This is a genomic window from Clostridium sp. KNHs214 (assembly GCF_000744935.1).
Classification (GTDB): Bacteria; Bacillota; Clostridia; order Clostridiales; family Clostridiaceae; genus Haloimpatiens.
The window spans coordinates 115,344-448,794 of the sequence record NZ_JQMW01000004.1 but is presented as its reverse complement, the minus strand read 5'-3'; the positions used below and the strand labels follow the sequence as shown (position 1 = coordinate 448,794).

Annotated in this window: 288 protein-coding genes, 3 tRNA genes, 2 other RNA genes, 5 pseudogenes, 1 riboswitch and 4 other annotated features (1 of these 303 running past the window's edge); of the genes and pseudogenes, 267 read left to right on the top strand and 31 right to left on the bottom strand. The window is 30.9% G+C overall.

Going from position 1 to position 333,451, the window contains the following annotated elements; genetic code table 11:
- Positions 1-51 precede the first annotated feature (51 nt).
- From CC89_RS02160 to CC89_RS19785, 4 genes and pseudogenes are all read left to right on the top strand, one after another.
- Positions 52-378: a restriction endonuclease subunit S gene (locus CC89_RS02160; RefSeq protein ID WP_207641492.1), complete on the top strand. Its 327-nt coding sequence runs from the start codon at positions 52-54 to the stop codon at positions 376-378.
- Positions 379-416: 38 nt separating this feature from the next.
- Positions 417-836: a type I restriction-modification system subunit M N-terminal domain-containing protein gene (locus CC89_RS21490; RefSeq protein ID WP_502685617.1), complete on the top strand. Its 420-nt coding sequence runs from the start codon at positions 417-419 to the stop codon at positions 834-836.
- 4 nt (positions 837-840) lie between these two features.
- Positions 841-2,005 (top strand): annotated as a pseudogene (locus CC89_RS02155) (type I restriction-modification system subunit M).
- A 62-nt stretch (positions 2,006-2,067) separates the two neighbouring features.
- Positions 2,068-2,232 carry a restriction endonuclease subunit S domain-containing protein gene (locus CC89_RS19785; RefSeq protein ID WP_207641488.1) on the top strand — a complete coding sequence of 55 codons (165 nt, stop codon included), beginning with the start codon at positions 2,068-2,070 and terminating at the stop codon, positions 2,230-2,232.
- A 19-nt stretch (positions 2,233-2,251) separates the two neighbouring features.
- On the opposite strand, the pseudogene CC89_RS02150 reads toward CC89_RS19785, so the two are convergent.
- Positions 2,252-2,962 (bottom strand): annotated as a pseudogene (locus CC89_RS02150) (DUF6873 family GME fold protein).
- A gap of 338 nt (positions 2,963-3,300) precedes the next feature.
- Here CC89_RS02150 and ytxC (CC89_RS19780) point away from each other — a divergent pair.
- The 35 genes and pseudogenes from ytxC (CC89_RS19780) (at position 3,301) to CC89_RS01995 (ending at position 46,252) form a co-directional block, all read left to right on the top strand.
- Positions 3,301-3,597, top strand: a complete 297-nt coding sequence (gene ytxC / locus CC89_RS19780) for a sporulation protein YtxC (RefSeq protein ID WP_081896929.1) — start codon at positions 3,301-3,303, stop codon at positions 3,595-3,597.
- Positions 3,588-3,995, top strand: a complete 408-nt coding sequence (gene ytxC / locus CC89_RS19775) for a sporulation protein YtxC (protein ID WP_081896928.1) — start codon at positions 3,588-3,590, stop codon at positions 3,993-3,995. Before ytxC (CC89_RS19780) ends, ytxC (CC89_RS19775) begins: the two co-directional genes overlap by 10 nt.
- Before the next feature lie 67 nt (positions 3,996-4,062).
- Positions 4,063-4,281: a binding site (T-box leader), on the top strand.
- A gap of 181 nt (positions 4,282-4,462) precedes the next feature.
- A complete protein-coding gene (locus CC89_RS20950) occupies positions 4,463-4,756 on the top strand; it encodes a TGS domain-containing protein (protein ID WP_286161277.1) in 294 nt (97 codons plus the stop codon).
- A 53-nt stretch (positions 4,757-4,809) separates the two neighbouring features.
- Positions 4,810-5,088, top strand: coding sequence for a hypothetical protein (locus CC89_RS20945; protein WP_286161276.1), 279 nt, complete (start codon positions 4,810-4,812; stop codon positions 5,086-5,088).
- Positions 5,089-5,098: 10 nt separating this feature from the next.
- Positions 5,099-6,031 (top strand): annotated as a pseudogene (thrS, locus tag CC89_RS20940) (threonine--tRNA ligase); the annotation flags it as partial.
- Positions 6,032-6,088: 57 nt separating this feature from the next.
- The gene (locus CC89_RS20935) at positions 6,089-6,376 is read left to right on the top strand and encodes a His/Gly/Thr/Pro-type tRNA ligase C-terminal domain-containing protein (RefSeq protein ID WP_286161284.1); all 288 of its coding nucleotides are present in this window, start codon (positions 6,089-6,091) and stop codon (positions 6,374-6,376) included.
- A 62-nt stretch (positions 6,377-6,438) separates the two neighbouring features.
- Positions 6,439-6,550: a sequence feature (ribosomal protein L20 leader region), on the top strand.
- A gap of 61 nt (positions 6,551-6,611) precedes the next feature.
- Entirely contained in the window at positions 6,612-7,094 is a 483-nt protein-coding gene (gene infC, locus CC89_RS02135) for a translation initiation factor IF-3 (RefSeq protein WP_051931401.1), read from the top strand.
- 19 nt (positions 7,095-7,113) lie between these two features.
- A complete protein-coding gene (gene rpmI, locus CC89_RS02130; RefSeq protein ID WP_035287730.1) occupies positions 7,114-7,311 on the top strand; it encodes a 50S ribosomal protein L35 in 198 nt (65 codons plus the stop codon).
- 32 nt (positions 7,312-7,343) lie between these two features.
- On the top strand, positions 7,344-7,697 hold the full coding sequence (gene rplT / locus CC89_RS02125) for a 50S ribosomal protein L20 (protein ID WP_035287727.1): 354 nt from the start codon (positions 7,344-7,346) through the stop codon (positions 7,695-7,697).
- A 149-nt stretch (positions 7,698-7,846) separates the two neighbouring features.
- A complete protein-coding gene (locus tag CC89_RS02120) occupies positions 7,847-9,187 on the top strand; it encodes a TrkH family potassium uptake protein (RefSeq protein ID WP_035288452.1) in 1,341 nt (446 codons plus the stop codon).
- 120 nt (positions 9,188-9,307) lie between these two features.
- Positions 9,308-10,444 (top strand): ISAs1 family transposase, encoded by a 1,137-nt coding sequence (locus CC89_RS02115; protein ID WP_035288450.1) that lies wholly within the window; start codon positions 9,308-9,310, stop codon positions 10,442-10,444.
- 154 nt (positions 10,445-10,598) lie between these two features.
- Positions 10,599-11,258, top strand: coding sequence for a potassium channel family protein (locus tag CC89_RS02110; protein WP_035287720.1), 660 nt, complete (start codon positions 10,599-10,601; stop codon positions 11,256-11,258).
- Between the two features lie 21 nt (positions 11,259-11,279).
- Entirely contained in the window at positions 11,280-12,056 is a 777-nt protein-coding gene (locus tag CC89_RS02105; protein ID WP_185750619.1) for a TrmH family RNA methyltransferase, read from the top strand.
- Positions 12,057-12,125: 69 nt separating this feature from the next.
- Positions 12,126-12,341: a binding site (T-box leader), on the top strand.
- 370 nt (positions 12,342-12,711) lie between these two features.
- A complete protein-coding gene (gene pheS, locus CC89_RS02100; protein WP_035287716.1) occupies positions 12,712-13,731 on the top strand; it encodes a phenylalanine--tRNA ligase subunit alpha in 1,020 nt (339 codons plus the stop codon).
- A 252-nt stretch (positions 13,732-13,983) separates the two neighbouring features.
- Entirely contained in the window at positions 13,984-16,362 is a 2,379-nt protein-coding gene (pheT, locus tag CC89_RS02095; protein WP_035288448.1) for a phenylalanine--tRNA ligase subunit beta, read from the top strand.
- Positions 16,363-16,481: 119 nt separating this feature from the next.
- Positions 16,482-17,078: a cell division protein ZapA gene (locus tag CC89_RS02090; protein ID WP_035288446.1), complete on the top strand. Its 597-nt coding sequence runs from the start codon at positions 16,482-16,484 to the stop codon at positions 17,076-17,078.
- Between the two features lie 91 nt (positions 17,079-17,169).
- Positions 17,170-19,263 (top strand): hypothetical protein, encoded by a 2,094-nt coding sequence (locus CC89_RS02085; RefSeq protein WP_035288444.1) that lies wholly within the window; start codon positions 17,170-17,172, stop codon positions 19,261-19,263.
- Positions 19,264-19,811: 548 nt separating this feature from the next.
- Positions 19,812-23,108: an N-acetylmuramoyl-L-alanine amidase gene (locus tag CC89_RS02080; protein WP_035288442.1), complete on the top strand. Its 3,297-nt coding sequence runs from the start codon at positions 19,812-19,814 to the stop codon at positions 23,106-23,108.
- A gap of 122 nt (positions 23,109-23,230) precedes the next feature.
- Positions 23,231-24,232 carry a glycosyltransferase family 4 protein gene (locus tag CC89_RS02075; RefSeq protein WP_035288440.1) on the top strand — a complete coding sequence of 334 codons (1,002 nt, stop codon included), beginning with the start codon at positions 23,231-23,233 and terminating at the stop codon, positions 24,230-24,232.
- 450 nt (positions 24,233-24,682) lie between these two features.
- Complete coding sequence (locus CC89_RS02070; protein WP_035288438.1) at positions 24,683-26,374, top strand: peptide ABC transporter substrate-binding protein; 1,692 nt, start codon at positions 24,683-24,685, stop codon at positions 26,372-26,374.
- Between the two features lie 178 nt (positions 26,375-26,552).
- Positions 26,553-28,973 (top strand): U32 family peptidase, encoded by a 2,421-nt coding sequence (locus tag CC89_RS02065; RefSeq protein ID WP_035288437.1) that lies wholly within the window; start codon positions 26,553-26,555, stop codon positions 28,971-28,973.
- A 255-nt stretch (positions 28,974-29,228) separates the two neighbouring features.
- Positions 29,229-29,425 (top strand): annotated as a pseudogene (locus CC89_RS02060) (MerR family DNA-binding transcriptional regulator); the annotation flags it as partial.
- Positions 29,403-30,572, top strand: a complete 1,170-nt coding sequence (locus CC89_RS02055) for an RNA-guided endonuclease InsQ/TnpB family protein (RefSeq protein ID WP_185750639.1) — start codon at positions 29,403-29,405, stop codon at positions 30,570-30,572. The pseudogene CC89_RS02060 and the gene CC89_RS02055, both read left to right, overlap by 23 nt.
- A gap of 160 nt (positions 30,573-30,732) precedes the next feature.
- Complete coding sequence (locus CC89_RS02050) at positions 30,733-33,102, top strand: endonuclease MutS2 (protein WP_035288435.1); 2,370 nt, start codon at positions 30,733-30,735, stop codon at positions 33,100-33,102.
- 226 nt (positions 33,103-33,328) lie between these two features.
- Positions 33,329-33,778: a 2-thiouracil desulfurase family protein gene (locus tag CC89_RS02045; RefSeq protein WP_035288433.1), complete on the top strand. Its 450-nt coding sequence runs from the start codon at positions 33,329-33,331 to the stop codon at positions 33,776-33,778.
- A gap of 58 nt (positions 33,779-33,836) precedes the next feature.
- On the top strand, positions 33,837-34,850 hold the full coding sequence (locus tag CC89_RS02040; RefSeq protein ID WP_035288567.1) for an alpha-hydroxy-acid oxidizing protein: 1,014 nt from the start codon (positions 33,837-33,839) through the stop codon (positions 34,848-34,850).
- A gap of 1,337 nt (positions 34,851-36,187) precedes the next feature.
- Positions 36,188-37,870 (top strand): annotated as a pseudogene (locus tag CC89_RS21375) (spore germination protein).
- A 4-nt stretch (positions 37,871-37,874) separates the two neighbouring features.
- Positions 37,875-39,020, top strand: coding sequence for a Ger(x)C family spore germination protein (locus CC89_RS02030; RefSeq protein WP_035288431.1), 1,146 nt, complete (start codon positions 37,875-37,877; stop codon positions 39,018-39,020).
- A 1-nt stretch (position 39,021) separates the two neighbouring features.
- Positions 39,022-39,240 carry a hypothetical protein gene (locus CC89_RS02025; RefSeq protein ID WP_035288429.1) on the top strand — a complete coding sequence of 73 codons (219 nt, stop codon included), beginning with the start codon at positions 39,022-39,024 and terminating at the stop codon, positions 39,238-39,240.
- A gap of 5 nt (positions 39,241-39,245) precedes the next feature.
- Positions 39,246-40,331: a GerAB/ArcD/ProY family transporter gene (locus tag CC89_RS02020; protein ID WP_035288427.1), complete on the top strand. Its 1,086-nt coding sequence runs from the start codon at positions 39,246-39,248 to the stop codon at positions 40,329-40,331.
- 205 nt (positions 40,332-40,536) lie between these two features.
- Positions 40,537-41,436, top strand: coding sequence for a phosphate butyryltransferase (gene ptb, locus CC89_RS02015; protein ID WP_035288425.1), 900 nt, complete (start codon positions 40,537-40,539; stop codon positions 41,434-41,436).
- 19 nt (positions 41,437-41,455) lie between these two features.
- Positions 41,456-43,219, top strand: coding sequence for an indolepyruvate ferredoxin oxidoreductase subunit alpha (iorA, locus tag CC89_RS02010; protein WP_035288423.1), 1,764 nt, complete (start codon positions 41,456-41,458; stop codon positions 43,217-43,219).
- 1 nt (position 43,220) lies between these two features.
- A complete protein-coding gene (locus CC89_RS02005) occupies positions 43,221-43,802 on the top strand; it encodes an indolepyruvate oxidoreductase subunit beta (RefSeq protein WP_035288421.1) in 582 nt (193 codons plus the stop codon).
- Positions 43,803-44,529: 727 nt separating this feature from the next.
- Positions 44,530-45,771 carry an IS701 family transposase gene (locus CC89_RS02000; protein WP_035288418.1) on the top strand — a complete coding sequence of 414 codons (1,242 nt, stop codon included), beginning with the start codon at positions 44,530-44,532 and terminating at the stop codon, positions 45,769-45,771.
- A 241-nt stretch (positions 45,772-46,012) separates the two neighbouring features.
- Positions 46,013-46,252 (top strand): hypothetical protein, encoded by a 240-nt coding sequence (locus tag CC89_RS01995; protein ID WP_035288416.1) that lies wholly within the window; start codon positions 46,013-46,015, stop codon positions 46,250-46,252.
- Positions 46,253-46,333: 81 nt separating this feature from the next.
- On the opposite strand, the gene CC89_RS01990 is transcribed toward CC89_RS01995, so the two are convergent.
- A complete protein-coding gene (locus CC89_RS01990) occupies positions 46,334-47,845 on the bottom strand; it encodes a coiled-coil domain-containing protein (RefSeq protein WP_035288414.1) in 1,512 nt (503 codons plus the stop codon).
- A 284-nt stretch (positions 47,846-48,129) separates the two neighbouring features.
- Here CC89_RS01990 and CC89_RS01985 point away from each other — a divergent pair, with 284 nt between their 5' ends.
- Entirely contained in the window at positions 48,130-48,918 is a 789-nt protein-coding gene (locus CC89_RS01985) for a hypothetical protein (protein ID WP_035288412.1), read from the top strand.
- A gap of 382 nt (positions 48,919-49,300) precedes the next feature.
- Positions 49,301-50,146, top strand: a complete 846-nt coding sequence (locus CC89_RS01980) for a hypothetical protein (protein WP_035288410.1) — start codon at positions 49,301-49,303, stop codon at positions 50,144-50,146.
- A 114-nt stretch (positions 50,147-50,260) separates the two neighbouring features.
- Here the strand turns inward: CC89_RS01980 and CC89_RS01975 are convergent, their stop codons facing one another.
- A complete protein-coding gene (locus tag CC89_RS01975; RefSeq protein ID WP_035288408.1) occupies positions 50,261-51,751 on the bottom strand; it encodes an aminotransferase class I/II-fold pyridoxal phosphate-dependent enzyme in 1,491 nt (496 codons plus the stop codon).
- 293 nt (positions 51,752-52,044) lie between these two features.
- Between CC89_RS01975 and CC89_RS01970 the strand changes: the two genes are divergently transcribed.
- The 35 genes from CC89_RS01970 to CC89_RS01800 all read left to right on the top strand — a co-directional run bounded on the left by CC89_RS01970 (position 52,045) and on the right by CC89_RS01800 (position 96,836).
- Positions 52,045-52,647, top strand: coding sequence for a 50S ribosomal protein L25 (locus tag CC89_RS01970; RefSeq protein WP_035288406.1), 603 nt, complete (start codon positions 52,045-52,047; stop codon positions 52,645-52,647).
- 89 nt (positions 52,648-52,736) lie between these two features.
- Positions 52,737-54,455, top strand: coding sequence for a phospho-sugar mutase (locus tag CC89_RS01965; RefSeq protein WP_035288404.1), 1,719 nt, complete (start codon positions 52,737-52,739; stop codon positions 54,453-54,455).
- 290 nt (positions 54,456-54,745) lie between these two features.
- The gene (locus CC89_RS01960; RefSeq protein ID WP_035288402.1) at positions 54,746-55,825 is read left to right on the top strand and encodes a tetratricopeptide repeat protein; all 1,080 of its coding nucleotides are present in this window, start codon (positions 54,746-54,748) and stop codon (positions 55,823-55,825) included.
- A 496-nt stretch (positions 55,826-56,321) separates the two neighbouring features.
- Entirely contained in the window at positions 56,322-57,050 is a 729-nt protein-coding gene (locus CC89_RS01955) for a polymer-forming cytoskeletal protein (RefSeq protein WP_035288400.1), read from the top strand.
- A gap of 486 nt (positions 57,051-57,536) precedes the next feature.
- Positions 57,537-58,541 (top strand): ABC transporter ATP-binding protein, encoded by a 1,005-nt coding sequence (locus CC89_RS01950; RefSeq protein WP_035288398.1) that lies wholly within the window; start codon positions 57,537-57,539, stop codon positions 58,539-58,541.
- 12 nt (positions 58,542-58,553) lie between these two features.
- Positions 58,554-59,378 (top strand): ABC transporter permease, encoded by an 825-nt coding sequence (locus CC89_RS01945; RefSeq protein ID WP_035288396.1) that lies wholly within the window; start codon positions 58,554-58,556, stop codon positions 59,376-59,378.
- 12 nt (positions 59,379-59,390) lie between these two features.
- Entirely contained in the window at positions 59,391-60,224 is an 834-nt protein-coding gene (locus tag CC89_RS01940; RefSeq protein WP_286161274.1) for an ABC transporter permease, read from the top strand.
- Positions 60,225-60,390: 166 nt separating this feature from the next.
- Positions 60,391-61,014, top strand: a complete 624-nt coding sequence (locus CC89_RS01935; RefSeq protein WP_035288394.1) for a YhbD family protein — start codon at positions 60,391-60,393, stop codon at positions 61,012-61,014.
- 340 nt (positions 61,015-61,354) lie between these two features.
- A complete protein-coding gene (locus CC89_RS01930; RefSeq protein WP_035288392.1) occupies positions 61,355-63,202 on the top strand; it encodes a polysaccharide biosynthesis protein in 1,848 nt (615 codons plus the stop codon).
- 176 nt (positions 63,203-63,378) lie between these two features.
- Positions 63,379-67,440 carry an N-acetylmuramoyl-L-alanine amidase gene (locus tag CC89_RS19360; RefSeq protein ID WP_051931398.1) on the top strand — a complete coding sequence of 1,354 codons (4,062 nt, stop codon included), beginning with the start codon at positions 63,379-63,381 and terminating at the stop codon, positions 67,438-67,440.
- A gap of 272 nt (positions 67,441-67,712) precedes the next feature.
- Positions 67,713-68,819, top strand: coding sequence for a Gfo/Idh/MocA family protein (locus tag CC89_RS01920; protein WP_035288390.1), 1,107 nt, complete (start codon positions 67,713-67,715; stop codon positions 68,817-68,819).
- A gap of 99 nt (positions 68,820-68,918) precedes the next feature.
- Entirely contained in the window at positions 68,919-69,665 is a 747-nt protein-coding gene (locus CC89_RS01915; protein WP_035288388.1) for an acyltransferase, read from the top strand.
- A 50-nt stretch (positions 69,666-69,715) separates the two neighbouring features.
- Positions 69,716-71,014, top strand: a complete 1,299-nt coding sequence (locus CC89_RS01910) for an oligosaccharide flippase family protein (RefSeq protein ID WP_035288386.1) — start codon at positions 69,716-69,718, stop codon at positions 71,012-71,014.
- Complete coding sequence (locus CC89_RS01905) at positions 71,011-72,066, top strand: hypothetical protein (RefSeq protein ID WP_035288384.1); 1,056 nt, start codon at positions 71,011-71,013, stop codon at positions 72,064-72,066. The genes CC89_RS01910 and CC89_RS01905 overlap by 4 nt, the downstream gene beginning before the upstream one ends.
- Positions 72,067-72,123: 57 nt before the next feature.
- Positions 72,124-73,629, top strand: coding sequence for a polysaccharide deacetylase family protein (locus CC89_RS01900; RefSeq protein ID WP_035288382.1), 1,506 nt, complete (start codon positions 72,124-72,126; stop codon positions 73,627-73,629).
- A 156-nt stretch (positions 73,630-73,785) separates the two neighbouring features.
- A complete protein-coding gene (locus CC89_RS01895) occupies positions 73,786-74,883 on the top strand; it encodes a leucine-rich repeat domain-containing protein (protein ID WP_035288380.1) in 1,098 nt (365 codons plus the stop codon).
- 16 nt (positions 74,884-74,899) lie between these two features.
- On the top strand, positions 74,900-76,300 hold the full coding sequence (locus tag CC89_RS01890; RefSeq protein ID WP_035288378.1) for an O-antigen polymerase: 1,401 nt from the start codon (positions 74,900-74,902) through the stop codon (positions 76,298-76,300).
- Entirely contained in the window at positions 76,293-77,414 is a 1,122-nt protein-coding gene (locus CC89_RS01885) for a glycosyltransferase (protein WP_035288376.1), read from the top strand. The genes CC89_RS01890 and CC89_RS01885 overlap by 8 nt, the downstream gene beginning before the upstream one ends.
- Before the next feature lie 18 nt (positions 77,415-77,432).
- Positions 77,433-78,518, top strand: coding sequence for a glycosyltransferase family 4 protein (locus CC89_RS01880; RefSeq protein WP_035288374.1), 1,086 nt, complete (start codon positions 77,433-77,435; stop codon positions 78,516-78,518).
- Between the two features lie 29 nt (positions 78,519-78,547).
- The gene (wecB, locus tag CC89_RS01875) at positions 78,548-79,612 is read left to right on the top strand and encodes a non-hydrolyzing UDP-N-acetylglucosamine 2-epimerase (protein WP_035288372.1); all 1,065 of its coding nucleotides are present in this window, start codon (positions 78,548-78,550) and stop codon (positions 79,610-79,612) included.
- A gap of 52 nt (positions 79,613-79,664) precedes the next feature.
- Positions 79,665-80,690, top strand: coding sequence for a glycosyltransferase family 2 protein (locus CC89_RS01870; RefSeq protein WP_035288370.1), 1,026 nt, complete (start codon positions 79,665-79,667; stop codon positions 80,688-80,690).
- A gap of 279 nt (positions 80,691-80,969) precedes the next feature.
- Positions 80,970-81,644, top strand: a complete 675-nt coding sequence (locus tag CC89_RS01865; RefSeq protein ID WP_051931396.1) for a sugar transferase — start codon at positions 80,970-80,972, stop codon at positions 81,642-81,644.
- A gap of 37 nt (positions 81,645-81,681) precedes the next feature.
- Positions 81,682-82,917, top strand: coding sequence for an O-antigen ligase family protein (locus CC89_RS01860; RefSeq protein WP_035288368.1), 1,236 nt, complete (start codon positions 81,682-81,684; stop codon positions 82,915-82,917).
- Complete coding sequence (locus tag CC89_RS01855) at positions 82,910-83,626, top strand: WecB/TagA/CpsF family glycosyltransferase (RefSeq protein WP_035288366.1); 717 nt, start codon at positions 82,910-82,912, stop codon at positions 83,624-83,626. The genes CC89_RS01860 and CC89_RS01855 overlap by 8 nt, the downstream gene beginning before the upstream one ends.
- A 22-nt stretch (positions 83,627-83,648) precedes the next feature.
- Entirely contained in the window at positions 83,649-84,923 is a 1,275-nt protein-coding gene (locus tag CC89_RS01850; protein WP_035288364.1) for a glycosyltransferase, read from the top strand.
- Positions 84,924-84,984: 61 nt separating this feature from the next.
- Positions 84,985-86,214, top strand: a complete 1,230-nt coding sequence (locus CC89_RS01845; RefSeq protein WP_035288362.1) for a nucleotide sugar dehydrogenase — start codon at positions 84,985-84,987, stop codon at positions 86,212-86,214.
- Positions 86,215-86,230: 16 nt separating this feature from the next.
- Positions 86,231-87,370: a glycosyltransferase gene (locus tag CC89_RS01840; protein ID WP_035288358.1), complete on the top strand. Its 1,140-nt coding sequence runs from the start codon at positions 86,231-86,233 to the stop codon at positions 87,368-87,370.
- Between the two features lie 164 nt (positions 87,371-87,534).
- Positions 87,535-88,083: a nitroreductase family protein gene (locus CC89_RS01835; protein WP_035288356.1), complete on the top strand. Its 549-nt coding sequence runs from the start codon at positions 87,535-87,537 to the stop codon at positions 88,081-88,083.
- A 215-nt stretch (positions 88,084-88,298) separates the two neighbouring features.
- Positions 88,299-89,741 (top strand): oligosaccharide flippase family protein, encoded by a 1,443-nt coding sequence (locus CC89_RS01830; protein ID WP_051931394.1) that lies wholly within the window; start codon positions 88,299-88,301, stop codon positions 89,739-89,741.
- A gap of 168 nt (positions 89,742-89,909) precedes the next feature.
- Positions 89,910-90,776, top strand: coding sequence for a DMT family transporter (locus CC89_RS01825; RefSeq protein ID WP_185750638.1), 867 nt, complete (start codon positions 89,910-89,912; stop codon positions 90,774-90,776).
- Positions 90,777-90,897: 121 nt separating this feature from the next.
- Positions 90,898-92,421, top strand: coding sequence for a histidine ammonia-lyase (gene hutH / locus CC89_RS01820; RefSeq protein ID WP_035288352.1), 1,524 nt, complete (start codon positions 90,898-90,900; stop codon positions 92,419-92,421).
- Positions 92,422-92,472: 51 nt separating this feature from the next.
- Positions 92,473-93,369 carry a glutamate formimidoyltransferase gene (gene ftcD, locus CC89_RS01815; RefSeq protein WP_035288350.1) on the top strand — a complete coding sequence of 299 codons (897 nt, stop codon included), beginning with the start codon at positions 92,473-92,475 and terminating at the stop codon, positions 93,367-93,369.
- A 371-nt stretch (positions 93,370-93,740) separates the two neighbouring features.
- Positions 93,741-95,003 carry an imidazolonepropionase gene (gene hutI, locus CC89_RS01810; protein WP_353600865.1) on the top strand — a complete coding sequence of 421 codons (1,263 nt, stop codon included), beginning with the start codon at positions 93,741-93,743 and terminating at the stop codon, positions 95,001-95,003.
- Between the two features lie 25 nt (positions 95,004-95,028).
- Positions 95,029-95,658 (top strand): cyclodeaminase/cyclohydrolase family protein, encoded by a 630-nt coding sequence (locus CC89_RS01805; RefSeq protein WP_035288348.1) that lies wholly within the window; start codon positions 95,029-95,031, stop codon positions 95,656-95,658.
- Positions 95,659-95,675: 17 nt separating this feature from the next.
- Entirely contained in the window at positions 95,676-96,836 is a 1,161-nt protein-coding gene (locus tag CC89_RS01800; protein ID WP_035288346.1) for a CD0519/CD1768 family membrane protein, read from the top strand.
- Positions 96,837-97,163: 327 nt separating this feature from the next.
- Here CC89_RS01800 and pdaA read toward each other — a convergent pair whose 3' ends face one another.
- Positions 97,164-98,180, bottom strand: a complete 1,017-nt coding sequence (gene pdaA / locus CC89_RS01795; RefSeq protein ID WP_035288344.1) for a delta-lactam-biosynthetic de-N-acetylase — start codon at positions 98,178-98,180, stop codon at positions 97,164-97,166.
- A 156-nt stretch (positions 98,181-98,336) separates the two neighbouring features.
- Here pdaA and CC89_RS01790 point away from each other — a divergent pair, with 156 nt between their 5' ends.
- The 7 genes from CC89_RS01790 to spoVAE all read left to right on the top strand — a co-directional run bounded on the left by CC89_RS01790 (position 98,337) and on the right by spoVAE (position 103,875).
- Complete coding sequence (locus tag CC89_RS01790) at positions 98,337-100,097, top strand: Eco57I restriction-modification methylase domain-containing protein (RefSeq protein ID WP_035288343.1); 1,761 nt, start codon at positions 98,337-98,339, stop codon at positions 100,095-100,097.
- A gap of 225 nt (positions 100,098-100,322) precedes the next feature.
- Complete coding sequence (spoIIAA, locus tag CC89_RS01785) at positions 100,323-100,658, top strand: anti-sigma F factor antagonist (RefSeq protein ID WP_035288342.1); 336 nt, start codon at positions 100,323-100,325, stop codon at positions 100,656-100,658.
- Positions 100,659-100,674: 16 nt separating this feature from the next.
- Entirely contained in the window at positions 100,675-101,106 is a 432-nt protein-coding gene (gene spoIIAB, locus CC89_RS01780; RefSeq protein WP_035288340.1) for an anti-sigma F factor, read from the top strand.
- Between the two features lie 9 nt (positions 101,107-101,115).
- Positions 101,116-101,871: an RNA polymerase sporulation sigma factor SigF gene (gene sigF, locus CC89_RS01775; RefSeq protein ID WP_035288338.1), complete on the top strand. Its 756-nt coding sequence runs from the start codon at positions 101,116-101,118 to the stop codon at positions 101,869-101,871.
- A 139-nt stretch (positions 101,872-102,010) separates the two neighbouring features.
- The gene (gene spoVAC / locus CC89_RS01770; protein WP_035288336.1) at positions 102,011-102,484 is read left to right on the top strand and encodes a stage V sporulation protein AC; all 474 of its coding nucleotides are present in this window, start codon (positions 102,011-102,013) and stop codon (positions 102,482-102,484) included.
- A 13-nt stretch (positions 102,485-102,497) separates the two neighbouring features.
- The gene (spoVAD, locus tag CC89_RS01765; protein ID WP_035288334.1) at positions 102,498-103,523 is read left to right on the top strand and encodes a stage V sporulation protein AD; all 1,026 of its coding nucleotides are present in this window, start codon (positions 102,498-102,500) and stop codon (positions 103,521-103,523) included.
- Positions 103,516-103,875, top strand: coding sequence for a stage V sporulation protein AE (gene spoVAE, locus CC89_RS01760; RefSeq protein WP_035288332.1), 360 nt, complete (start codon positions 103,516-103,518; stop codon positions 103,873-103,875). The genes spoVAD and spoVAE overlap by 8 nt, the downstream gene beginning before the upstream one ends.
- Before the next feature lie 381 nt (positions 103,876-104,256).
- Here spoVAE and CC89_RS01755 read toward each other — a convergent pair whose 3' ends face one another.
- Positions 104,257-106,560 (bottom strand): transglycosylase domain-containing protein, encoded by a 2,304-nt coding sequence (locus tag CC89_RS01755; RefSeq protein ID WP_081896926.1) that lies wholly within the window; start codon positions 106,558-106,560, stop codon positions 104,257-104,259.
- Positions 106,561-106,807: 247 nt separating this feature from the next.
- Between CC89_RS01755 and yunB the strand changes: the two genes are divergently transcribed.
- Positions 106,808-107,431 (top strand): sporulation protein YunB, encoded by a 624-nt coding sequence (gene yunB, locus CC89_RS01750; RefSeq protein ID WP_286161273.1) that lies wholly within the window; start codon positions 106,808-106,810, stop codon positions 107,429-107,431.
- A 184-nt stretch (positions 107,432-107,615) separates the two neighbouring features.
- Here yunB and hpt read toward each other — a convergent pair whose 3' ends face one another.
- On the bottom strand, positions 107,616-108,140 hold the full coding sequence (gene hpt, locus CC89_RS01745; RefSeq protein WP_035288549.1) for a hypoxanthine phosphoribosyltransferase: 525 nt from the start codon (positions 108,138-108,140) through the stop codon (positions 107,616-107,618).
- Between the two features lie 2,057 nt (positions 108,141-110,197).
- Here hpt and hflX point away from each other — a divergent pair.
- The 9 genes from hflX to CC89_RS01700 all read left to right on the top strand — a co-directional run bounded on the left by hflX (position 110,198) and on the right by CC89_RS01700 (position 119,690).
- Positions 110,198-111,982 carry a GTPase HflX gene (gene hflX / locus CC89_RS01740; protein ID WP_035288328.1) on the top strand — a complete coding sequence of 595 codons (1,785 nt, stop codon included), beginning with the start codon at positions 110,198-110,200 and terminating at the stop codon, positions 111,980-111,982.
- A 131-nt stretch (positions 111,983-112,113) separates the two neighbouring features.
- The gene (locus CC89_RS01735; protein WP_035288326.1) at positions 112,114-113,406 is read left to right on the top strand and encodes an amidohydrolase; all 1,293 of its coding nucleotides are present in this window, start codon (positions 112,114-112,116) and stop codon (positions 113,404-113,406) included.
- Positions 113,407-113,620: 214 nt separating this feature from the next.
- Positions 113,621-113,950, top strand: coding sequence for a hypothetical protein (locus CC89_RS01730; protein ID WP_051931392.1), 330 nt, complete (start codon positions 113,621-113,623; stop codon positions 113,948-113,950).
- A gap of 119 nt (positions 113,951-114,069) precedes the next feature.
- The gene (locus CC89_RS01725; protein ID WP_035288324.1) at positions 114,070-114,291 is read left to right on the top strand and encodes a hypothetical protein; all 222 of its coding nucleotides are present in this window, start codon (positions 114,070-114,072) and stop codon (positions 114,289-114,291) included.
- 140 nt (positions 114,292-114,431) lie between these two features.
- Positions 114,432-115,328 (top strand): nucleotidyltransferase domain-containing protein, encoded by an 897-nt coding sequence (locus CC89_RS01720; RefSeq protein WP_035288321.1) that lies wholly within the window; start codon positions 114,432-114,434, stop codon positions 115,326-115,328.
- A 41-nt stretch (positions 115,329-115,369) separates the two neighbouring features.
- The gene (gene pdxR, locus CC89_RS01715; RefSeq protein WP_035288319.1) at positions 115,370-116,773 is read left to right on the top strand and encodes a MocR-like pyridoxine biosynthesis transcription factor PdxR; all 1,404 of its coding nucleotides are present in this window, start codon (positions 115,370-115,372) and stop codon (positions 116,771-116,773) included.
- 24 nt (positions 116,774-116,797) lie between these two features.
- Positions 116,798-117,457, top strand: coding sequence for a HEAT repeat domain-containing protein (locus CC89_RS01710; RefSeq protein WP_035288317.1), 660 nt, complete (start codon positions 116,798-116,800; stop codon positions 117,455-117,457).
- Positions 117,458-117,471: 14 nt separating this feature from the next.
- Positions 117,472-118,119, top strand: coding sequence for a YigZ family protein (locus CC89_RS01705; protein ID WP_035288316.1), 648 nt, complete (start codon positions 117,472-117,474; stop codon positions 118,117-118,119).
- Between the two features lie 398 nt (positions 118,120-118,517).
- Positions 118,518-119,690: an FprA family A-type flavoprotein gene (locus CC89_RS01700; protein ID WP_035288315.1), complete on the top strand. Its 1,173-nt coding sequence runs from the start codon at positions 118,518-118,520 to the stop codon at positions 119,688-119,690.
- Between the two features lie 391 nt (positions 119,691-120,081).
- On the opposite strand, the gene rocF is transcribed toward CC89_RS01700, so the two are convergent.
- Positions 120,082-120,978 carry an arginase gene (rocF, locus tag CC89_RS01695; protein WP_035288314.1) on the bottom strand — a complete coding sequence of 299 codons (897 nt, stop codon included), beginning with the start codon at positions 120,976-120,978 and terminating at the stop codon, positions 120,082-120,084.
- 180 nt (positions 120,979-121,158) lie between these two features.
- On the opposite strand from rocF, the gene ssrS reads away from it, so the two are divergent.
- Positions 121,159-121,342, top strand: a non-coding RNA gene (gene ssrS, locus CC89_RS19770) — 6S RNA.
- Between the two features lie 41 nt (positions 121,343-121,383).
- On the opposite strand, the gene CC89_RS01690 is transcribed toward ssrS, so the two are convergent.
- Complete coding sequence (locus CC89_RS01690; RefSeq protein ID WP_035288313.1) at positions 121,384-122,172, bottom strand: phosphorylase family protein; 789 nt, start codon at positions 122,170-122,172, stop codon at positions 121,384-121,386.
- Positions 122,173-122,848: 676 nt separating this feature from the next.
- Between CC89_RS01690 and CC89_RS19765 the strand changes: the two genes are divergently transcribed.
- The 3 genes from CC89_RS19765 to CC89_RS01680 all read left to right on the top strand — a co-directional run bounded on the left by CC89_RS19765 (position 122,849) and on the right by CC89_RS01680 (position 125,560).
- Positions 122,849-123,025, top strand: coding sequence for a DUF896 domain-containing protein (locus CC89_RS19765; RefSeq protein ID WP_081896925.1), 177 nt, complete (start codon positions 122,849-122,851; stop codon positions 123,023-123,025).
- Positions 123,026-123,058: 33 nt separating this feature from the next.
- On the top strand, positions 123,059-123,964 hold the full coding sequence (gene hprK, locus CC89_RS01685; RefSeq protein WP_035288311.1) for an HPr(Ser) kinase/phosphatase: 906 nt from the start codon (positions 123,059-123,061) through the stop codon (positions 123,962-123,964).
- Between the two features lie 186 nt (positions 123,965-124,150).
- Positions 124,151-125,560 (top strand): aminopeptidase, encoded by a 1,410-nt coding sequence (locus CC89_RS01680; protein WP_035288309.1) that lies wholly within the window; start codon positions 124,151-124,153, stop codon positions 125,558-125,560.
- A 239-nt stretch (positions 125,561-125,799) separates the two neighbouring features.
- Here the strand turns inward: CC89_RS01680 and CC89_RS01675 are convergent, their stop codons facing one another.
- The 5 genes from CC89_RS01675 to CC89_RS01655 all read right to left on the bottom strand — a co-directional run bounded on the left by CC89_RS01675 (position 125,800) and on the right by CC89_RS01655 (position 134,792).
- Positions 125,800-126,639 carry a PHP domain-containing protein gene (locus CC89_RS01675; protein ID WP_035288307.1) on the bottom strand — a complete coding sequence of 280 codons (840 nt, stop codon included), beginning with the start codon at positions 126,637-126,639 and terminating at the stop codon, positions 125,800-125,802.
- 223 nt (positions 126,640-126,862) lie between these two features.
- Positions 126,863-127,909: a flavodoxin family protein gene (locus CC89_RS01670; protein WP_035288305.1), complete on the bottom strand. Its 1,047-nt coding sequence runs from the start codon at positions 127,907-127,909 to the stop codon at positions 126,863-126,865.
- A 159-nt stretch (positions 127,910-128,068) separates the two neighbouring features.
- A complete protein-coding gene (locus CC89_RS01665; RefSeq protein WP_035288303.1) occupies positions 128,069-129,364 on the bottom strand; it encodes a lactate/malate family dehydrogenase in 1,296 nt (431 codons plus the stop codon).
- A gap of 14 nt (positions 129,365-129,378) precedes the next feature.
- Positions 129,379-134,229, bottom strand: coding sequence for a nucleotidyl transferase family protein (locus CC89_RS01660; protein ID WP_035288301.1), 4,851 nt, complete (start codon positions 134,227-134,229; stop codon positions 129,379-129,381).
- Between the two features lie 83 nt (positions 134,230-134,312).
- On the bottom strand, positions 134,313-134,792 hold the full coding sequence (locus tag CC89_RS01655) for a DUF4883 family protein (RefSeq protein WP_035288299.1): 480 nt from the start codon (positions 134,790-134,792) through the stop codon (positions 134,313-134,315).
- A 137-nt stretch (positions 134,793-134,929) separates the two neighbouring features.
- Between CC89_RS01655 and CC89_RS01650 the strand changes: the two genes are divergently transcribed.
- The 5 genes from CC89_RS01650 to CC89_RS01630 all read left to right on the top strand — a co-directional run bounded on the left by CC89_RS01650 (position 134,930) and on the right by CC89_RS01630 (position 139,276).
- Positions 134,930-135,868, top strand: a complete 939-nt coding sequence (locus CC89_RS01650) for an acyl-CoA dehydratase activase-related protein (RefSeq protein WP_035288298.1) — start codon at positions 134,930-134,932, stop codon at positions 135,866-135,868.
- Positions 135,822-136,913, top strand: a complete 1,092-nt coding sequence (locus tag CC89_RS01645; RefSeq protein WP_035288296.1) for an acyl-CoA dehydratase activase-related protein — start codon at positions 135,822-135,824, stop codon at positions 136,911-136,913. The genes CC89_RS01650 and CC89_RS01645 overlap by 47 nt, the downstream gene beginning before the upstream one ends.
- Positions 136,901-137,860 carry an acyl-CoA dehydratase activase gene (locus CC89_RS01640; protein ID WP_035288294.1) on the top strand — a complete coding sequence of 320 codons (960 nt, stop codon included), beginning with the start codon at positions 136,901-136,903 and terminating at the stop codon, positions 137,858-137,860. The genes CC89_RS01645 and CC89_RS01640 overlap by 13 nt, the downstream gene beginning before the upstream one ends.
- 48 nt (positions 137,861-137,908) lie before the next feature.
- The gene (locus CC89_RS01635; protein ID WP_035288292.1) at positions 137,909-138,817 is read left to right on the top strand and encodes a ribonuclease Z; all 909 of its coding nucleotides are present in this window, start codon (positions 137,909-137,911) and stop codon (positions 138,815-138,817) included.
- A 72-nt stretch (positions 138,818-138,889) separates the two neighbouring features.
- Positions 138,890-139,276: a polysaccharide deacetylase family protein gene (locus CC89_RS01630; protein ID WP_051931391.1), complete on the top strand. Its 387-nt coding sequence runs from the start codon at positions 138,890-138,892 to the stop codon at positions 139,274-139,276.
- Positions 139,277-139,454: 178 nt separating this feature from the next.
- On the opposite strand, the gene asd is transcribed toward CC89_RS01630, so the two are convergent.
- Positions 139,455-140,534: an aspartate-semialdehyde dehydrogenase gene (gene asd, locus CC89_RS01625; protein WP_035288290.1), complete on the bottom strand. Its 1,080-nt coding sequence runs from the start codon at positions 140,532-140,534 to the stop codon at positions 139,455-139,457.
- A 624-nt stretch (positions 140,535-141,158) separates the two neighbouring features.
- On the opposite strand from asd, the gene CC89_RS01620 reads away from it, so the two are divergent.
- The 10 genes from CC89_RS01620 (at position 141,159) to hypE (ending at position 151,246) form a co-directional block, all read left to right on the top strand.
- Positions 141,159-142,043, top strand: a complete 885-nt coding sequence (locus CC89_RS01620) for an AraC family transcriptional regulator (protein WP_035288288.1) — start codon at positions 141,159-141,161, stop codon at positions 142,041-142,043.
- Between the two features lie 196 nt (positions 142,044-142,239).
- Positions 142,240-142,686, top strand: coding sequence for a cytochrome b5 domain-containing protein (locus CC89_RS01615; RefSeq protein WP_051931389.1), 447 nt, complete (start codon positions 142,240-142,242; stop codon positions 142,684-142,686).
- 113 nt (positions 142,687-142,799) lie between these two features.
- On the top strand, positions 142,800-143,684 hold the full coding sequence (locus CC89_RS01610) for a hydrogenase small subunit (RefSeq protein ID WP_035288287.1): 885 nt from the start codon (positions 142,800-142,802) through the stop codon (positions 143,682-143,684).
- Positions 143,685-143,701: 17 nt separating this feature from the next.
- Positions 143,702-145,108: a nickel-dependent hydrogenase large subunit gene (locus CC89_RS01605; protein ID WP_035288284.1), complete on the top strand. Its 1,407-nt coding sequence runs from the start codon at positions 143,702-143,704 to the stop codon at positions 145,106-145,108.
- 300 nt (positions 145,109-145,408) lie between these two features.
- Positions 145,409-145,867, top strand: a complete 459-nt coding sequence (locus CC89_RS01600) for a hydrogenase maturation protease (protein ID WP_035288281.1) — start codon at positions 145,409-145,411, stop codon at positions 145,865-145,867.
- Positions 145,868-145,941: 74 nt separating this feature from the next.
- The gene (locus tag CC89_RS01595; RefSeq protein WP_035288280.1) at positions 145,942-146,196 is read left to right on the top strand and encodes a hypothetical protein; all 255 of its coding nucleotides are present in this window, start codon (positions 145,942-145,944) and stop codon (positions 146,194-146,196) included.
- A gap of 175 nt (positions 146,197-146,371) precedes the next feature.
- Positions 146,372-148,750 carry a carbamoyltransferase HypF gene (gene hypF / locus CC89_RS01590; protein WP_286161272.1) on the top strand — a complete coding sequence of 793 codons (2,379 nt, stop codon included), beginning with the start codon at positions 146,372-146,374 and terminating at the stop codon, positions 148,748-148,750.
- Positions 148,743-149,006: a HypC/HybG/HupF family hydrogenase formation chaperone gene (locus tag CC89_RS01585; RefSeq protein WP_081896924.1), complete on the top strand. Its 264-nt coding sequence runs from the start codon at positions 148,743-148,745 to the stop codon at positions 149,004-149,006. The genes hypF and CC89_RS01585 overlap by 8 nt, the downstream gene beginning before the upstream one ends.
- Position 149,007: 1 nt before the next feature.
- Positions 149,008-150,174 carry a hydrogenase formation protein HypD gene (gene hypD, locus CC89_RS01580; protein WP_051931384.1) on the top strand — a complete coding sequence of 389 codons (1,167 nt, stop codon included), beginning with the start codon at positions 149,008-149,010 and terminating at the stop codon, positions 150,172-150,174.
- Between the two features lie 76 nt (positions 150,175-150,250).
- On the top strand, positions 150,251-151,246 hold the full coding sequence (hypE, locus tag CC89_RS01575; RefSeq protein WP_035288275.1) for a hydrogenase expression/formation protein HypE: 996 nt from the start codon (positions 150,251-150,253) through the stop codon (positions 151,244-151,246).
- A 56-nt stretch (positions 151,247-151,302) separates the two neighbouring features.
- Here hypE and CC89_RS01570 read toward each other — a convergent pair.
- Positions 151,303-151,389 (bottom strand) — tRNA-Leu (locus CC89_RS01570).
- Between the two features lie 452 nt (positions 151,390-151,841).
- Here CC89_RS01570 and glsA point away from each other — a divergent pair.
- The 5 genes from glsA to CC89_RS01545 all read left to right on the top strand — a co-directional run bounded on the left by glsA (position 151,842) and on the right by CC89_RS01545 (position 157,782).
- A complete protein-coding gene (gene glsA, locus CC89_RS01565; RefSeq protein ID WP_035288273.1) occupies positions 151,842-152,759 on the top strand; it encodes a glutaminase A in 918 nt (305 codons plus the stop codon).
- Between the two features lie 450 nt (positions 152,760-153,209).
- A complete protein-coding gene (gene polA, locus CC89_RS01560; protein WP_035288271.1) occupies positions 153,210-155,816 on the top strand; it encodes a DNA polymerase I in 2,607 nt (868 codons plus the stop codon).
- A gap of 88 nt (positions 155,817-155,904) precedes the next feature.
- A complete protein-coding gene (coaE, locus tag CC89_RS01555; RefSeq protein ID WP_035288269.1) occupies positions 155,905-156,510 on the top strand; it encodes a dephospho-CoA kinase in 606 nt (201 codons plus the stop codon).
- Positions 156,510-157,124 (top strand): lytic transglycosylase domain-containing protein, encoded by a 615-nt coding sequence (locus CC89_RS01550; protein WP_051931382.1) that lies wholly within the window; start codon positions 156,510-156,512, stop codon positions 157,122-157,124. Before coaE ends, CC89_RS01550 begins: the two co-directional genes overlap by 1 nt.
- A gap of 571 nt (positions 157,125-157,695) precedes the next feature.
- Positions 157,696-157,782: transfer RNA gene (locus CC89_RS01545), tRNA-Leu, on the top strand.
- A gap of 87 nt (positions 157,783-157,869) precedes the next feature.
- On the opposite strand, the gene CC89_RS01540 is transcribed toward CC89_RS01545, so the two are convergent.
- Positions 157,870-158,790 carry a phosphatase PAP2 family protein gene (locus CC89_RS01540; protein ID WP_081896923.1) on the bottom strand — a complete coding sequence of 307 codons (921 nt, stop codon included), beginning with the start codon at positions 158,788-158,790 and terminating at the stop codon, positions 157,870-157,872.
- A 350-nt stretch (positions 158,791-159,140) separates the two neighbouring features.
- Positions 159,141-159,407: a binding site (T-box leader), on the top strand.
- A 267-nt stretch (positions 159,408-159,674) separates the two neighbouring features.
- Here CC89_RS01540 and asnA point away from each other — a divergent pair.
- Together asnA and CC89_RS20255 are read left to right on the top strand one after the other, a co-directional pair.
- Entirely contained in the window at positions 159,675-160,697 is a 1,023-nt protein-coding gene (asnA, locus tag CC89_RS01535) for an aspartate--ammonia ligase (protein ID WP_035288267.1), read from the top strand.
- A gap of 353 nt (positions 160,698-161,050) precedes the next feature.
- Positions 161,051-161,944 (top strand): hypothetical protein, encoded by an 894-nt coding sequence (locus tag CC89_RS20255; protein ID WP_051931381.1) that lies wholly within the window; start codon positions 161,051-161,053, stop codon positions 161,942-161,944.
- 590 nt (positions 161,945-162,534) lie between these two features.
- Here the strand turns inward: CC89_RS20255 and CC89_RS01520 are convergent.
- From CC89_RS01520 to CC89_RS01510, 3 genes are all read right to left on the bottom strand, one after another.
- Positions 162,535-162,900, bottom strand: coding sequence for a hypothetical protein (locus tag CC89_RS01520; protein WP_185750637.1), 366 nt, complete (start codon positions 162,898-162,900; stop codon positions 162,535-162,537).
- On the bottom strand, positions 162,863-163,120 hold the full coding sequence (locus CC89_RS01515) for a DUF4277 domain-containing protein (RefSeq protein ID WP_035288263.1): 258 nt from the start codon (positions 163,118-163,120) through the stop codon (positions 162,863-162,865). Before CC89_RS01515 ends, CC89_RS01520 begins: the two co-directional genes overlap by 38 nt.
- Before the next feature lie 741 nt (positions 163,121-163,861).
- Positions 163,862-165,256, bottom strand: coding sequence for a M17 family metallopeptidase (locus CC89_RS01510; RefSeq protein WP_051931379.1), 1,395 nt, complete (start codon positions 165,254-165,256; stop codon positions 163,862-163,864).
- Positions 165,257-165,407: 151 nt separating this feature from the next.
- Here CC89_RS01510 and CC89_RS01505 point away from each other — a divergent pair, with 151 nt between their 5' ends.
- The 28 genes from CC89_RS01505 to CC89_RS01370 all read left to right on the top strand — a co-directional run bounded on the left by CC89_RS01505 (position 165,408) and on the right by CC89_RS01370 (position 191,266).
- Positions 165,408-165,920, top strand: a complete 513-nt coding sequence (locus tag CC89_RS01505) for a GNAT family N-acetyltransferase (protein ID WP_051931377.1) — start codon at positions 165,408-165,410, stop codon at positions 165,918-165,920.
- 174 nt (positions 165,921-166,094) lie between these two features.
- A complete protein-coding gene (locus CC89_RS01500; protein WP_035288261.1) occupies positions 166,095-166,679 on the top strand; it encodes a C40 family peptidase in 585 nt (194 codons plus the stop codon).
- 275 nt (positions 166,680-166,954) lie between these two features.
- Complete coding sequence (locus CC89_RS01495; RefSeq protein ID WP_035288258.1) at positions 166,955-167,638, top strand: SPOR domain-containing protein; 684 nt, start codon at positions 166,955-166,957, stop codon at positions 167,636-167,638.
- Positions 167,639-167,806: 168 nt separating this feature from the next.
- Positions 167,807-168,385: a Maf-like protein gene (locus tag CC89_RS01490; protein ID WP_035288256.1), complete on the top strand. Its 579-nt coding sequence runs from the start codon at positions 167,807-167,809 to the stop codon at positions 168,383-168,385.
- Positions 168,386-168,417: 32 nt separating this feature from the next.
- Positions 168,418-169,083: a RadC family protein gene (gene radC / locus CC89_RS01485; protein WP_035288520.1), complete on the top strand. Its 666-nt coding sequence runs from the start codon at positions 168,418-168,420 to the stop codon at positions 169,081-169,083.
- 16 nt (positions 169,084-169,099) lie between these two features.
- The gene (locus CC89_RS01480; protein ID WP_035288254.1) at positions 169,100-170,110 is read left to right on the top strand and encodes a rod shape-determining protein; all 1,011 of its coding nucleotides are present in this window, start codon (positions 169,100-169,102) and stop codon (positions 170,108-170,110) included.
- A 2-nt stretch (positions 170,111-170,112) separates the two neighbouring features.
- Positions 170,113-170,979, top strand: a complete 867-nt coding sequence (gene mreC / locus CC89_RS01475; RefSeq protein WP_035288252.1) for a rod shape-determining protein MreC — start codon at positions 170,113-170,115, stop codon at positions 170,977-170,979.
- A gap of 16 nt (positions 170,980-170,995) precedes the next feature.
- Entirely contained in the window at positions 170,996-171,487 is a 492-nt protein-coding gene (gene mreD / locus CC89_RS01470) for a rod shape-determining protein MreD (RefSeq protein ID WP_035288250.1), read from the top strand.
- A gap of 15 nt (positions 171,488-171,502) precedes the next feature.
- The gene (locus tag CC89_RS01465; RefSeq protein ID WP_035288248.1) at positions 171,503-174,313 is read left to right on the top strand and encodes a penicillin-binding transpeptidase domain-containing protein; all 2,811 of its coding nucleotides are present in this window, start codon (positions 171,503-171,505) and stop codon (positions 174,311-174,313) included.
- 401 nt (positions 174,314-174,714) lie between these two features.
- Positions 174,715-175,347, top strand: coding sequence for a septum site-determining protein MinC (minC, locus tag CC89_RS01460; RefSeq protein WP_035288246.1), 633 nt, complete (start codon positions 174,715-174,717; stop codon positions 175,345-175,347).
- 14 nt (positions 175,348-175,361) lie between these two features.
- Positions 175,362-176,159, top strand: a complete 798-nt coding sequence (gene minD / locus CC89_RS01455; RefSeq protein WP_035288244.1) for a septum site-determining protein MinD — start codon at positions 175,362-175,364, stop codon at positions 176,157-176,159.
- Between the two features lie 12 nt (positions 176,160-176,171).
- On the top strand, positions 176,172-176,441 hold the full coding sequence (gene minE / locus CC89_RS01450; protein ID WP_035288242.1) for a cell division topological specificity factor MinE: 270 nt from the start codon (positions 176,172-176,174) through the stop codon (positions 176,439-176,441).
- Positions 176,442-176,873: 432 nt separating this feature from the next.
- Entirely contained in the window at positions 176,874-177,983 is a 1,110-nt protein-coding gene (gene rodA, locus CC89_RS01445; RefSeq protein WP_035288240.1) for a rod shape-determining protein RodA, read from the top strand.
- Between the two features lie 12 nt (positions 177,984-177,995).
- Positions 177,996-178,376: a methylglyoxal synthase gene (mgsA, locus tag CC89_RS01440; RefSeq protein ID WP_035288238.1), complete on the top strand. Its 381-nt coding sequence runs from the start codon at positions 177,996-177,998 to the stop codon at positions 178,374-178,376.
- A gap of 344 nt (positions 178,377-178,720) precedes the next feature.
- On the top strand, positions 178,721-179,497 hold the full coding sequence (locus CC89_RS01435) for a M23 family metallopeptidase (RefSeq protein WP_035288236.1): 777 nt from the start codon (positions 178,721-178,723) through the stop codon (positions 179,495-179,497).
- A gap of 26 nt (positions 179,498-179,523) precedes the next feature.
- Entirely contained in the window at positions 179,524-180,375 is an 852-nt protein-coding gene (locus tag CC89_RS01430) for a M50 family metallopeptidase (RefSeq protein WP_035288234.1), read from the top strand.
- 105 nt (positions 180,376-180,480) lie between these two features.
- Positions 180,481-182,343, top strand: coding sequence for a TIGR03960 family B12-binding radical SAM protein (locus CC89_RS01425; protein ID WP_035288232.1), 1,863 nt, complete (start codon positions 180,481-180,483; stop codon positions 182,341-182,343).
- Positions 182,327-183,034, top strand: a complete 708-nt coding sequence (locus CC89_RS01420) for a TIGR03936 family radical SAM-associated protein (protein ID WP_286161282.1) — start codon at positions 182,327-182,329, stop codon at positions 183,032-183,034. Before CC89_RS01425 ends, CC89_RS01420 begins: the two co-directional genes overlap by 17 nt.
- A gap of 115 nt (positions 183,035-183,149) precedes the next feature.
- Positions 183,150-184,601: an Rne/Rng family ribonuclease gene (locus CC89_RS01415; protein WP_035288228.1), complete on the top strand. Its 1,452-nt coding sequence runs from the start codon at positions 183,150-183,152 to the stop codon at positions 184,599-184,601.
- Positions 184,602-184,722: 121 nt separating this feature from the next.
- Complete coding sequence (gene rplU, locus CC89_RS01410; protein WP_035288227.1) at positions 184,723-185,034, top strand: 50S ribosomal protein L21; 312 nt, start codon at positions 184,723-184,725, stop codon at positions 185,032-185,034.
- A 2-nt stretch (positions 185,035-185,036) separates the two neighbouring features.
- Positions 185,037-185,363, top strand: coding sequence for a ribosomal-processing cysteine protease Prp (locus CC89_RS01405; RefSeq protein ID WP_035288226.1), 327 nt, complete (start codon positions 185,037-185,039; stop codon positions 185,361-185,363).
- Positions 185,364-185,366: 3 nt separating this feature from the next.
- Positions 185,367-185,669, top strand: a complete 303-nt coding sequence (gene rpmA, locus CC89_RS01400; RefSeq protein WP_035288224.1) for a 50S ribosomal protein L27 — start codon at positions 185,367-185,369, stop codon at positions 185,667-185,669.
- Between the two features lie 373 nt (positions 185,670-186,042).
- Positions 186,043-187,320 carry a GTPase ObgE gene (gene obgE / locus CC89_RS01395; protein WP_035288222.1) on the top strand — a complete coding sequence of 426 codons (1,278 nt, stop codon included), beginning with the start codon at positions 186,043-186,045 and terminating at the stop codon, positions 187,318-187,320.
- A gap of 18 nt (positions 187,321-187,338) precedes the next feature.
- Positions 187,339-187,629 carry a ribosome assembly RNA-binding protein YhbY gene (yhbY, locus tag CC89_RS01390; protein WP_035288220.1) on the top strand — a complete coding sequence of 97 codons (291 nt, stop codon included), beginning with the start codon at positions 187,339-187,341 and terminating at the stop codon, positions 187,627-187,629.
- Between the two features lie 33 nt (positions 187,630-187,662).
- Positions 187,663-188,265 carry a nicotinate-nucleotide adenylyltransferase gene (nadD, locus tag CC89_RS01385; protein ID WP_035288218.1) on the top strand — a complete coding sequence of 201 codons (603 nt, stop codon included), beginning with the start codon at positions 187,663-187,665 and terminating at the stop codon, positions 188,263-188,265.
- Between the two features lie 11 nt (positions 188,266-188,276).
- Entirely contained in the window at positions 188,277-188,864 is a 588-nt protein-coding gene (gene yqeK, locus CC89_RS01380; RefSeq protein ID WP_035288216.1) for a bis(5'-nucleosyl)-tetraphosphatase (symmetrical) YqeK, read from the top strand.
- A complete protein-coding gene (locus CC89_RS01375) occupies positions 188,865-190,142 on the top strand; it encodes an LCP family protein (RefSeq protein ID WP_035288215.1) in 1,278 nt (425 codons plus the stop codon). It abuts the gene before it with no gap.
- Positions 190,143-190,363: 221 nt separating this feature from the next.
- A complete protein-coding gene (locus CC89_RS01370) occupies positions 190,364-191,266 on the top strand; it encodes an RluA family pseudouridine synthase (protein WP_035288214.1) in 903 nt (300 codons plus the stop codon).
- An 89-nt stretch (positions 191,267-191,355) separates the two neighbouring features.
- Here the strand turns inward: CC89_RS01370 and CC89_RS01365 are convergent, their stop codons facing one another.
- Entirely contained in the window at positions 191,356-192,621 is a 1,266-nt protein-coding gene (locus CC89_RS01365; protein WP_035288212.1) for a D-alanyl-D-alanine carboxypeptidase family protein, read from the bottom strand.
- A gap of 426 nt (positions 192,622-193,047) precedes the next feature.
- Between CC89_RS01365 and CC89_RS01360 the strand changes: the two genes are divergently transcribed.
- The 6 genes from CC89_RS01360 (at position 193,048) to CC89_RS01340 (ending at position 199,591) form a co-directional block, all read left to right on the top strand.
- A complete protein-coding gene (locus CC89_RS01360; protein ID WP_035288210.1) occupies positions 193,048-193,686 on the top strand; it encodes a ComEA family DNA-binding protein in 639 nt (212 codons plus the stop codon).
- Between the two features lie 45 nt (positions 193,687-193,731).
- A complete protein-coding gene (selD, locus tag CC89_RS01355; RefSeq protein ID WP_081896922.1) occupies positions 193,732-194,766 on the top strand; it encodes a selenide, water dikinase SelD in 1,035 nt (344 codons plus the stop codon).
- A gap of 39 nt (positions 194,767-194,805) precedes the next feature.
- On the top strand, positions 194,806-196,188 hold the full coding sequence (gene selA, locus CC89_RS01350) for an L-seryl-tRNA(Sec) selenium transferase (protein WP_035288206.1): 1,383 nt from the start codon (positions 194,806-194,808) through the stop codon (positions 196,186-196,188).
- A gap of 115 nt (positions 196,189-196,303) precedes the next feature.
- A complete protein-coding gene (gene selB, locus CC89_RS01345; protein WP_035288205.1) occupies positions 196,304-198,220 on the top strand; it encodes a selenocysteine-specific translation elongation factor in 1,917 nt (638 codons plus the stop codon).
- 582 nt (positions 198,221-198,802) lie between these two features.
- Positions 198,803-198,899: transfer RNA gene (locus CC89_RS20250), tRNA-Sec, on the top strand.
- A gap of 122 nt (positions 198,900-199,021) precedes the next feature.
- Positions 199,022-199,591, top strand: coding sequence for a nucleotidyltransferase family protein (locus tag CC89_RS01340; protein WP_286161270.1), 570 nt, complete (start codon positions 199,022-199,024; stop codon positions 199,589-199,591).
- Positions 199,592-199,771: 180 nt separating this feature from the next.
- Here the strand turns inward: CC89_RS01340 and CC89_RS01335 are convergent, their stop codons facing one another.
- Positions 199,772-200,665, bottom strand: coding sequence for an MBL fold metallo-hydrolase (locus CC89_RS01335; protein WP_035288204.1), 894 nt, complete (start codon positions 200,663-200,665; stop codon positions 199,772-199,774).
- Positions 200,666-201,305: 640 nt separating this feature from the next.
- Between CC89_RS01335 and CC89_RS01330 the strand changes: the two genes are divergently transcribed.
- The 4 genes from CC89_RS01330 (at position 201,306) to CC89_RS19755 (ending at position 204,279) form a co-directional block, all read left to right on the top strand.
- Positions 201,306-201,971: an FMN-dependent NADH-azoreductase gene (locus CC89_RS01330; RefSeq protein WP_035288202.1), complete on the top strand. Its 666-nt coding sequence runs from the start codon at positions 201,306-201,308 to the stop codon at positions 201,969-201,971.
- A gap of 229 nt (positions 201,972-202,200) precedes the next feature.
- The gene (locus tag CC89_RS01325) at positions 202,201-202,455 is read left to right on the top strand and encodes a GIY-YIG nuclease family protein (protein ID WP_035288516.1); all 255 of its coding nucleotides are present in this window, start codon (positions 202,201-202,203) and stop codon (positions 202,453-202,455) included.
- 96 nt (positions 202,456-202,551) lie between these two features.
- Positions 202,552-204,009: a transcriptional repressor LexA gene (gene lexA / locus CC89_RS01320; protein ID WP_035288200.1), complete on the top strand. Its 1,458-nt coding sequence runs from the start codon at positions 202,552-202,554 to the stop codon at positions 204,007-204,009.
- Positions 204,010-204,111: 102 nt separating this feature from the next.
- The gene (locus CC89_RS19755) at positions 204,112-204,279 is read left to right on the top strand and encodes a CDIF630_02480 family spore surface protein (protein WP_081896920.1); all 168 of its coding nucleotides are present in this window, start codon (positions 204,112-204,114) and stop codon (positions 204,277-204,279) included.
- A gap of 119 nt (positions 204,280-204,398) precedes the next feature.
- On the opposite strand, the gene nifJ is transcribed toward CC89_RS19755, so the two are convergent.
- On the bottom strand, positions 204,399-207,926 hold the full coding sequence (gene nifJ / locus CC89_RS01315; protein WP_035288198.1) for a pyruvate:ferredoxin (flavodoxin) oxidoreductase: 3,528 nt from the start codon (positions 207,924-207,926) through the stop codon (positions 204,399-204,401).
- Between the two features lie 417 nt (positions 207,927-208,343).
- On the opposite strand from nifJ, the gene CC89_RS01310 reads away from it, so the two are divergent.
- The gene (locus tag CC89_RS01310; RefSeq protein WP_035288196.1) at positions 208,344-208,721 is read left to right on the top strand and encodes a NifB/NifX family molybdenum-iron cluster-binding protein; all 378 of its coding nucleotides are present in this window, start codon (positions 208,344-208,346) and stop codon (positions 208,719-208,721) included.
- 346 nt (positions 208,722-209,067) lie between these two features.
- Here CC89_RS01310 and CC89_RS01305 read toward each other — a convergent pair whose 3' ends face one another.
- Positions 209,068-209,673 (bottom strand): flavin reductase family protein, encoded by a 606-nt coding sequence (locus CC89_RS01305; RefSeq protein ID WP_035288194.1) that lies wholly within the window; start codon positions 209,671-209,673, stop codon positions 209,068-209,070.
- A gap of 475 nt (positions 209,674-210,148) precedes the next feature.
- Here CC89_RS01305 and CC89_RS01300 point away from each other — a divergent pair, with 475 nt between their 5' ends.
- The 3 genes from CC89_RS01300 (at position 210,149) to holA (ending at position 215,563) form a co-directional block, all read left to right on the top strand.
- Entirely contained in the window at positions 210,149-212,602 is a 2,454-nt protein-coding gene (locus CC89_RS01300; RefSeq protein ID WP_035288192.1) for a P-type ATPase actuator domain-containing protein, read from the top strand.
- Between the two features lie 462 nt (positions 212,603-213,064).
- The gene (locus CC89_RS01295) at positions 213,065-214,366 is read left to right on the top strand and encodes a ComEC/Rec2 family competence protein (protein WP_207641490.1); all 1,302 of its coding nucleotides are present in this window, start codon (positions 213,065-213,067) and stop codon (positions 214,364-214,366) included.
- Between the two features lie 171 nt (positions 214,367-214,537).
- The gene (gene holA / locus CC89_RS01290) at positions 214,538-215,563 is read left to right on the top strand and encodes a DNA polymerase III subunit delta (RefSeq protein WP_051931375.1); all 1,026 of its coding nucleotides are present in this window, start codon (positions 214,538-214,540) and stop codon (positions 215,561-215,563) included.
- 47 nt (positions 215,564-215,610) lie between these two features.
- On the opposite strand, the gene rpsT is transcribed toward holA, so the two are convergent.
- Entirely contained in the window at positions 215,611-215,877 is a 267-nt protein-coding gene (gene rpsT, locus CC89_RS01285) for a 30S ribosomal protein S20 (protein WP_035288190.1), read from the bottom strand.
- 423 nt (positions 215,878-216,300) lie between these two features.
- Between rpsT and gpr the strand changes: the two genes are divergently transcribed.
- From gpr to ppdK, 25 genes are all read left to right on the top strand, one after another.
- Positions 216,301-217,275: a GPR endopeptidase gene (gene gpr, locus CC89_RS01280; RefSeq protein ID WP_035288188.1), complete on the top strand. Its 975-nt coding sequence runs from the start codon at positions 216,301-216,303 to the stop codon at positions 217,273-217,275.
- A gap of 201 nt (positions 217,276-217,476) precedes the next feature.
- Entirely contained in the window at positions 217,477-218,598 is a 1,122-nt protein-coding gene (locus tag CC89_RS01275) for a stage II sporulation protein P (protein ID WP_051931373.1), read from the top strand.
- 1,367 nt (positions 218,599-219,965) lie between these two features.
- Positions 219,966-221,771, top strand: a complete 1,806-nt coding sequence (lepA, locus tag CC89_RS01270; RefSeq protein WP_035288186.1) for a translation elongation factor 4 — start codon at positions 219,966-219,968, stop codon at positions 221,769-221,771.
- A 76-nt stretch (positions 221,772-221,847) separates the two neighbouring features.
- Entirely contained in the window at positions 221,848-222,966 is a 1,119-nt protein-coding gene (gene hemW / locus CC89_RS01265; RefSeq protein ID WP_051931369.1) for a radical SAM family heme chaperone HemW, read from the top strand.
- A gap of 250 nt (positions 222,967-223,216) precedes the next feature.
- Positions 223,217-224,257: a heat-inducible transcriptional repressor HrcA gene (hrcA, locus tag CC89_RS01260; RefSeq protein WP_035288182.1), complete on the top strand. Its 1,041-nt coding sequence runs from the start codon at positions 223,217-223,219 to the stop codon at positions 224,255-224,257.
- A 31-nt stretch (positions 224,258-224,288) separates the two neighbouring features.
- Positions 224,289-224,921, top strand: a complete 633-nt coding sequence (gene grpE / locus CC89_RS01255; protein WP_286161269.1) for a nucleotide exchange factor GrpE — start codon at positions 224,289-224,291, stop codon at positions 224,919-224,921.
- 25 nt (positions 224,922-224,946) lie between these two features.
- Positions 224,947-226,797: a molecular chaperone DnaK gene (dnaK, locus tag CC89_RS01250; protein ID WP_035288177.1), complete on the top strand. Its 1,851-nt coding sequence runs from the start codon at positions 224,947-224,949 to the stop codon at positions 226,795-226,797.
- A gap of 70 nt (positions 226,798-226,867) precedes the next feature.
- Positions 226,868-228,016 (top strand): molecular chaperone DnaJ, encoded by a 1,149-nt coding sequence (dnaJ, locus tag CC89_RS01245; protein ID WP_035288175.1) that lies wholly within the window; start codon positions 226,868-226,870, stop codon positions 228,014-228,016.
- 268 nt (positions 228,017-228,284) lie between these two features.
- A complete protein-coding gene (gene prmA, locus CC89_RS01240; protein WP_035288173.1) occupies positions 228,285-229,232 on the top strand; it encodes a 50S ribosomal protein L11 methyltransferase in 948 nt (315 codons plus the stop codon).
- Position 229,233: 1 nt separating this feature from the next.
- Positions 229,234-229,986, top strand: a complete 753-nt coding sequence (locus CC89_RS01235) for a 16S rRNA (uracil(1498)-N(3))-methyltransferase (protein WP_035288171.1) — start codon at positions 229,234-229,236, stop codon at positions 229,984-229,986.
- On the top strand, positions 229,986-231,281 hold the full coding sequence (mtaB, locus tag CC89_RS01230; protein WP_035288170.1) for a tRNA (N(6)-L-threonylcarbamoyladenosine(37)-C(2))-methylthiotransferase MtaB: 1,296 nt from the start codon (positions 229,986-229,988) through the stop codon (positions 231,279-231,281). Before CC89_RS01235 ends, mtaB begins: the two co-directional genes overlap by 1 nt.
- Before the next feature lie 87 nt (positions 231,282-231,368).
- Positions 231,369-231,713 carry a histidine triad nucleotide-binding protein gene (locus CC89_RS01225; RefSeq protein ID WP_035288169.1) on the top strand — a complete coding sequence of 115 codons (345 nt, stop codon included), beginning with the start codon at positions 231,369-231,371 and terminating at the stop codon, positions 231,711-231,713.
- A gap of 119 nt (positions 231,714-231,832) precedes the next feature.
- Positions 231,833-232,009, top strand: a complete 177-nt coding sequence (gene rpsU / locus CC89_RS01220; RefSeq protein ID WP_035288167.1) for a 30S ribosomal protein S21 — start codon at positions 231,833-231,835, stop codon at positions 232,007-232,009.
- Between the two features lie 29 nt (positions 232,010-232,038).
- On the top strand, positions 232,039-232,485 hold the full coding sequence (locus CC89_RS01215; protein ID WP_035288166.1) for a GatB/YqeY domain-containing protein: 447 nt from the start codon (positions 232,039-232,041) through the stop codon (positions 232,483-232,485).
- A gap of 105 nt (positions 232,486-232,590) precedes the next feature.
- Positions 232,591-232,875 carry a sporulation protein YqfC gene (gene yqfC / locus CC89_RS01210; protein ID WP_035288164.1) on the top strand — a complete coding sequence of 95 codons (285 nt, stop codon included), beginning with the start codon at positions 232,591-232,593 and terminating at the stop codon, positions 232,873-232,875.
- A gap of 1 nt (position 232,876) precedes the next feature.
- On the top strand, positions 232,877-234,034 hold the full coding sequence (gene yqfD, locus CC89_RS01205; protein WP_051931368.1) for a sporulation protein YqfD: 1,158 nt from the start codon (positions 232,877-232,879) through the stop codon (positions 234,032-234,034).
- Between the two features lie 91 nt (positions 234,035-234,125).
- Entirely contained in the window at positions 234,126-236,228 is a 2,103-nt protein-coding gene (locus CC89_RS01200; RefSeq protein WP_051931366.1) for an HD family phosphohydrolase, read from the top strand.
- A gap of 14 nt (positions 236,229-236,242) precedes the next feature.
- Entirely contained in the window at positions 236,243-236,743 is a 501-nt protein-coding gene (gene ybeY, locus CC89_RS01195) for an rRNA maturation RNase YbeY (protein ID WP_035288159.1), read from the top strand.
- Positions 236,744-236,997: 254 nt separating this feature from the next.
- Positions 236,998-237,699 (top strand): diacylglycerol kinase, encoded by a 702-nt coding sequence (locus tag CC89_RS01190; protein ID WP_035288158.1) that lies wholly within the window; start codon positions 236,998-237,000, stop codon positions 237,697-237,699.
- A gap of 99 nt (positions 237,700-237,798) precedes the next feature.
- Positions 237,799-238,203 (top strand): cytidine deaminase, encoded by a 405-nt coding sequence (locus CC89_RS01185; RefSeq protein ID WP_035288156.1) that lies wholly within the window; start codon positions 237,799-237,801, stop codon positions 238,201-238,203.
- 21 nt (positions 238,204-238,224) lie between these two features.
- Positions 238,225-239,109 carry a GTPase Era gene (era, locus tag CC89_RS01180; protein ID WP_035288153.1) on the top strand — a complete coding sequence of 295 codons (885 nt, stop codon included), beginning with the start codon at positions 238,225-238,227 and terminating at the stop codon, positions 239,107-239,109.
- Positions 239,110-239,161: 52 nt separating this feature from the next.
- Entirely contained in the window at positions 239,162-239,941 is a 780-nt protein-coding gene (gene recO / locus CC89_RS01175) for a DNA repair protein RecO (protein WP_353600887.1), read from the top strand.
- Positions 239,934-240,506, top strand: a complete 573-nt coding sequence (locus CC89_RS01170; protein ID WP_035288147.1) for a DUF4342 domain-containing protein — start codon at positions 239,934-239,936, stop codon at positions 240,504-240,506. The genes recO and CC89_RS01170 overlap by 8 nt, the downstream gene beginning before the upstream one ends.
- A gap of 183 nt (positions 240,507-240,689) precedes the next feature.
- Positions 240,690-241,331: a transcriptional regulator CcpN gene (gene ccpN / locus CC89_RS01165; protein WP_035288145.1), complete on the top strand. Its 642-nt coding sequence runs from the start codon at positions 240,690-240,692 to the stop codon at positions 241,329-241,331.
- A 61-nt stretch (positions 241,332-241,392) separates the two neighbouring features.
- Positions 241,393-244,026, top strand: coding sequence for a pyruvate, phosphate dikinase (gene ppdK, locus CC89_RS01160; protein WP_035288143.1), 2,634 nt, complete (start codon positions 241,393-241,395; stop codon positions 244,024-244,026).
- 390 nt (positions 244,027-244,416) lie between these two features.
- Here ppdK and CC89_RS01155 read toward each other — a convergent pair whose 3' ends face one another.
- On the bottom strand, positions 244,417-245,508 hold the full coding sequence (locus CC89_RS01155; protein ID WP_185750635.1) for a CotS family spore coat protein: 1,092 nt from the start codon (positions 245,506-245,508) through the stop codon (positions 244,417-244,419).
- 351 nt (positions 245,509-245,859) lie between these two features.
- Here CC89_RS01155 and dnaG point away from each other — a divergent pair, with 351 nt between their 5' ends.
- The 9 genes from dnaG to CC89_RS01115 all read left to right on the top strand — a co-directional run bounded on the left by dnaG (position 245,860) and on the right by CC89_RS01115 (position 256,770).
- Positions 245,860-247,623, top strand: a complete 1,764-nt coding sequence (dnaG, locus tag CC89_RS01150) for a DNA primase (RefSeq protein WP_035288140.1) — start codon at positions 245,860-245,862, stop codon at positions 247,621-247,623.
- 26 nt (positions 247,624-247,649) lie between these two features.
- Positions 247,650-248,699, top strand: coding sequence for an RNA polymerase sigma factor RpoD (gene rpoD / locus CC89_RS01145; RefSeq protein WP_035288138.1), 1,050 nt, complete (start codon positions 247,650-247,652; stop codon positions 248,697-248,699).
- Positions 248,700-248,989: 290 nt separating this feature from the next.
- Positions 248,990-249,877: a PH domain-containing protein gene (locus tag CC89_RS01140; RefSeq protein WP_035288135.1), complete on the top strand. Its 888-nt coding sequence runs from the start codon at positions 248,990-248,992 to the stop codon at positions 249,875-249,877.
- A 187-nt stretch (positions 249,878-250,064) separates the two neighbouring features.
- Complete coding sequence (locus CC89_RS01135; RefSeq protein WP_035288132.1) at positions 250,065-250,754, top strand: tRNA (adenine(22)-N(1))-methyltransferase; 690 nt, start codon at positions 250,065-250,067, stop codon at positions 250,752-250,754.
- Positions 250,745-251,560, top strand: a complete 816-nt coding sequence (locus CC89_RS01130; protein WP_035288129.1) for a Nif3-like dinuclear metal center hexameric protein — start codon at positions 250,745-250,747, stop codon at positions 251,558-251,560. Before CC89_RS01135 ends, CC89_RS01130 begins: the two co-directional genes overlap by 10 nt.
- A 208-nt stretch (positions 251,561-251,768) precedes the next feature.
- Positions 251,769-252,139: RNase P RNA component class A (rnpB, locus tag CC89_RS19365), an RNA gene on the top strand.
- A 131-nt stretch (positions 252,140-252,270) separates the two neighbouring features.
- Positions 252,271-254,022: a MutS-related protein gene (locus tag CC89_RS01125; RefSeq protein WP_051931365.1), complete on the top strand. Its 1,752-nt coding sequence runs from the start codon at positions 252,271-252,273 to the stop codon at positions 254,020-254,022.
- 44 nt (positions 254,023-254,066) lie between these two features.
- Positions 254,067-256,346: a type IA DNA topoisomerase gene (locus tag CC89_RS01120; RefSeq protein ID WP_035288127.1), complete on the top strand. Its 2,280-nt coding sequence runs from the start codon at positions 254,067-254,069 to the stop codon at positions 256,344-256,346.
- 25 nt (positions 256,347-256,371) lie between these two features.
- Positions 256,372-256,770 carry a DUF6762 family protein gene (locus CC89_RS01115; protein ID WP_035288124.1) on the top strand — a complete coding sequence of 133 codons (399 nt, stop codon included), beginning with the start codon at positions 256,372-256,374 and terminating at the stop codon, positions 256,768-256,770.
- A gap of 175 nt (positions 256,771-256,945) precedes the next feature.
- Here CC89_RS01115 and CC89_RS01110 read toward each other — a convergent pair whose 3' ends face one another.
- Entirely contained in the window at positions 256,946-258,934 is a 1,989-nt protein-coding gene (locus CC89_RS01110) for a fructose-bisphosphatase class III (protein WP_035288121.1), read from the bottom strand.
- Between the two features lie 373 nt (positions 258,935-259,307).
- Positions 259,308-260,327, bottom strand: coding sequence for a PTS sugar transporter subunit IIC (locus tag CC89_RS01105; protein ID WP_035288118.1), 1,020 nt, complete (start codon positions 260,325-260,327; stop codon positions 259,308-259,310).
- Between the two features lie 460 nt (positions 260,328-260,787).
- Here CC89_RS01105 and CC89_RS20245 point away from each other — a divergent pair, with 460 nt between their 5' ends.
- Positions 260,788-260,964 carry a hypothetical protein gene (locus tag CC89_RS20245; protein WP_185750634.1) on the top strand — a complete coding sequence of 59 codons (177 nt, stop codon included), beginning with the start codon at positions 260,788-260,790 and terminating at the stop codon, positions 260,962-260,964.
- Positions 260,965-261,296: 332 nt separating this feature from the next.
- Entirely contained in the window at positions 261,297-261,869 is a 573-nt protein-coding gene (locus CC89_RS01100) for a 50S ribosomal protein L25 (protein ID WP_035288116.1), read from the top strand.
- Between the two features lie 26 nt (positions 261,870-261,895).
- On the opposite strand, the gene CC89_RS01095 is transcribed toward CC89_RS01100, so the two are convergent.
- Positions 261,896-262,963: an NAD(P)H-dependent flavin oxidoreductase gene (locus CC89_RS01095; RefSeq protein WP_035288114.1), complete on the bottom strand. Its 1,068-nt coding sequence runs from the start codon at positions 262,961-262,963 to the stop codon at positions 261,896-261,898.
- A 202-nt stretch (positions 262,964-263,165) separates the two neighbouring features.
- Here CC89_RS01095 and CC89_RS01090 point away from each other — a divergent pair, with 202 nt between their 5' ends.
- From CC89_RS01090 to CC89_RS01075, 4 genes are all read left to right on the top strand, one after another.
- Complete coding sequence (locus CC89_RS01090; protein ID WP_035288112.1) at positions 263,166-263,639, top strand: hypothetical protein; 474 nt, start codon at positions 263,166-263,168, stop codon at positions 263,637-263,639.
- A 309-nt stretch (positions 263,640-263,948) separates the two neighbouring features.
- The gene (gene tnpA / locus CC89_RS01085) at positions 263,949-264,368 is read left to right on the top strand and encodes an IS200/IS605 family transposase (RefSeq protein WP_035288110.1); all 420 of its coding nucleotides are present in this window, start codon (positions 263,949-263,951) and stop codon (positions 264,366-264,368) included.
- Positions 264,369-264,622: 254 nt separating this feature from the next.
- Positions 264,623-265,957, top strand: a complete 1,335-nt coding sequence (locus CC89_RS01080) for an alanine/glycine:cation symporter family protein (RefSeq protein WP_035288108.1) — start codon at positions 264,623-264,625, stop codon at positions 265,955-265,957.
- A gap of 1,080 nt (positions 265,958-267,037) precedes the next feature.
- A complete protein-coding gene (locus CC89_RS01075) occupies positions 267,038-270,829 on the top strand; it encodes a phosphoribosylformylglycinamidine synthase (protein WP_035288106.1) in 3,792 nt (1,263 codons plus the stop codon).
- On the opposite strand, the gene CC89_RS01070 is transcribed toward CC89_RS01075, so the two are convergent.
- Entirely contained in the window at positions 270,822-271,133 is a 312-nt protein-coding gene (locus CC89_RS01070) for a hypothetical protein (RefSeq protein WP_035288104.1), read from the bottom strand. The two genes, CC89_RS01075 and CC89_RS01070, sit on opposite strands and share 8 nt — an antisense overlap.
- 358 nt (positions 271,134-271,491) lie before the next feature.
- Positions 271,492-271,593, top strand: a riboswitch (purine riboswitch).
- 245 nt (positions 271,594-271,838) lie between these two features.
- Here CC89_RS01070 and purE point away from each other — a divergent pair.
- From purE to CC89_RS01000, 14 genes are all read left to right on the top strand, one after another.
- Positions 271,839-272,318, top strand: a complete 480-nt coding sequence (gene purE / locus CC89_RS01065; RefSeq protein ID WP_035288101.1) for a 5-(carboxyamino)imidazole ribonucleotide mutase — start codon at positions 271,839-271,841, stop codon at positions 272,316-272,318.
- Entirely contained in the window at positions 272,318-273,034 is a 717-nt protein-coding gene (gene purC / locus CC89_RS01060; protein WP_035288099.1) for a phosphoribosylaminoimidazolesuccinocarboxamide synthase, read from the top strand. The genes purE and purC overlap by 1 nt, the downstream gene beginning before the upstream one ends.
- Positions 273,035-273,099: 65 nt before the next feature.
- A complete protein-coding gene (gene purF, locus CC89_RS01055) occupies positions 273,100-274,500 on the top strand; it encodes an amidophosphoribosyltransferase (protein ID WP_035288503.1) in 1,401 nt (466 codons plus the stop codon).
- 205 nt (positions 274,501-274,705) lie between these two features.
- On the top strand, positions 274,706-275,704 hold the full coding sequence (gene purM / locus CC89_RS01050; RefSeq protein WP_035288097.1) for a phosphoribosylformylglycinamidine cyclo-ligase: 999 nt from the start codon (positions 274,706-274,708) through the stop codon (positions 275,702-275,704).
- Positions 275,692-276,306 carry a phosphoribosylglycinamide formyltransferase gene (purN, locus tag CC89_RS01045; protein WP_035288095.1) on the top strand — a complete coding sequence of 205 codons (615 nt, stop codon included), beginning with the start codon at positions 275,692-275,694 and terminating at the stop codon, positions 276,304-276,306. Before purM ends, purN begins: the two co-directional genes overlap by 13 nt.
- Positions 276,307-276,371: 65 nt before the next feature.
- Complete coding sequence (gene purH, locus CC89_RS01040) at positions 276,372-277,871, top strand: bifunctional phosphoribosylaminoimidazolecarboxamide formyltransferase/IMP cyclohydrolase (RefSeq protein WP_035288091.1); 1,500 nt, start codon at positions 276,372-276,374, stop codon at positions 277,869-277,871.
- Between the two features lie 290 nt (positions 277,872-278,161).
- Positions 278,162-279,418 carry a phosphoribosylamine--glycine ligase gene (gene purD / locus CC89_RS01035; RefSeq protein ID WP_035288088.1) on the top strand — a complete coding sequence of 419 codons (1,257 nt, stop codon included), beginning with the start codon at positions 278,162-278,164 and terminating at the stop codon, positions 279,416-279,418.
- A 291-nt stretch (positions 279,419-279,709) separates the two neighbouring features.
- The gene (locus CC89_RS01030; protein ID WP_051931363.1) at positions 279,710-281,020 is read left to right on the top strand and encodes an ATP-binding protein; all 1,311 of its coding nucleotides are present in this window, start codon (positions 279,710-279,712) and stop codon (positions 281,018-281,020) included.
- Positions 281,011-281,874: a response regulator gene (locus CC89_RS01025; protein ID WP_035288085.1), complete on the top strand. Its 864-nt coding sequence runs from the start codon at positions 281,011-281,013 to the stop codon at positions 281,872-281,874. The genes CC89_RS01030 and CC89_RS01025 overlap by 10 nt, the downstream gene beginning before the upstream one ends.
- A 410-nt stretch (positions 281,875-282,284) precedes the next feature.
- Positions 282,285-283,355: a PTS sugar transporter subunit IIC gene (locus CC89_RS01020; RefSeq protein WP_051931362.1), complete on the top strand. Its 1,071-nt coding sequence runs from the start codon at positions 282,285-282,287 to the stop codon at positions 283,353-283,355.
- 202 nt (positions 283,356-283,557) lie between these two features.
- Positions 283,558-285,135, top strand: a complete 1,578-nt coding sequence (locus tag CC89_RS01015) for an ABC transporter permease (RefSeq protein WP_035288083.1) — start codon at positions 283,558-283,560, stop codon at positions 285,133-285,135.
- A 57-nt stretch (positions 285,136-285,192) separates the two neighbouring features.
- The gene (locus CC89_RS01010; RefSeq protein ID WP_035288081.1) at positions 285,193-286,785 is read left to right on the top strand and encodes a hypothetical protein; all 1,593 of its coding nucleotides are present in this window, start codon (positions 285,193-285,195) and stop codon (positions 286,783-286,785) included.
- Between the two features lie 124 nt (positions 286,786-286,909).
- Entirely contained in the window at positions 286,910-287,155 is a 246-nt protein-coding gene (locus CC89_RS01005) for a hypothetical protein (protein ID WP_035288079.1), read from the top strand.
- A gap of 96 nt (positions 287,156-287,251) precedes the next feature.
- Complete coding sequence (locus CC89_RS01000) at positions 287,252-287,509, top strand: ATP cone domain-containing protein (protein ID WP_035288076.1); 258 nt, start codon at positions 287,252-287,254, stop codon at positions 287,507-287,509.
- Between the two features lie 181 nt (positions 287,510-287,690).
- On the opposite strand, the gene CC89_RS00995 is transcribed toward CC89_RS01000, so the two are convergent.
- Both CC89_RS00995 and CC89_RS00990 read right to left on the bottom strand, forming a co-directional pair.
- On the bottom strand, positions 287,691-288,443 hold the full coding sequence (locus CC89_RS00995; RefSeq protein ID WP_035288072.1) for a TSUP family transporter: 753 nt from the start codon (positions 288,441-288,443) through the stop codon (positions 287,691-287,693).
- A gap of 146 nt (positions 288,444-288,589) precedes the next feature.
- The gene (locus CC89_RS00990) at positions 288,590-290,479 is read right to left on the bottom strand and encodes an LTA synthase family protein (protein ID WP_051931361.1); all 1,890 of its coding nucleotides are present in this window, start codon (positions 290,477-290,479) and stop codon (positions 288,590-288,592) included.
- Positions 290,480-290,891: 412 nt separating this feature from the next.
- Here CC89_RS00990 and rlmD point away from each other — a divergent pair, with 412 nt between their 5' ends.
- The 52 genes from rlmD to CC89_RS00740 form a co-directional block, all read left to right on the top strand.
- The gene (rlmD, locus tag CC89_RS00985) at positions 290,892-292,247 is read left to right on the top strand and encodes a 23S rRNA (uracil(1939)-C(5))-methyltransferase RlmD (protein ID WP_035288067.1); all 1,356 of its coding nucleotides are present in this window, start codon (positions 290,892-290,894) and stop codon (positions 292,245-292,247) included.
- A gap of 356 nt (positions 292,248-292,603) precedes the next feature.
- Complete coding sequence (locus CC89_RS00980; RefSeq protein ID WP_035288064.1) at positions 292,604-292,819, top strand: helix-turn-helix domain-containing protein; 216 nt, start codon at positions 292,604-292,606, stop codon at positions 292,817-292,819.
- Complete coding sequence (locus tag CC89_RS00975; protein WP_035288060.1) at positions 292,816-293,895, top strand: DNA cytosine methyltransferase; 1,080 nt, start codon at positions 292,816-292,818, stop codon at positions 293,893-293,895. Before CC89_RS00980 ends, CC89_RS00975 begins: the two co-directional genes overlap by 4 nt.
- Positions 293,882-294,946 (top strand): DNA cytosine methyltransferase, encoded by a 1,065-nt coding sequence (locus CC89_RS00970; RefSeq protein WP_051931360.1) that lies wholly within the window; start codon positions 293,882-293,884, stop codon positions 294,944-294,946. The genes CC89_RS00975 and CC89_RS00970 overlap by 14 nt, the downstream gene beginning before the upstream one ends.
- On the top strand, positions 294,939-296,768 hold the full coding sequence (locus CC89_RS19350; RefSeq protein ID WP_051931359.1) for an AAA family ATPase: 1,830 nt from the start codon (positions 294,939-294,941) through the stop codon (positions 296,766-296,768). Before CC89_RS00970 ends, CC89_RS19350 begins: the two co-directional genes overlap by 8 nt.
- A gap of 33 nt (positions 296,769-296,801) precedes the next feature.
- A complete protein-coding gene (locus CC89_RS00960) occupies positions 296,802-298,274 on the top strand; it encodes an LlaJI family restriction endonuclease (RefSeq protein ID WP_035288054.1) in 1,473 nt (490 codons plus the stop codon).
- A gap of 238 nt (positions 298,275-298,512) precedes the next feature.
- A complete protein-coding gene (locus CC89_RS00955; RefSeq protein WP_286161268.1) occupies positions 298,513-298,902 on the top strand; it encodes a helix-turn-helix domain-containing protein in 390 nt (129 codons plus the stop codon).
- Between the two features lie 54 nt (positions 298,903-298,956).
- Complete coding sequence (locus CC89_RS00950; RefSeq protein ID WP_185750633.1) at positions 298,957-299,658, top strand: ImmA/IrrE family metallo-endopeptidase; 702 nt, start codon at positions 298,957-298,959, stop codon at positions 299,656-299,658.
- A 145-nt stretch (positions 299,659-299,803) separates the two neighbouring features.
- Entirely contained in the window at positions 299,804-299,956 is a 153-nt protein-coding gene (locus CC89_RS20240) for a hypothetical protein (RefSeq protein WP_185750632.1), read from the top strand.
- A gap of 298 nt (positions 299,957-300,254) precedes the next feature.
- The gene (locus tag CC89_RS00940; RefSeq protein WP_035288048.1) at positions 300,255-300,647 is read left to right on the top strand and encodes an RNA polymerase sigma factor; all 393 of its coding nucleotides are present in this window, start codon (positions 300,255-300,257) and stop codon (positions 300,645-300,647) included.
- Positions 300,648-300,731: 84 nt separating this feature from the next.
- Complete coding sequence (locus CC89_RS20235; protein ID WP_185750631.1) at positions 300,732-300,890, top strand: hypothetical protein; 159 nt, start codon at positions 300,732-300,734, stop codon at positions 300,888-300,890.
- A complete protein-coding gene (locus CC89_RS00935) occupies positions 300,887-301,219 on the top strand; it encodes a DUF7768 domain-containing protein (protein ID WP_035288046.1) in 333 nt (110 codons plus the stop codon). Before CC89_RS20235 ends, CC89_RS00935 begins: the two co-directional genes overlap by 4 nt.
- A complete protein-coding gene (locus CC89_RS00930; RefSeq protein ID WP_051931357.1) occupies positions 301,212-301,940 on the top strand; it encodes an antA/AntB antirepressor family protein in 729 nt (242 codons plus the stop codon). The genes CC89_RS00935 and CC89_RS00930 overlap by 8 nt, the downstream gene beginning before the upstream one ends.
- Positions 301,937-302,245: a hypothetical protein gene (locus tag CC89_RS00925; RefSeq protein WP_035288043.1), complete on the top strand. Its 309-nt coding sequence runs from the start codon at positions 301,937-301,939 to the stop codon at positions 302,243-302,245. Before CC89_RS00930 ends, CC89_RS00925 begins: the two co-directional genes overlap by 4 nt.
- Positions 302,245-303,378, top strand: a complete 1,134-nt coding sequence (locus tag CC89_RS00920; protein ID WP_035288041.1) for a DUF2800 domain-containing protein — start codon at positions 302,245-302,247, stop codon at positions 303,376-303,378. The genes CC89_RS00925 and CC89_RS00920 overlap by 1 nt, the downstream gene beginning before the upstream one ends.
- Positions 303,379-303,380: 2 nt before the next feature.
- Complete coding sequence (locus CC89_RS00915; RefSeq protein WP_035288039.1) at positions 303,381-303,920, top strand: DUF2815 family protein; 540 nt, start codon at positions 303,381-303,383, stop codon at positions 303,918-303,920.
- Positions 303,921-303,932: 12 nt separating this feature from the next.
- Positions 303,933-305,870 carry a DNA polymerase gene (locus CC89_RS00910; RefSeq protein WP_035288037.1) on the top strand — a complete coding sequence of 646 codons (1,938 nt, stop codon included), beginning with the start codon at positions 303,933-303,935 and terminating at the stop codon, positions 305,868-305,870.
- Complete coding sequence (locus tag CC89_RS00905) at positions 305,848-306,081, top strand: hypothetical protein (protein ID WP_035288035.1); 234 nt, start codon at positions 305,848-305,850, stop codon at positions 306,079-306,081. Before CC89_RS00910 ends, CC89_RS00905 begins: the two co-directional genes overlap by 23 nt.
- Positions 306,029-308,395 (top strand): virulence-associated E family protein, encoded by a 2,367-nt coding sequence (locus tag CC89_RS00900; protein WP_035288032.1) that lies wholly within the window; start codon positions 306,029-306,031, stop codon positions 308,393-308,395. Before CC89_RS00905 ends, CC89_RS00900 begins: the two co-directional genes overlap by 53 nt.
- Before the next feature lie 257 nt (positions 308,396-308,652).
- Complete coding sequence (locus CC89_RS00895; protein ID WP_035288029.1) at positions 308,653-308,868, top strand: hypothetical protein; 216 nt, start codon at positions 308,653-308,655, stop codon at positions 308,866-308,868.
- Positions 308,814-309,107, top strand: a complete 294-nt coding sequence (locus CC89_RS00890) for a VRR-NUC domain-containing protein (RefSeq protein WP_035288027.1) — start codon at positions 308,814-308,816, stop codon at positions 309,105-309,107. The genes CC89_RS00895 and CC89_RS00890 overlap by 55 nt, the downstream gene beginning before the upstream one ends.
- A complete protein-coding gene (locus tag CC89_RS00885; protein ID WP_035288025.1) occupies positions 309,088-310,440 on the top strand; it encodes a DEAD/DEAH box helicase in 1,353 nt (450 codons plus the stop codon). The genes CC89_RS00890 and CC89_RS00885 overlap by 20 nt, the downstream gene beginning before the upstream one ends.
- The gene (locus tag CC89_RS00880) at positions 310,433-310,831 is read left to right on the top strand and encodes a hypothetical protein (RefSeq protein WP_035288024.1); all 399 of its coding nucleotides are present in this window, start codon (positions 310,433-310,435) and stop codon (positions 310,829-310,831) included. Before CC89_RS00885 ends, CC89_RS00880 begins: the two co-directional genes overlap by 8 nt.
- Before the next feature lie 205 nt (positions 310,832-311,036).
- The gene (locus CC89_RS00875; RefSeq protein ID WP_035288022.1) at positions 311,037-311,333 is read left to right on the top strand and encodes a hypothetical protein; all 297 of its coding nucleotides are present in this window, start codon (positions 311,037-311,039) and stop codon (positions 311,331-311,333) included.
- 127 nt (positions 311,334-311,460) lie between these two features.
- Positions 311,461-311,826 carry an HNH endonuclease gene (locus tag CC89_RS00870; RefSeq protein WP_502685616.1) on the top strand — a complete coding sequence of 122 codons (366 nt, stop codon included), beginning with the start codon at positions 311,461-311,463 and terminating at the stop codon, positions 311,824-311,826.
- A 22-nt stretch (positions 311,827-311,848) separates the two neighbouring features.
- Positions 311,849-312,220: a DUF7666 domain-containing protein gene (locus tag CC89_RS00865; protein ID WP_035288018.1), complete on the top strand. Its 372-nt coding sequence runs from the start codon at positions 311,849-311,851 to the stop codon at positions 312,218-312,220.
- Positions 312,221-312,401: 181 nt separating this feature from the next.
- Positions 312,402-312,839, top strand: a complete 438-nt coding sequence (locus CC89_RS00860) for a helix-turn-helix domain-containing protein (RefSeq protein ID WP_035288016.1) — start codon at positions 312,402-312,404, stop codon at positions 312,837-312,839.
- Entirely contained in the window at positions 312,829-314,070 is a 1,242-nt protein-coding gene (locus CC89_RS00855) for a site-specific DNA-methyltransferase (RefSeq protein ID WP_035288013.1), read from the top strand. Before CC89_RS00860 ends, CC89_RS00855 begins: the two co-directional genes overlap by 11 nt.
- Entirely contained in the window at positions 314,048-315,403 is a 1,356-nt protein-coding gene (locus CC89_RS00850) for a DNA cytosine methyltransferase (protein WP_185750630.1), read from the top strand. Before CC89_RS00855 ends, CC89_RS00850 begins: the two co-directional genes overlap by 23 nt.
- 103 nt (positions 315,404-315,506) lie before the next feature.
- Positions 315,507-316,415 carry an amidoligase family protein gene (locus CC89_RS00845; RefSeq protein ID WP_081896915.1) on the top strand — a complete coding sequence of 303 codons (909 nt, stop codon included), beginning with the start codon at positions 315,507-315,509 and terminating at the stop codon, positions 316,413-316,415.
- 73 nt (positions 316,416-316,488) lie between these two features.
- Positions 316,489-316,953: a gamma-glutamylcyclotransferase family protein gene (locus CC89_RS00840; RefSeq protein WP_035288007.1), complete on the top strand. Its 465-nt coding sequence runs from the start codon at positions 316,489-316,491 to the stop codon at positions 316,951-316,953.
- 2 nt (positions 316,954-316,955) lie between these two features.
- Positions 316,956-317,165: a hypothetical protein gene (locus CC89_RS20920; RefSeq protein ID WP_035288004.1), complete on the top strand. Its 210-nt coding sequence runs from the start codon at positions 316,956-316,958 to the stop codon at positions 317,163-317,165.
- Between the two features lie 84 nt (positions 317,166-317,249).
- The gene (locus CC89_RS00830; RefSeq protein WP_035288001.1) at positions 317,250-317,726 is read left to right on the top strand and encodes a phage terminase small subunit P27 family; all 477 of its coding nucleotides are present in this window, start codon (positions 317,250-317,252) and stop codon (positions 317,724-317,726) included.
- On the top strand, positions 317,726-319,273 hold the full coding sequence (locus CC89_RS00825) for a terminase large subunit (protein WP_035287998.1): 1,548 nt from the start codon (positions 317,726-317,728) through the stop codon (positions 319,271-319,273). The genes CC89_RS00830 and CC89_RS00825 overlap by 1 nt, the downstream gene beginning before the upstream one ends.
- Before the next feature lie 98 nt (positions 319,274-319,371).
- The gene (locus tag CC89_RS19345) at positions 319,372-320,166 is read left to right on the top strand and encodes a DUF6710 family protein (RefSeq protein ID WP_051931356.1); all 795 of its coding nucleotides are present in this window, start codon (positions 319,372-319,374) and stop codon (positions 320,164-320,166) included.
- Between the two features lie 133 nt (positions 320,167-320,299).
- A complete protein-coding gene (locus CC89_RS00815) occupies positions 320,300-320,575 on the top strand; it encodes a hypothetical protein (RefSeq protein ID WP_035287996.1) in 276 nt (91 codons plus the stop codon).
- 159 nt (positions 320,576-320,734) lie between these two features.
- On the top strand, positions 320,735-322,000 hold the full coding sequence (locus CC89_RS00810; protein ID WP_035287993.1) for a phage portal protein: 1,266 nt from the start codon (positions 320,735-320,737) through the stop codon (positions 321,998-322,000).
- Complete coding sequence (locus tag CC89_RS00805) at positions 321,993-322,688, top strand: head maturation protease, ClpP-related (RefSeq protein WP_035287991.1); 696 nt, start codon at positions 321,993-321,995, stop codon at positions 322,686-322,688. Before CC89_RS00810 ends, CC89_RS00805 begins: the two co-directional genes overlap by 8 nt.
- A gap of 12 nt (positions 322,689-322,700) precedes the next feature.
- On the top strand, positions 322,701-323,894 hold the full coding sequence (locus CC89_RS00800; RefSeq protein ID WP_035287989.1) for a phage major capsid protein: 1,194 nt from the start codon (positions 322,701-322,703) through the stop codon (positions 323,892-323,894).
- Positions 323,895-323,904: 10 nt separating this feature from the next.
- Complete coding sequence (locus CC89_RS00795; RefSeq protein ID WP_035287987.1) at positions 323,905-324,126, top strand: Head fiber protein; 222 nt, start codon at positions 323,905-323,907, stop codon at positions 324,124-324,126.
- Between the two features lie 26 nt (positions 324,127-324,152).
- The gene (locus CC89_RS00790; RefSeq protein WP_035287985.1) at positions 324,153-324,428 is read left to right on the top strand and encodes a head-tail connector protein; all 276 of its coding nucleotides are present in this window, start codon (positions 324,153-324,155) and stop codon (positions 324,426-324,428) included.
- A gap of 4 nt (positions 324,429-324,432) precedes the next feature.
- Positions 324,433-324,759 carry a phage head closure protein gene (locus tag CC89_RS00785; protein ID WP_035287983.1) on the top strand — a complete coding sequence of 109 codons (327 nt, stop codon included), beginning with the start codon at positions 324,433-324,435 and terminating at the stop codon, positions 324,757-324,759.
- Entirely contained in the window at positions 324,752-325,150 is a 399-nt protein-coding gene (locus CC89_RS00780) for an HK97-gp10 family putative phage morphogenesis protein (RefSeq protein ID WP_035287981.1), read from the top strand. Before CC89_RS00785 ends, CC89_RS00780 begins: the two co-directional genes overlap by 8 nt.
- Positions 325,146-325,478, top strand: a complete 333-nt coding sequence (locus tag CC89_RS00775) for a hypothetical protein (protein ID WP_286161281.1) — start codon at positions 325,146-325,148, stop codon at positions 325,476-325,478. Before CC89_RS00780 ends, CC89_RS00775 begins: the two co-directional genes overlap by 5 nt.
- Positions 325,479-326,051 (top strand): major tail protein, encoded by a 573-nt coding sequence (locus CC89_RS00770; protein ID WP_035287975.1) that lies wholly within the window; start codon positions 325,479-325,481, stop codon positions 326,049-326,051. It begins immediately after the preceding gene.
- Between the two features lie 17 nt (positions 326,052-326,068).
- Positions 326,069-326,392: a hypothetical protein gene (locus CC89_RS00765; protein ID WP_035287972.1), complete on the top strand. Its 324-nt coding sequence runs from the start codon at positions 326,069-326,071 to the stop codon at positions 326,390-326,392.
- A gap of 68 nt (positions 326,393-326,460) precedes the next feature.
- The gene (locus tag CC89_RS20915) at positions 326,461-326,586 is read left to right on the top strand and encodes a hypothetical protein (protein ID WP_286161267.1); all 126 of its coding nucleotides are present in this window, start codon (positions 326,461-326,463) and stop codon (positions 326,584-326,586) included.
- A gap of 19 nt (positions 326,587-326,605) precedes the next feature.
- Positions 326,606-329,176 carry a phage tail tape measure protein gene (locus CC89_RS00760; protein WP_035287970.1) on the top strand — a complete coding sequence of 857 codons (2,571 nt, stop codon included), beginning with the start codon at positions 326,606-326,608 and terminating at the stop codon, positions 329,174-329,176.
- Positions 329,176-329,883, top strand: a complete 708-nt coding sequence (locus CC89_RS00755; protein WP_035287969.1) for a distal tail protein Dit — start codon at positions 329,176-329,178, stop codon at positions 329,881-329,883. The genes CC89_RS00760 and CC89_RS00755 overlap by 1 nt, the downstream gene beginning before the upstream one ends.
- Positions 329,883-331,787, top strand: coding sequence for a phage tail spike protein (locus tag CC89_RS00750; protein ID WP_051931355.1), 1,905 nt, complete (start codon positions 329,883-329,885; stop codon positions 331,785-331,787). The genes CC89_RS00755 and CC89_RS00750 overlap by 1 nt, the downstream gene beginning before the upstream one ends.
- Positions 331,774-332,796 (top strand): hypothetical protein, encoded by a 1,023-nt coding sequence (locus CC89_RS00745; protein WP_035287966.1) that lies wholly within the window; start codon positions 331,774-331,776, stop codon positions 332,794-332,796. Before CC89_RS00750 ends, CC89_RS00745 begins: the two co-directional genes overlap by 14 nt.
- Before the next feature lie 23 nt (positions 332,797-332,819).
- A protein-coding gene (locus tag CC89_RS00740) for a hypothetical protein (RefSeq protein WP_035287963.1) crosses the window boundary here: on the top strand, positions 332,820-333,451 show its beginning. 1,036 nt of this gene lie beyond the right edge of the window; only the first 632 of its 1,668 coding nucleotides appear in the window; it begins with the start codon at positions 332,820-332,822; its stop codon lies beyond the right edge, outside the window.

The following is a 333,451-nucleotide window of genomic DNA, read 5'->3' as shown; positions in this document are numbered from 1 at the left end:
GGAGTTATAGTTATAATTTGACTTAGAAATGCAGTTTTCAAAAGCTATATTTTGACGCACTACACTTTATTTCCTGACTCAAAGGCTGTAATTATACAGAATACGTTAGGGTTAAGAAGTTCAGAACATAAAAAATTTTTATTTTTCTTATTAATGGCAAAAAATAAAGATATTGTAGCATTGGACAGAGGAATGGCACAACCAAGTATCCGCCAAGACGAAATACTTGACATAGATATTTTAATTCCTCAATATAAGGAACAACAAAAAATTGGAGAATATTTCTCAAGCCTCGACCACCTTATCACCCTTCATCAGCGTAAGTTAGAGCATTTACAACAACAAAAGAAGGGACTTTTACAACAGATGTTTATATAAGGCACAATCAAATTAATAAAAGAGAGGAAGTAAAAATAATGAGCAATAATATACAATCAATTACCAATAAATTATGGGCAATGGCAAATGAATTACGTGGAACCATGGATGCAGCAGAGTACAAAAATTATATATTGGCATTTATGTTTTATAGATATTTATCAGAACATCAAGAGGAGTATTTGTTAAAGAATAATGTTATTGATGTTATAGAGGGGGAGTCTATTAATGAATCCTATAATTCACAAGTAGATGATTCGGAGCTTGAAGATTATCTACAAGATATTTCAGCAAGCTTAGGATATGCAATTGCTCCAAAGGATACGTGGCAGTCATTGATTGATAAAATTAATGATTCACAAGTTATTCCTAGTGACTATCAAACTATTTTTGATAACTTTAATAAAAATGCAGAATTAAATAAAGAAGCAGTAAAAGAGATTCCGTGGAGTATTTAATGATATTAATTTAGGAGATTCTCGTCTTGGAAATTCTACAAATGAACGCGCTAAATCACTTAACAACATAGTAAAGTTAGTTGATAGTATTGAATACAAAGGTAATGATGGAAAAGACATTTTAGGTGAAATATATGAATACTTAATTGGTCAATTTGCAGCTAGTGCTGGTAAAAAGGGTGGAGAATTCTATACACCACATCAAGTAAGTAAAATTTTAGCTAAAGTAGTAACAGAAGGTGTAGAAAAATCAGATGAATTATTTAGTGTATATGACCCAACAATGGGATCGGGTTCTTTATTACTTACTGTAGGTCAAGAATTACCAAAAGGCATTCCCATGAAGTACTTTGGTCAAGAATTGAATACAACTACATATAACTTGGCACGTATGAATTTAATGATGCATGGTATATCTTATAACAATATGATATTAAGTAATGCCGATACTTTGGAAATTGATTGGCCAGATGGTCCAGATGAAAAAGGTATTGATCAGCCACGTAGCTTTGATGCAGTTGTTGCAAATCCACCATATTCGGCAAAATGGGATAATGATAAAACTAAATTAAAAGACCCACGTTTTAGTGAATATGGAAAGTTAGCACCAGCTTCAAAGGCAGATTATGCTTTTATATTGCATAGTATATATCATTTAAATAAGACTGGAACAATGGCTATTGTTTTACCTCATGGAGTGTTGTTTAGAGGTGCAGCAGAAGGAAAAATAAGAGAAACTTTAATTGTAAAAATTACCTTGATACAATAATTGGGATTGCCAGCAAATTTATTTTATGGAACAAGTATTCCAACTGTATTTTTAGTGTTAAAGAAGAATCGTGAAAATAAAGATATATTATTTATTGATGCAAGTAATGATTTTGAAGAATAAAAATCAAAATAATTTAAGAGATGAAGATATTGATAAAATCATAAAAACATATAAGGAACGTAAAGACGCTCCTAAGTATGCTCATTTGGCATCTATTGAAGAAATTAGAGAAAATGATTTTAATTTAAACATACCACGTTATGTTGATACTTTTGAGGAAGAAGAACCAATTGATTTAGAAGAAATAAATAAGCTGTTAGAACAAGATAATAAGGAAATTGCTGAGCTTGAAGCTGAGATTAATGAACAATTGAGGATTTTAGGCGTAAAAATTTAAATTTGTTGTTAAAGGGAAAGTGAGGTATTCACTTTCCCTCATTTGCTTGGGAACAGCGTAAGTTGGGAGAATACGCTAAATATAGGCGTGGTTCATTCCCTCAACCGTATGGAAATGAAGAGTGGTATGACGGAGATGGAGCAATGCCATTTGTGCAGGTAGTCGATATAACTGATGATTTAATGACTTGGGATTTATTTAATAAAAGAATAAAATTATACAGGTGAAGTACGGGGGCGTAGCCCACTAGCCCACTAGCCCACTAAACATGCTTCCCCTATCCACCAAAGGTCCTTTTCTAAGAAAAATAGGCTTAACATTATGCTTTTCTAAAAAAGACATAACTTCCTTTCCATATTTATAGCAATTTAAATCTCCATAAAAGGGCTAAAATCCCTTTTCCAAAAGGCCACAAGTTCCTCCAATGAAGCCATAGTTTAAACCTGGTAAAATTATATTGCCTGGTGGTAAGAATAATACATCTTTGCTTTCTTTTACTAATGCATTTTTAATAGAAGGATCAGAGGTTATAAAGGCATTAGAATTTATAATTGCAGTGGAACACTTGGTGTATCCTTGCTTAACATTTAAGATTTTTTTATCATATATATTATGGATTATGGCTGGATCTGTATATTTTGTATAATGGACAAATATATCACCTATGTTAACTGCATTTAAGCCAATGTTGTAGGGATAACTTTTCTCTAGAGAATTTTTTGAAAGTATAACTTTAATATTAATTTTTTTTAAGAAATTTATAAAATTTAAAGGAGCATCTTTATGTATTACTAAAGTGTCTTCCTTCAAAAAGTGTAAAAGCATATCTGGATGCCCACATACTGCAGTATATAGTGATTCGCTAGGAGGACAACTAAGGGTTTCATAACCTAGCTTTTTTAAATTTCCCTTTTCTTCTTTATTTATTCTAAAATCTACAATAATAAATTTTTTCATAAAAATCACCTTTTCATACATAAATGAATTTATTTTGTAAAATATAAATTTTAACTTATATTATCACAGGATTAAATTTGTAAAGAATAAATTCAAGTAAAAGTGTTCTCACTATAATGAAAGTGGGTGATTTTAATGTTGTTACTTACAATAGTTTTTAAGGGAGAAAGCGAGGAATTTATATATATATATAAGAACTTGAGGAAAGTTTAAAGCACAAAAACATAAATATAGGAATATATGAGGAGGTAGACAAGGGTTGTAATGTAATAAAAATATTTTCTTCAGATATTGAAGATATACCTAGGGAAAAAATTGATATTGTTTATTTCAACTTAATGGAAATTATATATGAAGTTATAATACTAGAATTTTATTACATGGAAGTGGATTGTATACTCAATGAAGAATATTTCTTTTTGGGAAAAGAGGAAATAGAAGATATAAAGATAAGCTTATTTAATATACTTACTAATTTACAAGGGATAAACGATGAAAAAGCAGTTTATTGCTCTAATAGGATGAATGAAATAAAAGAAAATATTTTAAATGTTATGAAAGAAAATGCTTTAATAAATATTGAAGGATATTTACAATTTAGAGCACATGAAATTAAAAAGAAAGTATGTTTATAATAGATAAAATAATTGAAAGCCTTATGGTAGAAAGGGAATATGATGAATTTATAAAGTTGCTTAAATATTTTGTTGGTATGCAGGAAAGCAAAATAAATAAAATTCATATATTTATAGAAAATGGAGAGAAATACGTTATAAAGGATGATATAGGAAATGATATGAGTAAACAATTTAAAAAAGGAGCATTTGTAGAGGGAGTTAATGAAAAAATAGGTATAGAGGAGATAATAATCAGTGGCCTTGTAACCAATTCACCTAAAAATATTGTAATACATGGAATGGATAATTGTATGAATAAGGAATTTATAAACACAATAGAAAGCGTATTTGAAGATAGAGTTATAATATGTAGTGGATGTGAACAGTGTAGAAATTTATTAAGTAAAAAAATATAAAAAAATTATTAGCTATTGACTTTTAAAATAAAAGTAATATACTTTAATAAATTTAGAATATATTACTTAAAATACTGTGAAAAGGAAGAGTAAACAGTATACTGTTCTAAGAGAGAAGGGTTCATAGGCTGCAAAATCCTTTGAATAAGAACTGTTGAAAACCACCTTTGAGTAGCGTGCTGAAATTAGTAGGCATTGCCGTTGCCAACGTTAAAGGCTTCAAGTGAATGATAAATATTTATTTTATTATTAATTTGGGTGGAACCGCGAGATACTCGTCCCATTTATGGGATGAGTTTAGTTATTTTTTGTTAAAATATTGTTTGGTTTTAAAATAATAATCAACATAAAAATTTATTAATATAAACTTATTAATTGTTATCCAACGGTGTAACTGTCTTTATTCTCCACATTTATAGAAGAAGTTAGCGTAGCCATGGAATAAATAAGGAAAAGGAGGAGTTAAAATGATTAAGGTAACATTAAAGGATGGAAAAGTTATAGAGGTAGAAAAGGGAACCAAAGTTAGTGATATTGCTATGAAAATAAGTCCAGCTCTTTATAAAAAAGCCCTAGCTGCTAAAGTAAATGGGAAGAAAGCTGAACTTATGACTGAGATAAATGAAGATTGCACTTTAGAAATAGCAACTTTTGAAGACGAAGATGGAAAATGGGCTTTAAGACATACTGGCTCACATATTTTAGCTCAAGCAGTAAAAAGACTATATCCAGAAGTAAAATTAGCTATAGGACAGCGATAGATACAGGGTTCTATTATGATTTTGAAGCAGATTTTTCTTTTACACCAGAAATAATGGAAAATATAGAAAAAGAAATGAAAAAGATAGTTAAAGAAGATTTGAAATTAGAAAGATTTGAACTTCCAAGAGAAGAAGCTATAAAATATGTAAAAGAAAAAGGAGAGGATTATAAAGTAGAACTTATAGAAGACTTGCCAGAGGATGCAGTAATTTCGTTCTATAGACAAGGTGAGTTTGTAGATTTATGTGCAGGTCCTCATGTACCATCTACAAAGAAAGTAAAAAGCTATAAAATTGTTATCTTTAGCTGGGGCTTATTGGAGAGGCGATGAAAATAAGCAAATGCTACAAAGAATTTATGGAACAGCTTTTACAAAACAAAGCGAATTGGATGAGTATATCCATATGCTAGAAGAAGCTAAAAAGAGAGATCACAGAAAACTTGGTAAAGAGCTTGGATTATTTGCAATACATGATGAAGGTCCAGGATTCCCATTCTTCTATCCAAAGGGAATGATTTTAAGAAATATACTTGAAGATTACTGGAGAGAAGTGCATAGAAAAGCAGGATATGATGAAATTAAAACTCCAATAATATTAAATGAAGCTTTATGGCATCAATCAGGACATTGGGATCACTACAAAGAAAATATGTACTTTACAAAAATTGACGAAGAAGATTATGCAGTAAAACCAATGAATTGTCCAGGTGCTATGTTAGTTTATAAGGATGGAATGCATTCTTATAGAGATTTACCTTTAAGATTAGGTGAACTTGGACTTGTTCACAGACATGAGCTTTCTGGTGCATTACACGGACTTATGAGAGTTAGATGCTTTACTCAAGATGATGCGCATATATTTATGACTAAAGATCAAATAACTGATGAAGTACTTGGAGTAGTTAATTAATAGATGAATTTTATAAAATGTTTGGATTTGAATATTTTGTAGAGCTTTCTACAAGACCAGAAAATTCTATGGGTAGTGATGAAGATTGGGAAGATGCAAACTAATGGATTGAGAGCTGCTCTTGAAAAAGCAGGACTTGAGTATAAGATAAATGAGGGCGATGGAGCTTTCTACGGTCCAAAGATTGATTTCCATTTAAGAGATTGCATAGGTAGAACTTGGCAGTGTGGAACAATTCAGCTAGATTTTCAGCTACCAGAAAGATTTGATCTTTCATATATAGGAGCGGATGGGGAAAAGCATAGACCAGTAACAGTACACAGAGTTGTGTTTGGTAGTATAGAAAGATTTATAGGTATATTAATAGAACATTTTGCAGGAGCATTCCCAACATGGTTGGCGCCAGTACAAGTTAAAATTATGAATATAACTGATAGAAGCTTAGAATACTGCAAAGAAATAGAAACTAAATTAAAAGAAAATGACATAAGGGTAGAAACTGACTTTAGAAATGAAAAAATAGGATATAAGATAAGGGAAGCACAACTTCAAAAAATTCCTTATATGCTTGTAATTGGAGATAAAGAAATGGCAGAAGGTAAAGTAGCAATCAGAAGCAGAAAAGAAGGAGATTTAGGAACTGATACTATAGAGGAATTTATAAGTAAGATAAAAGAAGAAATAAGTAATAAGGTAAACAGTTTATAATAAAGTGTTGACAGAGGAGTATTAATGTAGTAGAATAACATTGTTAACTTAATAGTGAGTTTTATTACAAGTAGAAACAGCCGTTTCTCACCTTACAGCACAGCTAGTAAGGTAAGTTATGATTACATTAATGTGATATATAAAGGACGGCATGTGCCGTCCTTTTATTATATGTTTAATAACACCAGGAGGTGAATATTATTAGTAAAGATAAAAGCACTTAGTAAATGAAGACATAAGAGCTAAAGAAATAAGAGTTATAGGCGATGATGGTTCACAATTAGGAATAATCTCATCTAGAGAAGCTTTGACTATAGCAGAAGAAAAAGAAATGGATTTAGTTATGATTTCGCCAAATGCTAATCCACCAGTATGCAGAATAATGGATTATGGCAAATTTATTTATGAACAAGCCAAGAAAGAAAAAGAAGCTAAGAAAAAACAAAATGTCATAAATATTAAAGAGGTAAGATTGAGTCCTAAAATTGAAGAGCATGATTTGGAAGTAAAAGCAAAGAATGCAAGGAAGTTCTTGGAGGCTGGAAATAAGGTTAAAGTAACAGTTAGATTCAGAGGAAGAGAAGCTGACTATTCACACATAGGACGTAAAATATTAGATAACTTCTACAAAATATTAGAAGATATTTGTGTAAAAGAAAAGGAAGCTAAATTAGAAGGAAGAAACATGATCATGGTTTTAGCTCCAAAAAGAGCATAATTGAGAGGAGGAGTTTAGTATGCCAAAAATGAAAACTCATAGAGGCGCAGCTAAAAGATTTAAAAAGACAGGAACAGGAAAATTAAAGAGAGCTAAGGCTTTTAAAAGCCACATACTAACTAAAAAAAGCTCTAAAACAAAGAGAAATTTAAGACAAACTTCATACGTATCTGAATCACAAGAAAAAGTAATGAAGAAAGTATTACCATATCTATAGTTTAGAGCTTAAAGCAGAAGGAGGTTTTTGAGATGGCAAGAGTTAAAAGAGCGGTAAATGCTCGTAAAAAACATAAAAAAGTATTAAAACTTGCAAAAGGATACTACGGTTCAAGAAGTAAATTATTTAAAGTTGCTAATCAATCAGTTATAAGAGCATTAAGAGATGCATATAGAGGAAGAAAATTAAAGAAGAGAGATTATAGAAAGTTATGGATAGCAAGAATAAATGCAGCTACTAGAATGAATGGTCTTTCTTACTCTAGATTTATGAATGGAATAAAGCTTGCAGGAATAGATATGAACAGAAAGATGCTTTCTGAAATAGCTATAAATGATCCAAAAGCTTTTACTGAATTAGTAGAAGTAGCAAAACAAAGCTTATAATATGAAAATGCGGCATGGGGTCGCATTTTTTTATTATATAAAGGAATAAAAGTATATATTAGGATTTTGACAAAAATATATTAAGTGATATAATGGTAAAATAATTATTAGCTCAAATTAATTTATGGACATAGAATTGGGGTGATACGATGTCAGAAATATTAAAACATAAACCTAAATTTACTCCTGTACAGATACTAGCTATTGGATTTGCAATAGTTATATTTACAGGAGCTATTCTTTTGAATTTACCCATTGCATCTAGAAGTGGGACTAGGACGCCTTTTATAGATTGTATATTTACATCTACTTCAGCAGTATGTGTTACAGGACTTGTAACATTAAATACAAGTACACATTGGACTTATTTTGGTAAAACTGTAATAATGCTGCTTATAGAAATTGGTGGACTTGGTTTTATGTCTTTTGCTACAATGATAGCATTGATATTAGGTAAAAGAATTACTTTAAAAGAAAGATTAGTAATGCAGGAAGCTATGAACTCTTTTTCATTGCAAGGTATAGTGAAGCTGGCTAGATATGTGCTTTTCTTCACCTTTTTTGTTCAATCTATGGGTGCACTGCTTTTATCTACACAATTTATACCAGATTACGGTTTGGGAAAGGGGATATATTTTAGTGTATTCCATTCCATATCTGCCTTTTGTAATGCTGGATTCGATTTAACTGGAAATAGCTTAGTGCCCTACTCTAATAATGTAGTGGTAATAATGACTATATCCTTCCTAATAATAACAGGTGGCTTAGGTTTTTTTGTGTGGGCAGAACTATATAATTATAAACGCAGAAGAAAAATGTCATTACATTCTAAAGTTGTAATTACTGCTACTGCAATTTTGTTAGTTGTTGGTACTATATTGATGTTTTTATTTGAAAGCAATAATCCAGGAACTTTGAAAGGCAAAGGTCTTTTGGAGAAGATGCTAGGAGCATTTTTTGCAGCAGTAACGCCTAGAACGGCGGGTTTCAACTCCATATCTACAGCAGATATGAGTACAGCAGGTATATTTTTAACTATATTATTAATGTTCGTAGGTGGTTCCCCAGGGTCTACAGCTGGAGGTATAAAGACATCTACAGCAGGATTACTTCTTATGACAGTCGTTTCTGTCATAAAGGGAAAAGAAGAAACAGAAATATTTAAAAAAAGAATAAACAAAGAAATAATTTATAGGGCTTTCGCTATTGTAGTAATAAGTTTAGGGCTGGTAATAACAGTAACCATGATATTGTCAATAACAGAAGTGGGATTCCCTTTTGAGTATTTATTATATGAAGCTACATCAGCTTTTGCTACAGTTGGTCTTACTTTGGGACTTACTCCTAAACTTACAATAATAGGAAAAATAGTTTTAGCTTTGACTATGTATGCAGGAAGGGTAGGTCCTTTGACCATAGCACTAGCATTAGCTAAAAATAAAAAGAAAAGTTCTATTAAATATCCTGAAGATAAAATACTAGTTGGATAGGGGTGTTATTCAGGGCAAACGCATATGATTTTTTGGCGCTAGCCCTTTTATTTTGTTGAAATAATGCTTATAATTTAAATTGTACAAAAGATAGAAAGGAAGATTATTATTAAACCAAACATGTTTGATATTGAAAGTATAATATTTGATGCATTTAATGAGGTCGAAGACCCACGAGGCGATAACAAGAGACATAAATTTATAGATATAATCGGTATAGCACTATGTGCTGTAACCAGTGGAATGGAATCTTATAATGAAATTGAAGAATTTGGAGAGTCAAGTGAAGAGTGGCTAAAGCAATATTTTGAGTTACCTAATGGAATTCCTTCACATGATACATTCAATAGGGTATTTTCCCAAATAAATCCTAAACAATTTCAAAAATGTTTTAATGAATTAATGAAGAATTTAGCTGAATTAGTAAATGGAGAAGTAGTATCTATAGATGGTAAAACAGTGAGAGGATCATCTTGTAATAGTTCAAATCAAAAATCAATTCATATGGTTAGTGCTTGGGCAAATCAGAATCAGGTAGTTTTAGGGCAAATCAAAACAGATGATAAATCAAATGAAATCACAGCAATTCCAAAATTAATTGAACTATTAGAATTAAAAGATACTATTGTTACAATTGATGCTATGGGAACTCAAAAGAAAATAGCAGAAGTTATTATAGAAAAAGAGGCTGACTATGTGTTGGCATTAAAAGAAAATCAGAAAACTCTTCATGACAATGTTGAATTATTTTTTGACTCTATATTGAGATATAAAAGTACAGATATAAAAGTACAAACCCATACTACTCATGATAAAGATCATGGGAGAATTGAAACACGAAAATACTTTTTAGTTAATGAAATTTCATGGCTAGATAATAAAGAAGACTGGAGAAACATTCAATCTATAGGTATGGTTGAAAGAAAACGAATTGTAGGAGATAAAGAAACTTTTGAGCGAAGCTACTATATAACAAGTTTAGAGTCTATAGAGTTATTCTCAAATGCAGTTAGGCAACATTGGGGTATAGAAAATAAGCTCCATTGGGTTTTAGACGTATCTTTTAATGAGGATAAATGTAGAGCTAGAAAAGATAATTCAGCTGAAAATTTGGCTGTCTTACGACATTTAGCCTTAAATCTACTTAGACAAGAAAAAACTTTAAAGAAAAGTTTAAATATAAAAAAAGTTAAATGTGCATTAGATAAAAAATATCTAGAAAAAGTTATTTTCGACCCTCTACGAGGTAAAGAATAAAGAATATTAAAATACCACTAGGGAAAGTCTATGAATAGTTTTTTCAATATTCACTTTATTTATAGTAGCTCATTTATTTTACATATTTTATAAAAACGCATCTTTATATTGAAAGAAATACAATATAAAGATGCGTTTGCCCTGGGGTGTTATTATGAGTGGTAAACAATATGTAGTTATTGGTCTTGGAAGGTTTGGAACTTCTGTTGCTGAAACTCTTTATAAATTAGGTAATGATGTGTTAGCGTTAGATTCTGATGAGGATGTGATACAAGGCATAGCTGATAAAGTAACTCATGCAGTTCAAGCAGATTGTACAGATGAAAATAGCCTTAATGCTTTAGGAATTAAAAATTTTGATGTGGCTGTAGTAAGTATTGGTTCTAATATGCAGTCTAGTGTAATGGCTACCTTGCTAGCAAAAGAATTAGGTGTGAAGCATATAATAGCTAAGGCTAATAATAAATTACATGCTAAAGTTCTTTATAAAATAGGAGCAGATAGAGTTATATTCCCTGAAAGAGATATGGGAGTTAGAGTTGCCCATAATTTAGTATCATCAAATATATTAGATTATATTGAACTTTCATCAGAATATAGCATAGCAGAAATAGCAAGTCCAAAGGAATGGCATGGCAAGAGCTTAGTAGAGTTAAATGTAAGATCTAGATATGGAATAAACATAATGGCTATTAAAAAAGGAAGTTATATAGATATATCTCCTTCAGCAGATGATGTGATAGAAGAAGGCGATATTATAGTGGCTATAGGAGGTATTGAGGATATAAATAAGCTAGAAAGCATAATAGATTAGACTGAGGTGCAAACTTTGGATATAATAAGAAGTAAGGATAATAATATAATAAAAGAAGTAAAAAAATTAAAAGAAAAAAAGTATAGAGAAGAAAAAGGAAGCTTTTTAGTAGAGGGATTTAGATTTGTAGAAGAGGCATTAAAATCTTCATTTATAGTAGAAAAGGTATTTATTGCTGATAAATGTATGAATAAATGGACAAAAATGTGTGAAAATTTAAAATTAGAACCTAAACCTGTTATAGTCATATCAGAGCAGGTTTTAAAATTTATAAGTAACACAGATAATCCTCAGGGAATAATAGCTATAGTTAAAAATGAACAGATTAAAATTAATTCTCAAGAAGGAATGTATTTATTGGCAGATAGAATACAAGATCCAGGTAATATGGGAACTATAATAAGAACAGCTCATGCAGTTGGAGCTCTAGGAGTTATAGTTACAAAAGGTACTGTGGACATATACAATGATAAAACACTTCGTTCAACCATGGGTTCTATATTTAATATACCTGTTATTCAAGATAAGGATTTAACTACAGTAAAAGAATTAGTGAATGAAGGATTTAAACTTGTAGCTAGTTATTTAGACAATGAAAGTGAAGATTTTTATAAGGTGGATTTACCATCAAAGGGGATTTTCATTGTAGGCAATGAAGGTAATGGTATAAGTGAAGAAATAGTAAATATGTCACATATAAAAGTTAAGATACCCATGCCCGGTGGAGCTGAGTCATTAAATGCTTCAGTAGCAGCTTCTATAATGATGTATGAATTTTTAAGACAAAAGCGTAAATAACTAGGCTTTCGCACTTGATAATGTATTTAAATTTATGGTATAGTAGTTTAAGAACTTAAAATAGTATATTTACAAACAGTGATGAAGAGAGTAGATATAGAAATGTTTACAGGGAGAAAAAATCATAGATTGAGAGTTTTTTTATTTACGTTCTATATTGAAGTTCACTTCGGAGTTCTAACTGCGAAATTGTAGTAGTGGTTAGCGGATTTAACCGTTATTAGTATTGAGAGGACTTTGCAAAAAGTCAATCAGGGTGGTACCGCGGATATATTCGTCCCTTTTTAGGGGCGTTTTTTTTATTGCAAAATATTATATGATTAACCCACAATAAGGTACAATGTAATGGAATGCTTTTTGTGGGATAATCATTATATACTAAACTGTCATTTGTAATATATAATTATAAATTTAACTTTTGCAGTTATAAAATAAAAATGTAAAATTTAAATTTAAGAAATTCCTTTGGAATTTTAACCTTCATTTTAAATTTTACATTTTAAATTTTAAATTAAAAAATACTGTAGAGCTTGAAACTTATGTGCGAAGGTTGAGTTATAAATTATATATAATTAATTATCAATGTATGAAACTTTAAATGTAAGATTGAAAAGTTTAAATTGTAAATAGGATATTATTGAAAGGAGCCAAAAAAATGAAAGAGAATCTTCAATTAATAAAAGAAAATGCTTTAGAAGAACTAAAGAAAGTTGTAAGTAAAGATGAACTTGAAGCTATAAGAATAAAATATTTAGGTAAAAAAGGAGAGTTAACTTCTATTTTAAGAGGTATGGGGAAACTTTCTTCAGAGGAAAGACCTATTGTAGGTAAATTGGCAAATGAGGTTAGAGAGTGCATAGATAATTTAATTACCAAGGCTACAGAAGATATGAAGAAAATAGAAAAAGAAAAAAGATTACAAAGCGAAGTAATTGATATATCTATGCCAGGAAAAAAACAAACTGTTGGTAAGAGACATCCTTTGGATTTAACATTGGAAAATATAAAAGATATATTTATATCCATGGGTTTTTCCATTGAAGAGGGTCCAGAGGTAGAAAAGGATTATTATAATTTTGAAGCTTTAAATATTCCAAAGGATCATCCAGCAAGAGGGGAACAGGATACTTTTTATATAAATGACAATGTAGTACTTAGAACACAAACATCTCCTATACAAATAAGAACTATGGAAAATGAAAAACCACCTATAAAGATGATAGCACCTGGTAAGGTTTATCGTTCAGATGAACTAGATGCAACACATTCACCAATATTTTATCAAATAGAAGGCTTAGTAGTAGATAAAGGAATAACTTTTGCGGATTTAAAAGGCACTCTAGAAACGTTTGTAAAGAAAATGTTTGGTGATAAGATGGAAACAAAATTTAGACCTCATCATTTCCCATTTACAGAGCCTTCAGCAGAGATGGATGCTACTTGCTTTGTATGTGGTGGTAAAGGTTGTAGAGTATGTAAAAACAGTGGATGGATAGAAATATTAGGTTGTGGAATGGTACATCCACAGGTTTTAAGAAATTGTGGAATAGATCCAGAGGTTTACAGTGGATTTGCCTTTGGATTTGGATTAGATAGAATGGTTATGCTTAAATATGGCATAGATGACATTAGACTTCTTTATGAAAGTGATATGCGATTCCTAAATCAGTTCTAATATAGTGTGCATTAAAATTAGAGGAAAGTCGTAAGTTAAAAGTTACAATTGATTAACTGAAGCAGCAACTTCTAGAACCTTATTAATTAAAAATTAAAAATCGTAAATGAAGAGTATAGCTTAATTGTAGTTTGAAAATTATGCATTAGGGAGTAGTGATAGGAGACTAAATATAGTGATTAAGGACTAGAAATTGGTGATTAGGGAACAAATAAAGGATTGAAAATTAATAATAGTAGGAGGTAGATTAATGTGTTAGTACCAGTAAAGTGGCTTAAAGATTATGTAGATATAAATGTTTCACCAAAAGAGTTAGCAGATAGATTGACTATGTCAGGATCAAAGGTTGAGGAGCTTATTGTAACTGGAGATGAAATACAAAAGGTTGTTACAGGAAAATTAGTAAAGATAGAAAAGCATCCAGATGCAGATAAGCTTTCTATATGTACAGTAGATATAGGCAAAGAAGAGCCTATACAGATAGTGACAGCTGCTACAAATATGAAAGAGCAGGATGTAGTTCCTACAGCTCTACATGGCTCTACATTACATGGAGGGCTTAAAATTAAAAAAGGTAAATTAAGAGGAGTAGTTTCAAATGGCATGTTTTGTTCAGAAGAGGAGCTAGGAATAGCAGGAGATAAGCCTGTCTACGGACTTATGATACTTCCACAGGATACTCCAGTAGGTAAAGATATTAAGGAAGTAGTAGAAATGACTAGTGCTTTAATAGATTTTGAAATTACTTCTAATAGAAGAGATTGTTTTAGCATACTCGGCATGGCTAGGGAAACAGCAGCTACATTAGGTGTACGTTATAAAATACCTTCATTGGATTACACTAGTAAATGTAATGAAAAAATAAACGATATTTTAGAAGTAGAGGTTAAGGATGAGCTTTGTAGAAGATATATGGCAAGAGGAGTTAAAAATATTAAAATACAGCCATCTCCTTCATGGATGCAGGAAAGACTTCTAGAGGCTGGAGTCAGACCTATAAACAATATAGTTGATATAACTAATTTTGTTATGATTGAATTAGGTCAACCAATGCATGCTTTTGATAGAAGGGATATAGAAGAAAATAGGATAGTTGTTGAAAAAGCTGCGGCTGATGAGAGTTTTATCACTTTAGATGAAGAAGAAAGAAAATTAGATAGCAGCATGCTTTGTATAAAGGATGGGAATAGAACGGTTGCATTAGCAGGCATAATGGGTGGATTGAATTCAGAAGTTAAAGAAGACACTTTAGAGATAATATTTGAGTGTGCTAACTTTAATGGAGTTAACATAAGAAATTCTTCTAAAAAATTAGCTTTAAGAACAGAATCTTCATCTAAATTTGAAAAAGACTTAGATCCTAACTTAGTGGAATTTGCCATGAATAGAGCTTGTCACCTTATAGAAGAATTGGGCGCAGGAGAAGTTATGGAGGGAACTATAGATATATATAATGAAAAAGCAGAACCTCATACTTTAGATGTGGATTATACATGGGTAAATAAATTTTTAGGTATAGATATATCAAAGGAAAATATGAAAGAATACTTGGATAGACTAGATTTGAATACAGAGATTAATGGAGATATACTTCATATAACAGTGCCTACTTTTAGATCTGATGTAAATATAAAAGAAGATGTAGCAGAGGAAATAGTGAGAATATACGGCTATAATAATGTAAAAAGCACTATGGCAACTAGCCAAACTACAAAAGGTGGCAAAAATATAAAACAAAAATTAGAGGATAAAGTTATAGAGGCTTTAATTTCTAGTGGATTAAATCAATCCATAAGCTATTCATTTGTAAGCCCTAAAATATTCAATAAAATATTGGTGCCAGAAAACAGTGAACTTAGAAAAGTTGTTACAATTAAAAATCCTTTAGGTGAAGACTACAGTATAATGAGAACTACTACTATAGCTTCTATGATGGAATCCTTACAAAGAAACTATACAAGAAGTAATGATAAGGTTAGATTATTTGAAATAGGAAAAGTGTATATAGCTAGTGAAGATGAAAATAATTTACCAGAAGAGAGAAATATACTTACTATAGGAATGTATGGTGAGGCAGATTACTTCCATTTAAAAGGCGTAGTTGAAAATGTATTAGAAGTTTTAGGAGTTGAAAAAGTTTCATTTAAGCGTGAAAGTCAAAATACTGCTTTCCATCCAGGAAAAACAGCCGCTTTATATGTGGGGAAAGAATGCACAGGTATTTTAGGTGAAATTCATCCGGATGTATGCGAAAACTATGAAGTAAGTGAAAGATGTTATATGGCAGAGTTGAATTTAGACATATTATTCCGAAATGCGGCATTAGAAAGAAAATACAAGCCACTTCCAAAATTCCCAGCAGTAACAAGGGATTTGGCTGTTATGGTAAATGAGGAAGTATTAGTTGAAGAAATAGAAGAGATAATTAAGAAACAAGGTGGAAACTTACTAGAGAGCTACAGATTATTTGATGTATACCAAGGTAAGCAAATACCAGAAGGCAAGAAGAGTGTAGCATATGCTTTAATCTATAGATTAGAGGATAGAACTCTTACGGATAAGGAAGTTAACAAAGTACATGATAAAATACTTAGATCTCTAGAGTATAAATTAGGAGCAGAATTAAGATAAAAATTCATTGTAAACCCTTATTAGTGTTTTATATAGCATAAATATATGATACAATATAATAAAATATGGATAATGTAATTTAAAAAAATAAGATTCACTTTATCTAAGAGGGTGTTTAAATGAATACTATTACTGTTAAAATAAATGGTTTAGAATACAATTTAAAAGGTGAAGAATGTCAGGAGTATTTGCAGCAGGTAGCTACTTATGTGGATAATAAAATGCAGGATTTGATGGATAATAATGAAAAGCTAAGTGTTTCTGCCGCTGCAGTATTGACTGCTTTAAATTCTGTGGATGAAAGGTTTAAGATAGAAGGCATATATAATGAACTTCTTCAAAAAAACAAGGATATTCAAAAGAATGAGGAGCTTTTAAAGGATCAAATACAGTATCTTAAAAAGCAAATAACACATTTAGAAGAGTATAATTCTGAACTTCAAAATAGGCTAAGCTCTAACAGTGACCAAAAGGAAATAGAAAAACATGAGCAAGTAGTAGAAAATCTAAATGACCAAATTTCTATACTAGAGGAAAGTGCTAAAAGCTATTTAGCTGATAGAAATAAGTATAAATCAGAAAACAAGGAGTTAAAATTCCAATTACATTCTGCTAAATACAAAATAATTGATTTAGAAAACAAGCTTTTAGAAAGTCAAATAGGTCTAGCTAAGGCTAAAAAGAAAATGAAAGTAAGTGTAGAAAAGAGTAGTTGATTAAAAATAGATGCTTCATAAAAATGAGTGAAGCATCTTAAATTTTATTTTAGGGTTATATATAAATATTTTAATTTAGGGGGGGAAAGTAATGAAAAAATTTAGAGCTGTTTTATTAACAATTTTTATTTTTAATATTTCTATGATATGTTTTAATGGAAAAGCAATTGCTGTGTCCAATAAAACTAAAGTGGATTCTTTTAATATAGTTTCTAAAGTGGAAAATTCAAAATATAAAGTAGGAGCTAATTATACAGTAACAGCAAAAGCTATTAGTACAAACAAACCTTTGTATAGATTTTGGATGGGGGATTTAAAGACAGGAAAATGGACAATCCTACAGGATTATAGTGAAAATGATACTATAACATGGAGGCCACCATATGCGGGAAGATTTGAAGTATCAGTACATGTGCGAGATAAATATAGTAAAGCTGCATATGAGGCAGTAAAATATAAGGATATAGATATTACACAAAGTAAAGCAGTGGCTAAAGAATTTAAAATTAGTAATATGGATGGAAGCGAGATAAAGAATTATAAGGTAGGAAATGAATACAGGGTAGCAGCAAAAGCAGAAAGTGATAACAAAGCACAGTATAGATTTTGGATGGGAGATTTAAAGACAGGAAAATGGACAATCCTACAGGATTATAGTGAAAATGATACTATAATATGGAGACCACCATATGCAGGAAGATTTGAAGTATCAGTACATGTGCGAGATAAATATAGTAAAGCTGCATATGAGGCAGTAAAATATAAGGATATAGATATTACACAAAGTAAAGCAGTGGCTAAAGAATTTAAAATTAGTAATATGAATGGAAGCGAGATAAAGAATTATAAGGTAGGAAATGAATACAGGGTAGCAGCAAAAGCAGAAAGTGATAACAAAGCACAGTATAGATTTTGGATGGGAGATTTAAAGACAGGAAAATGGACAATCCTACAGGATTATAGTGAAAATGATACTATAACATGGAGACCACCATATGCAGGAAGATTTGAAGTATCAGTACATGTGCGAGATAAATATAGTAAAGCTGCATATGAGGCAGTAAAATATAAGGATATAGATATTACACAAAGTAAAGCAGTGGCTAAAGAATTTAAAATTAGTAATATGGATGGAAGCGAGATAAAGAATTATAAGGTAGGAAATGAATACAGGGTAGCAGCAAAAGCAGAAAGTGATAACAAAGCACAGTATAGATTTTGGATGGGAGATTTAAAGACAGGAAAATGGACAATGCTACAAGATTATAGTGAAAAAAATACTATAAAGTGGATACCACCATATGCAGGAAAGTTTGAAGTATCAGTACATGTGAAAGATGAAAATAGTAATTCTGATTATCAAGCAGTAAAATATATTGACATTAATGTAAAAAAATCACGGGGGGTAAAAACTACAGGTACACTTTTCTCAATAAGGGATGAAAATAAAATAGGAGATAATAAATATTACCTAGGGAACCTATATAATATTACAGCGCTAGCAACTAGTTCTGATAAACCTTTATATAGATTTTGGGTAGGAAATTTAGATACTGGCAAGTGGAAGATGATTCAAGAATATAGTGAAAATAATACAATAACATGGATGCCCTCAACAACGGGAAGATTTGAAGTTTCGGTTCATGTACGAGATAAGAATAGCAAGGAATTATATGAATCAGTAAAATTTAATGATATAAATGTTGTTTCAAAGGCAAAAAGTTTAGGACGGCAGCAGTCGTTATTGCAGAAAGAATTAGTTAATTATCTGCTAGGAAATAAAGCTAATAGAGATTCTGTTATGGATAGAGCGATACAACTTCATAGTGGTGATGAAAGTAATACTTGTGTATATTTTACAAGTGAAGCTTTAAGAAGAGTGGGATTAACCCAATTACCTACATGGGTAGCTAATACTATTCAACTTTCCCAAAAATTAATTAATTATGGATGGGCAATATCCAATGATTTTACAAAGCTATTGCCAGGCGATATATGTTTTACTGAAAAATATACGCATGTATATACTTTTGTAGATTGGATTAAAGAAGGAGATTATGAGTGGGCAAATATAATAGATAACCAAAGAAGTAAATTTAATGGGGAACCTTATCATAGAAGAGTAATTAATCATAATACAGATTCCTTTGATAAATTTAAGTTTTTTATATATAAAACACGTTAGTAAAGGTAAAACGGATTGTTATTTTTATTATAATTGAAATTTTGATTTAAAAAATTAAAAATCCATTTGGGGATGTAGATTTTTGGAGTTTGAACTTTTGAACTAGCTAAGAAGAATACTTTATTAAAAAAAATTAAGTGGGTATCAGTTGTTGTCGCCTTTACAGGTGAACATTTTGAAATAGCAGCAATGTTTTTAGATTCTGGAAGTCTAGGTAATCAATATTAAGATTCAGTAATTTTTATTAATTCATCACTAATAATGAAGTTTTTAAATATTTATTAGTAAATAAAAATGAAAAAGGTACGAAAATATATTTAATTGGTGCTTTATTATAAAGCATTTGTTTTATGAAGTTTATATTATAATTGCTATATTTTTGATGAAATTATAAGTAAATTAATTATATTTTTACATTGCAGTTAAATATAGCATTTAAATTGGTTTTTAGAAATGCTTTTAAAGATTTATTTAGGAGGTGATATTATAGGTTTATTAAACAAAAATACAAATAAATATTGAAAAAATTAAAAAGGAATGAGGATGCAATGAACTATAACAACAAGTTATTTAAGGTAATTTTCTTAATAATATCAGTATTAATGTTTAACTTTCAGTTTAGTGTACAAGCATTAGCAGAAGGTAATACTCAAAATTTAACTCCAATAATGGGAAATTCTCAACTTACTAGTGAACAAATGAGGCAAACTTTGTTAAAGAATAATACAACAATAAGTTATGAAAAGGCTAATGAATTTGTGAAATTAGTTATTGAAGAAGCTAATACAGAAGGAGTAAAGGCTGATATAGCTTTTTGCCAGATGATGTATGAAACAGCATATTTAAAATTTGGTGGAGACGTAAAACCAGAACAAAATAACTTTGCTGGTATAGGAGCTGTAGGCGGTGGAGCAGAAGGGGCATCGTTTCCAGATGTAAGAACTGGAATAAGAGCAGTAATACAACATTTAAAAGCGTATGCTTCAGATCAATCTCTTAAAAATTCTTGTGTAGATCCTAGATTTTCTTATGTAAAACGAAAGTCTGCGGAGTATTTAGAGTGGTTAGGTATTAAAGAAAATCCTAATGGACTAGGATGGGCTACACAGGCAAATTATGGATATAATATACTTTCTATGTTTAATAATATTCAAGGGAAACTAGAAACTAGTATTAAAAGTCTAAATTTGAGCGCAAGTGATTATAAAGTAGGAAGTTCCATAACAGCTACAGCAAATGCAGTAAGTACAAATGGAGCCCAATATAGATTCTGGATAGGAGATTTAGAAACAGGAAAATGGACAATTATTCAGGATTATAGCAGTAAAAATACAGTAACATGGACCCCAACATATAAGGGAAGATTTGAAATAAACGTGCATGTGAGAGACTCCAAGAGTAGTAAGGCATATGAAGCAGTTAAATATACGGATATAGATGTAAAGAATAAAGAAATACCTACGCAAATCACAGGTTTAAATTTAAGTACAAATGATTATAAAGTAGGAAATGCTATAACAATTACATCTAAAGCAGTAAGTACAAATGGAGCCCAATATAGATTCTGGATAGGAGATTTAGAAACAGGAAAATGGACAATTATTCAGGATTATAGCAGTAAAAATACAGTAACATGGACTCCAACATATAAGGGAAGATTTGAAATAAACGTACATGTGAGAGACTCCAAGAGTAATAAAGCATATGAAGCAGTTAAACATATAGATATAGATGTAAAGAATAAAGAAATACCTACGCAAATCACAGGCTTAAATTTAAGTACAAATGATTATAAAGTAGGAAATGCTATAACAATTACATCTAAAGCAGTAAGTACAAATGGAGCCCAATATAGATTCTGGATAGGAGATTTAGAAACAGGAAAATGGACAATTATTCAGGATTATAGCAGTAAAAATACAGTAACATGGACCCCAACATATAAGGGAAGATTTGAAATAAACGTGCATGTGAGAGATTCCAAGAGTAGTAAGGCATATGAAGCAGTTAAATATACGGATATAGATGTAAAGAATAAAGAAATACCTACGCAAATCACAGGCTTAAATTTAAGTACAAATGATTATAAAGTAGGAAATGCTATAACAATTACATCTAAAGCAGTAAGTACAAATGGAGCCCAATATAGATTCTGGATAGGAGATTTAGAAACAGGAAAATGGACAATTATTCAGGATTATAGCAGTAAAAATACAGTAACATGGACTCCAACATATAAGGGAAGATTTGAAATAAACGTACATGTGAGAGACTCCAAGAGTAATAAAGCATATGAAGCAGTTAAATATACGGATATAGATGTAAAGAATAAAGAAATACCTACGCAAATCACAGGCTTAAATTTAAGTACAAATGATTATAAAGTAGGAAATGCTATAACAATTACATCTAAAGCAGTAAGTACAAATGGAGCCCAATATAGATTCTGGATAGGAGATTTAGAAACAGGAAAATGGACAATTATTCAGGATTATAGCAGTAAAAATACAGTAACATGGACTCCAACATATAAGGGAAGATTTGAAATAAACGTACATGTGAGAGACTCCAAGAGTAATAAAGCATATGAAGCAGTTAAACATATAGATATAGATGTAAAGAATAAAGAAATACCTACGCAAATCACAGGCTTAAATTTAAGTACAAATGATTATAAAGTAGGAAATGCTATAACAATTACATCTAAAGCAGTAAGTACAAATGGAGCCCAATATAGATTCTGGATAGGAGATTTAGAAACAGGAAAATGGACAATTATTCAGGATTATAGCAGTAAAAATACAGTAACATGGACCCCAACATATAAGGGAAGATTTGAAATAAACGTGCATGTGAGAGATTCCAAGAGTAGTAAGGCATATGAAGCAGTTAAATATACGGATATAGATGTAAAGAATAAAGAAATACCTACGCAAATCACAGGCTTAAATTTAAGTACAAATGATTATAAAGTAGGAAATGCTATAACAATTACATCTAAAGCAGTAAGTACAAATGGAGCCCAATATAGATTCTGGATAGGAGATTTAGAAACAGGAAAATGGACAATTATTCAGGATTATAGCAGTAAAAATACAGTAACATGGACTCCAACATATAAGGGAAGATTTGAAATAAACGTACATGTGAGAGACTCCAAGAGTAATAAAGCATATGAAGCAGTTAAATATACGGATATAGATGTAAAAAAAGATGGATTAGTAATAGTTTTAGATGCAGGTCATGGGGGAATTGATCCAGGAACTATATCAAGTGATAGAATATATAAAGAAGCAGAGTTAAATGAATCCTTAACAAGAAAAGTTGGAGAATTATTATCTAAGATAGGTATAAAAGTTATTTATACAAGAGACATTATTCCAGAACGAAATAGCCAAATAACTGTATCACAAGATCTACAGAATAGGATTAATGTAGCTAATGGTATATATGCTGATTTATTCTTAAGTATACACCATGATTCATCAGGAGCATCTGCACATGGAATAAGTGCACATTATAGTTCCTATAGACCTGAAATAGATAATTCGGGAACATATGAGAAAGATGGTATAACATATGATTCAACGCCGTGTCAACAAGCTAAAGACAGCCAAATACTGGCGAAAAAAATAGTAGATTCATTAAGTAATTTAGGGTTTTCTAATAGAGGGACATTAGATCACAATTTGTATGTAACTAAAGCGGCTAAGGTACCATCTGTGCTTTTGGAAGCAGGATTTATAAGTAATTATGATGAAGTTAGAAAAGTTGCTAATCCTGCTATGCAGTATAAAATGGCAGAAAAAATAAGAGATGCAATACGTAGTTTTTTTGGTATATAATTTGATAGTTTAGTAATTAGAATGCCTTCTTAGGGAAATACACTAAGAAGGTATTTTGTTATATTTACTTTATCTATTGCATAGTAATATTTAAAAGATAAACTTAATAGGGGGAGGGCATAATGAAGGTATTATTATGCACAAGAGAAGATTACATGAGAAATTTTGAAGGGGATTCTAAGCAGGTACTGAAAACTTACCAATATCTAAAAGAAAAAGGAATACAGGTGCATATAGACAATGGACATATAAGTGATTATTCACAGTATGATATTATTCATTTATTTAATTTAACTAGGGTAGGTGAAATATATAAATATTATAGAATTGCCCATATAGCTAAAAAGCCAGTGGTAATATCACCTATTTATTGGGATATAGAGAAATACTATTTATATAAAAAAGATGATGAAAAATTAAATTTGTGGAAAAAATCTAATTTATATAGGGAAGAGATATTAAAAAGCTGTGATAGGGTATTTGCAAATAGCTATATGGAAAAGGAAATGCTTATAAGGAAATTTGGAATATGTGGTGATGCGGTAGAGCTTGTGTACACTGGAGTAGAAGTTGAGCATGAAGATATACCACTATATAATTTTAGAGAAAGATATAAACTAAATAAGTATGTGCTTTGTGTTGGAAGAATATCACCTAAAAAAAATCAGTTAATGCTAGCAAAAATATGTGAAAAGCTAGGGATCCAATTAGTTATAATTGGGCAGGTTAAAAATAAGGAATATTTTAAAAAATGTATAGAATATAAAAATGTAATGTATCTAGGGTTTATGGATAGTTACAATATATATAATGCCTATAGATTTGCAAAAGTACATGCGTTAGTTAGTTTTGTAGAGAAACCAGGAATGTCATCACTAGAAGCAGCTGCTAGTGGATGTAATATAGTATCCACCAATGAAGGATGCGCTGCAGAGTATTTTAAGGATATGGCTTATTATTGTAATCCTTATGATGAGAAAAGTATACTAACGTCTTTAGAAAGTGCTATGTATAAAAAGAAAGATTATACTTTAAAAGAATATGTAAATAAACATTACAATTGGAATAATAGTATAAAAAAAGTGTATGAAGGCTATTTAGAGACATTAAATAGTGTGAAATAGAAATATTTAGAGCTTAATATTATGGGCTTACCCAAACTGCTCAGTATGCTAGTCTATTTTGCGTCATACTGCGTAAGCAGAACCCGGCTATAGTTCTACTAGCGGCGGAACCTATTTCCTTGTCTGACACAAAATATACTAGCAACTTTGACTTGTTATTACTTTTCATGTACTTAATTTGAAAAAGATGCTGATAAAATGAGCAAAAATAAAATTTTTCGTGGAAAGTTTTGTGATAGGAATAACAATATTGACATATTTTATTTTAAGTAGTATCATTTATATAGAAAAGGTTTTCGTATTCTTGAAGAGAACTTACTATTAACATATGTACTTAGACATCATTATTAGTAAAATACTTTGCAATAAGTCATATGTAGATACATTTTTTTTATGCCCTTTAGAAAAGGTTTTCAAGAATAGAATTAAATTTACTTGGGGGGATGTAAATTGAGAAGTAAAAAGCTAATATCTTTAGTATTAGGAACAACTTTAATTTTTTCTACAGCGTTATTAGGATGCGGCAGTAAAGATGATCAAGGTAAAACTGCTTCAAACGGGGAGAAAATAGATAAGGATCAGTATTTGAATTTAGTAGTGAGTGAAGAACCAAAGACATTAGATGCTTCTGTTGGTAATGATGATGTTTCTTATCAAATATTGAAAGAGGTTACTGAGCCGCTTACAAGACTTGAACAGGATAAAAATGGTAATGATATTATAAAACCAGCAGCAGCAGAAAAATGGGAAACTAATAATGATGGAACAGAATGGACATTTCATTTACGAGATAATAAGTGGTCTGATGGAAAAAAGGTTACTGCAAAGGATTTTGAATATGGTATAAAGAGAACCATTAATCCAAAGACAGGTTCGACTTATGCATTTTTACTATCACCAATAAAAGGTGCAGATGAATGTATGGCTGGTAAAGGAAGTGTAGATTCAATAGGAGTAAAAGCAGTAGATGATAAGACATTAAAATTTGAATTAAAAGGTCCATGCTCATATTTCTTAGGTATATCATATTTTAGAGTAATGTTGCCTCAAAGACAAGATTTAATTGAAAAGCATGGAGAAAAGTATGGTACTGAATTAGATAAACTTGCATTTTGTGGTCCCTTTGTTATGAAAAAATGGGAGCATAGTAGTGAAATAGTGCTAGAGAAAAATAAAGATTATTGGGATAAGGATTCAGTAAAACTAGACAAAGTAAACTTAAAAATGATAAAAGATGGAAATTCAGCAGCTAATTCTGTGTATAATGGATCTGTGGATGCTTTAGAAATAACTAAGCCAGAGTGGATAAAAAAATTAGATAATACTAATAAATTTGATATAGTAAAGGGATATAATCCAGACATAAGTTTTGAATTTTTTAATACTAAAGATAAATTATTCAAAAATGTAAATATCAGAAAGGCATTTTCTATAGCTATGGATAGGGAAGATATAGCTAAAGTTATATTCCATGGGCAATATGAAGCAGGTTATGGCTGGTGTCCTCCAAAAGTTCAAATGGGAGCTAATGGTGAATATAGGAAGATGGCTAATGAAGAACCAGCAAAAAAATTAAAACAGGATAATCCAGACCCTAAAGCTCTTTTGGTTAAAGGATTAAAAGAATTAGGTATGGATTCAGATCCATCGAAGATAACAATAACTGTATTATATTCAGGTACTAATCAAGGAACAAGGACTGGTGCAGAATACGATCAGCAAATGTTTAAAAAGAAATTGGGAATAAATGTTAAATCAGAATATGTTGAATGGCCAGTATTCCAAAAGAGAATAAATGAATACGATTATCAGATGGCAGGATTAATTTGGGGAGCAGATTACAATGATCCAAGTGCTTTATTTGATTTATTTATAACAGGCGCAGATATGATACCAACTGGATGGCAAAGTAAAAAGTATGATGAAATAGTTAAAGAAGCTAGAATAACTTTAGATGAAAAGAAAAGATTAGAATTATATAAGGAAGCAGAAAAAATGTTAGTTTATGATGAAGCAGTTGTAGCACCAAAACTATATACTAAGAGAAATATGTATGTTTATAAATATGTTAAGAATTTAATGAATCCTTTATTTGGAGTTAGAGAATTTAAATATGCATATACACAAGGTAGAGATAAATAATTTTATAAAAAGCCTATGAAATCTAAAATTTCATGGGCTTTTTATTTCTTCCTTTAGTAAGCTCTTGTTATTTAGTGTATAATAAATATAACATGATTCAACTTTAGCAGTTATAAAATATAAATTTAAAAATATATGTGCGAAAGTTGAGTAGGATTACATATTAGGAGAGATTTTAATGGATGCAGAAAGAAAAATAGAAATATTAGCACCAGCAGGAAGTTTAGAAAGTTTATATGCAGCAGTACAGGCAGGAGCAGATGCAGTATATTTAGGAGGAAATAAATTCTCCGCAAGAGCCTATGCCTCTAATTTTGATGAGGAAACTATGATAAATGCAGTAAATTATTGTCATGCTTATGGGGTAAAGGTATATATAACCGTTAATACTTTAATAAAAGAAAAAGAACTTAAAGAGCTTACAGAGTATATAGGGTTTTTATATAGTGTAGGGGTTGATGCCCTTATAGTTCAAGATATGGCAATTATAAAAATTATTAAGGAGAAGTTCCCAGGCTTTCCAGTGCACTCTTCTACCCAAACTACCGTGCACAATGGAGAAGGGGCAAAACTTATGTGCTCTTTAGGAGTAGAGAGGGTAGTTTTAGCTAGAGAAATGTCACTTAAGGAGATTGAATATATATCGAAAGATTTAAATATAGAGACTGAAGTTTTTGTCCATGGTGCTCTTTGCATATGCTATTCTGGTCAATGTCTTATGAGTAGTATGATTGGTGGAAGAAGTGGAAATAGAGGCAGGTGCGCTCAACCTTGCAGACTCCCTTATAATATTATAAATAAGATTACAGGAGAAGAAAAAAAGGGATATCTTTTAAGCCCTAAAGATATATGCAGCTTAGATTTTTTAAAGGAATTAGTTCATAGTGGAACGTCTTCACTAAAGATAGAGGGAAGAATGAAAAGACCAGAATACGTGGCTGGAGTAGTGAGCATTTATAGAAAAGCTTTGGATAGCATATATGAAAAAGGTTATATAGATGAGGAATATGTACATTCTGGTGTAAACAAACTTATGCAGCTTTTTAATAGAGAAGGTTTTTCTAAGGGATATATGTTTAAAAATGAAGGAAAGAACATGATGGCATATAATTTTCCTAAAAATACAGGCGTATTATTAGGTAAAAGTGATAATGATGGACTTATTACGCTTCAAAAGGATTTGAAAGTGGGAGATGGAGTTAGATTTAGGGATAAAGGCTTTGCAGTATCAAAAATAATCAAAAATGAAAAAAGTGTAGAAAAAGCCTATAAAGGGGATGTGGTTAAAATATTCCCTTACAATTATAAAAATGGAGATACTCTTTATAAAACTTCTGATGTAGAACTTTTAGAAAGTTTAAGTCTTTACTATAAGAGTCCCTACGGCAAGAGAGTGGATATGCCATTAAAGGTTAAGTTTAAAATAGGTGAGAAAATAGAAATTAGCACAGAGTTTAATGGTAATAAAATAGAAATTCAAGGAGATGTGGTGCAAAAGGCACTTAAGAGACCTTTAGATCAGCATAGGATTGTAGAAAATCTTTGTAAAACCAAAGATACGCCTTTTGAATTTTATCCAGTGGAATTTTCATGTTATGAAGAAGGGTTTATGCCTATGTCTTCTATAAATAATGTGAGACGTGAACTAGTGCAGGAGATATATGATAATATTAAAGAAGCAAATTCTAGGGAAAAGCTATTTGAAGTTGTAAATGAACATAAAAACATAGGTGGAAACATAGGCGGGAAAACAGATGAGAAAATAGATAAAAAAATAGGTAAAAATGAAGCAGAAGTGAAAAATATTGACCAGTGCCTGGTTTTAGTTTCTACAAAGGAACAGTTAAAAGCAGCTTTAGATATGAATATAAAAAGTATATGCGTAGATGCATTTATAAAAAATGAAAAATTTAATTTAGAAAGTTTAGGTCAAAAGGTTTATTTAAAAATACCTAATATATTAAAAGAGGGGGAATTTATCAAGACTTGCGATTATATAGAAAAGAATGTAGATAAAATACTAGGTATTATAACAGCCAATTTAGGTATAATTAATAAATTTAAAGGCAGAACTTCCATAATAGGCGATTATAAGCTCAATATATTTAATAGTAAAGCACTGAATTTTTATGATAATTTGTTGGATTTATGTGCTTTAAGCGTAGAATTAAACAGGGAAGAAATAAAAGATATATTAAAAAATGCAGATATATCAGCGCAATACGTTATTTATGGAAAGACAGAGCTTATGGTAAGTCAATATTGTCCTATAGGAAGTGTCATGGGGGGGATGAGTAGTGATAAAAATTGTAATGGAAAATGTAAGAGTGGAAGCTTTGTAATAAAGGATAGAACTGGAGCAGAATTTCCTATAATTACAGATGATTTCTGTAGAAGCCATATATATAATAGCGTAAGTAGTAATTTGATTCCTAATTTAGATAGTATTAAGAAAATAGGTATAAAATATTTTAGGATAGATTTTATTGATGAAAATTATGAAGAAGCCTGTAAAGTTCTAAAGAGCTTTAATGAAGGAATATGGCAAGGAGAGTTTAATAATTATACTAGGGGGCACTTTAGAAGAGGAGTGGAATAATAGTGGGCCAGTATTAGTTGGCTAGCGTGCCAGTGGGCTAGTGTTAGTTTGCTAGAGTGCTAGTTGGCTAGCTTGCCAGTTTGTTTACCTAGTAACTTTCCACTCACAATTCCCAACTCTCAACTAGAAATAGCTTGATAAAGATATAGAAGAAAAATAGTACAGTGTGTTAGTTACCGTTATGTTAGTTTTTGAAATAGGCAGGAGGTGGCTTTAGTTACTTAAAATATACTCATGAAAAGAAAGTGAGTACATTTGAAGAATAATAACTATAAACCAAATGAATTTGCAGAATTAATTAATGTATCAGTTAGAACATTGCAAAGATGGGATAACCAAGGAATATTAAAAGCATTTAGAACACCAACAAATAGGAGATATTATACTTATGAGCAATACAAGGAAAATATAAGAAAAAGATAAAGGAAGATGAAGAAGTTGAAAAAAGCATACAAAATAGAAATTAAACCAACAGAAGAACAGATAACTAAAATTCATCAAACTATTGGTGTAAGTAGGTTCATATACAATTTTTATATTGCTCATAATAAAGAAGTTTACGAAAAAGAGAAAAAATTTATTAGTGGTATGGATTTTTCTAAATGGCTTAATAACAAATATATTCCTAATCATCCTGATAAAGCTTGGATTAAAGAAGTGTCTTCCAAAGCTACTAAACAAGCCATTATGAATGGACAAAAAGCATTTAAGAAATTTTTTAAAGGGGAAAGCGGCTTTCCTAAATTTAAGAAAAAGAAAAATCAAGATGTTAAAGCGTACTTTCCAAAGAACAATAAAGCAGATTGGACTATTGAAAGACATAGGGTTAAAGTTCCAACCTTAGGTTGGATTAGATTAAAAGAATTTGGATACATTCCAGTTAACGCTATAGTTAAAAGTGGTACAGTAAGTCAAAAAGCAGATAGATATTTTGTTTCAATTTTAGTTGAAGAAGCTATTAAAGTAGATAATAAACCTTATTCAGAAGGAATAGGCGTAGACCTTGGACTAAAAGATTTTGCAATTTGTAATAATGGCGTAACTAAAAAGAATATTAACAAAACTAAAACAGTTAAAAAAGCAGAAAAGAAACTAAAACGTGAGCAAAGAAAGCTTTCAAGGAAATATGAAAGTTTAAAATTAAGAAATAAAAAAGAGAAAGGAGAAGCTACTCGTCAAAATATCCAAAAACAAATAGTCAAGGTACAAAAACTTCATCAAAGACTTACAAATATAAGAACTGATTACATAAATAAAACAGTGAATGAGTTAATAAAACAAAAACCAAGTTTTATAACTATTGAAGATTTAAATGTAAGTGGAATGATGAAGAATAGGCATTTAGCAAAGGCAATCTCTGGGCAAAAGTTTTATGAATTTAGAATTAAACTTATTTCAAAAGCTAAGCAAAATGGCATTGAGATAAGAATAGTTGATAGATTCTATCCAAGTAGTAAAATGTGTAGCTGTTGTGGAGCATATAAGAAAGATTTAAAACTATCTGATAGAGTTTATAAATGCAGTTGTGGGCTTTCTATTGATAGAGATTTAAATGCTTCAATAAATTTAGCCAATGCTAAAGAATATAAGATAGCTTAATTAAACAAGCACTTATATGTGTACCCAAGGCTATTTGGGGAATTAACGACTGTGGAGTGCTATACAAACTGTAGTAGCTTAGGCAAGACAGAGTACGTTGAAGCAGTAAGAATCTCAATATGGATACATTTGACCATATTTTGAGTAGCAGGATAGAAAGATGAATGAGAAATCACTTAGGGTTTTAGAATATCAGAAAATAAAGGATATGGTTAAAAAGTTTACAAGTACTGCAGCTGCTAAATCTATTATAGACCAGCTACAGCCTTATGATAATGTGTATGAAGTTAGAGAACATTTAGAAGAAACTAAAGAAGCTTTCCAACTCCTTGTAAGAAAAGGCGCTCCGCCTTTCGAAGGGGTTTATGATGTAAGGGAAGCTATAAGTAGAGCATCTAAAGGAGCGTCTTTAATGCCAGGGCAGCTTCTAAAAATAGCACAAATGCTTAGATGTGCTAGAAGGTTTAAAGAATATATATACCATAAGGAAGATGAGGAAGGGTACAGAGTTATAGAAGACATATGCATAGGAATTATACCTCTTAAAAATATAGAGGATGAAATATTTAATGCCATAATAGGAGAAGACGAAATAGCAGATAGAGCTAGTTCAGCATTACATTCCATTAGAAAAAATTTAAAAGATAAAGAGTCTTCTGTTAAGGATAAAGTTAATTCTATGATGAGAAACTATTCTCAATACTTGCAGGATAACTTATATACCATTAGAGGCGATAGATATGTACTTCCAGTAAGGGCAGAGCATAAAGGACAAGTGCAAGGACTTGTACATGATCAAAGTTCTTCAGGTGCTACATTATTTATAGAACCTATGGGTCTTGTACATTTAAATAACGAAATAAAAGAATTAAGACTAAAAGAAAAGGCTGAAATTGAAAGAATTTTAGCAATGTTGTCTTCTAGAATATATGATTCTATAGTGGCAGTAAGAAATAATGGTGATATTGTATGGGAATTGGATTTTATATTTGCAAAGGCTAAATTTGCTAGTGAATATGATTGCACAAGTCCTATAGTAAGTGAGGAGGGAGTAATAGATTTAATTCAAGCAAGGCACCCTCTTATAAGTAAGGATATAGTTGTGCCCAATGATGTATATTTAGGAAGGGAATACACTTCGCTAGTAATAACAGGACCTAACACTGGAGGAAAAACAGTTACATTAAAGACAGTAGGGTTACTAGAAGTTATGGCTTTAAGTGGAATTATGATTCCTGTAAAAGATAATTCAACTATAGGATTTTTTAAAGAGGTTTTTGCGGACATAGGGGATGAACAAAGTATAGAACAAAGCTTATCTACATTTTCATCTCATATGACTAATATAGTGAACATTATAGATAAGGCAGATGAAAATTCCATTGTACTATTTGATGAACTTGGAGCAGGTACGGATCCTACAGAAGGAGCGGCTCTTGCAGTGGCAATACTTGATGAGCTTAAGAATAGGGGAAGTAAAATAGTTGCAACTACACACTATAGTGAATTAAAAGGCTATGCTTTAAAAGCACCAGGAGTGGAAAATGCATCTGTGGAATTTAATGTAGAGACTTTAAGACCGACTTATAGACTTTTAATAGGTATACCTGGAAAATCTAACGCCTTTGAAATTTCAAGAAGATTGGGCTTACCTGATTATATAATAACTAGTTCAAAGGAGAAAATAGCTGAGGATTCCCTTCAATTTGAAGATTTAATTCAAAGTCTTCAGGATAAAAGCATAAAGGCAGAGCAGAATGCAAGAGAAACTGAAGTGCTTAAAATGCAGGCGGCTAAAATAAAAGAAAAGTATGAAGAAAAACTATATAAAGTAGATAAGACTAGGGAAAAAGCTCTTATAGAAGCTCAGAGAGAGGCTAAAAGATTAGTAAAGGAAGCTAAAGAAGAGGCAGATTCTATACTTAAAAATATAAGAGAATTAGAGAGAAGGGGATATTCTTCAGATGTAAGAAGAGAATTAGAAGAGGAGAGAAAGAAACTTAAGGATAAGCTAGAATCTGTTGATGATAAAATACAAAATACTATAGAAGATAAGGGTGAAAAATTAACTACTGTTGAAGAAGGACAGGAGGTATTTGTACCTTCTTTGAATCAAAAGGTTATAGTAGTATCAAAACCAGATAGCAAGGGCGAAGTCCTTGTGCAAGCAGGCATATTAAAAATCAATGTAAAGCTAGAGGATTTAAGATATGTAAAAGAAAGTAGAGAAGAAAAGAAGGTAAAGAAATCAAAGGAAAAAAGAGAAGCAAAATTAAGATTAGCTAATGTGGCTACTTCCATAGACTTAAGAGGAATGGATGCAATGGAAGCTGTGTTTACTACAGATAAATATTTAGATGATGCCTGCGTGGCAGGACTATCAGAGGTAAGCATAATACACGGTAAAGGTACTGGAGTGCTTAGAAATGCCATAAATGATATGTTAAAAAGACATCCTCATGTAAAAAAATATAGATTAGGAAACTATGGAGAAGGCGGCACAGGGGTTACGGTGGTAGAGCTTAAATAGTGTGCCTCAAATAGTGTGCTAGTGTGCTAGGGAAGGAGGATTTTCTTTAGCAGGCTAAAGAAAATCTGTGGAATTAGTATTTTGAATATTTTTTGGGATTGACTTAAGCTTTTATGGATAAAGTGAATTTTTAACCAAGAAGCCCACACTTCAGCGTAAGCAAGTGGTGGGAGAGTTTACTTAGTACTTGATATTTGATATTTTATAGTTGGAAGAAGGCGAAGTTATGATAATTGTTAGTGCGTGTCTTTGTGGAATAAACTGTAAGTACAGTGGTGGAAATAATTTAAACCAGAAGGTTTTAGAGCTTGTTAAAGAAGGTAAGGCTATACCAGTTTGTCCAGAGCAATTGGGTGGACTTTCAACACCTAGAATACCTCATGAAATAAAAGGCGGCACTGGAAAAGGGGTATTAGAAGGAAGCGCTAAACTTATAAATCCAGAGGGTGGGGATTCCACTAAAGAGTTTATAAAGGGTGCTTATGAAACCTTAAAAATAGCACAGACAGTGGGAGCTAAAAAGGCTATATTAAAAGCTAAAAGTCCTTCCTGTGGGTGCGGACTCATATATGATGGAACTTTCACAGGTAATAAAATAGAGGGCAATGGAGTTACAACAGAGTTGCTTTTGCAAAATGGAATAGAAGTTATTACAGAAGAAGTAATTGAAAATTGAAAATTATGTGCGAAAGTTAAGTTGTTTATTATTTGTAAGAAAGTGGGGAGTGAAAAATATGAACTATAAAGAAGTGCTTAAAAAGGCAAAGGAAAATTTAAACGGAAGCTGCAGAGTGTGTCCAGTATGTAATGGAAAGGCTTGTTCAGGAGAAGTGCCTGGTATGGGAGGCAAAGGTACAGGGGATGCTTTTAAGATTAATATTGAGGCATTGGATTCATATAAACTTAATATGAGAGTAATTCACAGTGCAAAGAATCCCAATACCTCTGCAGAATTATTTGGCAAAAAATTAGATATACCTGTATTTGCAGCACCAGTATCAGGTACTACCTTAAATATGGGAGGAAAATTCACTGAAGAGCAGTACATATCTTGGGTTATAAATGGATGTTTAGATGCAGGAATATATCCTATGGTGGGAGATACTGCTGTAGATTCATTTTTAATTACTAATCTTCAAGAATTAAAAAAAGCTAATGGGCAAGGTATTGCCATAATAAAACCTTGGGAAAATAAAAATGTTATAGAAAAAATAAAAATGGCAGAAGAAGCTGGAGCTTTTGCTGTAGGCATGGATATAGATGCCTGTGGACTTATAACTTTAGCGCTTCACGGTAAGCCAGTAATGCCAAAGACTGTAGATGAAATAAAAGAAATAGTAAAAAGTACTAAACTTCCTTTTATATTAAAGGGAATAATGACTCCGTATGAAGCGGAACTTGCAGTAGAAGCAGGGGTAGATGCTATAGTTGTATCTAATCATGGTGGAAGAGTATTAGATCAAACCCCAGGAGTTGCAGATGTACTTCCAGAAATTGCTGAGAGAGTTAAAGGTAAGATAACTATTCTTGCAGATGGTGGAGTGAGAAATGGAGTTGACATACTAAAGATGATAGCCTTAGGAGCAGACGCTGTTCTTATAGGTAGACCTTTTGTAACTGCTTCTTTTGGAGGAGAAAGGGAAGGGGTTAAGCTATATATTGATTCATTAAAGCAAGATTTGAAGTCTGCCATGGTACTTACAGGATGTAATTCTATAAAGGAAATAAGTGATAGGATAATATACTAAAAGAATATATTGAGACATAATACATTGAAGAAAATCTGATTTTAATTCCGTAATAAATGTGTAATTTGGGACTGTTCACAATACGCCAAGAACTTCTAAATGTCTCACAGTTAAAGCCCCTAAAGCTTTCAAACTCGCTTCTTGCATTGCTCAAACAATGAAAGCTTCTTAACGGGTCTTTAACTGTGAGACATAAGAAGTTCTAAGGCTAGTTCAATAGTCCCCAATTACACATTTATTACTACATTAAAATCAGATTTTTAGTTTAATATGTTTATGGTTGGAGAGAGAAGCCTACTAAAGGATGATTTTCCTCCACTATGTTACGGAAAATCTTTAATTAAATAAATGGGATAACAAAAAGCTATAACTGTTTCATTAAATGGAGTAGTTATAGCTTTTCTTTAAGGGCTTAAAAATTTTTTATTGGCGATAGCCAGCCTAAATAAACTCCCCCTAAAAATTAAGAATTGCCACTAAATCATTTTGGGACTAATATAAATCTTTAGTCATCAAATGTTTTTTATTTAGTACTAAGTATTAGGTTCTAGAGGTTAAAATTTGTTGTTATAATACATATTTATGTTTCTTAACCTATATGCCTATCATTCATTATAAATCAACAGGTTTCACGCAAAAAAAACTCTATAAAGCACTAAATAAGGCTTAATATATTTTGCCGTGAGGCATTGATTTATATAAATCTTAAATTTGTAGTGTAGACCAGGTAAGAGCTATTACTTCTTATCTACAAGTTCTTATTTATCCAAAAATTAAAGTTATATATTCTTATATATAAATCCTAATTATGCCTACGTATTTACGCTGGCTGCCGCCAATAAAAGATTTTTAAAGCGCTAAAGAGAAAAGCTAAAACTATTTTATTTAATGAAATAATTTTAGCTTTTTTCATTTTACGTTTTTTATCTAATTAAAGATTTTCCATAGCGAAGCGGAGGAAAATTATCCTTTAGTCAGCTATATTCCTCCTCTGATAGCTTATGCATGAACCGAAAAATCTGTCTTTAAGGTAACAATAAATATATTTTCTTAGACTATTGAGCTAGCCTTAGAAATTCTTTGTTTTCAAATTTCAATACCCGTTAAGAAGCTTTCATGTTTGAGCGCCGTAAGAAGCGAGTTTGAAAGCTTTAGGGTATTGAAATTTGAAAACATTAGAATTTCTTGGCGTATTGCGAACAGTCTAAAAAATATATTTATTGTGAACTTAAAGACAGATTTTTCTTATTGCACCTGCTTCACAATATTTTTATTCTTTGAATATACTAAGCTTTTTTGCAAATAATAAACTAAGTAGAATTTTATAGCAAAAGGAAGTGATTTTAGTGAAAAAGCTATTAGATAAAATCAAAAAGAATAAACAAAATAGAAATAATAAGAAATACAAAGAAATAAATAATAAAAATAGTAAAACATTAAAAAACGCACTTCAACAGTATAATTTGAGTAAATCACTTCAGAAAAATATAGATTTGTTCCAAAGTACTATATTAAAGGATGATGATACTGTAATTTATAGAAAGTTTAAAAATAGAGATTCTTCTATAGAATTTTGTCTAGTTTTTATAGATGGAATGGTAAAAAATCAAACTATAAATCAAAATATTATATATCCAATTACAACATATAATTTAAATCAATGTAATAAACAAGAGTTTAATAGGGTAGGAGAGAGGTTATTACAACATATAAGTGATCAAGTTATTATGGTAGATGAAGTAAAAAGCTCCAATAGTGTGGATGAATTAATTCATAAATTACTTTATGGGGATTCTATATTATTTGTAGATGGTTATGATAAAGCTTTAATTATCAATACTAAAGGATGGGATACTAGAGCCATAGAGGAGCCTTCTTCTGAAACTATTGTAAAGGGACCTAGGGAAGGATTTAATGAATCTATAATTAAAAATTTATCTCTAATTAGAAGAAAAATAAATTCACCGGATTTAAAGTTTAAGTTTAAGGAATTGGGAGTGAGAAGCAGCACTAAAATTTGTATAGCTTATGTAGAGGGTCTATAACTAAAATGCCAACTACTTCATGCTCTAATCACTAAAATTTGTATAGCTTATGTAGAGGGAGTAGTTAATGATAAAATTTTAATGGAACTGGAAAAAAGACTAGATGATATAAACATAGATGGGGTTTTTTCTACTGCAGTTATACAGGAATGTATAGAGGATGCACCATTATCACCTTTTAGGACTATTGGAAATACCGAAAGACCAGATGTGGTTGCTTCTAAACTTTTGCAAGGAAGGATAGCGGTATTATGTGATGGAACCCCTGTTGCATTGACTCTTCCATTTTTGTTTATCGAATATTTTCAGGTAAATGAAGATTACTATGATCAATTTATATTTGCATCTATAAATAGAATTATAAGGATAATTGCTTTTATTATTACTATAATTACACCAGGTATTTATATCGCAATTACTACATTTCATAAGGAATTAATTCCTACTGAATTGGCTTTAAGTATATATTTAGCTAGAGAAGGGGTGCCTCTTCCCACAGTGATAGAAAGTCTAGTTATGTTAGTTACTTTTGAAATAATAAGAGAAGCAGGTACTAGACTGCCTAAGCATGTAGGTGGGGCAGTTAGTATTGTAGGAGCTCTAGTTTTAGGTGATGCAGCTGTAAATGCTAAATTTGTAAGTGCACCTATGGTAATTGTTGTAGGTATTACAGGTATATCAGGGCTGATTATTTATGAAATGAAAGCAGCAATAATTTCTTTAAGATTTATATTTTTAATTGCAGCTTCATTTTTGGGTATGTATGGTGTAATATTTGTGGGTATGGGCTTATTTATTCATTTAATGTCTATAAAAAGCTTTGGTATACCATATATGTTAAAGATAGCAAATTTAGAGAAATATACTATAGTAGATTCAACCATAAGAGCGCCTTGGTGGCTATTAAAATATAGAACTAAATTTATATCTAAGGATTTCATAAGAATGAGAAATAATATTAAAGAGAAGGAATAGAAATATGAAAAATAGTATAAGTAAAATTATTATTTTATTTATGTTGGTAGCTTTTTCTATAGTCTTTTGTGGATGCTGGGATTATACAGAAATGGACGATGTAAAATATGTAGCAGGTTTTGCAGTAGATAAGGATAAGGATGAGTATATATTAACCTTAGAAATAATGGAAGCATCTATTGGTAGTAATGCTATAAAATCCGATATAGTTCAAAGTCGGGGTAAAACTATACATTCAGCACTTAGAGATGCTATTGAAAATACAGGAAAAGTGTTGCAACTATCTCATGCTAAAGTTGTTATAGTAAGTGAAGAAATTGCAGAAGAAGGAATAGTACCAGCTATAGATTTAATTAATAGAGATGTAGAGGTAAGAAATGATATGTGGATTTTAATATCTGGAATGGATACTGCGTCTGAAATTCTTACTAAGGGTAAAATAGAAGATGAAATAATATCGTATGAATTGGCGGAAACCATTAAAAATTCTAATAAAATAGGAAAATATAATTCTGTAGAGAGTTTTAAATTTATAAGTGATTTGTCAAACAAAGGGATTGATGCCACTGCTCCTATGGTAAAAACAGCTAAACAAGAAAATAAAATATATTTTCAGGTGTCTGAAATAGGTGTTTTTAAGCAGGATAAAATGATAGGTAAATTGAATGAAGAGGAGGCGGTTACTCTACAAATATTAAGAGAGAAAAATCCAATATTTATAATTCCTATAGAACTACATAATAAGGATAATGTAAGTTTAGAAATTATGAATACAAATAGAAAGTTAAAGGTAAAAACAGAAAATAATAAAATATACATAAGTACATATATAAATATAGATGTAGCAATATCTGAATTAGCGGAAGAAGATGTGAATTATATTTTTAATAAAAATAGAGAAAAAATTAAGAAACAAGCAGAGGAATGTATAGGTGAAAATGCAAATAAATTAGTACAAAAGCTTCAAAAAGAATACAAAAGTGATGTAGTTGGATTTGGAGATTTAATAAGAAAAGATGCACCTAAAGAATGGAGAAAAATTCAGAATAAATGGAATGAAAATTTTCAAAATGCAGATATAAAGGTGTATGTAAATATGGATATAAAATATAGCGGATTAACCAAACAAAATATAAAAGTGAGAGATTAATATGATTGCATTAGTAATATGTTTTTATGTATCAATTTCTATTTATCATTTAGCAAAATTATGGCATAAAGATTTAAAACGAGAAATTGCAGTATATGTTTTTATGATGTCTATAAGTGTTATAATTAGTTCTTTAGTAGCTCTTAAGATTTATATACCAAGTCCTATGATATATATTGGAAAGTTTTTTGAACTATTAAAGAATATTTTGGGAGGATAGATCCTATGAGAAAAGGAGTTATTTCCAATAAACAGTTACAATTGCTTGCATTTACTTATATTTTGGGTCCATTTTTAATATTTGGCATAGGAGGTGATTTGAAACAAGATGCTTGGATAGCTACAATTTTAGCATTAGTTTTAAGTATACCCATTGTAATAATATATGGAAAATTAATGAACTTATATCCTGAAAAAAATATTTTCAATATATTAGAAATATCTTTTGGTAAAGTTTTTGGTAAAATTTTAAGTATACTAGTTATTTTTCATGTTTTTCTTTTAGGAGCTTATATTTTAAATGATTTTGCAGATTTTACTAAATTAACTGCTCTTTTTTATACTCCAAAGTTTATTCCTATGTTAATTATTGGAACCTTGAGTATATGGATACTAAATGCAGGTATTGAGGTTTTAGCTAATTGGGTTGAATTTTTTATAAGAGGTATATTAATATTTATTTTTGTTATATGGATACTATTAATCCCTCAAATGAATGCTGCAAATTTACAGCCAGTTTTTGAAAGTAGCTTATGTAAAATAAGTACGGAATCTTTAAAAATAGTGGCACTGCCTTTTAGTGAATTAATGGTATTTTTAAATTTCTGTGATTGTGTGAAGTGCAATAAAAATACTTGCATATTTGTTAAGCCTTTAATTGCAGCAGGAGCTATAGTTATAATTGGTATTATTGTACAAATAATGCTCTTGGGTGGAGAAATATATTCAACTAAGTATTATCCAAGTTATGCAGCTATAAGAAGAATAGTATTTAAGGGGGATTTTCAAAGATTAGAAATAATAGCATCTGTAGCTTTTACAATAACTCAATTTATAGAATTTTCTCTTTGTGTTTTGGGGGTCTCAAAAGGAATACAAAGTGTGTTTAACTTGGAAAATTATAAATACATTTTAGTACCAACAATATTTCTAGTGATAAATTTTAGCTATCTAATGTTTAGAAGTGTTATGGAAGCCAATGAGTTTTTAAATTTATGGGCGGTGTATCAGATAGCAATGCAAGTATTATTTCCTAGTATAATATTGATAGTATCTTTAATAAAAAAAGGGCACTTTAGCAGATTGCATTGACAAAAATATTTGAAATATTATACTAGAACTAAAGACGATTTTTAAAAATTCGGAAAATATTCTATAATCAAAATAATGATTCTAAAAGATTAAGATAAAGTAAAAACTTTAACTGGAGCTAAAGATTTGCTCTATTATTAATTTAAAAATTAGTAATTATATAAAGTATGCTAGATGCTTAAAAATTGGATAGGGGGGAATAAGTATGATTACTAGATTAGAAGAACTAATTCAAAGAGCAAAAGATGGTAAAAAAAGAACGCTATCGGTGGCAGTGGCTCAAGATAAGCCGGTATTGGAGGCAGTGACTGAGGCGGTGAAATTAGGTATAGTTGATGCCATATTAGTTGGGGATGAGCCAAAAATAAAAGAGATTTGTAAAGATGAAAATTATAATTTGGATAATATAGAAATAGTAAATGAAAAGGATATCATAAAAGCTGCAGCAAGGGCTGTGGAATTTGTATCAAAGGGACAAGCAGATTTTATAATGAAGGGTATGCTTGGAACAGCGCCACTTTTAAAGGCAGTTCTAAATAAGGAAGCTAATCTTAGAGGGAATAGCTTATTATCTCATGTAATGATTTATGGAGTGAAAAACTATCCAAAACTTATATTCTTAACAGATGGTGGAATGGTACCATATCCAGAATTAAAGGATAAGATAGAAATTATAAATAATGCAGTAAAGGTGGCTCATGCTCTTGGAATAGATAATCCAAAGGTAGCTCCATTATGTGCAGTGGAAGTGGTAAATCCATCAATGCAAGCCACATTAGATGCAGCAGCATTAAGTCAAATGAGTAAGAGGGGACAAATTAAGAGCTGCATTATAGATGGACCTCTAGCCCTTGATAATGCTATATCTAAAGAGGCTGCAGAACATAAAGGCATTCATAGTCCTGTGGCAGGAGAGGCAGATATATTATTAGTTCCAAATATAGAGGCAGGTAATTTACTAGGAAAGTCATTGACATACTTTGGTGGGGCAGAAAATGCAGGAATAATAGTGGGAGCTAAATGTCCTGTAGTACTTGTATCCAGAGCGGATAGTGCAAAATCTAAATTATACTCTATAGCACTAGGAGCTTTGGCTGTAAAATAATTCTAAGGGGGTAAATATTATGAAAGTTATAATGTCAGGTAACGAGGCTATTGCAAGGGGAGCCTATGAAGCAGGAGTTACTATAGCTTCAGCTTATCCAGGAACACCAAGTACTGAAATACTAGAGAATCTTTCTAAATATGAAGGAGTATATGCTGAGTGGGCACCAAATGAAAAGGTGGCGTTAGAGGTATCTTCAGGAGCTGCTATAGGTGGCGCAAGAAGTTTAAGCACTATGAAGCACGTAGGATTAAATGTAGCTGCAGACCCTCTTTTCACCATGGCATATGAGGGAGTAAACGGTGGATTAGTAGTTGTAACAGCAGATGATCCAGGAATGCATTCATCTCAAAATGAGCAGGATAATAGATATTATGCTCCACATGCTAAGGTAGCATTAATAGAGCCATCAGATTCTCAAGAATGCTTAGATTATATGAAAGAAGCTTATAAGATAAGTGAAGAATATGATACATTGGTTTTATTTAGAAGTACTACTAGAGTTTCACATTCAAAATCCATAGTAGAACTGGGTGAGAGAGTGGAGGTAGGAGTAAAACCTTACGAAAAAAATGTTAAAAAATATGTAATGATACCAGCTCACTCTAAAGCAAAACACTATGAAGTTGAAGAAAGACTAGAAAAATTAAGACAGTATTCGAATAAAACTTTCTTAAATAGAATAGAAATGGGAGATACCAAAATTGGTATTATAACTAGTGGTATATCTTATCAATATGCAAAAGAAGTTTTTGAGGACAAGGCTTCTTATTTAAAAATAGGTTATAGTTATCCACTTCCAGATGAAATGATCAAGGATTTTGCATCAAAGGTAGAGAAGCTTTATATTATAGAAGAGAATGATCCATATATTGAAACAGCAGTTAAAGCTATGGGAATATCTTGTACAGGAAAAGAGATTATTCCAATTTGTGAAGAATTGAATCCAGATATAATAAGAAAAGCTATATTGAAAGAAGAAAACAAAGGAGTTTATGAAACAGATATTAAAGCTCCATCTAGACCACCAGTACTTTGTCCAGGATGTCCTCATAGAGGAATATTCTATGCAGTTTCTAAATATAAAGATGTAATAGCTACTGGTGATATAGGATGTTATACATTAGGATTAGTACCACCTTTAGGTGTAACTGATACAGTTATATGTATGGGTGCATCTATTTCTGGCGGACTTGGAATGGAAAAAGCTAATCAAATGGCAAAGAGAGAAGATAAAAAGGTATTTGCATTTATAGGAGACTCTACATTCTTCCATTCAGGGATTACAGGACTTATAAATTCAGTTTATAACAATATACCTATAGTTACTTGTATATTAGACAACAGAATAACTGCTATGACAGGCCATCAAGAAAACCCTGGAACAGGAAAAACTCTTCAAAATAAACCAGCTCCAATGGTAGACATAGAAAAGGTAGCTTTATCTGTTGGAATTAGAGAAGAAAATATAAGAGTGGTAGATCCTTATGATTTAAAATCTACAGAAGAAGCTGTTAAAGAAGCTCATGACAGCAATGAGCCATTTGTTATAATAACAAAACAACCATGTGCTCTTAAGAAGGATGTATTAAAAGCAAGAGTAGGCATGAAATGTGTTATAGATTCAGAAAAATGTAAAAAGTGTAAAGCATGCTTAAAGACAGGTTGCCCAGCTCTTCAGTTTAAAGATGGTATAGTAAGTATAGATCAAAACATGTGTAATGGCTGTGAAATATGTAAGCAAGTATGTAAATTTGATGCTATAACAAAGGTGGGTGAATAAAATGAAAGATATTAAAAGTGTTTTATTTGTTGGTGTTGGAGGACAAGGAACTATTTTGGCTTCAAAAACGCTAGCAGGAGGACTTATGAAAAATGGTTATGACGTTAAAATGTCAGAAGTGCATGGGATGGCTCAAAGAGGAGGCAGCGTTACAACTCAAGTAAGATTTGGAGAAAAGGTTTATTCACCACTTATTGAGAAGGGCACTGCAGATGCCATAGTAGCTTTTGAAAAAAGTGAAGCAGCAAGATGGCTTCCATATCTTAAAAAGGGCGGATATGTAGTAGTGAATGATTATGAAATATATCCCGTACCAGTATTAATTGGACAAGAACAGTATCCAGAAAAAGTTATAGAAAGATTAAGTGAAACAGTAGAAAATAAAGTTATAATGAATGCAGCTAAAATGGCAGAAGAATTGGGAACAATTAAGGCTCAAAATATAATTTTATTAGGAGCTTTAATAAAAGTAATGGGTCTAGATAATTTGGATTGGGAAAAAGTTTTAGAAGAAAGTCTTCCAGCTAAAATAGTAGATATAAATAAAAAGGCGTTGAGTATAGGATTAAGCCAGGCTAAATAGTAGTTACTAGGGTTGTCAGGAGTATGGATAAGTTTTTTAGACTTTAGCAACGCTGAGGTATTCTTATTATATAATATCAAGGTGAAACTAAGAATTAATTAATGATGTGATTATCCCACAATAAGGTACAATGTAGTGGAATTATGAAATTTCTCCTCCATGACTTGCATAAGAGCTAGGAACAATAAATTTAATTTAAGAAATTCTAATCTTTTAGCCATATAAAATTATCTAACGCTCACATTCAGCGTCCTGCCTCAGGTTCGCTAGCCTGGCGTCCTTGCCAGGCTTACGATAATTTTATCTGTCTAAAAGAAGAATTTCTAAAATTAAATTTAAACAGTTCCTTTGCTTCTTATGCAAGTCATTCCAGAGAAATTTCATAATTCAGGTAATATAATGCTTTTTGTGGGATAATCATGATGTAAATTATTAAAAAATAAAAAACTAAAGCTTCTATTGAGAATTATATTGAATAATTTTCAAATAGAAGCTTTAGTTTTTAGTTATTTAAAGTTTTATAGAAGAATTAAGTTTTATTACTATTAAGGAACAGGCACTTCATTAGGTTTAATAGAAGTTATTCCACACAAAGAAGTGTAGGTAACTTTAGTATTTTGCTTTAAATGAGCAAATTTCATAACAAATTATGGAATAAAAATAGACATTCATAATATCCTAGTGTATTATATTTCTGTCAGAAAACATAAACAAAGGATGAATATAAATGTCTACAGAAAATAATATACCATATAATAAAGAGATTAACAATTTCATAATTAAACTTGGATTATCATTATATTTAACACTGCCTCAATTAAAACATATTTGTGAATTTATCTTTGCAGCCGTAGGTCGTGGGTATGATGGCAAAGTTATTCATATAGCTGAAAGTTGCTATCAGAGTACTTATAGAACATCCATAGGTCAATTTTTATCCAAAAGCCCATGGAATGAAGATTATATTTTGAGAGCATTACAAAAGTTCGCAGTTAATAAAATTTGGCAGTTATCTCGTGATACAGGAAAGCCTATTTATGTGATTATTGATGATACTATCTGTAAGAAGACAAAGCCTTCGTCACGGGCTAAAAATCCTATAGAAAAGTGTCAATTCCATCAATCACATTTAGAAAATAAAAAAGTCTATGGACACCAAGTTGTAGGTGCTTTACTACAATGTGGCGATGTTACAATTCCTTATCAGCTAACGCTTTATGATAAGACTAAAGTCGATAAAGACAATAAAAAATTTACTAAGATTAATATTGCTGTAAATATAATATCTTCATTACCCGAACCACCTATCCAAGGTTTCGTCTTAGGGGATAGTTGGTATAGTGCTGAAATAATTATAAAAACAGCAAAGGCAAAAGGCTTTGAATATATAGGAGCGTTAAAAACTAATAGAATTATATACCCAAAATGCTCGCGCATGAATCATAAAATTAATGGTTTTGCCAAAACTATAAACAAGGAAGACTTTCACCTCGTAACAGTGAATAAGCACTCTTACTATGTTTATAGATATGAGGGCAAAATCAATGGTTTTAAAAATGTTGTAATTCTTATTAGTTATCCTAAAGAAGCTCTCTATAATGAAAAAGCATTAAAATCTTTTATATCAACAGATATAAATCTCACAACAGAAGAAATACTTTTTCAATACCGTGAACGTTGGACAATTGAAGTATTTTTCCGTCAAAATAAGATGGAATTAGGTTTTGATAATTATCAAGTTCGTGGTGAAAAAGCCATAAAGAGATTTTGGATTTTAACTCAATTGACTTATCTTTATTGTACTTGTGGCATAAGCACAGATTGTTCTAAATTTGGAGAAGGTTTAAAAATAGCTCGTAAACAATCCCAACAAGAAGTAATTGCTTGGGTGTATTCTCAATATAAAAAAGGAGTTAGTTTAAATACTATTTTTGATGCTCTTAAATTATCACACAATAAGTGTGCTTAAGTAATGTAAAATAATGTAAGCGTTTTTGCTCATTTAAAGCAATATATTAACTGTTACACCGGAGCTAGGCAGTGGATATGTTGAAAAGATTTCAGTTTGTAAAATTGAATCTATAGGTTTACCACCAGAAGGGCAAACTATAGAAGATATAGAATTCTTAGATAATAAATGTAAGTCAGATAAAGGCTACTGTGGTTGTTGTGAAGCACCTGTTAGAAAACAGTTAGAGAGCTATAGAGGATTGTATGTAGATATTTATACTGATAATTATTATTATGATGGATATGTATATGCAGTTTCCGATGGAATAGTTGTTTTGGAACTCAATGGATATTATGTAGCTATTTCAACATGCAAGATAATTTCTGTAGGGTTAGAACAACTTGTTGTAGATGGAGCAGCAGGTGGCTCAAGTAAAAAGAGTACAAAACTTTCAGGCAAGACAATGAACCCAATACAAAAGGGAAAAGCAAAAAAATAAATATAGTATGATTATATGCAAATGAATAATTCTATTAACTTTCATATAAAAATAATGCCGCACCTTTTAGAGCGGCATTATCTATTTAATTTTAAAAATTTTATCAAAAAAACTCATATTCTTAAAACGTTCAAGTTCTTCTTTTAATGTATCATTTTCATTTTCTTTTTCTTTAATCTTAAATTCTAAATCTTTTAGATACGTGCAATTGCATTGGCAATTTTTATTTTCAAATTCTTTTGTTTTAATTGAGTTTCCTTTTAATTTATTATTTTCTTGAGAAAGCTCTAATATTGTGTTTTTAAGGGAGTCTGTTTTGTCTTTTTCTAAATTTAATTTAGTTTTTATATTTTTTAGCTCATTTATAAAATTATTCTGAGATTGGAGCAATGAATTGTAATCTTTTTCTACGGCTTTTTTTTGTGAAATAGTTTGATTTAAATAGTTATTGAAGTTATTTATAGATACATCTTTTTCATATAACTTATTTTTTAATAAAGAAATTCTCTTACCTAATTTTTCGTTTAGCATTTTAGCGTAGGAAATTTCTTTAAGTAGTTTTTGTATAGTTTTTTCTGCATCACAATTTTGTAGTAAATCAAAATTTCTTTCTTCTATATGATCATAGACTAAAGTTTCTTCAGCTAAAAAAAATTTTATGAAGGAAGAGTTTAAAATAAATATTTCTTTAGCATATAAATTATTATGAGAATTTTCTTCAGATATATATCTACATTTCTCTATTTCATTTATATTTTCAATAAAAAGATTATTGTTCTTATGCCAATTATCATGGAAGGAGGAATACATTAAAGAATTATCTTCTATCCACATAGTATATAAAGAGTTATTTTCAATAAGCAATATAGGAGCGCATATAGTAGTATTGCTTTCATGAACCTTAAAGGCTTTCATATTTCCTTTTTCATCTATAGATACATGTTCTAATATATAAATATTATTTTCTTTTGTTAAATTTAAAATATGAAATGTATTATCTTTTTTAATAGTAGAAAATTGAATATCACTTCCATAAAGTCTATATAGTTTTTGAGCATTACCCCATAGATTCTTTTCATATTTGCGCATACTTAAGGAAGTTTGATTTTTTTCACTTTGTAGAAAAAATATATAAAGTTCATCATTAAGTATTTCTATATCATAATGTTTAAACAATGAATAATCAAAGTTTAAAGAAGCTACGATATTGGTATTGAATTTATTTCCAGACCACTTGTAATGTAATAAATCAGCACTATATTTTTCACTTCCCTTAAGAAAAATAAAGAATATATGAAGTTCATTATTTAATGAGTATATTTTTAATTCTTGTATTTTATCACCTTTATTGCAAAGGGTGTATAGAGTTTGTGTAGTCCATTTTTTATTAAATTCGCAATACTTCACGTGGCCATCATAGGTTATGTATATGAGCTGTATAGTTCCGATATAGTTTACATTTACATGAAATTCCGAAACATTTTCATCTATTTGTACTTTTTCGTAATAATTATCGCAAATAAGAAATTTATCTTCATCAATATAAAATTTCCAAAGAGTATCTGAAATATCTTTTAAAATATATAGACTCATATGCCTTCCCCCCTCATATAAAATATATTAATGGATTTAATTATATATTCTTTAAATAAGCTTATACAAATAAATTTATTGTTCCGAGCTCTTATGCAAGTCATGGAGGAGAAATTTCATAATTCAGGTAATGTAATGCTTTTTGTGGGATAATCATAAAGTATTTAAAAAAATTAATCTAGCATTAAGTGAATGACTGTTATATAGAAGCACACTTAACATTTGTCTGCATAATATATATTGAGAAAACAATATTATTTTAATATAGAGAAGGAGGCTATTTTATGGCAATTAATCCTAAGGATTTTATTCCACGCCCTGGTTTTGTAAATAAACAGGGATGTTTACCAGACCCTGATGAATTATGTTGTATCCAAGTACCTAAAATTTTTGACCAATGCTTAATAAAAAGATGTCTTAAACCGGTTGATGAAATGGGAAATTTAAACTTAGAATTGTGTAAGGAATTAACTGGAGTGACTGACCCAAGCCAAGTTAAAAAGATAGGCTGTTGTCGTAATTTTGATGTAGATATTACTTCTGTATCAAAATCCTGTGTAAAAGGCGAAGAAGGATACAAAAGAGTAACTGTTAATTTTACAGTAACTTTTAAAGTAGATGTATTAGTTGATACTGGAACTACATGTGAGCCTAGAACATTAGAATATACAGTAAATCAAACAATAACAGTTCCAAAATTCTATTGTCCAGACCCAATAGCAGAGGTTTCAATTAGCAAAGGTAATTTATGTAATCCGGAAATAGAAGATGCAGATGAAAGGATGATAAAACTTGAAGTGATTGCTGATTGCTTGAGATCAGAATTAATTAAGGTAGATTATCCAGAGCCAGATCCAGATAAAGTATTTTTATGCATAACTTTAGGATTATTTATAATAGTTAAATGTGAACTTTTAGTACAACTATTAATTCCATGCTTTGGATATTGCCCAATACCTGATGAATGCCCTGGAGAGCAAGATCCATGTATAGAATTTATGAATAGAGATGTACCAGACTTCTATCCACCACAAAAAATGGATAGTTTATTCCCAGATTATATAGAGGAATAATTAGCTAAAATTGACAATCACATAGATATGTTAATACTTAGGTGATTATTATATACCAAGGCACATTCAAATAAATAATAAGTCAGTATGCTAGTCTATCTTGCGTCATACTGCGTTAGCAGAACCCGCCGATAGTTATTACCAAAGGCGGAGCCTGCTTCCTTGTCTGACACAAAATATACTAGAATCTTTGAATTGTTATTTCTTTTCATGTACCTAAAGGAATTTAATTTAAGCCTCATGTGAAAGCATGAGGTTATATTTATGTAAAATTCAGATGTTTTAGATTGTTTCATAAAATATCATTGTAAAAATCCTATATTGTATAGGTTGAACTTCATTTTTTTGTTATAATAGTAAATATAACGAGGAGGGGTAGTTAATGTACAATGAAGCATCAGCAGAAATATTAGAAAAACTAAATTCTTATGTTAAAAAGGGAGAAAATGTAAAGATATCTGAGCCAGTTGAGTGTTTTGGTAGTTTATATAGAAAAGTGATTTTTAGTAAGGGATTTATGCATCATGTAAAGGGTAGAGAAAGTGAATTTATATTTATAAATGAAAGAGAGCAAGTTTTGGATAAAAAACAGGTACAAAGAGAGCTTGTTAAACTATTTTATTATTACGAAATATTCTTTGATAAAGAAAATAGAATAAGTATATATAAAACAGTTCAAAATGAAATGGATATAGTTAAGGATAATAATGATTATTTAGAGGCCGAATTTGGACTTGAAATTTTACAAGATAGATATAAAAAAAAGGAAGAGAAAGAAGCTGTAGAAGAAGTACTGCCTATAGTTAAAAAAGTACCAGAACTTAGAAGAAAAAATAATGAAAAGCTGAAAGAAGTAATAAATATTGTAGAGCAAATGAAAAAAGAAGAAAAAGTATTCAATGATGAATGTTTAGAAAAGATTTACACTGTATATAAGGAAGCTTTAATGCTAAATTTTAAGAAAGTTAAGGCTATATATCCAGGAGGACAGTATTATGGTAAATTGAAGAAAAAGGCTGAAAAGACAAGAAGATTATATGCTGCAACCTTTAGAACTAAAAATATAGGTGCACTTATTAAAGCTAATTATGTTATGGGATATTTTGAAAAAGTATTACGTACATATAGCAGAATATTAGATATGAATGAAAAGGACTATACTAGATTTTTAAAAGAGGCCGAAAATAATAATATAAATAATCTTATAACTTTCATAAGAAATATATAAAGGGGCTGTCGCACTAAGAATAAATCCTACAACATATTGTGTTAACTTTAAACTTGCAAAACAATATATTGTATATAAATTTCTTAATGCGACGTACCCTTCTAAATAAATTGATTATTCTACATTTATAAATACAGCGTCTTCTTTTTCAACTACTTTAATGTACTCAACGTTAGGATCTTCTGTTCCCTGTACGTAAAGGCCAGCTTCTTTTAACTGGGATACATAGTCAACCACTTCTTTAGTGATTCTTTCACCAGGACATAAAACTGGTATTCCAGGAGGATAAGCAAGAAGAAATTCTCCGCTTATTTTTCCAATGCTTTCATTAATAGGTACACAAGTTTTTTCACTGTTAAAGGCTTCCCTAGGAATTAATACTTGTTCAGGAATAGCAGGTATATCTAGAAAATCAATTTTTCTATCACTTTTTCCGTAGTACTCTTTACTTATTTCATTAAGAGCACTTAGAAGTCTATCCATGCCTTCCTTTGTATCTCCAAAAGAACCAACAGCTAAGGTATTATAGAAATCTGATAATTCCATTTGAATATGATATTTATCAGCAAGTATTGTATCTAATTGGTATCCCGTAATGCCTAAATCCTTACATGTTATAGTTATTTTAGTTGGATCAAAGGCATAAGCTCCAGGAGTTCCTAGAATTTCTTCTCCAAAGCATTTAAAACCGGGAATTTTATTTATTTCATTTCTTACATAGTTTGACAAATTAATTGTCTTGTCTAAAAGCTCTTTTCCGTTTAAAGCTATTTGCCTTCTAGCACAATCAAGAGATGCCATAAGAATATAAGAAGGTGATGTAGTATGAAGTAAATTCAATACTTGTTGAACTCTTCTAGTATCTATTCTATTTGAATTAACATGTAGTAAGGAGCATTGTGTTAATGCACCTATTATTTTATGAGTGCTTTGGGCACACATGTCAGCTCCTGCATCTATTGCAGAAATTGGTAATTTATCGTTAAATCCTAAATGTGGACCATGAGCTTCATCTACTATAAGAGGAATATCATAATTGTGAACTATGTCACTTATTTTCTTTATATTTGTAGCTACTCCATAATAAGTAGGGTTAATTATCAAAACTGCCTTTGCATCAGGATTTTCTTTAAGAGCCTTTTGCACTGTTTCTGGTGATACACCATGAGCTATGCCTAAGTTTTTATCGATTTCAGGTTGCATGTAAACAGGGTGAGCGCCGCTTAATATTATTCCAGCAGTAACTGATTTATGAACATTTCTAGGAATAATAATCTTATCTCTAGCTCCCACTACTGAAAGTATCATAGCTTGTATGGCACCTGATGTGCCATGAATTGAAAAAAATGCAGCATTAGATCCATATGCATCTGCAGCTAGTTCCTGAGCTCTTTTTATAGGTCCGTTAGGATGATGTAGGCTATCAACTAACTTAAAAACTGTAACATCAATTTTAAAAGGATTTTCACCTATGAAGTTTTTAAAAGTTTCATCCATTCCCACTCCCTTTTTATGACCAGGTACGTGAAAGGGTAAAGTGTCTCTATCCACATATTCCATTAATGCATCAAATAAAGGAGTTTCCTTTTGATTTAATTTATACACCTTAATTAACACCTTCTTTCTTAAAAATCCGCGAACTTCCTTAGAAATATTATCTAGTTCGTTTAAAACAATATCATTATAAGTTAAATGGAAATAGAATGCAATAAAAAATTAAATTTATTTTAAATAATTTTTATGTTTTTCTAAAAGCGAGAAGAGTGTTTATTATCAACGGGAAAAGTGGAGTAAATAAATTGAATTCTAAATGGGTATATACATTAACATTAGTATTACATATGAAGGGAATATTATTCATGAATTCTGTTAATAATACATAAATGGGAGGGATAAAAATGGAAAGTTTAGTATTAAGTAAAAGACAAAATAAAACTTCTAATTCAGCTAAAAAGAAAAGAAGAATGGGATTAGTTCCAGGAGTTCTTTATGGAAAAACATTAGGAAATTATATGTTTGAAGTGGGGGAACTAGAACTAAAAAGAGAAATAAATGGAGTAGGGGAGCATGGAATTATAGACTTGGATGTAGAAGGAAGTAAAGTAAAAGCTCTTATTAAGGAAGTTCAAAGGGATGCTGTAAATCATGAAATAATACACGTGGATTTACAGGAGGTTAAGAAAAATTCTATCGTACAGTCAGATGTGCCTATAGTTTTCCATAATGAAAAATTAGTATTCAAAAATGGCGGTATATTGCAAAAGGAGAAAAATAGTATTAAAGTTCAGTGTAATGCTGAAGAATTGCCTAAGAGTATCCATATTGATTTAAAAGGATTAAAAGTTGGAAATGTAGTAAGAATGGGCGATGTGGAAATGGCAAAGGAAATATCTATGATAGAAGATCCGGACACTGTTATATTGAGCGTTACCTATGCTAAAAACGAAGAAATAAATATGGAAAATGAAGAAAATTATGAACTAGAAGTAAAAGAGGAATAATCAAATTGATTATTCCTCTTTTTTGTAATATTATATACTAGTAAGATTATTTTAAAGCAAAAAATAATAATATTACAAGGGGGATAAAAATGACATACAATGAAAAATATCAGTTGTGGATAAACTCCAATTTTATAGATAAAGAAACTAAAAAAGAACTAAAAAATATAAAGGATGACAAAGAAATAGAGGATAGATTTTATAAAGATCTTCAATTTGGTACAGGAGGTCTTAGAGGAATAATAGGTGCTGGCAGCAATAGAATGAATATCTATACTGTAGGCAAAGCTACAGAAGGTTTAGGTAGATATTTAATAAACAAAATTGGAACTGATGCGTCAGTAAGTATAGCCTATGATTCTAGAAATAAATCAAGAGAGTTTGCAGAAGCTGCAGCTATGGTATTGTGTGCCAAAGGAATAAAGGTGAATTTATTTGAAAGTCTAAGACCTACTCCAATGCTATCTTTTACCGTAAGACATTTAAAAAGTAGTGCAGGCATAGTAATAACAGCTTCTCATAATCCTAAAGAATATAATGGATATAAGGTCTATGGAGAAGATGGTGGACAAATAACAGATAGTACAGCAGATGTAATAATATCAGAAATAAGTAGAATTAAAGATTTTAATGAAATTAAATTTATGGAAATAGAAAAAGCTAAAGAAGAAGGACTTCTTTCTGTAATAGGGGAAGAAGTAGACAATGTGTATATGGAAAAAGTTAAGGATTTATCCATAAGAAAAGATTTAATAAAAGAAAAGGCTGATGAATTAAAGATAATATACACACCTATTCATGGTTCTGGTAATAAACCAGTAAGAAGAGTTTTAAAGGAATTGGGTTATGAAAAGGTCTACACTGTTAAAGAGCAAGAAAAGCCAGATGGCAATTTCCCTACAGTGGATTATCCTAACCCAGAGGACCCAAGAGTTTTTGACATAGCTCTTAAAATGGCAGAGGAAATAGAGCCAGATCTTATTTTTGGAACTGATCCAGATTGTGACAGAATTGGCGTAGTAGTTAAAAATAAAGAAGGACAGTATAAGGTACTAACAGGAAATCAAACTGGTGCATTATTAATGGAATATATATTATCCTCTTTAAAAGAAGAACAAAAATTACCTAAAAATGGTGTGGTGATTAAGACCATAGTAACTACAGAAATAGCTAGGAAAATAGCTAGAGAGTACAATGTGGAAATTATAGACGTACTCACAGGTTTTAAGTATATAGGGGAAAAAATGAAGGAGTTTGAAGAAAAAGGAGATAAAAAGTATATTTTTGGATTTGAGGAAAGCTATGGATACCTAACTGGAGATTTTGTAAGGGATAAAGATGCGGTTATAACATCTATGCTTATATGTGAAATGGCCCTTTACTATAAATCAAAAGGTATGACATTGTATGATGCACTTCAGAAATTATACAATAAATATGGATTCTATAAAGAAGAATTGGTCTCTATCACACTTAAAGGAAAAGAAGGTCAGGAAAAGATAGAGAAGCTTATGGAGCATTTGAGACACTCCATGAAAGCTCATTTGAATGAGATTAAAATAATCAAGAAGTTTGACTACAAATTAGGAATACAAAAAGATTTAGTAAAAATAAATGAAGAAGAAATACATCTTCCTAAGTCTAATGTATTAAAATTTATACTAGAGGATAATTCTTGTTTTGTAGTCAGACCTTCAGGTACAGAGCCAAAAATAAAAATATATCTATCAGTAGTAGGAGATAGCAGTGAAAACTGTAAAGGTAAAATGATTAAATTTAAAGAGCAGGTAATGAGTTTGATAGACTAAAATAATATTATTTATTTTAATAAATTGAATAAATTGGGAGTTTAAATATTTATTTTAAATTCTACATTTTAAATTAAAACAATAATATAGAGTTTAAAACTTATGTGGCAAATTGATTTATAAAATTAATAAGCTAAAATTAATAGATTTATGTAAGGGGTGAGTTTTCACCCTTTATCTTTATATAATTGTAGTTATTTACAATTACGGTATAATAAAAATGAATACTTTACAATACAAGCACTTTAAATTAATATTAGATGTGTAAAAAATCTTGGAGGTGAATTTTAGTGGATTTAAAAGCTCATTATGCAGAGAAATTATCTAAATTACTATTTTTAAATATAAAAAGAGAAAGGCTTAAGGAACTTTTTAATGTGGATTTAAAAGAGGACATATACATGCCTGTGGGAACAGAAAACTTAGCTAAAGAGATAAAAGAAACTAAGGCTTTAGATGTTATGCCCATGAGTTTCTTTATAGAGGGAATGTTTTATGTTTTAGGAGCAGATTCTACTTTTAAGTTTAATAAGTATTATGAAAAGATGCTTTTGAACACTAAAGATGGAGAAAAATATATAAAATCTAAAATTGCAAAAGAAATTAAAAAGAATAATTATGAAGAAGGATATATAATGTTAAAGGGACTTTGCATTATAGAAAAAAGCAAGGGCAACTTTTCAAAACTCTTATTACTTTGTGATAAGCTAAGGGAAAGCAGTAAACTTTATGTGGAAGAGGAATTAAATTTAATAGTACAGTGTAAAGAACTGTATGAAGATTTTCCAGAACCATATTTATACGAAGCTCTTATATTAAAAGAACAGGAAGATTTCCAAAAGGCATATTACTGTATAAACACATATTTAGCTAAAGGTGGAGATGAGAGCAAGGAAATTAGTACATTTAAAGAATCTTTAAGCATAATAAATCAATATGACAAAGGTAAAGATTTAGTAAGTGAAGAACCTGAGGAAGCATTAAAATTGTTAATTCCACTTATGCAGCCTCTAGGAGATAAAGCTGAAATATATTATTATGTTGCAGTAGCTTATAGAAATATGAAAAATCATGACAAGGCTATATATTATTTAAATGATGCATTAGCAATAGATAATAAGGCTGTAGAAATAATAAATGAAATGGGTCTTAATTATGCTTCTATAGGGCAATATGAGAAGGCTATAGCATATTTTAGAGATGCTTTTAGTTTTACGGGTTCTGTAGAAATATGTACAAATTTAATTATGTGCTATTTAAATATTAATGATTTGGAACAGGCAAAAGTCCATTTGAAGCTTGCTAAGGAAATAGATCCAGAAGATGAAATAGTTAAAGAAATAGAAAAAAGCATAATTTATAATACCTAACCCCAAGTCTTTAATCACCAAATTTTGATTTTAAAATACAAATTATTAATCCCCAGAGAATAATCTCAAATTTCCAAATAAGTATGGAGATGAGAAATTAATCACTGGGGATTAATCATATTATTTTTTTAATTATATATAGATTTAAAAAAATAATTGTAAATGTATTTACAATGAAACAATGTTATGTTACAATGAAATTGTCATAAGGAATAATTTGAAAAATAAACAATAAAGTATAGAGAAAAGATAGCAAATGGTAAGAGACTTTAGTTTTGATTAAAAGCCAATAGTATATGACATTGGAAATGCTATTCAAGCAAAGGCGTTTAGAAAATAGAGATTAGAGATTGAATATAAGGAAATTATTTATTCTATTTTGGTTAAAGTGATATTTTTTTATTCCTGTAGCGTAACAATGTTACGTTGGACGAATAAAATATTATTAAACAATATAAACTAACAAATTTTAAGAGATTATATAGGAGGTTTTAGCGTGGAAAATAAATTAGGAGATGTAAAAATACTTGGTTCAGGAGAGAGTTCAGGTGGAGAATATAATCAAGTTAAGATACTTGGTTCTGGAGACATAAATGGTGATTTGAAGTGTAAAGAACTAAAGGTAATGGGGTCAGGAGATATAAATGGAAATGTAGATGGGGAAAATATAAAGGTTGCTGGTGCTGCAGATATAGATGGAAATGTTAAAGGTGATTATATAAGTGTCAGTGGTGCTGCAGATATAAAGGGAGATATAAATTGTAAAGAGTTAAAGATAGCTGGTGCCATAGATGTAGATGGCAATGTGTATTCAGAAGAAATAAAAGTTTCAGGAGCGGTAGAAATAGGTGGTAATTGCGAGGCTGAAATATTTAATTCTAATGGGGTTTTTGAAATAGATGGCATGCTTAATGCCGGAGAAATAAATATAAAATTAAAGGGAAAAAATGAAGTGGGAGAAGTAGGTGGAGAAAAGATAGATGTGAGGAAAAATGATGAAATAGGATTTGGAAGATTTTTTAAAATGTCCTTTAATAATTCTATAACTAAATTACAATGTGAACTAATAGAGGGTGATGAAATATACCTTGAATACACTCATGCTGAAACTGTAAGAGGCAAAAATATAGTACTAGGACCAGGATGCAATATAGAAAATGTTGAATACAGTGGGAGCTTCAATATGTCAAATGAATCAAAAGTGGGTGTAACAAAGCAAATATAATTTAAATATCAAATAACATAATTAAACCACAAAAAGGTATAATGTGATAGAATTATGCAATTTCTCCTCCATGACTTGCATAAGAGCTAGGAACAATAAATTTAATTTAAGAAATTCTAATCTTTTAGCCATATAAAATTATCTAACGCTCACATTCAGCGTCCTGCCTCAGGTTCGCTAGCCTGGCGTCCTTGCCAGGCTTACGATAATTTTATCTGTCTAAAAGAAGAATTTCTAAAATTAAATTTAAATAGTTCCTTTGCTTCTTATGCAAGTCATTCCAGAGAAATTTCATAATTCAGGTAATGTAATGCTTTTTGTGGGATAATCATAACATATAATTTAAATATTCAACTTTTGCAGTTATAAAATAAAAATGTAAAGTTAAAAAATTTTAATATAAATTTAAGGGATTCCCTAGGAATTTCAATATTAAATTTAAATTTTACATTCTAAATTTTAAATTAAAAAAGGGGGGCTTTTAAAATGAATAAAGAAGTAGCAGTAGAGGTTAAAAACTTAAAAAAGTATTTTATCAGTGAAAAAAAGAAATTATTTAAAAAAACTGATAAAAAAGAATTTAAAGCAGTGGATGATGTAAGTTTTCATATAAATAAGGGGGAAGTTTTTGGACTTTTAGGACCTAATGGAGCGGGAAAAACTACAACTATAAAAATGATAACAGGCCTTTTAAGGCCAACAAGTGGCAGCGTTACAGTTATGGGAAAAGACGTAGACAAAAATCCCATGGAAGCTTTAAGCAATATAGGAACAGTACTGGCAGGGGATAGAAGTATATACTGGAAATTAAGTGCTAGGGAGAATTTAGAATATTTTGCAGCTTTGTATGGATGCAATAAAAAAGAAGCTAAAGAAAGAACCCAAAAGGTATTAGATAGATTGGGGCTTACAGATAAAGCAGATGAATTGGTGGAGAAATATTCTACAGGTATGAAACAAAAAGTGGCATTAGGTAAAGCCTTGATACCTAATGCACCAGTGGTTTTACTAGATGAACCAACCTTAGGGTTAGATCCTCAAGCAGCTATTAATTTAAGAGAAATAATTTTAGAGATAAAAAATGAAGGAAGAACTGTGCTTTTGACTACTCATTACATGGAAGAAGCAGATTTTTTAAGTGATAGAATAGCAATAATAGATGGAGGGAAAATAATAGCACTGGATACCCCCGAAAATCTAAAAAGAAAGCTAAATGAAGTAAAGACTTTAAATGTAGAAGTGGATGGTTCTGATAAAAAACTTTTAGATGAAATAAAAGGAATAAAAGATATTCAAAATGTAGTGAGTAAATATGACGAAGCTGGAAGAAGGTACATTTTGAACATTCATCATATGGATGGAGATGTGGTTATTCAAAAGATAATAGATTGTGTTTCAAACAATAATAAAAAAATACTCAGCATGAATGTGAAGGAACCTTCACTGGAGGATGTATTCATACACTTAACAGGAAAGAGCTTGAGGGATTAGGGGGCGAATTAAATGAATAGGTTTAGAACTATTGGTACGGTTTTTAGAAAAGAATTTACTTTAATAATGAGATATCCTACTTGGATTATACAAATAATAATATGGCCATTAATTTTTCCTTCTATGTATATTTTAAGTGCTATTGGGTTTTCAGGACCGGATAGATCAGGACTAAAAGCCTTTAGCGCTGTAACTGGAACACCGAATTATGTTGGATATATTGTGGTTGGAACTATGCTGTGGATGTGGGTAAATTCAACTATGTGGGGGTTTGGAACTTTTCTAAGAGAGGAACAGATGAGAGGTACCTTGGAGTCTAACTGGCTTTGTCCTATAAATAAATTTGATTATTTAGTAGGAGCAGGTCTCGTATCTATGCTTGAGGCTCTTACAGTAAATGTAATTTCTGTTTTAGAGTATAGATTTATATACAGAGTTCACTTCACAGGAAATGTTTCATATTGGCTTTTAATATTTTTAATAATGATTCCAGGCATATATGGGCTAGGTTGCCTATTTGCTAGTTTAGTTCTATGGGCAAAGGAAACTAATACTGCAGTACAGTTTGTAAGAGGGCTTATAATGATGCTTTGCGGAATAACCTTTCCAATAGCAATAACTCCTTTATGGATGCAGAGTATATCTAAATGCATACCATTTACTTATGGAATAATAGCAGCAAGACAACTGATGGTAAACGGAGAGACTTTAAAGGCAGCTTCTTTTAATATAATAATGTGTTTAATTTTAGGAGTAGCCATTTTTGTAGTAGGAAGACTTGCTTTTTTATATACAGAAAAGAGAGTAAAAAATCAAGGGGCTTTAGGAAGATTCTAGGGGGTGAATTAGTTGAAGGAAAAATTATTGAGAAAACTATATGTTTACAGAGCAAGATTTATAATAAGTATGAAAATATATTTTAGATATCCTATTAATGTTATATTTAGTTTTTTTGACCCAATAATATGGCTTACACCATTTTATTTCATGGGGAAAAGTTTTTCCATAAATGGAGAGATGAGTGGATTTACTAAGTACACTGGTAATTCGGATTTTATGGGATTTTTAGTGGTAGGTTATATGGTAATGAGTTATGTGCAAACGGTATTTTGGTCCATTGGATTTTCTCTTAAAGAAGAGATGCAGCAGGGGGTTTTGGAGTCAAATTGGTCATCTCCTGCCAGCAGAATAAGCCTTTTAATAAGCAAAAACTTGTCTAGATTACTTATAACAACTATAGAGATTATTATTACAGGAGTTATATGTCATTTTGCTTTTGGATTTAGAGTAACGGGAGATGTTTTAAAAGCTATAGCATTTATAATACCAGGAGTCATTGGTCTTATGGGCATAGGCGTTGCCATAGCGGGATTAGTTTTAATAGCTAAAAATGCAAATCCAATAATAGATTTAAGCAGTAGTATAATCAATGCTATGTCAGGAAGCTTTTTTCCTATAAAAGTACTTCCAAAGGCATTTATGGCTATATCACTAGCTATACCACTTACTTATATGTATGACAGTAACAGAGTTATACTAATAAATCAAAAACCATTGTTTTCTTTAAAAATAGAATTTATAATACTTATTGTGTCTATGTTAGTGTGTTGTATTGTAGGAAATTGGATATTCTTAAGAATAGATAGAAAATGTAGAGATAAGGGAATTTTAGGAACACACTAAATTAGTGTGTTAGTTGGCCAGGGGCTAGAGGGCTAGAGAATTGTGAATAGGTCTCAGTGATTGAAGACTAAAGCCTGATGATTAGAGCTTAGTAACTGGAGCCTGGTGGCTAATGATTAGGTATTGTAATATGTGTGTACTGTAGGAGGAAGGAGGTAATTATAATATGGAAGAGGATTTGATTTCTAAAAAGGAACTTTTAGATTTAACGGGTATATCCTATGGACAATTATATAGATGGAAGCGAAAGAAACTAATTCCAGAAGAATGGTTTATTAAAAAATCATCTTTTACAGGGCAGGAAACATTCTTTCCTAAAGATAAAATACTAGATAGAATTGATGTAATAAAGAATATGAAGGACGATTTATCTCTAGATGAAATTGCTAACATATTTACGCCTAATCTACAGGACATTTCTTTTAGTAAAGATGAAGTTTTGAGAAGAAATTTAGTTACAGAAATGACCATGAATATATATAGTCAGCTATATCCTTTGGGTCTTACTCTTTCTTTTGAAAAAATTTTACACATGTATATATTAGAGAAGTTTATTAAATCTGGCGAGGTGAGCATAGAAGAAGGTAAGGGTGTTTTGCAAACATTAAAAGATAATTATAATAATATCGAAAAGGAAGATTATGATATTATACTTTTAAGAAAATTTGGAGCAGCAGTCAGCATATTGATTCCTCATGGTACTGAAATATATATAGATAATGAAACTAAAATGGTTTTGAAAATTAATATATTGAAGTGTATTGAGGAGATGAAGATAAGGGTAAATTAGATAATAACTAGTGGATATAGTAATATAATGTTGGGAAGTGACTACTAAATCTTTAAATATCTACTTCATAAGTGTCCAGTTAGATGCTTAAGGAGTAGGTATCTTTTTATGTATTATTATAATTTAAATTATAACTATTTAAATTATAGATAACAATTAATAATTTTAAGTACATAGATAAACATGAATTAATTGTAAAATTTTTAGCTATTTAATAATAAAGTTTGTATATATGACATTTAGACACTATAATTAAAGTTGAATTATTTCTAAAATGGTGTAAAATTTAAGCGTAAGACCATAAAGATTTATATAAGATAAATGAAGAGGATGTGAATTCATGAGAAAATATAGAAGTTTCATAATGTACGATATAATACTCATTGTGGCGTCATTATATTTAGCATTATTACTTAGGCTTGATTTTAAGATTTCACCAGAATATATGACTTTCTTTTGGTACTCAGTAATACCAGTAACAGCAATAACCATTATACTTAATAGTATTTTTAAACTTTATAATAAGCTTTGGAGATATGCTTCTATTGAAGAACTTATTTCTATAATATATTCAGTTTCTTTATCTAACGTAGTTTTTATAATATACAGCTATTTTATAACATATAAATTATTTGAAAATGCTTACTTTAGGTTTCCATTTACCGTGCACATAATATTTTGGATTTTATCTGTAGTGTCTTTAGGAGGAATAAGATTTATATACAGAATGGTTGAGAACAATAGTGAGTATAAAGGTAATTGTGAAGGTAAAAAGAGAGTTTTAATAATAGGTGCTGGAGATGCTGGAGTTATGCTTTTAAAAGAAATAAGAAAGCATAAAGAATTTAATTATAATGTGGTGGGCTTTGTAGATGACGATAAAACTAAACATGGAAAGGTAATTCACAGGGTTAGGGTTTTAGGCGGAAGAAGAGATATTCCAAGAATATGCAAAGAAAATGAAGTTGAAGAGATAATAATGGCAATGCCATCAGCGGATTTAGAAACTAAAACAGACATACTATCTATATGTAAAGTAACTAAGTGTAAATTAAGAACTATACCTGGTATATATGAAATAATAGATGAAACTGTAAGTATAAGTAAACTTAGGGATGTAAATATAGAGGACTTGCTTGGAAGAGAGCCTGTTAAGTTAGACAATACTGATATAGATAAGTATATAAAAGATAAAGTAGTAATGGTAACTGGTGGAGGAGGATCTATAGGTTCAGAATTATGCAGGCAAATAGTTAAATTTAAACCTAAAAAGCTAATTATATTAGATATATACGAAAATAATGCATATGAGATTCAAAGAGAATTAGGAGATGTAAATCCTCAGTTAGATTTAGATGTTATTATAGCATCCATCAGAGATGAAAAAAGAATTAGAGAAATATTTAAGAAGTATCGACCGAATGTAGTATTTCATGCAGCTGCTCACAAACATGTACCACTTATGGAGAAAAACCCCAAGGAAGCTATAAAAAATAATATAATAGGTACTTATAATGTAGTAAAGTGCAGTAGTGATTTTGGAGTTAATAAGTTTGTTCAGATAAGTACCGATAAGGCTGTTAATCCTACCAATATAATGGGAGCTACTAAAAGATTTTGTGAAATGATGATTCAGGCTTTTGATAAGACTAGCAGTACAGAATATGTGGCAGTTAGATTTGGAAATGTATTAGGAAGTAATGGTTCTGTAATACCAATATTTAAAAAGCAAATAGCTCGTGGAGGGCCTGTTACTGTAACTCATCCTGAAATAAATAGATTCTTTATGACCATACCGGAAGCAGCTCAGCTTGTTATACAGGCAGGTGGAATGGCTAAGGGTGGCGAAATATTTGTATTGGATATGGGAAAACCAGTAAAAATGGTGGATTTAGCTAGAGACTTAATAACTTTATCAGGATTTGAACCAGACAAAGATATTAAAATAGAATATACTGGATTAAGACCAGGGGAAAAGTTGTATGAAGAGCTTTTAATGGATGAAGTTGCTTTAACTTCTACTAAACATAATAAAATATTTGTAGAAAAGCCTATGGAATTAGATTTGAATTCTTTAGAAAAGGATATTGATGAGTTTAGAGAGGTAGTTAAAGAAAATGTAGAAAATGATGATGTATTTAGACTTATGGGTAAAAAGGTTTGTACTTATAGTAGAAAAATAGATTGATAATTTACTTTATACAAAGATATATTATAAAAGACGCTATCTTTAATGATTTTATTTATGAATAAATTATTAAAAGATAGCATTTTTTATGTATAAAATTTTAATTTTACTTTAAGTTCTATATCAAATTTGCGATAATATATATGTATCATATTTTTATAGAAAGGAAGGGTTAGATGTGTACTAAAAAAAGAAGATTTCACGTACTTGGCACTATTGTTATGGTTATGTTCCTACTTTTGGGATTTAATTTCAATGTAAAAGCCGTGGAAGCGAATAATTTAACTTCAATAATGGGACAGGCTAAGTTAACGAAATATCAGGCCTTAGAGTATTTTAAATCGTATAATAGTAATAAAGATTTGAAATACGCCGAGGACTTTATTTCTACTGTTTGGGAAGAGGGAATAGTAGAAGGAGTTCGTCCGGACATAGCCTTTGTACAGATGATGAAGGAAACTAATTTTTTAAAGTTTACCGGCGATGTGAAGGAACAACAAAATAATTTCGCTGGAATAGGAGCAACAGGAAATGGTGAGCCAGGCAGTAGTTTCCCAGATATGAGGACAGGCATTAGATGTGTTATTCAGCATTTAAAGGCTTATGCAAGTAAGGAGCCATTAAAGCAAGCATGTGTAGATCCACGTTTTCAGTATGTACAAAAGGGTGTAGCACCATATGTAGAATGGCTTGCCATAGGAAGCAACCCAAATTATCCAGGAGGATGGGCTTCAGATCCGCAGTATGGTAGTAGCATAGTGGATATGTTGAGTTGTGCTGCTAAATTGCCGGAAGGAGATTGTAAGGCTACAATACAGGGATTAGAAGTAAGTCTAAATGGAGTAAAGGTAAGTAATGGAACATTACAAGCAGGAAAGAACTATACAATAAAGTCACAAGGCAAAAGTGGAAATGGAGTACTATATCAATTTTGGATAAAAGACTTATCGATAAATAGTTGGAGTAGAATAAAAGATTATAGTACGACAGACACAGTTACATGGACACCAAAAAAAGATGGGAAATATTTAGTGGGTGTGCATGTAAGAGATAAGTACAGCAAAAACTCCGGAGCAGATGACTTTAGATACGATAATTATAGTGTAATAGGAACTGAAGGAGTAGTAGAAAATTTAGAAGTAAGTTTAAATGGAGTGAAAGTAAGTAATAGAACATTACAAGCAGGAAAGAACTATACAATAAAGTCACAAGGCAAAAGTGGAAATGGAGTACTATATCAATTTTGGATAAAAGACTTATCGATAAATAGTTGGAGTAGAATAAAAGATTATAGTACGACAGACACAGTAACATGGACACCAAAAAAAGATGGGAAATATTTAGTGGGTGTGCATGTAAGAGATAAGTACAGCAAAAACTCCGGAGCAGATGACTTTAGATACGATAATTATAGTGTAATAGGAACTGAAGGAGTAGTAGAAAATTTAGAAGTAAGTTTAAATGGAGTGAAAGTAAGTAATAGAACATTACAAGCAGGAAAGAACTATACAATAAAGTCACAAGGCAAAAGTGGAAATGGAGTACTATATCAATTTTGGATAAAAGACTTATCGATAAATAGTTGGAGTAGAATAAAAGATTATAGTACGACAGACACAGTAACATGGACACCAAAAAAAGATGGAAAATATTTAGTGGGTGTGCATGTAAGAGATAAGTACAGTAAAAACTCCGGAGCAGATGACTTTAGATATGATGAGTATAGTGTAATTGGTTCTAAAGGAGTAGTAGAAAATTTAGAAGTAAGTTTAAATGGAGTGAAAGTAAGTAATAGAACATTACAAGCAGGAAAGAACTATACAATAAAGTCACAAGGCAAAAGTGGAAATGGAGTACTATATCAATTTTGGATAAAAGACTTATCGATAAATAGTTGGAGTAGAATAAAAGATTATAGTACGACAGACACAGTAACATGGACACCAAAAAAAGATGGAAAATATTTAGTGGGTGTGCATGTAAGAGATAAGTACAGTAAAAACTCCGGAGCAGATGACTTTAGATATGATGAGTATAGTGTAATTGGTTCTAAAGGAGTAGTAGAAAATTTAGAAGTAAGTTTAAATGGAGTGAAAGTAAGTAATAGAACATTACAAGCAGGAAAGAACTATACAATAAAGTCACAAGGCAAAAGTGGAAATGGAGTACTATATCAATTTTGGATAAAAGACTTATCGATAAATAGTTGGAGTAGAATAAAAGATTATAGTACAACAGACACAGTAACATGGACACCAAAAAAAGATGGGAAATATTTAGTGGGTGTGCATGTAAGAGATAAGTACAGCAAAAACTCCGGAGCAGATGACTTTAGATACGATAATTATAGTGTAATAGGAACTGAAGGAGTAGTAGAAAATTTAGAAGTAAGTTTAAATGGAGTAAAAGTAAATAATGGAAAATTGAATGAAGGAAAAAACTATACAATAAAGTCAGAAGGTACAAGTGCTAATGGAGTCTTATATCAATTTTGGATAAAAGACTTATCGATAAATAGTTGGAGTAGAATAAAAGATTATAGTACAACAGACACAGTAACATGGACACCAAAAAAAGATGGAAAATATTTAGTGGGTGTGCATGTAAGAGATAAGTACAGTAAAAACTCCGGAGCAGATGACTTTAGATATGATGAGTATAGTGTAATTGGTTTTAAAGGAGTAGTGGATAATTTAGAAGTAAGTTTAAATGGAGTAAAAGTAAATAATGGAAAATTGAATGAAGGAAAAAAATATACAATAAAGTCAGAAGGTACAAGTGCTAATGGAGTCTTATATCAATTTTGGATAAAAGACTTATCAACAAATAGCTGGAGTAGAATAAAAGATTATAGTACAACAGACACAGTAACATGGACACCAAATAAAGGTGGGAAATATTTAGTGGGTGTGCATGTAAGAGATAAGTACAGTAAAAACTCCGGAGCAGATGACTTTAGATATGACCAGTATACCGTAATAGGTTCTAACGGAATAGTAGAAAATTTAGAAGTAAGTTTAAATGGAGTGAAAGTAAGTAACGGGAAATTGAATGAAGGAAAAAAATATACAATAAAGTCACAAGGCATAAGTACCAATGGAGTCTTATATCAATTTTGGATAAAAGACTTATCAACAAATAGTTGGAGTAGAATAAAAGATTATAGTACAACAGACACAGTAACATGGACACCAAATAAAGGTGGGAAATATTTAGTGGGTGTGCATGTAAGAGATAAGTACAGTAAAAACTCCGGAGCAGACGACTTTAGATATGACCAGTATACCGTAATAGGTTCTAACGGAATAGTAGAAAATTTAGTAGTAAGTCTAAATGGAGTGAAAGTAAGTAATAGAATATTACAAGCGGGAAAGAACTATACAATAAAGTCAGAAGGTATAAGCGTCAATGGAGTTTTATATCAATTTTGGATAAAAGACTTATCAACAAATAGCTGGAGCAGAATAAAAGATTATAGTACAACAGACACAGTAACATGGACACCAAGTAAAGGTGGAAAATATCTAGTAGGTGTGCATGTAAGAGATAAGCAAAGTAAAAACTCTGGAGCAGATGACTTTAGATATGATGAGTATAGTGTAGAGGGAGGAATTACAATAGTCCTAGATGCTGGACATGGGGGAAAGGATCCAGGAGCGATTTCATCTGCAAACACTGGACGCATTACAGAAGCTGATTTAAATCAAAGACTTACTCTTAAATTAGGCAAAATATTAGAAGCATATGGCTACAATGTAATTTATACCAGAGCTCATATTCCTAGTACATATAATACTGTTGCACAAGATTTAGAAAATAGAGTTGCAGTGGCTAATAATGCAAAAGCAAACCTATTTATAAGTATACATCATGATTCATCTGATGCAACATCAGCCAATGGAGTAAGTACTCATTATAGTAGTTATAGACCTAGGCTAGATAATTCAGGAATCTATGATGTAGGTGATATAAAGTATGATAGGACGCCTTGTGATGCAGCTGTTAAAAGCAAACAGTTATCTCAAGAAATATTGAATAATTTAGTTTCACTTGGCTTTAATAGCAGAGGGAGCCAAGATCATAATTTATATGTTACTAAGAATACTACAATGCCATCAGTTTTAGTAGAAGCAGGATTTATGAGCAATGACAGTGAAGTTAGAAAAGTATCTGATTCTTCTATGGAAACTAAAATTGCTCAAAAGATAGCAGATGCTATAAGACTTATTTTTAAATAAAAAATCATAAAAAAGAGGCAGCACAAATGTGTAGCCTCTTTTTTTATAAGTATAATTTAGATTTAACAAAGTTTATGTGAAGTTTTTGTAAATTAAAATTTTATTACTATAAAATACTAGTATGTTGTATAATAAAAGTTGAATTATTTTTAAAATCATGTAAAATTAAAAAGGAGAGAAATAAAGATTATAGAAATTTAAGGCGTTTATTTATAATATATAAAATAAATAACAGATAATCATAGTTTTAATATAAAAGGAGTGTAATAAATATGAAAAAATATAAATTTGCGATAATAGGTTGTGGAAGAATATCTTACAAGCATGTGGAAGCTATAATGAATAATAATGAAGAAGCGGTACTTGTAGCTACTTGTGATGTGGTAAGAGAAAAAGCAGAAGAAAAGAAAAATGAATACATATCTAAAATGGGAAAAGAATTTAATGTAAATATCTATACTGATTATAAAGAAATGTTAGAAAAAGAAGATATAGATGTAGTTACCATAGCCACAGAAAGTGGATATCATCCAGAAATAGCTTTATATTGCATGAATAAAAAGAAACACGTTATAGTTGAAAAACCAATGGCTCTTTCAACTGCAGATGCAGATGCAATGATTAAATGTGCTAAAGAAAATGGTGTTAAATTATGTGTAAGTCATCAAAATAGATTTAATAAGCCAATTCAACAGTTGAGAAAAGCTATGGATGAAGGAAGATTTGGAAGACTTGTGAACGGAACTGCAAGAATTCTTTGGAATAGAAATATGGGATACTATGAGCAGGCACCATGGAGAGGTACATGGAAGCAAGATGGTGGAACCCTTATGAATCAATGTATACATAATATAGATTTACTACAATGGATGATGGGTGGAGAAATAGATACTGTATATGCGCAGTGTGATACATTCTTAAGAGACATTGAGGCAGAAGACTTTGGAGCTATAATGATAAGGTTCAAAAATGGAGCCATAGGAATGATTGAAGGAAGTGCCTGTGTATATCCAAAGAACCTAGAAGAAACATTAAGTGTTTTTGGAGAAAAGGGAACAGTTTGCATAGGTGGACTAGCAGTAAATAAGATTGAGACTTGGAGATTTGCTGATGGAAAAGATAATGAGGGTGATATATTAAAAGCTCAAGAAGGAGATCCAGATACAGTTTATGGTTTTGGTCATACTCCGTTATTTAAAGATGTAATAGATGCTATAAATGAAGGAAGGGAACCATTAGTTAATGGAGAAGAAGGTAAAAAGGGAATGTCTATTATACTTGCAGCTTATAAATCAAGACTTACTGGAATTCCTGTAAAATTCCCTATGGGAGACTTTAATACTATGGAAATGGTTAATGTAGATAAAATTAATAAATAATTTGTAAAACAAATACTAATTTTTTTAAATTACCATCAAAATATGATAATATATTATGGTGGTAATTTTAAAAATTAAGGGATAAATAGGAGTTGAATTATGCAAATGAATTATATATCTCAAACTGCTAAGTTAGGTACTAATGTACAAATAGGTAGATTTTCTGTTATAGAGGATTGTGTGACTATAGGAGAAAATTGTATTATAGGAAATAATGTAGTTATACATAAAGGGACTACTATAGGAAACAATGTTAGAATAGATGATAATACAGTAATAGGAAAAGAACCAATGAGAGCCGTAAATAGTATATTTAAAAATGATAAAAAGTTTTCTTCTTGCAAAATTAATGATGAATGCTTAATTGGAGCGGGAACAATAATATATGTAGGATGTGAAATTGGGAGTAAAACATTGGTAGCTGATTTAGCTGTTATAAGAGAAGATGTGACTATAGGAGAAAGAACTATAATAGGAAAAGGAGCAACCATAGAGAATTTCTGTAATGTAGGATCAAACTGTAAAATACAAACTAATGTATATCTAACAGCTTATTCTGAAGTGGAAGATTATGTGTTTATAGCACCATGTGTGATTACTTCTAATGATAATTATGCTGCTAGATCTAAAGAGAGATTTAATCACTTTAAGGGAGTTACAATAAAAAAAGGTGGAAGAGTAGGTGCGGGTGCGGTTATATTGCCAGGGAAAACTATAAATGAGGATGGTTTTGCAGCAGCAGGAAGTGTAGTTACTAGAGATGTAGAAAAGGCTAAAATAGTTGTAGGAAATCCAGCAAAAGTACTTAGGGATGTGCCAGAAGAACAATTATTAGGGAATCAATAATGACTTGCTGTTTAGGAATAATTTGTTGAAAGTATTAAAGGAGGCTTTTTATGAGTTATAGGGATAATATAAAAAGTAATTTTCTAACGCAAGCTGTTAAAATAGTATTATTATTTTTCTCTAGTATTGTGGTATCAAGAGCATTAGGGCCAGAAGGAAAAGGATATGTTGCTTTTTTATTTTTATTTTTTAATTTAATATTTAACTATGGAAGTTTTGGTATAGTGAATGCGACACAATATTTTCAAAAAAGAACAAAATTTAAAGAGGATGAAGTATATTCTGTAAATAATACATACTTACTAATAGTATGGATAATTACATCAATTATACTATTCGCTGTATGGAAATTTGGTATTGGTTTTAAGGGATATGGAGCATATTTTATATTAAGCGGAAGTGTGTATATATTAGCAAACTTTAGTATTGTTTCATTGAGTTGCTTTTACATAGGAAATGAACGAATTATTGAATTAAATAAATATGCATTAGCATATTCATTTATAAGGTCTACAAGTATAGTTATATTTTGGTTAATTAATCAATTAAACATATACTCTTATTTTACTATAGAAGTTGTAACTTCTATTATATATGCAGTGTTTCTTTTGAAAAATATAAATATTCAATTTAAGTTTAAGTTAAATAGTATATTATTAAAGAGAGAATTTATATACGGTATAAATGGATGGATGGCTAATATATTTATATACTTAAATTATAGAGTTGACCAATATCTTATAAAAAATATTGTAGGGGCAAGGGAATTAGGAATATATGCGGTGGCAGTATCTTTGGTGGAATTAGTATTTTTAATACCAGATAGTGTGACTTCAGCTATTTCTGCGCGACTTTATAATATACCTGTAAATTCAGAGGAGAGAAGGAGTGTTACAACTAAAACTATAAAATATACTTTTTATCTATGTTTGGCACTTTCAATAGTTGGCATGATAATGATACCTTTAATTCCATTAGTTTATGGCAAAGAGTACAGTGGTTCTAAAACTATATGCTTAATATTATTTTTTAGTATATCGTTTGTAGCATTAGGAAAAGTAGCTACTCCATATTTTTATTCAAATGGACAAGTAAAAGTAATAACTTCAATATCATTTTTTTCTTTTTTAATAAATTTAGTATTAAATTTATTACTTATTCCAAAATTTAAAGGAAATGGTGCTGCTTTAGCATCTAGTATTTCTTATGTATTTTATGGGATTATGTATTTGGTTTATTTTGTTAAAAATGAAAAGTATAAGTTAAGTGAGTTGATTTCTATAAACAAAGATGAGATATTTAGTATTTTAGACTTAATTAAAAGTAAATTTAAGAAGGTGACAAAATGAGATATTATGTTCATTCAAATCATGTTAATGCATGGACTTTAAAAAAAGGATTAGATAAGCTAGGAATTCAATTAGAATGTTTAAGTGACAAAAAGGAATTACTACCTATAGTAGATAGAAAGATAGAAGATAATGATGTATTGTTTTTTACAGAAGAAGGTAGTTTGTTTAAGTATTACGAGCATCAAAAATTAGAATTTTTACCTAAGGAAATAGATAAGAATTTAATAGATGATAAAGTTTATTTTGCTGAATATATTAATCGAATTGGAGAAAAACCAATCCCGTTTACAAAAATAGAAGGAAAACCTCAAGAATATCCTATATATTTAAAAGCTAAATCTTCATGGATTAATGGAAGAAAAATACCAAGAGGATATATACTAAATTCAGAAGAAGATTATATGTTAGCATTAGAGGAAATCAAAAAAAATGATTTTGATATAGAAAATTTTTTCTATCAAAAATTATTAAAATCTCCAATGGAAAATAATTACTCTACTTGTGGTTTTTTTGATTATAAAAACACTAAAAGAAATATGATTATAATAACAAGAAAGGTAATGGGTGATGCAGAAAAAATTGCTACAGGCTCTATAATTGAGACAGTTAAAGACCCAGAAAATTTATTAAAGAGAACCCATGTAATTTTATCCGATATGAAATATCAAGGACCGTTCGAGTTGGAATTTTTCTATGAAGAAGATGATAATGAATACTATGTTTTAGAATTAAATCCAAGGTTTTGGATGCAACATGGGATATTTATAGAACATTATAACAATGGATTAATAAAAAGATATTTAAATATGGATAAAGAAGAGGAATGGTATGAGACAGAAACACCATATAAACATATAGTTTGGATGGATGGCTTAAGGTATGTTAAAGGATATATTAAAAGAAAAGAATATAATTTCGATATATATAAACAAATATTGCTACATGAAAAAAAAGGAGAATTAAAAGTAGTTTTTTATCCTAATAAAGTTGAAGCAGCAAAATTTTTGATTAAAAATGCTTTTAAAAAAATTTTGAAAAGATTTGTATAGCTAGATTAAAGATTATTTTATTTATATTTATAGTAAATTGATATGAGAGGTATAACGATGATATATATTTACATTGAAAATCAAAAATTTAGCAATAAAATAAAATATGTTTTTAATAATATATTTTTCAACTTGGGATTAAAGCATAAATTTGTAAATAAATTAGAAAAAATAGAATCACAGGATGTAGACATAGCAATAATTTATAGTCAGTCAGAAGAATATGAAAAACACATAAAAAATCATAGAAATTTTTTAAACTATATAATAGTAAAAGATAGTATGCAATTGTTTAATGAGGATTACTATATGCATAAATGTTCATTGAGTAATCTAGATGTGCAAACATATAGTTTTAATAATGATATAGAATTAGTTTCATTATTTTCTTTGGATAGTAAGATTTTTTCAAATAAAATAGTAGAGAATAAGACAAGTATATTTACAACTAATTTGGACATTATTTCAAATGCATTTTTTATGCTTACTAGATATGAAGAAGTAGTGAGTACTAATTTGCAAAAGGATATACATGACAGAGTTATAGGTAGGGAGTCTATTGCATATAAAAATAATTTTTTACATAGACCTATTGTAAATGAATATATAATGTTTTTATGGAGTATTATAGATAGCTTTCATTTAGGATATAAAAAGAAGAATTGGTGGAAAAATAAAAAATTTGCTACATGTCTAACACATGATGTTGACAAGGTATTTAAGTATTCTAAATTAAAAAGCGAGATTAAAAATTGTGGTAGACTTTTACTAATAGATAAATCTATTAGTAAAGCCATTAAAAATTTGATTTTGTTTGTAAACAGCAAAAGGGATTATAAAAAGGATTTGTTTTGGAATTTAGATGAAGTAATGAATAAGGAGTTAAAACGGGGATTTAAGTCAAGCTTCTATTTTATGAGCGGAGGAAATTCTCAGGTAGATAATAACTATAGTGTACAAGATGAAAGAATTATAAATTTGATACAATTTGTAGAAGATAAAGGATTTGAGGCGGGATATCATGGAAGTTATAATAGTTACAATAATTTAGAAATGATGAGATGTGAAAAAATGAGTTTGGATAAATTGATAAAAAATATGTCATATGGTTGCAGACAGCATTATTTAAGATTTAATGTTCCTAAAACATGGATGATACAAGAAAAAATAGGAATTAAATATGATGCTTCTTTAGGGTATGCTGATTGTGAGGGATTTAGGTGTGGATATTGTTTCCCATATAAACCCTATGATTTAATTAATGATAGAGTCATTAATATTTGGGAAATACCTTTAATAGTTATGGAGGGGACTATTGTAGGTAGACAGTATAGTAATTTAGATAAAAAAGAGGGATTAAAAAGAATAAAACAATTAATAGAAACTACAGAAAAATATAATGGGGTATTTAATCTTTTGTGGCATAATTCATCCTTTGATATCATGGATAAAACATGGGCAGAATGGATTGACGCATATGATGAAGTGTTGGATTTCTTATTATCTAAAGATACATTTGGAACTAGTGGACGGAAAATTATTGATTTAGTTAATAAATTTTAGTATACTATAAAATTACTATAAATATGTTAGTAATTTTATACCACTGTCTTTTGTTTTAAAAAGTAAATTAGCATAGAAAATTTATTATATTAATGAAACATTATAAGAGTGGTATTTATAGTAAGTATAATGCCTTTTATGTTTAAGGAGGAAAATATGAGAAAGAGCTATTTAAAAATTAAAGGATTTTTTTCAGATAAAAAAGTTATATTTATGCTATGTATAGTGGTTATCCTTGTATTAAGTTTTAGCATAAACAGAGTAATTATAAAAAGACAAAATAAGGATAATGATATAATCTATAATAATAAAAAAATAAGTTTTAAGGATAAAAATCTTGAAAAAGTCGTAAGAATAAAAATTAAGAAACCTTTTGGAGCATTATATACTAAAGATATTAAGGGTATAGGTATTTTAGATGCATCTGGAAAGGATATAAAATCCATAGAAGGAATAGAAAATTTGTATAATTTATCTATTTTAAATTTAAGTGATAATAATATAGAAGATATAAATTCAGTAGCAAAGTTATCAAATTTAAATTATTTAAATTTAGGGTTAAATAAGATATCAGATATTTCAACTATAAGTAAGTGCAAAAACTTAAAAGAACTATACTTAAACAATAATAACATAAATAATGTAGATGCTTTGAAAGGTATGAAATTGTTGGTTAATTTAGATTTAAGCAAGAATCATATAGAAGATATAAATCCATTAAAAACGTTAAAAAATTTGAAATTGTTATCTTTAGATTATAATTATTTAGGAAATATTTCAGAATTATATGGTATGAAAAATCTTATGATTTTTAAAGTTAGTGGTAATGGTATAAGTTCAATAAAGGGAATAGAAAACATGGAATCAGTGAAGGAACTTTATCTTACCGATAATGTTATTAGTGATATTTCGCCTTTGAGAAATATGACTAATATTGGCAAAATAAATTTAAATGGAAATAGAATAAAAGATATATCAACTTTATCTAAGTTGTCTAATATTGAGGAATTATATATAAATAGAAATTTTATTTATGATATACATAGCCTTAAAAGTATGAAAGATTTAAAAATTTTAGATTTAAGATTTAATAATATTAATGATATTTCTGTATTAAAAGATAATCATACTATTGAAGAAATTTTCTTAGATAAAAAAGTAGATAGGAAACCTATAGAACATTTGAAGAATAAACTAAAAAATGCTGATGTTTATACAAAATCAGAATTTTTAAAAAAACAAATTTTTGAATGATAAGGTGTGATTTGGATTGTTTTGGAAACTTATTGTAGTTTTTAGTGTATTAGTTTTATCATGCTATTTATTTTATAAAGCAAGTGGCACTTTAAACCCTATAAAAGTAAATGTTATTACTTATTTTTTTTATTTATTTATTCTTCATAATTTTTTAGGAAGCAGTTTGGTATTTTTAGGGCTTAAGAAACACTATTTGATTTCTAAAATAGTTAACGAGAATACAATTAACAAAACATATTTTATAATTTGTTTTACTGCACTGGTATTTCCAATTGCTATGATTGTTGTATCAAGATTATTTAAAGTTAACGTTAGAAAGCAGTATGAAGAATTTCTAAAAAAATCTATTATTATTGAGAATGACGATTATATATTTATAGTAACATCCATAATAAGCATTTTTTGCTTAATTTTAACAATTGTTATGTTTAAAAGAATGAATACTATACCTTTAATTAATTTGATATTTAATAGAGGTTTATCTTCTATGGGCGTAGATAGAATTAATATATCTAAAGGTACATATATTAATCAATATCTTAGAAACTTTTTAGTTTTGGGTATAACACCGTTATTATCATACCTAGCTTATATATATTATAAATGTACTAAAAAAAGAAATTGGGGAATATTGTTTTTATTGTTATTTATAGCATCAATATTTATTAAAACATATAATTACGCTAAATCACCTGTAATTACATATATATTTATGTTTGTATTTATAAATATAATTATAAAAGGAAAGATAAAATTAAAATCACTTATTAAATTCGCTGTATTAGGAATAGGTGTATTAGGAATTATGTATATAAAAATGGGTTATAATTTCTCTAACGGAATTGATATATACAGTGGACCATTTGGAAGATTTATATTTACACAAATTGCTACATTGTTCTTACATGTGGATTTATTTCCTAATTTTATACCATATTTAAATTGGAGAAGTCTTTCACCAAGCATTTTAGGACTAATTTTTAATGGAAGTAAGCATATAAGATCGGGGAGAGCAGTGATGCAATTTTATAGTCCTGATAAAGTTGTTAATGGTACAGCGGGTGTAATGAATACTTTATTTGTAGGGGAAGCTTATGCAAACTTTGGTATTATAGGAGTTATATTAGGCGTTATATATGTAGGTATAATATTTGAATCAGTATATTTGATGTTTATAAAAAATAAAAAAACACCTACTAATGTGATTATGTATATTTTTGCAACACAGACTTTAGTGGAGGTTTCTCAAAGTGGTTTTACCGATTATATATATAACTCTAACGCAATAGTAAATATTGGATTAATTCTATTTATTGTTTTAATTGCTAAGTTACTTGAAAAAAAGAAAATGCTTAATGATATAATTATAAAGATAAGACAATTTAATAGTAAAGGGAGGAAAATAAATGGGTAATAAAAGATGTATTATTCACTTACCTTTTCATATAGATTTTGAACATCCATCAGGTTCTCAAATTAGACCAGTTAGAATTATAGATGCATTTAAGAATATAGGATATAAAGCAGAAGTTATAACTGGTTATGGTGATGAAAGAAAAAAAAGAATAAGGGAAATAGAGAAAAGTATTGATGATGGAATAAAGTATGATTTTTTATACTCTGAAAGTTCTACTCAACCAACACTATTAACGGAAAAAAATCATTTTCCTAAGTACCCCTTTTTAGATTTTGGTTTTTTGAAATTTTGTAAACAACGGAATATTAAAATAGGATTATTTTATAGAGATATATATTGGAGATTTCCTATATATGATCAAAGTGTAAAAACTCCAAAACGCCAAATAGCTAAGAGTTTTTATAATTATGATTTATATAAGTACAATCAATTATTAGATGTAATTTATCTTCCTACTAAATTAATGTACGAATATATACCTTTTAATTTTAAAGGAATTGTAGATGAACTACCACCTGGAATAAATAGTTGTGAAATAGAAAAAAAGAATATTGAAAAAAACACCAATGAAGTAAATACCAATAATTTAAAGATTTTTTATGTGGGGGGAATTAGCTCCATATACAATATTAAATTATTATTTGAAGTGGTTAATGAATTATCTAATGTAGAATTAACTGTATGTTGCAGAAAAGAGGAATGGGAAAAGGAAAAAGAGGTGTATGAGAGCTTTATCAATAGTAGAATAAAAATAATACATAAATTTGGTAAAGATTTAGAACCTTATTTTAGAGAATGTGATATTTGTAGCTTATTATTTGAACCAATAGAATACAGGAATTTTGCAATGCCTGTAAAACTTTTTGAATATATGACATATTTAAAACCAATTATATCTACTAAAGGAACTGCAGCAGGCGAGTTTGTGGAAAAAAATGATATAGGGTGGAATGTTGAATACGATAAAGAAAAATTAAAAGATATTATGAATTTAATATTAAACAACAGAAGCACACTACTGGGTAAAATATACAATATAGAAAAAACATTGAACTATAATACGTGGGAGGCTAGAGCCTTAAAAGTAAAAAGTGATTTAACTAGTTTATAATTATCGTGGAGGTATAATATGAGAATATGCTATCTTTCAGATGCTAATAGTGCTCATACAAAAAAATGGTGTCAATACTTTGTTGAAAAAGGATATGAGGTAAATGTAATATCTTTAAATTCAGGCAATATTAATGGTACCAAGGTATATTCTTTAGGCTTTGACGGAGAGAAAGTTGGAAAATCTAGTTTATTATATAAAATTAGTTATATTTCAAAAGTAAGATACGTAAAGAAGTTAATAAAAGAAATAAAACCAGATATAGTACATGCTCATTATGCTTCTAGTTATGGACTAATTGGTTCTATAGTTAATTTTCATCCATATATTTTATCTGTTTGGGGAAGTGATGTTTATGAGTTCCCTAAGAAGGGGAGAATATTTGAAAGAATAATAAAATATAACTTATCAAAAGCAGATTTATTACTATCGACAAGTAAAGCTATGGCAGAAGAAACAAAAAAATATACTAACAAAAGCATAGAAATAACTCCTTTTGGAGTAGATACTAATTTTTTTAAACCAAAAGAAAATAGGTATAGAGAAAAGAAATATTTAACCATTGGTATAGTGAAAACTTTAGAAAAAAATTACGGTATAGAATATTTAATTAAAGCTTTTGCAGAAATTATTAGTAAATATCCTAATGAAAAGTTAGTATTAGAAATAGGTGGTCCAGGTAGTCAATTAAATTATCTAAAACAACTAACTATAAATTTAGGAATAGATGAAAGTGTGAAGTTTTTGGGATTATTAAATAAAGAAGAAGTAGTAAATGCATTTAATAGATTTGATATTGCAGTATTTCCATCTTTAAGTGAAAGTTTTGGGGTTGCTGCTGTAGAGGCACAGGCCTGTGGTACACCTGTAATAGTTTCAGATGTCGGGGGATTACCAGAAGCTACTAAGCCAAATTATAGCAGTATTGTAGTACCAAAAGAAGAACATAAAAGATTAGTAGAAGCTATAGAAGAATTATTATTTAATATGGAAATAAGAATCCAAATGGGAAAAAATGGACGCAAATTTATTGAAGATAATTATCGGATAGAAGATAATTTTGCAAAAGTTGAACGAATATATTATAAAATTTTAAATGGATAAATGAAATATTTAAATGGAGGTATATAACTGTGAAGATAATAACTATTGTAGGAGCACGTCCACAATTTATAAAAGCAGCGGCAGTTTCTAATATAATAAGAAAAGAGCACGAGGAAGTTTTAATACACACAGGACAGCATTATGATGAGAATATGTCTAAAGTGTTTTTTGAAGAATTAAACATACCTAAACCAGACTATAACTTAGGGGTAGGCTCAGGATCCCATGGAAAGCAAACAGGTGAAATGTTAAGTAAATTAGAAGAAATATATCTAAAAGAAAAGCCAGATTTGGTTTTAGTATATGGAGATACCAATTCCACATTAGCAGGGGCATTAGCAGCAAGTAAACTTTTAATACCAGTTGCTCATGTGGAAGCGGGACTTAGAAGTTTTAATAAAGCTATGCCAGAAGAACAAAATAGAATACTTACAGATCATATATCAGAACTTTTATTTGTACCTACTACTACAGCAGAGAATAACCTTAAAAATGAAGGAGTAATTAAAGGAGTACATAATGTAGGAGACGTTATGTTTGATGCGGTGCTTCATTTTAAGAAATTATCTCAGGAAAAGAGTAAGATTCTTAAGAAAATTGGTTTAGAAGATGAAGAATTTATATTAACTACAATACACAGGGCTGAAAACACTAATGATATAAATAGATTGAAAAATATAATAGAGGCTCTAAATGAAAGCGATGAAAAAATAGTATTGCCACTTCATCCAAGAACTAAAAAGTATATAGAGGATTATGGGTTAAAATTTGGAGAAAATATAAAGGTAATAGAACCTATTGGTTATTTAGATATGATAAGTCTTGAGATGCATGCTAAAAAAATAGTTACAGATAGCGGTGGAGTTCAAAAAGAAGCATTCTTTATGGGAAAACCTTGTGTAACTATGAGAGATGAAACTGAGTGGGTAGAGACAGTACAAAATGGATGGAATGTTATAGTAGGAACAAATAAAGAGGCTATACTTCAAAATATAAAGAATTTTATTCCAAAAGAAGAGCAAAAGAATATATTTGGAGATGGTCATGCAGGAGATAGAATTTTAAAAATAATAAACAATTTTTATAAATTTTAGATTAGCGTTGAATTTAATGCAATAAATCATAATTTGTAAGGTGGTTACGAATATGAACTTAGAATTTAAAACAGTATCAATAGTTATTCCATGCAAGAATGAGAAGAATTATATTGAGCAGTGTATAGAATCTTTTTTAAATCAAACATATCCGAAAGAGTTATATGAAATATTGATTTGTGATGGAATGTCTGATGATGGTACTAGAGAAATTGTGAATAAATATAAAAATGAAAATGTACGTTTATTAGATAATGTAGAATTAACAACTCCTAAAGGAATGAATTTGGGAATAAAAAACAGTACAGCTGATATAATAATTATATTTGGAGCTCATGCCTATGCAGATAAGGAGTTTATAAAAAATAATGTTCAGCTACTCAATAAAGAAAAGGACGTAGCGTGTGTGGGGGGAACCATAGAAACCATTAATTCATCAATCAAGGGAAAAGCTATAGCTTTATCTATGAGTTCACCATTTGGCGTTGGAAACGCGTTATTTAGATATGCAAAGGAAGAAATGTATGTAGATACAGTAGCTTTTGGTGCTTATAAGAGAAGCGTTTTGGATAAAATAGGTTATTTTGACGATGAGTTAGTTAGAAATCAAGATGATGAAATTAATTTTAGGGTTATAAAAAATGGATATAAAATATTACTTTCACCTAAAGTAAAATCATACTACTATAGTAGAGATTCTCTAAAAAAACTATGGAGACAATATTTCCAGTATGGATTTTGGAAAGTAAAAGTAATGCAAAAACATGGGAAAATTGCATCTATAAGACATTTGGTTCCTATGGCTTTTGTAGTTACTAATATTTTAGGAATTTTACTAGGAATTTTTATAAAACCTATAGGTGTTCTTTGGATTATTGAAGTGGTTACATATGTATTATGTGATATAATCTCTTCTATAAAAATAACTAAAGGGCAAAATGGAACCTTAAGATATGTTCCTATAATATTTCCAATACTTCACATAAGTTATGGATTAGGATTTTTAGAAGGGGTGGGTGCTTTTTATATTTTCAAATCTAAAAATTCAGTAGAAAAGAATAAAAAAATATCCAGATAATTGTAAGTAGTATTATATTTAAGAAAAAGTGATTTTTTAATGGAATGTAATTTCAGTACTATGTTATTCTAGCGAATAGAATTTGAAAAGAAAAGCATATTATATATAGCTGCAGTCATTTCTTCTATAGAGACTGTAGCTATTTTAAATGATATGTATTTATTTTAATCAATTTATGATAAAATAGCTATGATAAGTGAAGTTTAATTGAGATGATGTTTTATGTAATATTATATAAAAATTAAGTTACATAAGATATTTTAGGAAGGATGTATTTAGGTGAATAGTGGGAACAACAAAGATAAAAAATACCATAAAATAATTATAGATATAGATAAATTAAAATCTAAAAGACTAAGTTTTGCTATTAAGAGAATACTGGATTTTATATTATCTTTAATAGGAATAACTATATTGCTTCCAGTTTATTTAATTATATATTTAGCTATAAAGTTAGATTCAAAAGGGCCAGCCTTATTTAAGCAAGTTAGAGTAGGTAAAGATAATAAAGAGTTTGTAATTTATAAATTTAGGACTATGATAGTAAATGCAGAAAAGAAAAGGGAGTTAGAAATAGATCCATCTAATATTGAAAATTTTGTTTTCCAAAGTAAAAGTGATAATAGAATAACAAAAGTAGGTGCTTTTTTAAGAAAGACAAGTTTAGATGAGCTTCCACAGCTTTTTAATGTACTTATTGGAAATATGAGCTTAGTTGGGCCTAGACCGGAAATACCAGATGTAGTTAAGTATTATCCAAAGGAATATGCTCAAAGGCTTCTAGTTACTCCAGGCATAACTGGACTTGCACAGATTAGTGGAAGAGGAGAAATAGAGCTTGGAAAAACTATTTATTATGATTTGAAATATATACAAAATTTCTCTGTAATATATGACATAGAAATCTTTTTTAAAACAATAGCTTCTGTTTTAAAAAAAGAAGGAGCTTATTAGAAATGACTTTATTTTAAAAGAAGGAGATTTTGTTATTATGAAAAGGGCATATGTTTATTTAACAAACATGCTATTTATTATATACGTTATTATTTATCCTTTAATTCCTATTGAAAATAAAATAGGCAAAATAACTTTTAAATCAGATTATATTATTTACGTTTTAATATTTATTACTCTATTAGGGATAATTTTAAATAAATCTATAAGAAAAAAAATATTTTCTAATGTTGAAGAATTTTTTAAATCACCATTGGCTTGGTCACTTATAGGACTAAATATAGTTATGTATTTTTCAAGTATGTATGCTTTAGATAAGAGAGTTGCAATTACTCATAGTATAAGATTTACAATTTATATTTTTATATTTTTTATAGTTTCCTATATAAATGACAATAAGAAAATAATGAATTTTTATACTATACTTATTTTAAGTGTTGCTGCATTTATAGGTTGTGGAGCCGTTTATGAATATATAAATATGCGATATTTTCTGCATACTAAAGGGGAAATAAGAATAGCATCATTTCTTCAAAATTCTAATAATTTAGGAGCGTATATTATATTTTTTATATTCTTAAGCGTAACTTTAATTTTTGTAGCTAAAGGAAAAAAAGAAAAGTTCATTTATGGAATCATGTCTTTAATTATGTTGTTTTCAATAATATTTTGTGGTTCTAGAAATGCATTATTAGCTCTTATATTGGGAATAGGTATATTTGTTATATTTTATAATAAAAAATTTACTATAGTTGCTTTAATATTAATGTTAATACTATGTGTGACTCCTATTAGTAGAAATAGAATAATGCAAGTTTTTAATAGAGATCAAAACGAGTCTAGAATAAAGATATGGAGAACAGCTAGATACATTATAAAAGATAATTGCATTTTAGGAGTTGGATACAGTAATTATATGATAGCTTATCCTGAATATATTAATAAATATCGTAAACAATTAGAAATAACTTCTCGATATGTTCCTAAACACCCACATAATATATTTTTAAAAATTCAATGTGAATTAGGAATACCAGGAACTATAATGTTCATAATGTTTTTGTTATTTTCTTTAAAAACAGTTAGACAATCTTTAAAAAGGACCAAAGGTAAAAGAGAATATTATATTGTAAAAGCCTTAGGTATTTCATTTTTTATATTTCAAGTTATGAATTCAATAGATTGTTTTTATGATATACCTAAAATAATGACTACTATGTTTATTATATTAGGAATAATAAATTTTTATCAAAGGAAGATGTTAAATGAGTGATAAATTTATTAATTTATTAGGTTATAATATTTTTAAAAATGATATTAATGATTTAATGAAGTATATTAATAATTTTAGCAAGATTAATATAATTTCAGGGAACCCAGATATCCTATATAGCGGATTAAAAAAACCTGAGTTATATAATAGCTTTACTTCGGAAAATAGTTTAATAATACCTGATGGCATTGGTACAGTATTAGCCTCTAAGATGATAAAAAATCCTGTTAAAGGAAAGATAGCAGGTATAGATTTAATGAAAAATATTTTAAAAGAATGTGAAAAACAAAATAAAAGAGTTTATTTTTTAGGAGCATCTCAAGAAAATTTAGATGCATGTGTTCAAAACATAAGAAAAGAACTTCCTAAATTAAACATAGTTGGATGCAGAAATGGATATTTCAATTCAGAAGCTGAAGCAGAGATAGTAAATGATATTATTAGTAAGGAGCCTTATGCAATATTTATTGCATTGGGTTGTCCTAAACAGGAAAATTTTATTATTAAATACATGAATAAGATTCCAGCTACAATTTTTATGGGAGTTGGTGGAAGTTTTGATGTCATAGGGGAAAAAACTAAGAGAGCTCCTAAATGGATGATAGATTTAGGATTAGAATGGCTTTATAGAACAATAAAAGAACCATATAGAATTAAGCGATTAGGCAGTATTCCTAAATTTTTATTAGAAGTCGTAAAGAATAAATAATTATACAACTAAGGAGGGACGTATGAATATATTATTTATAGCTTGTTATGCACCATTTATAAATAATTCAGCAGCTATAAGGACATTGCAGTATTTAAATAAAATATCTAATACAAGTGGATATACAGTACATTTGCTGACTGTGAATTTTCCTAAGGATTCCATATATTATGATGAAAATTTAGCTGGTATGATAGCTCCTGAGGTTAAAGTACATTTAATAGATGGTGGAATAATATTTAATAAATTTATGCCCAGAAAGTCCGCTAATAATGTATCAAGAAATGTTAAAAAGAGTAGTAAAAATAAATTTTTAAGAAAGATTAAAAATTATTTAGCTACACCAGATATGTATATAAGATGGGCTAATAAAGCTGCTAAATTTGGGATAAACCTTATGGAGAAGGAAAAGTTTGATGTGATTTTTTCAATGCATGAACCTCCCTCATCACATATATGCGCTTATAACATAAAGAAAAAGTTTAAAAATGTAAAATGGATAACTTATTGGAGTGATCCGTGGTTAAAAGATTCTACGAGAGAAAATAGTTTTTGGTTAAAAAAATTGATAGAGAAAAATTTAGAAAAGAAAGTAGTTAAGCTAAGCGATAAATTTTTATTTGTAACAGAGCCTAATAGGATTGATTATATAAAAACGTATAACATTCCAGATGAAAAGACAAATATAGTTTCTAGAGGATTTGATTTAGGATTTTATACAAAAATTGAGGAAAAAGCTCCTCCTAAACTCATACAGAAGGATAAAATTAATTTTTTATATGCAGGAGAGATTTTTTCTAAGTTGAGGGATTTAAAGCCTTTTATCAATGCGTTAAATAAATTAAAATCCAATGATATAGATTTATATAAAAAGCTAAACATATTGTTTTTTGGAAATATAGATGATGAGGCTATAAAAAACGATTTAGATAATATAGATGTGGTAACGGTTAATGGACGTATTTCCTATAATAAGGTTGTAGAGTATATGGTTAATTCAGAAGTATTATTGTTATTTGGAAATAAGAACTCTAAACAAATTCCAGCTAAAATATATGATTATTTTGGCACTAAAGCTAAAATAATAGTTATATATGGAGATGAATCCGATCCAATAAAAGAGTTGGTTGAAAATAATGATAAATGTATATGCATTAATAACAGTGAGATTGATATACATAATACTTTAAAAAGTATAGCAAAAGAAAATAAGGAAGAAATAGTTGTAAATAGAGATTTAAATTATGAGTGGAAGAATATAGTTGAAAAGTTAATAGAAATTATTGAAGAAAATTAATTTTAGGATTATTATATATTAGTGATATATGTTGTAATAATAATAGAAATGAGGTAATACGATGGGAGTATTAAATATTATAGGATTAGGATATATTGGATTGCCTACATTACTAATGTTTGCATCTCATGGAATAGAGGCTGTAGGAACAGATCTGAATATAGAACTAGTAGATAAATTAAATAAAGGGGAGCTTACTTTTAAAGAGGAAGGGTTAGATTTAATTTTTGAACAAGCTATAAATAAAGGGGTAAAATTTTCTAATGAATATTGTTCCACTGATAAGTATATTATAACAGTACCTACTCCTTATATGGAGGATAGTAAAAAAATAGATGTAAGTTATTTAGTAACGGCAACTAAAAGTGTATTAGAGGTATGTAAGAAAGGTACTATATTAGTTATTGAATCTACCATATCCCCAGGGACTATTGATAAGTATGTAAAACCTTTAGTTATTGAAAAAGGATTTGAGATAGGAAAGGATATACATATTGTTCATGCTCCAGAGAGAATAATACCTGGTAAAATGGTTTATGAATTACTTAATAATTCAAGAACTATAGGGGCAGATGAAAAAAGTATAGGAGAAGAAGTTAAGTCTTGGTATAAATCCTTTTGTAAAGGAGACATAGTTGTTACTAGTATTAAAGTGGCGGAAATGTCTAAAGTAGTAGAAAATACTTATAGAGACATTAATATAGCTTTTGCAAATGAATTAGTTAAAATATGTTACAAGGAAAATATAGATGTTTATGAACTTATAAAAATTGCTAATATGCATCCGAGAGTTAATATATTAACTCCTGGTCCAGGAGTTGGGGGACATTGTATTTCTGTAGATCCATGGTTTTTGGTAGGAGATTACCCTGATATAACTAAAATAATTTTATCTGCCAGGGAACAAAATGATTCTATGCCTGAATATGTGCTAAACAAAACAATGGAAATTATGAAGGAAAATGACATAGATGATTTCGAGAAAGTTGGTTTCTACGGTATTACATATAAAGAAAATGTAGACGACACAAGACAGAGTCCAACACTACAACTTATTAAACAACTTAAGAAACGTAATATTAGAGGATATAAAGTGTATGATCCTATGGTTAAGAAGGCAAAAGTTGATTTTCAAGTTATGGATTTAGAAAAATTTTTAGAAGGATTAGAAATAGTAGTGGTGTTAGTTGGACACGATGAAATAAAGTATAATCAAGAGTTATTGAAAGATAAAATTGTGTATGACACTAGAAATGTTATACAAAAATCAAAGAAGTTATATAAACTTTAAAAAGGAATGAAGTTAAATGCATGTTATGTTTGTACCTTCATGGTATTCTACACCTAGAAATAAGGTTCATGGTAGTTTTTTTAAAGAACAAGCACAAGCTTTAGCTGAACAGGGGGTTAAAGTAACTGTAGCTTTTAATGAAATATGGCCTTTAACGTTACTTGGAAAAATAAACGATAAAAAAGGTATTAGTATACAAAATGAAGAGGGATTAAAAACCTATAGATACAAAAACTATAATTATTTACCTAAAAATCCTCTTATGTTTATGTTTTTTAATAAAAGATTAGAGAAATTGTATAAATTGATTTCAGAAAGAGAAGGCAAAATAGATTTAATTCATGCTCATTCATCACTATGGGGAGGCATAAGTGCAGAATATATAAGTGGTAAATATAATATTCCGTTAGTTATAACGGAACACTCTTCTATAACCTATAGTAAATATTTGAAGCCAAGCTACAAAAAGTATGTTGTGAATTCTTACAAAAATGCTTCTAAATTGATTGCAGTTGGTGAAGGGTTAAGAGAAGAGTTGCGTGATTTAACAAAAAGAAATGAAGTAGAGGTCATTCCTAATTTAGTGAACCTAGAATTATTTAAACCCATGAAATTAGAAAAAAACAATGAATTTACTTTTTTTTCATTAGCTTTTCTAGAAGGGGAAAAGGGAATGGATACACTTATAAAATCCTTTGCTAAAAAATTTAAAAATATTAATGCTAAATTGGTAATAGGTGGAGATGGTAGTCAAAAGAAGCAATTAAAGGAATTGAGTAATAATTTAAATGTAAGTGATAAAGTAGAGTTCTTAGGGGCGCTAACAAGAAAAGAAGTAGTAGTACAGATGAATAAATGTGATTGCTTTGTATTAGCATCTAAACATGAAACTTTTGGTGTGGTTTATGTTGAAGCATTAGCTTGTGGGAAACCTATAATAGGTACCTATAATGGTGGCGCTGATGGAATAATAAACAGCGAAAATGGATTGATTGTTCCAATTGATGATGAAGAAAAGCTATCAAATGCCATGTTAGAAGTTATGAAAAATTATTCTAGTTATGATTCAAAAATTATTAGAAACAATTGTGAAAATAAGTATTCTAAACAAAACATAGTTAAAAATATAATTAAAGCATATAGTGAAGTATTATAGGTTTTTCAATAAAAACATTAGATATGAAAAAGATGAAGTAAAAGTTCGAATAAATTATTAAAATGATTATCCCACAAAAAGTATTACATTACTTGAATTATTAGAATAATAAAATACTAACCACGCATACTAAAGTTAATACAAAGAAATAGGAGTGTGGTTATATGGATTTTTATTCAGTTATAGAAAATAGAACTAGTATAAAGGAATTTAATAGTACACCTATAGATAGGAGTAAGCTGGATAGAATGATAAATGCAGCTATGATGGCACCTTCTTGGAAAAATAATACGTCATATAAAATTATAATAGTGGATAATGATACTACAAAATCACAATTAGCATCCACGGTTAAAAATAATACGGATGATGCAGCTGAGTCAATGCAAAGGGCACCAGTAGTTTGTGTTATTGTAGCAGATCCTAATATGTCTGGTGTAGTAAACAATCAACAATACTATTTAGTAGATAGTGCTATAGCAATGGAACACTTTATATTAGCAGCAGCTAACGAGGGCTATGGAACTTGCTGGATAGGTGCTTTTGATGAAAATAGCGTAAAAAGTATTTTAAATGTGCCAAGTAATTATAGAGTAGTTGCTATGACTCCTGTTGGTGAAATACAACAAGATAAAAAGCATTATCAAAAGAAAGATGTAAGAGAATATGTATTTACTAATTCATGGCAGCAACCATATACAGAAAATAAATAGTAGATTTTAAAAATGAACACGACAACACTTTATTTTAAAGTGTATGTTGTGTTTTTCTATTTAATATTTAAAAATTATTTGTAAAGATTTATATAGTTAATAGATTGTAAAAAACATATAAATATTGGACTTTAGGACTAAATAGATATATAATTTGTATGGTATAATCAATGGATAAGCATTTTATAATTATAATTTAGATTTGGAGGAACCTTATGGAGGCAGGTAGTGAAAAAGAAGGAATTAATAATTTTCTAAAAAAATTTGCGGGGTTTTCTGTTGGTCCTATAGTTTCTGCTATATTAAGTTTTTTAATAGTACCGATTACTAGTTATTTGGTGTCACCGGATGATTTTGGTAAATCTGCAATGTATACTATGGGGTATACTATAAGTTCTCTTTTTATATTTTTAGGATTAGACCAATCATTTGTAAGAGAATATAATGAGCAGGAGAATAAGAGTAATTTGTTTTGGAATTCTTTAATAGTTCCATTAATTTTTTCTTTTATACTTGGAATCATATACATAGTTTTCTATAAACCCATATCTATTTTGATGTTTGATTCAGTAGAAAAGTATACAATAAATATTCTTGCATTTTCCCTTCCTTTTGCTGTAATAGATAGATTTAATCTTTTAACTTTAAGAATGGAAGAAAAAGCCAAGATATATTCTTTATTTAATATATTAAGTAAACTTTTAGTACTTTTTATAATGATTCCATATTTATTATTTATTGATAAAAGTTTTAAGGGAATTATAAATTCAAATTTTATAAGTTTAGTAGTTTTGTGTGTACTTGAAACTTATTTTTTAAGAAAGGTTTGGAAAACAAGATTTAATATCAATAAAAAACTTATAAATAAATTATTCAAATTTGGTTTACCACTAGTTCCAGCTACTATAATAAGTTGGTTTTTTAGTTCTATGGATAGAATAGCATTAAGACAATGGGGTACATTTAATGAAATAGGATTGTATTCCGCAGCTTTTAAGATTGTTATGGTTCTTGGAATAATACAACAAGCATTTTGTACATTTTGGACACCTACTGCATTTAGATGGTATAAAGATAATGTGCCTAATGAAAAATATATGAAGGTAAGTGATATGGTTATGAGTATAATGGTTGTATTATTTTCCTTTATAGTATTATTTAAAGACATAATTATAAAAATACTTTCTCCTAAATATGCTGATGCAAATGTAATAGTTCCATTTTTATTATTTTTGCCTATAATGTATACTGTGTCTGAGACTACCACTTTAGGTATCTCTTTTTCTAGAAAAACTTCATATAATATTATAATATCTTTGGTGTCAGCAGTTACAAATTATATTGGTAATTTTTTACTAGTGCCTAAATTTGGAGCTATGGGAGCTTCTATATCAACAGGAATAGCATATTTGGTGTTTTTTTGGATGAGAACATTAATTTCTAGAAGACTATGGTTTAAGTTTGATTTAAGGTTTTATGCTATTAATTCAATTATGATGGTAATATTAGCTACTGCAAGTATTAGATTAAATAATATAATTATAAATATTGCAGTTGTTATATTAATATTATTTGTAAATAGAAAGTATATACGAGATATTTTAAAATATGCCAAGTCTATTTTAGTTAATGCTAAATTTAGAAGGATTAAAAATTAATTTACAAAAAGATAAACTGTCAATGAAACTTACTAATTGTAGTGTTTCTTGAGAGTTTATTTTTATGTATAAGAAAAAACTGAAAATTATGTACATTTCTAAGACATGATCCCCAAAACATGATACAATTGTGGAGGAAAAGAATAATTTTAGGGAATGGGTGGAATTATGTTTAAAAATGAAAAATTTAAGGGGATTTTTTATCTTGTAATATCATCCTCGGCTTTTGGAGTAATGCCTATAATTACAAAATTTGTTTATGCTCAAGGGGTAAGTACTTATAGTCTTCTTTTTTATAGATTTTTGTTTGCTGGCATTATTTTAGCTATTTATACTATTTTAAATAGGGTAAATCTAAAGGTTAGTTTAAAGGGATTTTTAATTATAAGCATTGTATCTATACTGGGATATGCGCTTACAGCAGTAACATTATTTACATCTTATAAATATATATCTGTTGGACTAGCTACCATGATATTGTATACTTATCCTGCTATAGTGACAGTACTGGATTCTATTTTATATAAAAATAAGATGGATAGAAAAAAAGTAATATCCTTGGTCATGTGTTTTGTAGGATTGTATTTTTTGGTGTTTAACAAGTCTGTGGATTTAAATGCAAAGGGAATACTTTTAGCATTTTTATCAGCTATATTTTTCTCTATATATGTGATGGGAGTATCACATAAGTATGTTAAAGATATAAATAATTATGTAATGACAGAGTATATTTCTTTTATTGCTGGCTTGTTTATTTTTTTAATCGGAGTATTTAATGGTGATATGAACCTTAGTATAAATTTTATTAGCTTTATGTACATAGTGGCTCTTTCGCTTATATCCACAGTAATAGCTCTCATAACCTTTATAAATGGGGTGAAAATAGTAGGGCCATCTAAGGCAGCCATATTAAGCACATTAGAGCCTATAGTTAGTTTAATACTGGGAGTACTTATATTAAAAGAAAGCTTTACATTTAATACTGCTTTAGGAAGTTTATTTGTAATAATAGGTGTTATTATTTTATCAAAGTAAAGCGATAGTACATTGAATAAATTCAGAATATTAAGACGAACAGAAATAAAGGTTTAAGAGAAAAAATATAGAATAGTATTAATAATTTGAAAAATAATATAATACTGGGGGTAAGGGAAACATGGAAAAGATAAAAATAAACGGCAACATATTGACTTTACAAGAAGTTATAAAAGTATCTAGGGAGAATTATGAAATAGAATTAGAGGAAGAAGCAAAAGGAAAAATATTAGACTCAAGAAAAATAATTGATGATATTGTGGAAAAAGAAAAAGTTGTATATGGTGTTACTACAGGATTTGGAAAGTTTTCAGAAGTTAGTATAACTCAAGATGACTGCAAAACACTTCAAAGAAATTTGATTATATCTCATGCTTGTGGCTTTGGAGAAAGCTTTTCTACAGAAGTAGTAAGAGCTATAATGCTTTTAAGAATAAATGCTCTAGCAAAGGGATATTCAGGCATAAGATTAGAGACATTAAATACACTTATAGATATGCTTAATAAGGGAGTGCACCCTGTAATCCCTGAAAAAGGTTCATTAGGAGCTTCTGGAGATTTAGCACCACTTGCACATATGGTTTTACCAATGCTAGGAGAAGGTGAAGCTGAATATAAGGGACAAATACTTCCAGGAAAAGCTGCAATGGAAAAAGCAGGTATAAAAACTATTGATTTAGTGGCAAAAGAAGGACTTGCTCTTATTAATGGTACTCCAGTAATGACTGGTGTTGGTGCTATATCTTTATATGATGCAATAGATCTTATAAAAACAGCAGATATAGCATGTGCATTATCTGCAGAGGCTTTAAGAGGAATAACAGATGCTTATGATTTAAGACTACATGTAGTAAGACCACATGAAGGACAAATCAACACTGCAAAAAATTTATTAAACTTAACAGAAGGAAGTACTTTTGTGACAAGACAGGGAGAAGTTCGAGTTCAAGATGCTTATACTTTAAGATGTGCACCTCAAGTCCATGGAGCTAGTAAAGATGCTGTAAATTATGTAAGAGAAAAGGTTGAGATAGAAATAAATTCTGTTACAGATAATCCTATAGTTACAAGAGAAGGAGATGTAATCTCAGGAGGAAACTTCCATGGACAACCTATGGCATTAAGTTTTGATTTCTTAGGTATAGCTGTATCTGAAATAGCTAATATATCAGAAAGAAGACTTGAAAGACTTATAAATTATCAATTAAATGATTTACCACCATTCCTTGTAAAACATGGCGGATTAAATTCAGGATTTATGATAACTCAATATGCAGCAGCAGCTCTTGTTTCAGAAAACAAAGTGTTGGCTCATCCAGCATCTGTAGATTCAATTCCATCTTCTGCAAATCAAGAAGATCATGTTAGTATGGGAACTATAGCTGCAAGAAAGAGCAGAGAAATATTAAAACATGCTCAAAGAGTACTAGCTACTGAAATTTTAGCAGCTTGTCAAGCTATAGATTTTAGAGAAGGATTTACTTTAGGAAAAGGAACTAAACAAGCTTATGACTGTGTAAGAAAGCATATAGACTTTATAGAAAACGATATTGTTATGTATAAAGAATTAGATAAATGTACTGAACTAGTGAGTAGAGGAGAAATTTTAAAAGCTGTAGAGGAAAAAGTTGAAGTTTTGTATTAGATTTAAATTAGCCTTTGGCTAAAATATATAAATTATAAGGAGGATTCATATATGGCTAGATTAGTTGAATGTATACCAAATTTTAGTGAGGGTAGAAATAAGGAAGTAGTAGAAAAGATAGTGGATGCTGTAAGAAAGACAGAGGGAGCTAAACTATTAGACTACTCATCAGATGCAAGCCATAACAGAAGTGTTGTAACATTTATTGGAACTCCAGAAGCAGTAGAAAATGCCATGGTAAATATGGCTGAAAAAGTTTATGAAAACATAGATATGAGAAATCATAAGGGAGAACATCCAAGAATGGGAGCTTTAGATGTGGTGCCTTTTGTACCTATAACTGGAGTGACTATGGAGGAATGTATAGAAATAGCAAATAGGGTTGGAAAAACTATAGGAGAGAAATTTAACATACCTGTATACCTATATGAAAAGGCAGCTTCAAGTAAAGGAAGAGAAAATTTAGCAACAGTAAGAAAAGGACAGTATGAAGGATTCTTTGAAAAAATAAAAGATGCTGATTGGAAACCAGATTATGGTCCATGTGAAGTAAATGAAAAAGGCGGCTGCGTGGCAATAGGAGCTAGAGTTCCACTTATAGCTTATAATATAAACTTAGATACAGATAATGTAGAAATAGCTGATAAAATAGCTAAGGTTATAAGACACTTAGGTGGCGGACTTAGATATGTTAAGGCACTAGGTGTTAAAATAGAAGATAGAAACATGGCTCAAGTATCAATAAATGTAGTAGACTATCAGAAAACAGCACTATACAGAGTCTTTGAAATGGTGAAAATGGAAGCTAGAAGATATGGTGTTAATGTAATTGGTAGTGAAGTAATTGGATTAATACCAATGGGAGCTATATTCCAAACTGCAGAATATTATCTACAATTTGAGAATTTCTCAACAGAACAAGTGCTAGAAACTAGAATTTGGGAATAAACTGCAAGCTAAATGATATGTAGAATTATACTAAGTTAAAACACTAGATTAATTAATCCCCAGTGGATCAGTCGTCAGTAACCTTGTGTTAGGAGATGGGGGACTAGAGACTGGGGGTTTTTTAGTGTGCTAGTGGGCTAGTGTGCCAGAGGGCTAGGAAATAGTGGGCTAGTTTGCTAGAGTGCCAGTGTGCTAGTGGTTGTTTGTCAGTGAGCTAGAGTGATAGGAAGGGGAAAGGGTAAATAGTAGGGAATAAAGAAAAAGAACAAATAAAAAATAAAGAGTATTTTAGTGGTGATTGAAGAGTGACGACTAGTATTTGGGAAGTGCTGATTAGTGATTGGATACTAAATAAAAGGAGGTAGTAAGAATTGTATATTATTATAAAAAACATAGATTCTTTGGTTACTTGTGCGGGAAGTTATAGAAAAATTAAGGCTGAAATGAAGGATGCTAAGATTATAGAAAATGGATATGTGGTTATTGAAGGAGAAAAAATATTAGAAGTAGGGCAGGGAGAAGGCTATAGCAAATATTTAAAGGAAGAATGTAATGTTATAGATGGAAAAGGTAAAACTGTTACTCCAGGACTTGTGGATCCACATACTCATGTAGTTTATGCAGGATCTAGAGAAAAAGAACTTCCATTAAAGCTTCAAAAGGTAAGTTATATAGAGATATTAAAAAATGGTGGAGGTATACTAAGTACTGTTAGAGCTACTAGAGAAGCAAAGTTAGAAGAGATTTATGAAGAAGCTAAAAAAAGAATGGATTTAATGCTATTACACGGTACTACCACTGTAGAAAGTAAATCAGGATATGCTCTAGATTTTAATGGGGAAATAAAAATGCTTGAAGTAAATAAAAAATTAAATCAAAATCATCCCATGGATGTGGTATCTACTTATTTGGGTGCTCATGCCATTCCTCAGGAATATAAAGAAGATAGAGAAGGATATATTAAGCTAATGAAGGAAAAAATAATTCCTTATGTAGTGGATAATAATTTGGCTGAATTTATAGATTGCTTCTGTGAAGAGGGCGTCTATACTGTAGAAGAAGCAGAGGATATTTTAACTTATGGATATTCAAAGGGATTAAAAATAAAAATACACGCTGATGAAGTAGAATCTATAGGTGGAGCAGAGCTGGCAGGAAAAATAAAAGCTACTTCTGCAGAGCATTTGGTGGCAGCTTCTGATGAAGGAATAAAGGCTTTGGCAGATAATGGAGTAGTGGCAGTATTGCTACCATGTACCTCTTTTTATCTAATGCTTAAAAATTTTGCAAGGGGAAGAGAAATGATAGAAAAGGGAGTTCCAGTGGCTTTAGCTACAGATTGCAATCCAGGTACTTCTCCTACAGAATCTATGCAGCAGGTTATGACTTTTGCATGTTTTGGCATGGGAATGCTTCCAGCAGAGATAATAAATGCTATGACTATAAATGCGGCTTGTGCTATAAATAAAGAAAAGACCATAGGTAGTATAGAAAAAGATAAAAAAGCTGATATATGTATATTCAACTCTAAAAATTTAGAGTATTTAATTTATCATTTTGGTGTAAATTCTATAGACAAGGTTATAAAAGATGGTAAAATAGTAGTTGAGGATGGAAAAATTTCATATATGTAAAATTAATTTAGGGGGAAGATAAGGTATGGAGCTAAAAGATTTTATTGAAGAATTAAGCTCAAACTCACCAGCACCAGGTGGTGGAAGCATTTCGGCACTATGTGGTAGCTTGGCTAATGGGCTGGGTAGTATGGTGTTTAATTTAACAATAGGTAAAAAAAAGTTTAATAATTATGAAAAAGAGATTCAGGACACTATAAAAGAATCATTAGAAAAAGTTAGTGTTCAAAAAGAAGAGTTTTTAAAACTTATGGACAAGGATACAGAGGCATTTATGAAAGTAATGAAAGGGTTTAAAATGCCTAAGGACACAGAGGAGAACAAAAAAATTAGAAATGAAAAAATACAAGAAGCATATAGGGAAGCTGTTTTGGTTCCTTTAGAAGTGGCAGAAAAATCATTGGGAACCTATGAACATATACTAATTGCTTGCAAATATGGTAATAAAAATGCCATTACAGATGCAGGAGTAGCATGTCTCTTAGCTGGCACTTCAGTACAAGGGGCTATACTAAATGTAAAGATTAATTTATCTAGCATTGAAAATAACGATTACAGAAATAAAGTAAAAAGTAGATGTGATGAAATACTTAAAGAAAGTGAAGTTAAAAAGCAAGAAATAATGAAAATAGTAAATGGCATAGTTGAATCTTAATTAGTTGGAGGAATAAAATGGAGAATAATAAAAAATACAAAAAGGCCATAAGTTTAGAGGGAGCAATATTTTCAGCTTTATTTATTTTATTTTTTTATTTTTTAGGAAGTAAAATGGGAGTAGTTAATATGTTTAATACTCTTATGAAAACAGCGCATGATTTACTTTTAAATACAGTGTTTTTTATAATGGGTATAGCAGTATTAGCAGGAGCTATTGCAGCTCTTTTTTCAGAATTTGGGGTGGTATCTGTAGTTAACAAGGTATTATCACCTTTAATGAAACCACTATATGATTTACCAGGAGCAGCTACTTTAGGAATCTTAACAACTTATTTATCGGACAACCCTGCTATAATAACTTTGGCACAGGATAAAGGATTTAAAAGATATTTTAAAAAATATCAAATTCCTGCATTAACTAATTTGGGTACAGCTTTTGGAATGGGTCTTATAGTTACTACATTTATGATAGCTCAAAAATCGCCTATAGGAGAAAGTTTTATAGGGCCAGCTTTGATAGGAAATTTAGGAGCAGTAGTAGGAAGTATGGTAAGTGTAAGAATAATGCTTCATTTTACTAAAAAAGAATATGGTACGGAAGCCATGGCATTAGAAACAAAATCTGATGATGGAGTAGATTTAATAAATTACAGAGAGATAAGAGAAGGCAGTGTAGGTGGAAGATTTTTAGAAGCTATGCTTGAAGGTGGAAAATCAGGAGTGGAGATGGGGGTAGCAATAATACCTGGAGTTGTTATTATATGTACTCTTGTACTTATGCTTACTAAAGGGCCAGGTGCTGCTGGATATACTGGTGCAGCATATGAAGGAGTTCCTGTACTTCCTTGGATTGGGGACAAACTAGGATTTATACTTAATCCATTATTAGGATTTAAAAATTCACAAGCTATAGCATTCCCAGTTACAGCTCTTGGAGCAGTAGGAGCAGCTATAGGGTTGGTGCCAGAGTTCTTAAAGAATAATTTAATAGGCGGAAATGAAATAGCAGTATTTACAGCAATGGGTATGTGTTGGAGCGGATATTTAAGTACTCATGTAGCTATGATGGACAGCTTAGATTGTAGACAACTTACTGGAAAGGCTATATTAAGTCACACCGTAGGAGGACTTTGTGCTGGGATATTTGCACACTTCCTTTATGTTCTAATATTTTAAGTTAAGAGATAAGAAGAAAGAGGTAAGAAGTAAGAGGTAAGAAGTAAGAGGTAAGAGGTAAGAAGTAAGAGGTAAGAAGTAAGAGGTAAGAAGTAAGAAGTAAGAGGTAAGAAGTAAGAGGTAAGAAGTAAGAAGTAAGAGGTAAGAAGTAAGAGGTAAGAAGTAAGAGGTAAGAAGTAAGAGGTAAAAGTTAAAAAGAAGGTTTGCTGTGCAAACCTTCTTTTTAACTTTATTATTTACACTTTATTATTTACACTAAATATTAGTTAGTTACTAATATTTAGTGCTGAATATAAGGTTATAAGTACTGTGTATTGATAATTAATGTTAAGGATTGGAAATTTGTGACTGCGCTGGTAATTCATCTAAAGATTTAAAGGTATAGCCTTTAGCCTTTAAGTCATCTATAACATCACCAAGTACTTCTGTATTGGTTTTTGAAACCGCATGAAGAAGATACACAGCCCCTGGGTGAACTCTTTCCATTATAGTTTTTTTAGCTAATTCATGTGAAGGTTGAGAAGCTGGTTCCCAGTCTCTATAGGCAAAGCTCCAAAATATAGTTTTATACCCTAAATCTTTTGTGCGTTTTAGAGAAATTTCACTAAATTTCCCCATAGGTGGCCTAAAATATTTAGGCATATCCTTTCCAGTTAAGTCCTTAAATGCTTTTTCACATCCCAAAAACTCTTTCTTAAATTTTCCCTCATCACTTATAGAAGCCATTGATGGATGAGTAGTAGAGTGATTACAAACTAAGTGACCTTCTTTTACCATCCTTTTAACCAATTCTTTATTAGAATTTATATAAGGTGTGGTTACAAAGAAAGCAGCTTTAACATTACATTTCTTAAGTACATCTAGTATTTTTGCAGAATAACCATTTTCATATCCTTCATCAAATGTAAGATATATAATTTTTTTCGAAGTATCTCCTAAATAATAAGCATCATATTTTCTTAGCATAGGTGCGCCTTCATCTATACATCTTGGTGGAATTTCATCTTTTCTAGGCATGAAATACCAGTTAAGCTCCTTTGAAGTGAGATTGTTAGATAAACCTTGTTTAGGGTTATTTTTTTCTGGTTCTTTATTTTTTTCAGCAGGAGTAGTGGTTTCTACTGTATTAGAGTCACTATCTTTATTATTTTTATCAGCTTTATTTTCAGTAGAAGATTTATCATCTTCATTTTTTTTATTAGCATTGGATTCAGGTATTTTATCTTCCATGATATTATTAGATTGCTTGTTAGGAGAATCCTTTGAAGCTACATTTCCTTTGCAGCCGCAGAGAGATAAAATTAATATGGTTATGATACAAACAGAAATAAATCTCTTTTTCATATTTTAAATCACCCCTAATATATGATATACTTTTATAAGTTCATTTAAACTAAGTATACACTAAACAGTAAATTTATTGAACTTAAAATGTACTTATAGTATTTGATATTATGTAGAAAATTATTAATAAAGCTTTTACAAGGAGAAGGAATAGGCATGGAAAATTTGGTGAAGAGTATAGACGAAATATATAAAATAGTACTACAGCCTATAGATATATTATATAAAATGCAGGCGATGGATTACTATAGAAAAAAGTTGAAATTAAGTGAAGAAGACAGCTTTGGAGATGTTTATAGCAAAGCTTTGAATAAAAAAAAAGTTAATGGAGTTGTTTATACGCCTAAAGAAATAGCTCAGTTTATAATACGGAAAACTATAACTGAAAGTGACATAGTAAACAATCCATTTTTAAAAATATTAGATCCTGCCTGTGGCTCTGGTAACATACTTATACCATGCTTTTTTTACTTGAAGGAAATATATAATAAAAATTTATTGAATATAAATAAGAAACATAATTTAAATTTAAAAATTGATAATGTAAATGAGCATATTTTAAAATATAATTTATTTGGCTACGATATAGATAAGGAAGCCTTGAAAATACTTATTATAGATATATTTCATTTAACTAATATGATCTTAGAGAATATAGAAAATAAGGATTTTTTAATGGGTAATGTAGATTCCAAATTTGGAGTTATTTTAGGAAATCCTCCTTATATAGGTCAAAAGAGTATAGAGAAGGGTTACTCTAAAAGATTAAAAGAAGAATATCGAGACATATATAAGGATAAGGGTGATATATCCTATTGTTTTTTTAAAAAAGCATTAGATATACTGGAAGTAGAAGGTAAAGTAAGTTTCATAACCTCTAGATATTTTTTAGAATCTCTTAGTGGAGAAGAGCTTAGAAAAGTTTTAAGGGAAATGTGTTATATAAAAGAAATAGTAGACTTTTATGGAATAAGGCCTTTTAAGAATGCAGGAGTAGATCCACTTATAATATTTTTACAAAATAAGAGGCTTCTGGACTATGATATAAAAGTAATTAAACCAGTTCAAAGTGTTGGAAAAAATAAAAAAAGATTTTATCAGTCTCTTTTTTATGGTGAAGATGATTTTTATAAGGAATTTTATTTAAATAAAAATTTACTTAACAATAAGGGATGGATTTTAAGAGATAGTAAGGAAAGAGGAATAATAAGCAAAATTGAAGAAAAAAGTTTTACAAATTTAAACAATATATGTAACAGCTATCAAGGGATTATAACTGGTTGCGATAAAGCCTTTGTAGTTACTAAAGAAGACATAGAAAAAGATAATATAGAAATTAGTTTAGTAAGACCCTGGATAAAAAGTAGCCATATTAACAAATTTAAAGTAGAGCCAAGTGAAAAATACTTGATATATTCAGATCTCATACGTAAAGAAGAAGAAGCCCCTAATGCTATAAAACATATAGGTGAATTTAAACAAAAGCTTATGAATAGAAGAGAATGCAAGAATGGGATTAGAAATTGGTATCAATTGCAGTGGGGAAGGGTGCCAGATGTTTTTGAAGGTAAAAAGATAGTATTCCCATATAAGTCTAATAAAAATAGATTTTCTTTAGATACTGGCAGCTTTTTTAGTGCTGACATATATTGTTTAACCTTAAAAGAAAATGTACCATTTACATATGAGTATCTACTATTCTTATTAAATAGTAAGGTATATGAGTTTTATTTTAAGACTTTTGCTAAAAAGCTTGGAGAAGATATATATGAATACTATCCTAATAATTTAATGAAATTATGCATACCCACTATGACAAAATTTAAAAATGAAGAGGAATTGTATGATTTTTTTGAGTTCACTGAAGAAGAGAGAAGGTGCCTGGCACCTACCGAATTAGGTCGAAAAATGGAATAAATAAAGTTAGGCAAATAGGAAAATAGTGTGCTCACTTGCACACTATTTTTTATGGAATAGGAAGAAGAAGTTTTAGACATTGAATAAATTTAAATTAAAATAGTATTTAGAAAGTTTTTTTATAGAAAAAGAAGGAAAATAATCAATAATATAGAATGTAAACTATATACTTTTGTGTAATATTTGTAAAATTGCATTTAAATATACAAGTATGGAGGGGTATAAATGTATTTAAAATTCGATAAGGTGGGAGATACGGTTATAGCTTATATGATGGGTGAACTTGATCATCATAGTGCTGAAGAAGTTAGAAATAAAGTGGATAATAGGCTTGATGTGGAAAGGGTAAATAACCTGATAATGGATTTTTCCGGGGTGACGTTTATGGATAGTTCTGGCATAGGAGTAGTAATTGGTAGATATAAAAAACTCAATAGGAATGGCGGAAAGGTATTTGTAACAAATGTGACAGGAGCTATTAAGAGGGTATTTCAATTATCTGGCATGTTCAAAATAATAAATTTATACAATAGCATAGAAGAAGCAATAAATAATATTTAATTATGGAGGGATTGTAATGCAGGATAATATGATGAAAATAGAATTTTTAAGTAGATCGGAAAATGAAAGCTTTGCTAGAGTTGCAGTATCAGCATTTGTATCACAGCTAGATCCTACCATTGAGGAGTTAACTGATATAAAGACAGCTGTTTCCGAGGCTGTTACTAATTCTATAATTCATGGATATGAGAATAGTAAGGAAGGTATAGTTAAAATAGAAGGGTATATAGAAAAGAATTCATTTACAGTAGTAGTAATGGATGAAGGAAAAGGCATTGAAAATCTAGAGTTAGCTATGCAGCCGTTATATACCTCAAGACCAGATTTAGAAAGATCAGGCATGGGATTTACTGTGATGGAAACCTTTATGGATTCATTAGAAGTGCATTCTGAAAAGGAAAAAGGTACCAAGGTAATAATGAAAAAAGTTTTTAGATCTTTAAGTTAGGTGAAGCTTATGGAGAATAATAATATAAATAAAAAAGATAATATTTATGAGGATAATGACGAGCTTATAAGATTAGCTCAACAGGGTGATAAAAAAGCTTTAGATGAAGCTGTAGAAAATAATCTGCCATTGGTATCGGCTGTAACAAAAAGATTTATGAATAGAGGATATGACTACGAGGATATATTTCAAATAGGTTGCATTGGACTTATTAAATCCATTAATAATTTCAATCTGGAATTTAATGTTAAATTTTCTACCTACGCAGTTCCTATGATAATGGGGGAAATAAAAAGATTTATAAGGGATGACGGAATAATAAAAGTAAGCAGGAATGTAAAAGTACTAGCTCAAAAAATTCATTATGATAGAGAAAAGTTAACTAAAAAGTTAGGAAGAGAACCCACTATACAAGAACTTTCAAATTACTCAAAGGTGGATAAGGAAGAAATTTTATTTGCAATGGAATCTGCTAGTAAGCCACAATATTTATATGATGTAATTCACCAAGATGATGGTTCACCAGTTATGCTTATAGACAAAATCGGAGAAAAAGGTGAAGAAGATAAGGATATTTTAGATAAGCTATTGTTAAAAGAAGTTTTAGGTGAGCTTAGTAAACGTTCTAGACAAATAATAATTCTTAGATATTTTAAAGATAAAACCCAGGTAGAAGTTGCTAAAATGCTAGGAATAAGCCAAGTACAAGTTTCTAGAATAGAAAAAAAAGTATTAAAAATATTAAAAGAAAAATTATCTCAATAAGGTATGGTGTTACTACCTTATTTTTTTTGAGCTTTTAAGTAAGTTTAAAAAAAATAATATTGCAAATAATAATATTAAGACAATAATATAGGAAAGGCTAGTATCATAAGGGTATTTTGCAAAGAAAGGAAGGATAATTATGGGCAAGGTTGCAGAAAATAAAAAGGAAGAAAGTGTTAAGAAAAAATTTCAGGAGTTATCAAAAATAGAAAACCCAAAATCGGATATGTTAATGCATTGTATAAGAGCTTTTATAATTGGAGGACTGATTTGTGATATAGGACAATTTTTTTATAATTATTTAGAGAAATTTGGACTTCCTAAAGAAGAAATAGGCACCTGGGTATCTATAATAATGATATTTATAGGGGCTTTATTAACAGGCATAGGTATTTATGATAAATTAGGTGAATATGCTGGAGCAGGTACTGTAGTCCCTATAACGGGCTTTTCTAATTCTATAGTTTCTCCTGCTATGGAGTTTAAAAAAGAAGGCTTTGTATTTGGGGTAGCTGCTAAAATGTTCACTATAGCAGGTCCAGTATTGGTGTATGGTATAGGTTCATCTGTAATTGTGGGAATTATATATTATTTTATAAATTATTTTAAATAGGTGGGTGTTTTATATGAATAAAAGAGTAGGTATTCAAACAGTAAGGTTAGAGAATAAACCCAGAATCATATCCACAGCAAGTATAGTAGGACCTAAGGAAGGAGAAGGTCCTTTGAGGGAATACTTTGATACAATTCTTCAAGATGATCTAAATGGAGAGGACAGTTATGAAAAAGCAGAAAAAAGTTTGCTATACAGTGCTATAACTGCAGCTATAAAAAAAGCTAATTTAAAAGAACAAGATATAAATTATTTATTTTCTGGGGATTTATTGAACCAAACAATTTCATCTAATTATGCAGCTAGAGATGTGGATATACCCTTTATAGGTTTATATGGAGCCTGTTCCACCATGGCTGAATCTTTGGGACTGTCATCGATGATTATAGATGGCGGTTTTGCTAACTATGCTGTGGCATCCACATCATCTCACTTTTCATCAGCAGAAAGGCAATTTAGGGCTCCACTAGAGATGGGATCTCAAAGGCCACCTTGCGCTCAGTGGACTGTAACTGGCTCAGGGGCCATGGTACTGGGAACAGAAGGCAATTTCCCGTATGTAACCTATGTAACTAGTGGAAAGGTTAAGGATTATGGTATAAAGGATGCTAATAATATGGGAGCAGCTATGGCACCTGCAGCAGTGAATACTATAAAGCAACATTTTCAGGATACTGGCAGGACTCCAGATGATTACGATTTAATTGCTACTGGGGATTTGGGAAAAGTTGGCAAGAAAATAACTGCAGAGTTAATTAAAGATTATGGTTATGATATAGATAAAATTTATATAGATTGTGGAGATGAAATATATAATGCTGAGGAGCAGGGAGTTAATGCGGGAGGTAGTGGGTGTGGATGTTCTGCAGTAGTAGCTTGTGGATACATATATAAAAATTTATTAAGTGGTAAGCTTAAAAAAGCATTGTTAATTTCCACAGGAGCACTTATGAGCCCTACAGCATCTTTTCAAGGTGAAAGCATACCAGGTATAGCTCATGCAGTAGCTATAGAATTTGGAGGGATAAAAAATGAATGATTATATAAGTGCTTTTTTAGTGGGAGGGACTATTTGTTTAATAGCTCAGATTTTAATGGATAAAACTAAACTTACACCTGCTAGAATATTAGTTAGTTTTGTAACTGTAGGTGTTATATTAGGAGCTTTAAATATATATGATTATGTAATGGAGATAGGAAAAGAAGGCGCGGCAATACCCTTGCCTGGTTTTGGATATAATTTAGCTAAGAGTGCCATAAAAGAAGTAAATAAAGTAGGACTTTTAGGTGCATTTACTGGTGGTATAAAGGGAAGTGCGGGGGGCATAAGCGCTGCAATAGTTTTTGGATATATAATGTCTATAATATTTAATCCTAAGACTAAAAAGTAACGGAGATGGTAAATGAGCAGCAATATAATATTATAAATAAATATCAGATCGGCACATTCAAATAAATAACAAGTTAGTATGCTAGCCTATTTTGCGTTATACTTCGTCAGTAGATCCCGCCGATAGTCCTACTAAAGGCAGAATCTAATTCCTTGTGTGACACAAAATATACTAGCAACTTTGACTTGTTGTTTGTTTTCATGTACATAATGTAAATTTTGCGTTAGAAAATAAGGCTTACATGAAAAAGAAGCTAAAAGTAGTAAATAAAAAGCCAAGGAAAAATTTTGAGATTCTTCCTTGGCTTAGATTTTAATCATCTTATTAATTTTAAAGCATTTTATTAATTATTACCAAACACCATTACAAGATTTGTTGTCACTATGGGTTATTATTAGGGCTAGGGGGAACAACAGGCTTCTCTTCTACAGGGGGAGGAGTACCTTTTTCATTTTCTTTTTTATCTTTATCTTTATCTTTATCTTTATCTTTGTCATTGCCTTTGTTTTTATCTTTATCTTTATCCTTATCTTTATCTTTATCTTTCTCTTTATCTTCCTCAGGTTGTTTAATTTCTGCTTTGTGAACATCACAGAATTCTGTAGGAGCTGTTCCAGCTAAGAATAATTCAGTGAAGGTTTTTCCTTCCTTCAAACAATAAGGTCCAACTATCTTTCCAGATGCGGCACAAACTGTAACTTCTTGAACACCAGAAGGTTTTTGTATATTTTTAAAAGGTAAATCATTATGAGCGTATTTCATAATTCTTCCCCATAATAGTGCTGCATCGTTACTTCCTAGTCTTCTACCTAAGCCTAAGTCGTTAATTACAGTATTTTTATCATCACCTATCCACACAGCTGCAGAATAGTAAGGAGTAAGACCAGCAAACCAAAGGTCTTTAGCAGCAGTGGTAGTACCAGTTTTACCACGAGCCATAGCACTGAAATTTGCATTAGTACCCCAGGTTGTCAATGGTTCTTTTAATAAATCATACATTATATAAGCTGTAGCAGGTGAAATTACTTTTTTAGTTTGAACTTTGTTTTCCAAAAGAACTTTTCCATTTCTGTCCACTACTTTTCTATAGGCTTTAGGTTCAGTGTATAAACCTTCATTTCCAAAAACACCATAAGCAGCAGACATAATCATAGGAGTAGTTCCTTCTATTTCACCTAGAGATAGGGCTGCAATACTACTTTTATCAGTTGTTGTTAAATTTAAACCGAATTTTTCTGCGTAGCTAGCTCCAGTTTTTAAGCCTATAACATCTTCTACTTGAGCAGCTATAGTGTTTTTAGAATATTTTAATCCAGTTCTAAGAGAAATAGGACCAGAATATGAATTGGGTGAGTTTTTTGGATCCCAGTTTTGATATTTATTTTTAAAATCTTCTGGTAAGTGATTATCATTTAAAACTGATGCACTTGTAAGTAATTTTGTATCTATAGCAGGAGCATAAACAGAAATAGGTTTTATACTAGAACCACAAGGATTTAGCTGAGCAGTAGCTCTGTTTGTAGACATAGCTGGTTGGTCACCTTTTCCGCCTACTATAGTTTTTATTTCTCCTTTATGATAATCCATTAATACAGCAGCAGCTTGAGGCTGTGAAATATTATTTTTATTAATAGATCTTATATTAAGTAGTTTATTCATATCATTTATTACATTTTGGGTGTTATCCTGTAAATTCTTATCCATAGTGGTATATATTTTAAGACCACCTTGCATAAGTAATTTATTTACTTCGTTATCATTGTATCCATAAGTTGATTTTAAATCGTTCTTAACTTGTTTTATAACTTCTCTAGAAAACCATTCATATTGCATTTTATGAGAATTATTAGAAGGATTAAACTTCAATTTCCCTTTATCAATATCATTTATTGCTGTGGTATATTGTTCATTAGTTAATTTACCATTTTCATGCATTTTATTTAAAACAGTTTTTGTTCTATTTAAATAAATTGAAGGGTTCTTTTTTGATGTAGGTGAAAAAGCATCATAAACAGAAGGACTTTGAGTAACGCCAGCTATATAAGCTGATTCTAGTAAATTTAGGTCTTTTACATTTTTACTAAAGTACTGTTCAGCCGCAGCACCTACGCCCCTAGCACCTCTTCCTAGATAAATAGTATTTAGGTAAGCTTCTAATATCCTATCTTTTGATATAGAGTTTTCTAGTTGCATAGCCAAGTATATTTCTTGAACTTTTCTTTTTAGTTTTACTTCTGGTGTTAACATAGAGTTTTTTATAAGCTGTTGAGTTATGGTAGAAGCACCTTGTAAGTTTTTATTGCCTGTAAGTTTGCTTTTAATATCAAATAATACAGCACCCATTATTCTTTTAGGGTCGATACCCTTGTGTTCATAAAATCTCTCGTCCTCTATACTTATGAAAGCATTTCTTAAGTTTAGAGGGATTTCATTAAATTTAACGGGAGAGCTTTTTTCTTCAGTAAGTATATTATCCATAAATTTATCTTTGTCATCATATAATTTAGATGTTTCACTTAAAGCAAATATTTGTTTTACATCTAATGAAGGTGTTGTTTTAACCATAGCTAATAGTATTCCACCAAAGGCTACTGAAGCCAATAAAATTAACAACAAAATAGATAATAACACCAATTTAAATACTCTTCTGCCCCTTTTTTTAGCAGATTTCTTCTTCTTGGTCATAAAATATCCTCCTTGAGAATCAAAATTTAAGTATTATTTATTAGTTTATTATATCACAACATTTTATTTTATAAAATCTAAAAAATCATATATAATTTTTAATTAATTTTAAAATAGCATATTGAAGTTTTCTATTAAAATTTAAAAAATATATATAATTCTTAATTATATATATTAATCATATAGATTAAATATAGCTTATGTAAGGAGGAAAAATAAAATAAAAGCAAAGACGAAATTCAAGATTTTGTTTGTGATATTTATAATAATTACTTTTTTCATTATTTTTATATATGCATTTGATAAGATTGTAATGCCTACTGTTTTAGTGGTTGCAGATTCTGAGATGAAAGCTAAAGCTACTGAAATTATAAATAGTTCTATAATACAAGAGTATTCCAAGGATTTTAACTATGATGAAGTTATTAAAGTTCATAAAGATAATGATGGAAATATTGTTATGATGAAAGCTGATACGTTAAAAATGAATAAAATAGCATGTAGTGTGGCGTTGGATTCACAAAAAAAATTAAAAGATTTAGGGTATGTGGGAATTAAAATTCCTGTTGGTTACATAAGTAAAAATAATATAATCTCTTATTTTGGTCCCAGTATAACTGTTAAGATGCAACCCATAGGGCATATAGAAACTAAGTATCTGTCAAAATTTGAAGGTGCTGGGATAAACCAAACTAGCCATAAAATATATGTGCAGGTAAATACAAAGGTTAGGGTAATAATACCACTTAAAAGTAGTGAAATAGAGGTGAAACATGAGGTGCCTATAGCAGAAACTATAATAGTGGGTAAAGTACCAGGCACTGCCATACAGATGGATTTAGGGGATGCCGGATTTAATATGGAAAACTAAAATAACTTCTAGTGTCTAATGCTTAATCCGTAATTTTTATTTATTATTTAAGTTACTACTATCTTTAAGTGCTAAGTAGTAATTAGGTACTCGTAATAAGGCCCACGGGCCTTATTTTTTAACCTAGTACCGATATCTAAAAAGTTATTAAATATAGTTTTTATTAGTGAATATGGATTAGAAATTATTTTTCCCAGTTAAATACGTAAGGTATATTTCTGTAATAGTCTCCATAATTAAGACCGTAGCCAACTACAAACACATCTGGTATTTGGAAGCAACAATAGTCAGGTTTTATATCTATTTTTCTTCTTTCTGGTTTATCTAAAAGCACACAACACTTAACATCCTTAGCGCCTAATTCTTTTACATGCTTCATTACAAAATCCATAGTTATTCCAGAGTCAACTATATCATCTACTACAAGTACATTATAGTTTTTTATGTTATCAGGAATATCATTTACTACCTTAACACTTCCACTAGACTCTTCTCCATGACCATAACTAGAAGTAGTCATGAAACCTATCATAGTAGGTAAATCCATATTACGAACTAAGTCAGCTGTAAATATAAAACTACCTCTTAATAAAGATAATACATAAACTTTTTCACCAGAATAGTCTTTAGAGATCTGTTTACCCACTTCCTTAATCCTTTCTTTTATTTGTTCTTCGGATATTATTATATTTCTTTTTTTATTATCCATATTTTCCACGAGGATACCTCCCAACTTCATAATACACAGTATTTACAATTTATAAAATTTATAATGATTAAAATTTTAAAAGTATATTATTCATATTAACAATATTTTTTGATTTTTTCAATTCATTTAATTTTATTGATGAATAATCACATGGAAAATAAACATATCCTTAAGTTACATTATAAACATTATTTACAAAATATATACATAGTTGTATAATATCACTGTAAAATATATTGGTACATATTACATTGAAGAAAAATCTGATTTTAATTCCGTAATAAATGTGTAATTTGGGACTGTTCACAATACGCCAAGAACTTCTAAATGTCTCACAGTTAAAGCGCCTAAAGCTTTCAAACTCGCTTCTTGCATTGCTCAAATAATGAAAGCTTTTTAACGGGTCTTTAACTGTGAGACATAAGAAGTTCTAAGGCTAGTTCAATAGTTCCCAATTCCACATTTATTACTACATTAAAATCAGATTTTTAGTTTAATATGTTTATGGTTGAAGAGGGAAGCCTACTAAAGGAGGATTTTCCTCCACTATGTTACGTAAAATCTTTAATTAAATAAATGTGATAGCAAAAGGCTATAACTGCTTCATTAAATGGAGTAGTTATAGCTTTTCTTTAAGGGCTTAAAAATCTTTTATTGGAGATAGTTAGCCTAAATAAACTCCTCCTAAAAATTAAGAACTGCCACTAAATCATTTTGGGACTAATATAAATCCTTAGTCATCAAATGTTTTTTAGTACTAGGTTCTAGATGTTAGAATTTGTTGTTATAATACATATATATGTTTCTTAACATATATGCCGATCATTCATTATAAATCAACAGGCTCATGCCAAAAAAACTTTATAAAGCACTAAATAAGGTCTAATATATTTTGCCGTGAGGCATTGAATTATATAAATCTTAAATTTGTAGTGTAGACCAGGTAAGAGCTATTACTTCTTATCTACAAGTTCTTATTTATCCAACAATTAAAGTTATATATTCTTATATATAACTCCTAATTATGCCTATGTATTTAGGCTGGCTGCCGCCAATTAAAGATTTTCCATAACGTAGTGGAGGAAAATCATCCTTTAGTTAGCTGTGTTCCTCCTCTGATAGTCTATGCAAGAACCCAAAAATCTGTCTTTAAGGTAACAATAAATATATTTTCTTAGACTATTGAGCTAGCCTTAGAAATTCTTTGTTTTCAAATTTCAATACCCGTTAAGAAGCTTTCATGTTTGAGCGCCGCTAGAAGCGAGTTTGAAAGCTTTAGGGTATTGAAATTTGAAAACATTAGAATTTCTTGGCGTATTGCGAGTAGTCTAAAAAAATATATTTATTGTGGACTTAAAGACAGATTTTTCTTATTGTACTTGCTTCACAATATTCTTATAATGTCATTTACAATGAGTTTTTAATGTTATAAAATTATATAAAAGTTGCAATTGAAAAGCTCATATATAATAGTAATTTACGTTTTCAATAAAAAATTAAATAATAATACTAAAAATGAGAAAAGCTTATAATATGATTATCCCACAAAAAGCATTACATTACCTGAATTATGAAATTTCTCTGGAATGACTTGCATAAGAAGCAAAGGAACTGTTTAAATTTAATTTTAGAAATTCTTCTTTTAGACAGATAAAATTATCGTAAGTCTGGCAAGGACGCCAGGCTAGCGAACCTGAGGCAGGACGCTGAATGTGAGCGTTAGATAATTTTATATGGCTAAAAGATTAGAATTTCTTAAATTAAATTTATTGTTCCGAGCTCTTATGCAAGTCATGGAGGAGAAATTTCATAATTCTATCACATTATACCTTTTTGTGGTTTAATCATAATATAACTTTAATAAATATATATTTGGGTAATAAAAAAATCATTAAGTCCAATTAGTAATTGTTGGTTAGATAGTTATGATTTACTTAGATACTAAACTGTATTATACTAATAGACTGAGATAAAATATTTTAAAATAGTACTTATTAATTAGTGGATACTTGAGATTAGAAATTCATAAAAATAGAATTAAGGATGGAGTTGAGAAGATGATAACTGGGAATATCGAAGGGATAAGAAATACAGTACTAGATAAATTAGAAGAAATATATGAAATAAACACTGATAAAAATTATACTTTAAATCTTCAAATGATTGATATATTATGTGCTGTAACTGCAATGATTAACAGAGAAATTAGTGTAGCTATAGACAGAAGGGGGAATGTTATAAATGTAGCTATAGGAGATAATTCTACGGTGGAGATAGCATTTGTGGATGTAAAAGATAAAAAATTAAGTGGAGTGGCTGTAATACATACTCATCCTAAGGGAAATTCAAGATTGTCTATGTTGGATATATCGGCTTTAGAGAGACAAAAACTTGACTATATAGCAGCACTAGGGGTGGAAGATGGAAAATGTAGAGAAATAACTTTTGGATTCTGTATTGTAGAGGATCAGCAATTGAAAGCTAAAGTAATAGGACCACTTACGGTGGAAAAAGCTTTCAATCTGGATATAAAGGCAGAAATTTTACAAAGTGAAGAAGCTATAAGTAGATATGAAAATGTAAAGGACGATTCGGAAAGAGCATTGTTAGTGGGAATTGATAGCGAGGAGAGTATAGAAGAACTAAAGGAGCTGGCAGATGCTTGCAATGTTAAAACAATGGATAGAATTCTTCAAAATAAAGAGAGGGTAGATACAGCTTTTTATGTGGGAAGAGGAAAAATAGATGAAATATCTTATTTGGTTCAATTACATAAAGCTAATGTAGTTATATTTGATGATGAACTTTCTGCATCGCAGATAAGAAATATAGAAGATGCATTAGGAGTTAAAGTAATAGATAGAACCACTTTGATATTGGAGATATTTGCTAGAAGAGCTAGAACAAAAGAAGCTAAAATACAAGTAGAATTAGCTCAGCTTAAATATAGACTTCCAAGACTTATAGGCATGGGTGGAGTTTTATCTAGAACTGGCGGTGGAATAGGAACTAGAGGCCCTGGAGAAAAAAAATTAGAGACAGATAAGAGACATATAAGAGAAAGAATATACGATTTAAAAAGGGAACTTGTAAAAATAAAGGATACTAGAAAGATTCAAAGAGAAAAGAGAGAAAAGGAAAGTATACCTAAAGTGGCTTTAGTAGGGTACACCAACGCAGGGAAATCTACACTTAGAAATAAAATATGTGAACTTTATGCACCAAATGAGGTTATGGATAAAGAAAATGTATTTGAAGCTAATATGCTTTTTGCTACTTTAGATACTACTATAAGAGCTATAGAACTAAAAGATTCTAGAATCGTTACTTTTACAGATACGGTAGGTTTCATAAGTAAACTTCCCCATGATTTAGTAGAGGCGTTTAAATCTACATTAGAAGAGGTTATTTATTCAGATTTACTTCTTCATGTGGTGGATAGTTCATCTTCTAGTGCAGTAGATCAAATAAATGTAGTAAACCAAGTGCTTAGTGAATTAAATGCTCAAGATAAATCTAGTATATTGGTGCTTAATAAAATTGATAGAGCAGATAGGGAAAAAATAGAGAACATAAAAGATAAATTTATAGGAGAAAATTTTATAGAAATAAGTGCTAAAGAAGGAAGAAACATAGATGAGCTTATGAATAAAATACAGCAGTATCTTCCTAATAATATGATGCAAGGAATTTTTTTAATTCCTTATGATAAACAAAATATAGTGTCCTATATTCATCAAAATGGAAAGATAAATGTGGAAGAGTACAAAGAAGAGGGAACTTATATAGAGGCCATAGTAGATAAAAAAGTCTATAATAAATATAAAGAATTTTTAATATAAAACTATAGATAAATTGTTTTACAATATAAGAGTAAAGGGAGACCTTTGCTCTTATTCGCTACAGTTTGTAATTTTACAATGTATAAAAGAATAGGGTGAAAATTTTAAAATACATGGAGGGGATAAAGAAAATGAATATATTAATAAAAAACGCTTTTATAGTTACCATGGATGAGAAAAAAGAAATAATAGAAAGGGGTTATGTGCTTATAGAAGGAGAAAACATTAAATCTGTTGGGGAAGGAGAATATAAGGGTGAATTTGAAAATATCCAGAACACTAAAGTAATAAATGGAGAAAATTACTGTGTGATGCCAGGTCTTATAAATGCTCATACTCATGCAGCCATGACATTATTAAGAGGTTATGGAGAAGGACTTCCTCTTATGCAGTGGCTAAATCACAAGATATGGCCAATGGAAGCTAAATTTAAAGAAGAACATATAAAAGTTGGTACTGAACTAGCTTGTATTGAAATGTTAAGAAGTGGCACTACTACTTTCAATGACATGTATTTTATGCAGGAACAAGTATTAGAAGTGGTAAAAGATATGAATATGAGAGCAGTATTAGGACTTCCTATGATTGGAGAAGCATGGGAAAATCAATTAAAGCAATCATTAGATATAATGCAAAAAGTAGACAAAGAAGGAAACAGCACTTTAAAAATGATGTTTGCACCTCATTCTCCATATACTCTTTCCTATGATGCTTTAAAGGGGATAGCACAAGCGGCAAAAGAAAAAAATAAAAGAATACACATTCATGTATCAGAGACTGAGGATGAAGTGAATATAATGAAAGAAAAGTATAATAAAACTACTTGTGAGCTATTGGAGGAAGTGGGGATTTTTCAAAGTCCAGTAGTAGCAGCTCATTGCGTACATTTAACAAAAAAGGATATGAATATTTTACAAAAGGCAGGTGTAAGTCCAGTATATAATCCTCAAAGCAATATGAAGTTAGCTAGTGGAACATCACCAGTGGGAGAAATGTTAGATATGAGAATAAACGTGTGTTTGGGCACGGATGGAACTTCTAGTAATAATAATTTAAATATGTTTGAAGAAATGGAGACTGCTGCATTTCTTCAAAAGCTTAAATACAGTGATGCAACTAAAATAAGTCCTAATACTGTTTTAAAAATGGCTACATATAATGGAGCTAAAGCCTTAGGATTTGAAAATTTGGGAATGATAAAAGAAGGGTTTAAATGTGATATTATAATGCTGGATTTAAATAGACCTAACATGGTTCCAGTTTATGACATGCATTCTAATTTAGCATTTTCAGCTAATGGAAGTGAAGTGCAATATGTAATAGTAAATGGAAATATAATTATGGAAAAAGGTAAATTGTTAAATATAGATGAAGAAAAAATAATATATGAAGGTAATAAATTGTGCAAAAAACTTATATATTAGTAGTATAAATTATCTAATATAAATTATAATAGGAATAAACTGTTTTATAAATTCCCAATCCACAGTCTTCAATCTTCAACAAATATTTTATTTAAGTACTAATACAAATGAATAGCAGCTTTATTACTAGTATCTAGACTATAAGTGAGGATTATCAATTTTTAATATTTAGGCTAATAACAACAAAACAATAGTATAAGGTGTGAAATTTATTATGGAGGAACAAAATATAATTGTATTAAGGGATAAACTTGTGGCGTTAAATCAAATAAGAGAAGAATTAGTAAAATTGGAGTTGGATCCAAAATATAGAATATTTTATGACCAAAATATAAGCCCTTTACTATTGTCCTTATTAAGTTTATCCTACACAAGCATAAATTTTAGTACTTCAGCTTCTTTTTTAAATACTATAAATACTAGTAAGAACTCAGAGATAAAGGATTTACTACATTTAGTATATGATATAGAGAACCTTTCTGAACATGTATTTTGTGAGTTGGAGAAACAGTTGGATATACTGATAAAATTGTATTGTAAATAGTTGATTTTAGAGGCTGTAAAAGCCTCTTTTATATTGCATATATTTTTCATATTTAGATTAAATTTAACATTATTGGCAAGAATATAATAATGATATACAAAATAAGAGAGGTGTCTTTAGTGGAAAAAATATGCCCCATATGTAATAAGATAGAAGTAAAAAATATATGTTGTTCTAGATGTAATGGAATCATGGTTGATGAAGGCAGAGTGCAAGAATACATGGGCCCTTATGGAGCTGAAATGCCTATAAAAGATTCGGAGGAGTATTGCTTACATTTATATTGTTGTGAAAAATGTAATTTTATGAAAAGAATATATATAAAAAAGATAGTTATATAAAAGAAATATATGCAAAACATGAAAGAATTAATTCATAAATTCGTATTTATAAAAAGAAGTCTATTGTTTTTATACTGTATTATATTATATAATATTCTTTATATAATGAATTTAAAATAAATTTAAAGGGGGGAAAGACTATGACTAATACGATACTGCAATATCAAAAAGCATTTAACAGTATTGTAGATAGATTAAAAAGTGATAAGTCTGTTTTAGCTGTTATGGTTTTTGGAAGCATGGTAACAGGAGATCTTTGGGATGAGTCAGACATAGATTTATTTGTAGTAAAGAATGATGAGGATAACACTATTAAAAATATGTATACTAGGGAAAAAAATGTTCCAATCCATATAAAGCTTATGAGTAAAGAGAAATTTATAAATTTACAAAGTGAGGATTTAAAGGGAGGATTTTTACACAGAATCTTTTCTGCATCTAGATTGGTTTTTTCCAAGGATATGGACATTACAAATAGGTATGACAGAGGAAGGTTTTATCCAGATTTAGACAGAGAAATATGGAATATGATTTACCTTGCAAAGGCTTTAAAAAATATTGGGGTTTGTAAGAAATACTTAGCAAATAATAGAATATATACTGCTTATACTTCAGCTATAAAATGCTCAGAAGATTTTGCAAAACTTAAAATAAATTCATCAGGATATATGGTAAGTAAAGATGTTATGAGTACAAGTATGAATATAGATGAAAATTTTAGGGCTCATGTAGACGAATTATTTTTTAATAATTTAAAGGCTGATGAGGGAATTAAGGGTATTATATCTTATATAGAAACAGAAATTGATAAGGATTTAAGAAATGTAACTGGATTTTTATTAGAGTATATAAGAGAAAAAGATTCTCTATTAAGTGCAGAGGACATTAAAAGAGATAAATTATTTAAGGATTTTGATATAGATATGGAAGAAATATTAAATAAGCTATGTGAGAAGAATCTTTTAAAGAAGGAAACAAGAGATTATAAATCTATAGAAGGAAATGTGTTATTTAAGGAAAATGTTTACTTTGTTTAAATAGCATAATATAAATGTAAAACTGTATGTGCGGTGATTAAATGGAAAAATATAAAGTTAATTTTCAAGAGGAAGAAAATAAATATATTCAAATATATAAAAATATTAAAAAGCTTATAGAAACATCTAAAATAGAAGAAGGAGATAAATTGCCTTCTATCAGAAAACTAGCTGATTATTTAGGAGTTAACAATGTGACTATAGTAAATGCCTATAGGAAGCTAGAAGAAGAAGGATATGCAGTACAAAAAATTGGCAGTGGAACTTATGCTAAAAGGAAAAATAGTGGAAGAGGTTTTAGAAAAGAATATGCCAAGGTCTTTAAAAACGCTATGGATCATCCTAAGGAAAAATATATAGACTTTACGGGGGAGGCTACTTGTGTAGATTTCTTCCCTGTAGATGTTTTAAAGAAGGTAATAGATGAGGTTTTGGATAGGGATGGGGCTGAGGCCCTAGTTTATCAAGAAACCCTTGGTTACCATGGACTTAGAAAGAGTATAAATCATTTTTTTTGGCAAGGAGAACTGAATGATGAGGATATACTTGTTGTATCTGGAGCGCAGCAAGGTATAGATATAGTTACAAAGTCTATAGTTAATGTAAATGACAATGTTATTGTAGAAAAACCAACGTATAGTGGTGCATTATCCGTTTTCAAATGGAAAAAAGCTAATATAATAGAAGCAGACATGCTTCATGACGGAATTGACATAGAACAGTTAAAGAAAGTTTTAAAAAGACATAAAATCAAATGTTTCTATACTATGAGTTATTTCCAAAATCCAACGGGTATTAGTTATAGCTTAGACAAAAAGAAAAAGATACTAGAGCTAGCGGATATATATGATTTCTATATAATAGAAGATGATTATTTATCAGAACTTATATATAATGAAAATTTACAGTACAAAAGTTTTAAGAGTCTAGATAAAAATGATAGGGTAATATATATAAAAAGTTTTTCTAAGATATTCTTGCCAGGTATAAGGTTAGGTTACTTAGTTTCACCAGTAAGATTTATAGAGACTATGAAAAATTCAAAGATAAATACAGATATATCTACCTCTAGTTTAATGCAAAGAACTCTTGATTTATATATAAAAAAAGGATATTGGAAAGAGTATATAAATAAACTTAATGATATATATGTAGAAAAATATAAATTTACTAGGGAAAAGATAAAAAACATATTAAAGGATAAAGTTGCCTTTAATGAACCACAGGGCGGACTAAGTTTCTATTTGAAAATATCTGATAAGATAAAAATAGACAGCATTAGTCTTTTTTATAAGTGTAAAGAAAAAAACATATTAATTACACCAGGGGTTCTTTTTTATAAATTTCCTCATGAGGGTAAACGATATTTTAAAGTGAGCTTTTCGCAGATATCTAATGAGGACTTAGAAAAGGGACTTAAAATTATTTATGATGTTTTAAAATAGAAATAAAAGAGAGATGAATAAGTAGTGAAAAAGAGTTTACTGAATGTTCAATGGAAGAATATACAAGATTATGATGACAAGGATATTTCTTATTTTCTTTTTTTGGAAGGTAAGGATTTAGAGGCTATTTCAAAAATAAGAAATTTAGATAAAATAAAGGTGCAAAACCACATAATAGAAGGTAAAATAAGGTATAGATTTTTAGCTAAAAATTCAAGTGTAGAAGAACTTTTTACGTCCATATATCAAGCAGGTAAAGAGGATAGAAAATTGTTTTTAAAATTTGTAACTGGAGAAGCAAAAGAAAAGTTAATAAATTATATAAAGTCTAATTATGCAGATATGCCACCTAAAAGTAAAGAGAGGGCAGTATGGATATTAGGAGAATTAAAAGATGGGACGGATATATTAAAAAAAGCTTCAGTACACAAATTCACTAGCATTAGAAGGCTTGCGGTATCTGCCATGGGTAAAATAGAGGATAAAGATTGCGAAATTGCTTTAGTTAGGGCATTAGATGATGAAAATCCTCAAGTGGTTTTATATGCTATAAAAGCACTAAATAAATTGAATAGTCAGTTAAATTTACAAAAGCTCGAGGCGATAAAAAGTAAATGGAATAAAGAGTATATAATCAGGGCGGTGGATGAGTACATTAATCATATGGAAGCTTCACAACTTTAAGAGGAGATGGTTTAGTGGGATATTTAACCATAAAGGACAGGGCTGAGGCTAGATTTTATGAAAAAAAATCAGAGTTTATAGGATATATAAAAAGAGTAGAAACGGAAGAAGAGGCTAAAGAATTTATAACAGAAATAAGAAATATGCATAAGCAAGCTACTCACAATGTTTATGCATATGTCATAGGAGAAAACAAAGGAATACAAAGATACAGTGATGATGGGGAACCTCAAGGTACAGCAGGTATACCTGTTTTAGAAGTTATAAAGAAAAACAATGTATCTGATTGTGTTGTGGTGACAACTAGATATTTTGGAGGGATATTATTAGGAGCAGGAGGACTTATAAGAGCCTACTCAAAATCAGCAGCTATGGCTATAGAACAAGCAGCAATAGTAGAAAAAGTAAAGGGAATGCCTATAGAAATAATAATAGATTATGATATGTTAGGAAAACTTCAATACACTTGTGAACAGAATGGATGGTATATTGAAGATACAATATATACAGACAGAGTAACTCTTTTATTTTATTTTGAAATAGATAAAAAAGAACAATTTGAAAAAAGAATTATAGATATAACTGGTGGTAAGGCAATAATAGAAGAAAAAGATGAAGATATTTTCTTTAAAAAGGATAGTAGATTGTATTTAGCATGCTAGTGAGCCAGAGTACTAGTGGATAGTGTAATGGTTTGGTGGTGGATTTATAAGCATAATAAAATTTATAATAAAAGTAAAAATAAAAGGAATACTAGTAAAAGTAAGTAAATCAATCTTTGCACATAAATTTTGAGAGCTGCAGTAGATAAATAAAGGAAATATAAATATGGGTTAAATTTAAAATGTAAAATTTAAGGTTGAAGCTCCTATGGAATTAAGATATTCATTTTAAATTTAAAGTATTATAATTTAAAGTGAATAATAGTGACTGTGATAAGAAATGTGAATGGTATGTTTAAATAATAACTATGTAATAATTATTATTAGTTGAAAGTAAAAGTATATTATGGTAATATAATTATATATATGTAATAACAATAGATATTGGAGGTATAGTTATGGCTGTAGAAAAATTAAAAGAAAATATATATTGGATTGGAGTCAAAAATCCTGAACTTAGAGTTTTTGACATAATAATGGAAACTAAGAAAGGAACCACATATAACTCCTATTTAATTAACGATGAAAAAGTTGCTATAATAGATACAGTTAAAGATGGGTATTATGATGAGTTTTTAAGCAATATAAAGAGCGTTATAGGAGATAAGAAAGTAGATTACATAATAGTTCAGCATACAGAGTTAGATCACAGTGGTTCATTAGTTAAACTTATAAAGGATTTTCCAGAGGCAAAGGTAATTGGATCAAAAGCAGCATTAATTTACAGCAAAGGTATAACTAATATAGATTTCAATGCTATGGATAAGCCAGATGAACTAAGTTTAGGAAAAACTACGCTTCAATTTATATATGCACCAAATTTACATTGGCCAGATACTATGTTTACTTATGCTAAAGAGGATAAGACACTTTTTACTTGTGATTTTTTAGGATGTCATTATTGTCCACAGGGGTGTATGACAGATGCTTGTACTGGAGAGTATTTTGACGAAATGAAATACTATTTTGAAGTTATAATGGGACCATTTAAAAAATTTGTACTTGCAGGGTTAAACAAGATTAAAGATTTAGATTTTAAAGTAGTAGCTCCAAGCCATGGACCTATACATGTAGATGATTTAGAAAAATATTTAAATTTATATAAGAAGTGGGCTACAGTAGAAACTCCACAAGAAAAAATAATTCCTATTTTTTATATTTCAGCTTATGGTAATACAGAAAAGATGGCTAGATACTTCCAAAATAAATTAGAGGAAAGCGGAAATAGATCTGAAGTATACGAAATAACCACTACAGACATGAATAAGATGGTGGATATGATTGAAAAGGCTCCTGGATTTATGATAGGATCACCAACAATAAATCAAGATGCCGTTAAACCAGCTTGGGATTTATTATCCTTTGTTTCACCTATAGTAAATAGAGGAAAGGTAGCAGCAGCCTTTGGATCTTATGGATGGAGTGGCGAAGGTGTACCAATGCTAACTGATAGAATGAAAAGTTTAAAATTAAAGGTAGTAGAATCAGGATATAAGGTAAATTTTGTGCCATCACAAGAGGAGTATAAAAAGGCAGATGAATTTATAAATAAGTTTATTGAACTTTTATAATTTTTAGATACATGAAAAGAAATAACAAGTCAAGGATGTTAGTATATTTTGTGTGAGACAAGGAAGCAAGTTCCACCTTTGGTAGAACTATCGGCGGGTTCTGCTGACGCAGTAGCACACTGAATTATTATTTATTTAAATGTGCCCTAATGGAAGGGTTAAGAAATATGTCTTATTATATCAATAGCAATGCTTGATAGTGATAAAATTATAATACTAAAATATAAAAAGAGCCCTAGAATTCCTATGTATAAGTAATATACTTAGAGATTTTAGGGCTTAATCCATAACTGTTTTTTTATGAGTGATAATGATAAGGCTCCTGATTTAGCAATACTAGGGGACTTAATCAATAAATGTTTAGTCTTTAATTGGATAAAAAATAACCGAGTTAGAGATGCTCTGATATCCAGTCGATTAAGTCTAAGCAAAGATTTAAAGTTTGTGGTGAAAAATCCAATTTGGTGTTTAATTCTACGAAATCTAAAGAACAAATTAAATTAGTTTCTAATAGAGCTTTTAAAGCATATTTACCGTGAGACACTTCTATACCTTCGCATACAGGAGTTCCTGTTCCAGGCACTAAATTTGAATCTAGGCAGTCTATATCAAAACTTAGGTGTACTGCATCTATATCTTTAGATTTTAGCTTACAAATAACATCTTCCATTACTTTTTCAATGCCTATTTCTTTTATAGTATTCGTAGAATATAAATTTATGTTTTTATCTTTAATAAGCTGAGTCTCACCTTTGTCTAAGTCTCTAGCAGCTATTAAAAATACATTTTCAGGGTCTACATTTACTCCATGATAGTATGTATTAGTTAAATCATCATGACCTATTCCCATAGCTGCAGCCAATGGCATACCGTGAACATTTCCAGAAGGAGTGGTTTCATGGGTATTAATATCGCCATGAGCATCTATCCAAACTACTGCTAATTTAGAATATTTTCTATTAGCACCCCTTAAGCTTCCAAGACCAAGAGCGTGATCTCCACCAATGACTAATGGAAAATTACCTGAGTTTATAGAGGTATATACTTGATGCGCTAAGTTTGTATTTACGTCTACAATTTCTTTTAAATATTTCATTTTATTGTTGTGCGTATACTTATTTTCTTCTGCAACCTCTGGAACGTATATGTTTCCAAGATCGTAAACTTTATGATTGTACTTCTTAATAATGTTTATAATGCCATTTTCTCTTAGTGTATTAGGTGATAAATCAACACCCTTTCTATCACAACCATAGAATAATGGTACTCCTATTATATTTATGTCCATAATGCAACCTCCAAAATAAATTTTTTATACAGAAAATCATTATACATTAAATGAAATAAAAATTTAACTACTTTGAAAAAATACAAATAATTAAAAAAACAATAAAGATTTATGCAATTATGAATTTGGGGGAGCATATACTATTGTATATAAATTTTAAAATGATATAATAAATATAAAGTTATCCTGAAGTGTTCGCAAGGCTTATTGGTTCAACCGACACAATAGAATAGGGATTTTCAAAATTCTTAAGGATATGAAGAATTTGATATTTTATTAAATTTTGATAGAATTAAGATGCGAAGAACCCACCTGGTGTATAGCCGGGTGTGTACTATAAGCTAAACGGCATGTCGGGAAACTTATTAAATGTAATTAAGAGCCTCATAGGAGGCTCTTAAAATTTTATTTTAAAGAGTTTAATTCATCTAAAGCATCTTTACAGTTGCAGCACCAATTATTCAATTCTATATGGTCTATGAAATATTCTAGAGCGCTTTTTAATGTTGCCATCATTTTATTCATATTTTCACTTACTTCTCTGTGAGTTAATGGGTTATTAGATATTCCAGCAGCGTAGTTAGTTACAAGAGCTATTGTAGCGTAACATAAGGAAGCTTCTCTTGCTAATATAACTTCAGGTACATTGGTCATACCTACCACATCTCCGCCGAGCATTTTATACATCTTTATTTCGGCAGGAGTTTCAAACCTAGGCCCCTCAGTGCAAATATAAGTACCCCTATGAACCAATGGAGCTTTTAGTGCATTAAAAGCTTTTATAAGATTTTTTCTTATTTCTCTACAATAAGGCTCTGTCATATCCACATGCATTACTCCTGAACCTTTCTCATCAAAAAAAGAATAGCTTCTATTTTTAGTAAAATCCATAAAGTCATCTAATAGTACAAAATCTCCCACACTGCAATTATTGATACCACCTACAGCAGCAGTAGATATGATTAAATCTACATTTAATTCTTTTAGAGCTGTTATGTTTCCCTTATAATTTACATTTGAAGGTATTAGTTTATGACCAGCGGAATGTCTTTCTAGAAAGAAAATTTCAGTTGCTCCTCTAGTACCTTTTATGTATGGTATTTCACCATATTTAGTAGTAATATGGCATTTCATTGAATTTTTAATGAATGAACTATCGTAAACGCCTGTACCGCCTATTATACCTATTTTCATATATACGTGGTTGTCCCACTTCCCCCTTTCAATTAGTAAACAAAATATATTCATGATTATCCCACAAAAAGCATTACATTACCTGAATTATGAAATTTCTCTGGAATGACTTGCATAAGAAGCGAAGGAACTGTTTAAATTTAATTTTAGAAATTCTTCTTTTAGACAGATAAAATTATCGTAAGCCTGGCAAGGACGCCAGGCTAGCGAACCTGAGGCAGGACGCTGAATGTGAGCGTTAGATAATTTTATATGGCTAAAAGATTAGAATTTCTTAAATTAAATTTATTGTTCCGAGCTCTTATGCAAGTCATGGAGGAGAAATTTCATAATTTCATCACATTATACCTTATTGTGGTTTAATCATATTCATAATTTAATATTCTACATTACAGTTTTTTTACCTTTAATAAAAAAATTTTGGCAAAAACTTTTCAATATAATTTAAATTTTGATATAATGTATTATGTAGGAATATAAATATATCAAAAAAAATATATAGTAGTATAAAGAATTATTAATGTAGTTTTACAAATATATAATTTGCAAATTAGAGCTCCCTAGTTTAAAATCTATAATTTAGTATCTAGAAAAGAAGTGGTGTAGATAAAATCTTTGTTGAGGATTGACCGCCGGGGATTAGATATTCATAAAATATATTAGGAGAGGATATAATATGGGTATGGAAGAGTTAATAGGAAGAATAAACTTTTTATATAAAAAGAGTACTGATGAAGGACTTACCCCTGAGGAGAAATTAGAGCAAAAAGAATTAAGGGATCAGTATATAGGAATAATAAAGGGTAATTTTAGAGTCCAACTTAATACCTTGAAAAAGGTTTCCTGCAGATAGTAATTTTAAATAAAATAAGAAAGGAAAATATATATGGGGGTAACAGTAGAAGAAATAATAGATGAATTAGGATTAGAAGTTTTGGTTAAAGGAAAAGATGATGTAAGTATAAATGTAAGTGATATAAATAGACCAGGTCTTCAATTTGCAGGGTTTTATAATTATTTTGCCAATGAAAGAGTTCAGGTAGTTGGCATGGCGGAATGGAGTTTTTTGGATGCTATGTCTATTGAGCTCAGGAAGAAGAGGCTAAAGAAATTTTTTCAATTTCAAACACCCTGTGTTATAATAACAAGAAACCAAGAATGTCATGAGGAACTTATAGAGAATGCTATAAAAAGTAATACATGGATTTTAAGAACAGGTAATATATCTACAAGATTCATAAGTAAACTTATGAGTTATTTAGATGATAAATTAGCACCAGAGACAAGGGTACATGGAGTTCTAGTAGATGTATATGGCATAGGTATACTTATAACTGGGGAAAGTGGCATAGGTAAAAGTGAAACTGCATTAGAGCTTATTAAAAGAGGCCATAGATTAGTGGCAGATGATGCGGTGGATATAAAAGCTATCGATGGTATATTAAAGGCATCATCACCATTTATAACTCAAGGTATGCTTGAGGTTAGAGGCATGGGAATAATTGACGTGCCTGCACTTTATGGATTAAGCTCAGTGCTGGAGAGCAAGACAATTCATTTAATAATCAATTTTGAACAATGGGAAGAGGGAAAACATTACGACAGACTTGGACTAGATAAGGATTACACAAATATACTAGGAGTTGATGTGAGAAAGCTTACAATCCCTATAAGACCAGGAAGAAATATAGCAGTTATTATAGAAGCAGCAGCAGTTAATTTTAGATACAGTTTAAACTCAAGAGAAACTCCTGTGGACACCATAGAAAAAAGAATGGATATGAAAAAATAAATACCATAAAATTATGTTGAATGGCATAAAATTATGTTAAACGGCATAAATTTATTTAAAGTGCCATAAATCTATTAATAAGTACAAATATTATCAGTAAAACACAAAAAAACATATTTGTATTTTGTTATATAATTTAGTACAATGTAAATAATGATTTAAACATTCAATAGGGGGGAGAAAAAAATGACAGAAAAAAAACAAAATCTAGAAAAAAAATATGAATTTGCTTGGGACAAATACACTAAAGAAGATATGGAGAATTTAAATGCTCTATGTGATAGATACATAGACTTCATGTCAAAGTGTAAAACTGAAAGAGAATGTGTAAACGAATGCATAGCTATGGCTGAAAAAGCAGGCTATAAGAATTTAGCAGAGCTAGTAAAGGAAGGTAAAACTTTAAAAACTGGTGATAAAGTTTATGCAAATAACATGGGAAAAACATTAGCTTTATTTGTAGTAGGTAAAGAACCAATGGAAAAAGGTATGAGAATATTAGGAGCACATGTAGACTCTCCTAGATTAGACCTTAAACAAAATCCATTGTATGAAGATGCAGATTTTGCAATGTTAGAAACTCACTACTATGGTGGAGTTAAAAAATATCAATGGGTAACAATTCCACTAGCTATACATGGAGTATTTGTTAAAAAAGATGGTTCTCTTGTAAACATGGTAATAGGAGAAGATGAAAATGATCCAGTAGTTGGAGTATCTGACCTATTAATTCACTTATCAGCTGATCAAATGAAAAAAACTCTTGCTGAAGGTGTTGAAGGAGAAAACTTAAACATAACATTCGGAAGTATGCCAGTAGAAGATAAAGAAGCTAAAAACAGAGTTAAAGCTAATATATTAAGAATGTTAAATGAAAAATATGGTATAGAAGAAGAAGACTTTGTTTCAGCTGAATTAGAAGTAGTTCCAGCAGGAAGAGCAAGACATTATGGATTAGATAAGAGTATGGTACTTGCTTATGGACATGATGATAGAGTATGTGCATACACTTCTTTTGAAGCAATGATGAAAATAGAAAATCCAGAAAAAACTTGTGTAACTTTACTTGTAGATAAAGAAGAAATAGGAAGTGTTGGAGCAACTGGAATGCATTCAAGATTCTTTGAAAATGCAGTAGCAGAAGTTATGAATTTAACTGGGGATTACAGTGAATTAAAAGTAAGAAGAGCTCTTAAAAATTCAAAAATGTTATCTTCAGACGTTAGTGCTGCATTTGATCCAAATTATCCATCAGTTATGGAAAAGAACAACTGTGCTTACTTTGGTAAAGGTATAGTATTTAACAAATATACAGGAGCTAGAGGAAAAGGCGGATGCAACGATGCTAATCCAGAATTTATAGCTCAGTTGAGAAGCATAATGGAAAAACACAATGTTTCTTGGCAAACAGCTGAACTAGGAAAAGTTGACCAAGGCGGCGGCGGAACTATAGCTTACATTCTTGCTCAATATGAAATGGAAGTTATAGACTCAGGTGTTGCTCTTCACAACATGCATGCTCCATGGGAAGTAGCAAGCAAAGCTGATATATATGAAGCTGAAAGAGCTTACTACGCATTCTTATTAGAAGCATAATTATAAATTACAAGTATAATTAGAAATGTAATTCAAAAGTATAATTATATAAAAATATTAGATTATAATTCTATAGGAAATACTAGATAATAGTAATCCCCAATCATTAATCCACAATCCATATTAAGTATCATTACTTTTTAAGGATCTGGGACTGGTGATTGGGGATTTGATTTTAATTAAAGAGTTTAGGTACATGAAAAGGAATAACAAGTCAAATAGACTAGTACACTGACTTGTTATTTATTTAAATGTGCCTTAGTTAAAAAGTTGTTTAAATACTCGCCTTCAAGGTATACATCACCTAATGTTCCATGATTATTGTCTTTGTCATTTATGCCATGAAAGTCGGAACCGGCAGTTATTAGCTTACCTGTTTTTTTCCCTAATTTTATAAATTTCCTTTCTTCATCAGGACTATTAAGAGGATATATGGCTTCTATTCCATCAAAGGGAAGCTCTAAAATATCCTCTATAGATGTTTTTTTTATTAAAACTGGATGTGCGAGAACAACTACAGCATCGAGATTTTTTAATATGTGAATACCTTCCTTTGTAGATATTTTTTTATTTGGAACATAGGCTGGGCTATCACTGCTTATAATATTTGAGAATATGTACTCCCAGCTGTAGTTATAACCTCTTTCTATTATAGCTTTAGCAATATGTGGCCTTGCAATAATACCCTTTGCATCATGCATAACCTTTTGGTAATCTATATCTATATTAAAAAACTTCTTTAGATTAGTTATTATTTTTTTACTTCTCTCCACTCTAAAATCCTTTATATCTTGAAGAAATTTATTAAAATCTTTATTTTTATATTCCTCATTCTTAAAATAACCTAGTATATGAACAGTTTCCTCATTATGAATAGTAGAAAGTTCTACACCAGGAATAACCTTTACTCCTAAAGCTTCACCTATTTTAATTCCACTTTCTAAGGAATCTAATGTATCGTGATCCGTTATGGATATCACATCAAAGCCTTCTTTACGGGCAATATCTATTAACTGCAAAGGTGATAAACCACCATCTGATGCAGTAGTGTGCATATGAAAATCTCCTTTAGTATACATTATTTATGTCACCTGCCTTGTTTATTTAATTCATATTTTCTTGATATTTTGCGCTGCAACTTGCGTAATCTTTTTCTAATTTATCAATATTTCACGTGTTTTACCTATGTTATACAACATTTAAATTTTACCTTATGATTAACCCAAAAAAAGGTACAATGCGATGGAATTATGAAATTTCTCCTCATTCATGTAATGTAATGCTTATTGTGGGATAATCACCTTATATATTATTCATTATATTTTTAGAAAACTTGTAGGCTTCATGCTTTATATCTTTTATTTTAAAAATTGAACCAGGATCGTTGGCAGTAGCAATAAGAGAAAAGTATGGTGGCAATCTAAAACCTTTGTTTATATTTAGAGAACCTATAAGCTGTTTCGCAACTGAATCACTGCCAGAATTTCCAGACACTACAAGAGAAAAAAAGCATTTGTCATAAAAACTTATTTTTCTGTATAATACGGTAAGTCTATTTATAACAGCAGTTAAGTTTGCAGCTATAGAATCATTATAGTTAGGACAAAGCCAAATAATAATATCAGAAGCTTCTATGGAGGGAAGCACTTCTTTTATCATTATTCCTCCGTAAAAACATTTATTTTGTTTACCGTAGTGTATACAAAGGTTATAGTTACATCCTTTGCAATCTTGTACTTCTCCATTTTCAATTTGAAGCTCTTTAATGGAATAGTTTTTTAAGTTTTCAGAAACCATATGCCATAAATCTAATGTATTAGATCTTTTATGTGGGCTAGAATATAGAACCAAAATTTTAGGGCTTTCTATTTTAATAAGATTGTAATCCATGAGTCTGTTGGCAGTTCTAGAGCACATCTTTAAGCACAAATCTTCAAGGGGTATGTTAATGGTCTTTTGCCAGGTTAAAAAGTTTTTTAAAGAGTTAGTAGCTTCCACTAACGGGTGTCCTATAAATGAGCAACCTAAATTGTTAGCTAAAAATATTAAATCCTGGGCAGCTCTTTTGGTTCCTAAATCTGAAGGACTATGCACTAGAACCATAGCTGTAGATCCACTTAAGCTATCCATGCCTTTTTTGTAAAGTTGTGAAAGAAAATAAATAGTACTTATGTCATATCCTATATCTTCTAGTTCCAGTGCAAAAAGTAATTTTTTATTTTTTAAATTTAAGTTATCACTTATGCTGTCTATTAAAATATAATTTATTCCATCTACTGCAGAGTTTATCATCTTATTCAGCATAGGAGAGGAATTTTTATTTGGTTTTATAACATAAAGCTCTATCAACAGAACGCACCTTCTTTATACACGGAGTAGGGAATTCTTATTAAAAAAAGTTTTTATAGGAACTCTCTACTTCAGTGGTATTAGAATTATTTTAAATAATACTTCTATACATTGTAAGTGATAATTTAGCATATATAGTTAGTGGTGGAGCTAGTTCAATTAATGTTTTGTAATTGATGAATAGGTATTTTGTAATAAATCATAGGTTTCTTGGAGTTTTATAAATATTTCATCAGAAAGTTGGAGAGCTTCAACTTCTACTCCAGCCTCTGTAAGTCTATTTTTACAGCCAAAGAAATTTCCGCCTATAAATGTAGCGCTGTAATTCCAGTTTCCATTTAGAGTGTCTAATATTGAAATTGTACCAGAGGATAGGGCAGGGGCTATGTATGGTTTAAATCCCACAGCTCTAACTTCTAAATTAGCTTTTTTTGTTCTTTCAGTGAGTAGAAGAGATAATTGCTCATTGTAATTGTAGATACTGTTGACAATAAATAGGCCTTCACCATGGGGACCAAAGGCTCTGCCTTCAGTTTCATACTCTGGAGCTATATCTTTTGAGTAGTATAAGGCCCTTCCATTCATTACTCCTAATCCATAGCCTCTTATTTGCTCAGGAGCTAATCCCTTAAAGTCCCAGTGTCCCTCTGAATCTGTATTACTACATTGAAAAACAGATTTACAAAGTAAGTCTACAGGATCCGAAACCACTGCAAAAATACCCTTAAAGTCATTTTTTCTAGCGAGCTTAGCGTAAAATTTTATAATATTGTGATTTCCCTTAAATTGAGTTATTCTAACATCTTCTTTTTCATCACCAACTTTAGGAACTCCCACGGAAACGCAGAATACAAATACATCACAGTTAAATAAGTCTTTTTCTTCTAAGGGAATTATAGAAGGAAAGTTCAAGCTAGTATCAGCAGAAGCTATGGCATTACATTCAAAATTCCATCTCTTTAGTTTATTTATATCCTTATCATAAATGCCAATTTTATTGATAAACTCTCCGCCTAAAAGTCTAAGACCAGTTATTAAAGTGCCCCCAACATCTCCAAGTCCAACTACATTTATATTTAAACAGGATTTATTATTATACATGCATGGAAAATTATGGTTCAATGAGTCTTTCCAGTTTGGATATTCTGTATTAATACCAGTAACTTTACTTTTTCTTATTTTAGAAATCAACCAGTTAGGTGTTTTGTAAGCTTTATTAAGTTCTCTTAATATATCTAAAGTTTCTTTTTCTAAGTACAATAGTTTTTCATTGTTTATACAAAAACTCCTTCTTGAATTAAGAGGATTAAGTTTAAATAATACAAATATATTTCCATTAAAATTGCAGCAGTAATCTTCTGAAACTTTTTTAAAATCTGTTGCTTTAACATTATTATAGTTATTTATATCTTGGTGACAAACTATTAAATTATTTTTAAAACTATAGTAATACATAGGTACACCTCTTTCTATTCCTTAATCATAGTACTAAATCTTTCTAAAGTGTCTAATTGATTTTTCAAGTAATGAGAAGGACTTAAATTTAAGTCATAAACTATATCATTGCCAATTTCAGGACACCTTGGAATAGTGAATACTTCACCTAAAGACCATAGGGTTAAACTTCTTTTTTCTAACCTGTGAAATTCTTCTTCTAGTATAGAAAAAATATATATAGAATTTTCTAAGCAAGTTTTAGATAAATTATATATGGCATTAAAGGATGAATTTTCTATGAAAGATGGATGGGTATAAGGCATTATAGAATTTACTGAAGGAATTAAATTTCTCCTAGGTTTAACTCCTCTCCATATAGCATCTCCACCAATAAATGGGTATAAAGCAGTTTCATTAAACCATATTTTAAGCCTTGGTATAAAATAAACACTATCCACTTTATAACCTTGTATATCCATTAAATCTTTGCCCTTTCCAGACATAATTCCAACTATTATTTTCTGTATATATATATTCTCATCCTTAAAAAGAGGATATAGTGCTTTTATTCTATGCCCCTTGTGAAGAAGGTTATCCACTAGTATAACAGGTCTATTAAAGGATTTTATTGTTTTAACTTGATTTTGGAGATTTAAATAGTAAGGGAATTCTCCTATAAAAAAGCTTTTCATATCCGGTTGAAAGTACTTTTCAGTGTGTAAAGATTTAGTTATTGTATTAGGTATTATGTACCTATCTAATAAGTCTCCATAGGGAACACACATACAGTCTCCTAGTTTTTTTAGTTTTAATTCTTCTAGCGGCACATTATTTTCATTGCATATTTTTTTAACCATACTACTGTAGGTCATATGACAATGAAAAGATAATATAAGTTCTCCAGGATATAACTTTGTTAAAGCATTTTGAAGATTTTTTCTGCTGCTTATTAAGGCATTTTTAATTTTTAAGTTATTCCTAAAGGGTTCCTTTAGTAAGTTTTCCATATCTAAATTTATTATATATGGATTATTCATATTAACCACTAAAGTTGGAATTTTACCTGAAGATATTTCTATAAAACCTTGAAGTTTTAAAATATCGTATATACTTTGGGAAATGGTTTTATTTGTACCACATCTATATACAGCGTACTGATAATCCTTTGATATACAAAAGCCCAGGGTTTCCGTAATTAGAATTTGTTCTAAGTAGGGTATTTTGTATTTATTTTCCACATATATATTGTCTATTAAAATTATTCTGCCTAAACTGTGTTCTCTTAAGTATTCGGAAAGTTCCATATCATTTAGTTCTCCATAGAGCATACTGGAACGAAGCCAGTAGAAACTAGAAAAACCCAAGATTTTTTTAGTTTTTCTGTCTCTTAAAATAAGTATTCTTGAAGAGGGTTTTTGGAATAAATGGTGAAAATATTTATCCGTTTCTTCTGATGAAAGTTTAAGAAAATCTTTTAATTCTTCTAATATACTTACAATTAGGTTTTCAATTATTTCTACATCTATGGAGTAGTATTCCATAAAACCTTTGTCATCAGGCTCCTTTTGATAGAATCCATACTTATATATATATTGTTCTGTTAGAGGGTCAACTAATGTGGATATATCTCTACTTTCATCAATACAATTTCTTATCTGAGTAGAACTTATATTAGAAAATTGTTTAGGCAATTTTAGTATAGTAAATTCATCCAAAATATTTTTAGCATAACTTTCTAACTTTTTAGTGTTTCCTCTTAAAAATATAATATGAGGAAATTTACAAAGGGTATTTTTCTTTTTATAGCTAGAGGCGTTTAAGAGCACATCACTTCCTATGGCTATATGAACTTTTGAATTTTTAAAGCTTTCTTTTAAAGTTTGAAGATTTTCTCCATTGGCTATATTTATCTGAAAATTATCAGGATAAACATATATATCTAATTCATCGGCTATGGACATTTCGATTATTTTTTTTCTAAGTAAATTAGGTAAGGTTCTTTTGGACCAGGAAAATTCATCTACATTCAGATAAACTTCAAATCCCATATCCCTTATGCTTTTTGCTATTTCTTTGTGACTTAATGAAAAAGGGTCAAAGGTTCCAGGAAAAAATGCTATATTATTTTTAATAGGTAACTCTAAAGAACCGTTTTGGAAAATACATTCACTAATAAATCTATATAAATTATTTAGTACAATGGAATTAGTGAAAAATGATAAATCATCTTGGTCACTGAAGTCCATAAGAGTTAATAATTTTTTGCTAGTAGACTTAAATATAAAGATTTTTTCTTCTAGAGATAATATCTTCGAGTAGAGTATATCTGAGCCGTATGAAGTTAAGGAAGCATGTTTTACAAGAGGCTCATAATCTCCAACACCATTTAATATAATGCAAAGCATTTTTATAAGTCTACCTGTAAATACCCCTTCTTTTTCATTAAATATATCTTTATATAAAGGATAGTTAGAAATTGAAGTGCTTACAGTTTTAATGAGTAATGTCTTTATATTGGGTTTTGCACTTTTTATTTTAAGACTTAAATCATCAATTACCTCGTCTAGTTCTTTGGGCTTAAGGTATAATATTGCTCTGCCTAAATATTTAGGGATGTACTCTGTAAAACGGTGTCCTTCTATTTCTAATGCACGTAATAGTTCAACACAAACTTCATTTTTTTCTGACATAGATAGGTGAGGGAGAATTTTTAAAATAGACTCTCCAGCCTTAGTTCTAACTATTTCACTATCACTTACTTTAAGCAAATTACAAAAATGAAGGCAAGTATGAAGCCCTTCGGCTTTTATATGAGCTAAAGCTTCTGTAAGCAATATATCTATTTGAATTTTTTTATTTATCCAACTGGTGGCTGTTTTTAAATTGCTTAGAAATATATTTTGTATATGTTCATTGGTATAGTGTAAGCTTTTTTTAGGAGAATTTTTCCATGAATTTAAATTTAAAAGTTTTTTTAATTTAAATACTAATAAAGTTTCAGAAGAAGATTTAAAAAAAACTTTACTACCTTCTAGTTCATTTCTCAAAATGTCCTTAAAATTATTTTCAAAAGGCATTTTAGTTAGTAGGTTGCAGCAAGCTTTGAGACTGCACAGTCTGCAATTTATATCATTATTATTTAAGGAGTTTAAAATAAAATCAAAAAGTATTTCTAAATCCTTATCATGGGGTGTTACTGGTATATGCTTACTCATTTCTAAAAGTATTATTTGGAGACTTAAATTCTTATTATTAAAATTTTTATAGAAAGATAGAATAACTTCTCTATATTTTAGAAGTATATTTTCTTTTGAATTTATAAAAAGAGAGTTTACCATGGTTATAGAACTTTCCATAATCCAATTTTTATGTTTAGGAATAAATTTATATCCTGGATATAAAAGAGAATCCATGCATTCTTTTAATATTCCTATGCTCCAGGTGTAATTTAACTTAACATCTTCTGGTAAATCTTTTCTGTATTCTTCATCTAAATTTGAAATTAAAGAGCCTATAAGCTCAGCACAGTGTTTCCTTATATCATCCTCTGTATGTATTAAATTTTCATAGAGAAACTTTATTGTTTGAAGCTTTTGACTTCCAGTTAAATAAGTTGAATACTCCTGTAAAATCCTTATATATTGTCTTAGCTTTTTCCAATCCTTTTCGCTTCTCGCCATATCCAATATAGTATCTAAGGAATATTCATCTCTTAATTTATACATGAGATTTATATTGTGCTCTATAGATAGAAATTTTAATTTTTTACATATATCATTTCCTTGAAGTAGTGAATAATTTTCAAGGGTTTCTTCCATATAGGGGTTAATGGGGCTAAGCTTATGATCTACATTTATATTAACGCCCAAATATATCAAATAATCTTCAAAATCTTTTAATTTACCATAGACTTTTTTATACCTTTTTTCTTTAATTTCATCCAAATTTTCTAGTTTATTCAGTATTACATTAAAGGAATCTTTAAGGGAAAGAATGCTCATCTTTAGCTGGTTATTTTCGACAATATTTTTTACCCTAAAATCGCAGTAGATTAAAATTAAAGATTCTAAAGATAGGTTTTCAAGTTCTAAATCCCAAGTGGAATGATTTATGGCAATGTTTCTTATATAGTCTATACCATGACTTTTAAACCATATGTCTGTATAGTAATAGTGAAGTCTGGGGACTTTTTTTAACTCCTGTTGCCTGCAGCCATACTTACCTATATCGTGACCAGCAGCAGCTCCAGAAACTCTACCTAAATCTATTGGTATATCTAAATCTTTAATTTGACGGGCTATATGTAAGGAGAGATAATGTACTCCACATATATGATCTAATGTATTAAACCCCACTACCTCTTTGTTTAATTTCATCATTTCATATAAGTAATCCTTTTTAAAAGCTTTTAAAAATGCATTGTATTCTTCAGGTCTTTCTAGGGATTTTTTTTCATGGGAGGATAAAAATATCAAGGGATAAAGGCTTTCAAAGGAATTGTTTTTGCAGTATTTTTCATATTCGTTAATAACTCTAAAAATTCTAAGAAAGATTCCACAAAATAGCGAAAAGCCTTCAGAAAAATCTTCATTTACTGTACTTGGAAAAGACTTTCTCAAGGTGAATTTATATATTTTTTCTAATATAGAATTTTCATTTGTCAGGTCAATATAATCTTTGATTATATTTTCACATAAAATAACGGCGGTTTTTGCAGAAAAGTCCATGTTGTCTACCATATATTTTAAAGTTTTTAAATACTTTTCATCATTTGTGTATTTATAAATAATATCTTCTTTTAATCCTATTCTGTTTAACCATTTGGCACTTGTTAGTTTTTTATTTATATCTGCATATAAAGTGTTAAAAGAAAGTATTTTCATTATATATCCTCCTGTAAAAAACATGTATTATAAATAATTATATACCTATATAATGTTTTTTTATAGGGGATTTTATAAATGGTTTATTCCATATCATTGGGAATTAAATATTTACAAAAGTTATACAAATTATATCCCTTATACATTTTAGTCATATCAATATAATCCATTGGATATTCACCATCCCAAGGAAATACTGAAATATATTGTTCATTATACACATTTATAACAAACTTATCCTCATCCAAATTAAAAAATATTTTATACTGTGGCTTTTCTGGAAGCCTTAAAGGTTTTTTTATGAAAGACTTTTTATCTAGGGAATTCATAAAATTTAGTATAGTGCTTACATCCTCTTCTTTTAATTCTTTAACTTTATAAAAATTAGTGTCTAAAAGAGTTATTTTGTATTTATTACTTAAAGCTATGCTATTTGCAAGTTTAGAAAAATAGTAATTATCTTTAGTTTTTTCATTATTGAGTTTTATATAATTACAAGCAGCTAATGTAAATGAAAGTACTACTAATAAACAAAAGAGAAAAGATTTAATAGTATTCTTCATAACAAATTCCTCCTACTATTTCTATGTTAAAATATGATTTAAAAAAATTTTTTATTACAGTATATAGATAGATGTATATTTTTTTATATAAATGTTCATTAATTAAACATAGGAATCATAAGAAAGAGGGGATAATATTGAGAATAGGCATTCCTAAGGGATTATTGTATTATAAATACGAAATATTTATGAAGACTTTTTTTGAAGAATTAGGTTGTGAAGTTATAGTGTCTCCAAACACTAATAAAGAAATATTAAATTTAGGAGTAAAGTATGCAGTGGATGAGGCTTGTGTGCCCATTAAGGTATTCCACGGACATGTGGCATATATAAAGGATTCCTGTGATTTTATGGTTATACCTAGAGTTATGAGACTTTATCCTAGGGAGTATATATGTCCTAAATTTTGTGGACTTCCGGAGATGATAAAAAATAGCATACCAGATATGCCGCCTATAACTGATGGGGAAATTTATGCTTACGATGAAAAAAAGTTTTTTAAGTATTTATGTAATGTTGGAAAGAATATTACTAGGAACAAAAGAAAAATTTATAGAGCCTATGAAAAAGCTTTACTTGATCAAAAGGAGCATAGGATATTTATAAACAATACTAAGCATAATATGAAGATAGCACTATTAGGTCATCCATATAATGTACAGGATAGTTTTATGAATATGAATATTGTAAAAAAACTTAATAAACTAGGTGTAGGGGTTATTACAGAGGAAAATCTTCACGATGAAGACATTAATAAATACTCAAGAGAGCTTCTAAAAAGACCATTTTGGACATTTGCTAGAAAGTCTTATGGTGCTGCGGTTAAGCTATGGGAAAGTAAAGAAATCAACGGAATAATTTATTTATCATCTTTTGCCTGTGGAATAGATTCTGTAGTTATAGAACTTATAAAAGATAAAATAGGAGAATTTCCTTTTTTGATATTAAAAATAGATGAACAAACAGGCGAAGGAGGATTTAATACTAGAGTAGAGGCTTTTGTGGACATGATTGAAAGGAGAAAAAAATATGAAGATAACATTTCCCCATCTAGGGAATGCTTACATTGCAGCTAAAATGTTTTTTGATGAAATAGGCGTAGAATATGTAGTACCACCTCTTAGCAATAGAGAGGCTTTGAAAATAGGGGCATTATATTCACCAGAGGAGATGTGTTTGCCCTTTAAAATAATGATAGGAAATTACATTCAAGCCATAGAAAAGGGAGCAGATACAATTATAATAGTTGGAAGCTGTGGCCCTTGTAGATTTGGAGAGTATTGTGAGCTTCAGTTAAAATTATTAAAAAGATTAGGATATGAGGTGAATTTTATAGTGCTAGATCATCCAGGAGACATAGGAATGAAGGAGCTTTTAGCTCGGGGAGGGCAAATAATCCAAGATAGCTCCCAGGGTAATTGGGAAAAAATAAGAGCGGGTCTTAGAGCTCTTAGAGGAATAAATTTAATGGATGAAATAGAAGCTAAGGCGCATTATTATGCAGGATATGAAGTGAATAAAGGCGAGTGTAAAAGGTTACTTCAAAATTGTAGGACACATGTGGTAGAGGCTGAAAATCTAAATACAGCTTTAAATACACTTAAAGAATATAGAAATAAAATAGGCCATATAAAAATGGATAAAAATAAAAAACCTTTAAAGATTTCAATTATCGGAGAGATTTATACAGTAATAGAGCCCTTTTCCAACTTATATATAGAAGATAAGCTTATGGATTATGGTGTTAGCAGTATCAGAACGTTAACTCCTAGCTGGTGGGTTAAAGATGCAGCTTTAAAAAATTTTAAATTGAATTCTATTAGTATAAGAAAAGCATCCAGAGAGTATTTGCCTTTATATATAGGAGGTCATGCAAGAGAATGTATAGGAGAGGCGGTTTTATCCAGTGAAAATGGATGTGATGGGGCAATTCAACTATTTCCCATGGGTTGCATGCCTGAAATAGTGAGTAAGGCAATACTACCTAATATATCAAAGGATAAAGATTTCCCTATAATGACTTTGGTATTGGATGAGATGACTGGACAAAATGGTTATGTAACTAGAATAGAAGCTTTTTTAGATCTTTTAGAGAGGAGAAGAGAAAGATGTATCATTTAGGTATAGATGTAGGGTCTGTAAGTACTGACATAGTTATGTTAGATGAAAGTATGGAAATTATTGAGAAGATATATTTAAGAACAAAAGGAAGGCCTATAAGGGCTATTCAGCAAGGGTTTAATATGCTTAAGGACAAATATGAAAATGAAGAAATTAAATCAGTGGGGACCACAGGGAGTGGGAGAACTATAGCAGGTTTTTTAGTGGGAGCGGATTCAGTTAAAAACGAGATAACAGCTCATGCAGTAGCAGCACTGGAGCTAGACAAAGGAGTAAGGACAATCTTAGAAATAGGTGGCCAGGACTCTAAAATAATAATTTTAAAAGATGGTATAGTTACTGATTTTGCAATGAATACTGTATGTGCGGCAGGCACTGGTTCTTTTTTAGATAGACAGGCAGAGAGACTAGAGATACCTATAGAAAGATTTGGTGAGTATGCCTTAAAGTCTAGAACTCCAGTAAGAATAGCTGGAAGATGCGCTGTTTTTGCAGAATCTGATATGATACACAAGCAACAGCTAGGTTATGAGCCTTCAGATATAATAATGGGATTATGTGAGGCTTTGGTCAGAAATTATCTTAATAACGTAGGCAAAGGAAAGGAAATAGAATCCAAGATATTTTTTCAAGGAGGAGTGGCAGCCAATATAGGTATGAAGGAAGCTTTTGAAAGAGCTTTACAAAAAGAAGTTGTTATACCTCCATATTATGATGTAATGGGTTCTATAGGAGCGGCAATTATAGGAAAAGAAACTTTAAAGAAAAAAAGAGCTAAAACAAATTTTAAAGGATTTAATATAGCAGATAGTAAGGTAGGATCTGAAAGTTTTCAATGCAAAGGATGCGCAAATAGGTGTGAAGTGGTTAAAATTTTAGAAAATGACAAAGAAATAGGATGTTTTGGAGATATGTGTGGAAAATGGACTGAAAGATTAGTGGTGTAGATTTAGTTGTGCTATAATTATTGCATAATATTACTAGAAGGTGATTATATGCTAAAGGTTTCATTATTAGGCACAGGAGGGACTATGCCTCTTCCAGGAAGAAATTTAACGGCTCTTTTGTGTAAGTGTAAAGGTAGTATGATTTTAATAGACTGTGGAGAAGGAACACAAGTGGCTCTTAAAGAATTGGGATGGGGAATTAAGAATATAGATATTATTTGTTTAACTCATTATCATCCAGATCATATAGTTGGACTTCCAGGTCTTTTATCTACCTTGGGTAATAGCGAGAGAAGAGAAAAGGTTACCATAATTGGTCCTAAGGGATTACATGAAATAATGGAAGCAGTAATGGTTATAGTACCATATCTGCCTTATGATATAGAGCTTTTAGAAATACCCTCACAAGGATTATATGATTTTTCAATGGGCAATTACTCTATAAACTCCGTGTATTTAGAACATAGTGTTCTTTGTGTTGGGTATTCTATAGAAGTAAAAAGAGGAAGAAAATTTGATCCAGATAAAGCTAAGGAATTAAATATACCAGTAGAACATTGGAATACACTACAAAAGGGTGGTAGCATAGTTTTAAACGGTAAAAATGTAGAAGGAAATGAAGTTTTGGGAATTGAGAGAAAGGGAATAAAAATAAGTTATTGCACAGATACAAGACCAGTAAATAAAATTAAAGAACTTTGCTATAAGTCTGACTTATTCATATGTGAAGGTATGTATGGCAGTGACGATTATTTAGAAAAAGCACTTGGAAATAAGCATATGCTTTTTAGCGAAGCAGCAGAAATAGCTAAGAGTGCAGAAGTAAATGAAATGTGGCTTACACACTTTAGTCCTTCATTAAATGAACCTGAGGGATATTTAAATAATGCAAGAGATATCTTTAAAAATATCGAAATTGGAAAAGATTTAATGATTAAAGAGTTAAAATTTATGTAAAAAATTATAATATTATAAAAAACAGCAATCCAAAACTTAATATATAAGAGCAGAGAAAGTTTTATTAAAGAAATGCTTCAATATAGCGATGCAGTGTATGAGGTTACAGGAACTAAAAGTAAAATAATTAGATTCCCAGGAGGAAGTAATAAACATCTAGATGAAGAATTTTTAGCTAAACTTCATGGCTATGGATTTAAAATATATGATTGGAACATGCAGCTAAGTGATGGCATTGATTATAGAACTCCACCGCAGAAGCTTTATCGAGAGGGGACTAAAGGTAGTGATAGGTTTACAAATATATTTTTATTAATGCATTGCCATGGTGTTAATAAAAATACTTATAAAGCATTACCGGATATAATAAAATATTACAAAGATGAAGGAGATGAATTCAAAGTTATAACAGAAGATACACCAGAAAAACATTTTAGAACGCGCAATATAAATAAATAATAGTATGGTAGTCTATTTTGTATCATACTGTGTCTGTGTCAGCAGGTTCCGCCGATGGTCTACCAAAGATGGAACCTGCTTTTTTATCTAACACAAAACATACTAGCATTTTGACTTGTTATTTCTTTTCATGTACCTAAGACGACTTTGGACTAGGGTTTTATGTTATGCTTAGAAGTTAGTCTAAAAATCCTTTTGCCTTAAGAAGTTCGGCAGTAAGCACAGATCCTCCAGCAGCACCTCTCAAGGTGTTGTGAGAAAGACAAACAAATTTATATTGGAATAAGTTATCTTCTCTTAATCTTCCAATGCTAATGCCCATACCTTTTTCTAAATCTCTATCTAGTTTAGTTTGAGGCCTATTATCTTCCTCAAAATAAGTTAGAAATTGTTTTGGAGCATTTGGCAAATTTAAAAGTTGAGGCTCTCCTTTATATTCTTTCCAAAGTTCTATAATTTGTTCTTTTGAAGGTTTATGCTCAAAAGATACAGAAACGGTAGCTAAATGCCCATCAGAAACTGGAACTCTTATACATTGAGCAGAAATTATAGGTTCAGCAGAATTAACTATTTTATTACCTTCAATATGTCCCCATAATTTTAATGGTTCCAACTCACTTTTTTCCTCCTCACCACCTATAAAAGGAATAACATTATCTATTATTTCTGGCCAATCTGAAAAAATTTTTCCGCTACCTGATATAGCTTGATAAGTGGATACTAATATTTTAGTTGGATTAAATTTCATAAGAGCATTTATGGCAGGTACATAGCTTTGTATAGAGCAATTTGGTTTAGCTACAATAAAACCTCTTTTAGTACCTAGACGTTTCTTTTGTTCTTTTAGTATTTCTAAATGTTCTGGATTTATTTCTGGAATTATAACAGGTACATCAGATGTCCCCCTGTGAGCAGAATTGTTTGAAATTACAGGTATTTCTGCCTTTGCATAAGCCTCTTCTAATTCTCTAATTTCATCCTTAGGCATATTTACAGCACAAAATACTAAATCCACTTCATGTTTAATTTCATCAATATCATGTAAATCTTTTACCAGTATACTTTTAACTCTTTCAGGTATTTCATTTTCTAGTTTCCATCTATTTTTTATAGCATTATAATAACTTTTTCCCTTTGAACTTTTACTTGCGGCCAAAATTGATATTTGAAAGAAAGGATGATCATGTAAAAGTGTTACAAGTCTTTGGCCCACGAATCCTGTGGCACCAAGTATTCCCACTCTTAATTTTTTATTCATTTCAATACCTCCATCATTTTATATAGTCTAAATTTTCATATTTACATAATTTTATTTTAGATATTTATAAAATTTATTTATGAATTTTGATCATAATAAACTTTAAGGTACATGAAAAGAAATAACAAGTTAAAGATGCTGGTATATTTTGTATCAGACAAGGAAGCAGGTTCCGCCGCTAGTAGGACTATCGTCAGGTTTTGGTGACGCAGTATGACGCAAAATAACTAGCATACTGACTTGTTATTTTTTTGAATGTGCCTAATATTAAAATATATTATTCTTATTATCACATCATTACTATTGTAATTCAATAGTATTTTTTTACTAAAATAATTCTAATCTAGTTATAAATACTAAAATTTATATTATCAATTTATAATTTTGTCCTTGTACTTTTAAAGTAATACAAACAAAATGTTTTTTAGAAACTTGGTATTAGGGACTAGAAATTAGGAATTTACAAAACTATAGTATTATTATATAAGTAATTTTTGCTATATTTATTGCTAATAGTGCTTGAAATATTGCAAAAAGTGTCATAGCATAAAAATATGTAAATTAGATAGTAGTTGAGAGAAAGGAGTGAATTTAGCTGGAAAACCTGTCGGCTAAAGATAGTATATGAATGAAAATAATAAGAGAGGATATTTAAACCAAGATTTTAAATTTTTTCATTTAAAAGACAAGAAGAATTTAGACATGGAATTTCATTATCATGATTTTAATAAAATAATAATTTTTCTTTCAGGAAATGTGACTTATTTAATAGAAGGAAAAGCCTATAAATTAAAGCCTTGGGACATACTTTTTGTAAGTAGTGGTGAAATACATAAACCACTTATTGACTCCGAAAAAGTATATGACCGTATAGTTATATGGATAAACCATGAATTTATCGAAAATCACACTAAAAGTGGATGTAACCTTCTTAATTGTTTTGGTTTAACTAAAAAGCGAAAATTAAATATTTTAAGATTAGATAGTAATGGGTTAGAAGATATAAAGTATACTTTGGATAAATTAGATGAGACCTTTGTTTCACAGGGATTTGGTAATGAAATACTTAAAAATGCACTTTTTTTGGAGCTTATGGTTTATTTAAACAGACTTTTTATGAATATATATATATATAAGAACCAGCAAACGAAGGATATTCAATATGATAAAACAGTAAATTGTCTATTAGATTATATAAATAAAAATTTAAACAAAGATTTAAGCATAGACAAGCTTTCTTCTCTTTTTTATGTTAGTAAATACTACTTGATGCATAAATTTAAGGCTCAAACAGGATATACCATACACAATTATATACAGAAAAAAAGGTTAATTAAAGCTAGTGAATTGATAAAAGATGGGAAGCCTGTGACAGAGGTATATTTAGAATGTGGTTTTGGGGATTATTCTAATTTTGTTAGAACATTTAAGAAGAATTTTGGATACTCTCCAAGAGAATATTATAAAAAACGAAAGAACTCTTATAATACTACAAATATAGAGGGATAGAAAGAAAGTAAGAAGTAAGAAAGTAAGAATATAAGGCAATGAATAGGAAGAAATTTGACGATAAAGTGAAGGAGAAGATAAATATAGTTGGCATAAAGAGCTTAGGATAGAGGATTAGGATATGAAAGTAAAAGTAGGCATTTAAAAATTAATTTTGGCATATTATTAAAGGTAATATTTTTTAGGGGAAGGCTATATGGATTTAGGAATTTATGAAAATTTCATAAACAAAATGGAATGCAATATATGCAATCTCCAAAGTATAAGCTATAGGAGCATTAATATGTGTGAAAAGATGTTTTATAATAGCTTAATTCAGCAGGAGATGTATAAGGTAAGTGTGCTAAAAAATTTTATATACAACATGAGGAGTATGGAAAATGTAATGAGAAACTGCAGAAATATGAGACAACAAAGTTTTACATTGGAAGAGCTTTTAAAATATGATGGTAAGAATGGCAATAAAGCCTATGTAGCTGTAGACGGTGTAGTTTATGATGTAACTTATAACGCAGCTTGGGCTGCAGGCACACATTTTGGACTTAAAGCTGGAAGAGATTTAACTAAAGAAATTAGTACTTGCCATAATAAAGAGCAGATTTTAAGAGGTCTAGAACAAGTAGGTATAATAACTGGTACTTAATTCACATAAAATAATGTAGTGGAATTATGAAATTTCTCCTCCATGATTTGCATAAGAGCTCGGAACAATAAATTTTCTTTATTATATTTATCAATTAATAGGAGGAATTGTAAATGACATATGATATGTGCCCAGTAGCTAAATCTAAAAATGTTACTTCTAGGACTTTGGTAGAATCAGCAGTATCTCAAATAAAAATGGGAAATAAAAGAAGGATGAATTTAGTATGGATTGAGGCGTCAGGGTGTTCTGGAAATATAATTTCTTTGCTAGATGGATGTGCTCCTAATGTAGGGTATTTTTTAACAGACTTAGTGAATTTTAAATATAACAATAGTATTATGAAAGCTCAGGGTGAACAAGCACAAGAACAATTATTAGATACTCTTAATACAGAGTTTATTCTTATAGTTGATGGAGCTATATCTACTAAGGATAATGGAATTTATAATGTGGTAGCTAATTATAATGGAAAAGTTATAACGGGAATGGAAGAGGTAAAGAGAGCCGCAATTAAAGCAAAATATATATTAGCTGTTGGTACTTGTGCATCTTATGGGGGAATTTCGGCGGCTCGACCAAATCCTACTGGATGTATAAGTGTTTTTGATTATTTAAAAAAAGAAATTAATAGGGAAGCTATAAGAGTACCAGGTTGCCCAGCGCATCCTGATTGGATTATGGGGACTTTAGCTCATTTAATATTGTTTGGAGATATGGAACTTGATGAAGACAGAAGGCCTGTGATTTTTTATGGAGTAACCATACATGATATGTGCCCTAGAAGGGCATATTTTGAAAAAAGAATATTTGCAAATTCAGTAGGAGAAAAGGGATGCATGTTCAAAATAGGCTGCAGAGGACCTGTTACAAGAACGGATTGTCCTACTAGAAAATGGAATGATTATGTAAACTGGCCTATTGGAGATAATACTCCATGTATAGGCTGTGCTCAAAAAGGGTTTCCAGATGCTATGGAACCATTTATAAATTTTTAACCTAGGAGGGTGATTATGTGACAGAAAAAGTAGTTATTAACCCTGTAACTAGAATAAGTGGCTATTTGCAGATAACAGCTTATATAGAAAAAAATAAGATTGTAGATGCAAAAAGCCAAGGTATGCTCTTTAGAGGTTTTGAAAAAATGCTAAAGGGAAGACCACCTCTTGATGCTATTTACTTTACTGAAAGAATATGTGGCATATGTTCTACAGCGCATTCCATGGCTTCTGCAAGAGCTTTAGAAAATGCCTTTAATATACAAACTGATAAAAATGAAGAAATGATTAGAGACGTACTTCATGGCAGTGAATTTTTGCAGAATCATCTAAGGCATTTTTATCAATATGTTGTTCCAGATTATGTTAAGGGATTTAATATAAACCCAATATATTCAATTAACCATGAAGATTTTAGAATACCTAAAAAAGAAAGTGAAAAAATTGTTAAAGATTATTTTCAGTCATTAATCTATAGTAGAAAAGCCCACGAAATATTAGCTGTTTTGGGAGGAAAAGCTCCTCATAATCATGGAGTCTTCGCTGGAGGAGTTACAGTTAACATAACGGCTCAAAAGATTGTTCAAATAAAAGCATTGGTTACAGAAATTAAAAATTTTATTGAAAATAATATGTTAGAGGATTTAGGTATAATAGCAAAATACTATAGGGATTATTTTAACATAGGTGCGGGATGTAAAAATCTAATGACTTATGGAGTATTTGATAGCTATGGAAAAGATATTTATTATGTATCTCCTGAAATTATTATAGATGGAATGGAGGAAAAGCTAAATATAGAGAATATAAATGAAAATATATATAGAGCATGGTATAAGGCACAAGATAATACATTAAATATACCAGATAATAATTGGGAAGTAGATCCTTTTAAACAACAAGGGTATAGCTTTATAAAAGCTCCAAGATATAAAGGCCATGCAGCACAAGTTGGACCACTTGCTAGAATGTATATAAGTGGAGAATATAGAAGGGGTATTTCAACCATGGATAGAATTGTGGCAAGAGCATTAGAAGCTAAAAAAATATCGAATATTATGTTGCAGCTTTTAGATGCAGTAGTTCCTAAAAATAGCACTAATAAGGCATTTACGCTACCTAAAAATGCTGTAGGATACGGATTTATAGATACAACTAGAGGAGCGTTAGCTCATTATGTGAATATTAAAGATGGAGAAATAGAAAATTATACAATAATAACACCAAGCACTTGGAACTTATCTCCTAAGGATTCTAATGGAATATCAGGGGCACTAGAACAAGCGTTGATTGGCACATATGTGGATAATCCTAAAAATCCTACAGAAATAGGAAGGATAGTCAGATCTTTTGATCCCTGTGTTTCTTGTGCAACTCATGTTTTAAGCAAGGACTTTTCTACCATGGATATAAGAGTAGTTTAATATAAATATAAGAGAAAAGATATAGATATGATTAACCCACAATAAGGTATAATGTGATGGAATTATGAAATTTCTAAAATTAAATTTAAACAGTTCCTTTGCTTCTTATGCAAGTCATTTCGGAGAAATTTCATAATTCAGGTAATGTAATGCTTTTCGTGGGATAATCATAGATATAAGATGTGAATAGGATCAGCGATAATAAATTCATAGTAATAAAAAGGATGATGCAATAGTAGAGCAAAAAAGTATAAGAGTAATTTGCAATGAATTTATGACTATATAAAAGTTGAGGTGGTTATGGTAAAAAAGGTTATAGCCATAGGAAATAGGATAATGAAAGACGACGCCATTGGTATATTAATTGGGGAAGAGTTAAAGGACGATTTAGAGAAACTAGACTTTGAGGTAATATTAGGGGAAACAGATGTAGACTATTGTTTAAGCTTTATAGATAAAGAGGATTTTATACTTATTTTAGATTGTACTCTTTATGGAATTCAGCCGGGTAAGATTTCAATTTTAGACATTAAAGGTAACAATAATTTTTTCGAAAAGGGGTATTCTCAGCATCAACTAAGTTTAGTAAAGCTTTTAAATAGTTATAGCATGAAGAATGTAACTGGGTACATTATAGGAATAGAAGGGTTAGATGTTAGTTATGGAACAGAATTAAGTAAAGAGCTTTTGGAGAATTTTCATAATATAAAAAAACAAGTGTTCAATAAAATAGTTACTTTGGGTGAAGTAAAGTTCTAAATTAGAAATAATTTAAAATGTGAAAATAAAAAAATATTAGTTTTGAAATTTAAATATGGGATGGAGGTAAATAAATGCATGATTCATTTTTGATGCAAAATATTTCTAGTGCAGTTAAAGAAATTTGTAGTAAGAATAATTTGAAAAGGGTAAGTAATATAGAAATTTCGTTACATCATAACAGTCACATAACAGAGGAAAACCTTCTAGAACATCTTATAGATTTGAACAGCCAGGTAATAGATAGGAATACTAAGATAAAAGTAAATTATGAAGATATGGAGGAACTTATGGCTATTATTAGAAAGGTGGAAGGAGATGAAATATAGAAAATTTGTCTAAGATTTAGAGACTTTTACATCAATAGTATGTAGATGGATAGTAAATTGGGTTAAGAAAATTCAGTTTAAATGTATATTTTTTTATATCAATAGTATATAGATGGGTAGGAACTAGTCAATAGATAAAAGAGAAAGTAAGGGATAGAATAAATTGGGAGACGATGTGAAAAATAATAAAGAAAATAAGTTGAGGAATAATAAAGAAAACAATTTAGAAAATAGTGTGAAAAATTATATAGGTTATATAGTAAAAATATATGGAATTGTTCAAGGGGTGGGGTTTAGACCTTATATTTATAAGAAGGCAAAAGAATTTGAAATAAAAGGATGGGTTAACAATTGTGATGCATCTGTAATTATTAATTTAGAGGGAGAAACGAAAAAAGTGGAAGAATTTATTAGGGAGGTGGTGGAAAAACCTCCTAAGCTTTCACAAATTCAAAAGGTTGAAGTAAATAAAAAAAAATTAGAAGGATACGAAAGATTTACTATAAAAAAAAGTACTGTTTCTAATACAAAATTAAAATTTGTACTTCCAGATATTGCAACCTGTGATAGATGTATCGCAGATATATTTAATGAAAAATCTAAGAGATATAGATATGCTTTTACTAATTGTACTTTGTGCGGGCCAAGGTATTCAATAATAAAGTCCCTTCCTTATGATAGATGTAATACCACCATGAAAGATTTTGAAATGTGTCCTATATGTGAGGGGGAGTATGAAAATCCTGAAACGAGAAGATTTCATGCTCAACCTACCTGCTGCATAGACTGTGGTCCCAAACTTATTTTAACAGATAATAGGGGAGAAAAGATGCAGTGTAAAGATGCAATAAAGGAATGTGCTTTGCTTTTAAAGCAGGGGAAAATTTTAGGCATTAAAGGTATAGGTGGATTTCACATAGTATGCAGCGCTTTTAATGAAGAGGCGGTATTGAAAATTAGAAAGAGAAAGAAAAGAACACATAAACCTTTGGCTATGATGATGAGTGGAATAGAGGAAGTAAAAAAGTACTGTGAAGTTAGTAAAAATGAAGAAGAAATTCTTTTTAATAATAAGAGACCTATAGTACTTTTAACAAAAAAACATAATAATAGTATATGTTCATATGTAGCACCAAATATGAAAAGCTATGGGATAATGCTTCCATATACTCCCATACATCATTTGTTATTTGCAGAAGATCTGCCACCACTTATAATGACTAGTGGAAATGTAAGTGGTAGCCCCATAGAATATACCAATGAGGGCGCACTAAAAAGTCTATCTACCATAGTAGAATTTTTTTTACTTAACAACAGGGAAATAAATACTCCTGTGGATGATTCTGTAACTAAGGTTGTGGAAAATAAAATTATAGTAAGCAGGCCTGGAAGAGGATTTTCACCTTATTATTTACATGGAAAAATAAAAAATAGAATATTAGCCCTTGGAGGAGAAGAAAAAAACACCTTTTCTTTTTCATTAGATGGTATGGCATATATGAGTCAATACCTTGGAGATTTAAAGGAGCTAAAGGCTTATAAAGAATATGTAAAGTGTATAAAAAATATAAAAAGTATATTTGAATTTCAAGAGGACATTGTGGCTTTTGATAAGCATCCAAATTATATGTCTACTGTATATGCAAATAGTTTAAAAGGTATTAAGGTGCCTGTTCAGCACCATCATGCGCACATGGCAAGCTGCATGTTAGAACACAACATATGGGAGAAGGTTATAGGCATAATATATGACGGTACAGGCTATGGGTTGGACGGAAATATATGGGGTGGAGAGTTTTTAGTTGGCAATAGAAAAGTCTTTAAAAGAGTAGGACACTTTAAATATACAAAAATTCAAGGAGGGGATTCTGCTCAAAAAAATATATGGAAAATAGGAGTAAGTTATCTAATAAATATTAAGGATAGAGAAATAATGAATTTTGGATTGCATGAAATAAAGTCTGCATTGAAAAAAACAAAAATTCAATTTTCTATAGAAAATCTATCCTCCGCCTTAAAAAATGATTTAAATTGTTATACAACCTCTAGTTTGGGTAGATTATTTGATGCTGTCAGTTCCATTTTAGGATTGAGAGAAAAAATAAGCTATGATGCGCAAGGAGCCATAGAACTGGAAAATATTTTGGATGAAAAGATAAAGGGCAGTTATCCTTATACAATAGATTGTGTGCTAGATAAAAAAGATGATGATCATATGTATGTAGTAGATTACTTACCCATGCTTATAGATTTATTGAAAGATATTAAAAGAAAGATAACTAGTTCAGAAATAAGTGCAAAATTTCACAATACAATTATTAATATTACAGTAGAAATGGCTAATGCATTAAGGGAAGAGTTGAAAATAAATATAGTTATTTTAAGTGGAGGAGTTTTTGAAAATAGGTATATTTTAACTAATACCTATAGACGTTTAAAAGAACAAGGTTTTCAAGTGTTTTTTAATGAAAAAATACCCACTAATGATAGTGGAATTTCTTTGGGACAGGTTGCTATAGCAGATGAAATAATAAATTGGCAGAAAAATGAATAGTAAAGTATATCAGGAGGTAGGAGGAGATATTATGTGTCTTGCAGTATGTGGAAAAATAAAAAAATTAGATTTGCCATTTTCTCTAGTAGATATTAAAGGAATAGAAACCTGTGTCAATGTGGAGCTTTTAGAGAATCCACAAAATGGAGACTATGTGTTGATTCACACTGGTTTTGCCATTGAAAGAATAGAGGAAGAATATTTTAATTATTTAGATTGTACATTGGAAGAAATGTTACAAGAAGATGAGGGATAGCATGGATATTAAACAAGTAAATAATTTACAAAAGGCAATAAACTGTATAAATAAATATGCAGAACTCATAGATGAAGAAAATATAAATATTATGGAAGTGTGTGGTACCCACACTAATTCCATAGCTAAGTATGGAATTAACAGCGTTATTTCTAACAAAATAAACTTATTATCTGGCCCTGGATGCCCTGTATGTGTTACTAATGAAGATTATATAGATGAGGCAGTATATCTAGCTTTTAAGGATATAACTATAGTAACCTTTGGAGATTTAGTTAAGGTATGGGGAAATAACTGTAGTTTAGCTATAGCAAAATATCAAGGAAGAGACATAAGAATAATTTATTCAATAAGTGAAGTAGTTAATATAGCTAAAGAAATATATCCTAAAGAAGTTGTGTTTTTAGCAGTGGGCTTTGAGACTACAGCGCCATCTATTGCAGCTATTATAAAAAAAGTCTACGAGGAAAAAATCCAGAATCTATCTTTTTTAACCTCAATAAAGATAATGCCTCCAATACTGCATAAAATTCTTAACAGTAAACATAAAAAAATACATGGTATAATTTGTCCAGGAAATGTAGCTGTAATACGAGGCGGGGATGACTTTAAATTTATTTATCAAAAATACAAAATACCTGCAGTTATATGTGGCTTTGAGGGAGAGGAAATATTAGCTTCAATATACTTTTTAGTTAGAGATATTTATAAAAAAGGTAAAGATAAAAGTCAAATTGGATTTGAAAATTTATATAGAAAATGGGCAAGCCCTCATGGAAATAAGTTGGCTCAAAAGTTAATAAAAGATGTGTTTAACATAGAAGATGTAGTTTGGAGAGGTATTGGTAATGTTGAAAATTCAGCCTTAATCATAAATGATAAATATTCAACTATAGATGCAACAAAAAAGTTTGATTTACAAGAGTGTTTTAATGATAAGTTTTATAGAAAACAATATTTGGTAAAAGATCAATTTAGTAATGAACATAAGGCTTGTACTAATGATTATAAAGCATGCAAATGTAAGGATGTGTTGCTTGGCAATATATATCCATTTCAATGCGGTCTTTTTAGAAGAGTATGCAAACCTGAAAAGCCTTTTGGTCCCTGTATGGTATCAGGGGAGGGAGCTTGTGCTGTTTATTATAAATACCATAGGGAAGTTTAGTAAGGTTTATTTATTGCTGAATTTTTTAATTAAGAAATCTATAAGTAATATATGTTAAAGATGAGGGAGGATAAAAATGGAGGCAAATGCTATACAGCTCATTCACGGAGAAGGGGGAAAGCATACACAAGAGTTAATACGGGATGTTTTTTATAAAAATCTTAACAACGATATTTTATTAGAAAATGATGACTCTGCACTTATAAATCTGCCTTCTGAAAAAATTGCTTTTACAACGGATTCATTTGTGGTGAATCCTATATTTTTTAGGGGAGGAGATATAGGTAAATTAGCTGTATCTGGCACCATAAATGATTTGATAGCCTGTGGTGCAGAACCTTTATATTTAAGTTCAGCTTTTATTATAGAAGAGGGGTTTAATAAAGAGGATTTAATTAAAATTGTAGATTCTATGAGGAAAACTTGTAGTGTGGCTAAAGTATCTGTAGTCACAGGAGATACAAAGGTTGTGCCTAGAGGTAAAGGGGATAAAATATTTATAAATACTACAGGAATTGGAATTTTAGATGATTATGCCCCTAAAGATATAGTACATGGAGATAAAATTATAATAACTGGAACTGTTGGAGAACATGGTACTGCCATTGCGGTAGATAGATACAATTTAAATGTTATAGGAGATATAAAAAGTGATTGCCAGCCTCTTAATCATATTTTAAAGTGTTTGAAAAATTATTACACTCATATAAAGTTCATGAGGGATCCTACTAGAGGCGGCGTAGGAGAAGTGTTAAATGAAATATCCCAAAAATCTGGTTTAGGTATACATCTTTTTGAAAAAGATATTCCAATACGAAAAGAAGTAGAAGCTATAAATAGTATGCTGGGAATAAATCCTCTTTATTTGGCCTGCGAAGGAAGGATGATAATTGTTGTAGATGAAGAAGCTTCTTTGGATTTATTAGAGGATTTAAGAGATAAATGTAATTGCCAACCTAGTATTATAGGTGAATTCACAGGAAAGAATTCATTTGTATATATTGAAAATTATTTTGGTGGTCAGAGAGTATTGGGGGAGCTGGATGGTCAGATATTACCTAGGATATGTTAAATTAAAAAAAGACTTTGGATTAATTCTCCAAAGTCTTTTAAGCCTCGTAAAATAGGTGGTGCCGGTGGCCGGATTCGAACCGGCACGGTGTTGCCACCGGTGGATTTTGAGTCCACTACGTCTGCCAATTCCATCACACCGGCATATCTCACGAAAATTATAATACCATAGATTTCATTTATATGCAAGTTATTTTTGCAAAAAGCTTAATTTGTTTATTAGTTTTATGTAAATTCCTTAATGCAACGGCTTTTCTTTTAGTTTCACAGCTATTTCTCTAATATACAATTAAGTAAATCAATTAAATCAAATATATTCTCTATCAGTCATGATAATTTGCTTTCAACATTCTAAAAAAGGATATATAATATATATAATGATTATCCCACAATAAGTATTACATTGCTTGAATTATGAAATTTCTCTGGAATGAGTTGCATAAGAAGCGAAGGAACTATTTAAATTTATTGTTCCTAGCTCTTATGCAAATCATGGAGGAGAAATTTCATAATTCCATTACATTCTACCTTATTGTGGGTTAATCATATAATATATATGAAAATATGCAGAAGTAATACTTTTAGGGGGAACTAAAATGAATAGATTACTGAATTCTATAATTGAAAACAATAGGAAATGGACTAAAGAGGGAAAGGTAGCATCTTATATACCTGAACTTTCAAAGGTTGATTCAAATTTGTTGGGTCTTTGTATATCCACATTAGGAGGAGAGGAATACTGTGCAGGTGATGGGGATGTTAAGTTTACAATTCAAAGTATATCAAAAATAGTTACATTGATGTTAGCTATATTGGATAATGGAAAGGATTATGTATTTTCCAAGGTTGGTATGGAACCAACAGATACATCCTTTAACTCTATAGTAAATTTAGAAATAAAGGATGCACATAAGCCTATAAACCCTATGATAAATGCTGGTGCAATTGCTACAGTATCTATGATAGCTGGAAAAGATTCAGAGGAAATCTTTGAAAGAATACTTAAGTTTACCAGAAAAATAAGTAATAATCCTAATATAGGCGTGAATGACAGCGTTTACAAATCTGAAAAAGAGACTGGGAATAGAAATAGAGCACTTGCATACTTTATGAAAGGTACTGGTGTACTAGAAGGAAATGTAGAAGAAATATTAAATGTTTACTTTAAGCAGTGTTCTATAGAAGTTACCTGTAGGGATTTAGCTAGAATAGGAGCTATGCTTGCTAATGATGGTGTAATGCCTTGGAGCGGTGAGAGGGTTGTGCCGAGAGATGTAGCTAGAATAGTAAAAACCATAATGGTTACTTGTGGTATGTATGATGCTTCAGGAAAATTTGCAGTGCAAATAGGTGTGCCGGCTAAGAGCGGTGTAGGCGGTGGAATATTAGCTTGTGTACCAAGAAGAATGGGCATAGCGGTTTTAGGACCTGCATTAGATGAAAAGGGAAATAGCTTGGCTGGAATAAAAGTTATGGAAGAACTATCTAAACAATTGGATTTAAGTATATTTTAGCTAAGAAGCCACCATTTTAGCGTAAGCAGGTGGAGGCGGATTTTACTGTAATTATAACAAGAATGAGCATGTCATTAAAAACTTTATGAAGAATATATTATAAAGTGAATCTTTTTATATATAAGTGTAGAATATTAATATATAGTCATTGTTTTAAAATTAGTAAATTAACTCAACTTTCGCAGTTTAAAATAGTAATTTAAAATTTAAAATTCAAAATTAGAAATTTAAGGATGAAGCTCCATTAGAGTTTTTGATAAAATATAAATTCAATAAGTACTTTAAGAATTTCAAACTTAATTTTAAATTTTACATTCTAAATTTTAAATTAAAAACATTTATTCATCTAATGTAGAGCTTGAAGCTTATGTGCGAAAGTTGAGTAAATTAAGAGATGAACAATTTTTATGATATAATGAGATTATATGTACCATAGAGAGGAGCAACAATATGGATAAAGAAAAATTACTGATTTTAGATGGCAATAGTTTAATGTTCAGATCTTTTTATGCCTTGCCAGAACTCACAAATGCAGAAGGAGTACACACTAACGCCATTTATGGTTTTTTGAGCATGCTTTTTAAGATGAAAGAGGAAATAAAACCTGATTATATAGTTTGTGCCTTTGATAAAAAGGCTCCTACCTTTAGACATAAGGAATATAGTGAATACAAAGCTGGAAGGAAAAAAATGCCGCCAGAGCTTGTAGAACAAATGCCTATAATTAAGGAAATATTAAATAAATTGGCTATAGATATTTTTGAAATAGAGGGTTTTGAGGCAGATGATTTAATAGGAACTCTTTCAGTATTTGCAGAGGAAAAAGGAATAGAAGTTTATATAGTTACAGGAGATAGAGATGCACTTCAGCTAGCTACACATAATGTTAAAGTAGTTATAAACAAAAAAGGTATGACTCAAACAGAGGTGTATGATGAAAATAGAATGATAGAGGAGCTGGGAGTTACTCCTAAACAGTTTATAGATGTAAAGGGACTTATGGGAGATACCTCTGACAACATACCAGGTGTGCCAGGGGTAGGAGAAAAAACAGCTTATAAACTTATAAAAGAATATGGAAGCATGGAAAATGTGCTTATGAATATAGACAATATCAGTGGAAAGAAACTTAAGGAAAACTTAACCAACTTCAGCGAACAGGCAATTTTCAGTAAAAAACTAGCAACTATAATCACTGAAGTGCCTATAGAAATGGATTTGGATTCCATAAGATCTAAGGAAAATTTTGATATAGAAGGTCTTAGAAATTTATTTATAAAACTTCAGTTTAAGAGTTTTTTAGATAGATTGCCTAAAGGTAAAGAAGAAGAAATTCAGTGTACTTATACGGAAATAAATAGTATAGAAGAATTAAAGAAAAATTCTAAGCTTTTTAAAGAAACTATATTTGTGCTATTTAAGATAGAAAATGAAAATATATATTCTAAATGTAAATTAAAAGATGTATATATTCATTGTAATAATGAAAATTTCTTTATACCTGTGCATAAACTTATGGAAGAAAATAAGGAAAAAACTGTAGAAATTTTAAAGAATATAATGGAAGACTCTAACATCAAAAAGGTTTCTCATAGAGTAAAGAGTGCCTACATGGCTCTTGGTAAATTAGGTATAGAGTTAAAAGGATTATTATCAGATACGGAAATACAAGCTTATCTAATTGATTCTTCTAAAGGAGAATATAAATTAGAAGATACTCTAGAACAATATTTATTCAAAAGTCTTAATGGAGAAGAAATAGAAGATAATGTTAAAAAGGTAATTCTTTTAGAAGAGTTAAATAATGTGCTTCATGAGAAGATAAAGGAATTGAATATGGATAATCTTTTATATGAAGTGGAGCAGCCACTTATAGAAGTATTATCTTCCATGGAGACCCTTGGATTTAGAGTAAATAAAGAGATGTTAAATGAATTAGGCGAAAAGTTTAGCTTGGAGATTGATGAACTTAAAAAGGATATTTATGCATTATCTGAAGAGGAGTTTAATATAAATTCTCCTAAACAATTAGGAAAAATATTGTTTGAAAAGCTAGATTTACCTGTGGTAAAGAAGACTAAAACAGGTTATTCTACTAATGCAGAGGTTTTAGAAAAATTAGAGGATAAACACCCCATTATAGAAAAAATAATGAATTATAGACAAATAACAAAGCTTTACTCTACCTATGTGGAAGGACTTAAAAATGTAATAGATGAGGATGGAAAAATACATTCTAGCTTTAATCAAACAGTTACTACTACAGGAAGACTTTCCAGCACAGAGCCTAATCTTCAAAATATACCTATAAAATATGAAATGGGAAGAGAAATAAGAAAGGTTTTTGTGCCTGAAAATGAAGATAGTGTTATTTTGTCTGCGGACTATTCACAAATAGAACTTAGAGTTCTTGCACATATAGCTGGAGATGAGAATATGATAAATGCATTTAAGCATCACAGTGATATACATACTAAGACTGCATCTGAGGTGTTTGGAGTGCCATTAGATCAGGTTACATCACTCATGAGAAGTAGAGCTAAGGCCGTTAATTTTGGAATAGTATATGGGATAAGTGACTTCAGTCTTTCAAAAGATATAAAGGTATCAAAAAAAGAAGCTAAGGAATATATAGATACTTATTTTGAAAGATATCCTAAGGTTAAGGAATATTTAGATAGTATTGTAGAAAAGGGAAAAGAAAATTCTTATGTGGAAACTATATTAAATAGAAGAAGATTTATACCAGAAATTAATTCCTCTAATAAAATAGTTAAAGCCTTTGGAGAGAGACTTGCCATGAATACACCTATCCAAGGAAGTGCAGCGGATATAATTAAAATGGCCATGGTAAATGTGTATAGAAAATTGAAAGAAAAATCTTTAAAAAGTAGCTTAATACTTCAAGTTCACGATGAACTTATTTTGAATGTGTATAAAGATGAATTAGAGCAGGTTAAGTCTATGATAAAGGAAGAAATGGAAAGTGTTGTAGAACTTTCAGTGCCTTTAGAAGTGGATATTAACATAGGAGAAAACTGGTACGGAGCCAAATAGACGGAATTTATGATTATAAATGAAGAATTTAAAATTTAACTCTGAATTTTCAATTCTCCACTCTTAACAAAAATAATGGGGTGATTTTGTGCTTAAGATAGGATTAACTGGTGGTGTAGGTAGTGGAAAGAGTACTGTCTCTAATATCTTAAGAGAACAGGGCATTAAAATTATCGATGCGGATTTAATCTCTAGGGAAGTTCTGAATATATATCCAGAAATAAAAGAAAAAATAAAAGCAGCTTTTGGAGAAGATTTTTTGGATGAAGAAGGTAATTTGGAAAGAAGACAACTAGGAAATTATATTTTCAAGCAGGATGAAAGAAGAAAAAAGTTAGAGCGTATAATAATGCCATATATAAAAAAAGAAATAGATTTAAGATTTGAAGCTTATGAAAAATCAGGAGAATATATATGCGTATTAGATGCACCTACATTAATTGAACAAGATATATATAAGCATATGCATAAGAATATATTGGTATGGGTGGATAGAAACACTCAAATTAAAAGGGTTATGACTAGAGATGACTTTACAGAAAAACAGGTTTTAGATAGGATAAAATCACAAATGCATTTAGATGAAAAAAAGAAGCATGTAGATTTTATAATAGATAATAGCAAAGATTTACTCAATACAAGAAAACAAATAAATAATATAATAGCAATGATTAAAAAGGATGAGGGGCATTGATGAAAAAAAGAAAATTGATTTTAATTATTATAATATTTGCAGTAATTTTAGCAATTTTAAACGTAGAAAATATAGCTAAAAATATATATCCATATAAACATAAAGAATATATAGAAAGATATGCAACTGAAAATGGGTTAGATCCTATGTTGATAGCTGCTATAATAAAGACTGAAAGTAATTTTAATGATAGAGCTAAATCCAATAAAGACGCTTATGGACTTATGCAGTTAACGCCTGAAACTGCAAAGTGGATATCTGAAAAAATGCAAATAGGAAATTTTAATGAGCAGATGCTGTATGAGCCAGAAACTAATATTAAAATGGGATGTTGGTATGTAAAAAATCTTCAAAAGGAATTTAAGGATATGGATTTAGTATTAGCAGCCTATAATGCAGGTAGAGGACGAGTTTCAAAGTGGCTTAAGGATCCTGAACACTCTAAGGATGGAAAAAATCTTCACTATATACCTTTTAAAGAAACAGATAAATATGTAAAAAAGGTAGAGGTTAGCTACAATATATACAAAGCCTTGTACAATAATCAAAAGAAGAATAAAACTCAGTTAATTAAAGATATATTTAAAAATTTCCACATAGGCTCTAATTTTTAGTACGTGGCTATTTTGCAGTGGCCGCTTTAAAAATATTCTTTTTAAATTTTTAAGGTACATGAAAATAAATAACAAGTTAAAGATGCTAGTATATTTTGTGTCAGACAAGGAAGCAGGTTCCGCCGCTAGTAGAACTATCGGTGGGTTCTGCTGACGCAGTATGACGCAAAATAGACTAGCAGACTGACTTGTTATTTATTTCAATGTGCCTAAAGTGGCTATTAATTTTATAAATATAGTATTTGGTAAGTAAATAATCTAACTTTAGCAGTTATAAAATAAAAATGTAAAATTGAAAATTTACAATGAAGGATAAAATTCTTTTAAGAAAGTTTTTGAAAATATAAGCTGAAGAAATTCCTTAGAAATTTCAAACTTCATTTTAAATTTTACATTCTAAATTTTAAATTAAGAACGTTCATTCATCTAGTGTAGAACTTATAATTTATGTGCGAAAGTTGAGTGAATAATCTATGAACGTTATGCAAAATAAACTATACAGCTGGGTTGAACACTTTTCTTGACCTTTTTATAGGTGGCTGATATAATAATCATGTAAATTTAATATTATGCAGGTGTGGCGGAATCGGCAGACGCGCTATCTTGAGGGGGTAGTGTCCGTACGGGCGTATGGGTTCAAGTCCCATCATCTGCACCAAAAATTATTTTAAATATAATAAATATAATCTTGCTAAAATTTAAAGCAAAATCCTAGGTTTATGTAGAAACCTAGGATTTTTAAATATTAAAATTTTATTTTTTCTTCTGGTGTACAATACAAATATCCAACCTTTGCTTTTCTTCCTTTGGCTCTATTCATAAATTTATTATCCCAAATATTAAAAATAAAATCCACCAACTTTACGGTTACAAAGGCTAGTACAATTCCAGCTATTACATCGATTACCCAATGTATTTCCATATACATAGTAGAATAAACTACACTTAAACAGAAAAATGACCAAGCATATTTAAATATCTTATCTTTTTCATGTAAAACCACTAAGAACATGGCAAAAGCTATGGAAGTATGCATAGATGGAAAACAATTTAGGGTCCATCCAGCTGCTTGATGTGGTGTAAAATTTCTTTGAAGTCTGTCGGGATTGCCAAGTACATACCAAACTTCTTGAAGACGTATGGCAGCATAAAAAGGACTTATTAAAAAAATTTGTAGTACATGAGCTGAAAGAATGTATCTTATCATTTTTCTTTTGTCTTTACATAAAGCAGCTCTATATATAGGTACTAGCACAGGAACTACAAAACCATTATTATAAACAAATGTAAAAAAATCATTTAACCATTTAGTTTGAATGACTCTAGTAAAACTAGCATCATTAAAAGGTATATTTTTAAAGGTTTCATTCCAATTCCAACCTAAACCTTTAGTCATTTGCCACTGTAATACTTTTCCCCATATGGTATAACCATGTTTTTGTATAAATATTAGAAATGCAATTATAGGTATACACCATATTAAGAATGTTATAGCTTGTACATCTTTTTTTAAGTCTTTTTTTGCTGTAAATCCAGCAAAAGCAAGCATTAATATATATATAATGCTAGTAGCGGATTGTCCATTAAATAGGGCTATGCAAGCACTTACTGCAAAAAAAACTCCAAATATCAAATGCCCATATTTGTTCCAAATATTATCAACCATATTTCAACCTCCTGCAAAATATATGTGAACTTTAAGTTAAATTATAACACAAAGTTAATTAATTTGTGTATAAAGATAATTACAATATTTTTTATCAATGGTTAACACACAGTAACTAGCACCTTAAAAAGCTTTTATTTATAATGTTATTGATACTAATTTTATTTACATACTATATTTTTAGGTGATTGTTTGTAGGTGCTAAGCTAAGTACTAGAATGCATGTGATACTTTGAGATTTTTTTCTGAAACCTATAATACAAAGAAAATGCAAGAAATATAAAAAAATATTTCAAAAATATATTTACATGTATATAACTACATGTTATAATCTAATAAAAATTTACGAAATAAAAGCTATGAAGAGAAGAGTAAATACAAAGTGAAGTTAAAGCGAGCTAATGGCGGTGAGAGATTAGTATGAAACTTGTATGGAAGAACATCTTGGAGTTTCTGACTGAAATTGCATTTTAAAAATGCAAAATTAGGCTCAGACGGAACCAAACCGTTATAGGATGGGCAGTATCGAAGTTTTAATTCCGTACTGTAATTTTGAGTGAACTTGCTTGCAAGTTAATTAGGGTGGTACCGCGAAAATATAGCTTTTCGTCCCTTTGGGGATGAAGGGCTTTTTTTATTTGTAGGAAATTAATTTTTAATGCTTAGAAAATTAGATTTTAGTAATTAAGGCACATTCAAATAAATAATAAGTCAGTATGCTAGTCTATTTTGCGTCATACTGCGTCAGCAGAACCCACCGATAGTTTTACTAGCGGCGGAACCTGTTTCCTTGTCTGACACAAAATATGCCAGTATCTTTGACTTGTTATTTCTTTTCATGTACCTAAAATGGATAGAAAAATTAAGATTAGGAGGAATTTGTTATGAACAAATATAAAAAATTTAAAGTAATGGAAGGTTATAAGTCAAGTTTAAGCTTAAAAGAAACAGAAAAAGCTATAAAAAAAGTAAAGGATTATTTTGAAAAGGAACTTTCAGAAAAGTTAAACTTAATTAGGGTATCGGCACCTTTATTTGTAAAAAAGAATACTGGACTTAATGATAATTTAAATGGATATGAAAGACCAGTAGCCTTTGATGCTTTAGAGCTAGGCAAAGAGGAAAGCATAGAAATAGTTCAATCGCTAGCTAAGTGGAAGAGAACTGCTTTGTATAGATATGATTTTATAATAGGAGAAGGTCTTTATACAGATATGAATGCTATAAGAAGGGATGAAGAATTAGATAACATACATTCCATATATGTAGACCAATGGGATTGGGAGAAGGTAATAAGTAAAGAAAGTAGAAATGAAAAACATCTAAAGGAAGTAGTGAAGGATATTTATGGTGTATTTAAAAACACAGAGGAGCTTGTTCAAAGAGAATACCCTCATATAGAAAAAATACTGCCAGATGAAATAAGTTTTATAACCACTCAAGAATTAGAAGATATGTATCCGGAGCTTACATCGAAAGAGAGAGAAAATGCTATAGCTAAAGAGAAAAAAGCTGTATTTATAATGAAAATAGGGGACACTTTGAAATCAGGTAAAAAGCATGATGGACGTTCTCCAGATTATGACGATTGGGGTTTAAATGGAGATATAATATTTTGGTATCCAGTTTTAAACTGTGCATTGGAACTATCATCAATGGGTATAAGGGTAGATAAAGAAGCTTTAATTTATCAATTAGAAAAGGAAAACTGTCAACATAGAAAAGAATTAGAATATCATAAAATGTTATTAGAAGGGATACTTCCTTATACTATAGGCGGAGGGATTGGACAATCTAGAATATGCATGTTTTTCCTTAGAAAAGCCCACATAGGAGAAGTACAGGCATCTTTGTGGAAAGAGGATATAATAAAAGATTGCAGGGAGAAAGGAATAGAGTTATTATAGAAATAATATTTTGTATCAATTTATAATATCCAGTCACTAATGAAGAAGTTGTTTAGGTATTTTATTTAATTATTTACTGTAATAATATTTAGTTATTATCCCACAAAAAGTATTAAATTACTTGAATTATGAAATTCTTCTGGAATGACTTGCGTAAGAAGCAAAGAAACTATTTAAATTAAATTTATTGTTCCCAGCTCTTATGCAAGTCATGGAGGAGAAATTTCATAATTCCACCACATTGTACCTTTTTGTGGGTTAGTGATTTAGTTAATAAATTTATAAATTATGTATCAAAGAAAGATAACATGCATATGTTGTTAGTGTAGTATTATTTTGTGGAGGTAAGTATATTGGATAAGGATATTATAAATGAAATGGATATTGAGGATGAATATGAAATGGTGCCTATTTCACCTGAAAGAATGAATTTCAATATGAAACCAGAGATGAATAATTATCCTATGGAAAATAATATTGACTATGATGGAATGTACAATGTTCCTAATATAAACCTAGAAGGTTCAATGAATCCATCAGCTAGAGCTAATTCGATGAATATGAAAAATATGAATACAAATCCTATGTCTATGCCAATGTCAATGCCAATGATGCATTGTATGATGCACTGTATACATTGCATGAAATGTATGAATATGGCACAAAAATATATGAATCCTATGAGTGGAATGATGCCTAATATGATGCCAGGTATGATGGAAGGTGGGATGATGCCTAATATGATGCCGGGTATGATGGAAGGTGGGATGATGCCTAATATGATGCCAGGTATGATGGAAGGTGGAATGATGTCTGATATGATGCCAGGCATGATGGAAGGTGGAATGATGCCTAATATGATGCCGGGTATGATGGAAGGTGGGATGATGCCTAATATGATGCCAGGTATGATGGAAGGTGGAATGATGTCTGATATGATGCCAGGCATGATGGAAGGTACAATGATGCCTGACATGATGAATAAAGAGGAGACTGAAATACCATCATCAATGGAGAATAGAGCAGAGGAAAATAATGAAAATATAATAAATAATAATAGAGAAAATGGTGAAAATAAAGAAGAATTTAGATATGGACCAAGGGATGTAGAAGAAATTTTAAGAAAAATAGAGCGTTATAATCCTGGTGTATTTAGAATGCTAAGAAGCTATGGTGTCCCATATGAAGAGGCTAGAAGAATTTGCAGGAGGATTATAAGACTTACATTAACATACTACGGAAAGTAAGAATATTGTGAAGCAAGTGCCGTAAGAAAAATCACACTTTAAGTCCGTGAAATAATTGTAATTTGGGACTAATCACAATACGCTAAGAACTTCTACATGTTTGCAGATTTCAATTCCCTAAAACCTTAACTCGCTCCTTGCGTCCCTCAAACAAGAAGGTTTCTTAACGGGAATTGAAATCTGCAAACATAAGAAGTTCTAAAGCTAGTTCCATAGTCCCCAATTCCAATTTTTTCACTCCCTTAAAGTGTGATTTTTCGGTTCATACATAAGCTATCTATGGGGGAATACAGCTAACTAAAGGATAATTTTCCTCCACTACGTTATGGAAAATCTTTTATTGGCGCTAGCCACCTTAAATACGTAGGCATGATTAGGATTTATATAACTTATATTTCGCATGTATAAAATACCAATAAATTATTTTATTTGATTTTATAACTAACGCATAATTTTCATTACCGTTAAAATCTAATGTGTACTTTAGGTAACAAAATTGAGAATATTTTCCCTCATATGCAAAAAAATTCGCATCTATCTAGGCCCTTAAATGGGTCATTTTTCTATAAATTGATTATTATAAATTAATGTTAAATATAATCCTGAGTATATATATTTTCACAAAACCCTGATAACTTAAGAAGTCTTTGAATATTACCATTGAGTTTATTGCCAATAATACGTTGTATAGAACCATCTTCAAATGTAATTATAGAAACTATTATATTTTCTAAAAGCTCTAAAATGTTTTTCCCCGTAAGGGCATGGGTTTTCACTTTACCTGGAATAATTAATGGTTCTTTGTTTTCTTTTAAAGATTTTCTAACTTCTCTTTCTATTAATGTATATACCATAAGTGCAAATAGAAAAACATATCCTAAAGCCTCTATACGACTAGATGTTTTTAAATATATTTCATCAATAAAATAGGAATCTTTTAAAATTTGTTTCAACATCTTTTTCAGCATAAAATTCATCAATTTTATAAAGAGCCTTCCGATTTGTAAGTATATTTGCAATTAAAGCTTCTACAGCTGTACCTGGTGAGACAATTCGTTTATTATCATCATAAGCAACCTGTCGGTTTATATATTCACCGATTTTTAATTTTCTACAGTATTTCAAAATTAAAGGAATAGATCCATCGATTGAATTCATTATATTTTTAATATTCATCTTGATTCCTCCAAACTAAGTTTTGTAAATTTAATAATATCAAATAATCTTAGTTTAAAGACATATTTTTACAAATTATTTAATAGGTAATTTTAACCTGTGAAATGTGAGATATAAATTAATGTCTCACGGCAAAATATATTAGGCTTTATTTAGTGCTTTATTTTGACAAGCAATTATTTATTAGTCAGAAGTTTAACACTTAAAAGTTTTTTTGGCGTGAGCCTGTTGATTTATAATGAATGATCGTCATATAGGTTAAAAAACATAAATATGTATTATAATAACAAATTCTAACATCTAGAAACTATAACCTAGTACTAAAAAACATTTGATGACTAGGGAGTAAACGAAAGGCTACGCCTAAAAAAATATTATGAGCGCTTTCTCATTTATTTACAAATTAAAGATTTTCCATAGCGTAGCGGAGGAAAATCATCCTTTAGTAGGCCATCTCCCCTAGAAGCAATGTACGCATGAACTGAAAAATCTGTCTTTAAGGTAACAATAAATATATTTTCTTAGACTATTGAGCTAGCCTTAGAAATTCTTTGTTTTCAAATTTCAATACCCGTTAAGAAGCTTTCATTGTTTGAGCGCCGTAAGAAGCGAGTTTGAAAGCTTTAGGGGCTTTAACTGTGAGACATTTAGAAGTTCTTGGCGTATTGTGAACAGTCCCCAATTACACATTTATTACGGAATTAAAATCAGATTTTCTTCAATGTATTATTTCATAATATATTATTTAAGTAAATAGTTTATAAGTGTTCTTGCGGGTTTTCCGTTGGCTCCTTTTTCATATACATCTGAATGTTCTCTAGAAGAAGAGCAGCCAGCTATATCTAAATGTGCAAAATTCACATCTTCTGCAAAACTGTGTAAAAACATACTGGCAACTATAGCTCCGCAGTTGTCTCCTGAGTTTTTAAGATCTGCACTAGAAGTTTTTAATTGCTCTAAGTATTCAGTGTTGTTTGGCAATCTCCATAAATATTCTCCGGTTTCTTTTCCAGATTCCATTAGTTTTTCTGATAGCTTATTTGAATTAGAAAATAGGCCAATATTAATTCCACCTAGGAAGTTAGCGCAGGAACCTGTTAGAGTTGCTACATCTATAATAGTAGTGGCACCTAGCTCTTTGGCATAGGTTATAGCATCACATAAAATAAGTCTTCCTTCTGCATCAGTGGATATTATTTGTATAGTTTTTCCGCTGTAACTCTTAATTACATCTCCAGGTTTATATGCTTTTGATGAAGGCATATTTTCAGCAGCAGGGATTAAAGCTATTACATTTTTCTTAGGTTTTAATCTTCCAATAGCTTTCATAACTCCTAAGACAGAAGCAGCACCAGCCATATCACCCACCATACCGTACATTCCCTTGGAAGGTTTTAGTGAAATTCCACCACTGTCAAAAGTAATGCCCTTTCCAACCAAAGCAGTAATTTCTTTGCTATCTGAATCACCTAGATATTGAAGTATTATTAAATATGGTTCATGAGAACTGCCATTTCCTACGCTTATTATTGAATTCATACCAAGCTTTTCTAACATATATTTATCATATATAGTTATATCTAGTGAGTTTTCAGAAGCTATAGCTTGAGATTTTTGAGTTAAGTATTTAGGTGTAACTATGTTAGAAGGAAGATTTGTTATCTCCCTAGAAAAGTTTATGCTTTCCCCAGAAATTAATCCATTTTGAATAGAGTCTTTACAAGAAGATATAACGTTTATGTTTTCTAATTTGATTGGACAATAGTCATCTTTAAAACCCTTAAATTTATAAAGGGATAAGGCTATACTTTCACCAATAGTGAATCCAAAATCATCATTAAAATTGTCTAAAATATCTAGAGATTCTATAGAATCTCTAATATTTTTAATTGCAGAACCTAGAGTCTTAAACAATACGGAAGAATTAAATTCCTCTGTTAAACCTAATCCAATTATGTAAATTCTATCATAGTTGGATTTTCCAAGGGTAGTTAATGCTTCAAATTCTTTAAATTTACCCTTGTTTAGTGAGAATTTTAAAAATTCTTCTATTTTTTCTGGATAAGAAAGATTATAGTTTTCAAATTTAAAGATTAATAAATTTGAGTAAATAGATTTGTTTTCTGTAGATATCATAAAAACACCCCCTATTAAGTATAACTAACTATAATATTACCACATTTGCATGAATTATTTAATAAGTATAGGTGCTTATTATAAAAATATAAGCTAAAAAAAGGAATTTATTAAGTGAATGTAGAAACACTAAATACTTGGGGGTGTTCATATGTTTCAAGTGGATTTGAATTTTAAAGATATATATGTTGATAGTATAGATAAGAAGGATTTAGTAGAGGTATATAATTGGATAAAAAGAAATAATGTGTACAATGATAGAAAAAAGAATTTGAGCTTTAAAGAATTTTGTGATAGATTTCTGGAGTATTATTTAGGTGAGGGTGAGGTTTTTTTAAAAATAACTAAAGATTCAGAAGTCATAGGAATACTGAAAGGAAGGATAGAATTTAAAAACCCTAATGAATTTTGGATAAGATATTTTGGAATGAATGCAAATTTTATGGATGCGCATATTCAGAAAATGATATTAAGAAAAATAATCAAAGTATTTAATAGTTATGGTATAGAAAAGTTTTATGTAATAATTTCTAGTGAGGAAAAAGAGGATTTGAATTTTTGGAATAAAAATGGATTTTTGCTGGTGAGAGTATGCAGCGATATAGTAAATATAAAAGGTAAAGATAAAACATTTATACTTTTAAAGGAGAAAAATAGAATTTAGAATTAAATTGGGTAAGATAGCATATATATAAATAACAAAGAAAAAGTCTGCAAAGTAGATAAAATGCCAAGCTTAACTAGAATGCTTGACATATTTTATACATATAACTTATAATTATATAGTGATTAAAAGAGGAAAAGGTTAAAAAAAAGTTACATTTCAGGGGGTTTTTTTATGAATTTTAGTAGGAAAAAGGTGATTTTAGTATTAGCATTAGGGGTACTTTTTTCAATGTGTAAATTTGATGTAGCAAAAGCAGATACTATACTAAAAAACAATGTAAATTCAAAAATTCGTTCTACTAATATAAAAGTAAATAAATCTATAAATGCTAAAAATAATGTAAATAGTAATAGGGCTTCAAGAGGTGGAGATTACAGCAGTTCTTATAACAAGGGAAGTGTTCTGATAGACTATGCCAAGAGTTTTTTAGGAAAACCGTATGTTTGGGGAGCAGAAGGACCACATGCCTTTGATTGTTCAGGGCTCACATTATATGTTTATAGAAAAATGGGGGTAAACCTTCCACATTATACAGGCTCTCAAGCGGAATATGGGAAACTAGTAAAAAGAAATGAATTGGTGCAAGGAGATCTTATATTTTTTAATACTACAGGTTACTTAGCACATGTAGGAATGTATGTAGGTAATGGTAAATTCATTCATGCATCCTCAGGAGGTCACAGGGTAATAATAAGTGATTTGTCAGGAAGTTATTACAGTTCAAGATATGCAAAAGCTAAAAGAATTTTAAATTAGAAATTTTAAATCTCGATGTATTCGAGATTTTTTTTTAGTAAGTCCTCTTATGTGCATTTAGAGAAATAACAAGTCAGTACGCTAGTCTATTTTGTGTCATACTGTGTTAGCAGCTCCCATAGTCTTACTAGCACTGGAAGCTGATTCCTTATCTGACATAAAATATACCAGCATCTTCGGCTTGTTATTTCTTTTCATGTACCTTAATTATATTGTTCTATTTATGGTTTACATAAAGTAATAATAAATATAGTTTAAAAACAGGAGGGGATTTTGTGAAGTACACTAGATATAATATTAAGAAAAAGCCTAATAAAAGTTTTATTGTAATAATTTTATTGGCAGTCTCTTTAATACTGATAGTTATAGGAAACGGTAAGGAAAATAAAATATTTGATAGAAATAAAAAAAATCCATCTAATGAAGTTAGTCTTAAAAATAAAGTTGATAAAAATGAAAAAAATCAAAAGAATTTCTATGCAATTCAATGTGGAGTTTTTTTAAGTAAGGAAAATGCAGATACTTTGGTAAAGACATTGAAACCTTATGGAAATCCTTTTATAGTAAAAATAGATGATAAATTTAAAGTAATGTTGGGCGTATACAGAGAAAAAGATTTGGATAAAACAATAACCGCTTTAAATAAGAAGGAAATTCAAAATACTAAAGTAACTTTTAAAATAAAAGAAGAAGATCTTTGTAATTTAGAAATTATTGAACTTATAAATGCTAATCTGGATGTTTTAAGTCAATTCTCAGATAAAGATGTAAAGGCATATAATACCCAGAAATTAAAAAAATGGAGTAATTCTCTTAAGTCTGTAGATGATAAAAGTAAAAATATACAAGTTTTAAAATCTCTTAAGGATTATGTGAACAAGCTCCCAGAGAAAATAGTTAGGGAACAAGTCCCTTCAGGATACAATTTAGTATATAATTGTCTTAATTCCATAAAATAAATTTTAAAAGTTTTTAAATAAATTTATTGAATACTTGTTTATGATAATATTAAATGGTAAACTATATAAGATGAATTTTGTATGGGGATAATTGATATGGATTAAATGTGTTTTTAATGGAAAAAATGGTAATAATATTAATATGTATAATGTTTAGGAAGTGATAAGTTGGATTTAATTTTAGCATCAGCATCCCCAAGAAGAAGAGAAATATTAGAGAAAATAACCAAGAATTTTACTGTTATTGTTAGTAATTTTGAAGAAAGTACAGTAAAATATCAAGGTGATATTGAATGGTATGTAAAGGAATTATCTAAGGGCAAGGCGAAAACTGTATGTGCAAACTTAAAGAATAAAGCTTTAGTAATTGGATGTGATACAGTGGTATCTTTTCAAGGAAGTATTTTAGGAAAACCTAAGAATGAGCAAGAGGCTTTTTTTATGCTTAAATCTTTGAGTGGAAAATGGCATGAAGTTTATTCAGGAATTACCCTTATAAATACAGAAACTAATAAAGTTTTAAGTAAGTGCGTGTGCACAAGGGTTAAATTTAGTGATATATCGGATGAGGATATTCAGAAGTATATAAAAACTAAAGAACCAATGGATAAAGCAGGTGCATATGGAATACAGGGATTCGCGGGGATTTTCGTGGAGAAAATAGAAGGATGCTACTACAATGTAGTAGGGTTGCCTTTAAATAAATTGAATTCTATGATGAGGGATATTGGGGTAAATTTATTATAGGAGGAATAGTTTTGGGTGTTTCTTTGAAAATAATGGATTTGCCTGAAAATGAAAGACCAAGGGAGAGGTTATTGAGGTATGGACCGGAGTCCTTGTCAAATGCAGAACTATTGGCAATAATACTTAGAACAGGCTGTAAGTCAGAGAATATTATAACCTTGAGCAATAGAATATTAAAAGACAGCAGTGGATTAAATGGTTTATTAAGTATGGATGCTGAAGAATGTATGAAAATGAAGGGGATTGGTAAAGCTAAGGCTTCTCAAATTTTAGCTTTAGCAGAAATTTCTCGAAGATTTAAATCCTACAAATCAGGTGAGGAGTATAAAATATCATCACCTAGAGATGTGGCAAATTTGCTCATGGAAGATATGAGAGGACTTAAGAAGGAATACTTGAAAATTATAATGTTAAACATAAAGAATGTAATTTTAAGTATTAAGGACATATCTATAGGAAGTCTTAACTCTTCTATTGTTCATCCAAGAGAAGTTTTTACAGAGGCTATAAAAAAACATAGTGCGTCTATAATATTATGTCACAATCATCCATCGGGAGATCCGTCTCCTAGTGAAGAAGATATTCATGTTACAGGGCGTATAAAAGAGTGTAGCAAAATACTGGGAATTGATTTCTTAGACCATATAATAATAGGAAATGGAATTTACGTCAGTTTAAAAGAAAAAGGAATTATGTAACGAAAGGAGAAAACTTATGGGTTTTTTTGGAATTTCAAAAGATATGGGAATAGATTTAGGAACAGCAAATACTCTAGTTTACATTAAAGGAAAGGGAATTGTTTTGAGCGAACCTTCAGTGGTGGCCATAAACAATATAAATAAAAGGGTTTTAGCAGTAGGTGAAGAGGCTAAACAGATGATTGGTAGAACACCAGGAAATATAGTTGCTATAAGGCCACTTAAAGATGGGGTTATTGCAGATTTTGATGTTACAGAAGAAATGCTTAGAAGCTTTATAAATAAAGTTAGTGCTAAAAGTGCATTTTCTACACCAAGAATAGTTGTATGTTTCCCATCAGGAGTTACTGAGGTGGAGAGAAGAGCTATACATGAAGCTACAAACCGTGCAGGTGCTAGAGAAGTTCACTTAATGGAGGAGCCAATGGCAGCAGCAATTGGTGCAGGACTCCCAGTTAATGAACCAACAGGAAGTATGGTAGTAGATATAGGTGGAGGAACTACAGAGGTAGCTATTATTTCTCTAGGCGGAATAGTTACAAGTAAATCATTGAGAATAGCAGGGGATGAATTAGATCATTCTATAATTAATTACATAAAGAAACAGTATAACTTAATGATAGGTGAAAGAACTGCTGAGAATATAAAAATAGAAGTTGGTTCTGCTTTTAAAACTTCAGATGAAGTAAGAATTATGGAAATAAGAGGAAGAGATCTTATAACAGGACTTCCAAAGGTAGTTGAGATAAACGAAGAAGAAGTGAGAGATGCTTTATCAGAGCCAATTGCAGCTATAATAGACTCTATTAAAACTACTCTTGAAAAGACACCACCAGAATTAGCTGCAGATATTATGGATAAAGGTATCATGCTTACCGGTGGAGGAGCACTATTAAGAGGAATCGATGATTTAATAAATCATGAAACACATATGCCAGTAAAAATTGCAGAATCGCCACTAGAATGTGTTGCCATTGGTGCAGGGATGGCTCTTGCCAATATAGACAAAATGAATAAAAGAGGATAAGCATGAAGCTCTTTAAGAAGAAACTGACAGTCGCAATTATTGTGCTGTCAGTTGCATTTTTAGGACTAATAGGCTATTCTGCAAAGAGACAAAAGATTTCTGCAATAGAAAATGGCGTGGGTGTAACTTTAAATTCTGTACAAAAATTTATATATGATATTTGCTATGAAGTGAAAAATTCTATTAGCTTTTTGAAAAACTTTTCTGAGGTTAAAGAACAAAATGGGAAACTGGAAAAGGAAAATGCAGAGCTAAAAGATAAACTTACTAAACAATCTATGATGAAGGACGAAAATGAAAGATTAAAACAAATGCTAAATTATAAAGACCAAAATTTAGAGTATGATCATTTAGGATGTAGTATAACAGGTAAAAGTGGAAGTGACTATTTAAATGGCTTCACCATTAATAGAGGGAAAAAGGATGGAATAGAGATAAGAATGGCAGTAGTAAATTCCTTTGGTTTGGTAGGTCAAGTTACGTCTGTATCGGATAGCTGGGCTGTGGTACAAACTATTGAGAATGAAAATATAGCAGTGGGTGGATATGTAGTAGGGACTAAAGAAAACACTGGAATAGTAAAGGGGTATAAGGATAAAAATAACAAGCTTTTTGCAAGATTACATTACTTACCTATGGATTCCAAGGTTAAAGTAGGAGATGAAGTATTGACAGGGCTTGTTGATGTGTCCTCAAAGGATGTAGAACCAGGTGTATACCCAAAAGGAATAAGAATAGGAAAAATAGTAAGTATTGAAACTGATAAGGGTAAAATGATGAAAAATGCTGTAATTAAACCTTATGTAGATTTCGATAGATTAGAAGAGTTGTTTATTTTGGTTCCTAAAGTGTCTAGAAAGGTAAAATAATAAGGTGTGGTTTAACATGAAAAGAGTAATAAAAGTGTTTGCTTTATCCATAATATTTTTAATATTAGATAATACTTTAATACCTTTTATTAATATTGAAGGTTTTTTTCCTAGTTTGCTTTTTGTATTTGCAGTAAGCTACTCCATGGCATTGGATGAACATTCTGCTTTGAAAATAGGTATATTATCAGGGGCTCTGCAGGATATATATTTTCAAGGCGTTTTTGGAATAAATTGTTTTATAAATATGATCATTTGTTTATTAGCAGCACAAATTGGTAAAATTATATTTAAGGAAAAAAAGTTTATACCTGTTTTATCTATATTTGTATCTAGTATACTAAAGGGAGGTTTAATATACTGTTTTTCCTATATATTTAAGTTTTATATGGAACCTGAAAAGATTATATTTACAAGCCTTTATAATATGGTAGTAGGTATATTTTTATATGCCTATGTATATAAGCTTTCTACTAAGGAATATATGAAAAAAGATTGGAAGTTTTAGAAGAGGAGAGATTATATGCAAAATAAGAAAAAAAGTAAATTTACAAGGTATACTGCATTAATAGTTTGCAATGTTATGATTATAACCTCAATTGCGTCTAGACTAGTGTATTTGCAAATAGTTAAAGCAGATGAATATAAAGTTAGAGCTGATAGTAATTATATAAGAGATATATCTACTCCAGCACCTAGAGGGGATATTACTGATAGAAATGGGATCGTTTTAGCTACTAGTAAACAAAGCTTTAACTTAACTTATATGGAAACTAAAGAAACTAAAAAAGTTTTTTTTGATACAATGAAAATTGTATTTAAAATATTAGATGAAAATAATGAAATTCAAGAAAATGATTTTCCCATAAAAATAAATCCTTTTAGATTTGAATTTAATGCAGTAAAAGCTAAAGATAGAGAGTGGCTGGAACTTAGATTTAAAAAGGACATAGGACTTGACGAAAGGGAAGCTAAAACATTATATAATAAGAAATACAGTGAATTAGATAAAGAAAAAGATGCGGATAAAATAAAAAAAATAAATGAGAGACTTATGAAAATCAGTGCAAAAGAAACCTTTGAATATTTAGCAAAGGAATATGAAATAGATAAGCAAAAGCTTTCTTTAGAAGAAAGCTTTAGATACATGATAGTTAAGAATGCTGTTAAAATGCAGAGCTTTTCTGGATACAAGCCTGTAATAATAGCTAAGAATATAAAGAGAGAAACTGCTTTTAAATTTTATGAAAGATTAAATGAATTGCCAGGAATGGATGTAGGAAATGAGCCTATAAGATATTATCCTCATGAGGAATTAGCTTCTTCTGTAATAGGGTATATGTCTAAAATAAGTGCTATGGATGAGGATAGATATAAAGAAAAGGGTTATGATCCTAGCGTTGATTATATAGGTACTGCGGGAATAGAAAGTGTATTTGAAAATAGACTTAGAGGTTCCAAAGGACAGAGAACCGTAAAGGTTAATAAGTATGGTAGGATAGTTGAGGAATTATTTAAAAAGAGTCCTTATCAAGGGGAAAATGTGAAACTTACTATAGATGCCAAAATACAGAATGTTGCTGAGAAGGCGATGGATGACACTTTGAAGGAGTTAAGAAAAAATCCAAGGCCAGACCCAACAGATCCAGATATATATACAGCCAATGCCACTAGAGGAGCAGCAGTAGCGGTAGATATTAAAACTGGTGAAATATTGGCGTTAGTTAGTAGGCCAGGTTTTGATCCTAATATATTTACTATTCCAGGAAAATTAAATGATGAAACTATGAAGAAATATTTTAATCCAGACTTAAGTGAATTTGGTAAAGATTATATAAAGAAAATGGGATTAGCTTCTGGAGAAAGTAATATAGAGAAAAAGTTAAATGAATTGTTTCCTTTAGATAATACTATTAAGGATAATAAAACTATAAGGCAAGATAAGTATGATATAGTTCCTAAATCTTTTTATAACTATGCTACCTATGGCTTAACTCCTCCAGGATCTACTTTTAAACCACTTACTGCTATAGCAGGATTAGAAGATGGTGTTATTGATGTAAATACTACTGTCAATGATACAGGTGTATTTGAAAAATATAATGGAAAATGGCATTGCTGGAAACTTAGTGGACACGGTGTTATAGGTGTAGTAGGAGCTTTAAAAGAATCCTGTAACTATTTCTTTTATAATATAGGTTCTTTACTATATGAAAAGTATAGGGGTACATCATTAGAAAAAGCATTTAATACGTTGCAAAAATATGCTCAAAAATACGGGCTAGGAAATTATACAGGAATCGAAATACCTGAGAAAAAGGGCCAGGTATATAATTACAAAGATTCTATAGAAAACAAAACAATCATGCACTATTATAATGCTAGAGATAGATTAAAAGCTGGATATGAGTCTAATAGAAGGGTAAAATTCGCTCCGGTGGATATAAATGTAAGAGAAGAGACGGAAGATGCCAATGTAACCCAAATTAAAAAGGATATAATGAAGACCATAAAAGATGCTATAAGTTCTGATTACGATTTGAAAGCTAAGGCTCAAAATTCAATAAAATATACAAAAGAATTGAATAATAACTTAAAGAGACTAGTGGATACTTATGACAAAGATACTAAGAGTAAGTATACAAAGGAAGAAATAGAGAAGGCTGCAAGTTCCATTATAGATTATTGTATATGGGATGCAAATACTGAGATTTATACTCCAGGTAATATAATAAATGCTTCCATAGGTCAAGGTGACCATAACTTTACTCCAGTGCAACTAGCAAGTTATGCAGCAACTATAGCTAATGGTGGTCATAGATATGAGTTGCATTTGTTTAAAAATGCTTACGATGAAGAAGAAAATGTGATAGAAGAGAAGAAACCAAAAATAGTGGATGAAATAAATATAAAGCCATCTACTGACCAAGCAATAAAAGAAGGTATGAAGGCAGTTACGGGCGAAGGTGGAACAGCTACAAAGGCATTTGATGGATTTCCTATTAAGACCGCAGGTAAAACAGGAACAGCAACTTTTTCTGCTAAAGAAAAAGAATTTGGTAGGTCAGCCTTTGCAGTATATGTAGGATATGCACCAGCAGATAATCCAGAGATAGCTGTTGCGGTAGTTGGATTTGATTCAGGCCACGGTGGTTATGTAGCACCTGTAGCTAGAGCTATATATGAACAGTACTTTTCTGAAAGATTAAAGAAGGAGTATCCATCATATGCTCCAAAACATAATTATCCTTTAAAGATTGATAAAAATGATAAATCCAATAGCGAAAATAAGGATAGTAAAAAAGATGCAAATGTAAAAAAAGAAGAAAATTAGTATTAAAACGGGGCTGTCGCACTAAGAATAAATTCTACAACACATTGTGTTTGCTATTAAATTTCAAACCAATATATTGTATATGAATTTCTTAATGCCATAGTCCCGTTTTTTAGTAAGGTACATGAAAAGAAATAACAAGTCAAAGATTGCTGGTATATTTTGTGTCAGACAAGGAAGCAGGTTAGAACTATCGGGGGGTTCTGATGATGCAGTATGACCCAAAATAGATTAGCATACTGACTTGTTATTTATTTCAATGTGCCTAAATATTATTTTGTTTTGAGCCAAACAACAAATTTTATATTATAGTATTATTAAAAAAATCATTAAAAAGAAGGATTTTATTTGAATATGTTGAAATAATAAAATATGTTGGCTTATGGAGGTCTAATTTAATTATGGTGCGCAATAGTATATTGGTTAAGGGAAATAAGGATGGATTGAATGTAATTATCAATATGGAAGCATTTAAAGATTTTGAAGATATGATTGAATCCTTAATAAAAAAATTATCTAGAGGAAAAAAGTTTTATAAGGGTACTACACTTAGAATAACTACACAACTAAAATACATAAATGAAAGAGAACTTAGAAAACTTAAAAACATATTATTTGATGAATTCTTAATAAAGGATTGTATATTTGAAGATTTAAATGAAAAGAGTGATAAAGTATTTTCAGGTATATATGAAGGACGTACCAAATTTATTAGGAGGTCTATAAGAAGTGGTCAAATAGTTAATTACCCAGGAAATTTGGTTATAATAGGAGATGTAAGTCCTGGAGCAGAAGTATCTGCAGGGGGCAATATAATTGTTCTTGGAGTTTTAAAAGGCTGTGTGAATGCAGGAAGCAATGGAAACACAAATGCTGTAATAGCTGCATTTAAACTTCAACCCCAAATAATACAAATAGCAAATTTGATAACAAGAGCTCCAGAGGATGAGGTTAAGCCTCAATATCCAGAGGTAGCTAGAATAAAGGGCGAAAGTATAGTAGTAGAACCTTATTTGCCAAATAAATTTATTTAATGGAGGTATAGTATATGGGAGAAGCAATAGTAATAACATCAGGTAAAGGTGGAGTAGGAAAGACAACAACTACTGCAAATATAGGCACTGCATTAGCTGCCATGGGTAAAAAAGTTGTTTTGGTAGATGGAGATACTGGTCTTAGAAATTTAGATGTGCTTATGGGACTTGAAAATAGAATAGTTTTTACAATAGTTGATATAATAGAAGAACGTTGCAGACTTAAACAAGCTTTAATAAGGGATAAGAGATTTGAAAGTTTATTTTTATTACCTACGGCTCAAACAAGAGATAAAAGCGATATAAAGGCTAAAGATGTATTAGACTTGGTTACTAAATTAAAAGAGGAATTTGATTATGTTATAATAGATTGTCCAGCAGGTATTGAACAGGGTTTTGAAAATGCTATAGTAGGAGCAGATAGAGCTATAGTTGTTGTAAATCCAGAAGTTACATCTGTAAGAGATGCAGACAGAGTTATAGGAAAGTTAGATGCAAAAGGTGTTGAAGATCATCAGCTTATTATAAATAGAATAAATTATGAAATGACAAAAAATGGAGATATGTTAGATATAGACGATATACTTGATAGCCTTGCAATAAAATTAATAGGTGTTGTACCTGATGATAGAAATATAACCATATCTACTAATAGGGGAGAACCTATTGTTTTAGACGAGAAGGCTACAGCTGGTAAGGCATTTAAAAATATAGCAAAAAGAATAACAGGAGAGGAAGTACCTTTTGAAACTTTAAATGTTGAAAAGTCAGGTTTTTTAGCATCACTTATGAAGCTTTTTGGTAGAAAATAGGGGGGTATTAGGATGGATTTTTTTAAGTTGTTTTCTAATAAGCAGACATCCAAGGATATGGCTAAAGAAAGATTGAAATTAATTTTAATACATGATAGAACTGACTTTTCTCAAGAATTTTTAGAGGACATTAAAGAAGCTTTACTTAATGTTATATCTAACTATGCAGAAATTGATAAAGAAGGTTTGAATGTAAAATTAGCTAAAACAGATGAATGCGATGGGTGTAAACCTGCTTTAATTGCAAGTATTCCTATTAAAAAAATGAAAAATGGATATTAAGATTAACCCACAATAAGGTGCGATGTGGTGGAATTATGAAATTTCTCCTCCATGACTTGCATAAAAGCTCGGAACAATAAATTTAATTTAAGAAATTCTAATCTTTTAGCCATATAAAATTATCTAACGCTCACATTCAGCGTCCTGCCTCAGGTTCGCTAGCCTGGCGTCCTTGCCAGGCTTACGATAATTTTATCTGTCTAAAAGAAGAATTTCTAAAATTAAATTTAAACAGTTCCTTCGCTTCTTATGCAAGTCATTCCAGAGAAATTTCATAATTCAAGTAATATAATGCTTTTTGTGGGTTAATCATATTAAATAATTATTAAAAATGAAAGTTATGTGTAAATTTATACTAGTTACACGTAGCTTTTTTTTGATTATATTGCTATAATATCATTTGTAGTGATGAACTTTTTGGAGGTCTATTATATGTTAGATAAACTCAAGATAAACAAGAGACTTTTACGAGAAATTGATTTTTCTATACTAATAATTTCTATAATTATAGTGGTGTTTGGAGCTATAAATATTTTTAGTGCTACTGGTGGTATTAAATCATTTAAACTTCAGCTCATATGGCTTGTATTAGGTTTAATTGTAGTGTATATAATATTAATCATGGACTACAATGTAATTAGAAATTATTCCACTTTAATTTATTGGGCATGTGTATTTTTACTTGTTTTGAACGACTTCGTCATAGGTAAAGTTAGTAAAGGAGCTAAATCCTGGATATCTATAGGTAGCAGAGGCCTACAGGCTTCGGAATTTGCTAAATTAGGATTGATACTTATGTTAGCAAAAAAGATAGATGATATGGATGGTAAAATTAATGAGCCCAAGAATTTCTTTACTTTAGTTTTTTATGCGTTAGTACCTATGGTACTTATAGTTATCCAGCCGGATATGGGAATGACCATGGTATGTTTCTTTATAGTTCTTGGTATATTCTTCATATCAGGTTTAAACCTTAAAGTTATATTTGGTGGCCTAGCTGGTTTAGTAGTATTTATATCCCTAGTATGGAATTCAGGGCTTATCCATCCTTATCAACAGCAAAGATTGACCTCTTTTTTAAATCCTGAAAAAGATACACTGGGTGCTAACCTTCAGCTGACCCAATCCTTAATAGGTATAGGTTCTGGGGGAGTACTTGGAAAGGGATTTAGAAAAGGAACTCAAACTGCTTTGAGTTTTATTCCAGAAGCTCATACGGATTTTGTTTTTGCAGTAGTAGGGGAAGAATGGGGACTTGTAGGTGCAGTAATTTTGCTTATATTATATGGTGTTTTAATATATAGATTTATAAAAATAGCTAAAACTTCTAAGGACTGGTTTGGATCTATAGTATGCGTAGGAGTTATATCTACATTCTTGTTTTCATTGATTCAAAATATAGGTATGACTATAGGTATGATGCCTGTAACGGGTATAACACTGCCTTTAATGAGTTATGGGGGAAGTTCCATACTGTCTAGCTTTATGGCTATAGGCTTGGTACTTAATGTTTGTATGAGAAGGAAAAAAATAAATTTCTAAGGGGGAATTTATATGAAAATAGCTTTTATCGCCCACGATAATAAGAAAGATGATATCATCGATTTTGTGAAAAGGTACAAAAATATTTTTATGGAGCATGAACTTTACGCTACAGGAACTACTGGAAGACTTTTAAATGAAATAGTAGGATTAAAGGTACATAGGTTTCTTTCAGGACCTTTAGGTGGAGACCAACAAATTGGAGCTAAGGTGGCTTTAGGTGAATTAGATTTAATTATATTTTTAAGAGATCCACTTACAGTTCAACCTCATGAACCAGATGTTTCTGCGCTTTTAAGATTATGTGATGTACACCATGTGCCTTTAGCTACAAATGTGGGAACGGCAGAAATCTTTGCAAAAGCATTAAAAAGTCACTGCAATAATAATTAAAATTTTACTAACTAATATTTTAAAACTGTTTTTAAAGTGTATAACTTTAAAGACAGTTTTTTTTCTTTTTCAAATTAATGATGTACTTCAATAAAGTTTAAAATCAATAATATTATAAATAAGATATTGTGTGAATTGTGGACTAAAAATTTTTTTAGAACTGGAGATTAGTGAATGTTTTGGTGATTGGGATTGGTGATTAGAAATTGATAATAATAGCTATAAAATAGATGAAATGCTTTGCTTATTTACAGGTGAGCATATTAAATCTATACCAAAATCTGCATATAAGTTTAATAATATTAATATATATAAACAGTAAATAAAAGATAAGGAGGAATAAAATGGGTAACTACAATCCCCAGTATAGGGACTATTATAATTCTGTATTGAATAAAAGAGGAGTCTATTCTAGGGCAACTAAAACTGGAACAAACAAAAAAGAAAATTTCATCACTAAAAGAATAATAAGAGACTTAGCAGGAGTACTTATATTATTTATCATAGTTATTTTTTGTAAAATAGTTGTTACACCAGCTACTCAGAATGTTTATGATTATTCTAAAAAAATTGTTAATGAAAATTTTGATTATAAAAAAGCTTGGACTAGTATTAAAAGCTTTGATTTTAATAAATTTAAAACTAAGTCTCAGGATTATATAGAGAAGGTTATAAATAAAATAAATAATAAAGAGTCAGTGAAGGACTTAGTAAAAAAGGATTATGAATTGCCATGCGTGGGTAAAATATCTTCTGAATTTGGAGAAAGAGTAGACCCATTTACAGGAAAAAAGCAGATGCATAATGGAGTAGATATAGCATTAAAGGAAAACACTCCTATAAAAGCCTGTGCCGATGGAAAAGTAAAAGAATGTGGTGAGCATAAGGAACTTGGTAAATACATAGTAATAGATCATGGTGAAGGAGTAGAAACTAAATATGCTCACTTGAATGAAGTATTAGTAAAAAAAGAACAGAAAATAAAGAAAGGTGAAAGTATAGCTAAAAGTGGTAATACAGGAAAAAGTACAGGACCACATTTACACTTTGAAATAATGTATATGGGTGAAAATAAAAACCCTAAGGAGTTTTTTGGTGGGCAGTGGAAAAGTGAGATTTAGCAATAAGAATGGAGAATGGGGAATGAATGGTTAAGTTTAATAAATATTTTCTTTTTATATTTGTATGCTTATTAGTCATAGGATTTCGGGGTAAAATTTTAGTGGCCTTTATAATGGCTTTTTTTCATGAATTAGTACATTATATTACAGCTAGAATTTTAGGGTTTTCAGGATTTGATATAGAGATACTACCTATAGGTACGGTGCTTAAACTAAAAGATTTAGATGAAGCAACGCCTTTGGAAGATATAATTATTTCTGTGTCAGGTCCTTTATTTAATATAATACTTGCTTTAATTTTACACATAGCTTTTATTAAATTCAAACTATATCAGCTTAAATTTTTAGAAGTAACTAATTTGGCTTTAGGTATATTTAATTTAATACCTGCTTTGCCTTTAGATGGAGGTAGAATACTTAGAGATTTTTTAAGTATAAAAAAACATTATAAAAAATCAAATATAATAACAGTGAATATAAGTCTAGCTATAGGCTTATGCTTTATTATGTATTACTTTATATTATTTTATAAGAAAAGTGCTTTTTTATATAATTTAAATATAGGTCTTATAGGATTATTTATAATTGTTTGTTCAATTCGAGAAAGAGAAAGGATAGTTTATTTAATTATGGGAGATGTTATTAAGAAAAAGATTAAATTTTTAAAGAGAAAGTACATGGAGAATAGAACTATTTCGGTTTATAGTAAAGAAAGTCTATTATTTATAATGAATTTAATAGATACAAATAGGTATAATATTTTTTATGTTTTAGATGATGAGATGAATGTTATAGATATAATTTATGAAAAAGAAATAATAGATGCATTAAAAGTGTATGGAAATATAACTATTGAAGAATATATAAAGTTAAGGTAGAATTAAAAAAACTATAAATACAAACGTTTCGACTTTTTCCGGGTGGTGCCTGGCACCTATATGTGATAAAATAGTTAGATGTAAAAAACATGAGGAGGAAATATAATGAAGAAAATTTCTGATGATATTTTATATAAAGTTGAGAAACCTGCAAGATACATAGGAGGAGAAATTAATTCTTTTAACAAAGATAAAAATAAAGTAGATATAAGATTTGCATTTTGTTTTCCAGATGTTTATGAAGTGGGAATGTCGCATTTGGGGATGAAAATACTTTACTATGTTCTTAATAAAAGAGAAGATACCTTTTGTGAAAGGGCTTTTGCACCTTGGCCAGATATGGAAAAGTTAATGAGGGAAAATGGAGTTTCTATGTATGCTCTAGAGACAAAGGATCCGCTTAAAGAATTTGATTTTATCGCTTTTACATTACAATATGAAATGAGTTATACAAATATACTAAATATGTTAGATATGAGTGGCATAGCTATAAGAGCCTCAGAAAGAAGTGAAGAAGATCCTATAGTGTTGTGCGGAGGTCCTTGTGCTTATAATCCAGAACCACTTTATGATATAGCTGATTTATTTTCTTTAGGTGAGGGAGAAGAACATTTAAATGATGTTCTAGATTTATACAAGAGTATGAAAAAACAGGGCAAGTCAAAGGATGAATTTTTAAGAGAAGCAGCTAAAATACCAGGAACTTATGTACCTAAGTTTTATAATACAGATTATAATGAAGATGGAACTATAAAGGAATTTAAACCAGTTAGTGATGAGTTTCCGAAAAAAGTTACTAAGAGAATAATAAAGAATTTTAATGAAGTGGATTATCCAACAGAGTTAATAGTTCCGTATACAGAAATAGTACATGATAGAATAATGCTAGAAACTTTTAGAGGATGCACAAGAGGGTGCAGATTCTGTCAAGCAGGAATGATATATAGACCTGTAAGAGAAAAGAAAACTGATAAATTAGTAGAATTAGCAGATGAATTAATAAAGAAAACAGGATATGAAGAAATATCTCTTACATCACTAAGTATATGTGATTATTCTGATATTAAAAATTTGATTTTTTCATTAATAGAAAAATATAAGGATAAAAAGGTAGGAGTATCACTACCTTCTATAAGAATAGATTCCTTTGCAGTAGATTTAGTAAAAGAGATTCAAAAGGTAAGAAAAACAGGTATTACTTTTGCACCAGAAGCAGGAACGCAAAGAATGAGAGATGTGATTAATAAGGGTGTTACGGAAGAAGACTTAATAGACTCAGTAAGTAGTATTTTTAAATCTGGTTGGAGTACTGTTAAACTTTATTTCATGATAGGCCTTCCTTACGAAAACATGGAGGATGTTCAAGGCATAGCTGAGCTTGGTGAAAAGGTAGTGGATGAATATTATAAAGTACCAAAAGAGGAAAGACAAAAGGGACTTAAGGTTACCATAAGTACTTCTATATTTGTACCAAAACCATTTACACCTTTTCAATGGACTCCTCAAGATAATATGGAAAGTGTTAAGGGAAAAATACAAACCCTTAGAAAAAATATTAAGAGAAGGCAAATTACATACAATTGGCATGAGTCACCAGTGAGCTACATGGAAGCTATATTTGCTAGAGGTGACAGGAAAATGTGTGATGTGCTTATAAAGGCATTTGAAAAAGGAGCTAAATTTGACGGATGGAATGAATATTTTAGTTTCCCAATATGGAAGCAAGCTTTAGAGGAATGTGGAGTAGATGGAGATTTTTATGCTTATAGAGATAGAAATTATGATGAAATACTTCCATGGGACTTTATAGATGTTGGGGTTTCTAAGGAGTTTTTAATAAAAGAAAATGAAAGGGCTAAAAAAGCTGAAGTCACACCAGATTGCAGACAGGGATGTAAACTATGTGGCATAAATACTAATGATGGTTTTAAGGAAGGGAAGTGTTTTGAAGGTGCGTTATTTAGTTAAATGTACTAAAGAAGATGAAATAAAATTCATAGCACACTTAGATTTTTTAAGAACGGTACAAAGGATAATAAGAAGAGCAGAATTACCAGCAGAGTATTCAAAAGGATTTAATCCTCATTTAACTTTATCTATAGCACAACCTCTAGGAGTGGGAGTTTTTTCATCAGCTGAATATTTTGATTTCAGCTTAACAGAAGAGTTAGATGAAAAATATATAAAAGATAAGTTGATAAAGTCTTGTCCTTTAGGAATTAAAATACTAGATGTAATAAAGGTTAAAGCAATAGAGGGAAAGAAAATTCCACCTTCAATGGCTTTAGTAGAGGCTTCAGATTATTGCATACACATACCTTATGAAAAGGATGCGGAAGCTTGGAGGCAGTTAAAAGAATTATTAAATGATAAACAATGGAATGTAATTAAGAAAACAAAAAAAGGTGAAAAAGAATTAAATATAAGATCTATGATTAAAAAAATAAATTATGAATTTAATGAGGGATATTTAAAACTTAAGGTTTTAGTTTCATCTGGAAGTAAGGACAATTTATCTCCTCAAATTCTTGCAGAGTATATACAAAATCACACCAAAGGGGCTTGTAAGGATAGATTTGTAAGAATAGAAAGAGAAGAATTGTATACTTATATGGGTAAAAAAATGGTGAGTTTACAAGAGTATTTTAGAAAGTTATAAGAGCTTTATGTGTAGAATAAAAATTAATTATTTTATATTGAATACATAGGGATAGTTTACCAGTGGTGATGAGTGGGTATTAGGGAATAGGGATTGTCAATAGGGTGGTGAAAAAATGAAGAAAATGTACATAGAAAAACAGGGGTCGTGTACGAGAGTAGCGATAAAAAGAGAAGAAGAGTTGGAGGAAATATTAATCCAAGAAGCGGAAAGTGGACCTCATGTAGGTGAAATATATAAAGGCATTGTAAAAAATATTATAAATGCTAATAATAGTGCATTTATAGATATAGGGATAGAAAAGAACTGCTACATGCAATTAGGGGATTCAAATCCAAAAAACTTAAAGAATGGTGATCACGTAATTGTAGAAATTGTAAAGGAAGCTTTTGGAGACAAGGGTCCGAAAGTTACTGCTGACATAAGCATTCAGGGCAATTATTGTGTTTTAGTTACATTTAACAACAGAATTAATTTTTCTAAAAATATAGATGATGTGGAATTAAAAAAATATATAATAAAGCATATAAAGAAGCCTAAAGATCTGGGAGTAATAATAAGAAGTAAAGCATTAGAAGCTACTGTAGAAGAGATGAATGTGGAAATAGAATATTTATATAATAAGTATGTTCAAGTAATAAAAACTGGCACCTATACTTTAAAACCTAAATTATTATATAGTAATAGAGGGATTATAAATAGGATTTTAAGAGAGTATATAGATGAAAGTTTTACAGAAATAATCACAAATAGTTCAGAATACTACCATAAGATAGTAGAATATATGAAGACTAGAGAAGGATTAAATATAGATGTAAATCTTTATGATAATGAAGAAAATTTATTTAGTTATTATGGAATAGAAAAAAAATTAATTCATTTAAGAAGTAAAAAAATTTCTCTTCCATCAGGAGGAAATATAGTAATAGATAAAACGGAAGCTATGTATGTGGTTGATGTAAATACGGCCCAAAATACAAAACATGAATCCATGAGAAATACTTTTTTAAGTACAAATTTAGAGGCAGCAGAAGAAATTGTAAAGCAGATAAAACTAAGAAATTTAGCAGGTATTATAATTATTGACTTTATAGATATGTATTCAGAAGAAGATAAAGAAGCTGTTAAGAATATAGTAGAAAAGGGCTTTAGTGATGATAAGAATAAAACTAAAATTTATCCATTTACACCTCTTGGACTTTTACAAATAACAAGAAAAAGAGTGGGTAAGGATATATACAGCTATTTGGAAGAAAATTGTCAAGAATGCAGCGGTGAAGGAAAGAGATTAAGATTATCTTATATAGAATTTCTTATTAAAAATATTATATATAAAATTGAAGAACAATGTCATGGAGATGCCGTATATATTGAAATTAATGAACAATACAAAAAGAGTATTTCAGAAGATATAATATCTTTTATAAAAGAAATAGATGCCTTAGACAAAAATGTTTATTTAAAATATACTAACAATAGTGAAGTGTTTAAAGTTGAACCTATTTTATTTATGAGTCAAATAAAAAAATTGCAAAGCTGCAAAATTTATGAGAATAATTTAGGATAAATTTTTCCTTTACAAATAAGACTTGGTGTGATAAAATGTCATTTGTAGACCGCTCAGACAAGGTTTTAAACACAGAATGTGTGCCTTTGATGGCGAGACTGGATAGAGGAGGTGTATTTTAATGTACGCAGTTGTAGCAACAGGAGGAAAGCAATATAAAGTTTCTCAAGGAGACGTTATATTCGTTGAAAAATTAAATGCAGAAGTTGATTCAACAGTTGAATTAACTGACGTTCTTGTAGTAAGCAAGGATGGTAATTTAGTAGTAGGAAAGCCTGTAGTAGAAGGTGCTAAAGTTGTAGCTAAAGTACTTGAACAAGGAAAAGCTAAAAAGGTTATTGTAATGAAATACAAACGTAAGAAGCATTTCAGAAAAAAACAAGGCCACAGACAACCATACACTAGATTACAAATTGAAGCAATAGAAGCATAATTATGATTAGTGTAAAAGCTAAAAGGAAAAATGAGAAACTAGTTTGCATCAGCTTAGAAGGGCATTCAGATTACTCTGAAGAGGGCAGTGACATAGTTTGTAGTGCAGCTACTGCAATTTCATGCTCCATAGGAGATGGAATTCTTACAGTACTTAATATACAAGCAGATTGTTCAGCAGAAGATGGATATATAAATATAAACATAGAAGATAATTCTCCAGAGGAAATAGATAGATGTCAGATTTTGATGGAAACATTGCTTTTAGGGTTAAAAAATATCCAAAGCAATTACGGTGGTTATATAAAAGTGCACGAAGAGGAGGTGTAACCCATGTTATTAGTTAACTTACAATTGCTAGCTCATAAAAAAGGAGTTGGTAGTTCTAAGAACGGTAGAGATAGTGAATCTAAAAGACTTGGAACTAAATGTGCAGACGGACAATTTGTTCTAGCTGGAAATATATTAGTAAGACAAAGAGGAACAAAGATTCACCCAGGTCTTAACGTAGGAAGAGGCGGTGATGACACTCTTTTTGCTAAGATAGATGGTGTTGTTAAATATGAAAGAGTGGGAAGAGACAAGAAAAAAGCAAGTGTCTACCCAGTTGAAGTAGAAGTTGAAATAGCTGAATAGTAAAGGCACCCTTCAGGGGTGCTTTTTTAAAACTTATATATGTAAGACTCTTCAAATAAATTCTATTTTGCGTCATACTGCATCAGCAGAACCTGCCGATAGTCTTACTAGCCACGGAACCTGCTTTCTTATCTGACACAAAATATATCAGTATCTTTGACTTGCTATTTCTTTTCATGTACCTAATAAGTTATTATGAAATTATAAAAAAAGCTTATAATATTAGATATAGAGGTAAATAGCCGAGAAGAATTGTTTTTAAGTTTAATTATTATAAAAAGTTCAATTTAGTAAATAATATATTTAATGAAATGGAAAACAACAAATTTGAATTTGTTTACATATAAATATTAATTAAGGTAAGGTGAGTAGTATGTTTATAGATAAAGCTAAGATTTTTGTTAAGTCTGGAAAAGGTGGAGATGGAGCTGTATCTTTTAGAAGAGAAAAGTATGTTTCATTAGGAGGACCAGATGGTGGTGATGGTGGCGATGGTGGTGATGTTGTTTTAGTGGCAGAATCACAGTTAACCACTTTGCTTGATTTTACATATCACAGAAAATATGTAGCGGAACCTGGAGAAAATGGATCTAAAAGTAAGTGCTATGGAAAAGATGGAAAAGACTTATATATAAAAGTTCCTACAGGTACAGTTATAAGAGATTTTGAGACAAATAAAATAATGGTAGATTTATCTCATGAGGGAGACAAATTTATAATTGCCAAAGGTGGAAAAGGTGGAAAAGGTAATGCTAGATATGCAACATCTACAAGACAGGCACCTTCTTTTGCAGAACCAGGTATGCCAGGAGAAGAAAGATTTATTGTTCTTGAATTAAAGTTATTAGCGGATGTAGGACTAATTGGATTTCCTAACGTGGGTAAATCTACATTACTTTCTACTGTTTCAAAGGCTAGGCCTAAGATAGCTAATTATCATTTTACAACTTTAAAGCCTAATTTAGGAGTAGTATCTGTACCAGAAGCACCTGCTTTTGTAATGGCTGATATTCCTGGAATAATTGAAGGAGCATCAGAAGGGGTAGGGCTAGGATTACAGTTTTTAAGACATGTAGAAAGAACTAGACTTCTTATACATGTAGTTGATATTTCTGGAGTAGAAGGCAGAGATCCTATTGAAGATTTTATTAAAATAAACGATGAATTGAAAAAGTATAGTGTTAAACTATGGGATAGACCTCAAATTGTTGCAGCAAATAAGAGTGATATGCTTTATGATGATGAGATATTTGAAAACTTTAAAAAGAAACTAGAAGATATGGGATACAAAAAGATATTTAAAATATCAGCAGCTACTCAAGAAGGTGTATCTGAGCTTATGAAAGAATGTGCTAGAATACTTAGTACAATACCAGTTTTAGAACTACAAATACCAGAAGATGAATTATATATACCAGAAGAGAAGAAATTTACTTATACTATAAGAAGAGATGATGACGGTGCTTATGTAATAGAAGGAACCTTCGTAGATAGATTACTAAGTGCAGTAAATGTAAATAATCCAGATTCACTAAAATATTTCCATAAGGTTCTTAAAAACAAAGGGGTATTTGATGAGCTTAGAGAAATGGGAATAGAAGATGGAGAGATAGTTAGATTAAACGATTTTGAATTTGAATATTTATTTTAGTAGGAGGAAATAATTATTATGATAACAAGTAAGCAAAGAAGTTACTTAAGGAGCTTAGCCAATACAATTGTTCCAATATTTCAAGTAGGTAAAGGTGGAATAAATGAGGCTTTTTTAAAACAAATAGAGGATGCACTAGAAGCTAGGGAGCTTATAAAAATTAGTGTTTTAAATAATAGTGAATTCACTGCAAGAGAAGCTTCTGATATAATATGTAAGGAGATTCAATGTGAAGGAGTTCAGTGCATAGGAAATAAATTTGTTTTGTACAGAAAATCCGAAAAGAAACCTAAAATAGAATTACCATAATAGTTTAATTATTTAATGAAAGAAGAATGCATCATGATTAAGAAAGCTATTTTTGGAGGAACCTTTGATCCTATACATATAGGGCACTTGTATATAGCATATCAGGCCCTATATAAACTTAATTTAGATAAGGTAATTTTTGTTCCTAGTGGTAATCCACCTCATAAGAGGGAGAGGATTATAACTGATAGCGAGTTAAGGTACCAAATGATACGTGAAGCAATTAAGGATGAAGAAAAATTTGACTTAAGCCATTATGAAATAGAAAAAAGAGGGCTTAGTTATACCCACGAGACTATAGCACACTTTAAAAATTCTGAAAAAAATACTGAATGGTATTTTATAACAGGAGTAGATTGCTTAATGGAAATTGAAACTTGGAAAAACGTAAAAAATATTTTATCAAATTGTAAATTTATCGTTTTTAATAGGCCAGGTTATGAAATATGTGATATATTAAAATGGAAAGATTTTGTTCAAAATAAGTATGAAGAGAATATTGAATTTTTAAATATACCCCTATTAGATATTTCATCAACTAGAATAAAGAACATGATAAAAAAGGGACAAGAAGTTTATTATTTACTTCCTAAGGGAGTAGATGCGTACATAAGACATAAGGGTTTATATGTTTAGGAGGATAGCATATGTGGGATGATGAGACTATATTAAACTACTTAAAAAGTAATTTGAAGGAGTCCAGATTTAATCATAGTTTAGGTGTGCGAGATATGGCAGAAAAGTTAGCTATAAAATATGATAAAACCTTAGTGCAAAAAGCTAAAATAGCAGGAATTGTACATGATTGTGCAAAAAATTTAAACGATGATAGGCTTATGGAAATGGTTAGGCAAGAAGGATATGTAATAGATGAAGTGTGTAAGAAACAACCTCAGCTTTTACATGGATTAGCAGGAGCTATAATAGCAGATAAAGTTATGAACATTAAAGACAGAGAGATATTGAATTCAATAAAATTTCATACCACTGGAAAGAAAAATATGACCACTTTAGAGAAAATTATATATATAAGTGATTATGTAGAACCTTCTAGAATTTTTAGTGGAGTAGATAAATTGAGAGAAACAGCTTTTGAAGATTTAGATAAAGCACTTATAATGGCTTTTGATAATGCTATTAATTATGTAATTTCTAAGGGTGAACTTTTACATCAAGATACCATTGCAGCAAGAAATTACACTATTATAAATGGAAAGTTGAAGGTGGAAGAATAAATGGACAAGAGAAGTAAAAATAAAAAGAAGGTTGTAAAAAAGAAAAAGAAAAGTGGAGTTAAAAAATTCTTTGCGGGACTTTTATTTATAGCCTTATTAGGGGTAGTTTCATTTGGAGCATACTCGTATTATTCTCTATATAAAATGGGTAAAAATATGGATAATAAAAATCCAAAGGATAAAGTAGAGATACCAAAGGTAGAAAAAGATGACCCAGTAAATATATTCATAGTTGGGGTAGATATTGGAGACCCTAAGCTCAAGGGGACAAATGTGCCAAAAAGAACAGATACAATGATGGTTATGCATTATGAACCTAAGGAGAAAAAAGCTCACATAGTATCTGTGCCAAGAGACACTAAGGTAGAGATTAATGGCAAAACACAGAAAATTAATAATGCTCATGCCATAGGTGGAATGAAGGGCGCTATAGATTCTGTACAGGATTTATTGGGTATTGATATAAATTATTATGTAAAATTGGATTATGAAGGTTTTAGAAAGGTAATAGATGCTATAGGTGGTGTAGATATGCCTATAAATTATAATATGAATTACGATGACCCTAAACAAAATTTAAGCATACATTTTCAAAAGGGCACTGTTGCACATCTAGATGGTAAAAAGGCTGAAGAATTCTTTAGATGGAGGAAAAACAATGATAAAACAGGATTAGCTGAGGGAGATATAGGTAGAATAAAGAATCAACATATATTTATAGAAAAAGTAATAGAAAAAGTAAAAAGTCCAAGTATTGTTTTTAAGCTTAAAGATATATTGGATATAGCTTCTAAATATATAACTACTAATATGTCACCTACAGAAATAATATCCTATGGTATGTCTGTAACTAAAGTAGATTCTTCAAATATTAAGATGTCAACTATAGCAGGAGAAGGAAAGTATATAGGTGACACTTCTTATTTCATATATGATGAGGAAAAGAGTGCAGATTTGCTAAGTGAACTTAGAGGAAGTAAACCTATGTCCATAGATAGAAGTGCTTTAAAAATTAAGGTACTTAACACAACTAAAAAAAATGGATTGGCATCAAACTATGCTGAATATTTGAAAAAAAGAGGATATTCTAATATAGAAACAGGTAATGCTAAAAGAGCTGTTGATAGCAAAATAATTTTTAATAAATCTTTTGAAGATAATGTGGTGAGAAATATTAAAAGTGATTTTAAAATAAATAAAGTAGAACAAGGGTCAAGTTCTGAAGGAAATTATGATATAACGGTTATATTAGGCGAAGACCATGATTACATTAAATAAAATTATTATATTAGGTACATTCAAATAAATAACAAGTTAAAGATGCAGGTGTATTTTGTGTCAGACAAGGAAACAGGTTCCGCCGCTAGTAGAACTATCGGTGGGTTCTGCTGACGCAGTATGACGCAAAATAGAATAGCATACTGACTTGTTATTTATTTGAATGTGCCTTAAAAGGCTGTGTTTAAATACATAGCCTTTTAAGGGAAGAAGGGAACTAGATGGATAATATAATAAAATATATAATTAAACCAGGTGAAGAAGAAGTTAAACTAAAGGAGTATTTAAAATTTACAGTAAAATTATCCAGCAGATTTATAAGGTATGCAATAAAGGATGGCAGAATAAAGGTCAATGGAAAAAACGCTAGATTAAATAACAAAATATCAATAGGAGACATTATTGAAATAAAAATAAATAAGGAAGAAGAGCAAAATATTATTCCAGAAAAAATGAATTTGAACATTGTATATGAAGATTTGGATGTGGTAGTTTTAAATAAAGTTCCAGGTATGGTGGTTCATCCAACTAGAAGTTATCCTACAGGTACTTTGTCCAATGGTCTTTTATACTATTTTAGAGAAAAAGGCGAAAATTGTATAGTAAGATTAGTAAGTAGGCTTGATATGGATACATCTGGTCTTATATTGATTGCTAAGAATCAATTTTCCCATATGGCACTGGCAAGGGATATGAAAAAAGAGTCTTTTCAAAAGGGTTATATGGCAGTGGTACATGGAAATTTAGAACAAAAATCTGGAACTATTAATAAACCCATATATAGAACAGAAGATGATAGCATAAAGAGAGTAATAGACGTTAGGGGTCAGGAGAGTATAACACACTATAATGTAATTGAAAGTTATGCTGGTGGTGATTTAGTAAAATTAAATTTAGAAACGGGAAGAACCCATCAAATAAGGGTACATTTAAGTAGTTTAGGACACCCTTTATATGGAGATATACTGTATGGAAAGGAAGAGAAAGATTATATAGAAAGACAGGCTTTGCACGCATTTAAACTATCTTTTCCACATCCTAGGGATGGACGCATAGTAGAATTAGAATGCGAACTGCCAGAAGATATGAAGAATTTGGTTTTAAAAATAAAAAATACACATTAGGTACATGAAAATAAATAACAAGTCAAATATACTAGCATAATGACTTGTTATTTATTTTATCTGCAACAATATGTACAAATATTTTAACCTTAAAACTTTTTGTAAGTATGCTTATATCTATTTCTTTTTTTTCTTTTTCTAATTATTCTAAGTATGATGTAAACCACTAGCAGTATAACAAATATATAAAATAAATATTTTAAAACAGCTTTTCCTTTGCTGGTAGTGCTTGATAAAATAGAAGATGCGGTTTTCTTAGGTTTAAAATCTTTACCACTTAATAGATTTACCTCACCTATAGTTTTGCCGTTTAACTTTACTAATCCCTTTCCTATAGTTTCTCCTTTTTTTAATGGAGTTTTTCCTATAGTCTTGTTAAGCTTAGGTTCTATTTTGAATGATGCCTTTGAAGCTAAAGATTTTTCTATAGTATAGTAAAAGTTTTTACCCAAGGTTAAAGGAATACTGGAATCTTTATCTACTTTATAATTTTGAAGAGTTTGTCCTTTTAAATAAGGTTCCACTAAACCAAAATTATCATATGCGTAATTGAAAAGGGCAACGGAATCATTAAAATATGTTTTATTATTATCATGGGTTAAAGCAACTATTAATCTGTGATTGTCTTTTGAGGCGCTGGCTACATATGAGTGAAGAGATTGTATGGTATATCCCGTTTTACCGCCTTCACAAGTGTTGTAATAAAATTTTGAATAAGGTTGTACAAGTCTATTTTCATTCCATAAAGGACGTTCTTCTTTAGATAAATTAGTAGGTGGTATTTTGTAAGAACTAGTTTTTGCTATCTTTGAATATTCAGGTTGATTTACAAGTTCTTTCATTATTAAAGCTAAGTCTCTAGCAGATGTTCTATGTTTATCATTGTAGAGACCGCTGGGATTTACAAAATTAGTGTTTTTGCAGCCTAGTTCCTTTGCTCTTTTATTCATCATATTAGCGAAACCATCTATTGAACCACCTATATGTTCAGCTAATGCTTCAGCACAATCATTTGCAGAGGCTAGTAGAAGTCCATACAGTAATTGTTCTACAGTGAATTTCTCTCCTTCAAATATGTATATTTTACTTCCATCAGCTAAAGGAGGGTTTTTTCCTACAACAACCACGTCACTTAATTTACAGTTTTCTAAGGTCAGTAAGGCAGTCATTATTTTTGTAGTTGATGCAGGTGCATACTGAGTGTCCATGTTTTTTGAGTATAGTATTCTGCCTGAATTTGCATCCAAAACAATAGCTCCATCTGCGGATACGGATGGGGGAGGTGGAGTAGCAGCTTGAGCGTAACTGCAAAATATTATACAAAACGAAATTAGTGAAATTATAAACTTTTTCATTTTTGCCTCCTTAAAATGTTTTATATTTTTTAGTATATCAAAAAAAGCAGTATTAATCGATACTAAAATATAAAATAATGGTAATAATTTAAAATAGACAGTTGTAAATTCTCAAAAATATAACATAATTAAATCGGAAAAATGTATAATATGGTATGATTATGAAATTTATTCTTCATGATTTGCATAAGAGTTGGAAATAATAAATTTAAATAGTTCCGTTGCTTCTTATGCAAGTCATTCCAGAGAAATTTCATAATTCAGGTAATGTAATGCTTTTGTGGGATAATCATATAAATAGTTTCATTGCTTCTTATGCAAGTTATTCTAGAAAAATTTCATAATTCAAGTAATGTAATACTCTTGTTGGATAATCATATCATAATTTTTTTATTTATAATAAACATTGTAAAAGGGGAGAATAATTTGAGAAATAGGGAAAAGTATATAGGTTCTTTAGTAATATTAGCTATATCAATAATATTTTTAATTGTAGGGTATAATATATCAAAGCCACAACAAAAGAAAGTTAATTCTGAGGATATGTTTGTAGAAAGTAATACCCTTAAGAAAAGCAGCTTTAAAACAGAATCATCTAGTTCAAATATAGTAGTAGACATAAAAGGTGCTGTGAAAAAGCCTGGAGTTTACACTTTAAATAAGGATAGTAGAATAAATGAACTTATTAAAATGGCAGGAGGCTTTAATAAAAATGCTGATTTAAACAGGATACACATGTCCAAAAAGTTAAAGGATGAAGATTTAATTTATGTATATAGTATAGGGGAAGATGAAAAACAGTTTACTAATACTAATGTAAGCAATAGCAGAGTAAATAATAGTGTAAGTGGAGAAAAGTCAGAAGACAAAAACGGAAAAGTAAATTTAAATACTGCATCTGAAGAGGAATTAAAAACCCTTCCAGGTGTCGGTGATGCTACTGCCAAAAAAATAATAGATTTTAGAGAAAAAAATGGAGGGTTTTCTTCCATTGAAGATTTAATGAAAATAGATAGAATAGGGGAAAAAACCTTCAATAAATTAAGGGATAAGGTGGACATATAGGAGTTAATATTATAAAATTACTGTATATAATAGGAGGTGTTTATTATGAACAACAAAAGATTAACTCAATTAGCTAAAACCTCTGGATGAGCTGCTAAAATAGGGCCGGAGACCCTTTCAAAAATTTTAGATAAGTTACCTAAAATGAGTGATAATAATTTAATAGTAGGTATAGAAACTTCTGATGATGCGGCTGTATATAAATTAAGTGATGATACCGCTATAATACAAACATTAGATTTCTTTACACCAGTGGTAGATGATCCGTATACTTTTGGACAAATAGCCGCAACAAATTCCTTAAGTGATGTTTATGCTATGGGAGGCAAACCTAAAGTAGCTCTTAACATAGTATGTTTTCCTAATTGCTTACCTATTGATATTTTAGGAGAAATATTAAAAGGTGGTGCTGATAAAGTAATAGAGGCAGGAGCCGTAGTAGTAGGAGGACATTCTGTAGAGGATGAGGAGCCTAAATATGGATTGTCAGTTACAGGAGTGGTGCATCCAGACAAAGTATTAAAAAACTGTGGATGTAAAGAAGGAGAAGTGCTTATATTAACAAAGCCACTTGGAGTTGGTATAATAAATACTGCCATTAAAGCTGAATTAGCATCTAAGGAAGCCTATGATAAGGCAGTTAGAAATATGACAACTTTAAATAAGTATGCAGGAGAAATAGTAGTTAAATATCCTATAAGTGCTTGTACAGATATAACAGGCTTTGGGATCATGGGACATGCTTATGAAATGGCTAGTGGTTCAGAAAATGTAACAATTAGATTATATAAAGACAGTGTGCCTTATATTGAAGAAGCTAAGGAGTATGCCCAAATGGGATTGGTTCCAGCGGGAGCCTATAATAATAGAGGGTATTTAGATGGTAAGTACCAGCTAGTAGATTTAGAGGAATGGCTTGAAGATATGCTGTTTGACCCTCAAACTTCAGGGGGACTTTTAGTTTCCATTTCAAAGAATAAGGCTAGCGAAATGTTAAAGGAACTAAATAAATTGGAAATTAAATCTTCCATAATAGGAGAAGTTATTCCTTTTACAGGAAGGTATATTTTAGTGGATTAGTTTGCTAATGGCTATAATTTAAGAGAAAGGTATGGGAATATGAACAGAGAATTGCTAAGAAATTTACCCAAGGTTGATGAACTTTTAAAAGAAGATGTTGTAGAAAAGGAATTGGGAAACACTATTAGGATTTTGGTTATAGATGCACTTAGAGAGACTATTGAGTATTATAGAAATTTAATACTTAAAGATAAAATTAATAATTTTTCAAAAGAAGAGATTTTGAAAACCTTTAGACAATTAATAGATAAGAAAAAATCATCAAGATTAAAAAAGGTTATTAATGCTACAGGCACAGTTATACATACGAATCTTGGAAGGTCCCTATTAAGCGAGAGTGCAGTAGAAGCTGTTATTAATATATCTCAAAATTATAACAACTTAGAGTACGACGTAGATAAGGGAAAAAGAGGTTTAAGGTACAGTCATATAGAGGATTTAATAACTAAAATAACTGGGGCAGAGGCTGCAATGGTAGTTAATAACAATGCATCAGCTGTGATGCTTGTTTTAAATACGCTATGTAATGGGAAAGAAGCTATAGTATCTCGTGGACAGTTAGTGGAGATAGGAGGTTCTTTTAGGGTACCAGAAGTTATGAAGTTTAGTGGGGCAACTTTAGTGGAGGTCGGAACCACCAATAGAACCCACCTTTATGACTATGAAAATAATATAAATGAAAACACAGGAGTTTTGTTAAAAGTACATACTTCTAATTTTAAAATAATGGGATTTACAGAAGAAGTATCTTTAGAGGAACTAGTTAAGTTAGGTGAAAAATTCAATGTGCCTACCTATGAGGATATAGGAAGTGGAGTTTTAATTGATTATACTAAATATGGTTTAAGCTATGAACCAACAGTGCAAGAAAGCATAAAAAGAGGAATTGATGTAATTTCCTTTAGTGGAGACAAAATGTTAGGGGGACCTCAAGCGGGAATAATTGTAGGTAAAAAAGAGTATATAGACAAAATGAAGAAAAATCAGCTTACTAGAGCCTTAAGAATAGATAAGATGACTTTAGCTGCGCTAGAAGCAACTTTAAGACTTTATTTAGACGAAAATGAAGCTATAGATAAAATACCTACTTTAAATATGCTTTTATCACCTAAAGAAATAGTAAAAAAGAAAGCGGAAAGTTTAAAAAGAAGATTAAGAAATAAGGTCAATAACTTTAAATTTACATTAGATAGTGACTATTCTATGGTAGGTGGAGGTTCTATGCCTGTAGAGAGAATAGAAACCTACGTAATAAAAGTTTCTAGTGAAGTATTTACTCCAGAAGAAATTGAGCATAAACTTAGAATGAATAAGATTCCAATAGTAGTGAGAGTTTATAACAATGAAGTGATAATGGATTTAAGAACTATATTCCCAAGAGATTTTGACAGTATAATAGAAGCGTTTTTGAATATAAAATAGATTAAATTAAGTTAATAGTTTAACTTTCGCAGTTATAAAATAATGTATAGCTTGAAATGTATATGCTAAAGTTGAGCTAATTACTATTCAACAATTCAAAAATAGGAGTGATGGAATGAAGCACTTAATAATAGGAACTGCAGGGCACATAGATCACGGTAAAACAACTCTTATAAGAGCTTTGACAGGAAGAGAAACGGATACATTAAAAGAGGAGCAGGATAGAGGAATATCCATAAACATTGCATTTACCTTCTTTGATTTGCCTTCTGGGAGAAGAGCAGGAATTATAGATGTGCCAGGACATGAAAGATTTATAAAGAACATGCTAGCAGGTATAAGCAGTATAGATATAGTAGTTTTGGTAATTGCAGCAGATGAAGGAATTATGCCTCAAACTAGAGAGCACCTTGAAATACTTCAACTTTTAAATGTAAAAAAGGGAATAGTGGCTCTTACTAAAAGTGACTTGGTAGATGAGGAATGGATAGAACTTGTTACAGAAGATATTAAAAAAGAATTTAAAGGTACATTTTTAGAAAAGGCACCTATTTATTCTGTGTCTTCAAAAACTAAGGATGGTTTTAATAATCTTATAGAAGCCATAGATAATGCTACAGAAGAAGTAGAATCAAAGGATACAGAGGGCCACTTTAGACTTCCTGTGGACAGAGTATTCTCTGTAAGCGGATTTGGGACAGTAGTTACTGGAACAATTATAAGTGGGAAAGTTAAAGTTGGAGAAGAAGTGGAGATATATCCATCTAAGATAAAAACTAGAATAAGAGGACTTCAAGTGCATGAAAAGTCTGTAGATGAAGCAGATGCAGGTCAAAGATGTGCTATAAATCTAGCTAATGTAAAGGTCAATGAAATAGAAAGGGGAAATGTAATTTCTAAAGAAAACGTCATGGAACCTTCTTATATGGTAGATACTAAATTTTATTATTTAAAGAGTGCAGATAGGCCACTGGAAAATAGGCAAAGAGTTAGATTATACCATGGAACGGAAGAAATTTTATGTAGAGTTGTAATTTTGGATAAGGAAGAAGTTAATCCAGGAGAAGAAGCTTATGTACAGCTTAGATTAGAAAAGCCCTTAAGTGCTCAAAGAAATGATAGATTTGTAATAAGGAGCTACTCTCCTATGCATACCATAGGTGGAGGAAGTATAATAGAGCCAGTAGCTATTAAAGCTAAGAGGTTTGATGAAAAATATATAGAAGAGTTAAAATTAAAGGAAAGTGGTGAGGTAGGAGGAATATTAGAAACAACTATTAAAAAGTTAAGTTCTAATTTCCCAGATTTTAAAGCTATTATAAAGGCATTAGGGAAAAATGAAAAAAGCCTACTGGCAGAAATAGATGCCTTAGTGGAACAAGATAAGGTGATAAAATTAACTGCACTAGGTGAACCTTTATATGTGCATAAAGAATTCCTACAAAGGAGTATAGATAGACTTGAAGAAATTTTAGAGGAATATCATTCAAAATATCCTTTAAGGCCAGGATTATCAAAAGAGGAAATAAAAGAAAAGATTTTTGGTAAAGGATTAAAGCAAAAAATATATGATGAGCTACTAGATATGGTAGTAAAAAATGAAATTATAGATGTGCATGGTAAGTTTATATGTGCCCATGGTTTCCAAATAAAATTTAATGAAGTGCAAGAAAAGTTAAAGAATAAAATATTAAAGGAATACCAAAATGGAAAATATACTCCACCTAAGTTTAAGGAATTACTGCAAAAAGAAAAGGAAAAGGAAGAATTTAAAACTGTATTTGAAGCACTTATATTAAGTAGAGAATTAGTTAAAGCTGATGAGGAATGCATTTTCTCTAAAGATAATTATGAAGAAGCTAAAAATAAAGTAATAGTTTATATGAAGGAAAAAGGTAGCATAACTCCAGGAGAAGCTAGAGAAATTTTAAATACTAGTAGAAAATATGTAGTTGCCCTTCTTGAGTGTTTTGATGGTGAAAAGATTACGAGAAGAGTAGAGAATAAAAGAGTCCTATATAAGGCACAGTAAGAATATATTGTGAAGCAAGTGCCATAAGAAAAATCTGTCTTTAAGTCCACAATAAATATATTTTTTTGACTGCTCGCAATACGCCAAGAAATTCTAATGTTTTCAAATTTCAATACCCTAAAGCTTTCAAACTCGCTTCTGACGGCGCTCAAACATGAAAGCTTCTTAACGGGTATTAAAATTTGAAAACAAAGAATTTCTAAGGCTAGCTCAATAGTCTAAGAAAATATATTTATTGTTACCTTAAAGACAGATTTTTCAGTTCGTGCATAAGCTATCAGAGGGAAAGGACAGTCGACTAAAGGATGATTTTCCTCCACTATGTTACGGAAAATCCTTTATTGGGCGGAAGCCAGCGTAAATACATAGGCATGATTAGGATTTATATATAAGAATATATAACTTTTCGAAAGGCTCCGCCTAAAAAAGATTATGAGAGCTTTTCTATTTATAAATTAAAGATTTTTAATTCTCAAACCTGAATTATAAGAACTTTGTTAAACAATTATAAAAAAATAGTTGAAAAAACGTTTACCCTGTGATATAATAAAACTCGTGATTTGACGAAAAAAGTATATATATGGGGGTAGATAGGTGCTGGTGTGCCTGCCGGTCTTCAAAACCGTGTTGCCGGGGTAGGACCTCGACGGGTGAGTTCGATTCTCACATACTCCCGCCAATAAAGATAAATAGCCTGCAAGCAAGTAATAAAAATGGTTACAATGTTTGTAGGTTTTAGTATTTTTTGAAAAATTATTTGAAATTAATGCGGTGGTTGTGCAGTAAAATTTTATTTAGGGGGTGAAAAAAATTTTATTCCATACATTAGTTGAGTTATCTAAGGCATTAAATAAGGAAGGCATCTTATGGGCAGTAGGAGCGTCCGTAGTTTTAAATCATTATGGATTAATAGATAAACCAAATGACATAGATATATTAGTTCATATAAAAGATATAGAAAAAGTCGATATGATTTTAAAAAGATTAGGTAGAAAAAAATTAAGAAAAAAAACAGATACTTACGCAACAAAATATTTTTACGAGTATGTGATGGAAGATGTAGATATAGATGTTATGGCGGGGTTTATTATTAAGCATAATAATGGTGAATACCAGTATTGTTTTGATGATAAATCTATAACTGCAATAAAGAATATTCAAGGAGAGTGTATTCCTTTAACGTCATTGGAAGATTGGTATGTTATATATCAATTAATTCCGGGAAGAGAATATAAGGTTGGTATTATAGAGAATTATTTATTGAAAAATGGACTTAATAATATTAATTTAGTAAATAGGGCTCTAGAGGGAAATTTGCCAGAAGAGGTTAGAAGTAGAACAGAAAAATTATTATATAATATTGATAAATAATGAGGCTGTTGTTGCATTAAAGAATTTATATACGATATATTGTCCTAAAAATTTAAATTTAGAATAATATATGGTAGTATTTATTTTTAGTGCAACAGCCCATTATTATTGAAAATGCCCGAAAACCTCCAGTGTTTGTCTCGGTGGTGGTTCACATGTGTACCCTGTGTGGGGCAGGGTTTAAGCTTTTTTAAAATAATAAAGTCTAAAGTTTTCCACAGAAAAATCTATTAAGCCTTTATTATACAGATAAGCTAAAAAAGCAGATACTGTAGAATAAGTTATATGGTAAGCTTTAAAGTCTATTTGCAAGTCTTTTAGTATGCATAAGTTTTCTACTAAATCCTCTTTGGTTAGAGGCTGATCTAATAATTCTAGAAATAAATTTATATAATCCTGTAGGTTTTTTATATTTCTATCTATTAAATTTAATAGTTCTTCTCTCGTTAAAACTTTTTCACTGTGACTAGGTAAGAAAAAGTCCGCTTCTACAGTTTTTAAAAGATTCAAGCTATTTAAACTTTCTTCTATATTATTCAAATATGGAAGAGAGTATTTATCTAAAATTTCATCACTAAATATACTATCTCCAAGAAAACATACCTTCTCAGGAGTTATAATTCCTATTTGGTCTACAGTGTGTCCCTTTAAGGAAACTACTTCAAATTTGTCATCATTTAGTTTATTTACTCCTTCATCTAAAACAAAATCTACAACGCAAGGTTTGGCCGAATTAGCTAGGGGTTTTATGGGACTTGCAGTATACAGCATTGATGAATATATATATGGATTTTCTATGTATAGCTTTTCTTTAGATGAAGAGAATACTTGGCAGCCTGGATAATTATCTTTAAAAAATGTATTTCCCCCGCAGTGGTCACCATGGCTATGAGTATTTATTATATATTTAGGATGAAGGTTACTATTTAACAGTACTTCATTCACTTTTTTTGCTGAAGAGTTGTTTATGCCCGTATCTATAAGTATGCAATTTTTGTTTTTAAAAGTGTACACACCTATATTAGTGGGAGAATCTATGTAATAAGTATTTCCTTTTATTTTGTTTAAATTCATTTTATCACGTCCTTTAGTATGGTTAGAAAATCTATGAGGTACACCAAAAGAAATAACAGGTCAAAGATGTTAGTATATTTTGTGTGAGACAAGGAAGCAGGTTCCGCCGCTAGCAGGACTATCGGTGGGTTCTGTTGACGCAGTATGACGCAAAACAGACTAGCGTACTGACTTGTTATTTATTTGAATGTGCCTAAACAATAATATCATAAGATTTAGAGAAATTCCACTTAAGAATAATTAGACTGTAATTCGTAATTTGAAATTCAAGCGAAAAATTTTTAATGAAATAATGCAGTTTCAGGGTACTATTACACTAAATATTTATCCAAAAACCTATGTATATTTAGTGTATAGATTGTATATTACGAATTGAAGTAATTAGATAGAATGATTAACCCACAAAAAGCATTATATTACTTGAATTATGAAATTTCTCTGGAATGACTTGCATAAGAAGCGAAGGAACTGTTTAAATTTATTGTTCCGAGCTTTTATGCAAGTCATGGAGGAGAAATTTCATAATTCCACCACATTGTACCTTATTGTGGGTTAATCATAGAATGTTTGATTTATATATTCAATGGGTATAAATTATTATATTGTGTAAAAAATAAGTATATAATTTGGAGGTGGTTTTATGAAAAAAATATTATATATTTCTGTAAATTCAAAGCCAGAAAATATGTCTACCAGTAAGACTGCAGGAAGATATTTTGTAAATCGTTTTATGACTGAAAATACTGATTATACAGTTGAGGAACTGGACCTTTATAATGAGTATATACCAGAGCCGATTTATAAGTACTTTAAGGGAAGGGCAGAATTAGTTACAGGTGCTGAATATGATTCATTATCTGAGTATGATAAAAAAGCAGTAGATAGAATGAATCAATTAAGTGATCAATTTGTGAGTGCAGATACTTATGTAATTGCTGCACCAATGTGGAGTGTAAGTTTCCCATCAATACTTAAAAGATATTTGGATTGTATTATACTAAACAATAAAATTATTAAAGTTTCGTCAGATAATGTGGATGGACTTTTGGAAGATAAAAAAAGAAATATGGTATACATTCAATCTTCAGGAGGAATATATCCAAAGATACTAGGGGCAAATGTAAATCATGGTACAGATTACTTTGGCGATATTTTTAAGTTTTTGGGCATAACAAAGTTTCAAAAGGTTTTAATAGAAGGGGTAGATATGCCAGAAGTGGGAAAGGATAAAGCCCTTCAAATGGCTTATGAAGAAATGGAGGTAGTTATTAAAAAGTTCTCTAGAGAGCCTATATTGAAGAAGTAAATAGATATCCTGTATTAAAATTTGTATTTGACATTGGTTCATAAAAAGGCTGCAGATAGGAAAGTAATTAGTTTGCAGTCTTTTTCTATGATATAATATAATTATTCATCAATGGGTTTCGGGTGAAAAATATAATTTATATGAGTAAGAATTGTCAATTGCCACTGAGATAAACAACGGAGGGTTTTACAAGTCCTCTATAAGTTGGAAGGGTGAGACTAAAGGATTCATGTGTTATGTTTATATTTTAAAGTGTTCTGATGACACTTTATATACAGGATGGACAAATGATTTAAAAAATAGGATAAAAACTCATTTACAGGGTAAAGGAGCTAAATATACTAGATGTAGATTGCCAGTGCAGCTGGTATATTTTGAGGAATGTATGGACAAGTCCTCTGCTTTAAAAAGAGAATATAAAATAAAACAAATGAAGAGAAAAGAAAAACTAGAATTAATCAAAAGAAAAAATATTGAAATTTAAAAATTGTTAAATAAGGCATAGATACATGCTGCTTTGATAAAATAGGTAGTATTGCGGTAGATGCCATTGAATAAAGTCTTTATAGGGGGAAGTAGTATGAGAATTAGCTCTATTTATGATAGATTTATAAAGTGGAAGCACAACAAAATAACTCTTTTAAGTGCAAAAGAATCTAATGAAAAAACCTCATCATTAATAATGAGATTATTATATATAAAAAATAATTATTGTTTTTCTAAAAATGATGAAATACTTTGCACATCTGTTACGGATAAAAATTTAGAAGAAATAAATTCATGCTATGAAAATATGGAAAATGTAAATAAGCATAGCTATGACACCTTGTTTACCTCTTTATCTAAAGAACCCGTTGTAGTTAAAATTGATCACTTAGCAGAAGAATATTTTATGAAATATAAAGCTAAAAACAATTTAAAACTTCAAATACTAAGGGATGAAAATATAGAAACAAAGATAGTGGAGCAATGTGTGGAAAAGGTTAAGAATGATTATAAGAGAATTAATATATTTAAGGAAAATAAAATACAACACATATTTGAAGAAATAAAGTGGATTAAAAATTTAAATTATACAGATTTAGAAAATTATCAAAATGCTCCAAAACACAATGGTCTTAGAAAAAATAGCAAGGCTAGAGAAGGAGTTTTCAAGGTTAAAGAATTATATTGTGAAGAGCTAAATAAACTAGCATATGTAAGCTATGAAGATATGTTTATTTATGCTGCAAAGGAAGCTGAATTAAATCCAAGATTTGTGCATATTTTAGTAGATGGATGTGAAAGACTTACATATTTGCAGTGGAATTTTCTAAAATCATTGAGAAAAAATGAAGTTTATTCTGGATTTACTTTAGCATTTAATACAGATAAAGGAGAGTCCATATATTGTTCATTTATGAGAAATGGAAAGATATATACATCAAAATTTCAGGAAAAAGTAAAAAGATTTAATGTTAAAAATAAGAAAGATATTTCTAAAGAGAAAAGTAATAATATTAAAAGCAAAAATATTAAAGGTATGGATGCTTTTGAAAGGTTCCAATACTTTGATTTAAGACATAAAACTGATTTTACTATGATGAAAGATTATTCTAATTCTGATGAAATTGTAGTTAATCATCAAGATCAAATCCTGGAATATAATAAAGAAGAGGTAGCTAAGATTCCGGTGTTTACTAATATTGCAGCAGGAGAGCCAATATTTATAGACCCTTCTCTAGAGGACAATTTCTCTATGCCTAAGCAATGGATAAAAGGTCTTAAAGATTGTTTTATACTTAAGGTTAAGGGTGATAGTATGATAAATGCTAACATTAATGATGGGGATTTTGTGGTTATACATAAGCAAATGGATGTAAATAATAATGACATAGTTGCGGCTAATATATCTGGAAGTGCTACATTGAAAAGACTTAACATAAGTAAAAAAGGAGTATTTTTGAATCCTGAAAATGAAAAATATAGTCCAATTCCTGTAACTGAGGAAGGTATATTTATTCTAGGCAAAGCAGTAGGAATTATAAGGAGGCTTTGAAAATAATATATTTAAATGTGCCTTAGCCATTATTAAAATCCAAACTCTTTTTTTAATAGTTTTTTTATATCTGCAAATAATAATAAAAAAGGAGGGATTAATATGGCTAAGAATAGATATAAAGAAAAGTTTATGGCTGTACCTATAGAGAAACATGATACCGCTGCTTGGACTAATATTGAAAGTATGAAACCAGTATCTAAGGTAATTATACCTAGTGAAACTGGGGTTATAAATGCTAAGGAATGGGTAGATGTGAATCAAAAATAAATAAAATGATAAAACCACTGGTATTTATAATTTAGCATAAATATCAGTGGTTTATTATTTTAATTCTTCAATTTATATTTTATTCAAAATTCCAAAGGAGTTTTGGCTTTGAATGTGTCTTAATACTTTTGTTCAGATAATCTCTTGTAGTTTGCATATTTTTCAGTAGCATCCTGTTCTGCTACATCATACATGGCATCTGCAATATCAGGGAAAGTAGTTTTTAAAGAGGTATAACGCACTTCTCCTTGAATAAATTCCTTAAAGGATTTAGTAGGTTCCTTAGAATCTAGTGTAAATGGATTTTTGCCTTCTGCCTTTGTAGTTGGATTATATCTGTATAGATGCCAATAACCAGATTCTACAGCTTTTTTCTCTTCTGCAATACTGGTGCCCATACCGGATTTTATTCCATGATTTATGCATGGCGCATAAGCTATAATAAGAGAAGGGCCCTTATAAGTCTCTGCTTCAAGTATAGTTTTAATGGTATGATTTAAATTAGCTCCCATGGCAATTTGAGCTACATATACATAGCCATAACTCATAGCCATCATACCCAAATCTTTTTTCTTTATTTTTTTGCCTGCAGCAGCGAACTTAGCTACAGCACCCGTTGGTGTGGATTTTGAAGACTGACCTCCAGTATTGGAATACACTTCTGTATCCATGACAAATAAATTTACATCTTCGCCAGAAGCTAATACGTGGTCTAAACCTGAAAAACCTATATCATAAGCCCAGCCATCTCCACCAATTATCCACTGAGATTTTTTCACAAGAAAATCTTTAAGTTCCATTATTTCTTTTAAAACTTTATTGCTGGATAAATCTCCTTTATCAATATATTTCAATACTTTTTCTGTAGCTTCTTTAGATTTATTACCATCATTCATTTCATTTAGCCAGTTTTCAAAGGCTTCTTTTAAGTTTTCACTAATTTCAGTATCTAAGACCTTTTTAACTAATTCAGTTAACCTTTCCCTCATTTGCTTTACTGCTAAATACATACCATATCCATATTCAGCATTATCTTCAAATAATGAATTACCCCAAGAAGGACCTTTACCTAAAGCATTTGTGGTATATGGTATAGAAGGTGCACTACCACCCCAGATGGATGAGCAACCTGTGGCATTTGCAATCATCATTCTATCTCCGAAAAGTTGGGTTAAAAGTTTTATATAAGGAGTCTCTCCGCAACCAGGACATGCACCATTAAATTCCAAAAGTGGTCTTTCAAATTGACTACCTTTTAATGTAGTTGGACTCATTAAACTCTTCTTTTCAGGTATAGTCATAGCAAATTCCCAGTTCTTAGATTCAAGTTTTATTTGCTCTTCAGCAGGCTTCATGATTAAAGCCTTACCTGGAGCTGGACAAATATCTGCGCAGTTACTGCAACCAGTACAATCAAGAGGACTTAGCTGAATTTTATAATGTAATCCTTCAAAAGCTTTGCCTCCAGAGGCTTCTTTTGTTTTAAAGGTTTCTGGAGCTTTTTTCAATTCCTCATGAGTTAGAAGTACTGGTCTTATTACAGCATGAGGACAAACATAAGAACATTGATTACACTGTATGCATTTATCCCTTTGCCATTCTGGAATTACAACAGCAATGCCACGTTTTTCATAAGCAGTAGTGCCTAGTGGGAAAGTCCCATCCTCCATGCCATTAAAGGCACTTACAGGTAGTTCATCTCCTTCATGTCTTGCCATAGGTCTTTGAATGTCCTTAACAAAATCAGGCTCATCTTTTATTGTTGTTGGATTATCTTTAGCATTTGCCCAAGAAGCTGGAATATTTATCTTATTTAAAGCATCTATACCTTTGTCTATGGCAGCTTTGTTCATAGATACTATTTTTTCACCTTTTTTACCATAAGCTTTTTCTACAGAAGATTTTAAATATTCTACAGCTTGTTCTATAGGAATAATATTAGCTAATTTAAAGAAGGCTGATTGCATAATCATATTAATCCTTCCGCCTAAGCCAATGCTTTGTGCTATAGAAATAGCATCTATAGTGTAGAAACTAATATTGTTTTTAGAAATATACCTTTTCACATAAGCAGGAATGTTATCTTCTAGTTCTTGTTCATTCCAAGGACAGTTTAGCACAAAAATGCCATTTTTCTTTAAACCTTTTAATATATCAAAATTATATAAGAAAGATTTGTTATGGCAGGCTATATAGTCAGCATTTCTCACTAAATAAGGAGATTTTATAGGTTTTTTACCAAATCTTAAGTGTGAAATAGTACTTCCTCCGGATTTTTTACTGTCATAAGAAAAGTATGCTTGAGCATATAAATCTGTATTATCTCCAATGATTTTTACAGCGGTTTTGTTTGCACCTACTGTTCCATCAGAACCTAGTCCCCAAAATTTACAGCTGATAGTTCCTTCAGGTGTTGTTTGGATATCTTCTCCTTCAGGTAGTGATGTATTGGTCATGTCGTCGTTAATTCCTATGGTGAATCCATTTTTAGGTTGAGTTTCTTTTAAATTATTAAATACAGAAAGTATATGTGATGGTCTAGTATCTTTAGAGCCTAAACCATATCTTCCACCTATAATCATAGGCTTTTCTTGTGAATTAAGAAACAAGTTGCATATATCTAGGTATAATGGCTCGCCTAAGGAGCCAGGTTCTTTTGTACGATCTAATACGGCAATTTTTTTTGCTGTTTTAGGAAATATATTAAAGAAATAAGTAGGTGAAAATGGACGATAAAGATGCACTTTAATAGCTCCTACTTTTTCTCCCTTGTTCATTAAGTAATCCACGGTTTCTTCTATAGTATCGCAAATGGAACCCATGGCTACAATTACATATTCTGCCTTGGAATCTCCATAGTAGTCGAAAGGATGATATGCTCTACCAGTTATTTTTTCAATTTCTCTCATATAATTTTCTACAATATCAGCAGTAGTGTTATAAAATTTATTTGATGCTTCTCTTCCTTGAAAATATATATCTGGATTTTGAGCTGTTCCTTTAAGAGTAGGATGTTCAGGATTTAATGCTCTATTTCTAAAGGCTTTTATTGCATTATAATCCACTAAATTTACTATATCTTCCTGCCTAATTATTTCTATCTTTTGATATTCGTGTGAGGTTCTAAAGCCATCAAAAAAGTGTAAAAAAGGTATTCTGGATTTGATGGATGATAAATGAGCTATAGTTCCTAAATCCATAACCTCCTGAACATTTGATGAAGCTAAAAGTGCAAAACCTGTTTGTCTTGTGGCCATTACATCTTGATGGTCACCAAATATTGATAGGGCATGAGTTGCAAGAGCACGAGCACTTACATGAAATACCCCTGGCAAAAGTTCTCCAGCTATTTTATACATATTAGGAATCATTAAGAGTAGTCCTTGAGATGCAGTATAAGTAGTAGTAAGGGCACCAGCCACTAGTGATCCGTGAACAGCACCAGATGCACCAGCTTCTGATTGCATCTCTACAACCTTTACTGGTTGATTAAATATATTTTTTCTTCCATGGGCAGACCATTCATCAACTTTTTCTGCCATAGGTGTGGATGGAGTAATTGGGTAAATTGCCGCCACTTCTGTAAAGGCATAAGACGCTTCTGCAGCAGCTTCATTTCCATCCAAAGTTTTCATAATTTTTGTCATGGAAAAGTCCTCCTTTATAATAATTTCAAACATAATCATCCAGTTTATTATTTACTAACACTATCCACTTAATACGTATTAAGTGGAATTTGTTTTGAAATTAACTACTAAATAATTAGGTAGCAGATGTAATATAAGTTTTATATAAAATTTGACTTTTCAGCGTAAAAAATATAAGTTTAATATGTAATAGATGATATATAAATAAAATTAATCCATTTAGGGACATGGAAACAAATAACAATTCAAAGATGCTAGTATATTTTGTGTCAGACAAGGAAGCAAGTTTCGCCTTTGGTAGGATTACCAGCGGGTTCTGATGACGTAGTATGACGCAAAATAGACTAACATACTGACTTATTATTTATTTGAATGTGCCTTAGCGCATGCTATATGAGATATAAGGAGGGATAAATTATGAAAATTGCAATGCCAAAATTGAACGAAGAATTAAATCAACACTTTGGCAAAAGTGAAAAATTTGCTATAGTAACTACAGAAGGAAATGAAGTTGTGGATATTAAGGAAATTTCTGCAGAAGCTTTACAGCATGATCATGAGGGGCTTGCAGAATTTTTAGAAAGTGAAAAAGTAGAAGTGGTTATTGCTGGAGGAATAGGACAAGGCGCTTATGATCCTTTAATGCAAAAGGGGTTTAAAGTTATAAGAGGGGCTTCAGGAAAAATAGAACAGCTAGCAAAATCATATCTAGAAGGAAATTTAAAGGATAAAAAAGTTATGTGCAATCATCACCATTCGCATGAACATCATGCTTCAATTAAAAAATTTAAGTAGAACTTCTTTAGGTGATATTTGGAGTTGAGAATTTAAAATAGAAATTTGTGGAGAAGGTAAGAAGGTAAGAAGTAAGAGTTAAGGAGGATTTTCTTTCACTGCGTTACGGAAAAGCTTTAATTAAATATGAATAATGGTATAGTAAGAAATGCTATAACTGTTTCATCAAACAAAATAGTTATAGCTTTTCATTTAGGGCTTTAAAAATCTTTTATTGGCCCATAGCACTTAAAAAGTTTTTTGAGCGTAGGCCCGCTGATTTATAATGAAAGATTTATTATAGAAAGATGGTTGGGATAACCTACTTTTTGTGAAAACTTAAAATAAAAATAAAATTGGAAATTACTTATTTACATGTATGCTTTTTTCTTGTGCTTATTTTTCTATTCTTCTTTTGCACAGAAAAACCAAAGTTCCCTATGGATTTTGAAGGCATAGGATAATATTCCCCGTGACAATAATTTATAAGATTAGCATCTTCGTAGTGAATTTTACCTTTAGAATCTATCAGATTGTCTTCTACATGAACTGCTAATACTTCGGCTAAGAAGAGATCATGAGTTCCTAAAGGAGTTATAGACTTTACTTTACACTCTAGGGAAACAGGACAATCCTCTAGTATAGGCACATCTACATTTTCAGAATTAGAAAGTTTAAGATTGAATTTTTCTATTTTGTCTATATCTCTACCTGAGCGCACGCCGCAGAAGTCTACTATTTTAACCATATCTTTTGAAGGCAAGTTCACAACAAATTCTCTTGTTTCTTTTATGTAATCATAAGAAAGTCTTTCAGGGCGTATGGCAACAGTAATCATAGGAGGTTTGGTGCAAGCTGTTCCTATCCATCCTACAGTGAAAACATTAATTTTATCTTCTTTATTTTTACAGGTTATTAATACTACGGGTACAGGATTCAGCATAGCACTTCCCTTAAAAATTTCTTTAGTCATTTATATGTATACCTCGCTTAGTTTAAAATTTTGTACGTATAATATTATAATTCACATATGAATAAATTTCTATAAGATAGAAGCACATAATAATAAATTTAGCCGTAAATCAATTAAAGAAAACACCTTCAAAATACGATTATAATTATTGATTGCTGTGAAATTTTTTTGAAAAGATTTATTTTATAATGTAAAATAAAGTTATGTGTAGATTAGTATAAGCTAAAGTATAGTAAGTAGTGTGTAAAAAAATATAAATAAGTATTATGATTAAACCACAAAAAGGTACAATGCTATGGAATTATGAAATTTCTCCTCCATGCCTTGCATAAGAGCTGGGAACAATAAATTTAAACAGTTTCTTCGCTTCTTATGCAAGTCATTCCAGAGAAATCTCATAATTCAGGTAATGTAATGCTTATTATGGGATAATAGTATTATATATAAGTAAAATTATTAAGAGAGTGTGGTATGGATGGATTGGTATAATTATACGTGGAATTATGTGGTAAAGGCATTGAATAGTGATATTTATTATGGATTAAAAGAAGAACAAGTTCTAAAGTCTAGAGAAGAATATGGGGATAATAAGATAGAAAAGCCTGTAAATAAGAATATTGGGTCATTGATTGTAGAAGAGTTGAAAAATATTTTTCTGATAATTTTTATAATAAACATTATAATTTTAATATATAGTAAAAGTTATATTTGGGCAGCATTTATAACAGTATCTTTTGTAGTAAATATAGGAATAATAGTAAAATTAGAAAAGGATAGATTTAAGGGCTTAAATCAAATAGATAGATTAAATACATATAATGTACAGATTATTAGAAATGGTAAGGACATAATAATTCCAGTAGAAGATTTAGTAGTTGGTGATATTGTTTGTATAAATAAAGGCAATATAGTACCAGCCGATATAAGGCTTATTAAAAGCAATAATTTAAAGGTTAAAGAGAACTCTGTAACTGGTGAAAATTATATAGTGGACAAGTATGAGACCAAGATTGAGGATAGGGATATATCTTTGTCTCAAATGAATAATATATTGTTCAGGTCTTCCTATGTAACACATGGGGAAGGTATTGGTATAGTAATTGCCACTGGAATGAAAACACAAATTGGTAATATAGTACACATGTCATTTAAAGATGAGAATAGGGAAGAGCATTTTAAAAAAGAGCTGTTTAATAAACTAAACTTAATGACATATATTTGGATTTCTTTTATGGTATTACAACTATTCTTAGGGTTTAAAAAGTATATGAATTTAGAAGGGGCAGCTAGAAACTTAGGAAAAAATTTATCTATATATACAGCTAGTCCTATGCTTATAGTCTTAGTTACAGCTTATGCATATACTATATTAAAATTGAAAAAACAAGGTATGGTTTTAAAAAATATATCTTCTCTTTATGGAATAGGTAATGTAAATATAGTAGCTTTTGAAAAAATGGGAACATTATCTCAAGAAGCCATGGAGTTTAAGAATATATATATAAATGGAGAACTAAAGGAAGTACCTAGCGTTCAGTTTAAATTTGATGAAGATATAGAAAGGCTCATTTCCATAGCTGTTTTATGCAGTAGTGGAAAACATTCTGCTGTAAAGGAAATTGAAAGAGAGACATTAGAAGAGGCAGAGCTTATGGAGTTTTGTAAAGTTCATAATATATATAAAATTTCTTTGGAAGCTAAATATCCTAAGATTGCAGAAATACCTATGGACCCTATTAGAAAAACTGTAGTTACAATAAATAAAGTGGACGAAAACTTTAGAGCAAATGTAAAGGGATTTCTAGATTATATACTAGAAAGGTGCACACATATAAGGTTAAATGGTGTAGAAAGAGAAATAACTAAGGATGATATTGCTAAAATAAAAAACATAAATTTAAAGTTATGTGGAGAATGTTTAAATGTAGTAGCTTTGGCGTCAAGAGCTTTTAGCTATGAGCCTAGCTTGAATGAAAATATTGAGAGTAATCTAGTTTTTGAAGGACTTTTAGCTTTTCATAATCCTCTAAAGGATGATTATGAAGATGACCTAAATTATTATGGAACAAACTGCATAAAACCTGTTTTTTTAACAAAAGATAATAAGCTTACAGCTTATTCCATAGGGAAAAAGATTAAATTAGTAACAAAAGTAGATCAAGTTTTATCGGGCATAGAGATAAGTTATATGAATGAGGAACAGCTAGAATATAGCATAGGTAAAGTAAGCATACTTTCAAACATAGATGATAAATCTAAAGTAAGGATAGCAGAAATGCTTAAGAAAAAAGGATATAATCTAGCTATGATTGGAAAAAACCTTAAGGATTTGTCATATTTAACTCACTGTTATATATCTATGGCTTTAGGTGAGGGATGCAGTAATACTTTAAAAAAACTATGTCATGTATTTGCGGAAAAATTTAATTTGGAAAATTGTAAGATTTTAATAAATAGCAGCAAAAGCTTTAAAAATTTTTTTAATGATATCATATTATATTTTATTTATGTTTTTATTTGTGAGGGGGTTAATATTTCTCTTTTTAATGTCTTAAATAAAAATCATGAAGTGCCTATGTATTTTTACTTATATATAAACTTGGTAACTTTACCTATTATGAGTATAGTTATCTTTAATGAAATTAATTTAGAAGAAAATAAGTGGAGAGAAGAAGAAAAATTAAATGTTTTAAATAAAAATATTTTAAAAGCTGCAATTTTTGGAGCCTTACCAGTTTTAACTTTTAATGTACTACAATACGTATCCGCTGGTTTTATTGATAATGTTTATTTGATACTTTTAAATTTTTTAATAGTATTAATGGGGTTACATTTTAAGAGGAAAGAAAGAGAAGTATTTAAAAGCAAAATATCTATTATTTTATTTATAATAAGCATTTTAATTCCTTTTTTATTATTCTTAGTATGATACTATATAGTCAACTTTCTATATGTTTTTAATGTATTATATATTAGGCACATTCAAATAAATAACAAGTCAATATGCTAGTATATTTTGCGTCAATTTAAAATTTTATATTCTTATTAACCCGCAAAAAGCATTACATTATCTGATTATGAAATTTCTCTGAAATGACTTTCATAAGAAACAAAGGAACTGTTTAAATTTAATTTTAGGAATTCTTCTTTTAGACAGATAAAATTATCGTAAGCCTGGCGAACCTGGGGCAGGACGCTGAATGTGAGCGTTAGATAATTTTGTATGCCTAAAAGATTAGAATTTCTTAAATTAAATTTATTGTTCCGAGCTCTTATGTAAGGCATGGAGGAGAAATTTCATAATTCCATTTTGTGGTTTAATAATATTTTAAATTAAAAAAGATTACACCTTACTATATATGTCAACAATATATAGGGAGGTGTATTTTAATTGTATAATAGGCCGCTTATTTATTACTTGTTTTTTATGATAGTAGGTTCTGTTACGTTTTTAATATCATTAAAAAGCAGTACTTTAAGTGTTGTTTTTATTTTTTTAATAATTGTGCCCTTTTTCTTTACTTTAGACTATAAAAAGTTCTTTTTTATAAATATATGTTTTTTGCTTTTGGGAATGATCTGCTTTAATTTATATTTTAATGTGCAATTATCTAAAGAAGAATGGTTTAGGGTCTCGGAGAAAAAAATGGGAGTTTTTACTGCTAATTTTAAAGGAAGAAAGATTTATTTATGTGGTAATACTGGTGGATTAAAAGAAGGAATGAAGATTTATGTACAAGGAGAGTACGTAAAGAATGTAGATTATGAAAAGGGCATAATAGGCAAGTTTTTTGTAAAAAATTATTATGTTAAAAAAGTAGATATGATATATAAAATGCATGTTTTTAAAGAAAATTTATATAAAAAGTATACAGAAATATTAGAAAAAGATAAAAGCTCTATTATAATGGCACTGTGCTGTGGTGATAGTAAATATTTGTCCTACGATAAAAAGAAGGATTATGCTAAATTAGGTATAGTTCATGTGCTTTGTGTTTCGGGATTTCACATATCCATAGTGTATAAGATGCTTGAAAAAATATTTAAAGAGAAGATAGGGGCTGTAGCTACTTTTATATATGTAGTGTTTACTGGAATGAAAGCTTCAGCGCTAAGAGCGTATACAATGATAGTTATATGTAAATTTTCTAAGAAATTATATAAAAAATACGATGCATTATCAGCTATCTCCTTAGCGGCCATTATATTGCTTTCTATAAGGCCTTACTATATATTAGATATAGGTTTTAATCTTTCTTTTTTAGCCACCTTTGGAATACTTTTATATAGCAGAAAAGTAAGTAGGTATTTATATAAGCTTCCTAGTTTTTTAAATGAAAGTATAAGTATATCTCTTAGTGCTCAGGTATTTACTTTACCATATATAGCTTTTACTATAAATGATGTAAGCATTAGCTTTCTAATGGGAAATATATTTTTGATGCCCATGTATTCTATATCTATAGTATTAGGTAATTTATCTATAATTTTTGTTTATTTTAGAAGGATATTCAATGGTATATGTTATATTTTGTATACAGTACTCACTGCAATACAGGGTGGAAATGAAATACTATTAGTCTTGTCACCACCACTTCTAAAATTGAATGAATACTATGCTGTAGCTCTATTAATGTTTTATCTGCATTATGTATTGATAAAAAAATCTATGAAAGAAGAACTTACAATTTAAGAATTAATAGTGCTTAATAAATTGGAACACTTAAATCATAAGCGGGGATTTGGAAGTAGGTATCAGGAAATTGTTGAATGGTAATAGTTTAAAAAATGGTGTACATGTTTTAGAAATTATAAATAACTGATATAATAATTATGTAAATAGTTAAGTTTGGGAGAGATAGGTATGATTTTAAAATTATTTGAACTAGAGAAAAAGATAAAAGATAATAATATAGCAAGTGCATATTTGTTTTGTAGTAGTGATACTAAATTAATAAGAGATACAATAGATAATATAAAAGATAAGGTTTTAGAAAAAAAATTTATGGAGTTTAATTACATAAAAATAGATGGAAGTAAACTAGAATCAATGGATTCTATAATCAACGCCTGTGAAACATTGCCATTTATGAGTGATAAGAAATTAATTGAGATTTACAATTTTAAACTTTTGAGCAAAGATAAAGATGAGGGGATTATAAAAGAGCTTAAGGAATACTTAAAGGATATTCCGTCTGAATCTATACTTATAATGTACTATTCATTAGAAACTGAAAGAGAAAAACCATCGAAAAATTTTAATAAACTTTCTGGTATAAGTGGAGTGTGCGGATGTAAATTAGATAAATTGAAGGGGATGGAGCTTCAAAAAAGAACAAAAGAAATGTTTGAAAAGAGAGGAAAAAAGATTGAAAAAAGTCATTTGAGTTTCTTTTGCTCTGTGGTGGACAATAATATTAATATAGTTGAAAATGAAGTGGAAAAATTATGTGCCTATACAGAAGGAAGAGAAATTACTAAAAGAGATATAGAAGAAATACTTCCTCAAAGGGGAGAAAATGATATATTTAATTTAGTAGATTTCCTTTCTAGAAGAAATATTAATAAAGCCATAGATATATTAAATGAACTCGTATATAGAGGGGAGTCCATTACTGTAATTTTAAGTATGATAGAAAGACAATTTAGGCTTCTTTTAAATTTAAAATTAGGTATAAAGGCAGGTAAAACAAAGGAAGAATTAACTAAGGAATTAAAACTCCATCCTTATGTCTGTGAAAATATGATGAAGCAAAGTACTGAATTTAAAGAGCAACAATTAAAAAATATTTTAAATTCATGTATAGAATCAGAAAAAAAAATAAAAAGCTCATCTGTAGATAACAAAGTAGAGCTGGAACTTTTAATCATGAATACTTTAATAGCATAAAACAAAATTAAAAATAACAAACCGGTGTGTTAACACCGGTTTAATTATTAAGCAGATAATTGAGCTAATTTTGCTGCTAATCTAGATTTCTTTCTTGAAGCTTTGTTCTTATGTAATATACCTTTAGATGTAGCCATATCTAAAGCTCTAGCAGTAGCTGTATATTGAACCTTAGCTTCTTCAAGATTATTTTCTGCTATTGTAGCCTCAAACTTTTTAATTTGAGATTTTAAAGCAGATTTTATCATCTTATTTCTAAGAGTTTTAGTTTCTAATACTTTTATTCTTTTCTTAGCTGATTTAATGTTTGCCATTCCTTTTCACCCCCTTGTATTTTTGTAGGGTTTGCAGCTCTGGGGAAATCTGCATAAGCGATATATATAAATTTATATATATTTAACAAATGATATTATAGCATTAATTATATAGGACTTCAAGAGTAATTTATTTAACTTGCAATTTGTAATATACAATTAGGAACATTTAAATAACAAGTTAGTATGCTAGTCTATTTTGCGTCATACTGCGTCAGCAGAACCCGCCGATACTTTTTACCAAAGGCGGAGTCTGCTTCCTTGTCTGACACAAAATATACTAACATTTTTGACTTGTTATTTCTTTTCATGTACCTTATGTTATTAGAAAAACTAGTTGTGGGATAAAATAAAAACACTTGTAGAATACTATAAAATAAACAACATTTTTAAAAAATTCATGATAAAGGAGGGTGTTTTGTTATGTTTAGTATAAGAACAGATTTAGCGGTGGAAGCTAGAGAAATATATAAACAGCAAAATAATAAGGATATGCCAGGAGTAGAGGTAAAGGAATATGAAGAAAATAACGTAAAGGTAACAAGAGTCACAGTAGTTGATGAAACTGGTGAGAAAGCCATGGGAAAGCCTAAAGGAGACTACATAACTATAGATATGCCAGAATTTGCACACTATGATGCGGATACAAAAGATCATATAAGTGAAGTGCTTGCAAAGGAGCTATCAACTTTAGTTAAATTAGATGACAGTATGACAGCCATGGTAGTAGGACTGGGAAATGAAAAGGTAACTCCTGATGCTTTAGGACCCAAGGTAGTTTCACAATTAATGATAACAAGACATTTAAAACAGCTTGTTCCCAATGAAATAGATGAAGGTATAAGGCCTGTTTGTGCAGTGGCACCAGGAGTTTTAGGCACTACGGGTATAGAAAGTAGTGAAATAGTAAGGTCTGTAGTGGATAAGGTAAAGCCTAATTTAGTTATATGTATAGATGCATTGGCGTCTAGAAAGCTTCAGAGGGTTAATAGTACTATCCAAATAGGAAGTACAGGTATATCCCCTGGTTCTGGAGTAGGAAATAGGAGAATGGAGTTAAGTGAAAAAACATTAAATGTCCCAGTAATAGCTATAGGTGTTCCTACAGTGGTTGATGCGGCTACCATGGCTAATGACACCATAGATTTAGTAGTAGATGCACTAATAAGTCAATCGGAAACTGGAGGTAAATTTTATAATATGTTAAAAGATTTAAATAAAAATGAAAAACAGAAACTTATACAGGAAGTATTAGATCCATACGTAGGGAATTTAATGGTAACACCAAAAGAAGTAGATATGGTAGTAGAATCTATAACAAAAATAGTAGCTAATGGGATAAATATAGCATTGCAACCAGCATTGGAATTGGAGGATATAAATAAGTATTTAAGTTAAAAAGCTCTGAAAATTAGATTTAAATAGTTCCTTTGCTTCTTATGAAAGTCATTCCAGAGAAATTTCATAATTCAAGTAATGTAATGCTTTTGTGGGATAATAATTTGACATTTTATATAAATTTAGTAATTTTAGTAATATATTTTACTTCTCATTAATATTCTATAAATTAAGAACGCTATAAACAAAGGGGGAGTAAAATTGGATTACAGGAAAATAAATAGAAAGGTAGACTTGAACTTTAATAAAAGGTTTAAACTTATAATGAGTATATGGTGTATTGTGACAATAATGATAATTACTTTATTAAGTCCTCAATTAGTAAATGGATATGAAGTAGGAGGAGAAAACAAAAAGTCTTCCTTTTATGTAAAGGTGTTAAATTATGCCATCCCAACAGCAAAGGTAATAAATAATGACCTTTTAAATAATTACTCTTTAAAGGAGAGTTTTTTGCAGACTTTAGGTATTAAAAGTCCTAAGTCTATATTAAAAAAAGAGATGGCAATTATAGATAAAGACGAATCAGAAAAGGCAGATGAAAATAACAATAGTAAAAAAGGCGAAGATAAAATATATGATAAAGATGGTAAACTAGTGATAGATCCATTTAAATTAGATGATAAAGAAGTATATAAAGACGTACAAGACAATGATGCTACTGCAAAAAATATTGTAAGTCCGGCTTATGATAGTAGCCTTAAAAAAACTTTAAATATGAATAAACCAGAAATACTTATATATCATACTCATACTCATGAAAGTTATAGACCAGGAAACCCCAGCAGTGAAGATCAAAAGGTAAATATATGTTCAGTGGGAGATGTTCTGGCAAATGAATTAATGCAAAATTACGGTATATGTGTAATACATGATAAAACTATCCATGATACCATTTACCCAAAGTGTTACCAAAAATCTGGTGAAACTGTAGATAGGTATTTAAAGAAATATGGTGACTTTAAGTTAATAATAGATATGCATAGAGATTCTGCATCAGATAAAAGGCTCGTTAGTACAAAGTTAAATGGAGAAGAAGTAGCAAGATTTATGTTTGTAATAGAAAAGAGCAATCCTTTAGTGAAAAGTAACCTAGCTTTGACAAATAAATTAGTATCCATAAGTGATAAGTTGTATCCAAATCTTTTAAGAAAACAGAAGATATATTATTATAATAGAGGTATGAGACATTTTAACCAAAATAAGAGTAAGAATAGTATTTTGATTGAAATGGGATCTTATGTGAATACAACAGATGAAGCCAAGAAAACAGCAAAATATATAGCAAGAATATTAGCAGAACACCTAAATAGGAAACAATAAGAATATATTGTGAAGCAAGTGCCATAAGAAAAATCTGTCTTTAAGTCCACAATAAATATATTTTATTAGACTGTTCGCAATACGCCAAGGAATTCTAATGTTTTCAAATTCCAATACCCTAAAGCTTTCAAACTCGCTTCTAACGGCGCTCAAACATGAAAGCTTCTTAACGGGTATTGAAATTTGAAAACAAAGAATTTCTAAAGCTAGCTCAATAGTCTAAGAAAATATATTTATTGTTACCTTAAAGACAGATTTTTCAGTTCATGCGTACATTACTTATGGGAGGAGAAAGCCTACTAAAGGAGGATTTTCCTCCACTATGTTACGGAAAATCTTTAATTAAATAAATGGAATAGCAAAAAAAGCTATAACAATTTCATTAAATAGAATAGTTATAGCTTTTCTTTAAGGGCTTAACAATCTTTTATTGGCGATAGCCAGCCTAAATAAACTCCGCCTGAAAATTAAGAACTGCCACTAAATCATTTTGGGACTAATATAAATCCTTAGTCATCAAATGTTTTTTAGTACTAGGTTCTAGTTTTTAGCTGTTAGAATTTGTTGTTATAATACATATTTATGTTTCTTAACATATATGCCGATCATTCATTATAAATGAACAGGCTCACGCCAAAAAAACTTTATAAAGCACTAAATAAGGCCTAATATATTTTGCCGTGAAGCATTGATTTATATAAATCTTAAATTTGTAGTGTAGACCAGGTAAGAGCTCTTATCTATTACCTATTACTTATCTACAAGTTCTTATTTATCCAACAATTAAAGTTATATATTCTTATATATAAATCCTAATTATGCCTACGTATTTAGGCTGGCTGCCGCCAATAAAAGATTTTCCATAACGTAGTGGAGGAAAATCATCCTTTAGTTAGCTGTATTCTTCCATAGATAGCTTATGCATGAACCGAAAAATCACACTTTAAGGGAGTGAAAAAATTGGAATTGGGGACTATGGAACTAGCTTTAGAACTTCTTATGTTTGCAGATTTCAATTCCCGTTAAGAAACCTTCTTGTTTGAGGGACGCAAGGAGCGAGTTAAGGTTTTAGGGAATTGAAATCTGCAAACATGTAGAAGTTCTTAGCGTATTGTGATTAGTTCCAAATTACAATTATTTCACGGACTTAAAGTGTGATTTTTCTTATGGCACTTACTTCACAATTTTCTTATGTCTTGACATGGGCTCAGGTGATTGTGGTATAATTTACTGTGATTTAGTTTACCTTAAAAAATGGATTATTATATATGCATAAATAATATTGATTTATAAAAAATAGGTTAATGGATACTAATTATGGAAAAATAGTTTTCGTATAGGTTAAGTTAAGAAAGGCGGTAGTAGAGATGAAAGGTGGAAGACAAAAGTACATAAGAAACTTTTCTATAGTAGCACATATAGACCATGGTAAGTCTACCCTTGCGGATAGATTGATAGAAGAAACTGGCACATTGACTCGTAGAGAAATGGAAGAACAGGTTCTTGATAGCATGGAGCTAGAGAGAGAAAGAGGAATAACTATAAAGTCTAAGGCAGTAAGACTTGTATATAAAAGTGAAGATGGAGAAGAATATATATTAAATTTAATAGATACTCCGGGACATGTAGACTTTAACTACGAAGTTTCAAGAAGTTTAGCAGCTTGTGAAGGGGCTATTTTAGTGGTAGATGCTACTCAAGGTATTCAGGCTCAGACATTGGCTAATTGCTATTTAGCAGTGGATCACAACTTAGAAGTGGTTCCAGTAATAAATAAGGCGGATTTACCTAGTGCAAGACCAGATGAAGTGAAAAATGAAATAGAAGACGTAATAGGCATAGAAGCTCATGCTGCACCAGTTGTATCAGCTAAAACAGGATTAAATATAAAAGATGTTTTAGAAGCTATAGTAGAAAAAGTACCTGCACCTAAGGGAGATGAAGAAGCACCTCTAAAGGCGTTGGTGTTTGATTCTTACTATGATAGTTATAAAGGTGTTGTTTCATTTATAAGAGTTATAGATGGAACTATAAAGCAAGGAACTAAGATGAAGTTTATATCCACAGGAAAAGAATATGAAGTAACAGAAGTAGGTATTTTTGCACCTAATTTTTATCCTGTAGAAGAGTTAAAGGCAGGGGAAGTTGGTTACTTTACGGCATCTATTAAAAATGTAAGAGATGCTCGTGTAGGTGATACAGTTACAGAAGCTAAGAGACCTACTGCAGAGGCGCTTCCGGGATATAGACCAGCTATACCAATGGTGTATAGTGGAATTTATCCTGTGGATGGAGCTAAATATGATGAATTAAAAGAGGCTTTAGAAAAGCTACAAATAAATGACGCAGCTCTTTTATTTGAACCAGAAACATCTGTAGCACTTGGTTTTGGATTTAGATGTGGATTTTTAGGACTTTTACATATGGAGATTATGCAGGAGAGAATTGAGAGAGAATTTGATTTAGACATAATAACTACAGCACCTTCTGTTATATATAAAGTTTATAAAACTGATGGAACTCATATGGATATAACTAATCCAACTAATTTGCCAGATCCATCAGAGATTAGAGCTATGGAAGAACCTATAGTAAAAGTTTCTATAATAACACCTTCTGATTTCGTAGGTTCCATAATGGAATTATGTCAAGAAAGAAGAGGAAATTTTATAAACATGGAATACATAGAAACTACAAGAGTGGTTCTGCATTACCAATTACCTCTTAATGAAATAATTTATGATTTCTTTGATGTATTAAAATCAAGGACTAAGGGATATGCTTCTTTAGATTATGAATTGGATGGGTATAAGGAGACAGAACTAGTAAAACTTGATATACTTCTAAATGGAGATGTGGTGGACGCACTTTCTATGATAGTGCCAAAGGAAAGGGCATACAGTAGAGGAAGAAACACTGCTGAAAAATTAAAAGAAATTATCCCAAGACAAATGTTTGAAATTCCAATACAGGCAGCGGTAGGGTCTAAAATAATTGCAAGAGAGACTGTAAAAGCTTTAAGAAAAGACGTACTTGCTAAATGTTACGGAGGAGATATATCTAGAAAGAGAAAACTTTTAGAAAAGCAGAAAAAAGGTAAGAAGAGAATGAGACAGGTAGGTTCTGTGGAAGTCCCACAGGAGGCATTTATGTCCATACTTAAGGTTGACTAGAGATTGATGAATAGGGACTGGTAACTGGGCACTAGAGAACAGTAGAACAGTTGCTAAAAACAGGGAGGAATTTAAAATGAGTAAAGCAGTAGGATTATATATTCATATTCCATTTTGTAAACAGAAGTGTCTTTACTGCGATTTTCCTTCTTTTAGTGGAAAAGAATCTTTTATGATGAATTATGCTAAAGCCTTAAGTAAAGAGATAAGTGGAGTTAAAAATAAAATAAATACCATATTCATAGGTGGGGGTACTCCCACCTATTTGTCTTTAGATGCATGGAAAGTTATAAAGAAGGCTTTAGATGGTTTAAAAAAGGAAAAAGATTTGGAGTTTACTATAGAGGGGAATCCAGGAACTTTTACAGAGGAAAAACTTAAGTTTTTCAAGAAAATGGGGGTAAATAGAATTAGTATTGGACTTCAAGCTTGGCAAGATGATATTTTAAAAACTTTAGGAAGAATTCATAATCTAGAAGATTTTAAAAAAAGTTATGAAATGGCTAGAAGGTGTGGATTTAAAAACATAAATATAGATTTGATGTTTGGACTTCCTAATCAAACTTTAGAGCAGTGGAGAGAAACTTTGAAAAATACTATAAGTATGGAGCCAGAGCATCTTTCTTGTTACAGCCTTATAGTAGAAGAGGGAACAGCCTTTTATAGAAATTTAGAAAATTTATCTCTGCCTTCAGAAGAAGAGGAGAGAAGTATGTATATTGAAACAATAAAGTTTTTAAAAGAAAATGGATATGAGCAGTATGAAATATCTAATTTTTCTAAGGAAGGTAAGCGTTGTAGACATAATCTGATTTATTGGAATTTAGAAGAATACATAGGTTGTGGCTCAGGAGCTCATTCCTATTTAAATAGCGAAAGATACTGTAATACAGAAGATATATGTGAATATATTAAACTTATGGAAAAAAATAATAGTGCTCAGATAGAAAGGCATAAAAATACTCCGAAGGAAGATAAAGAAGAATATATTTTTATGGGTCTTAGGAAAATAGAGGGCATCTCTAAAAAAGAATTTAAGAAAAAATTTAATATAGATATTTATACTTTATATGGAGATATTATAAATAAATATAAAGCCATTGATTTAATTATTGAAAGTGAAGATAGAATTTTTTTATCTACAGATGGCATACAGGTATCAAATAGTATAATGAGTGATTTTATACTAGATTAGATTTCTTATGTTAAATTGGACTATTTATATTGCTTATGCCACATAAATAGTAATGTTTAAAATGAGAAACATATTAAGGAAGAGTAATAAGTAGATATATTGAGAAAAATATGGATAAGTAATATTAAATAGTACTAACTGAAATTTATATTATATAGGCTATATTGACAAAAAAAATTTAGAGTGATATGTTTAAAACATAGTCGTTAGCACTCAATGCTAATGAGTGCTAATAAAAGAGGTGATATTTATGAATATAGATGAAAGAAAAATAAAAATACTTCAAGCTATAATTCACGACTATATAAACACAGGAGAACCTATTGGCTCAAGAACCATAGCGAAAAAATATGATTTAGGAATAAGCTCAGCAACTATAAGAAATGAAATGTCTGATTTAGAAGAGATGGGTTATTTAGAACAACTTCACAGCTCTTCTGGAAGAAAACCTTCGGATAAAGGATACAGATTATATGTGGATGAGTTTATGCAACTACCTACAATATCACCTGAAGATGAATTTACAATACAAAAAAGTATTATGGATTTAGCTATTTTTCAAATGGATAAGACCATTCAAGAAGTTACAGAATTATTATCGCAGCTTACAAAGTTAACATGCATTATAAAGGCGCCTTCTTTAAGACAGAGCTATATAAAGCATATTCAGTTAACACCAATAGATAATTCAAATTTACTTTTAACTATTGTTACTGATACAGCTTTAGTTAAAAATGCAATAGTAAGGTTAGATATAGAAATAGATGATGAATGGATTCTAAAACTTAATAATTATATTAACCAAAAGCTAAGATATAAAACTGTGGAGGAATTTTTTCATAAGATAATTTATGAAATAGAGGATGAACTTCAAAATAGTTATGAAATCCTAGAAGTTATTATAAGCACATTAGCAGATGCTTTGAGAGAAATCGATGATGCTCAGTTTTATTTAGGAGGAGCTACGAACATATTTAATTATCAAGAATACAATGACATAGATAGTGCTAGAAGATTTTTAAATCTTTTAGATGACAAGGAAAAGATAAGATTGTTATTAAATGAAGGACTTAGCCCTAATGAAGTATCTATAAAGATAGGAACTGAGAATTTCATAGAGGGTGCAGAAAATTGTAGTGTCATATCTGCTATTTATAGTATAAACAATAGGCCTTTAGGAGCTGTTGGAATTATAGGACCTACAAGAATGCACTATCCTAAGGTGATATCTATATTAAGTGAAGTCATAAAGACTCTAAATAAGAATTCTTCAGATAACCTTCATAAATAAAGGTTATAAAAATATTAAGGCGGTGGTACATTTGACAAGTGAGGAAAAAAAAATAAAAGAAGATCTGAGTGATGAGACAATACTTGAGGATAAGACAGCAGAGGAAATAGAAAATCATGAGGAAGAGAACAACTCTCCAAAAGGAGAAAAAAAGGATGAAAAAGAAGATTTAATAAAAAAATTAGAAGAGGATAAAAAAAATCTTCAAAAGGAAAATAAAAGTCTTAAAGATGAAGAGACTAAATTAAATAATGAAAACAATGCATTGAAAGATAGATTGGAAAGAGTAGTTTCTGAGTATGATAATTATAGAAATAGAACATCCAAAGAAAAAGAAGCTATTTATGATGATGCCTGTGAAGATGTACTTAAGCATATGTTCCCTGTACTAGATAACTTGGAGAGAGCTATAGAAGTGGAGGGCTGTGTAGAGGACATCAAAAAAGGCATAGAAATGACTATAAAGCAATTTAAAGATAGTTTTGAGAAAATAGGTGTAGAAGAAATATCTACAGAAGAAGGTTTTGATCCTAACTTCCATAATGCAGTAATGCATGTGGAGGATGATAATTATAAAGAAAAAGAAGTAGTTGAAGTATTTCAAAAAGGATACAAAAAAGGAAATAAAGTTTTAAGATACAGTATGGTTAAAGTTGCAAACTAACCAGTATATATAGGAGGTAATAAAAATGGGAAAAATAATAGGAATTGACTTAGGAACAACAAACTCTTGTGTTGCAGTTATGGAAGGTGGAGAACCAGTTGTAATACCAAATGCAGAAGGTGCTAGAACAACACCATCAGTTGTATCATTTCAAAAGGATGACAGCAGACTTGTAGGTCAAGTTGCTAAAAGACAGGCAATAACTAACCCAGATAAAACAATAATATCTATAAAGAGACACATGGGTACTGATTATAGAGTACCAATTGACGATAAAAAGTATTCACCAGAAGAAATATCAGCAATAGTACTACAAAAAATGAAGGCTGATGCTGAAGCATATTTAGGAGAAAAGATAACTCAAGCAGTTATAACTGTTCCAGCTTACTTTAATGATAGCCAAAGACAGGCTACTAAAAATGCTGGTAAGATAGCTGGCCTTGAAGTTTTAAGAATAATAAATGAGCCAACAGCAGCTTCACTTGCTTATGGTCTTGATAAAATGGACACAAATCAAAAGATATTTGTATATGACTTAGGTGGAGGTACATTTGACGTATCTATACTAGAATTAGGAGATGGAGTATTTGAAGTTAAAGCAACTAATGGTAATACAAAATTAGGTGGAGATGACTTCGATAATAGAATAATAGATTTCATTGCAGAAAACTTTAAAAATGAAAATGGTATAGATTTAAGAGGAGATAAAATGGCGCTTCAAAGATTAAAAGAAGCTGCTGAAAAAGCTAAAATAGAATTATCCTCAGCTATGCAAACAAATATTAACTTACCATTTATAACTGCAGACGCTACAGGCCCAAAACATATAGATATGGACTTAACAAGAGCTAAATTTAATGAATTAACTGCTGATCTAGTAGAAGCTAGTATAGAGCCTATGAGAAAAGCACTTAGCGATTCAGGTCTTTCAATAAATGACATAGATAAAATAGTACTTGTAGGTGGTTCTACTAGGATTCCTGCAGTTCAAGAAGCAGTTAAGAATTTTACAGGAAAAGAGCCAACTAAAGGAGTTAACCCAGATGAATGTGTTGCACTAGGAGCTGCTATACAAGCAGGTGTACTTTCAGGAGACGTTAAGGATGTACTTCTTCTAGATGTTACTCCATTAACTTTAGGAATAGAAACATTAGGCGGAGTTGCAACTCCATTAATAGAAAGAAATACAACTATTCCAACTAAAAAGAGTCAAATATTCTCAACAGCAGCAGATGGTCAAACATCCGTTGAAATTCACATAGTTCAAGGTGAAAGAAAAATGTCTTCAGACAATAAGACTTTAGGAAGATTCCAACTTTCAGGAATACCAGCGGCTCCAAGAGGAATACCTCAAATAGAAGTTACATTTGATATAGATGCTAATGGTATATTAAATGTTTCAGCTAAGGATAAGGGAACAGGAAAGGAAGCAAAAATAACAATAACAGCTTCAACTAACCTTTCTCAAGACGAAGTTGAAAAAGCTATGAAAGAAGCAGAACAAAATGCTGAAGCAGATAAGAATAAAAAGGATTTAATAGAAGCAAAAAATAATGCTGAACAAGTAGCTTACCAAACAGAAAAAACATTAGAAGAACTTGGAGATAAAGTAACAGATGCTGAAAAATCAGACATAAAAGCTAAAGTAGAGAATTTAAAGAAAGTTAAAGATACAGATGATTTAGAGGGAATTAAAAAAGCACAAGAAGAATTAACAACAGCTTTCTATGCAATATCTTCTAAAATGTATGAGCAACAAGCTGGTGCTCAGGGCGCAGGTCCAGACATGGGTGGTGCTTCAGCAGAAAATGCAAATACTAAAGGATCAGATGACAATGTAGTAGATGCAGATTATAAAGTAGAAGACGATAAATAATAGATTAAAGTAAATAAGGGGAGGATTTATTGCCTTCCCTTAATTTGGGTTATTAGGTGGTGAAATAAATTTGGCTAGTAAAGATTATTATGAAATCCTGGGACTACAAAAGGGAGCCAGTGATGAGGAAATAAAAAAGGCTTTTAGGAAGATGGCATTAAAATACCATCCAGATAGAAATCCAGACAATAAAGAAGCTGAAGAAAAGTTTAAAGAAGTAAACGAAGCATATCAAGTGCTTTCTGACCCTAATAAGAGAAGTCAATATGATCAATTTGGTACTACAGATTTTAATGGTGGTGCTGGAGGCTTTGGTGGATTTGATTTCTCAGACTTTGGCGGTGGAGGCTTTGGTGGATTTTCAGATATATTTGAAAACATCTTTGGAGGTGGAGGTGGCTTTTCTGGAAGAAGAAGGCCAAATGGACCTCAAAGAGGTGCTGATTTAGAATACACATTAAGGTTAAAATTCGACGAAGCTATTTTTGGAGTAGAAAAAGAAATTTCTATAGATAAAAATGAAAAATGTGAAAAGTGTAATGGTACAGGTGCAAAATCAGGTACTTCTCCAGTAACCTGTGATAAATGTGGCGGCTCTGGACAGGTGAAGGTTCAAAGAAATACTCCACTAGGAAGCTTTGTAAGCGTTGGAACTTGTGATAAGTGCGGAGGAAAAGGTACCATAATAAAAGAAAAGTGTGTTCATTGTGGCGGAAAAGGAACTATAAGAAAGAGAAAAAAAATAAAGATCAATATACCTGCAGGAGTAGATAATGGAAATGTACTTCCTATAAGAGGTCAAGGGGAACCAGGAAAGAACGGAGGCCCTTCTGGAGATCTTTATGTAAATATAATGGTGGAACCACACCCAAACTTTAAAAGAGATGGAATCAATATATATATAGATACACATATAAGCTTTGGAAAAGCTACTTTAGGGGCAGAAATAAAAGTTCCTACAGTGGATGGATCAGTTAAATATAAAGTGCCAGCTGGAACTCAACCAGGCACAGTATTTAGACTTAAAGGAAAAGGTGTTCCTAGAATAAATAGTAAATCTAGAGGAGACCAGTATGTGAAGGTTATAGTAGATGTACCTAAGGATTTAAATGAGGCACAAAAGAAGGCTATTCTAGACTTTATGGAAGCTAGTGGTGAAAAATACGAAGGTGACAAAAAAGAGTCTTTTGTAGATAAATTAAAAAACTCATTTAAATGATTAAACTATAAAAAGGTACAATGCGATGGAACTATGAAATTTCATAATTCAGGTAATGTAATGCTTATTCTGGGATAATCATTTAAATAAATTTGGCCGCTTAACTTAAATAAGAGTTAGGCGGTTAGTTTTTTGCCAATGAATTATAGGTGCATACAATTAAAGAAATTCCCTATGAATTTCAACCTTAATTTTAAATTAAAGTATACATAGTGAAATATTATGTGATAATATATTATAAGAAAATAATTAGTATGGGGGAAACGATATGGTAGATAAAGAATGGATTGAAGTTACAGTTATAACTAGTAGTGAGGCTGTAGAAGCAGTTTCAGGCATTTTATATAATACAGGAGTTAAAGGTGTAGCTATACAGGATTCCCAAGATGTAGAGTTTAAAAAGAAACACCCAGGAGATTGGGATTATTTTGATGAAAAACTTTTAGATATAGAGGACGGAGCAGTAATAAAAGGATACTATAAAGAAGATGAAAAATTCCAATCCTACATTAAGTACATAGAAGAAGGAGTAAATTCCTTAGAAGAATTTGGTATAGATAAAGGTAAAGGAATTGTTGTATATAATAAAGTAAATGAACAGGATTGGGAAAATAACTGGAAAAAGTATTATAAACCTACAAAAGTGGGAAACAAAATAGTAGTAAAGCCTATTTGGGAAGAGTATAGCAAAAAAGATGATGAAATAATTTTAGACTTGGATCCAGGCATGGCTTTTGGAACAGGAACACATGAAACCACTAGAATGTGTATAAAGGCTTTAGAGAAATATGTAAAAGAAGATTCTACAGTATTTGATATAGGAACAGGTTCAGGAATATTATCTATAGCAGCAGCAAAACTAAATGCTAAAAAAGTAATAGGTGTAGATTTAGATCCTGTAGCTGTAGATTCTGCTAATCAAAATGTAGGCTTTAATAAATTAAATAATATTGAAATATTACATGGTAACTTAATGGAAGTAGTTAAAGGAAAAGCTGATATAGTAATTGCTAATATAATAGCAGATATTATAATGTTTTTGACTAAGGATGTTAAAAACTTTATAAAAGAAGATGGTTATTTTATATCATCAGGAATAATATTAGATAGAAAAGATGATGTAGTTAAATGTTTAGAAGAAAATGGCTTCACTATTGAAGAATTAAATATAGATGGTGAATGGTGCTGTATAGTGGCTAAAGAAGGGAAGAATTAGGTTGCATAAGTTTTTTGTATCTAATGAAAATATTGTAGATGAATGGGTTAATATAATTGGTGATGATGTAAAACATATATATAAAGTTTTAAGATTAAATATTGGTGACAAAATTTGTATAAATAATTGCTCCGGACAGGAATACTTAGCTGAGATAAAAGAAATAGATAAAAAAGAAGTAAAAGCTCAAATATTGGAAAAAATGGACACTGACAATGAGAGTTCTATAAATGTTACTATATATCAAGGACTTCCTAAGGCATCAAAAATGGATTTGATAGTTCAAAAGAATACGGAACTGGGAGTTAAAGAAATAACGACTGTTATCACAGATAGAGTAGTGGTTAAAGGTGAATTAAAAGAATATAAAAAAGTTGACAGGTGGAATAGAATTGCATTAGAAGCTTGTAAACAAAGTAAAAGAAGTTATATTCCAAAGATAAATAGTCCTTTAGAATTTGACCAAATGCTAGAGGAATTATCTAATTTTCAATTAATAGTGGTTCCATATGAAAATAAAAAAGCATATGGAATTAAGAAACTAGTAGAGGATATAAAAGAACTGCAAATTAAAAATGTTGCTATTGTTATAGGACCAGAAGGTGGATTTGAATATAAAGAAATAGCTAAGCTTCAGGAAATGGGGGCTTATATAGTTACGTTGGGTCCTAGGATTTTAAGGACAGAGACTGCGGGATTTACTTGTTTGAGCATAATAATGTATGAATTAGGAGATTTAGGAGGAAATATGTAATGAAGGTTGCTTTTGCTACTTTAGGCTGTAGAGTAAATCTATATGAGACAGAAGCTATGATGGAAAAATTTATAAAAGAAGGATACCAAGTGGTGGAATTTGATGACTTTGCAGATGTGTATGTAATAAACACCTGCACTGTTACTAACACTGGAGATAAAAAGTCAAGACAAATGATAAGAAGAGCTAAGAAGAAAAATCAAGATTCCATAGTGGCGGTAGTGGGATGTTATGCTCAAATTGCACCAGATGAGATTTCTAGTATAGAAGGGGTAGATGTGATTCTGGGGACTAGAAATAAGGGAGATATAATCTACTGGATAAATAGAGTTAAAGAAGAAAAAGAACAAATGGTAGTGGTGAAGGATGTATTAAAAAATAATAGTTTTGAAGATTTAAATATACAAGAATATCAAGATAAAACTAGAGCTTTTCTTAAAATACAGGATGGCTGTAATAGGTTTTGTTCATATTGTCTAATACCTTTTGCTAGAGGGGCTGTGTGCAGCAAATATCCAGAGAGAGTTTTAGAAGAAGTTAAAAAACTTTCAGAACACGGTTTTAAAGAAATAATATTATCAGGAATTCATATAGCATCCTATGGGAATGATTTAGAGGGTAATTGGGATTTAGTAAGGATATTAGAGGAAATAAACAATGTAGATGGAATAGAAAGAATAAGAATAGGTTCCATAGACCCTACTTTCTTCACAGAAGAAGTTATAAAAAAAGTAGCATCCCTAGAAAAATTATGTCCACATTTTCATTTATCACTTCAAAGCGGATGTGATGAGACTTTAAAAAGAATGAACAGGAGATATACTGCAAAAGAGTATGAAGAAGCTGTTGATAATTTAAGAAAATATATAAAAGATGTATCTATAACTACGGATGTTATAGTGGGATTTCCAGGAGAAACTGAAGAGGAATTTCATGCTACATATAATTTCTTAAAACATATAGAACTATCAAAGATGCATATATTTAAGTATAGTCCAAGAAAGGGAACTAAAGCTGCTCAAATGGCAGAACAAGTAGATGGAAATATAAAAGAAGAAAGAAGTAGTAAATTAATTTCTCTAGACAAGGAATTAGAAAATAAATTTATAAGTAAATTTGTGGGAAAAGAAATGAATGTTTTATTTGAGCAAAATGTACATGGAAATGCAAATTTATATGAGGGATATACGGAAAATTATATAAAAGTATTTATGGAATCTAAAGAAGATTTAAAGGGCAAAATTGTAAAAGTAACAATAACTTTAGCAGAAGGGGAACATGCTCTAGCTAATTAAATTTCCATAGATATTTTTATTCAACTAAGAAGGAATTAACAAAGATCTGTTGAAATATAATAATAAATGGTGAGGAGGTGATATTAAGTGGACGATTGTATATTTTGTAAAATTGCAAAGGGAGATATACCATGTAGCAAAGTATATGAAGATGAAAGAATACTGGCATTTAAGGATATAGAACCTCAAGCACCGTTTCATATATTAATAATACCTAAGAAGCATATAGAGAGTTTAAATTCATTAAGTGAAGAAGATTCTAATATAGTCACTTACATCTTTATGAAAGCTAAGGAGCTAGCTAAAGAGCTAGGGGTGTCTGAGAATGGATATAGAATAGTTAACAATTGTGGTAAGGACGGTGGACAGACTGTTCAGCATTTACATTTTCATATGCTTGCTGGAAGAAATCTTCAATGGCCACCAGGTTAATGTAAAAAAGGTTATTGACACAAGCAGAAGGGCTATTGTATAATTAACAATGTGCTATTTATGCCCAACATCAGCTGTTTAAAATTAAAATAAATCAGCTAGCGGAGGGAGGGAAATACATGTCAGAAATAAAAGTAAGAGAAAATGAATCACTTGAAAGTGCTTTAAGAAGATTTAAAAAAGAATGCGCTAAGTCTGGTGTTCTTTCTGAAGTAAGAAAAAGAGAGCACTACGAAAAACCAAGCGTAAAGAAAAAAAAGAAATCTGAAGCAGCAAGAAAAAGAAAACATAGATAGATTTTTTAAATTTGAAAGAAGGTACGGGTATGTCCCTTAAAGAGAGATTACAACAAGATTGGAAAGATGCATTAAAAGGAAAAGAAAAATTTAAGGCTAACGTTATTAGCATGGCTAAGGCAGCAGTTTTACAAGTCGAAAAGACAGATGGTTCTTCTCTTGATGATCAGCAGATTGTTGAAATCTTAGCTAAGGAAGTAAAACAAAGAAGAGATGCTATAGAAGAGTTTAAAAAGGGAAATAGACAAGATCTTGTAGATGAATCTGAAGAAGAGATAAAGATCTTGATGAATTACCTTCCTCAGCAGTTAACTCAGGAAGAAATCTTTAAAATTATCAAAGCATCGGCTGATGAGGTAGGGGCTAATAGCATAAAAGACATGGGAAAGCTTATGTCAGCAGTGATGCCTAAGTTTAAAGGCAGAGCTGATGGTAAACTTGTTAATAAAATTGTAAAAGAATATCTTAGTAGATAAAGGTTCAGCATTGCTGAACCTTTTTTATTTTTCTCCATTTTTATCATTTATTAAATTTTTTATTCATAAATTTAATATGAAAGGGATGAAAGAGAAGGTGATGTTATGGAGAAAAAAATATATTCAGCAAAAGAGAGGTTTGCAGATAGATTAGAACTTCCTAGAGATGTAGTTTTAAATTTACCTAGGATAACTATATTAGGTAATACTGAAATAACAATAGAGAATCACAAGGGTATTGTACTTTTTGAAGATGAAGTTATTAAAATAAACACTACCATTGGAGTAATAACTATAAATGGGGGGAGTTTTGAAATCTTATTTATAGGTGGGAATACTATAAGCTTAAGTGGAAAGTTTAAGAATATAGTGTATGGAGGAAATGAGTAGTATGGATTTTACTAAGTATAAAAAAAGTACAATACTTTTAGAGATTCAGTGTTTAAGTCCAGAAAGATTTATTAACTTATTGTGGAAGAATAATATATATGTAAAGGATATAAAAAGAATAAATATAACTACAGTTAGAATGATTGTAAACTTAAAAGATTATTCTAAAATAACAGAAGTATCTAAAAGAACTAATACAAGAATAAAAATATTGAAGAGAAATGGGATAGATTTTTTACTAATAAGAAAAAATAAAGTGGTTGCCGTTTCTATTGGAATTATATTATTTATGTGTATAACATATTACTTGTCAGGCTTTGTATGGAAGGTAAATATAGAAACAGAAAAATATCTCTCACCTTACGAAATAAGAAGACAACTTCTAGGATACGGTATAAAAGCAGGTGGAAAAAAATCTAGTATAGATGTGCATAAATTAGAAAAGCAAATATTAAAAGATAATAGCAATGTAATGTGGGTTAAGGTTAGGATAGAAGGGGTAAACTTAAATGTTAGTATTTTTGAAAATCAATCCCCACCTATAATAGTAAAGAATGATGAACCTTGCGATTTGGTAGCTAAAAGAGAAGGAGAAATAATTAGAATATATACTAAGGCAGGTACAGCGGTGGTAAAGGAAGGTGCTGTGGTAAAAAAAGGAGAGTTGTTGGTAAAAGGAGAGCAAGGTACAGAAGAGTCAAGCTATCAAGTTCATGCCACAGGTCAAGTCATAGCAAAAACTTTCTATGAAAAAAGTAAAGAAGTACCTATTACAGTTAAAACGAGAGAAAGAACTGGCAATAAGGTAGAAAAAATTTATATTACGTTGAAAGGAAAGAGAATTTACTTAAAAAATGATTTAAATAAATTTTATAAGTATGATAGAATAGTAGATAATAAAGGTCCCATAATTAAAGAAACGTACTATGAGATTAAAGAAAAACAAGTGATAAATAAAAAGGAGAAGGTAGTAAAAAAAACAGTAGAAGAACTGACTAAAGATATAATAAAAGATATAGATAAATCCGTTAAGATAGTAGACAAAATAATTGATACGAAAAATGTGGGGGACAAATACCAAATAAGACTCCTTTTAATAGGAGAAGAGAATATAGCTATACCACAAGGAGTAGAACGCCATGTGGATAAAGAAAAATAGTTATTAGTTTAGGGTGTGAATAAGAAAACAAAATGCAGATGAAACAGTATGTAGGTTTGAGTTTATTTAACATAAGAGGGTGGGGAGATACATGAATAGAAAGAAGTTTACAGGAATTTTTAGTAAAGGAAAATATAGAAGAAAAATAATATTTCTTTTGGCTTTTATATTTATTTACTCTGTTATGGCTACTTCACTGGTTACCAAAAAGTATAATATTAAAGAAGGTGAAATAGCCAAGGTAGATATAAAAGCAAATAGAGATGTTAAGGATGAAGTAAGCACCAAGGCATTAATAGATCAAGCAATTAAAATTTCAGGACCTCAATATTCGGTAGATAAATCCGTAAAGGAAAAAGTAATTAAGAATATAAATGAGCTTTTAGGTAAAGTAATTGAAATTCAAGAAAGTGCAAAAGCATTGCCAGAAAACGAAAAAATAAATTTATATAAACAAAAAATAGAGGGCTTAAAAAATGCAACGTCCATAAAATTGTCTACAGAAAATATGGAAAGGCTCTTAAGACTAAATGAAGCAGAAACTAGAAGTTTAAATGTAATCCTTAGGGATACTATGACAGAGGTTTATGATAATAAAATAATGGAAGACAAAAAGGAAGATGTAAAAGAAGCAAGAGAAACAATAATATTTAAAATGAATAGTTCCGATTTATCTAAGGCAGGCAAAGAATTAGGAACAATTATAGGGTATACGGAAGTTTTCCCTAACTATGTATTTGATGAAAAGAAAACAGAAGAATATAAGGAAAAGGCTATAAAAGAAGTTCAACCTATTATAATTAAGAAAGATCAAATAATAGTAAAAGAGGGAGAACCAGTAGAAAAAAACCAAATGGACATATTAAAGAGTCTTGGTCTTTTAGATAATAAAAGTTATTTTGAATGGTATCTTTATATAAGTTTGGCTGGCTTAGTTTTGATAGTTATGGCACTTCAATTATACTATCTTAAAAAGTATCATCAAAAAGTATATAAAGATGATAGTAAATTAATACTTATATATATATTAATATTCATATCCTTATCTTTGGCAAGAGTTTTAAGTATAATATCGCCATTTTTAGTGCCATTATCCTGTGTTCCTATGCTTATGACACTTTTGATAGGGCAGAGGGTTGCTTTAACTATAAACGTTATAAATAGCGCTTTAATTGGTGCTGTGGTTGGTTTTAAACCAGAGATTATAATACTAGCAGTTATAAATGCAGTAATAGGAACTATAATATTGAAGAAAATGCAACAAAGAAATGATATATTGTATTCCAGTATATACATGGCTGTAATAAATATTATGTTTACATTTTCATCAGGATTTTTGCTTAGTAATAATGTATTAGATGTTGCTAAAAATGCAGCTTTTGCATTTATATCTAGCTGTATATCAGGAGTACTTACTATAGGATTTTTACCGTTTTTTGAAAGTACTTTTGACATAGTAACTACTATAAAACTTTTGGAATTATCAAATCCAAATAATCCGCTGCTTAGAAAGATTTTATTAGAAGCTCCAGGAACATATCATCACAGTGTACTAGTTGGAAACTTGGCAGAGGTTGCAGCAGAGGCTGTTGGTGGTAATCCGGTTTTAGCTAGAGTTGGAGCATATTATCATGATGCAGGAAAAATAAAAAGACCATACTTTTTTAAGGAAAATCAATTGGGAGGAGAAAATCCTCATAATAAAATAACACCAAACCTAAGCACTCTAATCATAACATCTCATGTAAAGGATGGTTTGGAACTGGCTAAAGAGTATAAAATACCTAAAGAAATACAGGATATAATAACTCAACATCATGGTACCTCACTAGTAAAATATTTTTATTTGACAGTTAAAAATGCTAGCGAAGATCCAGATAGCATTAAGGAAGAAGATTTCAGATATCCAGGTCCTATACCTAATAGTAAGGAATCAGCTATAATAATGCTTGCAGATGGAGTAGAGGCGGCAGTAAGATCCATTAGTAATCCTACTAAAGGTAAGATAGAAGAGATGGTAAATAATATAATAAAGGGAAGATTAGCAGAGGGTCAGTTGGATGATTGCGATTTAACGCTTAAGGATTTAAATAAAATTAGAAAATCATTTTTGAAGGTATTGAGTGGAATTTACCATCAAAGAATAGAATATCCTACAGATAAATGGTCGGAAAAAGCTATCTTAAAAGAGTAAAAGGAGTTAATTATATGTTATATATAGACAACAGACAAGAAAAAATAAATGTAGATGAGCATTTTGAAAGCACTTTAGAGAATATAATAGAATGGGCATTAAAAGAGGAAAAAGTAGATTTAGATTGTGAGATAAGCATTTTATTTGTGGATAATGAAGCCATAAGAGAGATAAATAAAGAACAAAGAGGAATAGATAGAGATACAGATGTGCTGTCATTCCCTATGTTAGATTATCCAGAAGGAAAAGTTTACAAAGATGTTTATTTAAAAAAATCCTTTGATGACAGTTATTTTGATGAAGGAAAACTAGTACTTGGAGATATAGTTTTGTCATTAGAAAAAGGTAAGGCTCAAAGTGAAGAATATGGTCATTCATTTTTAAGAGAGTGCTGTTATTTGACAGTACATTCAGTATTACATTTACTTGGATATGATCATATGGAAGAAGAAGATAAGAAAAAAATGAGGGAAAGAGAAGAAGAAATATTAAATAAATTTAACATAGTAAGATAAAAATAGTCCTCCTTCGAGAGGACTATTTTTAAAATAAAATACTCAGCTTTGACACGTAAATTTCAATAAATTGCTTATAATAATATGATTAACCCACGATAAGGTACAATGTGGTGGAATTATGAAATTTCTAAAATCAAATTTAAACAGTTACTTTGCTTCTTATGAAAGTCATTCCAGAAAAATTTCATAATTCAGGTAATGTAATGCTTTTGTGGGATAATCATAATATGATTATATTAGGTGGTGATAGAATGAAGGAAAAGAGAAAGCTTTTAGATAGTTTTAACGATGCAATTGAAGGTGTAATTTATGCTATAAGAACTCAAAAGAATATGAGAATACATATGATAGCAGCAATACTGGTTTTGATATCATGTTTTTTCTTTGATCTTACCAAAAATGAATTGCTTATAGTCACAATAACTATAACCTTAGTAATATTTGCGGAAATGATAAATACTGCAGTAGAATTTGCAATTGATGCTACCACGAACTACTATCACCCATTGGCAAAAATAGCCAAAAATATAGCTGCAGGAGCAGTTTTTATAACAGCTTTAAATGCAGTACTAGTGGGATTTATATTGTTTTGGGATAAACTTCAATATATTAATTTTTTAACTTTAAAAAAAATAAGAAATGCAGATACCTATATGATGTTTATTATATTGGTAATAGTTTGTATAGCTACAGTGATTGTAAAAGCTATATATGGAGAGGGAACACCACTTAAAGGAGGCATGCCTAGTGGACATAGTGCCTTGGCTTTTTCTATAGCAACAATAATAGCTCTTTTAACAGTGGAGCCATCAGCTATAATATTAAGCTATTTGTTGGCTATAATAGTTGCTCAAAGTAGAGTAGACTCAGAGGTTCACTCTGTAATAGAAGTGGTTCTAGGGGCTTTATTTGGCATTATATTGACCATAATAATATTTAAGTTTTTAAATTAGCCATGTATGTATTACTTGAAAGAGATAAAAATAATGATATAATTTATATACAATGCATAAGAATATACATTAGGAACAATAAAGTTTGGAGGTATGATTATGGAAATAAAAGAATTAATATATAAAGCAAAGACAGCTAGAGAAAAAGCATATTCACCATATTCAAATTTTAAAGTTGGAGCAGCTGTGCTTATGGAAAATGGAGAGGTGTACACAGGATGCAATATAGAAAATGCATCTTTTGGAGCTACAAATTGTGCAGAAAGAACAGCTATATTCAAGGCGGTATCAGAAGGAGCTAAAAGCATAAAGGCAATAGCTTTAATAGGAAGTGAAGAAGAGTTTACTTACCCATGTGGTATATGTAGGCAGGTAATATCAGAATTCGCAGATGAAGATATGAAGATAATAATTGCAAAAAACCAGGAGGAATATATGGTTAAAAATTTAAATGATATATTACCAGGTGCATTTACTAAAAAGGACTTAGGCACATTCAAATAAATAGTTACAAGAGGAGGAAAAATGTTTAAATCTGGATTTATTACAATAATAGGAAGACCTAATGTGGGGAAATCCACATTGACAAATTACTTATTAGGAGAAAAATTATCTATAGTTTCTAATAAACCTCAAACTACTAGAAATAATATACAAACGGTTCTAACAGGAGAGGAATATCAATTAGTATTTGTGGATACACCAGGCATACATAAACCCAAGCATAAATTGGGCGAATACATGGTTGATATAGCCACAGAATCTATAAATAATGTAGATTTAGTATTATTTTTAACCACTGCAGATGTAGAAGTAGGTAAGGGAGATATATATATATTAGAGCAGTTGAAAAATATCAATAAACCTGTATTTTTAGTGGTTAATAAAATGGATGAAAGTAATCCGGAAAGGATAGCAAAAACTTTAGAAAATTATGCAGAAGCCTATGGATTTAAAGAAATAATTCCCATATCAGCTAAAAACGGGAAAAATGTAGATACGCTTTTAAATTTAATGATAGAGAATATGCCAGAAGGACCTATGTATTATCCTAAAGATATGATAACTGATGTACAGGAAAGATTCGTAGTTACAGAAATTATCAGAGAAAAAGCACTGAGACTTTTGAAAGAAGAAGTACCGCATGGAATAGCTGTAGAAGTTATATCTATGAAGCAAACAGAAAGTGGAAAATATAAAATAGATGTAAATATAATATGCGAAAAGAAGTCCCACAAGGGCATAATAATAGGTAAACAAGGCACTATGCTGGGTAAAATCACAAGATATGCTGAGGAAGATATGAAAACTTTCTTAGGACAAAAGGTTGACTTGACCATATGGGTTAAAGTAAGAAAAGAGTGGAGAGATGATAATAATCTCTTAAAGGAACTTGGATATAAAAAGTAAAGTTTCCATAAAGTTAATAAAGTGTTATAGAAAAATATGCAGAAATTAGGGTATAATATATGTAGGAGATGATTTTCTGTCAACTTATAAAACTAAAGCCGTAATTTTAAAAACTCAAGATTATAAAGAAAACGACAAAATTATATGGTTATTTACAGAAAAAATAGGTAAGATTACTGCTATAGCTAAAGGAGCTAAAAAGAATAAAAGTAAGTTTTTATCGTCTACGCTACCCTTTTGCTTTGGAGAATTTGTGATATATAGGGGAAAAAGTATGTACCTAATAAATGAGGTGCAAATAATTCACTCTTTTGGGGAATTTTTAGAGGATTTAGAAATGTTAACATATGCATCTTATTTAAATGAACTCATAGATATAGCGCTTTTAGAGGAAGAAAGCAATAGAGAACTCTTTAGGCAAGTAGTGACAGCTTATTATCTTATGAAAAGCAAAGTTGGAGATGTAGAAACACTAGTAAGGACCTTTGAAATTAAATTATTGAATCTTACAGGATATGGATTGAATCTTGAAAATTGTTGTGTTTGTGGTAAAAAAATAAATTCCTCCAATTATATTAATTTTGCTTACGGTGGAGGGGTATGTAATGAATGTAACAAACAAAATGGTATGGCATTAACAAATACTGCATACAATGTATTAAAAATTCTATCTAATTTTCCTTTGGAAAAGGTCCATAGGATTAGCGTTAAGGAAGAGACAAAAAAACAATTATATAAAGTATTGTCAGGATTCATAATGGAAAATTTTCAAAAAACGCCTAAAAGTTTGGATATGTTAAATGTTTTTAAGGAGGTAAATAAAAATGAGTGATGTAACTTTAGAAAAGATCGACATGATAATAGAGAGGACAGGAGTAAGCTATACAGAAGCAAAAGAAGCCCTAGAGGCATGTGAGGGTGATGTGGTAGAAGCATTGGTGTATATAGAAAGTAATAAAAAAGACAGTTCACTTTATACCACAAAAGAAGAATTCATAACATGGATTAAGGATTTAATAAAAAAGGGTCAGGCCACAAGAATCAAAATAAAAAAGGATGATAAGGTGCTTGTAGATATGCCTGTAAATGCAGGTGTTGCTGCAGGAGTTATTTCTTTAATTTGGTGGCCTATAGCTGCAACTTTATTAGTTACTGCGGTTTTTGCTAAGATAACTGTAGAAATAACTAAAAAAGATGGCACTGTAGAGGTAGTAAATAAAATAATAAAAACTAAAGCTTCGGAAGTTAAGGATATAGTTAAAGATGCAGGAAGCGATATTAAAGAAAAAATAAATTCTAAAATGAATAAAGACAAATGTGAAGAAGAAAGTGACAATGTATATCAATATACAGTTAATTTTGACGAAGATGAAAAAGAAGATAACAATAAATATTAATAATAAATATTAATAAATTAGCTGGCAGATAATACTGCCAGCTTTACATATAAATGAGGTTATTTTGAGGCAGAAAAAAGAATTATAATAAAAAAAGTATATACTATTGAAATTTTTTGTTAAAAAATATATCATTATTATGTTTAAATGGTATAATAGAAGTTAGTACATGTTAGAAAGAGGGTGGCTACTATTAAACTTACAGATAGGCAAAAAGAAATAATAAGATTAGTTAAAGAAAATCAACCCATGACCAGTGAAAAGATAGCTGCTAATTTGAATTTAACAAGAGCTGCACTTAGACCAGATTTGGCTATACTTACAATGACTGGAATATTAGATGCTAGGCCTAAAGTAGGCTATATATATTCTAATAAACCCTCTTATAGTCTTGTTTATGATTATATTAGGAAAATTACCGTGGGTGAAATAATGTCAAAACCAGTAGTTGTAAAAGAAGATACGTCTATATATGATGCAATCTTGCATTTGTTTTTAAATGATGTAGGAACTCTTTTTGTAGAAAACAACGATGCATTAGTGGGTGCTATATCAAGAAAAGATTTTTTAAAAATTGCCATGGGTGGAACAGATATGCACAAAGTTCCAGTGGGAATTATAATGACTAGAATGCCAAATATAGTTTGTGTATATACTAAGGATACAGCTTATGATGCAGCAAAAAAAATAATAGACCATGAAGTTGACAGCCTTCCAGTGGTAGAAAAATTTATTAATGAAGGAAAAGAATTTTTCAAAATAGTTGGGAAGGTTTCTAAAACAAATATAACTAAAATATTTGTAAAGTTAGGAGAGAATAGCTAAATGCATTTAGGATTGTCTCTTAATTATATAAAACGCATACATCGTAAAGGGGGAACTAAAAATGTCGGATAATAAATATGTGTACTTATTTAGTGAAGGCAATGCCAAAATGAGAAACCTTTTAGGGGGAAAGGGTGCCAATTTAGCAGAAATGACTAATTTGGGAATACCTGTGCCAGAAGGGTTTACAGTAACAACAGAGGCTTGTGTTAAGTATTATGATGATGGTAAAAAAGTAGATTCTTGCGTTATTTCACAAATAGAAGAGGCAATGCAAAAGATAGAAGAGTCTACAGGTAAAAAATTTGGTTCTAAAGAAAATCCTCTTCTTGTATCCGTTAGATCAGGGGCTAGAGTTTCTATGCCAGGTATGATGGATACTATATTAAATTTAGGATTAAATGATGAAACTGTAGAAGCTATGGCAGCATTAACCAATAATCAAAGATTTGCATATGATTCATATAGAAGATTTATTCAGATGTTCTCAGATGTAGTTATGGGGATAGAAAAGAGAAAATTTGAAGAAGTATTAGATGAATTTAAATGCAAAAAAGGCGTAAAATATGATACAGATTTAGATACACAAGATTTAAAAAATGTAGTTGAAAGTTATAAAAGCATATATGTAAAAGAAATGGGAGAGTCATTCCCACAAGAACCTAAAAAACAGTTAATAGAAGCAGTTACAGCTGTATTTAGATCTTGGGATAATCCAAGAGCAAATGTTTATAGAAGACTTAATGATATACCAGGAAACTGGGGTACTGCTGTAAACGTTCAAAGAATGGCTTTTGGTAATATGGGAAACACTTCAGGAACTGGTGTAGCATTTACAAGAAATCCAGCCAATGGGGAAAACAAGATATTTGGAGAATATTTAATAAATGCTCAGGGTGAAGATGTAGTTGCTGGAGTAAGAACTCCACAACCACTACAAAAATTAAAAGAAGATTTACCTGAATGTTATGAACAATTTATGAATATTGCAAAGAAATTAGAAAATCACTATAGAGATATGCAAGATATGGAGTTTACTATAGAGCAAGGCAAATTATATTTCTTACAAACAAGAAATGGAAAAAGAACTGCTCAAGCTGCTTTGAAAATAGCCGTAGACTTGGTAAATGAAGGACTTCTTACTAAAGAAGAAGCTATTTTAAAAGTAGAGCCAAAGCAACTAGACACATTACTTCATCCTAATTTTGATGAAAAGGAATTAGAAGAAGCAAAAGCTATAGCAAAGGGATTACCAGCTTCTCCAGGAGCTGCCTCAGGAAGAGTTTATTTTACCGCTGAAGATGCTAAGACACATCATGAAAGTGGCGAAAAAGTGGTTCTTGTAAGATTAGAAACTTCTCCAGAAGATATAGAAGGAATGGTTGCTGCAGAGGGAATATTAACTGTAAGAGGTGGTATGACATCCCACGCTGCAGTTGTAGCAAGAGGTATGGGAACTTGTTGCGTAGCAGGTTGTGGAGAAATAGTTATAGATGAAAAGGCAAAAACTTTTGAAGCTGCTGGACAAATGTTCCATGAAGGAGATTATATTTCATTGGATGGAGCTACAGGAAATGTATATGGTAAGTCAATAAAGACTGTATCACCAGAAATGTCAGGACATTTTGGAATATTTATGAAATGGGCAGATGAAATTAGAAAATTAAAAGTTAGAACAAATGCAGATACTCCAAAGGATGCTAAACAAGCAGCTGAATTTGGGGCGCAAGGTATAGGACTTTGCAGAACAGAGCATATGTTCTTTGATGAAAAGAGAATACCTTCTGTTAGAGAAATGATAGTTGCTAAGACAGTAGAGCAAAGAGAAAAGGCTTTAGAAAAGCTTTTACCAATGCAAAGAGAAGACTTTATAGGAATATATGAAGCTATGGAGGGAAGGCCTGTAACTATAAGACTTTTGGATCCACCACTACATGAATTCCTTCCAAATGAAGAAGAAGATATGAGAGAACTATCAAAGGATATGGGAATAACCTTTGAAGAATTAAAAGCTACAGTGGCATCATTACATGAATTTAATCCAATGATGGGACATAGAGGATGTAGACTTGCAGTTTCATATCCAGAAATAGCAAGAATGCAAACAAGAGCTATAATAGAGGCGGCAATAAAGGTTAACAAGGAAAGAGCTTATAATATAGTTCCAGAAATAATGATACCTTTAGTAGGAGAATTGAAAGAGCTAAAGTTTGTTAAAGATGTAATAACAAAAGAAGCAAATGAAATAATTAAATCTGAAGGTGTAGAATTAAAATATACAGTAGGTACTATGATAGAGATACCAAGAGCAGCTATTACAGCAGATGAAATAGCTAAAGAAGCAGAATTCTTCTCTTTTGGAACTAATGATTTGACTCAAATGACTTTTGGATTCTCAAGAGATGATGCAGGTAAATTCTTAAAATATTATTATGATAATAAGATTTACGAATTTGATCCATTCCAAAAATTAGATCAAGTTGGAGTGGGAAGACTAGTAGAAATTGCAACAGATCTAGGAAGAAAAACTAGACCAAACATTAAATTAGGAATTTGCGGAGAGCATGGAGGGGATCCTTCATCTGTAGAGTTTTGTCACAATGTTGGATTAGATTATGTATCCTGTTCACCATACAGAGTTCCAATAGCTAGATTAGCAGCAGCTCAAGCTGAAGTAAAAAATCCTAGAAAATAATTTACAATTAAATAGAAGCCCTAATGGCCAATCCATAGTATCTAAGTGACAAACACTAAAACCGCGTTTAATAAACTTAGGGATTGGAGACTAGGGATTCTTTTAATTATAAGTTGCAATAAACTTTAAATGAATTTTAATATAACTCATATTTCTAGTATCTTAATATTAAATACTAAAGCACATTCAAATAAATAACAAGTCAGTATGCTATTCTATTTTACGTCATACTGTGTCAGCAGGTTCCCCTGATAGTCCCTACTAGCGGCGGAACCTGTTTCCTTGTCTGACACAAAATATACTAGCATCTTTGACTTGTTATTTCTTTTCATGTACCTAAGATGGAACTAAAAATTAAAGATTTTGAATTTTGAATTTTCAAATTAAATATTAAATCTTAGTATCAAATCTATCTTGTATATAATCTATAAAATTTAAGGCGAAATTCAATTGAACTTGTTCATTTTTAACAGATTTTAAAAGTATTTTAACAAAACTGTTTTTATTGCACTTATTTATATTATTAAAGTAATCCCTAGATATTCTCCAATATTTTTGAGGAAAAGCTAAATAACATAGAATATATAGATATTCATCTAAATTTAAAGATAAAGTTTTTTCATATTCTTTAAGATACTTAAGTGTAATATCCAAATTCCATTTTGTATTATCCCTTCTTAAAAATCTTCTAAAAAAATATGAAATATCGTGAACACAATAATCCATTTCACATTTATCGAAATCAATTACCCATATATCAGTATTATCATCAAATAATAAGTTCTTATTTACATAATCTAAATGACATAATGATTTACATAAATTATTTGTATTTATTATATATGAACTATTTAATGAAACTTTCCCTAGAGTCTCATTTACATCAAAATGCTCATTGAAAATATTGGAAAAGTTATCATTGTGTTTAACAGCTAAATTGAAATTCTTTAATAATCTTTGGTATCTCCTATTTGTTGAAGCAGATATGTCACTATAATTTTCTCTTGAACTACTACCGGTGATGGGAGAAAAGTTTCTACTTACGTAATGCATTTTGGAGAGATTTCTAATTGATTTAACCATATGTTCATCATTATCATAATCACATTTAATTCCATCAACCCAAGGAGTCAATATAAATAACATATTTTCATACTGGACAAAGCGGCTTCCAGAGTCTGTGGCAAGGAAGCGAGGGATTTTTAAACCACATCTATACAGCCATTCTACTGATGAATATACAAATAGAAGATCTTCAATGTCAAAATAAACTTTTTTAAGGCAATAGGATTTATCCTTATAAGTTATTTTATATACTGCTCTTTGTTTTTCTGTGTTTTTAATTTTTATTTGTTCTATTTGAGCATTTTGTAAATTGTAATGACATAAAACATATTTTTTTAAATTATCTTCAGATAATAGTTTTATATTACTATATAAATTAGCCTTTGAAGGCATTGAAAACACATCCTTTATAAACATTTCACTATAAAGATATTAAAATATTCTTAATATTATACATTTTTATTTAAAAAAAGGATTTTTAATAATAGTATAGAATAAGTTTATGAATAAATATTTGGATAATATGAGAAAATAATATTTACTGGAAACAATATTTACTAAATTATATATATGTTTTATATAATTTCAGGAAAATTACTTATGTGGGAATTTAATAAAATAAAAAATATGAAGGAATTTAATATTTTATAAAGAATATAATAAGTACAATGTAAAAAAAAATCAAAAACAAAAGAAGGAGTTTATATTTTTTTGTCGAATAATATTAAATTCGTACTAAAATATTTATAGTTAGGTGGGAGAGTTTTATTGATATCAGAAGATCTCATCTTAAAAATTAAAGAGGAAAATGATATAGTAGATGTAATTTCTGAGGTTGTTAATTTAAAAAAAGCTGGAAGAAATTATGTTGGGTTATGTCCTTTCCATGGGGAAAAGACACCATCTTTTACAGTATCACCGGACAAACAAATATTTAAATGTTTTGGATGTGGAGAAGCGGGAAATGTATATACTTTTGTTATGAAAAATAGAAATGTTACTTTTCCTGAAGCTGTTAAAATACTTGGAGATAGAGTTAATATAAGCATTGAGGAAGATAAAAATAATAGTCCTGAAAAAGCTAAAAGAGAAAAACTCTACAAGATTAATGTAGAGGCGGCTAGATATTTTTACAAAAACTTAAATAATAACTCTGCAGCTAAAAAATACTTTTTAAAAAGGGGCATCACACCTAAAACATTAGTTAAATTTGGTCTAGGATATGCTATGAATGGATGGAGTAATCTCTTAAATTACTTAAAAGGGAAGGGATATTCAGAACTAGATATGATTGAAGCTGGATTAATAATTAAGAGTAAAAATGGAACTTATTATGATAGGTTTAGAAATAGAGTTATATTTCCAGTTTTCGACTATAAGGGTAAGGTTATAGGATTTGGAGGTAGAGTATTAGATGATTCAAAACCTAAATACTTAAATTCTCCTGAAACATATGTATTTAAAAAGGGAACAAATTTATATGGGCTGAATTTTGCTTTGAATAATTTTAGTGGAGATACCCTCATGATTGTTGAAGGATACATGGATTGTATTTCTTTACATCAAAGGGGTATAACTTATGTAGTTGCATCCTTAGGAACTGCTTTTACTCCATACCAAGCAAAGCTTCTTAAAAGATATGTTAAAAAAATAATAATTTCTTACGATGCGGATGCTGCAGGTCAAGCAGCTACTTTGAGGGGATTAGAAATATTAAAAAATCAGGGTTTTGATGTGAGGGTTCTTACAATTCCAGATGGTAAGGATCCAGATGAATTCGTAAAAAATCATGGTAAGGAGGCTTTTGAAAAATTAATAGAAGAAGCATTGCCACTTACGGAATACAGAATAAATGTGGAAAGTAATGGAATAAATTTCAGAGATAAGGAAATGATAATAAAATATACTAAAAAAGTTATTCCAATACTAGCTGATTTACAGCCTATAGAGCAGGATTTATATATAAAAAGGGTTGCTGAAAAGGCGGATGTAAGTCAACAAGCTTTATACGATATGATAAATAGATATGTAAATAGAAAAGTAAAAAATCATGAGGATATGAATTTTGCCCAAGAAAGTGCTGAAAAGTTGTATTTAGAACCAGCATATATAAAGGCAGAGAGAGTACTTATCAATACCATGCTTAAAGATATATCTAAAATACAAAGTATTAGTAGCATCATGAAACCAGAGGAAATGGTATTAAATATACACAGAGAAATATATGATTACATATTAAAAAATTCGCAATTGCCATCTGAGCAGTTAACTAAAAATGTAGAAATGAAGTGTAGAGATATTGAGAGTTCTAAAGAATTTGTAAAAATACTAGAAACAGAAATAGTAGATGAGGAAAATTACACAGAAGCAATCAAGGATTGTATAGCTCAGATAAAAAAATCTAAGTTGGAGGAGTCGAAAAAAGTTATTATGGATAAAATTAGAAAGTATGAGTCGGAAGGAAACTTAGAGGAATCTATTAAATTAGCAAAGGAACTTGTTAATATTCAAAGAGAGATTTCGCGCATTTAATATATGAAAGGAGGTAGTTTACAGGCATGGATAAAAATGAAAAGATGAAATTAGTTAAGAACCTTATAGAAAAGGGAAAAAGTAAAGGAACTTTAACATATAAGGAAATAATGGATGAGCTGGAGAAGGTTGAACTTAATCCAGAACAGATAGAAAAAATATATGAAGTTTTAGAATCTACTGGTATAAAGGTAGAAGGAGAAGACTTAGGTAAAGAAGAAATTGACGTAAATATACCAGAAGGTATTGCTATAGATGACCCTGTAAGAATGTATTTAAAAGAAATAGGAAAAGTACCTCTATTAGAGCCCGAAGAGGAAACTCAGTTAGCTATGAGAATAGAAGCTGGAGATTATGTAGCTAAAAAGAAACTTGCTGAAGCTAACTTAAGGTTGGTAGTAAGTATAGCAAAAAGATATGTTGGAAGAGGAATGTTGTTCTTAGATTTAATACAGGAAGGTAATCTAGGACTTATAAAAGCAGTAGAAAAATTTGATTATAGAAAAGGTTATAAGTTCAGTACATATGCTACATGGTGGATACGTCAAGCTATAACTAGAGCTATAGCGGATCAAGCTAGAACCATAAGAATACCAGTGCATATGGTTGAAACTATAAATAAACTTATAAGAGTTTCTAGGCAACTTCTTCAAGAATTAGGAAGGGAACCACAACCTGAAGAAATAGCTAAAGAGATGGATATGCCTGTAGATAAGGTTAGAGAAATAATGAAAATTGCCCAAGAGCCAGTTTCATTAGAAACACCTATAGGAGAGGAAGAAGATAGTCATTTAGGAGATTTTATACCAGATGATGAAGCACCAGCACCAGCAGAGGCTGCAGCATTTACAATGCTAAAAGAACAACTTATAAATGTATTAGACACATTAACTCCTAGAGAAGAAAAAGTTTTAAGATTGAGATTTGGTCTTGACGATGGAAGAGCTAGAACTCTTGAAGAAGTAGGAAAAGAGTTTAATGTAACTAGAGAAAGAATAAGACAAATAGAGGCAAAGGCTTTAAGAAAGCTAAGACATCCTAGCAGAAGTAAAAAATTAAAAGATTATTTGGATTAAGGCACATTCAAATAAATAACAAGTCAGTATGCTAGTCTACTTTGCGTCATACTGTGTTAGCAGAACCCGTCGATAGTTATACCAAAGGCGGAACCTGTTTCCTTGTCTGATACAAAATATACTATCATCTTTGACTTGTTATTTCTTTTCATGTACCTAAAAGAATAAAAGCACTATTTATTATTAACAATTTAAATAGTGCTTTTACTACATTTGTAAGGTATAATAGTAGTGATATATAAGATTTTCTTTAATTTGGAAATTTAAAATAAAAAGAAGGTGACTATACCATGAATATATATAATTCTCGAAGAGGAATGGGATTATTATATGAAGTATTTATAATAATTATAGTTAACATAATAATTGGTACTTTGGTATTTGTAAGTAATAGTTATGTTATAAATGTATTTTCTAAAATATTATGTGCTGTTTTTAATATATATATGTTATATTATGTAGCTTTGTTTTCTACGGTAAAGGTTGTTGTAGATGAAGAGTATATATATATACTTGGCATATTCAATTTTAAAAAGGTTAAAATCCCTATAAAAGATGTAGAAGCCTACAGTGTAGCTACTGGTAAAATAAGAGGGGTTAGGTTGTCAGGAATATGTAACAATAATTTTGCCCTTGGAAGAAGTATAGTTGACAAAATAGGAGTAACTAGGATGTTTGTAACTAGTAATGAATTTATAATATACCTTAAAACTCCTGAAATAAATTATGCAATATCCCCTAAAGAATATGTAATGCTAGAAAACTTACTCAAGGAAAATAAAATACCTAGTGGATTTTATGAAATAAATTATAAGAAAAAGAACGCTTTATATAAAGATAAAAAATTTATTGCATTGTTTATAGCAGTTAGTATAGTGATAATAATAATGACATTAAATCCTTTTGTATTATATATAATGGGGAAATTACCTCGTACTATGCCTTTAAGTTACGATGCTGCGTTTAAACCTCTTATATATGGTACAAGTAAGCAGTTTGCATTTAGGCAAATGGTTTATGGAGCTTTAAATATGATAGTTTTATTTTGTATGTATTATGCTTCATATTTTCATGCTAAATATGATAAGAAGTCTTCACTTATATATATTTATATGGCATTAATAGTATCTATTGGATTTTTAGGAATGCAGCTTAGAATACTAAGCACTAATTTATAATTTGGCCCGTAAAACCTAGTACCCTTGTGGTTGAGATGATTTCACAGAAAATGTAATCGAGGTATTAGTTACACTAATAATTAATAGGTATGAAGCAAAGGACATAGTAGTAATTATGGAAAGTGCAGCAGTTATACTAAATAATTAGTAGAGTAGGATACTAAATTTTTAGAGTAGGATGATGAAATTGGATATAAGTATAAGATTAAAAACTATAGCTTCCATGGTGGATAAATGTGAAGTTTTAGTAGATGTAGGTACGGATCACGCCTATATCCCAATATATTTAGTAAAAAAACAAATTTGTGATAAAGCTATAGCATCTGATATAAACAAAGGTCCTGTAGAAAAGGCCAGGCTTAATGTAGCAATGGAGGGATTAAAAGAAAAAATTCAATGCAGATTAGGTGGCGGTTTCTCAACGGTAAGAACTTCAGAGGTAGATGTAGTAGTTATAGCTGGTATGGGTGGAAATCTCATAAGGGATATTATTTTAGAACATGAAAATGTTTTTAAAAATCTTCAATATGCAGTGCTTCAACCTGTGCAAAATCCAGAGGTTCTAAGAGAATTTATTTATAAAAAAGGATATGAAATTTTAGATGAGGAATTGTGTTTTGAAGATGAAAAATATTATCAAATAATTAAGGTTAAATTTAATAATAAACCTGTAAACATAAAAGAGATATATTATGAGGTTGGACAAAAGCTTATAGAAAAGAAGCATCCTCTGTTAAAGGATTTTTTAATTCATTTAGTTAATAAGTACAAAAAAATATTAAATTTAATAAAAGATGATACGGAGTTGGCTAAAAAGAGAAAAATTCAGATAAGTCATAAACTAAAAGAATTAGAGGAGCTGATTTCATGTCTTTAAGAGTTAAAGATATAGAAGAAATAATGGAAAATTACGCCCCATCAAAATTTAAGGAGAGTTATGATAATGTAGGCCTTATGGTGGGAGATGGTGAAGAAGAGGTTAAAGGTATATTAATAGCTTTGGATTGCACTTTAAATGTAATACAAGAAGCTGTAGATAAAAAATGTAATTTAATCTTAACTCATCATCCTTTGTTTTTTAACAGACCCTCATCCATAACTAAGGACACTTTACAAGGAAAGAAAACAATAGAATTAATTAAAAATAATATAAATTTGCTTTCCAGTCATACAAATTTAGATTCTGTATACGGTGGGTTAAATAGTTTGATTATGAAAAAGCTAGGCTTTGAAAATTATTCAACTATGGAATTGTCTATAGCAAGAGAACCAGGGGATAATGTAACAGGCGTTGGAAGATTAGCTATTTTAGATGAAGCTATATCCATTAAGGAACTATGTAAAATGGTGAAAAGTAAGCTTCACATACCATTTATAAGATATACTGGAGATGAAAGCTGGAAAGTAAATAAAATTGCAGTTATCAATGGCAGTGGGGAAGATTTTTTTAGTATATCGAAAAAATTAGGTGCTCAGTGCATAATAACAGGGGATACTACCTATCATTATGCCAGTGATTATACGGAAGAGGGCATAAGTATAATTGACGTTGGACATTTTGAAACAGAATGGCCAGCTTTTAAAATGTTTGGTGAATTACTTCAGGAACAACTAAAAGAAAAAGAATATGATGTGGAAATAATTATATCTGAAAAAACTAGCAGGGTATATAAGTTTAAATAATTCCTTCGCTTCTTATGCAACTCATTCCAGAGAAATTTCATAATTCAAGTAATGTAATACTTTTTGTGGGATAATCGCATTATAGATATAGTGTTATATATGTTTTTAGACTACGAACTTTGCATTATGAAAATACAGGAATATAATACATTATATACATTTACAAATAACTTGATTTAAATTTATGGCTGTGATATTATAATATTTGCGAGTAAGCTAGACAGTCGCTGCCAGATAGTATCTGGGAGAGGAAAGTCCGGGCTCCGTAGGGCAGGGTGCTGGGTAACCCCCAGTCAGGGTGACCTGAAGGAAAGTGCAACAGAGATATACCGCCAGAATGAAGTTTACTTCATGAGTGCAGCTTAGCTGCTTGGCAAGGGTGGAAAGGCGAGGTAAGAGCTCACCAGCGCAATGGCGACTTTGCGGCTATGTAAACCCCACTTGGAGCAAGATCGAATAGAGGGACATATGGAGTTGCCCGCTCTGTCTCCGGGTAAGATCGCTTGAGCCTATTGGTAACAATAGGCCTAGATAGATGACTGTTCACGACAGAACTCGGCTTATCGGTTTGGTCGCACACTTGAAACACTAGGTTTTGAACTTGGTGTTTTTTATTTTGCGTCAGCTTAAATTCTTAAAAATAAAAAACAGGTAAAATAGCCACACAAAGGTGATTTTGAGATATAATATACTTACTGAGGAGGTGCTTTATGCAAAACTATAATAAAGGAAAAGTGGAAAATATATTTAGCTTATTTTCAGCAATTTCAATAATTTTAGGAATTGTAATGGGATATATTTCCATAATGAATATAGAAATTAATAAAGTATATGCTTTTGGAATAATTCCGGCTGTTGTATTAATATGTTTGGGTATTTATTTTTATTTAAAAATGAAAAGCTATAGAAGAATAAGCCAATTAAGAAATCAATGGGGAAATGAAGTTAGTAAGAAGAGAAATTTTGAACATATTAGAAAGTTATTTGACATATTAAAAAATGAAGAAGAATTTTACATAGATGAACAAACCTGGCTAGATTTGGACATGGATAAGGTATTTTTAAAATTGGACAGGACTTTGTCTACTGTAGGGGAACAATATCTTTATTATATGCTTAGAAATCCGTGTTTTAGTCAAGGTAAACTTAAAAGAACAGGAGAAAAAATAGAGCATTTTAGAAATAATGAGGAATTAAGAGATAAAATTAGATTTTTCTTAGATAAGTTAGGTAAGGACAGAAAAGCTACTTTTATTGAATTTTTAAATGGAAAATTTCAATATTCAAAAGTTTTAAAAGTAATATTGGATGTACTTGCATTAACAGCACTAGTAGCAGTTATATATGCTGTAGAGAAAAATCCTTCCATAGGTGTTTTGGCAGTATTTGGTATATATTTTATAAATTTATCTATTCACTCAAAGGTTAAGAAGAGAATAGGGGCAGATACTTCTTGTATAAAGTATATGTACAGGGTTTTAGCTGCTGCAAAAAATATATCTTCATTAAATAATTCTAGTAAAAACATAGAAGAGATAAATATTTTAAAAGAAGAAATAAGAAAATGCAGTAAACTTATGAAAAGCTCTGCATCTATAGCCATGGCAGGAACTGAAGGGGTGGATGTACTTTTAGATTACATAAATATATTCTTTTTGATGGAGACTAGATCATATTTTTCTGTAGTTAAGGAAGTAGAAAAGCAAAGGGAAAGCATAAAAACAATATATGAAAATTTAGGTAAAATAGATTCTTTTATTTCTATAGGGTCTTATAGGGAGGAGTTAAAAGAGTATACAGAACCTATATTTGTAAATGAAAGCAATGAGCTTATTTTAAAAGAAGTGAGCCATCCATTAATAGAGAATGCTGTATGTAATTCTTTGAATATGGATAATAATATAATAATAACCGGTTCTAACATGTCTGGTAAATCCACATTTTTGAGAACTGTAGGAATAAATGCATTATTTGCACAAACTATATATACATGTATATGTAAGGAATATAGGGGAAGTTTCTTTAGAGTTATAACTTCCATAAGTGTAAATGACAATATAACTGAAGGAAAAAGCTACTACTTAGGTGAAGCAGAAGCTCTCCAAAGAATAATAAAATCCTCTGGATTTAATAACTATCCTATACTTACATTAATAGATGAGATATTTAGGGGTACAAATCCTGTGGAAAGAGTAAATGCTGCTGCAGAGATTTTAGATTACTTAGCTAAAAATAATTGTTTAGTAATAGTGGCTACTCATGATTTAGAGATAACCAATATGGTAAGGGAAACTTATTATAACTATTACTTTACTGAAAATGTAACTAAAGAAGGATTGAATTTTGAGTACAAAATAAAAGAAGGTATATCACCTACTAGAAATGCAGTTAAGATACTTGAGTATTTGGGGTATCCAGAGGAAATAATAAATAATATTAATAGGAGAATAGAACATAAGTAAGACAATATAAACTTAGGACTTTAATTAGATTGTGAGGATTTTTAATGGGTAAATCGTTATTTGTAGCAGAAAAGCCTTCTGTAGCCATGGAATTTGTAAAACTTTTAAATGTAAAAGGAAATAAGCGAGATGGATACTGGGAAGGTGACAAGGCAGTTTTCACCTGGTGCGTAGGTCACATGGTAACCATGAGTTATCCAGAGGTCTATAATCCAGAGCTTAAAAAATGGTCCTTAAACACATTGCCATTTTTACCTGAGGAATACAAATACGAAATAATTCCTGCAGTGGCAAAGCAATTTAATATAGTTAAGGAACTTATTTTAAGAGAAGATATAGATAAAATATATGTTTGTACAGACTCAGGAAGAGAAGGGGAATATATATATAGACTAGTAGACATGATGGTTGGAAATCCTAAAAAGGAAAAGAGAAGGGTTTGGATAGACTCTCAAACAGAAGAAGAAATAAAAAGGGGAATAAAAGAAGCAAAGCCCTTAGAGGAATATGATGCATTGGCAGATTCAGCGTATTTAAGAGCTAAAGAAGATTATTTACTTGGAATCAATTTTTCAAGGCTTTTGACCATTATATATGGTAAAACTCTTTCTAATTCTATAAATACAGATAATTCAGTAGTGGCAGTTGGCAGGGTAATGTCTTGTGTTTTAGGCATGGTAGTAGATAGAGAGAGAGAAATTAGAGAATTTAAGGAAACGCCTTTTTACAGAATAATAGCTTTCCTAAATATTAATAAAGATGAAAACTCCAACTACGAAGGAGAATGGAAAGCAGTAGAGGGCTCTAAGTATTACAGCTCTCCTAAACTATACAGTGAAGTAGGTTTTAAAGAGAAGGAAGAAGCAGAAAAATTCATAAAGGAAATTTTAAATGGTTTAGATGAAGGTGAAGATGAAAATAAAGTGGCGCTTATAGAAAATGTTGAAAAGAAGATTGAAAATAAGAATCCACCTCTTTTATTTAACTTAGCAGAACTTCAAAATGAATGTTCCAAAAGGTTCAAAATAGATCCTGATAAGACACTTAGTACAGTTCAAAGTTTGTATGAAAAGAAACTATTAACTTATCCAAGAACCGATGCTAGGGTTTTATCTACTGCAGTAGCAAAGGAAATTCATAAAAACTTAAAGAAACTTACATTCTTTAAAGCAGATGAAGAGGCAGTAGGATTTTCAAAGAAGATTTTAGAAGAAAAGTGGAATAATAAGATTATAAAAAGTAAATATGTAAATGATAAAAAGATAACAGATCACTATGCCATTATTCCTACAGGAGAAGGCTTTGAAAACTATGGTAGATTAAAGCCCCTAGAGAGGGATGTTTACAAATTAGTACTTAGAAGATTTTTAGCCATATTTTATCCCAATGCTAAATATACAAAGTTTTCGCTTATAACCAAGGTAGGAGATGAGAGATTCTTTACCAATGCAAAAACTTGTACTTCCAAGGGATATTTAGAGGTTTTAGGAGATGAAAAAGAAAATAAAAATGCTCTTTCACCAGAATTTTTTAAAAGCTTAAAAAAGGGACAATGCGTAAATGTAGAGAACATGGATATTAAAGAGGGAAAAACTTCTCCTCCTAAGAGATATACATCAGGAACTATGATAATAGCCATGGAGAATGCAGGTAAGCTTATAGAGGATGAAGAGCTTAGAGAACAGATAAGGGGAAGCGGTATAGGTACTAGTGCCACTAGAGCTGAAATATTAAAAAAATTAAATAGAATAGAATATATAAGAACTAATAATAAAACTCAGGTTGTAACTCCAACAGTTAAGGGTGAAATGATATACGAGGTCATAAGAAAATCCATTCCATCTCTATTAAACCCTAAACTTACAGCTAGTTGGGAAAAAGGATTAGGTATGGTGGCAGAAAAGGAAATTCAGCCAAATGAATTTATGGATAAATTAGAGAAATACATACAAGGCAATGTGCAAAAGGTATTAAAGGGAAGTAGAGTAATTGAAGGGGAAAGACTCTTTAATAGAGTTTTACAAGAAAATGACTTAAAACTGGATAAAGAAAAAGTTCAACAGGTACTAGGCATATGCCCTTTTTGCCACAATGGACACATAGTTAAAAATAAAAAAGGCTATGGGTGCAACAAATGGACAGAAGGATGTAAGTTCTTTATAGGAGAAATTTGCGGAGTTAAAATACCTAGACAACAGGTTCAAAAGCTAATACAAACTGGAAGCACAGATGTAATTTCTGGCTTTAAATCTAAAAAGGGCAATGTATTTAGTGCTAAATTAATATTGAAAGATAATAAAATAAATCTTAGTTTTGAAAATTAATAAAGATAAAAGGAGGAATTGCTTTATGATGGAAGAAACCACTGTAATTTTAATGGAGAGAAATAAAGAAACAGGATATTTAGAAAAGGAAATAAATAGCTATACACTTCAGGAAAATGGAAACTTAGTGGATGGAATTTATTTAGTAAAGGAAAATGATACAGAAATTATTCACTTGAAGTTGACTACAGATAGGGATGTAGAAGATAGTGAATTTGATGCAATATATGATAATTACAATGGAGAAGAATTTGGCGAAATGATAACATCCATAGAAGAAGTAGATGATACGTATAATCCTACTTGGGAAGTAGTATTTCCCTTTATAGAAAATAGGGATATATTCCAAAATAAGCTTCAGGAAGTTTTAAATAAGCACAAAGAAATTTTGGATGAATCTGAGAAAATTACAGCTGAAGCATAATGAATAATCCACAATAACCAGTGGCAATCATTAAATATAATGAATAATTTCCAATAGTCGCGGCAATTGTTAAGTATAATGAAATCCCCAATAACCAGTGCAATCATCAAGTACTATCCACTAAATAGTGGTTTAGCGACGTTGGTGATTAGGTACTAGTATTGGGGATTAATAATTATTTTTTTTCTTTTATAAGTCCTTTTCTATATGCAATTAAAAGCATTTCTAAATCCTTAATTTGTTTTTTTATCTCGCTACCTATATCCGTATCTGCCACTCTTTTTCTACTAGTCACATGTTCTAGTATTATAGTGGAAGAAAGAATATCCTTATTTTCTTTTATAGCCTTTTGCATAGATTCAAAAGGTTCATGAGAGGTAAGCAGCAGTCCATAGGAATTATATATTAGTGTATAACCAGCAATACCTGTTTGTGGCTGATATGCTCTACAAAAGCCTCCGTCAATTACAAAAAGTTTGCCATTAGCTTTTATAGGACTTTCTCCTTCTTTAGACTTAACAGGAATATGACCGTTTATTATATGAGAGGAATCTGGAGCTAGATTAAATTCTCTTAGTATATTATTGCATATCTCATCATTATCCCTGTATTTATAGTAGCTATCTTTTTTTTCCTTATGAGTTGCTTTATCATCTATAAAATATCTTTCAAAGGTAGTCATTCTCTCTTTACCAAACACTGGAGAATCAGGACCGCACCATAAATACCACAATATATCCATTCCATAGGCTTTAGATTTTTTATCATATTTAAAGAAATATGCTTCTCTTGCATATCTATCTAAAGCATCCAACAGTTCTTTCCCTTTATGTTTGTCATGGGCAATTTTTACTTCCTTAAAAGATCCATCTTCATTAAGAGGTATACAGCCATGATATAATAAATTAGAATTATAAACCGTATACATGCCTCCTTTGCTGTACATAAACCGTATATGTCTTTGCAGTTTTTCACTGTTTACAAAGGAATTAGTTAATTTATTTATTAGGCATTGTTCTTCTTTGGTTAACTTGTAAGGATCTTTCCAATCAATGGTAGGGAAGTTGGTATCATTCATTTTATATGTTTTTCCATATAAGTTTATGATGCCTTTTTCAGGGTCTATTTTATCTAGAAGTAATCTATCATCCATTAAAAATTCCGGATGGGATTTTATTAATTCGCCTTCTAGCTTAAATTGCATAATAGATATGGCTTTATGCATTCTTGAAAATAAAATAGTATCTGTTTCACTAATCTGCTTGTCTAAAGTTTTAGGTTTAAAACCCCTACAAGGGTCACTTTCATAATGGTTCATAGCGAAAGTAGCTAGTGGAAGAAGGTTTATTCCATATCCATCCTCTATAGTAGATAAGTTAGCATATCTTAAAGATATTCTAAGTACATTAGCTATACAGCATTTTGAACCTGCTGCAGCTCCCATCCAAAGTATGTCATGATTTCCCCATTGAATATCTAAGGAGTGATGTTTTATTAATCTCTCCATAATTATATCAGCACCAGGACCTCTATCATAAATATCTCCTACAATATGAAGTCTATCCACTACTAGTCTTTGAATTACTTTTGAAATAGCTGTAATAAATTCATCGGCTCTATCTATATCAATTATGGTTTCTATAATTCCATTATAATATTCTAGTTTATTTACTTTTTTGTTTCCTTCATGAAGCAGTTCTTCTATTATATACGCAAAGTCTTGTGGTAATGCCTTTCTTACCTTTGAACGAGTATATTTTGAACAAACTTCTCTGCATAATTCTATAAGTCTATAAAGAGTTATTTTGTACCAGTCTTTTAAATTGGTTTCATCCTTTTTTATAAGTTCTAATTTTTGTTCTGGATAATAAACTAAGGTTGCTAAGCTTTCCTTTTCTCTTTCCCTTAGGGAATTGCCAAACACATCATTTATTTTTCGCTTAATAACTCCAGAAGCATTTTTTAATACATGGGTAAAAGATTCATATTCGCCATGTATGTCACTGATAAAATGTTCTGTTCCTTTAGGTAGATTAAGTATAGCTTGCAAATTTATAATTTCTGTACTAGCAGAACATATAGAAGGATACTGTTTTGCCAATAATTCTAAATACCTTAAATCTTCTTTAATCAAATCTATGTTATTTTCGTCACAGAAGGTCATGCCTTTTCCCCCTCAAAATATTATTAAAATAGCACATATTAATTATATCATTTTATTATATTTTGTACACTATTTGTGATAAAAAAATTAATAAGTAATCACATATAATATATAGTATACAATTTATAACCTATAATTTTAATATATAATATGAGAGTACATAAAAAAAGTTCTGAAAAAAGGAGCTGTAGCATTAAGAAATTTACATGCAATATATTGTTTTGCAAGTTTAAAGTTAACACAATATATCATAGGATTTATTCTTAGTGCCACAGCTCCTTATGAAAAAGAAGAATTTACTGTGGTTAATTACTTATGTGGAAATTAAGTGTAAATTAATTACGCAAGCTAATTTACATGCTAATTTTATATATTAAAGATTTAATTTCATGTCGTTGTCTTTTATTAATCCTTTTTTTCTCATAAGTGTAGAAAATATAATAGTAAGTATTGCTGGAGCTATAAATTCAAGAATTGCTATGTATATTATTAATGTAATGGATGATTTATAGGAATTCATAGTAGCAAAAGTACCAATAGGACCTACTAATCCGCTAGTACCCATACCAGCCCCTAAAGGGTTATTTTCTAATTTAAATATAGTTGTGGATATAGGACCCAATATAGCACCAGCTAAGGTTGGTGGTATTAGAATTAGGGGGTTTTTTATTATATTAGATATTTGGAGCATGGATGTACCAACACCTTGAGATATTAAACCTCCAACTTTATTTTCCTTGTAACTGGCTACGGCAAATCCGATCATTTGGGCACAGCAACCTACCGTAGCTGCACCAGCAGCTAATCCAGACATTTTAAGTGATATGGCAATGGCGGCACTGCTAATAGGAGCTGTAAGTGCAAGACCCATTAAAGTTGATACAGCTATGCCCATAGGAATGGGATGAAGTGTAGTTGCTAAATTTATTATATGCCCTAAATCCTCCATAAAAGTAGAGACAAAGGGGCCAACAAATTTACCAGCAATACATCCACATATAATAGTAATTGCAGGTGAAATAATAATATCGATTTTTGTTTTCCCAGAAACTAAACTTCCAATTTCGCTGCCAACTACACCAGCTACGTATGCTCCTACAGGACCACCTAAGGTGTATCCAAAAGCTCCAGTGGTGGCGGAGGAGAATACTACTAGTGGGCTGCATTTAAATCCCCAAGCTATTGCAACAGCTATGGCAGAACCAACCACCGGAGATTTAGCTGAAATAACTGTAGAAAACTCTTCTAGAAAGTTCAAACCAGGAATTTTAGAAATTTGAGATAGTATGAGACCTATTATTAATGAAGAAAATAATCCTAAAGCCATGTAACTTAATCCGTCAACAAGATATCTTTTAAGAAGTTTTTTTAATGATTCCTTTAAATTTTTCATACTTATTCCTCCATACATTAACATTTAAAATAATTATAAAGTTAATTACTCAACTTTTGCATATAAATTTAAAGTTCTACATTAGATAAATAAATGGTTTTAATTTAAAATTTTTATTTTATGACTGCAAAAGTTAAGTTATTAAAAAATATATACTCTATTAAAAGTGTAGGCTAAATTATAAAGTGTATAACGTATTTGAGCTTATTCTTATAGGTTTCACTGCAATTTTGTAATGAGTAGGAAAAAGACACATAGTAATAGTCAAATTCATTTATATATGCTATATAGTTTAGCATAAGTAAGTTATTTCGTAAATCTTAACCACGCATTATGTTTTGAAACTTTGTAGTTTTGAAATACATTATATGATATAATAAAAGCATATTAGTTAAAATTAAATCAAGTGTTACTTCAGTTAAATATGACACAAAACTATTAAAAGAGGAGAAATAAAATAATGAATGAAAAATATTCAAAAGCAAAAGAAATGCTAAAAGACACTATTAATAAAATAGAACACATAATAGATGAGGAAAGTCCAACAGGTTTAGAACAAGGAATAACTTGTGGTGAAATTGATGAACTTATAGCTGCTTTAGATAAAATCTCTGAAATAATAGATAAGTATGAGTAGTTAAATATTAAGAAATCACTTGATGAGTATGGGTGTAGATATTGGTAAACCACTGATATTATATTATTGATATTACATTAGTGGTATTTAATTTAAACAGCATATAAATAGAATAAAAAAGTACCAGTTTTATATTTTGTAGGATTGGTATTTTTTTATATATCTTTTACATATTCAGTGTTTAATTAAAAGTGTGAAAAATGTATTTACAATTTATTCATAAAATATACATGGATGTAATAAAAGTAACTGTTTGACAAGAATGCCTTATATTGATACAATTACGTAAAGACACTATGTACATATTAAACAATTATGAGGAGGTATGAGGTATGAACAGTATAACTGCTTTAGAAAGAAATGAAAAAGGTATCAAGGCAAGAAAGGCTGGATACATACCAGGAGTATTGTATGGCACAGAAATTAGAGAATCTCGTCCAGTGAAGTTTGAAAGAGCTGAAATGATGAAAATATTAAAAAACAGTGGAGATAGTGCAAAGCTAATTATAAAATTAGAAGATGACAAAAAATATGGGGTTATAAAGAACATCCAAAGAAATCCAATCAATGTAGAGGAAATATATAATATTGATGTGCTAGTAGCATCAAAGGATGAAGAAATAAGACAAGCTGTACCTATTATGTTTGAAGGAAGAGCAAGTATAGAAAATAGAGGGCTTACAATACAAACTCAACTAACAGAAGTAGAAGTAATAGCTAAGGCTGTAAACATTCCAGAAAGCTTTATAATAAACATAGAAGATAAAGTTAATGGGGATGTAATTACTGTAAAACAAATAGAAGAAAATGAAGATTTCAAAATAATAAGTGATCCAGAAGGAGTCATAGGTGCAGTATTTTATGCTAAAAAAGAAGAACAAAGCGTGGAAGAGGAAAGTGTATAAAAAAGAGGCTGAAAATATCAGCCTCTTTAATTTTCCTCAGCTTCCATTAATAAAGCTTTTATAAGTGTTTTAACTGGTACTATTTCTTTTAATTTGTAAGCATTTTCACCACAAAATATAAGTCCTTCATCCACATTTCCTTCAACGGAATTAATTAGAGCTTTAGATATACAGTAAGGTGTAGTTTTAGGATTGCAGTGGCTTAAGCATCTATAACATTTATCTATAACTTTTTTTCCCGCTTCCAAGGAATTTATAAAAGAATTTCTTATAGCTCTTCCAGGCATGCCCACAGGGCTAATTACTATGTCTATATCTTCTTTTTTTGAATTTATATAAGCATTTTTAAAATTTATATGTGCATCACATTCATCTGTAGCTACAAATCTAGTGCCCATTTGTACACCAGAGGCACCTAGCTTTATAAATTCAGCAATGTCTTTTCCACTATATATTCCTCCAGCAGCTATTATTGGAATATTCTTTTTAGCATCTTCTTCAAAGGGTTTTATAATTTTAATAACTTCTTTTACTATGTCTTGTAAATTTTTATTTCTATTAAATAATTCTTCTTTAGAAAAGCCTAAATGTCCACCAGCTTTAGGGCCTTCAACGATTAAAGCATCAGGAGTATAGTTGTATTTTCTCTTCCAAAGTTTGGTTATTATTGAAGCTGCTTTTGCAGAAGAGACTATGGGAATTAATTTAGTTAGTTTATTTTTTACCAATGCAGGCAATTTTGTGGGTAGTCCAGCACCACAAATTATTAAATCTGCCCCGGAGTCAGAGGCTGTGGTAACTAGTTCCTCAAATTCATTAGAAGCGGTTAATATATTAACTCCAATAATTCCATTGGAACTTAATTCTTTAGCTTTTAAAATTTCTTTTCTTAAAGCCCTTATATTTGCTTCTTTAGAATTATTTAAAAAATCACTTTCTCTAAAACCAATGCCAACACCAGAAATTACGCCAATAGCACCCTCAGTAGCTACTGCGGAAGCAAGACGAGATAGAGATACTCCTACGCCCATTCCTCCTTGAATTATTGGCAATTTAGCCTTTAAATGACCTATAGTTAAACAAGGTAAACTCATGTTAAAATCTCCTTTTTATTTGGATTATCAAATATTTTGATTTTCAAAGTATTTTATAAACAAAGTATAAATAAATATTATTTTTATGTCAAGGGAAATATATATTTGTACTCAATAATGTTAATTTTCAGATTAATTATATTTTTAATAAATTAAGTGATATTATATAAAGTGGTTTTATTATAATAAATAGGAGGAAAAAATGTTAAAGGGATATAAAGCAGAGAGTAGATTAAGTTACTTGATAGCGATAATTTTTATAATAATAATCTTTGCCACTGTAATTACGAATTTTACATCTATAATAGAGAGAAATAGGGAAAGAAAATATGTATCTACATCTTCAGAAGATTTATTAAGTAAAAAAGAAAAGAATATTTCAGAAGAACAAGTAAAAGATAATATGATAAAATTTTATGAAACAAATAAGGGCAAATATGTAAAATGGACTTTAAAAGCTTATGAAGTAAATGAATTTTTTGATACAATAAAATGTCCAGTAAATATGGAAACGTCTAATGACATTAATCTTTTTATAAAATGCAAGTTTGAAAAGTCAATTAAAGGTAAAGTAAAAAAGGGAGATATTATAACAGTATCTGGACAGATAACAGGATATTCTGAGTTTGCTAAATCTATAGAATTAAAATATTGTAGAATAGAAAACAGGGATTAAGCTATTAAATATATTGATAAAACAAAAAAATCGTCATTAATTAATGGCGATTTTTTTGTTTTATTGATGTCAATATTCCACTAGATTTTATTACTATAACTATAATTAAATAAAACTAAGTAAGGAAAATAAAGCAAAAAATATTAAAAAGTACTTTTTAGACGTAATAAATAAATGACAAAATTAATCCCCATGCTATGCATGGGAGAATAGGGTAAGCAGTAGCGTTACATGGAATAATACAAAACCTCCTATGTTATAATGATATTGGTTTCGCAGGCCATATCAAAAACAGAGGAGGCGGTCCAAATGGACAATAGTAGTTTATCACATTGTAGATGGAATTGCACGTATCACATAGTTTTCATACCAAAGTATAGGAGAAAGATATTATATGGCAATATAAAAAGAGATTTGGGAGAGATATTGAGAAAGTTATGTGAAATGAAAAGAGTAACATTGGTAGAAGGGAAGATATGCAAGGATCATATACATATGTATGTAAGTATTCCACCCAAATTAAGTATATCAGAATTTATGGGTTATCTTAAAGGTAAAAGTGCACTTATGATATTTGATAAGTACCCAAATAAAACATCAAAGTGGGATAGACATTTTTGGGCAAAAGGGTACTATGTTTCAAGTGTAGGTAACGTAGACGAGGAAACAATATTAGAATATATAAAAAATCAAGAGGAGAAAGATAAGCAGGAAGATGGTTTAAGATAATACCTCTTTAGAGGTTGTAAGTACCATGGCCTGTGAAAGACACCTTTAGGTGTGGCTGGTAAAAAGCCCTTATAGGGCTGAAAATAAACCACCACTTGGAGTGGTGGTTGTTAACTTGTCAAAAAGTTTAAAAAAAATTAAAAAAGTATCAAAAAATATGCGAAAGTAGAAGGGAAAAAAAGACCAGGTATAGAATATATAAATACAGGTAGGATATATTATTATTATTATAAATAATAAGGAGGTAGTTTTGTATGCTAGAAATTGTACAAAATATCAACAAAGTACTTTGGAATTATATTTTAATATTCCTGTTATGTGGCACAGGAGTGGCATTTACCTTTGGATTAAGGTTTGTTCAAGTAAGAAAATTTGGAGTAGCATTTAAAAAGGCATTTGGTGGCATATCTTTAAAGGGTAAAAAAGCCGGTGAAGATGGCATGTCTTCATTTCAAGCATTAGCTACTGCCATAGCAGCTCAAGTTGGAACTGGTAATTTAGCTGGTGCAGCAACAGCTATAGCAGCGGGAGGACCTGGAGCTATATTTTGGATGTGGTTAAGTGCTTTCTTTGGAATGGGTACAATATTCGGAGAAGCAGTTTTAGCTCAAGTTTTTAAAGAAAAAGTTGATGGCCAAATAACGGGAGGACCAGCTTACTATATAAGAAAAGGTTTAAATAGTAAATTCTTAGCAGGCTTCTTCTCTATTAGTATAATAATAGCATTGGGTTTTATAGGAAACATGGTGCAAGCAAATTCTATAGGAACAGCTTTTTCAAAGGCATTTAATGTTCCTACATTAATAGTGGGTATAGTTACTGCAGCATTAGCAGGTCTCATATTTATAGGTGGTATAGGAAGAATAGCATCTGTTACTGAGAAACTAGTTCCTATAATGGCTCTTTTATATATAGTAGGAAGTTTATTTATAGTAATAGCTAATTGGGCAAATATTCTTCCAGCTTTCAAAATGATATTTGTAGGTGCATTTAATCCTAAAGCTGCTACTGGTGGACTTATAGGTGTTGGAGTAAAAGAAGCTGTTAGATACGGTGTGGCTAGAGGGTTATTTTCAAATGAAGCAGGTATGGGTTCTACTCCTCATGCTCATGCAGTAGCAAAGGTTAAGCATCCAGAAGAGCAAGGTTTAATGGCTATAGTTGGAGTATTTATAGATACTTTTATAATATTAACATTAACAGCTCTTGTAATACTTACTACAGGTGCATTAGATGGTCACACTACAGGAATAGAGTTAACTCAAAAAGCATTTGAATTGGGACTTGGTAATTTTGGAAATATATTTATTGCTGTATCTTTATTCTTCTTTGCATTCTCTACTATAGTTGGATGGTATTTCTTTGGAGAAGCTAACATTAGATATTTGTTTGGTAAGAAAGGATTGCCTTTATATAGATTACTTGTTTTAATATTCATAGTTGTAGGTACGACTATGGAAGTTAAGTTGGTTTGGGAACTAGCAGATACATTCAATGGTCTTATGGTCATACCAAACGTAATTGCATTATTAGGATTAATGGGAGTTGTTAGAAAATCCCTTAAAAAGTACGAAGAACTAGAATCTTAAAGCATAAAGTATGAAGTAAGTACAATAAGAAAAATCTGTCTTTAAGTGCACAATAAGTATATTTTTTAGATTGCTCGCAATACGCCAAGAAATTCTAATGTTTTCAAATTTCAATACCCTAAAGCTTTGAAACTCGCTTCTGACGACGCTCAAACATGAGAGCTTCTTAACGGGTATTGGAATTTGAAAACAAAGAATTTCTAAGGCTAGCTCGATAGTCTAAAAAATATATTTATTGTTACCTTAAAGACAGATTTTTCAGTTCATACGTACATTATTTTTGGGGGGAGATGGCTTGCTAAATGATGATTTTCCTTCACTACGTTACGGAAAATCTTTAATTGGTGGCAGTCAGAGTAAATACGTAGGTATGATTAGGATTTATATATAAGAATATATAACTTTAATTGTTAGATAAATCAGAACTTGTAGATAAGTGATAGGTAATAGATAAGAAGTAATAGTTGTGGTGAAAATTCAGCTTTGCTGAATTTTTTCAAGAGCTCTTACTTATTACTTTTTACATTACCTGGTCTACCCTACAAATTTAAGATTTATACAAGCCTATGCCTTACGACAAATATGTTAAATTTTATCTAATATTTTATTTTCATAATTGGTTATTCACTAATTACTAATCAAAGTGACTAATTGTGAGATCTAATTAGTCACTTTGATTAGTAACTAGAATTCTAGATTAAATGAATGGCTACGCCTAAAAAAATTATGAGCGCTTTTTTATTTATTTTATAAATTAAAGATTTTCCATAGCGAAGCGGAGGAAAGTAATCCTTTAGTAGGCTATTCTCTCCCAGTGGCGTATTGTGAACAGCCCAAAATTTCACATTTATCATGGAATTAAAAGCACATTTTTCCTATGTCATTTGCGACACGATTTTTTCCGAATAAAAAACTTTCAAAATTGTTAAAAGTGTATTATAATTATAAATATAACGTATAATTTTGTTTTAAAGTATAAAAATATTCGTTAGTTAGTTTATGTCATAAAAATTATCATAAAAGTTAGTTAGTTTTTCAGTTAGTTGTGTTAGTTTCATAATTTGAAAAGGGGATGAAGGCATGATTAATGAAGTTTTTAGAATTTATGTTGAAAAGAAAAAAGGTTTTGATGATGAGGCCAAGAAGTTATTAAAAAATATCAATAATGACTTAAATTTAAAAGGAGTAACAGGTATAAGAATTTTAAATAGATATGATATATGTGGAATAGATAGGGAGCAGCTTAAAAAATCTATAAGTACTGTATTTTCTGAGCCACCAGTTGACAATGTGTATGAGGAAGAAATAAACATTGAAAATAAAAGTAAGATTTTTGGAATACAGTATTTAGATGGACAATATGATCAAAGGGCAGATTCAGCAGCTCAATGTGTTCAGCTTATTGCTGAGGGAGAAAGACCTATAGTAAAAACAGCTAAAATTATAGTTATAGAAGGAAATATAAGTGAAGAAAACTTTAAGAGAATAAAAAGTTACTGTATAAATCCTGTAGATTCCTGTGAAGCTAAATTAGAAAAAACTTCATCTTTAGAAATGCAAATAACTGAGCCTAAGAATATAGCAACATTAGAAAGATTTATAGATATGGATGAAAAGGAATTAGAGGGCTTAATAGAAAAATTAGGTTTAGCTATGAATTTAGAGGATATGCTTTGTTGTCAAAAATATTTTTCAAGTGAAAAGAGAAACCCAACACTTACAGAAATAAAAGTTTTAGATACTTATTGGTCAGATCATTGCAGACATACTACTTTCAACACTATTATAAAAAATGTAGAAATTAAAGATGGAAAATACAAAGATGTATTGGAAGAAGCTTTTGAAGAATATAAAAAATCAAGAGAGCTTTTATATAAAGAAAAAAATAAAGAAATGTGCTTAATGGATATGGCTTGCATAATAGCTAAGGAACTTAGAAAAAAGGGAATGCTTGATGATCTTGAAGTTTCAGAAGAGATAAATGCTTGTAGCGTAGAAATAGATGTGGATGTAGATGGAAAAGATGAAAAGTGGCTTTTAATGTTTAAAAATGAAACTCACAATCATCCTACAGAAATTGAACCTTTTGGAGGAGCAGCTACTTGTCTTGGGGGAGCTATTAGGGATCCACTATCAGGAAGAGCTTATGTATACCAAGCTATGAGAGTTACAGGTTCAGGTGACCCAACAGTACCTATAAGCAGTACACTTTCATCAAAACTTCCTCAAAGAAAGATAACCACAGAAGCAGCTAATGGCTACAGTTCTTATGGAAATCAAATAGGACTTTCCACAGGGCAAGTAACAGAAGTATACCATGAGGATTTTAGAGCTAAGAGAATGGAAGTAGGGGCAGTAATAGCAGCAGCACCTAAGAAAAATGTAAAAAGGTTAGAGCCTGAAGAGGGAGACGTAATAATACTTTTAGGCGGAAGAACAGGAAGAGATGGATGTGGAGGAGCCACAGGATCCTCTAAAGAACATGATGAAAATTCCATATATACTTGTGGAGCAGAAGTTCAAAAGGGAAACCCTGTAGAAGAAAGAAAAATTCAAAGATTATTTAGAAAAGAAGAAGTGGCATCTCTTATTAAAAGATGTAATGACTTTGGTGCTGGCGGTGTCTCAGTGGCTATAGGAGAACTGGCAGATGGCTTATATATAGATTTAGACAAGGTGCCTAAAAAATATGAAGGATTAGATGGAACAGAGCTTTCCATATCAGAATCTCAAGAAAGAATGGCAGTTGTAGTTTCAAAAGAATACCAGGATAAATTTATACAATATGCAAATAAGGAAAATATAGAAGCTGTTGTGGTGGCTAAGGTAACTTCTAACAATAGGTTGACTATGAATTGGAAAGGTGAAAACATAGTAGATATAGATAGGGATTTCTTAAATTCTAACGGGGCTTCTAGATATACAGATATAGTGGTGAATGAGCCAGAAGAAGGTGGATTCTTAGATAATTTCAACTGGGATTCTTATAAAGATTTATCTTTAAAGGATGCATGGATTAAAAACCTTGAAAACTTAAATGTGTGCAGTCAAAGGGGACTTACAGAGAAGTTTGACTCAACTATAGGGGCAAGTACAGTGCTTATGCCTTTAGGTGGTAAATATCAATCCACACCAGTAGAAGCTATGGTAGCAAAAATACCTGTGCTTAAGGGTGAAACAGAAACTGCCAGCATAATGAGTTTTGGATATAATCCATACATTGCTAAATGGAGTCCTTTCCATGGAGCTGTTTATGCACATTTAGAAGCTATAACTAAAGTAGTTGTAACCGGAGGAGAATACAATAAAATAAGATTAACTCTTCAAGAATATTTTGAAAAACTAGGAGAAGATAAGGAAAAATGGGGCAAGCCATTTTCAGCTTTACTAGGAGCTTTATATATTCAAAAGAAACTAAATATACCAGCTATAGGTGGTAAGGACAGTATGTCAGGAAGCTTTAAGGATTTAAATGTACCACCTACACTTGTGGCTTTTGCTGTGGGAACTTCTAAAATTAATAATATAGTTTCTCCAGAATTTAAAAAGGCAGGAAGTAAGGTTATTATTTTAGATTTACCTATAGATGATAAGGGCATGCCAAACTTAGAAATATTAAAGGAAAATTATAATATAGTTACAAGACTTATAAGTAAGGGGAGCGTATCGGCATCATCTTCTGTAAAATTTGGCGGCATAAGTGAAGTTATATCTAAGATGTGTTTTGGAAATAAAATAGGATTTAAATTTAACGATAAAATAGAAAAAGAAGAATTATTTAAATTTAAATATGGCTCTATAATATTAGAATTAAAAGATGAAAGTCTTTTAGAAGGAGTAAATTCAGAAAGATACAGAGTTTTAGGTAGCACAATAGAAGAAGAAAAAATAGAAATAAAAGAAACGCATATAGATTTAACAGAAATACTAAAGGCTTGGGGAAAAACTTTAGAAAAAGTATTTCCAACTAAAACAGATAAAACTGAGGATATAAGTGGAGAAATAATAAAAACATTGTACAAAGACGAAAGAAAAAATACATTAGGTAAAACAATATATTTAGGTAAAAATATAAAACCTACAGTGCTTGTACCTACTTTCCCAGGAACTAACTGTGAATATGACAGCCAAAGGGCATTTGAAAAGGTTGGCGCTAATGTAGAAACCTTTGTATTTAGAAACTTAACTCCTGCATATATTAAAGAATCTGTGCAGGAGCTATCAAAAGCCATAGATAATAGCCAAATAATAATGCTTCCAGGAGGATTTAGTGCGGGGGATGAGCCAGATGGTTCAGGAAAATTCATAGCCAATATATTTAGAAATCCTTTAGTTAAGGAATCTGTAATGAATCTTATAAAAAATAGAGATGGACTTATGATTGGAATATGCAATGGCTTCCAAGTGCTTATTAAGCTAGGATTAGTGCCTTTTGGAGAAATAAAGGATATAGATGAAGAGTGTCCGACACTTACTTACAATAAAATAGGAAGACATATGTCCAGAATAGTAAGCACTAAGGTAGTATCCAATCTATCTCCATGGTTTAGCAATGTAAATGTGGGAGACATTCACAGTATACCTGTTTCTCATGGAGAAGGAAGAATTGTAATTAAAGAAGATTTGGCTAAAAAGCTTTTTGAAAATGGTCAAGTAGCTACTCAATACGTAGACTTTAATGGAAAGCCTACTTATGACATAGAATTTAATCCTAATGGTTCAGCTTATGCTATAGAAGGTATTACAAGCCCTGATGGAAGAATTCTTGGTAAAATGGCCCATAGCGAAAGAAGAGGCAATGGCGTTATTAAGAATATTTTTGGAGAAAAGGATCAAAAAATATTTAAAGCTGGAGTAGAGTACTTTAAATAAATTTTTTTAGTCTTGAAGCTATTTCTTGTTGTTTCATCATTCTTTGTTGTATTGTCCAAGTGTTTCTTGGCATTTTAGAGGGAGTTTTTAGGATTTCATTATCAAAAAATAAATAAAGATCTTTTTCTAGGGAAGATATGAAGAGCTTTTTCTGTTGGTCGCTTAGCTTTTCATATCTTTCTTTTAGTAATTCATTAAAGACGTTAAAATTATCAGAAAGATAGTTTGTTCTATTTATATAATTTTTTCTAGAAACTACAAACACCAATATTAAAATAAAAGCAATTATAATTATAGACCACATTTGTAACACTCCTTTTGCAAAAATAGTTAGTTTAATATCTAATGTAGCCAGCAGTCTGATGACACACTAGCTCTTTGCGCCTCTAGCGTCTTATTTTAAGCCATATCAAAAATTCAGAACTTAGAACTTAGTATAAATATACTTAATTATACAACAAAAGTAAACGTATGATAAGTTAATAATTCAACTCGCCCAGTTATGAAATAAAAATGTAAAATTTAGAATTGAGGTAAACACGAATAATGCGCTAAAAAAATCTTTGTAATATATAGTGTTAATACGAATGTTTAAAAATAATTTCACTAAAATGTATTGATTTTTACAAAACATAGTGTTATTATTTAAATATGATAAAAACTAAAACTAACACTAACTAACTCATATATGCTTGATGATATGGATCAAGTGTTTCTACCGGAAAACCGTAAATTTTCTGACTATGGGTAAGTTTTATAGGGATAACTATCTTTAAATAGAGTATATTTCATCCGTTATAGAGCTTACTTATGGCTGTATAACGGATTTTTGTATTTAAAAGCAAAGATTGAAAGAACCAAAGATTAAAAGAAGCATAGATTAATTTTTAGAAATAATTCTTGGCAGAAACTTTTAGCTAGAATTTTAAAATTCACTAGTAATTAATTTTTAAAGGATGGTCTAGGATTTATATTAATTAGACAATTAAAAAAAGAGAGGAGAATAAATGTGAAAGTAGCTATAATATTTGGAAGTAAGTCAGATATGGAAGTTATGAAAAAAGCTTCTGAACTTCTAAAGGAATTTGGAATAGAACATAAAGGATATATATTATCAGCTCATAGAGTACCAGAAAAGCTTTCAGAAACCTTAAAGGAATTAGAAAAACAAGGAGTGGAGTGTATAATAGCAGGAGCAGGTCTTGCAGCACACCTTCCAGGGGTTATTGCCTCTCAAACAATTCTACCAGTAATAGGGGTGCCTATAAATGCCGCAATAGGTGGCATGGATGCACTTTTATCTATAGTACAAATGCCAAAGTCAATTCCAGTAGCAACCGTAGGAGTGAACAACAGCTTTAATGCAGGAATGCTTGCTGTAGAAATATTATCTTTAAAATATCCAGAACTTAAAGAAAAACTTTTAAAATATAGAAAAGACATGAAGGAAAAATTTATAAAAGAAAATGAGCAGGGGGTAGAATTCTAATGGAAAATTTAAAATTTGAAAAAAAGGAACTTATGTATGAAGGAAAGGCTAAAAAAGTATATAGTACAGAAAATGATGATTACGTAATAGTACACTATAAGGATGATGCCACAGCTTTTAATGGAGAGAAAAAAGGAACTATAGAAGATAAGGGAATTTTAAATAACAGCATTAGTATTGCACTTTTTAATATGTTAGAGAAAAATGGAGTTGAAACTCACTTAGTTGAAAAACTAAATGAAAGAGATCAGCTATGTAAGAAAGTAAGTATAGTCCCTTTAGAGGTAATAGTTAGAAATGTAGCAGCAGGAAGTATGGCAAAGAGACTAGGTGTTGAAGAAGGAACTGAATTAAAAACTACAATTTATGAAATATGCTATAAAAATGATGATTTAGGAGATCCACTTATAAATGATTATCATGCAGTAGCATTAGGCTTAACTACTTTTGAAGAATTAGATAAAATATATAAAGCTACAGAAAAAATAAATAACTTGTTAAAAGAATTCTTTATAGAAAGAGGAATAAAGCTAATAGACTTTAAATTAGAGTTCGGTAGATTCCATGATGAAGTATTATTAGCAGATGAGATTTCTCCAGATACTTGCAGATTCTGGGATGCTAAAACAAATGAAAAATTAGACAAAGACAGATTTAGAAGAGATCTTGGCAATGTAAAAGGTGCTTATGAAGAAATAATGAGCAGAATAAAGTAGGTAGCTGTTACTTGGGGATTATCACCAGGTAGCTGGTACCCATTAAGGAGGGGAACAACTTGTGCATGGAAGGTTTTAACCTAGAGGGAGATAAATTAAAAGAAGAGTGCGGTGTGTTTGGTATATATTCAAATGAAATAGATGAGGGAATAAGCCATTTAACTTATTATGGACTATACGCTCTGCAACATAGAGGACAAGAGAGCTGTGGTATATCAGTAAAAAACGGAGAAGAAATTAAATGTTATAAAGATACGGGACTTGTAAGCGATGTTTTTAATAAGGAAAGTTTACAAAATTTAAAGGGAAATATATCTATAGGTCATGTAAGATATTCTACAGCAGGGGGCGGTGGCAGTATAAATGCTCAGCCACTAGTTAGTAAATTCAAACTAGGATCTATTTCCATAGCTCATAACGGAAATCTTGTAAATGCAGATGTTATAAGAGAGCTTTTAGAGGAAACGGGATGCACATTTCAAACTTCTATAGATACAGAGGTTATAATAAATCTTATTGCTAGAAGCTATAAAAAAGGTGTAGAAAGATCTATTGTTGATGCATTGAAATTTGTAAAAGGTTCTTATGCTATGCTTTTAATGGCAGAAAATAAGCTTATTGGAGCTAGGGATCCAAATGGAATAAGACCACTTTGTCTTGGTAAAATTGATGAAAAATATGTATTAAGCTCTGAAAGCTGTGCTTTAGATTCCATTGGAGCTGAATTTATAAGAGATATAGAGCCGGGAGAAATAGTTATAATAGATGAAGAAGGAGTAAGGTCTGTAAAGTTTGCAGAAAAAACAGGATGTGCTACTTGCTCTTTTGAATATATTTATTTTGCAAGACCTGACAGTGTAATTGACGGAGTTAATGTGTATGAATCAAGAATAAAGGCTGGAGAGATACTTTATAAAGAAAGTCCAGTGGAGGCAGATGTAGTAATTGGTGTGCCAGATTCAGGAATTCCAGCAGCTATAGGATATTCAAAGGCTTCAGGAATACCTTATGCAATGGGAATTATTAAAAATAAATATATAGGAAGAACATTTATATCACCTACTCAGGAAATGAGAGAAAGAGATGTTTCCGTTAAATTAAATGTACTTAAGGTGAATGTAGAAGGAAAGAGAGTTATTATAATAGATGATTCAATAGTTAGAGGAACTACTAGTAAAAGACTAGTGAGTATACTTAGGAAAGCAGGAGCAAAGGAAGTTCACTTTAGAGTTTCATCTCCTCCAGTAAAGTTCCCATGCTATTTTGGAATTGATACTCCTTACAGAGAGGATTTAATAGGTTCATGCAGCAGCTTAGATGATATAAGAGTAAGAATAGGTGCAGACAGCCTAGAATATTTAAGTATAAATGGACTTTTAAAATCCCTTGGAAAAGATAAAGGGTACTGCCTTGGATGTTTTTCAGGAGAATATCCACTGTCAACACCAAGTGAAGACTTTAGGTAAATCCATAATCTGTAGGTTCTAGTTAGCAATTCCCAGTGAAAAAGCACTAAGTACTAGTTAATAGTTGCATTCAGGGATTGAAGATTTGAAATTGAAGAGTGGAGAGCGAATACTGGGGATTGAATACTAGAGCCTAAGTGAATACTGGAGCTTAAGGGTTAGAAGAAAGGGTCTAATATATAAGGAAATGTAGGAGGGAATAATAATGATAGATTATAAATCATCAGGAGTAAACATAAAAGAGGGATATAAAACTGTAAGCTTAATTAAGGAATACACTAAAAGAACTCAAAGTTCAAATGTTTTAAATGGTATAGGCAGCTTTGCAGGAATGTTTCAATTAAATGGAGAATATAAAAATCCAGTTTTAGTTTCTGGTACTGACGGTGTAGGTACAAAACTTGATATAGCTTTTAAAATGAATAAGTATGACACAGTTGGCATTGACTGTGTAGCTATGAGTGTAAATGATATATTGTGCCATGGAGCAAAGCCATTATTTTTTCTAGACTATATAGCTTGCGGAAGATTGGAAGCAGATGTGGCAGCAGGTCTTGTTAAAGGCGTTGCAGAAGGCTGTATGCAATCAGAGTGTGCTTTAATTGGTGGAGAAACTGCTGAAATGCCTGGATTTTATGATGATGGAAAGTATGATATAGCAGGTTTTGCTGTAGGAATAGTAGACAGGGATAAAATAATAGATGGCAGCAGCATAAATGAAGGGGATATACTGATTGGTATAGAATCTTCAGGGGTTCACAGCAATGGATATTCTCTAGTTAGAAAAGCTATAAAGGATTTAAATGAAGATTTTCAAGGTAAGAAAATAGGAGAGTCTTTATTAACACCTACTAATATATACGTAAAAACTGTTTTGGGACTTTTAAAGGAATTTAATATAAAGGGAATGAGCCACATAACTGGTGGTGGTTTCTATGAAAATATTCCTAGAATGTTTAAAGATGATTTTACAGCAGTAGTAGATAAAAACAGTTTTAATGTACCTGATATATTCAAGCATTTAATGAGTCTTGGAGTAGATGAAAGGGAAATGTTCAACACATTTAACATGGGAATAGGTTTTGTTTTATGTATAGGTAAGGAAGATGAACATAAAATCATAAACAAAATAAATGATTTTGGATTCAAGGCTTATAAAATAGGTCATGTAGAGCGTGGAGGCAAAGAGGTATGTTTAAAATAGCAGTACTTATATCCGGAGGAGGTACAAACCTTCAAGAAATAATAGACAATATAGAAAATGGATATATAGAAAACTGTGCTATAGAAATGATCATAAGTGATAGAGAGAGTGCTTATGGTTTAGAAAGAGGCAAAAAAAGCGGAATTAAAACTTATTATGTGGACAGAAAAAAACATAAGGAGAATTTATCCGATGAAATATTAAAAATAGTGGAAGGAAAAGTGGATTTAATAGTTTTGGCAGGATATCTTTCTATATTAAAAGGAGATATAATTAAAAAGTTTAAAAACAAAATAATAAATATACATCCATCGCTAATACCAGCCTTTTGCGGAAATGATATGTACGGAATTAAAGTGCATGAAAGGGCTTTAGAGTATGGGGTTAAGGTTTCAGGCTGCACTGTTCATTTTGTAGATGAAGGCACAGATACAGGTCCAATAATACTTCAAAAGACAGTACCAGTGTACGGAGAAGATACACCGGAGGAACTTCAAAAAAGAGTGCTAGTTCAGGAACATAAAGCATTACCAGAGGCAATCAAATTGATTTCAGAAGGTAAGCTATCCATTAATGGTAAAAAAGTAATTATTAATAAATAGAAATCAGTTAATCATTTGAAATTGATGATTAGTGAATAGGGGCTAAATTAAAGGAGGAATAAGTTATGTTAAAAAGAGCCTTAATAAGTGTATTTGATAAAAATGGAGCATTAGATTTGGCTAAATTCTTGGTTAATAGAGGGGTGGAAATAGTATCTACCGGTGGAACATATAAATACCTTAAAGAAAATGGAATAGATGTAATAGAAGTAAATCAAGTTACGGGCTTTGATGAGATATTAGATGGAAGAGTTAAAACTTTAAACCCATATATTCATGGAGGAATACTTGCTATAAGAGATAAAGAAAGCCATATGGAAACTATAAAGGAAAAAGGCATAACTCCAATAGATATGATAGTAGTGAACCTATATCCTTTCTTCAATAAAGTTCAAGAAGATTTAGCTTTCGAAGAAAAAGTGGAATTCATAGACATTGGTGGACCTACTATGTTAAGATCAGCAGCTAAAAATTTTAAAGACGTTATAGTTTTAACTAAGGTAGAGGACTACGGAAAAATAATAAATGAAATAGAAGAAAATGGAGATGTTTCTTTCAAAACTAGAAAAGAATTAGCTGGAAAAGTATTTAATTTAACTTCCGCTTATGATGCAGCTATAAGCAATTTCTTATTAGAGGAAGAATATCCAGAGTATTTATCTCTATCTTACAAAAAAATGATGGATTTAAGATATGGAGAAAATCCACATCAAACCTCAGCTTACTATGTATCTACTTACGAAAAAGGAGCTATGAAAAACTTCCAACAGTTAAACGGAAAAGAATTGTCTTACAACAATATAAAAGATATGGATATAGCTTGGAAAACAGTATGGGAATTTGATGAAATTGCTTGTTGTGGACTTAAACACAATTCTCCATGCGGATTTGCTATAGGTGAAACTGTTTGTGATGCATATAAGAAAGCTTATTCTTGTGATCCAGTTTCAATATTTGGCGGTATAATAGCAGTGAATAGAACTTTAGATAAGGAAACTGCTGAAGAGATAATTAAAATATTCTCAGAAGTTATAATTGCACCAGACTTCACTGAAGAAGCTTTAGAAATCCTTAAAAGTAAGAAGAATTTAAGAATTATAAAAGGTGAACAAATACCTAGAGATAAAGTTGAATTAGTTAAAGTTGATGGTGGAATTTTAGTTCAAAGTTCTGATGATAAATTATTGAACGAAACTAAAGTAGTTACAGAAAATGCTCCTACAGAAGAGCAGATGAAAGATTTAATATTCGGAATGAAAGTTGTTAAATATGTTAAATCTAATGCAATAGTGGTGGTTAAAGATGGAAAAGCTGTAGGAATAGCTGGTGGTCAAGTAAACAGAATATGGGCAGCTACCCAAGCTTTAGAAAGAGGAGAAGAGGGAGTAGTTTTAGCATCAGATGCATTCTTCCCATTTGGTGATGTAGTGGAAGAAGCAGCCAAACACAATATAAAAGCTATAATTCAACCAGGCGGCTCTATAAAAGACCAAGCTTCCATAGATGAATGTAATAAAAATGGAATATCTATGGTATTTACAGGAATGAGACACTTTAAACACTAAACGATAATATTTGTATACTAGATATTAGTTGGCTAGAGTGCTAGAGGGCCGGAGAATAGGGTGCTAGTGGGCCAGAGGGCCAGAGAATAGGGTCAGAGGGCCGGAGAATAGGGTGCTAGTGGGCTAGAGGGCCAGATAATAGAGGGCTAGGGAAGGAGGATTTTCCTTCGCGGTACTACGGAAAATCTTTAAATTGAAAGTTTTTGAGAGTGAAGCGAGCAAAAACAACTTTACCTAGCCCCCTAGCCCTCTGACACCCTAGCCCACTAAATAAAATCGGGGGGATATAAATGAAACTATTAGTTATTGGTAGTGGTGGAAGAGAACATGCTATAGCGTGGAAACTTTCAAAAAGTAATAAGGTAGATAAGATTTATTGTGCTCCAGGTAATGGTGGAACAGCTTTAGAAGAAAAATGTATAAATGTAAATTTAAACAGTGTAGATGAATACCTTTCCTTTGCAAAGGAAAATAAAATAGACGTTACAGTAGTTGGACCAGAGGCGCCATTGGTTGAAGGGATAGTTGATACATTTAAAAAAGAAGGCCTAAAAATATTTGGACCAGATAAAAATGGGGCGCTTTTAGAAGGAAGTAAGGCCTTTGCCAAGGAATTTATGAAAAAATATGGAGTTAAGACTGCTGAATACCAGGCATTTACTGACTTTGAAAAGGCAAGTGAATATATAAAAAATTGTGCCTATCCAGTAGTTATAAAGGCAGATGGGCTTGCAGCTGGAAAAGGCGTAGTTATTTGTGAAGAAGAAAAAGAGGCTCAGAAGGCTTTAGAAGATTTTATGGTTAAGGATGTATTTAATGGCTCTGGAAAAAAGATAATAGTAGAGGAATTTTTACAAGGGGTTGAAGCTTCTATACTTTCTATAACAGATGGAGAAACTATAATACCATTTATATCTTCTAAGGATCATAAGCAGATTTATGATGGAAATAAGGGACCAAACACCGGAGGTATGGGAGTTATAGCACCTAACCCATATTGCAGTGATGAAGTAATAAAAGAGTTTACAAAGAATATATTAGAGCCGACGCTTCAGGGAATAAAACAGGAGCATATGGACTATATTGGTATTATATTCTTTGGAATAATGATAACAGAAAAAGGGGTTTACCTTTTAGAATACAACGTTAGAATGGGAGATCCAGAAACCCAGGCAGTACTTTACCTAATGGAATCGGATTTGATGGATGTATTAATGGGGGCTTTAAATAAGAATTTGTTAAATATGAACATAAAATGGGAAAATAAACACAGTTGTTGTGTAGTAGCCGCTTCAGAAGGTTATCCTTCCTCATATAAAAAAGGACTTACTATAGAATTAGAAGACAATTTGGAAAGTAAAGTAATTGTAGCAGGGGCAAAGCTGGAGAAAAATAAACTAGTGACTACTGGAGGAAGAGTGCTTTGTGTGATTGCTAAGGGAGATAGCCTAGATAAAGCTAGAGAAAAGGCTTATAGAGACGTAGAAAAGGTTAAATTTCAGGGAATTTATTATAGAAGAGACATTGGGGAGTTAATGAAGAAGTAAGAGGTAAGAAGTAGGAAGTAAGCGGTAAGAAGTAAGAGTGAAGAAATAATTGAACTTTTGTAGTTATGGAATAAAAAGGTGTGCTTTGCATTATCAGGACTTTGTAAAATTTAAGTGTTGATAGTGTAAAGCACTTTTGTTATGTATAAAATTAGTTATGAAAACAAGAGTGGTATTGTTTACTTTTTATTAGATAATGTGTTTTAATATAAATGAAAAAGCAGTTTAATAACTCTAGAAGTAATTAAACATAAATTTAAAATTAAATTACTGTAGAGAGGAGAGGTTTTTTTGGAGCAGATAAAAAAGGCAAAAAATAAAGATATGTTTAAAAAAATGATATTTGTAGTTTTAATAGTTTCTCTTTCTTCACAAATTTATTTAGATTTAATTATAGCAAATTTTAGAATCTCTTTTGCCATAATATTATTTGGGGTATTTATGTATTCCTTTGAAGAGTTGAATTCTATAATAACGGGAGCATACACTTCTATAGGAGTATATATTTTAAGAGTAGTTATGCATACTACTCGTGGGGGTAGAGTTGTAGATGGGATGCAGTTTTACTTTCCAGAAATATTCTTTTATTTTTCTTATGCAGTATTCTTTTATTTTATATTGAAAAAGGTATCTAGAAGAAATATAAATAAAATGTTCTTTTATATAGTGTTCAGTGATTTTTTTGCAAATTTTATAGAACTACTTATAAGGGATATAAATAATATTAGACCATTTTATAACTATGATGTTAAATGGACTTTGCTTATAGTAGCTGTAGTTAGAACGGTGATTTTGTGGCTCTGCTTAAATTTTATTAAATATTATAAAATGTTATTATTAAAAGAAGAGCATGAAAATAGATATAGAAAACTGCTGCTAATGACGGCTAGACTAAAAACTGAGACTTATTGGATGAAGAAAACCATGGATAACCTTGAAAAGGTAATGGCTCAAGCCTATGATTTATTTGAAAAGATAACCTTAGATCAGGAAAAGGAATTTTGGGCTTCAAGGGCAGTGGATATAGCCAAAAATGTTCATGAAATAAAAAAAGAGTATGGCATAGTAGTAAGAGGGGTTGAGGAGGTAACTAGCTCTCCAGATGAAGGAAAGGGCATGTACTTTAAAGACCTTATAAATATACTAGAAATAAGCATGAAAAATGAAATAAAATATAAAGATAAGGATATAGATGTGAAATTTAAAATCAGAAATAATTTTTATACAGAAAAGCATTATTTTCTAATGTCTATATTTAGAAATATACTTATGAATGCAATAGAGGCTTTAGAGGGAAAAGAAAAAGGATATATACTTTTTGGACAGAGCAAAGAAGAAAATAATTATATATTTGTTATAGAGGACAATGGAGCCGGCATAAAGAAAAAGGACATTAATTATATATTTTCACCAGGATATTCTACTAAAATAAATTATGGCACCGGAGTAATAAATAGAGGACTTGGTCTTAGTATTGTAAAGCACATCATAGAAGGTGAATTAAAGGGTGAAGTTACTATTACTTCTAAGGAAAATGAAGGAACTGCTTTTCATATATCTATACCAAAAAAAGTATTGGAGGAAGAAGAAAAATGGGAATAATTATAGTTGAAGATGATATAAGCATAATTAAAATATTGGAAAAAATAATATATGACAGAGGTCTAGGTGAGGTAGTGGATTACGCTATAGATGGAAATGAGGGAGTAGAAAAGATAAATAAGTATAATCCAGACATAGTTTTAGTGGATCTTTTGATGCCTGAAAAGGATGGCTTGTCTTTAGTAAGAGAAGTTACAAAGTATAACAATAAAGTTCATTTTATAATGATATCTCAAGTCATGTCTAAGGATATGATTGGTAAGGCCTATGAATATGGAGTAGAATATTACATAAACAAGCCTATAAATGCAGTGGAAGTGGAAAATGTGATTAAGAAAGTACAAGAAAAGATTAAATTAAATAAAACATTAGAAAAGATAAAATACATATTTGCAGAAAATATTTCTGTTGATTCTCCAAAAGTAGAAAATGTCCTAGAAGCGGAAAATGAATCTATGGAAAATTATGAAGAAAAGATAAGAAATGTAATGAGTAAAATAGGAATAATGGGTGAAGTAGGTAGTGAAGATATAGTAAAAATAGTTTCATTTTTAATTAAATCTAAAAAAACTATGAATGAGTACAGTATTAAAGATTTGTGTAGCAAGTTTACAGACAATCCAAAATCTATGGAGCAAAGGATTAGAAGAACTGCTACAGTGGGAATGGTGAATTTGGCCAATATAGGTATAGAAGACTATATGAATGATGTATTTGTAGACTATTCTAATGGTATATATAATTTCGAACAGATAAAAAAGGAAATGGACTTTATAAGAGGTAAAAGTAGTGAAAGAGGAAAAGTAAGTTTAAAGAAGTTTATACAGGGAATGGCGTTTTATTGCGAGAAATAATAAAATAGTTAAAAAATTATAAAAATAAAAAATATATTTTGATACTTTCCTAAGTTTTTCGAAACTTAGGATTTATTATTATATACAAGAAGAAAATAGTGATATTCTCCATTTTTAATGTAAACGAATTGAATGTTAAAGTTTTATCTTACACAAATGTAGGTATTAACTTCAAAAGTCACATTAAGGTAATTGTTTTATTAGTGGGTTCAATATGATATTAAAATTTATCAATTTGGTGGGACTGTTGATGAATTTTATTATATAAATTTAAAATTTTCTATTGGCTAATGTGGGAAAAGGCTAATGGAAGCTTTCAATAGTTTATCAGTAAAGATATTTTAAACTGTGGGAGTTTAAAATAGTGTTTTATTGATAGATTTATAAAATTGAAAAATGGAGGGATAAATTTGTTTGTTATTGTTAAAGGTTTAGGTTTATTGATTTTGGCATTGGTATTATTTTCAATTTTTAGCCTTAAGGCTCCAAAAGGAGATAAAGCCATGTCAGGACTGGCTAATGCAGCAGTGGCAAGTTTTCTTGTAGAAGCTATTCATAAGTATATTGGTGGAAATTTCCTTGGATTAAAATTCATAGGTGAAGTTGGAGCAACAGCAGGAAGCTTAAGTGGTCCTGCAGCAGCTATACTTGTGGCATTAAATATGGGAGTAAATCCAGTATATGCAGTAGTTATGGGTGTAGCAGTAGGAGGTCTTGGAATATTACCAGGATTTATAGCTGGATACCTAGTAAGTTTAATAGCACCAAAGGTAGAAGAAAAATTACCAGAAGGCTTGAATATAATATTTGGAGCACTACTTTTAGCACCGCTAGCTAGATTTATAGCTGTAGGAGTTAATCCAATAGTAAATTCAACTTTACTTACAGTTGGAGATGTAATTTCTGTGGCAGCTAATCAATCTCCAATAGTTATGGGATTCCTTTTAGGTGGAATAATGAAGATCATATGTACATCACCATTAAGTTCTATGGCAATAACCGCCATGTTAGGTCTTAAAGGACTTGCAATGGGTATAGCAGGTATTGCCTGCGTAGGTGGAGCTTTTGCTAATGGGGTGACATTTAAGAGATTAAAATTAGGTGAAAATAGTAAAGTAATAGCAGTTATGTTAGAACCTCTTACTCAAGCAGATATTGTAACAGCAAATCCGCTTCCTATATATGGTGGGAGTTTCTTAGGAGGAGCACTAGCAGGTTTATCAGCTGCATATTTTAAAATAGTAAACAATGCACCAGGAACTGCATCTCCAATACCAGGATTTTTAGCATCTTTTGGATTTAATAAGCCATTAACAGTTCTTATGTCAGCTGCACTTGCAATAGTTGGAGGAATAATAGGAGGCCTTATAGTATCACAGATATTTAAGATGATGGGATACCAAAAGAGAACTCATGATAATGTAAATGTAGAGTCAAAGAAAGAAATTAAAGAAGGAAAAATTCAGCAGGAAGCTATTTAATAAATGGTTTAGTTTTAGGCACATTCAAATAAATAACAAGTACCTTATGAAAAGATGGTAATTAACTTTACCGTCTTTTTTATTTTTATCAATAATAGAGGAATTATCCTTTTTATATTGAATTTATATAGAATGACTTTTTAAGCAATTCGGTCTTAACATGTAATATAATGTAATTTAACGTAGTATAGGGGGCTTTAAAATGACAAAACAAGTAAGGAAAATTTTTTTAGTAGTTACGTTATTGTTAGCAGTGGCTATTCTGGGAACACAATATAAATTAAATTATGACATAAATAAGGAACCTCCTTCCCAAAAGTGGGCAAAGAGCAAGAGCTTAGGGGAATCAAAGGTTAATTCTTATCTTAAAATACAAAAAGAAGGGGATAAATATGTTTTAGCCGTAAGTGACAAAAAGAAAATTAAAGTAATAGAAATAGATGCAATGGGTAACAAAAAAAAAGAAAAATATGTACCTGTTAAAGATGAAATTATAAATAATGTTACTCTTATGAAAGCTAGGGGAGATAAATACTTTCTAAGCTGGGATTCTAGAAAGTTAGAAAATAATGAAGAACATTATGTTATTTTGGATAAAGAATTAAACAAAGTAAAAAGTGGAAAAGTCATTGGCGTAAATGAAACGGTTCAAATAGATGATAGTGTATTAATAAGAGCTTATAATGAATATATAGAGTTAGAAGATTTAATCACTGGAAATATCCAAAAGGCATCTATTGGTAAAGCAGATTTTATACGAGGAGCAAAAATAGCTAAAGATAATTATTTAATTATGAGTGTAACTGGAGATGGTGTGATTAAATATTGCAGCTACAAAAACAGTAAATTAACAGAACCAAAAATAGCAGCAGCGTTAAATTTACCTACAGGTCAAACGATAATGAATTCAACTCTTGGAACAGACAATAAATACGCATATTTGTTATTACATAGAAAAACTAAGAATGGTTTTGAAGCTGAAAAGTATAATTTTAAATTAGATAATATGGAGAAATATTCTAGAAAAAAAATGCAGTTACCTGGAGTAGATGAAGTAAGGGATATGACATATATTTCTACAGAAGATGGCAGCGCTAAATTTTTAGCAGGAGTGTCAAGATATTTTGGTATAAAGAAACAGTATGAAGATATAGCAGAGTTTTATATTAAAGACAACCAAATAACCATGGGAGATTTCATATGTAAATCTAAGAATGTATCTTCTTATGGTGCCATCAAAGGAGACATAGCAGCATATTGCGATTATATTCCTGAAACGGAAAGTTATAATGTGTATATGACATCTTCAAAGGAAGAATTCAAAAAAGAAAATAATGGATTAAAAAAGGAAGAGAAAAGCATATCTTTTCAAGATACATTACAGGGCTTTGTTTATAGCTTGGTATATATAATTGTTTTGGGTATAAAGTGGATTTTACCGGCATTGATGCTAATAGGTTTTATAAGCTTCATAGAATATAAATTAAGCAAAAAGACTAAAAAAATACTTTATATAGCAACAGCAATTATGACATTTTTAGTTAAATATCAAACTATATATACAACTAATTATAAGTTATACGCGTATTATTTACCTAAACAGCTTTCTTCTACCATAGTAGGATTTTTCATATGCTTCCTGATAAGTGCTGTATTCTACTTATTTGGATATTTAAGCTATAAGGAAGATTTAGATGCTATGCCAGTAGCTAAATTTATACCATATTTAATGCTGGATTCAATATTTACATTAATGGTTTTTGCACCATTCATGCTTTAACTGTTCAGGGGGATGTTAAGGTATTAAATAAAAGGATATAAATAGGGGGTAATACAAATGGGGATAAGGTTAAAAAAAAAATGGTTTATAAGCATAATCATATGTGTAGCTGTACTTATAATTGCATTACAATATAAATTAAATATAAAAATAAACAATCAGCCGCCTTCACCACAGTGGGCAAAGGGTAAGTACCTAACTAATGTTTCATCTATAACTGACCCTAAAATACTAAAGAGTGGAAAAGATTATATAGTTGCTATAGATAATGAAAAAGAAATTAAAGTTTTAAAAATAGATTATTTAGGAAAAGTGTTGAAAAAATCAAATTTCAAATTAGATGCAGAAAAAATTAGAAATATAAATTTAGGTAGATTAAAGAATGGACATTATTACATAGAGGCTTTAGCTATGTATGGGCTAAATTTTACCTATGAATTGGATGAAAACTTTAAAGTTATACAAAGTAAAAAAATGTCTGGAGTAACAGAAGCAAGCCAAGCCGATGAAAGTATTTTTGTAAGGGCAGGGGAAGATTATTTAGAAATTTTAAATCTTTCTACTGGAAGGATAGATAAAATTAAAGCAGAAAGTCCTATAAATATAGGAGCAGCAAAATATAAAGATAAATATATAATAACATATATGAATAATAAAGAAGCTGTAAAAGAACAAAGCTACTTTTATTATAAAGATGGAAAGTTATCTGAGTCCAAAAAATTATTTCAAATGCCAACATTTATGTTTTACTCAAATCCAAAGGTATCAATGGCTCATGATGGTCGGTACATGCATTTTATGACTATTTCCTATAATAAAAAAGGCGAAGTATACAAAAAATATACTTTTGATTTAGAAAAACCTAAAATTGAAGAAGATCTCCATGGAAAAATTGTTGAATTTCCAGAGTTCAAAAGTATAAATAGATTTAAGCCTGAAGGGTATTATGATGGCAAAGCGAGATTTTTTATTGAAGGGCTAAGAGATTTTGGAACTAAAAAGGAATATGAGGATATGGGAGAATTTACAGTAAAAGGTGATGAAATTAGTCCTACTACAATGATAACAAAATCATATGATACAGACACATATAATTGTGCAATAGATGATATTATAATTTATTCGGAATTTTCCTCAAAAGGAAATGGATTGTATGATGTATACATGACTTCCCAAAATAATGAATTTAAGGCTTTAAACAATAATTTAACTAAAACAGAAAAATCAATAGCCATACAGGATACTTTCCAGGGAGTAGCATATATTGTTATATATATACTTCTTTTGGGCACTAGGTGGATAATACCGGCATTGGTGTTTATGGGTATTTTTACATTGGTTCAATATAGAATAAATCCTAAACTTTATGGAGTTATATTTGCCGTAGGTTTGACTTTAACAGCAGCAATAAAAACTTTTGTAATATATAGAGTATCTTACGGTAGATTTAAATATTATTTGCCAAGTGGAATAAGTTTTCCTTGGGTAGGTATACTATTTAATTTAATCATAAGTTTTATGTGTTATTTCTACGCTTTGAAAGTTTATAAAGAAGATATTGATGCCCTACCTTCGTTGCATTCACTACCTGCAGTGGTATTGGATTCTGTACTGACATTACTTATATTTACTCCATATTTACCAGGCTAAAAATATTAGCCTGGATTCCTATAGTTTAAATATTCTAAATTTTTTGTAAATAAGAAGGAAATATCAATATACTATAGAAATATAAATGTAAATAAGTATTGAGAATTAGAAGGGGGGAAATAAATTGAGTAAATTGTATTATTGTAGTGATTGTAAAAGGGTATTCAATAATGCAGATAAATGTGCGTTCTGTGGTAGTTTTTATGTAAAGGAATTAAAGGTAGGTAGATCTGTAAATGTAATGGGTTCAAAACAAAAGGGTAAAGTTTTGAAGGTTAAAGGGGAAAATATTACACTAATATTAATAGATGAAATGAATAATAAGTACACCAAGGATTATAAAGCAGAAGAACTTAGAAAAATATTATAATTATAAGAAATCTATCTGTAGTCAGTAAATTTCCGTGCAACTAAAGGGGTAAGTAAATTTTACTTACAAATATGTTACTAAGGAAGGGAGAAAATAATGAAAGTAATCAAGAGAGATGGAAGAACACAAGAATTTGATATAAGCAAGATAATGGTTTCCATAGAGAGATCCTCTGATGATGCGGGAAATCCTATGACATCTTCAGATATACTCAATGTGTCGGAAGATATTAAAAATAAGATATGGAAGGATTTTAAGAACAAAGTAGGCTATAATGACATAAGAAATATTGTTATAGAAGAATTAACTAATGCTGGATTTGAAAGTGTTTCTAAGGCTTACGAATCACAATAATTTCTACCTTATATTTCTTAAGAAGAAATTAGCATTTGTCTAAAGTATTATTGTAAGATTAGAATAAATTGATATTTTTATGATATTGTTAAAAATAAAAATCTGTTTTTAAGCCTCTGATAAAGTTATTGATATCTTTAGGCTGTAAAGACAGATTTTATTTATGTATTTATTCATGTGCCTAACTAAATAATTTAAAAACCATTTTTCCTGCAACAGCTAAGGACATGGTGATAAAAATAGGTTTTATAAGTTTAGAACCTTTTTTTAATGCTACTTTAGTCCCAAATTCAGCTCCTAATATCATAAATATTGCCACAGGTATTGCATAGGCATAAAAAATTCTTCTATGTATTGCAAATAGAACTAATGAGGATACATTGCTTACAAAGTTTAGTATTCTGGCATTTCCACTGGCATTTACAAAATCATATCCAAATATATTTATAAATCCAAATATCAAAAAGGAACCAGTACCAGGGCCAAAGAATCCATCATAAAAGCCTAGAGAAAAAGCTAGCAGTATTCCAAGAAAAATATTCTTCTTATTTAACCCCTTAAAGTTGTTAGTAAGGCCTAATGACTTAGAAAACAAGCTGTATATGCCTATAAATAATATGAGTACTAAAACTAAAACATTTAATATTGCTTCATCAATAGCAAGTACTGTATTCACACCTAAATAAGCACCTACTAAAGTGAAGGGAATGAGAAACTTCAATATTTTAAAGTTTACTTTTTTAGAAGTAATAAATTTAATGGAACTAGTAAGAGATGCAGTGGTGGCAGAAAATTTATTTGTTCCAAGTACATAAGTAGGTGAAAGGCCGGCTAGCATAAATGCAGGTACGCTAATAAGTCCCCCTCCTCCAGCAATGGAATCCACAAAGGCAGCTAAGAAGCCAGCTACACACAAAAATACAATGTTAAACATAAAATACTCCCCCTTGTATAAGTCTTCCGTTTTCATTATACATCATAAACCCATTTAAAACATAGTGCATTTAATACTTATGGAAAATTTAAATATTTCATAAGAAAAAACCACTACAAATGAAACATATCATTGTAGTGGTTTTTTTATTTGTTCAGTTCTTTATTTTCCGTAAATTTTTTAATTAAATTGTGATCTAATAGAGTATCACTATAATCTAAGTGTTTTAAAGCTTCTTCTTTTTTCTTTTTTAAAGTTTCAGTTTCTTTTACTTCCTGGCCAGTTTTTAAATCATAATATTTTTTAGATGAAGAAGAATAGAATACATTATTGTCTATAAAGGAACCGGTCCTAAATACTACTAGCCTATCTTTAACATTAAATAGGTCTCGTCCAAATTTATAAGGATTCTTAAGATCAAACATATTACATAAAGTAGGGAATATATCCATTTGTCCAGAAACTACACTGTTAACACCCTTATGTGCATCCTTAGGGAAGTGCATTATTAGTGGAACCTTTTGATATTTAGTCCAAGCAAATTCATCATTGCCAGTTTCACCTACAAAGGAATAAAGTTCTTTGGCATGATCTTTTGGTATTGCAAAGTGGTCACCATATAAAACTACTATAGAGTCGTCCATTATGCCTTCACTTTCCAATTGATCCAAAAACATTCCTAATTGTTTATCAGCATAATGTATAGATTTTAGGTAATTTCCAGTAAAGGTTCCTTCTAGATCTCCTACATTGAAATCACCATATTTATCCGTAGCTTCAAAAGGAAAATGGCTAGTTAAGGTTACTAGGAATGAATAATATGGCTCCTTAAAGGATTTAATCTCTTCTAAAGATTGCTTAAAGAAGGATTCATCACTTAGTCCAAGTCCTATTTTTTCATCTACATTAAAGCTCTTTTCTCCATAGAATTTATCAAAGCCTTCTTTTACATACATAGCATTTCTATTCCAAAAACCTTCTTTATATCCGTGGAAAGCAGCAGAATAATAGCCCTTTTTATCTAAAAGTTTTGGAAGAGAGTTAAACTCATCTCCGCTATATATGTAGTATGCAGCCCCTGAAGAAGCAGGGTAAAGTGAGTTATTAGACATAAACTCTGCATCAGAAGTATTTCCGCCAGCTACCTGATAATAATAGTTATCAAAGTACAAGCTTTTCTTTAACCATTTATTTAGGTTAGGGGTAATTTCCTCCCCTTCAACTTTTTTATTTATTACAAACTCTTGAAGAGCTTCAACTTGTATCATTATTAGGTTTTTATCTTTACCTACATTTTTAAATTTACTTCCAGAACTCTTTGAATTTGCATTCAAATAAGTTTTTATTTCATTTGCTTTTTCATCATCTAAAGATTTTTTATCAAAAAAACTTTTTTTAGCAAAGTTATATACATCCAAAGCGTGACAATTTATATTTCCAAGGGAGTTTATTATATAAATTTTATTATACATACCTTCAATAAGTCTTGGTTGTTCAGTTCTTAGTTTATTTATGAAGTACCCATCATAAGAAAAGGATACAGCAAAAATTAATACAAAACTCAAAGCTCTTAACTTAAATGGTATAGAAACATTTTTAATTTCCATATAATTAGAATATATGCCGTTAAATTTAAGTTTTAATATTTTCTTAAATATAGGAATTAGAATTATATCTATAAGCAATAATAAATCTCGAGGCTGTAATATATTTTTTACAGCTTCATTTACAGCTCCAAGTAAAATACCATTTTTAATAACTGGTATAGAAATAATGTCCTTATAATACCTAAAATAATTTATATCAGCTATAAGTACGCAAGTAATTATTATATTACATATATATAGGTATCTGCTTCTTCCCTTAGGTTTAAACAAAAGAGATATAGATGCAATTACCACTATAGATGCCAAGGTAGGACCTATAATATATTTAATCTTAAAATATGGATTCACCATGTCACCATAAAATGCTACTTTAATAGTGACCAAAATTAAAAATAGCACTAGGTCTAAATAACCTAATATTTTTTTCATTGTTTTCAATCCTTTCAAAAAGCATTTTTTATTAGACAAAAGAAAATTTATTTGATAACATTATAGTCGATAATTTAGATTATTATGCCTATAAAAGTATAACACACTGAGACATTTTTTCAATAAATATAGGGCAAAATTAATTGGAAATTTACAAAAAGTACAGAAATAAATTACAATGTTAAGATATATTTTATAAAGTGATTAAACTACAAAAGGGTACAATGTGGTGGAATTATAAAATTTCTCCTCCATGACTTGCATAAGAGCTCAGAACAATAAATTTAAACAGTTCCTTCACTTCTTATGCAAGTCATTACAGATAAATTTCATAATTCAAGTAATTTCATAAATTTTGTAGGATAATTATAGTAATACATTAAAATAAAACATATATAGAGGAGTTTTGTTTATGCGAAAAGGAAAAGAATACATATTAGATATAGTGAATACAGAATTTCCAGGCATGGGTGTTGGGGAATACGAAGGAGAAAAGGTATATGTAAAAGGCACTCTTCCAGGACAAAAAATACTTGCCCAAATAACTAAGAAAAAAGGCGGCAAAATAGAAGGAAGATTAAAAGAAATAATAGAGGACGTGGATTACAAAATAGATGTAAAATGCCCACACTTTAATTACTGTGGCGGCTGCTCTCACCAATTCATATCCTACGAAAAGCAGCTAGAATTTAAAAAGGAGCAAGTTTTAAAGCTTTTTAAAGATGCAGGCATAGAAAATTTTGAATTTCTAGGCATAGAGGGAAGCCCAGAAGCTTGGGAATACAGAAACAAAATGGAGTTTACCTTTGGAGACCTAGAAAAAGGTGGAGAGTTAAACCTAGGCATGCACAAAAAAGCCTCAGCCTTTGGCATAATCAATACAAATAGCTGCCAAATAGTAGATGGAGACTTTAGAATAGCTCTAGACACTGTAGTAAATTACTTCAGAGAAAAGGCTCTTCCTCACTACAGAATAATGAGTCACCAAGGTTATTTAAGAAATCTAGTTATAAGAAAAGCAAAAAATACAGGGGAAATACTTATAAATTTAGTAACCACCTCTCAAATAGATTTTAACTTAGAAGAAATAACTGAAATACTAAAGGCACTGCCATATGAAGGTAACCTTAAGGGAATAGTTCACACTATAAATGACTCTCTTTCTGATGTGGTTCAAGCAGACTCCATGGAAATACTATATGGTCAGGACTACATAATAGAAGAGCTTCTAGGACTTAAATTTAAAATAAGCCCATTTTCCTTCTTCCAAACTAATTCTAAGGGCGCAGAAAAACTATATTCAATTGTAAAAGATTTCCTAGGAAATGCTGAAAACAAAACTGTTTTTGATTTATATTGTGGCACCGGCACCATAGGCCAAATAGTAGCCCCTAGCGCCAATAAGGTAATAGGAGTAGAACTCATAGAAGAAGCCGTAGAAGCTGCCAAAGAAAACGCCAAACTAAACGGTCTAGACAACTGCCAGTTTATTGCAGGCGACGTGGCTAAGGTCATCCAAGACATAAAGCATAAGCCAGACATAATAATCCTAGACCCACCAAGACCGGGGGTACACCCAAAAGCCATGGAATACGTAATCAAATTCAATGCCCCAGAGATCGTCTACGTATCCTGCAACCCTAAGACATTGGTTAATGACTTGAAGGTTTTAGAGGAGAATGGGTATGTGGTTGAGAGGGTGAGGGTGAAGGATATGTTTGCGCACACGCCACACGTGGAGACGGTAGTATTGATAGAGAAGAAATAGGTTGATATCAAAGGATTTGAAGGTTTTTAAGTAAATAATGAAGTGTGTTTTATGTTCCCTCAGACTTAGGTTTGGGGGGACTTTTGTTTTGGGGGTAGTACATTTACGCACAACTAAGGAATATTGCGTATTTGTTTAGTTTCTGCGTAAAGTTTTACATATCAAAAGTGTATTTCACTACTGTTTGATACATGTTCATGTTATTTTGTTCAAGTTGACTAAGTTAATATAATTGATATAAAATAGCAATAATTGATATTAAATATCTGATTATGTTATTTTGTATCAATTTATTGACATTTTGTTTTGGCTATGATATAAATTTTATTGTGGTCAATTGCAAGGAGGAAGAATCCATGATAAGAGTAAAGGTATCCGAGCTACTAGGAAAGCACAAAATGTCAAGAAAAGATTTATCAATCGCTATAGGTGTTAGACCTAACACAATAGGTGATCTCTATAACGAAAAAATAAGAAAAATTGATATTTGTGTCTTGAATAATCTTTGTAAATTTTTCAGTTGCAATGTAGAAGATATTTTAGAATATGTAGAGGATGGAGATAAAGAATGAATTACAGATTAATAGACTTATTTTCTGGATGTGGAGGAATTAGTGAGGGATTTAGACAGACTGGTAAAATATGTGTTGTAGGAGCCATAGATTCTGATGATAAAGCTTGTGAAACCTTTGCTAAAAATTTTCCTGATGCCAATGTGATAAATGGGGATATAACAGAAATTGATGTTGAAAAAACCGGGTTCAGTGATATAGATATTATTGTTGGAGGACCACCTTGTCAAGGTTTCTCAGGATTAAACAGGTGGGATAAGAACGCCCAAGATGATCCTAGAAATAAACTATTTTTTGAGTTTATTAGATTTGTCGATTACATAAAACCTAAGGCATTATTAATAGAAAATGTTCGTCAAATATTAACAGCTAAAAATGGATTTGCAAAAAATAAAATAACTGAGCTACTAACTGAAAGTGGATACAATGTGTGTCATGCAGTTTTAGATGCATCAGATTTCGGTGTTCCTCAAAATAGAAAAAGAGCTTTCTTTGTGGGCATAAGAAAAGATATCGGAGAGTTTAATTTTGATAGTATTTATAACTATAAAAAAGAAAAAGTTACTGTCTGGGATGCACTGTCAGATATTAGTGAAATTGAAGAAATAGCAACTGAAGATAACTCAGGATACAATTATACTCTTGGCAAACCCAAATCTAAATATCAAGAACAAATGCGTAGTGGTAATATTTTAAATAGCCACTTTATTTACTATCCTGTAGAGAGTGTTCTAAAGAAAATTAGACATGTCCCAGAAGGTGGGAATTGGAAGTGTGTACCAGAAGAATTATTTAAGTCTAAAAGAAATAATAGACATTCAAATTATTTAAAACGTTTAGATTCTAAATCTCAATCGGTAACTATAGACACGGGGCATAATGTTTATTTTCACCCCAAATTTGATAGAGTTCCAACTGTTAGGGAATGTGCAAGAATTCAAAGCTTTTCAGATGATTTTGAGTTCATAGGTGGTAAAATGCAACAATTTAGACAGGTAGGTAATGCTGTCCCACCATTACTAGCAAATGCATTAGCAAAAGCAATTTTGGAGGTATTAGATAATGAAAGTATATAAACTATTAGATTTATTTTGTGGGGCGGGTGGTTTAAGCTTAGGTTTTGAAAGAAATGGTTTTGAAGTAGTACAAGCGATTGATTTTTCAAAACATGCTATTGAAACATACAACCATAATAGAAAAGAAAAGGTCGGTATTGTTAAGGATATTAAAGAGATAGATGAAGATTATGTTAAAAAATATGGTGAAATTGATGGTATCATTGGTGGCCCACCATGTCAAGGTTTTAGCACTGCGGGGCAAAGAATTATTGATGATGAAAGAAATGAACTTTATCGCGAATACTTTAAAATTTTAGAATGGGTACACCCTAAATTTTTCTTGATTGAAAACGTAACAGGAATTTTAAACTTCGCTAAAGGATTGGTAAAAGATGATATAATTAAGAGAGCAAATAATCTTGGGTACGAAGTATTCTATGATACGTTAAATGCTGTAGATTATGGGATTCCACAAAATAGAAAGAGAGTTTTCTTTTTGGGCATAAGAAAAGAATACTGTAATAAAGACTTCGAGTTTCCAGTTGGCAATTTACCTATTGTTAGTATTGAGGATGCTATTTCTGATTTGCCTTCATTAGATAAAGGAGAGGACAATACTGTTTACTCAAAAGAGCCTCTTACAGAATATCAGAAATATATTCGTAATGGAGCAACTACATTGAACAATCATTTACAATCTGCTCACACAGAGGATACAAAAAAAACTATAGCACTTGTTCCCGAAGGTGGTAGCTTAAGGGATATACCAGAAGAGCTTAGAGGGGGTAGGAAATATTTAGCATTATTAAGACGTATGGATAGAAGTAAACCTTCTTATACAATTGACACAGGCCATAGAACTTATTTTCATTATGAAGAGCTTAGAGTGCCTTCTGTAAGAGAAGCAGCAAGATTACAAAGCTTCAAAGACGATTATGTTTTTACAGGACCAAAGCAAGAGCAATATAAGCAAGTGGGTAATGCTGTTCCGCCAATATTGGCAGAGGTTTTAGCAAACCGTATTAAAGATTATTTAAATAATATTACAGGGGGCAATAACGATGAATAGTTTACAAGTAGTTTTTTGCAACATTGAAAAACTTTATACTGATTTTAAAAGTGAACTAATTGATTCTGATGGACTACGTCCATCAAAAAGTATTCCTAGAGATATTTTTGAAGCTGTTAATAAGTTTAAAGACCATTATATGAACAATGGTATGTTGTTAATAACTAAAGCAACAATTTCATCTGATATATTAGGGGTAGCTATAACTACCGATACATTTGCTACAAATTTAAGAATAATGAGAGAATTTAAGTTTTTGGATATAGTTGATACAGATACGTGTAAATTAACAGATGATTTTGTCTATTTTATAAACAGTAATATATCAATAGAGGACTATTTTATAAATAGATTAGAAAATATTAAATCAATTAGAGATTTTGAAATGATATACAATGCTACTTTATGTGTTCTAAGAGAAGGTTACTTACACGGAGAAATATTTGGATTCCCAGATAGTAGAACAGAGTTTGAACGCATATTTCCAAACCAAGCAGATAGAGTTATGTTGTGCAAACGAGTAAAAGATGTTTATGGTTTTGTTGGACGTGGAGGAGATGTTGAGCAAGGGGACTATACCCCTAATGCGAATTATAGATTTCTTACACCATTAATGAATTTAGGATTAATTGAAAGAAATACAACTACTACAAATCCTATTAGGGTGTACGAGTTAACAGAGAAAGGGTTACTCTTATTAAAAAAGATTGATAACAATTTAGGAATGGGATTTGTAAACAATACAATGAGTGGTATACCATTTCAGAGAAATAGAATTTTGTTTGGAGCACCAGGAACAGGAAAGAGTAATATGCTAAAAGAGAATGCAAGAGGATATATTTGGGATAATAACACTGGAAATTATCAAATAGGTTCTCATGATTTTACTGGGTGTTATGAGAGAGTTACATTTCATCCTAACTACTCATATGCACAGTTTGTTGGAACATATAAACCTAAAACTGTAACCAAAACTAAAACAGTTGGTGGGGTAACAGTAACTGAAGATGAAATTCAATATAGTTATGTAGCTGGTCCCTTTCTAAGGACTTGGATGAAAGCATTCAAAAGTTATAAAAATGATATAGAACCTACAAAATATCTATTGATTATTGAAGAAATAAATAGAGCAAACGTTGCGGCAGTATTTGGAGATACTTTTCAGCTTCTAGATAGGGATGACAACGGTAATAGTGAGTATGAAATTCAAACTAGTCAAGACTTAAGAGAATTTCTAGCTAAAGAAATTGGTGGAGTTCCTAGCGATTATGAAACTATTAAAATACCTAGTAATATGTATATATGGGCAACTATGAATAGTGCAGATCAAGGCGTTTTTCCAGTAGATACAGCATTTAAGCGAAGATGGAGTTTTGAATACATAGATATTAACTTAGGTGAATTAAATAATGATGCAATTGTAACTTTCCCAGATGGGAGAAAATCAAAATGGAATGATGTAAGACACGCAATCAATGACAAATTAGCACAACTAAGAACTATAAATGAAGATAAATTTTTAGGTCCATTTTTCTTAAGTAAGAGTGACTTATTATTAAGTAATTTTGATTCAGCATTTAAAAGTAAACTTTTAATGTATTTATTTGAAGATGTAATCAAGCATAAGCGAGAAGATTTCTTTGAAGAAGACATAAATACATATTCTAAGTTATTAAACAAATATGGCCTTATGGGTATAGATGTGATAAAGGATTTAAATCTAACTTTTATTCCAACTACTGTAACTCCAGGAGCTACTGTGGCAACTGGAACAGCTACCGGATCTACGACAACACCTACCGGTTCTACGACAACACCATAGAATGTAATCTTTATAAAAAGGTAGGTGATAGAATTGAAATCAGCTTATTTTATCGAACTAGAAAAACTTAGCTTGTCTCAGATTAGTAATAGACTAGATATTTCTGTAGATGAGACTAAAGAATTGATTTCTAAACTAAAATATAAAAATAGAAGAATAATTAAGTCGCATTCTGAACTGAAAGAAATTAATGACACAGATGAGATTGATGAAGACTTAGAAAAATTTGCTTTTAAGTATGTAGGCATTATTCTGTATAAAAACATTGTTATTAAATGTTTACCAAAGTATCTTAGTAGAACATATACTACTGAAGAAAAAGACAGATTGCTTAAATTAATAATTCAAGTACTTAGAAAATATGGGATTGTAGAAAGTAATGTAGGAACAATCGATGTATATGAATCAGAAGAAGCTATAGATATGCTTAATTTAATTATCTATATACTAACAGACTTTATTGATAATGGGTTGTATCATAATCAGAAAAATGTTTATGAAATAAACGGAGATGGTGAAATAGATTGGGACAAGACCGTCAATGAAATAGATCCTTTTGTTATTAAGAATCGTCCAATATATTTTGATTTAATTACCTATGAAAATATAGATAATAATAATGATTTTTTTAGAATGTTACATAAATATGTTATTACACAATCATCTAGAATGTTATCCGAGGTTGGTTTAAATAATATTTTTTCTTTACCTGAAATTGAGTTTGAGGTTGATGAGAATTGGTTCTTAGATGAAAGATATGTAATTAATAGAATAAATCAAGAACTTAATATTCAATTTGTTGCGAAGAAGCAGACTTTATTGAAAGTAATGTTAGCCTTTTTTGAGAGAAAATTTAATAAAGATATAGATGATAGATATCAACTTTTTGGTACAATGGACTTTAATTTGGTTTGGGAAAAGGTATGTGCAATTGTATTAGATAATAAATGTAATACTCGACTCAACGCTATATCGGAATTGGACCAAACAATTGTACAAGCTAAATATGTTAAGGCAACTGGAGAAGTAAAGAGATTAAAAGAACTTGTTCCATTTCCGTATTGGATTCCAAACGAGGATTTAACAACAATACCTAGTCAAAAAAGACATAAAGCAAAGAAATCGTTAGTACTAGATCTAATAAGTATATTTAGAAATAACACAGATAAATATTTTGTAATATGGGATGCTAAGTATTATAATTTACATTTGGAAGTAGATACAGTAAATGGGAATCCAGGAGTAGAGGATGTAATTAAGCAATATGTTTATGAGGCTATTTATAAACAGTTCATGATTGAACATGGATTTAATAAGAAGTATAATATCTTATTATTTCCTTCTGATAAAGATGTTACAGAAGAAAAAGGAATTGCTGAACTTAAAGAGATAAAAGATATGTTAGCTGTTGGTAATATTTTAGTAAAGAAAGTTCCCGCACATATGATGTTTGAACTATATATCAAGAATAAACAACTAAATGCATATGAGTACTTTAATTTATAACAAAGTATATAATTGTTTAAGCAAAGAGGCTTGTGATAGAGAAATTTTTTTATTCCATCTATTGACAAGCCGTTTTTTTGCGTATATAATTCATATATAAGCTGATTTGCTTACAAGCATAAAAGCTGTTAAATAAAATATACCCGATAAATAATGAATAAAGACCTACAACAAAGCGAAAGACCTATAATCCAAAGGGAATAGGCGAAAATAAAAAAGGTAGGCATAAACTAATAGAATGGGTGAAAAAAAGATGAGTAAAAAATATTTAAATTTTGGTGATTTTATCACACAAAAGCGGGAGGAAAAGCAAATAACGCTTAGAGAAATGGCGAAGAAATTAGGCATAACTCCGCCATATTTGAGTGACGTTGAAAAAGACAGACGTAATCCATTTGACCTTGAGAAATTAGAGATTCTTGCTAATATCCTAATGTTATCAGAAGAAGATAAGACTATAATGCTTGATTTAGCAGGAAAGAAACGTAATGAAGTGGCCCCAGACCTTCCAGAGTATATTATGGAGAGGGACTATGTAAGTGCAGCACTTCGTACAGCCAGGGATTTAGATGCTGGAGAGGAAGAATGGTTGGAGTTTGTAAAAGAACTCAAAAAGAGAAAGGGGTAATTTTATTCGATGTATTTTCCATCTTATAGAAAAAAGAAGAATGGGGTACCAGTTTTGAGTAAAGCTGAAATCGATAATATTGCTGAGCAGTTCATCTTTGATTTCAGTCCAGAAGCAATGAAAAACCCTATGGAAATAGATATTGACTCCTTTGTCCTGAACTATCTTGGTTTAAAGCAGGACTTCCAGTATCTATCGCACAATGGGGTATACTTGGGGATGACCGTATTTAATGATACAAATAAAGTTCCAGTATATATTCCTGAAACCAATACAGCAGAATATATCAGTGCTAAAGCTAGAACTGTTATAATAGACAATAATCTGCTTGAAGAGGATCAGGAACATAGATATCGGTATACAATGGGACATGAAGGGGGACACGATATCTTTCATAGAGGTTATTTTTCATATGACCCCAACCAACTGTCTTTATGCGATAGTCCAACTGAGCCTATGATCCAGTGTAGGGCAGTACCTGTTAATGGAAAGACAAAACCAGTGTCCCAGTGGGATGACAGAGATAGTATGGAGTGGCAAGCAAACTATTTATCTTCTGCTTTGCTGATGCCAAAAAGAATGGTGATAAAGTTAATTAAGTCTTTACCACCTGAGATTGATTTTTTCAGAAACGCTACATATGTTCAGGAAGTTGTTAGTACTTTTAATGTATCTTATCAAGCTGCTGAATACAGATTGAAAGAGTTAGGACTTATAAAATTTGGTTCTCCATCAATAATAGAGTTTTCCTTATAGTGAAAGCAACCGCCCCGATTAGGGGCGTTTTTAAACCCATGAGTGTAAGCAATATAGCTTACACTCATGGGGGAGAACTATATTTTTTTACCTATAGTGTAAGCTATTTAGCTTATATGTTAATTAATAAAGGAGTGTGTTGCCTATGACAAAAGAAATAAGATGTCCAAAATGCAATAAAAGGTTATTTGATGTGACGGAACAAACCGTTGGACCAGTAACTTCTCAGTGTAGGTGCAAGGATAAAGTTGTTGTTCAATTTTATTCATTGAAGAAGATAATTTATAAAACTAAATAAAACCTCATCGCAGAGCTACTAGATGGCCAGATGATTACCAAGAAATTGGTGATTTTCTGGCCATCTTTTTTTATTTGCAAAAGAACATTCCATCAACTGCACATACGTGTGCCATGTCCCCTTAGACCTATGGGTTTTGTACCTAGACATGTTTTTTAGACATTTAGGTATTACCTGCCAAACAGTAAAAACTCTGCAGTTTGTTTTTTCAAAACAGGAGTTTTTTACATTCCACTGCAGAGCTAGCCCCATCACAAACATTTAAATCCCAAATAAAAAATGAAAAGGAGAATGAAAAATGATTAAATATGAATTTGCAACAGGAGAAGTTATTGAAATTGAGGTACCAGCTGAGGTAGAAGAAGTAATTATCGAAATTGAAAAAATTGAGTACAACAAAAACAGAGCAGAAACACGCAGACATAATTCTATTGCTGATATGGAAGAGCAAGGTTTTCAATTTAAGGACAAGTCATCAGATATTGAAGCAATTGCTGAAAACAACGAGGAGCTTAAGGCTTTATATGCTGCTATGGACAAGCTGTTACCTCAGCAACAGGAGCTAATAAAGAAAGTATATTTTGAAGAGAAATCTCTAACCGAAATTGCTCGTGAAGAAGGTATTAACAAGTCCTCAGTACATAAGCGTTTAGAAAGAATTAAAGGGCAGTTAAAAAAATATTTGGATTAGGGGGGCAACATCTCCATTTCTCGTGGCTTATATATAGAGGGCAAAACCACACCCTCTGAAAATAACCACGAGGAGGTGGAATCTATGCAAACTATAAAAATTACCATCACCAATCCTAATGGAGCAAATATTGTTCTAAAGGAGCTGAGACCAAAGCAAAAGGAAGTAAAAGAAAGATTACATGATCTATTAAAACAAGTAGCACCAAAAGAAAAGGCGGTTGCAGAAGGGGGTTCAAAATGAAGCTAGTATTTATTTGCTCACCCTATGCTGGTGACATTGAACACAATACCAGAAAGGCACAAGGTTACTGTCGGTTTGCCTATATTAAAGGCTCAATACCATTTGCACCACATCTTCACAATCCACAGTTTCTTGATGAAGATATACCGGAAGAACGCAAGGCAGGGATTGAACTAGGAATTGAACTATTAAAGCGGAGTGATGAACTTTGGTGCTTTGGAAACAAATTGACAGATGGTATGAGAGCAGAACTAAGTTTTGCGATCAAAAATGATATTCCAGTTAGATATTTTAATGACATATGTGAGGAGGTTACAGAGCATGAATGATTTAATCAAGGTTGATTATAGCAAGGTTGATCCAACTGTATCAGCAAGAGAACTTCATCAATTTTTAGAAGTTAAAACACATTTCAAGGATTGGTTTCCCAGAATGTGTGAATATGGCTTTAGCCAAGGGATAGATTTCAACTCGCTCAAAATTAAGCAAGTTCAAAATGAAGGTTCAAGGGAAGTTAAAAGAGCAGTTACTGATTATGAAATAACAATCCCAATGGCGAAAGAACTCTGTATGATTCAAAGAACTGAAAAAGGAAAAATGGCTCGCCAATATTTCATAGCACTTGAGAAAGCATGGAACACACCAGAGATGGTAATGTCTAGAGCATTAAAAATGGCTGATAGCAAAATTAAGTATTTACAAATTGAAAACTCTAGACTTGCTGTACAAAATGCAATTATGCAACCTAAAGCAGAGTATTTTGATGATTTAGTGGATAGAAACCTTCTGACTAATTTCAGAGACACTGCAAAGGAATTAGGGGTACAGCAAAAGATTTTTATCAATTTTCTGCTAGATAAGAAGTTTATCTACAGAGATGGAAAAGGCCAATTAAAACCCTTTGCAGATAAGAACAATGGACTATTTGAACTTAAAGAGTCTAAAAATGATAAAACCGGTTGGGTAGGAGTTCAGACATTAATCACTCCAAAGGGAAGAGAAACTTTTAGATTACTACTTATAGGGAATAAGGAGGTATTTGCATCATGAGTAAAATTAAACTAGCACTTGATGTAGTAGCGGATTTAAGGGGTCTTGCTAATAGTATTGAATCCTTAGTAAATGCAATGGGAAATAACAATACAGCAGAAGTACCAGTAACTTCTAAAGAAGTAGTTCCACCAAAGGAAGAGCCAATTACCATTGAGGAAGTACGAGCTGTCTTAGCTGCTAAATCTCAAGGTGGAAAACAGCTTGAAGTTAAAGCACTCATTATAAAATACGGTGCAAATAAGCTAACTGATATTGACCCTTCTTGTTATAAGGATCTTCTCAAGGAAGCAGAGGTGCTTTAATGGGGAAACATGCACTTCTGTCTGCTTCAAGTTCCCACAGGTGGTTACATTGTCCACCATCTGCAAGACTTGAGGAACAGTTCGAAAACACTACAAGTGTGTTTGCTGCTGAAGGTACAGCTGCACATGAATTATCGGAACATAAATTAAGAACCTTCTTAGGTATAAAATCACAAAGACCTATTAGTGAATTTGATAGTGAGGAACTTGAAAATTACACAGATATATATGTAGATTATGCTACTGAACTAATAACAGAAGTTAGGTCATATTGTAAGGACCCTATTATTCTCATAGAACAAAGATTGGATTATTCCTGCTATGTTCCAGAAGGCTTCGGGACGGGGGATCTAGTTATTATTGCAGATTCTACCTTGGACATAGTTGATTTGAAATATGGTAAAGGAGTTGCTGTCTCTGCTGAGGACAATCCACAGATGAAGTTATATGCCCTTGGGGCCTTTACCCTCTTTGATAGCCTTTATGATATTCAAAGAGTAAGAATGACCATCTGCCAACCCCGTCTTGAGAGTGTTTCTACATATGAAATCTCTGCAGATGAATTAACTAACTGGGCAGAAATAGAACTTCGACCAAAGGCACAACTTGCTATCAATGGAGAGGGAGAGTTTTTACCTGGAGAACATTGTAGGTTCTGTAGAGCACGTCAAACTTGCAGGGCAAGAGCAGAAGAACACCTATCACTTGCAAAGTATGATTTTAAGTTACCTTCTCTTCTATCAGATGAGGAAATAGCAGAAGTTCTTACAGTTGCTGATAGGCTTTCAACTTGGGCTAGTGATGTTTATGCATATGCTACCGACCTTTCAATACGAGAGGGCAAAGAATGGACAGGGTTTAAGCTTGTTGAAGGACGTTCCAATCGTAAATATGCAAGTGAAGAAGCAGTCATTAAAGTTTGTAATGATAATGGTATTACAGACATCTATACTCAATCATTACTTGGTATTACAGCTATGGAAAAATTACTAGGTAAGAAGAAATTTAAAAGTATTCTAGGAGATTTGGTGGAAAAACCTCAAGGCAAACCTACCTTAGTTCCTAGTTCAGATAAAAGACAATCAATTAAATTAAATAATACGGCAGAAGCTGATTTTAAGGAGGAAATATAATCATGGATAATAACAAAACAAAGGTAATTACAGGTAAGGTACGTTTCTCATATGCGAATGTATGGGAGCCTAAATCAATCAATGGTGGAGATGAGAAGTACAGTGTTTCTCTTATCATCCCAAAATCTGATACAAAGACAATTAATGAAATCAAGGCTGCTATTGAAGCTGCTAAGCAAGAAGGTAAGGCAAAGTTTGGAGGGAAAATTCCTGCCAATTTAAAAACACCCCTTCGTGACGGTGACATCGACAGAGCGGATGATGAGGCTTATAAGAACAGTTATTTTGTTAATGCGAATAGTAAGGACAGACCTCAAATAGTGGACAAGAATGTGAAACCTATTCTAGACCAAAGTGAAGTCTATAGTGGTTGCTATGGAAGAGCTAGTATCACATTCTATGCATTCAATCAAAACGGTAATAAGGGAGTAGCTTGCGGATTAGGTAACCTCCAAAAGCTTTCTGATGGCGAAGCATTAAGTGGACGTAGTTCAGCTAAGGATGATTTCGCATCAGCTGATGATGACGACTTTTTAAGCTAGGGAGTGAGGTGTATGCGAACTTTAGCAATAGATATTGAAACTTTCTCAGATGTGGATTTACAAAAAAGCGGTGTTTACGCATACACCGCTTCTCCATATTTTGAAATTCTATTATTTGCTTATGCTTTTGATGAAGATGAGGTAGAGGTTGTGGACTTAGCTAGTGGAGAAGACTTGCCAGATGAAATCGTTGCAGCAATTATCGATGAAAGCATTATTAAAACTGCCTTTAATGCACAGTTTGAAAGAACCTGTTTATCAAAGCATTTAGATCAAACATTATCTCCTAACTCTTGGCAATGTACAGCAGTACAATCAGCTAGCTTAGGATTACCTCTATCCCTAGAAGGTGTTGCACAAGTTTTAGGACTAACAGAGCAGAAGATGAAGGAAGGAAAGGACTTAATCAGGTATTTTTCTATTCCTTGCAAAGCCACAAAGACCAATAGACAGAGAACAAGAAATTACCCACATCATGCTGTGGATAAATGGGAGACTTTCAAAAGCTACTGTAGACGAGATGTTGAGGTAGAAAGAGCAATCCGTAAAAAGATAGAAAAATATCCTGTTAGTGATAGTGAACAGAAAGTGTATATCTTGGATCAGCAAATCAATGATAGAGGAGTTCTTGTAGATATGAAGCTTGTAAGAAAAGCTATGGAGTGCGATAGGCTTCATAAAGAAGATACTTTTTCTAAGGCACAGGAATTGACTGGACTTGAAAATCCAAACTCTGTAGCACAGCTAAAAGAGTGGTTACTTGAAAATGGAGTAGAGGTAGATTCTTTAACTAAGAAAACTGTAACTGATCTCGCCAAGGAATCTGATGGAGAAGTGGAAAGACTTCTAAATTTGAGGTTGCAACTTGCCAAGACCTCAATTAAAAAATATGAAGCCATAGAGCGTGCAGTTTGCCCTGATATAAGAGTTAGAGGACTACTTCAATTTTATGGAGCAAATAGAACAGGTAGATGGGCAGGGCGTTTAGTGCAAGTTCAAAATTTACCTCAGAATCATTTAAAGGATTTAACACTTGCCCGTAATTTAGTGAGAAACGGTGATTTTAGTACCCTTGAAATATTATTTGAAAGTGTTCCCCATGTACTGTCTGAACTTATTCGGACTGCCTTTATTCCTAAACCTAATCATCAATTTCTAGTGGCCGATTTTTCTGCTATTGAGGCCCGTGTTATAGCTTGGCTTGCAGGCGAAAAGTGGAGAATGGATGTGTTTGCAACCCATGGGAAGATATATGAGGCCAGTGCAAGTCAGATGTTTAAGGTTCCTATTGAGGAGATAACAAAAACTTCACCACTCAGGCAAAAGGGCAAAATATCAGAATTGGCCCTGGGTTATGGAGGCTCAGTTGGAGCACTTACAGCTATGGGTGCTCTTGATATGGGAGTAGAGGAAGAAGAACTTCAAGGTCTCGTTACAGCTTGGAGACAGGCAAATCCTAACATTACAAAATTATGGTGGGATATAGATAAAGCGGCACTTAAAGCAGTAAAGGAAAGAACTGCTACAGTAGCTCATAAAATTAAAATCCATTATGAAAGTGGCATCTTATTTATCACCTTACCATCTGGACGAAAACTTTCATATATAAAGCCTAGAATTGAGATGAACAAGTTTGGACGAGAAGGTATCACCTATGAAGGTATTGGTACTACGAAAAAGTGGGAGAGGATTGAAACCTACGGTCCAAAGCTTGTAGAGAATATTGTTCAAGCTACTGCTAGAGATTTATTAGCTGAAGCTATGCTTCGTGTAGCTGATAAAGGTTATGACATCGTAATGCATGTACATGATGAAATAGTGGTTGAATCAGAGGTAGAACAAGGTTCCTTAAAAGAGGTATGTGATGTAATGGCTATTCCTCCAACTTGGGCAGAAGGGTTACCACTTCGTGCAGATGGATTTGAATGTGAATATTACAGAAAGGATTAGAACCATGGAAAGTTTTTTAAAGGAACTAAGGCATTATAAAACTATATTACCGAGAAATACCTTTAAAACACTGAGAGGTCAAGCACTAGCAGGTGACCTAGGTGGTGCTAGAAAAGGCTTAAATAAAATGAAACAAAAACTATGTGGAGGTGATCCTCATGCAAATTGCAGTAGCAAACTCAAGAACAGAAAAGGTATGGAAAAACATTGAGATTTCTTGGGAGGACTTTGTAGCAAAAGTAAGTATCACCCATAGAACTACTGAGAGTACCCAAGAATATAAAAAGTTACCAAAGCCAAAACAAGATAACATCAAAGATGTAGGGGGATTTGTAGGTGGCAGATTAAGAAAGGGCAAGCGTAAAACTGGGTTTGTTGAATTTCGCTCCATGCTCACACTTGATATGGATTATGCAGATAGCGGTGTGTGGGATCAAATTACTATGTTTTATGATTTCACCTGCTGCATTTATTCAACCCATAAACACACTTCTGAGAAACCAAGACTTCGATTAATTATTCCTCTTGCAAGGAATGTTTCAGCAGATGAATATAAAGCAATAGGAAGAATGATAGCTTCAGATATTGGAATTGAGCAGTTTGATGATACCACATATGAACCAACAAGGTTAATGTACTGGCCATCAACCTCAAGTGATGGGGAGTTTGTATTTGAAAGGCAGGAAGGAACTCTTTTAGACCCTGATAAGGTGCTTTCAAGATATAAGGATTGGCATGACAGTAGTCAGTGGCCTGTGTCCTCAAGGCAGACAAGCCTTGTAAATAAGAACATTTCAAAACAAGCTGACCCTTTAGAGAAGGAGGGGTTAATTGGTGTCTTCTGTAGAGCGTACACCATAGGAGCAGCAATAGAGAAATTCCTATCTGATGTGTACAAGCCAAGTTTACTTGAAGGTAGATATGATTATATTCCTGCTGATTCAACTGCAGGTGTACTTATTTATGATGATAAATTTGCATATTCCCATCATGCTACAGATCCAGCTTGTAGCAAGTTGTGCAATTCATTTGATTTAGTAAGAATTCATAAATTCGGTGAGCTAGATGGTAAGGCAGATGAAGATACTCCTCCATCAAAGTTACCTTCTTATAAAGCTATACAGGAATTCTGTACTGAAGATGACATGGTAAAGAAAGTACTATCCAAAGAACGTATGGAACAGGCAAACTCTGATTTCACTATAACTGATGAGAACTGGCAAGAAAAGCTAACTATCAATAAAAATGGACAGATAAAAGATGATTTGCAAAATTTAGTTCTCATTATTCAAAATGATGAGAACTTAAAGGTAATAGCCTACAATCAACATCGTGATGGTATAGATGTAAAGGGAGATTTACCATGGAAACAAATTAAAAGAGGATGGAATGATTCAGATATGTCATCCCTTAAAGTGTATTTTGATAAAACCTATGGGGTATGGTCTCCCACTAAAATAAAAGAAGCACTCATTGCTGTTGCAGCACAAAGGGCATTTCATCCTATCAAGGAATATTTAAATAATTTACCCAAGTGGGATGGTATAGAGCGACTTGATACACTTTTAATTGATTATTTAGGAGCAGAGGATAACAAGTATTCTAGGGCAGTGATTAGAAAAACCCTAGTGGCAGCAGTTGCAAGAATTTATGAACCTGGTACCAAATTTGATAGTGTTTTAATACTGAATGGACCCCAGGGAATAGGAAAAAGTACATTCTTTGCAAGACTTGGCTCTAAGTGGTTTTCAGATAGTTTAACAATAACAGATATGCGTGATAAGGCTGCAGCTGAAAAATTACAAGGTTATTGGCTCCTTGAACTTGGTGAACTAGCTGGAATCAAGAAAACTGATGTGGAAACTGTAAAATCCTTTGTTTCTAGGACAGATGATAAGTATCGTGCTAGTTACGGAGTTAATGTTGAGAGTCATCCAAGACAGTGTGTAATAGTTGGAAGCACTAACAGCGAAAGTGGATTTTTAAGAGATATCACAGGAAATCGAAGATTTTGGCCCGTAAGAGTTAGTGGTAATAGTGTAAAGAAAGCATGGGAGCTAAAAGCCATTGATCAAATATGGGCAGAAGCTCTCTATGTGTATAAAAAAGGAGAAGATTTATTTCTTAAAGGTGATGAAGCACAAATTGCTATGTCAGAACAGGCTGATGCTATGGAAACCGATGATCGTGAGGGCTTGGTTCGAGAATATCTTGAAAAATTGTTGCCTGAGAATTGGAGTGAGATGAGTTTATATGAACGCAGAAACTTCCTAACTGGCGGAGATTTTGGGAATGCAATAGAAGGGACAGTAAAACGTATGATTGTTTGTCCTATGGAGATTTGGTGTGAGTGCTTTGGTAAGGATTCAGCCAATCTTAAAAAAGGTGATTCCTATGAAATTACAGCAATAATGGCTAGGATTGAAAACTGGAAACCTTACGATGGAACGAAAAGTGGAACTACAAGATTTCCAATTTATAATAAGCAAAGAGCTTTTATGAGGGTGGAACAAGAGAAGAATTAGATAAATCTTGTACCACAAGTTATAGGAACAAAAGGAACAACCCGTTAGGTTGTACCAAAGGTATGTTCCAGTAAAGAAGTTAAGTAATTAGGGGTGGAAAGGACAGTTTGGAACAATGGAACAAGAAAATCTCTTTTGAAATAAATAATAAGAAAAAAGTAGTCAATATGTACCTATAAGGGTGCACACACACGTAAGGGGTTTTTTATACCTTTGTTCCAGTCCTTGTTCCACCAATTTTGAAAGGGGATTTTAAAATGGATTGCATAATAGAAGAAATCTTAAAAGATGACTTTGTTGAATATTCAATGGTGTATGAGCTAGCAAAACTTAAAGGGATGTCAAAAAAGGAAGTTAAAGCAGCAAAAGAAAGACTAGGAGTCAAAACAATAAGTGTAGTAAATGGAGATGAAAGATTATGGCTGTGGTATATTCCGAGAAAAGTATTGAGCAAGCACTTACCAAAGAAGTAAAAAAACGTGGAGGGTTAGCACTGAAGTTTATATCACCTGGAATGATAGGTGTTCCCGATAGATTAATACTGATGAAGGGTGGAAAGCTAGCATTCATTGAGCTAAAGGCTCCTAAGAAGAAAATGCGTCCTCTTCAAATAAAGAGAAAAAGTCAATTAGAAGTATTAGGGTTTTCAGTATATTGCATTGACAATAAAGAACAAATTGGAGGTGTGCTTGATGAAATATGTGCCACATGAATATCAGAAATATGCTGAGGATTTTATTATTAAGCACCCTGCTTGTGCTTTAATGCTAGATATGGGACTTGGAAAAACGGTAATTACATTAACAGCAATATGGTTATTATTATTCGATTATTTTGAAGCATCAAAGATTCTTGTTATTGCTCCTCTTCGAGTAGCACAGGATACTTGGAGCAAAGAGTGTGAAAAATGGGAGCATTTATCAGCACTTAAAATTTCAAAAGTTTTAGGTAGTGAAAAACAGAGAAGATTGGCCCTTGTAAGAAAAGCTGATATTTATATCATCAATCGTGAAAATGTAGAATGGCTTTGTGAAAATTATAAATTTGACTTCGATATGGTGGTTATTGATGAACTATCGAGTTTTAAATCACCTACAGCTAAAAGGTTCAAGGCACTTCGTAAAGTTAGACCCCAGGTAAAAAGAATTGTTGGACTTACTGGAACACCGGCACCAAATAGCCTAATGGATTTATGGAGTGAAATTAATCTACTGGATATGGGTCAAAGATTAGGAAGATTTATTGGAAGCTTTAGAAATGAATATTTTGTTCCAGATAAAAGAAATCAACAAGTAATCTTTAGCTATAAACCTAGAGAAGGTGCAGAGGAACTAATCTATAAAAAAATTTCTGACATCTGTGTTAGTATGAAAGCTTGTGATTACTTAAAGATGCCAGAACGAATAGATAATGTAGTTGAGGTTCAGATGTCAGAGAAGGAACAAGCCTTATATCAGAAACTAGAAAGTGAGATGTTTCTTCCTTTTACTGATGGAGATATAGATGCAGTGAATGCAGCTGCTCTTTCAAATAAGCTACTTCAAATGGCAAATGGTGCTGTCTATGATGAATTTAAAGCAGTGAAGAATATCCATAATAAAAAGCTTGATACATTAGAAGACTTAATTGAAGCTGCCAATGGTAAACCTGTCCTTGTATTTTATGCTTACAAACATGATAAAGAAAGAATATCAGAGAGATTTAAGGTTACTGAAATATTAACAAGTGAAGATATTTCAAAATGGAATAAAGGTGAAATACCTATTGCTATTGCTCACCCTGCATCCACTGGCCATGGTCTTAATCTTCAAGCAGGCGGATCAACTCTTATTTGGTTTGGTCTTACATGGAGTTTGGAATTATACCAACAAGCCAATGCAAGGCTATGGAGACAGGGACAAAAAGAAACAGTTATAATTCATCATATTGTTTCTAAGGGAACGATTGATGAGCAGGTGATGAATGCACTTCAAAAAAAACAAACTGGTCAAGATGCATTAATTAATGCGATCAAAGCAAGAATTGGGGGTGGAGCTTGTGACTAAGCAGGAATTATCACAGCTATATTATCTTAATAGAGAAATTGAACATCTTAAAAATAGAATTGCAGAATTAGAATGCCTTGCCACTTCTACTACAGCGAAAATAACAGGAATGCCACACGCTCCTGGTATATCTGACAAGGTTGGTAAATATGCTGCAGAGATTGCAGATCTTAAGGAACTACTAGATTTAAATTTAAAGAAGTGCTTTTATGAACTGAACAGACTAAACAGGTACATAGAAAGCATTGAGGATAGTCAGATGAGAATGATAATGTCCTTAAGATATATAAATGGATTAAGTTGGCAACAAGTAGCTTTTAGTATTGGTGAGCATGATGAACAGTATCCAAGAAGAAAACACAATAGATTTCTAGCTAAAAAAGCTAATTGATTAATCAACTAAAACATAAACCTAAGAACTAGATTTAACTTTTTCAAAAACTAATTTAGTTAGAAGGGTTATATGTAGTAAATTCAATGGTTTCAGTGGTGGTATAATATGGATTATGAAAAACTTATTCATAATGAATTTTAAGTTTTATTGTTGGATACTATATCAGTATTAAAATATATTATAATCACCTGGAGGTAATGTTATGGCAAATAGACCTAGATTAGGAGAATTGCAAAGAGAGAATGTTAATATTAAAAATGAACTTAGGGATTTTAAAAATGAATTTAAAGATTTCAAAAATGAAGTTCGGTCAAAATTTAAAGACGTAGATCGTAGAGATACTATTCGTTTACTGCAAGAAAAAAACTCTCCTTATTCTGATAAGTTTAGATATACTTATGAAGAGATTGGTAATGCAGTAGGAATCTCAACAACTGAAGTTGCTAACATAGCAAAGGAAGAAGGACTATCTAGAAGAAGCAAGTCACAGGGAGCATAAAGTAAAGCTAATAAAAGTCAAAGTTGACGAAAATGACGAATTAAAAATGGTAAACTAATAGTATGAAAGATTAGCATGAAGCATCTACTTAATAAACGGTGGGTGCTTTTCTTATGTCTAAAGGACGGTGTGTAGATTGCCAAAGAAACCATTAAAACCGTGTAAACATCCAAGATGTCCAAAGTTAACTGACGGTAGCTATTGTGATGATCATAGAGAACTATATTTAAAAGATAGACCTAATGCTACAAGGCGTGGTTATGACAGTAGATGGAGGACAGCTAGGAATAGATTTTTAAAAGATAATGCCTTGTGTGTTAAATGTAAGGAACAAGGTAAGCTTATTAAGGCAACTGTTGTTGACCACATAAAACCACACCGAGGAGATAAAGTATTGTTCTGGGACGAGAGTAATTGGCAGTCTCTTTGTAAGAGTTGCCACGATAGGAAGACGATGACAGAGGACAAATACGTGGTGTATAATTATAAGTAAAAAATGTATTGAGAGGAAAAATATGAAGAATTATATAAAAGCAGTTTCAAAAGATTTGTCACCACAAGGATGTTCAAAGTTTAGTTTTGTTATAGGAAGAGAATATTCTAGTGAAAACGGCTATTGTTTTTGTGATACAGCAAATGCAACGAGAGAGTACTTTGAAAACCCATTAGAAACAAGATATTTAGAAGTACAGCCTTTGAGTGAGGTTGTTTCCTTAGGAGATCCTCATTCATTTAGAGCTAATGAAATAAAAATTATTAGAGAGGTTTTGTTAGAGGAGTTGAGAAAAGATTTTCATTTTAATAGTACGTGTAACTATTATGAAGGGCTTGATCATGAAGTTGGAGGAAAGAAAAGATTCTGGAAAAAAATTTTTAAGAAGGAATAGGGGGCATCAAATCTCTAAAACCTTTCCGTTCGGGACCGCCGCCCCCCTTTGCGTGAAATTTCGCAGAATTAAGCAAGGGGGGTACTAGAAAATCGCAAAATAGAAAGCTGAAGATTAGCAACCATAAGGATTTGTGGTTGTTTTTTTATTGCATAAAAGTTTACTGAAAGGAGCAACTCACATGACAGCTGAAGAAAAAGAAAAAATTAGGGAACTAAGATTGAAAGGTATGGGATATAAAGCTATTGCAACAATCTTAGGATTATCCAGGGATAGTGTTAGAGGGTTTTGTAAGCGCAATAGTCTAGATGGTGACTCATGTGTTGTTGCCCTTAATGTGGATGAAAAAATAAAAAGAAACCTGCTCTGTGCCTGCTGTGAGAAACCCATCAAACAAAAACATCAAGGTAGGACAAGGAGATTTTGCTCTGAAGAGTGCAGACGAAAATGGTGGAATGAACATCAAAGTGAAAGAAAGAAAAGTGAAGCTGCCACCTACAGATATACTTGCCCATACTGCGGTAATGATTTTAGTGCTTATGGCAATAAGAAGAGAAAGTATTGTAGTCATAACTGTTACATAAAAGATAGATTTTGGAGGGAAGAGGATGGAATTTAAAAAGTTACAGATAGATTCGCTTATACCAGCTGCCTATAACCCACGAAAAAAGCTAAAGCCTGGAGATAGTGAATTCGAAAAGATTAAAAATAGTATAACTGAATTTGGATATGTGGACCCCGTAATAGTTAATAAGGATTTAACGGTTATTGGTGGTCATCAGAGAATATCAGTATTAAAAACACTGGGATTTGCAGAGATTGATTGTGTTGTTATTGATGTTGATAAAACCAAAGAAAAGGCATTAAATATTGCTCTTAATAAAATCAGTGGGGAGTGGAATAAGGAATTACTCGCTGATCTAATAAAGGATTTACAATCTTTAGATTATGATACAGCATTCACAGGTTTTGAACCACCGGAAATCGATGCATTGTTTAATGAACTTCATCCAAAGGGTGTAAAAGAAGATGGTTTTGACGAACCCTTACCGGAAAGTCCAATTACAAAACAAGGGGATATTTGGTTGTTAGGCAGGCATCGTTTAATCTGTGGGGACAGTACAAAGCTTGATACCTACGAAATATTAATGGATGGAAAAAAAGCAAATCTCATCGTAACTGACCCACCTTACAATGTAGCTTATGAAGGTACTGCAGGAACAATTCAGAATGATAACATGGATGATAAAAAATTCTATGAGTTTCTTCTAAATGCATATAAAGGGATGTATGAAAGCATAGCAGATGGGGGTTCAACTTATGTGTTCCATGCAGATAGAGAAACGGTTAATTTTAGAGTAGCCTTTAAGGATGCAGGGTTCTTTTGTCATCAAACTTGTATTTGGGTAAAGAACTCACCTGTACTAGGTCGATGTGATTACCAATATAATCATGAACCAGTTCTTGTAGGGTGGAAACCCACTGCAGGACATAAATTCTATGGGGATAGAAAACAAAGAACTACTTGGAATTTTGATAGGCCTACTAAATCAAAGTATCACCCAACAATGAAACCAATAGCATTAATAGCTTACCCTATTACTAATTCAAGTTTAACGAACTCTATTGTTCTAGACCCCTTTGGTGGTAGTGGCTCAACCCTTATAGCCTGTGAACAAACCGACAGAATATGCTATACCATAGAACTGGATGAGAAGTATGCTGATGTTATTGTAAAAAGATATATTGAGCAGGTTGGCTCTGATAATAGTGTGTTTCTTTTAAGAGATGGTGTAAAAACAAAATATCTTGATATCCAAAAGGAAGGTGAAGAAAATGACCTTCCTTGATTTTTGTGCAGGAATAGGCGGCTTTAGATTAGGACTAGAGCTTGCAGGCTATAAGTGCATTGGATTTTGTGAAAAGGATAAATTTGCAGTTAAATCATATAGAGCAATGTTTGATACGGAAGGAGAGTGGTATTCAGATGATGTTACAAAACTTGGAGCAGAGGAAATCCCCTATGCAGATATCTGGTGTTTCGGATTCCCCTGCCAAGATATATCAGTGGCAGGAAAGCAGCGAGGACTCAGAGGAAAAAGAAGTGGAATCTATTTCAGCATTATTGACCTCATCAAGGGCAAAGAAGAAACGGATAAACCCACATACTTACTTATTGAGAACGTTAAGAACTTGCTGTCAATTAATAACGGATTTGATTTTGCCACCGTTCTCTCTGAGTTGGACGAAGCAGGGTATGATGCTGTCTGGCAGGTGCTTAACTCAAAGGACTTCGGAGTCCCTCAAAACCGAGAGCGTGTGTTCATTATCGCAAATCTTAGAAGCAGAGGTAGACGAGAAATATTACCTCTCAGCAGAGAAAACACAGCAGCTCTTAAGCAAATTATAGGTGGAATGCAAGGATATAGAGTTTACAACCCTGAAGGTGTTTCAGCAACTCTTGTGGGTAACGCAGGTGGAGTTGGAGCAAAGACGGGTCTTTACTGTATAGGAAATGTTAATCCAAGTGGCAGAGGAGAAAGTGGAAATGTTTATGATACAAATGGTATATCTCCAACATTAACGGCAAATGGTGGAGGAGCAGGAGCAAAAACAGGTCTGTATTTTATAGACCAATCAACTACAAAGACTCAAATAACAGATACATCAAGATGTATTACTTCTCGATATACAGCAGGAGTAGTAAACAGAACTGCTATGAACAGTGGTGTACTTGAAGCTTATCCTGTTTTAACACCAGACCGAGAAGAAAAAAGACAAAATGGAAGAAGAATGAAAACAAGTGAAGAGCCAATGTTCACATTAACTAGTCAAGATAGACATGGAGTAGCTATTAAAGAAGCTACAAAGAAAGGTTATTCTGAAGCAAATATAGGAGATAGCATAAACATGGCAATGCCCAATTCAACAACTAGGAGAGGAAGGGTTGGAAAGGGTATTGCAAATACCATCGATACAGGATGTCAGATTGGGACACTTGATGAGAACTATCGTATTCGCAGATTAACTCCAAAGGAATGCTTTAGACTTCAAGGATTTCCAGATGAATTATTTGATAGGGCAAGAGGAGTAAATTCAGATGCTCAACTTTATAAGCAAGCAGGGAATGCAGTTACAGTAAATGTAGCTTATGCCTTGGCCATGACATTACCAAGAGATTAATTTATTTGATAGAATCTCGCAGATATAACTGGATATATACCCCTTTCAGAGGTAATATGTACACTACCAAAAGAAAAACACACTTTGAAAGGGGTAGAAAGCATTGAAAAATCAAACCATTGGCGTTGAAATTGAAATGACAGGCATTACTAGAGAAAAAGCTGCTGAAGTAACAGCAAATTTTCTAGGTGGAACAGTTAAAAGAACCTTTGACAGCTACGATACCTACAAGATAACTGCACCAGATAATAGAGTTTGGAAAATAATGAGTGATGCAAGCATTGAGACAAGGAAGAAAGAGAAAGGCAGACTTGTTTCAGCAGATAAAAGTTACAGTGTTGAATTGGTTACACCGATTTTAAAGTATGATGAGGTCATTGAAACTTTACAAGAACTGATCAGACAGCTTAGACACGCAGGTGCAGTTAGTGAAAGCAAGCTACAGTGTGGAATACACATTCATATTGGTGCAAAAGACCATACTCCGAACACCCTAAAGAATTTAGTTAACCTAACGGCATCAAAGGAAGACTTGATTTACAAGAGTCTTGAGATTGACCCCTCGAGAATGAGATATTGCAAAAAGGTAAACGAGAATTTGATTAGAACCATAAACAAGAAAAGGCCAAAAACCTTAACAGAACTAGCAGATATTTGGTACAGCGAATACGGTGCTGAAAGCAGAAGTAGACACTACCATTCCAGTAGATATCATGGACTCAACCTTCACAGCACATTCACAAAAGGCACCATTGAATTTAGGCTTTTCAACGGTACCATGCACGCAGGTAAAATTAGGAGTTACATAGTTTTCTGCCTAGCGGTAAGCCACCAAGCATTAAGTCAAAAGAGTGCTAGTGCAAAACGCACTTACACAGATAACGAGAAGTACACATTCAGATGTTGGTTGCTTCGATTAGGACTTATTGGTGAGGAGTTCAAAAACTGTAGACAGCACCTTATGAGATCACTTGATGGTAATGCAGCTTGGAAAACACCTAGAGCCGCTTAATAATAACCTACAGCCAAGACAGGGGCAAATTAGCCCCTCTTGGTATATAAAATCAGTAAAGGAGAAATGTGAAATGGCAGGAAGAACAAAGCTGTATGGTGCATACGGTTCAAATATGAATATTGAACAGATGAAACAAAGATGTCCTAAAGCAAAGGTGATAGGGATTGGAACCCTTCATGATTACAAGCTAACCTTTAGAGGAAAGTACAAAGGGGTTGCAAACATTGAGCCATGTAAGGATAGATTAGTACCCGTTGTCTTATGGGAAATCACTGAAGAATGTGAAAGGGCACTTGATATATATGAAGGTTATCCGAGTCTATATATTAAAAAGCAAGTAGAGATTATGATAGATGAAAAGCATAGAAAAACAATGGTGTATATTATGGCAAGCAAATATACCAATATGATAGCGGCTCCTACAGAATATTATTTCAATGTTATTGCTAGAGGATATTCTGATAATAGAATTCATTTAAAACCTCTACAAATTGCATATTTAGAATGTTTATCTGAGTTGAAGGAGGAGAGGTAAAAATGGATAAATTCTTTACACAAAAGTTTTGTGATAGATGCGGTGGTTCATTAGATAAGGGAAGGATCATGTCGATGTTTAATACGGAGTGCATCTGTATGGTCTGCTGCAAAAAAGAAAAGAAAGATAAGGACTATGATAGAGCAGTCAAAGCTGACCATGAGGAAATTAGAAAAGGTAATTATAACTACAAAGGGATAAGAGGCAAATAGAAAAGTAAAAGAAAATCAGGATAAGGGTCTACAAAATAGTAGGCTCTTTTCTTATGCAAATTTTAAAGATTGGGGGTGAAACCTATGGCACAGAGAGGAAGAAAACCAAAACCAACAGCAATAAAAGAACTCGAGGGTAATCCTGGTAAAAGACCACTTAATGAATTTGAACCAAAACCTAAAAAGAAGGCACCTAAGTGTCCTAGTTGGCTTAATGCTGAAGCTAAAAAAGAATGGCGAAGGGTAGCAAAACAGCTAGAAGAACTTGGTATACTAACAGAAGTTGATATGGCAGCCTTTGCAGGATATTGTGAAGCGTATGCCCGTTGGAAGGAAGCAGAAGAATTTATATCAAAACATGGAACAATTGTAAAAACTCCAAGTGGTTATTGGCAGCAGGTGCCACAGGTGTCTATTGCCCAAGCTTATCTTAAGATTATGATTAAGTTTTGTGAGCAATTTGGTTTGACACCATCCTCTAGAAGCAGAATCGTTGCAGACAAAGGGACTAATGAAACTTATGATCCTATGGAGATGATGCTAAGAGGCGAGGTGAAATAATGTATGATGAAAAGAAAGCACAGAGAGCTGTTAATTTTATCAACTGCCTAAAGCACACAAAAGGTCAATGGAGAGGAGTTCCTTTTGATTTACTTCCTTGGCAAGATAAAATCATTCGAGATATATATGGAACAGTAAAAGAAAATGGATACCGTCAGTATAATACTGCTTATATAGAAATTCCCAAAAAGAATGGCAAATCAGAACTTGCAGCAGCGGTAGCACTTTTGATGACTTGTGGTGATAATGAATGGGGAGCAGAGGTTTATGGATGTGCATCTGATAGGCAGCAGGCCTCTATTGTTTTCGATGTAGCAGTTGAGATGGTGGAGCAATGTCCAGCATTAAAGAAAAGAATTAAGCCAGTAATGTCAATGAAAAGGTTAGTATATAAGCCAACAAATAGTTTTTACCAAGTGCTTTCAGCTGAAGCCTATACAAAGCATGGTCTTAATGTTCATGCAGTTGTATTTGATGAACTTCATGCTCAACCTAATAGAGATTTATTTGACGTAATGACTAAAGGTAGTGGTGATGCTAGACTGCAACCGCTATTTTTTCTTATAACTACAGCTGGTACAGATAGAAATTCTATATGCTTTGAACAACACCAAAAGGCGCTGGATATTATTGAGGGTAGAAAAATAGATCCAACTTTTTATCCAGTTATTTATGGGATTGATGATAATGATGATTGGGGTCTAGAGAAGAACTGGTATAAGGCAAACCCATCTCTAGGACATACCATTGACATAGAAAAAGTTAGAAATGCTTATAACAGTGCAAAGGAAAATCCTGCTGAAGAAAATATATTTCGTCAGCTAAGATTAAATCAATGGGTAAAACAGTCCACTCGTTGGATGCAGATGGATAGATGGGATGAGTGTGATTTTAATATAGATTTAGATTCATTAAGAGGCAGAGAATGTTATGGAGGACTTGACCTTTCTAGTACAACAGACATCACTGCTTTTGTATTAGTTTTTCCACCAAGAACATCGGAAGAAAAGTATATAGTACTTCCTTACTTTTGGATTCCAGATGATAATCTAAAACTCAGAGTAAGAAGGGATCATGTTCCCTATGATGTATGGGAACAACAAGGTTTTATAAAAACTACTGAAGGCAATGTGGTCCACTATGGCTTTATAGAGAGTTTCATTGAAGAACTAGGTAAGATATACAACATAAAAGAAATTGCATTTGACCGTTGGGGTGCTGTGCAGATGGTTCAAAACCTTGATGGAATGGGATTTGTAGTAGTTCCTTTTGGACAAGGGTATAAGGATATGTCACCTTCTTCAAAAGAACTTATGAAACTGACACTAGAAAAGAAAATTGCACATGGAGGAAACCCAGTACTTCGTTGGATGATGGATAACATCTATGTCAAAACTGACCCTGCAGGAAACATAAAGCCAGACAAAGAGAAAAGCACTGAACGTATTGACGGTGCAGTTGCTTTAATAATGGCACTTGATAGAGCTATTAGGAATAATGGCATTGGAGGAAGTGTCTATGATGAAAGAGGAATTCTCATTTTATAAGTATATTTATAGCAATTCATAGTTTAGTAATAATAAGATATTCCACCCAATAATTATATAGTAATAGGACAGAAATGCTATAGAGGTGGGAGATTAATATGTTGGGTAAGGTATTATGGGGAAGAAAGAAGAAAAGTATATCAAATGAAAGAAGCTTAAATGATATGCTACAAGCATCACATTTATCTAATGAAGAAAAATTTAATAACATTTTAAAATTTTCTAGACAGATTCTAAATAATAAATCTATTAGTAGAACTAAAGAACATCCAATTTTTGATTATATTCGAATCTTAGGAAGAGGAATACAGAGTGATTTTATAAGATATTTACTGTATTATGATTGCGAAGGTGGAGCACATGGTGTACCTAGGTTAGATTGGGATTCTATAGCATTTGATGGAACGACAAATTTCATTGCTGAAAATGAGGAGCTTATTAGATTTTATAACTTAAAAAAGGAAGTGTATTGTAACAAAAAAATCAATCTTTCCAAAGACTTAATCTTACCGTGGCCATGGAATAGAGCAAGACTAGTTAATACCATAACCAAAATAGGTAAAGGAAGAGCATGGGGTAATTGGAAACAAGATGATAATAATCATTATATAGAAGTTTGGCTTCCTATGGGAATAGCATGGGTTAATGGTGGGAATCATTCAATTGCAGTAGGGATAATTCAAGGAGGAGAGTTAACCCCCGAGTACTATTATGATATAAGCGAAATGTATAAGCATATAAGATGTGATGGAAAGAATTTTATTAGAACTAAAACAAACTGGCTTATTAAAGATGAAATCATAGCACCTGTTACAAATGTTGAATTTGCAGCAATATTTGAGATAGGCAGGTTACTTGTAGAAAGAGGGATATCATTTGCAGATTGTAATTGAAAGATACCTAGAAAACATCTTAATGAATCAAATTTTGTATACCTATATTATGATTATGCAGCAATGATTTGATTTTAAAATTGCTAAACACGGTTACAAGATTTAGTGATATACTCAAGATGAGGTGATTACTTTGAAAAGACAAATTACAAATGATCAATTTATTAAAGCATATAGATCAGCTGGTCTATGGTTTGTTGGTCTGTATATGGAAGCATTCTTATTGAGAATTGATGACCTTAGAGATGATGTGTTAAAAACTAAATTTATTGAAGAGATTTATAATAATGGTCAAGGTTTTGATAAAGATGAATCTGGAACTAGAACAAGGGTCAATTCATTATTAAGAATAATAGAAGGAGATAGAGTAATAGAAGCATTAGAAGTAGTTATTAATTCTTCTAGATAGAGAAAGGATTTTCCAGATGCCATTAATGAGGCAAAAAATTTATTAGAGAGAATTGAAGTTGGAAAATTCAGTGTTCCTGAATAGAAAAAGTGAAATTAATCACTAGGCATCTCATGGGAGGTGCTTTTCTTATACCCATTTTTAAGGAGAGTGATGTCTATGGGGATATTTAGAAGCTTATTTAGGTCAAGAGATAAGCCACAGAACAGTTTGTTTGGAAATTCATATAGTTTTTTCTTTGGTGGAACTACTAGTGGAAAAGTAGTTAATGAAAGAACAGCTATGCAAACAACAGCAGTATATGCTTGTGTGAGAATATTAGCTGAAGCAGTAGCTAGCTTACCACTCCATACCTATAGATACACCAAAGATGGAAAAGAAAAAGTAATCAATCATTCTTTATATTATCTGCTCCATGATGAGCCAAACCCTGAGATGACTTCATTTGTGTTCAGAGAAACACTGATGAGTCATCTTTTATTATGGGGAAATGCCTATGCACAGATTATTCGTGATGGTAGGGGACAGGTAATAGGGCTTTATCCTTTACTACCAAACAAGATGAGTGTAGATAGAACAAGTAGTGGTGAAATCTATTATATCTACACTAAAGATGCTGGAGAAAATCCCAACATGCAAGGCTATAGTCAAGTTTACTTAAGAAAAGAGGAAGTACTTCACATTCCAGGCTTAGGTTTTGATGGACTTATCGGTTATTCTCCAATTGCTATGGCTAAAAATGCTATCGGCATGGCAATAGCAACAGAAGAATATGGAGCAACCTTTTTCTCCAATGGAGCAAACCCAGGAGGAGTTTTAGAACACCCTGGAATAGTTAAAGATCCCAAAAGAGTAAGGGATAGTTGGAATGCAGTGTATCAAGGAAGTGGTAATGCTCATCGAATTGCTGTTTTAGAAGAAGGCATGAAATTTAATAGTATAGGTATTCCACCAGAACAGGCACAGTTTTTAGAAACTAGGAAGTTCCAAATCAATGAAATTGCTCGTATTTTTAGAATCCCTCCTCATATGATTGGTGATTTAGAGAAGTCGAGCTTTTCAAATATTGAGCAGCAGTCATTGGAGTTTGTGAAATACACACTTGATCCTTGGGTAATTAGGTGGGAACAGGCAATACAAAAAGCGCTTCTCTCACCAACTGAAAAGAAAGAGTATTTTATCAAATTTAATGTGGATGGACTACTCAGAGGTGACTATGCATCAAGAATGAATGGGTACGCTGTTGGCAGACAAAATGGTTGGCTCTCAGCAAATGATGTGAGGGAACTTGAAAACCTAAATCGAATACCAGCAGAACTTGGTGGAGACCTATATCTTATTAATGGCAATATGACAAAGCTACAAGATGCAGGGGCATTCGCTGACAAAACCAATATAGTAGGAGTTGATAAAAACAATGAATAAGAAGTTTTGGAACTGGGTCAAGAACGAAGATGGAAGAATCCTTTATCTTGATGGAGCAATTGCAGAGGAAACTTGGCTTGGTGATGAAGTAACACCTAAGCAGTTTAAATCAGAACTGTTTAATGGAGATGGTGATATTACAATTTGGATTAATTCACCAGGTGGTGACGTATTCGCAGCAAGTCAAATCTACAATATGCTCATGGACTACAAAGGCAAAGTAACAGTGAAAATTGATGGCATTGCAGCAAGTGCAGCATCTGTAATTGCAATGGCAGGAGCAGAGGTTTTGATATCTCCTACAGGACTTTTTATGATTCACAATCCTATGACAGTAGCCATTGGAGATACAGTAGAGATGGAAAAAGCAATCTCTATGCTTAGTGAAGTAAAAGAGGCAATTATTAATGCTTATGAATTAAGAACTGGTCTTTCAAGGACAAAACTATCTCACTTAATGGATGCTGAAAGTTGGTTTAATGCTAAAAAGGCTGTTGAACTTGGCTTTGCAGATGCCATCATGTTTGAAAGTAAAGAGGAGATGACACCTACAAATGAAGGTGTCATTTTTAGTAGGATGGCAGTTACAAATTCAATCTTAAGTAAGCTGCCACACAAAAAGGATAACGAACCAACTGAAACACCAATTGAAAATCTCGAGAAGAGATTAAATCTACTAAAAATATAGGAGGAATACAACATGAATAAAATTTTAGAATTAAGAGAAAAAAGAGCAAAGGCTTGGGAAGCAGCTAAGGCATTTCTAGACTCTAGACGTGGTAACGATGGACTTATCTCAGCAGAAGACACCGCCACATATGAAAAGATGGAAACAGAAGTAGTAAACTTAGGTAAAGAAATTGATCGCCTTGAAAGACAGCAAGCACTAGACCTTGAACTTTCAAAGCCAATTAACACACCAATTACTACAAAACCAACTGCCACAGGAGAAACTAAAACTGGAAGGGCAACTGATGAATATAAACAAGCCTTTTGGAATGCAATGCGTAATAAAAACAGCTATGATATTCAAAATGCACTACAAATAGGAACAGATTCTGAAGGTGGGTATTTAGTACCCGATGAATTTGAAAGAACATTAATACAAGCTCTTGAAGAAGAAAATATCTTTAGACAGTTAGCAAAGGTTATTACTACATCTAGTGGGGATAAGAAAATTCCAGTAGTAGCAACAAAAGGTACTGCATCTTGGGTGGATGAAGAAGGAATAATTCCTGAAAGTGATGATGCTTTTGGTCAAGTATCAATAGGTGCATATAAACTTGCTACCATGATTAAAGTCAGTGAAGAACTATTAAACGATAGTATCTTTAACCTTGAATCTTACATTGCAAAGGAATTTGCAAGACGTATTGGAGCCAAGGAAGAAGAGGCTTTCTTTGTTGGTGATGGAACTGGAAAACCAACCGGTATTTTTAATGCTACTGGTGGAGCACTAGTCGGGGTTACAGCTGCAGGAGCATCAGCTATAACATTAGATGAGATTATGGACTTGTTCTACAGTTTAAAATCTCCATACAGAAAAAATGCTGTCTTTGTAATGAATGATGCCACAGTGAAAGCAATTAGGAAATTGAAAGATGGTAACGGTCAGTACATTTGGCAACCATCATTGACAGCTGGAACTCCAGATACTATTTTAAATAGACCAGTTAAAACTTCAGCCTATGTTCCTACATTAGGAGCGGGTGCTAAAACTGTTGCCTTTGGTGATTTTGGATACTATTGGGTGGCTGATCGTCAAGGAAGATCATTCAAGAGATTAAATGAATTATTTGCAGCAACAGGACAAGTTGGATTTATGGCTACTCAAAGAGTAGATGGTAAATTAATACTTCCAGAAGCTATAAAAGTATTGCAGCAGAAAGCGTAGGTGATGAAGTATGAGTAATGTAAAAAACTATGCTGAACAAGGTGGAGATAAATGGGTTGTAAATGGAACCTTGGAAGTCACTACTAAAGGTCAAATACTAATTGACGGAGTCCATTTAGAACGAGCTGTTAATCAAGCAGATAGTACAGCTGCAACGATAGAGGAACTAAAGGCAGATTTTAATGCTTTGCTTACAAAACTAAAAAATGCAGGACTTATGGTGGTTGATTAAATGAATAAGAACTTGGGGGTGAGTGTATGGTTGTTTCATTAGATGAAGTGAAATTATATTTAAGAATAGATGGTGATGAGGAAAATACACTCATCACCAGTTTTATTACTACAGCAGAAGAAATGTGTGAAGGGATTCTAAGGTCTCCATTAACTAACTTCACAGAACTGCCAGAGACAGTGAAACAAGCAGTTTATTATGTAGTAGCCAATATGTATGAAGAACGGGAGAAAACAAATATAAAGGAAGTCTATGATGTGATGAAAAGACTACTGTTCTCATATAGAAAGGAAAGCTGGTGATGTAATGGGGATTGGAGAATTTAAGCATAGAATAACCTTTCAAACTTTATCAAGTGTAGTTAATGACAATGGATTTGAGACCAAGGGTTATGAGGACTTTAAAACGGTCTGGGCAAAGGTTACAAATCTTCATGGTAAAGAGTATTTTGAAGCAGCAGCTATTCGGAAAGAAAAGACAGTCAAGTTCATTATTAGAGCAATTAAAGGATTAGATGAAACCATGAGGATATTATTTCAAGGAAAAACTTACAATATCACCTTCATTGACAACATCAAGTATGAAAATAGATACATTGAGATAAAGGCTTTGGAGGTGGACACTGATGGCTAAACTTGAACTTGAGGGTATGGATGCCTTAATCGATAAGATAAATAAGCTAGGTGATAAGGGAGAGCATATTAAAAAGAATGCACTCACTAGAGCAGGGGAACGAGTAAAATCCTCGATGGAGAAAAAAGCACCTAGGTCAAAATTAGCAAAAAAACACATGGCTGACCATATTAAGATGTCCGATATTGAAAAGGAAGATGGGGTTGATTTTATAAAGGTAGGCCCCAATAAAGGAGATAACTCTGAATTCTACTACAGTAAATTTACTGAGTGGGGAACATCGAAAATCCCTGCACAGCACTGGGCAGAAAAATCTGTGCTAGAAAATAGGAGAGAAATCACTGCAATAATCAAAGAGGAACTTGAGAGGGGGCTAGAGGAAATTGATTAATAAATTGATTATCAATACTTTAAAGCCACTATCGGTTCCAGTTTGTTTTCAAAAATACACTGGTAAGGCTAAAACTTACATCACTTTTCATGAGTATATTGAAAGTGGAGAAGCCTTTGAAGAGGATGAAGAGGTATTCACAGGTCATTATATTCAAGTGGATGTATGGTCAAAGGATGATTACACAGTTTTAGTAAAGTCGATTAAAGACTTACTTCAAACTGTAGGATTTAAACGGCTTGATGAAGCAGACTTATATGAGAAAGACACGGACCTCTACCATAAGGGTATGAGGTTTTTTTATTTAGAAGAGAAGGAGGTCAAATAGATGGCAAGACAAATAGGTTTAAGAGATATTCATATTGCTCTTTTGACAAAGGATGATAACACGGGGACAACTTATGATGTACCCTCTAAGCTTGAAAGAGCAATCAGTGCTAAGCTAACACCTAAGTCAAATTCAGAAAATATTTATTCTGACGATACGGTGGAGGATGTAATTACAGCTTTTGAAGGAGTAGATGTTGAAATAGAAATCAATCAGCTGTCTCTAGAAAGTAGAGCAAAGCTTCAGGGGTCAAAGGTTGTCAAAGGTGTACTGATTGAAAGTAAAGATGATATGCCACCTACCATTGCTCTTGGATTTAAATCAAAGAAAAATAATGGGAAGTATCGATATGTGTGGCTACTCAAAGGTAAATTCGAACTTGCATCAGATGAGTATGACACAGAAGGAGAAAAGCCACAGCCAAAGAGTGCAAAACTAAAGGGTACTTTCTTTGCTAGGGACTTTGATGGTAATTATCGTTTTATTGGAGATGAAGATGCAACTGGGGTAGACCAAACAATTATTGATGGATGGTTTACAGCTGTACCAGATGAGCCACAACCTATAGTATAGAAAGGAAGTGATATTGATTGAAAGCATCAGAACTTAAAAACAAAGGGATTAAATTCATATTAGGTGATAAGGAATATGAACTGAAATTCAACATGAACACTTTCTGTGAACTGGAAGAGGTTTATGGAGATTTGAATAAAGCCTTTGATGATTTGCAGAATATGAAAGTAAAAGCTATTAGGGCTTTGATATTCGCAGCAGTAAAGGTAGTAGATGAAACAGCTACATTAAAAGATGTAGGTGAGAAACTTGGGATTAATGATCTTGAAAGATTAGGGATAGCCATAAATGAAGCATTGAGTACAGCAATGCCCGAGGCTGAAGAAAATATGGGGGAATAGATAGCCACACTGGTTCTAATTCATGGGACTGGGAGTGGCTTTTCTATTTGGCAACCAATCTACTAAAAATGACAGAAGAGCAGTTCTGGAACAGTACTCCTAAAAAGTTACAGGCTCTTTTTAAGGTATATAAAAAGGTCAATGGATTAGAGGAACAAGATGGTTTTGATAACATTGACAACATTTTGTTTTAGGAAGGAGGTGAAGGAATAAATGGCTACTGGTGGTAACACAGTTGTTGCAAGAGTAGGTTTGGATGATAAGGGCTTTCAAGATGGAGTTGCTAAGATTCAAAGAAGTCTTAAGGTAGTGAAGAGTGAATTTGCAGCTGCAAGCACCAAAATGGGTGACTTTGGAAAGTCTACCGAAGGACTGAAATTAAAGGCAGACAGTCTAAATAAGCAGATGGAACTTCAAAAGGCAAAAGTTGCAGCACTAACAAAGAGTTACCAAGAAAGTGCTGATAAAAAAGGTGAGGATGCAAAAGCCACCGAGAACCTCAAGATAAAGCTTAACTATGCTATTGCTGAAATGAACAAGATGGAAGGTGAACTTTCTGATATCAATAATCAGATAGATGTTCAAAGCAGCGGATTTACTAAGTTAGGGAAGAGTCTTGAAGGTATCGGTGGCAAAATGAAGAGCATTGGTGATGGCTTTTCTAGTGTAGGAAAGAACCTTTCTATGACTGTAACAGCACCCATTGTGGCAGCAGGAACAGGTCTATTAAAACTAGCTACTGACTTTGAAAGTGCAAATAATACAATTCGTATTGGAACTGGAGCAACAGGTGAAGCATTACAAGATTTGAATGATGATTTTAAAGCAGTATATACCTCTGTCAATACGAATATCGGTGATGCAAGTCAGGTTGTTGCAGACCTTAATACTCGAACAGGACTTTCGGGAGAATCCCTTCAAGAACTATCTACTCAGATGTTAAAACTAGCTAAAATCACAGGGGAGGATATCAATAGCCTTATTCCTGCCTCTACTAGAATGTTTCAAGATGCAGGAATTGGAGCAGAAGAATATGCCGATGCTCTAGACTATACTTTTAAAGTTAGCCAAAGCACAGGTATAGGAGTCAGCAAGCTTCAGCAATTGATGACACAATTTGGTGGACCTTTAAGACAGATGGGCTTTGATTGGCAGACATCAGCTGCAATGCTAGGTAAGTTTGAAAAAGAAGGGGTTAACACTGAACTTGTTGTTGGTTCTTTAAGAATTGCTCTTGGTAAAATGGCTAAGGAAGGTATTAGTGAACCCAATAAAGCACTTGCAGAAATGATTACTCGTATAAAAGAGGCGGGTACTTCTGGTGAAGCCAATGCAATGGCTTTAGAGATGTTTGGAGCAAGAGCAGGTCCAGATATGGCTGCTGCCATTAGAGAAGGAAGGCTTAATCTTGATGAATTAATTGCAAGCATAAAGGCAAGTCCAGAGACCATAGAAAAGGCAGCTAAGGATACGGAAACTGTAGCAGATAAGTTTGCAGTACTTAAAAATCAAATGGCAGTGGCATTAGAACCACTTGGTAAGAGACTTTTAGATGCTGTAGAAGGGGCTATGCCTGCAATTCAAAAACTAATACAAGGAATCACAAGTATTATTGAAAAGTTTAATGCTCTTTCACCAGCGCAGCAGGATATGATTTTAAAACTTGCCCTTGTGGCAGCTGCCATTGGACCAGTATTAACAGTGGTAGGAAAGTTAGTATCCGTAGGAGGAACTCTTTTTTCTACCTTTGGGTCAATATCAACTGCCCTTGGAGCGGCAGGTGGAGCAAGTGGAGCCTTAGGTGCTGCTTTTACAGCACTAACAGGTCCTATTGGAATTACTATTGCAGCTATAGCAGGACTTACAGCTATATTTGTAGGTCTATACAAAAACAATGAGGATTTCAGAAATGTTGTAAATGAAACTTGGAATGAAGTAAAGGCCATCATAGGAACAATTATTGATGCTTTGAAAGTATTATTTGAGGCTTTTATCACTTTTGCAATGGATATATGGAGTAAATATGGTGATGACATTGTAGCCGTTATTTCTTCAGCCTTCGAAATCATTTCAAATACTGTAAAGACTACCCTCAATGTAATTAAAGATGTGATTAAGATTGTTACCAGTCTTATAAAAGGAGATTGGCAGGGTGTCTGGGAAGGAATAAAAAATCTTACCAGTGATTTATGGAATGGTCTTAAAAATATTATCAAAAGTGCCCTTGATTTTATAAAGAATGTTGTTTCACTTGAAATGAAATTTGTACAAAATCTTATATCTGGCATTTGGAATGGAATTAAGAGTGTCACAACCAGTGTGTGGAATGGTATAAAATCAGCGATTGAAACACCTATTACTGCTGCAAAAAACACTGTAAAAGGTGCAATAGATTCCATATATAATTTCTTCTCAAGATTAAAATTGCCTGAGATTAAGATACCAAAGATAAAGCTTCCTCATTTTTCACTTAAAGGGGAATTTAGTTTAGCACCACCAAGTGTACCAAAGCTTAGTGTTGATTGGTATGCAAAGGGTGGTATTTTTAATAGACCGAGTATTATAGGTGTTGGTGAAGCAGGAACTGAGGCAGTTCTTCCTATTGACCGATTAGATGATTTAATGGCAAGAGCACTGGAGAAAGTGAAAGGTGGTAGTTCAGGTGGCGGACTTACCCTTCATATAGAAAACTTCATCAATAATACAGACAAAGATATTGAGCAACTTGCTTATGAGTTAGAGTTCTATAGGCAAAGAGTAGCAATGGGAAGGGGTGGTGCGTAATGCTTAGTTTTTTATTTGAAGGTAAGGATAGTTATTTGGATTATGGAATTATCATTAATACAAGACCCACCATTCCTGCTCCAAAGAGAAGAGTAAGTTATATCGATGTTCCAGGTAGACATTCAAGACTTATTTATGATGAGGGGACTTTTGAGGATATTACCATTGGGTTAGAGTGTACTGTGAAGGATAAAGAAAACCTTGCTCTAAAGATTGATGAAATAAAAGCATGGCTCTTTGGGATAGGAGAGAGTGACCTTATTTTCAGTTTTCAGTCAGATAGGAAATATAGAGCACAAGTTGTAAATAGCATTGATTTTTCTCAAGTTTATAAATACACCTCAAGGTTTCCTATTTTATTTAATTGCAGACCCTTTAAGTATGCAGTTCAAAATAGTACTCTTACTATTACTGAAAATGGAACTAGTATCACCAATCCAGGAACCATTGAAAGTGAACCGATAATAACGGTGTATGGTATAGGGGATATAACCTTAACTATTAATGAAAAAAATATAGAATTAAAAGATATGACTTCAAAGATAATTTTAAACACAGCACTTAAAGATGCCTATGATGAAAATGGTAATAGTATGAATTCTAAGATGATTGGGGAGTTTATTACCTTTGTACCAGGAAATAATCAGATTCAGTGGACAGGAAACGTTGAGAAAATTGAAGTCATTCCAAATTGGCGGTGGCTATAATGATTACGATTTATGATAAGAAAACCAATAAGGGTAACTTCGATAACAATGGACTTGCAATACTTGATGAATGCATTAAAGCTGAAATAACTGAGGAGTTAAATGGAGAGTACAGCTTGTATATTGAATATCCAGCTAATTCTAATAAAGCTAATTACATTTTAGAGTTTAATATTATAAAGGCTGAAGGTCAGCTTTTTAGGATATATAAAGTGGAAAGAGAACAAGAGAATATAAGAAAGATTAAAGCCTGGGCAAGACATATTTTTTATGACCTTGCTTTTTATTTTATAGAAGCAGTAAATCTTATTAATGCTAATATGAAAGAGGCCCTTGAAGGTACCATTCCACCAGAGGCCCAGGTTGTATTTAGTTTTATGGGACCAGAAAAGAATATATATCCTGTAAAAATGAGAAACGTTAATGCCCTGGAAGCATTGTTTAGACTGCTTGAAATATACGGGATGGAATTGAAACGAAACAACTTTAGTGTTGAAGTATTGGAAAGGTTAGGTCAAGAAAAGGACATCACTGTAAGATATGGCAAGAACATAAAAGGACTTAGAGCTATTATTGATACAAATGAATTTGCAACAAGAATATACCCTGTTGGAGAGAATAACCTGGTCCTTCCTGAGAGATATGTAGAAGCAGATAGTAGTATTACGGATATTCTGCCTTACCCTATCACAAAGAAGGTTGAATTTAGTGGTTGCAAAGACCAAGAACAATTAAGGGATTTGGCTCAGGAGTATATTAAAAAGGTGTCCAATCCTTTCATAAACATTACCGTGGAGTTTCTAGAACTTAGCAAAACAAAGGATTATGAAGAGTATGCAAGCCTTTTTAACTTAGAACTTGGAGATATAGTAACTGTAAAACATGAGAAACTCGGCATTTATTCAGAATTACGGGTTATAAAAATGGTCAAGGATTTACTAAGACCTATAAATACAAAAGTAGAACTTGGTAATCCATTAAATACTATAGTAAGTAAATTGGATCTTACAAGTATAGTAGAAAGACTAGAGAGTAAAATAGAAGGTGCTCAGAATGCAGTAATCCTGAAGAAAAATAATGAGAATATCATTATTACAGCTACTTCCTTTTATCAAGCAATTGCTGTAGGAATTTCTGCCCTAGCTGATACAAACCTGACCTGCAATTTAATTATAAATGGTAGTGCTAGTGCAGACCTTATCCTCTATTTGAAATTTTCACTTGATGGAGAGTACTACGAATTTCAGCCTAGTCAAAACCTAGCTTTGGGGGAGAACATTGTTAACTTAACTATTCCAATACCTCAAGTAACAGCGGGAAGTCATGCTTTTGTGGTAGAGATGAAAACATCAACAGGAAGTTTTAATATAGAGAAGAACAATCTTCAAGTTATGATAGAGGGAAGGCATCTTGAAGGAGGTCTCAGTCCAAGTCTGCCAAGGGCAGAGGTAATGCAATTTATTTTATATGCATTGTTTCTGAGCAAGATAAGTAGCAATAAAGATAATATGAAAACAGAAATTAATATAGAGCAAGTACCTAATAAAGAAGCACAGTTTGCTGAACTTATAAGCTATAGCGAAACCTTAAGTAAAGACCCTACCAACATAAGCACATCAATCAATATAAATATGGCTGTGGCTGGAATTAGTCAGAGGGCCTACTATGAATTTTATCAAAACTTAGTTGTTGATAGGTGGGTAAAGCATTTCAGTGAACTTCAGAATCAGGGAGATGGAACATGGGAAACGGTGAACTATATAACCGTTACTGAACTAACAGATATCCGGGAATCTGAACAGTACAGTTCTTTAGGAAATGGTCTAGTTTACGAGACGACATTTGGAGATAGAAGTGAGTATAGTGAACTATTAAGTCTAGCTTTTACATTTGATAATCAGTAAGGAGGTGGAGGTTATAGCAAAGATAATTAATGAAGTACTAGAAATGAGAAACTTCACTACAGAAGGAATAACCGTAACTGAAGCCTATACCTTACCTTCGGGAGTAAGAAGTGCCAGTGTTGAGATTTGGGCTGCTGGAGATTTTAGTTCAAGTTCTGAATATATAATTGCCAAAGTTGATGGAGTTCAAATTGGAGGACAGCTAAGTACTGGTAGTGATGGTTCAACGATGATGAATGTTTTAACTTATGACTTAACCTCATTAGTAGAAGGAAAGCAAACAATAGAATTAAGTATAACAACATCCTCATCTATGAATCCAGGGGTAGGAGTTGGTGGCTCTACCTCATGTTGGGTAGATTGGCGTTTTACTTTTGAAGTTTCTACAGCAAAATTACTGATAGAAGATGGAACAGAAATTAAGGCTTGGAATGCTATTAATAGTTCTTATGAAAAAGTTGGTGATTTACCACTAACTGAAGATATGTTTACAAACTTTGGAATGGAAGAACTGCCAGTAAGTTTTGAAGGAATATTAAGTAATGCTCCAAAGCTTCATTTATATACAGCTGATGCCAATGTGACAGTTTCACCGGAGTTGTATAAGGTTGAACTAATAGAAAAGAAAAGGAGTCTCCCAAAAGTTGTTATTGAAAATATGGGAAGAACACTCCAGCAAACAATTGGCGACATTATTGTTGATGACCTTGTTAGTGGAACAGGAGATTTACAATATGCATTAAGTAAAGATAAAGTTACCTGGTATGCCTTTGATGCCCTGAACACAATATGGCAAGTTGTAGATGTTACAAATGATATGGACTTTGCAAATAAAGGTATGAGAAAAGCTGATTTTTCAATTATAAAGGATATCCATTACGGAGAAATATTTGCTGCAGGAGATACATTGTACTTGACTTTTAGATTTTACAAGGGGACTGAAGGGGATGAGTGTAAATTCTTAGGGGTTAGAGTAAACTACACTTCTCCAATTCAGATGATTATTTAGCTTAAGGAAGGAGGTAGAGGATTATGGGAATTAGAGAAGTTATTAGCTACAACAAGGACTACTTAACTGGAGAAATCATAAGTGATAAAAAGAATAAAGAATACAATGGAATCAAAGGAAAAGTTCTTCTAGAAATATTTAATGCCAAAACAAATGAAAAAGTTAAAGAAGCTTACACCGAAAATCTAATACCAGACTTATATTTTAAAGATATCTTTTTTAGGAATTTTGTTAACGGAGTTATGGGGTCGGGGAATTCTAGAAGTTCATATAATTATGATTGGTTTGATTACCTTTACTTAACTGACCATGATAAACCAGAAACTGCAAATGAACAAAGAGTAATGGGAAATGTTATAGGATATGCTCATAGGAATAGTACCTATTCTGGAGATGACACTAGAAGAGGAACGATAAATAGAGCTGAAACTCGCTTTGAGATTACTGATAATAAAATAAGGATAAATTTTGTTTTTGACTTTCCAACCCATGCTGCCAATGGAACTATTGAGAGTATTTATTGGGGCGAGAGTGACCCTGACAATAAGGATTACTTCTACATTGGTTCAAGCTTATATGGTAGGGAAACTGGTGATACGGACTATGCATTAAATAGTACTACAAATCCAAGCAGGTATTGGGCAGTCTACAGAAT

Bases quoted from the DNA above. Each gene is read 5' to 3' on its own strand.
- rpmA (WP_035288224.1), top strand. From the start codon at position 185,367: ATGTTATTAGTTAACTTACAATTGCTAGCTCATAAAAAAGGAGTTGGT.
- CC89_RS20920 (WP_035288004.1), top strand. From the start codon at position 316,956: ATGGATAAATTCTTTACACAAAAGTTTTGTGATAGATGCGGTGGTTCA.
- CC89_RS02080 (WP_035288442.1), top strand. From the start codon at position 19,812: ATGAACTATAACAACAAGTTATTTAAGGTAATTTTCTTAATAATATCA.
- ptb (WP_035288425.1), top strand. From the start codon at position 40,537: ATGATTACTAGATTAGAAGAACTAATTCAAAGAGCAAAAGATGGTAAA.
- CC89_RS00875 (WP_035288022.1), top strand. From the start codon at position 311,037: ATGGCAAATAGACCTAGATTAGGAGAATTGCAAAGAGAGAATGTTAAT.
- mgsA (WP_035288238.1), top strand. From the start codon at position 177,996: ATGAAAATAGCTTTTATCGCCCACGATAATAAGAAAGATGATATCATC.
- CC89_RS01675 (WP_035288307.1), bottom strand. From the start codon at position 126,639: ATGTATACTAAAGGAGATTTTCATATGCACACTACTGCATCAGATGGT.
- CC89_RS20935 (WP_286161284.1), top strand. From the start codon at position 6,089: ATGAATATAACTGATAGAAGCTTAGAATACTGCAAAGAAATAGAAACT.
- CC89_RS00885 (WP_035288025.1), top strand. From the start codon at position 309,088: ATGAAATATGTGCCACATGAATATCAGAAATATGCTGAGGATTTTATT.
- CC89_RS02120 (WP_035288452.1), top strand. From the start codon at position 7,847: ATGTCAGAAATATTAAAACATAAACCTAAATTTACTCCTGTACAGATA.
- yqeK (WP_035288216.1), top strand. From the start codon at position 188,277: ATGTGGGATGATGAGACTATATTAAACTACTTAAAAAGTAATTTGAAG.
- CC89_RS01585 (WP_081896924.1), top strand. From the start codon at position 148,743: ATGAATAGTAAAGTATATCAGGAGGTAGGAGGAGATATTATGTGTCTT.
- selB (WP_035288205.1), top strand. From the start codon at position 196,304: ATGAAGCACTTAATAATAGGAACTGCAGGGCACATAGATCACGGTAAA.
- CC89_RS01120 (WP_035288127.1), top strand. From the start codon at position 254,067: ATGGGTAAATCGTTATTTGTAGCAGAAAAGCCTTCTGTAGCCATGGAA.
- CC89_RS01435 (WP_035288236.1), top strand. From the start codon at position 178,721: ATGGGTAACTACAATCCCCAGTATAGGGACTATTATAATTCTGTATTG.
- CC89_RS01610 (WP_035288287.1), top strand. From the start codon at position 142,800: ATGACATATGATATGTGCCCAGTAGCTAAATCTAAAAATGTTACTTCT.
- spoVAE (WP_035288332.1), top strand. From the start codon at position 103,516: ATGAATGATTATATAAGTGCTTTTTTAGTGGGAGGGACTATTTGTTTA.
- CC89_RS02050 (WP_035288435.1), top strand. From the start codon at position 30,733: ATGAATGAGAAATCACTTAGGGTTTTAGAATATCAGAAAATAAAGGAT.
- CC89_RS01305 (WP_035288194.1), bottom strand. From the start codon at position 209,673: ATGACTAAAGAAATTTTTAAGGGAAGTGCTATGCTGAATCCTGTACCC.
- hprK (WP_035288311.1), top strand. From the start codon at position 123,059: ATGGGGGTAACAGTAGAAGAAATAATAGATGAATTAGGATTAGAAGTT.
- CC89_RS01600 (WP_035288281.1), top strand. From the start codon at position 145,409: ATGGTAAAAAAGGTTATAGCCATAGGAAATAGGATAATGAAAGACGAC.
- ybeY (WP_035288159.1), top strand. From the start codon at position 236,243: ATGTTATATATAGACAACAGACAAGAAAAAATAAATGTAGATGAGCAT.
- CC89_RS01375 (WP_035288215.1), top strand. From the start codon at position 188,865: ATGGACAAGAGAAGTAAAAATAAAAAGAAGGTTGTAAAAAAGAAAAAG.
- CC89_RS01950 (WP_035288398.1), top strand. From the start codon at position 57,537: ATGAATAAAGAAGTAGCAGTAGAGGTTAAAAACTTAAAAAAGTATTTT.
- prmA (WP_035288173.1), top strand. From the start codon at position 228,285: ATGGTAGATAAAGAATGGATTGAAGTTACAGTTATAACTAGTAGTGAG.
- pheS (WP_035287716.1), top strand. From the start codon at position 12,712: ATGAAAGAGAATCTTCAATTAATAAAAGAAAATGCTTTAGAAGAACTA.
- CC89_RS01200 (WP_051931366.1), top strand. From the start codon at position 234,126: ATGAATAGAAAGAAGTTTACAGGAATTTTTAGTAAAGGAAAATATAGA.
- CC89_RS02090 (WP_035288446.1), top strand. From the start codon at position 16,482: ATGAATACTATTACTGTTAAAATAAATGGTTTAGAATACAATTTAAAA.
- CC89_RS19765 (WP_081896925.1), top strand. From the start codon at position 122,849: ATGGGTATGGAAGAGTTAATAGGAAGAATAAACTTTTTATATAAAAAG.
- CC89_RS01735 (WP_035288326.1), top strand. From the start codon at position 112,114: ATGAATATATTAATAAAAAACGCTTTTATAGTTACCATGGATGAGAAA.
- CC89_RS00900 (WP_035288032.1), top strand. From the start codon at position 306,029: ATGCAAATTGCAGTAGCAAACTCAAGAACAGAAAAGGTATGGAAAAAC.
- CC89_RS01845 (WP_035288362.1), top strand. From the start codon at position 84,985: ATGGGAGTATTAAATATTATAGGATTAGGATATATTGGATTGCCTACA.
- CC89_RS01905 (WP_035288384.1), top strand. From the start codon at position 71,011: ATGAGATATTATGTTCATTCAAATCATGTTAATGCATGGACTTTAAAA.
- rpoD (WP_035288138.1), top strand. From the start codon at position 247,650: ATGGATAAAAATGAAAAGATGAAATTAGTTAAGAACCTTATAGAAAAG.
- selA (WP_035288206.1), top strand. From the start codon at position 194,806: ATGAACAGAGAATTGCTAAGAAATTTACCCAAGGTTGATGAACTTTTA.
- CC89_RS01515 (WP_035288263.1), bottom strand. From the start codon at position 163,120: ATGAATATTAAAAATATAATGAATTCAATCGATGGATCTATTCCTTTA.
- CC89_RS01415 (WP_035288228.1), top strand. From the start codon at position 183,150: ATGAAGAAAATGTACATAGAAAAACAGGGGTCGTGTACGAGAGTAGCG.
- CC89_RS02030 (WP_035288431.1), top strand. From the start codon at position 37,875: ATGAAAAATAGTATAAGTAAAATTATTATTTTATTTATGTTGGTAGCT.
- CC89_RS19350 (WP_051931359.1), top strand. From the start codon at position 294,939: ATGAATAGTTTACAAGTAGTTTTTTGCAACATTGAAAAACTTTATACT.
- CC89_RS01730 (WP_051931392.1), top strand. From the start codon at position 113,621: ATGGAGGAACAAAATATAATTGTATTAAGGGATAAACTTGTGGCGTTA.
- CC89_RS01070 (WP_035288104.1), bottom strand. From the start codon at position 271,133: ATGTGGTCTATAATTATAATTGCTTTTATTTTAATATTGGTGTTTGTA.
- CC89_RS01900 (WP_035288382.1), top strand. From the start codon at position 72,124: ATGATATATATTTACATTGAAAATCAAAAATTTAGCAATAAAATAAAA.
- CC89_RS00760 (WP_035287970.1), top strand. From the start codon at position 326,606: ATGGCTACTGGTGGTAACACAGTTGTTGCAAGAGTAGGTTTGGATGAT.
- CC89_RS00755 (WP_035287969.1), top strand. From the start codon at position 329,176: ATGCTTAGTTTTTTATTTGAAGGTAAGGATAGTTATTTGGATTATGGA.
- CC89_RS00955 (WP_286161268.1), top strand. From the start codon at position 298,513: ATGGGTGAAAAAAAGATGAGTAAAAAATATTTAAATTTTGGTGATTTT.
- ftcD (WP_035288350.1), top strand. From the start codon at position 92,473: ATGGCTAGATTAGTTGAATGTATACCAAATTTTAGTGAGGGTAGAAAT.
- CC89_RS00910 (WP_035288037.1), top strand. From the start codon at position 303,933: ATGCGAACTTTAGCAATAGATATTGAAACTTTCTCAGATGTGGATTTA.
- CC89_RS01645 (WP_035288296.1), top strand. From the start codon at position 135,822: ATGAAGATAACATTTCCCCATCTAGGGAATGCTTACATTGCAGCTAAA.
- CC89_RS01935 (WP_035288394.1), top strand. From the start codon at position 60,391: ATGGAAGAGGATTTGATTTCTAAAAAGGAACTTTTAGATTTAACGGGT.
- CC89_RS00940 (WP_035288048.1), top strand. From the start codon at position 300,255: ATGATTAAATATGAATTTGCAACAGGAGAAGTTATTGAAATTGAGGTA.
- CC89_RS00865 (WP_035288018.1), top strand. From the start codon at position 311,849: ATGAAGAATTATATAAAAGCAGTTTCAAAAGATTTGTCACCACAAGGA.
- CC89_RS02085 (WP_035288444.1), top strand. From the start codon at position 17,170: ATGAAAAAATTTAGAGCTGTTTTATTAACAATTTTTATTTTTAATATT.
- asnA (WP_035288267.1), top strand. From the start codon at position 159,675: ATGAACAAATATAAAAAATTTAAAGTAATGGAAGGTTATAAGTCAAGT.
- CC89_RS00935 (WP_035288046.1), top strand. From the start codon at position 300,887: ATGAAGCTAGTATTTATTTGCTCACCCTATGCTGGTGACATTGAACAC.
- CC89_RS01860 (WP_035288368.1), top strand. From the start codon at position 81,682: ATGAAAAGGGCATATGTTTATTTAACAAACATGCTATTTATTATATAC.
- hemW (WP_051931369.1), top strand. From the start codon at position 221,848: ATGAGTAAAGCAGTAGGATTATATATTCATATTCCATTTTGTAAACAG.
- rpmI (WP_035287730.1), top strand. From the start codon at position 7,114: ATGCCAAAAATGAAAACTCATAGAGGCGCAGCTAAAAGATTTAAAAAG.
- CC89_RS00830 (WP_035288001.1), top strand. From the start codon at position 317,250: ATGGCACAGAGAGGAAGAAAACCAAAACCAACAGCAATAAAAGAACTC.
- CC89_RS01620 (WP_035288288.1), top strand. From the start codon at position 141,159: ATGAATGAAAATAATAAGAGAGGATATTTAAACCAAGATTTTAAATTT.
- mreD (WP_035288250.1), top strand. From the start codon at position 170,996: ATGAAAAGAGTAATAAAAGTGTTTGCTTTATCCATAATATTTTTAATA.
- CC89_RS19755 (WP_081896920.1), top strand. From the start codon at position 204,112: ATGGCTAAGAATAGATATAAAGAAAAGTTTATGGCTGTACCTATAGAG.
- CC89_RS00980 (WP_035288064.1), top strand. From the start codon at position 292,604: ATGATAAGAGTAAAGGTATCCGAGCTACTAGGAAAGCACAAAATGTCA.
- CC89_RS01325 (WP_035288516.1), top strand. From the start codon at position 202,201: ATGTGTTATGTTTATATTTTAAAGTGTTCTGATGACACTTTATATACA.
- CC89_RS00915 (WP_035288039.1), top strand. From the start codon at position 303,381: ATGGATAATAACAAAACAAAGGTAATTACAGGTAAGGTACGTTTCTCA.
- CC89_RS00995 (WP_035288072.1), bottom strand. From the start codon at position 288,443: ATGTTTAACATTGTATTTTTGTGTGTAGCTGGCTTCTTAGCTGCCTTT.
- yqfC (WP_035288164.1), top strand. From the start codon at position 232,591: ATGGAGAAAAAAATATATTCAGCAAAAGAGAGGTTTGCAGATAGATTA.
- CC89_RS01500 (WP_035288261.1), top strand. From the start codon at position 166,095: ATGAATTTTAGTAGGAAAAAGGTGATTTTAGTATTAGCATTAGGGGTA.
- minC (WP_035288246.1), top strand. From the start codon at position 174,715: ATGGTGCGCAATAGTATATTGGTTAAGGGAAATAAGGATGGATTGAAT.
- CC89_RS01090 (WP_035288112.1), top strand. From the start codon at position 263,166: ATGTTAAAGGGATATAAAGCAGAGAGTAGATTAAGTTACTTGATAGCG.
- CC89_RS00790 (WP_035287985.1), top strand. From the start codon at position 324,153: ATGGTTGTTTCATTAGATGAAGTGAAATTATATTTAAGAATAGATGGT.
- polA (WP_035288271.1), top strand. From the start codon at position 153,210: ATGGATAAAGAAAAATTACTGATTTTAGATGGCAATAGTTTAATGTTC.
- CC89_RS01850 (WP_035288364.1), top strand. From the start codon at position 83,649: ATGAATATATTATTTATAGCTTGTTATGCACCATTTATAAATAATTCA.
- CC89_RS01125 (WP_051931365.1), top strand. From the start codon at position 252,271: ATGCAAAACTATAATAAAGGAAAAGTGGAAAATATATTTAGCTTATTT.
- CC89_RS20950 (WP_286161277.1), top strand. From the start codon at position 4,463: ATGATTAAGGTAACATTAAAGGATGGAAAAGTTATAGAGGTAGAAAAG.
- CC89_RS01335 (WP_035288204.1), bottom strand. From the start codon at position 200,665: ATGAATTTAAACAAAATAAAAGGAAATACTTATTACATAGATTCTCCC.
- CC89_RS01855 (WP_035288366.1), top strand. From the start codon at position 82,910: ATGAGTGATAAATTTATTAATTTATTAGGTTATAATATTTTTAAAAAT.
- pdxR (WP_035288319.1), top strand. From the start codon at position 115,370: ATGGAAAAATATAAAGTTAATTTTCAAGAGGAAGAAAATAAATATATT.
- CC89_RS00805 (WP_035287991.1), top strand. From the start codon at position 321,993: ATGAATAAGAAGTTTTGGAACTGGGTCAAGAACGAAGATGGAAGAATC.
- CC89_RS02110 (WP_035287720.1), top strand. From the start codon at position 10,599: ATGAGTGGTAAACAATATGTAGTTATTGGTCTTGGAAGGTTTGGAACT.
- CC89_RS00860 (WP_035288016.1), top strand. From the start codon at position 312,402: ATGACAGCTGAAGAAAAAGAAAAAATTAGGGAACTAAGATTGAAAGGT.
- hypD (WP_051931384.1), top strand. From the start codon at position 149,008: ATGGATATTAAACAAGTAAATAATTTACAAAAGGCAATAAACTGTATA.
- hutH (WP_035288352.1), top strand. From the start codon at position 90,898: ATGGAAAAGATAAAAATAAACGGCAACATATTGACTTTACAAGAAGTT.
- rocF (WP_035288314.1), bottom strand. From the start codon at position 120,978: ATGGACATAAATATAATAGGAGTACCATTATTCTATGGTTGTGATAGA.
- CC89_RS01505 (WP_051931377.1), top strand. From the start codon at position 165,408: ATGTTTCAAGTGGATTTGAATTTTAAAGATATATATGTTGATAGTATA.
- CC89_RS02075 (WP_035288440.1), top strand. From the start codon at position 23,231: ATGAAGGTATTATTATGCACAAGAGAAGATTACATGAGAAATTTTGAA.
- CC89_RS01755 (WP_081896926.1), bottom strand. From the start codon at position 106,560: ATGACCAAGAAGAAGAAATCTGCTAAAAAAAGGGGCAGAAGAGTATTT.
- holA (WP_051931375.1), top strand. From the start codon at position 214,538: ATGATTTTAAAATTATTTGAACTAGAGAAAAAGATAAAAGATAATAAT.
- lepA (WP_035288186.1), top strand. From the start codon at position 219,966: ATGAAAGGTGGAAGACAAAAGTACATAAGAAACTTTTCTATAGTAGCA.
- CC89_RS01010 (WP_035288081.1), top strand. From the start codon at position 285,193: ATGGGGATAAGGTTAAAAAAAAAATGGTTTATAAGCATAATCATATGT.
- CC89_RS01510 (WP_051931379.1), bottom strand. From the start codon at position 165,256: ATGATATCTACAGAAAACAAATCTATTTACTCAAATTTATTAATCTTT.
- iorA (WP_035288423.1), top strand. From the start codon at position 41,456: ATGAAAGTTATAATGTCAGGTAACGAGGCTATTGCAAGGGGAGCCTAT.
- CC89_RS01000 (WP_035288076.1), top strand. From the start codon at position 287,252: ATGAAAGTAATCAAGAGAGATGGAAGAACACAAGAATTTGATATAAGC.
- CC89_RS01155 (WP_185750635.1), bottom strand. From the start codon at position 245,508: ATGTTTATAAAGGATGTGTTTTCAATGCCTTCAAAGGCTAATTTATAT.
- spoIIAB (WP_035288340.1), top strand. From the start codon at position 100,675: ATGCAGGATAATATGATGAAAATAGAATTTTTAAGTAGATCGGAAAAT.
- ytxC (WP_081896928.1), top strand. From the start codon at position 3,588: ATGTTTATAATAGATAAAATAATTGAAAGCCTTATGGTAGAAAGGGAA.
- CC89_RS01080 (WP_035288108.1), top strand. From the start codon at position 264,623: ATGCTAGAAATTGTACAAAATATCAACAAAGTACTTTGGAATTATATT.
- CC89_RS01635 (WP_035288292.1), top strand. From the start codon at position 137,909: ATGCTAAAGGTTTCATTATTAGGCACAGGAGGGACTATGCCTCTTCCA.
- CC89_RS02040 (WP_035288567.1), top strand. From the start codon at position 33,837: ATGAACTATAAAGAAGTGCTTAAAAAGGCAAAGGAAAATTTAAACGGA.
- CC89_RS01130 (WP_035288129.1), top strand. From the start codon at position 250,745: ATGTCTTTAAGAGTTAAAGATATAGAAGAAATAATGGAAAATTACGCC.
- CC89_RS01720 (WP_035288321.1), top strand. From the start codon at position 114,432: ATGACTAATACGATACTGCAATATCAAAAAGCATTTAACAGTATTGTA.
- CC89_RS01075 (WP_035288106.1), top strand. From the start codon at position 267,038: ATGATTAATGAAGTTTTTAGAATTTATGTTGAAAAGAAAAAAGGTTTT.
- obgE (WP_035288222.1), top strand. From the start codon at position 186,043: ATGTTTATAGATAAAGCTAAGATTTTTGTTAAGTCTGGAAAAGGTGGA.
- CC89_RS20240 (WP_185750632.1), top strand. From the start codon at position 299,804: ATGACAAAAGAAATAAGATGTCCAAAATGCAATAAAAGGTTATTTGAT.
- CC89_RS01825 (WP_185750638.1), top strand. From the start codon at position 89,910: ATGTTTAAAAATGAAAAATTTAAGGGGATTTTTTATCTTGTAATATCA.
- purC (WP_035288099.1), top strand. From the start codon at position 272,318: ATGGAAAATTTAAAATTTGAAAAAAAGGAACTTATGTATGAAGGAAAG.
- CC89_RS00750 (WP_051931355.1), top strand. From the start codon at position 329,883: ATGATTACGATTTATGATAAGAAAACCAATAAGGGTAACTTCGATAAC.
- CC89_RS20945 (WP_286161276.1), top strand. From the start codon at position 4,810: ATGGAAAATATAGAAAAAGAAATGAAAAAGATAGTTAAAGAAGATTTG.
- CC89_RS00795 (WP_035287987.1), top strand. From the start codon at position 323,905: ATGAGTAATGTAAAAAACTATGCTGAACAAGGTGGAGATAAATGGGTT.
- CC89_RS01980 (WP_035288410.1), top strand. From the start codon at position 49,301: ATGTACAATGAAGCATCAGCAGAAATATTAGAAAAACTAAATTCTTAT.
- CC89_RS01095 (WP_035288114.1), bottom strand. From the start codon at position 262,963: ATGAGTTTACCTTGTTTAACTATAGGTCATTTAAAGGCTAAATTGCCA.
- purM (WP_035288097.1), top strand. From the start codon at position 274,706: ATGATAGATTATAAATCATCAGGAGTAAACATAAAAGAGGGATATAAA.
- purN (WP_035288095.1), top strand. From the start codon at position 275,692: ATGTTTAAAATAGCAGTACTTATATCCGGAGGAGGTACAAACCTTCAA.
- CC89_RS02045 (WP_035288433.1), top strand. From the start codon at position 33,329: ATGATAATTGTTAGTGCGTGTCTTTGTGGAATAAACTGTAAGTACAGT.
- CC89_RS01215 (WP_035288166.1), top strand. From the start codon at position 232,039: ATGTCCCTTAAAGAGAGATTACAACAAGATTGGAAAGATGCATTAAAA.
- tnpA (WP_035288110.1), top strand. From the start codon at position 263,949: ATGGACAATAGTAGTTTATCACATTGTAGATGGAATTGCACGTATCAC.
- CC89_RS01300 (WP_035288192.1), top strand. From the start codon at position 210,149: ATGGATTGGTATAATTATACGTGGAATTATGTGGTAAAGGCATTGAAT.
- CC89_RS00800 (WP_035287989.1), top strand. From the start codon at position 322,701: ATGAATAAAATTTTAGAATTAAGAGAAAAAAGAGCAAAGGCTTGGGAA.
- CC89_RS01405 (WP_035288226.1), top strand. From the start codon at position 185,037: ATGATTAGTGTAAAAGCTAAAAGGAAAAATGAGAAACTAGTTTGCATC.
- CC89_RS01550 (WP_051931382.1), top strand. From the start codon at position 156,510: ATGAAAAAAAGAAAATTGATTTTAATTATTATAATATTTGCAGTAATT.
- CC89_RS01540 (WP_081896923.1), bottom strand. From the start codon at position 158,790: ATGGTTGATAATATTTGGAACAAATATGGGCATTTGATATTTGGAGTT.
- nifJ (WP_035288198.1), bottom strand. From the start codon at position 207,926: ATGACAAAAATTATGAAAACTTTGGATGGAAATGAAGCTGCTGCAGAA.
- minE (WP_035288242.1), top strand. From the start codon at position 176,172: ATGGATTTTTTTAAGTTGTTTTCTAATAAGCAGACATCCAAGGATATG.
- CC89_RS01430 (WP_035288234.1), top strand. From the start codon at position 179,524: ATGGTTAAGTTTAATAAATATTTTCTTTTTATATTTGTATGCTTATTA.
- CC89_RS01480 (WP_035288254.1), top strand. From the start codon at position 169,100: ATGGGTTTTTTTGGAATTTCAAAAGATATGGGAATAGATTTAGGAACA.
- CC89_RS01140 (WP_035288135.1), top strand. From the start codon at position 248,990: ATGAATATATATAATTCTCGAAGAGGAATGGGATTATTATATGAAGTA.
- CC89_RS01805 (WP_035288348.1), top strand. From the start codon at position 95,029: ATGGAGCTAAAAGATTTTATTGAAGAATTAAGCTCAAACTCACCAGCA.
- ppdK (WP_035288143.1), top strand. From the start codon at position 241,393: ATGTCGGATAATAAATATGTGTACTTATTTAGTGAAGGCAATGCCAAA.
- lexA (WP_035288200.1), top strand. From the start codon at position 202,552: ATGAGAATTAGCTCTATTTATGATAGATTTATAAAGTGGAAGCACAAC.
- CC89_RS01790 (WP_035288343.1), top strand. From the start codon at position 98,337: ATGGAAAATTTGGTGAAGAGTATAGACGAAATATATAAAATAGTACTA.
- CC89_RS01660 (WP_035288301.1), bottom strand. From the start codon at position 134,229: ATGAAAATACTTTCTTTTAACACTTTATATGCAGATATAAATAAAAAA.
- CC89_RS01370 (WP_035288214.1), top strand. From the start codon at position 190,364: ATGGATAATATAATAAAATATATAATTAAACCAGGTGAAGAAGAAGTT.
- CC89_RS01920 (WP_035288390.1), top strand. From the start codon at position 67,713: ATGAAAAAATATAAATTTGCGATAATAGGTTGTGGAAGAATATCTTAC.
- CC89_RS01910 (WP_035288386.1), top strand. From the start codon at position 69,716: ATGAGTTATAGGGATAATATAAAAAGTAATTTTCTAACGCAAGCTGTT.
- CC89_RS01835 (WP_035288356.1), top strand. From the start codon at position 87,535: ATGGATTTTTATTCAGTTATAGAAAATAGAACTAGTATAAAGGAATTT.
- CC89_RS20235 (WP_185750631.1), top strand. From the start codon at position 300,732: ATGCAAACTATAAAAATTACCATCACCAATCCTAATGGAGCAAATATT.
- rlmD (WP_035288067.1), top strand. From the start codon at position 290,892: ATGCGAAAAGGAAAAGAATACATATTAGATATAGTGAATACAGAATTT.
- yqfD (WP_051931368.1), top strand. From the start codon at position 232,877: ATGGATTTTACTAAGTATAAAAAAAGTACAATACTTTTAGAGATTCAG.
- hflX (WP_035288328.1), top strand. From the start codon at position 110,198: ATGATAACTGGGAATATCGAAGGGATAAGAAATACAGTACTAGATAAA.
- CC89_RS01425 (WP_035288232.1), top strand. From the start codon at position 180,481: ATGAAGAAAATTTCTGATGATATTTTATATAAAGTTGAGAAACCTGCA.
- ytxC (WP_081896929.1), top strand. From the start codon at position 3,301: ATGGAAATTATATATGAAGTTATAATACTAGAATTTTATTACATGGAA.
- CC89_RS00855 (WP_035288013.1), top strand. From the start codon at position 312,829: ATGGAATTTAAAAAGTTACAGATAGATTCGCTTATACCAGCTGCCTAT.
- CC89_RS01595 (WP_035288280.1), top strand. From the start codon at position 145,942: ATGCATGATTCATTTTTGATGCAAAATATTTCTAGTGCAGTTAAAGAA.
- CC89_RS00970 (WP_051931360.1), top strand. From the start codon at position 293,882: ATGAAAGTATATAAACTATTAGATTTATTTTGTGGGGCGGGTGGTTTA.
- CC89_RS00895 (WP_035288029.1), top strand. From the start codon at position 308,653: ATGGATTGCATAATAGAAGAAATCTTAAAAGATGACTTTGTTGAATAT.
- mtaB (WP_035288170.1), top strand. From the start codon at position 229,986: ATGAAGGTTGCTTTTGCTACTTTAGGCTGTAGAGTAAATCTATATGAG.
- CC89_RS01680 (WP_035288309.1), top strand. From the start codon at position 124,151: ATGACAGAAAAAAAACAAAATCTAGAAAAAAAATATGAATTTGCTTGG.
- CC89_RS01100 (WP_035288116.1), top strand. From the start codon at position 261,297: ATGAACAGTATAACTGCTTTAGAAAGAAATGAAAAAGGTATCAAGGCA.
- hypE (WP_035288275.1), top strand. From the start codon at position 150,251: ATGGAGGCAAATGCTATACAGCTCATTCACGGAGAAGGGGGAAAGCAT.
- spoVAD (WP_035288334.1), top strand. From the start codon at position 102,498: ATGAATAAAAGAGTAGGTATTCAAACAGTAAGGTTAGAGAATAAACCC.
- CC89_RS02000 (WP_035288418.1), top strand. From the start codon at position 44,530: ATGTCTACAGAAAATAATATACCATATAATAAAGAGATTAACAATTTC.
- gpr (WP_035288188.1), top strand. From the start codon at position 216,301: ATGTTTAGTATAAGAACAGATTTAGCGGTGGAAGCTAGAGAAATATAT.
- CC89_RS01025 (WP_035288085.1), top strand. From the start codon at position 281,011: ATGGGAATAATTATAGTTGAAGATGATATAAGCATAATTAAAATATTG.
- CC89_RS01880 (WP_035288374.1), top strand. From the start codon at position 77,433: ATGAGAATATGCTATCTTTCAGATGCTAATAGTGCTCATACAAAAAAA.
- CC89_RS01800 (WP_035288346.1), top strand. From the start codon at position 95,676: ATGGAGAATAATAAAAAATACAAAAAGGCCATAAGTTTAGAGGGAGCA.
- CC89_RS01930 (WP_035288392.1), top strand. From the start codon at position 61,355: ATGAGAAAATATAGAAGTTTCATAATGTACGATATAATACTCATTGTG.
- CC89_RS01170 (WP_035288147.1), top strand. From the start codon at position 239,934: ATGAGTGATGTAACTTTAGAAAAGATCGACATGATAATAGAGAGGACA.
- CC89_RS01115 (WP_035288124.1), top strand. From the start codon at position 256,372: ATGATGGAAGAAACCACTGTAATTTTAATGGAGAGAAATAAAGAAACA.
- CC89_RS01690 (WP_035288313.1), bottom strand. From the start codon at position 122,172: ATGAAAATAGGTATAATAGGCGGTACAGGCGTTTACGATAGTTCATTC.
- CC89_RS01665 (WP_035288303.1), bottom strand. From the start codon at position 129,364: ATGTATTACTATAGTTTTAAAAATAATTTAATAGTTTGTCACCAAGAT.
- CC89_RS19345 (WP_051931356.1), top strand. From the start codon at position 319,372: ATGTTGGGTAAGGTATTATGGGGAAGAAAGAAGAAAAGTATATCAAAT.
- CC89_RS00925 (WP_035288043.1), top strand. From the start codon at position 301,937: ATGAGTAAAATTAAACTAGCACTTGATGTAGTAGCGGATTTAAGGGGT.
- rpsT (WP_035288190.1), bottom strand. From the start codon at position 215,877: ATGGCAAACATTAAATCAGCTAAGAAAAGAATAAAAGTATTAGAAACT.
- era (WP_035288153.1), top strand. From the start codon at position 238,225: ATGTTTAAATCTGGATTTATTACAATAATAGGAAGACCTAATGTGGGG.
- CC89_RS00990 (WP_051931361.1), bottom strand. From the start codon at position 290,479: ATGAAAAAAATATTAGGTTATTTAGACCTAGTGCTATTTTTAATTTTG.
- CC89_RS21490 (WP_502685617.1), top strand. From the start codon at position 417: ATGAGCAATAATATACAATCAATTACCAATAAATTATGGGCAATGGCA.
- CC89_RS00975 (WP_035288060.1), top strand. From the start codon at position 292,816: ATGAATTACAGATTAATAGACTTATTTTCTGGATGTGGAGGAATTAGT.
- CC89_RS20245 (WP_185750634.1), top strand. From the start codon at position 260,788: ATGAATGAAAAATATTCAAAAGCAAAAGAAATGCTAAAAGACACTATT.
- rpsU (WP_035288167.1), top strand. From the start codon at position 231,833: ATGTCAGAAATAAAAGTAAGAGAAAATGAATCACTTGAAAGTGCTTTA.
- CC89_RS01895 (WP_035288380.1), top strand. From the start codon at position 73,786: ATGAGAAAGAGCTATTTAAAAATTAAAGGATTTTTTTCAGATAAAAAA.
- hrcA (WP_035288182.1), top strand. From the start codon at position 223,217: ATGAATATAGATGAAAGAAAAATAAAAATACTTCAAGCTATAATTCAC.
- purD (WP_035288088.1), top strand. From the start codon at position 278,162: ATGAAACTATTAGTTATTGGTAGTGGTGGAAGAGAACATGCTATAGCG.
- CC89_RS01330 (WP_035288202.1), top strand. From the start codon at position 201,306: ATGAAAAAAATATTATATATTTCTGTAAATTCAAAGCCAGAAAATATG.
- CC89_RS01465 (WP_035288248.1), top strand. From the start codon at position 171,503: ATGCAAAATAAGAAAAAAAGTAAATTTACAAGGTATACTGCATTAATA.
- CC89_RS20915 (WP_286161267.1), top strand. From the start codon at position 326,461: ATGACAGAAGAGCAGTTCTGGAACAGTACTCCTAAAAAGTTACAGGCT.
- mreC (WP_035288252.1), top strand. From the start codon at position 170,113: ATGAAGCTCTTTAAGAAGAAACTGACAGTCGCAATTATTGTGCTGTCA.
- CC89_RS01970 (WP_035288406.1), top strand. From the start codon at position 52,045: ATGGAAAGTTTAGTATTAAGTAAAAGACAAAATAAAACTTCTAATTCA.
- CC89_RS01945 (WP_035288396.1), top strand. From the start codon at position 58,554: ATGAATAGGTTTAGAACTATTGGTACGGTTTTTAGAAAAGAATTTACT.
- CC89_RS01700 (WP_035288315.1), top strand. From the start codon at position 118,518: ATGGCTGTAGAAAAATTAAAAGAAAATATATATTGGATTGGAGTCAAA.
- CC89_RS01640 (WP_035288294.1), top strand. From the start codon at position 136,901: ATGTATCATTTAGGTATAGATGTAGGGTCTGTAAGTACTGACATAGTT.
- CC89_RS00810 (WP_035287993.1), top strand. From the start codon at position 320,735: ATGGGGATATTTAGAAGCTTATTTAGGTCAAGAGATAAGCCACAGAAC.
- sigF (WP_035288338.1), top strand. From the start codon at position 101,116: ATGGAGAATAATAATATAAATAAAAAAGATAATATTTATGAGGATAAT.
- CC89_RS02020 (WP_035288427.1), top strand. From the start codon at position 39,246: ATGAGAAAAGGAGTTATTTCCAATAAACAGTTACAATTGCTTGCATTT.
- purF (WP_035288503.1), top strand. From the start codon at position 273,100: ATGGAAGGTTTTAACCTAGAGGGAGATAAATTAAAAGAAGAGTGCGGT.
- rplU (WP_035288227.1), top strand. From the start codon at position 184,723: ATGTACGCAGTTGTAGCAACAGGAGGAAAGCAATATAAAGTTTCTCAA.
- CC89_RS01915 (WP_035288388.1), top strand. From the start codon at position 68,919: ATGCAAATGAATTATATATCTCAAACTGCTAAGTTAGGTACTAATGTA.
- CC89_RS01985 (WP_035288412.1), top strand. From the start codon at position 48,130: ATGGCAATTAATCCTAAGGATTTTATTCCACGCCCTGGTTTTGTAAAT.
- CC89_RS01630 (WP_051931391.1), top strand. From the start codon at position 138,890: ATGCTTCAATATAGCGATGCAGTGTATGAGGTTACAGGAACTAAAAGT.
- CC89_RS01190 (WP_035288158.1), top strand. From the start codon at position 236,998: ATGAAGGAAAAGAGAAAGCTTTTAGATAGTTTTAACGATGCAATTGAA.
- CC89_RS01110 (WP_035288121.1), bottom strand. From the start codon at position 258,934: ATGACCTTCTGTGACGAAAATAACATAGATTTGATTAAAGAAGATTTA.
- CC89_RS00825 (WP_035287998.1), top strand. From the start codon at position 317,726: ATGTATGATGAAAAGAAAGCACAGAGAGCTGTTAATTTTATCAACTGC.
- rodA (WP_035288240.1), top strand. From the start codon at position 176,874: ATGTTAGATAAACTCAAGATAAACAAGAGACTTTTACGAGAAATTGAT.
- CC89_RS01105 (WP_035288118.1), bottom strand. From the start codon at position 260,327: ATGAAAAATTTAAAGGAATCATTAAAAAAACTTCTTAAAAGATATCTT.
- CC89_RS01830 (WP_051931394.1), top strand. From the start codon at position 88,299: ATGGAGGCAGGTAGTGAAAAAGAAGGAATTAATAATTTTCTAAAAAAA.
- CC89_RS00780 (WP_035287981.1), top strand. From the start codon at position 324,752: ATGGCTAAACTTGAACTTGAGGGTATGGATGCCTTAATCGATAAGATA.
- CC89_RS01965 (WP_035288404.1), top strand. From the start codon at position 52,737: ATGACATACAATGAAAAATATCAGTTGTGGATAAACTCCAATTTTATA.
- CC89_RS01870 (WP_035288370.1), top strand. From the start codon at position 79,665: ATGAACTTAGAATTTAAAACAGTATCAATAGTTATTCCATGCAAGAAT.
- yhbY (WP_035288220.1), top strand. From the start codon at position 187,339: ATGATAACAAGTAAGCAAAGAAGTTACTTAAGGAGCTTAGCCAATACA.
- CC89_RS02055 (WP_185750639.1), top strand. From the start codon at position 29,403: ATGAAGAAGTTGAAAAAAGCATACAAAATAGAAATTAAACCAACAGAA.
- CC89_RS19360 (WP_051931398.1), top strand. From the start codon at position 63,379: ATGTGTACTAAAAAAAGAAGATTTCACGTACTTGGCACTATTGTTATG.
- CC89_RS00770 (WP_035287975.1), top strand. From the start codon at position 325,479: ATGGCAAGACAAATAGGTTTAAGAGATATTCATATTGCTCTTTTGACA.
- glsA (WP_035288273.1), top strand. From the start codon at position 151,842: ATGAATAGATTACTGAATTCTATAATTGAAAACAATAGGAAATGGACT.
- CC89_RS01185 (WP_035288156.1), top strand. From the start codon at position 237,799: ATGGAAATAAAAGAATTAATATATAAAGCAAAGACAGCTAGAGAAAAA.
- CC89_RS00920 (WP_035288041.1), top strand. From the start codon at position 302,245: ATGGGGAAACATGCACTTCTGTCTGCTTCAAGTTCCCACAGGTGGTTA.
- asd (WP_035288290.1), bottom strand. From the start codon at position 140,534: ATGAATAAAAAATTAAGAGTGGGAATACTTGGTGCCACAGGATTCGTG.
- CC89_RS01885 (WP_035288376.1), top strand. From the start codon at position 76,293: ATGGGTAATAAAAGATGTATTATTCACTTACCTTTTCATATAGATTTT.
- CC89_RS01655 (WP_035288299.1), bottom strand. From the start codon at position 134,792: ATGAAGAATACTATTAAATCTTTTCTCTTTTGTTTATTAGTAGTACTT.
- CC89_RS01520 (WP_185750637.1), bottom strand. From the start codon at position 162,900: ATGTTGAAACAAATTTTAAAAGATTCCTATTTTATTGATGAAATATAT.
- CC89_RS00840 (WP_035288007.1), top strand. From the start codon at position 316,489: ATGGCAGGAAGAACAAAGCTGTATGGTGCATACGGTTCAAATATGAAT.
- pdaA (WP_035288344.1), bottom strand. From the start codon at position 98,180: ATGAAAAAGAGATTTATTTCTGTTTGTATCATAACCATATTAATTTTA.
- spoIIAA (WP_035288342.1), top strand. From the start codon at position 100,323: ATGTATTTAAAATTCGATAAGGTGGGAGATACGGTTATAGCTTATATG.
- CC89_RS02005 (WP_035288421.1), top strand. From the start codon at position 43,221: ATGAAAGATATTAAAAGTGTTTTATTTGTTGGTGTTGGAGGACAAGGA.
- dnaK (WP_035288177.1), top strand. From the start codon at position 224,947: ATGGGAAAAATAATAGGAATTGACTTAGGAACAACAAACTCTTGTGTT.
- radC (WP_035288520.1), top strand. From the start codon at position 168,418: ATGGATTTGCCTGAAAATGAAAGACCAAGGGAGAGGTTATTGAGGTAT.
- CC89_RS02115 (WP_035288450.1), top strand. From the start codon at position 9,308: ATGTTTGATATTGAAAGTATAATATTTGATGCATTTAATGAGGTCGAA.
- CC89_RS01840 (WP_035288358.1), top strand. From the start codon at position 86,231: ATGCATGTTATGTTTGTACCTTCATGGTATTCTACACCTAGAAATAAG.
- CC89_RS00890 (WP_035288027.1), top strand. From the start codon at position 308,814: ATGGCTGTGGTATATTCCGAGAAAAGTATTGAGCAAGCACTTACCAAA.
- CC89_RS01990 (WP_035288414.1), bottom strand. From the start codon at position 47,845: ATGAGTCTATATATTTTAAAAGATATTTCAGATACTCTTTGGAAATTT.
- nadD (WP_035288218.1), top strand. From the start codon at position 187,663: ATGATTAAGAAAGCTATTTTTGGAGGAACCTTTGATCCTATACATATA.
- purH (WP_035288091.1), top strand. From the start codon at position 276,372: ATGTTAAAAAGAGCCTTAATAAGTGTATTTGATAAAAATGGAGCATTA.
- CC89_RS00785 (WP_035287983.1), top strand. From the start codon at position 324,433: ATGGGGATTGGAGAATTTAAGCATAGAATAACCTTTCAAACTTTATCA.
- CC89_RS01615 (WP_051931389.1), top strand. From the start codon at position 142,240: ATGGATTTAGGAATTTATGAAAATTTCATAAACAAAATGGAATGCAAT.
- CC89_RS02065 (WP_035288437.1), top strand. From the start codon at position 26,553: ATGGATGCAGAAAGAAAAATAGAAATATTAGCACCAGCAGGAAGTTTA.
- hpt (WP_035288549.1), bottom strand. From the start codon at position 108,140: ATGGATAATAAAAAAAGAAATATAATAATATCCGAAGAACAAATAAAA.
- CC89_RS01310 (WP_035288196.1), top strand. From the start codon at position 208,344: ATGAAAATTGCAATGCCAAAATTGAACGAAGAATTAAATCAACACTTT.
- CC89_RS01015 (WP_035288083.1), top strand. From the start codon at position 283,558: ATGACAAAACAAGTAAGGAAAATTTTTTTAGTAGTTACGTTATTGTTA.
- CC89_RS01365 (WP_035288212.1), bottom strand. From the start codon at position 192,621: ATGAAAAAGTTTATAATTTCACTAATTTCGTTTTGTATAATATTTTGC.
- CC89_RS02025 (WP_035288429.1), top strand. From the start codon at position 39,022: ATGATTGCATTAGTAATATGTTTTTATGTATCAATTTCTATTTATCAT.
- CC89_RS00930 (WP_051931357.1), top strand. From the start codon at position 301,212: ATGAATGATTTAATCAAGGTTGATTATAGCAAGGTTGATCCAACTGTA.
- minD (WP_035288244.1), top strand. From the start codon at position 175,362: ATGGGAGAAGCAATAGTAATAACATCAGGTAAAGGTGGAGTAGGAAAG.
- spoVAC (WP_035288336.1), top strand. From the start codon at position 102,011: ATGGGCAAGGTTGCAGAAAATAAAAAGGAAGAAAGTGTTAAGAAAAAA.
- rplT (WP_035287727.1), top strand. From the start codon at position 7,344: ATGGCAAGAGTTAAAAGAGCGGTAAATGCTCGTAAAAAACATAAAAAA.